Genomic DNA, 454087 nt, shown 5'->3' on the forward strand with positions numbered 1-454087 from the left:
GTGTCACCACAGGACGAGCAGCTGACCCGTGTCTGGACCGACGCCGTCGTCGAGCTCGAGCAGAGCCCGGACATCACGCCGCGGCAGCTCGCCTTCGTCAAGCTCGCGAAGCCGCTGGGCCTCCTGGACGGCACGATGCTCCTCGCGGTCGGCAACGACCTGACCAAGGAGTACCTCGAGACGCGCGTCCGCACGGAGGTCGTGAGCGCGCTGTCCTCGGCGCTCGGGCGCGAGGCGCGCTTCGCGATCACGGTCGACGCCGACCTCGCCCCCATCGACGGCGACGGTCCCCAGCTCCGCCCGCTCCCCACGCCCGTCGCCGAGCACAGCCCGGTGCGCGGCTCGGACCACGACGAGGACGACGAGCCGGCCCGCGAGCCGTTCCGCCCGTCGTCGCGCCGGCCCGTCCCCCCGACGGAGCCGGCCCGCCTGAACCCGAAGTACCTGTTCGAGACCTTCGTCATCGGCTCGTCGAACAGGTTCGCGCACGCGGCGGCGGTGGCCGTGGCCGAGGCGCCCGCGAAGGCCTACAACCCGCTGTTCATCTACGGCGACTCGGGGCTGGGCAAGACCCACCTGCTGCACGCGATCGGGCACTACGCGCAGAACCTCTACCCGAGCGTGCGCGTGCGGTACGTGAACTCCGAGGAGTTCACCAACGACTTCATCAACTCGATCCGCGACGACAAGGCCGGCGCGTTCCAGCGCCGCTACCGCGAGGTCGACGTGCTCCTCATCGACGACATCCAGTTCCTGCAGGGCAAGGAACAGACGATGGAGGAGTTCTTCCACACGTTCAACACGCTCCACAACGCCAACAAGCAGGTCGTGATCACGTCCGACCTGCCGCCCAAGCAGCTCAACGGGTTCGAGGACCGCATGCGGTCGAGGTTCGAGTGGGGCCTCATCACCGACGTGCAGCCGCCGGACCTCGAGACGCGTATCGCGATCCTGCGCAAGAAGGCGGGCAGCGAGAAGCTCCAGGCGCCCGACGACGTGCTCGAGTACATCGCGTCGAAGATCTCGACGAACATCCGGGAGCTCGAGGGCGCGCTGATCCGGGTGACGGCGTTCGCGAACCTCAACCGGCAGCAGGTCGACCTGTCGCTCGCGGAGATCGTCCTCAAGGACCTGATCACCGACGACAACACCGCCGAGATCACCGCGACGCAGGTCATCGGGCAGACGGCCGCGTACTTCGGCCTGAGCATCGACGACCTCTGCGGCTCGTCGCGCTCCCGGGTGCTGGTGACGGCCCGGCAGATCGCGATGTACCTGTGCCGCGAGCTCACGGACCTCTCGCTGCCGAAGATCGGACAGGCGTTCGGCGGCCGGGACCACACGACGGTGATGCACGCGAACCGCAAGATCCGCGAGCTCATGGCGGAGCGCCGCTCGATCTACAACCAGGTCACAGAGCTCACGAACCGGATCAAGCAGCAGAACCGCGGCTGAGCCCCCACGACGTCAGGAAGGGCCGGAGGACACGTGTCCCCGGCCCTTCGTGCTGTTCGCTCGGGTGGGCGTCCCCAGCCTGTGCACGGCCCGCTCGCACGTGATCGCGCGGGAGACGGGGTGCCTCGTCGCGCGTGTCCACACCCCGTCCACAAGTCTGGGGACGACCTCGACCCGAGCCCAAGAGAGGCATGGGACGAATGTTCACACCTGTGCACACACCTGTGGATGACGGTGGACGACACGCTGCGCGCATGTGGACGACACACCCCGTCCCCGTGGACGACGCCGTGGCGATTCTTCCCGTCCACCGGGGCCCGGAGATGTCCACGGGTCCGACCCACACGCCGTGCACACGGCCACAGCGGCGCTGACCTGCGGAAACGGCCTTTGTCCACAGAGTGCACAGACGCTATGACGATGACGACTCATCTTCAGCGGAGAAATCCACACACCTTCGAAGACCTCCTGGGCCGATCGACCGACCGAGGGGCGCTGGGGCAGCGCGACGACGGCCGAGGACTCACCGACGACGCCGTCCACAGTCCGGTACCGGCGTCATCGCCACTCGCGTAGTCTTCCGAGCAACCCGTGCTCCCGCACCGCAGCCAGGCGTCCCCTCGCATGTCGTCCCGCGGCGCTGATCCTCACGAGCGCGGGTTCGCAGCGCCTGCGGCTCGACCGCCGTGGGCCGGCGGGTCACCGGCGTCCGGCGACCCCAGGACCGAGAGGGTGGGGCATGAAGTTCCGCGTCGACCGTGACGTTCTCGCCGAAGCAGTCACGTGGACGGCTCGCAGCCTGCCGACCCGCCCCCCGGTCCCGGTGCTCGCGGGCGTGCGCATCGAGGCCGACGCCTCGGGCACGCTCCAGCTCTCGAGCTTCGACTACGAGGTCTCGGCCCGCTCGGAGATCGCCGCCGACGTGAGCGAGCCCGGCACGGTCCTGGTCTCGGGCCGCCTGCTCGCGGAGATCTCGCGCGCGCTGCCGGCCAAGCCGGTCGACGTCGTGCTCGACGGCACCAAGGTCACCGTGACCTGCGGCGCGAGCCGGTTCACGCTCCTGACGATGCCGGTCGAGGACTACCCCGCACTCCCCGCGATGCCCGCGGTCACCGGCACGGTCGAGGGCGACGCCCTGACCCACGCGGTCGCCCAGGTGACCATCGCCGCGAGCCGGGACGACACGCTCCCGCTGCTCACGGGCGTCCGGATGGAGATCGAGGGCGAGAAGATCACGCTCCTCGCGACCGACCGCTACCGCCTCGCGCTGCGCGAGCTCACCTGGACGCCCGCCTCGCCGGACATCTCGACGGTCGCGCTGGTCCGGGCCCGCACGCTCTCGGACGCCGCGAAGTCGCTCGGCTCGTCGAGCTCGGTCAACGTCGCGCTCGCAACCGGTCAGGGCGTCGACCTCATCGGCTTCGAGGCCGGCGGCCGCCACACGACGTCGCTCCTGGTCGACGGCGACTACCCCGCCGTCCGCCGCCTGTTCCCCGACGAGACCCCGATCCACGCGATCGTCCTCACGCAGACCCTGGCGGACGCCGCGAAGCGCGTCTCGCTCGTCGCGGAGCGCAACACCCCCATCCGGCTGTCGTTCACCGAGGGCGAGGTCGTGCTCGACGCGGGCCAGGGCGACGACGCGCAGGCGTCCGAGGCGCTCGAGGCGACGCTCGTCGGCGAGGACATCTCGGTCGCGTTCAACCCGCAGTTCCTGCTCGACGGCCTCGGTGCGCTCACGACGCCGTTCGTGCGCATGTCGTTCACGCACCCGAACAAGCCGGTCGAGTTCACCGGGCAGGAGTCGCTCGACGGCGACGACCTGCAGGAGTACCGCTACCTGCTCGTGCCGATCCGGTTCGCGAGCTGACCTTCCCCGCTTCCTCGGGCGCACCACCGTGCCGGCCCGCCGTCCCGCTCTCGACGGGGCAGGCTCGCCCGGCGGCACCGCACCCACCAGGGAGCACCCCACCCCGGGAGCACGCGACCGGCCCCCACGGCCCGGTCGCGCACCGGCACGACGAACGAGAGGCTGACCCCATGCACATCGGACTGGTCGGGCTGGGCAAGATGGGTGCCAACATGCGCGAGCGCCTGCGCGTGGGAGGCATCGAGGTCACGGGGTACGACCGCAACCCCGACGTCTCGGACGTCGCGTCGCTCGCGGATCTCGTCGCCGCGATGTCGGCGGGCGAGCGGATCGTGTGGGTCATGGTGCCCTCGGGCGCGCCGACGCGTGCGGTCATCGACGAGCTGGGCGGGCTCCTCGGCGCCGGTGACCTCGTCATCGAGGGCGGCAACTCCCACTACGCCGAGGACGCGGTGCACGCCGCCGCCCTCGCCGAGAAGGGGATCCACTACATCGACGTCGGCGTCTCGGGCGGTGTCTGGGGCCGCGAGAACGGCTACGGGCTCATGGTCGGCGGCGACGAGGCGCAGGTCGCGCGCCTCCTGCCGGTGTTCGACGTGCTGCGTCCCGAGGGGCCGCGCGAGGAGGGCTTCGTGCACGCCGGCGCGGTCGGCGCCGGGCACTACGCCAAGATGGTGCACAACGGCATCGAGTACGGCCTGATGCAGGCGTACGCCGAGGGCTACGAGCTGCTCGAGGCGAAGGACATCGTCACGGACGTCCCGGGCACGCTCAAGGCGTGGACGCGCGGGACCGTCGTGCGGTCGTGGCTCCTGGACCTGCTGGTCAAGGCGCTCGAGGAGGACAACGAGCTCGCGGCGATCGACGACTGGGTCGAGGACTCGGGCGAGGGCCGCTGGACCGTCGACGAGGCGATCGACGCCGCCGTCCCGCTCCCGGTCATCTCCGCGGCGCTGTTCGCGCGGTTCGCGTCGCGCCAGGGCGCCTCCCCCGCCATGAAGGCCGTCGCTGCGCTGCGTCAGCAGTTCGGCGGGCACGCCGTGCGCGCGGCGGGTCAGCACGTCGCCCCGGAGACCCCGGGCGGCGTCACCTCGGCCGGCTAGCCCCACCGATGTATGTCGCGCACCTCTCGCTGACCGACTTCCGGTCGTACCCGCACGTCGAGCTCCCGCTCGAGCCGGGGATCACGGCCCTCGTCGGACCGAACGGCCAGGGCAAGACGAACCTGGTCGAGGCGATCGGCTACGTCGCGACGCTCGGCAGCCACCGTGTGCCGTCAGACGCGGCGTTGGTGCGCGCCGGCGCGTCCCGGGCCGTGGTGCGGACGCGGATCGTGCGCGAGGCCGACCCCGCGACCGGGGCGTCGGAGCGCACGAGCCTCGTCGAGATCGAGGTCACGCCCGGCAAGGCGAACCGGGCGAGGGTCAACGGCGGGGCGCCCGGTCGGGCCCGTGACGTGCTCGGGCTGCTCCGGACCGTGCTGTTCGCCCCGGAGGACCTCGCGCTCGTCAAGGGCGACCCGGACGGCCGCCGGCGGTTCCTCGACGAGCTCGCGGTGCTCGTGACCCCCCGGCTCGCAGGCGTGCTGGCCGACTACGACCGCGTCCTGCGTCAGCGCAGCGCGCTGCTCAAGTCGGCGGCGCAGGCGGTGCGTGGCTCGCGCGGCAGCGCCGACCTGCGGACGCTCGACGTGTGGGACGCGAAGCTCGCGCAGGCGGGCGCGCAGGTCATCGTCGCGCGGCTGGCGATCGTCGCGGCGATGGGGCCGCACGTCGCGCGCGCGTACGAGCAGGTCAGCTCCGGTCAGGGCGCCGCGGTCGTGTCGTACCGCTCGACGCTCGACGCCGCGCTCGAGCAGTCGGACGGCCGCGACGGACCCGGCCCGCGCGGCGGTCGGAGCGACGGCGCTCCCGGCACCGGCCCCGTCGGCGCAGGCGCTCCCGGCGCACCCGGCACGGGCCCCTCGGCCGCACCCGCTGCCCCGGTGCCCGCGCCCGAGCTCGTCGAGGCGCAGCTGCTCGAGGCGATGGGCCGGCTGCGACCCAAGGAGATCGAGCGGGGCGTGTGCCTCGTCGGCCCGCACCGGGACGACCTCGTGCTCACGCTCGGCGGGCTCCCGGCGAAGGGTTATGCGAGCCACGGCGAGTCGTGGTCGTTCGCGCTCGCGCTGCGCCTCGCGTCCTACACGCTCCTGACGCAGGGACCGGACGAGACCTCGTCGTCCACGGGTGTGGACAACCTGTGGACAATGGGCTGGGGCGATGACGGCGAGCCCGTGCTCCTGCTCGACGACGTGTTCGCCGAGCTCGACTCCCGGCGCCGGACCCGCCTCGCGGAGCTCGTGGCCCCCGCCCGGCAGGTGATCATCACGGCCGCGGTCGCCGGGGACGTCCCCGAGCAGCTCGCGGGTGCCCGCGTCGACGTCATGGCCGGCGAGGTGTCGCGTGTCCTCTGAGGGCCCGCGCACGGGCGGGCAGCGCGGGGCCGGGGATGGGAGCGACCCCGCGCGGGACGGGGCCGAGGACCGGCGGGACGCGCAGCAGGACACGTCCCCGACGCGCAGCCGGTCCCCGGACGACGCCGCGACACCGGGACGTCCGCGGCACACCGGACCGCAGGACCCGCTGTGGACAGGCCCCGTCCCGGGGCTCCCCGCGGGCGCCGGTGACGACCTGTTCTCGTCCGGCGACGAGCCCGTGCGCCGTCGCCGGCGCTCACCGACCCCGCGAGCGTCGGCCGACCCCGCGCAGCCCCACCCGTCCGACGCGCCACCGCCCGAGCCGCCCGACGAGGACGGGACCCCGTGGGTCGAGAAGCCGTTCGACGCCGACGACGTCCTGCCCGAGCCCGCTCCGCCGAAGGCTCCCGACGGCGTCCCGATCGGCGAGCTCGTCGAGCTCACTCCCCCGGCGCTCGTCGCCCGCGAGGCGCTCAACCGCGCGAAGGCCGCAGCCCGTGCCCGGGGCTTCCGCCCAGGTCAGGAGCCTCGTCGCCGCCCGCTGGACCCGCCGAAGGGCTCGGCGGGCAAGGACGCGCGCGATCCGCAGACGGTCGGCGACACGCTCGCCCGGCTGCTGCGCGACCGGGGCTGGGTGCAGGACGTGTCGGTCGGCGGGGTCATCGGCCGGTGGCGCGAGGTGGTGGGCGACCAGATCGCCGACCACTGCGAGCCGGAGACGTTCCAGGACGGCGTCCTGACGGTCCGGACCGACTCGACGGCGTGGGCGACGCAGGTCCGGCTGCTCGTGCCGCGCCTGCTGCTGCGGCTCGCCGACGACGTCGGGGAGGGTGTCGTGCGCGAGGTCCGGGTGGTCGGCCCGTCGGGCCCGGGGTTCGGGCGAGGCCCCCGGTCGGTCCCCGGCCGCGGACCCCGCGACACGTGGGGATGACCGCCCGCGCGACCCCGCAGACGCGCCCGCGCCACCCCGTGGCGGCCCCTCGGGCCACCCCGACGCAGCCGCCCGCGACACCCGTGGGGTGAGGTGCCCGTACATCGGGGGTCCAGGCTCGTCCGCCAGGTAGACTGTGAAGGTCATTCCTGGCGCGTCTGCGCCCGGAACTCCAGCGTCGTGGAGTGATCTGCCCTCGATCCGCCCTCCGGGGCGTCAGCGGCACCTCCGCGCGCGTGCGAGACCTTGAGGAGCACCACCGCCCGTGGCCGAGCAGAGCAGCACCGCCGGAACCAGCACACCCGACGGCACCACCCCCGCATCGTCCAACGGCGGATACGACGCGAGCGCCATCACCGTCCTCGAAGGGCTCGAGGCCGTCCGCAAGCGCCCGGGCATGTACATCGGCTCGACGGGCGCGCGCGGGCTGCACCACCTCGTCTCCGAGGTCGTCGACAACTCGGTCGACGAGGCGCTCGCCGGCTACTGCGACCACATCGAGGTGACGCTGCTCGCGGACGGCGGCGTGCGCGTCGTCGACAACGGCCGTGGCATCCCCGTCGCCATCCACCCGACCGAGGGCCGGCCGACCGTCGAGGTCGTCATGACGATCCTGCACGCGGGCGGCAAGTTCGGCGGCGCCGGCTACGCGGTCTCGGGCGGTCTGCACGGTGTCGGCATCTCGGTCGTCAACGCGCTGTCCACGCGCGTCGAGACGGTCGTCAAGCGCGACGGCTTCGTGTGGGAGCAGTCCTTCCACGACGGCGGCAAGCCGAACGGCGAGCTCCGCAAGAAGGAGGCGACCGACGAGACGGGCACGTCGCAGACCTTCTGGGCGGACCCGTCGATCTTCGAGACCGTCGAGTACGACTTCGAGACGCTGCGCGCGCGGTTCCAGCAGATGGCGTTCCTCAACAAGGGCCTGCAGATCTCCCTGACCGACGAGCGCCCCGAGCACACCGGCACGGGCGACGAGATCACCGACGCCCCGGCGACCGACGAGGCGCCCGACGCCGCGAAGGAGACGTCCGCGGGCCGCACGGTCACGTACAAGTACGACGGCGGGCTCGTCGACTACGTCAAGCACCTGAACTCGGCGAAGAAGGTCGAGGTCGTCCACCCGGAGATCATCGACTTCGAGTCGGAGGACACCGAGCGCCGCATCTCCGTCGAGATCGCGATGCAGTGGACCAACGCCTACTCGGAGTCGGTGCACACGTACGCGAACACGATCACGACGACCGAGGGCGGCACGCACGAGGAGGGCTTCCGCGCGGCGATGACCTCGCTCATCAACCGCTACGCGCGCGAGAAGAACATCATCAAGGAGAAGGACGAGAACCTCACGGGCGACGACATCCGCGAGGGGCTCACGGCCGTCATCTCCATCAAGCTCGGTGAGCCGCAGTTCGAGGGCCAGACGAAGACGAAGCTCGGCAACACCGAGGCGAAGGCGTTCGTGCAGCGCGTCGTCAACGAGCAGCTGGGCGACTGGCTCGACTCGCACCCGACCGAGGCGCGCGACGTCATCCGCAAGTCGATCCAGGCGGCGGCGGCGCGCATGGCGGCCCGGAAGGCCCGCGAGGCGACCCGGCGCAAGGGCCTGCTGGAGTCGGGCGGCATGCCGGGCAAGCTGCGCGACTGCCAGTCGAACCGCCCGGAGGAGTGCGAGATCTTCATCGTCGAGGGCGACTCGGCCGGGGGCTCGGCGGTCCGCGGCCGCAACCCGCGCACGCAGGCGATCCTCCCGATCCGCGGCAAGATCCTCAACGTCGAGCGGGCCCGCCTGGACAAGGCGCTCGCCAACCAGGAGGTCCAGGCGCTCATCACGGCGTTCGGGACCGGCATCGGCGAGGACTTCGACCTCGCGAAGCTGAGGTACCACAAGATCGTGCTCATGGCCGACGCCGATGTCGACGGCCAGCACATCTGCACCCTGCTGCTCACGCTGCTGTTCCGGTACATGCGCCCGCTCATCGAGAACGGCAACGTGTTCCTCGCGCAGCCGCCGCTGTACCGGATCAAGTGGTCGAACGCGCCGCACGACTACGTGTACTCGGACCGTGAGCGCGACCAGTACCTCAAGGACGGCCAGGCCGCCGGCAAGCGGATCCCCAAGGACAACGCGATCCAGCGCTACAAGGGTCTCGGCGAGATGGACTACTCGGAGCTGTGGGAGACCACGATGTCGCCCGAGCACCGCACGCTCCTGCAGGTCAACCTCGACGAGGCCGCGGCCGCCGACGAGATCTTCTCGGTGCTCATGGGTGAGGACGTCGAGGCCCGGCGCTCGTTCATCCAGCGCAACGCGAGGGACGTGCGGTTCCTCGACATCTGAGCGGCGCCGCCCACGAGCGCCCACCCCGCACGCCCTGGACTGAGCAGCACCTGAGCAGCACCGAGCCTGAACAAGAGGACCGAACCGTTGACTGACAACTTCGCCGGCGCCGAGCACGGGAACATCGACCAGGTCGACCTGCAGCTCGAGATGCAGCGGTCCTACCTGGACTACGCGATGTCCGTGATCGTCGGACGCGCGCTCCCCGACGTGCGGGACGGCCTCAAGCCGGTGCACCGCCGCGTCCTGTACGCGATGTACGACGGCGGCTACCGCCCGGACCGGCAGTTCTCGAAGTGCAGCCGCGTCGTCGGCGACGTCATGGGCAAGTTCCACCCGCACGGCGACACGTCGATCTACGACGCGCTGGTCCGCCTCGTGCAGGACTGGTCGATGCGGTACCCGCTCGTGTGGGGCCAGGGGAACTTCGGCTCCCCCGGCAACGACCCGGCCGCCGCGCCGCGGTACACCGAGTGCAAGATGGCGCCGCTGTCGATGGAGATGGTCCGCGACATCGACGAGGACACCGTCGACTTCCAGGACAACTACGACGGCCGCACCCAGGAGCCGTCGGTCCTGCCCTCGCGCTTCCCGAACCTGCTGGTCAACGGCTCGGCGGGCATCGCGGTCGGCATGGCGACAAACATCCCGTCGCACAACCTGCGCGAGGTCGCCGACGGCGTGCAGTGGCACCTGGACCACCCGGAGGCGTCGAACGAGGAGCTGCTCGACGCGCTGCTCGAGCGCATCAAGGGCCCGGACTTCCCGACGGGCGCGACGATTCTCGGCCACCGCGGCATCGAGGAGGCGTACCGCACCGGTCGCGGCTCGATCACGATGCGGGCCGTCGTGCAGGTCGAGGAGATCCAGAACCGGATCTGCCTCGTCGTCACCGAGCTGCCGTACCAGGTGAACCCCGACAACCTGGCGCTGAAGATCGCGGACCTGGTCAAGGACGGCCGGATCACCGGCATCGCCGACATCCGCGACGAGACGTCGGGCCGCACGGGCCAGCGCCTCGTGATCGTGCTCAAGCGCGACGCGGTCGCCAAGGTCGTGCTGAACAACCTCTACAAGCACACGCAGCTGCAGGACACGTTCGGCGCGAACATGCTCGCGCTGGTCGACGGGGTCCCGCGCACGCTCAGCATCGACGCGTTCGTCCGGCACTGGACGTCCCACCAGCTCGAGGTCATCGTCCGGCGCACGAAGTACCGCCTGCGCCAGGCCGAGGAGCGCATCCACATCTACCGCGGCCTGCTCAAGGCGCTCGACGCGCTCGACGAGGTCATCGCGCTCATCCGCCGCTCCCCCGACGCCGACCAGGCGCGCACGGGCCTCATGGACCTGCTCGAGATCGACGAGATCCAGGCGAACGCGATCCTCGCAATGCAGCTGCGCCGGCTCGCCGCCCTGGAGCGCCAGAACATCCTCGACGAGCACGCGCGCCTCGAGGCCGTCATCGCCGAGCTCAACGACATCCTCGCCTCCGACGTCCGCCAGCGGACGATCGTCAAGGAGGAGCTCGCCGAGATCGTCGCGAAGAGCGGCGACGACCGCCGCACGAAGATCCTCCCGTTCGACGGCGAGGTCTCGATCGAGGACCTCATCGCCGAGGAGGAGATGGTCGTCACGATCACCCGCGGCGGCTACGTGAAGCGCACGCGCAGCGACAACTACCGGGCGCAGCGCCGCGGCGGCAAGGGCGTGCGCGGGGCCCAGCTCCGCGAGGACGACATCGTCGACCACTTCTTCGTCACGACGACGCACCACTGGCTGCTGTTCTTCACGAACCTCGGCCGCGTCTACCGCGCGAAGGCGTACGAGCTGCCCGAGGGCGGCCGCGACGCCAAGGGCCAGCACGTCGCGAACCTGCTCGCGTTCCAGCCCGGCGAGAAGATCGCGCAGGTGCTCGACATCCGCGACTACGAGCAGGCCGAGTACCTGGTCCTCGCGACCAAGCGCGGCCTGGTCAAGAAGACCCGCCTCTCGGAGTACGACTCCAACCGCTCGGGCGGCGTCATCGCGATCAACCTGCGCGAGGACGACGAGGGCAACCCCGACGAGCTCGTGTCGGCGCGCATCGTCGACTCGACCGACGACCTCATCCTCGTCTCGCGCAAGGGCCAGTCGATCCGCTTCACGGCGACCGACGACGCGCTGCGCCCGATGGGCCGCGCGACGTCCGGCGTCACGGGGATGAAGTTCCGCTCCGACGACGAGCTGCTCGCGATGGACGTCGTGACCGACGACGCCTTCCTGTTCACCGTGACCCAGGGCGGGATCGCGAAGCGCACCGCGCTGACGACCGACAACTACCGGGTCCAGGGCCGCGGCGGCCTCGGCATCAAGGTCGCGAACCTCCCCGAGGCGAACGGCGACCTCGTCGGGGCGCTCGTGACGGACCCGGAGGACGAGGTCCTGGTGATCATGGAGCGGGGCAAGATCGTCCGCTCCGCGACCTCCGAGGTCAACGCGACCGGTCGCGCGACGCAGGGCGTGATCTTCGCCAAGCCGGACGCGAACGACCGCATCATCGCGGTCGCCCGCAACATCGAGCGCCACCTGGCGGACGATGCGGGTACCGTGGACGACGAGAACGAGTCGGGGGACGCCGTCGCGGCGGACACTGACGCCACTACGCAGGGCGGGTCGGACGCACCGACCGCCGCGGAGACATCCGCGCAGGAGGATGCATGAGCAGCGAGTCCGCCCCTCCGTCGATCCCGCCGCGCAAGCGGCCGACGGCACCGGCGACCCGCCCGTCGTCGTCCACGCCTCCGCTGAGGCCCGCCGGCTCGGCCGCGGTCGACACCGAGGCGCCCCCGGCGCCCGGTGCGGCGTACGCGGACACGCCGTCGCGCGAGCCCGTGGACACGCCCGCGCCGCGCACCGAGGAGCGCCCGGCGCCCTCGTCGACGCGGACCGCCGTGGACCCGCCGCCGCCGGCCGACCCCGAGGAGCCGTCGCCCCTGCAGGTCGCGGTCGGCTCTGTCGCGTCCTCCCTCAAGAAGGCCGCAGCGAAGACCCAGGCCGCCCTCGCGTCGGCCGCCCACCCGCGTGCCGAGGAGCGGACCATGAGCGCCACCGCGACCGGTGCGCAGCGCACCGTCAACGGCCAGTCCCCGCGTCCCGCGACCGGGAGCATGAAGGCCGTCCCCGGGGCACCGCGCCGGGTGCGTCTCGCGCTCTCGCGCGTCGACCCCTGGTCGGTCATGAAGCTCGCGTTCCTGCTCTCCGTCGCGATCGGCATCATGATCGTGGTCGCCGCGGCCGTCGTGTGGCTCACGCTCGACGGCATGCAGGTCTTCGCCAAGGCCGACTCGCTCGTGCGCGAGGTCCTCGGCGCCGAGAGCCCCGTGAACATCCTCGAGTACGTCGAGTTCCAGCGGATCGTCTCCGCGGCGACCCTCGTCGCCGTCATCGACGTCTTCCTCATCACCGCGCTCTCGACCATCGGCGCATTCCTCTACAACCTCACGGCCGCGCTGGTCGGCGGGGTGCACCTCACGCTGACGGACGAGTGAGCGGAACCCGGTTTGGGCCGGGTGCCGCGCTGCGGTAGTCTCATCCGGCGCACCCCGTCGTCCTGACGGTGCGCGCACGGGCCTATAGCTCAGACGGTTAGAGCGCTTCCCTGATAAGGAAGAGGTCACAGGTTCAAGTCCTGTTAGGCCCACTCCCGACCCGTGGGGGATCCATGAAGAAGGTGCTTCTCCTCGCGGCGGTCGCCGCAGCCGGGTTCTACGCCTGGCAGCGGTACACGCAGGACCGCGACGAGCGGGACCTGTGGGCCGAGGTCACGGACACCTTCGAGTAGTCCTCCCCCGCGGCAGCCGGACCCCGGTCCGGTGGTTCCACCCAGGGGCCATGGCGCAATTGGTAGCGCACCTGCTTTGCAAGCAGGGGGTTAGGGGTTCGAGTCCCCTTGGCTCCACCAGTGGTGAGGCCCTTTCCGTGTGTCGGAGAGGGCCTGTGCTGTGTCACGTGCGCGGCTTTCTGCAGGGGTGGTCGTCGTTCCCCTGCCACAGGGTGTCGCGCGGATGACCCCCGTGTCCCCCCGCTCCGGGGGTGAAGCAGCACGTTCTGCGGCAGACTCCCGGTGAGAGCTCTGCTCCTTCGTGCAGCCCCCCTTCGTGCACCCCCTCCCGCTAGCGCACCCGCCCTTGGAGGTTCCCGTGCCTTCCCTGTCCCGTCTGCGGCCGGTCGTGCTGGTCGTCGCTGTCGCTCTCGCCCTCACGGGGTGCGGGTTCGACACCACCATCGGCGACGGCACCAACCGTGCCCGAGCCCAGGAGATCGTCGACGACATCAAGTCCGCCGTCGAGGAGGCGCAGGCTGAGAACGCCGAGGAGACCGGGGTCTTCGGTGAGGACCCGCCGGCCGAGACGCAGGCCATCCGGACCGACACCAACACCGCCTTCGTGTACGACGAGTACCAGGCGACCCTCGAGGGTGTGATCGCCTCGTTGGACGAGTTCTGGGCCCGTGAGCTCCCCGCCACCTTCGATGCCTCGTACACCCGTCCCACCCAGTTCGTGTACTACCGTCCCGAGCAGGAGCCCGGGCCCCGTTGTGGCGACCAGGAGGCACCGGCCGAGAACGCCTTCTACTGCCCGGCCGGGGATTTCATTGCCTGGGACGAGACCGGCCTGATGATCCCCTTCTACGTCTCCTCCGGTGATTTCGCTGCGGCGTTCGTCCTCGCCCACGAGTACGGCCACGCCATGCAGTTCCGCCTCCCGGAGCAGGAGCAGCTCGGGGTCCTCCGGGAGCTCCAGGCGGACTGCTTCGCCGGGGCGTGGGCGAGGGACGTGCAGGAGCAGGGCTTGCTGGAGGCCGGTGACCTCGACGAGGCGACGCTGGCGGTCTTCGCCGCCCGTGACGTCCCCGGCACCCCGTTCACCGACCCCCAGGCGCACGGCACAGGCTTCGAGCGCACCCGGGCCTTCGCGGACGGCTACGAGGGTGGCGCCGGCACGTGCTACCCCGCTCCGGCGGAGGACTGGGTCGTCGAGGCCCAGCAGTAGTCCCCATGCCTCGGACCACGCCGCCGACGCTGTGCCAGCAGGGGGTTGAGGGTTCGAGCCTCTGAGCTCACCGCAGGTCCGTGCCGTTCTCGCCACCACCGCGAAGCGGCTCTGGCCACGAGGTGCAGCACTGGACGCGTTCCCCTGGCCAGGCTGCCCAGCAGCCTCGGCGGGTACATCGGGCGTGCACCCAGCCACTGCGGCCCTCGACGATCGCAGCTACCCCTTTCGGGCACTCGTGGGTGTCCGGGCGAGCAGATCCGCTCTCCGAGCGTTGCTGGTGCCGCGATCGCTTGGTTCGCTGGAGCGAACCAGGGGAAGGCTGCGTATGCCCGCCGACCGAGATGCAGTGGACGTGCGCCGCTCCGCGACGACCGTGTCCGCCCACGTCGCACGCGCTCCGGCGCCCGCGACGTCGGACACGGCTACGGTCTCGAGCCTTCTGGGCGTGTCTTCCGTGCGCGGTACCGCCGGCCGGACGGGTGCGGAGGGCGACCATGTGCCGGGCCGGGTCCGGGTGGTCGGCCTCAGCCGTGACCTCTCCGGGCCCAGGGGCATGACGCACCTGCAGCGCAGCGCCGGGAACGGGGCTGTGAGTCGACTGGTCGCGGCGCACTCCGTTGTGCAACGTCAGGACGTCGACAGCGCGGGCACGCTGGACGAGCGGTACCAGTCAGCGCTGCGCTCCGCTGACTCCACCGGCGACTATCGGACGGCGGCCGAGCTCCTCAACGGGTTCAGTCGCGACGACATCGCCAGCAGGCTCGCCGCTCTCACCGACGAGCAGGTGTCCTACTTGCACCTCGGCGCCACCGGCAACCCCAACGTCGGACCGGGGTCCCAGGTCGCCCAGCTCACGGCCCCCGGCGAGCCGCGGGCCTCCACCGTCGGCCCCACGAGCAGCACAGGCACGACGTCCGCGGGTCCGGCACAAGGATCTGTGCCCGCTGCGACAGGCCTCACACCGGAGCAGATCGCCGCGATGACGCCGACCGAGCGGATGATCGAGGCCTTCGCGCGCGCCCGCATCGACACGGCACTGCGCGAGAGGCTCCTTCAGGTGTTCACACCGGAGACCTTTGTCGTCGCCGTCGTGTCGTTCCTCATCGCCTTCGGGGCGTCGCAGGTCACGCCCGTCGGCTGGGCGGCGGACGTGGCGATCCTGCTCACCGTCGTCTTCACGGGTGTCGCGCTGCTGCGTGCGATCGACCACCTCATGGGCTTTGCGGCAGCGCGGAATGCGACGACGGAGGCGGACCTCGACGCGGCAGGCATGGAGTTCTCGCACGCCGTCGCCGGCCTCTCGGTCGACGCCCTGATCCTGCTCCTCACGCGTCGCATCGCGCCGGCCGCGGGCGGCGGCGGTCCACCGCCCGCGCTGTCGGGCTTCGTCTTCGCGGGGCGCAACGGAGAGCTCGTGATGATCGCGGTCGACACGGTGCCGGTCGCGGTGGCCGGGGAGGTGGGCATCGCCAGCGGCGGGCTCATGTCGATGTCCGGACGCGGCGGTCGTCGTGGTGGCGGTCATGACGACGACCACGACGAGTACGAGGACATGCCGCGCCGTACACGGATCAGCGACGGCAACAAGTCCGAGCTCCAGGAGTCCGGCTGGCTCAGGGGACGGCTGCCCGACGTCGAACGGCGCCGGGAGTTCATGGAGTGGCTCCAGCGCGGGCACGAGATCGGGGAGCCTCACCAGCACCTGCGTCCCGGATCCCGGGAGGCTGAGGCCGCGCTCCGCGACTTCCTGCTCGAGAACCCGTGACGTGCGGGAGCTGCTCGGGGTCCGTCCGGCTCACCCCGTCGGCTCTTGCCGCTGGACGCGACCGGTGGCCGTGACGCATCCTCACACCACGGAGGGCCGCTCCCGGGGGTGAGTCCCGGGAGCGGCCCTCCGCTGTGTGCTGCCGCCCGCGCCGGCGTGATCCTGACGCGGACGCCAGGTCTAGCCGACTGTGCAGGCCGCGCCGTTGACCGTGAAGGTGGTCGGGGCGACGTGCGTGCCGGTGAGCGTGCCGTTGAAGCCGACCTCGATCGACGCGCCCGCGGCGAGCGAGCCGTTCCAGGCGGCGTTCTTGGCGGTGACGGCGGTGCCGGTCTGCGACCAGGTCGCGCTCCAGCCCTGCGTCACGGTCTGCCCGGCGGGCATCGCGAACGCGAGCGTCCACGAGCTGAGCGCCGCGGAGCCCGTGTTCGTGATGCGCACCGCGCCGGTGAAGCCGGAGCCCCACGTGTTGGCGGTGTACTTCACGCTGCACGACGACGGCGGCGTGGTGGTGCCGTTCGTGGTCGTGAACGACACCGGCGCGCTCCACGCGGAGACGTTGCCCGCGCCGTCCTTGGCCCGCACGGCGTACTGGTACGCCGTCGACGCCGTGAGGCCCGTCAGGGCGTGCGTCGGGCCGGTGGACGAGGCCACGACGGTCGTCGCGGTGCCGGAGACCCGGCCGATGTCGTAGCCGGCGACGCCGCTGACGTGGTCCTGACCGTTGCTCGGGTCGCTCGAGGCGGTCCAGGTCAGGGTCGCGCCGGTGGCGCTCACGCCGGCCGCGGTGAGGGCCGCCGGGACGGTCGGGGCGGTCGTGTCGGGGCCCGGGTCGACGATGACGCCCGTCGTCCGGAACGTCACGGCGGTGCCGCGCGCCGAGACGTTGCCGGCCGTGTCCTTCGCGGCGACCGCGTAGGTGTACGCCGTGTCGGGCGTGAGGCCGGTGAGCGCGTAGCCGGGCGTCGTGGTGGTGGCGACGCGCGTGGCCGTCGTCCCCTGCACCCGGTACACCTCGTAGCCGGCGAGCCCGCTGCCGCCCGTGTCCGTGGACGGCGTCCACGAGAGCGTCGCGGACGTGCCGGTGACGGACGACGCGACCGGCGTGCCGGGGACCGACGGCGCCGTGGTGTCGGGGTCGGGCTCGACGACGTCGCCGGGCTCGGTGCCCCAGATCAGCGTGCCGCCCTCGTACAGGGTGATCGCCTTGGTCTTGACCGGGTCGGCCGTGCCGGAGGCGAGGCCGGCGAACGACGGGTCGTTGGCGGCGTTCCACGTCGGGCCGCCCGCGACCCGGAACTGGATCTCGGCGCGGTGCTGCGACTGGCCGCCGGGGTAGATGTTGCGCCCGGTGCAGTCGATCTCGGCGTAGTACAGCGAGCCGCCCGCGGCGACGACGGCCGGCGGGTTCGTCCCGCACTCGGTGTAGTTCGTCGTGACCTTGATGTTCGAGGCCGGCTCGTCGGGGTCGAGCGTGAACCAGTAGCGGAGCTTGGCGTTCGTGAGGCTGCGCGCCGGGTACGCCGACTGGTTGCGGATGATGGCCTTGACCTCGGTGAACATCCCGGTCTGCGGCTGGTTGAGCTTGGCCTCGACGAAGAACTGGTCGCCGTCGGGCACCTCGGCCGTCGGGAAGCTCGCGAGCGGCGTGCCGCCGTACTCCTCGACGAGCCGCGCGAGCGCGCTGGTGAAGCCGGCGTTGTAGTCGGTCGCGACCTCGTTGGCGACGTAGTCCCCGCGGTCGTCGGTGTAGGCGTCGTTCGCGGAGCCGGGCCCGCCGACGAGCGCGCCGTAGAGCACGTGCCGGGTCTTGACCGGGTTGGTCAGCGAGTCGAGCCACGAGCCGTGCGCGGTGCGGTGGTGCGGGTTCTGCGGCGGGTTGGCGCCGAAGCCGACGACGTAGCTGGACTTGCGCGGGTTGTCGCCGAGCGCGTAGTTGATCTGCCGGACGCCGAAGTCGTGGTACCGCGCCTTGCGGGTCGCGTCCGTGATCCAGTCGGAGTAGACCAGCGCGACGAACGAGGTGTTCGCGGCGTACCGGAGCGAGCCCCAGGTGTCGAGCACGGCCTGGCCGCCCGGCGAGTAGTTGATCCTGGCGCCGTTGACGCCGACGGTCCAGTAGTCGAGCCAGCGGTTCGCGTCGTCCACGTACTTCTGCTTGCCGGTCTCCATCGCGAGCAGCGCGTACGCGGCGTAGGACTTGTCGTCCCACGCGACGGTCCACTTGTAGCTGCGCGTGGTCGTCTGGTTCTCGACGCCGAGCCCGTCGTACTCCTTCTCGGCCTTGGCGAGGTAGGTCGCGTCACCGGTGGCCTTGTAGAGCCAGTACGCCCCCCAGACGAGCTCGTCCTGGTAGCCGGACCACGACTTGTAGTACGACGCGGCGTCGGTGACGCAGTCGGAGTACTTGCCGCGGTAGGTGTCGGCGAACGAGTAGAGCTGCTTGGCGTGCGTGAGGAGCTTCGCGGAGTACGTCGGGTCGTCCGTCTTGAACACGATCGAGGCGGCGGCGAGCGACGCGGCGGTCTCCCCCGCGGCGTCGGACCCCGGGCAGGCGGCGGTGATCTTGTAGGCCGGCCGGGCCATCGTCATGACCTCGGCGGGGCCCCACCACTTGTGGTCGTCCGTGCCGTTGCCGACCTGCACGTAGAGCTCGTTGGGGGCGGTGTGGGTCTTGACGAAGTAGTCGTTGACCCAGCGCAGGTTGTCCTTGATCTCGTCGAGCTGGCCCGCCCTGGTGTAGCCGGCCGGGCTCTCGAGGGCACCCCACGCGAGCATCGTCGACGTGAACGCCATCGGCAGGCCGAACTTCACGTGGTCGCCCGCGTCGTACCAGCCGCCGGTCAGGTCCTTGCCCACGTCGGAGCCGTCGGCCAGGCCCGAGTCACCGCGCCACGAGACGCGGTTGCTCGCGGGCAGGTCGCCCGAGCGCTGCGCCTCGTAGAAGAACATCGACTTCTGCAGCGCCTCGGCGTAGTTGAAGTCGGGGGCGGCGGCCGCGGTGGTCGTGAGCATCGGCGCGACGAGCGCACCTGCGGCGAGCGCGACGGTGGCGGAGCCGGCGACCACGGCGCGGCGACGCCGGCCGCGTGGCGCTGGGGCCGGGGCGTCGTGCGCCGGGGCGAGGCGAGACATGGGATCCCTTTCTTCGGCACTGGAGAAACGGGTGGGCACGTCGTCGTGCCCGGTCCGGCGGGATCCGCGCCGTCCCTCTCTCCACGCCCGCGCGTGAACGCCACCCGGAGCTGTTCGCGGGCGGTCCGCCTCCGGCATCGTCCGGAGGGGGCGACGACGGCGTCAACCGCCTAAACGATTAGCCGAATGCTCCCGCGCATCGACAGCGGGGCACGGGCTCGGGCCAGGCGCGGCGAGCGTAGCGCGGGCGCCCTCACGGCGGTCGTCCGGGCACGTGGGGAGCGGGCGGCCGCGCACGGACCCACCCGTCGGCTCGAACGAGCAGCTCCGTGACCTGCACGGGCACCACGCCGCTGACCTGCCCGGACGTGCCACGAGTCCGCAGCTCGGCCCGCAGTGCTCTGCAGGGCCGGGCGGCGGACTCGTGGCCCGGGGACGGCCGGTGGAGGCCGTCCCGATGCTGTCGGGGGCGCGCTGGTCAGTACGGGGTCAGAGGGTCCCGCGGTCCGTCCGGTCCTCGTCGCCCGTGCGGTCGGGCGCCGTCTCGACCACCGGGTCGGGGATCTCGCCCGTCGCCGGGACGATCGGAGCGACGGCCGTCGTGTCCGTCAGCTCCTCGTCCGCGCCGCCGAGGCCCGCGTCGGGCTTCTTCGACGCCGAGCGGCGCGTCGTCGCCTTCTTCGTGGCCTCGCTGACCTTCTCGGTGAGGTCCTCGCGCGCCTCGGTGACCTTCTCGGCCGCCCGCTGCGCCGCCTCGCGGCTCTTCGCGACCGTCACGCCCGCCGCCTCGCCGACGGCCTCCGCGGCGCCGCCCACGCGGTCCGTGAGGTCCTCACGGGCATCGTGCGCCCGGGTGCGGAGCCCGTTGCTCGACGTGTCGGCCGACGTCGGCTCCCACGGCTCGGCCCACGGGTCGGTCTGCGCGCGCGAGCGGGTCCACGCGGCGAACGCCGCCCCGGCACCGGCGACGCCCGCGAGGATCCAGAAGATCTTCGCCCCGCGATGCGACTTCTGCGGTGCGGTGGCCTCGGCGGCCTTCTCCGCGATGGCGCCCGCCTTGACGGCGGCGGCGTTCACGGCGGCGACGACGCTCGGGATGAGCTCGTCGACGAGCTTGTCGTGCGCGGTGTCGATCGCGGGCGACGCGGCCTCGGCGGCGCGCTCCACGCGCGGGACGGCGGCCTTGAGGCTCTCCTTGTAGAGGTGCTCGATGCGCGGCACGATCCACTCGAGCGCGGCCTCGGCCTTGGGCGTGCCCCACTCCTTGGCGTGCGCGGCGACTCCTGCGGCCTGTCCGGCTGCCTCGGCGGCCTGGACCTTCGCGGCGGCGGCGAGCACAGCCGCCTTCTCTGCGGCCTGGAGCTTGAGCTTGTCCGTGTCCACGGACTCGAGATTCGGGCGTCGGATGGCGAAGGTCATGTCCACTCCCCGGTTCTGCGGCTGGGTCGGCTGCGTTAGCCCCACACTCTGCCACCAGACCGGTCGACACGCAGGTCCCGGGCCCGAACGGGCGCCGCCGCGGCCGCGGTCCTGGCCTGGGTGTTCGCCGCCGGCGTACCCCTAGCGCGCTCGTGCTCGCCCCCGCGAGGGCACGCCTGGGCGGCTGCCCGCTCCCCGCGCAGGCGCGCCGCTGCGTGGGAAGATGGGCGGCATGTTCGCGACACTGCACACGACCGCCGGTGACATCCGGATCGAGCTCTTCCCGAACCACGCGCCGAAGACGGTGGAGAACTTCACCGGCCTCGCGACCGGGAGCAAGGCGTGGAAGGACCCGAAGACGGGCGCGGAGAGCAGCGCGCCGCTGTACGACGGCGTCATCTTCCACCGCGTGATCCCCGGCTTCATGATCCAGGGCGGCGACCCGCTCGGCACCGGCACGGGCGGCCCGGGCTACAGCTTCGACGACGAGATCCACCCCGAGCTGCAGTTCGGCGAGCCGTACCTGCTCGCGATGGCGAACGCCGGCCTGCGCCGCGACCCGATCACCGGCAAGACCGGCGGCACCAACGGCTCGCAGTTCTTCGTCACGGTCGTCCCGACGCCGCACCTGAACGGCAAGCACACCATCTTCGGCAAGGTCGCGGACGACGCGAGCCGCAAGGTCGTCGACACGATCGCCGCGACGCCCACGAGCCGCGGCGACCGCCCTGTCGAGGACGTCGTCATCAGCTCGGTCACGATCGAGGACTGAGCGGTCCCGATCCCCGCATGAGCGCCGACCAGCCTGCCGCTGCGCCCACCGGCCCGCCCGAGGGTCCGCCCGTCTGCCCGCGTCACCCGGACCGTGTGTCCTACGTGCGCTGCCAGCGGTGCGGCCGTCCGACGTGCCCCGAGTGCCAGCGGCAGGCTGCCGTCGGCGTCCAGTGCGTCGACTGCGTCGCCGAGGCCGCGCGCGCGACGCCCGCGAACCGGACGATCTTCGGCGGGACGGTCCGCGCCGGCCGCCCGGTCGTGACGATCGCCATCATCGCGGTGTGCGTCGTGAGCTACGTGCTCCAGCAGGTCAGCTCCGAGTGGACGCTGCGGTGGGCGTTCTGGCCGGCGGCCGGCGAGGTCGAGCCGTGGCGGTTCCTGACGGTCGCGTTCCTGCACTCCCCCGCCGGCGTCATCCACATCGTCTTCAACATGCTCGCGCTGTGGATGGTCGGTCCGTTCCTCGAGCAGGCCCTCGGCCGCGCACGGTTCGCGGCTCTGTACGGCCTGAGCGCCGTGGCCGGCTCGGTCGGCGTGCTGCTGCTCGCGTCGCCGCTCGAGCAGTCCTGGTACACCCTCACCGTGGGCGCCTCGGGCGCCGTCTTCGGGCTGTTCGGCGCGGTGTTCGTCGTGATGCGCCGGATGCGGCGGGACGTCCGCGGCATCGCGGTGGTGATCGGCCTGAACATCGTCATCGGCTTCGTGCTGCCCGACATCGCGTGGCAGGCCCACCTCGGCGGGCTCGTCGTCGGCGCCGCGCTCGCCGCGGCCTTCGCCTACGCCCCGCGGGAGCGGCGCACCGCCGTCACCGTCGGTGCCCCTGTGCTGGTCGGGCTGCTCCTCGTGGGGCTCGCGTTCGCGAAGTACGCCCTGGTCTGACCCGATTTCCCCAACGTTCCGCACAGGTGGTGAATTACACCTGTGTAGTTGTCCACAGAGATGTCCACCGCTGGGGACGAAGAACACGTTGCCGCAGGTCAGGGCGCTGAAAACGTCCTATGACCGAGGATCTGCCTGTGGGTTCCGGTCGCGTGCGTGGGGACGGATGGGGCATTCGTGGGGAACGTCGCCCGCCGACCTGTCGAGGGCGACGCGGGCCGCCGACGCACACCTCCGTCGGGCCGCGAGGCCTAGAGGCTCAGCGCCAGCGCGTCGTGAGGGCGAAGCCCGCGAGGATCAGGGCGAAGCCGATCGCGAGGTTCCACTGCCCGATGCCCGGGACGGGGTACTCCGAACGCATGATGTACGTGACGACGATCCACACGAGGCCGAGGATCATCAGGCCGAGCATCACGGGCACCAGCCACCGCGGGCTCACCTGGGGGCCGCTTGCGGCGGGCGGCGGCGTGTAGGCCGCCTTCTTGCGGTTCTTCGACTCGGGCACGGCTGCTCCTGTTCCAGCGGTACGGCAGGCCGGGGCACGTCGGCACCGACCCGCCAGAATGTGGCTTAGCGTAGTGGCGAGATCGCCGGAGAGGAGCACGAGTGCCCGACCACCCGCACCGTGCTGCCCGTGCCGCGCGCGGCACGCTGTCCGTCGCGCTCGTCCTCGCGCTGGCCGGGGCCCTGTTCGCGGCGAACGCGCGGCTGGCCCGGACGACGGGGGAGCGGCACCCGCAGGACCTCGCCGGGCTCGCCCAGGTCGAGGAGCGCCGGCTCGGCGTCCTGCTCGACGAGGTCGCGACGCTGCGCTCGGACGTCGAGCGCCTCACGGCCGCCCAGGCCGAGCTCGACGGCATCGTGATCGAGCCCTTGGCACCGGCCGCGGAGCTCGAGGCCGGCCTCGTGCCCGTGACCGGGCCCGGGCTGATCGTCGAGCTCGAGGACGCCCCGGCGGACGCCGCGCGGCCCACGTCGGTCCGCCCCGACGACCTCGTCGTGCACCAGCAGGACCTCCAGGCGGTCATCAACGCGCTGTGGGCGGGTGGCGCCGAGGCGATGGGCCTCATGGACCAGCGGGTGATCTCGACGAGCGCGTTCCAGTGCATCGGCAACGTGCTCTCGCTGCACGGCCAGCCGTACTCGCCGCCGTACGTGGTGCGGGCCGTCGGCGACCCCGCCGCGCTGCGCCGCGCGCTCTACGCGTCCCCGGAGATCCAGAACTACCTGCGTTACGTCGACGCGGTCGGCCTCGGCTGGTCCGTGACCGTCGCGTCGGACCCGCTGACCCTGCCCGCGTACGAGGGCGCGACCGAGCTCGAGCACGCGCGCGTCCCCGAGGGCACCGAGGTGCTGCCCGGGCTGCCCGACGGCGGGACCGCCGACGCGCGGGACGGCGACGACGCGCGCGACGACGAGCAGGACCGCGCGGCGCGGGCGGAGGACTCCGCGTGAGCGTCGAGGCCCCGACCCGGTCGAACCCCCGGCACAGCCGTTCGAGCACGTCGTCGCGCGGCCGCTCGGCGGCGTTCGGGCTCCTCGGCGTCCTCGGCGAGCTGCTCATCACGCTCGGTGTGCTGCTGCTCGCGTTCCTCGTCTGGCAGCTGTGGTGGACCGACGTGGTCGGCAACCGCGCGCAGGCGGACATCGTCCAGGAGCTCGACTGGGACGTCGCGCCCACGGCCCCGACGCCGGGCGCGACCGAGGGGCCGACCGAGCCCGTCGGTCCCGTCGTCGCGGCGCCGCGCCGCGACGAGCCGCCCGTCGCCGCCGAGCCCGACCACGCGACGACGTTCGCGACGATCCAGGTGCCGCGGTGGGTCGGCGAGCCCGAGCGCCCGATCAGCCAGGGCGTCGAGCGCGACAGCGTGCTCGACGTGCTCGGCATCGGCCACTACCCGGGGACCGCGATGCCCGGCGCCGTCGGCAACTTCGCGATGGCCGGCCACCGCACCACGTACGCGAAGCCGTTCAACCGGGTCGCCGAGCTCCAGGCCGGCGACCCGCTCGTGGTCCGCACCGCCGACACCTGGTACGTGTACCGCGTGACGTCGACCGAGATCGTCACGCCCGCGCAGACCGAGGTCGTCGCCCCCGTCCCCGGCGACCCGGGTGCCGCGCCGACCGAGCGGTTCATCACCCTGACCACGTGCCACCCGATGTTCTCCGCGCGCGAGCGGTTCATCGTGCACGGGACGCTCGACTACTGGGCACCCGTCGCGGACGGCATCCCGGCCGAACTCCTCGGAGGCGCATGATGTACGGATGGCTGTGGCGGCACCTGCCGGGCCCGGCGCCGGTGCGCGTCGTGATCCTCACGGCCGCGGCCCTGGCCGTGCTCGCCGCGTGCTTCCTGTGGGTGTTCCCGGCGATCGCGCCGTTCATGCCGTTCAACGACACGACTGTGGGTGAGGGATGACCAGGATCCTGGTGGTCGACAACTACGACTCGTTCGTCTTCACGATCGTGGGCTACCTGAACCAGCTCGGCGCGGAGACGGTCGTCGTGCGCAACGACGCCGTCCCGCCGGTCGAGGAGCGCACCGGGTTCGACGGCGTGCTGATCTCGCCCGGGCCGGGCACCCCGGCCGAGGCCGGGTCGAGCATGCAGGTCATCCGGGACTGCGCCGAGAGCGCGACGCCGATGCTCGGGGTCTGCCTCGGGCACCAGGCGCTCGGCGAGGTCTTCGGCGGCACGGTCACGCACGCGCCCGAGCTCATGCACGGCAAGACGAGCCTCGTCGAGCACGACGGCACGGGCGTCCTCGCGGGCCTGCCGACGCCGTTCACCGCGACGCGGTACCACTCGCTCGCGGTCGTCGACGGCACGGTGAGCGACGAGCTCGAGGTCACCGCCGAGGTCGGGTCCGCGCACGGGCGCGTCGTCATGGGTCTGCAGCACCGCACGCTGCCGCTGCACGGCGTGCAGTTCCACCCCGAGAGCGTCCTGACCGAAGGCGGGCACCGGCTGCTCGCGAACTGGCTGGCCGTCTGCGGGGACGCCGACGCCGTCGCCCGGTCCGAGGGGCTGAACCCGCTCGTGCGGTCGTAGAGACCGGCCCTCCCGGGGACAGGGCTGCGTCCGCGCGGCTCCGGGCCGGCGCGTACCGGCGTCGTGCCACCGCATCACGCACCGCAGCGCGACGAAGGCTCCGAACCCTCGCGGGTCGTGTGCGGACCTCGCGTCGAGGACGCGCCGGTGGGTCAGCCGTTGTTTCCCGGCGCCGGCACCGTCGGCGTGGGGTTCGGCTGGCCGTTGCGCGGCCCGCGCGAGACGTCCACGACGACGACCGACCCCGGCTCGACCTCGTCGCCGCGCGTCGGGTCGGTCTTGATGACCGTGTCCTTCGGCTGGTCGCTGTCGACGTCGCGGCGCTGCGGCTGCAGCCCGAGGCCGGAGAGCGTGCGGCTCGCCTGGTCCCAGGACTGACCGACGAGACCGTCGGGGATGAGCAGCGCGGTCGGCGCGACGGCCACCTCGAGGCGCACCGACGAGTTCTGCGGGACGAGGTCGCCCGCGGCCCGGCTCTGGCTCACGACCGTGCCGGGAGGCTGCTCGTTCGTCTCGACCTCGGCGGTCGTCGAGCTCAGGCTGAGGTCGGCGAGCGCCTTCTCCGCCTCGCCCTGCGGCTGCCCGACGAGCTCGGGGACGACCACATTGCCGCTCGCGATGAACACCGTGACGGCGGACCCGGCCTTGGTCGAGGCGTTCGCGGCGGGGTCGGTCTTGGTGACCCGGTCCTTGGGGAACGCGGCGCTGTCCTCGGGCGTGATGGAGCCGACGGTGAGGCCGGCGCCCTCGATCTGGGCGCGCGCCGCGTCCTGGGTCAGGCCCGTGACGTCGGGGACCGTCGCGGTGTCGGGTCCGGTCGAGACCTGGACCGTCACCGTCGAGTCCTTCTCGGCCGGCTCCCCGCTCGCCGGGTCGCTCGAGACGACGTTGCCCTCGGCGATCGTGTCGGAGGCGACCTCCTCCTGGGCCCACACGAGGCCGGCGCCCTCGATCTCGACCTTGGCCTGGGGTGCGGGCATGTCGACGATCGCCGGGACCGTGACCGTCTCCGGCTCGGCCTCCCGGTTCGCGTTCGACGCGATGAGCGCGATGATCCCCGCGACGGCGAGCACCGCGACCGCGATGAGCGTCCACAGCAGCCAGCGCTTCTTCTTCGGCTCGTCCTCCTCGGCGGCGGCGCCGGTCGCGGCGCCCGTGGGGGGCAGCACGGTCGTGCCCGGGCCGGTCGGCGCCCACGGTGCGGGGCCGGTGGCCACGACCTGCGTCGTCGCCGGGCCGGCGGCGCCGAACACCTGCGTCGCGTCGTCGTTCGCGCCGGTGGCCACGAGCGCACCGACCGGGGGAGCGCCGACGTGGCCCCCGCGCGCGGCGGCCTCGAGGTCGGTGCGGAACTCGGCGGCCGTCGAGTAGCGGGAGTCCCGGTCCTTGGCGAGGGCCTTGAGCGTGATCCGGTCGAGCGAGTCGGGGACGTCCGCGGCGAACATGCTGGGCGCCGGGGCGGCCTCGCGGACGTGCTGGTACGCCACGGCGACGGGGGAGTCGCCGACGAACGGCGGGCGCCCGGTCAGCAGCTCGAACAGCAGGCAGCCCGTCGAGTACAGGTCGGAGCGCGTGTCGACGGTCTCGCCGCGCGCCTGCTCCGGGGACAGGTACTGCGCGGTGCCGATGACCGCCTGCGTCTGGGTCATGGTCGCCGCGGAGTCCGCGACGGCGCGCGCGATGCCGAAGTCCATGACCTTGACCGCGCCGGTCGGGGTCAGCATGACGTTCGCGGGCTTGATGTCGCGGTGCACGATGCCCGCGTGGTGGGAGTACTCCAGAGCCGAGAGCACGCCGGCCGTGATCTCGACGGCCTCCTCGATGGGGACCGCGTTGCCGTCGCGCAGGATGTCGCGGACCGTGTGGCCCTCGACGTACTCCATGACGATGAACGGCACGTGCGCGACGACGCCCGAGGGCTCGGTGACGAGGTCCTCGCCGGTGTCGTAGACCGCGACGACCGCGGGGTGGTTCAGCGACGCGGCGGCCTGGGCCTCGCGGCGGAAGCGTGCCTGGAACGAGGGGTCGCGTGCGAGGTCGGAGCGCAGGACCTTGATCGCCACGGTCCGTCCGAGCCGCGTGTCGTGGCCGATGTGCACCTCGGCCATGCCGCCGCGGCCGATCAGCTCACCGACCTCGTACCGTCCTCCGAGGATCCGGGATCCGTCGTCCACCACTAGGCGTCCTTCGCTGTCGTCGTCCACGTGCCTGCTGCCCCGTCGGCAACCCGCGCACGTTCCGTGATCATCCCATCGAGGCCGTCCCGGAGAGCGTATCCGGGGCGGACGGCTGCCGTGGGGGTGCCGGCAGCCGCGCCGGTCCCGGTCGCCGGGGCCGTGACGGTCGTCGTCGTTCTCGTCGTGCCGGTCGCGCCCAGCACGGGCTCGCCCGGGGGAGAGCCGCCCTCGGCGCCGGTGAGCCTATCGGCCAGGGCCGCCCCCAGGAGCGCGACGACCAGCAGGATCAGCACGACGAGCGGCCAGGTCAGGCGGCCGAGCTTCCCGAGCCGGGTGCCGGTCGTGGTCGAGGTGATCCACCCGGCGCGGGTCGGCGCGCGGTGGGTGCCCGCGGTGCGCCGGACCTCGGTCGCGTCGCGGAGCTCACGGCGCGGCGGGTACGACGGCGGGTGCCCGTCGTCGTCGCCGAGGTGCCCGTGCGGTGCGGGCGGCGGGATCGACGCAGGGGCGGCGGGGGACTTCGCGGCGGCGGGTGCCGGCGGCGCGGCGCGCCCCGCGGGCGGCGGGGCGGCGCGGCGGGGCCCGGGCTGCTGCGTGGGGGGTGCGACGCGCACGTCCGAGCCGGGGGCGATCATCGTCGTCCCCCCGCGACCCGAGGAGCGGCGGGCGGGGACGACGACGGCGACGCCGGTCGCGGGCGTGCGCTCGACCATCTCGTCGAGGATGCGCGCGAGCTGCGCGGCCGACGGCGGGCGGTCGCGCGGGTCCTTCGCGAGCAGGCTCAGCACGATGCCGGCCAGCCGCTTGTCGATCGCGGCGGGCAGCGGCGGCACGGGCGCGTTGACGTGCGCGACAGCGATGTCGACCGCCGTCGGGCCCGTGAACGGGCGCTTCCCGGCGAGGGCCTCGTACGCGACGATCCCGAGCGAGTACAGGTCGGAGTGCGGCGTCGCGGGCTGCCCGACGGCCTGCTCCGGCGACAGGTACTGCGCGGTGCCCATGACCATGCCGGTCGCCGTCATCGGCACCTGGTTCGTCGCGAGCGACACCCCGAAGTCGGTGATCTTCACGCGTCCGCCGCGCCCGAGCAGGATGTTGCCGGGCTTGACGTCGCGGTGCACCACGCCGGCGTCGTGCGCGTGGTGCAGCGCCCGGGCGGTCTGCGCCAGGATCGGCAGCAGCTTGCGCGGGGGCAGCACGGGCTCGCGCTCGAGCAGGTCGCTCATGGGCTCCCCGAGCACGAGCTCGATGACGAGGAACGCGGAGCCCTCCTGCTCGCCGTAGTCGTAGAGCTGCGCGATGTTCTGGTGCGAGAGCGCCGCGGAGTTGCGGGCCTCGGTACGGAACCGGGACAGGAAGTTGGGGTCGCCCGCGAACTCCTCGCGGAGCACCTTGATGGCGACGTCGCGCGCGAGGGACTCGTCGTGCGCGACCCACACCTCACCCATGCCGCCGACGGCGATCTCCCGCACGAGGCGGTACCGCTGGCCGAGCACCACGCCCGCTGCTGCTCTCACTGGCCCAGCACCGCCTCGATGACGGCCTTCGCGACGGGCGCGGCGACCTTGCCGCCGGTCGCCTCGTTGCCGACCGCGCCGCCGTTCTCGACGACGACCGCGACGGCGACGCGCGGGGCGTCGGCCGGGGCGAACGAGGTGAACCAGGCGTGCGGCGACTCGTCCTCGCGACCGGTCTGCGCGGTGCCCGTCTTGCCGGCGACCTGCACGCCCGAGATCTGGGCGGCCTTGCCGGAGCCGTTCTCGACGACGCCGACCATCATGTCGCGCAGCGCGGCGGCGGTCGTGGGGGAGACCGCCTGGGACATCCGGCTCGGGTCCGCCTCGCGGACGACGTCGAGGTCGGCGGTCCGGACCGTCTGCACGAGGTACGGCTCCATGAGCTCGCCCTCGTTCGCGATCGCGGCCGACACCATCGCCATCTCCAGCGGCGTCGCCGTGACCGAGTACTGCCCGAGCGCCGAGAACGCCGTGTTGGGGGCGTTGACCTCGTCCGGGAAGCGGCTCGGCGCGACCTTCATCGGCACGTACTGCTCGTCGTTGTCGAAGCCGAACTTGTCGGCCTGCTCGCGCAGCGCGTCCGCCCCGAGGTCGAGCCCGAGCTGGGCGAACGCGGTGTTGCACGAGACGCGCAGCGCGTCGGCGAGCGTCGTCTGCCCGCCCGAGCCGCACGAGGAGCCGCCGTAGTTCTTGACCGTCGCGCTGGTCTGGGGGAGGGCGAGCTCGTCGGGCGCGGTGAGCACGGACTCGGGCGTCGCGCGCCCCGACTCGAGCGCCGCCGCGGCGGTGATGAGCTTGAACGTCGAGCCCGGCGGGTACGTGGGGCCCTGGATCGCCTTGTTCTCGAGCGGGTTGCCCTCGGCCGCCAGGAGCGCCTGGTACGCCGCGTTCGCTGCGGCGGAGTCGTGCGTCGCGAGCTGGTTCGGGTCGAAGGACGGCTTCGACACGAGCGCGAGGATCGCGCCGGTCGACGGGTCGAGCGCGACGACGGCGCCGCGCTGGTCCCCGAGCGCGTCCCACGCGGCCTGCTGCGCCGCCGGGTTGATCGTCAGCTCGATCGACGACCCCTGCGGCTGCTTGCCGGTGATGAGGTCCTGCAGGCGCGAGAGGAACAGCGAGTCGGCCTGCCCGTTGAGCACGTCGTTCTCGGCCTGCTCGAGCATCGTCCCGCGGTGCACGATCGAGTAGAAGCCGGTCACGGGCGCGTAGAGCTCGCCGTTCGCGTAGCTGCGCTGGTACTTGAACGCGTCGTCGACCGGGGCGGACGACGCGATCGCCTCGCCGGCGACGACGATCGGCCCGCGCGCCCGGCCGAACTCGCGGTACAGCGTCCGGACGTTGCGCCCGTCGTTGTTGAGCTTGTCGGCCTGCACGAACTGGACCCAGGTGGCGCCGCCCATGAGGACGACGAACATGCCGACGACGACGGTCGCGAGGCGGCGCAGCGGGGTGTTCATCAGCGCACCCCCCCGGGGCCGGCGATGCGCTCGGTCGGGTCGGCGCTCGGCTCGGGCTCGCCCTCGCGACGGGGAGCCCCGGCGCGCGAGGAGCCGGGCGTGCGCACGGGCAGCGGCGCCGTCGTCGTGCCCGGCGGCGGGCCGAGGACGAGGTCGGGGGCCGGCCGGCGCGCGTCGTCGGAGATGCGGAGCAGGAGCGCGACGATGATCCAGTTCGCGAGCAGCGACGAGCCGCCGTACGCGAGGAACGGGGTCGTCAGGCCGGTCAGCGGGATGATCCGCGTGATGCCGCCGACGACGATGAAGCACTGGAACGCGACGACGAACGCGAGACCGCCGGCGAGCAGCTTGCCGAAGCCGTCGCGCACCCCGATGGCCGTGCGCAGGCCGCGCTCCGCGAGCACGAGGTAGCACAGGAGGATCGCGAGCAGCCCGGTCAGGCCGAGCTCCTCGCCGAGCGACGCGACGATGAAGTCCGACTCCGCGTACGGCACGAGGTCGGGGCGGCCCTTGCCCCAGCCGGTGCCGAACAGCCCGCCGCCCGCCAGCCCGAACAACCCGCCGACGAGCTGTCCCGAGCCCCCGGGGGCGCGGTTGTAGATCTCGGGGTCGAGCGCGTTCAGCCAGACGTCGAACCGCGCGGCCACGTGCCCGAACGTCGTCGCCGCGAGCACCGCGCCGCCGAGGAACAGCCCGAGGCCGATGACGACCCAGCTGGTGCGCTCCGTCGCGAGGTAGAGCATCGCCACGAAGAGCCCGAAGAACAGCAGCGACGTCCCGAGGTCGCGCTCGAGCACGAGCACGCTGATCGACACGGCCCACGCGAGCACGAGCGGGCCGAGGTCACGGATGCGGGGGAGTTGCAGGCCGAGGACCTTGGGCCCGGCGAGCGCGAGCGTGTCGCGGTTCGTCACCAGGTAGCCCGCGAAGAACACCGCGAGCACGAGCTTGCCGATCTCGGCGGGCTGCAGCGAGAAGCCGGCGAAGCGGATCCAGATGCGCGCGCCGTTGATCTCGGCGCCCAGGCCCGGGATGAGCGGCAGCACGATGAGCAGCAGGCCGACGACCATCGCGGTGTACGTGTAGCGGCGCAGCGTGCGGTGGTCCCGGAGCACGACGAGCACCCCGGCGGCCAGCAGCAGCGCGACCGTCGTCCACCCGAGCTGCCGCGTCGCGAAGTCCTGCTCGCGACCGCGCGCGACCATCCCGAGGTCGACGCGGTAGATCATCGCCAGGCCGATCCCGTTGAGCGCGATCGCCACGGGCAGGATCACCGGGTCCGCGTACGGCGCGCGCCAGCGCAGCACCACGTGCAGGCCGAGCGCGAGGGCCGCCATGCCGACGCCGTAGCCGACGACGTTCCCCGGGAGCTCCCCGGTCACGCCGAGGCCCGTGAGCGCGTACGCGGCGAGGCCGAGGAGCAGGGCGGGCACGAGCAGCGCGAGCTCGACGCCGCGCCCCGGGCGCACCCGATGCGGCTGGATGGTGGCCATCAGTCCGTCGCCGCGTTCTCACGAGCGGACTGCTCGAGCAGCTGGACCCGGTGCCGGGCGTCGTCGAGCGAGTCGGACTGGATGTTCTGGTCGAGGCGCTCGCGGACGTACGGGGGCAGGTCGTCGACGCGCGCGTCCCCGCGCTCCGCGACGGTCGAGAGCGCGATCGGGCCGAGGCTCTGCGGGATCCCGCGGTAGATGACGACGTCCCCGCCCTCCGCGCCGACGAAGTACTGGGTCTGCGTCCACTGGTAGCCGAGGTAGCCCGCGACGCCGAGCACCGCGAGCAGCAGCAGCGACAGGAACCAGCCGATGACGCGGATGCGCCGGCGGCGGCGCGGGTCGACCTCGTCGGTGTCGTCGTCCTCGTCGGTGCCCGCGCCGGCGCTCGGGAGAAGCCCGGCTGTGTCTCCGTGCTCGTCGGCGTCACCGGCTGCCTGCGCGGCCGCGACCTTCTTCGCGAGCGTCGCCGCGCGCGCCGAGGGGGAGTCCGCCGCGGACGTGGGGCGGTGCCGGGAGGTGGCCGCCGAGCCCACGACGCTCGCCGCGGTCGTCGGTCCGCCGCCGTCGGGCACGTCGTCGAGCTCGACCACGTCCGCGACCACGACCGTCACGTTGTCGCCGCCGCCCGCCCGCAGCGCGAGCTGCACGAGCCGGTCCGCGCACACGTCGACGTCCGAGAGGCCCAGGAGCGTCTCCGCGATCGTGTCGGCGCTCACGAAGCCCGAGAGCCCGTCGGAGCACAGCAGCCAGCGGTCGCCCGGCCGCGCCTCGCGCACCGACAGGTCCGGCGCGACGTCCGGGTCGAAGTCGCCGAGCACCCGCATGACGACGGAGCGCTGCGGGTGGTGCTCGGCCTCCTCGGGCGTGATCTTGCCGGTGTTGACGAGGTGCTGGACGAACGTGTGGTCGGTCGTGACCTGGCTCAGCACGCCGTCGCGCAGCAGGTAGCCGCGGGAGTCGCCGAGGTGGACCATCGCGAGCTTGTTGCCCGCGCGCAGGATCGCCGTGACGGTCGTGCCCATGCCGCTCAGCTCGGGGTCGGCCTGCGTGCGCGCCACGATCTCGTCGCGCGCCGCGTCCAGCGCGTGCTCGAGCTCGTCGAGCGCGTCGTCGGGCCCGTGCGACTCCCCGTCGAGCGGGGCGAACGCCGCTACCGCGACCGACGACGCGACGTCGCCGCCCGCGTGCCCGCCCATGCCGTCCGCGACGACGAGCAGGTGCGGCCCGGCGTACGCCGAGTCCTGGTTGTTGGAGCGGACGAGACCCACGTCGGACCGTGCGGCGTACCGCAGCGCGATGCTCACGGCGGCGCTACCTCTGCAGCTCGAGGACGCTCTGACCCACGCGGACCTGCGCCCCCGGGGTCACGGGCGTCGGCTGCTCGACCTTCTTGTCGCCCAGGAACGTGCCGTTCGTCGACCCCAGGTCCTCGACGAACCAGCCGCCCTCCTGAGGGAAGATCCGGGCGTGCCGGGACGACGAGTAGTCGTCGTCGAGCACGAGCGTGCACGACGGCGCGCGGCCGATCAGGACCGACGACACGCCGAGCGGGATGGTCGTGCCGCGCAGCGGGCCCTCGGTCACGACCAGGCGGGTGGGGGCGCTCTTGGCGGGCTTGCCCTGCGGCTGGCTCTTCTGGGCCTTGGGCGGGGCGGTCTGGCCGGGCGCCACCGACGCCGGGCCCTTCGAGCGGCCCCGGCGGTCGACGATCTTCGTCCCGTACAGGTCGCGCCGCAGCACCCCGATCGCCGAGGCCACGAACAGCCAGAGCAGGACCAGGTAGCCGAGACGCAGGAGGGTGATCGTCAGCTCAGACATACCGGCCGTTCACTCGTCCCGGTCATCGGACGCGCCCGTCCAGAACATGATGCGCGTGCGCCCGATCGTGAGGGTGTTGCCGTCGAGGAGCGTCGCCGCCGGGACCTGGTGGCCCTCGACGTACAGCCCGTTCGTCGACCCGAGGTCGCTCGCGACGACCCCGTCCGACCCGACGCGGATCTCCAGGTGCCGCCGGGACACGCCCGGGTCGTCGACGATGATGTCCGCCTCCGAGCCGCGGCCGATCACGGTGACGGGGCCGGTCAGCAGGTAGCGCTGGCCGTCGATGTCGACGAGCGGGTGGCGCGTGCTCGGGGTTGCCGCCGCAGCCGGGGCCACCGCGCCGCGCACCGTCGCGCTGCGGATCCGGAACCGGCCCGTCTCGAGGTCGTCGTGCTCGCTGAAAGACACGGTCACGGGCCCGACGAACGCGTAGCGCTGGCTCGCCGCGTGGTCCGTGACGTTCGCCGCGAGCTCGTCGGCCAGCGCTTCCGCACCCCACGCGTCGACCTGCGCATGGTCGTCGGGGGACAGCTCGATCGTGAACTCGTTCGGCACCACGGTGCGGTCCCGGTCCACGACGGCCGCGCGGTCGTCCACCTCGCGGCGCAGTGCGCTCGCGAGCTCGACCGGCTTGACCTCGCTGCGGAACGCCTTGGCGAAGGCGTTGTTCACGACCCGTTCCACGCCGTGCTCGAACTTGTCGAGGATGCCCACGCCCTCACCTCCCTCGTGCGTCGGTCGTGCTGCGGTCGTTGCTGCGTCCAGGTGTGCCGGGGCGGCGGTGCTCACGTGCCGTGGGGGGTGCGCGGGCGGGCCGGGATCCGGTATCGGCCTTGATCGTATCCACGGTGGGGGCCTCGGGGCGGGTTCGCAGGGCTGATCCTGTCGAGTCGTTCGGGATCTGGGGGGTGGATGTGGTGATGGGGGCGTGTTCGTGGGGCTGCGATGGGGTGTGGGGGTGGGTCGGCTGGGCGTGTGTCGGGTCGTCCGGGCGGTCGGGTGGGGCGGTGCCGAGGCGTGGTCCGACCGTGATAACGTTCTGCGGCGCGCGCGAGTGGCGGAACGGCAGACGCGCTGGCTTCAGGTGCCAGTGTCCGAAAGGGCGTGGGGGTTCAAATCCCCCCTCGCGCACAGGTGGGTGGTTCCGAAAAGAACCGCCTGAGCGGTACCGAAACTCCCGGTCAGAGTCTCTGGCCGGGAGTTTTCGCGCTTCCCGGGGCGCGTTGGGCGGTTCGGCGGCGCTCGCGGACGCCGCCGAGCCCTGTCGAGGGGCCTCGACAGGGCTCGGTGTGGCGGTTTGGGCTATACGAGATGCTGCGCGGGCACGCTGACGCCGGCGTGGTGGTTCGCGTACCCCGGTGGCTGGCCGAGGTGGTCAGTGGCTGGTGCTCGGCCGCTCTACTCGCGGAAGGGCCTGCGGCGACCTCGGGTCCAGGTGTGGCGGTCGAGGGGCACGGTGGACGGCTCTTCGCCGAGCTCGACCTGCCAGGGGTCGGGCAGGTGCCGGGCGAGGTGCCAGCCGTGGAGCCGGTCGACGTTGTGCGCTGCGAGGGTGATCGCCAGGAGCAGGGTGGTGGCGATCAGTCCGGGGACGCGGAAGTAGCCGCGGTTGACGTTGCGGACCTGGTAGCGCAGCTGAGCGTTGAGCCCTTCGATGAGGCTACGACGGTTGAACGACAGCGCCCACCGAGTCGACTGCCACGCCAGCGGCTGGCGGTCGCGCTCGAGCTCGGAGTCGCGCACCGTGACCGTCTTCCCACAGGCGCACGCGCCCCCACGAACGCAGCGAGCGGTGGGCAGGTGTCGTCCCAGCCGCATCGACGCCGGGGTGTTCGGGCAGCGCAGGTGCCCGGCGAGGGCGGGTCCCTTCCACCGCTGGCTGCCGCGTTCGTCGCGCCGACGGGTTAGCGGGGTGAACCGGTAGGCGTCCCGCTTGTCGAACAGCTCGCGGGCGCGGGCCTTCTCGGCGGCGCTCTCGCCGATCTTGGGCGGCTCGAGGTGTCGGAGGGGATCGGGCAACGCGTCGGAGTACAGCGCGCCGTCAATCCACAGTGACCCGGTGATCGGGCCGGGGCGCACGCCGCGTTGGCTGGAGTGCAGGTCCATGGTCATCGTGATCCCGCGCTCGCGTAGCGGCCGCGCGAGGTTCACCGCGCGTGAGGTCGTGTAGCCGCGGTCGAGCAGGACCTCGTTGACGCCCCGCAGGGCATCGAGAATCCCCAGAGCGGCACCCGCGCGGTCCCGGACTCCCGGGCGCAGGGCGAGGCCGGCGGCCAGCTGAGGGAGCGGTTCTCCGGCGGGTTCGGGTGCGTAGGTCGCGATGTGCGCCTCGTAGCCGAAGTAGAGCTCGGTGGGCCGCCGGTCCGTGCTGGTGCGCTTGGCCCAGCGCGCGTCCCTGTCAGCGGCACGCCGATCGTGGGCGTCCGCCGCGGGGCTCTGGGCGCGGGCCCGGTAGGCGGACTCGATGTCGGTGCCGTCGATGGCCACGACGCTTGGTGGCGTCCAAGCGGACGGCATGCTCGCCTGGACCAGGCCTGTGGCGACCTCATCCAGGCTCGCGGCGGTGAAGGGACATCCGTCGGGGCAGTCGTCGACCTCACCGGTCGCCTCGTCCGCGGTCAGCTCGTGGTTGTGACCCACAGAGAAGCCCGCTCCCATCGCTTCCGTCAAGGCGTGGAACCCGGACAGGACGCATCGGTACCGCACCACGCTCCCCGGCGGGAAGCCGAGCGCGAACCTCTCGCTCGGCGACATCGACCACAACGTCCGCGTGACGCCGGCGATCGTCATCGCCGGCGGACGCCCGAGAGCGTGCAGCATCATCGCCGCCGCAACCGCATCCAGTGGCAGTGCGCGGTGACGACCGACCGTGCGGGTCCGGGACACGACGAGCCGGTTGACCACCTCGCGATCGGCCCAGGCTCGGGCTCGCCTGACCTTCTGTGCGGTGGACAACACGGGTGGGGTGTAGACCACGCGGCTGACACCGGTAGACGAGGTCATGGGCCTGGCCTCGATGGTGCGGCGCTTCATCGCCGCACCATCGAGGCGAACACCTCGTGCTCGGGCTGCGGGGCCATGAACGGCATCACGTGGCCGAAGATCTTCCACGACGCGACGCCGGCGATCCGGGCGAGCTCTCCCAGGTGCACCCCGTGCTCGAGGTGGTCCTTGACCCAGGTCACACGTAGCCGGCTCAGGCGCAGGCGCGGGGCGTCCGACGGGAGCTCGATGTTTTGCAGGAGCTTCGACAGGCGCGAGCGATCCCAGTCAGCAGCGGCGTAGCCGAGGATCAACGACCCGGGGTCGTCCTCTCGGATGCCGCGCAGGGTGCCGTCGTGCGGTGGGCCGATCGGGATCACGCGCGCGTGCTGACCGGACACGGCAAGACACAGGAACCCGTGCCGCTCGACGAGGTCATGGGTCGACACACGCCACGTCTCACGCGGGTACAGGCCTGCGCCGAGTCCGAGGGCGAGGAAGGACTGAAGCCGGCGCCGCTGGACTGGGGTGCGCTGCTGGCCTGCGACTTCGAGCAAGCGAGTGACCTCCTCGGCGGTGTAGGGAGCGATGCGCTGGTTGGCGCGGAGCCGCTCCTCGGGTGGCTCCCACGGGGCCTTCGTCGTGACCGCGGCCCCGAACCGGCGTAGATCGGAGCGTCGCGTCGCTCGAGACGGCTCTGACAGGTGGGCGCAGCCGACCTGGATGTACCGGCTGACGACGTCCGGGGTGAACACCTGCTCGCGGTCCAGCGGGAGCCCTTCGCGATGGGTCCACACGAGGAACTGCGACAGCGTCCGCATCGCCTCGACGGCTCTGCGGTCATCGACGGGGTGCACGTCGACCGCGACGGCGCGCGCGAACTCGGCGACCGGTGCCCAGTCCTCGGGGCGCAGCGCCTCGGGGATGTAGCCGGCCACTGCCTGCTCGGGCGTGAGCGGGCCGGCGGCGTGTCGGTTGACGGGAGTAGTTCTGGAATCTGAAGATGGGCGCACGAAAGCTCCTCACGACGCGGGGTTCTCTTTCGAGCAGCGGCGGGAACCGCTGTGAAGGCGATCGGGCCGGGATGGCTGTCCCGGCCTTTCGCATGTCAGAGGGTCGGCGCCCTGCGCCGAGCGGGTCAGCCCATGGCGTTTCCGGCGTCCTCGGCGAGGGCGGCCGCCAGAAGGTCAGAGGCGAGAGCGCTGACGGGACGGTGCGTGGCTTGGGCGCGGGCGAACAGCGGCCCTGCCACGGCCGCGGGCATGCGGATCTCCACCCGCACCAGCTCGTGGGGCTTCAGGTCCCGAGGGCGCGACGAAGGTCGGCCGGCGCGCGCCGGGGGTACGTGGATCGAGCTGCCTGGCTCCTTCATCTCTCCCACCTCCTGTCTCGATTGGCCGCTGTGCGATGTAGCTCTGAGCCTCTTGTGAGGCGTCGCACGGCTGGTCAGACCGTCAGGAGTACGGTGGATCGATGAAGTTGTCGCTCGGCGCCACAGGCGAGATCGCCCGAGAAGTGACTCGGCTTGCCGCACCGCGGTACGGGGCCGTGCTTGCACGCTAGCGCCGCCGGCGGAGATTCTGTCGGCGACGCGCCGCACGTGGGGCGGTGAGTATCGGAAACTTGGGAGCCACAACATGGTCTGGCCCGCACCGTGGGCGGCCAGAGCTCAGCTGCCCTGATCCCTCGAGATGCTGCACGGCCGCGCCGCCCACGGTTGGGAGCGACATGTATCGTCCGTCACCAACCAGTGGCCTGTAGAACCGAGGTGGTGGCAGTCGGACTTCCTCTAAGAAGTCGGGGTCTCCCGCATGCCGGCGATCGTTCGCTGAATCATTCGAACCGCCTCTGGGGCGCGCGGGCTGTACAGCATCTCTCGCAGTGAGGGCGCATATTCTGGTGCGTCAAGGAAGGTCTGATACTCCAGCTCGTGGCTCTCAACCACCTCGAGTGGCGCGTCGTCTTGGGAGCCGCAGGCCATCTCTACCCAGTCCGCTTGCTGTAGCGCCTCTAGCTCGACGCCCGATGTGGCGACCTCGAGATCATCAATCTTCGGCGCGTGTCTAGTGAGATGAAATACGAGCCGATGCTGCAAATGCAAGCGACCTCCGGTGGAAAGCTGTGCGATGCGTGCGGTTCGCGGTAGTTCGGACACCTGGACGGTGGCGATCTCCATGAAATCCGCGACGTGAGTTGAGGTATCGCTGCGCAGGCCGGGCAATGGCATCACCTTGTTGCGATTGCGCCAACGTTCCGGATCGTCGAGGAGCTTCCGTGGCGACTCCGTGCGAACCTGAAGCACCGTGAGGCGCTCCCGCATTCCAGTCTTCTGGCGCATGCTACATGGGTGCATAAAAACCATCACGGGCCCCGAGGTGAGATTTGGAAGCTCCACGCCGTCGAAGACGTCGCCCTGCTGATAGGGGAGCCAATTGGGCACAGCCCCCCGATAGTCGTAGAGATCTTCGACGTGCGGGAGGTCCTCGAGTCGAGCCGGCTCCATCGTTATGAACGACGAACGATAGCTGGCATCCCGTCGTCGAAGACCACGACTTCGTCAGCTGACACCCAACGGGCGCGCCATTCTGGATCGATTCCGTCCAGCAGATCCTCGGCGCGAATATTCCCGGCGGCGAAATCGAGCAGTGTGCTCACGTTGGCGGCGGAGAGCAGATGGCGAATCGTGACAGTGTAGCCGTCGACAAGCCGAATGTTCATCCACGCGGCTGGTTCCGGGATCGCAAGGCGAACACGTAGGACGCGCATGAAAGCGAGGACTCGAGCGATGGAGGAACGGTTCTCGGCAGTGACGCCGCCCGCGTGACGCCACTTACGGATACCTGGGACCGAAACGGCAACGATTCGAGACAGGTCCACCCATGGCAGCCCGAATGTCGCCGCGATCTCGTCGAGGATCTCGGGAACCGACATGCGATTCGTAGCGCGAAACTCCATTTCGTACGCCGATTCGTAAAGGCTGTGATGATCGCTGGCTAGTTGATTGCCAAGCCGCCGGTGTGCGTGCCGAGTCTTACGCATGGCGACATCCAAATCCTGCCAGGACATATCGATGCTGTCCCAGCTGGTCCCCGGCGTGCTAGTTGCCTCACGTATTGCGTTCGGGCTCGTAAGAACGAGACTGCTCATCTGGTTTCCCCCTTGGGTTGCCTAAACAACTCCCGCGATGCTTCTGTGATGGACCACTGGAATATGCCGCCCACCGGCTCGTGAAGTTCTGCGAGCACCTGTTCTAGAGAGTCTGGGTCAAGCGGCGTGTGCTCGCCGGGCTCCCATGCGCTATCAACGTCGATTATGAAGACCGGTCCTTGTTCAATCTCTGCCGGAGCAAACGGGAGTGCGGCGTCAATAACCGTCCCGCCATCAAACTGCCCCGCATTGAAGGTGATAGTCCTCCCCGGACCGCTGCGGAACGTGGTGGACGACCTATGACCCGAGACCTCGGCCTCAAGTGCCCCCGTCGCGCCCAAGAGATCCCGCCTCACCCACATCGACCAGTCTCCGTCCGGCGGTGCCGTGGGCGGTCGGACTTCATCGATGTACCGCAACCCCAATCGCTGAAGCGGTACGTTGCCTGCCGCCTGATGGAGCGCCTTGACGCAGATGGCCATTAGAGGCGCAAAGCTACTCGCAAACTCGACATAGGTGTTGCCAGACATGGCGAGACTGAGCGACGTCGCGTTGAGGGTGACGGTCGCCTGCCGATCGGTTGTCGTGGCTCGCACCTGTGGGATGGTCGTCGCTTCCGGTCCACCGACGCTCGACATTGTGAAGGTGACCGCTTGCTCGATGGACAGCACAGGGAACGCTTCGCGGACTGCCTCGGCGAAGCGATCCCGGACTGGGTCGTCCTTGAGACGAGGCTCATAGCCGAACCGCATCTCGGCGGTAACGATCGCCAGAGGAGCACTTGGGAAGACCTCACGGCCGAGGTACATGCGCGGGACCCGACCTCTGTAACAGGGAGTGATACTCGCACTGTAACCACGGAGCGAGACTCTCGCCTAGGCTTCTCATGGAACTCTCACCCTTCTGCCAGTTGCGGTAGTGCCGCATGGGACGAAGTGGACGATCTCAGGTCCCCAGCGACTCGAGTGGTTCCCAGCGTCCTCGGATGACGCCGTCGTCGTCGGGGTTCACGGCTTCGATCAGAGGAGCGAACCCGTCGGCGTAGTCCGAACGCCACCACACCCGCGTCGCCGCGTCGAGAGTTGCACGGATGCGCGGCAGCTCCTCCGCTGACAAGCAGTCGTCGTGCAGGCGGCCGTCGGGTGATTGCCAGACGACCGTGCCCTCGACGTCGTCCGGGTCTTCCGTGTCGAGGTGGGGCATCACCGCGGCCTTATCCGTCGTCAGGTCGGGCCACACCCACACCAGGCAGCGTGGGCGCAGCGCCGGTCGGGCGCCTTCTGCGGTCACCCGGTGCCAGCGGGTCCACGCGGCACGCTCCTCCACGAGGACCCCGCCGTGCAGCCGGACGAGCTCGTCGATGCGTGCCCAGAAGGCGTCGTCGATCGGTGTGTGCTGCGTGCGCCACCGCTCGAGCTCGGCGTCGTCGCGGGTGTGCGGTGAGACCTTCCAGTCCTCGGGGAAGAGGCTGTCTGCGGCCGTCGCCGCGACGGCTGCAGGGCACGGACGATCGGTGGCGATGAACATGTAGACGTCCCAGCCGACGCTCACGGCCATCTGGCCCTCCGCCTCGAGCAGGCACCAGACGCGCTTCCCGTCGCCGCGGAGCATGCCGCGCACGATCTCCCGCGCTGCGGCGATGTCGATCGTCGCGCCGTCGTACAGGCCCACGAGGCCGGGACCGAAGATCTGGACCAGGACGTCGTCCGGGCTGTACGGGGTGTCTTCCGGGCTGTGAGAAACGCTGGGGTCGCGGACGGCCAGGCGAGTGACTCCGACCTCGCGAGCGAAGGCCTCGACGGCGTCGAGGTACGCGGCCTCGAGCGGTCCCTCGTCGCTGACGTTGTCGACCTCACCGATATATGCGCCGGACGGGTCGCGGTCTCGTGGGTCGTACTGGGTGATCCGGTACGTGTGAGGCAAGGGCACGGTCGACTGCTCGTCTCTTGATCGCGTGGGCGAGGCCGCCGCAGCGACGAGCTCGTGAGGGACACACCACCATCGTGGAGCACCGAACGTCCATCGAGATCGTGGTGTGCCTGGCCCCGTCACAGAGGTGTGCCGGAGCCAGCGTCAGGTAGAGCGTCGAGCGAGGCCAGTGAGTTTCGGGAACCACCCACAGGTGGGTGGTTCCCGAAAGAACTGCCTTGGTAGTACTGAAACTCCCGGTCAGGGTTCTCTGGCCGGGAGTTTTGGCGTTGTGGGGGTGATCACCTCGATCCCCGGTGGAGGGTGCTGACAGTGACGATCCGCGTCCGTCTGATGAACGAGTACACCATCGAGTGGCCGCTCTGGCTCCCCGGTGGGCCGGCTGAGGAAGGTGCCCTGCCGGTCACCGGGCACCTTGCCGGCGAGCTCAAGGCATGGGCGCGGGCATTCAACGAGCACTACGACTACCAGCACGGTTGGGACGACCCGCAGCGTGCTGACGCGCACGCTCAGGAAGCAGTGCGCCTCCAGCGCGCGCTTCAGACCGACCTCGGCGACGACTACGAGGTCGTGCTCGAGCTCTGGGAGGTCTCCGACCGGTAGGAGTACCAAGCCGCCTCGTTCGTGCAAGGAGCGGCGGCTGGGCCCGGAGTGAGGCATGCCTGGTGCATACGGGTGATGCGGATCGGTCAGCTGAACGGCCGCTCCCGGCACAGGGAGAAGGTGAGGCGAAGCTGATCGAGCAGGTGACTCGAGAGACAGGACCGGCACATCCCCGTGATCGACGGGGTCAGCTGCGAGGAGCTCACGCACGGGAAAGTCAGTGGACGCTGCCAGCTGATCGCTCTCTGAGCGAGTGATCAAGGGTGTGCCGGGACGACGCTCGCAGGTGTGCCTGGGCCCGCGGGGGGTCCTGTGTCGCCTGAGGTCAGCGGGTTTCGGGAACCACCCACAGGTGGGTGTCTCCCGAGAGGGATTGCCCTCGTAGTACTGAAACCCCCGGTCAGGGTCTCTGGCCGGGAGTTTGGCGTTGTAGGGCGTGCCGCTGACTTTGATTCAGGTCCGCAGCGAGAGCCTGCACGCCGTCACGGCACGGCGGCGGCGCGCAGCTCGGCCTCGAGCCGCGGCTTGAGCCACGCGAGGAACCGGTCCAGCATCGCGGGCGTGTGGGGCCACGTGCGGTGCGACGGACCGAAGACCGACCCGAACGCGGCGCCGGACGTGCCCGCGCCGTACAGGTCGTTGAACCGGTCGATGCGGGCGATCGTCGGTGCCCGCCAGGCGGCGTCCCACGTCACGGACGTCCCGCTCTGCTGGTACGTGAGCCCGTTGGCGGCGCAGAAGGCGCGGAACCGTCGGCTGACCCCCGTTACACCGGAGGGTGCGCCGCCGTAGTAGGCGCGCAGGGCTGCCGAGAGCGTCTGCGTCGGCTGCGTCGACCACTGGTCCTGGAGTGCGAAGCCGTCGACGTCGCCCAGCAGGTCCTGCTCGGGGGCCGACATGCGCCAGTAGTCGTCGGCGCTCGGCGGCACCGGGTTGCTCGGCGCGCGCGAGTCCGGGTTGCCCTCCTCGGCCTTCGTGAGCCAGACGGAGGCGATGCCGACGTCGGCCGCCCACGACGCCGGGTCGATGTTGGGGACGCCGAAGGAGCTGTAGGGCGCCGCTGTCGTGGGATGGGCGAGCGCGTCGAGCGTCAGGAAGAGGTGCCCTGCGTCGATCTGCTCACCGTTCGGCAGCCCGAGGTAGGGCGACGGGTTGTCGCCGACGCCGTTCTCGTCGGCGTGGGCGGTCAGGCGCGCCTGCGCGTCGGGGGCGACGGCACCGAGGTTGCGCGGCACCACGGAGAAGCCCGCACCCCCCGGCGAGAGGTTCGGGACGACGTCGGACGCGTGCGCGCGCGGGATCAGCTGCTCGAACGCCATGCCGCTGTACCACCGGACGCGGATGCGGGTCAGCACGTCCTGGGGGCTGTCGGTCGGGTTCGCGCGCTCGACGGCCTCGACGTCGGCGACGAACGTGGCGAACGGGATGATCGCGGCCGCCCCGGTCAGGCTGGTGGGCCCGGCGAGCGTGCCGAGGTCGCGCTGGAGCGTGAGGAGCTGGTCGGGGGAGCGCTGACGGATCGCGCCCGCGACCGCAGCGTTGCCCGCCGACCGCTGCAGGCGCAGGAGCGGAGCGCCGCGCGGTGCCTCGCGCGGCCGGGGGAACGGCGGGAGCTGCTCGGCGGGCCGATCCGACGGTGTGCGCACGTTGCCTCCCGACGCGGTCGTCACCGTCGGCCTACGGCGCCCGGACGGCTGGTGCCGATGGTCCGGCGTGCGTGTTCCGGCCACGGTAGGCCGACTTCGGCGCCGGCCTGCCGCGGGGTGCCGCACGCTGCCCGATGGGCCGGGGACGGTGCACTTTCGACGGGTCGGACGGCGCCCACCGACCGGTCTGCTACGGGAGCGGCTGTCGGTCGCGTCCGAGCTCGGCGTCGCCACGGTCGCCCATGCCCATGCGCACCCCTTGGCCCACGCCCGGCGCGGCGCGCCCGGCGAGGGTCGAGGCGGGCAGGCCCCGGCTGGTGACCGCGAGCGGGCGAGCGCCGCGCGCGCTCCGTGAGGCGGCGGGTGCTCAGCGCACCGACGGCGTGGTGCTGGCCGTGGCCCCCGGCGCCGGCGCACGCGCCAGGCTCGCGATGGCCGCCACCAGCAGCAGCACGCCCGGTGCCGCGAAGTACGCCCCCGTCCCGAGGCCGGTCAGGACCGCCCACGCGAGCACGATGCCGGCAGCCGCCCAGGTCGCGATGGCCGCCGTCCGGGGGCGCAGGTGCGGACGCAGCAAGGGCGCCACAGCGAGCATGGGCACGCCGGCCAGCACCAGCGCGAACGCCCCGGAGTCCTCCCACGACACCGCGGCGATGACGATGGCCACGGCGATGGTGGCGACTGCGGCGGTCAGCCGGAGTCCCACCGAGATGCGCGACCTGCCGTCCATGGTCCTCACCCTCTCCGGTCGAGGCCGGCGACGAGCTCCTGCAGGGTCTGCGCGTCGACGGCGACCCCCGTCGTGGCTCTCAGGTGGTCGAGGTGCTCCTGCTCGCACGCTGCCACGAGAGCAGCGACCACCATGTGCTTGCGCCGCATCGCGCGCCCCCTGCGGAAGGACCGTGAGAGCGAGACTCCGCTCGCGGTCACCTCGTGTCAAGGCTCTGTAGAGGGCGTGGGCGTCCCGTCCCGCGCGCACTCGCCCGTCCGAAGGAGAAGAGTGAGCACCACCGCGATCGTGGTCGACCCCGCGCACTCAGCGGCGCCTGCGACGACGTGCTCGACTCCGCCGACAAGGGCCTTCCGCGGCCGGTCCTCTGCCGCTCGAAGGAGCAGCAACCAGCAGCATCCGACGGCCGCACCTCGCGGCCGTCCGACACGGAAGAAGGACCCGATGAGCGACATCACTCTCGAGCAGGCGCAGGCAGTCGTCCAGGCAGGGCTCGCGGAGTCCGCGTCCCGGGGTCTGGCCATGAACGTCGCCGTGGTCGACGCCGGAGGCAACCTCAAGGCCTTCGCCCGCATGGACGGCGCGTGGCTCGGGAGCATCGACATCGCGATCAGGAAGGCGCGCACGTCGCGCTACTTCGACATGCCCACCGGCTCCCTCGGGGAGCTGTCGCAGCCCGGGGGGCCGTTGTTCAACATCGAGGTGTCCAACGGTGGCCTGATCACCTTCCCCGGTGGGCTGCCGCTGGAGGTGGACGGTCAGGTGATCGGGGCCGTGGGGGTCAGCGGGAGCACGGTGGAGGACGACCACGACGTCGCGACGGCGGCAGCAGCGGCGCTCTAGCGTGTCGCGACCTGTGGCGGCGACAGAGGCTTCGCCCTGTGAGAGAGCTCGACACAGACCGGAGCGCCGGGCAGGTCCTCCTGGTGCGTCACCCTCGACGCTGGGGAAGCGGGCACCCCAGGACCGGCTCGGCCGCTAGGGCTGACGCTCGTCCGGGGCCCTCGGGACGACGCGCAGCTCATCGACCTCCACGCCGGTCTGGGCCAGGCAGAGTCCGCAGATCGCGACGATCTCGGGGTCCGTGTCCAGGAACGCCAGGGTCGCGGGAGCGGCCCACACCAGGCAGCCGCAGTCCGCGAGGATCGCCCGCGCAGATGTGGTCGGCTGAGGCAGGTCGGCCCTCATGCACAGGACGACGTGCTGCTCGGGCTCCTCCATGGCGCGAGACCCTAGCGCCCACCCGGTAGGTGGAGACCCCCACAGGGACCACGAGCACCGGATCACGATGCCCACCCCTCACCCCGCGTCCGGCAGCTGCTCCGGGCACTCCCCGCCGGGCGTCGTCGCGAGCTCGAAGTGCCACATCTCGTTCGCGTACGTCTGGCACAGCCCGTACTGCGCGCCGTGCCGCACCACCCAGTCGGCGCCGTCCGTGGGGCCGATGTCGACCGCCTGGCCGGTGACGTGACTCGACCCCTCGGGTGTCGCGACGAACCGGCGCGCCTCGGCGAGCGAGCCGTACTTGCGGACGGCGTCGTCGAGCAGGTCCTGCTGCATGGCCGCGGTGCGGAGACCGGAGGTGACCCAGAGGTCGACGCCGCGGTCGTGCGCGTCGCGGGCGACCGCCTGCACGGCCGCTCGCAGGTCCGAGTCGAGGCCGGCGATGGCCGGGTGGGTGTCGTCGAACGGGTCGATCTTCGTCTCGCGGAGGCGGGCCTCGTCGGAGGAGTGCAGCACGTCGGCGGCGAGCTGGCGCGGCGTCGGGGCGGGGCCGCCCGAGACGAGGGCGAGCACGCTCGGAAGGGCAGCCGCGGCGCTGACCAGGACGGCGACGGCGACGAGCGCGAGGACGGCGGCGCGGGCCGGGACGGTCCGGCGTGGGGGGCGCGTCGGGCGGGGTCGTGGCGGGGCGGGCGGGTGCGGGGATCGAGTGGTCATACGCCCAGCCCACGCGCCGGGGTGTTGTGAGGGCGTCGGTGAAATCGCAGACGTTCTCCATATGCGCCGCTGCCTAGACTCGCCGGGTCCGTCGTCGAGGTGACCGGAGGTCGCGGTGCGCGTTCTGGTCGTCGAGGACGAGCGGTACCTCGCGGAGGCCGTCCAGACGGCGCTGCGGCGGGACGCGATCGCCGCGGACCTCGCGGACGACGGCGAGCAGGCGCTCGAACGGTTCTCGCACACGGCGTACGACGTCGTGGTCCTCGACCGGGACCTGCCGGGCGTGCACGGCGACGAGGTGTGCCGGCAGGTGGTCGCCGCCGGGCTCGGCACGCGCGTGCTCCTGCTGACGGCTGCGGGGACGCTCGACGACAAGTCGCGCGGGTTCGGGCTCGGGGCCGACGACTACCTGACCAAGCCGTTCGCGATGCAGGAGCTCGTGCTGCGGGTGCGCGCGCTCGGCCGGCGTCCGGCGGCGGGGCCGCCCGTCGTCGAGCTCGCCGGGCTGCGGCTCGACGCGTTCCGGCGCGAGGTGTTCCGCGCCGGGCAGTACGTGCGGCTGAGCCGCAAGCAGTTCGCGGTGCTGGAGGTGCTCGTGGGCGCGGGTGGGGGAGTCGTCAGCGCCGAGGAGCTGCTCGCTCGGGCGTGGGACGAGAACGCGGACCCGTTCACCAACGCCGTCCGCATCACCATCTCGGACCTGCGCAAGCGGCTCGGCGAGCCGTGGGTCATCCACACCGTGCCGGGCGTCGGGTACCGCGTCGGCGAGCCGGGGGAGTCGTGACCACGCGAGCCGGCGGCGTGCCGGACGACGCGCGCGCCGCGGAAGCGACCGGCGCCCGCGTGGGATGCCGCACGACCTGCGTCCTGGGGGCGTCATGACCACACGCCCCGACGGCGCCCGGGCCGGCCTGCGCACGAGCGCGCGGCTGCGGCTCACGGTCAGCTACGTCGCGTTCCTGCTGGTCGCCGGCCTGGTGATGTCCGTGTGCATCTGGGCCGTCCTGCGGTTCGTGCCCAACTACCCGCTCACCGCGGCGAACCCGAGGGACCTCGGCAGCCCGATCGCGTCGCGCGGCGAGATCCTCGACGCCGTGGTCCAGGCGTGCGCGCTCGCGCTCGCGGTCCTCGCGGTGGTCGGGTCGGTCGGCGGGTGGTGGCTGGCCGGGCGGGTGCTGACGCCGCTGCAGCACCTCAACGCCGCGGCGCGGGCCGCGGCCGACGGCGACCTGACCCGGCGCGTCGGGTCGCAGGGGTCCCGGCGCGACGAGTTCACCGACCTGGCCGACACGTTCGACTCGATGCTCGACCGGCTCGAGCGCGACCTGCACGCGCAGCGGCGGTTCGCGGCGAACGCGTCGCACGAGCTGCGCACGCCTCTCGCGGTGATGCGGGCGATGGTCGACGTCGCGCGCGAGGACCCCTACGAGGTCGACCTGCCCGTGCTGCTGCAGCGCCTCGACGAGACGACGCAGCGCGCGACGGACCTGGTCACCGCGCTGCTCGACCTCGCGGCGCTCGACCAGGGAGCCGTGGTGCACCGGCCCGTCGACCTCGACGTCCTCGTGGCCGACGCCGTCGAGGACCTGGCGCCCGAGGCGCGCAGCCGCGGCGTCACGGTGACGGCCCGGATCGACCCCGCGACGGTGCTCGGCGACGAGACGCTGCTGCTCCGCGCCGTCGACAACCTGCTGCGCAACGCCGTCCGGCACAACCGTCCGGACGGTGGTCGGGTCGAGGTGACGCTCCACGGTGGCGAGGGGAGCGGCGACGGTGCGGCCGATGTCGGCGCCGCTCGTCACGTGCGGTTCTGCGTCGAGAACGACGGCGCGCACGTCGACGCGCGGCAGCTCCGGCTCGCGCTCGAGCCGTTCACGCGTCGGGTGGACGTCGTCGGCGGGAACGCCGGGGCGTCGGGCGGCGGCGACGGGGCGACGCGGTCGCACGGCCTGGGGTTGCCGCTGACCGCGCGGATCGTCGCCGTGCACGCAGGCTCACTCGACCTCGTCCCGAGGCCGGAGGGCGGCGTGCGGGCGACGGTGACCTGGGAGGCCGCGCACCCGGTATGAGGAGCGTCGGTGGTGTCGCCACCGCCGACGCGTTACACCGCTTGCTCCCGACAGCCGCACCGAGGACGCCCGACGCGGCACCCGCACCGCGCCGTCCCCGACACCGCACCGGCACCTGCCGCGCCCGCTGCGGCGAGCCCTACGCGCACTGCCCGGTGCGGGTCCCTTCGACCACCAGGACCGGGCGCTGCACGACGACCCGGCTGCCCGTGTTGCCGCTGCACAGCAGGTCCCCGGCCACACGGACCGACCCGACGACCACCGTCGACGGGTTGTCGACGACGTGCAGCGACCCGCCCACCCGCGAGCGGCACAGCAGGGTGCCCTCCTCGCCGACCCGGCTCCAGACGCGCACGCCCCGGACCGTCAGGTCGCCGCCGACCTCGCCGCGGCACAGCAGGAGGTCCTGGGTGCCGTCCGCGGTGAACGAGCCGCCGACGACCGCGTCGTGCACCACGACCCGGCTGTCCCCGCGCGCCGCCACGTCGCCGTCCACGGTCGTCCGGCGCAGCCGCGCGATTCCCGTCGCCGCCACGTCGTAGCTGCCGGCGACCTCGACGCGCTCGAGGGTGAGGGCTCGCGTCGAGCCGCGGACCGACCCGTCGACGACCGCGTCGTCGATGTAGGCCTCCCAGAACTCGGCGGGCCGTTGGGGCACGTCGGGCGTCGCCCGCAGCACGAGGTCGCCCCCGATGCTCGCGCCCCCCACGCGCGCGACGGGGCCGAGGGTCAGGTCGCCCCCGAACACCGAGCCGTACGCCTCGACCCGCCCGACGTCACGCCCCTCGGCCGGCCGCACGTCGCCCTCGATCGTCGAGGAGTAGATGCCCAGGAAGTACGCGCCGTCGAACAGCACGTCACCCGTGACGGTCGCGCTCCCCACCGCGCACGAGGCGTCGACCACGAGGTCCCCCTCGACGCGCCCGGTGACGTACCCGCTGCCCTGCCCGGCGAGCAGGGCGCTGCACAGGAACGTCGGGCGTTCGACGACCGCCGCCGCCGGTACCGCACCGGCGAGGACGAGCGCGACCGAGGCGAGCCCGGCGAGCACGGCGTGGCGGATGGAGATGGTCATGGTGGCCCCCCGGCGTGACGACCCGGCCAAGCCCCCCGGCTTCGACTCGACGTCCGGTCCAGTGTGCGTCGCGGGTGCGTGCTGCGCGAGGCGTCTCCGGAGCGTCGACCGGCTCCGCTGCCGCGCCGCGTGCCCCGCACGGCCGCGTGGCGTGGTGCCGTCAGGGGGACCCGAGGCGGTGACGCAGGATCCACGTGTCGGCGGCGCCCTCCGCGACGACCTCTCCCGTCGTCGCGCTCACGGACCGCCAGTGGTGCTCATGCGGCCCGACCTTCACGTAGCCGCGGCGCTCGTAGAAGGCGACGTGCCCGGTCTCGTCGCGGTCCACGTCGAGGCTCATCGCCCCGACGCCGCGCAGGCTCGCGACCGTCTCCGCGGCCGCGAGCAGCAGGGTGCCGAACCCGTGGCGCCGGACGTCCGCGCTCACGTGCAGGCCGTACAGCCAGGGGTGCGGTGGGTCGCAGTCGTGCTGCCAGCGCACGCTCACGGCGGCCACGACCCGGCGGTCGTGCTCGGCCACGAGCAGGGCCTCGTCGCCCGTCCCCGCAGCCCGGAGCCGGGCGTGCGCGCGGTCCGCCGAGCCGGACAGGGGAGCCAGCGCGATCAGGTCGTCGAGCCGTCCCCGGCGCAGCAGCAGGTCGGCGTCGAGGTTCACGCGTCCAGGATGCGTCGGTCCGAGGGAGCGAGGGAAGGCATCTCCGACGCGCTCGCGGCCGTGCGGTGCCGCCGGACCCGCGGCGCGAGCAGGTGCACGCCGAGGACGGCCGCGACCCCGCCGCCGAGGGTGTTGAGCAGCACGTCGTCGACCGCCGAGACCCGGCCGAGCCCGAGCACGTACTGCGCGGCCTCGATCACCGCGGACGTCGCCGCGACGACCGCCGTGATCCGCAGCACGGACCAGCGGCGCGACGAGACCGCCGGGAGCAGGAGCCCGAGCCAGAACAGCAGCGCCAGGTTCCCGGCGATCTGCGTGGGGGTCGTCGTGGTCATCCCCGCGGCCAGGGCGGTCCGCAGCGGGACGAGGTCGATCGCGCGGCCGTCGCGGGTGCCGGCCGGCGTCAGCGTGGCGAACGCGGTGCCGAGGCAGAGCACCGCGAAGGCGACCCGGGGGCCGACGCGGGCGAGGTACGACGACCAGGTGCCTCCGGCCCGCACCGCGCGGGCGCCCAGGAGCGCGAGGGCGACGCCGCACGCGCCGGCGACCAGGGCGAGGACCGCGATCAGGCCGCCGAACACGTGGAGGTACTGCTGCACGTCGGCCTCCCTCTCGTCGCGCCCGGCGGCGGGCCGCGCGGCGGCCGACCCACCCGGCCGCGACGACCCTAGGGCGCGCGCTCCCGCGTGCGGTGCAGCGTTGCCGAAGGGCCGGAGGGGATCCTGTGCGCACGCCGGCGCGTGCCCGGGCACAGCCCGCGAGAACTGCCGGACACGCCGAGCACACACGAGGCCGGCCGGACGTGTCGGAGGTCGGACGCACCGACGGCCGCCGGTCGGGGGACCGGCGGCCGTCGTCGTGCCGCAGTGCCTCAGCCGCAGGCCGCCCCGTTCACCGTGAACCCCGTCGGCGCCGCGTTGGTGCCGCTGTACGAGCCGTTGAACCCGAAGGTCGTCGACCCGCCCGCCGGCACGGACCCGTTCCACGCCGCGTTCCTCACGGTCACCGCGGGGCCGGTCTGGCTGTAGACCGCGCTCCACCCCTGCGTGACCTTCTGGTCGCCGGGGAACGTGAACGCGAGATTCCACGACGTCCACGGCGTCGACCCGGTGTTGGTCAGCGTGACCGAGCCGGTGAACCCGCTGCCCCACGAGTTCGCGGAGTACGTGACCTTGCAGCCGCCGGGCGGCGTGGTGACCGCGGGGAGGGTGTGGAACGCGACGCTCGGCGACGAGGGCGAGAGCTGGCCCGCGGTGTCCTTCGCCCGCACGGCGAACGTGTGGTCGGTGTCCGCCGTCAGCCCGGTGAGCGCGACCGACGGGGTGGTCGACGTCGCCACCACCGTCTGGGTTCCGCCCTGGACGCGCAGCACGTCGTACCCGGTGACGCCCGTGTCGTCGCTCGACGGCGTCCACGTGAGCGTCGCGCCCGTCTGCGTCACGGCCGAGGCCACGGGGGCGCCGGGTGTCGTCGGCGGCGTGTCGACCGGGATGACACCGCCCGTCGTCCGCACGGTGATCGGCTGCGAGTCCGCGTACAGCCGGGCGTTGTTGCGGGCCCGGACGACGAACGTGTGCGCGGTGTCGGCGGCCAGGCGCGTCACCGTGACGGAGGTCGCGGTCGTCGACGCCATGATCTCGAGCGAGTCCCCGGCGACGCGCACGACCTCGTAGCCGGAGACGCCGCTCTCGGGGTCGGTCGACGGGGTCCAGGTGAGCGTGACGGAGGTGTCCGTGATTGCGCTCGCCGTCGGCGTGCCCGGGACCGTCGGCGGCGTCGTGTCGACCGCGGGTGCGGTGCCCACGTGCTCGGCCGCCCAGCTCGCGAGCCAGGCCAGCGCCGAGTTCCAGTTGATCGCGACCTCGTTGACCGAGTACGCCTCGATGTGGTCGACGAAGCACTTCTGGGCCGCGCAGCCGGCGAGCTGGGCGGCGGCGATCGGGTCCTGCAGCTCGCTGTTGGGTCCGCCGGAGAACGACCCGGGCGGCGCGATCGGCAGCGACGCGTCCGCCTGCTTCGCCCAGAACCGGTGGTGCAGGTTCTGCACGGCCTTCTCGCCGTAGCCCGCGATGTAGGACACGTTGAGCGGGTTGCGGCCCTGGACGTAGTCGAGCGCGGCGTAGACGCCGGTGCGGTACTTGGCCTGGCCGGTGAAGTCGAACGCGAGCGCGAGGGCGTTCGCGTTGTTGGCGACCTGGCCGTTCGAGCCCCAGTGGTAGACCGACCCCGCGTTGTTCGGCGCCGGATACGCCTGGGCGTTCGCACGGGTCAGGGCGGCGTCGGCGAACGCGACGATCGCGGCGCGGGTGGCCGCGACGTCGGCGGCCGGGAGCCCGGTCGGGACGAGGGCGAGCGTCGTGTCGCCGAGCCCGCCGGTCCAGCCCCAGTCGTACCCGCGCTGCGCGAAGCTGCCGCCCCGGTACAGCGACGAGCCCGTGACGTCGGCGCGGTAGGTGTCCGAGCCCGTCGTCGCGTAGAGCTCGGCGGCGGCCCAGTAGAGCTCGTCGGTCACCGAGGCGTCGCTGTACGCGCCGCCGCCCGTGCCGTCGGTGCTCGACGCGAGCCGGTTCGGGTTGGCCTTGGCCGCCGCGTACGCGGTCTGCGCCGCCGTCAGGGCCTTCGCCGAGAACGCCGGGTCGAGCGTCTTCCACAGGCGCGAGGCCTGCGCCGCGACCGCGGCCAGGTTGAGCGTCGCCGCCGTGCTCACCGGCGAGAGGAGCCGGCGCTGGCTGTCCTGCGCGGGGATCGTCGGGATGCCCGTCCAGCTCTCGTCGTGGATCTTGTGGTGCACCATCCCGGCGTCGGTGCGGCCGGCCGGCACCTGCATGCGGAGCAGGAACTCGACCTCCCAGCGCGCCTCGTCGAGCACGTCGGGGGCGCCGTTCGCGCGCTCGGGGATCGCCAGCGTGCCGTCGGCCAGCGCCGACCGGTCCGCGCCCGCCACGTGGAGCGTCCGCTCGTACGCGTTCTGCAGCTGCCACGTCGCGATGCCGCCGTTGACGACGTACTTGCCCTGGTCACCGGCGTCGTACCAGCCGCCGCGCACGTCCAGGCTGTACCCGCACGACTGCCGGCACGGGACGCTCGTGTCGCCCTGGTTCGGCGCGACACCGAGGTGCCCGGCCGCGCGCGCGTACGTGCTCCCGACGTACTGCGACTCGATCGCGATGCCGCTGCGCTGGTGGTAGAAGAACGCGAGCGCGTCGTACCGCAGCTTCTTGACCGGGTCGGCGGAGATGTCGAACGGCAGGCTGCTCGACCCGCCCGCGGACAGCACGTAGCCCGAGCCCGCCGTGTCGAACGCCGAGAAGTCGATGTGGTGGGTCCGGTCGCCGGACAGCGCGTCGGCGCCCCGCACGGTCGACTGGCCCTCGGCGACGACCGCGCCGGCGACGTTCCGCAGCGTCCACGGGACCGGGGACGTCGACGAGCTGACCAGCGTCGCGACCTTGGCGACACCGGGCACGTACGCGACCTGGTTGACCTTGACCGGCGAGCCCGGGTCGGGCGCGGCGGCGGCGACCTGCGGCGCGACGACGCCGGAGACGGCCAGCGCGGCGGCGACCGCGAGGACGGCGACCCGGCCCCGGTGCAGCGCGCGGCGGTGGGGGAGCGGTGACATGGCAGTCCTCTGCTGGGCCGACGACGTGGTGGTGCGGTCACCACGCACGGCACCGGCCCGGCGTTGGGACGGTCGTCGCGGGAGCGCTCGTTCCACGCTAGGGCTGCGGTCCGGGGCCGACTCCGGTGCTGCGGATGCGGAATCGATTAGGGGAGGCGGTGGGCGGCGGTGGGAGCTCGCTCGCCAGGGCGGCGCCCTCGTACCGGTCGCGGATCAGGGGCTCGTCCTGCACCAGCGCGCCGCGTGCGGACCGCGCCCGCTTGACAGCAGGGACCTCGCCGGGCGACGGTTTACAACGTCGTAAATCCGTCGGGGGAAGGCTTCCGCAATGCAGCGAGCACGTGTGTCCATCGACCCGGCCTTTGTGGTCGCCCCGGTCAGCCGCCGGATCTTCGGGTCCTTCGTCGAGCACATGGGGCGGTGCGTCTACACCGGCATCTACGAGCCGGGGCACCCCACCGCCGACGAGGACGGCTTCCGCGGGGACGTGCTGGACCTCGTCCGCGAGCTCGGGGTCACCACCGTGCGGTACCCGGGCGGCAACTTCGTGTCGGGGTACAAGTGGGAGGACGGGGTCGGCCCGGCCGAGAAGCGCCCGACGCGGCTGGACCCGGCGTGGCGGACCATCGAGACGAACGCGTTCGGGCTCAACGAGTTCATGCGGTGGACCAAGGTCGCCGGCGTCGAGCCGATGATGGCGATGAACCTGGGCACCCGCGGCCTGCAGGAGGCCATCGAGCTCCTCGAGTACGCGAACTACCCGGCGGGCACCGCGCTGTCGGACCTGCGGATCGAGCACGGCGCGCAGGAGCCGCACGACATCCGCATGTGGTGCCTGGGCAACGAGATGGACGGGCCCTGGCAGCTCGGCCACATGACGGCCGAGGAGTACGGGCGGCTCGCCGCGCGGACCGCGCTCGCCATGCGGCAGTTCGACAAGGACCTGGAGCTGGTCGCCTGCGGGTCCTCGAGCCGGGCGATGCCGACGTTCGGCGCCTGGGAGGCGACCGTGCTGGAGCACACCTACGAGGTCGTCGACTACGTCTCCGCGCACGCCTACTACCAGCTGCTCGACGGGGACCACGCGAGCTTCCTGGCGTGCTCCGCGGACATGGACCGGTTCATCCACCAGGTCGTGGCCACGGCGGACCACATCGGGGCCAAGCTCTCCTCCGACAAGCGCATCAACATCTCGTTCGACGAGTGGAACGTCTGGTACCTGCGCGAGCTGCAGAGCGGCCAGGGCGGGCTCCCGGAGGAGTGGACCGAGGCCCCGCGGACCAGCGAGGAGGCCTACACGGTCCTCGACGCGGTCGTGGTCGGGTCGCTCCTGATCACGCTGCTGCGCCACGCCGACCGCGTGACGGCCGCCTCGCAGGCCCAGCTCGTCAACACGATCTCGTCGATCCGCACCGAGCCCGGTGGGCCGGCGTGGCGGCAGTCGATCTTCCACCCGTTCGCCCAGACCGCCCGGCACGCGCGCGGCACGGTGCTCGACCTGCGCCTGGACGCCCCGACGATGACCACGGCGACGTACGGCGAGGTCCCGGTGCTCGACTCGGTCGCGACCTACGACGCCGAGGAGGGCCGCGTCGCGCTCTTCGTCGTCAACCGGCACCCGTCCGAGCCGGTGTCCCTCAGCACGAGCCTGCGCGCCTTCGGTGACGCCGCGCTGGCCGAGGCCCTCGTCCTCGCCGACGACGACCTCACCGCCGCGAACACCGAGTCGGACCCCGACCGCGTCGTTCCCCGCGCGCATGGCGGCGTCAAGGTCGACGACGGCGTCCTGACCGCCGAGCTCGCACCCGCCAGCTGGAACATGTTCCTGCTGCAGCTCGGCTGACCGGTGGCCGCTCGGCTGCCCCTGGGCGACGTGCGCACGCACGCGAACGCCCTGCTCAGGGGCAGCGAGAGGGCCCGTCAGGAGAAGTGAGAACCGCACCACGCTTGACAGCGGACGGTCGCGGGTGAACTCTTTACAACGTAGTAAATCCCTGCGGAAGGCGTCGATGATGACCGAGCACGTGCTGTCCCGCCGCGCGTTCCTGCGCGCCGCGGTCGCCGCAGGAGGGATCACCGCGCTCGCCGGCTGCGGCTCGCCGCCGGGCGGCTCGGCCGTCCCGCTGGCCTACTGGAACTTCTTCGTGGGTGGCGACGGCGAGCGCATGGTCGGCCTCGTCGACACGTTCCGGGACGAGGCGCCGCGCACCGACGTCACGGCGACGACCCTCGCCTGGGGAGCCCCGTACTACACGAAGCTTGCGATGGCGTGCGCCGGCGGGCGGGCACCCGACCTCGCGACGCTGCACGCGTCCCGCCTCGCGACCTTCGGCAAGGAGCTCGTCGACGAGTGGGACCTCGCCGAGCTCGAGGCGCGCGGCGTGACGCCCGACCAGTTCCCCGCGCCGGTGCTCGAGCGCGTGACGATCGACGGGAAGCTCATGGCGCTCCCGCTCGACACGCACCCGCTCGTCCTCTTCTACAACACCGACGTCTGCGCGCAGGCCGGGCTGCTCGCGGCCGACGGGACGCTCGCGCCGATCCAGGGTGCCGAGGCGTTCCTCGACGCCGGGCGGCGGGCGGCGGCGGTGACCGGCGCCAACGGCATCGCGTTCGGCGCCGCGGACGCCCTGGCGACCTGGATGGTCTTCTGGTCGCTGTTCCGGCAGCTCGGCGGGCGGATCGAGCTGCCCGAGGGCGGGCCCGCCGAGGTCGACCGCGACGCGATGGTCGAGGCGATGGCCTTCATGCAGACCATGTGCGACGGCACGATCGCCTCCAAGACCCTCGACGGACCCGCCGCACCGGCGAGCTTCGCGAGCGGGCAGGCCGGCTTCCTGCTCATCGGGCCCTGGGAGATCGTCACCGCGCAGAACGCCGGGACGCCGTTCTCCATGACGCAGTTCCCGGCCGTGTTCGGCGACGTCCCGTACGTCCGTGCCGACAGCCACAGCCTCGTGCTGCCCCGGCAGCTCCGGGTCGACCCCGCGGCCCGCAGCGCCGCCTACGACATGGCGGTGTCCATGCTGACGAACTCGCTCGACTGGGCCCGCGGCGGTCACATCCCGGCCCTGTCCTCGGTCGCGGAGAGCCCCGAGTACCTCGCCCTCCAACCGCAGTCCGCCTACCGAGAGGCCGCCCAGGTGGTGGAGTTCGACCCCGACGCCTACTTCTCCGGCTCCGGCTCGACGCTGATGTCCCGCGCCGGCCAGACCCTGCAGGGCATCACCTCGGGAGCGCTGACGCCCGACGAGGGTGCCGACGACCTCATCGGCTGGCTCGACCAGCAGCTCACGCTCGGGAGCCCGGTGTGAGCGCCGTCGGGAGCGCGCAGAACACGGCGCGCGCGGGCGGACCGGCGCTCGTCGGGCAGGCGGTGCGCGACGACCGCCCCCGGCGCAGCCTGAGCGTGGGACGCGGGGGACCGTGGTTCGTCCTGCCGTTCGTGCTCGTCTACGCCGCGTTCCTGCTCTGGCCGCTCGTCTACGGGCTCGGCATGAGCTTCACCGACACGAGCCTCGTCAGCCCCGAGGCGGAGTTCGTCGGGCTCGACAACTACGCGCAGCTCGCGTCCGACCCGCTCGTGTGGCGCACGCTCGGCATCACGCTGCTGTTCACCGTGCTGAGCACCGTCCCGCTCGTCCTCGTCGCGCTCGTCATGGCGCTGCTGGTGCACACGGGCACCCGCGGTCAGTGGTTCTGGCGGTTCGCCTACTTCGCGCCGTTCCTGCTGCCGGTCTCGACGGTCGTGCTCATCTGGCAGTGGCTCTTCCAGGGCGACTTCGGGCTGCTCAACGCGGTGCTCGGCTGGGTCGGGCTCGGGCCGGTCGGGTGGACGACGAACCCCGACATGGCGCTGTGGTCGGTCGTGCTCGTGACCGTCTGGTGGACCGTGGGGTTCAACTTCCTGCTGTACCTCTCGGCGCTGCAGGCGATCCCGGCGACGGTCTACGAGGCCGCGTCGCTCGACGGCGCGGACGGCTGGCGGCGGCTGTTCTCGATCACGCTGCCGCTGCTCAAGGTCACGACCGGCCTGGTGATCGTGCTGCAGGTCCTGGCGTCGCTCAAGCTCTTCGACCAGGCGTACATCCTCTACGGCGGCAGCGGCGGTCCCGCGGGCAACGCCTCGCCGATCCTCCAGTACGTGTACGACACCGGGTTCGTGAACTACCGGCTCGGCTACGCGTCGGCCATCTCCTACGCGTTCTTCCTGCTCATCATCGTGGTCGCGGTCCTCCAGGCACGCCTGACCTCGCGGAAGGAGTCCTGATGGCCGCCGTGACGGACGCCCCGACGAACCCGGTCGGGCTGCGCCGCAGCCGCCGCCGGTCGCCCGACGCCGTGCCCGCGCTCCGCTCGCCCCTGTGGGTCCGGGCGGCGCTCGCCACCGCGCTGACGGTCGTCGCGCTGCTCTGGCTGGCCCCGCTCGCGTGGGCGCTCGTGACCTCGCTCAAGGAGGAGGGCGACACGACGGCGGTGCCGCTCGAGCTCGTGCCCGAGAACGGCTTCACGCTGCAGGCCTACCGCTCGATGCTGAGCAACGACAACCTCATCACCTGGTTCGTCAACAGCACCGTGGTCGCCGTCGTCGTCACCGTGCTCACCGTCGCGCTGTGCGCGTCGGCCGCCTACGGCTTCTCCCGGACGCGCTTCCGGGGCCGGAACGTGCTGTTCGCGCTCACGATCGCGGGCGTCATGGTGCCGCCGCAGATCCTCATCGTCCCGCTGTACCGCCAGATGCTGGCGTGGGGGATGGCCGACACGTACGCGGGCATCATCCTCCCGCAGCTCGTGGCCCCGGCGATGGTCTTCATCCTGAAGAAGTTCTTCGACGGCGTGCCGAACGAGCTCGAGGAGGCCGCGCGGGTCGACGGCGCCGGCTCGCTGCGGATCTTCCTGCAGATCGTCCTGCCGCTGTCCCGGTCGATCCTCGCGGCGGTCGCGATCTTCGTGTTCATCGGCGCGTGGAACAACTTCCTGTGGCCGTTCATCATCACGACCGACCCGTCGCTGCTGACGCTCCCGGTGGGCCTCGTGCAGGTGCAGAGCAGCTTCGGGGTCCGCTACGCGCAGGTCATGGCGTCGGCGATCCTCGCCGGCCTGCCGCTCGTCGTCGTCTTCATGCTCTTCCAGCGCCAGATCATCCGCGGCGTGGCGACCACCGGCCTCGGTGGCCAGTGACCGCGTCCGCCCGTCCCGTCCCTCCCGAGGTCAGAACCCCCATGAGCTTCCTGAACCCCGTCGTGCTCCAGCGCGCCGACCCGTGCGTGCTGCTGCACGACGGCACCTACTACTTCACCGCGTCGCACCCCCAGTACGACCGCGTCGTCCTGCGGCGCGCCGAGCACCTCGACGACCTGCAGGACGCCGAGGAGGTGACGATCTGGGAGCGGCACGCCGACGGGCCGATGTCGCACCTCATCTGGGCCCCGGAGCTCCACCGCGTCGACGGCCGGTGGTACGTCTACCTCGCCGCCGCGCCGCACGACCACGGCACGGCCGACGTCCCGGGCGCGGCGGAGACGTTCGACCACCGGATCTTCGTGCTCGAGAACGAGGCCGAGGACCCGTTCACGGGCGAGTGGGTCGAGCGCGGGCAGGTCGACACGGGCTGGGAGTCCTTCGCGCTCGACGCGACGAGCGTCGTGCTCGACGGCACCCAGTACCTCGTGTGGGCGCAGCAGGACGTCGCGATCCCCGGGCACTCGAACCTGTACGTCGCGCGCATGGCGGACCCGTGGACGCTCGCGACCCCGGCCGTCCTGCTCAGCCGCCCCGAGTTCGACTGGGAGGTGCGCGGCTTCTCCGTCAACGAGGGCCCGTCCGTGCTGGTGCACGGGGGCCGGGTCTACCTGACCTACTCGGGCGCCGCGACGGGCATCGACTACGCCATGGGGCTGCTCACCGCCCCGGCGGACGCCGACCTGCTCGACCCCGCGTCGTGGACCAAGAGCCCCGACCCGGTCTTCGTGAGCTCGCCCGAGAACGGCCAGTACGGCCCGGGCCACAACTCGTTCACGCAGACGCCCGACGGCGACGTCGTGCTCGTCTACCACGCCCGGACCTACACCGAGATCACGGTCGACCCCCTGTTCGACCCGAACCGGCACGCCCGCGCGCAGGTCCTGCCGTTCGACGCGGACGGCAACCCGGTCTGGGGCGTCCCCGTCCCGGACACGCGGCCCACGCCGACGTCGATCGAGGTGCTCGGCCCGCGGGGGCTGCCGCTGCCGGCGTGACGCCGGGCCACGGTCTGGCGCCGTCGCACCCCGCGCGCCACGATGGACTGCCGCCGACCGCACCCGAGAGGCCGGCGGGGAGGACCGCCCCGAGGAGTCGCGATGGCGCGGACGGCCGACGTCGGCCGGGAGGCCACCACGGCGGACGCCGTGCGCGTGCGCCGCGCCGGACCGGCCGACCTGCCCGCGACCCGCTCCGTCCTCGCCCGGGCGCTCGCGCCGGACCCGCTCATGGACTGGATCTTCGCCGGCCACCCGCACCGGGAGGCCGCCGTCGCGGCGTTCCTGTGGGCGCCGATCGAGGCGTACGTCGTCGCGGGCACGGTCTGGCTCGCGACGGACGGCACACGGGCGGTCGGGGCGGCGGCGTGGTCCGTGCCCGCCGCCGCCGGGGCGACCGCGGCCGACGGCGGACCCGTCCTCCCCGGGGACGCGATGGGCGCCCTCCTGCTCCCGCCCGAGCACCTCGCGGTCGTGCGGGAGGGGTTCGCCGCGATGCACGGGCAGCTGCCCGACGAGCCGCACGCGCTGCTGCACCTCCTGGGCGTCGACGCGGACCGGCGCGGCGAGGGCATCGGCGTGGCGCTCGTCGCGTCCGCGCTCGCGGAGCTCCCCGGCGACCTCCCCGCGCACGTCAACACCACGGTCGACGCGAACGTCCGCTTCTACGAGGCGCGCGGGTTCGTGCACGCGGGTGCGGTGCGGCTGGGGGAGCGCGGCCCGACGATGCACGCGCTGCGCCGGCCCGCGGCCGGTCCCGCTGTCGGACCTCGGGTCTAGCGTCCGGGCATGGACGACATCGAGAACCGGCGCGGCACCGCGCTCGAGAACATCGACCTGACCGGCGCGCGCTTCCTGCGCGTCGACCTCACCGGCTCGACGTTCCGCGCCGTCGGGCTGCACGGCGTGGTCATGCGGGACGTCGAGGTCTCGGGGACCTCGATCGACGGCGAGATCGAGAGCCTCGTCGTCAACGGGGTCGACGTGGTCCCGCTGGTCGAGGCCGAGCTGGACCGGCGCCACCCCGAGCGCGCGCTCTTGCGGGCCACCACGGCGGACGGCTTCCGCGCGGCGTGGGACGTGAACGAGCGGCTGTGGGCCGAGACCGTCGCGCGGGCGCGCCTCCTGCCCGAGCAGCGGCTGCACGAGTCCGTCGGCGAGGAGTGGTCCTTCGTCCAGACGCTCCGCCACCTCGCGTTCGCGTCCCAGGCCTGGGTCGGGCGCGGGGTGCTCGGCGACCCGAGCCCGTGGCACCCGCTGTCGCTGCCGTGGGACGGGATGGAGCCACGGGAGGGGGTGCCGCACGACCGGGACGCCCGCCCGGCGCTCGACGACGCGCTCGCGGTCCGCCTCGCAGCGATGGCTCTCGTGCGGCGGGCGCTGGACAGGCTGACGGACGAGCAGCTCGACGTCCCGGGCCCGCCGCTCGTGGGCCCGGGATGGCCCGACGAGGGGAAGATGCTGACGCCGCGGAAGTGCCTGCGGGTCGTGCTGAACGAGGAGTGGTGGCACCGCCGGTACGCGGAGCGCGACCTCGCGGTGCTCGAGAGCCGCAGCTGACGGACCGTCGTCGGCGGACGGCGGCACCAGCGGCCCCTCGGAGCACGCGAGGTAGGGGGCTGGCCCCCCGTCCGTCCGGTGGCCTGCCGGGTGTCTGCGCAGGTCAGCGGTCCCTACCGTCGTCGACCATGAGCCACCTCCCGACCGCGGACGCGCCGGTCGCACCACGATCCCTGCCCACCTCCGTCCCGGCGCCCGCGTCCGTCGCCCGGTCCGTCGCCCCCGACCTCGCGCGCGGGATGCTCTTGCTGTTCATCGCCTCCGCGAACGTGTGGGGTTATCTGTGGTCCGACGCCGGCTGGCTCGACGCGGGGGGCCGCCCCGCCGGCGGCTCGTCGCTCGACCACCTCGTCGACGGGGTCGTCGCGTTCGTCGTGGACAGCCGGTCGAAGCCGATGTTCGCGATCCTCTACGGGTTCGGGCTCGCGACGATGGCGGCCCGGCTCGCCGCCCGCGGGGCCGACCGGAGGGCGACGCGTCGGGTGCTCGCGCGCCGCAGCGGTGCCCTGATCGCGCTCGGCCTGGCGCACGCGGCGCTCCTCTTCGCCGGCGACATCCTCGCCCCGTACGGCGCGACGGGGCTCGTGGCGCTCGCGTTCCTGCACCGGTCCCGGGCGACGCTCGTGCGGTGGTTCGTCGTCGCGTACGTCCTCTCGATGGCCGCCGGTGCGGTCGCGGTCCTCGGTGCTCTCGACGCGGGCTCGGGCGACGACCCGGGTGCCGCGGTCGCCGAGGACCCGGCGACCCTCGGCTACCTCGCGACCGTCGGCGAGCGTCTCCTCACCGTCGCGACCGCGACGTCGCTGTTCACGGTGTCGCTCATGTTCGTCCCGCACGTCGTCGTCGGCATCCTGCTGGCCCGCGCGGGCTGGCTCACGCGCCCGGCGGAGCACCGTCGCCGGCTCGGGCAGGTCGCGGTGGCCGCCGCGGTGGTCAACCTCGTCGGCGGGCTGCCGTACGCGCTCGCGGTCGCGCAGGTGTGGCGGCCCGGGGAGACGACGCTCGGCGTCGCGGAGCTCGTGCACCACGTGGCGGGGGACGTGATGGGGCTCGGGTACGTGTGCCTGTTCGGCTGGCTCGCGGCGGTGTGGGGCGAGCGGGCGCGCGGCGGTGCGCTGGCGGCGGTGGCCGCGACCGGGGAGCGCTCGCTCACGGCGTACCTGCTGCAGTCGGTGATGTTCGCGCCGCTGCTCAGCGCGTGGGGGCTCGGGCTGGGCGGGCGGATCGGGACCGCGCAGGCAGCGGTCCTCGCGGTCGGGGTGTGGCTCGTCACCGTGGCCGTCGCGGCCGGCATGCACCGGGCCGGACGGCGTGGGCCGTTCGAGGTGCTGGTGCGGCGGCTCGCGTACGGGCGGGAGGCGGTCGTGGCCGCGGTGCCGCTCGCGGGCCGAGACGCCAGCGGGGCAGCAGCGCTCGTGCCGACCGGCGGAGGCTCGACCACGGCGCGGTGAGGCGGCCCGGCCCTCGCGGCGGATCCTCGCGGGGATCCGCCGCGAGCGCGGCGTCCGCGCAGGTCACCGCGCGTTCACCCGCTCGTCGCCCACCGCTCCCCTCGCGGTCGCACCCTCCACCTACGGTCCCTCCGTCCCGCCGGACCCGCCGGCACCCGTGGAGGAAGGACTCCCGTGAGCGACCCGCGCCCCCACGCGCCCCGCACCCGGTCCCGGCGGGCGACGGCGACCGTCGCCGCGGCGACGCTGCTGACCGCCGGGCTCGTGCCCGTCCTGCTGGCGCCCGCGTCGGCGAACCTCGTCGTCGAGCCCGTGCGCCATGCCGCTCCCGGCGCGGCGGTCACGCTGTCGCCGCTCGGCACGTACGAGACCGGCGTCTTCGACGCGTCGGCCGCCGAGATCGTCGTGTTCCACGCCGCCACGGAGCGCCTGTTCGTCGTCAACGCCGTGTCGGGCGAGGTCGACGTGCTCGACGCGTCGGACGTCACGAAGCCCACGAAGGCCGGCACGATCGCGGTCGCCGGCATCCAGGACGCGCTCGGCGGCACGATCCCCGCCGGTGCGTCGGTGAACTCCGTCGACGTGCGCGCGGACGGCCTGGTCGTGGTCGCCGTGCAGCACGCGACGAAGACCGAGCGCGGCTGGGTCGCGTTCCTCGACGCCACGACCCTCGGGGTGCTCGGCGCGGTGCGCGTGGGCGCGCAGCCCGACAAGGTGGCCGTCTCGCCCGACGGGGCGTGGGCCGTGACGGCCGACGAGGCCGAGCCCGCCGACGACTACAGCGTCGACCCCGCGGGGTCCGTGAGCGTCGTGGCGCTGCCGTCCGGGGTCTCCGCGCCCGCGCAGGAGGCGGTCCGCACGGCCGGCTTCACGGCCTTCGACACGCCCGGCGCGCTGCCCGAAGGCGTGCGCGTCTTCGGCCCGACCGGCCCCGGCGCCCCCGCGCTGCTGCCGTCGCTCAACCTCGAGCCGGAGTACGTCACGGTCGTCGGCTCGACCGCGTACGTGACGCTCCAGGAGGCGAACGCGCTCGCGACCGTCGACCTCGACGCCGCCGCCGTCACCAAGATCACCGCGCTCGGCAGCCAGGACCACGCCGTCGTGCCCCTCGACCCGTCGGACCGCGACAGCGGCTTCCGCCTGCGCACCTACGACGGGCTGCGCGGCCTCCACCAGCCCGACGCGATCGCGTCGTACCAGGCCGGTGGCGCGACCTACCTCGTCACGGCGAACGAGGGCGACGCCCGCGAGTGGGGCGACTACGCCGAGCCGGCCCGCGTGAAGGCGCTCGGCAAGGACGGGCTGGCGCCGGTCTGCGCGCCGCTCGCCGCGCTCACGGGGGACGCCGCCCTGGGCCGCCTCAACGTCAGCACCGCCTCGGGCCTCAGCGCCGACGGCAGCTGCTACGAGGAGCTCCACGCGTTCGGCTCCCGCTCGTTCTCCATCTGGACGACCGCCGGCGAGCGGGTCTGGGACTCCGGCTCGTCGTTCGAGGAGATCACCTACGCCGCAGCCCCGCAGTTCGTGAGCTCCAACCACAGCGAGTCGAACCTCGAGGGCCGCAGCGACGACAAGGGCCCCGAGCCCGAGGCCGTCGCGCTGGGCGAGGTCGACGGGCGCACCTACGCGTTCGTCGGGTTCGAGCGGGTCGGCGGGGTCGCGGTGTACGACGTGACGGACCCGCGCGCCGCGTCGTTCGTCAGCTACCTCAACAACCGCGACTTCTCCGTGTCCGTCGAGGACGGCGGCGACCTGGCCGCCGCCGGCGACCTGGGGCCGGAGTCGATCGCGTTCGTCCCGGCGGCGGACTCCCCGACCGGGGAGCCGGTGCTCGCCGTCGGCAACGAGGTCTCGGGCACCACGACGCTCCTCGCCGTCGAGACCGCGGCCGCGGACGACGACCTCGTCGAGCTGCAGCTGCTCGGCACGAACGACTTCCACGGCCGCCTCGAGCCGGACCTGCGCGGCGGGGTGGCCGGGGCGGCGGTCCTCTCGGGCGCCGTCCGGCAGCTCCGGGCGGAGAACCCCGACACGGTGTTCGTGTCCGCGGGCGACAACATCGGCGCGTCGACGTTCCCGTCGATGATCGCGAAGGACGTCCCGACGATCGACGTGCTGAACGCCGCCGGGCTCGAGGTCTCCGCCGTCGGCAACCACGAGCTGGACCAGGGGATCGACGACCTCACCGACCGCGTGCAGCCGCTCGCCGACTTCCCCTACCTGGCAGCGAACGTCTACACCGAGGGCACGACCGACCCGGTGCTGCCCGAGTACGAGGTCGTCGAGCGCTCGGGCGTGCGGGTCGCGTTCGTCGGCGTCGTGACGGCGGAGACCCCGACGCTCGTGTCGCCGGCCGGTGTCGCGGGCCTGGACTTCGGCGACCCGGTCGCCGCGCTGAACCGCGTCGCCGCGCAGCTCGAGGCGCAGGACGCCGCCGACGTGACCGTCGCGCTCGTGCACGACGGCGCCGAGACCGGCGACTGCGCCGCTGCGGCGGCCGAGACCAGCGCGTTCGGGCGCGTCGTGCGCGGCACGTCCGCCGACGTCGACGCGATCTTCTCGGCGCACACCCACCGCACCTACGCGTGCGCGTTCCCGGTCGCGGGCAGCGACGTCCCCCGCCCCGTCGTGCAGGGCGGGCAGTACGGGCAGAACCTCGCGCGCGTCGAGCTCACGTACGACACGGCGTCCGACCGCGTGGTCGCCGCGCGCCAGGACCTGCTGCCGATGGTCGTCGGCGGCGCCCCCGCCTACCCGGCGGACCCGGCGGTGCAGACGATCGTCGACCGGGCGGTCGCGGACGCGAAGGAGTCCGGCTCGGTCGTCGTCGGGAGGCTCACCGCGGACGTCCTGCGGGCGCGCAACGCTGCGGGAGAGGTCGACCGGTCGCTGGAGTCGCCGCTCGGCAACCTGGTCGCGGACATGCACCTGTGGGCGACGAGCGCCGACAACCCCGCGTTCGGCGGCACGCCCGCGGACCTCGCGGTGATGAACCCGGGCGGCCTGCGCGCGGACCTCGTCGGCACGGCGAACGGCGACGTGACGTACCGGGCGGTCGCCGACGTGCAGCCGTTCGCGAACACGCTCGTCGTCGTCGAGCTGACGGGCGCGCAGCTCGACGAGCTCCTCGAGCAGCAGTGGGGCACGGCCAGCGCCCCGCGCACGAAGGTGCACCTGGGCCTCTCGGAGAACGTCACGTACACGTACGACGCGTCCGCCCCCGTCGGGCAGCGGGTCGCCGGCGTGCAGGTCGACGGCCGGCCCCTCGACCCGGTCGCCACCTACCGCGTCACGGCGAACTCGTTCCTCGCGTCCGGCGGCGACGGCTTCGCGGCGCTCGCGGCCGGTGCGGCGCGCGTCGACTCGGGCCAGGTGGACCTCGCGGCGTCGGTCGCGTACGTCCGGGCGAACAGCCCGGTCTCGCCGGCGGCGGTCGGCCGGGCCGTCCCGGTGGACGGCGCGGCGGGCCCCGGCGGCGCGGGTGGCGGCGCTGGTGGTGGGGCGACGGCCGGGACCCCCGTCGTCCGGGCGGCGGCCGGCTCCGGCGGGCTCCCCGGCCGGCTGTCGGAGACCGGCGCCGACGTCGCGCTCGCGCTGCTCGTCGGGCTCGGCCTGCTCGGCACGGGCGCCGGCGTGCTGACGGTGCGTCGCCGCCTGCGGCCCGGCGCACCGACGGTGGACTGACCGAGCGCTCGTCCCGCTCCCGCGGTCCACGTGACGGCCCGGCACCTCGGAGGAGGTGCCGGGCCGCGCCGCGCGGCGCCTCGTGGGCGTCGACGGCCGCGTGTCGCCGGAGCGCCCCTCCAGGCCGCGTCCGCTCTCCTGACGTGCCGACTCGCCCCGACAGGGCCAGGATCGGAGCAGGCACGAGGAGGTGTTCTGCATGGGGGTCGTCCGCCGACGTCGGCACGCCGCGCTCGCGGGGGCCCTCGTCGCCCTCCTCGCTCTCGCCGGCTGCGGCGTCACGCGCGGCGACGACGGGGGCGAGAACCGCCGGCTGCGGATGATGATCCCGAACTCCCCGGGCGGCGGGTACGACCAGACCGGGCGCGCGGCGACGCGGGTCATGGAGTCCGAGGACCTGACGGGCCGGTTCGAGGTCAGCAACGTCGTCGGGGCCAGCGGCACGGTCGCGATGCAGCGGCTCGTGAACGAGCGCGGCGCCGAGGACCTGCTCATGACGATGGGGCTCGGCGTCGTCGGCGCGACGTACACCAACGGGTCGGACGCGCGCGTCAGCGGGGCGACGCCGATCGCGCAGCTCATCGAGGAGCAGGAGGGCCTGCTCGTGCCCGCCGACTCTCCGTTCGAGACGGTCGACGACCTCGTCGAGGCGTGGCGCGCGGACCCGGGGAGCATCCGGGTCGGCGGCGGGTCGAGCCCCGGCGGGCCGGACCACCTGTTCCCGATGCAGCTCGCGCAGGCGGTCGGCGTCGACCCGACGGAGGTCAACTACATCGTGTACGACGGCGGCGGACCGCTCACCACGGCGCTCCTCGGGGCCAAGATCGACGTCGGCACGTCGGGCCTCGGGGAGTTCGAGGGGCAGCTCGCCGACGGGTCGCTGCGCGTGCTCGCCGTGTCGGGCGAGGAGCGGCTCGACGCGGTCGACGCGCCGACGCTCGTCGAGTCGGGCATCGACCTGGTGTTCACCAACTGGCGCGGGGTGCTCGCGCCGCCGGGGATCTCCGACGCGGTCCGTGACCAGCACGTCGCGCTGCTCGAGGAGATGCACGGCAGCGACGCGTGGCAGGAGGCGCTCGAGACCAACGGCTGGGTCGACGCGTTCCGCACGGGTGACGACTTCGAGGCGTTCCTGCTCGAGCAGGACGAGCGCGTCTCGAGCACGCTCGACGAGCTGGGGCTGCTGTGAGCGGCGACGGCGGCACGATGCCGGCCGGCGAGGTGCGGGCGACGCCGATCCCGGCCACCGCGCACGCCCACGCCGACCTCGGGCCCGACCGCGCGCAGTACGGGCTCGCCGCGGTGCTCGCGGTGATCGGCGTGTGGACGGTCGTCGACTCCGCGGGCCTCGGCCCCGGCTTCGCCGACCAGGCCGTGCAGCCCGGGGCGTTCGGGTGGGTCATCGGCTCGTCGCTCGTCGTGCTCGCGGCGATCCTGGCCGTGGCGACCGCCCGCGGCGACCGGCCCGAGGCCGAGTCCGGCGAGGACGTCGACCTCGACCAGAGCACCGACTGGCGGACCCTCGCCGGGCTCGCCGGGGTGCTCGTGGCCACCGTCGCGCTGATCGACTGGCTGGGCTGGGCGATCGTCGGCGCGCTGCTGTTCGCGGGCGCCGCGACGGTGCTGGGCAATCGGCACTGGGTGCGCAACCTCCTGATCGGCGCCGTGCTCTCGGTCGCGTCCTGGTACGGGTTCTACGTCGGGCTCGGCATCCCGATCCCGGCGGGCGTGCTGGACGGGATCCTGTGATGCGCGCGGTCGCGACGGAGGGGGCCCGGTGATGGACGCCCTGCTGACGGGCCTGAGCCTGGCCCTCCAGCCCGAGAACCTCGTCTACGCGGTCGTCGGCGTGCTGCTCGGGACGGCGGTGGGCGTGCTGCCCGGCATCGGCCCGGCGATGACCGTCGCGCTCCTGCTGCCCGTGACCTACAACGTGTCCCCGAGCGCGGCGCTCATCATGTTCGCGGGCATCTACTACGGCGGCATGTACGGCGGCTCGACGACGTCGATCCTGCTCAACACGCCCGGGGAGTCGTCGTCGGTCATCACGGCGCTCGAGGGCAACAAGATGGCCAAGACCGGCCGCGCGGCGCAGGCGCTCGCGACCGCGGCCATCGGGTCGTTCGTCGCGGGCACGATCAGCACGGTGCTGCTCGTCGCGCTCGCCCCGACGGTCGCCGAGTGGGTCGTCGTGCTCGGGGCGCCGTCGTACTTCGCGATGATGCTGCTCGCGCTCGTCGCGGTCACCTCGGTGCTCGGCAGCTCGAAGCTGCGGGGGTTCATCGCGCTCGCGCTGGGCCTCGCGATCGGGCTCGTCGGCACCACGACGGGCCAGGCGCGCCTGACGTTCGACAACCCGCTGCTCGCGGACGGCATCGACATCGTGGTCGTCGCGGTCGCGATCTTCGCCGTCGGGGAGGCCCTGTGGGTCGCCGCGCACCTGCGCCGCCGGCCGCTCGAGGTCATCCCGGTCGGGCGCCCGTGGATGGACCGCGAGGACTGGCGCCGGTCCTGGAAGCCGTGGCTGCGCGGGACGGCGTACGGGTTCCCGTTCGGCGCGCTCCCCGCGGGTGGCGCCGAGATGCCGACGTTCCTCTCGTACATCACCGAGCGGCGGCTCGCGGGCAAGCACCGCGCCCAGTTCGGCAAGGGCGCGATCGAGGGCGTCGCCGGACCCGAGGCGGCGAACAACGCGTCGGCCGCGGGCACGCTCGTCCCGCTCCTCGCGATCGGCCTGCCGACGACCGCGACCGCCGCCGTGATCCTCGCCGCGATGCAGGGCTACGGCCTGCAGCCCGGCCCGCAGCTGTTCGAGGCGGAGCCCGAGCTCGTGTGGACGCTGCTCGCCAGCCTGTTCGTCGCCAACACCCTGCTGCTCGTGATCAACCTGCCGATGGCGCCGCTGTGGGCCAAGCTCCTGCGCCTGCCACGGCCGTACCTGTACGCGGGCATCCTGTTCTTCGCGGTGCTCGGCGCGTACAGCGTCAACTTCCAGTGGTTCGACGTCGCGCTGCTCGGCCTGTTCGGCACGCTCGGGTTCGCGATGCGGCGCTTCGGGCTGCCCGTGCTGCCGCTCATCGTCGGCGTGATCCTCGGGCCGCGGCTCGAGGAGCAGCTGGGGCAGGCCCTGCAGCTCTCGCGCGGGGACGTCTCCGCGCTGTGGAGCGAACCCGTCGCGGTCCTGGTCTACGTGGTGATCGCGGTGCTGCTGCTCGGACCGCTCGTCCTGCGGCTGATCCCCGGCCGGCAGGGACCCGAGCGGCTGGAGGACGAGGTCGAGGCGCTCGAGGAAGAGGTGAGGTCATGACCGTCGTCGTGGGCTGGACGGCCGACGCCCGGGGGCGCGCGGCGCTGGAACGCGGCGCGCACGAGGCACGCGCGCACGGCGAGCCGCTGCTCGTCGTCAACGCCACGACCGGGACGTCGACCGTCGACGACCGCTTCGCGGGGGAGTCGGACGTCGCCGGGGTGCAGACGCTCCTCGACTCGCTCGGCATCGAGGCGGAGGTCCGCCAACCCGTCGTGCGCGACGTGACCGACGCGCTGCTGGACATCGCCGAGGAGGTCGACGCGTCCGTGCTCGTCATCGGCATCCGGCACCGCTCGCCCGTGGGGAAGCTGCTCATGGGGTCGACCGCGCAGAAGATCCTGCTCGACGCGCGGTGCCCGGTGCTCGCGGTGAAGGCGGCGGGCGCGCCGGGGCGGTGAGCTGATCGTGTGCCGGGCCGGGCCGGCGACGGTACGGCTGAAGCCGTGCGCGCGCTCGTGGACGGTGCTGCTCGACCGTCCGGGTGGCCGGGCGCCGGCCATCCCGCCGACGTCGCGGGAGTCCCGATACTGAGGCGTGACCTCCGCGGACGCGTACCTGGACCGGCTCGTGTCGGCGACCGACGACGACGAGAACTGGACCGTGGTCGAGGAGGCCGTCGTCATGGAGGGCGTCGAGGCGGCGCTGCGGTTCGCGACGGTCTGGGGCGCGTCGGATGTGTCCGACGTCCGGGCCGCCGCCCTCGACCTGCTGGCATGCGTGACGCCCGACGTGACGACTGGTGCCCCCGGACCGGTCCTCGACCAAGCCGCGCGCGTGACGCCCTTGGACGACCGGTACCTGCGGTGGAGCGCCGCGCGGGCGCTGCACCAGATCGGGTGCGGACGCGAGCGGCCGGACGACGCGACGCGGCACCGCGCCGCCCGGGAGCTCGTGCGGTTCGCGGACGACGACGACGAGAACGTCCGCTGGCAGGTGGCCGTCGGTCTCCCCGCGCTCCTGGACGAGCCCCCAGACACCACGGCTCCTGAGGTGGAGGTGCTGCTGCGGCTGCTGCGCGACCCCGACCCCGACGTGCGGGACTGGGCCGCCTTCGGGTTCCAGGTCGTCGAGGTGGACTCGCCGCGCGTCCGGTCGGAGCTGCTCGCATCGACCGCGGACCCGGTCGGCGACACCGCTGCGGAGGCCACGGTCGCGCTCGCGCAGCGGGGGGACGCGCGAGTGGTGCCGCGCATCCGGTCCGAGCTCGAGCGGGACGGCGTCGGCAGCATCTGGGTCGAGGCAGCGACCGCGCTCCCCGACGCCTCGTACCTCGACGCGCTCCGGCGTCTGCTCGAGGCGGGGCCGTGGGACGGGCCCGGCGTTCCGCTCGCCTCGCAGCTCCGCGAGGCGATCGCCGCCGCCGAGCTCGCCGGCCGCACGCCCCGACTGCCGGGTCAGCGGACGGGTGACGATGACGCCGGCCGGTGACGACGCGCGTGGCCGTGCCCAGGACCACTCGTCCGCGCCAACCCCGGCGAGGGGCGGCGCACGATCGCCCTGACCGGCTGAGCCGACCACCGCGTTCCACCACAAACACAACGATGGTACACGCGAGTTGTGTTTGTTGGGGATAGGATGGTCATATGTCTGCTCCGACGCTCGCCGCTCCCGCACACGTCCGCGGAGACGGTCTGCTCACGACGGGTGAGGCGGCGCGCATGCTCGGGGTCTCTCGCCAGCACGTCGTGGACCTGACCGCGCGCGGCGACCTGCCGTTCGAGAGCGTCGGCACGCATCGACGGGTCCGGCTCAGCGACGTGGAACGGCTTCGGTACGGCACCACGAGGATGGCCGCGGATCAGCGCCGCTCGCTGCGTCTGGCGCACGCCGTCGCCGGCAAGCTCGTGCAGGACCCCGAGGGGGTCCTCGCAGTCGCGCGCACCAACCTGGGCCAGATGCAGAGCCGGCACACGCGCGGGCGCACGGCCTCGTGGCTCCAGCAGTGGCAGGACCTGCTCGCCGGCCCTGTCGACGAGCTTCTCGAGGTCCTGACGTCTCCCAGCCCTCGTGCGCGTGAGCTCCGGCAGAACTCGCCGTTCGCGGGCGTCCTGAGCGAGGACGAGCGCGCCGCGGTCCTGCGGTCGGCGCGATGAGGCGCAGCGAGCTCGCCCACATCCTGCGCGCGGCGTCGACGATCGCGGGAGACGCTGAGGTCCTGCTGGTCGGGTCGCAGTCGATCCTCGGGAGCTTCGACGAGGACGATCTGCCGGACGAGGCGGTCGGATCGATCGAGGCCGACGTCGCGTTCTTCGGAGCGGACGCGGGTGAGAAGGCGCTCCGGGTCGACGGCGCCATCGGCGAGGACTCCGGCTTCCACCAGGTGTACGGGTACTACGCCCAAGGCATCGAGATCGACGGGCTGGTCGTTCTGCCGACGGGCTGGGAGCAGCGCGTCGTCATCTGGCAGTCACAGTCGTCGGCGCCGGGTCGTGCACACTGCCTCGAACGGCACGACCTGGCGGTGTCCAAGCTCGCCGCGTTCCGGGAGAAGGACAGGGAGTTCGTGCACGCCCTCCTGACGTGCGGACTGCTGCAGCCCGAGATCGTGCTCGAGCGGCTCGACGGGACGCCCGGGCTGGCGGCGCCGCACCGCCGTCGGCTGCAGGCCTGGGTACGTGCCAGTGCGCCACGTATCCAATCGCGCCCTGAGTGATCCGTTCCCGCAACGGCAGGCACCTCGAGCGCACGGCTGGCTCCTCAGGCGGGGCGTGGCGGCGTCGACTCAGGCCGCGAACACGTAGTCGTGGCGCCAGCGTGGCGCCGCGGTCTCGCTGCGGCGCGTCGTCCCGCCGTTCGGTGGCCGCACCGCTCACTCGCACCGGACTCACGCGGAGCGGTCCGGAGGCTGTGAAACGTTTAGACCTTGCGCATCGGGAAAGCGTTCTCCTAGTCTGCGGAAACCGCTTCCCGAGGGTGCGTCGAGAAGGTCCGCGCGGCCCGCCTGCGCCACCCACGGAGGCCGGCAGTCCCACATGCAGCGGGACGACAGCGCACGCCCACCCGACAGTCCCCCACGCAGCGGGACCACAGCACACGCCGACCCACCACGGAGCGGCGTCCACGCCGGAGACGGCCACCCGCGGACGCACGGCGTCACACCGGGAGCACCCGGCACAGCACCACAGCAACGCCCCGAGTTCAAAGACGAAGGAGAGGCACCGATGAGAGCAGCACGAGCACGACGTCCCCTGGCAGCAGGAGCCACGCTCGCCCTGGCGGCGACGATGGGCCTGACCGCCCTGGCGACGTCGGGAGCGCAGGCCGCGGTCTCGGGCACCGCCAACGGCTTCGCCGCCGGCACCACCGGCGGTGCCGGCGGCCAGACCGTGCGGGCCACCACGGGCACCGCGATCCACGCCGCGCTCTGCGCCCGCGCCAGCAAGTCGACCCCGATCGTCATCGAGGTCGAGGGCACGATCAACCACGGCAACACGTCGCAGGTCTCCGGCGCCGGCTGCAGCACCGCAGCGGGCGTGATCGAGCTCAAGGGCATCAGCAACGTCTCGATCGTGGGCGTCGGCAGCGGCGCGACGTTCGACCAGCTCGGCATCCACATCCGTGACTCGAGCAACATCATCCTCCAGAACGTCACGGTCAAGAACGTCAAGAAGTCCGGCTCGCCCACGTCGAACGGCGGCGACGCGATCGGCATGGAGAGCACGGTCCGCAACGTCTGGGTGGACCACGTGACCCTCGAGGCGTCGGGTGGCGAGTCCGCCGGCTACGACGGCCTCTTCGACCTCAAGAACGACGTCGAGAACGTGACGCTCTCCTACGCGATCCTGCGGAACTCGGGCCGCGGCGGCCTCATCGGCTCGAGCGAGTCCGACACCGGCAGCGGCAACATCACGTTCCACCACAACCTGTACTCGAACATCGACTCCCGCACCCCGCTGCTCCGCGGCGGCGTCGCGCACATCTACAACAACCACTACGTCAACCTGCACGAGTCGGGCATCAACTCGCGCGCCGGTGCCAGGGCGAAGGTCGAGAACAACTACTTCGAGGACTCGAAGGACGTGCTCGGCACGTTCTACACGGACCAGGCCGGCACCTGGCAGACGGCCGGCAACATCCTCGACAACGTCACGTGGTCGAGCAAGGGCACGGACACCAACCCGGCCGGCCCGGGCATGGCGTCGACGACGACCGTGAGCGTCCCGTACTCCTACCGGCTCGACGGTGCGAGCTGCGTCCCGGCGATCGTGAGCCAGACCGCCGGCGCCAACAAGGGCCTGCGCGTCTCGGACGGCTCGTGCACCCCGACGAACCCGACGCCGAACCCCACCTCGACGGCCACGCCGACGTCGAACCCGACGCCGACGGCCACGAGCAACCCGACCCCGACCCCGACGTCGGGCACGCCGACCGGCACCAACCTGAGCATCGGCGCGGGCGCGGACGGCTCGAGCAAGGCGAGCGGCACGAGCTACGGCAACGTCGTCGACGGCAACCTGAGCACGTACTGGTCGCCGAGCGGCTCGACGGGCAAGGTCTCCGTCAAGTGGGGCTCCGCGAAGTCGGTGTCGAAGATCAACATCCGCACCGCCTCGGGCAGCGGCACGATCGGCTCGTGGCGCGTCCTGAACGGTGACACGGGCGCGGTGCTGGCCACCGGCAGCGGCGCCGGGGTCATCTCGTTCTCCTCGACGTCGCTCAAGAAGGTGACGTTCGAGATCACGTCCGCCTCGGGCACCCCGCGCATCGCGGAGTTCGAGACGTACGCGGGCTAGTCCCGTCGCGGTCGGCTGTGGGTGGTGCCCTTCCCCCGGGGCGCCACCCACAGCCGTCTCCAGGGCACCCGTAGGCGACCACCGGCAGGCCGGTGCCACCGGGCCTCACCCGCAGCATCACCCGGGTCGCGTCCGCGCCTCACCCGGAGGACCACCCCGGTCGCGCCCGCGCCTCTGGCACCCTGGGCGCATGACCGATCCCGCCCCGGTGCCGGGCGCTCCGACCGTGCGCCGCGCCGGCGCCGCCGTCGCCACCGTGCTGCTCGCGCTGCTCACCCTGCTCGCCGGAGCCGGACGGGCGGCGGCCGAGCCCCCGCAGGACCTGCGCGACGAGGTGACCGACCTGGCGGGTGTCCTGGGAACCGGGACCGACGACGTCACCGCGGCGCTCGACGAGCTCGCCGACGCGACGCCCTACCAGCTGTTCGTGGTCTACGTGGCGACCTTCGACGGCCTCGACGCCGCCGACTGGGCGGACCGGACCGCGGGTCTCTCGGACCTCGGGCCCGACGACATCCTGCTCGCGGTCGCCGTCGAGGACCGGCGGTACCAGGTGTCCGTGGACGGGGCGATCGCCCTGACCGACGACGACCTGCGCGTCGTCGAGACCGAGTACGTCGAGCCCGCGCTGAGCGACGACGACTGGGCCGGTGCGGCGGTCGCGGCCGCCGAGGGGTACGCGGCCGTGGCCGACGGCGGCGGCTCGGGCGGCTCGTCCGGCGGGTCCGGCTCGGGGGCGGCCCCGTGGCTCGTCGGCGCCGGTGTCCTCGGCGCGGTCGGGGTGGGCGGCGTGCTCCTGCGGCGCCGGCGGTCCGCGACCCCCGGGCCCGCCGCGGTGCCGCTCCGGGAGCTCGAGCAGCGGGCGGGTGCGGCGCTCGTGGCGGTCGACGAGGCGGTGCAGTCCTCGACGCAGGAGCTCGGCTTCGCCCAGGCCCAGTTCGGCACCGAGGCGACGCGCGTGTTCGAGGACGTCCTCGCCGACGCCCGCGCGACCCTCGCGGCGGCCTTCGCCGTCCGGCAGCAGCTCGACGACGACGAGCGCGAGACGCGCGACGAGCGCCGCGCGATGCTCGGCCGGGTCCTCGACCTGTGCGCCCAGGCCGACGCCGCGCTCGACGCCCAGAAGTCGGCGTTCGACACGCTCCGGGACCTGCACGCCCGGGCCCCGCAGGTGCTGACCGACCTGGGTCTGCGCACCGAGGAGGTGGCCGGGCGGCTGCCCGCGGCCCGGGCCGCTCTCGACGCGCTCGGCGCCACGTACGCACCCGCCGCGCTCGAGTCCGTGGCCGGTCACGTGGACCGTGCGGCCGCGCTGCTCGACCACGCGCGCACCGTCGTCGCCCAGGGCACCGCCGCGCTCGACAGCGACCGGGGCGCGGCCGTCGGGCTGGCGCGGACCGCCGAGGGCTGCCTCGGTCAGGCCGTCGCGCTGCTCGACGCCGTGGGCCGGGCCGGCGACGACCTCGCCGCGGCGCCCGCACGCATCGACGCCGCGTCGGCCTCGCTCGCCGCCGACGTCGACGACGCCGCCCGGCTGGCACCCGACGACGACGCCGTGACCGCCGCGGTCTACGCTGCACGCGCCGCCCGGTCCGCGGCCGCCGACCCGCGCGCGGCCGCCGACCCCCTCGCGACGCTCGCGGCGCTGACCACCGCCGAGGAGCGGCTCGACGGGCTGCTCGCGCCGCTGCGCGCCGAGGAGGAGAACCGTGCCCGGGCGCGTGCCCGGCTCGCCGCCACGCTCGCGTCCGTGCGCGCGGAGATCGGCTCCGTCACGGAGCTCGTCCGCCTCGACGCCGCCGTGCTCAGCGCGGCACCGAGGACGAGGCTCGCCGAGGCGCAGCGGCTCGCCGGCGAGGCCGAGGCGCTCGCGGACACCGACCCGGTCGGGGCGCTCGCGCACACCCAGCACGCGTCCCGGCTGCTCGCGGAGGCGCGGACCCTGGCCTGCACGGAGGCGGCGATCGCCCGCGCGGCCGCCCGGCCTGACCCCACCCCGAGCTGGTCGACGGGCGGCTCCTGGGGCTCGTCGTCGTCCTCCGGCGGCGGGTGGCTCGCCGGCTGGGGCGGCTCGGGTGGCTCGTCCTCGGGTGGCGGCTGGAGCAGCGGGTCGTCGCGTCGGAGCTCGTCGAGCTCGCGCCGGTCGTCCTCCTCGAGCTCGCGCCGGTCGAGCTCGTCGTCGCGCCGCAGCTCGAGCTCGGGGCGCAGCAGCGGGCGCCGGGGCGGCGGCGGGCGGTTCTGACCCTCGTCGGCCGCGCTGCCACGTCCCCGCGCGCGCACGCGGTCGCGGCCGCCCCGAGCCCGCGGCGGGTTCCCCGCGCTGCCGACGCCCGCGCCCCGACCTAGCCTCGTCGCATGACCGGACCCCCGCTGACGACGCCGGACGGCCGCTACCTCGTGGTCCGCGGGCGCCTGTGGCGGTGCTCCGACCCTGGGCTCACCCCGGAGCGCCGCGACGAGCTGACCCGCGAGCTCATGCGGGCCCGGCGCGACAAGCAGACGGCGATGCGGCGTGAGGACCGGGAGCGGCGCGAGGACGCCCGCGCCCGGGTCGACGCCGCGAAGCGGGCCCTCGGCGAGCGCGGGCCGGTGTGGTGGTCCGACGGCGCCCCGGACCTGACACGGCACCTGGCGCGCACCACGCCGTACGCGGACTGGTACGCGTCGCTCGCGGAGGCACCGGAGCCACCGGAGCCGTCGCCCGCGCCGGAGCGGTCGCCCGCACCGGGGCACGATCCCGACGCGCCCGTGCCGTCGTCGAGCGGCTCGTCCCGCCGCGCATGATCCCGCGCTCCGCAGCCCTCCTCATGGCATCGTGGCGCGCTGCCCGTCGCCCACGGGCCACCGCCGTCGCACCCACCGAGGACCCCCGTGCGTCCCGGACGCGCTGAGCGTCGCCCGTCACAGCAGCCCCGCGAGCCGGTACAGCACGAGCGACCCCGCGACGGCGACGTTCAGGCTGGCCCCCGTGCCGACCATCGGGATCTCGACGACCTGGTCGAGCAGCCCGAGCGCCTCGGGCGGGATGCCGGTCTGCTCGTGCCCGAGCACGACGACGGTCCGGCGCCGCGCCGCGGGGAGGTCGCCCAGCCGGATCGCCTCGTCGGCGAGCTCGACGCCCACGACCGCCGACCCGGCGTCGCGCTGCTCGGCGAGCCACCGGACGCGGTTGCCGGTCCAGTGCACGCACGCCGGGCGCCGCAGCGTGTTGCCGCGCTCGAGCGCCTCGGGGACCCACGGCAGGCGGGGCACCGCGAGGCACGCACCGACCGCGTCGCAGGTGCGCAGGAGCGTGCCGAGGTTGACGCCGTGCAGCGGCCACAGGGGTGCGACGACGAGGTGGTCCCAGCAGCCGTGCGCGCGGCGGCGGCGCTCGTGGCGCAGGTCCTTGCGGCTGCGGACCCGGACAGGGCTCACGGGCGGGGCGCCCTGGGGTGCGCGTGCGCCGCTCATCGGTCGTGAGGGGCGGACCCTCCGGGACGGGTGGTGCTCGGGCGGGCGGTGCGTGTCATCGCGGGCGGCGCTTCGCGGCGCGCCGGGGCCATCACCGGTGGGGCAAGGAGCGGCGACAGCATGCCACGACGGGACGGCGGGGTCGAGGGAACCTGTTCCCGGAACCGCCCTGGCGAGGCTCTGACCAGCGCTAGTGTGCGGGCGCAGCAGTCGTCGCCGGAGTGGCCGGACGGACGAGCAGGGGCCACGCCGGTCGTGTCCGACCGGCAGACAGGGGTGTCGACGGTGTTCGTGATCTGGGGCATGCGCGTGCTCAACGCGGTGCTGGGGACGGGGCAGTTCCACTGCCCGCAGTGCGGGGTCGACGCGGAGTACCGGCGGGTGCAGCCGCGGCAGTGGTTCACGTTCTTCTTCGTCCCGGTGATCCCGCTGCGCCGGCTCGAGCCGCACGTCGAGTGCACGCGCTGCGGCACCGCGTTCCGCGACGCGGTGCTCGGCGAGCCGACGACGCAGCTCTTCGAGCACCAGGTGGGGCTCGCGAACCGCGCCGCCGTCGCGCACCTCGTCGCCGTCTCCGGGGCGGCCGGCCCCGCCCTGCGTGACCTCGCCGTCGCGCTGCTCGCGACGTCGGCCGGGGTGTCGCCGGCCTACGACCACGCCGCGCTCGCGCAGGACGTGGCCGCGTTCGCCGACCCCGACGTCACGCTCGCGTACCTCCGGCCGCTCGCGCACACGATGACGACCGAGGGCCGCGAGGAGTTCCTGCGCCGCGTCCTGACGTTCGCCGACAGGCACGACCGGACCGCCGACCGCTCGGCGCTCGTGGCCGGGTACGCCGCCGCCGTCGGGCTCAGCGCCGCGCACGCCGTGGGCATCGCGGCCACGGCGCGCCGCGCCGACGACCCGCAGCCGGGCGGTGCCGCGTGAGCGTCCCGACGATCCCGTTCGCGCCCGGTGCCGACGCGGCGTTCGCCCCGCCGCCCGGCTGGACGGTCCCCGCGGGCTTCGACCCGCGCCGCGGCCACCTGCCCGACCCGGCCTGGCCGCCCGCGCCCGAGGGCTGGCAGTTCTGGACCGCGCCGCCCACCCCGGGCCGCGCCGCCGGGTTCGTCGCGAGCGTCGGCCCGACGAGGCTGGTCCTGGGCGGCGTCCTCGCGGCCGTCGCCGTCGTCCTGGTGCTGGGCCAGGTGGTCGGCGACGACGTCGCGACGGACGGCGTCGGCTCCTGCTGGTCGGCGGGCACGTCCGACGTCTACGCGGTGGCCTGCGACGACGACGCGGCCGCCTACCGGGTGACGAGCGTCGTCGACTCGGCCGTCTCGTGCACCAGCCCGGCCGGCTACCTCGAGGACGGGGCGCGCTTCCTGTGCCTCGAGGTGATCGGCTGAGCCCCGCACCCCCGAGCGCACCGCTGTCCCCGGCGCCACCCGAGCGACCCCGCAGCGGGGCCCTCGCCGCGCGGACGTCCACCCCCGAGCTCTCCGAGCACGACCCGAAGGAGCCGATCATGGCTGCCCGCTTCACCCCGCCCCCGAGCTGGCCGCCCGTCCCCGAGGGCTGGACGCCCCCGCCGGGCTGGCAGCCGGACCCGTCCTGGCCGCCCGCGCCGCTCGGGTGGGACTTCTACCCCGACGCGGCACCGGACGGGTCGGCCCCCGGCGCGCCGCCCGCCGGCTGGTCCAGCATCACGCTCGGCCACCCGGCGCAGGCGTTCATCTACGAGGCCTGCAGCCCCAAGATCTCGCTCGACGGGAACCTCGTCGCGCAGGGCTGGGGCACGCACCCGCTCCCCGTGACGCCCGCCGACGCGACGCTGCGCGTCCACGTGCCCTACCTCGGCGGCAAGGCCGGCCGTGCGTCGGTCGTCCTGCCGGCCGGTGAGCGCGTCGAGCTGCGGTACGAGGCGCCGTCCGTGGTGTTCCTCAGGGGCGCGATCGCCGGTGGCGGGGAGAAGCCGCGCAGCGCGGGGTACCGCGGGGTCATGACGCTCAACTGGATCGCGATCGGCGTCGCGGTGGTCGCGGTGGTCGCCGTGGTGGCGACGATGGTCGGCGGATGAGGGCTGTCGCGGCGTCCGGAGGCACGCGCCTCGTCGTCGTACGGCCGCGCCGCGCACATCGGTGACCGCGTTCGCCGGGCGTGGCGGGGTCCGGTCGGGCTACGGTCGTCGTCTCGGGAACCGAGACTCCACGGGGGCTGCTGCGGAAGCGTGGGTGACTGATGGGCGGCGTGATCTTCCTCCCCGACGGGCGTGACTGGTCGGTGTCCTCGTCGGTGTTCGCGTGGGTCGTCGAGACGCTCGCCGACCGCGCGCAGGACCCAGGACTCGCCGGGCACCTGCGGACGATCGCGGACCACAACCTCGGGAGCCTCGCGCTCGAGGACGTCCCGCCGTGGCAGCGCGCCGAGCTCGCCGCGCTGATCCGCCAGCTCCCGTGGGTCGCGCGGGCGGCCCTGCCGGTGACCTCGTCGCGCGACGCGGTCGTCGCCCAGATCAGCGAGCTCGCGGACCTGGTCGAGCAGCAGGGCTGATCCCGGCCTCGCCAGGCGACGAGGCGCGCGCGCGGGCTCGCCGACCGCCTGTGGTCGGTCCTGACGCTCGCCGACGCGTACGGGTCGACCTCGAGGCCGCGTCCACGTCGACGACGGACGGGCTCGACGCGCACCTGGCGGCGCGGCGGTGCGGGGCGTCGTGACGCGGTTCGTGGCCGACCCGGGCGCCCACCGGACGGACGGTCAGACGACGGGCGCCGACCGCTCCTCGGCGGCGGCGAGGTCCGGGAACAGCCGCGCGAGGGCGTCGCGCGCGTGCTGCACCGCGAGGTCCTTGGCCTTCGCCTCGAGCATGACGTCGAGCGGCCCGGGAGCGCTGCGGAGCAGGTCGACGAGGTCGAACGGGGAGATGAAGTCGGCGTGCGGCGTGAGCCTCGGGGTGACGGGGACGTGCTCGGTGCGGCGCGTCCCGGGCACCTTCCGGTCGACGTGCTCGAGGTCGACGCGCGGGCTCGACAGGTGCACCTTGGGCCGCACGCCGGGCGCCCAGGTCCGGTAGGTCGCGGCGAGCGCCTCGGTGGGCGGCAGGGCGACCGAGCCGGGGGTCGAGCGGTGGTGGTGGTGGTCGTACGCGATGCGGACCCCGGTGCGGCGGTGCAGCTCGAGCGCGTCCGCGACGCCGAACGGACCGTCGTCGTTCTCCAGCGCGAGCCGCGCCTGCGCGCTCGGCGACAGCGTCTCGTAGGCGCGCGCCCAGCGGTCGAGCGCCGAGGGGCGGTCGCCGTAGAGGCCGCCCACGTGGACGACGACGGCGGCCTCGGGACCCTGCCCGAGCGCGTCGAGCAGCGCGGTGTCCTGCTCGAGGTCCGCGACCGACCGTGCCGTGAGGCCGGGGTCCGCGGAGTTGATCACGGTGTACTGACCGGGGTGCGTGGACAGGCGCAGGCCCTGCTCCCGGGCCCGGGCACCCAGCGCGTCGAGCCGGTCGCGGCACTCGTCGAGCTGGCGCCGGTAGTGCAGCTGCGGCAGGTCGGGGTGCGTGCCGTACGGGATCGTCTGGCTCGAGAGCCGGAACACGGTGACGTCGATGGTCCGCAGGTGGTCGAGCACCGCGTCGAGCAGCTCGAGCGAGCGGGACAGGTGCGGGCCGCTCTGCCACCGTCGGGCGTCGGCGGAGGCGAGCCCGCCCGCGCCGAGCACCTTGACGGGGAAGCCGAGCCGGTAGGGGTAGGTCACCGGTCCATGGTCGGTGCGGTGTCCGGGCTGCGCGCGTCGGCGGGCCGGGCCCCGTGGAGCCCGGCCCGCTGCGTCCACGACCGTCGGGCGACCGCGAGGTGCGGCCGGTCAGCCCTCCGCGAGGATCGTGTCGATCTGCCCCATCGCGCCGGTGAGGCCCTCGACCATGCCCATCTCGACGAGCTGCTGCATCTGCTCGGCGGTCTGGAAGCGCGAGGTCACGGTCATGCGCGTGCCCTCGGGGATCTCCTCGAGGACGACCTGCGCGCGCAGCGTCGGCATCGAGTCGCTCGGGTTCCCCTCGTCGTCCGAGAAGCCGTCCTCGAAGGCGAGCGACCACGGCTCGTCGACCGAGTCGAAGCGCCACCAGCCCCGCGCCTTCTCCCCGTCGGGACCGGTCATGTAGTACGTCGCGCGGCCGCCGACGGTGAGGTCGTGGTCGACGAACGTCGCCGGCCACGTCGGCGGGCCCCACCAGCGCTCGAGCTGGCGCGGGTCGGACCAGAGCTGCCACACGCGCGCGGGCGGTGCGGCGAGGTCGGCGACGATGCTGAGGCTGAGCGCCTCCTCGTCCTTGGTGGTGCTGACGACCGTCATCGGACGTCTCCTTCGGGTGGGAGGGCGAGGAGGTCCTCGATGCGGCCGATGCGGTCGCGCCAGAGCTCCTCGTAGACGTCGAGCAGCCGCACGGCTGCCCGGATGGTGCCGATGTCGCCGCGCACGATCTGCTCCCGTCCGCGGCGCTCCTTGCTGACGAGGCCGGCCCGTTCGAGGACGGCGACGTGCTTCTGCACCGCCGCGAAGCTCATCGCGTAGCTGCGGGCGAGCGTCGAGACCGAGGCCTCGGAGCCCATCACGCGTCGCACGATGTCGCGGCGCGTCGCGTCGGCGAGCGCCCCGAAGAGGCGGTCCACGTCGTCGTCGTCCGGCCTACCTACAACCATAAAGTTGTACGTTAGTCGCCGACGGCACTGCGCACAAGAGTGCGCGCCCGGGGCAGGCCGACGGCTCCACCGCGGCCGCGCGGCACGTCGATCGCCGCGGGTCCGAGCGCGCAGCCGTTCCGGCGGGCGCTAGGGCCGCGCCGCCTCGGCCGCGTCCGCCCACGCCCGCCCCGCCTGCTCGCCGAGCTCGTGCTCGGCGAGCAGCGCGCCCGCGGCGGCGAGGTCGGGCGTCGCGTCCCCTCCCGTGCGCACCGTGAGCTCCGCGCGGTAGAGCAGCGCCTCGAACACCTCGATCGGCGGGGCGTCAGCGAACCGGACGAGCCCCGCGTCGAGCACCGCGATCGCCTGCGCGTCGTCACCGCGCGCGTCCCCCTGGCGTGCGGCGACGTCGATCACCCGGCCCAGCCCGGATCGCCGCTCCGTCACCTCGTCCTCGGACGAACCCGCCCGGTAGAAGCGGAGCCAGTTGCCGCCGACGTCCACCACCGAGAAGCCGGTCGCGGTGCCGGCCTTGCGCCGCGGTGGGAGCAGGCGCGGGATGCCCTTGACCGGGACCCTGCCGAATCGCGCCCGCAGTCCGGCCGTGAAGGCGGCGTGGCGCTCGCCGGGATCTGCGACCGTGATGATGGCGTTGCCGTACGAGGTCGCCGGGTCGAAGCCGTCCATGGCGAACAGGTGGATCGCGATGTCGTCCAGCTCGACGACCGCGTAGGGGTTGGGGCGGCGCTGCTGGAACGTGACGGTGAACCCGAGCGCGCCGTAGAACGCCAGCGCGTCATCCAGGTCGGCGCACGGCAACGCGGGATACGTGCGTTCGCCCGCCATTCGGTCCCCTTCGCCGCCGCGCCGCGCCGCGGGTCACATGTTCATCATGCTGCCGGGGTCGTCGTCGGACCCGACCTCCGGGAAGGACCGCGCGTCCTCCTCGGTCGTCTCCTCCTCGGCCAGGATCTCGTCGACCGTGTCGTCCGCCTCGGGCGTGCGGTCGGTGCTCTCGCTCATCGTGACCTCCTCCTCGGGTGGGCCGCGGGGCACGGCCCACCGCCAGGCTAGGCACGCGCCCGGTCCGGCGCCGGTCGAGACGACCGCCGTCCCGCCGGGCTCCGCAGGTCCCGTCGTCCACCCGCGCCACCCCACCCCCGGGGCGAGGCCGGTTCGCAGAGCGCGCCCGCGAGGCCGAACGCATACTGGCGCCATGGCGACGGAGCGGGAGACCTACCGCTACCTGCGGCTCGCCACGATCGTCCTCCTCGTGATGCTCGCGGCGGCCGTGGTCGGACAGGCGGTCGCGGCGGGCTGCTGGCAGACGTCGATCAGCGCCTACTACTGGACGGCCGCGCACGGGGTCGTCGTCGGGTCGCTGTGCGCGCTCGGCGCGTGCCTCGTCGTCTACCGCGGGAGCTCCGACACCGAGGACGTCGTGCTCGGCATCTCCGGCTACCTCGCGTTCGTCGTCGCGATGGTCCCGGTGCGGCCCGAGCCGCTGTGCGGGGGCCCGGGGCTGCCGGCGTGGGACGTGAGCGCGAGCGTGCGCAACAACGTCGGCGCCGTGCTCGTCGCCGCGGCGCTCACCGAGCTCCTCGCCTACCTGATCGGGCGGCGCGCGCGCCCGACCCGCGAGCTCGACGGGCCCGGCCGGTTCTGGCGGTGGGTCCGCTGGGCCGTCCTCGGCGCGGTGGCCGCGGCGTACGTGCTCGCACCCGAGCGGCTCGAGCGGCACGGGCACTACGGTGCGGCGCTGGTCATGTTCGCAGGCATCGTCGTCGTGGTGGTCGCCAACGCGTTCTCGTCGCGGCGGGAGGAGCCGTCGTCGCGCTTCTCGACGGCGTACTGGGTCGTGGCGGCGTCGATGGTGCTGACGCTCGTCGTCGAGCTGGTGCTGCGGCAGGGCGAGGGCGGCGCCGAGCGCGGGGTCCTGCTGGTCGAGGCGCTGCTCGTGCTGGAGTTCGCAGCCTTCTGGGCCGTGCAGACCGTCGAGCTGTGGGGCTACCCGACGCGGACCGAGCGCGTGCAGGGCCTCCGCAGCCAGGCGCTCGCGCCCGACGCCGCCGTGGACCGTACGGGCGCCCACCTCGCGCCGGCCCCGCACGGCGGCTGACCGGGTGCGCTCGCGGCCCTCGTCAGGCATCGTGCACGTGTGACGACTCACTCGAACGGGTTAACGGAGACCACGCCCGCGCCCGGCTGCCCGGTCCGCAAGCTGACCCGCCCGGACGACGCCGCGCTGCCCGCGCTCGAGCTCAGCACCACGGGCGACGAGCCGCGCTGGGTCGTGCGGACCTTCGACGTCGCCCGGGAGGTCCTGCGTGCGTCCGAGGGGGTCCGGCAGGCCGGCTTCGGCGGGGACCGGATCCACCGTGCCGGGCCCCGCATGCGGCCGCCGATCCTCTACCTCGAGGGTCAGGAGCACCACACGCAGCGGCGGGCCGCCGCCCGGCTCTTCGCGCCCAAGGTCACCGAGGACTACCGCGACCTCATGGAGGAGGTCAGCGAGCGGCTCGTGGGGAGCATCGGGACGCGCCGCCCGGTCGACCTCAGCCGGCTGTCGCTGCTCATGGCGGTGCACGTCGCCGGGCGGGTCATCGGCCTGACGAGCTCGTCGGTGCGGGGCATGAGCCGCCGCCTCGACGCGTTCTTCGCGGGCGACTCGACCGAGAAGGTCACCGACCTCGGCTCGCTCGTGCGCTCGCTGCGCCGCAACTCGGCGCTCGCGCGGTTCCACTGGTTCGACGTCCGGCCCGCGATCCGCGCGCACCGCCGCCGCGCCGCCGCGGGCGCACCCGGGCAGGACGACGTGATCGCCCAGCTCGTCGAGCAGGGCTTCAGCGACCTGGACATCCTCACCGAGTGCGTCACGTACGGCGCCGCGGGGATGGCGACGACGCGCGAGTTCATCACCGTCGCCGTCTGGCACCTGCTCGACGACCCCGCGCTGCTCGCCCGGTACCGCGCGGCCGGCCGGGAGGAGCGCCTCGCGATCCTCGACGAGACCCTCCGGCTCGAGCCCGTCGTCGGGCACCTGTACCGCCGGACCACCGCGCCGCTGACCCTCACCGGCCCCGACGGCCCGGTCGACCTCCCCGAGGGCACGCTGATCGACGTCGACATCCGCGCGGTCAACGCCGAGCACTCCGTCGTCGGCGACGACCCCCTCGGGCTGTGCCCCGGCCGTGACCTGCCGCGCGGCGTGCCCGCGACCCTGATGAGCTTCGGCGACGGCCACCACCGCTGCCCCGGCGCGCCGCTCGCGATCATGGAGACGGAGGTCTTCGTGACCACGCTGCTGCGCCGAGACGTGGTCGCCGACGGGCCGCCGAACGTCCGGTGGAACGAGGTCACGCAGGGCTACGACCTCGACCGGTTCCTCGTGCGCGTCCGGGGCTGAGCCCGGCCGCGCCGGCCCCTCAGCCCGCGTCGAGCACCTCGCGCAGCCGCCGCGCGAAGGCCTCCGGGTGCTCGGCGAAGCCCACGTGGTCGCCGGGGAACCGTGCCGGCTCGACGCCGAGCTGCTGCGCGAGCGCCGTCGACGTGAGGTCGCACAGCTGACCGGTCGACTCCTCGCCGATGCCCACGACGACGCGCGGCGTCCCGGTGCGCAGGGCCACGACGTCGGGGACCCACCGGGTCGTCGCACGCAGCTCGTGCAGGAAGAACCGGCGCTCGTCCGCGACCTCCTGCGGGTCGCGCCCGGCGAACCCGTCCGCCGGCTCGGGCTGCGCACCCGACGGCCCGTCCTCGCCTGCCTCGTCGAGGCCGGCCTCCGCGAGGAACAGCGCCCACGCGGCCCCCGGTCCGTCCGAGACGTACGTCGCGATCATGCGGTCCGTGGCGGCGCGGCGGTGCTCGCGGTCGTCGAGCAGCTCCGCGAGCGGAGGCTCGTGCGCGACGACCGTGCGGACCTGCTCGGGGTGTGCCTGCGCGAGCGCGAGGGCCGTCACGGCGCCGCCGCTCGACCCGACGACGACCGCGGGCCCGGCGCCGAGGTGCGCGAGGAGGCGCGAGAGGTCGTCGGCGCGGAGCTCGGGGGTCGAGTCCTGCTCGGGGTCGTCGAGCGGGCTGCGGCCGATGCCGCGCGGGTCCGTCGTCAGCACGGTGTGGTCCGCGGCGAGGAGCTCCGCGAGCGGCGTGAACGGGCGCGCGTCCGTCGGGGACCCGACGAGGACCACGACGGGCCCGTCGCCGCGCACCTCGTAGTGCAGCCGGACGCCCGGTGCGTCCAGGGTCCCGGTGGTCACGGGCGCTGAGGTGGTGCGGGCCATGGGGTCCTCCGGTGGGTGACGGCGCGACGACGGCACGGTCGGGTGCGGTCGAGGGGTGGACCGGCCGTGGGGCCCGGACTCATCGCGGCGCGGCCGCGCGCCTCTCGGCCGATCCGGGTGGGTTCAGTACGGTATGTCCGCTCGGGACACCACGGGGGATCGACGGAAGACGGCGGATCATGCGGATCGCGGGGAGCTCGAGGTTCGACGCACGACCGGGGGCGACGCGATGAGCGTCGTCACCGTCGCGGTGCTGCTGGGGATCATCGTCGTCCTGCTGATGCGCTCACGGCAGGTGCGCGCGGAGATCGCGGTGGTCTGCATCCTGTTCGGGCTCGTGCTCGGGGCCACGCCCGCGGGGCCCGCGGTGCGCCAGTTCCTCGAGTTCATCGGGGAGTGGATCTGGACGCTGCTGCAGACGTGGTGACGACCCGGCGCTGACGCACGCGGTGCGGCCCCCGGGGCGGTTGCACCTTTCGATGCAGTCCCAGGATCGCCATCCTGCGCCCGGCGCGGGCGGGGGGCCCGGCTTCCTAGCGTCGTCACGTCAGCACGACGTCGACGAGAGGGGCCCTGTCATGACCGCCACCGCTGTGCTCGAACCGCCATCGACCGCACCGACGGGCGGCGTCGTCGGCCTCGTGCGGCGCCGCCCGCTGCTGTCCTTCTTCGTGCTCGCGAACCTCGCGAGCTGGATCGCCTGGCTGCCGTACATCCTGTCCCGGCACGGGCTGGGCGTGTGGGACTTCGCGTTCCCCGGGGGGAGCGGCGGCGGGCAGCTGCTCGGGATGCTGCCCGGTGCCTACCTCGGCCCGATCGGCTCGGCCCTGCTGGTCACCGTGCTCTGCGACGGGCGGGCGGGCCTGCGCACGTGGGCCCGGCGCCTGTGGCGGTGGGGGGTCGGGTGGTGGTGGTACGCGGGCATCCTGCTCGGCGTCCCGGTCGCGATGATCCTGTCGCTCATGGTCTTCACCGGCGGGGTCGTCCACGCGCCGTCCACGACCGTGCTCGTGGCGTTCGTGCCCGGCCTGCTCATGCAGATGGTGACGACCGGGCTGGCGGAGGAGCCGGGCTGGCGCGACTTCGCCCTGCCGCGTGCGCAGCGCCGGTTCGGTCCGCTGCCCGCGGTGGTCCTGGTCGGCGTGCTGTGGGGCGTGTGGCACCTGCCGCTGTACCTCACCGAGTGGGGCGGCGGGCCGGTCGTGCCCTGGTACCGCCCGGTCGGGCTCGTGGTGTTCTGCGTGGTGTTCAACGTCGTGATGACGTGGGTGTTCAACTCGACGCACGAGAGCCTGCCGATGGCGATGCTGCTGCACGTCAGCGTCAACAACTTCGCCTCGGTCGCGGGGGCCGACATGTTCCCGACGGTCGACCGCGACACGTTCCAGCACGCGCTGATCCTCGGCTCGGTCGTGGTCGGCGGCGCCCTGGTCGCCGCCACCCGCGGGCGTCTCGCCTACCGGGGCGGACGGGCGCCCCTATCGTGACTCGCGTGACCGAGCGCCCCCGCCGCTCCCTGCGCCCCGCACGGCTCGCCGTGCCGGTGGCCTGCGGGGGGCTGGCGGCTGTGCTCCTCGCCGCCGCGACCCTCCTGCACGCGGCCGACCCGACGGTCGCCGTCGGGGTGCCGGGGTTCGGCGCGCCGGCCTGGTGGTGGGCCGTCGCGGTCCTGACCGCCCAGGCCGGGGCGCTCGCCGCGCGGCCAGGCGCCACCCCCGGCGTGCTGGTCACGGTCGCCGCCGGGGTGCCCGCGCTCGCCGTCCTGGGGGAGGGCGTCGGCACGGCCCTCGTCGCGGTGCTGGTGGCGGCGTACGAGACCGCGGTCGACCACCGCCGCGGCCGCCCCCGGCCGGCGCTCGCCGTCGCGGCCGCCCTCGTCGCGGTCGGCGTCGCGGCGAGCGAGCACCTCATCGGCAGCGCCGCCCTGGTCCTGGTCGCCGCCGGAGCGCTCCAGGCGGTCGGTGCGGTCGGGCTCCCGGTCCTGGCCGCGACGGTCGTCGGCGCGCGCCGGGACGCGCGCGAGGCCCAGGCCGACACCCTCGCGGCGCTCACCCGGGAACGCGACGCGCTCGTGCAGGTCGCCGTGGAGCGCGAGCGCACGGCGATGGCACGCGAGCTGCACGACATCGCCGCCCACCACCTGTCCGGGATCGCCGTGATGACCGGCGCGATCGGCCGGCAGATCGACGTCGACCCCGCGGGGGCGAAGGTCGCGGTCGCGCAGGTCCGCGAGCAGAGCACCGCGATGCTGCGCGACCTGCGCAACCTCGTCGTCCTCCTGCGGGACACCGACGCGCCGGACGACGCGGACGGCTCCGTCCGGATGGAGACGGTCGCGGGCGTCGCCGAGCTCGTCGCGGGCGCGCGCGGCTCGGGGGTCGACGTGACCCTGCACCGTGCCGGGCCGGTCGACGAGCTCGCGGCCACGGGCTCCGTCGGGCCGCTCGCCCAGCTCGTCGTGTACCGGACGGTCCAGGAGGCGCTCGCGAACGCCGCCCGCCACGCGCCCGGGGCGACGTGCCAGGTGCGCCTCGATGCGCGGGACGGGGTCGCCCTCGTCGTCACCGTCCGCAACGACGCGCCGCCGGCCCGCGCCGCCGCCCCGCCGCACCCGCCCGGGTACGGGCTCGTCGGGATGCGGGAGCGCGCCGAGGTCACCGGGGCCACGCTCCGCTACGGTCCTCGTGCCGCCGGGGGGTGGGAGGTCCGCCTCGTCGTCCCCGCGGCGGACCGGACGACCACGGGAGGAGACGCGCCATGACGGGGAGCGGCACCGGCACCGGCACCGGCACCGGCACCGGCAGCGACGGCACGGCGCGGACCGTCCGGGTCGTCGTCGCGGACGACCAGCCGCTCGTCCGCGCCGGGCTGACGACGATGCTCGGCACCGAGCCGGACATCACCGTCGTCGGGCAGGCGGCCGACGGGGCGACCGCCGTCGAGCTGGCCCGCGCGCTGCGGCCCGACGTCGTGTGCATGGACATCCGCATGCCCGGCACCGACGGCATCACCGCGACGCGTGCGCTGTGCGGGCCCGACGTCGAGGACCCCGTGCCCGTCCTGATCCTCACGACGTTCGACGTGGACGAGTACCTGTTCGGTGCCCTGGAGGCGGGCGCGTCCGGCTTCCTGCTCAAGGACGCCGAGCCCCAGACGCTGATCGACGCGGTGCGGTCCGTCGCCGCCGGCCAGGGCATGCTCGCGAACGCCCTGACCAAGCGCGTGCTCCGGGAGGTCGTCACACGACGCCGGACGCAGCCCGTGACGGCGGCGCGCGCGACCGAGCTCCTGACGCCGCGCGAGCTCGACATCCTGCTGCTGCTGGCGCAGGGGATGTCCAACGAGGAGATCGCCGGCGCGCTCGTCCTCGAGGTGTCGACCATCAAGTCCCACCTGGCCCGCGCGATGCCCAAGCTCGGCGTGCGGTCGCGGCTCCAGGCGGTCGTCTGGGCCTACCAGAACGGGATCGTCGAGCTCGGCGGCTGACCGGCGCGGTTCCGGCCCTCGTCAGGGCGCCGCGGCGCCACCGTCGTCCGCGGGCACGTCGCCCGCCGCCTCGCCCGCGGTGCCCGCGTCGCGTCGCCGGCCGCGCTCGCCCGCGCGCCAGCTCGCCCGCGGGAGCCGCTGGACGATGCCGGGCCCGGTCGCCTCCGACCCGACGTGCAGCAGGTGCAGGTCGGTGGTGTGCGCCGGGTTGGCCGGCTGCGCGCGCACGAGCAGCACCGCACCGCGCCGGGGCCGCGCGTGCCAGAACCACGCGTCGCGCGACGCCCCCGCGGCCGTCTCGACGAGGCAGCGCGACCCGTGGTTCGCGGTGTGGTGGACGCGTCGCACGCGCACGAGCTCGATGCCCGGCGCCGTGCTGGCCGCAACCGCGTCGGCGTGGATCTCGGCGAGCTGGTCCCGGCGCGCGTCCCCGCCGAGCACCCACCACCGCCGCGGGCCGAGGCGCCACCACGTCCACCCCAGCGCCCCGAGCAGCGCGAGCAGCGCGACGCCCGTGAGCACGCCGAGGACGACGCGCAGCCATCCCGTCGCGAGCAGCGTCAGGACGAGCCCGACGCCCACGACCCGCGGCCCCCACCGGCGCGCGAGCCACAGGTGGTCGTCGGTGAGGCGGTCGTCGGTCGCGGCCACCACCACGCGCACCCGGGCGCCGTGCTGACGCAGCGCGGCGGCACCCGGCCCGACGGCGGCCCGCACGCGCGACGTCGACGACGCCGGGCGCGACCCGGCCGGGGTCGACGGCTCGGCGTCGGGTGCGGGCGGGGCCGGCTGGACGTTCTCCGGGCCGACTCCCGACGGCCGCGGGCGGAGCGCTCCGCGCGGTGCTCCAGGCCGCGCGCGCGTGCGCCACGACCCGGTGCTGCGCGGCGAGATCAGCCGGTCCGGGCGCCGCGGTCCCCACCCGGGCACGTGCGGCGTCGGGAACTGCTCGGGCGCCGGGTCCGCCTCGGGCCGTGCGGGGTGGCCGATGCGCGCGTCACCGTTGAGGTGCGGCTCGCCCGCCGCGGACGTGCCGCCCGGGATCGGTGCCCACGCCGGGGCGTCGTCGGTCCGCGGGGTGGGGGCCGGCACCTCACGCGTCGCGCACACGGGGCAGTGCACGCCCGGGCCGGGCGGGGCGCTCAGGACGTGGTGGCCGCAGCGCGGGCACGGGTAGGCCATGCGCGCACGGTAGTGCGCACCGGGCGGTTCGTCCCGGTTCGACACCGCCCGTCCGGCGCGTCCCGCGCGTCCGGCCGGGCACGGGCGCGTCCCGCCCGCGCCGTCCGCACGACCCAACGATCCGGGGTCCGGGCGCGTTGGTCATGGTGAGAGTGCTGTACGACGACAGCGCACGGTGCGGGCGCAGCCCCGCGGTCGCGGCCTGGTGGCGTCAGCGAGCCGAGGGGGCGCGAGCCGTCGCGCACCCCGCCCGAGCCCGGAGGTTTCGTCACATGACCAGCAGAGTCGTCCGTCACCGGGTGCGACGCGGTGCCGCCGTGGTGGCCGGGGCGGTGGCCGTCCTGTCCGCCGGGGTGCTCGCGACGCAGTGGGCGCTCGCGGCGTCCCCGACGAGCCCCGTCCCGGCCGCGTCGACCTCGCCGAGCGTGCCCGCGACACCCGCACCGACGGGGTCGCCGACACCCGCCGCGACGCCGTCGTCCACGCCCGCACCGACGCACGTGCCGGCACCGACCCCGACCGCCGTGACGCCGGCCGAGGTGCCGGTCGTCGTGCTCGGGCGCGGCGGCGCCGTCGACCACCTCGGCGTCGAGGCGGACGTGGACGCGGTCAGCGCGCACCTCACGCAGCTGTTCGGCGGGCCGCCCGAGGTCACGCCGCTCGGCCTCTGCCCCGGAGGGCACGGGCCCGGGAGCTACCTGCGGTGGGGGACCCTGTCGCTCCTGGTGAGCACCGACCGGGGCACGGTGATGGGTGCGGACGTCCGGGCCCCGCACCCGGAGGAGGACGCGCCGTGGCGCGCGGTCGACGTCCGGACGGCCGAGGGTGTGCGCGTCGGCGACCCGCTCGCCGCGGTCCGTGCCGCGCACCCGGACCTCCGCGTCCCGGGTAGCCGGACGGAGCCGGTCGCGACGCCGCCGTACTTCTCGGCCGTCGGTGGGTCCCCGGACTCGTACACGTTCGTCACCGCGGGGACCGACCCCGGGTCGCCCGTGACCGCCGTCGTGTCCGGGTGGGACTGCGGCGAGTGAGACGGTCGCCGGCCCCGTGCCGGTGGCGGCCGAGCGGCGACGGCACCGGGGCGCGGGCTCACGCGGAGGCGCGCCCGACGGACGCGGCGGCGACCCGCTCGAACGCGGCGACCATCGGGCGCGTCTCGCCCTCGCGGTGGACGAGGGCGACGTCGCTGCGGACACGGGCCTCGGGCAGCGCGAGGCAGCGGACGTCCGGGCCGGCGATCGTGCGCACGCACTCGGGGGCGATCGTGACGCCGAGCCCCGCGCCGACGAGGCGCAGGATCGTGAGCCAGTGGCTCGCCTCGTGCGCGACGACGGGCCGGAAGCCGCGCTCCTCGCACAGGCTCAGCGGCTTCTCGAACGCCCGCGCACCGGCGCTGCGGGGAGGTCCGACGAACGGGTCGTCGCGCAGCGCGAGCACCGACGCCTCGGTCGCACCCGCTGCGGGGTGGGTCGCGGGCACGACGGCGACGTAGGCCTCCGTGAGCAGCGGCGTGGTCACGAGGCCCGCCACGGGGTCGGGGTCGCGGACGACCCCCGCGTCGATGCTGCCGTCGAGCAGCCCGTCCACGACGCGGGTGGTGAACGACTCGTGCAGCCGCAGCTCGACGCCCGGGAGCTCGTCGAGGTGACGCCGGAGCACCTCGGGGAGCAGCGTCATCATCACGGACCCCACGTAGCCGAGGTGCAGCACGCCGGCCTCGCCGCGCCCGATCCGCCGGGCCTCGCCGACGTCGCGGTCGAGGTTGCGCAGCGTGCGCCGCGCGCGGTCGAGGAACGCGTCGCCGGCGGGGGTGGTCCGCACCGAGCGCGACGTGCGGGTCAGCAGGGGGCAGCCGACGGCGGCCTCGAGCTGGCGGATCGCCTGCGAGAGCGGCGGCTGGGCCATGTGCAGGCGCTGCGCGGCGCGGCCGAAGTGGAGCTCCTCGGCGACGGCGACGAAGTAGCGCAGGTGCCGGAGCTCGATGTCCATACGCCCAGCATCTCAGTCGAGACGAACAAGATCTTGGACGTGTCGCCGGGCACCCGCTGTGATGGAGCCATGGACCTCACGATCCGCCCGCTCGCGACCCCGGCCGACGCCGCGGCGTTCCGCACGCTCAACGAGGAGTGGATCGTCCGCCACTTCACGCTCGAGGACGAGGACCGGCGCCAGCTCGACGACCCGGTCGGCGTGATCGTCGACCCCGGCGGCGAGGTGCTCGTCGCCGAGCTCGACGGCCGCGTCGTCGGCTGCGTGGCCCTGCGCCCGGCCGCCGACGGCGTGTACGAGCTCTCGAAGATGGCGGTCGACCCCGCGCTGCGCGGTCGGGGCGTCGGGCGCCGGGTCATCACCGCCGCCGTCGAGCGCGCCCGGGAGCTCGGGGCGTCATCGCTGTTCCTCGGCAGCTCGACCCGCCTCGCACCGGCGGTCCGCCTCTACGAGTCGGTCGGCTTCACGCACGTGCCCCGCGAGGAGATCGACATGCCCTACGAGCGGGCGGACGTGTTCATGGTGCTGCGGCTGGTCCCGGAGCCGAGCCGCGTCAGCGCGTGAACGCCGCGTCGCGCTCCGTGAGCAGGTGCGCCGGTCCGGTCGCCCGCCGGACCACGTCGAGCGCGGCGTCCGGGTCGCACGCGGCGATGGCGCGCTACCAGGGCGGTCGGCCTACAGGCTCGTCGCCGTCCGCACGAGCCCCGCGACCCCGCGCGAGCGGCTGTGCGGCGGCCACGCGATCACGGTCGTCACAGCCGAAGCGTCCAGCACCGGGACGACCGCGACGTCGCCGCGCACGAGCACCCGGCCGGACTCCGGCACGATCGCGCACGCGCGGCCCAGCGCGATGAGCTGGACGAGCTGCGCGTGGTCGTGGGCCGGCGGCCCGGGCCCGTCGGCGTAGGTGCCGTCCGCGGCGGGCCAGCGCGGCAGCGGCAGCCCGGGCACGTCGGTCAGGTCGGCGAGGAGCAGGTGCGGGCGCGCGGTCAGCGGGTGCCCCGCGGGCAGCAGCGCGACCTGGCCCTCGGTGCGGAGCTCCTCGACGTCGAAGCCGGCGACGTCGTCGAAGGGCAGGTGCAGCAGCGCGACGTCGGCCCGGCCGTCGCGCAGCACGCGGGACTGCTCGCCGATGCCGCTCAGCAGCACCTCGACCGGGACGGCGTCGGGCTCGGCGGCGTACGCGTCGAGCAGCTTCGCGAGCAGCTCGGTCGACGCGCCGGCCTTGGTCGCGAGCACGACGCCGGGAGCCCCGGTCGTGGCGTGCGCGGCGCGGCGGGTGCGGCGCTCGGCGGCCTCGACCGCGTCGAGCACGGCGCGGCCCTCGTGCAGCAGCGCCTCGCCCGCCTCGGTCATCGTGACCGCACGGCTCGTGCGCTCGAGCAGCGTGACCCCGAGGCGGCGTTCGAGCTGGCGGATCGCGCGCGAGAGCGGCGGCTGCGCGATCCCGAGGCGCTCGGCCGCCCGCCCGAAGTGCAGCTCCTCGGCGACGGCGACGTAGTACCGCAGCTCGCGCGTCTCCATGCCGTCCAGCGTAACCACGCACGCGAGCATCGATACCGCCGGGGTATCGATCGCACCGAAGCGGTATTGGACCCCCCGGCACCCCGGCGCACAGGCTGGTCGGCATGAGCGAGAAGACGACAGCGCTGGTCACCGGCGCGAACAAGGGCATCGGGTACGAGATCGCAGCGGGCCTCGGGGCCCTCGGGTGGCGCGTCGGGGTCGGCGCGCGCGACGACCGCCGCCGCACGGACGCCGTCGAGAAGCTGCGGGCCGCGGGGGTGGACGCGTTCGGCGTCCCGCTCGACGTGACGGACGACGCGAGCGTGGCGGCCGCCGCCGCACAGCTCGAGGAGCGGGAGGGGCGGCTCGACGTGCTGGTGAACAACGCCGGGATCACCGGTGGGGCGCCGCAGGAGCCGACGACGATCGAGCCCGCGACCATCCGCGCGGTCGTCGAGACGAACGTCATCGGCGTCGTCCGCGTGACGAACGCGCTCCTGCCGCTGCTGCGCCGCTCGGCGTCCCCGCGCGTCGTGGTCATGTCGAGCAGCGTCGGCTCCCTGACGCTGCAGACCACGCCCGGCGCGGACACGGGCCCCATCTCCGCGGCGTACTCGCCGTCGAAGACGTTCCTCAACGCCGTCGTCGTGCAGTACGCCAAGGAGCTCGCGGGCACGAACGTCCTCATCAACGCGGCGTGCCCGGGCTACGTCGCGACCGACCTCAACGGCTTCCGCGGGACGCGCACGCCCGAGCAGGGGGCGCAGGTGGCGCTGCAGCTCGCGACGCTGCCCGACGACGGCCCGACCGGCGCCTACGTCAGCGACGCGGGCCCCATCCCCTGGTGAGGTCGGTGGCGGCGTGAGGCGGCCCGCTGTCCCGGCAGGCCCGGGGCGGCGGGCTAGCGGTCGGCGACGGGAGCCGCGTCGGCCGCCGGTGCCTCGTCGGCGTGCGCGACGTGCGCGAGCTGGCGCCACAGCAGCACGACGAACACCGCCGACCCCGCGAACGCGAACCAGAACGGCGCGGTCACGCCCCACCGCTCGGCGAGCAGCCCGCCGATCCCCGAGCCGACGACGAGCCCGCCGAACACCCCGATGAGGTGGACGCTCCCGACCCGGCCCTGCAGCGCCGTCGGCACGGCCCGCTGCCGCACCGTGACGGACGTCGTGCCCCAGACGAACGCGTGCGCCCCGAACACGAAGAAGATCGCGAGCGCGACCCACGCGGTCCGGGTCAGCGCGAGCGCGAGGTGCGTGAGCGTCTCGATCACGAGCCCGATCCGCATGAGGTCGCCGAGGCTGACGCGCCGGGTGATCCACCCGTACGAGAAGGTCCCCGCGAGCCCGCCGACCGCGCTGACGGTGGTCAGGAGCCCGAAGCCGACCTCGCCGAGCCCGAGCCGCTCGGTCGCGTAGAGCACGAGCACCGACCACGCGGCGCCGAACGTGACGTTGAAGATGAGGATCGTCAGGACGAGGGTCCGGACCGCCGCGTGGTGCGCGACCCACCGGAAGCCCTCGGCGATGTCGTGGCGCAGGTGCGTGCGGGCGGGCGCGTCGGCGGGGTCCCGCGCGGGCAGGACGACGCGCGAGACGAGCACCGCGCCGAGCAGCACCGCGACCGCCTGCGTGCCGAACGGGAGCACCGTCCCGGCCGCGAACAGCGCCGCGCCCAGCGGCGGCCCGGCGAGCTGGTTCATCGTGAGGAACGCGGTCTGGATGCGGGAGTTCGCGACGGCGAGGTCGTCCCGGTGCACGAGCGTCGGCACGAGGGTCCCCGACGCGTTGTCCGCGAACACCTCCGCCGTGCCGAGCAGGAACAGCGAGCTCAGCACGATCGCGATCGACACGTTCCCGGTCGCGATGACCGCCGCGAGGACCCCCAGCACGACGGCGCGCGCGCCGTCGACGCACACGACGATGAGCCGGCGGTCGAGCCGGTCGGTCAGCGCTCCCGCGAACAGCCCGAACAGCAGCGGGGGCAGCCACTGGAGCGTCGCGGCGAGGGCGACGAGCCGGGCGTCGTCCGTGAGCGACGCGACGAGCAGCGGCCCGGCGGCGAGCGCGAGCCCGTCGCCGAGGTTCGTCACGAAGGCCGAGCCGACGAGCCAGCGGAAGGGCACGCCGAGGCGCCCGGGCAGGACGGTCTCGACGAGGTGGCTCACAACTGCCAGATGCTAGGCGCCCGCACCGGCCCGGGTCGTGCTCATTGCGGTGTGCGGAGCACGATGCGGCGGACCTCGTCCAGGTCGCGCGCGAGGTGGGTGGCGCCGGCGGACGTCAGCTCGGTCGCGGTGCCGAAGCCGTGCAGGACGCCGATGGAGTCGACGCCGTTGTCCCGGGCGGCGTGCACGTCGTGCTCGCGGTCGCCGACCATCACGACCGTGGCCGGCGGTGCCGCGAGCTCGCGCAGGGCGGCGCGCAGGGTGACCTGCTTGGTGACGACCTCGTCGGGGGCACGTCCGTGGACCGTGTCCACGAGGTCGAGGAGCCCGGTGCTGCGCAGCGCCTCCTCGGCGAACGCCTGGATCTTCGCGGTGACGACGCCGACGCGCACGCCGGCCGCCGCGAGGTCGGAGAGGGCGTGGGCGGCGCCGGGGTACGGCCGGTACAGGGAGAGGCCCGCGTCGCGGTAGTGCTCCCGGTAGTGCGCGACGGCGCGCTCCACCTGGTCCGGTGGGAGGGCGTAGTAGTCGCGGAACGAGTGCTCGAGCGGCGGGCCGACGAACCGGCGCAGGGCGGCCTCGTCGTCCTCGGCGATGCCGAGCCGGGCCAGGGCGTGCCGGACGGCGTCGGTGATGCCGCTGCCGGGGTCGCACAGGGTCCCGTCGATGTCGAACAGCGCGGTCCCGTACATGCCGACCACGGTAGGGCGCGGCTCGGCGCACGACTCGGCGCGCGGCACCAGCGCGCCCGGGGAGTCCGTGGACCGGGCCGGCGCGTGAGGCGCGTCACCCTCCGTCGGCAATACCCCAGGGGGGGTATGGCGTTGCATCGGCGGATACCCCAGGGGGGTACACCCGTCCACGCCGGAAAAATCCTGATGGCCGACCACGTTGCTTCCCTCCGCGCCGGCGCCGGCGCCGGCACGGGCGCCCGGGCGACCCAGGCGCCCGCGCTCGGTACGGCCCTACTGGTGATCGCGACGACGTTCCCCACGGGCGCGGCCCGGAACAAGGCGATGGCGATCTACGCCGCGATGTCGGCGCTCGGCATCACGAGGGGCGTCGTCCTCGGTGGTCTCCTGACGGCCGCGCTGAGCTGGCGGTGGGTCCTGCTGATCAACGTGCCCATCGGTCTGGCGGTCCTGCTCGGCACGCGGACCCTGCGCGAAGGACAGCGCAGCTCCGGGTCGCTGAGCACGCTGGGCGCGGTCACCGGCACCGGGGGCGTGGCCGCTGCGGCCTACGCGTTCACCCGCGCCGGCGAGCACGGCTGGAGCGACCCGGGCACGCTCGGGGCGTTCGCCCTGGCCACCGTGCTGCTCGTCGCGTTCGTCGTCGCGCAGGCGCGTGGCCGCAACCCGCTGCTGCCGCTGCGCCTGCTCACCGAGCGCAACCGCGGCGGCGCCTACCTCGCCGTCCTGTTCATCGGCGGCAGGTTGATGGGCACCTTCTACCTGGCCACGCTCTTCCTGCAGCAGGTGATGGGCCTCGGACCGCTGCAGGCGGGCGCCGCCTCGCTCCCGTTCGGCGTCGGCATCGTCGTCGCCTCCGGCATCGGGTCCACGCTCGTCGAGCGGTTGCCGCCGCGGGTCATCGCGCTGCCCGGGCTCGCGCTCGCGATCGCCGACCTGCTCTGGCTGTCCGCCCTCGACCCTGGCGCCAGCTACTGGCGCGACCTGATGGTGCCCTTCTTCCTCGCCTCGGCCGGCCTGGGGCTGGCGTTCTTCCCCCTGACGTTGACGGTCGTGCACGGGGTCGACGACCGCGAGACCGGCGTGGCCTCGGCCGTCATGAACACCGCGCAGCAGGTCGGCGCCGCGATCGGCGTGGCCGTCCTGACCACCGTGGCCACCACGACGGCAGGGAACGGCCCGACGGACGCGGCGACGGACGCCCTCAGCCACGGGTACACCACCGCCTTCACCGCCCAGGCCGCTCTCCTGGCGGTCGCCGCACTGGTCGTCGGCGTGCTGGTCACCACCCGGACCCGCCAGCACAGCGCACCACCCACCACCCACCACCCCGAGGAGCAGCGATGAACCACACCGGCCCCACCCCGCGCCCGACCGGTCGGGCCCTGACGCGCCTGGCGATCTCCGCCACGCTGCACTGCCTCACCGGCTGCGCGATCGGCGAGATCCTGGGCATGGTCGTCGGGACCGCGCTCGGCTGGTCGGACGTGCAGACGATCGTGCTCGCCGTCGCCCTGGCGTTCGTGTTCGGCTACGCCTTCACCATCACCCCGGTCATGCGGTCCGGCCTGTCGCTGCGTGCCGCGATCCCCGTCGCCCTGGCCGCGGACACCGTCTCGATCACCGTGATGGAGGTCGTCGACAACGCGATCATGCTCGCCGTGCCCGGCGCGATGGACGCACACCTGGACAGCCGGCTGTTCTGGGGGGCGCTCGCCGTCGCGCTCGCGGTCGCCTTCGTGGTGACCGTCCCGGTGAACCGGTGGCTCATCGGCCGCGGCAAGGGCCACGCCGTCGTCCACCAGCTCCACGGCGCCGCGCACGGGACCGAGCACGCACACCACCACGCGCACTGACGGACGGCCCCCTCACGACACCTCCGCGAGCCGCCGGCGCAGGTACCGCCGCTCCGCGTCGTTCGTCACGCGCGTCAGCGCCGCGCGGTACGCCTCGGCCGACTCGGGACCCCGACCGGCCCGGCGCAGCAGGTCGGCGCGCGCCGCCGGGAGGTAGTGGTTGCCGTCGAGCCGCCCGGACGCGGCGAGCGCGTCGAGCAGCACGAGCCCGGCGTCGACCCCGTCGGCCATCGCGACCGCGACCGCCCGGCTGAGGTCGACGTACGGGGACGGTGCCCGGCGCGCGAGCTGCGCGTAGATCCCGGCGACCGCCGCCCAGTCGGTCGCCTCGGCGGTCGCGGCCGTCGCGTGCAGCACCGCGACCTCCGCCTGCAGCAGGTACGGCCCCGGCTCGGTGGTCAGCGTCCGGGCGCGCACCAGCACCTCGGTGGCGGCCGCCGCCTGGCCGGCGTCCCACCGCGTGCGGTCCTGCTCCTCGAGCGGCACGAGCTCGCCGCCGTCGTCGGTCCGGGCGTCGCGCCGGGCGTCGTGCGCGAGCTCGAGCGCGAGCAGGCCGAGCACCTCGGCGTCGCCCGGCACGAGCTCCGCGAGCACCCGCGTGAGCCGGATCGCCTCCGCGGACAGGTCCGCGCGCACCACGTCGGGCCCCTCGGTCGCCGAGTAGCCCTCCGTGAACAGCAGGTAGAGCACGGCGAGCACGCCGTCGAGCCGCTCGCCGAGCACCTCGTCGGCCGGCACCCGGTACGGGATGCCCGCCTGCGCGATCTTCTGCCGGGCCCGCACGAGCCGCTTGGTCATCGCGGCCTCGCCGACGCCGAACGCGCGCGCGATCTCCGGGACCGTGAGCCCGCACAGGGTCCGGAGCGTGAGCGCGACGCGTGCCTCGAGCGGGAGCGCGGGGTGGCAGCACGTGAAGATCAGCCGCAGCCGGTCGTCGGTCACGGCGCTCGCCTCACCGCTCTCCTCCGCGACGTGGCCGTGCAGCTCGAGCGCGTCCATCGCCGCCACCTCCCGGAGCTTGCGTGCCTCCGTGGTCGCACGCCGGAGACGGTCCAGCGCGCCGTTGCGTGCCGTCGTCGTGAGCCACGCGCCGGGCCGGTCGGGCACGCCGTCGACCGGCCACCGCCGCGCGGCCGCCACGAACGCGTCCTGCGCCGCGTCCTCGGCGAGCGCGAAGTCGCCGGTGAGCCGGATCAGGGTGGCGACGACGCGCCCCCACTCGGCGCTGAACGCCGAGGTGAGGGCCGCGTCGACGTCGGTCACTCCGCCCACAGCGGTCGGATCTCGATCGCGCCGAGCCGGGCCGACGGGTGCTTCGCGGCGACCTCGATCGCCTCGTCCAGGTCCGCGGCCTCGATGATCCCGATGCCGGCGACCTGCTCGGCGGCCTCGGCGTAGGGGCCGTGCACGACGAGGGTCTCGCCCTGCTGGACCCGCACCGTGCGGGTCTCCCCGGGGAGCCGGAGCCGGTAGCCGCCGCGGTCGACGCCGCGCCGCTGCATCTCCTCGACCCACGCGGTCGGGGGCGTCCGGTCGGGCTCGCGCGCGGGGGCGTCGGGGACGGCGGCGATCAGAAGCATGTACTGCATGGTTCCTCCTGGGGTGTGCGACGGGAAGGGGGTGTGCGACGGGACGGGGGTGCGGGTCCGGCTCAGAAGGGCCAGACCTCACGCACCTCGATCGACCCGAAGCGGGCGACGGGGTGCAGCGCGGCGATCTCGACGGCGCGGTCGATGCTCTCGGCCTCGATGAGGTCGTAGCCGGCGATGAGCTCCTTGTACTCGGCGAACGGGCCGTCGGCGACGAGCGTGCGCCCGTCGCGGACCCGGACCGTCGTGGCGGTCTCGACGTCGCGCAGACCGTTGCCCTCGAGACGCTTGCCGAGGCGCGGGACGTGCACGTCGACCCAGGCGTTCGGGTCGCTCTCGTCGGCGGTCGGGGTGGCATCGGGGTCGACGCGGACCAGCATCACGAACTGCATGGGGACCTCCTGGGTCGTGCGCCCTGGGTGGGGCGGCTGCGTACTGGCACGACGAACGGGATCCCGCGACGAGGACATCTCGGACGACGAGATCTCGGACGAGTTCTCTCGCGTCCTGTCGGGTCGTCACCGGACGGTCGTGAGCCGCGTCCGGACCGGCGGTGGTCCGCTCCGGACCGGTCCGTCCCACCGGACCACCGGCCGGAGGCCCCGCCCGCCCGGTCCGTCCCCGGGCCACGCCCGCGACCCGCCGCTAGGGTCGGCGCATGACCCGCCGCGCCGCGCCGCGTCGCCGCATGAGGTCCACCGCGGCGCGGACCCTGCACGGGCTCGTCGCCGGGATGGTGCTCGCGGGCGTCGTCGCGTTCGTCGAGCACCGGCTGGCCGCGACGCCGCGCGCCGTGCGGGACGGCTCCGGGGCGGTGGACCCCGGCGGGTCCGTGGACGCCGGGGCGCGGTGACCCGCGTGGCCCGGCACCCCTACCTCGACGACCCCTCCGGGTTCGTCGCTCTCGCGCACCGCGGGTTCGCGCCCGACGGCGGGGAGAACTCGCTCGCGGCGTTCTCGGCGGCCCGCGACCTCGGGTTCTGCTACGTCGAGACCGACGCGCACGCGACCGCCGACGGCGTCGCGGTGGCGCTGCACGACGCGACCCTCGACCGCACGACGGACGCCCGCGGCCGCGTCGGCGACCTGCCGTGGGCGACGGTCCGGCGCGCGCTCATCGGGGGCCGCGAGCCGGTCCCGCTGCTCGAGGACGTCCTCGGCACCTGGCCGGAGCTGCGGGTCAACGTCGACGTCAAGGACGTGCGTGCGGCCGCCCCGGTCGCCGCGGCCGTCGAGCGCACACGGGCGCACGACCGGGTCTGCGTCGCGTCGTTCTCCGCGGCGCGGCGCCGGGCGACCCTCGCGGCGCTGAGCCGTCCGGTCGCGACGTCCGCGGCGACGGGGGAGGTGGCGCGCTTCGTGGCGGCGCGCCGCACCGGGCTGCCCCGCGTGGCGGCCCGCGCGCTGCGGTCCGTGGACTGCCTCCAGGTCCCGGTCGCGCAGGGACGGGTGCGGGTCGTCGACGCCGGGACGGTCGCGGCGGCGCACGCCGCGGGTCGCCAGGTGCACGTGTGGACCGTGAACGACCCGGCGCAGATGCGCGCGCTGCTGGACCTCGGGGTCGACGGCCTCGTCACCGACCGGGCGGACCTCCTGCGCGACGTGCTGCGCGAGCGCGGCACCTGGCGCTGACCGGTCCCGAGCCGGCCCTGCCGCCACGTGGCCGGACCCCGGGACGTCGTTGTCCCGGGGTCCGGCCGGCGGCCGTCGTCGCCACCCGCGCGGGCGCACCCGGTGACCCGGGGCCCCGGTGGGGTGCCGACGGGGTCAGACGCGCGCGTACCGGGCGCGCGCGAAGGAGTACACGCCGAACGCCGCGAACCCGAGCGCGACGAGCGTCAGGAGGAGCTTGCCGAAGGGCGCCTCGAGCAGCGTGCGCAGCGCGCCGTCGAGACCCTGCGACTGCGCGGGGTCGTGGGTGACGGCGGCCGAGACGAGCAGCACGCCGACGATCGCGAGCGCGATGCCCCGGGCGACGTACCCGGCCTGCCCGGCGCGCACGACCCACGTCCCGGGGTGCCCGACGAGGTCGCGCAGGAACGTCTTCTTCCAGCCCTTGTGCAGGTGGTAGACGGCGATCGCGACGATGCCGACGCCGACCGCCCCGATGAGCACGAGCCCGAACGGCTGCTCCATGAGCGAGGCGGTCACGGACATGGACTGGTCCGAGCCGCCGCCCGAGCCCGAGCCGCGCGCGACGCCGAACGCGGTCCAGGCGAGCACGAGGTAGACGACGCCCTTGCCGGCGGCCTTGAGCCGGTCGCCGGTCTCCTGCAGCACGGCGGCCTCGGTGAGCTGCCACAGCCCGAGCAGCGCGAGCCCGACGACCATGACCCAGAGCGCCACGGAGCCCGGCCCGGTGCTCCCGAGGGTCTGGAGGGCGCCCGCCTGGCTGGCCTCCTGCGCGCCGGTCGACCACGCGAGCTGGAGCGCGACGAACGCGATGAGCAGGTGCAGGAGCCCGCTCGCGGCGTAGCCGAGGCGTGCGCCCTTCTCGAGGAGGCCGTGGTTGCCCGCTCCGGCTGCTGCAGAGCGCACTGACGTGTTCATGGCGCACACCTTGGCACCACCCGGGCCATCTCGCCTGGGCAGGCGTCCAGCAGCGGGTGAGAGTCCTCTCCTGGACGCACGGGCGCCCGCCCGGCGGCGCGGGTGCGCTGCCGGGCGGGCGGGTCGTCGTGCGGGGCTCGGGGCGCTCGGTGGGCGACCCGACGCGGGGTCAGGCGGCGGCGCCCCGCGTCGCCGCGGCGAGCGCGGCCTGCAGCCCGTCGGCGTCGAGGTCGGGGCCGTAGCCGGGGGTGCCGGGCTCGATGCGCCAGCTGTCGGCGAGCGTCCCGGCGTCGACCGCGTCGAAGCCCAGCTCGTCGAGCAGGGCACTGACCTGCGCCTTCGCGTCGTCGTGGTCCGAGGCGACGGCGAGCGCACGGCGACCGGGGGTGCCGGCAGGCGTGCTGCGCGAGCCGAGGTCCGCGGAGGTGATGTGGTTGAACGCCTTCACGACGGACGACTCCGGGAGGTGCTCCTGGAGGAGCGCGGAGCTCGTCGTCTCCTGCGCGTCGAGCTCGGGGATGTGGCCGTCGCGCTGCCAGTAGTAGTTGGTGGTGTCGATCACGACCTTGCCCGCGAGGGGCTCGACGGGGACGGTGCGGTAGGCCTCGAGCGGGATCGTCACGACGACGACGTCCCCGGCCTCCGCCGCCTCCTGCGCCGTGCCGGCACGTGCGCGGTCGCCGAGCTCCGCGACGAGGTCCGTGAGGGTCTCCGGGCCGCGCGAGTTGCTCACCACCACGTCGTACCCGTGCTCGACGGCGAGGCGCGCGAGCGTCCCGCCGATGTGTCCGCTGCCGATGAGTCCGATGGTCGTCATGGTGGCGTGAACCGTGGGCGACGCCGAGGTGTTCCCGGGTCCGCGCACGCGCGGCCGGGATCCGCTGGAGACCGCGCGTAAGCGCTTCGACGTCGTGTCGCGTTCATCCCTTTGTCGCTGGTTCGCCCCGGGATGCCTCTGCTACTGTCCGGACAGGTCACAGAGCCCTGATAGGTGACAGCAGACGGACGTCGCACCCGGGCCCCGTGCTGCCGGGTGGACCTCTCGGCTCCGCACCGCTCATGCCTCAGGGGGGAGTCCATGATCACCGAGTCCCTGGACGTCACGCGAAGACCGCTCGACGGCCCGGGGCTCAGCGACCGGACGACGGCGGACCGCCGGCTCGTCCACCGCGCCGCGCTGAGCGAGGTCTTCGTGACCGACTCCGCCCAGGTCGGGGACGCGACGTACGAGGTCGGCGCGCAGCTCCCGCCGCAGCACGCGTACTACGGCGACCACACCGGCCGCGTCGCGCGCGTCGACCCGCTGCTGCTCCTCGAGTGCTGCCGGCAGGCCGAGACCCTCGTCGCCCACGCCTACCTCGGGGTGCCGCTCGGCCAGCACTTCGTCCTGCGCTCGTGGGACATGGCGTTCCCCGGGATCGGCGACATCCCGGTCGGCTACGCGCCCGCGACCCTGCGGCTGCTCGTCGAGATCGAGCGGCCGCGGACCGTGCACGGCGTGCTGCGCTCGCTGACCTACCGGGTCACGCTCCTCGTCCAGCAACCCGTCGGGGAGACCGAGGTCGGGCGCGTGTCGACCGAGGTCATGTTCGCCTCGCCGATGGCGTACCGGGCGCTGCGCGACACGCGCCGCCGCACGACCCTCGTGACCAGCGCCGGACTGCGGGACGCGCCCGTGCCGCCGCCCGTCGACCCCGCGCTCGTCGCCCGCGCGCACGAGCGCAACGTCGTGCTCACCGCGATCGAGGCCGACGAGCACGAGCTCCGCGGCGTGCTGCGGCTGCCGTTCACCAACGCGAGCCTCTTCGACCACGCGCAGGACCACGTGCCCGCGATGGTGCTCACCGAGGCGGCCCGCCAGCTCGCCCTCGTCGCGCTCGCCGACACGCACGGCCTGTCCGCGCAGCACACGCACGTCGGCGCGATCACGGGGCGGTTCCTGCAGTACGTCGAGCTCGACGAGCCGACGGTCCTGCACCTGGAGGCCCCTCGTCCGCCCGTGCGGTCGGCGCCCGACCAGCCGCCGCGCTCGACCGTCGCCGTGCGGGTCGTCCAGGGCGACCGGCCGGCCGCGACCATCGAGCTCGCGCTCGACACGCTGCCGGGACCGCTCGCGGTCCGCCGGGCGGGCGCGTGACGCTCGGCGCGGTGGTCCGGGCCGGCGCCGGCTGCGCCCACCACGGCCTTCCCGCGGGGTCGTCCCGCGGCGACGAACCGACCGTGCGGCCCGCGCCGCCGACCCTGGAGGGTGCTCGTGCCTGAGCCGCGTGTGCTGGTGGTGGGCGCCGGGCCCGTCGGTCTCGTCCTCGCGTGCGAGCTGCTGCGACGGGGGATCGAGGTGCGGGTCGTCGACAAGCGCACGCAGGCCCCGGCGCACTCCCGGGCGGCGATCCTCTGGCCGCGCCAGCTCGAGCTCCTGCGCCGCACGGGCGTGACGCCGCGGCTGCTCGAGCGCGGGCACCGGGTCGACGCCGTCGCGTTCTGGTCCGAGGGCCGCCGCAAGGGGACCGTGCGGATCTCCACGGTGCCCGACGCGCTCTACCCGTTCGCGGTGACGATCCCGCAGACGGCGACCGAGGAGATCCTCGCGCAGCGTGTCCTCGAGCTCGGCGGGACGGTCGAGACGGGCACCGAGCTGCTCGTGCTGTCGCACCCCGACGCGCGCGACGGCGGCCCGCACGTGTCGCTGCGCGGTCCCTCGGGCGAGGTGACGTACGAGCGGTTCGACTGGGTGGTCGGGGCGGACGGCGCGCACAGCACCGTCCGCCGCCTGCTCGAGGTGCCGTTCACCGCGGCCCCCGTCAACGTCGCGTTCGGCATCTGCGACGCCCCCGTCCAGGGCGGGCCGTCCGACCGCACGGTGCACTACTTCTGGTCCGGCGCCGGGATGATCGGCCTGGCCCCGCTGCGCGAGGGCGTCTACCGGGTCGCGATGAGCCTGCCGACGGCCGACGGCCCGCCGCCGCCGCGCGAGCTGTTCCAGCGCCTGCTCGACGAGCGCGCCCCGGGCTCCGGCACGGTCGGTGAGCCGGAGTGGACGGCGGCGTTCGCGGTGCGCTTCGGGACGGCCGGGGCGTTCCGGAAGGGCGCGTGCTTCCTCGTCGGCGACGCCGCGCACATCATGAGCCCGGCCAACGGCCAGGGGATGAACACCGGCGTGCAGGACGCGGTGAACCTCGGCTGGAAGCTCGCGGCCGTCATCCGGGGCGAGGCCCCGGACGCGCTGCTCGACACCTACGAGACCGAGCGCCGCGCGGCGGCCGTGCGGGTCACCGCCGCGACCGGCGTGCAGACGCGGCTGGGCCTCCTGGGCAGCCCGTGGCGCCGGTGGCTGCGCGACGCCGCGGTGGTCGTCGCGGACCGGACCCGGCTGCTCCAGCGCGCCGCGCCGATGTTCGCCCAGCTCGACACGAGCTACGCCCCGGGGCGCACGCCGCTGCTGGGCAGCCGGTCGCTGCGGGTGGGGGACCGGGTGCCGGCCTTCGTGGACGACGGTGGTGACTGGCCCCGCGCGCGGACCTGGCCCGTGCTCGACGCCGACGCGTGGACGCTCCTGCTGTGGCCGGGCCGTCCCGGACGTCCCGCCGACCCCGAGCGGGCCGCGACGATCACCGCCGAGCTGCCCGACGTGCGGGTCACGGACCTGGGGCCGCTCGCGTCACCGGCCCTGCGCCGCGTGCTGGGCGGTGCGCCGCGGTTCCTGCTCGTGCGGCCGGACGGCCATCTCGCGGCGGAGGGCGGGCTGGCCGGCGCCCGCGCGACGGTCGACGCGGTCCGTGCGGCGCTCCCGATCGCCGCGGTCGGGACCCGCCACCCCGCATGAGCGGGTGATCGGCGCGCGTGAACGCGCGATGAACCCGAGTATCAGGGTTCTGCTAGAGGTACGCGTTCTGATAGCGTCGATCACGACCGAGGGCGTCAGCCGTCGCTCGCCAGCTCTGCACCCGTGCTCACCTGGAGGCTGACATGACCGCCACCATCCCCCGTCTCCCGGACGAGGCCACGACCGCCGGCGGCGGTGGCGAGCCCACCGGGGTCGCGTTCTTCGACGTCGACGGCACGCTGCTGCGCCTCACGAGCCTGGTCTCGTTCTACGAGTACTACGTGCGCGGCTTCGCCCCCGTCGAGCGGGCCCGCAGCCTCGACGCGCTCGCCGACCTGCTGCGCGCGGACCTCCCGCGCGAGGAGGCCAACGCGGCCTACTACCGGCTCATCGCGGGCGAGCCCGTCGCGGAGATGGCCGCCGCCGGCCGCCGCTGGTTCGCCCAGGTGCTCCTGCAGGGCTTCGTCGACGGCGCCGTGCACGCGCAGCTCGACGTGCACCGTGCTGCGGGCCGCGCGATCGTGCTCGTCTCGGGCTCCTTCCCGGCGTGCCTCGAGCCCGTCGCCGCACACCTCGGCGTCGACCGCGTGCTGTGCTCTCGTCCCGAGATCGCCCACGGGCGCTACACAGGGTGGATCGGCACCCCGATGATCGGCGACGCCAAGGCCGCCGCGGTCGCCGCGGTGCTCGACGAGCTGGCACCCGGCACGCCGTCCTGGGCGTACGGGGACCACGACTCCGACCTGCCGATGCTCGAGCAGGTCAGCACCCCCGTCGTCGTCGGCGCCGACCCCGTGCTCACCCGGCTCGCCCGTGAGCGCGGCTGGGAGGTCCTCGCCGGGGAGGGGCCGCTCGCGGCGACCGCCGAGACCCGCCCGGCCCCGAGCCGGGCCCGCTGACAGCCCCGGCCTCGGCGGCACCGGGATGCTCGCCGCCGCGCGGCTCGCACCGGTGCGAGGGGCGTCGAGGTCGGGGCCTCGTGCACGCAGGGCCGCGCGGGCAGCGCCCCCGCTCGACCAGCTCGTCCCGCTCGTCCCGTCCGACCGTCCCGAGGAGCCGCCGTGCGTGCCGTCCAGCTCGCGGAGCACGGCGGACCCGAGGTGCTGCGGGTCGTCGAGGTCCCGGAGCCGGTCCCGGGAGCGGGGGACGTGCTGGTCGAGGTCGCCTGCACGGGAGTGACGTCGGCCGACCTCCTGGCCCGCCGGGGTGAGGTCGCCGTGGAGCTCCCGTACGTCCCGGGGCTCGCGGTCAGCGGCCGGGTCGTCGCCGTCGGCGCGGCGGTGACCACCTTGCGTCCCGGGCAGCGCGTCGTGGCGCTGGTCCTCGCCGGCGGAGGGGCCGCGGAGCTCGTGGTGGCGCCCGCGTCGGCGGTCGTCCCGCTCGAGGGGGAGCTCGAACGGCTCTCCGACGCCGTCGCGGCCGCGGTGCCGTGCGACGTGACGACCGCCTGGGGGGTCGTCGAGGCGGCGCGGGTCGAGGAGCGCGAGACGGTGCTCGTGCTCGCCGCGGCCGGCGGTGTCGGCTCGGCGGCGGTCCAGCTCGCGATCGCGCAGGGGGCGAGCGCGGTGGCCGCCGTCGGGCACGACGCCGCTCGGGCCGGCGCCCACAGCTGGGGTGCCCGGCACGTCGTGACGTACGACGGGCTCACCCAGCGGGACGACCTGCTGGACGACCCGCTGGGCGGGCGCCGGGTGGACGTGGTGCTCGACCCGCTGGGCGGCGCCGTCGGGCGGGCGGCTGCGGCCACGCTCGGCTTCGGCGGGCGGCACGTCGTGCACGGCGACAGCTCCGCCGAGGACGACGTCGTCGCGACGAGCTGGGTGCGCCGGACCGGGACCAGCCTCGTCGGGTACGACCTGCGAGCGCTGGCCGCCGCCGCTCCCGAGCGGCTTCTCGGGCACCTGCGGAACGCGCTGCACGCGGTCGCGGACGGGACCGTCGGGCTCGATGTGAGCGCGCACCCGCTCGACGACGTCGCCGCGGCCCACGTCGCGCTCGGGTCGCCGGCCTCGACCGGGACGCGGGTCCTGCACGTGGGAGCCCCCGGGCGCACGCCTCTGACCAGGCCCGGCGGTGGTCCGGTGCGCGACCACCCCGATTGGTGACCGGAGGGAAACCGTGGTCCGGTAGGGACCAGTAGGCTGAACCGGACGTCAATCAGAGCCCTGACACGACGCGACGAAGGGGTCACATGAGCAGCAAGGCTGAGTCGGCCAGGATCCAGGCGGAGATCGCCGCGCGTCTGGGTCAGTCGATCAAGAGGGCCGAGCAGGCGCTGATCGCGCGGAAGAGCCAGGCGCTGCGTCCGTTCGACCTCACCGTGCCGCAGTACGCCGCGCTCATGGTCCTCTCGTACTCCCCGGGGCTGTCCGGTGCCCAGCTCGCGCGCGCCTGCATGGTCACGCCGCAGACCATGGCGACCGTGCTGGGCAACCTCAAGTCCAAGGGACTCATCCGTCGCGACCCGTCCTCGGTGCACAAGAAGGTGCTCGTGACGGAGCTCACGCGCACCGGCCGGGCCGTGCTCAGCGAGGCGGACGCCGCGGCGCGTGCCGTGGAGGACCGGCTCTCGGCGGAGTTCGACCGGGAGGACCAGGAGCAGCTGCGCTCGCTGCTCGAGCGCGCGATCAAGGTGCTCTCGAGCGACGGCTGAGCCCGGCCCGGCGAGGTGCGGGAGGCCGTCAGACCGTGCGGGCGACCTCGGTGAAGTCGAGCCGGGTCTGGCGCGGGTAGGTCGCGGGCGTCGGGATGTCGTCGTGCTCTGCGGGCGCCTGCCCGACGTTGATGACGAGCACCGAGCGCCACGACGTGCCCGCGAGCAGGTCCGCGTCGAGCGCGGCGGCGTCGAACCCGCCCATCGGGCCGGCGTGCAGGCCGGCGGCGCGGAGCCCGACGATCAGGTACCCGGTCTGCAGGAACGCGTTGTCGCGGGCCATCGCGGCGCGCGCCTCGGGGGCACCGGCGAGGCCCTCGGCGACGGCGGCCATGTGGGGGGCGAGGCGGCCCATGTGCTCGTGGAAGTCGACGTCCGTCGCGACGACGAGGCTCAGCGGCGCGCGCTCGGCCTTGGCGCGGTTGCCGTCGGCCATGTGCGCGGCGAGGCGTGCGCGGCCCTCGGGGGTGCGGACCACGAGCACGCGCATCGGGCTCGTGTTCATCGCCGTCGGGCCCCAGCGGACGAGATCGTAGACGGCGGCGAGCTGCGCGTCGGTGATCTCGTCGTCGGAGAAGGTGTTGACCGTGCGGGCCTCGCGGAACAGCAGGTCGGCGGTCGGCTCGTCGAGGACGAGCGGGGTCTCGGACGGGCTGAGGATGTCGGTCGTCATAATTACTTGAAGTGTCAAGTCTTCTGCGGGATTCCCGCGAGCGGCAGTCGTGTGCGTCACACCGCGCGCGGCCGCCCGGCGTTGGAAGAACCTTCGCCGCCCGTTCACCGAATGTCGACAAGAAACGATTGACTATCGATAGGTGACACCCGAGGATCGGGACATGGCAGACGCGTGCTCGACCCGGCGTGACGCGTGAGCGCCGACTGGGTCGGTCAGCTCGCGGGGACGCCGTGGGCCGTGGTCCTGCTCGGGCTCGTCACCGTGGTCGACGGGTTCTTCCCGCCGGTCCCCAGCGAGTCGGCCGTCGTCGCGCTCGCCGCCCTCGGCGCCGCCGGGCGGGGTCCGGCTCCGGTGGTCGTGGGCGTCGTCGCGGCGCTCGGCGCGTTCGCGGGCGACCAGGTCGCGTACACGCTCGGACGGCGGCTCCCCGGCGGCGGTCGCGGCCTCGTCCGGTCACGCCAGGGCCGCCAGGTGCTCGCCTGGGCCGAGGGTGCCCTCGAGCGGCGCGGCGCCGTGCTGATCCTGGCGGCCCGGTTCACGCCGGGCGGACGCGTGCTCGTGAACATGACGGCCGGGGCCGTCGGGTTCCCCCGCGGACGGTTCAGCGCGATCGCCGCCCTCGCCGCCGTGCTGTGGGCGGGGTGCTCCGTGCTGCTCGGGGTCGGCGCCGGGCACCTGCTCGCCGCGCACCACCCGCTCGTCGGCATGGCGGTCGGGGTCGCCGGCGGCCTGCTCCTCGGGCTGGTCGTGGACCGGGTGCTGCGGCTGCGGGCCGCCGGCGTGGCACGGCGCCCGGCCGCACGCACGGCACCGGGGGCTGCGCCGTGCGCCCGGTGCGCGGACCCCGCGCCGGTCGAGCTGACGTTCGCGGTGCACCGCCCGGCGTGACGGCCGCGGGAGCCGCCACGCCGGGCGCACGCGTCACGGCACGAGCCGGTACCGCTCGTCGAGCACGGTGCCGCGGTGCGGCTTGTACAGGTCGTAGCCGCGCGGGTTGCACTGCAGGCCGCCGTTGATGCAGTGCTCGACGAGCCGCTCGAGCACCTCGGGCTCCCAGGCGTTGACGAAGTCGTAGTGCCAGGACTGGTCGGTCCCGCTCGCGAGGTGCACGTCGGCCATGTCGCCGCTCACGGGCCACGCGATCTTGAACTCGAGCATCGGCACCGCGACGGGGTGGGTCAGCGGGCACTGCCCGTCGACGGGGTAGGCCATGTGCGAGCCGTGCCCCATGTGCGACGCGGCGTCGGGCGAGAGGTGCACCCCGTCCCAGCAGCTCGGGGCCTGGTAGCGGATGTTGAGCTGCGTGCCCGCGGGGCAGTGGGCCGGGATCTCCCAGCGCTTGGAGATGTCGCCGCACTCCCAGCCCTCGACGGCGCCGGGGGCGGTCCGGAACGTCTCGGGCGTCGCCATCATGTCGCCGGCCACGAAGCGCAGACCGGCGGGGAACGGCACGACCTTCGTGTGGTCGTCGATCCCCGACTTGTAGTAGATCGTCATCGGGATGTCCGGCCGGACCGGGGTGTCGCCCTCGTAGAGCGCCGGGAACCAGTACGACGAGCGGTCCTGCGGCACGGTGCACGTCGAGGCCGGGCTCGCGACCAGCGACGCCGGGGTCGAGAACGCGTCGGTCGAGCGGTTGCCGACGAACGTGTGCAGGTGCGACGCGCCGGGCCGTCCGGGGAAGACGATGGGGTCGTCCCGCAGCAGGTGCGAGAACGAGCAGTTCGCCTGGAACTCGTGGTGCGTCACCTCGTCGCCGTGCACGGGCGGGTCGACGGGCGCCGCGGGCTCGCCGTCGCCGAACACCTGGAGCTCGTGCAGCGAGTAGCCGTAGGCGGTGCCGCGCGCGGTCCCGACCAGCTGCACGTACCGGCCCGTGGTGGCGACGTCGAACGACTGCACCCCGCCCGTGCCGCCGGTGACGGTCGCGACCGTGCGCCACGCGCGTGCGTCGTCGGACACCTGGAGCGTGAAGTCCTTCCCGAACGCCGCCTCCCAGTCGAGCACGACGCGCTCGAGCGGGTGCGGCCCGCCGAGGTCGACGCGCAGCCACTGGTCGTCGCCCGGGGCGCTGGCCCAGCGGGTCGCGCGGTCGCCGTCGACCGCGAAGCGCGGCCCGAGCCCGCCGGACTCCGAGCTCGACGCCGCGGTCAGCGCGCCCCGGGACAGCAGCGTCCCGGGCACGGCGGCGGCGTCGTCCGCGGTGGCGACGGACGTGGCGACGGCGGATGCCGCGACGAGACCGGCGGCCACCAGGACACCGAGGGTCCGGGTGCGTGCCGGTGCGCGGTGCGCGCTCCGTGGTCGGGTGGCGCGCGCGCCGGGTGCGGGCGGGAGCCCGGTGACGGGTGACCTCGCGCCAGGGGACCCTGGGGTGGTGCGCTCGTGGGTGCTGGGCATGCGTGCTCCTTCGACCTCGTCGTCGCCGCGCGCCGCGCGGTGGGCAGCACCCGTCCCGGGACCGGGCGGGCGGGGTCGGGCGAGGGCGGCCGGAGGACCGCCCTCGCCCGGTGCTCAGCGCCGGTACACGCCGAGCTCGTAGAGCGAGAAGCCCCAGTCGGTGCCCCGCTCGTTCAGGTTCAGCCGCACGTAGCGCCCGCGGCCCGTGACGTCGATCCCGTCGATCCCGCCGTTGCCGTCGGTGACCGTGCTGACGTTGCGCCACGTCGTGCCGTCGTCGGAGACCTGCACGGTGTACGACCGGGCGAACGCCGCCTCCCAGACGAGCTGCAGGTGGTCGAACGACTGCACGGACCCGAGGTCGAGCTGGTACCAGGCGCTCGGACCCCACTGGCTCGCCCACCGGGTCGCGGGGTCGCCGTCGACGGCCCGCGCGGGGGAGAAGTCCCCGTTCCACGGGTCGAACGACGACGCGCTCGCGGACGCGCCGAGGGCGAGGTTCGTGCCGGCCACGGCGGGGGCGACGACGCGGAAGGACCGGGTCTCGACACCGACGTTGCCCCGGCCGTCCTCCGCGAAGACGTAGACCTTCCAGACCCCGAGCAGCTCGGGCGCCGTGACCTCGAAGCGCCCCGGTCCGGTGCGCGTCGCGGTGGTCCGCGCGAGCCCGCCCGCACCGTTGACGTACTTGCTGTTGAGCATCACGTGGTGCTCGACCGGGTCGCCGTCGGGGTCCGTGACGTCGACCTCGACGGTGAACGTCCGGCCCGCCTGCACGCTCGTCGCGCCCGGCACGCGCATGCCTGTGATGCGGGGCGGGGTGTTGAGCCGTGACGTGTCGACGCCCCAGGCCCGCGCGATCGCGTAGTAGCCGAGCCGCTTGTTGTCGCCCGGCAGGACGTTGAACCACACGCCGCCGAAGTCGCCCTCGGTGCCGTAGTGGAAGAACGTCGCGCCGAGCCCGACGCCCTCGTGCTCGCGGATGCAGCGCCACGAGCTGACGTAGGCGGCGCCCTTCTCGAGGTCGCTCGGCTCGTCGGGCACGCCGTTCTCGTCGTCCGGCACCTCCCACTCCCCGGCCGCGCCGCCCTCCGTGAGGATGTACGGCTTGCCGTAGTCGCCGGCTTCCCAGCTCGCCCGGATGTTGCAGACGTCGCCGTAGGCGTTGATCGACAGCAGGTCCAGGTCCGGTGCGCTCGCCTTCAGGTACGGCCACGCGCCGGCCCAGGCGTCGGTGTTCGTCGTCGGGTGGTTCGGGTCGGCGGCGTGGATCGCGACGCTCACCTCGTTGACGAAGGCGGCGTAGGCGTGGCGCACCTGCTCGAGGTCGGTGCCCGTGAAGCAGTTCTGCAGGCCGAGGATCGCCTCGTTGCCGATGTTCCACATGAGCACGCCCGGGTGGCCCTTGTACTGCTCGACCCAGCGCAGGATGTCGGCCTTGGTCGTCGACCGGTACGCGGCGTCGGTGCGGTAGTCGATGCAGCCGCCGCTGCCGGGGCCGCCGCCGGGCAGCAGCCAGAATCCCATGACGACGCGGACGTCCCGCGCGGCGGCCGCGTCGAGCAGCTGCACCGTGTCCGCGCCCGTGCCCCACGTGCGGATCGTGTTGGCCCCGGTCGCGGCCAGCGGGCCCATGTAGTGCTCGGCGGCGCTGAACGACGGTCCCCAGGTGAAGCCCCGGACCGTGAACGGGCGGCCGTCGACCTGCAGGTCCCAGGCACCCTCGGTGCCGACGACCTCGACCCTGCTCGGTCCGGAGTCGCGCACGGGCACGTTCGGGTGGCCGGGGTCGACGTACGCCGGGTCGGGGTCGGGGGGATCCGTCGGGTCCGTCGGGTCGGTGCCCGCCGGCGTGCCGAGGATGCGCATCTCCCAGAGCGAGTTGCCGTAGCCGCCCGAGCGCGCCGTCGACAGCAGGCGGACGTACCGGCCGGTGCCGTCGACGTCGAGCACGTCGGTGCCGCCGTCGCCCGAGGTCGTCGAGTGCACGGTCGTCCAGGACGCCGCGTCGTCGGACACCTGCACCTGGTACGCCGTCGCGTAGGCGCCCTCCCAGACGAGCTCCACGCGGTCGACCGCGGCCCGCTGCTCGAGGTCGACCTGGAGCCACTGCGGGTCGCGGAACGCGCTGGACCAGCGGGTCCCGAGGTCCCCGTCGAACGCGGCGCGGGCCGGGGTGTAGTCGGCGCTCTCGACGGAGGATGCCGTCGCGGGGCGGCCCTGCGAGAGCAGGACCGGGGCGGCGTGGGCCGCGGTGGCGCCGGCGACGACGAGGGTCGAGCCGAGCAGGCCGGCGACGGTCGCGGCGGCGAGGACGGCCCGCGGGCGGGGTCGTGGCGTGCGGGCGGACGCCGGTCGGGGCGTCGGTCCGGGCGTCGGTGCGGGCGGGGGCGGGATGCGCATCGTCGGTCCTCTCTGCGGGACGGCTCTGTCCCGGGTGGCTCACCGGCTCGTCGTCGGGCCGGTCGTGCGGCGCTGGCGGTGCCGTGGGGTCCGGCAGCGGGTCCGTCCTCGCGGCGAGCCGGGTCCCGGCTCGGAGAGCGCTCTCAATCTGGCGAGTCTGAGCCGGTCGTCGGTGGGTGTCAAGGGCGCCTTTTCCGTTATCCCCCGGCGTCCTGGGCGTCGCCGAGCCCATGTCCGGCCCCGGAGCCCCGGTGCGGTGCCCTCCGGTGGGTCGAAAGATGAGAGCGCTCTCCGTTGCGGTATCGTCGGGACGTGGACCCGACCCGGACGCCCGTCGCGGCCCCGACGCTCGAGGACGTCGCCCGCGTCGCCGGTGTCTCGCGCGCGACGGTCTCCCGCGTGATCAACGGCCAGCGCCACGTGAAGCCGACCCTGCAGGCCACGGTCATGGAGGCCGTCGCCATGACCGGCTACGTGCCCAACCGCGCCGCCCGCTCGCTGGTCACCCGCCGCACCGGCACGGTCGCGGTCATCATCTCGGGCACCGAGCAGGAGCCCGACGACGAGCTCTACCTCCCCGGTGTTCTCGCCGACCCGTTCTTCGGCCGGACGGTCGGCTCGTTCATCCGCGCCCTGCGCCCGCACGACGTGCACCCCGTCCTGCTCGTCGCCGACAGCGACGCGGCGCGCGACCAGGCCCTCGCCTACCTGCGGTTCGGCAACGCCGACGGCGCGCTGCTCGTCTCGACGCACGGCGCCGACCCGCTCCCGCGCCTCGTCATGGGCACCGGGCGCCCGGTCGTGGTGTTCGCGCACCCGCCCGAGCCCATGCCCGTGAGCTACGTCGACGTCGCGAACGCCGACGGCGGCCGGCTCGCCGCGCACCACCTGCTCGACCGCGGGTGCCGCTCGCTCGGTGTCGTCGCCGGTCCGGAGGGCGTCCGTGCGGCGCGGGAGCGGCTCAGCGGCTTCCGCGACGCCGCCGCCCGCCGGGGACACGCGTTCGTCCCGAGCGTCGAGGGCGTCTTCACGTTCGACAGCGGCGAGGCGGCCGCCACGCTGCTCCTCGAGCAGAACCCCGCCCTCGACGGGATCTTCGCGGCCAACGACCTCATGGCGCAGGGCGCCCTCCGTGCGCTGGCCGCCGCGGGCCGGCGCGTGCCCGACGACGTCGCCGTGGTCGGGTTCGACGACAGCGCCGCAGCCGAGCAGGCGCGCCCGCGGCTCACCACCGTCCGGCAGCCCGTCGAGCAGATGGCCGCGGAGATGGCCCGGCTGCTGCTGGCGCAGATCGACGCGGGCGAGCCGCTCGTGCAGTCGTCGATCTTCGAGCCGACGCTCGTGGTGCGCGAGTCGGCCTGACGCCTGCCTCGGGGCGAGGCGGGCCGGTCCGGCCGGTCAGGCGAGCGCGAGCACGCCCAGCACACCGACCGCCACGCCGAGGACCAGCGAGACCCCGATGAGCACGGCGTGCACGGTGAGGAACCGCGTCGCCCGCCCGGACGCGTCACGCGAGCGCGGGTCGGCGGCGATGCGCTGCCAGAACCGCGGCCAGATGAGCAGGTTCCACAGGCCCGTCACCACGAGGAGGATCGCCCACGGGGCCGGCAGCAGGATCGCGTCGGAGGTCACGAGGGAAGTATCCCGTCCGTCACGGCGCGTGGCGGTCCAGGAACTCGTACACCTCGGTCGCGTCCACCCCGGGGAACGCCCCGGTCGGCAGCGCCGCGAGCGTGCTCGCGTGCGGGCGCGCGCTGGGCCAGGACCGCCCCGCCCAGCGCGTCGCGAGCTCCTCGGGCGCCTCGCGGCAGCACGTCGCGTCCGGGCAGCGGGACGCCGCCCGCTCCGACGTCTCACGGCCGCGGAACCACCGCACGTGCGCGAACGGCACGCCCACGGACACCGAGAACTCGCCCTCGGGCGACCCATGCACGCGGGACGTGCACCAGTACGTGCCCGACGAGGTGTCGGTGTACTGGTAGTACGGGCTGAACCGGTCGGGGATCGAGAAGACGACCCGCGCGGTCCAGTGCTTGCACACCGGCTGTCCCTCGATCGCGCCGAGCGGGTCGGACGGGAAGCGCACGCCGTCGTTCTCGTACGCCTTGTGCAGCGTGCCGCTCTCATGGACCTTCATGAAGTGCACCGGGATGCCGAGGTGCCGGGTCGCGAGGTTCGTGAACCGGTGCGCGGCGGTCTCGTAGGTCACGGCGAACGCGTCGCGCAGGTCCTCGACCGAGAGCCGCCGCTCGGCCTTCGCCTCGCGCAGCAGCGCGACGGTGCCCTCCTCGGGCAGCAGGAGCGCGGCCGTCAGGTAGTTCGTCTCGACGCGCTGGCGCAGGAAGTCCCCGTAGTCGCGCGGCTCGGTGTGCCCGAGGACGTGGCTCGCGACGGCCTGGAGCAGCGCGGAGCGGGGGTCCGCCGAGGACGTGAGCCCGTGCGGCAGGTAGATGCGGCCGTGCTCGAGGTCCGTGACCGAGCGGGTCGAGTGCGGCAGGTCGTGCACGTAGTGCAGCGAGAAGCCGAGGTGCGCGGCGATGTCGGCCGTGCCGCGCTGCGACAGCGGTCCGCCCGGGTGCCCGACCGCGGCGAGCAGCCCGCGCGCGTGCTCCTCGAGGTCGGGGAAGTAGTTGTCCTGCGCGCGCATCGTCGCCCGCAGCTCGGCGTTGGCCCGGCGGGCCTCCTCGGGCGTCGCGGCCTTCTCGGTGAGCAGCCGCTGGACCTCCGCCTGGAGCCGGACGAGGGCCTCGAGCGCGTCGCTCGGCAGCGACCGCCCGACCTTGACGAGCGGGACCTGCAGCGACGCGAACAGGGGGCCGCGCTGGGCCCGCTCGAGCTCGACCTCGAGGGCCGCGCGCCGGCTCGGGGCCTCGTCGCGCAGCAGCTCGGCGAGCGGGACGTCGAGCGCGTGCGCGACCTGCTGCAGCAGCGAGAGTTTGGGCTCGCGGTGGCCGTTCTCCAGCATCGACACCTGCGACGCCGCGCGCCCGATCGCCGCTCCGAGGTCGTCGAGCGTCATGCCTCGCGCGGTGCGCAGGTGCCGGACGCGGCGCCCGAGCACGAGCGTGTCGACGCCCGGCTGCGCGCCGTCGTCGGGCACGGTCCGGGGCCGCGCGGTGGGCTCCGTCGCTGTCGGCCGGATCCCGACGGTCCGCTCGTCGGCGGCCTCGCGCGGTCCGGGCCCGCGGCGGTCCGCACCGGTCCGCGCGCGGGGACCGCCCCGTCTCGCCGGGTCGGGGGACTGCCCGGGCCTCGTCGCCTCGGTGGAGATCGCCATGCTCGACGGTCGCAGACCGGCTCCGCTTCTGTCGAGGAGAAGGATCCCCGATCTTCTGCACGCTGGGCGGGCTCCCGCAGGTCGGCGCGGGTCCAGGGTGGGTTGCACGAGGGAACCATCGAGAAGAACCGGAGGACATCGTGAACGAGACGACCGCGACGACGGGGCCGACGAGCACGAGCACGGCACAGGAGCGGTCCGCCGGCGCGCCCCGGGCGACCGGCGCGACCCGGCCCGGCGACCAGGTGCAGACGCCCGAGGAGCTGGCCCACGAGTGGGCCACAGACCCGCGCTGGGCCGGCGTCCGCCGCGACCACACCGCCGAGGACGTCGTGACGCTGCGCGGCTCGGTCCGCGAGGAGCACACGCTCGCCCGCCGCGGGGCCGAGCGGCTCTGGGAGCTGCTGCACACCCGCGAGTGGGTCCCGGCGCTGGGCGCGCTGACCGGCAACCAGGCCGTGCAGCAGGTCAGGGCCGGCCTCGAGGCGATCTACCTCTCCGGCTGGCAGGTCGCCGCCGACGCCAACCTCTCCGGCCAGACCTACCCGGACCAGAGCCTCTACCCGGCGAACAGCGTCCCCGCGGTCGTGCGGCGCATCAACAACGCGCTGCTGCGCGCCGACCAGATCGAGGCGTCGGAGAACGGCGGGCGCCGGACGCGCGAGTGGCTCGCGCCGATCGTCGCCGACGCCGAGGCCGGCTTCGGGGGACCGCTCAACGCCTACGAGCTCATGGCCGCGATGATCGCGGCCGGCGCCGCCGGGGTGCACTGGGAGGACCAGCTCGCGGCCGAGAAGAAGTGCGGCCACCTGGGCGGCAAGGTTCTGGTCCCGACGAGCCAGCACGTGCGCACGCTGAGCGCCGCTCGCCTCGCCGCCGACGTCGCGGGCGTCCCGACTGTCGTCGTCGCCCGGACCGACGCGCTCGGCGCCGACCTGCTCACGTCCGACGTCAACGAGCGCGACCAGCCGTTCCTCACCGGCGAGCGCACGCCCGAGGGCTACTTCCGGGTCCGCCCCGGACTGGACGCGGTCGTTTCGCGGGCCACCGCCTACGCCGAGTACGCGGACCTGCTGTGGGTCGAGACGTCGACGCCCGACCTCGCCCTCGCCCGGGAGTTCGCCGAGCGGATCCACGAGCGCTTCCCCGGCAAGCTCCTCGCGTACAACTGCTCGCCGTCGTTCAACTGGCGCTCACACCTCGACGACGCCACGATCGCGCGCTTCCAGAAGGAGCTCGCGGCCAGCGGGTACGCGTTCCAGTTCATCACCCTGGCCGGCTTCCACGCGCTCAACCACTCGATGTTCTCGCTCGCCCGCGGGTACGCCGAGCGCGGCATGAGCGCCTACGTCGAGCTCCAGGAGGTCGAGTTCGCCTCCGAGCCCGACGGCTACACAGCCACACGCCACCAGCGCGAGGTCGGCACCGGCTACTTCGACAAGGTCGCCACCGCGATCGACCCCCGGAGCGCCACGCTCGCGCTCGCCGGGTCCACGGAGGCGTCGCAGTTCGCCCACTGAGCGGACGCACGCCCGCGGGCGGTGCGGGGTCCCCGCGACCCGGGGCCCGTTGCCCCGCACCGTCCGCCCCTCCGGCCCCGGCCGTCCCGCACCACCCGCGTGGCTGCGGCCGTCGCGCACCACCGGCCACCGCAGTCGTCGCGCACCACCCGAGCACGTCTCCGCACGCCCCCGAGAGGAGCACGCCATGTCCACGCTGACCGAGCCGACGACCACCACGTCGGCCCCGCTGCCGAGCACCACCACCCCGACGATCGAGGTCCTGGGCGCCGTCGTGCCCGGGAGCGACACCGTCCTGACCCCGGACGCGCTCGCGTTCGTCGCCGCGCTGCACGCCCGGTTCACGGGTCCCCGCCACGACCTGCTGCTCGCCCGCCAGCGCCGCCGTGAGCGCTTCGCGAACGGGCTCGACCCCGACTTCCGCCCCGAGACCCGGCACGTCCGCGAGGACCCGACGTGGCGCGTCGCCGGCCCCGGCCCGGGGCTGGAGGACCGCCGCGTCGAGATCACCGGCCCGACCGACCGCAAGATGACGGTCAACGCGCTCAACTCGGGCGCGAAGGTGTGGCTCGCGGACCTCGAGGACGCGACGTCGCCGACCTGGGAGAACGTCGTCGGCGGGCAGGCGAACCTCGCGCTCGCGATCCGCGGCCGGGTCGACTTCACGTCCGACGAGGGCAAGGAGTACCGCGTCGGCCCGACGACGCCGACCATCGTGATGCGCCCGCGCGGCTGGCACCTCGCCGAGAAGCACCTGCGCTTCACCGACCGCGCCGGGCAGCGCACGCCGGCCTCCGCGAGCCTCGTCGACGCCGGGCTGTACCTGTTCCACAACGCGCACGCGCTCATCGCGCGGGGCCGGGGCCCGTACCTCTACCTGCCCAAGATCGAGGGCTACCTCGAGGCGCGGCTGTGGAACGACGTGTTCGTGTTCGTCGAGCAGGAGCTGCGCCTGCCGCGCGGGTCGATCCGCGCGACGGTCCTCATCGAGACCATCACGGCGGCGTTCGAGATGGAGGAGATCCTCTACGAGCTCCGTGAGCACTGCGCGGGCCTCAACGCGGGCCGGTGGGACTACATCTTCAGCATCATCAAGAGCTTCCGGTCGCGCGGCCCGCGGTTCGTCCTCCCGGACCGGGCGCGCGTCACGATGACGGTCCCGTTCATGCGCGCCTACACCGAGCTGCTCGTGGCGACGTGCCACCGGCGCGGGGCGCACGCGATCGGCGGCATGTCGGCGTTCATCCCCAACCGCCGCGACCCGGAGGTGACCGAGCGCGCGCTCCAGCAGGTGCGGGCCGACAAGGAGCGCGAGGCCGGGCAGGGGTACGACGGCACGTGGGTCGCGCACCCCGACCTCGTCCCGGTGGCCCGCGCGGTGTTCGACGAGGCGCTGGGCGACCGCCCGGACCAGCGCGACCGGCTCCGCGACGACGTCCGGGTCACCGCCGCCGAGCTGCTCGACATCCCGTCGGCCGGCGGCGGCGAGCCCGGCGCGGTCACCGACGCGGGCGTCCGCAGCAACGTGTCCGTCGCGCTGCGGTACCTCGAGGCGTGGCTGCGGGGGAGCGGCGCCGTGGCGATCGACAACCTCATGGAGGACGCCGCGACCGCCGAGATCTCCCGCTCCCAGCTGTGGCAGTGGGTGCACCACGGGATCGTCACGGCCGAGGGCACCACGATCACGGCCGAGCACGTCGAGCGGGTGCTGGGTGCGGTCCTGGACGAGCTGCCGCGCTCGGGGAGCGACCGGTACGACGACGCCGCCCGTCTGCTGCGCGAGGTCGCGCTCGACGAGCACTACCCGACGTTCCTCACCGTGCCGGCGTACACGCAGCACCTCGTCGAGCGGCCCACGCCCTGACGGTGCGGCCGGTCACCGGTTGTCGGGCCGGTGACCGGCCGCTCGTGACTCGGGGACGCTCGACGCGTGTCCGCCCTGGGCGAATAAAAAACCTCTGGCGGATCGCCGGAGCCGGACGTAGCGTCGTGGGCACATGGGAAAGGAGGTGGTCCTGAAGTGATTTCTCTTCGGACGCGTGAGGTGACTGTCCGCTAGTCGCCCGAGTACTCGGACGGATTGCTTCGATCCACCCGGTGCCCGCTGGTCCTCAGGACCGCCGGGCGGCGAGCGAGATCCAGGCAGCCACCGCAGCCCGTGGGAGCCGCGCACTCGTCCAGCGCGGCAGGGCCCCGACAGGGGTCCGGCCCACGGGCTGTTCCCTGCCCAGACGCAGGCGGAGGACGTGGGGTGCACGGGCTTGAGTCGCGGCCACCCAACCGCGGCGGAGTTCCGATGCGGTACGGGGCGGACAGCGCGTCCGTGTCAGAGGTTGCGCCAGCCCGGGTACGTCGTGGTGCGGCGCCGGCGGGCGCGGGGTCCCGTGGGGGCCTCCTGCCAGCGGGCCCGATCGGTGGCGAGGCGTTCGTCGGCGAGCTCGAACGCGTGCGTCAGGTTCCTGCGCAGCCAGGTCGGGTCGGCGGGAACGTCCCACTCGGCGCCCGTGCCGTGGAAGCTGTACGTCCGCGGGACGGTGGCGTTGGCCCGCGACAGCACGTTCAGCGGGAAGCGCGGGAGCCCGATGTCGACGATCGGCTCTCCGTTGAATACCAGCCCCCTGGACGGGTCGCGCCAGCACACCCACCGGGAACGAGGGAACCGGGCGAGGGTCAGGTCGCCCAGGTAGACCCCGACGAGCTCCCACAGTCGGAGCACCTGCGGCGACGCTGCGCGCTCCCCGTCTGAGCCTCGCGTGGGTCCGCTCGGGCCCGGCAGCCACTCCGGGCGCCAGTCCATGCCATCCGGTTCGTCGGCCAGCGCCGTGTCGATGTACCACGCGTTGAGTGCGTCCAGGCCCTGGAGGGTGCTGTCGAGCTCCGGTCCGCCGGTCTCCGTGATGCGTTGCCGGAGCTGGGCGCGCCGCTCGGCCAGCGCCGCGACGAACCGCTCGAACCGCGCGTCAGCCTCGTCCCACGTTGCGGCGTTCATGATGTACCTCCGCCGCAGGAGAGGTGAGTCGCGCACGACCGAGTCGGCCCACTCCCGGCACGCATCCAGCACCCTGCATCCCTCCGGTCGCCGCGACGAGTCACACCGAACCTAGAGTGCCGTCGGCCCCGGACCGGGACGGGAGATCGCGAATCCACCCGCACCGCCACCCGTTCGGACGGGTCCGAGGACGGGCACGATGACGCCGTCGCCTGACCGGGCTGGGTGCCGTCGTCGAGCCGGGCCGGAGCCCTGCCGCATGACTCTCCGGGACCGGCCGCACCCTCGGCGAACGTCGCGCCGGCGCGTGGCGTCGCGGATGAGGGCGGCGTCGACCAGGTGTGCCGCTGGACCGCGGGACGGCCGATCTCGACGACGCTCGAGCCTGTCCCCGGCCCTCAGCTCTCGCCGCTCCCCGCAGCGGCCTTGCGCCGTCGCGGCGCTGCGGACCGGGGCGGCGTCCGGCGCATGTGGTCCCTCGCCCGGCCCAGGATGTCGGCGAGGGTCTTGACGTCCTCCCGCGACAGCGGCGCGAGCAGCAGGTCGTCGACCACGGCGACGTGACCCGGCAGGACCTCCCCGAGGACCGCGCGACCCTCGTCGGTGAGGGTCACGGTCACGCTGCGCTCGTCCTCGAGCGACGGCGTGCGGACCACGAGCCCTCGCTTCTCCAGCGTCTGGGCCTGGTACGTCAGGCCGCTGCGGCTGTACACGACGCCGTCCGCGAGGTCCGTCATGCGCCGGCTGCCCCCCGGCGCGTCGCCGAGCGTCGCCAGGAGCTGGAACTGCACGTAGCTGAGCCCGCCCGCGTCCTGGAGCTGCTGCTCGACGGAGTGCCGGAGCAGGCTGCTCGCCTCGATGAGCGCGAAGTACGCGCCGAGCTGCACGGCGTCCAGGGAGCGCGGGGTCGGGGACATGGCACAAGTGTATCAATGCTTCGAGTCCGTAGCACTTGCTTCTGATTCGAAGTAGGTCTAGCGTCGTCCGCAGTTGCTTCGAACCCGAAGCACATGACGGACGGAGATCGATCATGAAGGCAGTGCTGTTCCACCAGACCGGCGGTCCCGAGGTCCTGCGCTACGAGGACGTGCCCCAGCCCGTACCCGGGGCCGGCGAGGTGCGGGTCCGGGTGGCCGGCTCGGCGTACAGCCCCGCGGACGGCGGGATGCGCGGCGGGTTCCTGCCGATCCCGATCACGCTGCCCCACATCCCCGGCTACGACGTCTCGGGGACGGTCGACGCCCTCGGCGACGGGGTCGACGGCCTCGCGGTGGGCGACGACGTCGTCGGGTTCCTCCCGATGGCCGCGGACGGCTCGGCCGCCCAGTACGTCGTCGCTCCCGCCGTCGCGCTGGTCCCGGCGCCGACGCGCATCCCCCTGGCCGACGCCGCCGGACTGCCGTCCGTCGCTCTCACCGCGTGGCAGGCGCTGTTCGAGGCGGGCGGGCTGCAGGCAGGCCAGCGCGTCCTGATCAACGGCGCGGGCGGTCCCGTCGGGGGGTACGCCGTGCAGCTCGCGAAGCGTGCGGGCGCCCACGTCGTCGCGACCGCGAGCCCGCGCAGCCGGGAGAGCGTGCGGGCGTCGGGGGCCGACGAGATCGTCGACCACACCACCACCTCGATCCTGGACGCAGTCGTCGAGCCCGTCGACGTCCTGCTCAACCTCGCGCCGATCACCCCCGAGCTGTTCACCGCCCTGGCGACGCGGGTCCGCGACGGCGGGGTCGTCGTCTCCACGACTCCGAGGGTCGAGACGCCCGCCGACCCGCAGCGCGGGGTGCGCGCGGTCACGGTGTTCCTCCACCCCGACGCGGACGTGCTCTCGCGGCTCGTCGCGCTCGTCGACAGCGGCGAGCTGCGCGTCGAGATCGCCCGCCGCGTGCCGCTCAGCGAGCTGCCCGAGCTCCACGCGGAGGCCGAGGCCGGGCAGGTCCCCGGCAAGGTCGTGGTCGTCCCGCCGGGGGAGTGAAGGACTCGGCTCGGAGCAGGCGGGCGCGACGGTCGGTCGGGCGCAGTCCTCACCCAGCCGGCCGTGGTGGCTCGCGAGCGGTGCTGACCGCGCGTAGCCGAGGCGTCATCGACAGCTCGTCTCAGAAGGCGCACGACCGCCTTCGATGACACGCGTTGTTTCGAACCAGCTTCTGAGACGGCCTGCTGCGCGGGCCGGAGGTCTCGGTTGTCGGTGTTCGCAGTCGCGTGCACGGGTGCTCGCGCCCCTCTGCACCGGGGTCGCGTGAACAAGCGTTTGACGGTCGTCAGTGGTCGGCGGTCGCTGGCGCTCCGGTTCAGGACAACGAACTCAGGTCCGTCGGGCGCCACCTGACAGCACGCCGGCCGCCGGATGTGACAGGACCCCCGGCGCTGTGGGCCGGGGGTCCTGTCAATCGTTGCATCGCCACGTGCGCGGCGCGTCCCTACTCGTAGACTTCCAAGTCCTCGACGGGGACTAGGGCGATCCGGCCATCCGCAATTGGGCCGCTCCACTCCAGGGTGATCGCTCCCCCATCGGGCAGGTCAACACCTGCGAGAGCCAGGTGCTCGAGGGCCACGACAGGCACGACCTCCTGTTCGCGGGACTCGAGCAGCACAGTGACCGGTATTGCTGCCACCGAGCCGCCGAGGTCGTGCGCCAGTCCGAGTGTCGCCTGAGCCTGGTAGGACTCCCATAGCAGTTCGACGGCGCGCATCGCTCCCGCGCCGCTCCCTTGGACGTACTCGGGCGAGTACGTCGTCGCAGCGACCCACCCTCCGGCTTGTCCACGTGCTCCGTGCAGAAGCTCGATGCTCGACAGCAGGTCACCGGCGTACGCGTACGCACCGAGCGCACGCGGATGCAGCGGCGGGTCCTGCACGCCCCAGACCGGGAAGTGCGCACCACGGGGACGCTCGACCGACGGACCCGTAGCACCAGATACGAACCTCATCAGCGCCGCTAGCTGATCGGGACGCCGTCGACGCGGGGGCCGCCCGTGTAGCAGACCCCGTTCTCAGTCGTCACCTCGGCGTTGATCAAGGTCCCCCCGTAATTCTGCGCGCTCGGGACGTAGAAAACAGTTTCCTTGCGCCACAGAGTACGTCCATTGAGATTACCTGAATCGGGCAGGTGAGCCGTCCGACCATCCACTATCGAAGTACTGAACAGGAGAACATCGGTGGCATACTGAAAGCCGGACCGGTTGAGACTGAAGGCCGCGCTCATGAACCCTTTTCGATCGTTGCTTCCTTCCGACCGCCAGTCACGGACCTCGATGCTCGACCAGCCGCAGCTTCCTGTCCGAATGTCCTTCGCTGCCGGGGAGTGCCCACTCGACGGCCCAACGACCCCGCGGACACTCGTGCGTGGACGACTCCACTCACCCTTCGTGACGCGATCCCTCCACGCGGCTACCGCCGCCTCGACCTCGGCCTCTGTACCGGAGACGGAGAAGGTCTGCACCGCAGGGGCAGGCTCCGCCGCTCTCGGCTCCAGACCTGATCCCTGAGCGCCCTCTGAGGGCTGGAAGGTCATGGGTGTCATCGCGACTACCGCGCTCACCTCCTCGGCTTGCGCCTCCTCCCCCGAGGTGACCTCGGGCGGGAGCGCCGCCCCGGACGCCACCATCACGGCGACCATGGCCCCCACGACCCCGCCTACGCGACTACGCAACATCGACATCTCCCCCCGAACGATCAGCCGGATACGGGTAAACCGCCGTAGCGGTGCGACCCACCTCACCGGACCACACGCCGCGACGGACACACAAGGGCTGTTACCGCAGAGTCGGCGCTGCAATGTTCCGCCACCGGCCCCTCCTTCGGTCGCCAAGCAGGGACGACGCGCGGGGCTGTTGCCAACGCGATGATCGCGACCGCGCCGTCAGCGACGATTGCCGGCAGCGACCGGCTGGAGCACGACCTCGATCGGTCGGGGGATCCGCGTCATCACACCAGTCGCGATGCCGGCTCGCCCATGCTGCTGGCCCGCTCTCGTCGAGCGGGGTCCCTTTGCGCCACGACGGGCAGCCCTTGCCGCCCCGGCGAACTGAGGCTGTCGGTTTGGGGTACACCCCAACACCACACCACCCGACCCCGCCGAACAGCGTCCGGATAGGGTCCATATCATCGTTTCTTGACGCCTGCCCTGCGACTTCTTAGAGTTCAACCTGACACATCGCGGGTAGAGAGGCGGGGACGATGCGCGTCGGGTACATCCGGGTGAGCACCCTGGACCAGAACACGGTCCGCCAGCTTGACGGGGTCGAGGTCGAGCGGGTCTTCACAGACCGGGCGTCGGGCAAGGACACCGCTCGGCCCCAGCTCGCCGAGCTCATCGCGTTCGTCCGCGACGGCGACACGATCGTCGTGCACTCGATGGACCGCCTCGCCCGCAACCTCGACGACCTGCGCCGCCTGGTGCGGACCCTGACCGCCAAGGGAGTGCGGGTCGAGTTCGTCAAGGAGCACCTGACCTTCACCGGCGAGAACTCCCCCATGTCCACCCTGCTGCTGTCGGTCATGGGCGCGTTCGCCGAGTTCGAACGCGCCCTGATCCTTGAGCGCCAGCGCGAGGGCATCGCCGCGGCCAAGCAACGCGGGGCGTACACCGGCCGACGGCCCGCCCTCACCCCCGAGCGAGCGCAGCAGCTGCGCGAGCGCGCAGCCACCGGCGAACCGAAGTCCGCCCTCGCCAAGGAGTTCGGCATCAGCCGCGAGACGCTCTACAACTACCTGCGCGCGGCCTCCGCACCCGGCTGACCGGTGCCTTCCCGCAGGTCCACCGGGAACGAGAGATCGAGCTCGTCGGCGTCCGGGAGGAACCCGGCCGGGACGCTGTTGCGCTGCAGGAAGGCGATCTCCCGCTCGTGCACTGCCCGGTGGGGTCTGCCCTTGGTGAGCACGGCCAGGACTTGCCGGGCGCTGGCCCGATCGGTGCGGGCATGGTCGAGCATCGTCTGCGCCGCGGCGGCGGCGTCGAGCCAGACGGCCCGGTACCGCGAGGGTGGATCGCCGGCGTACACCTGACGCCACGGTGCCGGTTGTATGGCAGCGCCCAGGACGCCGCGGGCGGCGATACGGCCGTCGGTGGCCAGCTGCAGGGGGACCGCGGCGGCGTGCAGCATCGTCTCCTGGGTGCCCCACGGCAGGTGCTCGTAGGGCTGCCAGAGCCGCAGCCCGGCCCTGACCGGGTGCCCGGAACTCTGCCAGACCAGCTCCAGCGTCCGGCCCTCGCGCCGGCCCATCGTGCCGGGGGCCAGGCTGAGCTCGTGCACCAGCGTGCGCAGCAGCCGGAACCACACACCCGCGTGCACGTCGCGGCCGGGCAGGTTGACCCGGCCGCTGAGCAGGGCCTGGTGGGTGTAGCGGTCCAGAGTCGCCAGCGGTTCGGGTACCGCAACTGGAGCCGGCGGCCGTCCGTGCACGGCCATCTCGAGCTGGACGGTGACGGTGTCCTGCAGGCGGCAGCCGTGCTCTCCGCAGCCCACCATCAGCGGCAGCCGGCCGAGCAGAGTTCGGCCCCGGTCGGGCAGCGCGGCGCACACCGGGCAGGTCCGGTCATGCCGGTGCCGCGGCCGCCACGGACCGCGCCATGTCTGATACCGCGCCACCTGGCCAGCGCCTCCGGTCCGCGGTGCTAGCAGCACCGAGTACGCGCGGACGTAGGCGTCGAACGCCGCTTGCGTGTCGGGAGCCTCGACGGTGTCCAGCAACCATGGACGCCACCCGGCCAAGGTCATGCCCTGGATCCGGGCGAGATCCACGCCAGTACGGTCGGCCAGCGCGGCGAGCAGGGCCGCGGGCGGATCGTCGTCGAAGTCATCGGGGACGGCCAGGCCCGCGAGGCCGAGGTTGCCGGCGAGCAGCTCGCCCACCGACAGGTGTAGATCCTGGCGATGCGGGCGAGCCAGGAGGACAGCGCCTCCAGCGGGCCGGGCTGCGGGTGCAGCGGCCACCGGGGGCTCACACCAGCTCCCGCTCGAACAGCCGGCGCCGCTCGGTGGGCCCGACGTAGGAGGCCAGCAGCAGGGTGCGCTGGTTGATCGACTCCTCACCGGAGCCCAGCGCCGCGACGGCGGCGTCGGTCAACAGCCGGGTCAGCTCACCGATCGTCCCCTCGCTGCGGGTGAGCAGGTACACCGCCATTTCCTCGGTCGCGATCGGCGAGGGCCGGCGCAGCGGGAACGAGGCGGCGAAGCTGGCCAGCAGCGAGCACGCCTCGGACCCGGCCTCCCACAGCGGCAGGGGGTACGGCTCGAACCGGTTCTCGAGCTGGTCGTCGGAGCGGATCGCCAGGTACGCCTCACGGGTGCCGACCCCCACGAGCGGGATGCGCAGCTCGTTGCCGAGGAACCGGATCAGGTTGAGGAACTCGCGGCGCACGTCGCCGCGGCCGGCGAGCACGTTGTGCAGCTCGTCGACGACCAGCATCCGCACTCCGGCGGCGCGCAGCAGGGCCAGGCCGAGTTGCTCGAGCTCGGCAAGGCGCTGCCGGGGCCGCAGCGGCGCGCCGAGTGCGGAGAGCAGCGCCACATAGAAGCGGAGCACCGACGGCTCGGACGGCATCTGCATCACCAGCACCGGAAATTCCTCGTGCCCCGAATGGGAGACCGGTGGGTGCTGGCGCCGGAACTTCTCCACGATCATCGACTTGCCGTTGTTCGTCGGGCCAAGCAGCAGCAGGTTGGGCATGCGCTGGCGGGCCGGCCAAGTCAGCAGCTCCTCCAACCGGTTCACCGCGTCCGTCGCGCGGGAGTAGCCGATCCACCGCTCGGCACGCACGTGTCGCAGCCGTTCTTCGACCGGCAGCAACGCCACCGCCCGGGCACCCGGGTGCAGGTGCGCGAGGTCCGCGGCATCCTCGCCGCCGCTCACCACTGCTCGATCACCGCGAACGGCTGCGCGGCCGCCGCCGGCACGCTGGGTGCCGCCGGCGGCACCCCGGGGCCGGTGGTCGTGACCTGCACCGGTGGCTGCGCGGCGCGGCGCTGCACATCACGACGGGCCCGGCGGGTCGTCGCGGCAGCGGTGTCGGTGATCGCGCGCATCTGCTCGACCATCCGGAACAGGCCCGCCTCGTCGACCTGGGCGCGCCCCTGCTCCCGCAGCCGGGCCACCGCGGCCTGCTGCTCCCACAGGGTGACCGGCGGATGAGCCAGCGTCCGGTACGGCACCTCGAGGTAGGAGTTCTCGTCGGGATCGAGGACCCAGATCCGGCTCAGGTCCCGCGGGTCGCGGCGCAGGATGAACGGGTACAGGTGGTCACGGCGGGCGACCCACGGCTTGAGCGCGTCACAGAAGTAGCGCACGTGATCCACGACGAACCCGGTCCGAGTGAGTCTCCGGCGGATCACCGGGAGGAAGTCCACCAGGAACGCGGTCTCGCTGGTCACCGTGAGCGGCGCTGACGTGGCGGTCCCTGCGGCCCACACCGCGGCCGGGGTCTGCCCAAGCGTGGAGTGCACCTGCCCGTGATACGAGGCCACCGCCAGGGCCAGCCACCGTTCCAACTCCCGGACCGTGAGCACCGCCCGTGCGTCCGAGTCGTACCCGCCGCGCTCGCGCGGGTTGGAGAACGTGGTCCCCGCCAGTTCGTGGACCTGCTGCATCATCGTGCCGATGACCCGCTCGACGATCCCGCCGAAGTGCGGCTGCCCTGGCGGGCGCCACCGCAAGGTGATGCCGTGCTGCTCGCAGCCACGACGCAGCGCCTCGCTCTTGAACTCGGCCGCGTTGTCGACGTAGACCTCGAGCGGCTTGCCGCTCATCGGCCACACCACCTCCACGCCGAGCCGCTGCAGCCAGCTCCGCTTGTCCATCACCGTGTGCGTCAGGCACAACCCGACCGACAACGCCGACGGCGCCTCCAAGGTCACCACCAGCCCGACCACGCAGCGACTGAACACGTCGATCGCCACCGTCAGGTACGGCCGGCCAATCGCGAGCCGGTGCCGCTCGTCGACCACGATCAGATCCATCGAGGTGTGGTCCATCTGCACCTGCTGCAACACCTCCGTCACCGCCGGCGGCACCCCGCCCGCGGCCCGCAACGCCCGCGCGATATCCCGGCCCTGCCGGGCCGTGGTCGTGGCGACCGGGTCCAGCCTCGCCGCGCGGCGCGCCAACGTGCCCCGCGACGGCACCCGCAGGCCCTGAGCTCGGCACCGGCGGGCGACCTCGCGGTGCACAGCCGCCAGTGAGCGGCGCTGCCGGGACACGTACCGACTCCGCAGCACGTCGCGCATCACCGTCTCGACCGGCTCGGGCAGATGCTCCCGACCCCGGCCGCCGCTGGACCGGCCCGGGACCAGGTCCGACACCACGCCGGACCCAACACGCCACCGAGCCAGCAGCGCGTACACCTGTCGCCGAGACACCCCCAGCTCCGCCGCCGCGGCATCAGCGGCACGGTGGCCCACCGTCGGGGCGCCGGCCAGCGGACCGATCACCTCCGCCCGGCGAACCGCGACCGCCCACACCTCCGCCGGCGCAGTCAGCACACCCCGCTCGAGGACCGACGGCTCATCGACCATGCCCAGCCTCTCACTGTCGTGCACAGGAGTACGGAGCAAATCGACCGTAGTGCAGGCGAGTCCAGGTCCGCCGAAGGTCCGCCCTTCCGTGCACAGCACCTGTCCACGCCCACGGAACCGTGCAGAGGACCTCGGACTCCGACATCGGTGCGTCCGTGCAGGGCCTGTCTCAGAACCAAGGAAGTGGGACGTCGCTCAGCGGCGGTGAGCGGCGGCTCCCGGACGCAGCGGCGCCGGTGTTTCGAAGTCAGGTTCAAGGGTGTCCCGCCGCGTCGTGCGATCACAGCGAGGTGGACGTGCTCGTCGTGCCCTGCCTACCCGCCGTTCTGCGCCTAGCGTCTGGCTGCCTGCCGAGCCATGGGCGGCCTGTGTCGCTCGATCACCCGCGCGCCTACGAGGCCTATCGCGCCGCCTGCAGGGGAAGGTCACCGTCAGTGCCTGCGTGTGGGTCATCGCAGTGACGCTAGCTCCGGCCATGAACGGGCGTCAGCCGGCGCGAGGGCTGGCGCGGCTCGTCGCGACGCGGTACCGCGCTTGAACCGTCGTACGGGCGAAGGCCCCGCTGCTCGTGTGTGCAGCGGGGCCTTGCCTGAGCTCACACCGGCGTGCCGTCGGACGGGCCGCCCGGTGCTGCAGCGCCTGGATAGCCGGCGCCGCGGCTGGTGTCAGTGCCCGTCGTGGGTGCGGTGGGTGTCGTAGTCGTGGTCGTCGCCCTCGATCTCCTTGGCGAGCAGGTAGGACCCGACGGCCCAGACCGCTGCGCCGAGGAACCCGACCCACACACCCAGGTCGGTGGCGAGGTCGTCGCCACGCTCGAGGCCACCCATCGGGTTGAGGGCGAAGGCGAGGCACTGGATGGTGGCGGCGATGCCGACGGCCATCGAGACCAGGGTCAGACCGCGGTGCTGGCCGCGGCGGGCGCGCTTGCCGGCGTAGATGAGGGCCACGAGCAGGCCCAGGCCGAGGTAGGCGATGAACGGGACCAGGGAGTCGGTCTCGTAGCCGGTGCGGGGGTCGGCGTCGTCGGCGGGGTTGACCCAGTTGAGCAGGGGGGAGATGTTGAACACCACGATGCCGGCCGCGGCCACGGCCAGGCCGGTGCTCTTCGCGCGGCGGGTGTCATGCGTCCCGGTCGAGCCCTTCGATGCGTTCATGGGGGGTGTCTCCGATATCCAGGGGTACGGCCCCACGATCGATCGCCGGGCCACCCGCAAGGTTGGCACCGCTCCCGCACCCTCGCCACCGGTGGTGCTGCCGAAACGCCTGCCCTACGCCGACTGAAACGACCCGTACACGCGCGGTCGGTTTGGCTGAAGCACGCCATGGGTTGACAGCCGGGGTCATGCCCGAGGGGTCGTTGGCTTGTGAGCTTGCTCGCTTTGCGTGGACCGTCTGCGATGAACGGCTACTCGCCGGGCGATCGTTGTCCGCTGGGGTGCTGGCCGTGCAGGCGTCCGTTCCCACAACCAGCTCCGATTTCTTCCGCCGACGTGAAGGCGCGCACCGTCGTCGCGCGAGACGAGCACGCGAGATCGGTTAGTGAGCGCGGACGCACGCGGCGACCGAAGAGCACCGCCTCGCGGCGTCCCCGCCCACGTGATGACGGCCGGATCAGTGGTCAGGTGGCGCGCAGCACTGTGCGAGAAGTCGGCGGCCAGAAACCGCAGAAGCGGTCAACCTGCGCTGGACTCCACCCTTGCGTGAGAGTTGAGGTCTGTGGCCTCGCTCACGGCGGGTCCCGCCCCGCGTGGCAGACAGCAGCCTGGGAACTGCATCCCAGCGTCAAGAGGACTACTGACGGCTCACCCGGGTCGGGTCGGCCAGGGCCTTGAAGGTGCGCGCGAGTGGGTCAGCGGTCCTCGTCCGGTCGGTCGCCGGTCCGCTCTTCCGCCGACCGTCGGTGGATCGCGGCCAGAAGATCGGGTGACGGCTGCACGACCCTGATGTCGGCGGGCATGTCGATCTTCGCATCGATGAGCGCTCGGGCGACGGTCTCGATGACGCGGTCGCGTGTCTCGAGTGCCTCGAGCTGGCGAGCGCCGGACCAGAACCGCAGGTCGAAGTTGATCGTCGACGGCGCGAGCTCGGTGAGGAGGCACTCCGGCGGGGGATCGTCCGCCACGCCGGGTACCCGGCGAACCGCATCGAGCGCGATCGATCGTGCCCGGCCGAGGTCGGTCGAGTAGTCGACGCCGATCGTGACTGTCGTACGGATGTGTGCGTAGCCGGTCTGGACGGTGAGGACTTCGCCGTGCACGGTGCTGTTCGGGACCAGGACGCGGCGTCCGTCGAACGTCCGCACGACCGTCTCGCGCAGGTTCACCTCCTCGACCGTGCCCTGGGTCGCACCGACAGCGATCTGGTCACCGGCCGTGAACGGCTCGCGGACGAGGATGATCACGCCCGCGAAGAGGTTCGCGAGCACGTTCTGGAATGCGATGCCGATGGCCACAGACACGATGCCCAGGCCGCCGAGGACGTCGACGGGCTGCACGCTCGGGAAGGCCACGGTCAGGCCCGCGCCGACCGCGAGGGCGCCCAGAAGGAAGGCAGCGAGCGTGGAGAACACGCGCGCGTAGGAGGGCGTGTGCCGGCGTGCCAGCCACCAGCGCACCATCACACGCACCAGCCTCGCGAGCAGGATGCCGACGACGACGACGCCGGCCCCGATGGCCAGCTGGCGTGGCTCGATCGCCGGCAGCTCCAACCCGCTGCCCGCTCGGGACAACTCGCGGCTCTCGCCCTCGGGCGCCACGGTGACCCAGCGGAGCGAGGAGCCAGTGACAAGCATGGGTCGAGTGTCCCCGTGCCCGCCCCGGTCGGCGCGCGGACGGCGTCAGGGATGAATGCGCGGGCGCGCCCGGCACTCCGCGGCGAGGCGCGTCAGCGGCACACCATGGGGGCCTGTGCCGGCATGATCGCGGCAGATCCGTCCTGATCCCTGGCATGGTGGGCGGGATGACTCTCGTGCAACGTCTGAGCGAGCGGTTCTGGTTCATCCCGGCGCTCATGTGCGCGGCAGCGTTCGTGCTCGCGGAGACCTTCATCGCGCTCGACCGCCGGCTCGGCGACCTCCTCGTACCGGGCTGGGCATCGGTCTTCCTGTACCGCGTCGGGGAGAGCGGGAGCCGGGACATCCTGGGGGCTATCGCCTCGTCCAGCCTCGCGGTCGCAGGTACGACCTTCTCCATCACCATGGCAGTGCTCGCGCTGACCTCGTCGACCTACGGGCCCCGACTGGTACGCAACTTCATGGCAGACAGGGGCAACCAGGCGGTCCTGGGCGTCTTCGTCTCGACCTTTCTCTACAGCCTGATCACCCTTCGGTCCATCCGCGTGCTGGGCGACCCCGGCAATCAGGATGCCGAGGTCTTCGTCCCCCACCTCGCGGTCAACGCCGCCGTCATCCTCGCCGTGGTGAACGTCGCCGTCCTCATCTACTTCATCCACCACATCAGCGACTCCATCCAGGTCTCGACGCTCGCCAGCGCCGTGCGCTCCGACCTCCTCCGGGTGATCGACCGGCTCTATCCCGACGACGTCGGACGTGCCCAGCCCGCGCACGAGGAGCACACGACCGCTGCGCTGGCGATCGTCGAAGCGCACGGTGCGCCGGTCACCGCCGAGCGTTGCGGCTACATCCAGTCCATCCGTGACGAGGAGCTGATGGACGCTGCTCGGCGGTACGACGTGCTGCTCGCGCTGCAGGTGCGCCCCGGCGAGTACGTCCTCGACAACACGGTCACGGTGCTGATCCATCCGCCGGATCGGGCCGACGACCGGCTGATCCGGTCCATCCGGTCCGCGACGCAGATCGCTGACGCGCGCAGCCCTCACCAGGACCCAGAGTTTGCCGTCCAGCAGCTCACAGAGATGGCAGTCCGGGCGCTCTCACCGGGCACCAACGACCCCTATACCGCGATCAACGCCCTCAACGACCTCTCCGCGGGCCTCGCCCGACTCGTCGCGCGCACACCACCATCGCCCGCACGCCTGGACAAGAACGGCTCCCTGAGGGTGCACGCCCCGGCAGTGGACGCGCGTCACCTCATCGGGGCGGTGATCGACAGCATGAGGTGGTACGCAGCCTCATCACCACAGGTCATGCACGCCACCCTGGACGTCCTCGAGCGCGTCGGCGACCACGCCGCCACGGCGGACCTTCGCGCGGACCTCGTCAGACACGTCGATCTCCTCGAGGCGGCGTTCACCAATGCCGGACTTCAGCATCACGACGTCACCGAGCTCACCCGCCACGCTGCGTCCGTGCGCCGTTCCCTCTTCCGCGCCGGCTCCAGCCACGCCTGATCCACGGCAGCTCATCGGCCGCCGGACGACAGGACCTCCGCGCCGTCGTCGGGCGCCTGGCCGCGTCGGCTGATACGCAAGGGGGATGTGGTTCGACTCCTGGAGCGATCTGATTCGCGTGGGCCTCGTCGGTGCTGCGGCTTACGTGACGCTCGTGGTCCTGCTCCGCCTCTCAGGCAAACGGACGCTGGCCAAGCTCAACGCCTTCGATCTCGTCGTGACGGTGGCCCTGGGATCCACCCTTGCCACGATCCTGCTGAGCACCGACGTGTCGTGGGTTGAAGGTGTCGCCGCCATGGTGCTCCTCGTGGGTGTGCAGTTCCTCGTGTCCTGGGGATCGGCACGCTTGCCCCGAGGTCGCGCGTTCGTCACCTCCCGGCCCACGGTGCTGCTGCGCGACGGTGTACCGCTGGACGACCGCATGCGCCAGCAGCGCGTCACCCTCGCTGAGGTGCGACAGGCAGTGCGGAGCACAGGCGTCGGAGGGCTAGATCTGGTGGCAGCCGTGGTGCTCGAGAGTGACGGGACACTCAGCGTCATCACCCTCGCGCAGTCCGGCGACGGATCCGCCCTGCACGACCTCCACTGAGGTGACTTCTTCGGATCGAGCCGAACGGACTGTGACAGCCGTCTGTCTCGTGGGTCTCTCGCTCGTGGTCAGTGCGGGGCGCAGGTTGTGCGTGGAGGCGCGTGCGGCGGCCCATCGAGGGCCGGGACTGGCGGTGGGACGGGGGTGCGCGGACAGCAAGTCACCTGACGGCGCGAGTCGTTGGTAGGTCGGGCGCAGCCGCGGCAATGGTTCGCACGGAGACACCGTCCTCTAGGCAAGGAACTGAGACGCGGCGGCTGAGAGGGCGGCGGCCGCGGACGTGCGGGGACAGTAGGTGCGGACGATTGTTCGGGCGAGGGCGAGGGCGGGGAGGTCGAGGCCGGCGCGATCGGCGGCGTCGGTGAGTGTGCGTCGGGCGCTGTGGGGGTCGATCCGGTCCTGGCCGATGAGGTAGCCGACGGCTTGCTCGATGACGTCTCGGTCGTCCAGTGCCTGGGGAGCGTCCTGGGCGTAGGTGCGGGTGCGGAAGGGGAGGTCAGCGTTGGCGATCGCGTACTGGACGCCGGGGCCCAGGACCGCTTGCAGCGCTTCTTGGGCGTGGTCGAATGCGTGCGGGTCGGCGGCGTCGAGGGTGATCGAGCCCTGTCCGACCCCGGCATCATCCGTGGCATCGACAGGCTGCTGCGTACGTGCGCGGCGGCGGTCGCGAAGTGCTGCCAGCGGTCTTCGGCGAGCATGTCGCCGACGGTGAAGTCGGCTCCGGTGAGTGCGGTGTCGACGCACGGTCCGCCGTCGATGTCCTGGGCGGCGTCGAGCTCGGCGGCGATCTGGGAGTAGGCCACGAGGGTGAAGGTGAGTGCGCTGTCGGCGAGGGTGAGGCTGATCCCGACGCTCGAGGGCACGATCGCCGCTACGGCATCCGCGAGGCGGCGGATGGCGGTCTCGAGGTCGAGGTCGGAGGTGGAACTGAGCTCGCGCGGCAACTCGGCTGTTCCGGGTAGGGGTTCCATCGCTCCGCCGTGGCCCGGGAGGCTTCGCCTCGCTTGCTCGTGTGCCCCTGGTGCCGGAGGTTCACGTCCGTAGCGTTCAACCGCGCGGCCCAGCGCAGCGGATCGCCACTCGGCGCACTTCCACCGGTTGACAGCAGGGGTCATGCTGGAGATGTCGTCGGCTCTTTGAGCCCGCTCCTTCGAGTGGACCGTCTGCGATGAACGGCTTCATGCCGGGCGAACGCAGTCCGCCGAGGATCCTGATGCAGACCTATCTCCTTCCCCCTGTCCACACTCTGTGCGCGGACGTGACGGTGTCCCGGTCGACGGGCGGTGTGCTGGTGACCTTCGCCGGTGAGCTCGACGCGAACCTGGCGGGGCCGTTCACGGCGGTGGTGGGCCTCGTGCAGCGCGGGGGTCTGCCGGTCGAGGTGGACCTTGGTGCCGTGCAGCTGCTTGGGTCCCAGGGTGTGCATGCCCTGCTGGCGTTGCGCGACGCCGCACCCCAGGGCAGGTTCACGGTCCGGTCGCTGAGCGTGGAGGCGAGCGCGACTCTGGCCGCGTGCGACATCCAGCTGCCCACCTCACCCGCGCCTGAGCACGCGCCCGACCCGGCAGGGCCGGCCGGTGGTGAGGTCGCGGCTGGCACCTCCCACCCGGACCCGACGAGGACGACGCTCGTCGAGGAGCGCGCGAACGCGACCGTGGAGATGCACGACCTGGTCGCGTCGAGCACGTCGCTGGACGGGTTCGTGCAGGCGGCCGCCGACACGGTCGCTCGCCGCCTGGGTGCGTCGGGGGTCGCCCTGGCCGTGCACCGCCCGGGCGGCCCGACGGTTGTGAGCCGGCAGCCCGAGGTGCTGACGTCGGTCATCGGGCTGGTGCGGTTGCTGGGGGACGGCGCCCGGGTGGTGCTCAACGTCTACGGGGCAGGTGCAGCAGAGCGCCGGGTGGCCGAGCGGGCTGAGATGTACGCCGACGTGATCGCCCGTGCGGTGCCCCTGCAGCTGCGGCTGAGCGATCAGGCGCAGGTCAGCGCCGACCTGCAGGCGGCCATGGAGTCGCGGTCGGTGATCGACCAGGCGCTCGGGGTGATCATGGCCGAGAACCGCTGCACCCGGCCCGAGGCGTTCAAGATCCTGCGCAGCGCGTCCCAGAATCGCAACGTCAAGCTCCGTGATGTCGCCGCCACCATCATCGAGAACCTTGTGGGCACCCCGCCGGAGCCGGGAGTCTTCCGGCCTCGAGGGCACCACGACGACGCCCGGGAGGCAGCGGACTCGCCCACGACCTCACGGCCCGGCCCGTCCGCGTAGCCCGGCCACTGCGGACCGGTCGCGCGGCGGCCCGGTCGGCTGTCCCCTAGCGTCGAGGGGTGACAGCGGCGCCTGACGACAGCTCTGGACTCGGCAACCGTCGCTAGCCCGCCGCGTGCGAAGGCGGGGCGGTCGGTCCAGCAGCAGGTCGGTCAGGCTCGGCAGGTCGAGCTAGGACGCTGATCCGCTCGCGGCCTAGTGGTCGAGAGGGTCGGCAGGCGTGGAGCGGGCGATCTGGTGGGGCGTGAGGGCGGCGGGTGGGGTTGCGCAGCCCGGACCGCCGCGCCTGAGCCAGGCTTCAAGCTCCTCGGCGGGCGCGTCGCCGGCGAGGCGTTCGAACCAGACCGGCCGACCGGCCAGGCGACGTCCGGCTGGGCTGGGGCGGGCGACCACCACGTCTCCGCGATCGCACTCGTCTAGGCACTCAGACACGGTGAGGTCCGCGACACCGCGCTCGTGCAGCGCGCGCAGCCGGGCGATCTGGCCACCCTGGAGCGGGTCACTGGTGCCAAGGGTCTCTCCGGCGCACAGGCTGCACGCCGTCAGGCCGGGCCGCGTTCGGCGCGTTGAGGGGTGCGTGGAGCTGTCGGACACCCCGGGAACGCTCCCTGGATGCACTGCCAACTCCTCGCTCGCTCTTCACCATGCCCGCGCGCCACGAGGTCGGCCGCCCGCGTGACAGGGCGGCCGACCTCGTGGCGGGTCAGCTGGCAGACAGCAGGTTCTGCATCTCGGTGATCTCGACGGTCTGGTCGTCGATGATCTTGCGTGCGAGCTGAAGGGCGTCAGCGTTCTCGCCTTCCTCCAGCTGCTGCTCGGCCATCGCCACGGCCCCCTCGTGGTGAGCGGTCATGAGCTCGAGGAACCGCTGGTCGAACGCGGCCCCCTCCAGTCCGGCGAGCTCGGACATGGCCTGCTCCTGGTCCATGCCGTCCATCTGCATGCCGCCGTGGTCCATGCCGCCGTGGTCCATCGCGGTGGTCTCCTCGCCCCACGCCTCGAGCCACCCGGTCATCTGCTCGATCTCGGGGTCCTGAGCCGCTTCGATTCGTTCGGCCAGGGCCTGGACCTCGGGGTTGGTGGCCTTCTCGGCTGCCATCTGGGCCATCTCGATGGCGCCCTGGTGGTGGGCGATCATCATCTGCGCGAACTCGGTGTCGGCCTCGTTGTGCGCGGCCGCGTCAGCGGTCTCGCTCGCGGTCGTCTCCTGGTCGGCCGGCTCGGTGGCCGCGGGGTCGCTCTGACCGGAGCACGCGGCCAGTGTCGCCAGGGTCAGCGCGGCCGCGGCAGCGGTGACGCGTCGTCGGGTGGGGCGCATGGGATCTCCCAGGGTGGTGGTGGGCCGGTCAGGCCGGCGCGCTGGTGGTGCAGCAGCTGTCCTGGCTGGTGGTGGATGTCGCCGTGGTGGAGCAGCACGTCGTCGGCGCCTGCGCAGCGAGCGTCTCGACGGTGGGGGTCGTGGTGTCCTGGCAGCAGCTCATGGCGTTCTCCTCGGGGTGGTGACGGGGTGCCTGGGCGGGGCAGGCGGCACTCTTGAGCCTGACGGGTGGGCCTGAACCCGTGATCGTCGTTCGATCAAGGTTTGATGAAGCCGCCGTTCGCACGCCGGGGCGTGGCAGAGGCGGCACACAATGGGGTGCGTGAGCATCTCGGTGGGCCGGCGCGCGGTCGTGGTCGATGACGAGGAGCCCCTGGCGCGGCTGGTGGCCGGGTATTTGGAGCGGGACGGTTTCGAGGTGCACGTGTGCTTCGACGGCGCGCGTGCCCTGGAGGTGCTGCGCGAGGTCGACCCGGACATCGTGGTCCTGGACCTGGGGCTGCCCGGGGTCGACGGGGTCGAGGTGTGCCGCCAGCTGCGCACCTTCTCCGACTGCTACGTGCTCATGCTCACCGCGCGGGCCGAGGAGGTCGACACCCTGATCGGGCTGTCGGTCGGTGCGGATGACTACATGACCAAGCCGTTCAGCCCACGCGAGCTCATGGCCCGGGTCGGTGTCCTGCTGCGCCGGCCCCGCAGCGCCCCGGTCCCGACGGACCCGCCACCGGCCACCACGGTCACGACCGTCGGGTCGCTGACGCTGGACGCGGCGGCCCGCGAGGTCCACGTCGACGGGGAGCCGGTGGCACTGACCCGCACGGAGTTCGACGTGCTGGCCGCGTTGGCCGCCCGGCCGGGGATGGTGTTCAGCCGGCCTGCGCTGATCGAGGCGGTGTGGGGCCCGGGCTGGGTCGGGGACGAGCACCTGGTCGACGTGCACGTGCTGCACGTGCGCCAGAAGCTCGGGGACAGCGCCGAGGCGCAACGGTTCATCCGGACCGTGCGCGGTGTCGGGTACCGGATCGGGCCCGGGCAGTGACCACCACGACCTGGGGTGGGCCGTCGCGGTGGGGGCTTGCGGGGCGGCTGCTGGCCGGCATCGTGCTGGTCATGGTGGTCGGGGCGATCACCGCGTGGGCGGTCGCGTGGCTGGTCGGTCCGGCGGTCTTCCACGAGCACATGCTCCAGGCCGGGCTCGACGACCACGACGAGGCCGTCCTGCACGCCGAGCAGGCGTTCCGCTCCGCCAGCACGCTGGCTCTGGCGTTCGCCCTGGCCGGCGCGGGAGTCGCGTCGTTAGCGGTCTCGGTGGTGCTGACCCGCCGCATCGGGCGGTCCCTGGCGGCGTTGTCCTCCGCGGCATCGAGCCTGGGCGCGGGCCGCTACGACTCCCGGGTCTCGCCCCCTGGCATGGGCCGGGAGTTCGACGACCTCGCCGCGTCGTTCAACCGGATGGCCACCCGGCTGCAGGACGGGGAGCGTCTGCGTGGACGCCTGCTCGCGGACGTCGCCCACGAGGTCCGCACCCCCGTGGCGACGATCACCGCCTACCTCGAGGCGCTCGAGGACGGCCTGCAGGCCCTCGACCCGGCCACGGTCACCCTGCTGCGAGACCAGGCCACGCGCCTGACCCGGCTGTCGGAGGACCTGGCCGCCGTGACCCGGGCCGAGAGCGGGGACCTGGCTCTGGACCTCCGCCCCACCGACCCCGGTGAGCTGGTCACCGCTGCGCTCAGCGCGGCACGGGAACGCGCCACCGCGCGGGGAGTCGAGCTGACCCAGGACGTCGCTGCCGGGCTGCCGACAGTCGTGGTCGACCGGCTGCGCCTGGCGCAGGTGCTGGACAACCTCGTGGCCAACGCGCTGCGGCACACCCCCGCCGGCGGAACGGTCACCCTCAGCGCCGCCCTGGCGCGCGCTGCGGGGGTGCGGATCAGCGTCACGGACACCGGTGAGGGGATCGCCGGTGAGCACCTGCCGCACCTCTTCGAGCGGTTCTACCGCGCCGACACCGCCCGCGACCGCGCCCGGGGCGGGTCAGGGATCGGCCTGGCGATCTGCCAGGCGCTCGTGCACGCCCACGGCGGCACCATCACCGCCGTCAGCGCCGGTCCCGGCGCCGGGAGCACCTTCACCCTCACCCTGCCCGCGACCTGATCACTCCCGCACCTCACGCTGCGCGGGAGCGCGCGGGTGGCCGGGTGCGGGGGTCGAGGGGAACAGCCGGGTCACCGCCCACACAGCCACGGCCACCACCAGAACCACCAGCGCGACCGCGCCGACGACCCACGCACCCATCGCGCACCACCCTCCTCAGTCGTTGCCTCGTGTGCTCCCCGGTGACCCCGGCGGGTCACATGCGGTGGGCCATGGGCAGCAGGAACATCCACACGTTGATCGCCCCGAGCAGGGCGATGATCGCGACGTACGGGGTGAGCGTGGCGCGCCGGCGGGCGGCGGTGCGGTACCGGCGGTAGGCGATGCGCTTGGCGGTGTAGACGGACCCCGCGATGCCCAGGGCCAGGAGCGCGAACTGCAGTGCCTGGATGGTGCCGGTGCTCACGAGTGCCGGGTCAGCCGAGACGCCGGCGCCGGCGCCGGCGCCGAACAGCTTGGCGACCGCGTAGTAGACCGAGGCGCCCTCGGCGAGCAGGTGGAAGAGGTTGTGCGCGAGGTGCCCGGCGACGTCGAGCGGGATGAGGGCGTATCCGAACCGCGCGAAGTTGAGCCGGGTGTCCTCGAGGTTCCGCCGGGCGGCGATCCGCGAGGCGAGGGCGAGCAGTCCGACGGGCACGGACACCGCGACGGTGAACGCGACGGTGAAGATCACGGCGTAGCTGGTGATCCCAGTGAGGGCCTCGATGCGGGCGAGGAACCCGTCCCAGACCTCGAGCATCGTGATGTTCTGGATCAAGACGATGCCCATGATCGCCATCGCGAGCATCGACTGCTCGATCTTCGGCTTGGTGATGAACCACAGCTCGCTGGTCGGCTTGCGCAGCCGGACCTGGATCGCGTCGTTGGGGCAGGACTTGATGCAGTTCGCGCACAGGTTGCAGTTCGCCGAGTCCTCCATAGTGCGGGGGAACGTGAACAGCGGGCAGCCGGCGACCTTGTCGTTGCCGTTGTAGCAGACGGCCTTTGCCTTGCACGTCTTGCAGATTCCGGAGTCGGCGCGCAGCTCGACCATCCCAACCCGGGCGTAGTTCCCGGAGAGGCCCCCCAGGAAGCACAGGTACCGGCAGAACGTGCGGCGCTGGAACAGGGCACCGGAGGCGATCACCGCGGTGGTGAGCAGCAGGAGCAGAACCCCGGAGCCCCAGGGGGACTCCACGACGCCCCAGACGTGGTCGGCCCACGTGATGGCCAGGAACGAGGCGTCGATGATCCAGATGCCGTAGTTCCTCAGGAAGTTCGGCACGGGCCGGTTGACCCCGACGATCTTCTGCACGGCGTCGGACAGCGCCCCGAACGGGCACACCGCGCACCAGAACCGGCCGAGCAGCACGAACACGATCGGGATGACCGGCCACCACAGCACCCACATCAGCGCGGTGCCCGCGTTGTCGTGCGCGGAGTCCGGGCCGGCGAGCAGCTGGTAGGCCACCAGCCCGAAGACCGCGGCGACCGGGATCTGGAAGATCTTCGGGTACCAGCCGGACCGCAACGACCGGGCGACCCACGGGATGGTCATCAGGTTCCGCCCGACCGGCGGTGGGGTCAGATCGGGGCCGGGCGTGACGTCGTGGTCGACCGTCACCTCGGGCGGAGGCGGGCGCGGGGTCAGGGTGGTCATCGTCGTGTCCTTCGGGCGGTCAGGCGGTGGTCGGGGTGCCGGCCGGGCGGGGCCGGTGGCGAGGCCGGTTGCCGTCACGGCGGCGCAGCACCGCGGCGGCGATCAGCACCGCGGCGTTGACGCCCACGAACGTGGACAGCACCGCGGCCCGCGGCCGGGCAACGGGCGCCGCATTCTCCTCGGCGTGGCCGCCGCTCTCGGCGTGCTCCCCAGTCGTCTCGTCATGACCGCCCGCGACACCGGTGTCCGCCGGCACCTCGTCGGAGCCGTTGCCGGAGTCGTGGCCCTCCTCGTGCGTCGATCCCTCACCGGCGTCCGCGTGGTCCGTGCCTGCCATGGGCTCCGCACCGGGCGCGTCCCGGGTAGGGGCCGCCGGGTCGAGCGCGGGGTCGTCTGCTGGCGTGCCGGGGCTCGGCTGTGTGGCGGCGTGGTCGTGCGACGTGGCCTCGTGCTCGGCGGTGTCCTGGTGCACGGCGGCCGCGGCTGCCGGCGCGGGGAGCGCGAGGGTGGATGCGCCGACCAGCGGCAGGGCGAGAGCCACGGCGACCGGCAGCCGGACCAGAGCGGGATGCATGGGGAGCTCCTGACGAAAGGTGTCTGAGTGCACTGTCGTCGCGGGCCGGCCCTGGCACATGGGACCTGTAGGTCCCCGGGGTGACCTCCATCGAAACTTCATCGACGAGGCGCCCGGCCGCGTACCGGCGCCCACGAAGACGGCGCGCAGCTTCGGCACCCGTCCCGGTGGACGGGCGCTTCGCTGAGTCCTGCGGTTCGGCTGGGGTCAGCCGTGGTGGTCGTCGTTGTGTGCGCTGGAGTCGCCGCTGTCCGCTCCGGTGGAGTAGTCCGGGACGGTGAGTGCGGCGGCAGCGGCGGAGCGTGCGCCGGTGCGCGGGGTGAAGGAGCTGCCGTTGGGCAGGCCGGTCGGGGTGAGGGTGGCGGCGTCGTACCGGTCGAGGGAGTCCTCGCCGGAGTTGGTCACGTAGACCGAGGACCCGTCGGGCGTCAGCACCACGTGTACGGGGCTGGTCCCGGTGGCCGCGGTCCCGCGCAGCTCGTAGCTCTCGGCGTCCAGGGCGACGAGGGCTTTGTTGTGCCCGCTGACCGCCCAGACGGTGGACCCGTCCGGGCTGGTCTGCACGTTGTGCGGGCTGGGGATCCCGGTCACCGTGGTCAGCACCTGACCGGAGTCGGCATCGATCGCGGTCAGCGTCCCTTCGCCCTCGTTGGCGACCCACACCGTGCCGGTCACCCCGGTCGGCGCCGGCGTCTCGGCTGACGGCGTCGGGACGGCGTCGTCCGCGGCGGGGGTAGTGGCGCCGGTGCTGCACGCCGCGAGCAGCAGCAGGGTGCTCGGGACGGCGGTGGTGAGCAGGATCGGGCGGCAGGTCGGGGTCCACATGGGCAGGCTCCAGGCGTTCAAGGGGGAAGGTCTCGTCCCTGACTCTTCGGCGCGAACCCCGCACGCCGGCTGGTCATCGGATGAAGATCCCGTTGATCTCCCCGCCGCACTCCTGGTCAAACCCTGCGATCAGGCTCCGGGCAACGGTCCGAACCCGGCCCCGAGGTCGACGGACTCCAGGACGGTGTCCTGGGTGACGGCCACCACGCGCAGCGTCCCGTCGGCCGCGCGGCGCGCCGCCACGGCCTGCGGCGGTCCCGGGAGGGTCGCGGCCGGCGCCCAGGTGGCGCCGGCGTCCTCGGAGAGCGTGACGTCCCCGTCCGGGGTCAGCCCGACGACGGTCGAGGTGTCCGCCCAGTCGACGACCTGCAGCAGCGGCGCCCCGTCGAGCCGGTCCCAGCTCGCGCCGGCGTCGGTGGAACGGACCGGGCCCTCGTGGCTGGTGACCACGATCGTGCGCCCGTCGGGTGAGACGTCCATCGCGAACGGCGGCACCGGGACGTCGAGGTCACCCCAGCTCACCCCGTCGCTCGTGGCCTGCAGGGCTGCGCCGTCGAACGCCACCACACTCGTGCTCGAGGCGGTCATGGCGTGGAAGTCCGACTCGCCCTCCCGCGACAGGGCGGTCCAGGTCTCGCCGGCGTCGGTGGACTCGATCAGCCCCACCGGGTTCGGCATGTCCGTCCCGGCCCCCGGATGACCCGAGGCGTAGAAGTGGTCCGGCCCGGCGACGGTGAAGCCCATCAGGTCGATCACCGGCCCCACCCGCGTCGGTCCCGTCTCGTCGTAACGGAACAGCCCTTCGTGCGTGGCCAGGTAGACCAGGTCGTCGGCCGGGTTGATCCCCACCCCGTGCGTGTGCGCCCCCGGCAGGCCGGCGCTGTCGGTCTCGTCCGCGTGGGCGTGGGCGTGCCCGTCGGACGCTGTGGTCGCCTGGCCGGTCGGCGCGGTGGCCGGGCCGGGGTCCTGCGCGCACGCGGCGACCGCCAGGGTCACGCCGAAGGCGATCACGGTCGCGGTGAGGCGCCGTCGAGCGCGGTTCATGAGGTCTCCCAACGTCGAGGTGCCCCGCCCGGGACAGGTGTCCCGGGCGAGGCATCAGGCAACGGGCGTGCGGTGGGCACGTCCACCGGGCCAGCCTCGCCCGGGGGATGCCCGGGCGAGGCTGTCGTTGCATCAAGGTTCGATGAAGCCGTCCCGGTGCCCGGGGGGCCGGGGTCAGCCGCGGCGGGAGAGGACCGCCTGCGCGCTGGCCTCGGGACGCAGGTCCAGGCGGCGCAGGAGCTGGGCGTTGAGCGCCACCACGACGGTCGAGGCGGACATCAGGATCGCCCCGATCGCCATCGGCATCACGAACCCGACGGGTGCGAGCACACCGGCCGCGAGGGGGACGGCGATGAGGTTGTACCCGGCAGCCCAGGACAGGTTCTGCTGCATCTTGCGGTACGACGCGTGGGACAGCTCGATCACGGACAGCACCGAGCGGGGGTCGTCGCTGGCCAGGATGACCCCGGCCGAGGCGATCGCGACGTCGGTGCCGGCGCCGATCGCGATGCCGACGTCGGCCTGGGCGAGCGCCGGGGCGTCGTTCACCCCGTCCCCGACCATCGCCACGCGCCGGCCCTGGGCCTGCAGCTCGGCGACCTTCTCGCTCTTGTTCTCCGGGCGGACCCCGGCGAAGACCTGGTCGACCCCGATCTCGGCGGCGACCGCGCGGGCGACCGGCTCGGCGTCCCCGGTGATCATCACCACGTGCACACTCAGGGCGTGCAGGGCGTCGACCGCCTGGCGGGACTCGGGGCGGATCTCGTCGGCCAGGGCCAGCGCGCCGGCGACCTGCCCGTCGACGAGCACGTGCAGGACGATCGCGCCCTGCTCGGCCCACGCTTGGGTCTGGGCCAGCGGGTCCGCGTGGTGCTCGGTGAGCATCCGGGGCCCGCCGACGGCGACGTCGTGCCCGTCGACGGTGGCGCGGACCCCGACCGCGGTGCTGGCCCGGAACTCACTCGCCCGCGCGGCCCGCACGGAGCGGGCGGTGGCGGCGGCGGTGATGGCGCGGGCGAGCGGGTGCTCGCTGTCGGCCTCGGCGCCCGCGGCCAGGGCGAGGAGCTCGTCCTCGGTGCGGGTGCCCGTCACGGCGATGTGGGTCAGGGCGGGCTCGCCCTTGGTCAGGGTGCCAGTCTTGTCGAACAGGACGGTGTCGACGGTGCGCATCTGCTCCAGGGCCATGCGGTCCTTCACGAGCACCCCGCCGCGGGCGGCGCGTTCGGTGGCGATGGAGACCACCAGCGGGATGGCCAGGCCCAGGGCGTGGGGGCACGCGATCACGAGGACGGTGATGACGCGGATCCAGGCCGTCTCCGGGGTGCCCCAGGTCAGCCACGCGGCCAGCGTCAGGGCGGCGGAGCCGAGCGCGAACCAGAACAGCCAGCCGGCGGCGGTGTCGGCCAGGCGCTGGGCGCGGGTGGAGGAGGACTGGGCCTGCTCGACGAGGCGGCGGATGCCGGCCAGGGCGGTGTCGTCCCCGACGGCGTCGATGCGGACCCGGATCGCGGAGTCCGTGGCGACGGTCCCGGCCACGACGTGGTCGCCCGCCGCGCGCCGGACCGGGCGGGACTCCCCGGTGATCATTGACTCGTCGACGTCGGCGGACCCGTCGACCACGACGCCGTCGGCGGGCACCCGCCCGCCGGGGCGGACGATCACGACGTCCCCGAGACGCAGGTCGGCGGGGGCTACGACGGTGATGGTGTCCCCGTCGACGCGCTCGGCCTCGTCGGGCAGCAGCGCGGCCAAGGAGTCCAGCGCGGAGGACGTCTGGGCCAGGGACCGCATCTCGACCCAGTGCCCGAGCAGCATGATGACCACGAGCAGCGCCAGCTCCCACCAGAAGTCGAGCTCGTGGGACAGCACCCCGACGCTCGAGCCCCAGGACGCGACGAACGCGACCGTGATGGCCATGCCGATGAGCAGCATCATCGCGGGCTTGCGTGCCCGCAGCTCGCTGACCGCCCCGACCAGGAAAGGTCGCCCGCCGACGAGATAGATGATCGTGCCGAGAACCGGGGAGATCCACTCGATCGCGGGTGCGTCGGGCAGCTGGTACCCCAGGAGCGCCGCGAACATCCCGCTGGCCAGCACTGTCGGGACCGCCAGCACGAGCGCCCACCAGAACAGCCGCCGGAACTGCCCGACGTGGTCCCCGTGCCCGCCATGGCCGCTGTGCCCGTGCTGGTGCCCACCCGCGGGCGCCGCCCCCTGGTGGTCGTGATCGTGGTGGGCGTGGGCGGTGTCGGTGTGGCCGTGCGCGCCGTGGTCGGGGTGGTGTTGGGCGTGCACCGGGTGCTCGCCGTGAGCCGCCGGCTCCGGGCCCGTGGTCACCGTCGCCGGCGTGCCGTGGTGGCCGTGGTGCTCGGCACCTGGCGGGGTGGTGTGGTGCTCGGGATGCGACGTGCTCATGGTCCGGCCCTCCTCGACGACCTACGCGCTACGGATACCCATGGGGGGTATGCCAGCGCAGAACGTGCCCCGGTGCGTGGGCATTCCCGCTCGGGCGGTCATGTCGCGGTGATCGGCACGTGCTGCGGCGTGTGGCACTCCCAGCGTGATCTCGCCGTGACATTCGCGCGAGGGGGCACCTAGGATCGACCCGCCCCACCCTCCTGGGGCGGCCTGAGGTGGATCGCCGAGTCCTGCCACCACCCGCGGTCAGTTCGAGTCCTGCTGGCAGGAGCGGGGGACCCACTTGTTGGGCATCCGTGCGGTGTCCTTGGGGTGAAGCCGGTCCAACCTGACCGGCCGGGTGTTCTCCAGCCCGAACCCGACAGCTCACCTCGTAGGCGTCTGGAGAGGTTCACCATGCCTTCGAGCGCCACCCGCGGCCGTCGCCGTTCACCGGGTCGCCCCACGACCTCTCTCGACGACCTCGCCACCGCGACCAGTGCGGGCCTGGCCACCGCGGGCCGCCGCTCGGCCGTCGCAGCAGCCGGGTCCGGGCTGCTCCTGTCGATGGTGGCCGTGCCCGCCTCGGCGCACGGGTCCGGCACGCACGCCGCCAGCGTCGCCGGCATCAACACCGCCGCGCTGACCGCCTCCGCGCACGCGCTGGTGCACACCTCCCCGGTCGTGACCGCCGCCCCCGACGCCGTCTGGGGCTTCGAGGCCCCCACGCTGACCGCGGTCGCCCCGCCGCCCGTCGTCGAGGCCGAGCCCGAGCCCGCGCCGGCAGATGCGTCACGCAGCGCGGCCCGCGCCGCGGCAGCCGAGCCCGCCGCGCAGGAGGCGCCCGCGGCCGAGGCGGAGCCGGTCGGTGCTGCGGTCCCCGCGTCGGCAAACGGCAACGCGATCGTCGAGATCGCGGCCCGCTACGTCGGCGTGCCCTACCTGTCCGGGGGAAGCACCCCGGAAGGGTTCGACTGCTCGGGGTTCACGTCCTACGTGTACGCCCAGGTCGGCATCACCCTCCCGCGCACGTCCTCCGCCCAGCGCGGCGCCGGCACCGTCGTCTCCCGCGCCGACGCCCAGCCGGGCGACCTCATCTGGTCCCCGGGGCACATCTCGATCTACGCCGGCGACAACATGCAGGTCGACGCCCCCCGCCCGGGCAAGACCATCCAGATCCGGGAGATCTGGCAGACCAACCCCACCTTCATCCGCGTCAGCTGACCCCGCAGGCGGCCGGGTGGACATCGACGCACCGCACCAGGTCACCCTCACCGGGCGTGAGCTCATGCTGCTGCGCGCCGGACTCAAGGCGTACCTGACGTCCTTCGACGCCCACCGCGCCCTCGACGGTGGTGCCACGCACCCCGAAGCCCAGTGGCGCGAGGTGCAGCGCACCATCGGCGAGCTCATCTGGCGGCTCGAGGAAGCCGGCGTCGAACCCGGGACCAAGCTGCAGCACAGCGCCGAGGCCGTCGACCCCGCGGCCCGCGAGACCTAGCCACCACCCGCGCGCGGTCAGCCCCTTGGGCTTGAACACCGACAAGACCATGGCGCCCAGCAGCACCAGCAGTACCAGCAGTGCAAGCACGACGTGCACCAACGGCGAGACCGAGCGCAGCGCGTCGAGGTCGCCGGTCGAGGTGTCGGTCGCGACCTCGGCCAGCGTGGCGAGGGTCTGGGTGTAGAGGACCAGCACGAACGTGGCCACCACGCCGAGTGCGCCGAGGTCGGCAGGCTGCTCGGTTCGTTCTCCGTCAACCTCGCGCGTCAGTCACTGTCTGACTGCTCGAGAGCTCCGTGGGAGCCATCGCAACCGCCGATTCCATGTTCCGTCCGGGCTGAGCAGGCGGTCATGTGAGGGGTCGGGTGGTCGCACAGCCAGACCGAGGCGGCGGGGCAGGGTCCAGGCGCAGATTTTTTCGAGCGCGCCAGGGGGCTTCGAGGCGGTGAACGGCCACCGCCGTCCGGGCGACCGCCGCCCGAACCCGCCACGCACGCCACCACCGTGGGGCAGGGTGGTGCGGCACCCCCGCACCGCACCCCCCGGAAGGCCCCTCATGGCGATCTCGTTCGACAAGCTCCAGACCCGCGCACCCGAGCTGGTCAACCTCGCCAAGAAGGCGCAGTTCAACCTCAGCAAGCACGACCTCGAGGGGCACGCCGCGAAGGTCGCGCTGTGCCTGGACCACTCGGGCTCGATGCGCGCGGCGTACGCGAGCGGGCAGATGCAGGCGCTCGCGGAGCGGGTGCTCGCGCTCGGGACGCAGCTCGACGACGACGGCTCGATCGACGTGTTCTTCTTCGGCACCGAGGCGTGGCACGCCGGCGAGCTCACGCTCGACGACTACCGCGGCGGCGTCGACCGGCTGCGCGCCGGGCGACACCTCGGGCTGACCGACTATGCGGGCGCGATCCGGGCGGTGCGGGAGCACTACGGGCTGACCGGTCCGGGCGCGACGGCGGACGTCCCCGTGTACGTGCTGTTCCTGACCGACGGCGCCCCGACGAGCCGCACGGCCGCGACGAACGAACTGCGCGACGCCTCGGGCAGCCCGGTGTTCTGGAAGTTCCTCAGCATCGGCGACGAGGACATCCCGTTCCTGCAGAAGCTCGACGACCTCTCGGGCCGGGTCGTCGACAACGCGGACTACCAGCCCGTCGGCGACCTCACGCTCGTCAAGGACCAGGCGCTGTTCGACCTGCTGCTCGTCGAGTACCCCGAGTGGCTCACCGAGGTGCGGGGGCGCGGGATCCTGCGCTGACCGGTGCGGGGTGTCGTCCGGACCGCCGTGCGGCGGTGAGAGGCTAGTGCGATGGCCCAGCTGAAGAGTCCTGCCGAGATCGACCAGATGCGACCCGCGGGCGCGTTCATCGCGCACGTCCTGACGTCGCTGCGGTCGGTCGCGGCCGTGGGCGTGAGCCTGCGCGACCTCGACGCGCACGCGCACGGCCTGATCCGCGAGGCCGGCGCGCACTCGGTGTACCTCGGGTACCACCCGTCGTTCGGCGCGATCCCGTACCCGGGCGTGCTGTGCACGTCGGTCAACGACGCCGCTCTGCACGGGCTGCCGTCCGACTACGTCCTGCGCGACGGCGACGTGCTGAGCATCGACTTCGCCGCGCAGGTCGAGGGCTGGGTCGCCGACTCCGCGCTGACGTTCCAGGTCGGCACGCCGAGCCCCGAGGCGACCCGGCTCATCGAGACCACGGAGCGCGCGCTCGCCGCGGGGATCGCCGCCGCGCAGCCCGGGGCCCGCATGGGCGACATCTCGGCGGCGATCGGCGAGGTCGGGCGCAGCGCGGGGTACGGGATCAACGCGGACTTCGGCGGGCACGGCGTCGGACGCACGATGCACGAGGAGCCGCACGTGCCGAACCTCGGGCGCGCCGGGTCGGGCCAGCGGCTCAAGGCCGGCCTCGTCATCGCGATCGAGCCGTGGTTCATGGCCGGCGGCGACGGCTACGTCATGGACCCCGACGGCTGGACGATCCGCTCCGCCGACGGCTCGCTCGCCGCGCACGCCGAGCACACCGTCGCGATCACGCCCGACGGCCCGGTCGTGCTCACGGAGCGCAGCGCCTGACGACGTGGTGGTGCGCTCGCGGGCGCACGGGTCGCGGACGGCCGGCACGGGAGCGTGCCGGCCGTCGTCGTGCCCCCGGCCCTCGCCCCGCCGTCGCCCGGTCGGCTCACCCCGCTCCGGCGGATGCTCCCGGTATGCCCAGGTCCGTCGGGTGAATGCTCACCCGGGTGAAGCCCGGGACGGGCGTGCCCGGGGTGCGCGCGCTAGCGTCGCCAGCGGGGGCAGGGATGGCGTGCGAGCGTCCGACCGGGGTGCTGCCTTCCGCGTGACCCGGCACAGGTGTCCGCCACCCCCGCGCGGGCACCGTTGGTCGAGCAGGGCACGGAGCGCACATGACCCACACCCCGGACGGCGACGTGGTCGCCGGTGTCGACGCGGGCGCGATGCTGTCGCTGGTCGACGAGCTCTCGGCGACCGTCACCGGGGACTTCTCGGTCCAGGACATCCTCCAGGAGCTCGCGGAGGGCGTCACCGACCTGCTCGGCCTCGCCGGCGCGGGCGTCTCGACGCCGAGCCGCACGGGCGAGCTCCTGGTCGTCGCGTACGCGACGCAGCGCCGCGTCGAGCAGCTCGACCGCGTCCAGGAGGCGCTCCAGGCGGGCCCGGCACCGGACGCGCACGCCTCCGGGCGCGTCGTGGCGGCGCAGGACCTGCGCACAGAGGGGACCTGGCCGCACTTCCAGCAGCGCGCGACCGAGCTCGGGCTGCCGAGCGTCACCGCGGTCCCGCTCCGCGCCCGCGGCGAGGCGCTCGGCGTCCTGACGCTCTACCGCGCGGAGCCGGTGGGCCTCGGGCGCGGCGAGCTGGCCGCCGTGCGGACGCTCGCGAACCTCGCGGCGTCGTACCTCGTCGTCGCGATCGACCGTGAGGCCGCCGCGCAGGCGCAGGGCGAGCTCGCGCACCAGGCCGCGCACGACCCGCTGACAGGGCTGCCGACGCGCCGCGTGTTCTTCGAGCAGCTCGACGAGGCGCTCACGCTCGTGCGCCGCGACCTGTCGACCGTCGGGGTCCTGTTCATCGACGTCGACGGCCTCAAGCGGGTCAACGACACGTACGGGCACGCCCTCGGCGACCAGCTCCTGCTCACGTGCGCCGAGCGGATCCGGGCGGCGCTGCGGCCCGACGACCTGCTCGCGCGGCTCGCGGGGGACGAGTTCGTGGTCGTGCTCGAGCACCTCGCGTCCGCCGACGCCGCGTGCGGGGTCGCCCAGCGCATCTGCGACAGCCTCGCGCTGCCCATGCTCACCGAGGGGCACCTCCTGCAGCCGTCCGCGAGCATCGGCATCGCCGTCAGCGACGAGCCCGGCGTGACGTCCGACCTGCTCGTGTCGCAGGCCGATGCGGCGATGTACCGGGCGAAGCGCCGGCGCAAGGGCAGCTTCCAGCTCTTCGACCCCGTCGTGCACGCGTCCGAGCAGGCCGAGGCCATCTCCTACGAGCAGCTGTCGAGCGAGCTCGAGACGGCGATCCGCGAGGAGCAGCTCGAGGTCCACTACCAGCCGATCCTCGAGATCATGGACCCGCGGATCGGCTCCGCGCGGCCCGACCCGCTCGCGGCGCCGGGTGCGCTGTACGCGGTCGAGGCGCTCGTGCGCTGGCGCCACCCCCGGCACGGCCTGCTCTCCGCGGGCGCGTTCATCGGGGCGGCGGTCCGCAGCGGGCTCATCGTCGAGCTCGGCGCGTGGGTCCTGCGCACCGCGTGCCGCCAGCTCGTCACGTGGGACGCGGTGCTGGGCCGGCGCGCGCCGCGGCGGCTCTTCGTCAACGTGTCGCCCGCCGAGCTGAGCGACCCCGGCCTGCTCGAGCGCATCACGCGCGACCTGTCCGCGGCGGGCCTCGCGGGCGACCGGCTCACGCTGGAGATCACCGAGAACGGGCCGCTCGACTCCTCGACGTTCCCGGCCGAGGTCATCGACGGCCTGCGCCGGCTCGGCTGCCACCTCGCGATCGACGACTTCGGCACCGGGCACTCGACGCTCGGCCGGGTCGTCGAGATCCCCGCGTCGGTGCTCAAGATCGACCAGTCCTTCAGCAACGCGCTCCCGGGCAGCGTCGAGTCGGCCGCGGTCATCTCGTCGGCGCTGCTGCTGGGCCACAACCTCCGGCGCACCGTCGTGGTCGAGGGCGTCGAGACCGAGGAGGCCCTGCGCGCGCTGCAGGAGCTCGGCACCACGCACTTCCAGGGCTTCCACCTCGCGCTGCCGCAGCACCCCGACGCGCTCACGGACGCGATCCTGGAGTCGGCCGGGGCGGGGGAGCGGCGAGCGCTCGGGCGGCTCGGGGCGTAGACGCGTCCGGCCACACTCCACGGGTGGCGTCGCGTTGACGGGCGGTCGGGCCGACGGCGCCGCCGGTGGTGCACCGGCGACGCGCCGTCGTCTCGCGTCAGCTCGGCGGGTACGGCGACTGGCGCAGCAGCCGCGCCAGGTGCGCGGTGTTGGCCGCGAGGGTCGCCGTCGTCGTGGCGGTCTCCTCCGGCGTCTCCTCGAGGTCCTGGTAGTCCGTCCCCTGCATCGCGGCGCCGACCCAGTAGGTCACGGCCGCGGCGGGGACGGTGAAGCCGACGTCGTTGAGCGCCTGGAACAGCTCGGCGCTCGTGTGGTGCGCGCCGTCCTCGTTCCCGACGACCGCCACGGCGGCGACCCGGCCGTAGGTGAGCAGGCGTCCCTGGTCGTCGCTCTCGCCGAGCTCGGCGTCGAGCCGCTCGAGCGCGCGCTTGGTCACGCTGGACGGCTGGCCGAGCCAGATCGGCGTCGCGAGCACGAGGATGTCGGCGGCCAGGACCTGCTCGCGGATCGCGGGCCAGGCGTCGCCCTCGCCCATGTCCTTCTCGACGCCCGGCTTGATGTCGTGGTCGACGAGGCGGATCACGGTGCCCGTGACGCCGTGCTCGCCGAGCGCGTCGAGCACCTGGCGGCCGAGGAGCTCGCTGCTCGACGGGGCGGGGGACGGGGTGAGGGTGCCGACGAGGACGACGGCGGTCAGGTCCGGGGTGGGGGTCATGCCCTCGATCCTGCGAGGGCACGCGTGATCCCGCGACCGGAGCCGGACAGGTGACCGGCTCGCGCGTGGCGGTGTGTGGGCGGCTGCGTCGAGACTGTGCGGCATGTGCGGCAGGTATGCGAGTACGCGGCGGGACGACGAGCTCGCCGACCAGTACCGGGTCGACCAGATCCTCGGTGAGGCACCGGGCCCGTCGTGGAACGTCGCGCCGACCGACCCGGTGCGCATCGTGCTCGAGCGCGTCGAGGACGAGCGCCCCCAGCGCCAGCTCCGCACCGTGCGCTGGGGCCTCGTGCCGTCGTGGGCGAAGGACCCGGGTGTCGGAGCGCGCATGATCAACGCGCGCATCGAGACCGTCACGGAGAAGCCCGCGTTCCGCAAGGCCGCTGCCCGACGCCGCGCGATCGTGCCGATGGACGGGTACTTCGAGTGGCAGAAGACCCCCGCACGCAAGGTTCCGTACTTCCTCACGGCGGCCGACGGCGCGCAGCACGGGCTCGCCGCCGCGGGCCTCTACGAGCTGTGGCCCGACCCGTCCCGCCCCGCCGACGACCCCGCGCGCTGGCTGTGGACCGTCACGGTCATCACGCGCTCCGCGACCGACGCCCTCGGGCACATCCACGACCGGACCCCGCTGCTGCTGCCCCCCGCGCTGTGGGACGAGTGGCTCGACCTCGGCACGACCTCGACCGACGACGTGCGCTCGCTGCTCGACGCGGTCCCCGAGCCGCACCTGCTCCCGCGTGAGGTCGGCCCGGCGGTCGGGAACGTGCGCAACAACGGGCCGGAGCTCGTTGCGCCCGCGGGGTGAACGCCCCGCGGGCGGTCGGGGGTCAGCGTCGCGGCGCCGGACGCCGGGGCTTGTACGACCCGGGGACCGGCGTCTCACCGCGGCGCTTCGCCCGCCGGTACGCCACGAGCATGCAGGGCCACCCGACGACCGCGGCGGGGTAGGCGAGGACGAGCAGGAAGCCCTTCAGGCTGTCGGGGTAGATCCCCGCGGCGAGCTCCTGGACCATCGGCCACCACACGAATGCGCCGCCGATCAGGAAGAGCGGCATGAGCCAGAACATGAAGAACCGCATGCCGAAGTGCCACTGGGTCTGGTCCGGGTCGTCGCCCGGGCGTCCGTCCTCGAGGGTGCTCTCCGGCTTCGTCGTCACGCGCCCACGATGGCGCGCGCGCCGGCGGTGCGCATCCCGAGCGAGGTGGTGAACCGGCTCAAGCGCGCAGGTCAGCGTGCCGAAGAGCCAGGACGTGACAGCTGCCGCGCCGTTTCCCCGGAGCCCGTCGGACGCCTCCCGCCGACCGCGTCCTGGTTTCCTGGCCCTCGCGCTCGCGGGCGTCCTGGGCCTGACGAGCGCGTGCGGTGCGGGGTCCGCCGGAGCTGCAGGTCAGGCGGCGCCGGCGAGCCCGACGTCGTCGCCCACCCCGGCGGCGACGGCACCTACCGTCGAGGAGCTCGCCGCCGCGCTCCCCGCGCCCGAGCTCGCGCCCGCGGTCGACGTCCTGGCGGTGACCGCGGCCGCCGTCCCGCAGACCGCGCTCGCCACGGCCGCGCTCCTCGAGGTCAAGGGCCGCGCACCCAGGACGGGGTACGACCGCGACCTGTTCGGCAGCGGGTGGGTCGACGTCGACCGCAACGGCTGCGACACCCGCAACGACGTGCTCGCGCGGGACCTCGAGCCGCAGACGTCCAAGCCCGGCACGCGCGACTGCGTGGTCCTCACCGGGACGCTCGCGGACCCGTACAGCGGCCGCACGATCGAGTTCGTCCGCGGGAACGCGACGAGCACCGCGGTGCAGGTCGACCACGTCGTGGCGCTGTCCGACGCGTGGCAGAAGGGCGCGCAGCAGTGGGACGAGGCGACGCGGACCCGCTTCGCGAACGACCCGATGAACCTGCTGGCCGTCGACGGGCCGCTCAACGCGCAGAAGGGCGACGGCGACACCGCGACCTGGCTGCCGCCGAACAAGCCGTTCCGCTGCGCGTACGTCGCCCGGCAGGTCGGCGTGAAGTACACGTACGGGCTGTGGGTGACCGAGGCGGAGCGTGCCGCGATGGTGAGCGTGCTGTCGGCGTGCCCGGACCAGCCGCTCCCCGAGGGGTCGACCGTCCCACCGCCCCCCGCCCCGGCCGAGCCCTCGCCCGCCCCGCTTGCGCCCGTCGTCGAGCAGCCCGTCGCCCCGCCGGTCGCCCAGGCACCCGTCGGCGCGACTCCGGTCGTGCCGCTCCCGGTCGTCCCCGCACCCCCCGCTCCCGAACCGCCGCCGGCCGCCGCGCCCGCACCGGCCGTCGCGTACAAGAACTGCGACGCCGCGCGGGCCGCCGGCGCGGCCCCGGTCCGCGTCGGTGACCCCGGCTACGGCAAGCACCTCGACCGGGACGGGGACGGGGTCGGCTGCGAGAGCTGAGCGCCGGCGCCGGCCTGCCGCACGCGCGCGGCGACGAGCCGCCCGGGAATGCGCGCCCGGGCCGGCGACGTTCCCGCCCGTGCCGTGGAGGCCACGGCGCAGGAGCCCGGGCGACCGGGCCGGACCCGGAGGCACCGCCCATGCGCGCAGCCCGGCACCACACCTACGGCGACCCCGACGTCCTCACGGTCGAGGACGCCCCCGAGCCCCACGCGGGCCCGGGCCGCATCCGGGTCCGCGTGCGGGCGGCCAGCGTCAACGCGTTCGACTGGAAGCTCCGGGCGGGCTGGTTCCAGGAGCGCATGCGGCTCGACCTCCCGGCGATCCCCGGCAAGGACGCGGCCGGCGTCGTCGACGAGGTCGGCGAGGGCGTCACGGGCGTGCAGGTCGGCGACCGGGTGTTCGGACTCGGCGACGCGACCACCGCCGATCACGCGGTGCTGAGCACGTGGGCTGCCGCCCCGGACGCGTGGTCGGACGAGCAGGCCGGCGCCGCGGGCCTCGTGGCCGCGACCGCCGGGGCCGTGCTCGACGCGCTCGGGGACCTCGACGGGAGGACGGTGCTCGTCGAGGGTGCGGCCGGCGGCGTCGGGAGCGCAGCCGTCGAGCTCGCCGTCGCCCGGGGTGCGCGCGTCATCGGCACCGCGAGCGAGCGCAACCACGAGTTCCTGCGCTCCCTCGGCGCGACGCCGACGGTCTACGGCGACGGGCTGGCGGAGCGCGTGGCGGCGCTGGCTCCGGGCGGCGTCGACGCCGCGCTCGACACCGCGGGCTCGGGGTCGCTCGCGGAGATCGTGGCGATCGTCGGCGACCCGGCGAGGGTCGCGACCGTCGCCGACTTCGGTGGCGGCCGGCTCGGGGTGACCGTCACCGGCTCCGACGACGCGTCCGCCGCGACTCTCGAGGCCGCCGCCGAGGCCGGGGCGCGCGGGACCTACACGCCGCGCGTCGAGGCAGCGTTCCCGCTCGACCGGGTCGCGGAGGCCCACGCGCACGCCCAGGGCGGGCACACGCAGGGCAAGCTCGTCGTCACGCTCTGACGCACGGCCGGACGGCCCCGCCCCCGGCTGTGCGCCGGCCGCGGGGGTCGTGCGCGTCCGACGGGCAGCCGCCGGCGCCCGTCCGGACCCGTGACCGCAGTGCGCCGGCTCGAGCGTCGAGCGTCAGCGCGTCTCGAACGCCCGCGCCATCGCCCGCTGCTCCTCGAGCACCTGGCTCATCCGCGTCTGCACCTCGTCCATCCGCCCGATCGTCGCGGTGATGGCCTGGATGCCGCGCGCGACCGTCGCGGTGTTCGTCTGGATGTCCTCGACGCGCTCGCCGACGCGCCCGGTGGCCACGGTCGTCTCGCCCGCGAGCTCCTTGACCTCGGTCGCCACGACCGCGAACCCGCGCCCGGCCTGGCCGGCGCGCGCCGCCTCGATGGTCGCGTTGAGCGCGAGCAGGTTCGTCTGGTCGGCGATGGAGGTGATGACGCGGATGACGTCGCCGATCGCGGCCGAAGCGTCGCTGAGCGCCTGCACCTCGCCCGCGATCGCGGACGCCTGCGCGACGGCGTCGAGCGCGACGGCACCGGCCTCCGCGGCGCTCGCGGACAGCTGCTCGACGCTGCCCAGCAGCTCGGTCGCCGCGACCGACTCGCGCGCGGCGCGCCGCAGGATGTCGAGGCGCTGCGACACGAGGCGCGCGACGTTGCGCAGCGCGCCCCGGCGGCTGCCGGACAGCTCGATCGTCTCGGTCGCGAAGAAGTCCATCGTCCCGATGACCGCGCCGTCGACGATGATGGGCAGGCACACGCCCGAGCGCACGCCGGCCCGCTGCGCCGCGGGGGCGCGCACGCAGTCGGTCAGCTCACCGAGGTCCGGGACGAAGACGAGGTCACGCGCTCGCCACGCGCGCCCGGAGAGCCCGACGCCCTCCGCGAAGCTCGCACCGAGGGTGACGCGCCGGAACTCGTCCCCGGCGGTGCCCGACTCGACCGAGAACCGCAGCACGCGCGCCGCGGGGTCGAGCGCCCAGAACGACCCGTACGCCCATCCGAACTCGGACCGCACCGCGTCGAGGGCGGTCTGCACGGCGGACTGCTCGTCGAGCTGCGACCCGACCTCGGCGACGACCGTCGTGACGGCCATCTGGTCGCGGGCCGCCTCCTCGAGCGTCTCGGCGGACTCGAGCATCGCGAGCGTCTGCGAGACGACCTGCGCGAGCGCCCGGAGCACCGCCGGGCGGGTGGCGCTCGTCGTGCCCGGCCGGGACGAGAGGAAGTCCATCATCATGACGACGCGGCCGTCGCGGCGGATCGGCAGCGCCATCGCGCCCCGGGCGCCGGCCCGCAGGCTCGCCTCGCCGCGCGCGCAGTTGGCCGGGTGGTCGCCGAGCTCGACGAGGTCCACGATCTCGTCGCTCGCGAGCGCGACGCCGCACAGCCCGAACCCGCGCGTCATGCGGTGCGTCGTCGTCATCCGGGTGAGGTCCGCGCCGAGCGAGCCGGTCTGCGCGGCGAGCTCGAGCTCGTCGGACCCCTCGCGCACGCGCCACGCCGACGCGTAGTCGAACCCGAACCCGCTCCGGACGCTCTCGAGCACCGCCTCGACCCCGGCGCACGACGAGCCGACCTCGCCCAGCTTCTCGACGACGGCGCCGAGCGCGTCGACCTCGGCCGAGGTCCGCCGCGCGTCCTCGTGCGCCGCCGCCTGCGGCTTCCGCCTCGTGAGCACGCCCACCGGGTCCCCCTGTCGTCGCGGCAGGGCGTGGCGCCCTGTCCTCGCCAGGGCGCGGTGCCGTGGCGCCTGCCCATCGGCGGCCGGGCGGCGCATGTGAGGTGCTGGCCCCAGCGGGCCCTGCGCGCCCGCCGCGCCGACCCGGTGGCGGCCCGTGTGCACGGGTGCCCGGGGGCCGACGCGACGTGCGCTCCCGGTCCGGCCGTGCGGTCACGGCCGGCGGGCTCGCACCCCGAAGCCGGGCGGCTCGGCGACGTCGGCGAGGTCGACGAACCCGGCGCCGCCGAGCGCGGCGCGCACGCGCGGGACGACGCGGTCCGCCGGGGTGGGTCCGCCGGCGCCGTAGAGCACGTGGAGCACCGCCCCGGGGCTGAGCACGCGGTGCAGCACGGCGGCCTCGGCGGGTGCGTCGTCGACCCAGAAGACGTTGACGTCGACGGTGAGCGCCACGTCGACGCGGCCGCCGAGCGCCCCCGTCACGTCCGCCGGGTCGAGGTCCGCGAGCGCCCGCCCGAGCACCGCGAGGCGGCCGGCCTCGACGTGCGGCGCGTTCCGCTCGGCGGTCGCCCGCGTCGCGGTGGGGGAGCGGTCGACGGCGAGCAGCCGGCCTGTCGTCAGGGCCGCGCAGATCAGCCCGGCGGACACCCCGGGGCCACCGCCGACCTCGAGCACGTGCTCTCCGCCGCAGAGCCCGAGGCGGTCGACGGCCCAGCGCACGCGCTCGGGGACGTTCATGCGTCCGGTGTACCGCCCAGGTCTCACCCGGCGCCAGGTATCTCGCGGGCCGCGCCCGCCTCCTCCTGGGGTGCCGGGCTCGTTCTGCCGGGGGGCGCACGGGCCCGGCAGCCAGGTCACCCGGCGCGCCTGCTGCGGCGGCACCGGGTCGCAGGACCGCGCGGGGGGCGGCACGGTCGCCCGTCGCCGCGGGGGTCAGTCGGCTCCCGCGGCGCGGGCGAACCGTGCGGAGAGCTCGCGGGCCGCGTCGCGCAGCTCGGGCGGGCCCAGGATCTCGACCTCGCAGCCGAACATCCCGAGGTAGGCGGCGAGCCCGCCCCACGACCACGAGCCACTGACGACCCGGCAGCGGTCGGGGCCCAGCGGCTCGACGACGGACTGGCCCCAGGCCCACCGGGCGATGGTGTCGGCCGGTGCGTGCAGCACGGCCTCGCCCGTGCACGCCCAGCCCGTCCCCGCGAAGCGCTGCGCGACGAAGCCGGCGACGTCGCCGCCGGGCAGCTCGCGCGGCGTGAAGCGCGGGCCCGTGGGCGTGCGGGGCGTCAGGCGGTCGACGCGGAACGTGCGCCAGTCGGCGCGGTCGAGGTCCCACGCGACGAGGTACCAGCGCCCGCCCCACGTCACGAGGTGGTGCGGCTCGACGCGGCGTGGCGGCACGGGCGCCGGGTCGGCCGGGCCCCGGTCGGCGCGGTCGGTCGGGGTGCCGTCGCCGCTCGGCTCGGCCAGGTCGCGCGGGACGGCGTAGTCGAGGCGCAGCACCTCGCGGGCGCGCACCGCGGCGCCCACGGCGACGAGGACGTCGGCGTCGACGCTCGTGCGTGCGGCGCCGGGCCGGCTGACCGCGGTGACCTGGAGCGCGTCGACCCGGGTCCGCAGCCGCGCGGGCATGACCTGGCGGACGGTCGTGAGCGCGCGCAGGGCCGCGTCGTCGACCCCGTCGACCCCGGTGTGCGCGGTCTGCAGCGCGACGGAGACGGCGACGGCCTGCTCGTCGTCGAGCAGGAGCGGCGGCATCTCGGCCCCGGCGCCGAGCCGGTACCCCCCGTCGGGTCCCTTGGTCGCGCGCACCGGGTAGCCGAGGCCGCGCAGGCGGTCGACGTCGCGCCGGACCGTGCGTGGGCTCACGCCGAGGCGCCCGGCGAGCGCGTCGCCCGGCCAGTCGCGGCGCGACTGCAGGAGCGAGAGCAGCGTCAGCAGCCGGGCGGAGGGGTTCGCGGCCTCGGTGGTCATGTGCCCATCATGCGTCCGGTAGCGGACAGGATCCGGCCGCTTCTGCCGAGAGAGTGGGGCGTGCCGGCACCACCCGACACCGCTGTGAAGGAGCACCATGATCCGCACGAGAGGGCTCACCAAGGACTTCCCCGTGAGCCGCACCGAGACCGTGCACGCGGTCCGGGGCATCGACCTCGACGTCGCGCCCGGCGAGCTCGTGGCCGTGCTCGGCCCGAACGGCGCGGGGAAGACGACCACGATCCGCCTGCTCACGACCCTGATCCGGCCGACCGCCGGCACGGCCGAGGTCGCCGGCCACGACGTCGTCGCGGCGCCCGAGAAGGTCCGGCGCAGCATCGGCTACGTCGGCCAGGGCAACGGCGCGGGCCACCAGCAGCGCGTCCGCGACGAGCTGGCGACGCAGGGCGCGATCTACGGCCTCGACCGGCGCTCCGCGGCGCGGCGCGCCGACGACCTGCTCGACGCCCTCGACCTCACCGAGCTCGCGCGGCGCAAGGTCGCCGACCTCTCCGGCGGTCAGCGGCGGCGGCTCGACGTCGCCCTCGGGCTCGTGCACGCGCCCGGCCTGCTGTTCCTCGACGAGCCGTCGACGGGCCTCGACCCGCACAACCGCGCGAACCTCTGGGAGCACGTCGCCCGCCTGCGCGCCGAGCACGGCATGACAATCGTGCTGACGACGCACTACCTCGACGAGGCCGACCAGATGGCCGAGCGCGTCGTCGTCGTCGACCACGGCCAGGTCATCGCCGACGACACGCCGGCCGCGCTCAAGCGGGACCTCGCGGGCGACCGGGTGAGGGTCCGGGTGCCCGACGTCGGCGACGCCGCGATCGTGGCCGCCCTCGTCGAGCGGGTCCCCGGCGCGCGGGAGGTCACGGTGCGGGGGGCCGAGGTCGCCGCACGGGTCGGCGACGGCGCCGGTGCGGTCCCCGGGCTCGTGCGCGCCGCCGCCGACGCGGGCGTACTGCTCGCCGCCGCGGAGTCGGTCACGCCGACGCTCGACGACGTCTTCCTCGCGCTCACCGGGCGCACCCTGCGCGAGAGCGCCGCGGCGCCCGCGCCGACCTCCACCGACGGCTCGACCAGCAGCGACGTGCGCGTCGCCCGGAAGGACGCAGCATGAGCACCCCGACCACGACCCCCACCTCGACGGTCCCCGACCCCGGCGCCCTGTCCGCGGGTACCGCCGCACCCCGGACGGCCGCGCGGCGCAGCTGGACCGGTGACGTCGTGCTCGTCATGACGCGCGAGCTCCGGCCCCTCGTCCGCGAGCCGTTCACCGTCGTGTTCGGCCTCGTGCAGCCGATCGTCTTCCTCGCGCTGTTCGGGCCGCTGCTCGCCGGGTCGGTCGGCGCCGGGCTGCCCGGCGGCGACGTGTGGCTGTGGTTCGTCCCGTCGATCCTCGTGATGACGACCCTGTTCGGGTCGTCGACGACCGGGTCGAACCTGCAGTTCGAGATGCAGACCGGCGCGCACGAGCGCCTGCTCGTGACCCCGCTGCCGCGCTCGGCGCAGCTCGTCGGGCGCTCGCTCAAGGAGATGGTGCCGATCGTCGTGCAGTCGCTCGTCGTGATCGCCGTGATGCTGCCGTTCGGGTTCGCGCCCGACGCCCTCGGTGCGGTCCTCGGGCTCGTGCTGATCGCCGTGCTGGGGGTCGGCCTCGGGTCGCTCTCCTACGCGCTCGCGATCGCCGTGCGGTCCAACGAGTGGATGTTCTGGGTCGTCCAGCAGACCGTGCTGTTCCCCGCGCTGATCCTCTCGGGGATGCTGCTGCCGCTCGAGGCGGGCCCCCGGTGGATGCAGGTTGCCGCGCAGGTGAACCCGATCTCCTACGTCGTGGACGCCGAGCGTGCGCTGTTCGCAGGGGACCTGGGCTCGACGACCGTGCTGTGGGGTGCCGTCGCGGCGCTCGCGACGGCGGCCCTCGGGCTCTGGGTCGGCGTCCGGACGATCGTGCGCAGCACCGACTGAGGGGCGACGCGCCGCGAGGCCGACGCGCCGACGGGCTGGCGCGTCGGCCTCGACGCGCGCAGGATGAATGCGACACACCGGGCGGTCGTGACCTGCGCTGCGACCGCTCGCCGCACGGAGCAGGGGGGCTCATGAACGCACGAGTTCGGACCACGGCGCGTCGGATCGGGCGGGGAGCTCGCGTCGGTGCGGGCCTGACCGTGGCTCTCGCCGCGACCCTCGCGCTCTCGGGCGCCGCGCCGGCCGTCGAGCCGCGGGCGACCGAGTCGGCCGTGCGCGACGGGTCGCTCTCGGCGGCCCCGAAGCCGTCCGCGTCGCCCACGCCGTCGCCGTCCCGGACCCGCGCCCCGCGCGTCGCCGTCGACGACGAGGACCTGCTGCCGCCCGACACGGAGGACGTGGCCCCGGACCCGCGGGCCGACCGCTCCCCGCGCGCCGGCACGTCGCCCCGCTCCGGCACGCAGGCCCGGCCCGGGAAGTCGACGACGAAGGGGAAGTCCACCACCGGACGGACGCCGAACCGCGGCACGGCGCAGCGCGGGTCCACGCCGAAGAACACCGCCAAGCCGTCCGCGAGCCCGACGGCAACCCCGGCGCCCACCGCGTCGCCGTCGCCGACCGCGTCCCCGACTGCCAGCCCGACACCGACCCCCACCCCGACCGGGTCGCCCACGCCGACGCCGACGCCGACCCCCACCCCGACGCCACCGGTGACCGGTCCGGTCGTGCTGCCCGGCGGGGTCTCCGGGCTCCCGTTCGGCGTCTGCGGCTCGCTCGTCGCCGAGGCGCCCAGCAACCCGACGGTCGGCCGCGACACGCTGGCGTTCGCGTTCACCGCCGCGATCCCGACGCCGGCGCCGACCCCCGCCCCGACGGCGACCCCGACGGGCACCCCCGCCGCCACGCCGGCCGTCGCCGCGACGGGGACGGGCACGCCCGCCGCCACCGAGACGCCGGCCGCCACGGACACGCCGACGCCCACCCCGACGCCGACCGGCACCCCGACGCCGACGCCCCCGCCGACCCTCCTCGCCGGCCAGCCGCTCACCCTCACCACCGACTACCGGTGGACGCTCCCGCAGCACCGGCTGCGCTCGCTCCTGCCGGAGCACGGCGCACGCGTCGCGGTCAGCAAGGACGGCGTCGTCGTCGCGACCGGCTACCTCGACGACGGCACGGGCGTCCCGCGCACGGACCAGCGCCGCGTCCTGAGCACCCAGCAGCTCACCGGCACGCTCCCGCTCACGGTCTGCGCGCCGGACGGCGAGCCGGGTGACGTCACGGCCGGGCGCGACCTGCCCACGGGCGACTACGAGGTCCACGCGGTGCTCGACTACCTCGGCGTGCCGTTCGCGTTCCCCGACCCGCTCGGGGCCGACCCGCTCGAGGGTCAGCCCGCCGGCGACCTCGTGTCGGACCCGGGGGCGTGGGGCGCGACGCTCGTGTCGACGACGTCGGTGCGGTTCACGATCTCCTGACCTCCGCCCGCCCGGGCGGCCGGCACCGGCACGTCCGCGGCGCCGGCTGGGTCAGCGGCCCGCGGTGAACGTGGCGGCGACCTCGAGGAGCAGGCGGGCGCCGAAGCCGGTGGCGCCCTTGGTGCGCCACGCGTCGTCGGTCTCCGAGCGCATGGTGCCGGCGATGTCGAGGTGCGCCCACGGCACGTCGCCGACCCACTCGGCGAGGAACAGCGCCGCGGTGATCGCCCCGGCGTGCTCGCCGCCGAGGTTCTTGATGTCGGCGACCTCCGAGTCGAGCTGGCGGCGGTACCGCCGGTCGAGCGGCAGGCGCCAGACCCGCTCGTCGGTCCGTGCGGCGGCGGCCTGGACGAGCCCGACGAGGTCGTCGTCGTTGCCGAACACCCCCGCCGTGAGGGTGCCCAACGCAGCGAGGCAGGCACCTGTGAGGGTGGCGACGTCGATGATCGCGTCGACGTCGTCCTCGCGCGCCAGGGCGATGGCGTCGGCCATCACGAGCCGTCCCTCGGCGTCGGTGTTGACGACCTCGATGGTGCGCCCGCTGCGCGTGGTCAGGATGTCGCCGAGCTTCGTCGCCGAGCCGGAGGGCATGTTGTCGGTGCACGCCAGGTAGGCGCTCACGGACACGGGGACCTCGAGGTCGCGGAGCGCGGTCATCGCCGCGAGCACCGCACCCGCGCCGGTCATGTCCGCCTTCATCGCGGCGTGCATCGCGTTCGAGGGCTTGAGGCTGATGCCGCCGGAGTCGTAGGTGATGCCCTTGCCGACGAGGCCCAGGTGACCGCGCGAGCCGCCGGCCGGGGTGTGGCGCAGCACGACCATGCGGGGCTCGACGACCGACCCGGCGTTGACCCCGAGCAGACCCCCGCAGCCGAGCTCGACGAGCGCGGCCTTGTCGAGCACGCGGACGTCGAGCCCGTGCTCCGCCGCGAGCCGGACCGCGACGTCCGCGAGGTCCGGCGCGGTGAGGTGGCTCGCCGGGGTGCTCGCGAGGTCCCGGGACAGGCTGGCGGCGCGTGCGAGGACGAGCCCGCGGTCGGCCCCGCGCCGGGCGTCGTCCGCGTCCGCGTCGTCGACCAGCAGCACGATCTCGCGGACGGGCACGGCGTCCGGCTCCGACCGCAGGACGTCGTACCGGTAGCGGCCGAGCAGGACGCCCTCGACGACGGCCTGCGCGGCGCCCTCGACCGACGGCCCTGCCGCGGCCAGGTCGGTCGTGAGCACCGCGTCCCGCCCGGCGGCCCGCGCGAACGCCGCGGCCGCGTCGCGCACGGCGGCCTCGTCCGGGGCGTCCCCGACCCCGGTCGCGATCACCGCGCCACCCTCGCGGGGCAGGATGAGCGTCTCGCCGACCCCGGCCTTGAAGCCCCACTCGACGAGCCCGGTGCGGTCGAGCGGGATCCCGGACGGGACGTCGCCGGTCGCGGTCACGGCCAGCCCGAGGGCGCGCCCCGGATCGGTCCCGGGCGGCGCCACCCGGACGGAGACCGCGTCGAGCAGCGCGCGTGAGGGCGTCGGGTCGAAGGTCATGTCGTGCTCCTCAGGTCGGCCAGATGACGGGGACGAGCACGATCGCGACGACGAACCAGGCGAGCGTCGTGACCAGGCCCAGCTTCCAGTAGTCGGAGAACCGGTAGCCGCCCGAGCCCATGACGATCATGTTGGCGGGGGTGGCGATCGGGGTCAGGAAGGAGGCGGCGCCGGCCACCGCGACGAGCATGAGGACGGGCGCGACGGCGATCCCCGCCTCCTCGGCCATCGCGACGGCGACCGGGACGACGATGAGCACGGTCGCGGTGTTGTTGACGACCTGCCCGAGCAGCACCGTGAGCACGAACAGCGCCGTCAGGACCACGCGCGGGCTGCTGTCCCCGACCGCGCCGATGAGCCACCCTGCGACGAGGTCGGCGGCCCCGCTCGAGGAGATCGCCACCGAGAGCGGGATGAGCCCGCCGACGAGCACGACCGTCTGCCACGAGACGGCCCGGTACGCCTGCGGCACGCCGACGACCCCGGTCACGACCATCGCCGTCGCTCCGACGAGGGCGGCGACCGCGGGCGGGACCGCTCCGCTGGCCAGCAGGCCCACGGTGGCGACGAACACGGCGATCGCCCGCCACGCCTTCGCGCCCAGCGCCACGGTCTGCCGGCGGACCAGGGCCGGGTCGTCCGTCACGAGGACGTCCGCGTCGCCGGCCAGCGCCTCGACCGCCGGCCACGCGCCGTGCACCAGCAGCGCGTCGCCCTCGGCGAGGTGCACGCGCCGCGCGCCCACGTCGCGACCGAGCCGGCGCACCCCGAGGACGGTGACCCCGGACCGCACCACGCCCGGGAAGACGACCTCTCCCAGGAGCCGCGACCGGGGACGCACGACGAGCTCCGCGACGCCGACCTCCCGCCCGAGCAGCGCCTCCCGGGTCTGCCGCGTCAGTGGCGTCGTCGCGACGGCGAGCGCGTGGCCCTCGACGAGCGTCGCTATCCCCGCGTTCTCGCCGCTGACCACCACGACGTCCCCGACCTGCAGGTCGGCCCCGGCTCGGCGGGGCCGCCCGATCCGTGCTGGACCCCGATCAGGGTCACGCCCGCCGGGACGTCGACCGCGGCGCACGGCCGCCCGACCACGTCGGACCCCGCCTGCACGCGCAGCCGGAAGAACCCGACGTCGAGCGCGTAGTGCTCGACGAGCGTCTCCACGTGACGGGAGAAGTCGGCGGGCAGGACCGAGGGGGTCCGCTCGGGGAGCAGCCGGCGCCCCGCGACCAGGGCCACCGCGACCGTCACGACCACGAGCGGCAGCCCCACGAGCCCGAACTCGAAGAACCCGAAGCGCTCACCGGTCGTCTCGGCGAGCGCGTCGGACACGATGACGTTGACCGTGCTCCCGGACAGCACCAGCAGGGCCCCGGCGCTCGCCGCGAACGCCAACGGCATCAGCAGCTGCGAGACGCTGTGCCCGGACCGCCGCGCGGCGAGCACGACGACCGGCAGCAGCGCGGCCGCAGCGCCGTTGGGCGTCACGAGGGCGGCCATCACGGCCGCCATCGCCATGAGCCCGACGAGGAGCTGGCTGCGGTCGTCGCCGGCACGGGTCATGAGCTGCTTGCCCGCCCAGGCGGTGACCCCGGACGACTCCAGGCCCTCGCTCAGGACGAAGAGCGACGCGATGAAGACCACGACCGGGTCCCCGAACCCCGCGAGGGCCTGCTCCGCCGTGAGCAGGCCCGTGACGTACAGGCTCAACGCCGTCAGGATCGCCACCACGCCGACGGGCAGCCGGTTCCACACGAACAGCACCACGCACGCCGCGAGGACCACCAGGCTGGTCGTCGCGTCCGACATGGTGGCCCTTCTGTGCTCGGCCGGCGTGCGCGAATTGGCCCCACGCTAAAGCACGTCCGCCCGCGCGTCACGGGTGGGGTCGCTCGCACCGTGCGCTCCGTCGGTCGTCCGCAGAGATTCCCGGGAATCACCGCCCGAAAGGGCGGGCCCGCGCTGCGGCGGCGCTGTTACGTTCGTTTCGGCTGAACCGTCCTGGACATGGAGGAGGCCTTCGTGCGCGCTGCAGTCGAGGGCCGGTCGAGAGCACCGTGATGCCGACGGCGGCTGCGGGGGAGCGGACGAATCTGCGCGTCCTGGGCGTCCCGCCACCCCGTCTGCCACCGCCGACCCTGACCGGAGCGCGTCGTCGTGCTAACCCGGGAATTGCGCTCACGAGCTGATTTCTCGGGTCGGCCCAGCGCGCTCCGGGAAGAATGCCGGGAACACCTACGTCCCCGCGACCCGGGCTCGGGTCGTACGACGCATGGAAGCGCGGCGGGGAATACGACCTCGGCAGATTTCACCGACCCGCCGACCGGAATCGGGCCGACCGACGTGCCGCCCCTTTCCGCACAGCAGCAAACCCCGGAGCCGTGCCGCCCGCCTCGTCGCCATCGTGGGTACCGGCCGCCGGACAGCCGCCCGAAGGAGCCGTCATGAGCACCGCACGGACCGCGCGACCCGCCACGCCGACCCCGACCGGGCGACCGCGCGCGCGACGGCTGCTCGGCACCGCGGCGCTGCCGCTCGTCGTCGTCGTGCTGCTCGCGGCCTGCGCGTCCGCCTCGGGGTCGACCGCAGGGGACGAGCTCGCCGGCCGGAGCTTCGAGTCGACGGACGTCGAGGGCCGCACCCTCGTCGAGGGCACGGTCATCACGCTGATCGTGCGTTCCGACGGGGTGAGCGTGAACGCCGGCTGCAACACGCTCTTCGGGGACGCGACGTGGGACGACGGCGTCCTGCGGGCGCCCCAGCTCGCGAGCACGATGATGGCCTGCGACGCGGATCTCATGGACCAGGACCAGTGGCTCGTCGCCCTGCTCGAGGGCTCGGTGCCGTACGAGCTCGACGGCGACACGCTGACGCTCGGCGCGGCGGGCGAGCGGATCACGCTGACGGACGTGACGGCGTGAACCCCGTCCTGGCGTTCGTCGTGGTCATGGCCGTGTGGACGGTGAGCGACGTCGTCGCCAAGAAGACCCGGTCGCTGCTGTCGTCGTTGTTCGTCGCGTCGGTGATCTTCCTCGTCGGGTTCCTCACCGACGTGTTCCCGACGACCTGCTCTCGAGCTCCGCGCTGCTCGGGCTCGGCGGGGTGGTGGTCGGGTTCATCATCGTGCACCTCGGCACGCTGATCAGCATCGACGACTTCCGCCGGCAGTGGCGCACGCTCATCGTCGGCATCGTCACGGTGCTCGGCATCGGGGTCGCGCTGCTCGCGGCCGCCGCGCTCTTCGGCGACCGGGCGCCCGGCGGCTACGAGGGGGTCGCGAGCGCGCTGGACTTCGTGATCGCCGGCACGGGGGCCCTGAGCGGCGGGACGATCTCGGTGCTGATCGTGCAGGAGGCGGCGCTCGGCTACGGGCTGACGGCGGTCGCGATCTTCCCGGTGCTCATCGCCGCGCTGCAGGGCCTCGTCGGCTTCCCGCTGACGTCGGTGATCCTCCGTCGCGAGGCCCAGCGCCTCAAGCAGGAGTACCGCGCGGGCGACCTCCGGCCGGCCGCCGCCGTCGACGCGCGGGCCGAGACGGCCACCCGGCTCCCGGCAGCGCTCCGCACCACCGCGGGCACGCTGCTCGTCATCGGCCTCGTCGTCCTGGTGTCGATCGGGGTGAACGACCTCACGGACGGCGTGCTCAACACGTTCGTCGTCGCGCTGCTGCTCGGGATCACGCTGCGTGCGACCGGGGTCCTCAAGCCGTCGACGCTCGCGGGCATCGACGCGCTCGGGCTCATGATGATCTCGATCCTCATCCTGGTGTTCGCGCCGCTCGCCGGGGTGTCGCCGGCCGACGTGCGTGCGCTCGCGCTCCCGCTGCTGCTCGCCTTCGTGTTCGGGCTCGCCGGGATCGCGCTGTTCGCCGGGGTGACCGGCAAGCTCCTCGGGTACAGCGTGCCGATGTCGATCGGCATCGGGCTCACCGCCCTCTACGGGTTCCCCGGCACCCTGATCCTCAGCCAGGAGGCCGCGCGGGGTGCGGGCGAGACCCCGCAGGAGGTCGCGGCCATCGAGGGCGACATCCTGCCCAAGATGATCGTCGCGGGCTTCTCCACCGTCACGATCACGTCCGTGGTGGTGACGAGCATGATCGCGGGCGGGATCGGCCGGTAGCAGGGCGCGCGACGCCCGCGCACCGCCCGCGCGACGCCGGCGGACCGTGTGCCGAATGATGGGCGCATGAGCACCCCCTACCGCGTCATGACTGTCTGCACGGGCAACATCTGCCGCTCGCCGATGGCGGAGGTCGTGCTGCGCTCCCGGTTCGAGGACGCGGGGCTCGGCGACCGGGTCGTCGTCGACTCGACGGGGATCAGCAACGAGGAGCACGGCAACCCGATCGACCGGCGCGCGCGTGCGGTGCTCGCGGCGCACGGGTACCCGGTGCCGCACCGGACGGCGCAGCAGGTGCGGGCCGTCGACCTGCCGGCGCGCGACCTGGTGCTCGCGATGACGTCGGTGCACGCCCGCGCGCTGCGGCGCCTCGCCGCGGACCCGCGCGTGGCCGGGCGGGTCGTGATGTACCGCTCGTTCGACCCGGCGGCGCCGCACGTGGACGACGAGACGTCCGAGCACCTGCTCGACGTCGACGACCCCTGGTACGGCGGGCCGCAGGACTTCGAGACGTGCCTCGACGTGGTCGAGGCGGCGGCGGGCGCGATCGTCGAGCACGTGCGCGAGGAGCTCGACCGGCGTGAGACGGGCACGGCGTAGCGCTTCCCGAGATGCGGCTGCGCGAGCCGCGTGCCCACGATGGGACCTGGACGCACGACCCGGCACCCCCCTCCACCACCCCAGGGAGAACCATGCGCGCAGTCGTCTACCGAGGCCCCCGTCAGGTCGAGGTCACCGAGGTCCGGGACCCGCGGATCGAGGAGCCGACCGACGCGGTCGTCCGGGTCACGACCACGAACATCTGCGGCTCGGACCTGCACATGTACGAGGGCCGGACGACCGTCGAGGAGGGCAAGGTCCTCGGGCACGAGAACATGGGCGTCGTCGAGGAGGTCGGCCCCGCGGTCACGCGCATCAAGGTCGGCGACCGGGTCAGCGTGCCGTTCAACATCGCGTGCGGAACCTGCCGGAACTGCCTGCAGGGCTGGACGTCGTTCTGCACGCGTACCAACCCGACCGAGGGCGTCGACGGCGCGGCGTACGGCTACGCGAACATGGGCCCGTACGACGGCGGCCAGGCCGAGTACCTGCGCGTGCCGTTCGCGGACGTGAACCTGCTCGAGCTGCCCACGGGCACCGAGCACGAGAACGACTTCACGATGCTGAGCGACATCTTCCCGACCGGCTGGCACGGCACGGTGCTCGCCGGCCTGCAGCCGGGGGACGACGTCGCGGTGTACGGCGCGGGGCCCGTCGGGCTGATGGCCGCGCACAGCGCGCTGATCCGCGGCGCGGCGCGCGTGTTCGTCGTCGACAAGGAGCCGGACCGCCTCGCGCTCGCGGCGAGCATCGGCGCGGTGCCGGTCGACTTCTCCCAGGGCGACCCCGTCGAGCAGGTGCTCGACGCGACGCAGGGCCGGGGCACCGACTGCGGCGTCGAGGCCGTCGGCTACCAGGCGCACGACCACTCGGGCGAGGAGCACCCCGAGCTCGTGCTCGACAACCTCGTGCAGACGGTCCGCACGACGGGCGGCATCGGCGTCGTCGGCGTGTACGTCCCCGAGGACCCGGGCGCGCAGGACGAGGGCGCGCAGCAGGGGCGGGTCGGGTTCGACTACGGCACGTTCTTCACCAAGGGCCAGCACATGGGCACGGGCCAGGCGCCGGTCATGCGCTACAACCGCCAGCTGCGCGACCTCATCGTCGCCGGCCGCGCCACGCCGTCGTTCATCGTGTCGCACGAGCTGGGGCTCGACGAGGCCGTGCACGGCTACGACCAGTTCGACAGGCGCGTCGACGGCTGGACCAAGGTGCTGCTGCGGCCGGGGCAGGCCGCATGACCGGCGCGAGCAGGGCCGCCGCGGTGAGCTGGCAGGGCGACGACGGGTCGGGCTCGAGCGGGCAGGCGACCGACCAGCCCGTCGCGACCCTCGAGCTCGTGCACGCGTTCGAGGGCCCGATGCCGACGGGCGTCACGGTCTCGGCGCAGGGCCGCGTCTTCGTCAACTACCCGCTGTGGGGCGACGAGGTCCCGGCGACCGTCACCGAGCTGCGCGACGGGGTCGCCGTCGCGTACCCGGACGAGGCGTGGAACTCGCCGTCGGGCGACGACGACGCCGGGGCGTTCGTGTCCGTGCAGAGCGTCGTCGTGGACCCGGCGGACCGGCTGTGGGTGCTCGACACGGGCAGCCCGCTGTTCCAGCCGACGAAGCCCGGCGGCCCCAAGCTCGTGTGCGTCGACCTCGCGACCGACGAGGTCGTCCAGGTGATCACGTTCGACCCGTCGGTCGCGCTGCCGAGCACCTACCTCAACGACGTGCGGTTCGACCTGCGCCGCGGCGACGCGGGCACCGCGTTCATCACCGACTCCTCGGACTCGGGGCCGAACGCGATCATCGTCGTCGACCTCGCCACCGGCGAGGCGTGGCGCCGCCTGCACGAGCACGCGTCGACCAAGGCGCTGCCGTGGAGCGAGTTCCGGCCCGTCGTCGAGGGCCGGCCGATGGTCCAGCAGCCGTCGCCCGACGAGGACCCGCAGCCCGTCGCGATGGGCGCCGACGGCATCGCGATCAGCCACGACGGCGAGCGCCTGCTGTACTGCCCGCTCGCGTCGCGGCGGCTGTGGAGCGTCTCGGTCGACGCGCTCGTCGACCGCACGCTCGACGACGCCGCGGTCGCGGCCACGGTGGTCGACGAGGGCGACAAGGGCACGGGCGCCGACGGCCTCGAGACCGACGACCGGGGTCGCGTCTACGTCACCGCGTACGAGCACGACGCCGTCCTGCGGCGGCTGCCCGACGGGTCCTACGAGACGCTCGTGCACGACCCCCGGCTGCTCTGGCCGGACACGATGTCGGTCGCCGCCGACGGCCACCTCTACGTCACGGCCAACCAGCTGCACCGCCAGGCGACCTACCAGCGCGGCGAGGACCTGCGGAGCAAGCCGTACGCGCTGTTCCGCACGCCCGTCGACGCCGGGCCGGTGCGGCTCGTCGGGGGCGACCCGGCGTGACCGCGCCCGGTGCCTGGCGCCCGCGCACGCCCCCGCCGGGCGGGCGTGCGGCCGTCGAGCCGCAGCCCGGCCAGGAGTCGGTGTGGGACTACCCGCGCCCGCCGCGCGTCGAGCCGAGCGACGAGCACGTCGTCGTCCTGCTCGGGGCGTCCGTCGTCGCGGACACCCGCCGCAGCCTGCGCGTGCTCGAGACGTCGCACCCGCCGGCGTACTACCTGCACCCCGACGACGTCGCGCCCGCCGCCCTCGTCCCGGTTCCCGGCGCGACGTCGTGGTGCGAGTTCAAGGGCCGCGCGACGTACTGGGACGTCGTCGGGCACGACGACGCCGGTCGCGAGGTGCGCGCTCGGCAGGCCGCGTGGGGCTACGCGTCGCCGAGCCGCGGGTACGAGCAGCTCGCCGGGTACGTCGCGCTGTACCCGGGCCGCATGACCCGCTGCACGGTCGACGACGAGGTCGTCGAGGCGCAGGAGGGCGACTTCTACGGCGGCTGGCGCACGAGCCGGGTCGTCGGACCGTTCAAGGGAGCGGACGGCACGCGCGGCTGGTGACGGTGCGGCCGATGCGCTCGCACCCGCAGCCCTGGCGGACGCCTAGCGTGGGCCTGTGACGTCGACCGCGGGCTTCTCGGGCCGGAGCGGTGGCCGCGCCGTGCGCCCGACGCGCCGCCGGCTCCTGACGGCCGTGGTGTGGGTCGCGGTCGCGGTGTCGGCGTGGTTCGCTGTCGAACTGCTGCTGGGGCACGTCGACTGGCGTGCCGTGCGCGCGTCGCTCGGTCTCGTCTCCGTACCGTCCGCTGTCGTCCTCGTGGTGCTGCTGCTCGTGCGCCAGGTGCTCAGCGCGGCGCCCCTCGCCTACTACGTCCCGGGCCTCTCGCTGGTGCGTTCCGTCCAGAGCGACCTGACCGCGAGCCTGCTGGCGACGTTCGCCCCGACACCCTCGGACATCGTGGTCCGCGTCGCGATGTTCCGGTCGTGGGGTCTCGACCCCGTCATGGGCCTGGCGGGCAGCGCCATCAACTCGGTGAAGTTCTACACGATCCGGTTCGGTGCGCCGCTGCTCGGCCTGGTCCTCCTCGTGCCGCGCGGCGCGGACGTGGGGACGGTGTGGCCGGCGTTGGCCTCTGCCCTGGTCGCGGCCGTGCTGCTGACCGCGTTGCTGCTGCTCGCACGCGCGGACCACCTCGCCGCCTGGCTGGGCCGGACGGCCGCGCGGGCGGTGCGCCGGTTCCACCGTGCCGCCGACCCCGAGCGGTGGGCGTCGGTTCTGGTCGAGACGCGCGCCAACGCGGAGCGCGGGCTGCGGCGCGGGCTCGTGCCGTCGATGGTCGCCCTGACGGGCATGGTGCTCGCCGAGGGCGTGCTGCTCGTCGTCGCGCTGCGAGCCGTCGGTGTCGGGGCGGCCGAGCTGCCCTCCGTGGAGATCGTCGGACTCTTCCTGCTCCTGTTCGTCGTCACCGCCCTGCCGCTGTACGGGCTGGGGGTCCTCGACGCCCTGCTCGTGGCGGCGTGGGTCTCGGCGACGAGCCCCCAGCTCGAGCCGGAGCTGATCGCCGGCACCGTCGTGTGGCGTGTCGTGACGCTGGCGGGCATCTACGTGCTCGGGCTGGGAAGCCTCGCGCAGTGGCGCTGGGAGGAGCGAGGGCGCTGAGCCCTCGGCGCTGTCAGCGGCCGCGCGTGCGTCGCCGTCGCCTGCTCAGGGCGCCGATCACGGCGCCGGCGAGCGTGGTGAGGAAGAGGACGAACCAGAGCGGTGACGTCATCTCCAGGAACAGCAGGTGGATGCTCACGCGCTGGCGGTTCTGCGCGATCAGGGAGACGACGAGCAGCACCAACAGGAGGACGACCCAGTTGGAGAGCGCGCGCCGGCCCATCGTGCTCCAGCGCGAGGGAGGGGTGACGTTCGAGCTCATGGTGCGCCTCTCGGTCGGTCGGCTGCGGGCCGAGCCACGGGCAGCCAAGCCGACGCCGGCGACCAGGGCGGCGACCCCGGTCGCCAGCGTCGGCTCGATGACCGGGGCGAAGGCGGGCGAGTGGTTCGACGGGAGCCCGTGCGCCACCCGCTGCATCTCCTCGATGCTCGTGGCGTGGGCGACGTCACCGGCCCCCCGCGGGTGCCGGGTCCGGGATCTCGCCGGGCCGGTACCGGGGCAGCCGACTCGCGGGGACGATGGCGGTCGCGCTCACGCCGGCCAGGACGAGCAGCCCGAGCCGCAGAGCGTCCAGGCGTGCCGCCTCGTTGACGGCGACGGCGGCCTCGACCTGCCGCTCGGTGGCGTCCGTGCCGGCGAGGACGGTGCGCAGGTCGTCGTTGCTGACGAAGTTGACGGCGTCCAGGTCGACCTGGGCGACGAGCGCGGGCGGCAGCTCGACGTTCTCGACCACGGCACGCCCGACGTTCGCGGAGAGGATCGTGACGAGCAGCGCACCGGCCAGCGCCGTCCCGACGGCCGAGGCGAGGTTCTGCGTGGTGCCCCGGATCGAGCCGACGTCACCGGCGAGCGACTTCGGCGCGGCGGTCACGAGCACGTTGAAGACCAGCGTCACGAGCGAGCCCAGCCCGACGCCGAAGACGACCAGTCCGAGGATCGTCGGGAGGGTCTCCCAGTTGTTCGTCACGACGAACGACAGCCAGACGAGGGCCGCCGTGGTGAGGGCGAAGCCGACGACGCCGATGGTGCGCGGCGGGTAGCGCCGGTAGAAGCGCACGACGAGCGTCGCGGTGACGAACACGGTGAGGTTGAACGGCATCATCGCCAGCGCGGTGTCGAACGGGGTGCGACCCTGCACGATCTGGATGTACAGCGGGACGGTGAAGTTCAGTGCCGCCTCGAGGGCGACGACGACGAACATCGCGTACACCGCGGCGCGCTCGCTGGCTCGTGCGAGGACGCTGAGATCGACCAGGGGAACCCTCCCTGCGGCCGTGCGGCGCCGGGTCCACGCGAAGAACGCCTGGCCGAGGACGAGCCCGGTCAGCACCAGCACCGGGGCGGGTGACAGGCCGCCGAGGTCGAACGGGGCGGCGGGCGAGGCGTAGAACATCCCCCAGGCGTTGAGGTTGTTGAACCCGAGGGTCAGGAGCACGACGGCGGCGCCGATGATCGCGGCCGCCACGAGGTCGATGCGGACACCCGGGTCGCCCCGGTCGGCGCGCAGCCGGACGCTGAACGCGAGCACCGCGACCGCGAGCGCGAGGACGACCCCGAAGACGGGTCGCCAGCCCACGAACGTGCCGAGCGCACCACCGATGAAGAACGCGCTCACCCCGGAGACCGCCCGGGCCGAGCCGAGCGACCCGACCGCGGTCGCCTGCTGCGACCCGCGGTAGTTCTCGGCGATGAGGGCCACCAGCGAGGGGACGATGATGGCCGCGGAGGCGCCGGCCACGGCTTGACCGGCGATCGCCCAGCCGACGGTCGGGGAGAAGATCATCAGCAGCGCCGAGCCGGCGAACGTGCCCACGGTGATCCGGAAGACGGTCACCCACCCGATCCGCTGGCCGAGCTTGGCGCCGGTCATGACCAGCGCGGCGACCACGAGCCCGTACACGACGATCGTCGAGCTCACGACGGTCGGCGGGACCCCGAAGTCCTCGACCATGCCCCCCAGCGACACCGGCAGCGCGGCGACGTTGAACGACATCAGCACCTGGGCCAGGAACAGGCTCACCATGGGGAGCCAGGACCGGCGTTCCTCGACCGGCGTGGCGGCGGGCGTCGGCGTCGTGCCGGTGGTCTCGCTCGTGCTCATGCGCTGTGCTCCACCCCGTCGGGCACGCCGGTCGCCGCAGCCTGCGCCGCGGACGCGAAGATGTTGAGACCGAGCGCCCGCGACAGGTACGCGGTCGCGTGCCGGCCGCGGACACTGTTGCCGGCAGGGTCCAGACGCGGGGAGAACGTGCCGATCGCGCCCTTGCCCGGTGCGATCGCGACGATCCCCCCGGTGACGCCCGACTTCGCGGGCAGGCCGATCTCGAACAGCCACTCCCCGGAGCGCTCGTACATCCCGGTCGAGGCGAGCACCGCGAGCGTGTCCCGGCAGACCTGCGCCGACACGACGCGTTCCCCGGTGACCGGGTTCACCCCTCCGTCGGCGAGCGTGGCCCCCATGACCGCGAGATCGCGGGCGTCGACCCGCAGCGCGCACTGGCGGGTGTAGACGTCGACCACCTCGAGGGGGTCCAGGTCGATGCGCCCGTAGCTCTGCAGGAGGCGCGCGATCGCCTTGTTGCGCGCGTTCGTCGCCGACTCCGAGCGGTACACCTCGCCGTCGAGCTCGAGCTGACGGCCGGCGAACCGCGACAGCCCGGTGCGGACGTTCTCCCACTGCTCCGCGAACGACGCGCCCGGCATGAGGGCCGTCGTGGCCAGCGCGCCGGCGTTGACCATCGGGTTCATCGGGTGCCCGTCGTTGAGCTCGACCGCGATCACGGAGTTGAACGCCAGGCCGGTGTTGTCGACCCCGACGCGCTCGCGCACCACCTCGTGCCCGTGCTCCTCGCACACGAGCGCGTAGACGAACGCCTTCGAGATCGACTGGACCGAGAACTCGTACGAGGTCTCCCCGACCTCGTGCACGGCTCCGCTCACCTCCGCGACGCACACCCCGAACAGGGCGGGGTCGACTTCCGCGAGCACCGGGATGTAGGTGGCCACGGCGCCCTCGTCGTCGTGCCGGAACCGTGCGTGCGCCGAGCGCGCCAGCTCCTCGACCCGGTCCCAGGCGGGCAGCGACCCGGTGGAGACCTCCTGCTCGACCTCGTCAGACACCGTCTTCACGCGGGACCCCGATGCGGAGGGAACTCGATACTCGCGATGCTGCCACGCGACCGTGCGCGCCGGATAGTGCCCGGCGGCGCGGGGGGTGGTGTCGTGGTGCAGGCGTGCGAGCCGGTGCGGTCGGCGCGCGGTCAGCCCGCGTTGCGCAGCAGGAACTCGGTCTCCGTGTCGCGGCCCATCGTCGGATCAGGACCGACCCGGCTCTCCTGCGTGGTGATCGTGTCCTCGAGCGCGACGCGCTCCGGCAGCTGCGTGTAGTCCACGACGTCCGACTGCGCCTCGGGCTGGTCCACGACGACTCCTGACGACGGAGGGTGCTGGTCCGGCCGACAGTACCGGGGGCGGTCGCGCGCGCACCTCAGACAGCGATCCGGTAGCGCCGGACGTCCTGGTCGCCGGCGTGCGGGCCGCCCTCAAGCAGGCCGCCGAGCGCCTCGATCGTCGCGGCGGAGGCGGTGTTGCTGCGCTCGCAGACGAGCAGCACCTGGTCCAGCCCCTGCGCGGCGGCCTCGGTCAGCATCTGACCCAGTGCCCAGCGCGCGACGCCCTGCCGTCGCGCGGAGGGGCGGACGCCGAACCCGATGTGGCCCAGGCGCTGCACGACGTCGTGAGGGCCGGTGCGCAGAGCGATCCCGCCCAGCACCGTCTGGCCCTCCACGATCCAGCGGTACGTGGGCCTCGTCGCACCGGGGTCGACTCGTCCCGCCGGTGCGGACTCGCCGGTCAGCCGGGCCACCCACGTGCGGAAACCCGCGTCGGACCCCACCTCGTCGGACGGCCTCAGACCGAAGCCGTCCTCGTGCAGGCCCGGCCCCCACTCCTCGTGGGCTGCGCGCCAGGAGGCGTGAAGCGCGGTCGTCGGTTCGATCAGCGCCGGCATCCGGCCACGGTACCGAGCACGGTGGGCGGGCGTCCGGCGTCCGGCGTCCGGCGTGCAGCGTGGCGAGGGGTCGGACGTCTGCCGGTCAGCGAGGGAGGCGGACGAGCCCGGCGTCCCGTCAGGTCCGACGACGGTGCGTCGCCCTGGCCGACCGTTGTCCGGGCCCCGGCCGGCGCCTAGCGTTCGAGTCGTGCCCTGCCGCCTCGCCGCCGTCGCGTTCGACGCCCACGACCCGGCGCGAGTGGCGGCCTTCTGGGGCCGGGTGCTGGGCCGCGAGCCGGTCGAGGACGCTCACGGGGTCCTGCTGACGGGGCCCGACACCCAGGTCGGGCTCCGGTTCGTCCCGAGCGGCTCGACGAAGGCCGGGCAGAACCGCATCCACCTGCACCTCACGAGCACCACCCCCGACGACCAGCAGGACGTGGTGAGGCGCGCGCTCGCACTCGGTGCCCGTCACCTGGACGTGGGGCAGCGCCCCGAGGAGGGGCACGTCGTGCTCGCCGACCCGGAGGGCAACGCGCTCTGCGTGATCGAGCCCGGCAACGCCTTCCTCGCCGGGTGCGGGTTCCTCGGGGAGGTTGCCTGCGAGGGGACGCGGGACGTCGGCGTCTTCTGGGCGGCGGCGCTCGGCTGGCCCCTGGTGTGGGACCAGCAGGAGGAGACCGCGGTCCAGTCGCCGGAGGGCGGCACCAAGGTCGCGTGGGGCGGCCCGCCCGTGCCGGAGCGGCACGGCAGGAACCGGCAGAGGCTCGAGCTCGCGCTGGTGGGGGATCCCGCGGGCGCCGGTCCGGCCGGCGCAGGCGCGGCCGGGGACGCGCTCGCGGCCGAGGTCGAGCGGCTGGTCGGGCTCGGCGCGACCCGGATCGGCAGCGTCGAGGACGGCGCCGTCGAGCTCGCCGACCCCGACGGCAACGAGCTCCGCCTCAGCCCTCCGCGGTGATCCGGACGATGACGCGCGGCTTCTGGCGCCGCGCGGCGAGGCGCTCGACGAGCATGAACGCCCGGTACTCGAGGCCGTAGCGGTCCTGGAACAGGTCCGAGAGGCGCGCGACCTCGGTGGGGTCCGTGACGAGCTCGGCGTCGCCCGGGACGGGGACCGCGCCGTCGGGCACGGAGCCGCTGCGGCTGCACGGGCGGAGCTCGACGCGCGCGGTGTGCCGCAGCCGCTTGACCTTGCCGCTGTCGTCGGGCGTCGTGACGAGCAGCGTGTCGCCGTCGCGGACGACCCACACGGGCGTCGAGACGGGCTCGCCCGTGCGGCGGAACGTCGTGAGCGACACGAACCGCTCGTCGCCGAGCGCGGTGAAGGCGTGGGTGGGCAGGCTCGTCATGGGGTGGGATCCCTCGTCGTCGCGGCAGGGAGAGCAGCCTCGCGAGGTGTCCCTGTGCGACGAGCGTGCCACGGCGTGCGCGTCCCGGCCCGGTGACGAGGCGGGGGCGCCGGACGGCACGCCGTCGTCGCTCCGGCAGCGTGCGGCCCGCCGCGACCTCCGCCTCTCCTAGGCTGTCCACGAGAGCGCGGCGACCCCGCGCTGCACCTGCCGGGAGGACGGCCACGATGGCGACGAACCCGCGGATCGCGCCGATCGAGCGCGCGACGCAGCGGCCGTGGGACGAGTGGCTGCGGTTCATGGACGCGATCGGCGCCGCGGACCTCGACCACGGGCGGATCGCGCAGCACGTGCACGACGAGCTGGCGCGTACGGGGACGGAGAGCGCCGGCTGGTGGGCGCAGTCCGTCACGGTCGCCTACGAGCAGCACGTCGGCCGGCGTCTGCCCGGGCAGCAGCCCGACGGGACGTTCCAGGCGAGCATGAGCCGCACGACCCCGCTCGCGATGGCCGAGCTGCTCGAGCGGTGGACGGCGTTCGCCGCCGCGGACCCGGAGCTGCAGGCCCTCGCCGCGGGGGAGCCGCGGCTCAGCGGGACCGAGCGGCGGATGCACTGGCGCAGCAGGGCCGGCGACGGGTACGCCGTCGCGGTCGCGAGCGAGCCGAGGGCGGGCGGGGCGGCGACGCTCGTCGTGACGCTCACCGGGCTGCCGTCGCCCGGGGCGAGCACCGAGGCGCGCGAGCGCTGGACCGCCGCCGTCACCCGGTTCCTGGGCACGGTCTGACGGCAGCGACGGGGTCGCGAGAGGAGCGGGACCGGGGCGGGACGCGGGAGCCGGGGAGCCGGCGCCGCCAGCACGACAGGACGTCCGTGCCGCACGAGGCGCGGAGCGAGCGAGAGGGAGACATGGACATCCTCATCACCGGCGGCGCCGGGTTCATCGGGAGCACCATCGCGTCGGCGGCGCTCGACGCGGGCCACCGGCCGATCGTCCTCGACAACCTCGTCACCGGCCGCCGCGAGTTCACCGCGGGGCGGGTGTTCTACGAGGGCGACATCTCCGACCGCGCGCTCGTGCACCGTGTCTTCGACGAGAACCCGGACATCGCCGCCGTCGTGCACTGCGCGGCCCTCATCGTGGTGCCCGACTCGGTCGCGCACCCGATCGACTACTACCGCGCCAACGTCACCAAGACGATCGACCTCGTCGAGACCGTGGTCGAGCGCGGCTGCCGCCGGCTGATCTTCAGCAGCTCCGCGTCGATGTACCGGCCGAGCGACGACTTCAGCGTCGACGAGTCCTCGCCGCTCGCCCCGACCAGCCCGTACGCGCGCACCAAGATGGTCGTCGAGGGCGTGCTCGAGGACATCGCGGCCGCGACCGACCTGCGCGTGCTCTCGCTGCGGTACTTCAACCCGATCGGCGCCGACCCGCAGCTGCGCACCGGCCTGCAGCTCGCCGCCCCGAGCCACGCGCTCGGCCAGCTCGTCGACCGGCACCGCGCGGGGCAGCCGTTCGCGCTCACCGGGGTCGACTACGACACGCGCGACGGCTCGGGCATCCGCGACTACGTGCACGTGTGGGACCTCGCGCTCGCGCACGTCGCGGCGCTCGAGCGGTTCGACGACGCCCTCGCGGGGGACCGGCACGCGGTCGTCAACCTCGGCACGGGCACGGGGACGACCGTCAAGGAGCTCGTCGCCGCGTTCGAGGAGGTCACCGGCGACCGCGTCGAGGTCGTCGAGCACCCGCGCCGGCCCGGGGACTCCGCGGGCGCCTACACCCGCAGCGACCGGGCGCGCGAGGTGCTCGGCTGGGAGGCGCGGCGGTCGGTGCAGGACGGCATCGCGGACTCCCTCGCGTGGTTCGAGAAGCGCGGCACGGTGCTGCCGGACCTCGCGGGCTGAGCACCCCCGTGGGGTGCACGCGCCGAGCAACCGCCAAGATGGGCGGATGAAGGTCTCGCGCCGTTCCCACGTCCCGCCGTTCGCCGTCATGGAGGTCCTCGCGGCCGCCAACGCCCGACGAGCCGCCGGGGAGTCGGTGCTCAACCTGTGCGCGGGCGAGCCGTCGACGGGCGCGTCGGACGTCGTGCGCGACCGGGCGATCGAGATCCTCACGTCCGGGAGCCTCGGGTACACCGAGGCCCTGGGTGCGCCGCCGCTGCGAGCCGCGATCGCGGGGCACTACGCGCGCTGGTACGGCGTCGACGTGGACCCGTCGCGCGTCGCGGTCACGACCGGGTCGTCGGGCGGGTTCATGCTCGCGTTCCTCGCGGCGTTCGACGTCGGCGACCGGGTCGCGCTGGCCCGCCCCGGCTACCCGGCGTACAAGAACATCCTGGCGTCGCTCGGGTGCGAGGTCGTCGAGCTCGAGTGCGGCCCGGGGACGCGCTACCAGCCGACGGTCGCCCAGCTGCAGGAGGCGTACTACGCGGGCGGCCTCGACGGCGTCGTCGTCGCGAGCCCCGCGAACCCGACGGGCACGATGATCGCGGCCGACGAGCTCGCCGCGCTCGCGGCCTGGTGCGCGGAGTTCGACGTGCGGCTCGTCAGCGACGAGATCTACCACGGCATCACGTACGGGTCGGTGCCCGACGGTGGCGCCCCGGACCTGGGTGCCCCCCGCACCCCGGTGCCCGTCGCGGGCGGGCTGGCCGCGGCCGAGGCCGTCGGGTCCGCCGGGGCGGCGACCGCCGCGCAGTTCCTCGACCAGGGCGCCGTGGTCGTGAACTCGTTCTCGAAGTACTGGGCGATGACGGGCTGGCGCCTCGGGTGGCTGCTGCTGCCCGAGGACCTCGTGGTGCCGGTCGACGCGCTCGCGAGCAACGTCGCGCTGTGCCCGCCCGCGCTCGCCCAGCACGCCGGCGTCGCGGCGTTCTCGCCCGAGGGGTACGCGGCGGCGCACGAGAACGTCACGCGCTACGCGCAGTCGCGCGCCCTGCTGCTGGACCGGCTGCCCGAGCTCGGCTGGGACCGGGTGGCGCCGGCCGACGGCGCGTTCTACCTCTACGCCGACATCAGCGCGTCGGGGCTCGACTCCGTGACGTGGTGCGAGCGGCTGCTCGCCGAGGCGGGGGTCGCCCTGACGCCCGGGACCGACTTCGACGGCGTCGCCGGGCGGGACTGGGTGCGGCTGTCGTTCGCGTCGTCGGTCGACGTCGTGCGCGAGGCGGTCGACCGTGTCGTGGCGTGGCAGCGCACGCTGTGACGCCACGACCGGCCTGAGCCGGACGGCGCTGCCCGGACCGGGCTCAGTCGCCGGAGGGGTCCGCGCGTCGGGGGGTCGCCGCGCGGACGTCGTGCGCGACCGCGAACGGGACGCCGCCGGCGACGAGGTCGAGCAGGTCGGAGCCGTGCCGCACGAGCGGGCGCGCGTCCTCGACGTCGTGGGTCCGCGCGACCTCGTCGGGCGACAGGGCGCTCTCGGTCAGGTCGTGCGTGCGGTCGTCGGCGCGGTCGAGGTCGACGCGTGCGTCGGTGTGCTCGTCCGTGCGTTCGTCCGTCGTGCTCTCGGTGCCGGTCGCTCCGTGCATGGTGCCCTCCTGGGCTGGTCGCTCGGGTGGTGGCGGCTGCTGTCGTGGTGGTGTCAGCAGCCGGTCGTGCGCGTGTACGTCCGGGTCGATCCTGACGGCGTCAGCGCCGTCGTCCGCCCGGGGTGCAGCCTGTGTGCCGCGGACGTCGGGCGCCGCGGTCTGGGGGTGGCTCGCCGGCGCACGACGTGTGCCCCGCCGCTCATGGCGTGCGCTCCGCGAGCCCGGGCGGTCCGTCCCCGGACGCCCGGACCTGCGCCGCGACGGCGTCGTCCCCGCCCTCGACCTCCGCGCCGGGGACGACCTGCGCCCGGACGGCCGCCGCCCGCGGCCACGCGCGCGCGAGCGTGGACAGCTCGCGCGTCCGTGCGGCGAACCCCGCCTCGGCCGGCCGCGGCCCCGACGCCGCCGGCGGCGGGAGGCCCTGCCCGACCCGTCGGGACGCGAGCTGCAGCGCCGCGGCGGACGCGACCGGGTCGGTGTGGTCGTGCGCGGGCACGTAGGGGGTGAGGGCGCGCAGCGCGTCGCCGATCTCGACGACGAGCCGGACCTCGCGGATGCGCGCGTCGGTCGAGAAGATCGTCCGGAGGCGACCCGGTGGGGTGTCGTCGAGGTGCGGTGCGTGCGGCCACAGGTCCGCCCACACCGGCCACAGCACCCACAGCCGCCGGCGGGTCGCGACGTCCGCGGCGACCGTGGCGGCGAAGCCGACGACGAGCCCGGTCGCGACGAGCAGGATCGCCGAGCTCAGCGCCGCCTGCTCCGCGGTGCCGACCAGCCGGACGTCCGACCCCGGCGAGACCACCAGCACCCCGAGGTGCAGCGCCTTGAGCGCGGTGTAGAGCACGCCGAGCACCTGACCGGCCCCGAGACCGACGAGCCGCACCCCGAGGACCCCACGCGTGAGGCGGCCGTTGCGCAGCGCGATGCGGGCGCCGGCGGTGAGGGCGACGGCGAGCGTCACGAGGAACGCGACCCAGTGCACGAGCCACGGGACCGACGACGCGTACACGGCGGCCCGGCCCTCCGCGGTCGCCGGCAGCAAGCCGCCCGCGTCGACCAGCGGCGCCGCGAGCATGACCGCGAGCACGACCCAGACCGGCCGCGGGACCGTGCGGCGCTCGCCGGTGATCCGGTGGGTGAACGCCACCACCGCCACGGCGCTGACCACGACGAGCGCGTGCTCGACGGCGGCGAGCGCGGTCGTGCGCCCCAGCGCCTCGCCCACCGCGTCGAGGTCGAGGGTCCGGCCCGCGGCGAGGGCGGCGACCGCCACGAGCAGCGACCGCGTGCCGGTGCCGCGGACGGCGCGCACGACCTCCACGACGGTCACGGCCCACAGGACCACGACCCCGGCGGTGACGAGCTCAGCCACGACCCAGCCTCCCGCTCAGCGCGTGGCGCAGCGCCTCCGCCTCCCGGTCCTCGAGGCGGTCCGCGTCGGTCGCGTCGCGCAGCGTCAGCAGGGACGCGAGGACCTCGGCCTCCCGCTCGGCCGCGACGCCGTAGTCGCTGCGTCGGTGCAGCGCACCTAGGACCGTGCCGGCGTCGAGGTCGGGCAGCACACGGGCGAGGACGCCGCGGAGCGCCTCTCCGGAGCACGCGGACCCGGGGTGCCGCAGGATCATGTGGGCGAGCTCGTGGCGGACCGTGTGGTCGCGCAGCACGGGGTCGGCGTCCTCGGGGACGAGGACCAGGTCCAGGTGCTCGCTCTCCCACCAGGCGCCCCACGCGGTGTCCGTGAAGAAGGCAGCGGGTGCCGTCTCGACGAGCAGGGGCCGCTGCCGCTGCTCCGCGAGGTGCTGGACGAGGGCGTCGACGGTCGTGGGCCCGCGCAGGCCCAGCCCGTCGAGCGCCTCCTCAGCCCGGCGTCGGGCGCTGGTCATCTCTCGTGTCCCCCTGGGTCCTGCCGTGCACGCCCTCGAGCTCGCGGACGCGCTCGACCATGAGCAGCAGGGCGTCGATGCTCTGCTGCGACAGGCCGGACGCGCGCAGGGCGACGGAGCGCACGCCCGCGTCCCGCATCGCAGCGACGAGCGCGAGCTGGCGCTCGATCTCGCCCGCCCGATCGTCGTCGAAGAAGTAGGCGGGCTGCACGCCGAAGAACGCCGCGAGCGCCTCGAGGTGCCGCTTCGTCGGGTTGTCGCGCCGACCGGTGCGCAGCTGCCACACGTACGTCGCGGAGATCGACGGTCCGCCGGCGGTGCGGCCGATCGCCTGGGCGACCTCGTCGTGGGTGTACTCGCGGTCCGGCGACGGGCGCATCGTCGTGAAGAGCCGGTCGAGCTTGGCGGCGAGCCCGGTGCCGACCGTGGTTGGCTCGTCCTGCTCCGCCATGCCGCTCCGTCCTGGGAGGACCTGCTGAGATGAACCGGTCGGGTCGATCGCATGAACTGTCGTGGAGCATCTCAGACCGGACATCCCGAGACAAGCACCCCGCCCCGCAGCCGGCCGGCCACGGGCACGACGCGCGGGCAGCCCGCGCGCTGAGCCGGGTCCTTGGACCGCTGCCCAGCACGGTGCTCGCGACCGTCGTCGCCGCGTGGGCCGGCGGTCCCGACGGCCGGGGACGAGCCGTCGCGCTGACCGTCGGCCTCTTCGCCGGGGCCACGCTCCTGGCGCTCGCCCTCGTGCGGCTCGCCGGCGGGCCCGGCTCTGTGACCCGGCGGCGGGCGGTCCCCTGGGTGCTCGCCGCGGAGCTCGTCGCGCTCGCGGTCGGCGTCGCGCTCGGCGTGCCCGACGAGGTGGTCCGCGCGTTCGTCGCCTACTTCGCGACCGGGCTGGTGGCGCTCGCGGGCGCGCGGCGGGACGTCTCGGCGCACGGCCTGCTCGCGGGGACGCTGGTCGGGCTGCTGCTCGGGTGGTTCCCGGTGGTCGGCGCGGCCGGCGCGGTGGTGCTCGCGGCGCTCGTCTGGTCGCGGGTGCGGCTGCGGCAGCACACCGTCGCCCAGGCCGTCGTGGGGGCGGTCGTGGGGGTGCTGCTGGGCTTCGTCGCGACGCTCGGCGGGGGCGGCTGACGCGCGGGCGGCTGGCGCGCGGGCGCGGCGGCGGTCGGAGCGCGCCCGGCTGACGTCAGACGGGCGCGAGGACCTCGTGGGCCCCGACCGGGACCTCGACGTCGATCCGGTCGCCGGCCCGCACGAGGCCCGAGGCGAGCACGATGCTCATGACGCCGGCCTTGCGAACGAGGTTGCCGTCCGCGTCGCGCCCGAGCACCGCGCGCATGAGGCCGTCCGCGAACCCGTCGATCTGCCTGCACGGGTTTCGCAGGCCGGTGAGCTCGACGACCGCGTGGCGGCCCAGGTGCAGCCGCGTCCCGCGCGGCAGCGACAGCAGCTCGACGCCCTGGGTCGTCACGTTCTCGCCCATCTCCCCGGGCCGGACGACGAAGCCGCCCGTCGCGACCTCGTCGAACAGCTCGGCGTGGATGAGGTGGACCTGTCGCAGGTTGGGCGGCGGGTCGGGGCGGTGGCGGCGCGAACGGTGCTGGACGGTCACGCCGCAGTGCGCGTCCCCCTCGACGCCCAGGCCCGCGACGAGCCGGATCTCGTCCTCGACGGGCTTGCTGAACGCGTGCCGCGGGCTGCGGCTGACGGACAGGACGGAGGGCTGGACGAGCGCGTCGGTGCTCACGCGCCCCATTCTCCTCGGGGTGCGGACGGGGCGCCAGGCTCGGCGGGGAGGACCGGCGCGACGGGACGGGACACCATCGCGGCTCTGACCGCCTGCGCGTCGCTGTCGCGCAGCGACTTCTCGCGCTCGTGGGTCTCGACCGCGAAGGGTGCCCCCAGGGCGTCTCCCGGGTAGCGGGGGATGACGTGCAGGTGGACGTGGAAGACCGTCTGGGAGGCGGCCTCGCCGTCGCAGACGAGGACGTTGATCCCCGCGCAGCCCAGGCTCGACCGTCGCAGCGCCCGAGCCATCTCGTGACCGACCGACCACATGTGCGCGCTGGTGACGGGATCGAGGTCGTCGAGGCCGACGGAGTGCTTGCGTGGCACCACGAGGAGGTGCCCGTGCGTGACGGGGTTCAGGTCCATCCAGACCGCGACGGTCTCGTCCTCGAGGACCATGCTGGCTTCCGCCCGGCCCGCCACGATGGCGCAGAAGACGCACTCCTGGGCCGCCGGCTCGTCGGTCATGTGCGGTGATGATCCCCGCGCGCGCCGACGGCGTGCAAGGGGCGGGGCCGCCTGCTCCGGACGCAACCTGCAGGACACGCGCCCGTCGTACCGTTCGGGGCATGGACGTGGCGGTGCTGGGAGCGACGGGTGACGTCGGGCGACAGGTGTGCACGCAGCTCGTCGAGCGGCGGGTCCTGCCGACGTCGTCGCGGCTCCAGCTCGTGGGGCGCACGGGCGGGTCGTCGGCGCGCGCGACGCACGGGCTGCGCGCGGACCTGGTCGACGCGTACGACGAGCACGCGCCGCTGATCGACGTCGCGCTCGCGCCCGAGGACGTGGTCGCGGACGTCGTGGTCGTCTGCGCGGGCGTCACCGCGCCGCCGCGCGCCGGGGCGTCGACGGACCGCACGCGGCTCGCGGCCGAGAACCACGCGGTGTTCGACGCGTACGCCCGGGCGCTGGCCGCGCACGGGTCCGGCAACGAGGTCGTCGTCGTCGTGTCGAACCCCGTCGAGCTCGGGGTCGCCGTGATGGCGCGCACGCTCGGCCGGCACCGCGTGATCGGGATGGGCGCGTGGCTCGACACCCTGCGGTTCCGGCGCGAGATCGCCGTGTCGCTCGGGCTGCGCCGGCACCGGATCGGCGGGTTCGTCGCGGGCCAGCACGGCTCCGACCTCGTGCCGCTGTGGTCGACCGTGCGGGTCAGCGGGCTCGACCGGGCGGAGCGCCGGCGCGCGATCGACGCACTGCGGCGGGGGCGGACCCTCGCGACGTTCGGCGACGAGATCGCCGACGCGCAGACCCGGCTGCTCGCGCTCGCCGCCGAGGACATCGGGGCGGCGTTCGACCTGATCGACTCGTGGCCGCCGGACCTGCGCGCGGTCGCCCGGCCCTGGATGACGCACCAGAGCGGCGCCAAGACGGCGGCCGGCACGGCGAGCGCGACCGTCGACCTCGTCGACACGCTCCTCGACGGCCGGGAGATCGTCGTCGCCGGGCAGGTCCTGCTCGACGGCGAGGTCGGCGTGGGCGGCACCCCGCTCGACGGCGTGCTGGGCGTGCCGGTCGTCCTCGGCCCCGAGGGGTGGACGCGCGCGCTGCTCGACGAGCCGGAGCCTGACGAGGCCGAGCTGCTGGTGCGGTGCCGCGACCGGATCGACGCGAGCCTCGCGCCGTGGGGCCTCGGGCGGACGGGGGCGGTGGCGTGACCGGGCACGAGGTGGAGGACGGGGTGGAGGACGGCGGCGCGCGGAGCGGCGGGGTGGAGGCGGAGCGCGCCGGCGCTGCGCGCGTGCGGGACGGCGGGCGCCCGCCGGGCGACGGGGACGGCGGCGAGCGGTGGGTCGTGCTCGTGCGCGGCGCCGACCGGCCGGGCACCCTCACGGCGCTGACCAGCGTGTTCTCCACGCGCGGCGTGAGCTTCGAGTCGCTCGCGACGGGCGCGGTCGACGGCGACGTCGGGGCGATCGCGGTGACGTTCCGCGCGACCGCCCGGCGTCAGCACCTGCTGGTCCGCACGGTCGAGCGGCTGTCCGTGATCCGCTCGGTCGAGGTGCGCTCGGCCGAGGACCCGGCCGTGCGCGCGGCCGGCGTCGTCGTCATGCCCGACCACGTGCCGTTCACCCCGCCGCCGCACGCGGCCGTCCGGTGGTCGGGCGACACGTCGGCCGGGCAGCCGGTCCTCGTCGAGGGCTCGTTCGCGGACGTCGTCGACGTCGTGCAGGCGGCGCGGGCGCGCGGCGCGACGACGACGGCGACGGTCGTCCTGGGTCTCTGACCTGGGCTCCCGCCGCGCCGGCCACCGCACGTCCCCAGCCGCGGCCGTCGTCCGCCGCACCCGCGCCCCGGCGCCCGGGACCGTTGCCCGCGGCACCCGGGCGGGTCTAGCGTCGCTCGCGAGACCGCAGGGGAGCGTCCATGCCGAACGCGTACAACGACCGGATCGTCGACGAGTTCCGCGCACGCCACGGCCGCGTCGCCGAGTACGAGGGCAGCCGCCTGCTGCTGCTCACCACCCGCGGCGCGCGGACCGGGCGCCCGCACACGACCCCGCTCGGCTACCTGCCCGACGGCGACCGCGTGCTCGTCATCGCGTCGTCCCTCGGCGCACCGACGCACCCGGCGTGGTTCCACAACCTCGTCGCGGACCCGACCGTGACGGTCGAGGACGGCGTGTTCACCTACGAGGCCCGCGCGGAGGTCCTGACCGGCGAGGAGCGGGACCGGCTGTACGCGCGCGCGGTCGAGGCGGACCCCGAGTGGGCCGAGTACCAGGCGCGCACGACGCGGGTCATCCCCGTGGTCGCGCTGCACCGCGTCTCGACGGGCCCGCCGCAGGGCGGGTCGTGGGGTCAGGCGCTCGTCCTGCTGCACGACGCGTTCCGCCGCGAGCTCGCGCTGGTGCGCGACGAGATCGCGCGCGGCGGGACGACGCTGGGCGCGCAGCTGCGGGTCTCGTGCCTCACGGTGTGCTCCGGCCTGCACCGGCACCACGAGGGCGAGGACACGGGGATGTTCCCGATGCTCGGGCAGGACCCGTCGCTGGCGCCGGTGCTCGACCGGCTCCGCGCGGAGCACGCCGAGATCAAGGCCCTGCTCGACGAGCTGCAGGCCGCCGTGGGGGAGGACGCCGCGGACCGCGACACCGCCGACCGGGACGCCACGCTGCGGGAGGTCGACCGCCTCGTCGACGAGCTCGGCCGGCACCTCGCGTACGAGGAGGAGCAGCTCGTCCCGGTGCTCGACGCGGCGCGCGGCTGACCCGCCTCAGTCGTCGAGGTCGTCGTCGCCGTCCTCCGCGCCGTCGGCCACCGGGCGGGTCCGTCGACGCACGAGCTGGACGACCAGGCCGACCGCACCGCCCGCGATGCCGCCGAGGATCCCGCCGACGAGCACGTCGTCGAGCACCTCGGACGCCGTCCCGGTGGGCTCCGGCAGCGGCACGAGCCCGTGCCCGGTGCGCACCGTGACCAGCATCGCCCCGAGGACGACGAGCACGCCGCCCATGAGGGTCAGCACGGCGGTGCGCCGCTCGCGCGCGGTCGCCCGCTCGGACATCGCGAGCAGGTCGACACCCCGCCGCCGGGCGTACCACATGCTCGCGAAGGACGGCAGGGTCGCCACGAGGAGGAGCGCGACGGGCAGCAGGAGCCCACCGAGGACCGCGCTGACGACGGCGGCGCCGATGCAGACGTAGACGGTCGTCGTCGCGCCGAAGGTGTAGGCCTCCATGACGAGCGCGCGCTCGCGCTCGTCGCCGTAGACGGGGGAGTCGAGGTCCATGAGGCGGTCCGCGGCACGGCCGAGGACGCTGTGGTCGTTCGTCGTCATGCTGACCCTCCGGGGTGCGGCTCGGGAGCGCCGAACAGGTCCTCGACCGTCGAGCCCAGGGTCCGCGCGATGCGCAGCGCCAGGAAGACGGACGGGGCGTAGTCGCCCTGCTCGATCGCGATGATGGTCTGCCGACTGACCTCGCTGGCCTCGGCGAGCTCGGCCTGCGTGATCCTGAGCGCGCGCCGCCGCTGCCGGACGGCGCTGTCCGCACCGGCCCGTCCAGGTCGGGCCTGGGTGCGGGGGGCGGGACTGCTCATGGCGAGATGTTAAGGAAGGTTGACATGCAAAGTCAATAATCCTTGACTTCGGCGGGTTCCCTCGTGACCGGACCGACCCGCGACAGGGTCCCGCAGGACGCCCCGACCCAACGTTCCGGGCGCGTGGTGCGTTGGTGCTCTGTCATCTGTCGGGAACGGTCGGAGGGAATCTCGTGGCCCAGTGGGAGCAGCTGCTCGAGGAGGTCGTCCGCACACGCCGGATGGCGCTCATCGCGTACGCGTGCCTGTTCACGCGTGACCGGGTGGAGGCGGAGGAGCTCGTCCAGGAGGCGGTCGTCCGCACGTTCTCCCGGGCCCGCACCTGGCCGGACGCCCGGTCGGCGGAGGCATACGTGCGCACGGCGATCAGGACGTCGTTCCTGGACGCGACCCGGCGCCGGCGGACGTGGCGGGACGCGTCCCACCTGTTCGCCGGGGACCGCACCGGCCGTTCGCCCGACGAGACCGCCGCCACGGGGATCGACGTCCGCGCGGCGCTCGGCGACCTGCCCCCGCGGGAGCGGGCCTGCGTCGTCCTGCGGTACATCGACGACCGCACGGTCGCGGACATCGCCGCCGAGCTCAGCCTCAGCGACGGCGCCGTGAAGCGGTACCTGTCGGACGGCGCCCGCCGGCTGCGGTCCGCGCTCGGGGACGCCGTGCGGTGGCCCGACGACCCCGAGGTCATCCCCGTCACGACCCGAACCACGAGGAGCGCATCATGACCCCCGACCTGCGATCCGCGCTCGAGGGCTTCGGCCACGAGGAGTCGCGCGGGTCCGACCTCTCGGCCGCCGGCCTCGACGCCGAGGTGCGGGCCCTGACCGCCCGGGTCCGCCGCCGCCGTGCGCTGCGGGCGACCGCGGCCGGCCTCGGCGCCGCCACCGTGATGGGTGTCGGCGCGCTCGGCGTCCAGGCCGCGGACCGGACCGACGAGGTCCCGGTCGACCCGCGCCCGTCCGTCACCCGCACGAGCCCCGCCCCGAGCCCGTCCGTGACCCGGACCGGTACCCCCGCGCCGACGCCGACGCCGACCTCCGAGGAGCCGGCGGTCCTCGGTGAGGTGACGGTGCACCCGCTGCTGCCGCCGGCGCAGCCGCTGCGAGCCGGGATGCTCGAGGCGGCCGGACCGGGCTGGCACCTCGTCACGGTCAGCGTCCCATGGGAGGTCGAGCCGGACGTCCCGGACGCGCCGCCACCGGTGCTGTACCTGGTGAGCCCCTCAGGTGACCGGTTCGAGGTGCCGACACCGGTCCCGCTCACGATCGACTCCGCCACCTGGGACGGCGGGACGGTCGAGGACTGGGCTCCCGGCTCGACGGCCGTGGTGACGTTCGTCTCGACGGGCGTGAGCCTGGGCGACACCCGGACCGGGTACCTCGCCGTCCGCGACCTGCTCAGCGGGGAGACGTTCGCCGAGATCCCGGTGCCGGAGACGGAGTGGGTGGGTGCGACCTTCGTGGGGGACGGCACCACCGACGTGCTCGTGACCCGGCGGGTCGCGTGGACCGAGGGGTACACCCAGGTCGACCGGGTGCAGCGGCTGACCCGGGACGGGGTCGAGGTGGGGGCGCTGGGGGCGATGCGGCAGAGCGCCCGGAGCGACGAGGCGTTCGTCCGCAGCCCGGACGGCTCGACGCTCGTCCTCAACGACGCCGACGGTCTGCGGCTCGTCCGCACCCGTGACCTGGCGGTCATCGGCGACGTGACGGTTCCGTACCCGGACGCGCCCGGCGCGTGCGGGGTGTGGACCTGGTGGGACGACGACCGCGTGGTCCTGCGGTGCCAGCCGGACGGGCCGTCCCTGACCGGCGAGGCGGAGACGTCCGAGCTGTGGCTCGCGCCCGCGTCCGGGGACGCCCCGGCGCGACGTCTCGGTGACGCGCAGTCCTACGTCGGCGCCACCATGGTCGCCGGGCGCCTCGTCGTGCTGGGGACGCCGTCGTGGACCGCCGTGGACGAGAGCGGCACCGTGACCACGCTGCCCTGGAGCAGCGACCTGTCGGCGCCGCTCCACGGGACGGCCGGCGATCGTGTGCACGTGCGCCGGTCCACCGCCGCGGGTGGGCAGGAGATCGTGTCGGTGGACCCGTTCACCGGGCAGGTGGCACAGCTCGTCCCGCCGGTCACGTCCCTCGACCTCCGCGTCGCGCCGACGACGGCCAGGGGGTAAGCCCCGCCTGACCCGCCGTCCGGGAGCGGCGCCCGCCGCCGGTCGTCCAGCACGCCGGCGGCGAGTGCCGCTCCACCGACGCACCGGTCCCGGTCATCCGCTCCGACCGGTGCGTCGGCGCCAGCGCCCCCCATCAGCCGTCGGTCGCAACCCGCGCCGCCCAGCGAGCCCCGTGCAGCGGTACGCTGAGCGCCGCAGTCCTCAACTGAACACGCTGCTCGAACCGTGGCGGGAGAGTCCTCCCGTCGTCGGCCCGGATCCCGCGAGGGGCCGAGCCGTCCGGGAGGCGCCGAAGGAGCAAGTCCCTCCCCGGGAAACTCTCAGGCCCCCGTACCGCCACGGCGAGGCAACTCTGGAAAGCGGCCACCCGGCGACGGGCGGCCCACCGACGGTGCAAGCCGGCGCGCCCCGGGGTCCCGCTCACCGCGAGGCCCATGGCGGACCGGCAAAACTCTCAGGTCGCGTGCCCCCGGGCGCGCGGATGACAGAGCGGGGAGGCCACCCGTCCGTCCCGGTGCCCGCCGGACGACCCCCGGAGGCCCTCGTGACCGATCTCGACCAGACCGCCGTGACGCACCTCAGCGCCGACGAGCTGTCCCACCGCACCGACGCCGCGCGCGACTTCACGGACCGTCACGTCGGCCCGCGCACGTCACAGCTCGCGACGATGCTCACGCAGCTCGGCTACGACTCGCTCGACGACCTCGTCGACGCCGCCGTCCCCGCCTCGATCCGCACGGACCGCCCGCTCGACCTGCCGGCGGCCCGCAGCGAGGCCGAGGTGCTCGCGGCCCTGCGCGCGATCGCCGCGAAGAACACCGTGATGACGCAGATGATCGGGCTCGGGTACTCCGACACGATCACGCCGCCGGTGATCCGCCGCAACGTCCTCGAGTCGCCGGCCTGGTACACCGCGTACACGCCGTACCAGCCGGAGATCTCGCAGGGCCGGCTCGAGGCGCTGCTCAACTTCCAGACCGTGATCGGCGACCTCACGGGCCTGCCGACGTCGAACGCGTCGCTGCTCGACGAGGCCACGGCCGTCGCGGAGGCGGTCGCGCTCATGCGGCGCTCGGTCAAGGGCCGGCCCGAGGGTGTCGTGGTGCTGGACTCCGAGTGCCTGCCGCAGACGGTCGCGGTCACGCGGGGTCGCGCCGAGGCGATCGGGCTGCCGGTCGTGGTGGCGGACCTGAGCGCGGGCCTGCCCGACCTGGGCCCGGGCGGCCTCGTCGGCGTCGTGGTCCAGGCGCCCGGGGTCTCGGGCGTCGTGCGCGACCTGCGGCCGCTGATCGAGGCCGCGCACGCGGCGGGCGGGCTGGTCACGGTCGCCGCCGACCTGCTCGCGCTGACGATCCTCACGCCGCCGGGCGAGCTCGGTGCGGACATCGCCGTCGGCTCGGCGCAGCGGTTCGGCGTCCCGCTGTTCTACGGCGGGCCGCACGCCGCGTTCATGGCGGTGCGCTCGGGCCTCGAGCGGATGATCCCGGGCCGGCTCGTCGGGGTGTCGATCGACGCCGACGGCGCCCCCGCGTACCGGCTCGCGCTGCAGACGCGCGAGCAGCACATCCGGCGCGAGAAGGCGACGAGCAACATCTGCACCGCGCAGGCGCTGCTCGCGATCACGGCCTCGATGTACGCCGTCTACCACGGGCCCGACGGGCTGCGGGCGATCGCCGAGCGGGTGCACGCGCGCGCGGTCGCGCTCGCCGACGGGCTGCGGGCGCACGGGGTCGCCGTCGCGCACGAGACGTTCTTCGACACCGTCCGGGCCGTCGTGCCGGGTCGCGCGCGGGCCGTCGTCCGCGCCGCTGCCGAGCGCGGGGTCAACCTGTGGGCGCCCGACGAGGACCACGTCCAGGCGGCGTGCGACGAGACGACGACGCGCGAGCACGTGCGCACGGTGCTGGCCGCCGTCGCCGAGGCGCTGGGGTCCGCCGCCGACGCCGAGCCGCGCCCCGACGAGGACGCCGCCGGGCCCGCGACCAGTACCGACGTGCCGCTGGCGTCCGGTGACCTCCCCACGTGGGCCGTCCGCACGAGCGGCTACCTCACGCACCCCGTGTTTCACGTGAATCGTTCCGAGACCGCGATGATGCGCTACCTGCGCCGGCTCTCCGACAAGGATCTCGCGCTCGACCGCACGATGATCCCGCTGGGCTCCTGCACCATGAAGCTCAACGCGACGGTCGAGATGGAGGCCATGACCTGGCCCGAGTTCGCGTCGATCCACCCGTACGTGCCGCGCGAGCAGGCGGCCGGGTACGCCGAGCTCATCGAGAGCCTGTCGACGTGGCTCGCGGAGATCACCGGCTACGCCGCGGTCTCGGTCCAGCCCAACGCCGGCTCGCAGGGCGAGTTCGCCGGGCTGCTCGCGATCCGCGAGTACCACGCGGCGAACCGCGCCGAGGGCGACGCCGTGCGCGACATCTGCCTGATCCCCGCGTCGGCGCACGGCACGAACGCGGCCTCCGCGGCGCTCGCGGGCATGCGCGTCGTCGTCGTCGCGACCGCCGAGGACGGCTCGGTCGAGCTCGACGACCTGCGCGCCAAGCTCGCGCAGCACGGCCCGCAGGTCGCGGCGATCATGATCACGTACCCGTCGACGCACGGCGTCTACGAGGAGGACGTGCGCACGGTCTGCGACCTCGTGCACGAGGCCGGCGGCCAGGTCTACATCGACGGGGCGAACCTCAACGCGCTCGTCGGGCTCGCGCGGCCCGGCGAGTTCGGCGGCGACGTCTCGCACCTCAACCTGCACAAGACGTTCTGCATCCCGCACGGCGGCGGTGGCCCCGGCGTCGGACCCATCGGCGTCGGCGCGCACCTCGTGCCGTTCCTGCCCGGGGACCCCGGCGCCGAGCACGGGTCAGACGCGCGGCCCACGGCTGCGGCGGACGGCTCGGGGGTCGCCGACGGCTCGGCGGCGCCCTCGTCGGGCAGCCCGTCCGCGGCCGCCTTCGCGTCGCCCGGCCTGCCCGGTCCCGGCGCGGCCGCCCCGGTCTCCGCGGCGCCGTTCGGGTCGGCCGGCATCCTGTCGATCTCCTGGGCGTACGTCGCGCTCATGGGCGGCGAGGGTCTGCGCCGCGCGACCGAGACCGCCGTGCTCAGCGCGAACTACCTCGCGTCGCGCCTCGCCCCGCACTTCCCCGTGCTCTACACCGGCCCGAACGGACTCGTCGCGCACGAGTGCATCCTCGACCTGCGCCAGATCACCAAGGACACGGGCGTCACGGCCGAGGACGTCGCGAAGCGGCTCATGGACTACGGCTTCCACGCCCCGACGCTGTCGTTCCCCGTCGCGGGCACGCTCATGGTCGAGCCGACCGAGTCCGAGGACCTCGCCGAGCTCGACCGGTTCGTCGACGCGTTGGTGTCGATCCGCGGCGAGATCGACGCGGTCGGCGCCGGGCGCTGGCCGCTCACGGAGTCGCCGCTGCGGAACGCGCCGCACACGGCGGGCTCCGTCACGGCCGACGTCTGGGACAAGCCGTACGGGCGCGAGCTCGCGGCCTTCCCGCTCGCGAGCGTGCGCAGCGACAAGTACTGGCCGCCGGTGCGCCGGATCGACGGCGCGCACGGCGACCGCAACCTCGTCTGCACGTGCCCGCCGATCGAGGCGTACACCTCGTGACCCGGGCCTCCGGGTCCCGGCCGCTCCGGCTCGGCCGGCGCTCCGCCGTCACCACGGCGCCGTCCGCGACGCCCGCTCGTCCCGCCCTTCCCGTCGCGCGCGGCCCGCGTGGCGACGGCACCCTCGACCCGATCGGAGCCCGCCCGTGAGCGACGTCCTGTCCCCGCTGCACGACGAGCACGTCGCCCTCGGCGCCGCCCTGACCTCGTTCGCGGGGTGGCAGATGCCGCTGCGGTACACGAGCGACATCGCCGAGCACCAGGCGGTCCGCACGGCCGCGGGGCTGTTCGACCTCTCGCACATGGGCGAGCTCGAGGTCTCCGGCGCGGGGGCCGCCGCGGCGCTCGACCACGCGCTCGTCGGGGACCTCACGGCCCTCGCGCTGGGCCGGGCGCGCTACACGATGATCGTCCGCGAGGACGGCGGCGTGCTCGACGACCTCGTGGTCTACCGGCTCGCCGAGGACCGGTTCCTCGTCGTCGCGAACGCCTCGAACGTCGCCGTGGTGCGCGACGCGCTGACCGAGCGCCTCGCCGGGTTCGACGCGACGCTGCACGACGCCTCGCTGACCACCGCGCTCATCGCCGTGCAGGGTCCGCGCGCCGAGGAGATCGTCACGTCCGCGGCCGAGCCCGTCGACGTGGACCCGATCCGCGAGCTGAAGTACTACGCCGCGGTCAACGCCACCGTCTCGGGCGTCCCGGCGCTCGTCGCCCGGACCGGCTACACGGGCGAGGACGGCTTCGAGCTGTTCGTCCCGGCCGAGGCCGCCGCCGAGCTCTGGCGCGACCTGCTCGCCGCCGGGGAGCCCCTCGGGCTCGTCCCCGCGGGCCTGTCCGCGCGCGACAGCCTGCGCCTCGAGGCCGGGATGCCGCTCTACGGGAACGAGCTCGACACCACGACCACGCCGTACGAGGCGGGTCTCGGCCGCGTGGTGAAGCTCGACAAGACCGGGCCCGACGGTACGCCGCTGCCCTTCGTCGGCCGCGCGGTGCTCGCGTCGCGCAAGGGTGCCCAGCCGGCGCGCGTGCTCGTCGGTCTGCGCGGGCTCGGCAAGCGGGCGGCGCGCCACGGGTACGACGTCGTGATGAGCACCGCGCCGGACGCCCCGGTGATCGGGCACGTGACGTCGGGAGCCCCGTCGCCGACGCTCGGCCACCCGATCGCGCTCGCGTACGTGACGCCCGAGATGTGCGGCGAGGGCCGCGAGCTCGCGGTCGACGTCCGCGGTCGCCGCGAGCCGGTGGTCGTCGTGCCCGTTCCCTTCTACCGTCGTCCTCGCTGACCGACCGCTCGACCGACCGCTCGACCGACCGCTCGCGCGAGCGGTCGACCCGACCGCCCCACGACCACCGGCGCCGCCGGCCGACCCGACAGGACACCTCCATGAGCGCCTTCCCCGAGCACCTGCAGTACACGGTCGAGCACGAGTGGGTCGACACCCGCGCCGGCGCCGACGCGCCCGCGACCGTCGGCATCACCTCGACCGCGGCCGACGCGCTCGGCGACATCGTCTACGTCGAGCTCCCGGCGGTCGGCGAGGCGATCACCGCGGGCGCCGTGATCGGCGAGATCGAGTCCACGAAGTCGGTCTCCGAGCTGTTCTCGCCCGTCTCGGGCACGGTCGTCGAGGTCAACGAGGCGGTCGTCGAGACCCCCGAGCTCGTGAACTCGGACCCGTTCGGCGCCGGCTGGCTGCTCAAGGTCGAGGTCGCCGAGACGGGGCCCGTGCTGACCTCCGAGGAGTACGCGGCGCAGGTCGCCGGCTGACCCGCGGGGGCGCGTGCCGCGGCGGTGTCCACGCCACCGCGCGCGCCCACCACGCGCCACCCGGCTCCGCGGGCTGCCCCGAAGGGCGGGGAACGTCCGCGACGGCTGGTCCGAACGGGTGAACCCGGTTCTCCCGGTGTCCTCCGTGTATCTCCGTGACCTGCACGTTCACCTTCGAGTGTCGCCCCGAGCACGTGCCACGGCGACACCGGGGTGATTCGTGGGTGATTTCGGCGTCATATCGGCCGCGCCTGCCGATCTCATCCGGTAACAGCCGCACGACACGGCGCCGGGTCACCGGACGCCGTCCGGACCCGGAGGACACCATGAGCATCCTTGAGGCAGACCGCACCGTCACGACGCCCCTCGCCGAGCCGCTGACACGGCGCGAACGCGTCGTCCTCTCCGAGCTCGCCGAGGACGTCACCCTTGAGGAGATCGCGACGCGCCTGTTCGTCACGCGCAACACCGTCAAGTCCCAGGTGCGCAGCGTCTACCGCAAGATCGGCGTCTCCACGCGCGCCGAGGCCGTCGCCTGGGCCGAGGCCGCCGGCCTGCGCTGACCCGCAGCCACCCGCACCGCACGACCCGGGCGCCCACCCCGGACGCACCAGCCCGGCCGGACGCACGTCCGGCCCGCACGAGCAGCCCGGCCGGACCAGTCCCGCCGGACGCACCACCCGCACCTGCCTGTCGCACGCACCGGCCGTACCCCCGGTGCGCCGACCCCGGTCAGCAGCCCTCGCCGACGTCGGCCGCGACCCGTCCCGCACGACGCCGGACCGCGCGGCGGCATCCCTCGCCGCCCGCGCCCCCGCGGCCGCTGTTCCCCGGTCCGCCTCCCATCGTCCACGCGTCCGCCTGCCCCGCCGCCGGCGCACCCGCCGGCCAGGCTGCCGCCCGCAACGGCCAGGCTGCCGCCCGCACCGGCCGGGCCACCGCCCGCTCCCCGCGCGCACCCCGCCCGCCGCGCCCCCGCCACGTCACGCGCCCGACATGCATCACTGGCAGGATCGCCCGCATGACGCGTCCCGTGCTCGTGGTCGCCGCGGCGATCGTCGACGACCTCGACTCCCCCCGCGAGCTGCTCGCAGCCCGCCGGTCCGCCCCCGCGAGCCTCGCCGGACGCTGGGAGTTCCCCGGCGGCAAGGTCGACCCGGGCGAGTCCCCCGAGGAGGCGCTGCACCGCGAGCTGCGCGAGGAGCTCGGCGTCCGCGTCGGCCTGGGCCACGAGCTCGTCGGGCCCGACGGCGGCGCGTGGCGCCTCACCGACACCTACGTCATGCGGCTGTGGATGGCCGAGGTGGTCGACGGGATCCCCGAGCCCCTCGTCGAGCACGACGCGCTGCAGTGGCTCCCGCTCGGGCAGTGGACGACGGTGCCGTGGCTCGACGGCGACGTCCGGATCGTGGAGGCGCTCGCCGCGCAGTACGTGACGGACTGACCGGCCGGCGCCGGTCGGCACCGGTTCGGCGCAGTGCCCGCGCAGGCCCGGCAGCGTTCAGCCGCCGCCGGCCGCCAGCGACGTCGCGTGGTGCGGGAACCCGTCCCACCGCGGTTCACGGCACGGCTTCTCGAGGAAGAAGCCCTGGCCCAGGCCGACCCCCAGGTCCAGCAGCGAGACGAGCTCGTCCTCGGTCTCGACCCCCTCCGCGACGACGAGCGCGCCCGCGACCGCGCAGAACCGGGCGAGGGCCCCGACGAGGGCCTGCCGGACGGGGTCGGTGTCGACGCCGCGCACGAGCTGCATGTCGACCTTGACGACGTCGGGGCGCAGGCGCAGCACGTGGGTGAGGCTCGCGTACCCGGCACCCGTGTCGTCGACGGCGACGCGCAGCCCGGCGGCGCGGTGCGGTGCGAGGGCGCGCTCGAGGGCGTCGTAGTCCGCGACCGGGGCGTACTCGGTCAGCTCGAGGACGACCCGGGACACGTCGACGTCGTCGAGGAGCTCGTCGAGCGCCCCGACGACGAGCTCGGGGGAGAGGTTGACGGCGATCGCGCAGCCCGGGGGCACCCTCCCGGGCGTGCGGAGCGCGTCGAGGGCGCACCGGGCGGCCGCGACCTCGAGCTCGCGGCCGAGCCCGACGCTGTGCGCCGCGGCGAACCAGCCGGCCGGCGCGCGGTCGGACGCCTCGAAGCGGGTGAGCGCCTCGGCTGCCACGGCGACGCCCGTGCTGAGCTCGACTATGGGCTGGTAGACGGAGTGCCGGCCGAGCCCCGAGCACAGGGCGGCGACGCGGGTGTGCAGCGCGGCCCGCTCGCGGCGCGCCGCCCCCTCGCCGAGCGCCCGGTGGTGCAGGTCGTCGACGACCTGGGCGACGAGCCGTGCGGTGGTCAGGGCGTGCTCGTCGAGCTGCGGGGCGACGCCGCTGCTGATCATGCACAGCATGCCGTTCGGCGTGCCGTCGGGCGCGTGCAGCGGCACACCGAGATAGGAGCCGATGTGCAGCGCCAGGGTCACGTCGAGCCAGGTGGCGGCCGGCACGTCGCGCGCGTTCGGGATGAGCGCGGGCATCGTCCCGTTGAGCACGCGCGAGCAGTAGGCGTCGTTGAGCGAGGTGCGGGTCCCGACCGCCGGGCCGCTGTGCCCGGGTTCGACGTCGACGATGCGGAACACCTGCTCGGTCCCGACGAACTCGCTCGTCCAGCCGACGTCCATGCGGACGTGCTGGCGCAGCAGGTGGACCAGGCGCGCGCACGCGTCCTCGAGGGTCCCGTCGTGCGGGTGCGCGCGCGCGATCGCGTCGATCTCGACGGCGATGCCGTCGCTGCCCGTGCCGGTCACGTCCATGCCGACCCCCTGCTCCGGTGGCGGTCCCCCCGGCCGCCTCCTGCCACGAGGCTAGCCCCGCGCGCACGAGGAGGCCGCGCGAGGGCTGGTACGTCGCGTCGGCCCGCGCGGAGGGAGGCGGGCGCGACGGGGGCGGCGTCGCGCGCAGGACCGGGTCGAGCGGTCGCGCAGGGCTTGGCACTCCCGGTAGCAGAGTGCTAAAAAAGAGACGTAGCCAGTCCTCTCCGGACGGTTCCGGAGGGGGCCCGTACCGAGGCGTCGGACGGTCCGGTGCCTCGCCGCGAGGAGGTGATGGTCGTGGCTACGCGATTCGACCCGTTCCAGGAGATGGACCGGCTCGTCGGTCAGGTGTTCGGCTCCGCACGCGCTGCAGCGTCCATGCCGCTCGACCTGTTCCGGTCGGGGGACCACTACGTGCTCCACGCCGACCTCCCGGGCGCCGACCCGGGCACGATCGACGTGAACGTCGAGGACCAGACGCTGACGATCCGCGCGCAGCGCACCCACCAGGGTGCCGAGGGCGTGCAGTGGCTCGTGCAGGAGCGTCCGTCCGGCACGTACGTGCGCCAGCTGACCGTGGGTCGCGGCCTCGCGCTCGACAAGATCGAGGCGACGTACGCCGACGGCGTCCTCTCCCTGACGATCCCCGTCGCCGAGGAGGCGAAGCCGCGCCGTATCGAGGTGCAGCACAGCGCGTCCCAGGCCGCCGCGATCACGCAGTCCGGCGAGCGCGCCGACGCGACGGGCTGACGCGCCGACAGGGCCCGGACGCACCGGAGGCCGGGGAGCCCGCGGGCTCCCCGGCCTCGGGCCGTCGTGCGTCAGGTCAGGCGAGCGTCGCCCGGACCGCGCGCGTCGCGGCGAGGATGCTCTCGAGCGACGGCGTGACCTCGGCGTAGCGACGGGTCTTCAGGCCGCAGTCGGGGTTGACCCAGAGCTGGTCGAGGTCGATGGCCTTGACCGCCGCCGTGAGCAGCTCCTGGACCTCGTCCTCGCCCGGCACGCGCGGGGAGTGGATGTCGTAGACGCCCGGGCCGACGGCGCGCGGGTACCCGGCGTTCGCGATGTCGGCGAGGATCTCCATCTTCGAGCGGGCCGCCTCGATCGAGGTCACGTCCGCGTCGAGGCCGTCGATCGCGCCGACGATCTGCCCGAACTCGGAGTAGCACAGGTGCGTGTGGATCTGCGTGTCGGGGCGCACGCCGGCTGTCGAGAGGCGGAACGACCGCACCGACCAGTCGAGGTACGCGGCGTGGTCCTTCTCCTTGAGCGGGAGCAGCTCGCGCAGCGCCGGCTCGTCGACCTGCACGATCGCGATGCCGGCCTCCTCGAGGTCCGTGATCTCGTCGCGCAGCGCGAGCGCCACCTGGTTCGCGGTGTCGCCGAGCGGCTGGTCGTCGCGCACGAACGACCACGCGAGGATCGTCACCGGGCCCGTGAGCATGCCCTTGACCGGCTTGCTCGTGAGCGACTGCGTGTAGTGCGTCCAGCCGACCGTGATCGGGGCGGGCCGCGAGACGTCGCCCCACAGGATCGACGGGCGGGTGCAGCGCGAGCCGTAGGACTGGACCCAGCCGTTCTGCGTCACGGCGAACCCGTCGAGGTTCTCCGCGAAGTACTGGACCATGTCGTTGCGCTCGGGCTCGCCGTGCACGAGAACGTCGAGGCCGACGGTCTCCTGGAGCTCGACCACGCGGCGGATCTCCGCGCGCATCTCCTCCTCGTACTGCTCGGTGCTGAGCTCGCCCTTGTCGTGCGCCGCGCGCGCCTTGCGGATCTCGGGCGTCTGCGGGAACGACCCGATGGTCGTCGTGGGCAGCGGCGGGAGGTTGAGGCGCTCCGCCTGGGCGCTCTTGCGCTCGGTGAACGGGCCGCGGTTGAACGCGTCCTCGGTGAGCGACGCGACGCGCTCGCGCACCTCGGGGCGGACGACGCCCGGCGCCGTGGCGCGCGAGCGGACCGCGTCCGACGCCTCGAGCAGCTGCGTGTGGATGGCCTCGCGACCCTCCGCCAGGCCCTCGGCGAGCGTGACGATCTCGGCGACCTTCTGGTCGGCGAACGCGAGCCAGGACTTCAGCGTCGCGTCGAGCGCGGGCTCGTCCTCGAGCGTGTGCGGCACGTGGAACAGCGACGTCGACGTGCCGGCCGCGACCTGCGCCGCGCCGAGCGTCTCGAGGCGCTCGAGCACCTCGAGCTCCGCGGACAGGTCCGCGCGCCAGATGTTGTGTCCGTCGATGACACCGCCGACGACGACCTTGCCCGCGAGACCGGGAACGGCGGCCGTGGGGGCCGCGCCGCGGACGAGGTCGAGCGCGACGCCCTCGACGTCCGAGGCCGCGACGACGTCGAGGCTCTCCGCGAGGTCCGCGTAGGGCGCGGCGACGAGGATCGCCGGGCGCTCGGGGCGGGCGAGCTCGGTCGCGAGCACGGTGTACGCCTGGGCGAACGCCTCGCGGACGCGCTCGAGCGGGACGTCGAGCGACTCGGAGACCAGCGCGGGCTCGTCGAGCTGGACCCACGTGGCGCCGGCCGTCGCGAGCTCGCGGAGCACCGTCGCGTACACGGGGAGCAGGTCCGCGAGGCGGTCGAGCGGCGTGAAGCCCTCGGGCGCGGTCTCGGTCGGCTTCGCGAGCGCGAGGTAGGTGACCGGGCCGACGAGGACCGGGCGCGTCAGGACGTCGTCGGCGAGGCCCTCGACGAACTCGCGCACGGTGCGGTCGCTCGCGTAGCGGAACTCCGTCTCCGGGCCGATCTCCGGGACGAGGTAGTGGTAGTTCGTGTCGAACCACTTGGTCATCTCGAGCGGCAGGTCCTCGCCGCGGCCGCGGGCGACCGTCGAGTAGCCCGCGAGGTCGAGGCGGCCCTCGGCGTCGACGAGGTCGGCGAAGCGGGCCGGGACGGCGCCCACGAGGTTGGTCGCGTCGAGCACCTGGTCGTAGAACGAGAACGCGCTCGGGATCGCGGGCACGTCGGTGCGCAGGCCGAGGCCGGCGAGGTGCGTGCGGGTGCGCTTGCGCAGGTCGGCGGCGACCGCCTCGACCTCCTCGGCGGACGTCTTGCCGGCCCAGAACGCCTCGATGGCCTTCTTCAGCTCGCGGCGGGGCCCGATGCGCGGGTAGCCGAGGATCGTCCCGGCGGGGAACTCGGGCAGCGCGGACGCGGGGGTGGTGCTGGTCATCGTGGGTCCTCGATCAGTTCGTGGGGGCGGGGACGGGGCTGGGTGTGCCGGCCTGCGGCCTGGGGGAGCGGTCGGGAGCTGTCGGAGCCCCGCCGCCGAGGTGTGCACCCTCGAGCAGGTCCAGCGCGGCATGGTGGGTGTTGAAGGTGTAGACGTGGACGCCCGGGGCGCCCCCGTCGAGCACGGCGTTCACGAGGTCGACGCTCACGCGGATGCCGACACGGTGGCGCTCGGCGTCGTCCTCGACCGAGCCGAGCCGCTCGAGCAGCGGCCGGGGGACCGGGACGCCGGTGAGCGCCTCGACCCGCAGGAGCCGGGCGGGGTCCGTCGTCGGGATGATGCCCGGGATGATCGGGATCGTGACGCCGGCCTCGCGCGCCTCGGCGACGAGCTCGAGGTAGCTGCCCGCGTCGAAGAAGACCTGCGTGATCGCGAAGTCGGCGCCGGCCTCCTGCTTGGCGAGCAGCGCCGCGACGTCCTGCGCCCGGGTGCTGCCCGTGCCGGCGTTGCCGCGCGGGAACGCGGCGACGGCGATCGACAGGGGCCGCACGGTCGCGCGGACCTTCTGCGCGAGGCTCGCACGGCAGCGGCGCTCCTCGATCTCGCGGAGCAGCGCGACGAGCTCGCTCGCGGTCTCGAGGCCCTCGGGGTGCGGGCGCCAGTCCGGCTGGTCGGCCGGCGGGTCGCCGCGGAGCGCGAGGAAGGACCGGACGCCCTCGTCGAGGAACTCCTCGACGACCGCGGTGACCTCGGCGCGCGAGGTCCCGACGCAGGTCAGGTGCGCGATGGGGTTGAGCGACGTCTCGCGCAGCAGGCGGCGGACGAGCCCTCGCGTGGTGTCGCGCGTCTTGCCCGACGCCCCGTAGGTCACCGAGACGAAGTCGGGGCGGGCCTCGCCGAGCGCCTGGATCGTCGCCCACAGCTTCGGGGCGGCGTCCGGGTTGCGCGGCGGGAACAGCTCGAACGACACCGTCGGCCGGTCGACCGGCGCCAGCACGTCGCGCGCACCCGGGGCCGGGCGGACCGAGTCGCCGGTGAAGGTGTCGCGCGGGGCGGGGGGTGCGTCGGGCGCGGCGTCGGGCGCGGCGTCGGTCACGGGCGCGCTCATGAGGCGGTCCGGTGCGGGGTGGCCGCCCGGGAGGGTCGCAGACACGGGGACGTGCACGTCATCGTCAACTCCATCGAACCTGGCGGAAGCACCCACACCCTCGTGAGAGGGGGGTTGCTGCGGCGTCGACGAGCCAGGACTCTCGGCCGCTCTGGATGGTGAGCCGAGCATAGGGCCGGTCCCGCATGCTGAGCAATGCCTCTCACCAACCGAGATGAGCCCGTCCACGGCTCGGCGGTCTGCCCGTGACCTGGGGCGCGCCGCCGCGAGGACGCGACCCCGTGACGTGTGCGCCGAGCGGTGCTCGTCGGGCGGCGTGCGGGTCGGCCTGGGCGGTGCGGGTCGGGCGGCGTGCGGGTCAGGCGATCGAGGCTACCGGGGTCGGCGCGCGCATCGGGCGGGCCGCCACGTGGCCCTGGCCGGCGACGTCGACCGCGACGCTCGTCAGGCGCGCCGACCCGTCGGGCTCGATCTGGACGGTGGAGACCGACGCGTTGGGCAGCGGGACGAGGCCGACCTCGTCGACCGTCGCGAGGTACGCGCCGAGCGCGAGCCCGTGCCCGACGACGAGGACGTGCCCGCCGTCGTCGTGCTGCGCGGCGATGCGGGCGAACACGTCCCGGGTCCGGTGCATGAACTCGGCCCCGGGCTCCCCGCCGGGCAGCCCCGGGTGCCGGCCTGCGAGGACCTCCGTGACGAGCTCGGGCCACGAGACGACCTCGTCGAGCACCCCTTCGTGCTTCCGCTCGTAGATGCCGAAGCTGTACTCGAGCAGCCCGGGATCGGTGCGCAGGCGGACCTCGGGGTGGGGGCGGAGCAGCTCGACGGCGGTCGCGACGGCCCGGCCCGAGGGCGAGGACCACGCCGCGGTGAACGGGGTGCCGGCGAGGTGCCGGGCGGTGGTGCGGACGCCCGCGCGGCCGTCGCGCGTGAGCGGCGAGTCGCAGCGTCCCTGCATGATCCGTCGTGCGTTGAAGTAGGTGCGCCCGTGGCGGACGAGCGTCAGCGTGAGGGTCATCGGTGCCCCGCTCTCTCTCGTTGTCGCTCCGACGCTAAGGAGCACGCATGTCGGGCGGACGACGCAGGCATGACGAACAGGCGACGATGTGCCGCTCAGCGCCCCGCGACGACCGGGCAGCCCGCGAGGTGGTCGTCGACGAGGCCGCACGCCTGCATCGCCGCGTACACGGTGGTCGGTCCGAGGAAGCGGAAGCCCAGGCGCTTGAGCTCGCGGGCCAGCGCCTTGGACTCGTCGGTCTGCGCGGGCACGTCGGTCCAGGTAGCGGGCCGTGGGCGCGCACCGGCGCCGGCCGGCGCGAACGACCAGACCACCTCGTCGAGCGTGCGCCCGGCCTCGTGCAGGGCGAGGACCGCGCGCGCGTTGGCGATCGTGGCCTCGATCTTGGCGCGGTTGCGGACGATCCCCGCGTCCGCCAGGAGCCGGGCGACGTCGGTGTCGTCGAACCGGGCGACCGCCTCCGGCTCGAAGTCGGCGAACGCCGCGCGGAACGCGGGCCGCTTCCGCAGGATCGTGATCCAGGCGAGGCCGGACTGGAAGCCCTCGAGGGCCAGGCGCTCGAGCAGCGCCCGGTCGCCGTGCACGGGGACGCCCCACTCCTCGTCGTGGTACGCCTCGTAGAGCGGGTTGCCGTCGCCGAAGCAGCGTGCGCCGGGGGTCGCCAGCGGGACGGCCGCCGGCTCGGGGGTCTCGGTGGGGGTCATGCGGCGATCCTGCCGTGCGCCGCCCACGCCGCGACGGGCGTGCCCGCGGGTCGGGGTCGGCGCTCACCGGGACGGGGCGGTGGGTGCGCGGCCGGAGGGCGGGCCACCGCGTCGTCGCACCCCCGGCCGGACACCACACCCTCCGGCCGCACGCCGGGTCGTCCGTCGCGCCCCGGTTCCGTCCTACGGCGAGGCGGCGCCGTTCGCCCGCGTGGCGACGAGCGCCGCGACGCCGTCGAGGATGAGCCGGGCCCCGAAGTCGAGGTCGGGGTCGTCGGGCGGGCCGTCGAAGGCGAACGCGCCCTCCTCGACGGCCCGCGCGAGCGCGGGGTGCTCGTCGGGCCGCACGAGGGCCGCGATGATCGCGCCGTAGTCGGCGACGCGCGGGGTGTCGTCGTCCTGCGGCTCGGCGGCGGCGCGCTCGTAGGCGGTGAACTCGCCCGCGAGCCGCGCCTCGCTCAGCGCGTGCGACGCGAGCAGGGCGGCGACACCGAGCTTCTCCGCCGCGTGCAGGCTCGTCCCGTCGAGGGCGCCGACCATCCCCTCCATCCACGCGAGCCGGTGCGGGCCGGTCGCGTGCAGCGCCGCGTCGCTCTGCGCGAGCCAGGGGTGCGCCCGCAGGAGCGGGCCCTGCGCGCGCACGAGCTGCTCGAGGCGGGGCCGCCAGCCGCCCGGCAGCCCGGGCTCGGGTGCCGGGGGCGGCCCGACGGCGGCGTCGGCCATGAGCGCGAGGACCTCGTCCTTCGACGAGACGTACCGGTAGAGCGACATCGTGGTGAAGCCGAGCGACTCGGCGAGCCGGGCCATCGACACCGCGGCGAGCCCCTCGGCGTCGGCGAGCGCGACCGCCGCGTCGGCGATGCGGTCGAGGGTCAGGCTCGGGCGGGGTCCCCGGCGGGGCGGCTCGGCGGCGCGCCAGAGGATCTCGACGTCGCGGGGCAGCCGGACCGGGCGCTCGTGGGCCTCGTCGGCGGGGGCCAGGCCGGCGCGCGCGGCGCGGCGCCGGGCCTCGGCGACCTCGCGGGCGGCCCGCTGCTGCGCGAGCGCGGCGGCCTGGACGGCCTTCTCGGCCTCGCGCTGGGCGCGCGCCGCGTCGCGCTCGGCCTGCTGGAGCTCGCGTTCCCGCTCGGCGCGGGCGCGCTGCGCCTCCTTGGCGGCAGCCCGCGCCGCGCGCTCCTGGTCGCGGCGGGCGCGCTCGGCGTCCTTGGCCGCGGTCTGGGCGGCCTTCTCGCGGTCGCGCCGGAGCCGCTCGGTCTCCTTGGTGGCGGCCTGCTGCGCCTTCTCCCGGTCGCGGCGCAGCAGCTCCGCCTCGCGGCGAGCCGCCTGCGCCTCGCGCTCGTCGGCGGCCTGCGCGTCCTGCTCACGCGCGGTGTCCGCGTCGCGCCCGCCCGGGCCCCGCGCCTCGCGCGCGTCGGTGGCCCGCGTCCCGTGCCCACCGGCGACCGGGTCGACGGCCGTGCCGCCGGGGGCGCCGTCGGGCGCGCCGGTCGGGTCCTGCTCGTGTGCGCTCACGGCACCTCCTTGACCCGATCCTAGAACTGTGTACATCATAAACAGCACAGTGTGCGGCATACACAGATAGGGATACCCATGACCGACCCGATCGTCCTGACCCGAGGGCTGCGCAAGTCCTACGGCGGCACCCCCGTGCTCGACGGCCTCGACCTGGAGATCGGGCGCGGCGAGGTGCTCGCGCTGCTCGGTCCCAACGGCGCCGGCAAGACCACGGCCGTCGGCATCCTCGCGACGCTCGTCCGGCCGGACGGCGGCACCGCGACCGTCGCCGGACACGACGTCGTCCGCGAGCCCGAGCGCGTCCGGCACGTCATCAGCCTCACGGGGCAGCACGCCGCGGTCGACGAGCTGCTCACCGGCCGGGAGAACCTGCACCTCATGGCGAACCTCGCCCACCTCGGGCGGCGCGAGGTCCGCGGCCGCAGCGCCGACCTGCTCGAGCTGTTCGACCTCGCGGGCGCCGCCGACCGGCTCACCCGGACCTACTCGGGCGGCATGCGGCGCCGGCTCGACCTCGCGGTCAGCCTGCTCGCCCGGCCGCAGGTGATCTTCCTCGACGAGCCGACGACGGGCCTCGACCCGCGCAGCCGGCTCGCGCTGTGGGACGTCATCCGGGAGGTCGTCGCCGCCGGGACCACGCTGCTGCTCACGACCCAGTACCTCGACGAGGCGGACCGGCTCGCGGACCGCGTCGTGGTGCTCGACCAGGGGCGGGTCATCGCCGAGGGCCCGGCCGCCGAGCTCAAGCGGCGCGTCGGGTCCGCGCACGTCGAGCTCACGCTCGCCGACGGCACGAGCGAGCGGATCGAGACCGACGCGAGCGTCGCCGACGTGCGGCGCATCCTCGCCGGCGTCGAGGCCCGCGCGCTCCCCGTCGACCACTGGCGCGTCGCCGTCCCCACGCTCGACGACGTGTTCCTGACCCTGACCGGCGCCCCGACGCGCACCGAGGACCTCGTCACCGCGGAGGCATCATGACCACGCTCGCACCGTCACCCCTGGGGCCCGTCGACGGCACCCTGGACCACGCCGCCCGTGCGGCCGCCGAGCGCCCGCTGCTGGGCTGGGCGGCGCACGACGCACGCACGATGATCGGCCGCAGCCTGCGCCGGTCCGTGCGCGAGCCCGACACCCTGATCATGGCCGTCGCGCTGCCCGTGGTGATCATGCTGCTGTTCGTCACGGTCTTCGGCGGCGAGATCGACACCGGGATGGCGTACGTCGACTTCGTCGTGCCCGGGATCATCCTGCTGTGCGCGGGGTACGGCGCCTCGACGACGGCGGTCGCGGTGGCCTCCGACGTCACCGGCGACATCATGAGCCGGTTCCGGTCGCTGCCGGTCCGCCTGTCGAGCGTGCTGACCGGGCACGTCGTCGCGAGCCTCGCGCGCAACGCGGTGTCGACGGCGCTCGTGGTCGGCGTGGCGTTCCTGCTCGGGTTCCGGCCGTCCGCGGGCCCGGGGGAGTGGCTGCTCGTCGTCGCGCTGCTCGCGGCCTACGTGCTCGCGCTGACGTGGCTCGCGGTGTGCGTGGGGGTCGTCGCGTCGAGCCCCGAGGCGGCGAGCGGGTTCAGCTTCGGGATCATGTTCCTGCCCTACGTGTCGAGCGCGTTCGTGCGGCCCGAGACCATGCCGGCGGCGCTCGAGTGGTTCGCGCGCTACCAGCCCGTGACGCCGGTGACCGACACCCTGCGGGCGGCGCTCGTCGGGATGCCGGGCGGCGACGCGCTCGTCGCGTTCGCGTGGTGCGCCGGGTTCTTCGTCGTCGCGCGGGCGCTCGCGGGCCGCCTCTTCCGGCGCCGGACGGTGTGAGGGCGCGCGGCACCTTCGGGAAGCCGTTTCACCCGGGAACGGACTTGTCGGGCATTTCGCCCCGCCGCTGGACTGGACGCTCCGGCCACCCGTGCACCCGCGGGGGTCCTTCCGGAGTCACCAGGGGGTCGTCCATGAGGTCTCGTCCGCTCGTCGCCGCGCTGACCGCGGCGGTCGCCGCCGTCTCGTCCGTCGCGCTCGCCGCACCCGCGGCGGCCGCTCCCGTCGCCGTGTCGTGCGGGGACGTCGTCACGACCGACGCCTACCTCGATGCCGACGCCGCGTGCGCCGGCGCCGGGATCACGCTCGTCGGCGACGTCACGCTCGACCTGCGTGGGCACACCCTCGACGGCGGCGGCTCCGGCACGGGCCTGCGCGTGACGCTCGGGGGGACGCAGGCCGTCGTCGACGGCACCGTCTCGGGCTGGACCACCGCGGTCGACGCCGTCATCCCGCCCGACCCCGAGGGCGAGGGGTTCGTCGGCGACTTCAGCTTCTCGGGGGTGGTGTTCACCGGGAACGGCGAGGTGACCGACCTCGGGGTCGACTCGCTCTTCGGGCGACACCGGGCCGACTTCCGGTACAGCGGCACGCGGTTCGAGGAGAACGCGCTCGTGTTCGGCGGGCTGTTCGGGGGCGGCGGGTTCGTCGAGGACTCCGAGTTCCTGCGCAACGGCACGGTGGTCAGCATCGACACCGCCGGCGTGGTCATCGACCGCTCGCGGCTCGAGGGCAACGACGTCGTGGCCGACGACCTCACCGAGTCCGGGCTCACGGTCCGCGACAGCGTGCTGCTCGACAACCGCGTGATCGACACGGGAGGGCACTTCATGGGCTACCTGGACCTCGAGGGCAACGAGATCAGCGGCAGCGACACCGTGGTCGCGCCGACGACCTCCTACGTGCGGGTCGTCGACAACGTGCTGGTGGACAACGACGTGGCGCTCGACCTGGGCGAGGCCGGCGGGTACGTCGCGGGGAACACGTTCGAGCGCAACCGCGTCGCGTTCACCTCGACCGGGCCGCTCGTCGGGTGGGGCAGCGTCATGACGGTCGAGGGCAACACGTTCGTCGGCAACGGGGACGCGATCGTCACCGCGGGGGTCGGGACCGAGGTCGGCGGGAACGTCGCGCACCACAACACGGGCCGCGGCATCCACGCGCCGGGCGTCACGGACCTCGGCGGCAACCGGGCGTGGGCCAACGGTGTGTACCCGCAGTGCGTCGGGGTGGTGTGCGCGGGCAAGCCGCGCAGCTGACGGGTCGACGTGCCGGCCGGGCGGAGGCGCCGGTGCCCCCGCCCGGCCGGGCCGCGGGCGGGGTCAGCGGCGCAGCGCCTCGACGTCGACGAGCCCGCGCTCCACGGCCCGGACCAGGCGGCGCGGGACCTCCACGGTGCCGCCCGGCGCGCGGACCGTCACCAGGTCGACGGTCGTCGCCTTCCACTGCGCGCGGCGGGACCGCGTCCGGCTCCGCGACATCTTCCGCTTGGGGACCGCCATCAGCCCTGCCTCGCCTTCCAGCGCGGGTTGCGCTTGTTGATCACGTAGGTCTTCCCGCGCCGGCGGACGACGATCGAGCCGTCCTTCTTCTTCAGCGACGCGAGCGACGCGCGGACCTTCATGCGCGGTCGTCGGCGGTGCGGTCGGCGGCGGTCGTCCCCGCGCCGCTCCGCGTGCCGTAGCGCCGACGGAACTTCTCCACGCGCCCCGCGGTGTCGAGGACGCGTGCGGTGCCGGTGTAGAACGGGTGGCTCGCGCTCGACGTGTCGACGTCGATGACCGGGTAGGTGTTGCCGTCCGTCCACTCGATCGTCTTCGACGACGTCGCGGTCGACCGCGTGAGGAACGCGAAGTCGGCCGAGATGTCCCGGAACACGACCGGGCCGTACGCGGGGTGGATGCCCTGCTTCATCTGCTTCTCCTGTCTGCCCGGCTCCCGGCCGGGCTACCAGCTGGACTTCGTGATGCCCGGGAGCTCGCCGCGGTGGGCCATCTCCCGGAACCGGACGCGCGAGAGCCCGAACGTGCGCAGGTGCCCGCGGGGTCGGCCGTCCGCGACGTCGCGGTTGCGCAGCCGGACCGGGCTCGCGTCGCGGGGGAGCGCCTGGAGCGCGGCCTGGGCGGCCTCGCGCTCGGCCGCGGGGAGGTGCGGGTTCACAGCGGCGGCCTTCAGCTCGGCACGGCGCTCGGCGTACCGCTCGACGACGACGCGACGCTGCTGATCGCGGGCGATCTTGCTCTTCTTGGCCATCTCAGCGCTCCTCGCGGAAGTCGACGTGGCGGCGGACGACGGGGTCGAACTTCGTCAGCACGAGCCGGTCCGGGGTGTTCCGGCGGTTCTTGCGGGTCACGTAGGTGAACCCGGTGCCCGCGGTCGAGCGCAGCTTGATGACAGGCCGGACGTCGGTCCGCTTCCCGGCCATCAGACCTTCTCCCCGCGGGCGAGGATGCGGGCGACGACGACGTCGATCCCGAGCTTGTCGATCGTCTTGATGCCGCGCGCCGAGACGTTCAGGGTGATGCGGCGCCCGAGCGACGGGACCCAGTAGTGCTTGCGCTGGATGTTCGGGTCGAAGCGGCGCTTGGTGCGCACGTGCGAGTGGGAGACGGAGTGGCCGAACCCCGGCGTCGTGCCGAGGACCTGGCAGCGGGCTGACATGGGCGTCAACGTAAGTACTGAGAATCATTCGCGTCAAGCGCTAGGGTCGGTGCCCATGAACCGACGCACCCCGCTGCTGACCCTCGCGACCGTCGACCCGGTCGTCCGCGACTCCGCCGTCCTCGGCCTCGTCATGGACGACCCCCGCGCCGTCGTCGTCCGCCACGACATCCACGACGACGAGGACGGCGGCTCGATCCGCCGGCTCGTGCTCGACGCGGGCGGCGTCGTCGAGGACGAGCGGATCCCGCTCGAGCACGCCTGCCTCAGCTGCGCGGTGCGTGAGGACGCCGTCCCGACCCTCGCCCGCCTCGCGCGGGACCCGCGCTGGGACTCCGTCGTCCTCGCCCTCCCCGTCTCGGCCGAGTCGCTGCCGGTCGTGCGGGCGCTCGGGTGGGAGGCCCGTGGCCGGGGTGCGCTGCGCCGGCTCCGGCTCGCCCAGGTCGTCACCGCGGTCGACGTCGAGGCGTTCGAGGACGACGTGCTCGGCGACGACCTGCTCGACGAGCGCGGGCTCGCGCTGACCGCCGACGACCGCCGCTCGGTCGGGGAGGCGCTCGCGGCCCAGGTCGCCCACGCCGACACCGTCCTGGTCGCCGGCTCGCGCGAGGACCACCCCGTCGCGTCCGACCTCCTCGACCACCTGCGCGCCCGCGACGGGCGGCGCGTCGACGGTCTCTACGGCGCCGACCTCGGGGCCCTGCTGCGCGCCGAGCACGACGTGCACCGCGGGGACCGGCGGCTCGACCCGCTGCACGTCGCGCCGGCACGCCGGGCATCGACCGCGCACGGGGTCTGGACGCTGGACCTGCGCTCCGAGCGGCCGCTGCACCCGGAGCGGCTCGTGGAGCACGTGCGCCGGCTCGCGCCCGACCGGGTGCGCGCGCGAGGGCGGTTCTGGGTGCCGAGCCGGCCCGACTCGGTGTGCGTGTGGGACGGCGCGGGGGGGCAGCTGAGCGTCGGCGAGGCGGGCACGTGGGGTGACGCGGACGCGGACACGCGGCTCGTGCTGACGGGCACGGGCGACCAGCGGGCCGGGCTCGTGGAGGCGTTCGAGGACGTGCTCATGACGGGTGCCGAGCTCGACGCCGGGCTCGCGTCGTGGCTCGGGCGCGAGGACGTGCTCGCGCCGTGGCTCGGGGAGCGGTCGTGGGCATAACGAGAATCAGTCGCAAGTCTGTTAGCGTGGTCGGCGTTCACCACCCGCGTCACGGAAAGTCCCTCATGCCTGCTCAGACCCGAGTCCGTCCGACCGCGAGGTACACCGCCCTCGCGCTGACCGTCCCGCTCGCCCTGCTCGCCGGGTGCGCCGCCGAGAGCGACGCCGGCACCGCGCCGAGCGCCTCCCCGAGCGAGACCACGAGCGCGACCGAGGCGGCGACCGTCACGCCGCGCCTCGCCCTCACGTACGACGGCGGCATCCAGGTGCTCGACGCCACGACGCTCGAGACGCTCGCGGACGTCGAGCTCGACGGCTTCAACCGCCTCAACCCCGCCGGCGACGGACGGCACCTGTTCGTCTCGACGACCGGCGGCTTCCGCCTCCTCGACGCGGGCACGTGGGGCGAGCCGCACGGCGACCACGCGCACTACTACACGGCCGACCCCGAGCTCACCGACGTGACGTTCGCGGCCGAGAAGCCCGGCCACGTCGTCGTGCACGACGGCCGGACCGTGCTGTTCGACGACGGCACCGGCGAGATCGTGTCGTTCGACTCCGCGCACGTCGCCGACGAGGACCTCGCGACGCGCGAGCTCACGACGCCGAGCGCGCACCACGGCGTGGCGGTCGAGCTCGCGGACGGCACGATGGTCGTCTCCGAGGGCACCGAGGACGAGCGCACCGGCATCCGCGTGCTCGACGCGGACGGCGAGGAGCTCACGTCGAACGCCGACTGCCCCGGCGTGCACGGCGAGGCGGTCGCGGCGGACGACGCGGTCGTCATCGGCTGCGAGACCGGCGCGCTCGTCTACGCGAACGGCACGATCACCAAGGTCGCGAGCCCCGACGCGTACGGCCGCATCGGCAACCAGGCCGGCAGCGACGAGTCCCCGATCGTCCTGGGCGACTACAAGTCCGACCCCGACGCCGACCTCGAGCGCCCCACGCGCGTCTCGCTCATCGACACCCGCACCGGCGGGCTGACGCTCGTCGACCTGCCGTCGAGCTACACGTTCCGCTCGCTCGGCCGCGGCGACGACGGCGAGGCGCTCGTGCTCGGCACCGACGGCGCGCTGCACGTGATCGACCCCGAGACGAAGGCGCTCGTGCGCTCGATCCCCGTCATCGGCGCGTGGGAGGAGCCCGAGGAGTGGCAGGAGCCGCGCCCGACGCTCCTCGTGCTCGACGGGCTCGCGTACGTGACCGACCCGTCGACCGACACGCTGCACGCGGTCGACTACGCGAAGGGCGAGGTGTGGAAGAGCGCCGAGCTCACCGTCACGCCGAACGAGCTCAACGGGGTCTCGGGTGAGGCGCCCTCGCACGAGCACGACGACCACGCCGAGGGCGAGGGCGACGAGCACGCGCACGACGAGCACGCCGACGAGGCGCACCAGGACTGAGGCGACGCGTCACCCGCGCGCTGCTGAGGGCGACGGCGCCGGACGCTCCCGAACCGGGGGCGTCCGGCGCCGTTGGTGCGCCGCAGCACCTCTGCCGCGCGACCCGGCCGCACCGGCCGCCGGGCGAGCCGCCGCACCGCCCGCACCGGCCGAGCGCGCCGCACCGCTCGCGCCGGACGAGCCGCCGCACCGAGACCCCGCGGGCCCGCTGCGCCGGCCCGCCGCACCGACACCGAGGACCCCCATGACCCCCCGCACGCACCACCCGCACCGCACGCGCACCGCCGCCGTCCTGACCGCTGCGCTCGTCGGGCTCGCCGTGTCCGCCTGCGCCCCGGCCGGCGCCGACGACGACGGGACGCTCGACGTCGTCGCGTCCTTCTACCCGCTGCAGTACGTCGTCGAGCAGGTCGGCGGCGCGCACGTCGAGGTCGCGAGCCTCGTGCCGCCCGGCGGTGAGCCGCACGACCTCGAGATCTCGCCGAACAAGGTCCAGGAGCTCCGCGACGCCGACCTGGTCGTGTACCTCTCGGGCCTCCAGCCGGCCGCCGACGAGGCCGTCGCGACCCGCGACCAGGAGCACGTCGTCGACGCCGCCGAGGGTGCGGGCATCGGGCCCGGCGGCGAGGGCTCCGACGCGCGCGACCCCCACTTCTGGCTCGACCCGACGCTGCTCGCCGCCGTGGGCACGCAGGTGGCGGACGCCCTCGCCGACGCCGACCCCGAGAACGCGGACGACTACGCGGCCGCCGCGGACCGTCTCGGCGGCGAGCTCGCGGCCCTCGACACCGAGCTCGCCGACGGCCTCGCGGCGTGTGTGGGCGCGACCGTCGTGACGTCGCACGAGGCGTTCGGCTACCTCGCCGAGCGGTACGGCCTCGAGCAGGTCGGCATCACCGGGATCGACCCCGAGGTCGAGCCGTCCCCGGCGCGGCTGCGCGACGTGGGCGAGGTCGTCACGGCGGCGGGGGTGCGGACGCTGTTCTTCGAGCGGTCCGCGGGTCCCGGTCTCGCGGCGGCGCTGGCCGAGGAGCTCGGCGTCGGGACGGCGGTGCTCGACCCGCTCGAGACGCAGCCCCCCGCACAGGGCGACGACGCGCCGGACTACCCCGCGGTCATGCGCAGCAACCTCGAGGCGCTGCGCTCCGGGCTGACCTGCGGCTGACGACCGGGCGCCGGGTCAGCCCGCGCGCGTCGGCGCGGTCGGCACGACGGGCGGCTCCCACGCCGCGACCGCGCCGGCCATGCGCACCGCGGCGCGCGGGGGCACGAGCCCCATGAGCGTGTTCCGGGCGCGCAGCGCGAGCGGGTGGCGGAGCTGCTGGCCGTAGCGCGACGCGCGCAGCGCCGCCCGGGCCACGCCCTGCGACCGGCGCCGGCGCTGCGCGTCGTACACGGCGAGCGCCCGCACGACGTCGCCCGCCGGGTCGCACACCGAGGCCAGCACGACCGCGTCCTCGATCGCCTGGTTGGCGCCCTGACCGAGGTTGGGGACCATCGCGTGCGCGGCGTCGCCGAGCAGCGCGACCGCGCCGCGGTGGTAGGTGTCGACGGGCGGCAGGTGCAGCAGGTCGCTGCGGATGACCGCGTCGGGGTCGGTCGCGTCGAGCAGCGCCGGGACGGGGTCGTGCCAGTCGCCGAACCGCGCGCGGACCTCCGCCATCTCGTCGCCCCCCGGTGCCCGGCCGCCGGGCTCGGCCGTGACGGCCCCGAACCAGTACACGCGCCCGTCGCCGAGCGGGACCATGCCGAGCTCGGTTCCCGGGCCCCACGTGATCGCGGTGACGAGCTCGCCGTGCCACGGGTCACGGGTCACCGCGCGCCAGGCGGTCGAGCCGCCGTAGGCCGGGGGCCGTGCGCCGGGCCACAGCGTCGTGCGCACCTGGCTGTGGATGCCGTCGGCCGCGACCAGCAGGTCCGGGCGCAGCGTGACCTCGGTGCCGGTGGCGTCCCGGTGCACGACCCCCGGGCGCACGCCGCCCTCAACGGACAGCAGCTCGACGCCCGTGCGCAGCACCGACGGCGGGAGCGCCGCGAGCAGCACCTCGTGCAGCGTCGCGCGGTGGATGCCGAGGGCCGACGTGCCGAGCGCGCGCGTCATCTCCGCGGCGTCGACCCGCATGACCCAGCGCCCGTCGGGCGTGCGCATCCCGCCCGACGCCTCGGGGCTGCCCTGCGCCCGGACGGCGTCGCCGAGCCCGAGCGCGTCGAGCCCGCGCAGGCCGTTCGCGAGGATCGTGAGGCCTGCGCCGACCTGGGTGAAGCCCGGTGCGCGCTCGAGGACGGTGACGTCCCACCCGCGCCGCCGCAGCCCGACCGCCGCGCACAGCCCGCCGATGCCGGCCCCCACCACCACGGCCGTCGAGCCCGTCCGGTCCTGCCCCGCGTCGTGAGTCACCCGGACATCATCGCGGTCGCCGAGGTCGAACTCGACGCGCCCGCTCGGTGCACCCGTCCGGACCCGGCCGGTGACCGTCCCGGACGGGTGGCGGTCGCACCGACCGGTCGGAGCCGCTCCACGGCCCGGTCACCCCGAGGCGGTGTCGAAGTGCAGCTCGCTCGTGACGCGGTAGCGGTCGCCGCGGTAGACCGAGCGGACGAACTCCACGATGCGCCCGGTGACGTCCCGGGTCGTTCGTTCCACCATCAGCGCGGGGAAGTGCTCGGGCACCTCGAGGAGCTCGGCCTCCGGCCCGTCGGTCACGGTCGCCTCCAGCGTCTGGACCGCGCTGCGGACGTCGACGCCGAAGCGCTCGCGCAGCAGCCGGTAGAACGACCCGGCGACCATGTCGTCCGGCTCGAGCCCGACCACGAGCTCGTACGGCAGGTGCAGGCGTTCGATGGCCATCGGTTCCTCGTCGACGACCCGCAGGCGCACGACCCGGAGCACCGGCGCGGCCGGGGCGAGCTGCAGGCGTCTCGCCAGCTGCGGTCCCGCGACGATCGTGCCGAAGTCGAGGATCTTGCTGCTCCACTCGCCCTCGGCGGGTGGGGCGTAGAACGAGCCCGACGGCGTCGAGGTGAGCGCCTGGGTGACCCGGTGGGGCCCGGTGAAGGTGCCGCGCCCGTGCTGGCGTACCAGCACGCCGGACCGGACCAGATCGTCGACGGCGGCCCGCAGCGTCGGTCGGGAGACGCCGAGAACTGCGGCGAGGTCGCGCTCGGACGGGATCGCCTCACCCGGACCGCGGCCGGCGACGAGGTCGAGCAGGTAGTCGCGCACGGCATCGCGCTTGAGGCCGGGGCCCACGTTCAGTGTCACGCCCGCACCTTACCAAACCTTACCAGTTGCGCTGCCACGTCCGGCATCGGCTGCGCATGATTCCGCCTCTTGACACAGCACGCGGGCGAGTCCAGGCTCTCCCCAGGTCGTGTTGCTTACCAATAATTGACCACTGGAGGGTGACGATGAAGTCCCGCCTGCCTGCCGCCTCCGCGGCTCTGCTGCTCGCCGGCACGCTTGCGGCCTGCGGCGCGTCCAGCCCGTCCTCGAGCGGCACGCCCGAGGCGGCCGAGCTGACGGTCTGGTTCATGAAGGACAGCTTCTCCGACGAGGTCGTCCAGCAGTTCCGGGCCGACTTCGAGGCGGCGCACGAGGGGACCACCCTCGACATCCAGATCCAGGAGTGGGACGGGATCGGTCAGAAGGTCACGAGCGCGCTCGCGAGCAACGACGCCCCGGACGTCATCGAGGTCGGCAACACCCAGGTCGCGCAGTACGCGGCCAGCGGCGGTGTCGTCGACCTGACCGACAAGATCGACGATCTCCAGGGCGACGACTGGCTGCCGGGCCTGGCCGAGCCCGGGAACATCGACGGCAAGCAGTACGGCATCCCCTGGTACGCCGCCAACCGCGTGGTCATCTACCACAAGGACCTGTTCGCCGCCGCGGGCATCACCGAGCCGCCGACGACGCGCGACGCCTGGATCGCCGACACCCAGAAGCTCGACGCCGGTGGCAACCAGGGCATCTACCTGCCGGGCCAGAACTGGTTCGTCCTCGCAGGATTCATCTGGGACGAGGGCGGGGACCTCGCCGTCCAGGAGGGCGAGGGGTGGCGCGGCGCTCTGGACACCCCGGAGGCCCTCGCGGGCATGGACTTCTACGCGCAGCTGCAGGCGCTCGGCGAGGGGCCCAAGGACTCCGACGAGGCCAACCCGCCCCAGGCCGACGTGTTCGCGAAGGGCACCGTCGCGCAGCTCATCTCCGCCCCCGGCGGTGCCGGCGCGATCATCGAGGCCAACCCGGAGCTCGACGGCAAGCTCGGCTTCTTCCCGATCCCCGGACCGACCGCCGACAAGCCGGGCGCCGTGTTCACCGGCGGCTCCGACCTCATCATCCCCGAGGCGTCCCAGCACCAAGAACTGGCCTACGAGGTGGTCAAGGCGCTCGCGGGGGAGAAGTTCCAGAACCAGATGGCCGCAGCCATGTCCTACGTGCCCAACCGGGTCTCGCTCGCCGACGCCCTGGTCGGCAGCGAGGGCGCCGCCGCGATGGCCCACGGCGCGACGAACGGGCGAGCGACCCCCAGCTCCCCGAGCTGGGCGGCGGTCGAGGCCAACAACGTCATCAAGGAGTACATGACGCAGGTCCTGACGGGTGGCGACCCCGCGGAGGCGGCCGAGCAGGCCTCCGCGACCATCACGCAGATCCTCGACACCGATTCGTGAGCGGACCCCGGGCCGCCCCGTCCCCCACCGTCGACCGGTGAGCGGGCGGCCCGGAGACCATCGCCCTCCGAGAGGAACGACGTGCTCTCCCATGCCCTGGACCAGCCCGTGGTCGACCCGCCGGTCGACGCGCAGGACCCGACAGGTCCCCGACGGCTGACGGCTCGTCGCGGCCGGCCGGCGCTGTGGCCCTATCTGCTGGTCGTCCCGACGGTCCTCGGGACCCTGCTGCTGCTCTTCTACCCGCTGGTGCGGAGCGTCGTCATCTCGCTGCAGCACTTCCGGATGGGCGAGCTCATCCGCGGCGACGCCACCTGGGTCGGTCTCGACAACTACCGCGAGGTCCTGGCCAGCCCGGAGCTGTGGGCGGTTCTGCGACGCACCCTGCTGTGGACCGCGGTCAACGTCGTCCTGATCATGGTCCTGTCGACGCTGGTCGCGCTGATGCTGGCGCGCCTCGGCCGCCGGATGCGGCTCGCCGTCATGAGTGCCCTGGTGCTGGTGTGGGCGGTGCCCGTGCTGGCCGCGACGACGGTCTTCCAGTGGATGTTCCAGTCCCGGCTGGGCGTCGTGAACTGGTTCCTGACGAGCGTCGGGCTCGAGCAGTTCGACGGGTACACGTGGTTCGCCGACGGGGACGCGACCTTCGTCATCCTCGTCCTACTCGTGGTGTGGCAGTCCGTGCCGTTCGGTGCCCTGACGCTCTACGCCGGCCTGACGACGGTTCCCGGTGAGCTGTTCGAGTCGGCCCGGATCGACGGGGCGAGCGCGCCGCAGATCTTCCGCGTCATCACCTTCCCCATCCTGCGACCGCTGTTCGGGCTCATCACCTCGCTCGAGATCATCTGGGTGTTCAAGTGCTTCGCACAGATCTGGGCGGTCAGCCAGGGCGGGCCCCGGGGAGCCACCACCACCTTGCCCGTCTACGCCTTCCAGGTCGCGCAGTCGCTGCACAGGTACGACTTCGGAGCCGTCGTCTCCACGATGACCGTCCTGATCCTGCTCGTCGTGCTGGTGCCGCACCTGCGGCACATGTACCGGACCGAGGCGGTCGACCCGTGACGACTCTCGCCCTCACCGCCCGCGGACGTCGCGCCGTCCGGAGGGTGCCGCTGAACGCTGCGGCGCTGGTCGTCCTGCTGGTCTCGGTCTTCCCCGTCTACTGGATGGTGCTGACGGCCTTCAAGCCCACGCCCGAGATCCAGGCCGACACCCCGCACTTCCTCCCGCTGCACCCCACCGTCGAGCACTTCCGCTCGGCCGTCTCGGTGGACGAGTTCGGGCTGTTCTGGCGCAACAGCGCGCTGGTCTCCCTCGGGGCGGTCCTCCTGGCGCTCGTCATCGGGCTCATGGCGGCGTTCGCGGTCGCGCGCATGCGGTGGCGGGGGAGGAAGGGCTTCATCCTCATGGTGTTCATGGCCCAGATGGCGCCGTGGGAGGCCCTGCTCATCCCGATGTTCATCATCGCTCGCGACACCGGGACGCTCGACACGCTCTCCCTGCTCACCCTCATCTACTTCATGAGCACGCTGCCCTTCACGATCGTCACCCTGCGCGGGTTCCTCGCCTCCGTGCCGCCCGAGCTGGAAGAGGCGGCGCAGCTCGACGGGGCGAGCCGGTTCGAGGCGTTCCGCCGCGTCGTCCTCCCGCTGCTCGCGCCGGGCCTGATGTCGACCTCGCTGTTCGGGTTCATCACGGCCTGGAACGAGTTCGCCTTCGCCAACGCGCTGATCATCAAGAACCAGGACAACCGCACGCTGCCGGTCTGGCTGTCGTCCTTCGGCAACGTCTTCGGGACGGACTGGGGCGCCACGATGGCCGCCTCGACCCTGTTCATGCTGCCGGTCCTGGTGATCTTCCTCGTCCTGCAGCGTCGGGTGACCTCGGGGATCGTCGCCGGCGCCGTCAAGGGCTGACCCCCACCCGCACCCCCACCGACCCGGAGGCTCGGGCGCACCGTGCCCCTGCACGACGAGAGGACCGCACGTGACGGACGCAGACCCGGACGAGCTCCTGCTCGTCCCTCGGCCGCGGCACGTGACCGCGACGGGCGGCACGATCGCGGTCGACCCCGCGCTCGTGCGCACCGTGCACGACCCGGCGCTCGACCCCGAGGGCTACCGGCTCGACGTCGCGCCGCACGCCATCGTCCTGGCCAGCGGCGGCCCCGCGGGCGAGCACTACGGACGGGTCACGCTCAGCGCCCTCGACCGGGTGCCCCTGGGCACGATCGTCGACGGGCCGCGGTTCGCCTGGCGTGGGGTCATGCTCGACACCGCCCGGCACTTCATGCCCAAGGACTTCGTCCTGCGCCTGGTGGACCTGCTGGCCGAGCACAAGCTCAACGTCCTGCAGCTGCACCTCACGGACGACCAGGGCTGGCGCCTGCAGATCACGCAGCACCCCCGCCTCACCGACCTCAGCGGGGAGCACTACACGCACGACGACGTCCGCGAGATCGTCTCCTACGCCGCCGAGCGCTGCGTCACCGTGGTGCCGGAGATCAACCTGCCCGGGCACGTGCAGGCGGCGCTCGCCGCCTACCCCGACCTCGGCAACGAGCCGGGCGAACCGGTCGAGGTGTGGCGCGGGTGGGGGATCAGCCCGCACACGCTCAACCTGGAGGAGAGCACGGTCGCGTTCTTCCGGGACGTGCTCGACGAGGTCATGGACCTGTTCCCCGGCCCGTACGTGCACCTGGGCGGTGACGAGTGCCGGCCCGACGAGTGGGCGGCGAGCGCCCGAGCCCTCCAGCGCATCGACGACCTCGGCCTCGCCGGCCCCGACGCGGCGTGCGCGTGGTTCACGCGTCGCCTCGCCGATCACGTCGAGAGCCGCGGACGTCGCGCGGTGTTCTGGTACGAGAAGCCCGGGGGGCCGTCCGGCGCTGTCGCGATGCCGTGGCTGGGCGAGGACAGCGGGCTCGTCGCCGTCCACGCAGGGCACGACGTGGTCCTGACGCCGCACACGCGCACGTACCTGGACTACCCGACGCAGCTCCAGGACGGGCCGTTCGGTCCGGACCGGGTGCTCGCCCTGGCGGACGCCTACGCGTTCGACCCGCCGGCACGGACGGACGGACCCGGGTCCGTGCTCGGGGTCCAGGCCCAGCTGTGGACCGAGTACCTGGCCACGCCCGCCGACGTCGAGCGGCAGGCGTTCCCCCGTCTGTGCGCCTTCGCCGAGGTCGCGTGGGGCACCGCCGGCGCCTACGACGACTTCCTCTCCAGGCTTCCGACGCACCTGGCCCGCCTGGGCCTGGGCACCTAGAAGAAGGGACATCACCGATGAAGATCCGACAGCTGGCCTGGTGGGCCGGCGCCGCGGTGGCCACCGTGGTCGCCGTGGGCGTCGCCGCCCCGGTGCAGGCCGCACCCTCGATCAGCCTGCAGTACCGCACGAGTGCCGCGGGGGCGACCGTCGACCAGGTCGAACCGTGGTTCGTCCTGCGCAACGGCGGCTCGACCTCCGTCCCGCTGAGCACGGTGAAGATCCGGTACTACTTCGGAGCGGACTCCCCGGCGCAGCAGTACCGGTTCGCGTGCTCCTGGGCCGTCGTGTCCTGCTCGACCGTGACCGGCACCTTCGGGACGATCGCAGGCGGGTCCACCGGAGCCGATCGCTACCTGGAGGTCGGGTTCACCTCCGGCACCCTGGCGGCGGGCGGCAGCACCGGCGACCTGCAGCTGCGGTTCCACCGCTCCGACTGGCAGCGCATCACCCAGAGCGACGACTACTCGTACGGGCCGAGCAGCGCGTACGCGTCCTCGACGAGGATCGCGGTGTTCGTGGCCGGTGAGCTCGTCTCCGGTACGCCGCCGACCGGCGGCAACCCGACGCCCAGCCCGACGCCGACGACCCCGACGACCCCGCCGGGGGACGGCGCGGTGGTGTTCGACGACTTCAGCTACGCGAACGCCGACGACCCGTCGATCTCGGCCCATCAGTGGACCATCCGCACCAACGCCGGGGGCCCGGGCATCCCCGGGGCGAGGTGGCTCAAGGAGAACGTCTCCTTCCCGACGGTCTCCGGGTCGAACAAGGCGCTGCAGCTGAGGTCCTCCACGGACGGCACCGGTGCGGGGACGCAGCAGTCGGAGGTGCTGCACCAGCGCAAGTTCCTGGAGGGGACCTATGCCGCACGCGTCTTCTTCACCGACGCGCCGGAGAGCGGGCCCGACGGCGACGCGGTCGTCGAGACCTTCTTCACCATCACGCCCCTGGCTCGGGACCTCGACCCGGACTACTCCGAGCAGGACTTCGAGTACCTGCCCAACGGCGGCTGGGGCGAGCCGAGCAACATCCTCTACGCCACGTCCTGGGAGACGTACCAGAACGACCCGTGGATCGCGGTGAACACCCACACCGAGCAGCGGCAGAGCTACGCCGGCTGGCACGACCTGGTGCTGCAGGTCGTGGACGGCCAGATCAGGTACTTCGTCGACGGTCAGCTGTTCGCGACCCACGGCGGCGACTACTACCCCGAGACGCTGCAGTCGGTGAACTTCAACCTGTGGTTCATCAGCGGCGGGCAGATCGGCAGCAGCACCCCGCGGACGTACACGCAGCAGGTCGACTGGTTCTACCACGCGAAGAACGAGGTGGTGAGCCCGGCCGAGGTCATCGCCCGCGTGAACGGCTACCGCACCGCCGGCACCACGTGGGTCGACACCGTGCCGGCCTCCTGACCGGGGCTGCCCGAGCTCGGACGGCTCGCGCGCGGAGCGGACGCGCGAGCCGTCCCGCCGGGCTCAGGGCTCAGGGCTCGGCGGTGCGGCGGGTCGTGAGGTTCGCGGGACGCGTGCGCGTGCGCTGCCGCGGGACCTCGAACCACGCGCTCGGGGAGCCTGCCGGGACGGCCATGAGGCCCTCCTGCACCGCGGCGAGGATCTCCGGGTCCGGCGTCGTGGTCGATCCCGCGAGAGCGTCGAGCACCTCACGTCCCGCTTCGTCGCGGTCTGGACCGATCATGGGTCGACGATAACCCGGGCATATCCGGGTGCGGGAGACGGGCAGACCGACCTCACCCGGGATCTCACCCGTGCGGATGAACTGGCATCGGCGCTGGTCACGGCGCCACCGGGACAAGTCGGTCAGCCGCGGCGGAATCAGGCGGTCGAGGCGAGCGCGGTGCGGATCCGCTTGACCGAGACGGGCTGCGGCGTGCCGAGCTGCTGGGCGAACAGGCTCACGCGCAGCTCCTCGAGCATCCACCGGACGTCCGCGAGGGACGCGTCGCGGGCCGGGTCGGGCGACGAGCCGGCCGCGCGGCGGACCGCCTGGTCCCACGCCTCGGCGAGGTCGTGGACCTGCCACGCGAGGTCGGCGTCGCGCTGCGGGTTCTCGGCGGCCTTCTCCAGCCGGCGCCGCGCCGCCCGCAGGTACCGGGGGAGGTGCACGAGCCGGGTCACGCCGGTCGCGCTGACGAAGCCGTCGAACACGAGCCGGGCGGCCTGCTCGCGCACGTCCTGCAGGGTCGCGAGGAGCGCGAGGCTCGACGAGCCGCGGACGTCGGCGTCGAGCTCGCGCGCCGCGGTGAGGGCCGCGACGACGTCGGCGACGACCCGGTGCACGGTGTCCTCGAGCCGCTCGCGCACGTGCGTGCGGAGCGCGGCGTACGCGGTGCCGGTGCGGACCTCCGTGGCCGGGCGGCCCGCGAGGTGCTCGGCGAGCAGGTGGTCGACGGCCGCGCGCTGCACGTCCGCGACGAGCGCGTCCGTGCTGCGGTAGGGGCTCGCGGCGAGGGTGAGCGCCTGCGTGCCGGTCCACCGCGTCGTCACGCGTGCGGTCGCGAGCGACGTCTCACGCAGCAGCACGGCGCGGAGCCCGCGGCGGTGGGCCTCGACCTGCGCGCCCGCGTCGGCGAGCACCCGAAGCCCGACCGTGCCCGACGGCTCCTCGACGAGCGCGGGATAGCCGCGCACGCGCAGCCCCCCGGCACCGGTCGTCTCGACGGTGAGCGGGAGCGCGTCGTCGGGCAGGTCGGCCGGCCACGCGGTCAGGCCGGTGCGCTCGGGGATCGCCGCCGCGACCGCGGGGTCCGCGGCGCCGCGTGCCGCGGCGGGGGAGGTCGGTGCCGTGCCGGCGTCGGGGGCGGCCGGAGCGGCGGCGGCCGGTGCGGCCGTCGCCGTCGCGTCGTCCCGTCCGCGCGCGCCCGCCTTCGTCCCCGCCTCCCGCATCGCGTCGCGCACCGCGGTCCGGACCGCGGAGCTCACGGCGTCCTGCGTCCGGGCCGCGAGCCGGCGCTGCAGCGCCACGAGGTCCTTGCTCTCGTCGAGCACGACCCCGCGGTCCGACTGGACCCGGAACGTCATGCGCAGGTGCGGCGGGAGCTTCTCGTCGTCGAACGCGTCGAGCGGCACGTCGACGTCCCGGAGCGCGCGCACGGCCTGCGCGAACGCGTCGTGGAACGACGGCGCGAGGTCCGCGGCGCGCACGGTGTCGTGCCACGACGCGAGGTTCTCGCGGAACCAGGCCACGACGCCCCGCGCGACGTCCGGCGCGGGCACGAGCTGCACCCGGACGGGCTTGGGCAACGACCGGATCGTCGCGGTGACCAGCTCCTCGAGCAGGCCAGGGACCATCCACCCGAAGCCCTCGGGGCGCACGCGCGCGAGCAGCACGAGCGGGACGTGCGCCGTGACCCCGTCGGCCTCGGTGCCGGGCTCGAACTGGTAGGTGAGCGGCAGCTCGAGCTCGCCCTGCGGCCACGTCGAGGGGAAGTCGGACGCGCTGACCGCGTCCTCGTCGGACACGAGCAGCTCGCGCGTGAAGGTCAGCAGGTCCGGCTGGGTGCGCCGGGCCGTCTTCCACCACGTGTCGAAGTGCCGGGCGGAGACCACGTCCGCCGGGACGCGCTCGTCATAGAACGCGAACAGCACGTCGTCGTCGACCACGAGCCCGCGCCGGCGGGCCCGGGCCTCGAGGCTCTCGGCCTCCGCGAGCAGGCGGCGGTTCTCGTGGAAGAACTCGTGGTGCGTGGTCCACTCGCCGTCGACGAGCGCGTGCCGCAGGAACAGCTCGCGCGCGTGCTCGGGGTCGACCTTGGCGTACAGCACCCGGCGCTGCGCGACGATCGGGACGCCGTAGAGCAGCACCCGCTCGAGCGCCATGGCTGCGCCCTGCTTCGTCGACCACGTCGGCTCGGAGTACGTGCGCTTCACGAGGTGCCCCGCGAGCTCCTCGGCCCACTCGGGCTGGATCCGCGCGACGTCGCGCCCCCACAGGCGCGAGGTCTCGACGAGCTCGCCGGCCATGACCCATGCTGGCGGGCGCTTCGCGAGGCCGGACCCCGGGAAGATCGCGAACCGGGCGCCGCGCGCGCCGAGGTACTCGTTGCGCGCACGTCGGTCGGGGCGCCGGGCGGGGGAGTCCTTGCGGCCGCGGTTCCCGGCGGGCGGGGTGACCTCGGTGGCCTCCTGCATGCCGATCTGGCTGAGGAGGCCCGCGAGCAGGCTCAGGTGGATGCGGTCGGCGTCCCAGTCGAGGCGCAGCTTCTCGGGGCCGCCCTCGGTGTCGGACGCGAGGACCGTCTGCTCCGCACCGGGCGCGGTCCGGCGTCGCGGCTCCTTCTCGGCCTGTGCGCCCGCGAGCGCGACCCCGACGCTCCCCGCCTTCTCCCGCCGCCGCGGCGGGTTCACGACGATGCCGAGCGGCTTCGCCAGCTCCCGGAGCTGCGTGACGACGTCCTGCCACTCGCGGATCCGCAGGTAGTTCAGGTGCTCGGAGCGGCACAGGCGGCGGAACGCCGAGCCGGACAGGTCCGCCTGCGCGTCCTTGAGGTACTGCCAGAGGTTCAGGTACGTGAGGAAGTCGGACGTCGGGTCGGCGAAGCGCGCGTGCTGCTGGTCGGCCTGCGGGCGGCTCTCGACCGGGCGCTCGCGCGGGTCCTGGATCGACAGCGCCGCCGCGATGATCATGACCTCGCGCGCGACGCCCCGGCGCCCGGCCTCGACGATCATCCGGCCGAGCCGCGGGTCCATCGGCAGCTGGGCGAGCGCCCGTCCGGTCTCGGTGAGCGCCCCGCCCGTCGGCGCGAGGGCCCCGAGCTCGGTGAGCAGCTGCACGCCGTCGCGCACCGAGCGCACGTCCGGGGGGTCCACGAACGGGAACTGCGCGATGTCGTCGGGCGTGGCTGCGACCCCCACGGAGATCATCTGGAGGATGACCGACGCGAGCGACGTGCGCAGGATCTCCGGCTCGGTGTACTCGGGGCGGGACTCGAAGTCGGCCTCGGAGTAGAGCCGGATCGCGATGCCGTCCGCGACGCGCCCGCACCGGCCCGAGCGCTGGTTCGCCGACGCCTGCGAGATCGGCTCGATGGGCAGGCGCTGGACCTTCGTGGCCTTGGAGTAGCGCGAGATGCGGGCCGTGCCGGGGTCGATCACGTACCGGATGCCCGGCACGGTCAGCGACGTCTCGGCGACGTTGGTCGCGAGCACGACGCGGCGCGTGCCGTGCTGCTCGAACACCCGGTGCTGCTCGGCCGCGGAGAGCCGCCCGTACAGCGGCAGGATCTCGACCGCCGACGGGCCGCGCAGGTCCGCCGCCCGGTCGCCCAGGTGCGCGCGCAGCGCGTCCTCCGCGTCGCGGATCTCCCGCTCGCCCGAGAAGAACACGAGGATGTCGCCCGGGCCCTCGGCGGCGAGCTCGTCGACCGCCTCGCAGATCGCCTGCATCAGGTCGCGGTCCTCGACCTGCGCGCGGCCGGGGCCCTTGCCCTTGCTCGGCGACCCGGCACCCTTCCCCGGGCGGCCCTTCGGGTACGCGCGCCCGGTCAGCGCCGCACCGTCCGGCCCGGTGCCGTCGTCGTCCCACCCGTCCCCGTCGGCCGCGGGCAGCGCGTCGTCCGCGCGCAGCGGCCGGTACCGGATCTCGACCGGGAAGGTGCGGCCCGTGACCTCGACGACCGGCGCCGGGACGCCGTCGGGGTGCTCGGGCGTCGGCGGACCCGCGAAGTGCGCCGCGAACCGCGCCGAGTCGATCGTCGCCGACGTGATGACGAGCTTGAGGTCCGGCCGCTGCGGCAGGAGCCGCGTGAGGTAGCCGAGCAGGAAGTCGATGTTGAGCGAGCGCTCGTGGGCCTCGTCGATGATGAGCGTGTCGTAGCCGCGCAGCATCGGGTCGCGCTGGATCTGCGCGAGCAGGATCCCGTCCGTCATGACCTTGACCAGCGTCGACGCGCTCGACTCGTCGGTGAACCGCACCTGGTACCCCACGAGGTCCCCGAGCGGGACGCCCGGGCCGCTGATCTCCTCGTTGATCCGCTCCGCGACCGTGCGCGCCGCGATCCGCCGGGGCTGCGTGTGGCCGATCTGCCCGTCCCGGCCCCGGCCGAGCTCGAGCATGATCTTGGGGAGCTGCGTCGTCTTCCCCGAGCCCGTCTCGCCCGCGACGATCACGACCTGGTGCTCGCGGATCGCCGCGGAGATCTCGTCGCGGCGCGCCGAGACCGGGAGCTGCTCGGGGTACGTGATCGGGGGGACGACGACGGCGTGGCGCAGCTCGGCGCGGCGGGCGCGCTGGGCGTCGCCCTGCTTCGGGTCGGGCCGGCGGTCGGGCCGACGCTCGCGCTGAGGACGACTGCTCTCGTCGGTGCGGTGCTCCGCGTCGGGACGACGCGGCCCGCGACGACGACCGCGCCCGCCCCGACGGCCCGGTGCCCCGGTCCCGTCCGGCGTCGCCGGTCGCTCCTCGCGCGCAGTGCTCACGACGGACCATTCTCCCCGCTGCCGCGGGTGCACCGCGCGTTGATTCCCCGCAGGCGTCCGCGCACGCCTCCGCGGCCGGTCAGCCCTCGGCCGCCCGTTGCCCGGACGGCCGAGGCTCGCGTCACCAGGCGTAGAGCTGAACCGCGCGCGGCCCGGAGACCGCGAGGTGCCGCGGCATGACCGACGTCCCGACGATCGAGCCCGCCGGAGCCGGGAGGGACCAGACCGTCGAGCCGTCCGCGAGCGCGAGGGCGACGAGCTCCTGCCTGTCGTGGTGGTGCACGAGCACCCGCTCGCCGTCCGTCGCGACGACGGTCCCCGCGTCGGTCGACCAGCGCACCGCTCCGGTCGCGAGGTCGAGCGCGGACACTCCCGCCGCGTCCTCGACGAGCACCGTGTCGCCGACGAGCCCCTCGACGCGCGTGGCGCCCGCCTCCCACAGGACGGTCTCGTCCCGCGGGTCGTGAGCGGCGAGCGCGCTCATCCCGCCGTCGGCCGACGTCGTCACCGGGACGAGCCGGGGGACGACGGCGCCCGGTGCGACGGACCACACGGCGGGATCCCGCCCGACGCCCAGGTCCTGCGGGCCCGTCGTCGAGCGCTCGCCCGTCGCGGTGTCGATGACCGCGCTGTAGGTGAACCCCGCGAGCCGGGCGTGCGTGCCCTGGACCTGCGTCTGGGCGAACACGTCGCCGTAGACCGGCTCGTCGCTCGCCGCCCCCGGCTCGACGTGCGACCACACCGTCCGCCCGGTCACGGCGTCGAGGCCGTCCCAGCGCGCGGTCGTCGGCTCGGGCTTGCCGTGCACCACGACGGTGTCCCCCGCGAGGCCCGTGGAGACGACCCAGGGCTCGACCGGCAGTGTCCGCACGACCGTCCCGTCCTGCGGGTCCAGGAGCTGGAGCTCCGGCTCGTCCTCGGCGGACGAGCCCAGGCACACCACGAGCCCCTCGGAGCTCGTCCCGGAGCACGTCCAGGTCGTCGGGCGCTCGACGCCCTGCCGCTGCACCCACCGGACGGCGCCGGTGACGGCGTCGATCCCGGTCAGGGCGTTCTGCCCGTCCTCGGCGGTGACGAACGTCACGAGGACGTCGCCTGCGTCGACGGCCTCGAAGTCGCCGTACCAGGACCCGTCGCGCACGTCGACGAACGTCGTCGGCTGACCGCCCGCCGGGTCCGGCAGTACGTCGCCCGCGGTGAGCGACCACAGTGCGCGGGGCGGCTGGGCGAGCGACCCGACGACGCCCCACCCGGCGGGCTGCTCGGGCGTGGCGGTGGCGGTCGGCGTCGGTGTCGTGGTCGCGCTCGCGCTCGCGGTGGGCGTGGGCGTGGGCGTCGCGGTGGCGGTCGGCACCGGGTCGACCGCGGGGTCCCGCGGTGCGGGCGTCAGGGCGGTCGCCGTGGCGATGCCGACGGCGAGGACCGTCACGGCGACGGCCGAGATCGCGCCGGTGCGGCGTGCGCGGAGGGTGCGGATGTCGGTCATGACGTGGCGGACCTCGGTGCTGGTGTCGGGCGCGGTCGCGGCGGCGGCGGCGGTCTCGGTGCCGGCGAGCTCGTGCAGGAGGTCGCGCAGGTTCGGGCTCATGCCTGGCTCCGTCCGGTGCGGGTCACGGGGATCGTGTCGAGGTCGGCGTCCGGCGGCAGCGCGTCGGGCCCCAGGAGGACCCGCAGCCGCGCGGTCGCGTCGGACAGGTAGCGCTTGACCGCGCCGGGGCTCAGCCCGAGCGCGTCCGCGATCTCCGCGCCCGGCAGGTCGTCGAAGTAGCGCAGGACGGCGCAGGCCCGCTCGCGCGGCGCCAGCGTCGCGAGCGCCGCCCGCACGTCGAGGACGGCCGTCGTCGCGTGCTCGGGCGACGCGACGTCGTCCGTCACCGCGAACAGGTGCGCCCTCGACCGCCACGTGCGCTGCTTGCGGGCGTGGTCCAGGAACGTCGTCCGGATCACCTGGCGCACGTAGCCCTCGGCGGTGTGCACGTCGGTCAGGTCGCGCGGCTTCGCGAAGGTCCGCACGAGCGCGTCGTGCACCAGGTCCTCGGCGAGCGACCGGTCGACCGTGAACAGCGCGGCGTAGCCGACCAGCGAGCTCCGGCGGTCACGGACCACCTCCTCGAGCACGTCCTGCCAGTCCGGCACGGCCGCCCCTCCTGTCCTCGCGCCGGGCCGTCACCGGCTGGTGACCGCTCCGTGCACCCTCACCCCCACAACGCGCGCCGGGGCGGGGAAGTTGGGGTGCGGCCGCCGCCGGACCTCACCACCTGCGGGGAACCCACGTGGAGGAGATCCCGCCGCTGCCGACGGCGACGCGGGACACGGTCGAGGTGGCGCCGGACTCGACGTCCACGCAGACGAGATCCTGACGGTGCGGTCACCGGGAGAGTGACACCTGCGGACGCACCCCGACAAAGGGACTGGGCCGACCGGGCGTCGCACCGCGGGACGCCTGCACCGGCCGGGCACCGGTCCGATCAGGAGGTCGACACCCCGCACCGCCCCGCGCAAGGACTCCCCGTGCCGTTCCTCCGTCTCGCCACCGCCGCCGCCCTCGTGGCCGTCCTCGCGGTGGCCACCGCGCCGTACGGCCCGCACGACGGCGCCATCCCGGACCCTGAGTCCCCTGCGGCGTCGGACTCCACGCTGCGCGTCCCGCTCCACGCCCGCGTGGAGCTCGCGGTCGGCCGCACCTCCCCGGGCGCGTCGGCCACGACGTCCACCGCGTCCGGCACGTCGACGAAGGTGCAGGGTGGCAAGGTGAAGCCGACGCCCACCCCCACGCCGACGCCGACCCCCACCCCCACCTCCGGCTCGAGCACCGCGTGGGCCGTCCCGGTCGGGGTCACGATCCCGTGGGGGCCGGTGGACGCCGGGCGCCTCGCCGAGACCACCGCGATCCTGCGGCACGTCCCCGCCTACCTCGAGTGGTACACCGGCTTCGGGGAGGCGCCCGACGTCGCGAAGCTCCAGGCCGTGACCGACGCGGGCGCCGTCCCCGTCGTCACGTGGGAGCCGTGGGTGTGGACCGACGGCGTGAACCAGCCCGCGTACGCGCTCGACCGCGTCACGGCCGGCGACTTCGACGCGTACCTCGTGCAGTGGGCCGACGCGCTCGCGGCCTGGGACCGCCCGGTGATGATGCGGTTCGCGCACGAGATGAACGGCGACTGGTACCCCTGGTCCGCCGGGGTCAACGGCAACTCCGCCGCCGACTACGTCGACGCGTGGCGGCACGTGCACGACGTGTTCGCCGCGCGCGGGGCCGACGAGGTGCAGTGGGTCTGGGCGCCCAACGTGGTCTACCCCGGCTCGACGCCGCTCACGTCGCTGTACCCCGGTGACGCGTACGTCGACGTCCTCGGGGTCGACGGCTACAACTGGGGCACCTCGGTCTCCTGGGGCACGTGGGTCTCCGGCCGGCAGGTGTTCGAGCAGACGTTCGCCGAGCTGCGCGTGCTCGCGCCGTCGAAGCCGCTGCTCGTGACCGAGACCGCGTCGAGCGAGCTCGGCGGCTCGAAGGCCGCGTGGGTCGACGACCTGATCACGTGGTCGGCGGGCCAGGGCCTGCTCGGGGTCATCTGGTTCGACGAGAACAAGGAGACCGACTGGCGCATGGCGAGCTCGCCGGAGTCCGCGGCGGCGTTCGCGGCGGCGCTGTACCGCTGACCGGACGCCATCGAGCCGGAGCGCAGCCACGGGACGCCGCCCCGCCGAGGGACCGTAGGGCGTCGGGAGGACCCGGAAGGTGCGCGGGTGCAACGTCCTTCTCCGCCGTGCGCACCGCGGTGCCGGAACGCACCGGCGGGTCAGGGCGTCAACGCCGTGAGGCGTCCGCCGTCGTGCTCGAGCAGGATCCGGTCGCCGGCGAGGACGACGTCGCGCGCGTCGACCGGGAGGGTCCAGGTCGTCTGCCCGGTCGACGTGTCGACGGCGCTCAGCATCGTGTACCGGCGGTCGGTGTCCTGGTGCGCGAGCACCACCCGCTGCCCGTCGAAGGCCACGACCTCGACCGGGCCGCCGCCGCTGCCGTCCGCCACGGACCACCGGATCGCACCCGTGCGCTCGTCGTGAGCGAACACCGCGCCGCCGTCGACCCGCAGCACCGTCCCTGGGACGATCGCCGCCGGCCTGCCGGCTGTGAGCTCCCACAGCGGTGCCCCGTCCTGGGCGTCGTGGACGACGACCGGCCCCGTGGCGTCGTGCACGAGCCGCACGCCGGTGCCCGGTCGAGCGACCCACACGTCGAGGACCCGGCCGAGGTCGAGCCCGAGCGCGTCCGAGACCTCCTCACCGGTCCGCACGTCGAGCGCACGCGGATCACCGTCGTCCCCGATCAGGGCGAAGCCACCGTCGACGCCCACCGAGACGGTCGACGTGTGGGTGACCGGCGCCTTCCCGGCTTCGACCCACAGCTGCTCGCCGGTGCCCGTCGAGACGCCCGTCACCCGCTCGACGCCCGCGTCGTCGAACCCGCGCAGGATCGCGACGTCGCCCGCCACCACGAGGGAGTGGACCGGAAAGCCCGTCGCCACCTCCCGGGTCACCCGGCCGTCCGCGAGGTCCACCACCTGCAGCACCGGACCGGCGCCGGCCGTGGACCCGACGCACACGAGCTGCCCCGCGCTGTCGACGCCTCCGCACGCGTGCGTCCCCGGCTCGTCCCGCTCCTCGACCAGGTCCGTCGACCAGCGGCGGACGCCCGACCCGGCGTCCACCCCGACGACGTGGACGGGGCCCGTGCCGTCGCCCAGCACGAGCACGGTCGTGCCGCCCGCCCCGAAGGCGACCCGACCGAGGTACGGCGAGCCGCCCATCGACGGGATCCGGGGCGGGTTCGCCGGGTCCGACCCGGGCACGAGGTCCACGGACGACATCGTCCAGGCGATCGAGGGCTCCTGCGGGTGCGGGGCCACCCGTCCCCGGGTCAGCCCGGGAGCGGTCGGCGCCGGGGTCGCCGGCGGGGTCGGTGCGGCGCTCGCGGTGCCGTCCGGCCCCGCGGGCGTCGGTGCGGTCGGCTCGCGCAGCAACGTCGAGGCGGTCACCGCGAGCGCGACCGCGGCCGCCGACGCGGTGAGCGTCACCGCGAGCCGCCGTCGTCCGGCGCGGCGAGCCTCGGTGAGGACCGCACGCAACTCGGCGGACCCGTCGTGCGTGACGGCGGCGACGTGCGACTCGCTGCGCGCGAGGTCGGTGAGCAGGTCGCTCAGCGGGCTCATCGGTCGGTCCTCCCGGTGGGGCTGATCGTCAGGAAGGTCGTGGCGGCCGGCACCTCGTCGCCGGCGTCCGGCCCCAGTGCGGCCCGCAGCTTCGCGGTCCCGTCGGACAGGTACCGCTTCACCGCGCCCGTGCTCAGGCCGAGCTCGGCGGCGACGTCGGCGACGGTGAGGTCGTCGACGTGGCGCAGCACCACGCACGCGCGCTCCCGCGGCGACAGCTCCGCGAGCGCCGCCCGCACGTCGAGCCCCGCGGTGACGGCGCGCTCGGGTGACGGGACGTCGCGGGCGTCCGCGAGCAGGTGCAGCCTCGCCCGCCAGGACGTCTGCCGGCGTGCCGAGTCGAGGAACAGCGTGCGGATCACCTGGCGCACGTAGCCCTCGGCGGTGTGCACGTCGGTCAGCGTGCGCGCCCGGCCCGCGGTGCGCACGAGCGCGTCGTGCACGAGGTCCTCGGCGCGCGAGCGGTCCGCGGTGAACAGGTACGCGTACCCGACGAGCGCCGGCCGCCGCTCCTGCACGACCTCCGCCAGGACGTCCTGCCAGCGGTTCACGCGGGTCTCCTGGGCGGGGCGGGGCGTCGTGGGCTCACACAGCCTCAACGAGGGAGGAGCCCGGAACGTTGGGGTGCGCGTGCCCGCCTCGGTGGTGCGGGGTCGTCGGGCGCTGAGCCCCGCCCGGCTGCGCCCGTGCGCTGCGCCCGTGCGCCGTACGCTCGGCGGATGGCACAGGACCCGCAGCCCGAGACCGCGCCGGCCGAGCCCCGCACGCCCGGCGAGGAGCGGGCGACCGCCGCGCTCGACGCCGCCGGGATCGACTACCGGGTGGTCCGCCACGGCCCGGTCCGCTCGCTCACCGAGGCGGCCGAGGTCCGGGGCATCGACCCCGCGGGCATCGTCAAGACGCTCGTCGTGCGCCGCGCGGAGGACGACTACCTGTTCGTGCTGGTGCCCGGCGACCGCGCGATCTCGTGGCCGAAGCTGCGCGCGCTGCTCGGCGTCACGCGCATGTCGATGCCCGACGCGGCGACCGCGCTCGCCGTCACGGGGTACGAGCGGGGGACGATCACGCCGTTCGGGTCGACGCACGCGTGGCCGGTCGTCGCCGACGAGCGCGTCCCGGGCCGGCCCGCGTCGATCGGCGGCGGGGCGCACGGCGTCTCCGCGACCGTCGACGGCGACGACCTCGTGCTGGCGCTCGGCGCGACGGTCGCGGACGTGACGGAGCCCGAGCCGCCGCGCTGACGTAACGGTCGCCGCGTCGGGCTCGCCTCGTCAGGAGGCCGGGGCGTCCTGCGGCTCCACGAGCGCGGTGAGGGCACGGGGTCGGGCCTCCCGACGTGCAGGCGGTCGGATGTCGTCGGCGGCCGGTGAGGCAGTCGCCGCCGTCGCGCCTACGATGGAGACGGGTGCCCGCACATCTCGCTGACGGGGGGCAGCCGGAGGCCCTCGCCGGAAGGCGGGGGCCTCGTCGCGTCGACGGCGTCGTGGAGCGATGGCTGTCGGCATCGCCGCGGCGTTCCAGTGCCTGGCCTTCGCGCTGAACCCGATGGGTGGGCTCGAGCGTGGCGACGACCTCGCCACCGACCTGGGTGTCTGGGTCGGGTTCCTCGGCGCAGCGGTCTGGGCCGTGGGTCCTACCTGCTGGCCGAGGAGATCGAGGGCGACGACCACGAGCACGACGCGCACCGCGACACCCAGCACGCGCACTGACGAGCCGTACCCCCGCCGCGCGCCTCTGCGAGGGCCCGCGGCGGCACGACGGGGGTACGACGGGCCGCATCGTCCGTCGCGTCCGTGCGGCCCGAGGTCGAACGAGACGTCCCGATGCCCGTCGGCGTCCGCGGCGGGCCTCGGTGACCAGGGCCGGAGGCCGGCCGGGTCGCCGCCCCTATGCTCGTGAGGTGAATGACCACGGAGGCCCGGGCGTGGCGCTCGACGGCGTGCTGGATGCGGTGGAGGACGCCTCACCGGTGCAGGCGGTCGAGGCCGCGACCCGCGCTCTGGCGGACGGGCTCGGTGCCTCGTCGGTGTCGTTCTTGATCGCGGACCTGTCCGGTCGTGCCCTCGTGCGCCTCTCGCGCGTCGACGCCGACACCGGCCACGGCGCGGACCAGGACGACGCTCGCAGCGACGGTGGGGAGCGGGCGGTCAGCGAGCCGCTCGACGGGGACGTGGGTGCCCGGGCCCTGCGGACCCAGTCGGTCCAGGTGCTGCGGTCCGAAGCCGAGCCGGGGGCGAGCGAGAGCTGGACGGTGCTCGCTCCGGTGACCGAGCGGGGTGAGGCGCTCGGTCTGCTGGAGCTCGTGCTGCCGGCCGAGCCGGACGCCGCGCAGGTCGCGCAGATCACGAGGACGGCTCACCTGCTGGGGTTCGTCGTCGTGGCGAGCAGGCGGCACACGGACCTGTTCGAGTGGGCGCAGCGCAGCACGCCCTACTCGTTGTCCGCGGAGATCCAGCGCCGGCTGCTGCCGCTGGGTTACACGTGCGAGGCCGGGTCGTTCACCCTCTCGGCGTGGCTGGAGCCGTCGGCGAGCGTCGGCGGGGACACCTACGACTACAGCCTGGCCCGCGACGTGCTGCACCTGTCGATGACGGACGCGATGGGCCACGGGGTCGCGAGCGCCCTGCTGGCGACCCTGTGCGTCGGTGCCCTGCGCAACGCGCGCCGGCACGGGCTCTCGCTGCTCGAGCAGGCCGACGCCGCGAACGCGGCTCTGTGCGCCCACCAGGCCACGGTCGCCGGCGAGGGGTTCGCGACCGGGCTGCTGGGCCGCCTGGACCTGGTGACCGGGGTGCTCGAGCTCGTCAACGCCGGGCACGCCCTCCCGTACCTGCTGCGGGACGGCGCCGTGCAGAGCCTCGAGCTGCCGTCGCACGTGCCGCTCGGGATGTTCCCCGAGACGAGCTACGCGACGACGGAGGTGGCGTTGAGCCCGGGGGACCGGCTGGTGCTCGTGACCGACGGGATGCTCGAGCGCAACGCCGAGGACCTGGACCTGCCGGCGCTGATCGCCTCGACCGCGCACCTGCACCCGCGCGAGGCGACCCGCGACCTGACCGACCGGGTCCTCGAGGCGACGGGCCAGGCGCTCACCGACGACGCCACGCTGCTCGTCCTGGACTGGCACGCCCAGCACGGCCGCGGCCGTCACACCCACGCCGGCACCCCCGCCTGACCGCCCGCGTCACCGGCGGGTGCGGGAGCCTGCACCCGCCGCACGGCGTGCTCCGCCCCGCGCGGCGCGGCCGGGTGCGGTGTGCCGCGGTCACGTGCTGATCTCGGCCCGGACGATCGTCGTCGTGTCCGTGGGGCACCAGCCGACGTCGACCCGGGTCTCTCGGGGCGCCGTGCGTTGCGGGGCCTCGCAGGCGGGCCGCGGAGTCCTCCGGGCCCGGGAACCCGACGAGGTGGCCATTGACGATGTTCCAGGCTCCTGGGTATGTTCTTCAACGTTGCTCTACATCGTTGTAGAGCGCGAAGGGAGAATCCGCAGTGACGCGTCACCTCCGCAGGTCCGCCCGGGTCGCCGCCGCGACCGCCGCCCTCCTCGCCGCCGCTCTCGCCGCACCCGTCGGCGCGTCCGCGCTCGCCGGGAACCCGGCCGCCGCCCCGGCGCCCGCCGCCGTCCCCGCCGTCACGTCCTCCGTCGCCCCGACCCCGGCCGCTCTCGCCGAGGACCCGACCGGCGGCAAGACCGTCGTCGGCCAGACGTCCCCGATCCACGACCCCGCGCTCGTGATCGAGGGCGACACCTGGTACGTCTTCTCGACGGGCCGGGTCAACCGCGAGAACGGCGGCACGATCCAGATCGCCACCTCGCACGACGCCGGCACCACGTGGGAGTACTCCGGCACGATCTGGCGCGAGATCCCCGCGTGGCTCGACGAGCGCCTCCCGGGGCTCGACAACCTGTGGGCGCCCGAGGTCTACGAGCACGAGGGCACCTACTACCTCTACTACTCGGCGTCGGTCTTCGGCACCAACACGTCGCTCACCGCGCTCGCGACGAACACCACCCTCGACCCGACCGACCCGGACTACGAGTGGGTCGACCAGGGCGAGGTCGTCTCGAGCCCGGTCGTCGGCCTGCCGAACGGCGCGACGTTCAACGCGATCGACGCCGGCATCGTGGAGGGCGCCGACGGCACTCCGTGGATGGCGATCGGCTCGTTCTGGTACGGCATCTGGCTCGTCGAGCTCGAGTGGCCGAGCGGCAAGCCCGTCGCGAACTGGCGTGAGACGGCCGTGAACATCGCGGACCGCTTCATGCCCGGCAACCCGATCGAGGCGCCGTACATCTACGAGCACGACGGGTACTACTACCTGTTCGTGTCGTTCGACCGCTGCTGCCAGGGCGGGGACAGCACCTACAAGGTCGCCGTCGGGCGCGCCACGGACGTCACCGGCCCCTACCTCGACAAGGAGGGCCGCGACCTGTTCGGCGGTGGCGGCTCTGTGGTGCTCGACGCGCACGGCGCGATCGTCGGTCCCGGCGGGCAGTCCGTCGCCGACGGCTACCTCGCGTTCCACTACTACGACGCGTCGAACGAGCAGATCCCGTTCTTCCCGACGCTCGGGATCCAGAAGATCGCCTGGGTCGACGGCTGGCCGACGTTCGACCAGACCGTCGAGCTCCCCACCGTCACGACGCAGCCGCAGGACGTCACCGCCGCCCCGGGCGACCGCGTCGAGCTGACCGTGGCCGGCACGGGCACCCCGCGCCCCGTCGCGGTGTGGGAGACGTCGGCGGACGGCGGCGCGACGTGGACGACGGTCGAGGCGCAGCCCGTCACCGGGGCCGACGGCACGTCGACCCTCGTGCTCGACGCCGCCACCGCGGCCGACGACGGCCGGTCGTGGCGCGCCGTGCTGCACAACCCGCACGGCACCGCGACGAGCGAGGTGGCGACCCTGACGGTCACCGCCCCGGCACCGCCGGTGGTCACGCGCCACCCGCGTGCCGTCACCGCGGCGAAGGACTCGACGGCGTCGTTCACCGCGGCGGCGTCCGGGTCGCCGGCGCCGTCCGCGCGGTGGGAGGTGTCACGCAACGGCGGACGCTCCTGGGCACCGGTGCCCGGGGCGCGCGTGACGTCGGCGGCCACCGGCTACGGCACGACCAGCACGCTCACGCTCACCGCGCACCAGGGGCTCACCGGGACGCGCTACCGAGCGGTGTTCACCGGCGCCGGCGAGACCGCCACGACCGCCGCTGCGACGCTCACCGTGCGCCCGGAGCGCCGGTCGTAGCGCGCTCCGGCGGCCCCCGGGGCGGCACGACCGGCGGCCGCCGGGAGGAACGGTCCTCCCGGCGGCCGTCCGTCACGCCCGGGGGTGATTCGGCTCGCTCCGGTGGTGATGTCCGCGGGGATGGGTATCGTCGAGGCACGTCATGGGCAGGTCCTCAGGAACCGAGGACGAGCCCGGCGCGTTCTCCCCTGAGAACGCCACAGGGGGCCGGCCGGCGGACGCCGTGCCGAGGACGTGCGCTGACGAGCAGGAGCCGAGGAGCGATGGGGCTGATCGAGCAGGCCGAGGCCACGGGCGGGATCGACGTGGTGAGCTCCGGCGGACGCACCTGCGTCCGGATGTGGGGCGAGGTCGACGGAGGCCTCCGCGACCAGGCGAGCGCGTCGATGGCCCTCGCGCTCGCGACGACGGACCCGGTCGTGGTCGACGCGACGGACGTGCGCTTCATCGACTCGTCGGGGCTCGCGTTCATCCTCCAGCTGCACCTCGCCGCGGCGGAGTCGGGGCAGGCCGTGACGCTGCGCGACCCCCACCGCGCGGTCCTCGAGCTGCTCGAGATGATCGGCATGGGCGAGGCGATCCTCCTCGAGGACGTCGCCCCGGCCGACGGCGCCACGACGTCCTGAGCACCGGGCGCACGCGCCGCGCCACCCCCAGCACACCGACCGTCCCGGCCGAGCCCACCCGCGCGGCCCGCGCAGGCAGCGTCGGTGGTGTCGGTTAGTTTCGAGGCATGCGGCTCCTGCACACCTCCGACTGGCACCTGGGCCGCACCCTGCACGGCGTCGACCTGCTCGACCACCAGGCCGCGTACCTCGAGCACCTCGTCGACGTCGTGCGCACCGACCCGGTCGACGCGGTGCTCGTCGCCGGCGACGTCTACGACCGCGCGATCCCGCCCGTCGAGGCCGTCCAGCTCCTCTCCGCGACGCTCGCGCGCCTCGCGGAGCACACGACCGTCGTCCTGACCCCCGGCAACCACGACTCCGCGGCGCGGCTCGGCTTCGGCGCCGAGCTCATGCGCGAGCGCGTGCGGGTCCGCGCGCAGGTCGGCGACCTCGCGACGCCCGTCGTGCTCCCCTCGGACGACGGCGACGCGCTCGTGTACGCGCTGCCGTACCTCGACCCCGACGTCGTGCGGCACCGGCTCGACGCGCCCGCCCGGTCGCACGAGTCGGTCATGACCGCGGCGACGGCGCTCGTGCGCGCCGACCTGGCCCGCCGGGCCGCCGAGGCGTCCGCCGCGGGCCGGCCCGCCCCGCGCTCGGTCGTGATGGCGCACGCGTTCGTGATCGGCGGGGAGCCGAGCGACTCCGAGCGCGACATCCGCGTCGGCGGCGTGGACCACGTGCCCGCCGGGGTCTTCCACGGGGTCGACTACGTCGCGCTCGGGCACCTGCACGGTCCGCAGCTCGTGGGTGGTGCAGGCGGGGCCGGCGGCGGGAGCGGGACCGACGCGGCGGGCAGGACTGACGGCGCGGACCGGACCGACGGCGCTGACCGGGCCGGCAGGGCGGGCGGGACCGGCGGTGCGGGCGGTGTCCACCCGGTGCTGCGGTACTCGGGCTCTCCGCTCGCCTACTCCTTCTCCGAGCTCCGCCAGGCCAAGTCCACGACGCTCGTCGAGCTGCCCCCCGGCGGCGGCGCACCCATCGTGACCCTGCTCCCGGCGCCCGTGCCGCGCCGCCTCGCCGAGCTGTCCGGCCCGCTCGAGGACCTGCTCGGCCCGGCCGGCGCGGCGCACACCGAGGACTGGCTGCGCGTGACCGTCACGGACGCGCACCGGCCGCCCGACCTGTTCCGCCGCGTCCGCGAGCGGTTCGCGCACGCGCTCGTGATTCAGCACCGGCCGCCCGAGCGCACGGGTACGGAGCGCGCCGCGACGCAGGTCACCGCGGCGCACGACCCGCTCGAGGTGGCGGCGGAGTTCGTCGCGCACGTGTGCGGCGCCGAGCCGACGGAGGCCGAGCGGACCGTCCTGCGGCGCGCGTACGAGGACGTCGTCGCGCTGGACCGGAGCGCCTGATGTACCTGCGCACGCTCACGCTCCAGGCCATCGGCCCGTTCGCGGGGCGGTTCACGGTCGACTTCGCGCAGCTCGGCGCGTCCGGGCTCTTCCTGCTCGAGGGCCCCACGGGCGCGGGCAAGTCGACGCTCATCGACGCGATCGTGTTCGCGCTGTACGGCAAGGTCGCCTCGGCGTCGACGAGCGAGGACCGGCTGCGGTCCGGGTTCGCGGGGCCCGACGACGAGAGCGTCGTCGACCTCGTGTTCGAGACGTCCGCCGGGGTCTTCCGCGTGCGCCGCACCCCCGCGTACGACCGACCGAAGAAGCGCGGCACGGGCACCGCGCGCCAGCAGGCCACCGTGAAGCTGTGGCGGCTGCCGGCCGAGAGCCCGGCGGAGGCGGGCGGCGGCGACCTCGCGGGTCCGGGGGCCGCCCCCGAGGGGGAGATCGTCTCGACCCGGCTCGACGAGGCCGGCGCCGAGCTGCAGCGCGTGGTGGGCCTCGACCGCGCGCAGTTCGTGCAGACGATCGTGCTGCCGCAGGGCGAGTTCGCGAGCTTCCTGCGCGCCGACCCCGAGCACCGCCGCGGGCTGCTGCAGAAGATCTTCGGCACGGAGGTCTACGAGCGGCTGCAGCGTCGGCTCGAGGAGCTGCGCCGTGAGGCGCTGCGCGCGACCGGTGAGGCGCGCGCGCAGCTCGTCACGGCGACCGCGCACTTCGTCGGCGCGGCCGGGCTCGACGGCGAGAGCGCAGACGAGCTGCGCGCGCTGGCCGACGACGCCGCGCTCGAGACCGCCGACGCCGCTCGCCGGTGCGCCGGGCTGCTCGAGGCGGGGTCGCTCGAGGCGTCGGCGTGGGACACCGAGGCGCGCCGCGCCCTGACCGAGGCCGAGACCCGGGTCGGGGCGGCCGAGCGGACCGTCGAGCTGCTCACGCGCCGCGCCGCGCTGCGGGCCGAGCGGGACGAGCTCGCCGCACGGGCGGACGAGCACACCGAGGAGGTCGCCCGCCGGGACCGGGCTCGCCGTGCCGCGGTGGTCCGGGCGCTGCTCGCCGGTGTCGACGCCGCGCTCACCGAGGTCGCGAGCGCCGAGAAGGCCGTGCACGCCGCGGTCGACGCCGCACCGGCGGGTCTCGTGCCGCAGCACGCCCGCGTGTTCGGGCTGCTCGGGCACCGCGCGGCGACGCTCCCCGGCGACGCCGAGGACGCGCACGGCCACGCCGGCCCCGCGCTGACCCACGAGCTCGAGGCCGAGCGGGCGCGCGCGGCCGATCTCGCGGCGACGCTCGCGCGGCTCACGGAGCTCGAGTCCGGGCTGCCGGACCGCCGCCGCGGCGTCGAGGACCTCCGGACGACGCTCGCGGCGTCCCGCGCCGAGCGCGCGCGGCTGACCGAGGAGCTCGCGACGCGCCCGGTCGAGCGCGCCGAGATCGTCGCGGCCGTCGAGGGTGCGCGCGGGCTCGTCGCCGAGCTGCCCGGCCGGCGCGCGCAGCTCACCGCCGCCGAGCAGGTCCTCGCGGCGGTCCGGACGAGCGAGCGGACGCGCACCGACCTCGAGGCCGTCACGCGGCGCCGCGACGCCGCCGCGCAGGCCGCCCGGACCGCCGTCGAGCGCGAGGCCGCCGTGCGCGCCGCCCGGATCGCGGGCATCGCCGGGGAGCTCGCCGCGACGCTCGCCGACGACGAGCCGTGCCCGGTCTGCGGCGGGACGGAGCACCCGGCCAAGGCCGCGCTGAGCCCCGACCACGCGAGCGCCGAGGAGGTCGAGGCCGCCGAGCACGCCCGCGTCTCGGCGACCGGCGTGCTCGACGAGCGCGCAGCCGAGGTCGCGACGCTCACCGAGCGCCTCGCGGGCCTGCGCGAGCAGGCGGGCGACCTCACGCCGGCCGAGGCGCAGGACCGGCTCGACGAGGCGCGGCTGCTCGTCACCATGGCCCACGACGGCGTCGCGGCGCTCGGACGTGCGGAGGCGGCCCTCGTCGCGCACGACGACGAGACCGAGCGCGCCCGGTCCGCCCGGGCCGAGCTCGAGACGCTGTGCGCGTCCGAGGCGGAGCGCCTCACGGCCCGCGAGCAGGAGGTCGCCCGCGACGAGCGCGAGGTGCTCGACGCCCGCGGCGACCACCCGACGGTGGCTGCCCGGCGCGCCGCGCAGCTCGTGCGCGTCGAAGCGGCGACCACCGTGCTCGACGCGCTCACGGCCGTCGCCCAGGCCCGCGCCGACCGGGGCCGGCGACGCGCCGAGCTCGCGGACGCCGTGACCGAGCAGGGCTTCCTGGACACCGACGACGTGCGCTCGGCGCTGCTGCGCGCCGACGAGCTGGCCGCGCTCGACGCGCGCGTCCAGCGGCACGACGCGGCGGTGCTGCGGGTGCGCGACGCGCTCGCCGACCCCGCCCTGGCCGGTCTGCCCGAGGACGCGGCCGCCGCCACGGACGCCCGGCGCGAGGTCGAGGAGGCCCGCGCAACCTGCGAGGGGTGCCGCTCCGCCGCCTCGGCCGCGGCCGGTGCGGCCGCCGTCGCCGAGCAGCAGGCCGCGCTCGCCGGCTCCGCGCTCGCGCAGGTCGAGGCCGCCGTCGCCACGCTGGCCCGCGCGCACGCCGACGCCGGTCCGGTCCTGCGGATGGCGAACCTCGCCACGGCGAGCGGCTCGGACAACTCCCGCGCGCTCACGCTCGCGACGTACGTGCTGGTCCGCCGCTTCGAGGACGTCGTCGCCGCCGCGAACGACCGCCTGCTCCTGATGTCCGACGGGCGCTACGAGCTCGTGCGCAGCGACGAGCGCGAGGACGTGCGCACGCGCCGCACCGGGCTGTCGATGCGGGTCGTCGACCACTCGACGGGCCTCGAGCGCGACCCGCGGACCCTCTCGGGCGGCGAGACGTTCTACGTGTCGCTGTGCCTCGCGCTGGGCATGGCCGACGTGGTCACCGCCGAGGCGGGGGGCATGGACCTCGGGACGCTGTTCGTCGACGAGGGCTTCGGCTCGCTCGACCCCCACACGCTCGACGTGGTGCTCGCCGAGCTCGGGCGGCTGCGCGCCGGGGGCCGCGTGATCGGCGTGGTGTCGCACGTCGAGACGCTCAAGCAGTCGATCGCCGACCGGATCGAGGTCCGGCACCTGCCGGACGGGTCGAGCACGCTCTCGGTCCGCGCGGGCTGACCCCGCGCGCGGCGGGCTCCTGCCGCCGCACGGCCGGGTGGCGGTCAACCTCTCGGCGCACGACGCCGGGGAACCCGCGGTCGTGGACCTCGTGCGCGACTGCGTCGAGCAAGCCTGACCCGGCCGGGCTCAGTCCGTCTCGCGGCGCAGGGCCAGGATCGTCAGGTCGTCGGGCCGGTCGTTCGCCCCGAGCGCCCACAGCACCTGCGCGACGGCCTCGTGCGCGGACGGCGCGCCGCGCGCCGCACTCTCGACGACGGCGAGCGCCTCGAGGGTCCCGCCGGAGGCGTCGAGCGCGTCGAGCACGCCGTCGCTCAGCGTGAGCACGAGGTCGCCGGGCTCGAGCGGCACCCGGGCCGCAACCCGCTCGGTGCCGGGGACCGCGCCGAGCGGCGGGCCCTGCGACGCGAGCCGCTCGGTCGTGCCGTCGGCGCGGAGCAGCAGCGTGAGCCCGTGGCCGGCGTCGCACCAGGTCAGGACGTGCGCCTCGGGGTCGATCTTCCCGTGGAACGCGGTCACGAAGCTGCCGGTGCGCAGGAGGTCGGCCTCGAGGGCGGCCTCGGCGTCCGCGAGCGAGGCGGCGACGTCCCCCCGCCGCGCCGAGCTGCGCAGGACCGCGCGCACGGTCGCCGCGATGATCGCCGCGCCGCCGCCCTTGCCCATGACGTCCGCGAGCGTGAGCGCGACGCCGCCGGCGACGGGGTGCCAGTCGTAGAAGTCCCCGCCGACGGCCCGCGCGGGAAGGCAGCGGCCCGACACCTCGTAGCCCGGCAGGTCCGGCATGCTGCGGGGCAGCAGCCCGGCCTGGACCTGGGACGCGCGCTCGAGCTCCTCGTGGACCAGCAGCTCCTTCTCGACCCACAGCGCGAGGTCGCGCAGCAGCCGCGCGTCCTCCTCCCCGAAGGTGCGGGGCGTGGAGTCGGCGAGGCACAGAGTGCCCACCCGGTACCCGGCCTGCCCGTGCAGGGGCTGGCCCGCGAAGAACCGGATGCCCATCGGACCGGTCACGTAGGGGTTGTCGCGGAACCGGGCGTCCTCGCGCGCGTCCTCGACGACGAGCAGGTCGGGGTGCTCGATGGCGAGCGCGGACAACGACGCCTCGCGCGGGTGCACCCGAGCGTCGATGCCGACGCCGGCCTTGTGGAAGACGCGGTCGCGGTCGACGAGCGCGACGGCGACCTTCTCGACGCCGAAGAGGCTCTGCGCGAGGCGCACGACGCGCTCGAACCGCTCCTCGCGCGGGGTGTCGAGCACGCCGAGCCGGCGCACGACGTCGACGCGGGTGTCCTCCGCCTCCTGCGCGCGTGTCACGGTCATGCCCCGACCGTAAGCCGGGATCGTCGCCGAGGTAAGCGGGCTCCGACGGCCGCGGCCGGCCCGACCGGGACACGCGCGGACGAACCGGGACGAACGCGCCGGGTGAGAATGCCGACATCACCGCCGTGCGCGCCACGAACCGGGACGGACGCCCGGGGGCGGTCCGCCCGCCGCACGCGACCTCACCAGCTCCAGCCCCGGGCCGCGAGCTCGACCTCCTCGCGGAACCGCTCCTGCGGGTCGCCCTTGGCGCGCTGCAGGACCTCGACGCCCGCGAGCCGGCACGCCTCGGCGAGCAGCTGGTCGTAGGCCAGCTGCGTGGCGATGACGCGCTCGGCGAGCGCGAACGTCCGGGGCTCGCCCTCGAGCGCGCGCGCGTGGTCGGCGACGACGCCGAGCCGGGTCTGCAGGCGCAGCGCGACGAACGGGTCGGGCGGTCCGGGTTCCCGCCGGCGCAGGCGGTCGGCGCCGCGCTCGAGCACGCGCGCGAGGCGCACGCGCCACGGGGCCGGCTCCTCGGGGGACGGGAAGAGCGCCATGAGGGCTCCGAAGAGCACGGCGGGGCCCAGGAAGACCACCAGCAACGACCACATCATCGTCGGCCCCCGTCCCTGCGCCTGACGTCAGGCTAGGCGCATGATGTGACGTGCGCCACAGCAATTCGGGGGACCCGGTGGACGGTCCGACGAGCGCCTCTGAGGCCGCCCGCGGGGCCGCCCGCGGGGCCGCCCGCGGGGCCGCCCGCGGGGCCGCCCCCGGGGGTGCGCTCAGGGGCGGGCAGGGGCCTGACCAGGGGGTTCCCCCATCGCCCGCGCCGCCCCGGCGGGCCACGATGAGGGACGGCAGCAGTCCGACCCACCGAGGGGCCTCCCGCATGAGCAGCACCGCCAGCCCGACGAGCCCGGCCACCACGAGCACCCCCACGAGCCCGCCGACGCCGCCCACGGCGACGGCGATCGCGTACGCGCGCGAGCTCCGCAAGACGTACGGTGACGGCGACACCGCGGTGCACGCGCTCGCCGGCGTCGACGTCGAGTTCCGGCGCGGCGAGCTCACCGCGATCATGGGCCCCTCGGGCTCGGGCAAGTCGACGCTCATGCACTGCATGGCGGGCCTCGACCGGCCCACGTCGGGCACGGTCGTCGTCGACGGCGACGAGGTCAGCCGGATGAACGAGCGCAGGCTGACGAGGCTGCGCCGCACGCGCCTCGGGTTCGTGTTCCAGGCGTTCAACCTCGTGCCGACGCTGACCGCGCTCGAGAACATCACGCTGCCGCTCGACATCGCCCGGCGGCCCGTCGACCGCGCGCACCTCGACGCCGTGGTCGCCGCGGTGGGGCTCCAGGACCGCCTGCACCACAAGCCGAGCGAGCTCTCGGGCGGCCAGCAGCAGCGTGTCGCGTGCGCGCGGGCGCTCGTGTCGCAGCCCGCCGTGGTGTTCGCCGACGAGCCGACCGGCAACCTCGACTCCGCGTCGTCCGCCGAGGTGCTGGGCTTCCTGCGCCGCTCCGTCGAGGAGCTCGGCCAGACGATCGTCATGGTCACGCACGACCCGACCGCCGCGTCCTACGCGCACCGCGTGCTGTTCCTCGCCGACGGGCTGCTCGTCGGCGAGCTGCTCGACCCGACCCCCGCGTCGGTGCTCGACGCGCTCGCCGCCGCCGCGCAGTCCGCCGCGGACCGGTCCGCCGCCGCTCAGCGCACCGCCGCCCGGTCCGCACGATGAGGCGCGTGGCCCTGCGGGGCATCCGCGCGCACCTCGTGCGGTTCGTGCTGTCGGTCCTCGCCGTGGCGCTCGGCGTCGCGTTCGTGGCGGGCACCTTCTCGCTGCGCACGATGCTGTCGTCGACGTTCACCGGCATCGTCGAGAGCACGACGACGGCCGACGCCTACGTGCAGGGGACGCAGACGGTCGGCGGCTCGCAGCCGGGCGGCGACTCCGGGCTCAACCCCGTCCCGCTCGCGCTCGCCGCGACGCTCGAGGGTGTGGAGGGCGTCGACCACGTGATCCCGGCGCTGCAGGGCCCGATCGTGCTCGTCGGGGCCGACGGCACCGCCGTGCAGAGCACCCAGGCGCCGTCCTTCGCGTTCGCCTACGACCCGCGCGACGACACCCTCGAGCTCACCGCGGGCCGCGCGCCCGAGGGCGAGGGCGAGATCGCGGTCGAGGCGGCGACGCTCGAGAGCTCGGGGCTCGCGCTCGGGGACTCCACGACCGTCGTGCTCGGCGACGACCTCCGGACCGTCGAGGTCGTCGGCGAGGCCACCGGGGGCACGCCGTTCGCGGGTGCCACGATCGTGCTGCTCGACGCCGAGGTGGCGACCGCCGCGTACGCGCCCGACGGGCTCGTCCCCCTGCACGCCGTGCACGCCGAGGACGGCGTGACCGAGGCGGAGCTCGTCGACCGGGTCGAGGAGGCGCTCGCCGGCGTCCCCGAGGGGGCGCAGGCGGCTGCGGTCACCGGCGACTCGCTCCGCGAGGACACCCGCGCCGAGATCGACAGCCAGCTCGGGTTCGTCACGACGTTCCTGCTCGTCTTCGCCGGGATCTCGCTGTTCGTCGGCGGCTTCATCATCGCCAACACGTTCGCGATGTCCGTGCGCCAGCGGATGCGTGAGTTCGCGCTGCTGCGCGCCGTCGGGGCCTCACCCGCCCAGGTGTTCTCGTCGATCCTCGTGCAGGCGGCCGCGGTCGGCGTGCTCGGCTCGGCGCTCGGCGTCGCGGGCGGCGTCGGCCTGGTCCAGGTGCTCAAGGTCGTGTTCGAGCGTATGGGCATGGCGCTCTCGGGCGAGATCCCGCTCGACGGGTTCACGGTCGTCGTCTCGATCCTCGTCGGGACCGTCGTGAGCGTGCTCGCCGCGGCGCTCCCGGCCCGCCGTGCGGCTCTGGTGCCGCCCGTCGAGGCGATGCGCGACGACGTCGCGGTGCCCGAGCGCTCGCTGCGCGTCCGGGCCGCGCTGGGGTCGCTCGCGGTCGTCGCCGGGGTCGCGGCCGTCGTGTCGTCGGTCCGGTCCCCCGACGGGGCAGACGCGGGTCTCGTGCTCGGCGTCGGCGCCGGGGCGGTCCTCATCGGCACGCTCCTGCTCTCGCCCGTGATCGCGCGCTGGTCGATCGGCGTGCTCGCGCTCCCGCTCGTCGCGACCGTCCGCCCGCTCGGCCGGCTCGCGCGCGGCAACGTCGTGCGCAACCCCCGCCGCACCGCGAACACCGCGGGCGCGCTCATGATCGGCATGGCGCTCGTCGGCGCGTCCGCGGTCCTCGCGGCGTCCGCCCAGGCGTCGACGAGCGCGATCGTCGAGGCCGAGGCGAACGCGGACCTCATCCTCCAGTCGGCCGGGTCGAGCTCGATCCCGACCGGCGCGGTCGACGACGTGCTGGGAGTGCCCGGGGTCGACGCGGTCGACCCGTTCCTCGCCGGGTCGGTCCTCGTGGCCCCGGCCGGACGGACCCCGGGACCGGGGGACGCGGGGCTCGTCGCGGGCATCGAGCCCGGCGCCGTCGGGCGCAGCCTCGACATCGAGGAGATCGACGGCTCGTTCGGCGACGCGCTCGCCGCGGGACGGCTCGCCGTGCAGGAGTCGGCCGCGGACGACGCCGGCTGGGCCGTCGGCGACGAGCTCACGGTCGTCGGCGTGGGCGGGGCGCGCACCGTGGAGATCGGCGCCGTGATCGACTCCCGGGCGATCGGGACCTCGGTCGTGCTCCCCGCCGACCTGTTCCGCGCGCTCGTCCCGGAGCAGCAGACGTTCCTGTCGACCGCCTTCGTGACGTTCGACGACGGGGCCGACGCGGGCGACGTCCGGGCCGGCGTGACCCGCGCCGTCCAGCCGTACGTGGTGGTCGCCGTGCTCGACTCGGAGGAGTACGTCTCGCAGATCGCCGCGCAGATCGACCAGGTGCTCGTGATCCTCTACGCGCTGCTCGGGCTCTCGGTCGTGATCGCGGTGCTCGGCATCGTGAACACCCTCGCGCTCTCGGTGATCGAGCGGACCCGGGAGATCGGCCTGCTGCGCGCGGTCGGGCTCGGCCGGTTCCAGCTCGCGGGAACCGTCACGATCGAGTCGGTGCTGACCGCGGTGTTCGGGACGGTCGTCGGGCTCGGCGTCGGGGTCGCGCTCGCCTCGGCGATGCCGACGGTGTTCGCCGACGAGGGCCTCGGGACGCTCGTCGTGCCCTGGGCGAGCCTCGCGGCGATGCTGGCGCTGGCCGTCGTCGTCGGGGTGCTCGCCGCCGTGTGGCCCGGTGCCCGTGCGGCGCGGCTGCCGGTGCTCCAGGCGATCAGCTACGAGTGAGGTTCACGCCGGACCTCGTGCCCGCGCCGCACCTAGGCGTCGTCCCTGCCCCAGCGCCCGAGCGCGACGATCGCCTCGCGCAGGGCGAGTCCGCGAGCGGTCAGTGCGTAGGCGCGGGTGTTGTGCCGGAGGGGCAGACGGGACAGGACGCCGGCCGCCTCGAGCTCGCGCAGGCGCGTCGCGAGCATGTTCGTCGGCGCTCCCAGGTCCCGCTGCAGGTCGCTGTAGCGCTGCGGCCCGTCGAGCAGCCGCTCCACGATGAGCAGGGCCCATCGTGCTCCGACGACGTCGAGGGCCGCGGCGAGGTCGCTCACGCCGTCGGATCGGTGTCCGGCTTCATCCAGAACGGTGAGTAGTGGTACCCGTCCGGGTCGTCGAACTGTCGCTGGTACATGAAGGGGTAGTCGTCGGTGTCGCCGATCCGCCCGCCGGCGGCCCCGGCGCGCTCGACGAGGTCGTCCACCGCCTCGCGGCTCCCGAGCTCGAAGGAGACCGTGATCTTCGAGGGGGTGTCGGGGCCGCCCACCAGCTCCTCGACGCCGCCGACGGCGGCGTACATCTCGCGGCTGCCGAGCATGACGTACTGCTCGGGCGCGATCGCGAAGCACGCCACGTTGTGGTCGGACATCTCGGCACTGAGGGTCCAGCCGAGGCCGGTGTAGAAGGTGGTCGCGCGCTCGACGCTCTCGACGGGGCAGGTGATGAAGAGGCTCATGACGTCGATACTTGCAAAATGCAAGTAGATGGTCAAGGCCCTGGTCGTGCCGGATGCCCGTCCCGCAGCGGCCGGGTCTCCGGCGTGGGACCCTTCAGCGTGACCTCCACCCCGGAACGCCGCTCTGTGAGCACCGCCGTCCCGCGCCGCCGCCCTCGCGTCCTGCTCGTCGAGGACGACCCGGGCGACGTCCTGATGATCCGGGAGGCGTACGCGGACCTCGGGCGCAGCGAGGACCTCATGGTCGTCAACGACGGCATCGAGGCGCTCGAGCACGTCCGCCACGAGGGCGCGTACGCCGAGGCGCCGCTCCCGGACCTCATCCTGCTCGACCTCAACCTGCCGCGGATGAGCGGGCGCGAGGTGCTGCACGCGCTCAAGACCGACCCGGCCCTGAGCCACATCCCGGTGGTCGTGCTGACGACGTCGTCGGGCGAGGAGGACATCGTCAACGCGTACACGGGGCACGCGAGCTCGTACGTCACCAAGCCCGTGGACTTCGAGGAGTTCGTGGCGGCGATCCACCAGATCGACCGCTTCTACTCCGAGGTCGCGCGGCTGCCCGACCACGCCGCGTAGCAGCTCAGCCACGTGCCGGGGGCGCCGGACAGGGCGTCCGGCGCCTGACGCGTCGGTGGACCGGGCGCCGGGCGTCGAGCGCCGGTTCAGGCGTCGCGATCGGCGAGCCGGCCCAGCACGTCCGCGACGGTGCCCTGCTTCTCCGCGATCGTCCGGCTGATGGTCTCGTTGATCGTCTCCCGCGCGTCCGCCGCGGCGACCGCGTCGGCGTGCGCCGTCGTGAGGCGCGCGACCTCGAGGCACAGGCTCACCGTCTGGGCCACCTGCTGCGCGAACGCGTCGCCGCGCACGAGCACGTCAGCGTCCCAGGGGTCGAGCTCCTCGGAGTAGAGGTTCACGGACAGCTCGACGCCCTCCGCGACGTGCGCGGGGATCCCGGCGGCGGAGCGGAAGCCGTTGTCGAGGGCGACCCGGCGCCACGACGCCCAGCGCGTGTCCTCGAGGATGTCCGGGACGAGCACGACCTGGAGCAGGTCCATCGCCGTGACGCACGGTCCCGCGCCCGTGTCGTACTCGGTCTGGTCGCACAGGCCCGCGCGGGCGGTGCTGGTCGCGACGAGGCGGTCGTGCCCGCGGTGGCGCACCGAGATGCTGATCTCGGTGCCCGCGAGGAGCTGGGTCCCGGCGCGCGACGCGAGGTCGTCCAGGTGGTCGCGGACCGTGCGGGCCTCGAGGACGAACGTCTCGAGCTGCTCGTCCGGCGGGAGATCGGGAAGACCGTCGTCCGGTCCGGCCGCGTGCTCGTCCGTGCGGGGGTCCCCCGGCTGCCCGGGGTGGTCCTGCGTCATCGTGCGCTCCGCTCTCGTCGCGATCTCAGCGACGACGACGCACTCTAACCGCGGGACCGCCCGGCACGGGCACGCACGGGCACGCACGGGCGAACCGGCGCGGACCGAGCCCGGCCGGCACGCACCGGAACCGACCGAGCAGGGCAGGCACGTACCGGCTCGGCCGCACCGGCTACACGAGCCGGCGCGACCCCGGCCGGACGACCCGCAGCCACCGGTACCCGTACCCGGGCAGCGCGACCTCGACGCGGCCGTCCTCGCCGCACGGGGTCATGCCGTCCTCGAGCAGGTCGACGAACCGCACGTCCGCGCCGAGGTCCGGCAGGTGCAGCGGCACCGTGACCGGCTCCGCGGCGAGGTTGTGCACGGCGACGAGCGAGCCGTCGCCCCACGAGCTGCGGTGGGCGAGCACGTGGGCGTGCGGCTGGTCGAGGACGTCCACGGTGGCCCAGCCGAGCTCGGGGCACTCGCGGTACCGGCGCACGAGCAGGCCCATGAACGTGAGCATCGAGTCGGGGTCGCGCCGCTGGTCGGCGACGTTGACGTGCTCGGGGGCGAACCCGCCCTCGACGACCGGTGCGGTGAGCCGCGAGGCCGGTGCCGTCGAGAAGCCGCCGTTCGGGCCGGCGTTCCACTGCATCGGGGTGCGCACGGCGAGCCGGCCCTCGGACGCCAGGTTCTCGCCCATGCCGATCTCCTCGCCGTAGAACAGCGTCGGGGTGCCGGGCAGCGAGAACAGCAGCGAGTAGACCATCCGGACGCGCCGCGGGTCGCCGTCGAGCATCGGCGGGAGCCGGCGGCGCAGGCCGCGACCGAAGACCTGCATGTCCTTGTCGGGCCCGAACGCCGCGAACACCTCGGCGCGCTCGTCGTCGGTGAGCTTGTCGAGCGTGAGCTCGTCGTGGTTGCGCAGGAACGTCGCCCACTGCGCGTCGCGCGGCAGCGGCGGCCGGGCCTTCAGCGCGTCCACGATCGGCGCCGCGTCGCCCCGCGCGAGCGCGAGGTACGTCGCCTGCATCCCGGGGAAGTCGAAGATCATCGTCAGCTCGTCGCCGTCGCTGCCACCGAGGAACTCCACGGCCTGCTCGTACGGCAGGTTGACCTCCCCGAGCAGGATCGCGTCGCCGGAGCGGCGGTTCATGAACGAGCGCAGCGAGCGCAGGTACTCGTGCGGGTCGACGAGGTCGTCGCGCGGGTTCGCCTCTGCGCCGTCGAGCAGGAACGGCACGGCGTCGACCCGGAAGCCCGAGAGCCCGAGCTCCATCCAGAACCCCATCACCTTGGCGATCTCGTCGCGCACCTGGGGGTTCGCGACATTGAGGTCGGGCTGGTGCTTGTAGAACCGGTGCAGGTACCACTCGCCGGTCTTCTCGTCGAGCTCCCAGATGCTGTCCTCCTGGTCCGGGAAGACGACGTCCTTCTTGGTGCCCTTCGGCGGCGGGTCCGAGCGCCACACGTAGTAGTCGCGGTACGGGCTGTCCTTGCTCGACCGGGCGGCCTTGAACCACGGGTGCTTGTCTGACGTGTGGTTGACGACGAGGTCCGCGATCACGCGCATGCCGCGGTCGCGTGCGGTGCGGATGATCTCGACGACGTCGCCGTGCGTTCCCAGGCGGGGGTCGACGCCGTAGAAGTCGGTGATGTCGTAGCCGTCGTCGCGGTCGGCCGTCGGGTAGAAGGGCATGAGCCACAGGCACGTCACGCCGAGGTCGGCGAGGTGGTCGATGCGCTGCGCGAGGCCCGCGAAGTCGCCGGTGCCGTCGCCGTCCCAGTCCATGAACTTCTGGACGTCGAGGCAGTAGACCACCGCGTTCTTCCACCACAGGTCCGAGGTGTCGGTGATCCTCATGCGTGGCCCACCTCGGCCTCCGGGCCGGGCTGCTGGTGCTCGGGGGCGTAGAGGTGGGGGTCATGCGGGTCGGCGTGGGCGGGCCGGGCGGCGGGGGACGGGGTGCCCGACGACGCGGCCGGTGCCGTGCCCGACGACGCGCCCGCGAGCTGCGGGACGACGCGCTCGCCGAACACGTCGACGAACTCCTCGAGCTCCTGGCCCACGTGGTGCAGGTAGACCTGGTCGAAGCCGACGTCGACGAGCTCGCCGATCTGGTCGACGAGCCGCGAGACGTCCGCCGAGACGAGCACCGTCCCGCGGACCTGCTCGGGCGGGACGTCCGCGGCGACGACGTCGAAGTGCTGCGGCGTCGCGAGGTCCCAGCACACCGGCGGGTCGTAGATGTTGGTGCGCCACTGGTCGTGCGCGATCGCGAGCGCCTGCTCCTCGGTGTGCGCCCAGGACAGGTGCACCTGGAGCGCGAGGTCGCCGCGCCCGCCCGCACCCCGGTACTCGGAGACGATCTCGCGGAGCTTCTCGACGGGCTGGTTGGTGGTGATGAGGCCGTCGGCCCAGTCGGCGTGCGCGCGCGCGGTCGCCGACGTGACCGCCGGGCCGATGAGCTTCGGCGGGGTGTCCGGGAGCGTCCAGACGCGCGCCTCGTCGACCGTCACCAGGCCGCGGTGCGTGACCGTCTCGCCCGCGTGCAGCGCACGGATGATGTCGACGCACTCCCGGAGGCGGGCGTCCCGCTCGGCCTTGGGCGGCCACGGGTCGCCGGTGATGTGCTCGTTGGCGTTCTCGCCCGAGCCGAGCGCGACCCAGAACCGCCCGGGGAACATCGCCGCGAGCGTCGCCGACGCCTGCGCGACGATCACGGGGTGGTAGCGCTGCCCGGGCGCGTTGACGCAGCCCATCGGCAGGTCGGTCGTGGCGAGCGCGGCGCCGAGCCAGGACCACGCGAAGCCCGACTGGCCCTGGCGCTCGCTCCACGGGGCGAGGTGGTCCGAGCACATCGCGGCGCCGAAGCCCGCTGCTTGCGCCTGCTGGACCGTGCGCAGCAGCGCGGCGGGGTGGACCTGCTCGTGCGAGGCATGGAGTCCGACGACAGTCATGCCGCCCATTCCTACCGGCCGGGCAGCGCGGGCGCGCGGTGAGCCACGGTCGGGGGAGCCCGCCGGCCCGGCTCAGTGCAGGGCGACCCGGAACCAGACCGTCTTGCCGCGCCGGGCGTCCACGTCGACGCCCCAGTCGTCCGCGAGGCGCTCGACGAGCTCCATCCCGCGCCCGCCGAGGTCGCTCGGGCGGGCACGGCGCACGACGGGACGCACGGTGCTGTCGTCGCTGACCCGGATCGTCACGGAGCCGTCGCTGCAGCGCAGGGAGACGGCGATCGCGTCGGCGACCGCCCCGTACTTGACCGCGTTCGTCACGACCTCGCTCACGAGCAGCTCGACCGTGCGCACCGCGGACGGGTCGGCGCCGTGCTCCGTGAGGAGGTCGACCGCCCAGTGCCGCGTCTCGCGCGCCGCGGCGGGCACGGCGGCGACGCGCAGCCGCGCGCTGCCGCCCCGCGCCGAGGGCGCCATCACGAGGCACCGTCGCGGGCGCTCGGTGCGGCCCGCAGGTCCTCGCGCGCCCCGGCGACGCACTGCCGGGCGGGCCGCGCCGTCGTCGCTCCCGGTCCGCCGGTCGCCGGCGCGGGGTCGAGCGTCTCGGCCACGACCCTCCCTCCGACGGACGAGCCCGGGGTACGGGCGAGCGCGCGCCATCGTATCCACCCGCGCGGGGCCGCTCACGGCGGGCCGCGGGTGATCGTCGGGGGTGGAGGAGCCGGTCGCGCCGGCCGTCACGCGTCCTGGTCGTCGACCTCGTCCGGTCCCGCGGCTGCGGGGGCGTCGACGACGACGGCGTGCCCGCCGGCCGCCGTGAGGTGCGTGCGGTCGTCCGCGTCGACGTTCACGCAGATCAGGCCGCCGCCGCGGTGCTCCAGGCGCGCGCCGGCCTCGTCGAGCACCGCGGCGACCCGTCGGCTCCCGATCCGTGCCGCGCCGAGGTCGAGGATGACGAGGGACGCGGTCGACGAGAGCGGCCCGAGGACGTCCGCGAGCCGGACGGCGTCCTCGCGGCCGAGCACGCCCGTGGGGCGCAGCGTCGCCGTGAGCCAGTCCGCCGCGGCGAGGGGCTCCGGCGGCGGGCACGCCGCGGCGCGCTGGTCGAGCAGGGTCGTGGTCATGGTGGTCGGCCTCCCGGCGGACCGGCGCGGCGCCGGCCCTGTCCACGACCCACTGTCGCCGAGGCGCCTGAACGGCAGGTGAACGTCAGGCAGGAGCCGGGTGGGGACGTCGTGCGGGTCGGGCCACGCCGCCGTGCACGGGCGGCGCCAGGCCGCCGGTCCACCGACGGAGCCGGCCCGGTCGGCGCCACGCAGGGCCGAGCCGGGCCGGTGGTGCTCCGAGGTCAGGCGGCGACGGCGCGAGCCCGGCGCGCGGGCATCCCGACCCGCGTCACGAGGAGCAGGACCGCCGAGACGAGGATCGTCCCCGTCATGACGACCGCCATGCGGAGCGCCGTCGGCTGCCCGCCGACGCTCGTGAGCGGCGCGATCACGGCACCGAGGCCGAACTGCAGCGCCCCGAGCAGGGCCGCGGCGGTCCCGGCGCGCTGCGGGTTCGCCGCGAGCGCGATGGCCGGCGCCGACGGCATCACGAAGCCCGCCGTGGTCAGCACCAGCACGAGCAGGGTCGTCACCGGCCAGAACCCGCCGCCCGCGGCCGTGACGACGAGCAGGGCCACGACGAGCAGCACGCCCGCCGCGACCGCCCACGCGAGGATGCGCTCGGGCTCGAACCGCCCGACGAGCGCGCCGTACACCTGCGAGCCCGCGGTGATGCCCGCGGCGCCCGCGGCGAACACCCAGCCGAACTCCTGCGCGGACAGCGCGTAGCCGTCCTGGAACACGAACGTAGCCGCCGAGACGTACGTGAACATCGCGCCCATGTACGTCGCGGACAGGAACGCCAGCCCGAGGAACGTGCGGCTCGTCAGCAGCACGCGGTAGGACCCGAGCGCCGCGCGGGTGCCGCCGGTGCGCCGCTTCTCGACGGGCAGCGACTCGCGCAGCGCCACGGAGGCGATCACGAGCAGGACGAGCCCGACGACCGCGAGGAAGCCGAACACGAGGCGCCAGGACCCGAACCGGAGCAGCTGCGCGCCGATCGTGGGCGCGAGCACCGGTGCGACGCCGACGACGAGCATGAGCCGGGCCATCATCTTGGAGACCGCGACACCTTCGAACCGGTCGCGGATCGTCGCCATCGACAGGACCATCCCGGCCGCCGCCGCGAAGCCCTGGACGACGCGCAGCACCGTCAGCATCGCGACCGACTCGACGAGCACGATCGACGCCGACACCAGCACGTACAGCACCAGCGCCCCGAGCAGCGGCCGCCGACGCCCGTACGCGTCCGAGAGCGACCCGATGAAGAGCTGACCGAGCGCGAGGCCCGCCAGCGACGCGGTGAGCGTGAGCTGCACGGCGGCCGTCGAGGCGCCGAGGTCGGCGCCGATCTCGGGGAACGCGGCGAGGTAGGTGTCGAACGTGAGGGGGCCGATCGCGGTCAGCGCCGAGAGCAGCAGCACGAGGCCGACGCCGAGGCGGGTGCGCGCGGGCAGCGCCGCCGGGGTGCCCGCGGTGTCGGGGCTCGTGGGGATCGTGCTCGTGGGGGTCGCGCCCGGACCGGTGGTCACGGTCGGCGCGCTCGTCGCTGGTGGCATGACTGGCGCAACACCGGCACGGCGCTGCCTCTTCCGTGGTGTCCGGTCCGCGAGAAGACTCGGGCGATGACCCCGTTCGTCGACCCGCCGCCGTTCGCCGCCTGGGAGCACCGGACGGCCCGTGAGGGCTTCGAGGTCGCGCACCTCACGGGCCTCGACGGTGGGTGGCTGATCACGACGTGCACGACCGCGGTCGAGGACGGCGAGCCGTGGGTCGTCGAGGCGACGATCGACGTCGACGCCACCTGGACGACGCGGCGGGCGCACGTCCGTGGGCTGTCACCGGACGGCGAGCGCACGCTCGTGCTCGACGGCGACGGCGCGGGCGGCTGGCGCATCGACGGCGAGCCCGACCCGCGCCTCGACGGCTGCCTGGACGTCGACCTGGAGTCCTCCGCCGTCACGAACACGCTGCCCGTGCACCGCCTGCGCCTCGCGGTCGGCGAGGGCGGGCCCGCGCCGGCCGTCTACGTCCGGGCCGTCGGGCTGGGCGTCGAGCGGCTCGAGCAGACGTACGCGCGCGTCGACCACGACGGTCCGGGGGAGCGGTTCGCGTACACGGCACCGGCGTTCGACACCGCGTGCGACCTCGAGGTCGACGCCGCGGGGCTCGTGCTCGAGTACCCGGGGATCGCGGCGCGCCGGTTCTGACCGCGTGCCCGAGCGGTCCGGTGCCGGTGGTCGGGCGACCCGGCGGCGCTACGGTCGGGCGGTCGACCCGGAAGGACCCCCGTGACCGCACCGTCCGACGTGCCCGCCCCGCGTGAACCCCTCGACCTCGGCGGGCCCGCCGCAGAGACCCGCGCGGATGTGGTGCGCGTGCTGCGTGCCGCCGGGTGCGTGTTCGCCGAGGACGAGGCCGACCTGCTGCTCGCGGAGGCGCGCACGCCCGCGCAGCTCACGGACCTCGTGGCGCGCCGGGTCGCCGGGCTCCCGCTCGAGCAGGTGCTCGGGTGGGCCGCCTTCGCGGGGCTGCGCGTCGTCGTCGAACCCGGGGTGTTCGTGCCGCGACGGCGGTCCGAGCTGCTCGTGCGCGAGGCCGTGCGCCGGCTCGGCCGGCACGGTGCAGGGCCGGACGGGGCGACGGGCGGCCGACCGTCGGACGCCCGGGACGGTGCGCGGGCCGGCGCCGGCGGCACCGCGCACCCGGGCGGCGAGGACGCGCGTCGACCCCCGGTCGTCGTGGACCTGTGCTGCGGGACGGGCGCCGTCGGTGTCGCGGTGCTCGCGCGCGTTCCCGGTGCGGAGCTGCACGCCGCGGACCTCGACCCCGCCGCGGTCCGCTGCGCGCGCCGGAACGTCGAGCCGGTCGGGGGCCACGTGCACGAGGGCGACCTCGACGCGCCGCTGCCGCGCTCGCTGCTCGGCCGGGTCGACGTCCTGGTCGCGAACGCCCCCTACGTGCCCACCGGCGAGATCGCGTTCATGCCGCCCGAGGCCCGCGAGCACGAGACGCCCGTCGCGCTCGACGGCGGTGCCGACGGGGTCGACGTGCACCGCCGCCTGGCCGCGGTCGCCCCGCGGTGGCTCGCGCCGCACGGCCACCTGCTGATCGAGACGAGCGAGCGCCAGGCGCCCGTGACCGCCGACGCGATGGCCCGCGCAGGGCTCGTGCCGGTCGTGGTGCGCGACGAGGAGGTGGACGGCACGGTCGTCGTCGGCCGCGCGGGGTGAGGGCACGGCCGCGTGGCGCTAGCGCCGCGGCACCGTCCGGTGCGAGACGAGCGCGGCGACGAGCGCGACCGCCGCCGCGAGCGCGAACCCCGCGGCGAACGCCCGCAGCTCGGCGGGCCCGCCGAGCGCCGTGAGCAGAGCGCCGCTCAGCGCCAGGACGAGCGCGATGCTCACCGAGTCCATGATCTGGAGCGCCGAGCTGTTGGCGCCCTGGCTCTCGGGCGGCGACAGGCGGAGGGTCAGGATCGACGTCGTCGGGAACGCGAGACCCATGCCGAGCCCCGCGACGGTCCAGCCCACGTAGGCGATCGCGACCGGAGCGGCTGGCACCACGACGAGCGCGACGACGGCGATCCCGACGACCATGCCCCCGGCTCCGACGCGCAGCCACCGGACGTCGGACCACCCGCCGAACCCGCGCCCGCGCAGCCACGAGCCGGTCGACCAGCTGACGGCCGCGCACGTGAGCACCGCGCCCGCCGCCGACGGACCGAGGCCCCGGTGCGTCTGCAGCAGGAGCGGCATGAAGACCTCGGCCGCGGTGAACGCCGCGCTGAGCAGGCCGCGGAGGGCGATGACGGTGGGCAGCCCGCGGGCCGCCCGGAGGGTCCCGGTCGGCAGCATGCGCGGCAGCGTGAGCGCGACGGCCACCCCGCCCGCGACGGTCCACGCGAGCGCCGGCGCGCCCCGCTGCTGACCCCCGTGGTGCAGCGCGAGGACGCCGACGGCGGCGACGACCGAGAGGGCGACGAGGTGCGTCGAGGTGCGGGCGTCGGACCGGCGCGCGTCGGACGGGCCGAGGTCGGCGCCGTCCGACGCCTCCTGCTCGGGCGTGCCGGACGGCACGCTGCCGGCCGCGTCGGGGCCCGACGGGTCCGAGGACGCCGGCGGGGCCTGGCGGATCGCGGCGAGGGAGGGCCACAGGGCGAGCACCGCGGGGACCGCGAGGAGCGGCACGCCGAGGAACACCCACCGCCAGCCGAGCTGCTCGACGATCACGCCGGCGAAGAACGGCCCGATCAGCCCCGGGACGACCCACGCCGCGGCGAACGCCGCGAACACGCGCGGGCGGGTGGCCTCGGGATACACGCGCGCGACGACGACGTAGAGCACGACGCTGTAGAGCCCCGAGCCGACGCCCTGGACGACGCGGCCGGCGACGAGCACGGGCATGCTGCCCGCGAGCCCCGCCACGACGAGCCCGGCCAGGAACAGCGCGACGCCGGTGAGGAGCGGGGCGACGGGGGACCGGCGGTCCGACCACAGGCCCGCGACCGTGAGCCCGACGACGCCCGCCGCGACCGGCCCCGCGAACGCGGTCGCGTACAGCTCGAACCCGCCGAGGTCGGCGACGACGCTCGGCATCGCCGTGGAGACGGCGAGCGCCTCGAACGCGCCGAGGGCGATGAGCGCGAGCATCCCCAGGGTCGTCGCGCGCAGCCCGGGCACGAAGGGGCTCGTGCTCGGCGCCGCCGGGGGCGCGCCGGGTGCGGCGGAGGTCCCGGTGCCGGACGTCTCTGGGTCGGTCACGTGCTCCCCGCGCTCTCGTGGTCCCGACGGCGCTGCGTGCGGTCGGCCAGGTCCACTGTGCCGCGCGCCGCCGACACGCCGCCACCGCGTTTCCTCAGGCCAGGTGCGCGTCGCCCACCCCCAGCCCGGTCGCCGGACGGCCCGCGGGGTCGCCCGGGAAGCGGCTGCGGCGCCCGACGGCGGGCTGCCACACTGTGCGCACACGCCCCCCGCCAGGAAGGTCCTCACCGTGCTCGTCTTCACCGTCCTCGGAGCGCTCGGGCTCGTGCTCCTCGTGGTCTCGCTGGTCTTCGGCGAGATGTTCGACGAGGTCGGCTTCGGCGAGGGCGGGCTCTCCGGCTCGGCGATCGGCATCGGCGCCGTGGTGTTCGGCGCGTCCGGGGTGATCGCCGTCGCGAACGACCTCGGCACCGGGTGGGCGTACGCCATCGCCGTGGCGCTCGCCGCGGTCGCCGCCCTCGTCTCGCAGCGGGTCATCACGGCCCTGGCCGCGAGCGACGACGCCCCGCCGCCCCCGCTCGACGGCGCGTACGGCGTGACCACCGCGACCACGGGACCCGGCGGCGGCGAGGTCCGCCTGGAGGGCGTGCGCGACCTCGAGAACCGCCTCGCGTGGGCCGACGAGACCATCGAGCCCGGGACGCGCGTCGTCGTCGTCGCCGTGTCCGGCTCCCGGGTCCAGGTGACCCGCGCGTGAGCTGACCGCGCGCCACCTCCGTCCGGACCCCCGGTCCGGGCACCCGCACCACCCGCAGCGCCCCAGGCCCGGACCACGTCTCTCCCGCAGCACCCACGCACCGCAGACCGAGCACGCCGACGAAAGGAGCCCCGGGGGACCGGGGACCACCATGGACCAGCTTCTCGACGGGGGTGCCGTAGTCGCTGCGGTCGCCGCCCTGATCATCGCGTTCGTCGCCCTGATCGCCCTCATCACCAAGCGCATCCGCCGCGTGCCGCCGAACGAGGCGCTCATCATCGTCGGTCGCGGCGCCGGCAAGAACGCCGTCGCGACCGACTCGGGTCAGCGCGTCGTCGTCGGCGGGCGCGTGTTCATCTGGCCCGTGCTCCAGCAGGGCTTCCCGATCTCGCTGGAGCAGCGGCAGATCGGCATCACCGTCGAGGGCGTCGACAAGAACCGCATCAAGCTCGCGATCAAGGCGTCGATCAACTTCAAGGTCCGCGGTGACGAGGAGGGCGTGCGGCGTGCGGCCCAGCGCTTCCTGTCCCAGCAGGCGACGCTGAACGACGTCATCAAGGAGTCCCTCGAGGGCTCGCTGCGCGCGATCATCGGCGACATGACGATCGAGCAGATCATCTCCGACCGGAAGTCGCTCCAGGACGCGGTCGTCGCGTCGACCAAGACGGACCTCGCGGAGCAGGGGCTCCAGGTCGACCTGCTCAACATCTCCGACATCTCGACGCCCGGGTCGGACTACCTCGCGAACCTCGGCCGCGCCGAGGCCGCCCGCGCCCGTCAGGTCGCCGAGGTCAAGGAGGCCGAGGCCCAGCAGGTCTCCGAGTTCGCCAAGATCCAGGCGATGGAGCAGATCGCCGCCCGCCAGCGCGACCTGTCGCTCAAGCAGGCCGGCATCAAGGCCGAGACGGACCGCGCCAACGCCGAGGCCGACGCCGCCGGGCAGCTCGCGCGCGCCGAGCAGGACCGCCTGGTCGCCGCGCTGCAGCGTGAGGCGCTCTCCGAGCAGGCCCGCGTGACCGAGGAGCAGCTCGACATCGACGTCCGCAAGCCGGCCGAGGCCGCCGCGTACGCCGCGGTCCAGCAGGCCAACGCCAACCGCGACGCCACGAACGCCGCGACCGAGGCCGACGCGTTCAAGCGCATGCGCATCGCCGAGGCGAACAAGATCGCCGCCGTGCAGGACGCCGAGGCCGCCGCCGAGGCGACGATCCGCGCCGGCAACGCCGACCGCGACCGCCAGCTCGCACAGGCCAAGGCCATCGAGGCGCTCGGTCTCGCGCGCGCCGAGGCGGCCCGCGCCGAGGGCCTGGCCGCCGCCGAGGCCACCAAGGCGCAGGCCGAGGCGCTCCGCGAGCAGGGTGCGGCCGTCCTCGCGCAGCAGGTCATCGCGCTCATGCCGGAGATCGTCCGCGCCGCCGCGGAGCCGATCTCGGGCATCGACAACCTCACCGTCGTCTCGACCGACGGCGCGTCGTCGCTCACCAAGACGGTCGCGCAGGTGCTGAGCGAGGGCCAGGACGTCATCAAGTCCCTCACCGGGCTCGACGTCGGGGCGCTGGTCGGTGGCCAGGCGGGCGGGGTCGGCGGCACGGTCCGCTCGTCGGACGGCGTGCGCTCCTGAGCCTCCGCCGGCGGGGCCGGTCCGGTCCCCGCTGACGACGACGGTCCCGTCGTCGCGTGATCCCGGTGCCCGGGTGCTCGGCTCCTCGCCGCCGCACCCGGGCACCGGTGCGTCCGGGCTGCGGAGGCGTCGTGAGGGAGCCCGCTCGGGCAGGAGCACGGTCCGAGGCAGCCGGCGCGGACGGAGGGTGCCCCGGCGGAGCCGTGCCGGCAGAAGTCGCTCGACGGAGCATGCCGGGGCGGGAGCAGTCCCGACGGAGCACGGCGGGCAGGAGCAGCCCTGACGGAGCACGCCGGGGCAGGAGCAGCCCTGACGGAGCACGCCGGGGCAGGAGCAGTCCCGCCGGAGCGCCCGCGAAAAGGAGCGGCGCGGGAGCCCGCGGTCGGGTGAGGCTGGCACCCGGGGGAGCGACGCCGGGCCGGTGCTCCCTCCAGGAGACCGGTCGGCCCGTCGGGACGGAGGCGCGCGTGGCGGCAGGCCGGATGCACGTGGACGAGGTCGTCGTCGACGCCGCGCTGGTGCGCCGGCTCGTCGCGGAGCAGCACCCGCGGTGGGCGGACCTCCCCGTGGTCCACGCGTCGTCCGCCGGCACGGACAACGCGATGTTCCGGCTCGGCGACGACCTGGCCGTGCGCCTGCCGCGCATCCCGTGGGCGGCGGACGGGGTCGCGCACGAGCAGCGCTGGCTCCCCGTGATCGGCCCGGCGCTCCCCGTGGAGACGCCGGTGCCGCTCGCGCTCGGTGCGCCGGACCACGGCTACCCGTGGCCCTGGTCGGTGTACACGTGGCTCGAGGGCGCGCCGCCCGGCCCCGCGGACGTGACCGAGCAGCTCGTGCACGACCTCGCGGGGTGCCTCGCGGTGCTGCACGCGCTCGACGTGCCCGGCGGGCCCCCGAACCACCGCGGCCTGACCTTAGACGCGCGCGACGCCGTGACGCGGGAGTCGATCGCGGCGATGCGGGGCATGCCGGGCATCGACACGGACGCGGTCACCGCGGTGTGGGACGCGGCGTTCGACCTCCCGACGTGCGAGCCGCCCGGGGTGTGGATCCACAGCGACATCGCCCCGGGCAACCTGCTCGTGCGCGGCGGGCGCCTGACCGGGCTCATCGACTTCGCGGGGGTGAGCCGCGGCGACCGGGCGGTCGACCTCCAGGTGGCCTGGAACCTGCTCCCGCGGGCGCTGCGCCCGGTGCTCCGGGAGGCGCTCGACGTCGACGAGGCCACGTGGCTGCGCAGCCGGGCGTGGTCCCTGTCGCAGGCGTGCCTGCAGCTGCCGTACTACGTCGGGACGAACAAGCCGCTCGCGGCGAACGCGCGGTACGTGATCGGCGAGGTCCTCGCGGACGCCGCGGGCCGGTAGCCAGGGCGGCGGCGGGTGCCCGTCGAGGCGCCCGGGCGCAGGTGTGGACCCGCCGGTCCGCGCGCCGGTGACGCACGGGGGGCGCGGACCTGGTCGCCACGCACGGGTGACCAGGGGACCGACGACCGCCCGGGGTGCCCGCCGGTCCCTACGCTGGCCCGATGGGTGCACGCGGAGTGGTCGTCGGGATCGTCGGGATCGGGGTGCTCGTCGGCGGGCTGCTCGTCGTGGACCGCTACGCGGAGGCCGAGGTCGAGCGCGCGGCGGTCGACCAGCTCGCCGGCCGGCTGGACGTCACGGGCACGCCGACGGTCGAGCTCGGCGGCTTCCCGTTCCTCACGCAGCTCCTCGCAGGGTCGGTCGACGAGGTCGTCGCGCACGCGGACGGCGTGGTGCTCGAGGGCACCGACCTGGTCGACGTCGAGGCGACCGCCACGGGCGTGACCACGTCGGAGCCGTACACCGCGGCGCGGGTCCGGTTCACGGGGACGGTGCCGACCGCGTCGCTCGAGCAGCTCGTGCGCGACCACAGCGAGGTCGACGCGGACCTCGCGACCGACGGCGCGGAGCTCGTCGCGTCCGGCTCGGTGCTCGGCCTCGAGCTGTCCGCCCGTCTCGCCCCGTCGGTCGTCGAGGGCGCGCTGCAGGTCGGGGTGACGACCGTGAGCATCGGGGGCGTCTCGGTCGACGTCGCCGACCTGCCGGGACGCCTCGAGGACCGGCTCAGCGGCATCCCCGTGCCGCTCGACGGGCTGCCGGAGGGCGTCGCGCTGAGCGAGGTCCAGGTGGTGCCCGAGGGGGCCCGCATCGTGGCCGTCGGGCAGGACGTCGCGCTGACCGCTCCCTGACGGCCCGGCCGCCGTCCCCGGCGGCACCCCACGTCCAGCACGACGAGACGGAGAGGCGACATGCACCGGCTGCGCGCACCGCTGTCCCCGGACGACGCGACGCCGCCGGGGGTGACGGTTCACGCGGCCCGGGAGGTCGACCCCGAGACGGCCCCGCGGTTCGCGACGTCCGCGCTCGTGACCATCGACCTGCAGCAGGACTTCCTCAGCGACCGCCCCTACGGCGTCCCCGGCACCACGGAGGTCGTCCCGGCCGTGGCGCGCCTCGTCGAGGCGTTCCGTGCTGCGGGCCGGCCCGTCGTCCACGTCGTGCGGCTGTACCTGCCGGACGGGAGCAACGCCGACCGGCCCCGGCGCTCGCTCCTGGCGTCCGGCGCGTCCGTCGTGCTGCCGGGCAGTCCCGGGAGCGGCCTGGCCCCGGGGCTGACGCCGCACGCGGCGCCGCTCGACCACGAGCGCCTGCTGGCCGGCGCTCCCCAGGAGCTGGCCGACCGCGAGCTGGTGGTCTACAAGCCGCGGTGGGGCGCGTTCTACGAGACCCCGCTCCACGACCTGCTCGGACGCTGGGGCGTCGACACGGTGGTGGTCGCGGGGTGCAACCTGCCGAACTGCCCGCGCGCGAGCGTCATCGAGGCGAGCGAGCGCGACTACCGGGTCGTCGTCGTGCGGGACGCGATCTCGCGCACGTCCGAGCAGGGGCTCGCGGAGATCGCGGGCATCGGCGCGCACCTGATGACGACCGACGACGTCGCCGCGCAGGTCGCCGGCGCCGCGCAGCCCGCGACGCCGCACGGGCACGGGACGTCCGCGGGCTGACCGGCGGCGCGGCTCGGCCGGTGTCGTGTCAACACCACCCCTTCGGATCTGGTTGGCTGCGCACCGGAGGTGATCCGTGGACCTGATCAGCGAGATCTGGCAGCGCGCGACCAGCACGCAGGCCCCGGCCGTCCCGGCCGTCGTCGTCGTCACGGCGGGGGTGGCGCTGCTGTGCCTCGCCCTGCCGAGGCTGTGGCACCTGACGCGGCACGCGCTGACGATCGTGCACGAGGGCGCGCACGCGACGGTGGCGGTCCTCACGGGCCGGCGGCTCGCGGGGATCCGGCTGCACTCGGACACGTCGGGGCTGACGGTGTCGGTGGGGCGGCCGCGCGGGCCGGGCATGGTCGCGACGGCGTTCGCGGGGTACGTCGGGCCGGCGGTCCTCGGGCTCGGCGCAGCGTGGCTGCTCGGGCGGGGGTACGCCGTCGGGCTGCTCTGGCTGCTCGTGCTCGCCCTCGCGCTCCTGCTCCTGCAGATCCGCAACTGGTACGGGCTGTGGACGGTGCTCGTCAGCGGTGTCGTGCTCGTCGGCGTGACGTGGTGGGCGCCGCTGGAGTGGCAGGTGACGTTCGCCTACACGGTCACGTGGTTCCTGCTGCTCGGTGCGCCGCGCGCGGTGCTCGAGCTGCAGCACTCGCGCCGCCGGGCCCGGGGGCGCGGGCAGTCCGACGCGGACATCCTCGGGAACCTCACGCGGACGCCCGGGATCCTGTGGGTCGGGATCTTCCTGGTGGTGACGCTCGGCGCTCTCGCCCTCGGGGCGTTCTGGCTCGTCGGCTGACCCCGCTCACCGGCGCGCCCACGGCGCCCGGGCACCGGCGTCAGCCGGCGAGCGCCTCCGCCGCGAGCCGGACGCGCTCGCGGCCCCACGCGGCGAACGCGTCGAGCACGGCCCGGTGCTCCGCGGCGAGCGCGCGCTCGGCCCTGTAGAGGACGGTGACGTAGGTGTCCACGAGGTCGGTCTCGTCCTTGCACCCGACGTCGGCGACCGCCTGCTCGACGAGCTCGGGGGTCACCGGGTCGGTGCTGGCCGGCACGGGGACCGCGTCGAGGTCGTACCCCCGGCGCGCCATGCACGCGACCCACCCGTCGAGCGCGCGCACGACCGCGGGGTTCCCTTCCGCGCGCTGGAGCGCCTCGCCGTAGAGCCGCTCCTGGATGCGCCGGTCGACGGCCGGGTCCGCCGGCGTGACCCGGCCGAACGCCCACCCGCTGCAGCCGCCGTCCGGCGCGTCGGCGTCGGGTGCGCCCTCGCCTGTCAGCGCCGCGACGTAGGCGGGGTCGGGCGTGCGGGCCGCCTCGCGCTCGAGGCGCGCGCGCTCGGCGAGCCGGGCGTCGACGTCGAGCACCTGGTAGCCCGTCGCTCGCGCCCGGTCGAGGCCGACGAGCCCGAGGAACCCGCCCCAGTGGGTCACGGGCTCGCCGAGGACGCCGTCGGCTCCGCCCGCGTCGCCGTCGCCACCCGTCCCGCCGTCGCCCGCCGCGTCGTCACCGCCGCCCGCGTCGCGCTCGACCGTGAAGCCGTGCTCCGCCATGCACCGCGCCGTCAGCTCCTCGACGGCGCGCGCGACGGTGCCGGCCTCCGCGGAGCTCCACCCCCACGCGTCGAGCGGGGGCGGCCCGTGCTCCGCGAGCAGGCGCAGGTTCCCCGACGGGTCCGCGTCCGGACCCGACGCCGCCGGCTCCGGGCCGTCCGGCGCCGGGGTGCCGGGGAGCGACGTGGGGCTACCGGCGCGGGGCTCGACCCGGCCCGGGCCGCACCCGGCCGACCCGGCCACCAGCACCGCAGCGAGCACCGCGGCGACCAGGGCGGGGACCGCACGGCGCCGGGCGCACCCGGGCACCGCCGTCGCGCCCCTCACGAGATCAGGAACGACCCGCTCCACCCGACCGCGCCGGTGACGAGGTTCCGGTTCCGCGCCCAGAGCGACGACGTCCCGGTGCCCCACTGGTTGCTGTAGGAGTAGGTGCTGCCCCGGGCGAGGCCGAGGCGTTCGGCTCCCTGCCCGGGGTACCCGGCGCCGACCACGCCCGCGTACGTGTAGGGCTCGGTGCGGATGCGGACCCCGTCGTGCAGGTAGTCGTACGCCTGCGCCGGTGTCGCGGCGGCGAGCCCGCCGAGCGCCAGCGCGGCGGACAGGGTCAGGGTGGTGATGGTGCGTCTGCTGTGCATGCTCGTACCTCGTCGTCGTGGCATGTGCCGCAGGCCCCCCGCGGCTGGCACGACCGTAGGGGCGCGACGCGTCGGCGGGCAAAGGCAGACGTCAGCGCCGTGGCGTGGGGACCGGTCCCGGATCACCCGGCGAAAAGTGCCCGCGACGCCCGGTAGTAGGTTAATGTTTCAACCAGAAGGCCCGTTGCCTGCCCCCTGCGCAACGGGTCTTCTTCATGCCCGGAGTCGCTCGGTACCGTCCTCGTCGAGGGACGACCGGGAGGTGCGCGATGGCAGGACCCACCGTGGAGTCGGTGCGGGCGGCGCTCGCCGAGGCCGCCGACGAGGACGAGCGGGCGAAGATCGCGAAGCGCCTGACGGACGACCGGACCACGGTGGTCGGCGTGCGGATGCGGACCGTCTTCGCGATCGCGCAGGCGCACGCCGCGATGGAGCTGAGCGACGTCGACCGGCTCCTCGAAAGCGACGCGTACGAGGAGCGCATGGTCGCGGTCAGCGTGCTCGACTTCCGGGCGCGCCACCCGCGGATCACCGACGACGAGCGCCGCGCGCTCTACGAGCTGTGGGTGCGGCGCCTCGACCGGATCGACACGTGGGACTACATCGACCGCTCCGCTCCCCGCGTCGTCGGGCTCTACCTGCTCGACCGCCCGCGCGACGTCCTGTTCGACCTCGCCCGCTCGGCGGACCGCTGGCACCGCCGAGCCGCGGTCGTCGCCGCGTACGCGATCATCCGGTCCGGCGACCTCGACGACCCGCTCGCGCTGTGCGAGCTCCTCGCCGCGGACCCGGAGCGGTTCGTCCAGACCGCCGTGGGGACCGCGCTGCGCGAGATCGGGTACGTCGACCGGGCCCGTCTCGAGGACTTCCTCGACCGGCGCGGCGCCGACCTGATCGCCGAGGCCCGGCGCACCGCCCGCACGGCGCTGCGCTGACCGACGGGCGCAGACCAGCGGCGCTGACCCACCGCCGCGGGCTTGTACGGCCGCCGCCCCACCGGCGCGGGCCTGCGCCGCTGTCGCCCCGCCGGGCTAGCCTCGCACTCGATGCCTGACGAGAGCTCCCCGAGCACCCTGCCGCCCGCCCCGCCGAGCCCGGTGCGCCGCGCGGGCACGACCGTCGAGGTCGACGCCGCGCCCGTGCTCTCCTACCCGATGGCGCACAACCGGCTCCCCGTCGTGAGCCGCATCGCGGTGCACCACACGGGTCCGGCGGTGCGGGGCGCGGTCGTGCAGGTCGAGGTGCGGGACGTCGAGGGGCGCGTCGGCACGCCGTGGGAGCAGCTCGTCGACCTGGAGACCGACGCGCAGACCGTCCTGACCGACGTCGACCTGCGCCTCGACCCCGCGGCGGTCCTGCAGATCGAGGAGCAGCGGCCCGCGCAGGTCGTGGTGCAGGTGCTCGGCGAGGAGGACCTGCTCGCGGAGCGGACCGTGCACGTCGACCTGCTCGCGCCGCGGCAGTGGCTCGCGGTGCCGCCGGTGCTCGCGATGGAGCTGCTCGCGGCGTTCGTCATGCCGAACCACCCGGCGGTGCGGACGCTCGTCGACGAGGCGTGCGTGCTCCTGGCCGAGCGGACGGGCGACGCGTCCACGGCCGGGTACCAGCAGGGTCCCGAGCGGGTCGACGCGGCCGTCGCCGCGGTGCTCGACGCGATGACGGCGCGCGGCATCCGGTACAGCGAGCCGCCCGCGTCGTGGTCGGACGTCGGGCAGAAGGTCCGCACGCCCGAGGAGGTGCTCGACGGGCGCGTCGGGACCTGCCTCGACACCGTCGTGACGATGGCCGCGGCGCTCGAGCACGTCGGGGTGCGCCCGCTGCTGTGGCTCGTCGAGGGGCACGCGTTCCTCGGGTACTGGCGCGAGGAGGCGGCGCTCGCGGCGATCGCGCAGCGCGAGGTGCCGGACGTCGCCGCGGTGGTCAACCTCGTCGACCTCGGGCTCGTCCGGCTCGTCGAGACGACCCTCGTGACCGCGCGCGGCGACGCGGCCGGCGCCGCCCGCCCGGGTCCGGTGACGGCCGCCCAGGCGCACGACGCCGCGTACGCGCGCTGGCTGACCGGTGACCTCGCGCGCGTGCTCGGCGTGGTCGACGTGTGGCGGGCCCGCCGCGCGGGGGTCCTGCCGCTGCCCGCGCACACCCGCGCTGCGGACGGCACCGTGACGATCACCGAGTACCGGCCGGGGGAGGACCGCACGACCGTCCCGCAGCGCGAGGCGGCCGACGCCGACGTGCGCCCCGCCGCTACGGGGACGCTGGGCCGGGCGCCCGTGCCGCCGCGCGTCGCGCAGTGGAAGAACTCGTTGCTCGACCTGTCGCTGCGCAACCGGCTCGTGCACTTCACGCCGCGGTCGGGGATCGCGCTCGCGGTGCCCGCCGGGGGCCTCGGGGCCGTCGAGGACGCGCTGCACGACGGCCGCGCGGTGCACCTGCTGCCCGCCGACCAGCTCGACGAGGTGCAGCGTGCGCGTGGTGCCACGAGCGGCCGCGACCTGCCGCCCGAGCAGCGTGCCGAGCTCTTCGCCCGGCGCCAGGCGCTCTACACCGACCTGCCCGCCGCCGGGTACGCGACGCGGCTGCGGGGGCTCGCGTACAAGGCGCGCACCGTCGTCGAGGAGACCGGCGCCAACAACCTCTACCTCGCGTCGGGCTCGCTGGTCTGGACGCTCGACGGCCGCGAGCTGCGGTCGCCGCTCGTGCTCACGCCGGTCCGGCTGGTGACGCGCTCGCGCGAGCACGCGTACCGCCTCGAGCTCGACGAGACGGGCGCGAGCACCCCGAACTACTGCCTGCTCGAGAAGCTGCGCCAGGTGCACGGGCTCACCGTCCCGGGCCTCGCGGAGCCCGCGCTCGACGGCGCCGGGATCGACGTCGACGCCGCGCTGCTCGCCCTGCGCACGGCGCTCGCGACCGAGGGCCTCGGCTACCGCGTCGAGGAGACCGCCGACCTCGCGATCCTGCAGTTCGCGAAGTTCCGGCTCTGGAAGGACCTCGACGAGCACTGGGACGTGCTGACGCAGAACCCGCTGGTCCGGCACCTCGTGGAGTCGCCGACGGCCGTGTTCGCGGACCCCGCCCCCGAGCCTGCGGCGGTCGACCTCGACGAGCTCGCGGCGGCGTGCCCGGTGCCCGCGGACGCCTCGCAGCTCGACGCCGTCGCGCACGCGGTCGCCGGCCGCACGTTCGTGCTCGAGGGCCCGCCCGGCACGGGCAAGTCCCAGACCATCACGAACCTGCTGACCCGGGCCGTGGCCGAGGGCCGCCGGGTGCTGTTCGTCGCCGAGAAGCGCGCGGCGCTCGACGTGGTCCGCGCGCGGCTCGACGAGGTCGGCATGGGGCCGTTCTCGCTCGACCTGCACGACAAGGGCAGCAAGCCCTCGGCGGTCCGCGCGCAGGTCCGCACCGCGCTCGAGCACGTCGTCGAGGTCGACGAGGAGGGGCTGGCCGCCGAGCAGGAGACGCTCCGCGCGGCCCGCCGGGCCCTCGCCCGCTACGCCGAGCGGCTGCACGAGCCCAACGGCGTCGGGCTGTCGTTCTACTCGGCGCGCACGAGCCTGCTCGCGCTGACCGAGGGTGCGGGGCGCCGGCGCGTGCCGGGCACCGCGGGTACCGGGGGCGCGGCGGCGCCGCCGGCCGTCGGGACGACCGAGGTGCTGCCCGTGCCCGTCGAGCTCGTGACGACGGGCGCCCCCGAGGTCCCCGCGCTGCGGCGCGCGCTCGAGCTGCTGCCCGACACCGCCGACCCGGTGCGCCCGCGCCCCGACCACCCGTGGGGCTTCGTCGGGCTCGCCGACCCGCAGCGCCTCGACGTGACCGCCGTGGGACGGGCGGTCGCCGACGTCGACGCGGCGCTCGCCCCGGCGCGGGCCCTGAGCGGGACGACCGCCACGGTGCTCGCCGCCGCGCGGACGCACGAGGACCTCGAGGTGCTCGCCGACCTCGGCGCCGCCCCGCCGGTCCGCGTCGAGACGCTCGACGAGACCCGCACCGAGCGCTGGCGCACGACCGCGGCCCGGCTCGTCGAGGAGATCGCCGCGTTCCCCGCGACGGCCGCCGCCGAGCACCACGGGCTCGCGCTCGCCGTCCCCGCGGCGCTCGACCTGCCGCTCGCCGACCTCGCCCGCCAGGCGCAGGCCGCCGCGTCGTCGGGGTGGTGGGGTCGCCGCGGCCGGCTGCTCGCGGTCGGTGCGCAGCTCCAGCCCGGGCTCCGGCCGGGGACGACGCTCAAGGCCGGGCAGGTGCTCGACGTCGCCGCGTCGCTCGCCCGCGTGCAGGTCGCGGTCCAGACGCTCGCGTTCCGGGTGCAGGGGCTCGCCGGCGTGACGCTCCCGGCGGGCTGGAACCCGCTGCTGCCCGAGGCGCTCGAGACGGTGCAGAGCCAGGTCGCGTGGCTCACGTGGGCCGGCGAGGCCGTCGACCCCGACGGCGGGGACCCCACGGCGGACCCGTTCGTGCGCGCGCTGCGGGCGTTCGTCGACGACGTCGCGCGCCTCCCGCTCCTCCCGGCCGACGTCGCCGTGCTCGAGCGCGCCTCCCGGACGACGACGGCGCTCGCGGCAACCGTCCAGGCCACGACCCGGCAGGTCGCCCGGTGGACGACGCCCGACGGGTTCGTCGCGCGCTGGACGGCGACGGCGGCGGAGCGCGTCGGGGGCGCGGGCGCCGGGGTCTCGCCGGCTGCGGGACTCGGCGACGGGTGGGACGTCGACGACGCCGAGCCGGCGGCGGTCGCGGGCTCGGCGGGGATCGACCCGCTCCCGCTGCAGCGCTGGGTCGCGTTCGTCGGGGCGCTCGAGCCCCTGCGCCGCGCCCGCCTCACCTCGGCGCGGGAGCTGCTGCTCGTCGGCGCGGTCGACGCTGCGGACGCCGTGCGGGCCCTCGACCGGGGGATCGCGATTGCGTCGGCCCGCGAGCGCCGCACCGCGACGGGCCTCGACGGCTTCGACCCCGTCGCGCACGGCCGCGCGATCGGCCGCTTCCTGTCCTCCGCCGCGGCCGTCCGCGACCACCAGCGCACCGCGCTCCCGCGCGAGGTCACGGCGGCGCGTCCGTTCGACGCGTCGTCGGCGCAGGGCGACATGGGAGGGCTCGTGCGCGAGCTCGCCCGGCAGCGCGGCGGGCTCGGCGTGCGCGGGCTCATGGCGACGTACGGCGAGCTCCTCACGCAGGTCATGCCGTGCGTGCTCGTGAGCCCCGACTCGCTCGCCCGGTTCTTCCCGGCGCGCGCGGGCCTGTTCGACCTCGTGGTGTTCGACGAGGCGTCCCAGATCCGGGTGGCCGACGCCGTCGGCGCGATGGGCCGGGCGCGCGCGGTCGTCGTGGTCGGGGACTCCAAGCAGATGCCGCCGACGTCGTTCGCCGAGGTCACGGGTGGGAGCGACGAGGAGGGCGCCGAGGGCGGCGTGGACCCGGAGACCGCGGACGGGCTCGTGGAGGGCGTGCTCACGGGCGCCCTGGCCGTCGAGGACGAGGAGAGCATCCTGTCCGAGTGCGTGCAGGCGCGCGTGCCCCGCCGGTGGCTGTCGTGGCACTACCGCAGCCAGGACGAGTCGCTCATCGCGTTCAGCAACCACCAGTACTACGAGGACCGGCTCAGCTCGTTCCCCGCGCCGACGTCCGGCGCCGCCGACCCCGGGCCCGGCGGCTACGGCGTGAGCCTCGTGCGGGTCGACGGGACGTTCCACCGCACCGCTCGACGGGGCGGGCCGGGGGAGAGCACCGCGGGGCTGCTGCGCACCAACCCGGTCGAGGCCCGCGCCGTGGTCGACGAGATCCGCCGCCGCTTCGACGCCGCACCGGACGGCCTGCCGTCGATCGGGGTCGTCACGTTCAACGCCCCGCAGCGCGCGCTCATCGAGGCGCTGCTGCGGGACTCGGGCGACGAGCGGCTCGCCGACGCGCTCGAGCGCAGCGGCTCCGCGGGCGGCTCGGACGAGGGGCTGTTCGTCAAGAACCTCGAGAACGTCCAGGGCGACGAGCGCGACACGATCCTGTTCTCGACCGCGTTCTCGGTGAACGACCGCGGGTACCTCCCGCTCAACTTCGGGCCGCTCAACCGCGACGGCGGCGAGCGCCGGCTCAACGTCGCGGTCACCCGGGCACGGCGCCAGGTCGTCGTGTTCTCGTCGTTCGACCCCGAGCAGCTGCGCGCCGAGGAGACCCAGAGCGTCGGCATCAAGCACCTGCGCGCGTACCTGGACCTCGCGGCGAGCCGGTCGCGCGCGACGACCGTCCCGGCACGGCGCTCCTCGGCGGTCGACCGGCACCGCGAGCAGGTCGCGGAGGCGCTGCGCGAGCGGGGGATCGCGGTCCGCACCGACGTGGGTCTCTCGGACTTCCGCGTCGACCTCGCGCTGGCCGACGCCGCCGCCCCGGGGCGCCCGCTCGTCGCGGTCCTCCTCGACGGGCCCGGCTGGGCCGCACGGCGCACGGTCGGCGACCGCGACGGGCTGCCGACCGAGGTGCTCTCGCGCCTGCTGCGCTGGCCGGCGGTCGAGCGCGTGTGGCTGCCCGCGTGGCTCGCGACGCCCGGGGACGTGCTGGACCACCTCGTCGGGGCGGTGGAGCGGGCGGCGGCGGAGGCGGCGGTGGACCGCGCGTCGGCCTAGCGGTCGACCCGGCCGTCGCCGGGCAGCGGCGGTCTACAGCGGGCGCCGCGCCACGAACGTCACGTGCGTGTCCGGCCACTCGACGGGCTCGCCGGTCGCGGCGTCCCGCAGCGCGGCCCCGACGGACAGCCGGTTCTCGACGAGCCACTCGTTGCGCCACGGCCCGCTCGCGGGGTCGACCACGAACCCGACGCCCTCGAGCAGCGCGACCCAGTCGGGCCACGTCATGTCGCAGAACCGCTCGTGGCACTCGGACAGCCAGGAGTCCACGTAGTCGCGCGTGTACAGGAACTCCGCCGCGGCCCGCAGCGTGAGCTCCGCGACCGAGCCGTCCACCCACCGCACGTCGCACGCGCCGCCGGACAGCGCCGGGAAGTCCTGGGCGAGCTGCACGAGCCGCTCGGCGGGCGAGAGCGCGGCGACGTGCGCGGCGACGGCCTCGCGCGTCCACCCGCTCAGGTCCACGGGCTCGGCACCGGCGCTCGTGCCGTCGAGCGCGAGGTGCACGAGCCGGTCCCCGTCGAGCGGGCCCAGCACGTCGGAGCACACCCACACCCCGCCGGGCGCGGTGTGCTCGTAGATCCGCTTCGCGAGCAGCTCGAGGTCGTCGCGCCCGGCGCCGTAGCTCGAGATCTCGTGGGTCAGCGCGACGGTCAGGGTCGTGCTGACCGTCGCCGCCGGGAACACCGGGGAGCGCAGCAGGTTCCGCTGCGCGAAGAAGACGTTCGGGTTCGCGAAGACGCCCTGCGCGCGCCGGTGCTCGGCCTCGGCGACGAGGTGGCGCGAGATGTCCACCCCGTACAGGTCGGACTCGGCGAGCCGGGGGTCGCGGGACGCGCGCTCGAGCAGCCCGCCGGCCGCGCAGCCGAGGTCGACGACGCGGCCGGGCACGACGAACGGCGCCACCAGGTCCCACTTGCGGTCGGACGCGTCGTCGAACGCCGCGGTGTACGTGCGGTAGTCGCGCGTCGTCGTGAGGTCGCCCTCGGTCGAGACGGTCGGGTCCTCGTGGATCAGCGTGATCGCGGCGTCGAGCCGGTACCGGTCGTAGAAGTGCACGACCTCGGGGTGCGCGAGGTCCCGCCAGCGCTCGTCACCCGTGGCGAGGAGCTCGAGGACGTCCCAGGGGCGGTCCGGCACGACGTCGCACGCGTCCTCGACCGGGACGACGCGGAAGCCCAGGTCGGCGTACATCGCGGCGACCTCGGGCGTCGAGCACGCGACGACCGTGTCGAGCGGCGTGGCCGTCACGCCCGTCGTCAGCTCGACGCTCGCGAGGACGGTGCGCGCGAAGCGCGGGCTCGGCGGGACGTCGGCGACGGGCGCCACGACCGAGGGCAGCCCCTCGACGGCCGTGACCCGCTCGATCATCGCCTCGCGCCGGTGGGCCGGGAGCGGGTTGCGCCGCGTGCCGCTGTGGGTGGCCGACGTGACGGCCCAGACGACGTTCGCGTCGAGGTCGCACTCCACCGGCTCGCCCGCGGAGTCCGCGAGCTCCCCGCCGAGCAGCGCGTGCAGGTACGCCGTCTGGAACCGGGTCACCAGGTGGTGCCGGCCGGGGAGCAGGACGTGACGGACGCGCGCGGGCATGGCGAGCAGGATGCCACTCCTGGACACCCGTCCGGGCGAGGGGTCCCCCGGACGGCGCAGCGTCACCCGGCCCGTCGCGGCCCGGACCGCCCGGCGCCTCGGCGCTACGCTCGCGGCGACAGACGGCTCACCGGGCCCGCGCGCGGACCCCGCACAGAGACGGACGGCGATGGCGCTCACCGACGAGACCCCCGTGACGGCCCGCAGCACCGACCCGCTGGGGACGGTGATCCCCTCGACCGTCCCGACGCACTGGTACAACCTCGCCGCCGACCTCCCCGAGCCCGTCCCGCCGCACCTGCACCCCGGCACGCGGGAGCCGCTCGGGCCCGCGGACCTGGCGCCGCTGTTCCCGGCGGCGCTCATCGCGCAGGAGGTCTCCACCGAGCGCTACGTCGAGATCCCGCAGACGGTCCGCGAGATCTACGCGCTCTGGCGCCCCTCGCCCCTGATCCGGGCAGCGCGGCTCGAGCGGGCGATCGGGACGCAGGCCCGGATCTACTACAAGTACGAGGGCGTGAGCCCGGTCGGCTCGCACAAGCCGAACACCGCCGTCGCGCAGGCGTACTACAACGCGGTCGAGGGGATCACCCGCCTGACCACCGAGACGGGCGCGGGCCAGTGGGGTGCGTCGCTGTCGATGGCGTGCGCGCTGCTCGGGCTCACGTGCGAGGTGTGGCAGGTGCGGGCGTCCTACGACGCGAAGCCTTACCGGCGGTTCCAGATGGAGACGTACGGCAGCGTGTGCCACCCGTCGCCGTCGGACCTGACCGAGGCCGGGCGCGCGATCCTCGCCGAGCACCCCGACACGACCGGGTCCCTGGGCATGGCGATCAGCGAGGCCGTCGAGGCCGCGGTCAAGGACCCGGGCGCGCACTACTCGCTCGGCAGCGTGCTCAACCACGTGATGCTGCACCAGAGCGTGATCGGCCAGGAGGTGCTCGTGCAGCTCGCCGACGCGGGCGAGCGGCAGGCGGACATCGTGTTCGGCTGTGCGGGCGGCGGCTCGAACCTCGCGGGGCTGACGTTCCCGCTCCTCGGGCAGAACCTGCGCGACGGGACGACGACGCGCGTCGTCGCGTGCGAGCCGGCGGCGTGCCCGTCGCTGACGCAGGGCGAGTACCGCTACGACCACGGCGACGTCGCCGGTCTGACGCCGCTGCTCAAGATGCACACGCTCGGCAAGGACTTCGTGCCGCCGTCGATCCACGCGGGCGGCCTGCGCTACCACGGCATGGCGCCGATGGTCTCGCACGCGGTGAACCTCGGGCTCATGGAGGCCGTCGCGGTGGACCAGGACACCGCGTTCGCCGCCGGCGTCGAGTTCGCGCGCGCCGAGGGGATCGTCCCGGCGCCCGAGTCGACGCACGCCGTCGCCGCCGCGCTCGCGCACGCGCGGTCGGTCACCGAGCCGGAGGTCGTCGTGATCGGGCTGTCGGGCAACGGCGTGCTGGACCTGCCGGCGTACGCGTCGTACGTGTGAGGCCGGGGGCGGCGCCCGTCAGCGGCGGGCGTCCGCGACCCGGCCGGGCATCGCCGTCCCGCCCCCGGGCCCGTCGCCCTCCGGTGCCCGCCACTCCGTGATCGCCGCCCAGGCGACCGCGGTGATCGGGACGGCGAGCAGCGCGCCGATGATGCCGGAGAGGATCGTCCCGGCGGTCAGCGCGAGCAGGATCGCGAGCGGGTGCAGCGCGAGGGCGCGGCCGATGACGACGGGCGCGAGGAGGTCGCCCTCGAGCTGGTTCACGGCGATCACGACGACGAGGACGATCAGCGCGGTCGTCGGGCCGTTCGTCACGAGCGCGACCAACGTCGCGAGGATGCCGGCGACCGTCGCGCCGATGAGCGGGACGAACGCACCGAGGAACACGATGGTCGCGAGCGGCAGCGCCAGCGGGACACCGAGGATGACGAGCGCCAGGCCGATGACCAGGGCGTCGACGAACGCCACGATCGCGGTGCCGCGCACGTAGCCGCCGAGCACCCCGACCGAGCGGTTCCCGACGCGCCACGCGCGGGCCTGACGCTCCTCGGACAGCGGCCGGATGAGGAAGCCGAAGATGCTGCGGCCGTCCTTCATGAGGAAGAACAGCACGACGACGCCCAGCAGCAGCCCGGCGACGCCCTCGGCCGCGGCGGTGGCCCCGGTGATCGCGCCGCTCTGCACCTGGTCGCTCGTGAGCGCCGCGGTGAGCGCCTCGCGCGCGGACGCGATCTGCTCCTCGGTGATCTCGAGCGGGCCCTGCAGCAGGAACTTCTCGAGCTCCCCGAGCCCGCGGTCGGCCTCCTCGACGAGCGTCGGCCACTCCTTGCGGATGCCCCGCCCGACGAGCCACAGCACGACGCCGAGCGTCCCGAGCCCCAGCAGTAGGGCCGCCCACGTCGCGAGCGCGCGCGGCCACCCCCAGCGCCGGAACAGACGCACGAGCGGGCTGAACGCGGCGGCGAGGATGGCGGCGATGAGCAGCGGGATGACGAGCAGCTTGACCTGCGTGAGCCCCCACACCAGGACCGACGCGAGCGCGAGGACCAGGAGCGCCTGCGCGCTGCGGGTCGCGGCGCGGCCCAGGCCGTCGTGCCACGGGCCCGTCGGGGGCGGCGGGGTCGGACGATGCGTCGGGCTCGGGACCGTCGTGGCGAGCGCGGCGGACGATGCGGCGCGCCCGGGGCGTCGGCGGAAGGCGTTCATGACGTCAACCTGCCACGGGCGCGACCGTGGGGCGCGCCGGGAGCGCAGGTGGGCGGCGCGCCGGGGTCGCGGCCGTGCGCCGCGGGAGGCCCGGCGCCGGGTCCTCGGGCCTCCCGCTGGTGCTCACGGTCCGCGGTGCGCGCCCGCCGCGCCGCCCGGTGACGGCGGCTGCGGGCGCGTGCCGGTCAGGCGGCGCGGCGCGCGGCGAGCGCCGCCCCCGCCTGGGCCGCGGCCTCGCGCGCGGTGGTGTGCATGTGCGCTGCGACCTCGGCGAAGTCGTCGAGGGCGGGGTTCACGCCCACGAGCGTGAACTCGCGCTCGACGACCGTGAGGTCGGCGCCCCAGACGTCGACGAGGATGCGGCGCAGGTAGTCGGTGTTGTGGTCCCAGCCCTCGCGCGGGGTGCCCGCGCCGTACGCGCCGCCACGGGTCGTGACGAGGACGGTGGGTGTCCCCTCGAGCAGGCGCGTGCCCTGGGGCGCACCGGCGATCGCGAGGTCGATCCACGTCTTCGCGTGCTGGGACACCCCGAAGTTGTACAACGGCAGCGCGAGCACGGCGCTCGTGGCGTCCTGCAGCTCGGTGGCGACCTCCTGGGCGAGGGCGACGGCTGCGCGCTGCGCCTCGGTCCGGTCCGCCTCGGGGGTGAAGCTCCCGGAGATCGCGGTCGCCCAGGCGTCGGCGGGCAGCGGGTCGGCGCAGAGGTGGCGTCGCACGACCGCGGCGTGGGGGTGGGCGGCGACGACGCGGTCGAGGACGAGGTCGGCGAGGGCGCTGCTGGCGGAGCGGTCGCCCTGGATGCTGGCGTCGACGCGGAGGACGGTCACGTGATTCTCCTGACGGTAGGGACTTGAGCGTTCAAGCGGCACCGTAGACGGCACGTGTTGAATGTTCAAGTCGTGACGTAGGATCGTCGTGTGACCGCCGACGCGCCCCGCGCCCCCGCCGTGGGTCCGGAGGTCCCCTGGCTCTCCGCGGAGCAGCAGCGCGAGTGGCGGGCCCTGATGGGGCTGTTCATGGATCTGCCGCCCGCCCTGGACGCGCAGCTCAAGCGCGACGCAGGGCTGAACACGTTCGAGTACCAGGTGCTCGCCGCGCTGTCCGAGGCGCCTGCCCGCACGCTCGTCCTCAGCGACCTGGCCGCCCTCGCGCGCGGGTCGCTGTCCCGGCTCTCGCACGCCGTCACGCGGCTCGAGCGCGCGGGCTGGGTCGAGCGGCGGAGCTGCACGGACCGCGCCGGGCGGCACACCGAGGCCCGGCTCACCGACTCGGGCCTCGCGCGGCTCGAGGAGGTCGCCCCCGGCCACGTCCGGGCGGTGCGGCGGCTCGTGGTCGACGTGCTCAGCCCCGAGCAGCTCACGCAGCTCGCGGCCGCGGCCCGCGCGATCACGGCGGCGACGCAGGCCGAGCCGCCCGACGAGGGCAGGGTGGACGGCAGCTGCTGACCCGCGTCCTCGCGCCCGGGCCGGCGGCTCGACGGGCCGCCGGGCCCGGGCGTGCCGGTGCGACTACGGCTTGACCGCCCGGACGATCGCGCCGTGCAGACCGGGCGCCACCTCGTGCGTGAAGGTCACGCTCGCGTCCGTGAACCCGGTGGCGGTGAGCCCGTCGAGGTACTCCTGGCGCGAGAGGGCCCCGGCGATGCACCCGACATAGCTGCCGCGCTCGGCGCGCTGCTCGGGCGTCACGTCGTCGTCCGCCACGACGTCGGAGATGCCGACGCGGCCGCCGGGCGCCAGCACCCGGAATACCTCGGACAGCACCGCAGGCTTGTCGACGGACAGGTTGACGACGCAGTTGGAGATGACGACGTCGACCGCCGCGTCCGGCAGGGGCACGGCCTCGATGCGGCCCTCGAGGAACTCGACGTTCGTCGCGCCCGCGGTCGCGGCGTTGCTGCGCGCGAGGTCGAGCATCTCGGGGGTCATGTCGACGCCGTACGCGAAGCCGGTCGGGCCGACGCGGCGCGCGGACAGCAGCACGTCGATGCCCCCGCCGGAGCCGAGGTCGAGCACGCGCTCGCCGGGGCGCAGGTCCGCGACGGCGGTCGGGTTGCCGCAGCCGAGCGACGCGAGGAGCGCCGCCTCGGGGAGCGCGGCGGCGTCGTCGGCGTCGTAGAGCGCGCCGCCGAACCGGTCGCCCGTCTCGAGGGCCTGCGTGGTGCCGCAGCATGCCGCCGCGGCGGGGGCGTCGGGGGCGGCCACGGCTCCGGTGCAGCACGCCGTACTCGCCTCCCCGGTCGTGCCGGTGCTGCTCGGGGTCGTGCTGCGGGTCACGGCGAGCGCGGCCTCCGCGTAGCGGCTGCGCACCTGCGCGACGAGGTTCTCGGTCATGTCGTCCTCCACGGTCGGTCGGGTCCGGGGAGGACCCGCGGGCGGAAACGCATCGATGTGCGTCGATGTATGAACAGTGGCGCAGGTATCGACAGATGTCAATGCGTGAGGCACGATTGACCTGTGAGTGCTCCCACGCTGCTTCCCGTCCTCGACGTCACCGCCTGCTGCACGCCGCTCGACGAGGGCACGCTGGCCCGGGACGACGCCGAGAACCTCGCGCGCATCCTCAAGGCGCTCGCCGACCCTGCGCGCCTGCAGCTGCTCTCGCACATCGCGTCGAGCAGCGAGGCGGTCTGCGCGTGCGACCTCAACGACGTCGTCGGCCTCGCGCAGCCGACCGTGTCGCACCACCTCACGACGCTCGTCAAGGCGGGCATCCTCACGCGCGAGAAGCGCGGGGTGTGGGCGTACTACGCGGTCGTGCCCGGCGCGCTCGGAGCGCTCGCGGACGTCCTGCGGCACGCGGGCGCGCCGACCCGCTGAGCGCCGGCGCCCGCGCGGGTACGGGCCGCGGACGAGGCGTCAGCGCCCGTGCGGCTGCCGCAGCATCTGCGCCTCGACGGGCCCGTGCGGCCTCAGCGCGGTGACCTCGCCGACCACACGGAACCCGAAGCCCTCGTAGTAGCGCACGTTCTCCTCGCGCGACGTCTCGAGGTAGCAGGCCGTCCCGGTCCGGTCGGCGCGGGAGAGCACGGGCTCGACGAGCCGCCGACCGTGGCCACGACGCTGCGCGTCGGGTCGAACCCCCAGCACCTCGAGGTACCACGCGCCCTCGGGCGGCACCGCGTCGAGGAGACCGGCCTCGACCGCGGACCCGAACCGGGCCAGCGCGGCCGTGCGCAGCGGGTGCCGCAGCGCGACCGGCACGAGCGGTGCGAGCGTCCGCAGCTTGCGCAGCGCCGTCATCGGGTACGCGCCGGGCGGGTACCAGACGGCGACCCCCGCGACGCCCGCGTCGTCGTGCACCCCGAGGACGTGCCCGTGGCGCAGGCCGTCGGTCAGCCCGATCCGGTGGATCGCGTCGAGCGCGCGGCGCCGGACGCGCGGCTCGGGCAGCACGTGGGAGAAGGCGGGGTCCCCGCGCAGCGCGCTCGAGAGCAGGTGCGCCGCGGCCCGCACCGACGCCCGCTCGGGCAGGAGCGGGGTGGCGGGCTCGGAGACGTCCATCCGTCCAGGCTCCCTCACGGTCCCCGGCACGGCGAGTGGCGGAGGTCCCACGCCCGCGGCGGGTCGGTCAGCGGGTCTCGTGGACGACGAGGGCGACGTCGTCGCGCGCCCCCTCCTCGACCGCGTCCCCGCACGTCGCACGGCCGCCCGGATGGCGCGCCGGCACGCCCGACGGGCCGGCGACCGTGTGCCACGATGCGCGGATGGTGCAGCGGTACGACGTCGTCGTCGTGGGCTCGGGCTTCGGTGGCTCGGTCGCGGCGCTGCGCCTCGCCGAGAAGGGGTACCGGGTCGCGGTGCTCGAGGCGGGCCGGCGGTTCGCCGACGAGGACTTCCGCACGTCGTGGCACCTGCGCACGTTCCTGTGGGCGCCCGCGCTCGGCTGTTTCGGGATCCAGCGGATCCACCTCTTGCGAGACTCGCTCGTGCTCGCCGGGGCAGGGGTCGGCGGCGGCTCGCTCGTGTACGGCACGACGCTGTACCGGCCGCTGCGCGCGTTCTACGACGACCCGCAGTGGGCGTCGATCACCGACTGGGAGGACGAGCTCGCGCCGCACTACGACCAGGCGGCGCGCATGCTCGGCGTGACGCGCAACCCCGCCGCGACGCCGGCCGACGCGCTGCTGCGCCGCGTCGCGACCCGGCTCGGCCGGGAGGGGACCGTGCGGCCGACCGACGTGGGCGTCCTGTTCGGCGAGCCGGGCGTGCGCGTGCCCGACCCGTTCTTCGGCGGCGCCGGCCCCGAGCGTGCGGGCTGCACGCAGTGCGGCTCGTGCATGACGGGGTGCCGGGTCGGCGCGAAGAACACCCTGACGACGAACTACCTGCACCTCGCCGAGCGCGCGGGCGTGCACGTCGAGCCGCTCACCACCGTGACCGGCCTCGCGCCGCGGCCGGGCGGGGGCTGGGAGGTCACGGCCCGGGCGACCGGCGGCCGGCTCGGGCAGCTCCTGGGTGGCGCGGGTGCCCGACGACGCGACCGAGGTGACGGCGCGAGCGGCGCGGTGCGGCACGGGAGCCGCGACGGCGCGGGCGGCCGGGGGCGGGAGGCGGCCGGCGACCGGGCCGCGTCCGGGGCAGGGGCCGCCGCGTCGACCTGGCACGCCGACCACGTCGTGCTGGCGGCGGGCACCTACGGGACGCAGACGCTCCTGCACCGGATGCGCGCGAGCGGCGCCCTGCCGGCCCTGTCCCCCCGCCTCGGCGAGCTCACGCGCACCAACTCGGAGGCCCTCGTCGGGGCGAGCGCCCCGCGCGTCGACCCGGCGCGCGACCTGTCGACCGGCGTCGCGATCACGTCGTCGTTCTTCGTCGACGACGCCACGCACGTCGAGGCGGTCCGCTACGGCCGCGGCTCCAACGCGATGGCGCTGCTGCAGACCGCGCTCGTGCCGGGCGGCACCGCGGTGCGGCGGGTCGACGGCTGGCTCGGCTCGCTCGCGCGCGGCCTGGTCACGCGTCCGGTGACGACCGTGCGCGCGCTCGTGCCGTACCGGTGGAGCGAGCGCACGACGATCGCGCTCGTCATGCAGTCGCTCGACAACTCCCTGACGACGTCCCTCGCACCACGCCTCCTCGGCCTGCCGCTGCCGGTCCGGCTGCGCCGACTCACGTCGCGGCAGGGCAGCGGCGAGCCGAACCCGACGTGGGTCCCGCAGGCGCACGCGACCGCGCGGCTCCTCGCCGACGAGCTCGGCGGCGTCGCCGGGGGCAGCCTCGGGGACCTCGTCGCGATGCCGATGACCGCGCACTTCCTCGGCGGCTGCCCCATCGGCGCGACCCCCGGGGACGGCGTGCTCGACCCGTACCAGCGCGTGCACGGCTACCCGACGCTGCACGTGCTCGACGGCGCCGCCGTGACCGCGAACCTCGGCGTCAACCCGTCGCTCACGATCGCCGCGCAGGCCGAGCGCGCCGTGTCGCTGTGGCCCGAGCGCGGCGGGGTCGACCCGCGCCCGGCGCAGGGCGAGCCGTACGTGCGGGTCGAGCCCGTGCCGCCGGGGCGCCCGGTGGTCCCGGCGGGTGCGCCGGGGGCGCTGCGGACGCGTCGGGACGGCGCAGGTGCGGGACGGCCGTCGTCCGCGGGAGGCGTCGGCGCCTGACGGTCGCCCGGCGTCCGGTCCAGGGCCACGGAGCCGCGGTACGCCCACCGCGCGCGTGCGCCGTCGGACCGTGACGCCGCCGGGCGGCGCCGCGCCCGTCAGAGCGTCCGCTGCCAGATCGCCTCGACGCCGGCGGGGCGGAAGCCGAGCGCGACGTTGATCGCGAGCATGTGCGCGTTCTCCTCGGCGTTCCACGTGTGGACCCGCCGGGTCGCCGGGCGCACCCGCGCCGTGTGCCGCAGGTTCGCCGCCTTGACCAGCATCCCCAGCCGGTGGCCCCGGTGCTCCCGGAGCACGAGGGTCGCGTCCTGCCACGCGCACGCCGGCTGCGACACGGAGTGCTCGAGCTGCGTGATCGCGGCGAGGCGTCCCGTCGGCACGTGCTCGGCGACGGTCACCAGGAAGCCGCGCCCGGTCGCGGCGGCGACGTCCTCGCGGTGCCGCACGCGGGCCGCGTCCCACGGGTCCTCCTCGAGGTCGAGGGCGGCCTGCGGGATGTCGGTGCTCATCCGCGTGAGCAGCACCGCGACGTCGTCCAGCCACGCGTCCGGCGCCCGGTCGGTCCACGAGTGCACGCGGTAGTCCGGCCCGGCGACCGACGCGGCGCCGTCGAGGTGGGCGGCGAGCGCGGCGTCGTCGAGCGGGACGTCGAGCACGCTGTACCGCTCGGCCTGCTCCGGGACGTACCCGCGCCGCGCCGCGAACCGCACGCCCGGGACGGAGGCGTCGAGGCGTCCGCGGCCGGACGCGGCGGTGAGCGCGTCCGGGTGCCCGGCGGGCGGCTCCCCGCGGTGGGCCGTCGTGACCAGCGCCGTGGTGCGGCCGCGCTCGGCCGCCAGGCGCTCGGCGGCGTCCACGAGCGCGGTCCCGATCCCCTCGAGGGGGCGGTCCGGGTCGACCCAGACCTCGAGCTCCGCGAGGTGCGCGTTGCCGGCGCGCGGCAGCTCGACCACGACGGCGCCCACCACGTCACGGTCCTCGACCCCCGCGACCCCCGCGGGCGGTGCGGCACCCGGCGCGGCGGCGACCGCCACCAGGACGACCCGCTCGGCGTACTCCTGGTCCCGCAGCGTCCGGAGCCAGTGCTGCACGGGCTCGGTGAAGTCGTCGTGGCCCCACGTGCGCCGCTGCACCTCCGCGTTCAGCCGGTGCGCGCCCACGACCGCCCCGGCCGCCGGGTCCTCGACGCTCGCCGGGAGGACCGCCTCGACCACCGCCCACGCCGTCATCCTGCGAGCGTCGCACCGGGCCGCGGTGCGGTCGAGCGGTTTCCCGGTGGGCGCCGGGTGCCGGCGGGCGACCTATCCTCGACGGCGTGACGAGCGAGCGTGCGTGCGGGACGCGGCCCCCGGGTGCCGTCCCGGGGCTGACCGCGTGCAGCCTGTGCGCGGGCGAGACCCTCGGGTCCGACGACGCGCTCGACGGCGGTCAGCTCGCGCGCCTCCGGGCGCTCGCCGCCCGCGGCACCGCGCAGCTCACGCTCTCCGAGTGCCTCGACGAGTGCGAGCGCGGTGACGTGGTCGTCGCGCGCCCGAGCGGCGACGCCCGCCGCACGGCCGGTGGCCGGCCCGTCTGGTTCGAGCGCGTGGCGGGTGACGAGCTCACCGGGGCGCTCGCGGGGTGGCTCGACGCGGGCGGTCCGGGCGTCGACCCCGTGCCCGGCGCGCTCATGCCGTACGTCATCGAGCGCGGCGGGGAACCCGGCGCGTAGGCGACGTCCGACTGCCCGACCTGCACTCCTCGCGGGGAGACCGGACGCGTCGTCGACACGCAGTGGGAGCTCGGGTGAGCGCCCACCTCACACCTCGCCGGTGAGGAAGACCCCGGCTGGTCGCGCGGCGGGCGGGGCTGGTCACCAGTCCTGGTGCCGGGCTGGGGCGGGCCTGAGTGCGCTCCGACGGCCTCCAGCTCGGTGAGCACCGGAGCCACGATCCGTCTGCCGACCCGGCGCGTTCGATCCAGCCCCGCGAGCGTCACCTCGCACAGCTGCGCGACTCTCGGGTGGATCTGGTCGGTCAGCACGTGGCGGTCGTGCGCCGTCGCGGGGATGGCCCGGATCGCGTCGGCCATCGCGTCCGGGACGGAGGGGCCGCCGTCGGACGGGTACTTCTTGCAGGCCGAAGTGCGACGCCCATCGGGCTCGGACCTCGGCATGGTCGGGCAGCAGGCCGCGCAGGTGTGCCTCGACGTACCGGTTCGCGTACGGCTGGGCGGCCAGCGGCATGCTCAGCGACAGCGGGGTGGGGTTGGCGCCCGCGAGGTAGTCGGGGTCGTAGATCAACGTCAGCCTGGGCCCCTTACGGGCGATGGTGCCGACTGGCTGCCCGTACAGCACGACGACGAGCTCCTTGGAGGCCGGGCTCACCGGTTCCCGCCCATGATGTCGTCGAGCATCGCGTCGAACGGGGAGGGTTCGTCGTCAGGCAGGGGAGCCAGGGTGACGCCCAGTCCGAGCGCACGAGCGATCGCCAGCACCCGCGAGAGCTCGGTGCCGGGGCGCTTGCCTCGCTCGACGTCGACGACGAGCTGGCGCGAGACGCCGGCGGTCCCCGCGAGGCGGGCCTGGCTGTTCACCGCGGGCTGGGAGGCGCCCGGACGCCCGCGCGTCCCCGAGGCGAGCACGCCGCCTCGCGTGCGAGCATCGCCCGGTGCCTCACGTGCTGCTGCTGACGTTCGACGACCCCGACGGCCACGACACCGAGACGCCCGAGGTCGTCGACGCACTGCGCGCCCGCGGCGCGACGGTGACGGTCTCGCCGTGGCGTGAGCCCTCGGTCGCGGACGTCCCCGCGGACGTCGTGGTGATCCGCTCGACATGGGACTACCACGAGCACCCCGAGGAGTTCCGCGCGGTGCTCGGCGCGTTCGCCGCGCCGGTGCTGAACCCGCTGCCGGTCGTCGGGTGGAACCTGCACAAGTCCTACCTGCTCGAGCTCGCGGACGCCGGGGTCCCCACCGTGCCGACCACCCTGGTCCCCGCCGGCAGCGACGGCCCGGTGCCCGACGTCGACGCGCCCGAGGTGGTGCTGAAGCCCGCGGTCTCCGCGAACGCCTGGGGTCTCGGGCGGTTCCCGACCGGCTCGACCGAGGCGGCGGACCACCTGCGCACCCTCACCGCGAGCGGCGACGTGCTGGTGCAGCCCTACCTCCCCGAGATCGCCACCGGCGAGCGGTCGGTCGTGGTCATCGGCGGGCGCGTGTCGCACGGGGTCCGCAAGACTCCCGCCGCGGGAGACTTCCGCGTGCAGGCGAGCTACGGCGGGACCGACGCGCCGCACACCCCGACCGACGCCGAGGTCGCCGTCGCGCAGGCGGCGCTCGCGTGCGTGCCCGGTGGGTCGGACGCGCTGCTGTACGCGCGCGTGGACCTCGTCGGCCCGGAGGACGCGCCCCTGCTCATCGAGCTCGAGCTGGTCGAGCCGTCCCTCTTCCTCGACCTCGTGCCGGGCTCGGCGGAGCGGTTCGCCGACGCGCTGCTCGCCCGGCTGTAGGCGCCGACTCGTGTACCTCCCCGGCCTGCCGGTCCACCGCAGCCGAGACCTGATCAGCCGGGAGCCGGTCGCGGACCCGACGGCGGTCCTGCCGTCGCCCCACCGGGCGACCCGCACGCACCGTCGTCCGGCACCCACGGCGCCGCACCCGGCTCAGGGGTGCAGGTCCGCGCCTCGCTGAGGGCCCTCGTCCAGCTCGACGACCTCGGACCGCGCGGCGAGCGCCGGGATCCCGGCGTCGCGCACCTCCCGCAGCAGCACGAACGGCTCCGCGACGAGCAGCCGGACCTCGCTGCGGAACGGTCGGCCGTCCTCCACGCCCTCCACCGTGTCGTGCAGCTCGGCGCAGCGCCGGCCGAGCACCTCGACGACGGCCTGCGACACGAGACGGCGCTCGCGCTCCGCAACCAGCAGCTGCTCGGCGACGACGGCGAGGGTCCGCACGTTCGCCGACCACCGTTCGCCGCCCACCTCCTGGACGCGGCCCTCGCCGCGCTCCCAGTCGCCGTAGAGGTCGGTGGTGCCGACCGGGCCACGGCGCGCGCGCGACTCGTCGTCCATGAGCACCTCGACCGACCGCGGCACCGCGCCGAGGCCCCGCGGGCCCGTCACGTCGGCGAGCACGTCGGTCGCGCGGCGGCCGGTCTCGTCGCGGACGTGGAACGCGGTCCCCGACAGCCAGACGGTCAGGGCCGTGTGCCGGTCCGCCGCGCCCGGCGACCGGCTCGTGCGCATCAGCCTTGCTCGCACCGGAGGGTAGGGCGTGGCGGACGCCGACGCGCTCACGGGTGGACCGACCCGGCGCGCGCCTGCGTGAGCTGCTCCGCGGCCGCGAGGTGCGCACCGTTCATGTAGAAGGCGTGGCTGCCGTTCGGGAGGCCCCGCTGGCGCAGGTAGTCGAGGTGGAGGCTGCCCATCCCCGCGTACCGCACGCCGCGCGCGACGGCGGCCGTCACGGTGTGCGTGAAGTAGCGGTCACGCCACTCGGAGAGCACGGTCCTGCGCTGCGCCTGCGTCGCCCGGGGCATCGCGGCGAGGTGCGCGCGCTCGCCCACGGGGAGCCCCGTGTCCGTACCGACGCGCGCGAGCATCACGGCGACGAAGGTGCCGCAGAACCGGCCCAGGGGGGCGACGAGCGGCCTGTGCGCCGGTGTGTCCAGCGCGTCGCCGAGGTAGCCGGTCGGCGGGAGGCCGTGGACGAACGCGCCGAGCGTCGGCAGGGCACGGGTGTAGGCGCGCGCGAGCTGGCCGAGCGGGCGCGGCACACGCCCTCGCTGCGCGCGCAGCGCAGCGACCTGGGCCGCGACGTCCGCGCTGTGGGCCCACGCCGTCCGCAGTGCGCGCAGGAACGGCTTGCCGACGTACCCGCCGGCCTTGAGCGGCGCCAGGTTGCCGTCGCGCAGGTACCGGACCACCTCGTTGAGCGCGTAGCCGAGCTTGGGGAACAGCGACTCCGCGCCGTACTGCTGCGGGTTCGCGGACCCCGCGACGCCGAACGTCGCGAGCTCGGGCCCCTTGAGCGCCGCGTACTCCGTCGCGAGCGCGGATCCCGGCGTCATCGCGTCGACCGCAAAGGTCTCGTGGACGAAGCTGGTCGAGCCCACAGCACGCACGACCTGGTCGAGAGTGACGAGCGTGTGGTCCTCGCCGAGCAGGCTGGTCCCCCCGCGTGGGAACCGGACCCACGTGCCCGCGCTGACGGGCCCGGGGAGGTTCCCGACGTGGTCGGTCGTCCCCGCGGCGTGCGCGCGGAGCTCCGGCTCGTCCTGGTAGTCGTGCACCCGGGCGTCGGACGCGAGCGCCGCCATCGCCGGGTCGAGCCCGGGGGCGGTCGGCAGGACCCGCTGCCCGGCGACCCACGCCCATCGCTGGACCGGCGACTGGACGGTCGGCGCGAGCAGCGTCCCCGTGCGGTCGCCGGCGGGCGGGGTCCGCGCGAGGATCCGACCGACCGCACGGTTGCCGGCGGCACGCTGCCACGACGCGATCCGACCGGCGTCTCCGGCCGGCCAGGCGACCGGTCCGGCGGGGGCAGGGAAGGCGAGGGGTGCGCCTCGCGCGTCCGCGTGGTCGAGGCCGGGCTCCGACTCTGCGGTGCGCGGCTGCCGAGACGCGCCCGATCCCCTGCCCATCGCGCCCCCCGACGCCGCGCCGTGCCCGCTTCACGTCAGGCTAGGAGCCCGTCCGGCAGCCGGTGTGCCCGCTCGGGCAGCTGAACGGGCACCTCGTCCGTCGACCCGACGCGCGCCCGCCTACCCGCCCTCGACCGGCAGCCAGAGCTCGACCGTGGCCGTGCTGAAGTCGTCCGCCCGCTCGAGCACCGCGACGATCTCCGGCCCCTCGCGCAGGCGCCACGGGTTCGACGGGAACCACTCGGTCGCCGTCGCGGCCCAGAGCGTCTGCAGGGTCTGCGGGTACGGGCCCGCCGCGCGGAACACCGCCCACGACCCCGCGGCCACCGGGAGGACGTCGAGGTCGTCGGGAACCGTCGCCGCCTCCGTGACGGCGACCCCGTGCAGGTACGTCAGCTCGGTGCCCTCGCGCCGGTCGGGGTCGATGTCGGCGCTCACCGCGAGCAGGCCGTGCGGCTCGGTGTCGCTCACGGCCCTGAGCCGCGCGTGCTCCTCCGGCGCCAGCGAGGCCACGTGCCGCTGGATCGCCGTGTTGACGCCGTGGTGCACGAGCGGGACCCGAGCCGCACGGCCGGCGAGGCGGAAGGCGGGTCGGGAGACGAGGCGGACGTCCATCGGGTGAGCTCCTTCGACGGTCAGGCGGAACCTGAGACGGGGTTGGGTGCGGAGGGGGCCGCCGTCCCGCCGGACCTCGCCGGGACCGACGCCGTGCACGGACCGGAACGCCCGGCCGAACGCCTCGGCCGAGCCGTACCCGTGCCGCACGGCGACGTCCAGGAGGTCCCGGCTGCCCGCCACGACCTCCGCCGCGGCGAGCGTCATGCGCCGGCGCCGCACGTACTCCGACAGCGGCATCCCGGCCAGGGCGGAGAACATGCGGCGCAGGTGGTACTCGGTCGTGCCGAGCGCAGCGGCGAGGCGGGCGACGTCGAGGTCCTCCGAGAGGTCCTCCTCGACGACGTCCACGAGGTGGTTGAGCCAGGCGATCACGGTGCCCCCTTCCGTGACCCACTCTGCCGACGGTGCGTGCCTCGGCGCCCGATCATCGTGGTCCGGTGCGATCAGCCGGGACCACGGGTCACGCCGCGCGCACCGGGCTCCCCCTGGACCGATCCGGGCGTCGTCGTGCCTGATCCTGCTCGGTACGGCAGGAACCGGTACCCCGCCCGGGCCTGCGGTGCTTGGGTCGGGCCATGGCCCTCGACGAGCTCCGCACCCTGATCACCCGGCACGCCCGGGCGGGCGTCACCAGCACCCCCGAAGGCGTGCACGTCGCGCTCGTCGAGCACCCCGGGGAGCCCGCGGCCGCGACGACCGGCACCGTGCTCGCCGTCGTGGTGCAGGGCGCGAAGCGGCTCGCGCTGGGTGATCGCGTCCTCGACTACCGCGCCGGGCAGTACCTCGTGGCCTCGCTCGACCTGCCGGTCACGGGGCAGTTCACGGAGGCCAGCCCCGAGCGGCCGGCGCTCGGCGTCGGGCTCACGCTGCGCCCCTCGGTCGTCGCGGAGCTCGTCCTGCACCCCGCGGCGCGTGAGCTCGTCGCTGCCGGACGCGGACGGGCCGTGCCGCCCGGGGTCGCCGTCAGCACCGCGCCGCCCGCGCTGCTCGACGCGGTGCTGCGCCTCGTGCGCCTCCTCGACCGTCCGCGCGACCTGGCCGTGCTCGGGCCGATGGTCGAGCGCGAGATCCTGTGGCTGCTCCTGACCGGCGAGCAGGGCGCCACCGTGCGCCAGCTCGGGCTCGCCGACAGCAGCCACCAGCACGTCGGCCACGCGGTGCGGTGGCTGCGCGAGCACTACGCCGAGACCGTCCGGGTCGAGGACCTCGCGCAGCTCGCGCGCATGAGCCCGTCGGCGTTCCACCGGGCGTTCCGCGCCGTCACCGCGATGAGCCCGATCCAGTTCCAGAAGCAGATCCGGCTCCAGGCGGCGCGCGTGCGGCTCGCCCTCGACCCGAGGGACGTCGCCGGCGCCGCGCGCGCCGTCGGCTACGAGAGCGCGTCGCAGTTCAGCCGGGAGTACCACCGGCAGTTCGGGGCGCCGCCCGGGAGCGACGCCCACCGGCTGCGTGCCGCGGCGCCCGCGGAGGTGACCGCGTGAGCCGCCTCGTGCCCGTCGGCGTGCACCGCTCGCGCCGCCTGCTGCCGGCCGTCCCGAGCCGGGAGGGGCACCGCGCCACGCCGCTCGAGCTGTTCTTCGACCTCGCGTACGTGTTCGCCTTCACGCAGGTGAGCCGCCTCATGGCGCACCAGCACGACGGCGTCGGCATCGTGCAGGGGCTCGTCGTCCTCGCGCTGCTCTGGTGGTCGTGGACGGCGTTCGCGTGGCTGTCGAACCACGCGCACGCCGACGAGGGCGTGGTCCGCGTCGCCATGACGACGGCGATGGTCGCGCTGTTCGTCGGCGGGCTGGTGCTCCCCGAGGCGTTCGGTGCGCACGGCGGGGACCGGTTCGCGCCCGTCGTCCTGGTGTCCGCCTACCTCGTGGCACGTGCCGCGCACGCCGCGGTGTACGCGTTCGGCGACGTCGACGACCCGGCGATGCGGCGGCGCGTCGTGCGCGCGGTGCTCCTCCCGCTCGCCCCGTCCGCCGCGCTGCTCGTGCTCGGGGCGTCCGCCCCGCCGGCGACCCGGCTGTGGTGCTGGCTCGGCGCGGTCGTCCTCGAGCCCGCCCTGTCCTACCTCGCGACCCGGGGCACCGAGTTCCGGCTGGCGTCGACGACGCACCTGGCCGAGCGGTACGGCCTCGTCGTGATCCTGTCGCTCGGCGAGTCGGTGCTGGCGATCGGCGTCGGGGTCGGCGCGGCGGGCGAGGCGGTCGGCGGCGCGACGCTGCTCGGGGCGGTGCTCGCGATGCTCGTCTCGATCACGCTGTGGTGGACCTACTTCGCGCGGTACGCCCGCCCCGCGGAGCACGCCCTCGCCGCCACGCACGGCGTCGAGCGGGCCCGGCTCGCGAACGAGGGCTACAGCTACCTCCACCTCGTCGTGGTCGCGGGCACCGTGCTCGCGGCGCTCGGGATCGAGGGCGCGATGGCGCACGTCGGCGACACCGAGCCGCTCGGGACGTTCTCCGCGGCGGCGCTCGGCGGCGGGCTCGCGTGCTTCCTCGCGGGCGCGAGCCTCTTCGTCCGCCGTGCGCTCGGCGCGTGGCCCGTGGTGCGGACCGCCGGTGCGCTCCTGCTTCTCGCTGCCGTCCCGGTGCTCGGCGCCGTCCGGCCGCTCGCGGCCCTGGGCCTGGTCGTGGCGCTGCTCGTCGGGGTGCTCGTCGTCGAGCAGGCCTGGGTGGGCCGCCACCAGGAGGCGGACGAGCACACGGTCGTGGGCGTCGACGCCGGCTGAGCGCGGCCCGGGTCACCAGCCGGCGAGGGCCCGCACCCGCACGGCGAGCGACTCGGGAGACTCGCCGTCGGTCGCGAGCCGGTGGGTCCCTGCCGGGGCCTCGGCGTCCAGGCGGCGGGCGGCGGCGGCCACGCGAGGTCGAGGTTGTCGCCCTCGACCACGGCGTGCCGGACGTCGTCGGCCCGCAGGAGCGCGTGCAGCGCGAGCGCGGTCGTCGTCTTGCCGACGCCGGAACGGCCACCGATCACCACGAGGTGGGACGCGTCGGCGTCGGGGCGGCGGTCGTCCTCGCGCTCGGCTGCTCCCACGCGTCGGAGGGTAGCGGTGGGCGCTGCTGACGCCGTCCCGCGCCGCCGTGCCCGGCCGCGCGGGCGGGGGCGGCGCAGAGCAGCCGGCGGCACCCGGTCGGCGAGTTGTGCGCGTCGGCCCCGCGGTGGAAGGTAAGCGACCGGGAAGGAGACCCATGACCCCGCCGCCCGCCCCCACCCGGACCGAACGCCTCGACGCGCTGCCCTTCACGCGCGAGCACCTTCGCCTCCTGCTCGGCTCGGGTGCCGGGTGGGCGCTCGACGCGCTCGACGTCGGGCTCATCTCGTTCGTGCTCGCCCAGCTCGCGGTCCAGTGGGGTACGTCGCCGACGGAGCTGTCGTGGATCGCGTCGGCCGGGTTCGTCGGGATGGCGCTCGGCGCGAGCCTCGGCGGGCTGCTCGCGGACCGCGTCGGGCGGCGCTCGGTGTTCGCGCTCACGCTGCTCGTGTACGGGCTCGCCACGGGCGCGTCGGCGCTCGCGGGGTCCGTCGCCGCGCTCATCGTGCTGCGGCTCGTCGTGGGCCTCGGGCTCGGAGCGGAGCTGCCGGTCGCGTCGACGCTCGTCAGCGAGTTCGCGCCGCCGCGCATCCGGGGCCGGGTCGTCGTCGCGCTCGAGGCGTTCTGGGCCGTGGGCTGGAGCCTCGCGGCCGTCGTGGGGTACTTCGTCGTCCCCGCGTCCGACAACGGGTGGCGCTGGGCGCTCGCGATCGGCGCGCTCCCCGCGCTGTACTCCGCGGTCGTGCGCTCGGTGCTGCCCGAGTCGGTGCGGTTCCTCGAGTCCCGCGGCCGCGTCGTCGAGGCGGAGGCCGTCGTGACCCGGTTCGAGCGGTCCGCCGGCGTCGCGCCCGAGCCGGCGTTCGTGGCCCCCGCGACCCCGGCAGCGGGAGGGTCGTGGACCCCGAAGCCGATGGTGCCCGGGCCGCGCCGACCGTCCCCCGACGAGTCCGACCCCGTCGGGCCCGACGGCACCCGCACCCCGCCCGCGCGACCGGCGCCGCGCGGGACCCGGCTCGCCGCACTGTTCGCGCCGTCGCTGCGCCGCCGCACCGTCGCGCTGTGGGTCGTGTGGTTCACGGTCAACTTCGCGTACTACGGCGCGTTCATCTGGCTCCCGACGATCCTCGTGGCCGACGGCTTCACGCTCGTGCGGTCGTTCGAGTACACGCTGTGGATCACGCTCGCCCAGCTCCCCGGGTACGCGGCCTCGGCCGTGCTCGTCGAGGTGTGGGGGCGGCGGCGCACGCTGTCGACGTTCCTCGTCGGCTCCGCCGTGGCCGCCGCGCTGTTCGCGTCCGCGGACACCGAGCAGGGCGTGCTCGTGACCGGGATGCTGCTGTCCTTCTTCAACCTCGGCGCCTGGGGCGCGCTGTACGCGGTCACCCCCGAGCTCTACCCGACGTCGGTGCGCGGGACGGGTTCCGGCGCGGCCGCGGGCTTCGGGCGGATCGCCTCGGTGCTGGCCCCGCTCGCCGTGCCGTTCCTGCGCGACGCGGGCGGCACGACGCTGCTGTTCGGGGTCTTCGCGGCCGTCTTCGTGGTCGCCGCGGTCGGCGCGTTCACCCTCCCGGAACGTCAGGGTCTCCCGCTGGACGAGTAGACGACCTACGCTGCGCGCGTGGCGGACACCTCGCAGGACACCCCCCGGGCGACGGCGACCGTCCCCGTCCCCCGTCGGCGCGTGCTCGCGTGGGCGCTGTGGGACTGGGGGTCGGCCGCGTTCCAGGCCGTCATCACGACGTTCGTGTTCACGCGGTGGATCACGTCCGACGCGTTCGTCGACCCGGCGACCGTCGCGGCCGCCGAGGCGGAGCCGGGGGGCGAGGGGCCGGCGAACGCGCTGCTCGACGCGGCGCTCGCGGACCACTCGGCGTGGCTCGGCTGGGGGCTCGCGGGCGCCGGGGTGCTGATCGCGCTGCTCGCCCCCGTGACCGGGTCGAGCGCCGACCGCACCGGGCGGCGCAAGCGCTGGCTCGGCATCCACACCGCGATCACGGTGCTCATCAGCATCTCGATGTTCTTCGTCACGCCCGACCCGGCCTCGCTCGAGCAGAACCTGCTGCTCGGCATCTTCCTGCTCGCCGTCGGGCACGTGTTCTTCGAGCTCGCGGGCGTCAACTACAACGCGATGCTCGCGCAGGTCTCGACGCCGGGCACCGTCGGCAAGGTCAGCGGCATCGGCTGGGGCGCCGGGTACGTCGGCGGCATCGTGCTGCTGCTCATCCTCTTCGTGGGGTTCATCAACCCCGACGTCGGCTGGTTCGGGGTCACGAGCGAGGACGGGCTCGACATCCGCGTCGCGGTGCTCGTCTCCGCGATCTGGTTCGGGATCTTCGCCCTGCCGGTGTTCTTCGCGGTGCCCGAGCTCCCCGTCGAGGGCCGGCCGCAGCGCCGCGGCGTCGTGGCCGCGTACCGCTCGCTCGCCGCCGACGTGGTCCGCCTCTGGCGCACGAGCCGGCCCACGGTCGGCTTCCTCGTCGCGAGCGCCGTCTACCGCGACGGGCTCTCGGGCGTGTTCGTGTTCGGCGCGATCATCGCCTCGACGACGTTCGGGTTCTCCGCGGGCCAGGTCATCCAGTTCGCGATCGCCGCGAACGTCGTCGCCGGGCTCGCGACCGTCGCCGCGGGCTGGCTCGACGACCGGATCGGGCCGAAGGCGGTCGTGGTCGGCTCGCTCGTCGGGCTCGTGGTCGCGGGCACCGCGGTGTTCGTGCTGCACGACGCGGGCCAGCAGGCGTTCTGGGTGTTCGGGCTGCTGCTGTGCGTGTTCGTCGGGCCCGCGCAGTCCGCGAGCCGCTCGCTCCTCGCCCGCCTGAGCCCCGAGGGCCACGAGAGCGAGCTCTTCGGGCTGTACGCGACGACCGGGCGCGCCGCCGGCTTCCTCGCCTCGTTCGCGTTCTCGACGACCATCGCGGTCGCCGGCGCGCAGTACTGGGGCATCCTCGGCATCATGCTCGTGCTGCTGCTCGGGCTCGTGCTGCTGCTCCCGGTGAAGGTCGGCGGCCGGGGCGCGTCGGGCTCGGCCCGGCTGTCGGGTACCGCCCCCGACGACGCGCCGCACGGGGCACGATGACCTCGTGACCGACTGGCAGCACGACGCCCTCCCCGGGTGGCAGGCGCGCACGCTCGACCTGGGGGCCGACCAGGACGGCCCGCTGGTCGCGACGCTCGTGCGCCGCGCCCCGTCCGCCGCCGCCGACCCCGCCCCGCGCGGACCTGCGGTGCTGTACGTGCACGGCTACAACGACTACTTCTTCCAGACCCACCTCGCCGAGGCGTTCGAGGCCCACGGGTACACGTTCTACGCGCTCGACCTGCGACGCTGCGGGCGCTCGATCCGCTCGTGGACGACCCCGCACTACTGCACCGACCTGCGCGAGTACGCCGAGGACCTCACGCTCGCGGCCCGGATCCTGCGTGACGAGCTCGGGCACGACCGGCTCGTCGTCAACGCGCACTCGACCGGCGGGCTCACCGCGAGCCTGTGGGCGCACAGCGTGCGGGAGACCGACCTGCTCGACGCGCTCGTGCTCAACTCCCCCTGGTTCGACCTCAACGCGCACTGGTTCGACCGGGTCGTCTCGACGCGTGTGCTCGACGCGCTCGGGCCGCTCGACCCGCACCGCGTGATCGGCGGTGGCCCGTCGGCGTACTCGCGGAGCCTGCACGTGAGCAACGGCGGCGAGTGGGAGTACGACCTCGCGCTCAAGCCGCCCGGGGGCTACCCGCCGCGCGCCGGCTGGCTGCGGGCCGTGCGCCGGGGTCACGCCCGGCTCTCGCGGGGGCTCGACACCCGGGTCCCCGTGCTCGTGTGCTCGGCGGCGCGCAGCGGGCCCAACAGCGAGGACAACCCGGACCTGCGCTGCTCCGACACGGTGCTCGACGTCCGCCAGATCGCGTACCGGGCACCGCTGCTCGGCGCCGACGTGACGTACGAGCCGATCGAGGGCGGCGTGCACGACCTCGCGCTGTCCGCGCGGCCCGCCCGGGACACGTACCTCGCGGTCCTGCTGGGCTGGCTCGACGCCCGGTCGCGGGAGTGGCGCATGCCCGTCCGCACGGCCAGCATGGAGCGCACGACGACCTGAGGAGCGACATGCCCGACCTGCAGACCCTGACCTGGCGACACCTCGAGGCCGCGCAGCAGGCCCCGAACGGGCGCAGCGCGGAGCGGGTGGTGCACGACGGCGAGCTTCGGCAGACGGTCATCGCGCTCGCGGGCGGGCAGGAGCTCGGCGAGCACAACGCCCCGCACGCGGCGACGCTCCAGGTGCTCCACGGGCTCGTCCGGGTGACCTCCTCGAGCGGCGACGACGACGTCACGCTCCCGACGGGCTCGCTGCACCAGATCACGCACGAGCGGCACGGCGTCACGGCCGTGGAGGACTCGGTGTTCCTGCTGACCACCGTCACGGGGATCGACGAGCCCGCCGAGGAGCGGGAGGCCCGCACGAGCTGACGCGCTCCGTGCGCGCGGGGCGCGACGACGCGCCCGACGGTCCGTGCGTGGCGGCGCTCAGCTCGCGGGCTGCGCGCGACGTGCGGGCCGCTGCGCGACCGGCGCGGGCTGGGCCGGTGCGTCGAGCCCCTCGTACGCCCCGGTGAACGGGATCGGCTGGATCACGTCGACGAGCACGTCGCCCGGCGCGACGAGGATGAAGTGGCGCTGCCCGAACTCCTCGGACCTCAGGTCGAGGGCGACCCGGCGGCCCTCGACGTTGACGAGGACGCCGCGGGCCGTCCCGCGGAAGGCCGGCGGGACGGTCGGGTGGGACCCGTCGAGTACGGCGAGCTCCCACGCGCCGGCGCGGAGCGAGACGTACCAGTCGCTCTCGAACGTGACCTCGCACCCGAACGCGCTGCGGAAGAACTCCGCCGTCTCGGCGACCCGGTCGCTCATGAGGACGGGGTAGATGCTCGTGACCATCGGGCTCTCCTTTACGTGCACGGTGTACGTATCGACACCGGCTACGATACATACACGGTGCACGTAAAGCGAGGGGGCCGGCAGGATGCCACGGGCGAGCCGCGAGGCCAGCGAGCGGACCGAGCGGGAGATCCGCGCCCAGGCGCGCCGTCTCCTCGTGCGCGACGGGTACGCCGCGCTGCGCGTCGACGACGTCGCCGCCGCCGCTGGGGTCACGCGCGGCGCGGTCTACCACCACTTCGAGAACAAGCAGGGCCTGTTCGTCGCGGTCCTCGCCGACGTGCACGAGTCCGTCGCCGCCGCGGTGGCCGACGCCGCGACGGGCGAGGGGTGGGACGCGCTCGACGCGGGATGCGTCGCGTTCCTGCGGGCGAGCGTCGCACCCGACGTCCGTCGGGTCCTGCTGACCGACGGTCCCGCGGTCCTCGGCTGGCAGGAGTGGCGCCGGCTCGACGCGCAGGGCTCCCAGCGCCTGCTCCGGGAGGGCCTCGATGCGCTCGACGACCTCGCAGTGGACGTCGGCGCGGCGACGGCCGTCCTCAGCGGCGCGATGAACGAGCTCGCGCTCTGGCTCGCGGACGGGGGCAGCACGGAGGTCGCGCTCGCGACGCTGCGCCACGTCCTGCACGGGTTGCGGGCGAGCGGGCGCTGACGCGTCCCGACCGACCGGGACGGGGCGTCGGCCGGTCCCGCCGTGAGGCGTCCCGTCGGACCGCGGGCTCGCGAGGCGTTCCCGCCGGAAACGGCCGCCCGATCCGGCAGGATGACGGGCGGACCGCGCGGAGGCAGCCGCGCGGCCGCAGGGGGTCGAAGGGATCCGACGTGGGCGTCGTGGTGCAGCGTGGTGTGCAGGGCCGAGCAGGGGACGCGGGAGCCGGGACGACGCAGACCGGGAGTGCGGTCGCCGGACGCGCGGACGGCGGACGCGGGGTGGCCGCGCGCGGGACGGCCGGGTGCGGGACGGCCGGGCGGCGGGTCGCGGCGGTGCTCGGTGCGGTGCTCGCGCTCGGGTGGGTCACGGGGTGCACGCCCGAGGGGCCCGACCCGAAGGTGACCGCCGACGCGCTCGCGGAGGCCCTGACGACGGGCACGTTCGACGACGTGACGCTCACCGGTGCGACCGCCGCCGAGGCCGCCGCGCAGCGCACCGCCGCGTTCGAGGGGCTCGCGCCCTGGCAGCCCACGGTGACCGCCGGGAAGCCCCAGGTCGACGAGGAGGAGCCGGAGCAGGCGACCGCGACGCTCACCTACACGTGGGACGTCGACGCGAGCGACACCGACTGGACGTACGAGACGACCGCGCGCCTGACCCGCGTCGGGGACGAGTGGCAGGCCGCCTGGTCGTCCTACCTCCTGGCGCGCGACCTCGTGCCCGGCGAGACGCTGACCGTGCGCCGCACCCCCGCCGCGCGCGCGGACGTGCTCGGCGCCGACGGCGAGCCGATCGTCACGAGCCGCGACGTGTTCAGGATCGGCATCGACAAGACGCGGGTCGCCCCGCCCGAGCAGCCCGCCGCCGCCGAGGGGCTCGCGACGGCCCTCGAGATGGACCCGGTCGCGTACGCCGCGCAGGTCGCCGCCGCCGGCGAGAAGGCGTTCGTGCAGGCGATCGTCGTGCGTGCGGGCGACCCGGCGTACGACCCCGACGCGCTCGGCGCGCTGCCCGGCGTCAACGTCGTGGCCGGCACGCTGCCGCTCGCCCCGACCCGACGCTTCGCCCGCCCGCTGCTGGGCACCGTCGGCGAGGCGACCGCCGAGATCGTCGAGGAGTCGCAGGGCGCCGTCGCGGCCGGGGACGTCGCCGGGCTGAGCGGCCTGCAGCGGCAGTACGACGCACAGCTGCGCGGACTGCCCGGGCTCGCGGTCGTCGCGGTCGCCGCGGACGGCGTCGCCGAGCGCGAGCTCTTCCGCTCGGAGCCCGTCGCCGGGCAGCCGCTCGTCACGACGCTCGACGTCCGGCTGCAGGATGCGGCGGAGGCGATCCTCGAGCCCCTCGAGGTGCCGTCCGCGATCGTCGCGCTCCGCCCGTCGACGGGCGACGTGCTCGTCGCCGCGAGCGGTCCGGGCAGCGCGGGGCTGTCGACCGCGACGGTCGGCAAGTACGCGCCCGGCTCGACGCTCAAGGTCGCGACGTCGCTCGCGCTGCTGCGCGCGGGGCTGACCCCCGACTCGACGCTGAGCTGCCCGCCGACCGTCTCGGTCGAGGGCCGCGAGTTCCGCAACTACCCCGGCTACCCTGCGGACGCGATCGGCGACATCCCGTTGCGCTCGGCGCTCGCGAACTCCTGCAACACGGCGTTCATCGGGGCGCGGGACCAGGTGCCGCAGGAGGCGCTCGCGTCGGCCGCGGCGTCGCTCGGCCTCGGTGCGTCCGCCGACGTCGGCTTCCCGGCGTTCCTCGGGGCCGTCCCCGCGGAGTCCGAGGGGACCGACCACGCGGCGTCGATGATCGGGCAGGGCCGCACCGAGGCGTCGCCGCTCGCGATGGCCCGGGTCGCCGCGTCGGTCGGTGCGGGCGCCCTCGTGACCCCGCGCCTCGTGGTCCCGCCGGAGGGCGGGACGGTCGCCCCGGACGCGGGGGCCGAGGACGCCGGCGCGTCCGCCGCACCGTCGGAGGCCGCCGCCACCAGCACGTCGACGCCCGTCCCCCTCACCTCGGCCGAGGCCGAGGCGCTGCGGGGCATGATGCGCGCGTTCGTGACCGAGGGCGGCGGGGACTTCCTGCAGGACACGCCCGGCGGCGAGGTGCTCGCGAAGAGCGGCACCGCGCAGTTCGGTCCGGTGGACGCCCTGCAGAACCACGCGTGGATGATCGCGGTCCAGGGCGACCTCGCGGTCGCGGTGTTCGTCGAGGTCGGCGACTACGGCTCGACGACGTCGGGCCCGCTGCTCGAGGCCTTCCTGGCGGCGGTCCACGGCGGCTGACCCGGGCGGGGCGGTCCGGCGCGGAACAGCGCGACGGCCTCGTCGACGACCGTCTGCGCCGCGCGGGCCAGCTCGTCGCCCGTCGGGGCCGCCGTCCCGGCGCGGCGCGCGGTCCACACCGCGACCAGCGCGGCGCGTGCGGTGGCGGGCTCGACCGACGGCACCGCCTCGAGGAGCGCAGGGACGAGCCAGTCGACGTCGACGGTCCCGGTGGGCGGCGCGAAGACGCGCTCCCCGCTCACCCAGTCGGTCGGCCCGGCGCTCATCCGGGCAGTCTCGCAGCGTCCGGCAGGTCGCGCCCGGCGCAGCGTGCGCACGTCGGCCTGTCGTTCGTCGACCGCGTCGAGAACCGCCGGGCCGCGCTCGGCGGGTCGCCGGGGAGACCGTCGAGTCGCCGCTCCCCGAGGCGTGGCGCCTCAGCGCAGCCGCTCGGCGATGCGCGGCGCCTCGGCGGTGAGCCATCGCTCCGCGCGCGGCCCGCGCTCCTGGACGCCCTCGTCCCACCAGCGTCGGAACACCGGGTCGACCTCCGCCGCCGCCCGCATCCGCGCGGTCGAGCGGCGCGCACGCCACAGCGCCCGCGGGACGACGAGGGCGCGCTGCTCGGCCGTCATCCCGTAGGCGTCGGCGAAGACGCGCACGCGCTCGGCGGCGTCGGCGTCGGCCAGCGCCGGGCTGCGGTCGACGGGGTCGACCAGCGGCGCCCACCAGTGCAGGGCGTTGACCGCGTCGGCGACGCGCGTCGTGGGCTGGGCGAGGTCGAAGTCGATGAACGCCACCGGCAGGCCGTCCCGGAAGACGACGTTGCCGGGGCAGTAGTCCTGGTGCGCGACGAGCACCGGCTCGGGCGGTGCGCCGGGCGGCGCCCCGTCGGTGGGGGAGGGCCGGGTCGTCGGGCCTCCGGGAAGGTCGCCCCAGACGGCGTCGGCGGGCGGCTCCCAGCCCTCGGCGGCGTCGTGCGCGCGGCGGACGAGGCGGGCCAGCGTCGTGAGCGCGTCGTGGGTCACGGCCCAGTCGGGCAGCGGCGGGACCGGGACGTCACCGGGGACGAACGAGAGCACCTCGCGACCCTGCTCGTCGTAGCCGAGGGGGAGGGGCGCGGCGTCGAACCCGCGGGCGTGCAGGTGGGCGAGGAGCGCCTGGACGGTCGCGGTGAAGGGCCGCACCGGGCGGCGGACGGTGTCGCCGCGGCGCGCGACGTGCGTGACGCCGTCGGCGGCGAGGACCAGCTCCGGCTCGTCGGCGTCCACCTGGCCAGGCTAGCGAGGCCGGTCCGGGGGCTCGGCGCGATCGCTGCCCTGGCGACGTCCAGACCGTGGGGCCGGCTCGACCCGGCGTGGGCGCTGCGTCGCCGCGCGCCGACCTCAGGGCCGGGGGTGCCGGGGTGGTGGTGCGGACGGTCCCCCCTGCGGGCCGTCCGCACCACTCTCCCCGGTCGGACCGCGCCGAGCGGCCCGACACTGAGAGATGTCCGGCACCGGCCCTCGTCTCACAGTCAACGGGTGTGACTTGAGTCACATCATACGACGACTCCACGACCGGGCGACATCGTTGTCCCACGTCACGCAGGCGCGCCGTGCGCCGAGCGGGTGAAACGGGGCTATGTCCGGCTTCGAGTGGCACGGAGGCCTTCCACGCGCTCTCATAGTCCTCTAATGTCTCCTCTGTCAGCGAACAGGCAAACCCTCCGCAAGGAGGGGACGCAAAGCCACGGGACCCACGCAGGTCAGCCGGGCTACCGAACGAAATGGATGTGCCTCATGGACCAGCGTGGATTCTTCGGCCAGTACGAGCCCGCCGAGACCGACTCGCCCCGCCCCGACCGCGACACCGCGCCCGCCGCGCGTCTCGCCTCGTGGGCCCGCATGGCCGCCGTCCGCTCCGCGCGTCACGACCTCGTGCCGACGCAGCGCGAGTACGCCGCCTGAGCGCACCCCGCTCCTCTCCCGACCCAGGGCAGCACGCACCCGCGTGCTGCCCTGAGTCGTCTCCGCGGCCCTCGTCCCCGGTGGCGGGCGGTGCCCCGTGGTTGGGTACCCGTGAGCCACGGCCCGAAGGAGCCCGACGATGACGCCGACGACCGACCCCACGCCGACCGACCGGGCGCCCACCCGGGCCGCGCACGCCGCCGGTGCGTGCGGCTCCGCGTGCCACGGGCTCACGCGCCGCAGCGTGCTGCGCGGTGCGGGCGCCGCCTCGCTCGGGGCGGCCGCGCTCGTGCTGGCGGCCTGCGCGGGCCCGTCCGACGCCGACGGGGCTCCCGCGGGCGCCGAGGGCGGGGCGTCGGCCGGCGGCGGCTCGGGCGTCCTCGCGAAGCTGGCGGACGTCCCCGTCGGTGGTGCGCTCGCGGTGACGGGGCCCGACGACGTGCCGCTGCTCCTCCTGCAGCCGACGGCGGGCACCGTGGTCGCGCTGGTCGCGGTGTGCACCCACCAGGGCTGCACGGTCGTGGCCGACGGCGACGCGCTGGTCTGCCCGTGCCACGGCTCGGTGTTCTCGCCGGAGGACGGCTCGGTGATCGTGGGTCCGGCGGAGGAGCCGCTCGCGGCGTTCCCGGTCGAGCTCGTGGACGGCGGGGTCGTCGCCGCCTGAGCGACCCCTGCGACGTCACTGCAGGCAGAACTCGTTCCCCTCGGGGTCCTGCAGCACGACCCAGTAGCCGCCGGGCTCGGTGCCGTCGCCGATCCGCCGCGCGCCGTGGCGGTCGACGAGCTCCGCGGCGCGGGCGTCCACGCGACGCCGCCGCTCGTCGAGCGGGACGTCCCGCCCGCCGCCGCACGTGACGTCGAGGTGCACGCGGTTCTTCGCGGTCTTCCCCTCGGGCACGCGCTGGAAGAGCAGGCGCGGGCCGGTCCCCGTCGGGTCCACGACCGAGTACGCCGCGTCCCGCTCGTCGTCGGGGACGCCCTGCGCGTCGAGGAACGCGTCCCACGACGCGAACCCCTCGGGCGCGGGCTGCTCGACGTAGCCGAGCACCTCGCCCCAGAACTCGCCGAGCTCGCGCGGCCGCGCCGCGTCGAAGGTCACCTGGAACTCGAGCGCCATGGTTGCTCCCGCCTCGTCGGCTGCCGTCGGGCCCCGACGCTACCGAGGAGGTCCGACGCGCACCACGGTCCGCCTAGAGCTCGCCCTTGCGCTGCAGGTACCGCATCGCCGCCCAGCCGATCGGGATCCGCAGCCAGAACGTCAGCGCGCGGAACAGGAACGCCACGGAGACCGCGACACCGGCGTTGATGCCGACGGAGGTCAGGCCCGCGGACAGCGCGAGCTCGACCGTGCCGAGGCCGCCCGGGGTCGGCACGAGGGAGCCCGCGGTGTTCCCGGCGAGGTAGAGCAGCGCGACCTGCACGAGCGAGACGTGCTGCCCGAAGGCCTGCAGCGCCGCGTCGAACGCGAGCACGTAGCCCATGGTCATGAGCACGTTCCCGCCGAACGCGAGCGCGAGGCGGCGCGGCTGCCCGACGACCTCGATGAGCCGCGGCCACGTCTGGCGCAGCATCGGCAGCGTCTTCGAGGCGACCCACGTGCGCACCGCCGGCACGAGCAGCGTGGACGCGACGAGCAACGCGAGGATGCCGATCGCGAGGAACATCTGCGGCGACGCGGGCAGCGGCGACGCCTGCCGGGTGCCCGACGCGATCGACAGCCCGAGCAGCAGCAGGATCGTCACGACGAACTGCGAGACCTGCACGAGCGCCACGGTCGCGGCCGCCAGTCCCGTCGAGACCCCGCGCCGGGTGAGCATCCGCAGGTTGAGCGCCGCGGGGCCGATCCCGGCGGGGGCGGCGAGCGCGACGAACGTCGCCGCGGTCTGCACGAGGGTCGCGCGCCACACCGGCAGGCGCACGGGCGAGAACGCGACGAACGCGAGGGCCGCGCCGACGAGGGTCACCAGGCCGAGGCCGAACGACACGAGGCTCCAGCGCCAGTCGCTCTCGCCGACCGCGGTCATGATCTCGTCGACGTTGATCGTGGTCAGGACGACGACGACGGCGACCGTCGTCAGGAAGATCGTCAGGAGGGTCCGGGCGCCGAACCGCACGAGCTGCTCGGGGTGCACGTCCGCCTCGGGCAGCCGCTGCACGAGCGCGGACCGCAGCTCGGCGAGGACCTCCTTGTGCGCACGCATCTCGTCGCGCGTGCGCTGGGGGAGCGCGATGGTCTGGAGCAGCGGGCCGACCGCGGCGATGTCCTCGTCGGGCAGCACGCGCGACGCCGACTCCAGGGCGCGCGTGGCACCGACCCGCAGCGCGAGCAGGGCCACGAGCTGCGTGACGTCCATGCGGCGGGCGAGATCGGAGGACGCGACGTCGCCCTGCTCCCAGCCCACGAGCCACACGACGGGCCGCCCGACGACGACGTCGACGAGCACGACGTCGCTGGTCAGCGCGCGGTGCGCGATCCCGGCGCCGTGCGCGAGCCGCAGCTGCGCCCAGACCTCCTCGAGCATCTCGTCGGTGATCTCCTCGGGGTCGAGGTCCGCGAGCGGGCGCGCGGACCCGGGCGCCTCCTGGACGAGCAGCATCGAGTCGTCGGCCTCGGAGACGCTCAGCAGGCGCGGGGTCCGGACGCCGGCGGCACGGGCGGCGTAGGCGAGCAGCGCGGCGCGCTCGGCGGCCTGGCGCAGGGACACGACGGAGCGCCCGTCGAGCCCGCGCAGCCGCAGCGAGCGCCACAGCCGGGACAGCATGCCGACGACCTGGCGGTCGCCGTCGAGCACGACGACGTCGAGGTCCTGCCCGTCGGCCGTCGTGAGGTCGTAGACGCGGTGGTCGGAGTACCGGGCGATCGCGCGGGTGGTCGTGGTCGGCGCGTCGGGCGTGGCCGGGCCGTCGGCGTGCTCCGCGTGCGCGTCGGGCACGCGGGCGATCCGGACCGGTTCGAAGCCCGCGCGTCGCACGCCGTCGACGAGGCTCACGCCGTACGCGCGCTCGGAGCGCACCCCGGACAGGTAGCGGACGCCGAGCCCGGCGACGCGCCCGACGAGCAGCGCGACGGCGAGGCCCGGCAGCGAGACCTGCGCGGTGATGAGCACGACGCCGACCCAGACCCAGAGCAGGTTCCACGACCAGGCGACGGTGCGGCGCCGGGTCCGCGGGCCCGACGTCGTGAGCAGGCCCGCGATGAGCGCCACGTACGGCGGGACGGTGAGCACCCAGTCGCCCCGGAGGCGGACCGACATCCCGGTGACGAGCTCCTCGGGCCCGAACGTGTGCACGGCCCACGCGATGACCATGCAGACGAGCAGGCCGCTGAGCGCGGCGGCGAGCGCCTCCAGCAGCTGGCGCCCGAGCCGCCGGATCGCGAGCTCGGTGAGCACGGCGACGGGTGCGAGCACCACGACGACGAGCTCGAGCACCGTCACGGGGAAGACGAGGATCTGGCCGAGCAGCGAGGAGAAGCCGCGCACGTCCTCGGCGACGCCCGTCGTGGTGTTCTGCGCGTAGGTCGCGGCGACGAGGACGAGGGCGATCCCGAGCGTCCCGACGACCACGCCGAGCAGGTCGCTCGGGTGGTGCACGCGGACCGCGGGGGTGTCGACGATCTCGACGCCCGCGAGGCGGTCGGCGTCGTCGTCGGGCGACGGGCCGAGACCGAGTCGCGCGGTCGTCGGCAGCTCGGGCATACCGGCGAGTGTAGGCAGCGGGCCCCTCCCGGCTCCGGTGTTCTCGCGTGCGCCGGGCGAAGTCGAGCCTGGAGGCGGACGGCGGCGCGACCTGGGTCGGTCCCAGGGACTACCCCGGTCGCGCTGCGCTCGGGGTCGGCTCAGGGTCGGGTGCCCGCGTCAGGACCGCGGGCGCACGGTCCACAGCAGCGCGCGCCCCTCCGTCTGGATCAGGACGTGCCCCCGGGGGCTCACGTCGACGACCCGGAGCTGCTCCGCGGTGGGCACCGCGGTCTCGCTCCACCGGCCGTCGCGCCAGGCGCCGACCCGCGGTGCCGCGTCCGGGCGGCTGAGCACGCCGGCGACGAGTCCCTGGGCGCCGAGCACGACGGGCGAACGGAGCGTCGCACCCGCCGGGGGCTCCACCGGGGTGACGTCGCCGTCGTCCCAGAGCGCGTGCTCGGTGAGCCCCACGCCGTTCGCGGGGCACGTCGTGCCGACGAGGACGCGGCCGTGGTCGTCGAGGCCCACGCCGTTCTCGAAGCAGCCCTGCACGGGGTCGCGCAGGAGCGTGAGCTCGCCCCGCCACCAGACGAACGCCGAGGTGGAGCCGGGCGCGTCCGGCACGCCGGTGAAGCCGGTCACGCGACCCCGGTCGTCGAGGTCGGACGGGACGACGTAGCGCAGCGCGGGGTCGGCGAGGAGGGTCACACCGTCGCGCGTCCAGACGTAGCCCTGCCGGTGGCCGAGGTCCTCGAAGTCGCTCTCCGGGCCGACGACCTGGGCCAGCACGGTGCCGCGCTCGTTGAGGTCCACGACGCGGCTCAGGGACACCGCGCGGCCGGGGACCTCGGTGAGGTCGGTGCGGACCCCGCGCTCCCACCGGAAGGGGGCACCGCCGAGCGCGCCGCCGAGCAGTCCCGCGACGACGCCGTGGTCGTTGACGTGCAGCGCGGTGCCCTCGCCGAGCTCGGTGACGGTCGCGCCGTCGATCAGCACGGCGTGCTCGGTGCCGTCCTCGTCGGACACGTACGAGCCGACGACCTGCCCGCGGCGGTTGATGTCCGTGAGCGTCAGGTACGTGAGTCCGGTCAGCGCCGACACGTCGGTCAGCACCCCGTCGGACCACAGGAACGCGCGGCTCCCGGACACCCCGACGACCTCGCCGCGCGCGTTGACCGCGGTCGCGACCGTCTCGGTGCCGGGGACGAGGGTCCCGAGGTCGACGGCCGCGGTCGGGACGGGCGTCCGGGGTGGACCGACGGGCAGGGGGCCCGCCACGGCGGACGGTGCGAGGGCGGTCAGGGCGGTCGTCGCGCAGACGACCAGGGCGAGGATGAGCGGGCGTCTCACGGCGGTGCCTCCAGACGGGTGGGGCGTGGTGCCCCTCCCAGGCGTACTCGCGCCGGTTCCGCGGGACAAGGGCGGGCCGGGCCCGTGGGGCAGGTCCGCACGTTGGGGCCGTGCGTCGCCGCCCGGACGCCGGCCCGACGCCGCGCCACCGCGGCTGCCGACGGCGGGCTACCGGGTGCCCGGGCGCTCGCGGTACGCGCGTGAGGCGCCGGCGATGCGTTCCGCGGTCGCCCGGAACGCCTGCAGCTCCGCGGCGCCGACCGCCGCGCCGACCGCGTCGGCCCACGCGTGCTGGGCCTCGCGCAGGCGGAGCAGCGTCTCCCGGCCGCGCGCGGTCGGCTCGAGGAGCCGGGCGCGCGCGTGCCGGGGGTTGTCGAGGTAGCGGGCCCAGCCCTTCTCCACGAGCAGGTCCGCGGTGCGCTGGACGCTCTGGCGGGCGAGCCCGAGGCCGACGCGGCGCGCGACGTCCGAGACCGTGAGCGGCTCGTCGAGCGTCGCGCCGAGCACCTGCCACCACGCGGGGGTCAGGCCGGCGGGCTCGGCGATGTCGCGTGCGGCGGCGAGCAGCTCGCCGTTGAGCTCGAACACGGGCAGGACGAGCGCGGTCAGTGCGTCGCCCGCCGGGGAGCGGCCCGACGGCGGGTCGCTCGCCCCAGGGTGTCCCGTCATGCGCCCGCGCCGGTGAGCTGGTCGTAGAAGCGCCGCTCACCGGTCGTGTAGAGCCCGTACCAGGCCTCGGTGATCGCCGCCGGGAAGAGGTCGAGGGCCTCGAAGACCGCGCGGGCGAAGTCGACGGGTGCGGTCGCGGGGGCGGTGATGACGCCGCGGTCGACGACCGTGCGCGCCTCGCGGTACAGCGCGTGCCCGGCGTACCCGGGGACGGGCGCGAGGAAGTCGGCGGCGTTGCTCGTGTGCTCGCGGTCGTCGAGCAGGCCGGTGCGGGCCAGCGCGAGCGTCGCGCCGCAGATCGCCGCGACGGGCACGCCGGCGTCGACGCAGCGGCGCGCAAGGTCGAGCACCTGCTCGTGGCCCTCGCCCCAGGACTCGCCGCCGGGGAGCACGAGCGCCGAGATCGCCTCGAACGGGACCTGGTCCAGCTCGGTGTCGAGCAGCACCCGGAGCCGGCCGGTCGTCGTGACCTGCGTGGTCCCGGTGGGCCCCGCGGTGACGAAGCGGTAGCGGTCGTCGCCCTGCTCGGCGGCGACGGTCAGCCCGGCGGTCAGGTACGCGTACTCCCAGTCGGCCATCGTGTCCAGGCCGTACAGCACCACGGTTCCCATGTCGCCCTCCTCGGTTGACAGCATGCTGTCAACCGTATGTGGATGACAGGGTGCTGCCAACCGTCTCGCAGCGTGACGACGGTGCGGGTGCGCGCCCGGCCCGCTCGCCGGCGGCACGCGCAGGGCCGTCAACGCAGGTTGACGGCCGTCCTCTGGCGACGTAGCCTCGAGCTGGTCAACCCAGGTTGACGGACGGACTGGGAGGCGGACATGGAGGAGGTCGACATGAGCATGCTCGTGCGGCAGGCGGACGGCGACGACCCGCTGCAGGCGCTGGCGGCGCTCGCGCAGCTCAGGCGCGAGGCGGACCGCCGGGAGGCCGTCGTCGTGCGGCGCGCGCGCGTCGCGGGGATCCCGTGGGCGTCGATCGCGACGATGCTCGGCGTGAGCAAGCAGGCGGTGCACAAGAAGTACGGCGGATCGCGGTTCTCGCGGCTCGGCTGAGCGTCGCTCGAGGCGGGGTCTTCGCGCGATGCGGGCCGCTGACCTGGACAACTGACCGGTTGGACGGGATTCGGTCCGACGGGTGAGGGTAGGGCATGCCTCGACCTCGACCGCTCCGCCGGCGCCGGATCCTGCTCGCCCTGGCGGCCCTCGCACTGCCCCTCGGCGTGGGGCTCACCGCCGCTCCCGCCGCCGGCGTCGGCAGCGGGGACCTGTTCCCCGACGACGCCGCGTGCGGGACGGGGACCGGCGCCGGGTGCCGCGCGCCGATCGAGTGGAACGTCGCGACCTACGGACCCGCGGACGGCACGCACATCGTCCGCCGGACGCTGTTCACGGTTCTCGCACGCCAGGGCGAGCAGCTCCTCCTCGGCTCGTCGGCGCTCGGTGTCGCGCCCGGGCTCGCGGACATCGCCGTGTGGGAGCCGGGGGCCGTCACCGACACCGAGGCGGCGACGCTGCCCGCGCCCGCCTCGAGCTGTGCGGCGCAGCGCGAGGCGAGCGGCGACCCCGCGCTCGGCCTGATCTCGACGCGCACCCAGGAGCTCGCCGGCGCGCGGTCCGTCGACGGCACCGGGAACCCGGACGGCTACGTCCCGTGCGTCCACACCGTCACGGCGACCGGGCTGCACCGCGTCGCGTTCTACGGCTCCGTCGGCCCCGGGGGCGCGCTCTCCGGCGGCGTGCCGACGCGGGCCCAGGTGGGGACGGACGTCGTCGCGCAGGCCGAGAGCTCGACGACCGTCGCCGCGTGGGACCTCACCGTGCGACCGGCGGCAGCCGGCTCGACCGTCGACCTGCCCGGACGGGCGTTCACCTACGTCTACGCGGGCTTCACGGGCGGCAGCGACCGGCCCACCGACTTCTCGACCTACATCACGACGACGGACGGCTTCCGCTACCGGGTCTCGACGCGGTCGTTCGACCCGTTCGGCTTCGTCTTCTACGGCAACCCGGTCGGCTTCTACGACGCCGACGGCGTGACCCCCCTGCACCGCGACGTGCTCGGCTCCGGCAGCAACCAGCAGACGCTGACGAGCATGCTCGGCGGCGCCCGCCTGGCCCGTGCCGAGTACCCCGTGTCGGTCGAGCCGCTCGCGCCCGAGACGCTCGCCGCGCTCGGGATCCCCACCCAGGGCGCCGAGCCCGTGATGGGGCCGCTCGGGTTCGCCGGCTCGGCGGGCGGCGCCGTCGCGTTCGAGGGTCAGGGCGGCGGCCTGCGCTTCAGCACCGCCACGGCCGGGGCCTACGAGATCGTGCTCTCGCGCGACGGCGTCGACCTCGACCCCGGGGCGCCCGGCAACCGCGTGCTGCGCGGGTTCGTCGGGGTCGGGACGCACGACATCGCCTGGGACGGCCTCGACAACACGGGCGCCGCGTTCCCGGCCGGGCAGTACCCGGTGCGCGCGACGCTGCGCGGCGGGGAGTACCACGCGCCGATCCTCGACGTGGAGAGCTCGCTGCGCGGCGGTCCCAGCATCACGCTCGAGAACCCTCCCGGGGGCGTGTGCCCGTTCACCGGCGAGGTCAGCACGGGCACCAACTGCACGCGCGCGTTCTACGACGACCGCGGCTACGTGACGAGCGCGGGCGTGACGGTCGGCACCCCCGGCGAGCTGCTGTGCGCGGGCGTGGGCACGCGCCCGTCGGTCGCGTTCGCCGACCCCGACGCCGGCTTCGACACGACCTCGACCCAGCGGGCGTTCGGCGCGGGCGCAGGCGACGGGGCCAACACGAACACGCAGTGCACGGGCAGCTTCGGTGACGCCAAGGGGCTCGACCTCTGGTCGTACGTCCCCGGCGAGGCGCAGACCTCGGTCGTCGTGGTGGTTCCCGCGCCCGCCCCGGCGCCGGCTCCGCAGGACCCGGCGCCCCCGGTCGTACCGGCGCCCCCGGCCGACCCGGTCGTCCCGGGCGTCCCGGTGCCGCCCGGGACGCCCGTCGTCCCCGTGGCCCCGGTCGACCCTGCCGCTCCCTCCGCCCGTCCGGGCGCGCCGTCCTCGGCCCGGCCGGACCCGGGCACCCGCCCGCGGTCCTCGCGCGAGGCGCGGGCGTCGGCGCTGGCGCGCACCGGGTCCGACGTCACCCCGGGGCTCGTCGGGCTCGGCATGGTGGCCGTGGGTGGCGTCCTCGTGGGGATCGCGCGGCTGCGGCGCCGTCTCGGCTGACCCGGCCGCCAGCGCGGCTGGTCCGGCCCGACCACCCGGCCGACCCGACCGCCCGGCTGACCCGGTCTCGCCCGCGCGACCGGACCGCCGCGCGGGCGTGCCGCCCCACGCCCGGCGCACCGCCGTGCATGCTGGGACCACACCCAGCACGGAGGAGGTCGCCGTGGCGGCACGACCCGCACCACCCCAGGTCAGCGTCGACGAGGTGCGCGCCGAGCTCGCGGCCCTCGAGGACCCCCGCATCCGCGCGGTCAACGAGCGCCACGGCGACGACCACGGGGTCAACCTCACGCAGCTCCGCGCGGTCGCGAAGCGGCTCACGACGCAGCACGACCTGGCGCTCGAGCTCTGGGCGACCGGCGACACCGCCGCCCGGCTCGTCGCGATCCTGGTCTGCCGGCCCAAGGACTTCTCCGAGGCCGAGCTCGACGCGATGCTGCGCGACGCGCGCGTGCCCAAGGTGCGGGACTGGCTCGTCGGTTACGTGGTCAAGAAGAGCCCGCACGTCGAGGGGCTGCGCACGGCGTGGTTCGACGACCCCGACCCGGCCGTCGCGGGCTCGGGCTGGGCGCTGACCAGCGACCGTGTCGTGAAGCGGCCGGACGGCCTCGACCTGCCGGGGCTGCTCGATCTCGTCGAGGCGCACATGAAGGACGCCCCCGGGAACCTGCAGTGGGCGATGAACGAGTGCCTGGCGATGATCGGCATCCACCACCCCGCGCTCCGGGCCCGCGCGCTCGCGATCGGCGAGCGGCTCCGGGTCCTCGAGGACTACCCGACGCCGCCCGGCTGCACGTCGCCGTACGCTCCGATCTGGATCGGCGAGATGGTGCGCCGCCAGGGCTGAGACCGCCGCGGACCGCCGCAGGCCGTCAGCTCAGCCCGAGCGCGTCCCGCCACTCCGCGGGCACGAGCGCGTACCCGACGAACGCGACGACGTCGAGCACGGTGTGCGCGACGACGAGCGGCATGACCCGGCGCCTCCGGCGGTAGTACTCGGCGAAGACGACGCCCATGACGACGTTCCCGACGAACGGCCCGATGCCCTGGTAGAGGTGGTACGAGCCGCGCAGCAGGGCGCTCGCGGCGATGATCGCGGGGGTCCGCCAGCGCAGCTCGCGCAACCGCTCGGTCAGGTAGCCGACGGCGATCACCTCCTCGAGCAGCGCGTTCTGCAGCGCCGCGAGCACCAGCACCGGGACGGTCCACCACGCGGCGTTCAGCGCCGACGCCTGCACCTCGACCGTCACACCGAGGGCGCGTCCGGCGGCGTAGAGCGCGAGGCCGGGGACGCCGATGAGCGTCGCGAGCCCGACGCCGACGCCCAGGTCGCGCCCGGGCCGCGTGCCGTCGAGCCCGATGAGCCGGACGGCGCTGCGGCCGTGCGAGGAGAGCAGGTAGAGCGCGAGCGCGACGGGCACGAGCGCGAAGCCGATGCTCAGGAGCTGGTAGGTCAGGTCCACGTACGGGCGCGGCGAGCGGCTCGCGTTGAGGGTCGCGGACTGCTCGGCGAGCGGTGTGCCCTCGGTGAGCCGCGCGACGATGTTGACCAGCGCGTAGATCCCGGAGCGGCCCAGCGAGAGGCCGAGCACGATCCAGACCTCGGTCGTGAGCCGGCGCCGGAGCGCGGGGAACGACGGCGCGGGCGCGGTGCCCGGTGCCGTCGTCATGCTCCGAGGGTAGGTGGTCGCCCGGGGCGCCGCTCCGGGTGCCGTCGGTCGCGGGCGCGCCTACCGTCGAAGGACCGCACACCCCAGCGAGAGGAGCCGCACGCATGTCCCACCTCACCGGCAAGACGGTCGCGTTCCTGGCCACGGACGGCTTCGAGGACAGCGAGCTGACGAGCCCGTGGCAGGCGGTCACCGAGCACGGTGCGAGCGCGGTGCTCGTGTCGTCGGACGGCGGCACGATCACCGGCAAGAACGGCCACGAGGCGCAGGTCGACCGGACCACCGCGGACGCGTCGGCGGCCGACTTCGACGCGCTCGTGCTGCCCGGCGGCGTCGCGAACGGCGACAAGATCCGCCTCGACGAGAAGGCCGTCGCGTTCGTGCGCGACGTGTTCGCCCAGCACAAGCCCGTGGGCGTGATCTGCCACGGCGGCTGGATCCTCACGGACGCCGACGTCGTCCGCGGCCGGACCCTGACCTCCTACCCGAGCCTGCGCACCGACCTGACGAACGCGGGTGCCACGTGGGTCGACGAGGAGGTCGTCGTGGACTCCGGCCTCGTGAGCAGCCGCGTGCCCGACGACCTGCCGGCGTTCAACGCCAAGCTCGTCGAGGAGATCGGCGAGGGCGAGCACGCCGAGCAGACCGCCTGACGCCGGGCCCTGAGCCCGGCCGCCGGCCCCGCCGCTGCTCCCCGTGAGCGCGGCGGGGCCTTCGTCTGCCCGGAGGCGCCGCAGGGCCCTTGTCCTCCGGCGTTCACGCAGAGTAGTTTGCAATGCAAAGCACTCTGCAGCTCCAGGGAGACGACCGATGGCACCCGACGACGCGCCCGACGACCCGCTCGACCTCGCGGAGAGCCTCGCGATCATCCAGGCGCAGCGCACCCGGGTCCGTGACCAGGTCGCGCCCGACCCTCGCATCCTGTTCGGCGCCTGGGGCGTCGCGTGGCTCGTCGGCTACCTCGTCCTCTGGTCGTCCGCCCGCAGCGGGTCGTCCGGCCACCCGGACGGGACGGCGTTCACGGTCTTCGGGGTGCTGCTGGGCGGGGCGCTCGCGGTCACGATCGCGCACATCGCGCGCCGCACCGCCGGCATCCGGGGCGCCAGCGCGCGCTCGGGCGCCATGTTCGGCTGGACGTGGACGATCGGCTTCAGCGCGGTCGTGCTCACGATGATCGGGTTCACCCGGGCCGGCGCGAGCTGGGAGGTGCTCGCCCTCGGCTGGAACGCCCTCTCGGCGCTCGTCGTCGGGGTCCTCTACGCCGCGGGCGCAGCCATGTGGGAGGACTGGCGGATGTTCCTGCTCGGCGCCTGGATCGCCCTCGTCGCCGGGGCCACGACGCTGCTCGGGGTGCCCGGCTCCTACCTGCTGATGGCGCTCGCGGGCGGCGGCGGGATGCTGACCGCGGCGGCGGTCGCTCACGTGGCGCGGCGGAAGGGCGGCTGGTGACCGACGACGACCTCGACCCGGTCATCCACGCGCAGTCCCGCCTGCGGGTGGTCGCGACGCTGGCCGCGATGCCGCGCGGCGACCGGGTCTCCTTCCCCAAGCTCCAGCGTCTGCTGGACATGACCGCCGGCAACCTGTCGACCCACGTGCGCAAGCTCGAGGAGGCCGAGTACGTCGTCGTCACGAAGACCCACGAGGGCCGGACCCCGGCCACCTACCTCGAGCTGACGAGCACCGGACGCCACGCGTTCGAGCGCTACTCGCGCCGGCTCACCGACCTCCTCAAGGGAGCGCAGTCATGAACGACGCAGTGGTGGACCACGTGGTGCAGGTCGAGGGCGTCACGCGCCGGTTCGGTGCCGTGACCGCGCTCGACGACGTGTCGCTCGACGTCCGCGAGGGCGAGCTCGTCGGCCTGCTGGGGCCCAACGGCGCCGGCAAGACGACCCTCCTCAGCCTCGTCAGCGGGATCCGGAAGCCCGACGCGGGGCAGATCCGGCTGTTCGGCCGCGACCCGCGCGACGCGGCCGCGCGCCTCGGCCTCGGCACGACGCCGCAGGAGACCGGGCTGCCGCCGACGCTCAAGGTCGGTGAGGTCGTCGACCTCGTCGCCGGGCACTACCCCGACCCGATGCCGCGCGGCGAGGTGCTCGAGCGGTTCGGGATCGGCGACCTCGCCGGCCGGCAGACCGGCGGGCTCTCGGGCGGCCAGAAGCGCCGGCTCGCCGTCGCGCTCGCGCTCGTCGGCCGGCCGCGTCTCGTGCTGCTCGACGAGCCGACCACCGGGCTCGACGTCGAGGCCCGGCACGTGCTGTGGGACGCGCTGCGGCAGTACCACGCGGACGGCGCGACGGTCCTGCTCACGAGCCACTACCTCGAGGAGATCGAGGCGCTCGCGCAGCGCGTCGTCGTGATCGGCGAGGGGCGGGTGCTCGCGGACGACTCGCTCGGCGCGGTCCTCGACCTCGTGGCCGTCCGGCGCGTGCTGGTCTCCGTCCCCGAGCACGCCGCCGCGGCCCTCGCCCGGATCGACGGGGTGGTCGGCGCCGAGCGCGACGGCGACCGCTGGACGCTGCTCGCGTCCGACGCCGACGCCGTGGTGCGCGCCCTGGTGCGCGACGACGTGCCGTTCAGCGGGCTCGAGGTCCGCGGCGCCTCGCTCGAGGAGGCGTTCCTCGTGCTCACCGGGGGCGAGCCCGTCCGGGACGCCGCCCGCACCGCCCGCTCGTCCGGCACCGTCCCCACCCCCGGCGCCGCGACCCCGTCCGACGCCGCCACGTCCGACGCCGTCACCCAGGGAGCCCCGCGATGACCACCACGACGCTCGCCCCGCGCAGCCCGCTGCACCTGACGCTCCTGCACGCGCGCTTCCAGTTCCTGGAGACCGTCCGCGTGCCCATCGCGGTCATCGGCAACCTGCTGTTCCCGACGCTCGCGATGTTCTTCTTCGTGGTGCCGCAGCCCGAGGTCTCGCAGAACCCCGGGATCGCGACGGCCGCGGCCGCGCAGCTCGCGACGTTCGCGATCATCTCGACGTGCCTGTTCTCGTTCGGTGCGGGCGTCGCGGAGGACCGCGCGATGCCGTTCGACCCGTACCTGCGCACGCTGCCCGCGGGGGCGGCACCCCGGCTCGCGGGCCGCGTCGTCAACGGGATCGTCTGGTGCCTGCTCGCGCTCGTGCCGCTGATCGCCATCGCGGTCGTCTTCACCGAGGCCACGATCACTCCGCAGCGCCTGCTCCTCGCGCTCGCGTGCGTGCCCGTCGTCGCGCTGCCGTTCCTGCTGCTCGGGCTCGCGATCGGCTACGCGCTGAGCAACAAGGCGGCCATCGCGGTCGTGCAGGCGGTGCTGTTCCCCCTCGCGTTCGCCGGCGGGCTGTTCATGCCGCCCGAGGTCTTCCCGGGGTGGATGAACGCGATCTCCCGCGCGCTGCCAACGCGGGCGGCGCGGGACCTCGTGATCGACGTCGCCACCGGGTACCCCGCGTACGCCCTGGCGCTGCCGGTGCTCGTCGGGTGGACGGTGCTGTTCGCGGTGCTGGCCGTGACGGCCTACCGGCGCGACGAGGGCCGCCGCTTCCGGTGACCGGCCGCGCCGGGCGATGAGTCCGGCGCGGCGGGACGGTCTGCCCGTCCATGGACACCGCACCGCAGCCCGCCGGCCCCGCCCGCGTCGAGGAGGCGGCCCGCGTCGAGGGCACGGTCCGTTCCGCGGACGGGACCGTGATCGCCTACGACCGCACCGGCGAGGGGCCCCCGGTCGTGCTCGTCGAGCCCGCGCTGCACGACCGCACGCTCTCCGCGTTCGACGGCCTCGCGCCGCTGCTCGCCCCGCACCTGACCGTCGTCCGGTACGACCGGCGCGGCCGCGGCGCGAGCACCGACACCCCGCCGTACGCGGTCGAGCGCGAGGTCGAGGACCTCGCGGCGCTGGTCGGTGCCCTCGGGGGACCGGTGCTGCTGCACGGGTTCTCGTCGGGCGCGCTGCTCGCGCTGCACGCCGCGGCGGCCGGGCTCGACGTCGCGGCGCTCCTCCTGGTGGAGCCGCCGCTCGGGGACGACGACGCCGACGAGCGTGCACGGTCCCGGGCGTTCACGGCGGACCTCGCGGACCTCGTCGCGCACGGCCGGCACGCCGAGGCCCTCGACCGGTTCCACGAGGGGATCGGCGTCCCGCCCGAGGTGCTCGCGCAGACACCGCCCGACGTGCGGGCCACGCTCGAGCGCCTCGCGCCGACGCTCGTGCACGACTGCCGGCTCGGCGACGAGACGACGCTCGGCACGCTCCACGCGGTGCCGGTCCCGGCGCTCGTCGTGGACAGCGCGGGGAGCTCGCCGGACCTCACCGGCTGGGCGGCACGGGTCGCCGCAGCGCTGCCCCGGGGGGAGCACCGCAGCCTGCCGGGCACCTGGCACGGCGTCGCGGACGACGCGCTCGCGGCGGCGGTGCTCGACGTCGCCCGCGCGCACGTGCTCCCCGGGGCGGAGGGCTAGGCGCCGCCCGCGACGACCGTGCGTCGGGGGCGGTACGGGGAGCGTCCGCCGCGTGGACGTGCGGCGCGGAGGAGCGCCCAGGTGTTCAGGTCGGCGCCCCGACAGCCGATGATCAGGTGTGTCGTCCGGCCAGTGGAGCGAGCCGCGCGACCGGGTCGCCGCCGCCCGGTCCGCCGCTGTGCTGATCCTCGTCGGCGCCGTCGTCATCCTCGCGTTCGCCGCGGTGGACCCGAGCATCGCGTCGGGCTGGCAGCGGGTCGCGGTGCTCGCGGCCGCCGCCGTGGCGATCCCGTGCGCGGCGCTCCTGTACCGGCGCGGGCACCGGGCCCCCACGGCGCTGTGGGTCGCGCTCCCGGCGGGCGGGGTCGTGCTCATCACCTCGCTCGACTTCGCGACGGACGACGCGAGCGCGGCCGGGCAGGTCTTCCTCGCGTTCCCCGTGCTGTTCGCGAGCTCGCAGCTGCGCCGCCCGGCCGCCGTCGGGATCACGGTCCTGACCGTCGCCGCCGACGCGGTGCTCGCCCTCGCGCTGCTGCCGTTCGAGCGTGCGGTCACCGACGTCGCGTTCGTCGGGGCGACGCTCGGGGTGATGACCGTGCTGCTCGTCGTCTCGGGGGAGCAGCGCGACGCGCTCGTGGCCCGGCTGACCGCGCTCGCGGCGATCGACCCCCTGACCGGCCTCGCGACCCGGCGCGTGCTCGACGAGGCGGCGCACACCGCGCTCGCGCGCGAGGGCCGCACGACGACCGCGCTCCTCGTGCTCGACCTCGACCGGTTCAAGACGATCAACGACAGCCGCGGGCACCCCGTCGGGGACGACGCGCTCGCCCACGTCGCGGCGCTCCTGCGCAGCCGGGAGCGCCCCGGCATGGTGCTGAGCAGGCTCGGCGGCGACGAGCTCGCGGTGCTGGTGACGGAGCGCGCGGGCGGGACCGCGGAGACGCTCGCCCAGGAGGTCGCCGAGCTCGTCCGCTCGCACCCCCTGCCGACGCCCGAGGGGCCGCTCGCGCTGTCCGTGAGCATCGGCGTCGCGTACGCCCGGGACGGCGTCCGGACGCTGCGGGCGCTGTACTCCGCGGCCGACGAGGCGCTCTACCGGGCGAAGACGGGCGGGCGGGACCGGGTGGCCGTGAACGACGGCGCACCCCCGCGGCCGCCCGCGGACGGCTGAGCCCGGCTCCGTGACCGGCGCGCCCGGGGCGACGCGTCGTCGAAGCCGGACCGGCCCCCGGCTCACCGGGCGGCGCGGCCGTGCTCGTCGGCTCAGGACGCGATCGGGGTCCCGGGCCCGCCCGCGGCGCGCGCCGCGCGGTGCACGTGCTTGGTCCGGTACATCGCGGTGTCCGCGCGCGTGAACAGCGAGGTGGCCTCGGTCGACGGGTCGGTCGTGATCGCCGCGCCGATGCTGACGCCCACGCTCACGACGCCCCCGGTGACGCGGATCGGCTGCGCGACGACCTCCTCCAGCCGCTCGACGAGCTCCGCGATCTCGACGTCGTCGCGCACCTCGACGAGCACCGCGCCGAACTCGTCGCCCCCGAGGCGGGCCAGGACGTCGCCGTGGCGCAGGTGCGTGCGCAGCCGCCGGCCGACCTCGATGAGCACCTCGTCCCCGGCGGCGTGCCCGTACGTGTCGTTGACGGCCTTGAACCGGTCGAGGTCGACGAACAGCACCGCGAGCGCGGCGCCGGGCCCGACGGCGCGCAGCCCGAGCCCGAGCAGCCGCAGGAGCTCGCGCCGGTTGGGGAGCCCGGTGAGGTCGTCGTGCGACGCGGCGTGCGTGAGCTGCTCCTCCTGGTAGCGCCGGTCCGTGACGTCGCGCTGGTCGACGACGAGGCCCTGCACGAGCGGGTCGGCCAGGAGGTTGTGGACGTTCCACTCGTACCAGCGGGACTCGCCGTCGGCGTGCGTGAGCGGCACGTCGAGCGTCCGGCGCGCACCTGGGAGGGCCATGACCTCGCGGAGCTGGCGGGCGGCCTTGGCACGGTGCTCGGGGCGGACGAGGTCGAGCAGGTACGTGCCGGTGAGGCTCTCGGCGGGGTGGCCGGTCGTGCGCTCGGCGGCGGGGCTCACGTAGGTCAGCACGCCGTCCGCGTCGCTCACCGTGAGCACGTCCGTGGCCGAGTCCATGAGCGCGCGCAGCCGCGCCTCGGTGCGGGCGAGCGCGTCGGTCACGGACGCGTCGGCGGCGACCGAGAGCCCGACGTCGGCGAGCGTGAGCCACGTGACGAGCAGCAGCCAGCCCGCGGCCACGTGGCTCGCCCAGACCGGCACCGCGCTCGCGACCCAGCCGGTCTGCGTCGCCACCTGGCCGGCGACCGTGAGGAGCGTGACCGCGGCACCGGCGCGCGGCCACACGCCGCTGCCGGAGCGCTGGACGTGCGCGACCGCGACGAGCAGCACCGTGGCCGGCACGAGCGCGCTCCAGCCCGCCGTCCACGCGATGACCGCGACCAGCGCGAACGCGCCGAGCAGGGTCACGAGCGGGCGCCCACCGGGTTCCCTCCCGCGCACGAGCCGTTCGACGCGCTCGCTGAGCAGCACCACCTGCAGCAGGACGAGGCCGGTCAGGACCCACGGGGAGCCGAGCACCCAGCCCTGGGCGTGCAGCGCGAGCAGGGCGGGGAGGGCGACGACGAGCGTGCCGAGGACGGCGAGGGGGAGCGGCACGCGCGCGAGCACGCGCGAGGCGGAGGCGTTGGCCCGGTGGCGTCGGGTCCCGAGCGCGGGGTCCCCGAACGGTCCGGCGACGGGCTCGGCGCGCGACGGCGTCGTCGGGGGCGGCGCGGCGTGCGGGGGCGCGGCGTGCGAGGGCGCGGCGTGCGGGGGCGCGGCGTGCGGGGGCGCGGCGTGTGCGGGCACGCCGCGGCGCCGCTCGTGCCCACGCGTCGTCCGTTCCACCCGTCTGCCCTCGTCCGTCCTCGTCCGTGCCCGACCCATCGGCTTTCACCCGGGCCTGATGACGGGTTCACCCGGGTGGAGCGCCGAGCCGGAGCACCGCTCGGCCCGCCCACGACGCGGGCCGGCCCCGCCGCGCGGCTGCACGACGGGGCCGGACGGGCGGCGCTCAGGCGAAGGTGCGCAGCCGCAGCGAGTTGCCGACGACGAGGACGGACGAGAACGCCATCGCGGCACCGGCGATCATCGGGTTGAGCAGCCCCGACGCGGCGAGCGGGATCGCCGCGACGTTGTACGCGAACGCCCAGAACAGGTTCTGCTGGATCACGCGCAGCGTCCGGCGCGAGAGCCGGATCGCCTGCGCCGCCGAGCGGAGGTCGCCGCGCACGAGCGTCACGTCGGCCGCCTCGATGGCGACGTCCGTGCCCGTGCCCATCGCGAGCCCCAGGTCGGCCGCGGCGAGCGCGGCGGCGTCGTTCACGCCGTCCCCGACCATCGCGACGCGCCGGCCCTCGGCCTGGAGCCGCTGCACCGCCGTGACCTTGTCGGCCGGCAGCACCTCCGCGACCACGTCCGCCTCCGGGATGCCCACGGTGCGGGCGACCTCACGGGCGGCACCCGCGTTGTCGCCCGTGAGGAGCACCGGCCGCAGCCCGAGCGCCCGGAGCTGCGCGACCGCGTCGGCGGACGTCTCCTTGACCGGGTCGCGCAGCACGAGCACGCCGCGCGCCGAGCCGTCCCACGCGGCCATGACCGCGGTCGCGCCGTCCGCCTCCGACGCCGCGAACCGCTCCGCGAGCTCGTCGGTCCGCACGCCCTGCTCCTCGAGCCAGGCCGGACGCCCGACGAGCACGCGCCGCGCGAGCCCGACCCCCGAGTGGGCGGTGCGGACGACGCCGACGACGCCACGGCCCGGCTCGTTGCGGAACTCGCGGACCTCGTCGGAGCCGATCTCGACTCCGTCGGCCCCGGCCGTCCCCGTGCCGGCGTCCGAGCGCCCGGTGGCCGCAGCCTCGCCGGCCGCGTCCGCGATCGCACGGGCGATCGGGTGCTCCGACATCCCCTCGACCGCACCCGCGTACCGCAGCACGTCCGCGACGGACGTGCCCTCGGCGGGCACGACGTCGACGAGCCGCATGCGGCCCTGCGTGATCGTGCCGGTCTTGTCGAGCACCACGGTGTCGACCCGGCGGGTCTCCTCGAGGATCTGCGGGCCCTTGATGAGCACGCCGAGCTGCGCGCCGCGCCCGGTGCCGACCAGCAGCGCCGTCGGGGTCGCGAGGCCGAGCGCGCACGGGCACGCGATGATCAGCACCGCGACGGCCGCGGTGAACGCCGCCTGCACTCCGCCGCCGGTGACGATCCACCCGGCGAACGTCGCGACGGCGAGCACCAGCACGATCGGCACGAACACCGCGGAGATCCGGTCGGCGAGCCGCTGCACGGGCGCCTTGCCGGTCTGCGCGGCGGCGACGAGCCGGCCGATCTGCGCGAGCTGCGTCTCCTCGCCGACCCGCGTCGCGCGCACCACGAGGTGGCCCGAGGTGTTGACGGTCGCGCCGGTCACGGCGTCCCCGGGCCCGACGTCGACCGGCACGGGCTCACCGGTGAGGAGGGAGGCGTCGACCGCGCTCGTCCCCGAGACCACGACGCCGTCGGTCGCGACCTTCTCGCCCGGCCGCACGGCGAACTCGTCGCCGGGCTCCAGCCGGTCGACCGGCACGCGCTGCTCGGTGCGCCGGCCGTCGGGGCCGGTCACGAGCAGCGCCACGTCCTTGGCGCCGAGGTCGAGCAGCGCGCGCAGCGCGTCCCCGGCGCGGCGGCGCGAGCGGTGCTCGGCGTACCGGCCCGCGAGCAGGAACGTCGTGACGATCGCCGCGACCTCGAAGTACAGCTCGGGCATCGCCAGGCCGTGCCCTGCCGCGTCGGCGGGGAACAGCGTCGGCTCCATGCGCATGCCGAGGGTCCCGGCGCCGCCGAGGAGCAGCGCCCACAGCGACCAGCCGGTCGCCGCGACGATGCCGATCGACACGAGCGTGTCCATGGTCGACGCGCCGTGCCGGGCGGCCTTCGCGGCCGCCCGGTGGAACGGCCACGCCGCCCAGGTCGCGACGGGCAGCGCGAGCGCGGCCACGACCCACTGCCAGCCGCGGAACTGCGTCGCCGGGATCATCGAGAGCACGAGCACCGGGAGCGACAGGACGGCGGCCATGACGAGCCGGCGCCGCAGGTCGGCCCCGCGGTCGGGCGTCGGCGCGGACATGTCGGCGCCCGGGTCCATGTTGTGGCCCTCGCCCATCGAGTGGCCCGAGAGCGCGTGCTCGAACGGGTCCATCGCGTGGGCGTCGTGCTGCGCCGGGGCGTGCGCGGCGGTGTCGTGCGTGCCGTGGTGCGCGGGTGCGGGGACCGTCTCGGCGGGCGGCACGGCGTCGTTCGCGGTGAGCGCGTCCTGCACGTCCACGGCCGGTCCCGGGCGCCGCCCGGTGACCCGCGCGTCGTACCCGGCCTTGCGCACGGCCTCGACCAGCGCGGCCTCGTCGGCGGTGCCGCCGTCGTCGGGCACGCGGATCTCGACGTGGGCCGACTCGAGCGGCAGGTTCACGGTCGCGGTGACCCCCGGCAGCCGCCCGAGGCGCTTCTCGACGCGCGCGACGCACGACGCGCACGTCATGCCCTCGACCGCGAGCTCGACGGTCGCGACGGGCAGGTCGCGGGCCGGCTCGGGGCGCGCGGTGCTGGGTGCGCTCACAGCAGCGACCCCCTCGGGGTCACCGCGTAGCCCGCCTCCTCGACGGCCGCGCGCACGGCGTCGTCCGTCAGCGGCTCGTCGGACACGACGGTCACGGGGGACGACGCGCCGGCGTGCAGCTCGACGGCCACGTCCCGCACGCCGGGGATGGTCTGCAGCTCCTCGGTCACGTGGCGCACGCAGTTGCCGCACGTCATGCCGTCGACGGAGAAGGTGGTGGTCTGGCTCATGGGAGGGGTCCTCTCGGGAGTGGGTGGGTGTCAGCTGCGGACGAGTCGGGCGATGGCGTCGGCGGCCTCCTTGACCTTCGCGGCGCCGTCCTCGGGGGACTGGCGTGCCGCGTCGACGACGCAGTGCGCGAGGTGGTCCTCGACGAGGCCGATGCTCACGGCCTGCAGCGCCTTGGTCACCGCGGCGACCTGCGTGAGGACGTCGATGCAGTAGACGTCCTCGTCGACCATGCGGGCGATGCCGCGGACCTGGCCCTCGATGCGCCGCAGCCGCTTGAGGTAGTCGTCCTTGTCTCCGGTGTAGCCGTGCACGATCGCTCCTCTGGTCGGTGCCGTCGTCCTGCCCAACACGGTACCCCCTGGGGGTATTCCTGACCGGGTCGGAGGTCCCAGGCCGCCGGATCGGCCCGGTCGACGGGAGCGAGGATGTGCGCTCAACCTTTCGGGCCGCCGGTCCGTGTACCGGGTATGAGGACACTGTCGACAAGGGGGAGAGCCGTGGAACCCGGTGGCCCCCCTGTCCCCGAGGAACGCGTCGACGTCGAGCTCCTCGCGGCCCGGGTGAGCACTGACGACCCGGACCACGAGGCGGAGTTCGCCGCGTTCATGCGCGAGAGCGCGCCGGCCCTCGCGCGAACGGCGTGGCTGCTCACCGGCGACGAGCACCGCGCCCAGGACCTGGTCCAGCTGGCGCTGATGCGCACGTACCTCGCGTGGCCGCGCGCACGCCAGCGCGACCCGCTCGCCTACGCCCGACGCGTGCTGGCCAACGCCCGGATCGACGCCTGGCGCAAGGTCCGCCGGGAGGTGCTCACCGCACCCCACGACCTCCCCGACGGGACGGTGCCCTCCGAGGCGCGGCTGCACGCCGACCGCGACCAGCTCGTCCGGGCGCTGCAGACCCTGAGCACCCGGCAGCGCCGGGTCGTCGTCCTGCGCCACCTCGTCGGACTGTCCGAGCAGGAGGTCGCCGACGACCTCGGGGTGTCCGTCGGGACGGTGAAGTCCACGGCGTCGCGCGGCCTGGCCCAGCTCCGCGTCGCGCTCGGCGACCCCCGCACGAGCGCCGGCGCCTCGGCGGGCGGGCGACCACGCACCGGAGTGATCGACCCCTCGACGGCGGACGGGAAGGAGACCAGCAGATGAGCACCGACGAGGACTTCGCCCGCAGCCTTCGCGACCGGGTCGACCTGGTCGCCCCCGACATCGCGATCGACACCCGACCCGTCGTGCCGGGGGCACGCCGTCTGCGCCGACGCACCCGCGCCGTGGCCGCGCTGGCGATGGTCGGGCTCGCGGGAGCCGCCGGCGCCGCCGCCGTGCTGGGCCTGGGACCTGGATCCGAGCGGACCGCACCGGCGGAGCAGGGCGAGACCTGGAAGCCGCCGGCGTGGTTCGCCGAGCAGGAGCGCGAACGCGCCGAGTACGCCAGCTCGGTCGGGAGCTGCCTGGAAGCGCTCGGGTGGAACGTCACCATCAACCCGGACGGCACGTTCGGTGCAATGCGCGACGGCTCCCAGGACGACGACCCCCGCGCCCGCCTCGACGACCTCCGACGCTGCGAGGAGGACAACGGCTACACCTGGGGCCCGAAGGCCTTCACCGACAGCGAGGCCCGAGAGGCCCACGCGAAGGACCTGGACTCGTGGCGCTGCATGCAGCACGAGGGCTACGACGTCGAGCCGCCGCCACCACTCGCCGAGTACCTGGACAAGGGCGACCTCGCCGGCTGGGACCCCTTCCGGGCCGGGGACCTCCCCGCCACCAGGCTGCTCGCGATCTGCCCTCTGCGTTGGACCCACTAGGGCGGCCGGCCGCGCACGTCAGCGCCCGCCCCGGGGGCCGGGCTCGTGGTGGTCGTGGTGGTCGAGCGCTCTGCTACTCGTCCCAGGTGACGGAGGCGATCATCGCCTCCACGTCGCGGTGACGGCCGGCGTCGCCGGTCGGGTGGAGGTAACCGAAGGCGTACGTGTAGCCGCCGTGGTCGACCATCCAGTCCGTGAGCCGCGGCGCGTCCGTGGCGGCGAACGCGCGGTCGACCCGGGCCAGCTCGCCGTACGGGCTGCTCACGACGGTGGGGTTCCTGTTCCAGAAGCCGCCGCCGTCGACCTCGTGGTGCCCGATGGTCTCGGCGACCGTCCCGCGCGCCCCGCCGGTCTCCTCGACCGGCCCGAGGCACACCGCGAGCGTGAAGTGCGACGAGTCGAGCTTGATCGCGTAGGAGTCCGAGCCGGGCACGTTCCGGGAGTACTCCGGCACCGGGGAGGAGATCGAGAAGCCGGGGCAGCCCGCAGGGGCCACGTGCAGGACGTGGGGCAGGGCAACGGCGGCGTCCGCCGCCAGCGTCTCGACCGGCCACAGATCGGGGTCCCGGCCGGGAGGGGGCGTCGGCCAGAACACGAGCGCGGCTGCCGAGGCGGCGCCCGTCACGATCGCGGCGACGGCGATCACGAAGGTCCTGTGCTGCACGGCCTGGCCCCTCGGTCTCGGTGGTCTCCCGCGCCCGGTGGCGCTCTCGGCGCTCGAAGGCTAAGGGAGGAGCAGCGGGCCGACGGCTTCGCTCACCCGTCCGGAGCAGGCGCAACCAGGAGCACCGGGGTGATCTCCGGCAGACCGCCGGCACCGGAGCTGAGCCCCGGACGCCCCGTCCGCCGGCCCGACGAGGACCCTGCCCGGGGCCGGTCATGACGGTGCCCCGCCGCGCTCGCGCCGGCGCCCGCCCACGCGGACGACGAGGTGGTCCGGCCTCAGGGGGCACAGGGGTCGGCGACCGTACTGAAGCCACGGGTGCGGCGGGCGCCCGTCGCTGTGGTCGAAGCCGTCGGGCGGTCGAGGCGACGGGCGGCACGACCCACTGGCGGATCGTCAGGCGAGCCGGCTCGTGTGGTCGCGGTCACGGCGAGGCTCGGCGTCCGCCGGTAGCCTCGACGCATGGTCTATCCCGTGGCTCGTCTCTCCCGCGCCCTGGCGCGGAGGCTGGCTGCGTACCCGAACCGGATGCTGCTGACGAAGCGGACGTGCGGCACCAACGGGTGGATGAGCTTGTGGGGTACGAACGCGCACGGCGAGATCGCCGGCTGCCCGCCGCCACGCGCCTGACCGCTGCGCCCCCCTCCATCCTGACGGGGGTGCGGCGACGCCTGCGTGCCGACACTCGCCCCCTCGTCCGATGGAGCTCCCATGACCGACCCCCGAACCGGTGTGCGCACCGCCCCGCACGCGATCTGGCGCGGACTGCACCAGACGCTCAAGCAGGACGCCGTCGGCGGTGCCCTGCTGCTCGGCGCCACCGTGCTCGCCCTCGTCCTGGCCAACAGCCCCGCGGCCGGGTTCTACACCGACCTGCGGACCTTCACGTTCGGCCCGCCCGCGCTGCATCTCGACCTCAGCCTCGCCGCGTGGGCCGCGGACGGCTTGCTGGCGATCTTCTTCTTCGTCGTCGGGCTGGAGCTCAAGGAGGAGTTCGTCGCGGGCAAGCTCCGCAACCCGCGCAGCGCCGCCGTCCCGATCGCCGCCGCCGTCGGCGGTGTCGTGGTCCCCGCGCTCGTCTACACCCTCGTCAACCTGCAGTCCGACCCCGCGGCGCTGCGCGGGTGGGCGATCCCGGCGGCGACGGACATCGCCTTCGCGGTCGCGGTGATCGCCGTCGTGGGGCGGTTCCTGCCCCCGGCGCTGCGGACGTTCCTGCTCACCCTGGCCGTGGTCGACGACCTGCTGGCGATCACGATCATCGCCGTCTTCTACACCGACGACCTGGCCTTCACCCCGCTGCTGCTCGCGCTCGTCCCCCTCGCGCTCTTCGCGGTCGCGGTGCAGCGGGGGGTCCGTGCGTGGTGGGTGCTGCTCCCGCTGGCCGTGACCACGTGGGCGCTCGTGCACGCCTCCGGGATCCACGCGACGGTCGCCGGGGTCCTGCTCGGCTTCGCGGTGCCGGTCGCGGCGACGGCCCGCGCCCACGTCCGGGTCGGTGAGACACCCGAGGGTGAGCCCGTCCACGAGGGGCTCGCCGCGCACTTCGCCGACCGGTGGAGCTCGGTCTCCAGCGGGTTCGCCGTGCCGGTGTTCGCGTTCCTGTCCGCGGGCGTCGCGGTCGGCGGGCTGACCGGCCTCGGCGAGTCCTTGCGCGACCCGATCGCGCTCGGCATCGTCGCCGGCCTCGTCCTCGGCAAGGCGATCGGCATCACCGGCACGACGCTGCTCGTCACGAGACTGCCTGGGATCGGTCTCGACCCGACCATCAAGCGGCTCGACCTGCTCGGGATGTCCTTCGTGGCCGGCATCGGGTTCACCGTGTCCCTTCTCGTCGGCGAGCTGTCCTTCGGTGCGGGATCGGAGTCCGAGGAGCACATGAAGGTGGGCGTGCTCGCCGGTTCGCTGCTGGCCGCGTCGGTCGGCGCCGCGATCCTCTCGGCGCGCAGCCGGGAGTACCGCAGCCGCTCCCGGGGCGCGGTCGAGGAGCCGCACGACGAGCCGGTCGCCTAGGGCGTCCTGTCTCGTGACCGGCGGGACCCGCACCCGAGCGGCGCCGCGCTCGTCCGACGGGCGGGCGGGCGAGGCTCAGCGCAGCTCCGCGGTCGACCACCACCGGATCGTGCTCGCCACCCCGGCGGAGGCGACCGGCAGGGCGAGGAGCAGCTGCGTGGGCGTGACGGTCGCTGCGGCGGCCTGCCCGCCCATGCCGGCCCACAGCCCAGGCGCGGCCCACGGGAACCACGCACCCGCTCCCGCCACGGTCGCGATCTGGGTGACCACGACGAGGCCGAGCAGGGCGCCGACGCCCGGCAGGTAGCCGCGCCGGGCGCTCGCCACGAAGGCGAGCGGAAGAGCCAGCAGCGTCATGAGTGCCGTGACCGCGAGGGCCCGGGCCGCTGCTGGCGCCGCGTCGGCGCCGGGCGGGCCGAGTCCGATCAGGAGGCCGAGGGGGACCGCGAGGGCGATCGTCGCCAGCGCGCACGCCGTCGCGCCGAGCAGCACGGTCGCGAGCTTGGCCCAGGCGATCGTGGCGGGAGGTGTCCGGAGCGCCTGCAGGCTCGCGACCGTGCCGTCGGTGAACTCCCGGCCCACGGTCCAGGCGACGACGACCCCCACGGCGAGCAGGGTCGCGACCGAGAGGATCTGGGCGAGCATCCCGAGGTAGGCGGTCCAGCCGGTGCCGTCGAGCATCGGGCGGACCTTGAGGGCCATCTGGCTGGTGCCGTCGGCGAGGCCCACGGCGGTGAAGCCGGCGGTGACGGCGCACGTCCCGACGACGAGGGCTGCGGCGGCGGTGCGGGCGACCGACGACCGGCGCAGCTTGAGCGCCTCGACCTCGAAGGCGGCGCTGCTCACCGGGCGCTCCCCGCAGGCGAGGTGTCGGGATGGGCGGACTGCTCGCAGGCGTAGACCATCGCGAAGAACTGACGCTCCAGGTCCACCCCGTCGGGGTGCAGGGTGCCGACGGCTCGACCTCGGTGGATCACGGTGATCCGGTCGGCGGTCCGGGCGACCTCGTCGAGGTGGTGGCTGGAGACGAGGACCCCGGCGCCGGCGTCGCGGGTGCGTCGCACCCACGTCCGCACGAGCAGCACGCCGGCGGGGTCGAGGGCGGTCGAGGGCTCGTCGAGGATCAGCAGGCGCGGCTCGTGCACGGCGGCGCACGCGAGGCCGAGGCGCTGCCGGTTGCCCATCGACAGCGTCCGCGTGCTGCGGTCGGCCCAGTGCCCGAGCTCGAGCTCGGTCAGGACCCGCTGCGCCGCCGCAGCGGCTGCGGGGCGCGCCAGTCCGCGCAGGCGCGCCGCCGCGACGACCATCTCCGTGACGGACAGCTCCGGGTACACGAACGGGGACTCGACCAGGTGCCCCACGCCGGCCCAGACACGGGCGGGTGCGCGCCAGGCGGCGACCGGCTCCTCGCCGGGCAGCCCGATCAGCGCCGTGCCCGCGTCCGGGCGCAGCATCCCCAGCGCGAGCCGCATGAGCGTGGACTTGCCGGCGCCGTTGAGCCCGACGATCGCGTGGACCTCGCCGGGGTGGACGTCGAGGTCGAGCGCGTCGACAGCGATCTCCGCCCCGAAGGTGCGACGAACGCCGGAGAGGCGCAGCAGCGTGTCGGTGCCGCTGGTCGCGGGCGTCGGCGTGCTCATCGCTGCTCCTCCTCCGCCTCACGCGGGTGCGCGCCCTCGACGGGCGACCGGGGATGTCCGAGGTAGCCCAGGGACTGCTGGATGACGGGGCCGAGCGCGCCACCGCTGGCGGACCCGCCCCACTGCAGCAGCCCCTCCATCACGGCCGCGAGGCATGCCGCCGTCGCGACGCGCGCCTCCAGCGGGTCGGCGCCGTGCATGAGGAGTCCCTCGACGACGAGGTCCCCGGTACGCCGGTTGTTCTCCCACGCGCGCGCCATGAGCCCGCGGTGTCCGGCGATGAGTCGCACGCGGTCGCGCGTCTCCCGCTCGACGGGCTCCGGCACCGCCGACCAGGCGGCGTCGATCCCGAGCCGGACCCGCTCCAGGACGGGCAGCCCTGGTGCCTGAGCGAGCACCGCGTCGACGATCAGCTCGTCGTACGGGTCGTCGAGCACCGCGTCCTCCTTGGTGGCGAAGTGCCGGAAGAACGTCATGTGCGAGACCCCGGCCGCCGCGGCGACCTCGTTGACGGTCGTGGCGTCGAAGCCCCGCTCCACGAAGAGCGCGAGAGCGACCGCGCGCAGCCGCTCCCGCGTCTCCTCCGACCGTCCCATGTCCGAATGTTAGTCACTAACTATCGACGCTGGGTAGACCTGGCGCGCGCCGCTCCCTCCTGTCCTCCCTGGGCTCGTGTCTCGGCGCGCCGTCGTCGTGCGGCTCGCCCGCACTCGGGCGGCGGCTCAGGCGGTCAGGTCGCGACGGCGCAGCGCCCCGGCGCCGGCCGCGGCCAGGACTGCCGCAGCGGCCGAGATCAGGGCGAGCGGCGCGAACGTCACCGCCTCGTACGGAGCGGAGGGGACCAGGGCGAACGGCGCACCGTCGAGGACGGCGTCGGGCAGGTTGAACAGCGGCCCGTACAGGCCGACGACGATCGACACCACCAGGACGACCCACAGCCACCACGTGCCGGCGCGCAGGCCGTGCGCGAGAGCCGCCAGGCCGACGAAGCCCAGCACGACGGGCAGGTACACCAGGGCGGCGAATGTGAACTCACCCACGAGCGCGGGGTCCCCGACGGAGCCGGCGACCCCGGCGCCCAGGCCGAACCCGGAGGTCAGCAGGAGCAGCGCCGACCCCAGGGCGGTGACGGCGAGCGACCCGCCGAGCCAGGACGTGCGGCTGACCGCTGTCGCGAGCACCAGGCTCGTGCGGCCCTCGTCCTCCTCCCGGTTGAGCCGGTTGACGGAGACGACCGCGTAGACGGCGACCGCCATGGCGAAGAACGCCAGGAACGCGGACAGGGTCGAACGGAGCACGTCGCCGGCGTCCGTGCCGCCGAAGACCTCCGCGAGCTGAGGCTGAGCCTCGACGCTGTCGACGATGCCCTGAGCCATGGAGCCGGTGAGGATCGCGAAGGCGAACAGCCCGACGGCCCACCAGGCGATCGTGGCCCGCTCCGTGCGCAGGGTGAGGCCGGCAGGGCTCAGCAGGTCCCGGCGCGCGGCGGGGCGCCCCCGACGAGAGGGGACGACCCCCGCGCCGACGTCCCGGCGGCCGACGAGCGCGAACGCCGCGGCGACGAGCACCGCCGTCGTCCCGACGGCCAGGAGCAGCGGCCACCACCGCAGGTCGACGAACGCGCGGGTCTGCTGGGCCCAGCCGACGGGTGACATCCACGACAGCGCGCTGCCGCCACGCTGCTGCGCGTCGCCCACCCCGCGCAGCACGTAGGCGAGCCCGAGCAGCGCGCCCGCGATCCCGGACGCGGTCCGGGCGTGCTCGCTCAGCTGCGCCGTGACCGCTGCGACGGCTCCGAAGGTGAGACCGACCGCGGCGGCGCCGGCCGCGACCGCGAGCGAGTCCAGCGGGTCGAGGTCGCTCCCGAGCAGCGCGGCCAGCAGCACGCCGCCGACCGCCACGTTCGCCACGACGAGCAGCCCGAGCGCGGCGGTCAACGGGGCTCCGCGTCCCACCGCGCCCGCGCGCACGAGGTCGGCGCGGCCGGACTCCTCCTCGGCCCGCGTGTGCCGCACCACCAGGAAGACGGACATGAGCGCGACCGCGACCGCGATCATCCCGAGCATCTCGTTGGCGATCATGACCCCGAACGAGTACGCGTCCAGGCCGTAGCCAGGTCCCGTCATGAACGCCCCCGACGGGTCCTTCATGATCTCGGCCCGGGTCTGCATCGCGGCAGCGTCGGGGTAGACGACCGGGATGGCTGCCCCGAAGTACCCGATGAGGGCCCCGATGCTCAGCGCCCACACGGCGATCCGGACCCGGTCGCGGCGCAGCGCGAACCGCAGGAGCCGCCCGGTTCCCGTCAGCGCCGTGCCGGGGGCGGGGGCGGTGTCCGGCGTGGTCCGGTGCGTGCGGGTCAGCGTGGTCATCGCGCACCGCCGACCGCGCTCGTCGCGCCGTCGTAGTGGTGGAGGAACAGCTCCTCGAGCGTCGGCGGGGTCACCGTGAGGTTCGTGATGCCCGCGCCCGCCAGCTCGGCCATCACGCGGGACAGGGCGACGTCGTCGACGGTGAAGGTGAGGCTCTCCCCGTCCCGCACGACGTCGTGCACCCCGTCGAGCAGGCGCACGGCCTCGGGGCCCTGGGCCGTCGAGACCCGCACCGTGCTGCGGGTGAGGTGGCGCAGGTCCGCCAGGCTGCCGCTCTGCACCGAGCGCCCGGCGCGGATGATCGTGACCCGGTCGCAGAGCTTCTCGACCTCGGCCAGGATGTGGCTGGAGAGCAGCACGGTCGTCCCCCGCGCGGTGACCTCCTGCACGCACTGCTGGAACGCGAGCTCCATGAGCGGGTCGAGCCCGGAGGTCGGCTCGTCCAGGACCAGGAGCTCGACGTCGCTCGCGAGCGCGGCGACGAGCGCGACCTTCTGCCGGTTGCCCTTGGAGTAGGTCCGGGTCTTCTTGGTCGGGTCGAGGTCGAAGCGCTCGAGCAGCGCGGCCTTGCGCGCCGGGTCGAGCCGCCCACGCAGGCTCGCGAACAGATCGATGACCTCTCCGCCCGTGAGCTTGGGCCACAGGTTCACGTCGCCGGGCACGTAGGCCAACCGCCGGTGCAGGGCGACCGCGTCTGCCCACGGGTCCTCGCCGAGGAGCCGGGCGGTGCCGGAGTCGGCGCGCAGCAGTCCGAGCAGCACCCGGATGGTCGTGGACTTCCCGGCGCCGTTGGGGCCGAGGAACCCGTGCACCTCGCCGGGCGTCACGGTCAGGTCGAGCTCGTCCAGCGCGCGCACGGCGCCGAAGGACTTGGTCAGGGCTTGCACGTCGATGACAGGGGACATCGCACTCACGCTCTCGTGGGGTACCGCCGGGACAGGGTCGTCGGCGGGGCGAGCGGCTCCGCCGGGTCAGGCGCTGCGCGCAGCGTCGGGCGCCTCCGGCGGGTCGCACACGTAGAGCAGGTAGGCGTCGAGCATCGTGTTGTCCGTCATCAGGCCGTGCGTGAACAGCTCGACGGTCGGCAGCATCATCCGGTCCCGGTACCCGTGGAGCATCGAGACGACGTCGGTCGGGTCGGCGGGCGGGTTCAGCGTCATGTCCAGCAGCAGCGCGCCGAGCCCCTGCACGGTCAGGTAGCGGGCCCGCGCCTTCTCGTCCCGGCTCGGCCGCATCGTGCCGACGTCGACCGCCTCGGCGATGTAGACCTCGGCGTCCGCGATGAAGTGCTCGACGAAGTCCCGCGCCAGGTCCCCGCCCGCCTGGAGGCTCCGCAGCGCATACCCGACCAGCGGCGCGTACTCGTCCATGGACGCCAGCTGCAGCAGCACGTCCTGTGTGCTGCCCGCCCCCAGCGCCCGCTCCTTGGACTGCCGGATCTCCGCGAGGACGTGCGCGTCGCACGCCGCGCGCAGACCGTCCTTCGACCCGAAGTGGTGCAGGATCAGCGCCGCGCTCACCCCGGCGTCCTCGGCGATCACCCGCAGGCCCACGCCGAACCCCTCGCGCCCGTACCGGGCCACCGCGGCGTCGCGGATCCGCGTGCGCGCCGTCAGGTCGTCCGCCCGGGCCGTCCCTGCCATGCCACCCACACTAAACGTGCGTTCAGTCGGGGTGCAAGGAGATCTTCCGGCGAGCCACGGGCGGTCACGGTCTGGGCGCTGGCCGCCGTGCGTGGAGTTGCACCTTCCGTAGCGTCATGTGGTCTCGTGGACTCCCGTCCCGCCCCGCCGAGGAAGGCCAGCTCGTGCACTCGTCCTTCGTCCCGCCGCGCCGGGTCTTGATCGGTGACGCGGCTTCGTTCGTCGGCACCACGCCGCGGGCGATCCGTCACTACCACGAGATCGGCCTGCTCCCCGAGCCCGAGCGGGGCGGTGACGACCGCCGCCGCTACGGGTACGACGAGATGATCCGGCTGCTGTGGATCCGCAGGATGGCCGACGCCGGGATCGCCCTGGACGACATCCGTGACGCCTTCGCCGACACCGCTCCCACCGGTGCCGGCGGCGACCACGACGTCGCGGGCATCCTGGAACGGCTGGAGAGGACCCTCGTCGCCCGGGAAGCAGAGCTGCAGCGGCAGCGGACCGCCGTGCAGCGCATGCGCGCCGAAGGCAGCAGGATGGGGCTGCTCTCCGACGTGGTCACCAGCCGCCTCAGGGGACTGCCCGAGGGCTCGCTGCGCCAGGGGGACCTGGACACCCTGCTGGTCACCGAGCGGATCTTCGGCCCGCTCGGTGCGGCCGTCCAGGCCACCCGTTTCATCGCCCTGGCCACGCACCCGGACCTGCAGGAGGCGTCCGACCGCGTCGACGCCGCCGAGGAGGCACTCGACGACACGGTCGCCGTGGACGACCCCCGCGTGGCCCAGGTGGCTGCCGAACGGCACGCCTTCGAACGGGCGCTGCACGCCGTCATCGAGGAGTCCGGCCTCGCGGAGAGCGACGACGCGTTCCTCGACGCCTGGGAGGAGGTGCACCCGGATCCCGCTGACGACGGTGAGGACGACGCAGGCGACGGCCTCGGCGCGGGGCCCGGGTCCATGAGCGCGTTGGAAGCCAGCGGGAAGATGCCCTACGACTTCTCCCCGGCGCGCCTGCGTTGCATGGAGCTGGCCGAGGAGATGGCCGCCCACGAGTCACCCGCTTCCTGACCGAGGCCTGGGGTCCCGAGTCAGGACTGTTCAGGCCCGGAGGTGTGACGTCGGGTGCCAGGATCGGCTCATGGATGCGTTCGACGAGATCGCCGACGAGCGGCGGGCACTGGCGGAGCAGGTCGCCGCCCTGACCCCCGAGCAGCAGACGACCAGGAGCCTGTGCGAGGCCTGGAGCGTCCACGACGTGCTCGCACACCTGACCATGCCGTTGGAGGTGAGCACGCCCAGGGTCGTGCTGGCCGTCCTCCTGGCGGGCGGGAACTTCGACCGGGCGAACGAGCGAGTGACGCGGCGCCTCGCCAGACGTCCCTTCCACGAGATCGTCGAGGTGCTGCACCGCAAGGCGGGTGCCCGGTTCACCCCGCCGGGATCAGGTCCGGAGGCGCCCCTGCTGGACGTCCTGGTCCACGGCCTCGACGTCCGCTGGCCGCTGCAGCTGCACCGCGAGATCCCCGAACTGCGGCTGCGTAGCTCGCTGGACTTCCTCATGACGGCCCCCGCGGGCCTCGTGCCGAAGGGCGCGCTGGCTGGCCTGCGGTTCGAGGCGCAGGACATCGACTTCGCTCATGGTGAGGGTCCGGTGGTCAGCGGCACGGCGGAGACGCTGCTGCTCGCCTGCACCGGTCGGACCGCAGCTCTCGGTTCCCTCGTCGGCGAGGGCGTCCCCACTCTGCGCGATCGTCTGACGACGAGCTGACGACCGACGCCGGGGTGGACGGCGATGTGCCTCGGCGAACGGTCGAGCACGTGCCTGGCAGTCGGGCAGCCCCAGGGAGCTCACGCCCTGGGCCGACGCTCCTCACGCACAGCACCCGACGTCACGGGACCGCTGGGGTGAGGCGCATCGGGACGTGCGGGATGCCGTCTTCCTCGAAAGGGTCGCCGTGCGCGACGAAGCCGAACCGGGCGTACCAGTCTGCCAGGTGTGCCTGCGCATCGAGCACCACGAACGCCCCAGGGTCGAGCTCGGTGCACCGGTCGAGGGCCCGGCGCATGAGCTCGGAGGCGACACCGTGGGAACGGACACGAGCGGCGGTCGCCACGCGGCCCACCCGGAGCGCACCGTCGGGATCGCGCAGCACGCGCAGGGTCGCGACGACGTCCGGCCCGTCGGCGGCCCAGTGCTGTTCGGCGCCGTCCTCGACGTCGCGGCCGTCGAGGTCGGGGTAGGCGGCGCTCTGCTCGACGACGAACACGTCGACGCGCAGCCGAAGGATCCGGTAGAGGGTGAGGGGATCGAGCCGAGCCGCGGCCTCGCGGTGATAGGTCAGGAGCACCCACCGACGGTAACCCGCCGGCACCCGGCTCCGGCGCGGGCCGGTGCCGTCGCACGGCGCGGACCCCGGCCGGACGGTCAGGCCGCGTCGCGCGAGCGCAGCGCCTCGGGCAGCGGCTCGAGGTGGACGACGACGAGCCGCGACACCGCACGCGTCAGCACGACGTAGAGCCGGTGCAGCCCGCGGGCCTCCTCGGCGACGACCCGCGCCGGCTCGACCGCGACGACGTGGTCGTACTCGAGGCCCTTCGCCACGGACGCGGGCACGAGCGCGATCCGGCCGGTCGGCACCTCGGCGTCGGTCCGGTCCCACGCCAGCCCGGCCGTGTCGAGCGCCCGCGCCGCGTGCTGGACGAGCGAGTCCGGCACGATCAGCCCGACCGACCCCTCGAAGTCGAGCGCCGCCCGGCACTCCTCCGCGGCGCCGGCCACCAGGTCACCGACCTGCCGCACCCGCAGCGAGCCGTCATGCCGCAGCGAGGACGTCACCGGCAGGCCGGTCCCGAGCGACGGGACCAGCGCGTTCGCGTACTCCATGACGACGCGCGGCACGCGGAACCCGGTGGTGAGCGGGACGACCTCGGCGCCGGCCTTGTCGAGGTGCGTCAGCGTGTCGTGCCAGCTCCGGGCCGCCCACGGCGTCGTGCCCTGCGCGAGGTCGCCCAGCACGGTCACCGACCCGTGCGTGCTGCGGCGGGCGAGCGCCCGGCACTGCATGGGGGACAGGTCCTGCGCCTCGTCGACGATGAGGTGGCTGTAGCCGCGCGGCCGGTCGAGCAGCCCGGCGACCTCGTCGAGCAGCACCGCGTCGTGCTCGCTCCACCGCACGGCGCGGGGCGTGCGGGCCGGCTTCGCCCAGAGCAGCAGCTCCTGCTCGGCGTCGTCGAGGATGCCGTCGGCGGCTGCGGCGAGCGCGGCGCCGTCGGAGAGCAGCGCGTGCACCAGCGCCTCGGGGGTCGTCGCCGGCCACACCGCGTCGAGCGCCTGGGTGACCGGGCGGCTCCGGCTCGTGCTGCGGAACCACGACTCGCTCGGCGCCTCGGCGCTGCGGTTCTCGACCGTGCGCCTCAGCGCGGCCGCGATCCGTGAGCGCAGCCGCTCGCGCCCGCCACCGTAGGTCGTCGCCTGGGCGCGCGCCTCGGTGACGAGCTCGTCGAGCGCTGACGGGGAGAGCGTGTAGCGGTAGGAGCCGTGCGGGACGGTGACCGGTGCCGTCGCGGGCGCGACCCGGGACCACAGCGCCCGGTGGAGGACGGCCGCCAGGCGCACGTCGTGCTTGAGCACCGCGACCTCCGGCGCGTCCGTCGCGCCCACGTCGAGCGGGTAGAGGTCGCCGACGCTCACCTGCTCGGCGTCGAGCTCGCCGAGGGACGGCAGGACCTGCGCGATGTAGCGGATGAGCGTGCGGTTGGGCCCGACGATGAGCACGCCCGCGTGCTGCAGCCGCTGGCGGTGCGTGTAGAAGAGGAACGCCGCGCGGTGCAGGCCCACCGCCGTCTTGCCGGTGCCCGGGCCGCCCTGGACGCACAGCGACACCGACAGGTCGGCGCGCACGAGCTCGTCCTGCTCGGGCTGGATCGTCGCGACGATGTCGCGCATGGGCCCGACGCGGGGGCGCTCGATCTCGGCGGTGAGGATGCTGCTCGGGGCTCCGGACCTGTCCCCGGCGGCGCCGTCGGAGCTCGCAGACGCCGCCGCCCGGTCGAGGTGCTCGTCCTCGAGGCTCGTGAGCGCGCCGCCCGACGACCCGAACCGCCGCCGCGTCACGACGCCCTGCGGCTCGCGCGCGCTGGCCCGGTAGAACGCGCGCGACACGGGCGCGCGCCAGTCGAGCACGAGCGGGTGGCTCACGTCGTCGGTCACGTGCCGGCGGCCGATGTAGAACCGGGTGGAGTCGTCGGCCGCGTCCCCGCTGGGCTCCGCGAGGTCGAGCCGCCCGAAGAACAGGGGCGTGTCCTCGTCGACGGTGAGCTCCCGGACGCGCCGGACGAGCGCGACCCCGAGCCGCTCGGCGGCGTACGCGTCCCCGACCGTGCCGGCCCCGACCTCGAGCAGCGCCTCGGCCCGGTCCCGCATGCGCCCGAGCGCCGCGCGGGCGTCGGCGAGGTACCGGCGCTCGTCCTCGAGCTCGTCGACCAGGGCCGCCTGCGCGTCGGTCCCGGGCGGATTCACGTCCGGCAGGCTACCGCTCCCCGGCGGCCGCCCTCGGGCCGCGTGCGGTGCCCGCCCGGCACGACGTCGACGTGGGGCGCGACGACCCGCCCAGCGCCTCGTCGCGTGCCCGTCGCCCCGCGACCGCCCCTCGGCGGCAGCGTCCCGGGGTGGACCGGGCCGCGCGGCGGGTCTCGTCGCGCGGCGGGCCGGACGTCAGCGGGCCGGTGGGGTCGCCGCCGCAGCCGCCTTCGCCGCCGCCGGCAGCGCGTCGATGACCCGGTTGACCGCGTCGTCGTCGTGCGCGGCCGAGACGAAGAACGCCTCGAAGCCCGACGGCGGTGCGTACACCCCGTGGTCGAGCAGCGCGTGGAAGAACGCTGGGTAGCGCCACGACTCGCTGGCCTGGACCTGGGCGTAGTCGCGCGCGCCGTGCTGGGCGGCGTCCTCGCCGAAGAACGTGCTGAACAGGTTCCCGGCCCACTGCACGACGTGCGGGACGCCCTCGGCGGCGAGCGCCTGCGTCAGCGCGCCGCGCAGCACCCCGGCGACGGTGTCGACCCGGCCGTAGACCGCGGTGTCCGCCGCGCGCAGCGTGGCGAGCCCGGCGGCGGTGGCGACCGGGTTCCCCGAGAGCGTGCCCGCCTGGTAGACGGGGCCCATCGGGGCGAGCCCCTCCATGACGTCGCGCCGGCCGCCGACCGCGGCGACGGGCAGCCCGCCGCCGACGACCTTGCCGAACGTGAGCAGGTCCGGGTCCCAGCCCTCGACCGAGCCCTCGAGCCCCCACCAGCCCGACGGGCCGACGCGGAAACCGGTCAGCACCTCGTCCTGGATGAGCAGCGCGCCGTGCTCGTGGGCGATCCGCGACAGCGCCTTGTTGAAGCCGGGCAGCGGCGGGACGACGCCCATGTTCGCGGGCGCCGCCTCGGTGATGACGGCGGCGATGGTCTCGCCGTGCTCGGCGAACGCGGCCTCGACGGCGGCGAGGTCGTTGTAGGGCAGCACGATCGTCTCGGCGGCGACCGCGGCGGTGACACCGGCCGAGCCGGGCAGCGCGAGCGTCGCGAGGCCGGAGCCGGCGGACGCCAGGAGCGCGTCGACGTGCCCGTGGTAGCAGCCGGCGAACTTGATGATGCGGTCGCGGCCGGTCGCGCCGCGCGCGAGCCGGATCGCGGTCATCGTCGCCTCGGTGCCCGTCGAGACGAGCCGCAGCCGCTCGACGGCCGGGACCCGGTGGCGGATCTCCTCGGCGAGCTCGACCTCGGTGAGCGTCGGGGCGCCGAACGACAGCGCCCGGTCGGCGGCGGCGTGCACCGCGTCGAGCACGGCCGGGTGCGCGTGGCCCAGGATCGCCGGGCCCCACGAGCACACGAGGTCGACGTACTCGCGCCCGTCGACGTCCGTGATGTGCGGGCCCTTGGCCGACGCGATGAACCGCGGGGTGCCGCCGACGACCCCGTACGCGCGGACCGGCGAGTTCACACCCCCCGGGATGACGCCGCGTGCACGCGCGAAGTACCGCTCGGAGGTCTCCGGCGTGTGCCCGCTCATCTGTTCTCCTCCTGCAGCCATCCGGCCAGCTCCACCGCCCAGTACGTCAGGACATGATCGGCACCCGCACGCCGGATGCTGAGCACCGACTCCGTCACGGCGCGCCGGCGGTCGATCCAGCCGTTCGCCGCGGCCGCCTCGACCATCGCGTACTCGCCGGACACCTGGTAGGCCGCGACCGGCACGGTCGACATCGCGGCGACGTCCGCGAGCACGTCGAGGTAGGCCAGCGCGGGCTTGACCATGACGACGTCGGCGCCCTCGGCGATGTCCACCAGGACCTCGCGCGCGGCCTCCCGGCGGTTGGCCGGGTCCATCTGGTACGTCCGCCGGTCGCCCTCGAGCGTCGACTCCACGGCCTCGCGGAACGGTCCGTAGAACGCCGACGCGTACTTCGCGGCGTACGCGAGCACCGCGGTGTCCAGGAAGCCCTCGCCGTCGAGCGCGTCCCGCACGACCGCGACCTGACCGTCCATCATCCCGCTGAGCCCGACGAGGTGGGCGCCCGCCCGGGCCTGCGCGAGCGCCATCTCCGCGTACCGCACGAGCGTCGCGTCGTTGTCGACGGCGCCCGACGCGGTCAGCACGCCGCAGTGCCCGTGGTCCGTGAACTCGTCGAGGCACAGGTCCGCCTGCACGACGAGCGCGTCCCCGACCTCGGCGGCGACGTCCGCGATCGCGACGTTGAGGATCCCGTCGGGATCGGTGGCCCCGGTGCCCGTCGCGTCGCGGCGCTCGGGGACGCCGAACAGCATCACGCCGCCCAGCCCGGCCTCGGCGGCCTCGACGGCGGCGCGGCGCAGCGAGTCGCGCGTGTGCTGCAGCACGCCGGGCATCGACGTGAGGGGTCGCGGCTCGGTCAGCCCCTCCTTGACGAACACGGGCAGCACGAGCTCGGCGGGGTGCACGCGCGTCTCGGCGGCCAGCCGGCGCATCGCGGGGCTCTGGCGCAGGCGGCGCAGGCGCGTGCGGCCGGGGGTCGGCACGGCGCGAGCGGGGGTGGAGGGGACGGCCGGGATCGTCGGCTGGGTCATGCGGTCACCTCGGGTGACGGGGAGTCGGTCGGTCGGCTGGGGGTGGGCGGTACCGCGAGCTCGGGCTCCGGCGCGGCCCGTGCGCGCACGAGTGCGGCGACGAGTCCGGCCGGGGTCTGCTCCTCGGCGACCGCGTCGACGCGCAGCCCGAGGCGCGCCGCCTCGGCGGCGGTCGACGGGCCGATGCAGCAGACGAGCGTGTCGGCGGGCGGCTCACCGAGCAGGTCGAGGAGGTTCCGGGCGGTGCTGCCGGACGTCAGCAGCACCGCGCCGAGCCGCCCGGCGGTCCAGTCCTCGTGCACCCCGGGGTCGGGGTCCGGCCCGCGCACCGTCCGGTACGCGACGACGTCGTCGACCTCCCACCCGCGGGCACGGAGCCCGGTCGTGAGCGTCGGTGCGGCGAGGTCGGCGTGCGGGACGAGCACGCGCCCGGGGTCGTGCTCGGCGGCGTGCGGCTCGGAGGAGCCGCCGTCACCCGGGTCGCCGGCCGGCGGCAGGGCCGGCCAGACGGCAAGCAGCGTCGCGGCCGACGAGGAGCCCGACGGCACGAGGTCCACCTCGACGCCCTCGGCGCGCAGCGCCCGCGCGGTGGCGGGCCCGACGGCGGCGACGCGCGTGCCCTGCACGAGCTCGGCGAGCGGCGTCCCGACCTCCTCCGCGCGGTCCACGAGCACCGGCACGGCCGCCGCGCTCGTGATCGCGAGCCACGTGTACCAGCGCGAGCCGAGCGCGAGCAGCAGGTCGTCGAGCTCGGTCGGGTCCTCGGGCGGGACGGTCTGGATCAGCGCGACCGGCACGGGCCCGGCGCCCGCGGCCCGCAGCGCGATGACGAGCGGGTCGGCGCCGTCGTCCGCGCGCGGCACGAGCACCCGGACGCCCGCGAGGGGTCCGGCGAGGCGCGCCGGGTCGACGTCGGAGCGCAGGACCCCGTCGGGGATGCGGCCCGGCATCAGCGGGGACCGAGCTCGGCGAGGCCGGCCGCGCCCGCGTCCAGGAGCTCCTCCGCGAGCGTGCGGCCCAGCGTCTCCGCGGCGGCGTGGCGCTCGGGGTCGACGTGCCCGACGAGGCGCCCGGTGCCGCGCGGGTCCGCCGGCACGTCGGTCACCGAGTCGACGGTGGGCGACTCCGGCGCGAGCGTGGCGCGGGCCGAGCGGCGCAGCTGCTGCGAGCCGTCGGTGCGGACCACGACCGCGTCGAGCGTGAGCACGTGACCGGGCGCACCGTCGAGCCGCGCGTCGGCCGCGGCCGGGTCGTCCGTCGGGGCGGCGTCGAGGCGGGCCAGCGCGCCGACGGGGGCCGCGCAGCCGGCCTCGAGGTGCCCGAGCAGCGCACGCTCGGCGGCGACCGCGAGGCGCGAGGCCGGGTCGTCGAGCGCGGCGAGCGCGGCGGCGAGCTGCGGGTCGGTGACGCCCGCGCGGACCTCCACGGCGAGCGCGCCCTGCCCCGCGGCCGAGGTCATGACGGCGGGGTCGAGCTCCTGCGTGACCGCGTCGAGCCGGCCGAGACGGGCGAGCCCGGCGCGCGCGAGCACGACCGCGTCGAGGTCGCCGGGGGCGACGCGGCGCAGGCGGGTGTCGACGTTGCCGCGGATGTCGACGACGTCGAGGTCCGGCCGGGCGGCCCGGAGCTGCGCGGCGCGGCGCGGGGACCCGGTGCCGACGCGTGCGCCGGGCGGCAGCGTCGCGAGCGTCCACCCCTCGCGCGCGCACAGCACGTCGCGCGGGTCCTCGCGGGGCGGGACCGCGCCGAGCACGAGCCCGTCGGCCGGGCCGGTCGGGAGGTCCTTGAGCGAGTGGACGGCGACGTCGCACCGGTCGTCCAGCAGCGCGTCGCGCAGCGCGGTGACGAAGACGCCCGTCCCGCCGAGCGTCGCGAGCGAGCCGGTGAGCCGGTCGCCCTCCGTGCGGACGTGCACGATCTCGACGTCGAAGCCGCCGAGCCGGGCCAGCGCGTCGGCGACGTGCCCGGTCTGGGTCAGCGCCAGGGTGCTCGCGCGCGTGCCGATACGAACGGTCGAGGGCATGGCTCCAGTGTCGTCCACCCGGCGGGGGTTGTCGAAAAGTGGGGGCGACCGTGCGCTGCCGGCGAAATCCCGCGGGGCCGTCGCCGCATTTTCGCGAGAAATGTGACCTGTTCCTGACCCACTGTCAGAACAGTTCCCGTCGACGCCAGTGTGGCACGCGTCACGCCTTTTCGGTGATCCCATTCCCCAGCAGCGACCGCGCGGCGCGCCGGGCGTCCGGCACGACCGACGCCAGCCCGTTCCCGGCGACCCACGCCCCGCACACCGCGACCCCCGGCAGGCCCTCGACGGCGGTCCGGACGCGCGCGACGACGTCCCGGTGCGCCGCGCTCGGCCGCGGCAACGACTGCGACCACGCGACCCGGGCCGTGCCCCGCACCTGCTCGGGTCGCAGCGGCACCCCGAGCAGCGTCGAGGCGTCGCGCAGCGCGAGGGCGGCGAGCGCGGCGGGGTCGAGATCACGGGGGTCGTCGGCCAGGGGCCCGGTTGTGCGGTCGGCGACCCCGTAGGACAGCCGCACGACGTGGCGCCCGGGACCCGCCGCGCGCGCGACCCACACCCACTTCGCGGACGCGTGCGTGAGCGCCTTCGCGCGCACACCGGGCACGTCGGGCGTCACCAGCACGCCCGTGCCGCGCGGCGCGGCGTCGAGCTCCGGGGCGTCCAGCACGAGCGTCGCGAGCACCACGTCGGCGCCCGCGTCCGGCCGGTGGCCCGCGAGCTCCGGCGCCAGGCCGGCTGCGAGCAGCTCGGGGCCGGCGGGCGTCGCGAGCACGAGCCGGGCGGTGCTCACCGGCGGCTCCCCGCGGAGCGCGACCTCGAAGCAGGTCCCCCCGGAGCCGGCACCCGTGGTCTTTCCGGCGTCGGAGGCGTCGTCCGTGGCGGCTGCGCCGGAGCCGGCCGCGCGTCGCTGCGCGACCGGCGGGTCCTGGCCGTGCGCGTCGGCGCCGGTGGGCCCGTCGCCCCCCGCGCCGGCCCGCCGCACCGCCGTCACGTCCGCCCCCGTCCGCACGACCCCACCGTGCGCGACGACCTCCGCGACGAGCGCGTCGACGAGCACGTGCATGCCGCCGTCGAACGACGCGACCGCCGACCCGGCCGGTGCCAGGGCGCGCAGCCGCCGCACCGCGCCCCCGAGCGACCCCTCGCGGGCGAGGGCCGCACGCAGCCCGGGCGACGCGGAGTCGGCCGCGAGGTCGTCGGGGTCGGCCGCCATGACGCCGGCGACGACGGGGCGCACGAGGCGGTCGAGCACGCGCCGCCCGAACCGCGCCCGCACGAGGGCGCCGAGGGTGGCGGCGTCGCCCCGGGGCGCCCACCAGGCGGGCAGGACCCGGTCGAGGCTCGCCCGCAGGGCGCCCGCCCGCCCGATCGTGCGGCGCACGTCCTCGGCCCACGGGTCGGCCGGGATGCCGAGGTGCCCCGCACGCGGCAGCGGGCCGGCGAGCCCCGGGAGCTGCACCCACGCACCGAGCGGCTCCGGGAGGACGACGCGCGACGTCAGCCCGAGCTCGGCGGCGAGCTCGGCGACCGTCCCGCCGCGCGTCGCGAACGACTCGGCGCCGGTGTCGAGCACGAGCCCCGCGACCTCGTGCGCGCCCACCGCGCCGCCGGGTGCCGGCCCTCGCTCCAGGACCAGCACCGCGACCCCGGCGCGCGCGAGCTCACGTGCGGCGACCAGCCCCGCCACGCCCCCGCCGACGACGACGGCGCCCCAGGTCGGGGGAGGCGCCCCGGAGCCGTCGTCGGCTGCGTGCGCGGCGGCGGGACGCGGGCCGGTGACCGCCCCGGGCTCACCGGCGACGTCCCCGTGCCCGGTCCCCGCCGACCCGTCGCGCCGCACGACGACGCCCCTCAGAGGGAGTGCACGAGCTCGACGACCCGGGTCAGCACGTCCGGGTCCGTCTCGGGCGGCACGCCGTGGCCGAGGTTGACGACGTGCGCGGGCGCGACGGACCCGCGGGCGACGACGTCCCGCACGTGCGCCTCGAGCACCGGCCACGGCGCGCCGAGCAGCGCGGGGTCGATGTTGCCCTGCAGCGGCGTGCGCCCGCCGAGCCGGCGGTTGGCCTCGTCGAGCGGGACCCGGTAGTCGACGCCGACGACGTCCGCGCCGACGTCCCGCATCGCCGCGAGCAGCTCGCCCGTCCCGGTCCCGAAGTGCACGGTCCGTACGCCGAGCCCACCGACGTACGCGAGCGCGCGGGCCGACGACGGCGCGGCGTGCTGGGTGTAGTCGGCGAGCGAGAGCGATCCCGCCCACGAGTCGAAGAGCTGCGCGGCGCTGGCCCCGGCGAGAACCTGGGCCCGCAGGAACGCCCCCGTGACGTCCGCGGCCCACTCGGTGAGCTGGCGCCACGTGTCGGGGTCCGCGTGCATGAGCGTGCGCGCGCCGAGGTGGTCCCGCGACGGGCGGCCCTCGACGAGGTAGGCGGCGAGCGTGAACGGCGCGCCCGCGAAGCCGATGAGCGGCGTCGACCCGAGCTCGGCGACCGTCAGCGCCACGCCCTCGCTCACGGGCGCGAGCGCCTCGGCGGTCAGCGGACCGGCGTCGCGCAGCCGGGCGACGTCGTCGGCGGTCCGCACCGGCGAGCCGAGCACGGGCCCGACGCCGGGCTCGATGTCGACGTCGACCCCCGCGAGGCGCAGCGGCACCACGATGTCCGAGAAGAAGATGCCCGCGTCGACGCCGTGCCGCCGGACCGGCTGCAGGGTGATCTCCGAGGCCAGCTCGGGCCGCAGGCACGCGTCGAGCATCGCGACGCCCTCCCGGACCCGCAGGTACTCGGGCAGGGACCGGCCGGCCTGCCGCATGAACCACACCGGCAGCCGCTCGGGGCGGCGACCGGAGAATGCGCTCACGAGCGCGGAATTCGTGGTGCGGCCGTCCACGAGCGGGTGTGTCGAGGGGAGAGTCACCCCTCGATTGTGCCGGACATTCCCGAGGGTGATTCAATCGTGACTCGTGGTGCTGCTGTCATTGATCGCCAGCCACCACGACCTCGACCTCTCGGTGCTGGAACGGCTCTCAGCCGACACGCATGCGGTCGGACGCGAGATCGTGGCCGGCTGCCCCGCCGTGTCCGGTGCCGTCGTGCTCGCGACGTGCAACCGGTTCGAGCTGTACCTCGACGTCGACGACGCCGAGGCGCTCGACCACGCCCGGTCCGGTGCGGCGCGGGTCGTGGCGGCCCGCTCCGGCTACGCGCCCGAGCGCGTCGCGGGCCAGGTCCACGCCGCCACGGGCGCCGAGGTCGCCGAGCACCTGTTCTCCGTCGCGTCCGGCCTCGAGTCGATGGTCGTGGGGGAGCGCGAGATCGCCGGTCAGGTCCGCCGTGCGCTCACGGCGGCCCGGCGCGACGGCACCACGACCTCGGCGCTCGAGGCCCTCTTCCAGGCGGCCTCCCGCGCCTCCCGGGCGGTCGGTGCGACCACCGGGCTCGGCGCCGCCGGGCGGTCGGTCGTCTCGGTCGCGCTCGACCTCGTCGAGGACGGCCTGCCGGCCTGGCCCGACGTCCGGTGCGTGCTCATCGGCACCGGCTCCTACGCCGGCGCGAGCCTCGCCGCCCTCAAGGCGCGCGGGTGCGGCGAGGTCCGCGTGTACTCGGCGAGCGGCCGGGCACGCGCGTTCGCGACCGCCCGCGGCGTGCGCGCGGTGACGAGCCAGGACCTGCACGACGAGCTCGCGGACGTCGACCTCGTCGTCGCGTGCAGCGGCGCGGCCGGGGCGGTCCTCGAGGTCGAGGCGCTCGCCGCCGCGCGGGCGGGCGTCGACCGTCCGCTCGCCGTCGTCGACCTCGCGCTGCGGCACGACGTCGACCCCGGCGTGGGCGACCTGCCGGGCGTCCGCCTCGTGAGCCTGACCACCGTCGCCGAGTACGCGCCCGACGAGCACTCCGCCCCGGTCGAGGCCGCGCGCGCGATCGTCGAGCGGACCGCCGCGGAGTTCGATGCCGAGCGGCGCGTGCGCGAGTGGAACCCCGCGGTCGTCGCGGAGCGCCGGCGCGTGCTCGGCGGGCTCGACCAGGCGCTCGTGGACGGCGCCGAGCAGGCCGAGGCGATGGCGGCGGCGTGGGCCCTGGCCCGGGCGGCGGTCCGGCTCGACGCGCGGTCGCGGTCGGTCGCCGCGGTGGAGCGGGCGGACGTGTCGGACCCTGCGGTGGTGTCGGACCCTGCGGTGGTGCCGGACCCGGCGGACGCCTCGCACCCGGCGTACCCGGCGGCCGGGACGGTGACCGACGACGGCGAGCCCGACGTCGCGCCCTACGTGGCGGTCGCCCTCGACGAGCGGGCCGCGCGCTCGCTGCGCCGGCGGACCCGCGCCGCGCTGCACGGGCCGACCGTCCGCGCGCGCGAGGCCGCACGTGCGGGGGACGAGGTGGCGTACCGGGCGGCGCTCGCCGAGCTCGCCGCGATCCCGGTGCCGGACGTGTCGGGGGTCTTCCGCCCGCAGGTGGCGTCGGCCTGAGCCGGATGCCGGGTCGGAGCCGGTAGCCCGCGGAGCCGGTGCGCGCCCGGTGGGTTCCGGTGCCAGCCTGCGCGCGAGCCCTCCTGGCGACGTCCACGTACGGGTACGTGAGTCGCGGGGTCCCGGACAACGAGGTGCGCGCCGGGCCTGAACGGGGGGGAGTCAGGCCCGGCGCGCGGTTCGGGGGTGCGGCGTGAGCCGCTAGACGAACGCTCTCATGCCCACGCGCGCTGTGCGGGGCCGGGCGCCCAGGTCGCGGGGACGACCTGGTTTGTCTGGATATCTGTCAGTTCAGCAGCATAGACGATCGCCTCGTAGACGCCAGCCTCGATGCGGTCGAGCCGCAGGCGCTCGGCGCGCTCGATGTCGTCGCCGAGGTGCGAGATGCGGGCGACGACGTAGCGCTGGGCGTCCTGCCACTGGTCGACGACGCGGACCTCGAGCCCGTTCCAGCGCGCCGTCAGGTCGAGCTCGAACAGCTCGCTGACGTCCTCGCGCGGGACCCGGCGGAACCAGCGGCCCGAGGGCGCCTGCTGGAAACCGGTCTCGGACAGCGGCGGGTTCGCGAGCGCCAGGGTGACCGTCCGGCCCTCGTCGATGACGTCGGCCTCGAGGTAGGCGCCGTGCCACTTGGCGACGGGGCCGACGCAGCGGGACAGCGACGCGAGCGCGGGGCGGTGGGCGCCGATCTGCGTGACGCTCCAGCCGGTGCCGACGTCGCCGTAGCGGCCGAGGAGGATCGAGGTGCCGTCCGCGAAGACGCGGACGAGCTCGGCGCCCGGGGGGATGCGGGAGTGGCGGAGCCACCACAGCGGGACGATGTAGCCCGGCACGTCGCGGTACTGGAGCTGCGGCGAGGACTCGAACCGCAGGACGTCGATCGACGGTGCGTACGGGCTGAACGGCGTCCCCGGGTACCCGAGGCCGTGGACCTCGAAGAGCTGCGCGGGGGTCGTGGCGAACGCCACGTCGTCGGCGCGGACCACGTAGCCAGCCACCCGGTCGTGACCGACGCTCAGGTGAGCGCGAGTCAGTGCGGGGGTGATCGCCTTCTGCATGAGCGTCACGTGGGCAACCTCGCCGAGAATCGGATGTAACCGGACGAACCGGATCGAGTCACGATTGTGCAGGCGAACCGGTCGGTTGTCCAGGTTTCACCCATTCGCTCTAGCCCGTCAGATGGCGCTCAGCGGCGGGCTGTGTCCTCGCAGAACGGGTCGAACACCAGGTGAGAGGGCTCTCACATGCCCTGACCTGCGACGATGTCGACCGTTCGGTCAGTCGTCCAGGTAGGTGACGAGCTGCGCGGCCAGGCCGGTGTAGGTCGCCGGGGTGAGGGCGGCGAGGCGCGCGGCGACGTCGTCGGGCAGCCCGAGGCCCGCGACGAAGGTCCGCATGTCCTCCGCGGTGAGCCGGCGACCCCGCGTGAGGTCCTTGAGGCGCTCGTACGGGTTCTCCATCCCGGCGACCCCGGCGACCGCCGCGGCCCGCATCGCGGACTGCACCGGCTCGCCCAGCACCTCCCAGTTGGCGTCGAGCTCGCGCTCGAGGCGCTCCCGGTCCACCGCGAGGCCGCCGAGGCCGCGGCGCACGTTGTCGATCGCGAGCAGCGAGTGCCCGAACGCCGGGCCGATGTTGCGCTGCGTCGTGGAGTCGGTGAGGTCGCGCTGCAGCCGCGACGTCACGAGCGTCGAGGCGAGCGTGTCGAGCAGCGCGCTCGACAGCTCGAGGTTGGCCTCGGCGTTCTCGAAGCGGATCGGGTTGACCTTGTGCGGCATCGTGGAGGACCCGGTCGCCCCGGCCACGGGGATCTGCACGAAGACCCCGTTCGAGATGTACGTCCAGACGTCGGTCGCGAGGTTGTGCAGCACGCGGTTGAACCGCGCGAGGTCGCTGTACAGCTCGGCCTGCCAGTCGTGCGACTCGATCTGCGTCGTCAGCGGGTTCCAGGTGAGGCCCAGGTGCTCGACGAACGTGCGGCTCACCTCGGGCCAGTCCGCGCCGGGGACGGCGACGACGTGCGCGCCGAACGTGCCCGTCGCGCCGTTGAGCTTGCCCAGGAACTCGGCGCCCTCGATGCGGCGGAGCTGGCGGCGGAGGCGGTGCGCGAGGACGGCGAGCTCCTTGCCGAGCGTCGTCGGCGTCGCGGGCTGGCCGTGCGTGAGCGCGAGGAGCGGGACCTCGGCGTGCTCGCGCGCCAGGGCGGTGAGCTGGTCGACGAGCGCGCGGGCGGCGGGCAGCCAGACGCGCTGGACGGCGCCGCGGACCATGAGGGCGTAGCTGAGGTTGTTGACGTCCTCGCTCGTGCATCCGAAGTGCACGAGCTCGCTCAGCGCCGGCAGGACCGTGCCCTCGCCGAGCACCGACGGTGCCGCGGCGATGCGCTCCTTGAGGAAGTACTCGACGGCCTTGACGTCGTGGACCGTCACGCGCTCGATGGCGGCGAGCTCCTTGACGTCCGCGGCGCCGAAGTCCGTGACGACCGCGCGGAGGTACGCGATGTCCGCGTCCGACGGCGCCGGGGCACCGGGCAGGACCTGCTGCGTCGCGAGGTGCACGAGCCACTCGACCTCCACGTGCACCCGCTCGCGGTTGAGCGCCGCCTCGGACAGGTGGTCGACGAGCGGGGCGACCGCCGCGCGGTACCGGCCGTCGAGCGGGCCGAGCGCGATCGGCGGCTGCACCTCGGCGAGCGAGGTCCGGGCGTGAGGCGTCGAGGCGTCAGCGGGCATGCGGCCCATCATCCCAGAGCAGCGCGGTGCCGGACCGTGGCATCCGCTCCCAGAGACGCGTCAGTAGGGTGGGCGCGCACCGCCCGCGCGAGGCCGAGGAGGGTCATGGGGACGCCGCCGATGCCGTCGTCCGGGCGCGCCGCCCGCCGCGTCGCTCCCGTCGTGGTGCTCGTCGTCGGCGTGGTGCTCGCCGCAGCCGCCGCCGGGCCCTGGACCGTGACCGGCCGGCCCACGGCGTGGGAGCTGGTCCCGCTGCCCGAGCCGCCGCCCGAGCGGCCGCTCCCGACGACGCCGCCGCTCGACCTCCAGCCCGGAGCCCTCCCGTCGGGGCTCGTGAGCGCGACCGGGCGGGTGGTCGCCGTCCTCGGGGTGCTCGCGCTGCTCGTGGTGCTGGCGCTGCTCGTGCGGCGTGCGCTCGCGGCCCTCGCGCGCCGGGGTGCGGTGCCCGAGGGTGCCGCACCGGCGACCGCTGCGGTGGACCTCGTCGAGGGCGTGACCGTGCCGCAGCTGCGCGAGGGGGTCGCGGCCGCCGGCCGCCGGCTCGACGAGGACGTGCCGCCGGGGGACGCGGTCGTCGCCGCGTGGGTCGCGCTCGAGCAGGCAGCCGCCACGACCGGCATCGTGCGCGAGCGCTCGACGACCGCCACGGAGCTCACGGTCGAGGTGCTCGGCACCACGCGGGCCGACCCCGCCGCGACCCGCACGCTGCTCGACCTCTACCTCGCCGCGCGGTTCAGCGCGCACCCGGTGACGGCGGCGGACGTCGCGGCGGCGCGGCGCTGCCTCGACGTGCTCGCCGACGGGCTCGCGCACGGCGCGCGGCAGGGGCTGCGGCGCGGCAGCGGGGACGACGGGGCCGGGACGGGGCACGACGAGGCCGGCTCACGGCACGACGATGCTCGTGCCGAGCGCGGTGGGGCCCCGACCGGGACGGCGACCGGGCGCGACCCCGGGGTGCCGGCATGAACGACGTGCACGCCGGGCTGCTTGGCGACGACCGGGCCGCACGTGCCGCACGCGCCGCGCGCCGCCGGGCCGCGGTCGAGGGCGTGCGCGGTCCGGTCCTGGGGGCGCTCGTGTGCGGCGTGGTCGTGGGCGCGGTCGCCTGGCTCGTCGGGATGCACGCGCTCCACGCGGTGCTCACGGGTCTCGGCGCCGTCGGGCTCGCGCTCGTCGGCGCGACGTTCGACCCGCGGCCCGACGAGCGCTGGTCGCGCGAGCCCTCGCCCGACCGGCACGGCGCACGCACCGAGCTCGCGCACCTGTCCTGGACGATGCGCGGGCGCGACGGCCGGGTCGGCGAACGCGTCGTGCAGCGCCTGCGCCGGACGGCGACGAGCCGCCTCGCGCGCGTCGGGCTCCGGCTCGACGACCCCGAGGACGACGCGCGCGCCGCCGAAATGCTCGGGCCCAGAGCGTGGTCGACCCTCCACCCGGCCGCCGGGCGGATGCCGCGGTTCGCGGACGTCGAGCACACGGTCGCGCGCCTCGAGGCGCTCGTGCCCGCCGGCCCGCCCGCGGCCGCCCGCCCGACCGCCGACCGGCCGGCAGCCGACCGGCCCGCAGCCGCCCGGCCCGCGCCCGCCGAGCCCGAGGCTGCCCGGTCCACGGTCACCGACCCGCCCTCAGCCACCCGCCCGTGACCCCGCCCCCCGACGTCGGAGGACCCATGACCACGCCCGCCCCGCTGTCCGTCACCGAGGTCGCCGAGCGCAGCGACGCCGTCCTCGCGGAGGTCCGGACCGTCGTCGTCGGCATGCAGGACGCGCTGCGCACCGCGCTCGCGGCCGTGCTCGCGGGCGGCCACGTGCTCTTCGAGGACGTGCCCGGGCTCGGCAAGACCCTCGCGGCGCGCAGCCTCGCGAGCGCGCTCGGCCTCGACTTCCGGCGCGTGCAGTGCACCCCGGACCTGCTCCCGTCCGACATCACCGGGTCCAGCGTGTTCGACCCCGCGACCGCGTCGTTCGCGTTCCGGCCCGGGCCGGTGTTCGCGGGGCTGCTGCTCGCCGACGAGATCAACCGCACCGCACCCAAGACGCAGTCGGCGCTGCTCGAGGCGATGGCCGAGCGGCAGGTCACCGTCGACGGCGAGACGCACCGGCTGCCCGAGCCGTTCCACGTCATGGCGACGTCGAACCCGGTGGAGTACGAGGGCACGTACCCGCTGCCCGAGGCGCAGCTCGACCGGTTCATGGTGCGCCTCGCGGTCGGCTACCCCGGGCGCGACGCCGAGACCGACGTGCTGCTGCGCCGGCTCGACCGCCGCCACGAGGCCGCGCCGGTCCGCACGGTCGTCGACGCCCCGACGCTGCTCGCGATGCAGGCCGGCGTCGAGGCCGTCCCGGTCGACGCGGACGTGGTGCGCTACTGCGTCGACCTCGCCGCAGCGACTCGCGAGCACCCCGCGGTGGAGGTCGGGGCGTCGCCGCGCGGGTCGCAGGCGCTGCTGCTCGTCGCGCGCGCGCTCGCGGTGCTGTCCGGCCGGGACTTCGTCGCGCCCGAGGACGTCAAGGCCGTCGCGGTGCCCGCGCTCGCGCACCGGCTGACCCTCACACCGCAGACGTGGGCCGCCGGCGTCCAGCCGCAGGACGTCGTGCGGGAGCTGCTCGAGCGGGTCGCGGGCCCGACGACGGCACGCGCGGGGGCGGTGCGCGCGGGTGCGGGGGCGGCGTGAGCGAGCCGCCCGCCGGTGACCCGTGGCCGCGCACGAGCGCCTGCGCGATCGGGCTCACCGCCGGGCTGCTCCTGCTGCTCGTCGGTGCGCTCGCCGGCCGGCCCGACGTGGCCCTGGTCGCCGCGGCCCCGCTGGTGGGCGCGGCGTGGGACCTCGCCCGCCGGCCCGGGGGATCCGTGCGCGCGAGCGTCCGGCCGGCCGACGAGGCGCAGACCGGCGGTGAGCTGCGCTCGGTGCTGCGCGTCGAGGGGCCGCCGGGGACCGACGCGGCGCTGCTGCGCGTGCGACGCCCGGGCTCGCGGACCGTCGAGGTGCTCGTCCGCGTGACCGGGACCCGCGAGGTCCCGGTCGCGGTGCGGACCGTGCGGACCGGTCCGCAGGAGCTCGCGCACGCCGACGTGCAGGCGTTCGGGGTCGGCCTCGCGACGATCGCCGACCCGGTGCGCACCGAGCCGCACAGCGTGATGGTGCTCCCGGCGCCGCGACCGCTCGGTGCGCTGCCGCTGCCGTGGCGGCTGCGCGGGCTCACGGGCGCGCACGAGTCGCGGCGGCCCGGGGACGGCGGGGGGCTGCGCGACGTGCACCCGTTCTCCGCGGGCGACCGGCTGCGGCGCATCGACTGGCGGGTCACGGCCCGCCGCGCGCCCGACCTGTCCGAGCTGTACGTGCGGCGCTCCTACGCGCTCGCCGAGGCGGTCGCGATGCTCGTGGTCGACTCCCGCGACGACGTCGGGCCCGACCCGGCGACGTGGGGTGGCCTGCGTCCGGTGCGGCCCGAGGACGCCACGTCGCTCGACGTCGCACGGGAGGCCGCCGCGTCGGTCGCGCAGCAGCTCGTGGCCGCGGGGGACCGTGTCGGGCTCGACGACCTGGGTGTCCGGCGCCGGCCCGTGGCGCCCGGTGGGGGTCGGCGCCAGCTCGCGCGCATCGTGCACAGCCTCGCCCTCACGCGCCCCGAGGGGGACCCGCGCACCCGGGTCCGCCCGCCGCAGCTGCCGTCGGGTGCGCTCGTCGTGGTGTTCTCGACGTTCCTCGACGACGACGCCGCGCAGGCCGCCGCGTCGTGGCGGCGGTCGGGGCACCGGGTCGTCGCGGTCGACGTGCTGCCGCGCGGGCGGGAGACGACGCTGAGCGATCAGGAGCGCCTCGCGCTGCGGCTCGTCAGCATCGAGCGGTCGGACCGGCTCGCGGCGCTGACCGCCGCCGGGGTCGAGCTCGTGGCATGGGCCACCGGTGACCCGTGGGTCGACCTCGGGCAGCTGGCGCGGCAGTCCCACCGGCGCCCGGGCGTGGGGGCCGGGCGGTGAGCCGGCTCGCAGAGACGCTGACGACGGGATGGCGTCGGCCGCCGACGCCGCGCGCGGGCCTGGCGGCGTGGCGGTCGTCACGGCACGAGCGCGTGCTCGTCGACCTCGGGGCGACGGTGCCCGGGGGAGTGCTGCGCGGCGCCCTGGCGGTGCTCGGTGCGCTGGTCGTGGCGCTGTCCGGGCTCGCGGACGTGGGGACGGGCGGGCTGCGGGTGCCTCTGCTGGCCGTGGCCGTCGGGTGCGTGGCGCTCACCGTCCTGCAGCCGGGCGGGATCGCCCCGGCCGCGCTGCTCGTGGTCGTCGCCGTGCGCCTGCTGCAGGAGCCGGTCGCCGTCGACCTGCGCACGTGCGGGCTCGTCCTCGCGGTGCACCTGCTCCTCCGGACCGCCGCGCCGGCGGCCCAGGCCCGGTGGGGCACCCGCGTCGAGGTGGCGCTCGTCGTCGCGGAGCTGCGCGGGCTCGTGGTGCTGCAGCTCGGGGCGCAGGCACTCACGCTGACCGCGGCGGCGGTGCTCGCGGCGGGGGAGCCGGCGAGCGGGGCGTCGTGGTTCCGGCTCGGGGCCGTCGTCGCGGCGCTCGCGGCGGTGGTGGTGCTCGGTCTGGGGCGGTGGCGGCCGCCGGGCTCCGGAGCGCCCTGAGCCGGCCGGGCGGCGAGAACACTCTCATCCGGAACCGCCCGCGGAGCGCTCCGCGGTCGCCTAGCGTCGCCGTGCACCGTCCTTCTGCATCGTCGTACACCGGCGTGCCCGCCCCCGCGGGCTCGCCGCGGCGCCGCGGAGGTGACCCGTCCCCGGTGCATGCCGACACCGGCACCCGCACGGCCGTGCCCCCGCCCGGCCGACGGCCTGGAGGAGTTCCCATGTCCCTGGCACACCCGGCGCGGCGACGACACCGTCTCCTGTCGAGAGCCCTGCCCGTCGCCCTCGCCGCCGCGCTCGTGGCGGGTGCGCTCGCCCCGCTCGCCGCCGCTCCCGCGGCCGCCGCGGGGAGCCCCAAGCAGCTCGAGAACCTCGGCCGCGGCGCCGTGAGCGTCCGCTCCGGCAGCGGGACCCTCGTCACGTGGCGGCTGCTCGGCACCGACCCGAAGGACGTCGCGTTCCACGTCTACCGCGACGGCACGCGCGTCACGCCCTCGCCGGTCACGGGAGCGACGAACTACCTGCATGCGGGCTGGACGGGCGGCACCTACACCGTCCGTGCGGTCGTGAACGGGGCCGAGCAGACGGCCTCGACGGCGCTCGACTTCGGCCCCGGCTACCGCGACGTGAAGATCAGCCCACCCGGCGCGCAGTACGCCGCGAACGACGCGTCGGTCGGCGACCTCGACGGCGACGGCGACCTGGACATCGTCCTCAAGTGGGACCCGGCGAACGCCAAGGACAACTCGCAGTCCGGCGTCACCGACCCGGTCTACGTCGACGGGTACACGCTCGAGGGCACGCGGCTCTGGCGGATCGACCTCGGGAAGAACATCCGGGCCGGCGCGCACTACACGCAGTTCCAGGTGTGGGACTACGACGGGGACGGCCGCGCCGAGGTCGTCATGAAGACCGCCGACGGCACCGTCGACGGCAAGGGCGTCACCATCGGCAGCGCGTCCGCCGACCACCGGAACTCCGGGGGCTACGTCCTCGCCGGCCCCGAGCTCCTGACGGTGTTCGACGGTCGCACCGGCGCTGCCCGCGCGACCGCGAGCTACGAGCCGCCGCGCGGCACGGTCTCGTCGTGGGGCGACTCGTACGGCAACCGCGTCGACCGCTTCCTCGCCGCGACCGCGTACCTCGACGGCACCCGCCCGTCGATCGTGATGGCCCGCGGGTACTACACGCGGTCGGTCCTCGTCGCCTGGGACTTCCGCGACGGGAAGCTCACGAAGCGGTGGACGTTCGACTCGAACGCCCACAGCGGCTACGCCGGACAGGGCAACCACAACCTGTCGGTCGCGGACGTCGACGCCGACGGGCGCGACGAGATCGTCTACGGCGCGATGGCGGTCGACGACACCGGCAAGCCCCTGTGGAACACGAGGATGGGCCACGGCGACGCGATGCACGTCGGCGACCTCGACCCGTCGCGCCCCGGCCTGGAGCTGTTCAAGGTCGACGAGGACAAGGCCAAGCCCGGCTCGTTCCTCGCCGACGCGCGCACCGGCCAGGTCCTGTGGCAGACCCCGAGCGGCAGCGACAACGGTCGCGGCGTCTCGGCGGACGTCTGGGCGGGGAGCCCGGGGGCCGAGTCGTGGTCGTCGGCCGTGAGCCAGCTCAAGAACACGAAGGGCGTCGACGTCGGCCGCAAGCCGTCGGCGCACAACTTCCTCGCGTGGTGGGACGGCGACGCGGTCCGCGAGCTCGTCGACGGCACGCGGGTCGACAAGTACACGCCGACCGGCGACACCCGCCTGCTCACCGCGTCGGGCGTGCACTCGAACAACTCCACGAAGCAGACGCCGTCGCTCTCGGGCGACATCCTGGGCGACTGGCGCGAGGAGATCATCTGGCCGACGACCGACAACACCGCGCTGCGGATCTACACGACGTCGGCACCGACCGACCTGCGCATCCCGACGCTGCTGCACGACCTGCAGTACCGCGAGGCGCTGGCCTGGCAGAACACCGCCTACAACCAGCCGCCGCACCCGTCGTTCTTCCTCGGCGACCGGATGCCGGCCGCGCCGTGGCCGAACATCACGGTCCCGGGCGGGACGACGCCCCCGACGACCCCGGCACCGGTCCCGACGCGGACGACGGCACCGACGACGGCTCCGACCGCCGCCCCGACGCCCGCGCCCACGGGCACGGTCCAGCTCGTCGGTGCGCAGTCGGGCCGCTGCCTCGACGTCGCCGGGAACTCGTCGGCGCACGGCACGGGCGTCCAGGTGTGGGACTGCACCGGCGCCGCGAACCAGGCGTGGACCTTCACGGCCGCGGGCGAGCTCCGCACGTTCGGCGGGACGATGTGCCTCGACGCGAAGGACGGCGGCACGAGCGCGGGCACCGCGCTCGTGATCTGGGGCTGCAGCGGCGCGGCGAACCAGCGGTTCGCCCCGGGCCCGAACGGCTCGGTCGTCGCGCAGCAGTCGGGCCTGTGCCTCGACGTGAACGCGAAGGGCACCGCGAACGGCACGCGCGTCGTGCTGTGGACGTGCAACGCGGGCGCCAACCAGCGGTGGACGACGCGCTGATGCGCTGAACCCGACCCGGAGGGCGTGCGGCCGCGGCTGCGCGCCCTCCGGCCGTTCCGGTCCGGCGTGCCTACCGCGGGCGGTCCGGCGCGCGGGTGCCAGCCGGCGCGTCGTCGTCCTGGGCCGCCCGCAGCCCGGGCAGGAACTGCTCGGGCACGGCCCGGCGGAGCGCCTGCTCCTGCTCGTCGGGGAGCTCGGTGTGCCCGAAGCGTGTCACGGCTGCTGCACCTCCTGGTCGAGCAGGAACCGCTCGAGCTCGGTCATGAGCGCGTTCTCCCCGGACGGGACGGCCATGACGTGGAGCTCCTTCTCGCCCTCCGGGCCGGTCGTCGTCAGGTACGGGTAGGTCAGCGCGACCTTGTCGGCCCAGGGCGACGTCGCGGTGAGGCCGCCGACGAGCACGTCGAGCTCACCGCGCTCCATCGCGGCGACGAGCTCCTCCTCGCCCGCGACCGTCCACCCGACCTGCGCGTCGAGCGTCCCGGCGAAGTCCTCGACGAGGTCGACCTCGAGCCCGCTCGGCTCGCCCGCCTCGGCGTCGGTCCACGGCGGGCTGACCGAGACGCCGGCGCGCACGACCCCGCCGCGCAGCGAGTCGAGCGTCCCGTCGGGGTCGGTCGGGATCGTCGCGGAGCAGCCCCCGAGCACGAGCCCGAGAGCGGCGGCGACCGTGGCGGCGGTGAACTTCCTGGTCACAGCCCCATCCAACCCCGGCCACGGGCTTCCGCACGTCGAGCGCGTCAGGGGACGACGTTCTCCGGCAGCACGATCGCGTCGTCCCGCGCGTCCCGGTCGGAGCCGTCGGAGGCGTCCGAGGCGTCGGCCGCGACGACCCGCGGCCGGGCGGTCTCGGCGAGCACGATCCCCCCGAGCACGACCGCGCCGCCGACGAGCTGCACGCCCGTCATCGCCTCGCCGAGCACGAGCCACGCGGCCGCCGACGCCGCCACGGGCTCGGTCATCCCGAGCAGCCCGGCCCGCGCGGCCCCGAGCATCCGGATGCCCCACAGGAACAGCAGGTACGGCGTGACGGTGCCGAGCAGCACGATCCACGCGACGAGCAGCCACATCGGCGGCTCGGCGCCCGCGAGCGGGCCGGGCAGCGCGACGGCCTCACCGAGCGTCCCGACCGGGAACGTCCACAGCGGTTGCAGCACGATCCAGAAGAGCGCGGCGAAGCCCATCGACCACGCGTGCGTCGAGAGCGGGTCCCGCTCGGAGAGCAGGCGCTCGCCGAGCAGGTAGTAGCACGCGAGCGACACCGCGGAGGCGGCCGCCGCCAGCAGCCCGATCGCGTCGAGCACCACCCCGTCGCCGACCTGCGCGACGAGCGCGAGCCCGCCCAGGCACGCCGCGAGCGCCCACCACACCCGCGCGCGCACCTGCTCGCACAGCACGAACCGCGCCCACAGCGCGACGAGCAGGGGAGCGGTGTACTCGATGAGCAGCGCGAGCCCGACGGGCAGCCGGGAGATCGCGACGAGGTAGAACCACTGCACGAGCGCGACACCGACGACGCCGAGCACCGCCATGACGGCGAGCTCCCGCCCGCGCAGCCGCAGCGACCCGCGGGAGAAGACGAGCGCCGCGGCGACGAGCACGACCGCGGAACCGAGCGAGCGGATCTCGACGAGCCGCGTGGGGCTGAGGCCGGCCTGCATGGCGATCTTGGCGACGGTGCCGTTGACCGCGAAGAGCAGCGAGCCGACGACGACGGCCAGAACGCCGAGCGGCGCCGAGGGACGGGACACCGGGTGAGGGTAACCGGGGAGCGGCTCGGACACCCCCAGCCTTTTCCGCGCGGCGACCTCGCACGGCCAGTGCGGGGGCGGGCGGGAGGTCCGCGCGTGTCGCCCTAGCGTCCGGCGCATGGCAGAGGCATGGGGTGGGACCGGGTGGAGCGGCGGGACGCCGTCCGGGTGGACCGGTGGCGGCGCCGGCGCGGTCGCGCCGTTCGTGGCGCGCGCGGCGGGCACGGTGCACGACGCCGCGCGCCGGCTCGCCGCCGCCCAGCACGTCGACTGGGTCTCGGACGCCGCGTCGCGCTACCGCGAGGCGCTCGACGAGGCCCACCGGCAGGTGCTCGCGACCGCCGCACTGGTCGAGGCCGCGCTCGAGGACGTCCGGGCGGCCGACCGCGCGACGGCTCTGCAGGCGCTCGCGGCGGCGAGGACCGCGGCGGCGGCAGCGGGCGTGCCCGGCGGTGCGGGGTGACGGCCGACCGAGCCGCCGACGGCTCCGACGACGCCGCCGGCCCCTTCGGCCGGGGTGTCGCCGACCGGGCGCCCGGGTGCGCCGCCGAACCCGGGGGCATCCGGGTCACGGGCGGCTACGGCGGCACGGTGGCCCGGCTCGAGGACCTCCGTCGCGCCGCGGTCGAGCTGCGCTCCGCCGCCGACCTGCTCGACGACGCCACCGCGACGCTCGCGACCGCCGAGCGCGTGACGTGGGCCGGACCCGACGGGCTCACGGCCGGGCAGCACGCGCGTGCGGCGCTCGCACCGCTGGGTCGCGGGCCTACTACCCCAGCGGCGACGGCGGCGCGCGTGCGGGACCTCGCGCGGTCGCTCGACCGCGCGGCCGAGGGCTACGCGGCGGCTGAGAGCGGCGCCGAGCGCGTCGTCCGCGGACTCACCGCCGTCGGCGCGACCCTGCTGGCGCAGACGCCGCTGCGGTTCGCCGCCGGCCAGGTGGTCGTCGCGGGGCTCGCGGGAGGGCTCGTCCTCGAGGGTGCGGTGCACCGCAGCACGGGGCGGTGGGTCGGGCCGGCCGACCTCGTGCGCTCGGGCGCCGCGGAGACGATGCTCTACGGCGTCGCGACCTACCTGCGGGCGCTGCGGCCCGGTCTGCAGCTCCCCGTCCGGGCCCCCGTCGGCGAGGCGGTCGCCCCGCTGGCCCGCCGCCTCGGCACCGGCGAGGTGCGCGTCGTCCCGGTGGTCCCGTCGCTCGCGCAGCGGCTCGGCGTCGCACCGGTGCAGCCGACGCTCCTGGTGCCCGTGCTGCCCCGCTGGCCGAGGACCGCCGACGGCCCGCGCAGCACCGCGGACGTGCTGGCGGAGGTGCGGACCGGCTACGCGGGAGCGCCGGGGACGGTCGCGGTGTCCCGGCTCGACCACCCCGACGGCACGAGGTCCTGGGTCGTGGCCGTCCCCGGCACGGAGGACCACGTGCCCTGGACGACCAACCCGCTCAACGACCCCTCGAACCTACGGCTCACCGCCGGGATCGCGGCCGCCTCCGCGGGGCTCGTGGTGGGCGCGCTCACGCAGGCGGGCGTGCGCAGGGGCGAGCCGGTGATGCTCGCCGGGCACAGCCAGGGCGGCATGGCAGCCGCACGCGTGGCCGCTGACCCGGGGGTGCGCGAGCGGTTCACCATCACACACGTGCTCACGGCGGGGTCGCCCGTGGCCCCGATGCCCGTGCCCCCCGACGTGCGGCTCCTGAGCCTGGAGCACGCGACCGACCTGGTCCCCGTCACGGATGCCGTCCCGGGCACGGACGCGCCGAACCGCACGTCCGTGCGCGTGGAGCTCGCGCAGTCGCCCGACGTCCGGGACCGCCTCGCGGCGCGCGGGGTGATCGACGCGCACTCGCCCGAGGTCTACGTCCGGTCGGCGGAGCGGATGGCGGAGCGCGCGGCCGCCCACCCGTCGCTGCGGGACTGGGACGCGTCCGTGCAGGACCGGATCTACGGCGCGCCCGGCACCACCGCGACGGTCACCGAGTACCAGGGGACGGTCGTCAGTCCCGGCTCCTCGGGACCGCGACGCTGAGCACGAAGCTCACGACCGCGATGATCAGCGCGCCGACGAGCGCGGTCCAGAAGTCGTCGATCCGCAGGCCCCAGTCGGCGCGCTCGGTGATCCACGCCGTGAGCATGAGCATCAGGGCGTTGACCACGAGCGTGAAGAGCCCGAGCGTCAGGATGTACAGCGGCAGGGACAGGAGCGCCACGAGCGGCTTCACGACCGCGTTGACGATCCCGAAGATCAGGGCGACGAGCAGGATGATGCCTGCGCGCTCGGCGGTGCTGTCACCCCCGACGACCGTCAGCCCGGACAGCAGGAGCGTCGCGAGCCAGATCGCGACGCCGTTGATGAGGACCCGCAGCACGAAACCCATGGTCGCGATCCTGCCACCGCGGGCGCGCGCAGGCCGGAAACCCGGCCGGTGGGTGCACGCAGGTGCGTCGGCGCGTGCTGGCATGCTGGGCACCGTGACCCAGGTCCCGCTCCGTCCCGCCGTCGCCCACCTCCCCGCGTACGTCCCCGGTGCGCGCGTGCCCGTCGGCGCCGCCGCGTTCAAGCTCTCGTCCAACGAGAACCCGTACCCGCCGCTCGCCTCGGTCGTCGCCGCGATCTGCGACGCCGCGCAGGACGTCAACCGGTACCCCGACATGTACGCGACCGAGCTCACCGAGGCGATCGCGGCGGACCTCGGCGTGGACCCGGCGCAGGTCGTCACCGGTACCGGCTCCGTGGCGGTCCTCAACCACGTGCTCGACGCGGTCGTGAACGCCAAGGACGAGGTCGTCTACCCGTGGCGCTCGTTCGAGGCGTACCCGATCGCGGTCGCCCTGGCGCACGCCGAGGGGGTCCCGGTGCCCGTGCGCGACGACGGCCGGCTCGACCTCCCGGCGATGGCCGCGGCCGTCACGCCACGCACCCGCGCGGTCCTCGTGTGCACCCCCAACAACCCGACGGGCCCGGCGGTCCGCGCCGACGAGCTCGCCCACCTGCTCGAGCAGGTCCCCGGCAACGTCCTCGTGGTGCTCGACGAGGCCTACGTCGAGTTCGTGCGCGACCCCGACGTGCCCGACGCGCTCGCGGTCCTCGCGAAGCACCCGAACGTCGTCGTCCTGCGCACGTTCTCCAAGGCGTACGGGCTCGCGGGCCTGCGCGTCGGGTTCGCCGTCGCGCGCCCGCGCCTCGCGGCGGGCATCCGTGCCGCGTCGACGCCGTTCGGCGTCTCCCACGTCGGGCAGATGGCGGCGCTCGCGTCGCTGCGCGCCAAGGACGAGCTGCTGGAGCGCGTCGAGTCGGTCGTGCAGGAGCGCTCGCGCATGCTCGCGGGCCTGCGCGTGCAGGGCTGGACGGTGCCGGACAGCGAGGCGAACTTCGTGTGGCTCCCGCTCGGCGAGCGCGCCACGGCGTTCGCGCAGGAGGCCACCCGAGCGGGGGTGCTCGTGCGGCCCTTCGCGGGCGACGGGGTGCGGGTCAGCGTCGGCGAGCCCGAGGCGACGGCGGTGCTGCTCGAGGTCGCGGAGTCGTTCCGCCGCTGACGGCGTCGCGCGTCCCGACGTCCGCCTGCCGGCGTGCGCGTCCCGCCTCGCGACGGGCGGCGTCCGTCGACCGGGCGCGTGGCGTCCGGCTGTCGTGGTGCGGGGTCCGTCCCGGGTGGGTGGAGACGCCCGGTCGGCCGATGTGGGCGGCCCGGACCGGTGCCTACGCTCGATGCGTGCAGGATGAGTACGTCCTCGGGACGCTTCCCCGCGGGCTGCGGGTGCGTGCCTCGGCGATCTCGACCGCCCGCGGGCTGCTCGTCCTCCTCGGCACAGGGGTGGGGCTCGTGCTGGCCTCCCGCGCCCGGGTCGACGGCTCCGTGGTGACCGTCGTGCTCGTGGTCGCCGCGGCGCTCGTGGCCGTCGTGCTCGTCGGGCTCCAGTCGATGACGCCGTACGACCGGCAGCTGCTCCGTGACACGCGGCGGCGCACGCTCGCGCCCCTCGACCCGACCGGACGCACGCCGGAGCTGACGGTCGCGCTGCGTCCCGGGCCGATCAACCGCCGGCGTCTGCGCGACGCGCCTCCGGACCTGAGGTCGCTGACCGCCGACCTGCACGGCCTCCGTGTGCCGGGCTGGCTGATCGAGGGCCGGCCGGCGGGGCTCCGGCCGGCAGACGTCGTGCACGTGCCGTGGCGCGCCGTGCGGCGCTGGCGGGTCCGGGCCGACAGCGAAGGCCCCGACGTCTGGGTGATCGACTGCGCACCGACCCCGGGTGCGCCGGGAACGGGCACCCGCGCGCGCTGGCGCGTGCGCCGTCCCGAGATCACCGACGAGGTGGCGGTGCTCGACTTCGCCCGGGCGTTCGGGCAGGTCACGGTCGAGCTCGAGGCGTCGGTCGGCGGGCGGGGGCCCGCGGCGGGCGCGTGACGGGGAGCCGCCCGTCTGCACCGCGCGGGTCGCGGAGCGCCACGCCCGCGCGGCGCTGGGAGGGGGACCCAGCGCCTGCGCCGCGCGGTGCCGGTGAGCGCCTCGTCGCGCCTGCTGTCCGGGAGAAACGCTCTTGTGTCGGATCATCCGAACTCGTACTGTCGCGCCTGTGACCCGCACCCCCGCGCCCGCTCCGTGGTCGGCCGCTCTGCCGCCGGCCGCGACTCCCTCCTCCGTCCGGCTCCACCAGCTCCCCACCGGGACCTACGAGACGCGGGCGTGTTCGCGGTGACGGGCGGGAGGTTCCGGGACCGTCGCCGGTTCGCCGCCACGTCGGTGCTCGTCCAGCACCCCGACGGTGACCTCCTGATCGACGCGGGCTTCGGCGCGCACCTCGACGAGCACGTCCGCCTCCTCCCCAGGATCGAGCGGGCGCCGTTCGAGCGGGGGCGGACCGTCCGGGAGCAGCTCGACGCCGTCGGCTACGACGTCTCGCGGCTGCTCGGGGTCCTGGTGACGCACGTGCACTGGGACCACGTCAGCGGGCTCGACTCGCTGGACGTGCCGATCTGGCTGACGCGTGAGGAACGGGAGTACGGGTCCACCGACTCCCACGGCGCGGTGTTCCGGGCCGTCTCCGCCGGGCGGGAGCTCCGGGAGTACGCGTGGGACGGGCCGCCGTACCTCGGCTTCCCGGCGAGCCACGACGTCCACGGCGACGGGTCCGTCGTGGTCGCCCGGGCCGGCGGGCACACGCCCGGCTCCGTGGTGGTGTTCGTCTCCCTCCCGACGGGCGAGCGGTACGGGTTCATCGGGGACCTCACGTGGCAGCTCGACGGCATCGAGCGGCGCGCCGCGCGTCCGTGGCTCCTGCGCCGCCTGGCGGACGTCGACGCCGACCTCGTCCGGACCGGGTTGGACCGCAGCATCGCGCTGCGCGACGTCGTCCACGTCGTCCCGTCGCACGACGTCTCCGCGTACGACCCGATCCCCGTGCTGGGGTCCACCCCCGTGCAGGGAGGTGCGCGACCGTGAGCGCGACGCCGGTCCCCCCGGGCAGCCCGCCGACCCTCGGCCCCGGCCCGGACTCCGAGATGACGTGGCTGCTGCACCGCGCCGCCCAGCGCATGCGCGCGGCGACCGGGGCCGCCGCCGAGAAGCACGGCCGCTCCCTGCGCGACCACATCGTCCTGAGCGCGCTGCACAAGTCCCCGGGCCTGACGCAGATCGAGCTCGGCCGCGCGCTCGGCATGGACAAGACCACGCTGACGAGCGAGCTCGACCGGCTCGAGCGCGCCGGGCTCGTCGAGCGCAGCGTCGACCCCCGTGACCGCCGGGCGCGTGTGCTCGCCCTGACGGCAGCCGGCGACGAGGCCCGTCGCGCCGTCGCGGCCGACGCCGAGCAGGCGGAGTCCACCGCGCTGGCCGCGTTCAGCGGCGCCGAGGTGGCCGCGCTCCGGCGGATGCTGTTCGTCCTCGTCGGCACGAGCGAGGACCCGGGGACCTGCGTGTGAGGGCGTGTCGGTGGGCCGTCCTACCGTGAGCGCGACCACACCGGCGCGCGTCCGAGGAGCCCCATGACCACGTTCACCGACCGCCCGGGCACCGCCCTGGTCGTCATCGACGTCCAGAAGGGTGTCGTCGCCGAGGCCCACGAGCGTGACGCGGTCGTCGGGCGCATCGCGACGCTCGTGGAGCGGGCGCGCAGCGAGCACGTCCCGGTCGTGTGGGTGCAGCACTCCGACGAGGACCTGGCGCTGGGCAGCGAGTCCTGGGAGTACGTGCCGGAGCTGGTGCGCGACGAGGCCGAGCCGCTCGTGCACAAGCTCTACGGCGACTCGTTCGAGGGCACGGAGCTCGAGGAGGTGCTCGCCGCCGCGCGCGTCGGGCGGCTCGTGGTGGCCGGGGCGCAGACCGACGCGTGCATCCGCTCGACCATCCACGGCGCGCTCACCCGCGGGTACGACGTGACGCTCGTCGGCGACGCGCACACCACCGACGACCAGAGCCCGTGGGGTGCGCCGCCGCCCGCACAGGTCATCGCGCACACCAACCTCTACTGGCGCTACCAGTCGGCACCCGGGCGCTCCGGCGGCGTCGTCGACGCGGCGGACGTCAGCTTCACCGCCTGAGGCCGGGCCGCACCGTCCGGCACGCCGTCACGCGGCGCCCGCGCCGGGCCCGCCGCCTCCCGCGCCCGGCTCCCACGCCCGGTCCCCGTCCCCGCCGTCAGGGCGCCGTGCGGAACGACTTCGTCGGGCCGACGAGCGTGCCGTGCTCGTTGGTCGCGACGACCCGGAACCAGTACGTGGTCCCGCGCGCGAGCCCGGTCAGCGGGTAGCGCAGCGTCTTCTCGTACGTCAGCGCCGTGAGCTCCTGCGTCGCCGTGACCTGGCCCAGCGCCGGCGTCGTCCCCCACTCGAGGTACGCCGTCGTCGCGGCGCGGTGCGGGTGCACCCCGGCGTAGGGCTCGGCCGAGCCGGTCGTGACCAGCGAGGCGCCCGCCCAGGTCGTCGTCGGCGGGCCGGCGGTGTACGTCGTGTGGTCGAGGACGGTGCTGCCGGCGGCGGTGGTCACGGTGAGCCGCCAGTAGTACGTGCTGCCGGGCTGCAGGTCCGGGACGGTGAACGCGAGGTGCGTCTTGTTGAGGACGGCGGCGAGATCCATGACGGGGCTTGCGCTCCCGTACGCCGTCGTCGGACCCCACTCCATCTGCGCGTGCCCGACGATGCCGCCGGTCTCGACCCACGCGTTGAGCTCGACGGACGTCGCGGTGACGTTCCGCACCGAGGTGGTCGCACGGGGTGCCGCCGCGGACGTGACGGTGTGGCGGTCGACGTTCGTGGTCCCTGCCGCGTCCGTCACCGTCAGGACCGCCCGGAACGAGCCGCCCGCGTACGTGTGCGGGATCGTCGACGGCGGCTGACCCTCGCCGCCCGTCGACGTGCCGTCCCCGAAGTCGAGGGTCCAGCGCGTCACGCCGGTCCCGTTCGGGTGCCCGCTGCCGGTGCTGCGTGACGCGTCGAACGTCACGGCCAGCGGCGACGGGCCGACGAGCGTCGACGGCTCGAGCCACGCGGAGGCCCGACCGTGCGCCGAGGCGCGCGCCCCGGCGTCGGCGAACCCGGCGACCGCCCGCTCCGACGACGTGATCCACCACTCGCAGTTGCCGGTCGTGTTGAACACCGTGACGGCCTTGACCTCGGGCCACGCCGCGAGCGTCGACATCGTCTCCCGGTACCAGTTCGCCTTGCGCTCGGGGTCGAGCGCGTCCTCGAACGAGTTCCACTCGGCGAGCATCAGCGGCTTGCCGTGCGCGATGCCCCACGTGCGGAACGGGGTCGCGATCTCCGCCATCGTGCGCCAGCGCTGCGGCACACCCGTCGTGCAGCCGTTCCAGTTGTACGGGTCGAGCGCGACCCAGTCGACGACGTCGTCGCCGGGGTACAGGTCGTCCGCGCCGACCTTGGTCGGGGTCGTCGGCGGGCTGTTGAACGCGGCCGGGGTCATGACCCACGTCCACGCCACGTTGGTCACGCCCTCGGCGCGGAACACCTCGACGTAGTGCCGGTACGCGGCACGGTAGTCGGCGGGCGAGCCGTACTCGGGGGAGTAGTCGGGCTCGTGGTGGAAGACGAGGTACAGCGGGACCTCGAGCGACCGCACGCCCGCCGCCTGCTCGCGGATCCGCGCGTCGTGCACGCCGCTCGCGACCTCGGCCCACGGCAGCTTCGTGCCGTTGCGGAGCTTCGGCAGGATCGACAGGACCGGCGTGCGACCACGCTCGACCGACTGCCGCACCGACGACGGCGGCATCGGGTCGTCCCAGATCGCGTACCAGCGGAGCAGGTCGAGCTTGCGCCCGACCAGGGACTCCAGGTCACGCATGGCCGTCTCGGTGTCCGGCGCGTCCCGCGTCCCTGCGAACGCGCCGAAGTGCAGGCCCTGCGCGGGCGTGAGCTGCTGCGAGGCGGTGAGGACCGGGGGTGTGGTCGGCGTCGGCGGGGGCGTGACGCTCGCGGTGGGGGACGGCGTGGGCGTGGGGGACGGGACCGACGGCGTGGGTGTGGGGGTGGGGGTCGGTGTGGCCGTGGGGGTGGGGCTGGCCGTGGGGGTCGGCGTGGGCGTGGGGGACGGGGCCGACGGCGTGGGTGTGGGGGTGGGGGTCGGGCTCGGTGCCGGGCTCGTCGAGACGGTCGGGCTCGGTGTCGGGCTCGCCGTCGGGCTCGGGTTGGCGGAGGGGCTCGGGCTGGCCGTCGGCGTCGGCGTCGCCGTGGTCGTGGGGCTCGCCGTGGGCTTCGGGGTCGTCGACGGAGTGGGCGTCGCGGAGGGCGTCGGCGTAGGGGTGGTCGTCGGCCTGGGCGTCACGGAGGACGCCGGCGTCGGGTTGGCCGTGGGGGTGGGTGTGGCCGACGGCGTGGGCGTGACCGACGGCGTGGGGGTGGCCGTAGGGGAGGAGATGGCCGACGGCGAGGCGGTGGTGGAGGGCTTCGGCGTGGGCGTCGGCGTGGCGGTGGCCGTGGCGGAGGGCTTGGGCGTGGCCGTCGGGCTGGGTGCGGCCGACGGGGTAGGTGTGGCCGACGGGGTGGGTGTGGCCGGCCTCACCGTCGGGGTCGGGGTGGCGGACGGCGTCGGGGTGGGGGTGACTGACGGCGTCGGCGTCGGTCGGACGGGGAGGACCGGCTTCGGGGTGGGCGTCGGGCGCCGGACGGAGCTCGTCGGCGGGATGGCCCGGCGCAGGTCGGCGGTCCGCGGGCTCACCCGGGTGCGACCCTCGAGCGAGACGAGCGACGGGTCGGGGCCGCCGACCGGTCGGACGGCCTCGCGCACGAGGTCCGCGATGCGAGGTGCGGGAGCGCTGCTGGCGGAGGGCGCCGTCGCGCCGGCGGCGGCGGTCAGCGCCGCGGGCGCGGGCGAGGTCGGGACGCGCGGCGCGGAGCTGAGCACCGCACCTGCCGACGTCCCGGTCGTCGCCGCCGCCGGCGCCGGCGTCACCGTGCGGAGCAGCCGTGCGGCGTCGGCCGGCTCGCCGGGCAGCACGCCCCCGTCGAGCGCCCCGTCGACCGCAGCCGGCACCTGCCCGCCGACCGTCGTCGTGCCCCGTGCGTCGACGGGTCCGGCGGGCGCGGACGTCGTCCCGGCCGAGGGTGCTGCGGAGACGGTGCCGCGGCCGTCCGTGCGCTCCGCCGCGGGGGCCGAGGTCAGGGCCGTCGCGACGAGGGCCGTCGTCAGCGCGAGGGTCGTGAGCGCGCGCAGCCCGCGCCGGGCCGGTGTCCCGCCGCTCGACGGGAGGGTGACGCGGTCCGCCGGCCGGTGCCGGGGCGTGCGCGGGCGACGTGCCGGCGAGCCGGCTGGGCTGATGTGCACGTGTGCTCCGTGGTTCGGTGGCCTGGCTGACCGCGGGGGTCCCATGGCTTTGCGTCTCCGCCTCGCGACGGGTTTGCCTTTGTCGTCCGTGCCCGCGCGCCGGGTGGGGTGCGCGGGGGCCTGCGTCTGTGTCATCGGCGCGTGCGGGCGCGTCGTGAGCGCGCGTGGGGGAGACGCACGTCTCGCGCGGGTGAGATCGACGGCGCACGGCGGGACGTGTCGGGTCGCGTCGGGTCCGGGACGGCGGCACGCACCCGCGGCCGACGGGCGCCAGCCGCGGGTGGACGCACAAGAGGCGGGCGCGCGCTCCGGATCACCGGTGGCACGTGCCCGCCTCTTCGCTGTGCGGACCGGCACCCCGGGGTGTGGGATACCGACAAACCGGCACGGCGACGGTTGTCGAGGGGTTCCCCGCCAACCTACGGTTACGTAGCCTACGCTGACGTAGGTTGCTACGACCAGCGCTCGTGCCCCCGTCTCGCCCCGCACGAAGGAGTCACCGCGTGAGCCCGAACGGCCCTCTGACGGATGACGGACTCGTCCAGCTGCTGACCCCCACCGGGGCGCGCGTCCACGACGCGACCTACGACCCCCTCGTCGCGCACGTCAGGCCCGACGACCTGCGCGGCATGTACCGCGACATGGTGCTCGTGCGGCGGTTCGACTCCGAGGCGACCGCGCTGCAGCGCCAGGGCGAGCTCGGCCTGTGGGCCCAGTGCCTCGGCCAGGAGGCCGCGCAGATCGGCTCCGGCCGCGCGCTGCGCCCGCAGGACTACGTCTTCCCGTCGTACCGCGAGCACGGCGTCGCGCACGTGCGAGGCCTCGACCTGACAGACATCCTGCGGCAGTTCCGCGGCATCGACCACGGCGGCTGGGACACGCAGGCGCACAACTTCCACCTGTACACGCTGGTGATCGGCTCGCACACGCTGCACGCGACGGGGTACGCCATGGGTGTGCAGCGCGACGGCGCGGTCGGCACGGGCGACCCCGAGCGTGACACCGCGGTCGTCACCTACTTCGGCGACGGTGCGACCGCGCAGGGCGACGTCAACGAGGCGCTCGTGTTCGCCGCGGTGAACAACGCGCCGCTCGTGCTGTTCTGCCAGAACAACCAGTGGGCCATCTCGGAGCCGACGAGCCACCAGGCGCGCGTCCCGATCGCCGACCGCGGCAAGGGCTTCGGGGTGCCGAGCGTGCGGGTCGACGGCAACGACGTCCTCGCGTCGTACGCGGTGACCCTCGAGGCGCTCGAGCGGGCGCGGTCCGGCGGCGGCCCGACGCTCGTCGAGGCGTTCACCTACCGGATGGGGGCGCACACGACGTCCGACGACCCGACCCGGTACCGCTCGGCCGCGGAGGAGGAGTACTGGCGCCAGCGCGACCCGATCGACCGCCTGCGCCTGCACCTCACCGCGACCGACGAGCTCTCGCAGGACTTCCTCGACGAGGTCGACGCGGAGGCCGCGGCGCTCGGCGAGCACGTCCGGGCGACGGTGCACGGGTTCACCGCACCGCCGACGTCGACGTTGTTCGAGCACGTGTACGCGACCCCGCACGCCGTCGTCGACGCCGAGCGTGCCTGGTTCGAGGGGTACGAGGCGTCGTTCGTGACCGGTGCGGCCGAGGGGAGCGCGCGATGAGCGCCGACGTCCAGAAGATCTCGCTCGCGAAGGCGATCAACGTCGGGCTGCGCCGGGCGCTCGAGCAGGACCCCAAGGTGCTGCTCATGGGCGAGGACATCGGCGCGCTCGGGGGCGTGTTCCGGGTGACCGACGGCCTGCAGAAGGACTTCGGCAAGGACCGGGTCGTCGACACCCCGCTCGCGGAGTCGGGGATCGTCGGCACCGCGATCGGGCTCGCGCTGCGCGGGTACCGCCCGGTGTGCGAGATCCAGTTCGACGGGTTCATCTTCCCGGCGTTCGACCAGATCACGACGCAGCTCGCGAAGATGCACTACCGCTCGCGCGGCCGGCTGAACCTGCCCGTCGTGATCCGCGTGCCGTACGGCGGCGGGATCGGGGCCATCGAGCACCACAGCGAGTCGCCCGAGGCGCTGTTCGCGCACACCGCCGGCCTCCGGGTCGTCAGCCCGTCGAACCCCGCGGACGCGTTCACGATGATCCAGCAGGCCATCGCGTCCCCCGACCCGGTGCTGTTCTTCGAGCCCAAGGGCCGGTACTGGGACAAGGCCGAGGTCGACCTCGCCGCCGGGGTCGCCGCGCCGCACGACGCCTCGGCGCCCACCGGCCTCGACCGCGCGCAGGTCGTCCGCAGCGGCACCGACGTGACGCTCGTCGCCTACGGGCCGACGGTGGCCGTCGCGCTCAAGGCCGCCGCGGCCGCGCAGGCCGAGGGCACGAGCGTCGAGGTCGTCGACCTGCGCACGATCTCCCCGCTCGACACCGCGACCGTCGTCGAGTCGGTCCGCCGGACGCGCCGCTGCGTCGTCGTGCACGAGGCCCCGACCCTGTACGGCAGCGGCGCCGAGGTCGCGGCGCGGGTCACCGAGGAGTGCTTCTACCACCTCGAGGCGCCCGTGCTCCGGGTCGGCGGCTTCCACAGCCCGTACCCGGTGTCCAAGCTCGAGCACGAGTACCTGCCCGGGCTCGACCGCGTGCTCGACGCGGTCGACCGCACCCTGGCGTTCTGACAGCCTGGCGTTCTGAGGAGACCGACGTGCCCACGCACCAGACGTTCCACCTGCCCGACGCCGGCGAGGGCCTGACCGAGGCCGAGATCGTCGAGTGGCACGTCGCCGTCGGCGACACCGTCGAGCTCAACCAGACGATCGTCGAGATCGAGACCGCGAAGTCGCTCGTCGAGCTGCCCAGCCCGTACGCGGGCGTGGTCGCCGAGATCCTCGTGCAGCCCGGGACGACCGTGGACGTCGGGGCGCCGATCATCGTCGTCGACGTCGACCCGTCGGGTGCCGCGGCGCCTGCGCCGGTCCCGGACGTCGACGCCGGGGCCGCGGTCGCCGGTGCCGACGCTGCTGCCCCCGAGGGCAAGCAGGCCGTGCTCGTCGGGTACGGCGTCGCGGACGCGTCGAGCGCCCGCCGCCCGCGTGTCGCGCAGGGTGCCGCCGGCCCGACGGGCGGTTCCCGTGCGCCGGCCGCGGCGCCGGTCGCCTCCTCGGCTGCCGCTGCCCCCGCCGCTCCCGCCCCGCTCGCCCCGCCCGCGGCAACCTCGGCCCCGGCCGCGTCGTCGGCCCCCGCGTCCGGGCAGCGCCCGGCTCCGGCCGCGCCGACCCGCACCGCGCCGGTCGCCCCCGCCGCCACGGCACCGAACGGCGCGACCGCCGCCCGGGCCGCCGCGTCCGAGCGCGCCCTGGCGAAGCCGCCCGTCCGCAAGCTCGCGCGCGACCTCGGCATCGACCTCGGGTCGGTCATCCCGACGGGACCGGGCGGCATCGTCACGCGCGAAGACGTCGTCGCCTACCAGGCGAGCGCCCAGCCGCAGGCCCTCGCGACGTACGCGGGCGACGACGCGCCGTGGCTCGCGCAGGGCACCGTCTCGCACGACGGCCGCCAGACGCGCGTCCCGGTCAAGTCGGTGCGCAAGCGGACCGCCGAGGCGATGGTGGCCAGCGCGTTCACGGCGCCGCACGTCACGGTCTTCCACACGGTCGACGTCACGCGGACCATGAAGCTCGTCGCCCGGCTGCGCGAGGACCGCGAGTTCACCGACGTGCGCGTCACGCCGCTGCTCGTCGCGGCGAAGGCCCTGATCCTCGCGGTCGACCGGCACCCGGAGATCAACGCGAGCTGGGACGACGCGTCGCAGGAGATCGTCTACAAGCACTACGTGAACCTGGGCATCGCGGCCGCGACGCCGCGCGGGCTGGTCGTGCCGAACATCAAGGACGCGCACCGGATGGGGCTCAAGGAGCTCGCCGTCGGGATCGCCGATCTCACCGCGACCGCGCGCGCCGGGAAGACGACCCCGACCGACATGAGCGACGGGACGATCACCATCACGAACGTCGGGGTCTTCGGGATCGACACCGGCACCCCGATCCTCAACCCCGGCGAGGCGGCGATACTGGCGTTCGGCGCGATCCGTGAGCAGCCCTGGGTGCACAAGGGGAAGATCCGCGTGCGGCACGTCACGCAGCTCGCGCTGAGCTTCGACCACCGGCTCGTCGACGGCGGGCTGGGGGCGCGCGTGCTCTCGGACGTCGCGAAGGTGCTCGAGGACCCGGCGCAGGGACTCGTCTGGGGCTGAGCGGCGCCCCGCGTCCCCGGGCACGGACGCGGGACGGGCGCGGCGGCGCGGCTGGCTAGGGTCGCCGCGGACCCCGCCCGCGGGTCCGGTCAGGGGACGACGATGAGCACGTGGACGGTCCGCCGGGTGACGCCGGCCGACGAGCAGGCGTGGCGCGCGCTGTACCGCGCCTACCGGGAGTTCTACGCGGCGCCCGACGACGAGTCGGCGCTCGACACGGTGTGGGCGTGGGCGCTCGACCCGGCGCACGAGGTCGAGGCGTGGGTCGCTGCCGACGCGGACGGCCGGCTCGGCGGGCTCGCGCACGTGCGCCGGTTCGCCCGCCCCCTGGCAGCCTCCACCGGGCTGTACCTCGACGACCTCGTGACGCACCCGGACCGCCGGCGGGAGGGTGTCGGCACCGCGGTCCTCGAGCACCTGCAGCGGTACGCCGCCGCGGAGGGGCTCACCGTCGTGCGCTGGATCACCGCGGCGGACAACGCGCGGGCGCGGGCGCTGTACGACCAGCACGCCGACGCGACGCCGTGGGTCACGTACGACCTGGCGCCCGGATCGGCGCCGGCACCGGGCGTCTGAGGGACGGCGAGAAGGACGTACCGCTCGGTCGCAGCGGGTCGGGCGGCGTGAGACGAGCGGCGGTCACCGCGCGGCGAGCAGCACCCGCTCCGCGTCCGAGCCGGTCGGCGCGGCGAGCTCGACGCCCGGCCCGCCGAGCACGAGCGTGAGCGTCACCTGCGTCACGCCGCCGTACACCGGGTGCGGGGCCGCGTGCACGCCGCGGATCGCCGAGCGCGCGACCGTGAGCCGCGAGCGCGAGTGGTCCGGTGCCCGGCCGCGGGTCAGCCACGCGCGACGCCCGAGGACCTCGAGCCACCGCTCGTCCTGCCCGACGACCGCGCCGTGCAGCGTCGCGGGCGACACGGCGTGGAGCAGGTGAGCGACCGCGTCGGACGCCGCAGGGCGCAGGCGTCGGCGCGGGTGCAGGGCGAGGAGCCGCAGCTCGGGCAGGCGCCGCGCGAGCTCGCGGTAGGCGTTGACGAGCCCGACGTCCTCGGGACCGAGCGCCGACGGGGCGAGCGGCGGGTCCGTCGGCTGTGCGGGGGTGGGCGATGCAGGGCCGGAGCCGGTGGGGCCGTCCGCGGCGGCCGGCTTCGTGAGCACGACCGGCCCCCTGCCCTCGGTGGCTGCGGCGCTGCCGGCGTGCCCGGTGCTCCCGTCGTGCGCGGCGCGGACCGCGTCGACGAGGCGCTGGACGCCCTCGGCCGCGGAGCCGTTGTACCGCACGGTCAGCGCGCGGCCGTCCTGCGTGAGGAGGTCGAGCCGCGCGTCGAGCATGCTCGTGACGTCGCGCATCGCGACGACGTCGCTCGGTCGCGACGACCACGTCCGGTACCCGAGCGCCTCGTCGTCCACCGACGCGGGCGGCTCGCCGGCGTCGGACAGGGCGTCGAGGCGGCTCAGCACGGTGAGCTCGTCGCCGGCCAGCACGACGAGGTGGTCGTACAGGTCCATGTCGGCGGTCGCGTCACGCCGCGACAGGTTGCGCGGGACCTTGAGCACGAGGTGCGCGGCGTCGAGGTCGAGCGGGTGCGCGCGGAACAGCCGGGGGACGTCCTGCGGGGAGCGGACCTCGTCGATCCAGGGGCCGAACGCGTCGTGCTCGGCGGTGCTCGCGCCCGTGCTGGTCATGGGGGTCCTCGGGGCTCGGCGGGTCGGTCGGGGCCAATCCTGCACCCGGTCGGTGGCGGGAGAGGCGGCGCTGCTGCGGCAGACTCCCCGCATGGACGCCGCGCTCGTGCCGCTCAGCACGTTCGTCAGCCTCGTCCTGCGGCACGACCCGGCTCGGGCCGGGCTGCGGCTCGACGAGGCGGGTTGGGCGGACGTCGACGCGCTGCTCGCCGGGGCCGCCGCGGCGGGCGTGCCGCTCACGCGCGAGCTGCTCGACGCCGTCGTCGAGCAGAACGAGAAGCGGCGGTTCGCGTTCAGCGAGGACGGGACGCGGATCCGCGCGAGCCAGGGGCACAGCGTCGCCGTCGACCTCGGGCTCGTGCCGGTGCCCGCGCCGGACGTGCTGTTCCACGGGACGGCGGAGCGCACGCTCGACGCGATCCTGGCGACCGGGCTGCAACCGCGCCGGCGGCAGCACGTGCACCTGTCCGGCGACCGCGACACCGCGGTGGCCGTCGGGCGCCGGCACGGGCGGCCGGTGACCCTCCAGGTCGACGCGCGGCGCATGCAGGACGACGGGCTCGTGCTCTACCGCTCGGCGAACGGCGTGTGGCTCACCGACGCCGTGCCGGCGGCGTACCTCAGCCTCGCTGACGGGCACGCGCCGTCCTGACCGCGCCCCACGCCGCGGTCGTCGTCGTGCGGCCCGGTCCGGCGGCTCAGGCGCTCTTGCCGAGCTTCCAGTAGCCGCAGAACGTGACGTTGGCCTTGGGGACGCCGCGCTCGCCGACGAGGTGACGGCGCACCCCGGTCGCCAGCCCGGACTCGCCGACGGCGAACGCGTACGGCACTCCCGACCGCCACGACAGCTCGCGGACGTGCTCGAGCACGCGCGCACCGGGCCGGTCGCCCGGCGCACGGACCACCCAGTGCACCGCCATGCCCTCGGGCGCGTCGACGTGCTGCGCGTCGTCGGCGTCGGGGATCTCCACGAGCGCGTGCCCGACGGCGTCGCGCGGCATGTCCCGCAGGATCCCGGCGACCGCGGGCAGGCCCGTCTCGTCCGCGACGAGGAGCGTCCAGTCGGCGGGGACCGGCGCCCACCCGCAGCCCTGGTCGATGAGCGCGACCTCGTCGCCCGGAGGCGTCCGCTGCGCCCACGGGCCCGCGACGCCGTCGGTGCCGTGCACCACGAAGTCGATGTCGAGCTCGGGGACCTCGGGGCGGAGCTCGCGCACGGTGTAGCTGCGGATCACCGGGCGGGTCGCGCGCGGCAGCGTCAGGTACCTGAGGTAGCCGCGCGTGTCGAGGCGGGAGGGGAGGTTGTCGAGGCGCGCGTGGTCGTCGACGGGCACCGCGAGGCGGAACCACTGGTCGAAGCCGCGGCGCTCGAACCGGCGCAGGTCCTCCCCGCCGAGGGTCACGCGGACGACGTGCGGGCTGATCTGCTGGGTGCGCTCGACGTGCGCGGTGACGAGACCGCTCGGGGCGTGGGTGACGGTGATCGTGGGCACGGGGCTCTCCGGGTGTGGGGTGGGGGTCGAGGACGAGGACGCGTCGTCAGCGGGGGACGGGGGTCGCGGCCGCGGCCGCCGCGTCGGCGGTGAGGAACGCCAGACGGGCGCGCTTGTCCGGCAGGTCGATCTCGGGGCCCAGCTCGAAGCCCGAGCGGACCATGCGGGCGACGGCGCGGTCGTTGCGGACGTCGGGCTCGACGACGAGCCGCCGGGCTCCCGGCTGGCCGAGCAGGAACGCGGCGAGGTAGCTCATGAGGTGCGCGGTGAACCCGGGCGCCGGGGCGCTGCCGCGCGAGCCGATCAGCAGGTGCAGGCCCACGTCGCCCGGCTGCACGGGGTAGCACTCGCCGACGGGGTCGTGGTGCGGGTCGTACGTCTGCAGCAGCGCGAGCGGCTCGTCGCCGAGGCGGACGACGAACGCGTGGTGCGTCTCGAGCGAGTCGACGTACGCGTACAGCTCGCTGAGCTCCTCGCGGGTCAGGTGGCCGAGGCCCCAGAACTCGGTGCCCGGCTGCGTGACCCACGCGTGGATCGTGTCGAGGTCGGCGACCGGGTCGAGCACGGTGGTGCGCACCAGGCCGAGGGGTTCGACGACGCGCTCGTCGACGGTCGCGCCGGGCGGGCCGGCGGCCAGGCGGACGTGCTCGGGGGCCGGTGCGGCTGCGGGCGGGTGGGCGGTGGTCACGCGAGCTCCTCGGGGGTCAGCCGGTCCCAGTCGGTCACGACCTCGACGGTCGCCGCCTGGGCCCACAGCGGGTTCTGGTCGGTGAAGTGCGGGCTGCGCGGGTCGCCGCTCGCGCCGAACGGCACGCCCCAGCGGCTGCGCTCGCGGTCGGCGAGGTCCCAGACCCAGCGCGCGACCGAGCCGCGCCACGCCCGGTCGGTGAGCGACGGGGTCGTGCCGGTGCAGCGCACGCAGTCGGCGTCGCCCGCGAGCGGCACGTCGGGGACGGGCGGGGCGGTGCAGCCGGGCACCTCGTCGAGCAGGTGCGACGCGAGCACCCGGTGCCGGTCGCCCCAGGCGTCGTCGACCGCCGCGCCCGCCGCGACCTCCTCGAGCGCCGCGCGGACCTCGTGCGCCGCGTCGATGCCGAGCGCGGTGTCGTCGAGCAGGCGGGGCAGGGCGTCGGCCACCCGGGCCGCGAGCGAGAACCAGGGGTCGAGCGCCTCGCCGTGCGGGTGCGGGGCGTGCAGCGGCGCGAGCGCCGGGTGCGCGGCGAGCCGCCGGACGAGGGCCGAGCGCCACGCGGCGAACGTCGCGGCGGGCGCGCTGCACGCGTCCATGTGCCGGTCCCACGCCAGCAGCCGCGCGCGCAGCCGGTCGGCGGCGGGCGTGAGGCCGTCCGCGCGCTCGACCCACGCCAGCAGGCCCGCGGCCCCGCCGAGCAGCGTGTCGGCGTGCATCGCGCTCATGTCCTCGGGGCCGAGGCGGTCCGCGCGACCCTCGTGCAGCAGCGCGCGGATGCGGTCCGCGCGGTGCGGGGGCGCGTACGCGAGGCCGAGGTCGACCTCGGCGCGCGCGGGGCGCTCGTTGGCGTCGACGGCGGTGTCGGCCACCTCGACCGGCGGGAGCGGACCCCGCCACGGGGCCGGGCGCCCGGCGGGCGTCCAGGCGTCCTGCGGGAGGCGTCGCTCGGTGCGCGGGCGCGCGGGGACGCGGCCCACCGTGGCGCTCAGGACCGTGCCGTCAGCGTCGCCCGCGAGCACGCGGTTGACCGGGTCGACCCAGCCACGGAGCGCGCCGACGACGTCGTGCGCCGTGCGGGCGCGCAGGAGCGGCAGCAGGCTCGCGAACCCGAGGTCGGCGGAGGCTCGCGCCGGGAAGCGGACGCTGTGGACGGTGGTGTCGGCGCCGCACGGCTCCGCCGCGAGCACGATCCCGCGCGCTGTCTCGACGACCTCCACCTCGACGGCCGCCCCGCCGCGCACCGCCACGCGTTCGACGAGCCGCTCGGAGGGCTCCCACCCGTCGGGCCCGAGCGCCTCGACGTCCTCGCCGCGCAGGCGCACGCGCTCGCGGAACACCTCGACGCCGTGCGCCATCGCGTTGGTGATGCCCCACGCCGCGGTGCCGGTGTGCCCGAAGTGCTGGACGCCGGGGACCCCGGGGAACGCCAGCCCGACGACGTCGAGCCCCGGGCACGCGAGACGGACCTGCTGGTAGACGCCGGGGAGCTCGAGCAGGCGGTGCGGGTCGCCGGCCAGGAGGGGCCGGCCGCTCGCGGTCCGCGAGCCGTGCAGCGCCCACGCGTTGCTGCCCGACGTGGGGACGCCGCCGGCCTCGGTCGGGTCGTCGGGCGGGGTGCCGTCCGCGGGCCCCGGCGCGCCGTCCGCAGCCGCACCGCCGCGCGGCTCCGCCGGATCGGTGCCCCCGAGGACCGCGAGCCCGGCCGGACCGAGCGTGCGCTCGACGTGCGCATTCCACAGCACGCGCGGGAAGGTCGAGAACAGCGCGTGCGCGACGAGCATCACGCCGAGCGGCGCCCACGCCGGCCACGGCTCGTGCGGGGTCGGCGACCCGAACCGCTCGTCGAGGGCGGCGAGCTCGACCGGGCGCGGCGCGGCGTCGAGCCCCGCGTCCACACCACGCACGTACGCGTCGACCCAGGCGCGCACGTCGTCGTCGAGCGCGTCGTACGCGCGCTGCGCGGTGTCCGCGAGCCGGGCCTGCCGCGCGAACCGGTCCCACGCGAGCCCGGCGGGCCCGATGCGCTCCGCGAGCCGGCCCTCGGCGCGCCACCGGTCGACCTCGATCTGCCAGCCGCGGTCCCGCGCGGTGACCCGGCCCTGCGCCTCGGCGAGCTCGAGGTGGTCGGCGGCGCGCACGTGGGGGACCCCCCACGCGTCGCGGAACAGCTCGGCGGTCATGGCGCGGCGACCACCGCGTCGCGCGCGATCGGGTTGGCGAGCGTCCCGGCGTAGATCAGCGACCCCGACTGGTCGGTCAGGTCGACCATCTGCAGCGTGTTGCGGAGCTGGAGCCGGTTGAGGCACGAGTGCGCGAACCGCGGCGCACGCAGGTCGACCCCGCTCGTCAGGTCGGGGTGGTCGGCGGCGTGGCGGTCGACGCACTCGCCGACGAGCGCCCAGAACGCGGCCTCGGGCAGCACGCCGTCGGCGTCGAGGATCGCGGCGAGGTGCCGGAAGAACCCGTCGAACACGTCGGTGAAGACCGCGAGCGCCTTCTCCTCGTCGTCGACGACCGAACGCACGCGCGCGACCTCGTCGGGCAGCGGGCGGTCGCTGAGCACGGCGATCTCCTCGCCGACGTCCTTCATGAACGCCCCGGCGACCGCGTGGCCGTCGAGCACGAGGATGAGGTTCTCCCCGTGCGGCATGAAGGCGAGGTCGTGCGCGCGCAGGCAGTGCACGAGCGGGCGCAGGTAGGCGTGCAGGTACCGGCGCACCCACTCGTGCGCACCGAGGCCCGACGCGCCGACGAGCGCCGTGACGAACGCGTCCCCGGCGGCGTCACGGTGCAGCAGCGAGGCCATCGTCGCGAGGTGCTGACCGGGCTCGACGCGCGGCACCGGGCTCTCCCGCCACAGCGCCGCGAGCATCTTGCGGTGCGCGCTCGGCTGCGCGGTGCGGTGGTACACGTCACCGGTGTAGCCGATCGACACGTGCTCCCGCAGCACCCGGAACCCGGCCTCGACGAGCGTGGGGTCGCCCGCGACGAGCTCCGCGACCCAGTCGTTGATCGCCGGGGTGGCGCGCATGTACGCGGGGGACAGGCCGCGCAGGAACCCCATGTTCTGGATCGCGAGCGCGACCTTGACGTAGTCGCGGTCGGGGCGCGAGCGGTTGAGCAGCGTGCGGATCGACTGCTGCGCCTGGTGCTCGTCATCGCCCTCGCCGAGCAGCACGAGGTCGCGGCGCGCGACGTCGGCCGCGAACGTGATCGCGACGCGGTGCTCCCACTGCCACGGGTGCACGGGCAGGTAGCGGTAGTCCGCGGGGTCGAGCCCGAGCGCGCGCAGGTGCTCCGCGAACCGGTCGAGCGCGGCGTCCCCGAGCTGGGCACGGTAGAACGCGTCCTCGTCGACCCCGGCGCCGAGCGCGAGGTGGCTCGACTCCCGCCGCACCGCGAGCCACACGAGCCGCACGGGCGCCGCGGCCTCGGGCGAGTACGCCGCGTGCTCGGCGACGCCGAAGCCGATGCGCCCGTTGTTCGCGACGAAGCCCGGGTGCCCCTCGGTCATCGCGCGCTCGACCGTCGCGAGGTCCGCGCCGAGCAGGTCCGCGACGGCAGGGCCCCCGTGGTGCGCCTTGTACGCGGCGCTCGCGAGCGTCGAGGACAGCTCCTCGAGGTACACCGCGAGCAGCGCGTCCGGGATCTCGAGCAGCGGCTGGAGCTCGAGCACGAGGTCGAGCGCGTCGAGGGGCGCGGGCCCGCCGTCGACGTCCCGCGTGAGGGACGCCTCGTCGACGGCCCAGTGCTCGAGCGCGGTGCGCCGCGCGCGGAAACGGTAGACGACGCGGCCGCCGTCGAGCGTCACGCGGTAGGTCCCCTCCGCCTCGTCGGGCACCGGGGCGAGCAGCCGCTCGTGCGAGAACTCCGCGAGGGCCTTGGCGACCAGGTGGCGGTGCGCGACCGCCATCGTCTCGGGTCGCAGGTGCTCCGCGGGGTCGAGGCGGTGACCCGGGGTCGGCGACGACACCGGTGCTGCGGCGGCCGGGCGCGCGCCCGTCGGTGCGTCGGGCGCGGGCGTGGTCGTGTCGGTGAGGGTCATGCGGCGCTCCGTCCGAGGGGGCTGGCGTCGAAGTCGGCGCGCGTGCACACGGCGAGGTGCGCGCGCTTGCCGGGCAGCTCGAGCTCGCGCAGCACGCGGAAGCCGGCCGCGGCGTTCTTCGCGGCGATGCGGGTGTTCGTCACGTCGGGCTCGACGACGACGCGGGTCGCGCCGAGGCGCTCGAAGCAGAACCGCACGGTCGCGGCCATGACGGCCGACGTGAGCCCGTGCACCGGCACGTCCCCGGGCGGTGCGACCAGCAGGTGCATGCCGAGGTCGCCCGGCTCGACCTCCGGCACGTCGGTGAGCAGCAGGCACGCGGGGTCGTACGTCTCGACGAGGAACGTGGGGACGCCGTCGACGCTCCCGAGCCACGCGTTCTGGTACGGGTCGGTCGCGACGCCCGCGAGGTAGTCGCGCACGTCGCCCAGGGACAGGTCCGTCATCTGCCAGAACGCAGACGCCGGGTGGGACAGCCACGCGTGCACGACGGCGGCGTCCGCCCCGGTGTCGACGCGCGTGAGGCTCAGGTGCCCGACGGGCGACAGCGGAGCGGTCCACGGCCCGCGCGCGAGCGCCGAGGGGCTCACCGGGCACCCGCCGCGTGCTCGACCCGGCGCGCGTCTCCCGGCACGCCGAACTCCTGGAACGCGATCCGTCGCTCGACCGGGTACACCTCGCGCCCGGTGATCGAGGCCAGGATCGACGAGTTGCGCCACGCCCCGAAGCCGAGGTCCGGTGCCGTGACGCCGTGCGTGTGCTCCTCGGCGTTCTGCACGAACACTCGCCCGCGCCCGCCGTCGACCGAGTAGTCGCGCGCGACGGCGAACCGCCCGTCGGGGTCCCAGTCGAGCCGGTCGCGCACGCCGAGCACGAAGTCCGGGACCTGCGCGGCGTACCCGGTCGCGAGCACGAGCGCCGACGTCCGCCGCTCGTGCACCTCGTCGAGCTGCGCGTGCCGCAGGCGCAGGGCGTACTCGCCGGTGGCGTCGTCCCGGTCGGCGGCGAGCAGCTCGGTGTCGGTGAGCAGCGTCGTCGGCACCGGGCCGTCGAGGCTCAGCCGGTAGAGCGTGTCGTAGATCTCGTCGATCAGCGGGCCGCTGATGCCCTTGTACAGCGCGCGCTGCTCGCGGCCGAGCGTGCGCCGCTGCTCGTGCGGGAGCCCGTGGAAGTGGTCGGTGTACTCGGGCGAGGTCATCTCGAGCGTGAGCTTGGTGTACTCCATCGGGAAGAACCGCGGTGAGCGCGTGACCCAGTCGAGCCGCGCGCCGCGGCCCGGGAGCGTGCCGAGCAGGTCGCGGTAGACCTCCGCCGCCGACTGCCCGCTGCCGATCACCGTCACCGACGGCGCGGCGGCGAGGCGCTCGCGGTGGGGCAGGTAGTCGGCGCTGTGCACGGCGAGGCGACCCGTCGGGTCGCCCGAGCTGCCCGGGCTGCCCGAGCCGTCGGGCCCGAGGAGCCCGCGCAGCGCGGCCGGCACGACCGGCGAGGTCCCGGTGCCGAGCACGACGTGGCGCGCGCGGTAGGTCTCCTCGGTGCCGGTGCCGGTGCCGGTGCCGGCGCCGGCGCCGCCCGTCCCCGCGGCCGACCCGCCCCGCACGGCCCGGACCAGCCACAGGTCGGCGTCGTCGGGGTCGACCTCGAGCGCGACGACCCGACGTCCCCAGCGCAGGGAGTCGAGCTGCGCGGCGGCCCACCGGCAGTACGCGTCGTACTCGGCGCGCAGCGGGTAGAAGCTCTCCCGGATGTAGAACGCGTACAGCCGGCCCGTGGCCTTGAGGTAGCTGAGGAACGAGTACGGCGACGTCGGGTCGGCCATCGTCACGAGGTCCGCGAGGAACGGGACCTGGATCGTCGCGCCGTCGATCATCATGCCGGGGTGCCAGCGGAACTCGTCGGCCGCGTCGAGGAACACCGCGTCGAGGTCGAGCGGCGCGCTCAGGCACGCGAGGCCGAGGTTGAACGGGCCGATGCCGATGCCGACGACGTCGTGCACGCGGCCGCCGCCCGTCGCGGCGGACCCACCCGCCGGGCCACGCGTGCTCGCGGCCGCGGTCACCACGCGAGCGCCCCGTCCAGGTCGCCGTCGAGCACCGCGTCGAGCTCGCGGTCGAGCCCGGTCGCGAGCTCGCGCCCGCCGTCGAGCGCCGCGGCGGCGTCGCGCACCGCACCGAGCACGCGGCGGACGTCTTCCACGGTCGAGTCGGGGTTGAGCAGCGTGAGCTTGAGGCAGGCCCGGCCGTCGACGACGGTCTTCGCGACGATCGTGCGGCCCGCGTCGAACAGCGCGCGGCGCACGAGCGGGACGAGCGCGTCGGCCCGGGCGTCGGGCACGCCGGGCGGCTGGTAGCGGAACAGGACGGTGCTGAGCTGCGAGCGGCCCACGAGACGCAGGTCGGGGTCGTGCTCGACGAGGTCGTGCGCGGCGGCGGCGAGGTCGACGACCGCGTCGAACATCTCGCCGAGCCGGTCCGCGCCGAGCGCGCGCAGCGTGACCCAGAGCTTGAGTGCGTCGAACCGGCGGGTCGTCTGCAGCGACTTGTCGACCTGGTTGGGCTCGCCGCTGCCCTCGGGGTTGAGGTAGTCCGCGTACCAGGCGACGGGCGCGAGGTCCGCGCCGTGCCGCACGATCAGCGCGCTCGACGAGACGGGCTGGAAGAAGCTCTTGTGGTAGTCGACGGTCACGGACCGGGCGCGCTCGATGCCGTCGAGCAGGTGCCGCCGGGTCGGGGAGACGAGCAGCCCGCACCCGTAGGCCGCGTCGACGTGCAGCCACACCCCGGCCGCGTCGCACGCGTCGGCGATCGGGCCGAGCGGGTCGATGCAGCCGCGGTCGGTCGTGCCGGCGGTCGCGACGACGCACACGGGCACCCGCCCGGCGGCGCGCGCGGCATCGAGCGTCGCGGCGAGGACCTCGGGGCGCATCCGGCCGAGCTCGTCCGTCGCGACGCCGATCACCGCGTCCTCGCCGAGGCCGAGCAGGCGCGCGGACTTCTGCACGCTGAAGTGGCTCGACGCGGTCGCCAGGACGACGAGCCGGTCGAGCGCCGCCCCGCTCGCGGCGAGCGCGTGGTCCCGCGCGACCAGGAGCGCCTGCAGGTTCGACTGCGTGCCGCCCGACGTGAAGATGCCGTCGCCCGCGGCGAAGCCGATGCGCTCCGCGGTCCACGTGACGAGGCGGCGCTCCATGAGCGTGCCCGCGGTCGACTGGTCGTAGGTGTCGAGCGAGGCGTTGACCGCGGCGACGACGGCCTCGGCGGCGACCGCCGGGACGGCGACCGGGCAGTTGAGGTGGGCCGCGTAGTCGGGGTGGTGAAACCAGACGGCGTTCCGGACGAACAGCGCGTCGACCTCGCGCAGCGCCGCCGCGGTGCCCTGGCCCGGGCCGTCGAGGTCGACGGCGTCGACGAGCGCGCCGAGCTCCTCGCGGGTCGCCCCGGAGAAGGGGCGACGGGTCTCGCGGAAGCGGTCCGCGAGGCGGTCGACCGTCTCGCGCATCGTCGCGGCGTAGTGGTCGGCGGTCGCAGAGGACAGCAGCTCGTGCACGCGGGAACTCCGTGGTGTGGGTGCCAAAGTTGGTGAGGCTTGCCTAAGTAAGCGCCTAAACTAGCCCACGAACGGGTGACGTCAACCCGCCGCCCACCGCGTGGTCGGCCGTGACGTCGCTCCCTGCAGCGACCCCGTCGGACGCCGGCGAGAGAGGGGCGAGGGGCGCGTCTCGCGCTGCGCGTGCGGGTCGCTGCTGTGATCCTGACGTGGCCCGGCCCACCCCGTGGAGTGCTCAGATCCGTCGGGCCGTGCCGATCAGTCGTGAGCAGGCACGTGCGGGTGGAGGGAGAGCAGGTGCGTCAGGTCGTCGCCGCGGTCAGGCGCGTCCTCGTCGTGCCCGAGCCCGACCTCGTGCGCCGCAGCCGCGCCTCCCTCGTCGTCGCCGTCGGCACCGGCCTCGGGATCCTCGCGCTGCTGCTCACGCCGGTCGTGACCGTGCTCCCGTACGCCGAGGCGACGGTCGTGACGCTGGTCGCGGCGTCGGCGCTGAGCTTCACGGCGGCCTTCGTCGCGCGGCGCGGCCACCTCGGCGTCGCCACCGCGATCCTCATCGTGCAGCTCCTCGCCGTGCTCGTCGTGCCGTCGGTGCACGGGCGCGACGGCAGCTACTCGCCGCTGTTCATGGCTGTCTTCGTGACCATCGCCGGGGCGCTGGTGCGCGCGCGGTGGGTCCCGGTGGTGCTGCTGGCCGCGATCGCCGAGGGCGTGGTGCTCGCGCGCGCGTTCGACTGGCGGCTGACCGCCATCACACCCGACCAGCTCGCCGTCTACTGCGTCGCGATCGCGTGCGTGACCGCGCTCACGGCGGTCGTGCAGCGCGCGGCGATGGACTCGGCGCTCACGTCGGCCGTCGACCAGAAGGTCCGCGCCGAAGAGCTCGCGCGGCACCTCGCCGAGGTCAACAAGGACCTCGAGTCGCGGGTCTCCGCGCGCACCGAGGAGCTCGAGGAGGCGCTGAGCCGCTCGCACGAGCTCGCCGCGCAGCTGCGGGTGCTGTCCCGGCGCGACCCCCTGACCGGCCTGAACAACCGGCGCGCGCTCGACGAGGCGATGCTCCACCTCGCGGCGACGCCCGACGCGGCGGGCCTCGCGGTCGCGGTGCTCGACATCGACGACTTCAAGTGCGTCAACGACCGGTTCGGGCACCCCGCCGGCGACCTCGTGCTGCGCGAGGTCGCCCGGGCCCTGCAGACGCTCAGCCGGGCCGACGACGTCGTCGCGCGCGTCGGCGGCGAGGAGTTCGTCGTCGCGATGCCGTCGACCTCCGCCGAGGACGCGCTCGCGCTGTGCGAGCGGATCCGCGCCGGTGCGGCCGCGCTCGACGTGGGCAGCCGCGCGCCCGGGCTCGCCGTCACGGTGAGCATCGGCGTGACGCACGTGGACCGGCCGACCGACCCCGAGGAGCTCGTGGGTGTCGCCGACCGGCTGCTGTACCTCGCGAAGGTGAGCGGCAAGAACCGCGTCGTGGCGGACGGCGAGCAGGTCCGGACAACCGCCCGCACCTGACCGGTCGAGCGGGTGGGCGGCTAGCGCCTCCGGTCGTCCGCGGCGACGTCCGGCACGCCGCCGAGCGTCCGGGGCGTGGCGTCGCCCGCCGTCGGCCGGCCGTCCACCGCACCCCCCGCTCCGGCAGCGGTCGGCGCCGCGCCCGCGACCGCACCGGAACCCGAGACCGCCGCCGTCAGGTCGGACGCCTCCGCCTCCGCTGCGTCCGCCGCGGCCTCGTCCTCGAGCCGGCCCTGGATCCCCGAGACGTTCCGCAGCGGCAGCTCGGGGAGCAGCACCGTGAGGATCACGCCGAGCACCATGACGGCCGCAGCGATGAGCAGGACGGTGCTGATCGACTCGGCGAAGCCGTCGAGGAACGGCCGGGCCAGGCGCGGGTCCAGGGCGTTGATGAACGACGAGTCGTCGAGCGAGGGCAGCGCGCCCCCGCCGCCCTGCGCCATGTCGAGCACCGGCGCGTTCGCCGGGTCCGCGACGACCTCCGGGTCGGTGAGCGCCGCCTGGAAGTCGGGCGTGCGCGCGAGGCGCGCGAACGCGTCGCGGATGTTCTCCCCGACGGTCGAGAACAGGATCGACAGGAAGACCGCCGTCCCGAGCGTCCCGCCGACCTGCCGGAAGAACAGCGACGACGACGTGGCGACGCCCATGTCCTGCACCGGGACGGCGTTCTGCACCGCGAGCACGAGCGGCTGCATCGTGAACCCGAGCCCGAGGCCGAACACGACCGAGTCGGCGAACACCTCGAGGAGCACGGTGTCGGGCGTGAGCCGCGAGAACATCAGCGCGCCGATGCCCATGAGGACCGTGCCGATGACGGGGAACCACTTGTAGCGCCCGGTCCGTGAGGTCAGCTGCCCGGTGACGATCGAGCCGGCCATGATGCCGAACGTGAACGGGATGAGCGTGAGGCCGGCCTCCGTCGGGCTCAGGCCCTTGACGATCTGCAGGTAGAGCGGAAGCGTCGCGAGCCCGCCGAACATCCCGAGCCCGATGACGACGTTCGCGCCGGCGCCGACCGAGAAGGTCCGGTTCCGGAACAGGTGCAGCGGCAGCAGCGCGTCCTTCTTGGCGACGACCTCCGCGACCACGAACAGCCCGATCCCGACGACCCCGACGGTGTAGCAGAGCAGCGCGCGCGGCGACGTCCAGCCCCACTCGCGACCCTGCTCGGCGACGAGCAGCAGCGGCACGAGACCCACGACGAGCATGAGCGCGCCGGGCCAGTCGATGCGGTGCCGGGCGCGGCGCACCGGCGGCAGGTGCAGCACGCGGGCGACGACGACGATCGCCAGCGCACCGAGCGGCACGTTGACGAGGAAGATCCAGCGCCAGCCGTCGAGCCCGAGGATCGTGTCCGCGCCGGCGAAGAACCCGCCGATGACCGGCCCGATGACCGACGACGTGCCCCACACGGCGAGGAAGTACGCCTGGTAGCGAGCGCGCTCCCGCGGCGGGACGAGGTCCCCGAGGATCGTGATCGCGAGCGCCATCAGACCGCCCGCGCCGAGGCCCTGGACCCCGCGGTAGATCGCGAGCTGGTACATCGAGTCGGCCGTGCCGCACAGCAGCGAGCCGACGACGAACAGGCTGATCGCGAGCAGGTAGAACGGCTTGCGCCCGTAGATGTCCGAGAGCTTGCCGTACAGCGGCGTCGTGATGGTCGACGCCATGAGGTACGCCGTGGTGACCCAGGCCTGGAGCGACAGCCCGTTCAGGTCGTCCCCGATCGTGCGGATCGACGTGGCGACGATCGTCTGGTCGAGCGCGCCGAGGAACATGCCGAGCATGAGCCCCGCGAGGATGGTGACGATCTCGCGGTGCGTCGGGCCGGAGGTCGCGGCAGCGGCGCCGGTCGGCGCGTCGGCGGGCGGAGCGACGCGGGGGGCTGGGGTCGTGGACAACGCGGGCCTCTCGGAGGGGCGGAGGTGCTGGGGTCCCGGGCGGTCGGTCCGGGAGGGGTGCGGGCGTCGGCCAGGTCCAGCCGTCGACGCAACTAGTTGCTTCACGACACTATTCCCGGAGCGGCCCCTCGGCCTCCGGGAGGTTCGGCGGCGGCCGCGGCCGCACTGCCCGACGCCCGCGGCACACCCTCGAGGTCGAGGGCCACGTGGCCGATCCCGCCGTGCTCGGCCCCGCCGTCGCCGCTGGCCGCACCGGCTGACCGGTGCGGCCACGCGTCCCCGAGGCCTACCGGATGACCCGGACCTCCTGGGGCCAGCCGCACCCCTCGGCGACCCTGCCCGCCCACATCTTGGCCGTCTCCACGTCGGGCACGTCGATGATCGTGATGCCGCCCAGGTACTCGGCGGTCTCGGTGTAGGGGCCGTCCGTGATCGACAGGGTCCCGCTCGTCGCGTCGGCGCTGAAGGCGTCCGCCAGGTCCTCCTCGAGCCCGCCGGCGAAGAGGAGCACCCCGGCCGCCTCCATGTCACGGACGACCGCCGTGCTGGGCTCCACGCGGGTCTGGAACCACTCGGCCGGGTGGTCCCCGACCCACTGCTGGTGGAAGTAGATGGCGTACTGGGTCATGTCGCTCCTCCTGCGGGGCCGCCCCGTGCGGCCGTCACCACACTGACGGACGAGCCTCGCCGGAATCGACAGGCGCGTCGGGAGAGGTTCGTCCGGCAGCCACCTGTGCCACGCGGTGGTCGTCGCCGGCGACCGGGCCCACGTCCTCGGAGCGGTGCACCTCACGTCTCCCGGGGCTCGCGGGCGCGCCGGTGCGGGCGATGATGGTGGGGTGACCTCGACGCACACCCCCGCGGCCGTGCGCCCCGCCGCCGGCACCCCGGCGGCCGGGCGCGGAGCGGTCGTGCGGCTCGGCGCCCTCGCGCTCGCCGGCGCCGTGGCGGCGGTGCTCGGCGTGTGGTTCTCGCGCGCCGCGCTGCCGACGGTCCTGGCCGACCCGGGTGCGCTCGTCCGGTGGGGGCTGCCGGTCACCACGACGCTCACCGAGCTCGCGGGGTCGCTGACGCTCGGCGCGCTCGTGCTCGCGGTCGGCATCCTCCCGCTCCGGACCCCCGCCACCGGTTCCACCCCCTCCGGCTCGGCTCCCACCGGTTCCGCCCCCACCGGCGCGCCCCGCACCGCGTACGCACGCAGCCTCACGCTCGCCGCCGTCGCCGCCGGCACGTGGACGGTCCTGTCCGTCGCGGGTCTCGTGCTCCGGTACGCGAGCGTCTCGGGCCGCCCGCTCGGCTCCTCGACGTTCGGTGACGAGCTCGGCCTGTACGTCACGCAGGTCGACCTCGGCCGCAACCAGCTCGGCATCGTCGTCGTCGCCGCGGTCGTCACCGCGCTCGCGCTCGTCGTGCAGACCCCGACCGGCGCCGCCTGGTGCGCCGGGCTCACCGTCGTCGCGCTGTGGCAGCAGGCCCAGGGCGGCCACGCGGCGGGCGCGACGAGCCACGAGCTCGCGACGAGCTCGATGTTCCTGCACCTCGTCGGCGCGGCCGTGTGGATCGGGGCGCTCGCCGCGCTCGCGGTGCTGGCCGGCCGGCTCGGGGACGACCTGCGCCCCAGCGTCGAGCGCTACTCCACGGTCGCCGGCTGGTGCTTCGTGCTCGTCGCCGTCTCCGGCCTGGTCAACGCCCTCATCCGGCTCGGTGGCGTCGACGGGCTCGGCACGCGCTACGGGGTCCTCGTGCTCGTCAAGGCCGCGCTGTTCGTCGTCCTCGGCCTGCTCGGCGCGGCGCACCGGCGTGCGGCGCTGCCCCGGCTCGCGGAGCCCGGCGCCTGGCCCGGTGCGGGGTGGCTGTTCTGGCGCGTCGTCGCCGTCGAGATCGCCGTCATGGGCGCCGTCTCCGGCGTGGCCGTCGCGCTGTCGTCGACCGCGCCGCCCGTGCCGCAGGAGCCGCCGACGAGCCCGACGCCCGCTGAGATCGTCACGGGCCACGCCCTCCCGCCCGAGCCGACGCTGCTGCGCTGGTTCACCGAGTGGCGCTGGGACCTGCTGTTCGCGAGCGCCGCGGTCGCCGGGGTCGTCGTCTACGTGCGGTGGGTCCGGCGGCTGCGCCGGCGCGGCGACACGTGGCCGTGGCCGCGGACGGCGATGTGGGTCACGGGGCTCGCGATCTTCTTCTGGACGACGTCGGGCGGCCCGGCGATGTACGGGCACGTGCTGTTCAGCGCGCACATGGTCCAGCACATGGTGCTCGCCATGGTGGTCCCGCTGCTCCTGACGCTCGCCGCCCCGGTCACGCTCGCGCTGCGCGCGATCCCGGCCCGGCCGGCGACGCTGCGCGGTGACGCGTCCCGGGGCCCGCGCGAGTGGCTGCTCACGCTCGTGCACAGCCGGCTCGGCACGTTCTTCGCCCACCCGCTCGTCGCCGCGGCGAACTTCGCGGGGTCGATGGTGCTCTTCTACTACACGGGCGCGTTCGAGTGGGCGCTGCGCAACCCCGTCGGGCACGTCGCGATGGTCGTGCACTTCTCGCTCGCGGGGTACCTGTTCGCGAACGCGCTGGTCGGGGTCGACCCGGGCCCGAGCCGGCCCCCGTACACGCAGCGGATCCTGCTGCTGTTCGCGACGATGGCGTTCCACGCGTTCTTCGGCGTCGCGCTCATGAGCGGCGAGGCGCTGCTCGTCGCCGACTGGTTCGGGCTGCTCGGGCGCGAGTGGGGCCCGCCCGCGCTCGCGGACCAGCAGCGCGGCGGCGGCGTCGCGTGGGGCATCGGGGAGCTGCCGACCCTGGTGCTGGCGATCGCGGTGATCGTCGCGTGGTCGCGCTCGGAGGAGCGGGTCGCGAAGCGCCGGGACCGCGCGGTCGACCGGGACGGCGACAGCGAGATGGACGAGTACAACGCGATGCTCACGCGCCTCGCCGACCAGGACTCCCGCGGTCGCTGAGGGCCGCCTCCAGGCCGGCGACGACCGCCGCGCGGCGCTCGCCGTGCGCGAGGACGTCGACGTCGTCGACCCACTGCTCGACCGAGCCGACCCCGCGGGCCAGGGCGCGGACGGCCGGGTCCTGGACCTGCGCGAGGAGGGCGTCCGGCACCGCGGGGTCGACGCACCGGTAGGGCCGGTCGTGGAACTCGCGCGTCGCCTGCTCGGGCGCGGGCAGCCCGGCCGCGCGCTGCACGTCGAGCAGGACGTCCAGGGCGTCGCACAGCGCCCGCTCCCGGGCCTGCCAGCCGTCCGCCCCGAGCGCGGCGCTCAGCGCGGGCCAGGCCGCCGACGCCCGGGGCAGGGTCCGGAACACCGTGCCGGTCCACTTGGGGTACGGGGCCCAGCGGCGGTCGAGCAGGAACCCCAGGTGCAGCGCGGACCGCACGAGGCGGCCGGCGACGACGCGGGAGCCGAGGTCGTCGCCGCGCTGGGCGCACCGGCCGACGAACGGCAGCTCCTGGTCGATGCGCTGCCAGTCGCACGCGACGACGTGGAGCCACACGTCGTCGGGGTACCAGGTGAGGCGCGTGCGCAGGGCGCCCAGGCGGCCCGCGGTGTCGACGAAGACCGGCCCGCCCGTGACCTCGAGCACCGACTGACCGGTGAGCGTGAGCCAGTCGGCGACGACCCAGGGTCGGGTCACGTCGACGCCGAGCCGTGCGGTGGCGAAGTCGTCCGGGTCGGCGACCTCGACCCGGTGCCGCACGCGGGCGTCCCACGTCGTCGCGAACCGTGTCGGCCGGCCCTGGAACGTGTCCGGCAGGTCGGACTCCAGACCGTCCCGGACCCCCGCCACGTGCTCGCGCGGGACGAGCAGGGTCAGGCGCAGGCCCCAGTCGTGGTCCTGGGACATCGCGTCGTCGAGCCCGAGCACGTCGGAGCCGCCGCCCAGCCGGCCCGCGGCGAGCGCCAGTCCCGGCCGGCGGCCCCGGACCAGCGGCTCCACCAGGGTGTCCCAGTACGACCGGGCCAGGTCGAGCGCGTCGGTGTGCACCGGCCCATGCTGGCGCATCGCCGCCGCACGGGCGCCGTGACGGAGCGGGCGGGCGGACGCGAGGGCGCGCCGCCCCGGTTGCCGGCACCGACCGGCGCCCGGGTGATAGACCACTGAGGGTGACCACCGACACCAGCACCGGCTCCGGCGCGCCCGACGCGACACCCGCGTCCGACGCCCCGCCGGCCCCCGCCACCCCGTTCCACGACCTCGACGCCTACGTCGCGCTCCCGCGCGTGTCCGGCCTCGCGCTCTCGCGCGACGGCTCCCGCCTCGTGACCTCGGTCGCCCGGCTCGACCCGAAGGGCACGACCTACCTGACCGCGCTGTGGGAGGTCGACCCGGAGGGCCGCGAGCCCGCCCGCCGGCTGACCCGCAGCGCCAAGGGCGAGTCCGGCGCCGCCTTCACGTCCACCGGCGACCTGCTGTTCACGAGCGCGCGCCCCGACCCGGACCCGCAGGAGGGCGCCGACGACGAGGCCGCACCCGCGCTGTGGCTGCTGCCCGCGCGCGGCGGCGAGGCACGCGTCGTCGCGGCGCGCGGTGCCGGGCTCGGCGGGATCAAGGTCGCCGCCGACGCGCCGGTCGTGCTCGTCGGCTCCGACGTCCTGCCGCGCGCGGTCGACGGCGCGAAGGACGACCGGCTGCGCAAGGCCCGCAAGGAGAAGAAGGTCGCGGCGATCCTGCACTCGACCTACCCGGTCCGCTACTGGGACCACGACCTGGGCCCGGCGACCCCGCACCTCTTCGCGGCGACGCTGCCCGCGGCGGCGACGAGCGACGTGGGCGCCGACGACGTCTCGGGACTCGAGGAGCTGCACGCGGGGGTGCCCGACGAGCGCCCCGAGCTGCGGGACCTCACGCCGGGCGCCGCGGCCGCGCTCGTCGAGCAGGGGTACGCGCTGTCGCCCGACGGCGGCACGGTCGTCACCGGCTGGTCGGTGCCGCAGGCCCGCGGGGCGGTCCGCAGTCGGCTCGTGGCGATCGACGTCGCGACGGGGGACCGGCGGGACCTCGTGGACGACGCGGCCGCCGACCTCGGCTCACCGGTCGTCTCGCCCGACGGGCGCTGGGTCGCCTTCGAGCGCGAGACGATCTCGACGCCGCACCGCGCGCCCGCGGTGTCGCTCCAGGTCGTGGCGCTCGACGGTGCGGGCGAGCCGCGCACGCTCGCGCAGGACTGGGACCGCTGGCCGCACGGCGCGACGTGGCTCCCCGACTCCAGCGGCCTGCTCGTGGTGGCCGACGACGACGGCCGTGCGCCGGTCTTCCACGTCGACCTCGGCTCGGGCGCGGTCACGCGCGTGACGAGCGACGACGCCGCGTTCACCGACCTCCAGGTGAGCCCCGACGGCGCGACCCTCTACGCGCTCCGGGCGTCCTACCTCGCCCCCGCCCACCCGGTCCGGGTCGACCTCGCCGCGGCGCTCGCGTCCGGCACGCCCGTCGCCGCCACGGCGCTGCGCAGCCCGGCCGCGACCCCCGTCCTCCCGGGGACGCTGCAGGACGTCGAGGCCACCGCGGCCGACGGCGTGCGCGTCCGGTCGTGGCTCGCGCTGCCCGAGGGCGCCTCGGCCGAGAACCCGGCGCCCCTGCTGCTGTGGATCCACGGCGGTCCGCTCGGCTCGTGGAACGCGTGGTCGTGGCGCTGGAACCCGTGGCTCCTCGTCGCGCAGGGGTACGCCGTCCTGCTGCCCGACCCGGCGCTGTCCACCGGGTACGGCCAGGACTTCGTGCAGCGCGGCTGGGGCTCGTGGGGCGCCGCGCCGTACACCGACCTCATGGCGGCGACCGACGCGGCCGTCGCACGCCCCGACGTCGACGAGACCCGCACCGCGGCGATGGGCGGCTCGTTCGGCGGCTACATGGCCAACTGGGTCGCCGGGCACACCGACCGGTTCCGGGCGGTCGTCACGCACGCGAGCCTGTGGGCGCTCGACCAGTTCGGCCCGACGACGGACGCCGCGTACTACTGGGCGCGCGAGATGACCGACGAGATGGCGCTCGAGAACTCCCCGCACCGGTTCGTCGAGCAGATCGTCACCCCGATGCTGGTCGTCCACGGCGACAAGGACTACCGGGTGCCGATCGGCGAGGGACTGCGGCTCTGGTACGAGCTCGTCGCGCACTCGGGGCTGCCTGCGGACGACGACGGCGTGACGCCGCACCGGTTCCTGTACTACCCCGACGAGAACCACTGGATCCTGTCGCCGCAGCACGCGGTCGTCTGGTACCAGGTCGTCGAGGCGTTCCTCGCGCAGCACGTGCTCGGGCTCACCGGGGACGACGCGCCCGACCTGCCCGAGCTGCTGGGCTGACGCCTGCGGCGCCGGGCCGGGCGACCGGTCCGGCGCCGCGGCGCGACCCGTGCGGCTCCGGCGGCCGGGCGCTCAGCTGCGCGCGAGCACGCCCCCGCGGTGCCGCAGCGCCGTCCCGAGCGCGAGCCCCGCGAGCACGCCGAGCGAGATCGCGACCATCGTGGTCGCGGCCGTGACGACCGTCGCGAGCGCGCGGCTGTCGTCGCCGAGGATCGACGTGACGCCGACGAGCCCGAGCGCCCCGGGCACGAGCAGCCAGAACCCGGGCAGGAAGCCCACGAGCGTCGGCGGTCCCGTCGGGCGGGTCGAGGCGTACATCGCGACGAGCGTCATGAGCAGCGCACCGACGAACGCGGAGAACACGCCGCCGAAGAACAGCCCGCCGAGGACCTGGCCCGCGTAGGCGACGGTCAGCACCAGCAGGATCCACGGCAGCGTCGAGCGCCGCGCGCAGTTGTGGAAGACGACGCCGACGCCGTACACGATCACCCCGACCCACGGTCCCGCCCAGCCCAGCGGGTGGTACGGCGCGGAGCCGACGTCGGACGCCGGGACCCCCACGAGCGCGGCCGCCGTCGTGATGCCGAGCGCGAGCAGCACGAGCTGCATGCCGCCCGCCGCGAGCCGCGCCGAGCCGGCCACCATCTGCCGGGTCGCGAGGTCGATCGCGGCGGTGGTGAGCAGCGCGCCCGGCAGGAAGCTCACGAGCGGCGCGACCAGCGGCGCGAGCATCCCCACGTCCGCCCCGGTGCGGGAGAGCAGGAACACCGCGACGGAGACGACGAACGCGCACCCCAGCACGAGCAGCGCCTGGTACGCCCCGGCGACGCGCGTGCCCGCCACGACCGCCCCGGCGATCACGGTCCCCAGCGCCGCCGCGGCGAGGACGTCGACGAGGCTCCCGCCGAGGATCATCGCGAGCCCGGCCGACACCCCCATGTACCCGAGCACGCGCACCGGCCCCCGGTAGAGCGGCGGGGCGTCGACCGCCGCCCGCACGCGCGCCGTCCCCTCGGCGGGCGTGAGGCCGCCCCGCTCGGCGAGCTCGGCGACCTCGAGCACCTCCTGGACCTGGTGCAGGCGCAGCTGGCGCACGCCCGTGGACGAGGCCGCCGTCTGGGGGTGCGCCCCGCTCGGCACGGACACGAGGAGCGCCGTGGGCAGCGCGACGATCTCGACGTCTGGGGCGCCGTTGACCGCGGCGACGCGTTCGAGGGTCTGCGTGACCTGCGCGACGGGGACGCTCGAGTCGATCATCGCCTCGCCGAGCACCATGAGGAAGCGCACCGTCTCCGCCCGCCCGGCCGCGTCGTCGGGCGCGGGCTGCGACGCGGGGACGGCCGTCGCGAGGGCGTGCCCCGGCGGGGAGCCCGCGGGCACAGCGCCCGCGGGCACGGCGCCCGCGGGCAGGCCCTCCGCAGGCAGGGCCTCCGCAGGCAGGCCCTCCGCAGGCAGGGCCTCCGCAGGCAGGGCCCCTTCGGTGCCCGCGCGCCGGCGCCGGCCGAGGATCGCGAGCGTGATCGCCGCCAGCACCACGACCAGCACGAGGGCGGCGGTGACGAGGGCGCCGGTCGGGATGGTGGACGCCGCGACCGTCGGCTGGTCGGTCCACACCGGCGCGATCGACGTCGGCACGGGGACGGGGAGCTCGGCGGGCGACCCGGAGGGGGCCGGCGTCGACGTCGGACCGGGCGCGGTCGGCGTGCTGGTCGCCGGCTCGGTGAGGGAGGGGGTCGGCGTCGGCTCGGGGACCGGGCCCGGCACGCCCTCGTCCGCCGTCGTGGTCGGCGTGGGGGACGGCACGGCGGTCTCCGTGACGCCGGTCGACGAGCCGGGCGCCGGGTCGGTCGTCCTGCTCGGCGCGGGGGAGGGCGGCACCTCCACGAGGCGGACGGCGGTCTCGGGAGCCGTGACCCCCGGGACGTCGGTCGGGGACCCGGTCATCATCGCCTCTCGCCGGTCTGTCGCCTGCCCGCGGCAGCGCCTGGGTCGTCCGGCTGCCGTGCGCAGCCCGCGGCTCGGAACCTAGCACCGGCCCGGTGGCGTCACCCGCGGGCCGTACGCGCCGCGCTCGGCGCTGCTGGTCGGCGGGTGCTCGGCCCCGCCCGGGCGCTCGCGGGCAGGGTCCCGGCCGCGACGAGCGGGTGCTCGTACGCCGCTCGCGTCCCCCAGATGGACGACGGCCGTCCGGGTGGTGCGGGGGCGGTAGCCTGCGACCGACCGCCGCCGGTGCGGCGTGCACTCCGCCGTGCACGCACCCGTACGGGGTCGTGCGGCGCCACCGGTGTGCCTCAGGGGGATTCGTGCTGTCCACGTCCGGCCCGGTCTCGGGTCGGCAGGATCGGCGCGCGCCAGCGGTGTCGCAGATGAGAGGTTACTCACTTTTGCGCGGTCTGTCACATCCGCCGGCTCGGCGTGCCACGACCCGCCCGTCCTGACAGAGGTCCTGATGCATCCTCGACCCTCCCCGACCACCCTCGCACTCCTGCTCGTGAGCTCGTCCCTGCTGCTGGGGGCATGCTCGGCGGACGAGCCGCCCGCGACCTCGGCGGCGGTGTCCGCCCCGCCCGAGGCGACGACCGCGGACCTCACGACCCGGACCGTGCTCGACGACGTCGGCCGTGAGGTCGTCGTCCCGGAGTACCCGCAGCGCGTCGCGGTCCTCAACGAGGAGATCCTCGACGCGGCGCTCATCCTCGGCGTCGAGCCGGTCGGGATCAGCCTCGGACGTCACCAGCGCACCGCCGCCGCGTACCTCCAGGACCGCAAGCCCGAGCTGACCTACCTCGTCAACGCCGGTCTGCCCGACTCCCCGGACGTCGGCGCCGTGCTCATCGCCGAGCCCGACCTCGTGGTCACGGGGGACGCCACGACCCCCGAGGTGCTCGCGGGTCTCGAGGCGATCGCGCCCACCTTCGTCGCGCGGGACGACGCCGGCTGGCCCGACATGCTCCGCGCCGTGGGCGTGGCGGTCGGCCGCGAGGACCAGGCGGAGACGTGGATCGGCGGCTACGAGTGGCGCACCGAGGGGGCGCGGACCGTGATCGCCGAGGCGGGCAACGCGGGTCGGTCGGTCACGCTCGCGCTCTGGACGGAGAACGGCCCCGTGGTCCTCGACGGCTCGTCGTTCGCCGGGGGCGTCGCGGCGTCGGTGGGGCTCGCGGTCACCGGGAGGCCGGCCACCGCCGCTGGCGCGCCCCCGGCCGACGGCCTGCCCGGCCCCGTGACCCCCGTCGCGGAGCTGCCCGCGTCCGACTGGCTGTTCGTCTTCGCGTTCGACGCGCTCGGGCCCGACGGGGAGGCGCTCGACGCCGCGATGGGGTCGTCCGCGGTGCGCGCGCTGCCTGCCGTCGCGGCCGGACACGTCTCGGTGGTCGACGGATCCGCGTGGGGGACGCGGGGCGGCCCCGCCGCCGCGCACCTCGTGCTCGACGGCCTGCTCGCGGCGTTCGGTGCGTGACGACCCACGGACGAGTGACCCCGTCCGGCCGCGTCTCACCCGTCTCGACGCGCGCCGCTGCCGGGTCCACGCCATAGTCGGGTCAAGAACCGGGCGGACCAGCCCGGCGCGACCGGAGGAGTGACCATGGGAATCGGTGGTGGCATCACCCTGATCGTGCTCGGCGCGATCCTCGCTTTCGCCGTCCAGGACAGCATCTCGGGGATCGACCTGACCATGATCGGGTACATCTGCCTCGGTGCGGGCATCCTCGCGCTCATCCTCACGCTCGCTCTCAACGCGCAGCGTCAGAAGACGACGAACCACACGGTCGTCGAGCGTCACGACGGCACCGCCCCGCCGCCGCCCACCTACTGAGCGGCTGACCGGGCGGACCACCGCTCGACGAGCCGGCCCTCGCGGGGAAGCGCGAGGAGCCCGGCGCACGCACGGCCACGACGGCGCCCGACCCCGCACCCGGGGACGGGCGCCGTCGCCGCGCGTGAGGCGTCGTGGGTCGGGCGACCGGCGCCGCCGCTGTGCGGGCTTCAGCGCCCGGCCCGGTCGTGCGGGGACGTCCGCGGTCAGCCCCGGGCGGACCAGCGGCCGCGGTGGACGACGTCCTCGACGCCGCGGCGCGGACGCCGCGCCGCGGAGCCGGGCAGGTCCTCGACCGGGGCCGGGTGCCCGACGGTGATCGCGCCGACGGGTTCGAGGTGCTCGGGCACGCCGAACGCCTCCCGGTACGCCGCGGTGCGCTCGGCGGGGATGCCGAAGAAGCACGCGCCGAGCCCCTCGTCGACCGCGGTCTGCAGCACGAGCAGCGCCGCCATGCCCGCGTCGACGTACCAGTAGGGGACGGCCCACGGCATGCCACCGGCGTCGTCTGCCGCCCCGCCGCCGGGTCCGGTCGCCCCACCGCCGGCGTCCGCCGCGTCGCGCCGCTTGTCGGGCTGGGCGTAGCGCGCCCGGTACGCCGCCGGGTCGGCGTGCGGCACGACGACGACGGGCGCGACGCGCATCGAGCGCAGCCAGCGGCTCGCCGGACCCGCGGGCGCGGTGACGTCCCAGAACCGTGCGACGTCGACCGGGGTGTCGAGCACAAGGAAGCCCCAGCCCTGGCTGAACCCGGCGCTGGGGGCGCGCACCGCGTTGGCGAGCATGCGGTCGACCGCCGCGCGCTCGACGGGTGCGTCGGTGTACGTCCGCACCATGCGCCGGCGTCGCACCACGTCCTGGAAGTCCATGCCCCGATCATCGCGCGCCGGACCGGCCGCCCCGCGCACGGCAGAGCCCCCACCGGAGTGCGCCGGTGGGGGCTCTGCTGCTGCTGCGGCGGCGCGGACCGCCGCGGTGCGGCCGGCCCTCAGGCCGGTCGGGGCCGGATCAGCTCAGCGTGCAGCTCGCGCCGTTGAGCGTCACCGCGGTCGGGGCCTTGGGGGCGCCCGAGCCGTTGAACCCGAACTGCACCGAGCCCTTCGCGGGGAGCGCGGTGTTCCACGAGGCGCCCTTCGCGCTCACGGTGGCGCCGGTCTGCGTCGTCGTGCTGCTCCAGGCCTGCGTGACCTTCTCGCCGTTCGTGAACGTCCAGCGCAGCTCCCACGAGGGGATCGCGGCCCCGTCGTTGCGGACCGTCACCTGCCCGGTGAAGCCGGAGTTCCACGCGTTCGAGGTGTCGAACTTCACCGAGCAGCCGCCGGGAGCGGTGGTGGGCGACGCGGTCGCGGTCGGCGTCGCGGTGGGCGTGGGCGTGGCGGTCGGGGTGACCGTGGGCGTGGGCGTGGGCGTGGGCGTGGGCGTGGGCGTGGGGGTCGGGGTCGGGTTGACCGTGCCGCCCTGGAAGATCACGTCCGCGCAGTTGTAGAAGGCCTCGGGGCTGTCCGAGCGCGTCCAGATCGAGTAGATGATGTGGCGCCCGCTCTTGTTCGGCAGCGTCGCGTCCCAGTAGTACTCGGCGCCCTGCGGGCCGCCCTCGCGCAGCGGCGGGTTCGTGACCTCGTTGAACGGCGCCGGCTCGAGGTCGCTCCACTTCAGCGGGCTGTTCGGGTTCCAGCCGTCCTTGGTCACGTACTGCGACCACGTGCCGGGGTGCCGGGCCCACGCGTTGTACTGCATCGTGATCTTCGAGCCGGCCTGCAGGGTCGTCGTCGGCCAGTCGGTGCGGGCCGCGCGGGCGCCGCTGAACGTCGCGAGCGGGCCGCAGAGGTTCCCGTCGGGCACGACGGTTCGGTGCTGGCCCGCGGCGTTGCTGAGCAGGTTCCCGAACCAGTTGTAGAACGGGTAGTTGCCGTTCTCCGCGAGCAGGTTCTGGCACGCGGGGTTCGTCGGGTTCAGGCCGCCGCCGGCACCGTTCTCGACACCGTTGACGTAGCAGGCGTACGTGCGCGTGGCCGGGTACGTGAGCCCGCCGTGCGCCGCGGCCGGCGACGCCGGGAGCCCGACGAGCAGCGCGGCTCCGACCGCGGCGGCGGAGGCGACCGCGAGGCGCCGCAACGTGTGTCTTCCGAGGGACATGACTGCTCCTTGTGCGGGACGGCGGCGCCGGGTCGGGCGCCGTGGGGCCGCGCGGCCCGTCGTCCGGCCGTGGCGGACGCGGCGGCGGTGCGGCGTCGGCGCCGGACGCGCGGGAGCGCGCGAGGGGTGGCCGGACGAGAGGCGTGCGTGGTGACGGACGTGCGTGGTGGTCGGGCGGGGGCGTGCGTGGTGAGGGGACCAGGCTCGGCGGGGCCGTCGGGGGCGTCAACGCACCTAAACGGTTCGTCGGCGAGCGCCGCGGGGGCGGCGTGGACCTGCTCGTCGGGTACGCGTCGGTGGCTGCGGGCACACTGGGAACACGTCGCGAACTGCGGGACTGCCCGAAGGTGCAGCCGGGGTCGCGCTGGCGGACGGCGTCCTGCAGGGGGAGCGCCGCCGGAAGGGGGCACATCATGGACAGGGACGAGGCGCGCGAGATCAAGTCGCAGCTCGCGGACTACGTGCACGAGCTCGCGCAGCGCGAGGTGCACGCCTCCGGCGTGGCGACGGACACCGTCCCCGCGCTCGGGCTCGGGCTGGCCCCGGTCGGCGAGGGCCGGTACGCCGTGGCCGTGCGCTACCGGCTCGGGTCGCCGCGCGTGCGGGCCATCGCGCGGCGGGTGGCCGAGCAGATCGGACCGGTCGGCGCGGACGTGCGCCGGACCGGCCGCATCCGCCCGCTCGCGCAGGCGGCCGCCGCGCCGGACCGCTCGACGGACGGCGCCGCGTCGCCCGACGGGCCGGCCCCGCTCCGCACGGGCCCCCGCCCGCCCGTCATCACGGCGCTCGCCGCCGGCGAGACGGCCCGCGTGCGTCCGCTGCGCCCCGGGATCTCGATCGCCCACGTCGACGTCTCGGCCGGGACGCTCGGTGCGTTCGTGCAGGTCGACGGCGTGCTCCACGCGCTGTCGAACTACCACGTGCTCGCCGGCTCGCCCGCGGCGCAGGTCGGCGACGTCATCGTGCAGCCCGGTCCCGCGGACGGCGGGCGTGCGCCGCGCGACCGCGTCGGGACGCTCGCCGCGACCGTCCCGCTGACCCCCGGGCGCACCGCGACGGTCGACGCCGCGGTCGCGCTGCTCGACGAGCAGGACGTCGACCTCGACTACCCCGTGGGCCGCGTCACCCGGACGGCGGTCGCCCTGGGCGGTGAGGACGTCGTCAAGATCGGGCGCACGACGGCCGTCACGACCGGGCGCGTGACCGCGATCGAGCTCGACGACATCGTCGTCGGCTACGGCGAGGAGCTGGGTGACCTGCGCTTCGACGACCAGATCGAGGTCGAGTCCACGGGTCCCGGGCCGTTCTCCCGCGGGGGTGACTCCGGCTCGCTCGTGTGCACACGTGACGGGATCGCCCTCGGTCTGCTCTTTGCGGGGAGCGAGACGGGGGGCGACAATGGCACCGGGCTGACGTACCTCAACCCGATCGACACCGTCCTCGCCGCACTCGGGGCCGAGCTCGCGCAGTAGTTCCCCCGCGCCGCTCGCCCCCGGCCCCCTCCCTGGCGGGGCGGCCACGCGAGAGGCGGTATCCCGGTGACGGATCTCGAGCACGCGCGCGCAGCGAAGGACCGGCTACGACAGACGCTCGCGGGGCGTGACGGCATCACCGGGATCGGCATCTCCCGCGGTGCGGACGGCTACGGCGTCCAGGTCAACGTGTCGCAGGCCGCGCACCGTGCCGCCGTGCCCGAGCACGTCGACGGCGTCGACGTCCGCGTGCGCGTCACCGGACCCGTGCACGCCCAGCCGGTCCGCCGCAGCCGCCACGCGGGCTGAGCCCGGCCGACGCGGCCGCACGTCGACCGGCGACCGCACCGCCCTGCCCGCCCGTGCCTCCTGCCCGGGCCGGGTGCGGACGGCGGTCCGCCCGGTGCGCCGCCGGACGGACCACCGCCCCTCGCCCGGTCACCTGCTCGTGAGCGGTGACGCCGCGGTCCTCGGCCGGCCGGGGGAGCCGTCCGGGCCACGAGCTCCGGACGTCGCGACCGGGGTAGGGAGGGGTGGCCCACCGGACGCGACCCCACCAGGCTCGGGTCCGCGTGACGGCCGGGTCAATGTGACGAATCGCTTCGCGGACGGGTTCCGCGGACCGCCACGGCGTCAGGTTCACTAGGACCATGACGCAGAGCACCACCCGCCTTCCCCGAGTCCGCGCCTCGGAGCTCACCGGCCGCGGCTGGCTCAACACCGGCGGCCGCGACGTGACCCTCGCGGAGCTCCGCGGCAAGATCGTGATCCTCGACTTCTGGACGTTCTGCTGCATCAACTGCCTGCACGTCCTCGACGAGCTGCGCGCGCTCGAGGAGCAGCACCGCGACGTCCTCGTGATCGTCGGCGTGCACTCCCCGAAGTTCGTGCACGAGGCGGACCCGGTCGCGCTCGCGGCGGCGGTCGAGCGCTACGAGGTGCACCACCCGGTCCTGGACGACCCGGACCTCACCACGTGGTCGGCGTACACGGCACGCGCGTGGCCGACGCTCGTCGTCATCGACCCCGAGGGCTACATCGTGGCGCAGATGGCCGGCGAGGGGCACCAGCACAACGTCGAGGTGCTGGTCCGCGACCTCGTCGCCGAGCACGAGGCCAAGGGGACGCTGCACCGGGGGAGCGGCCCGTACGTCCCGCCGGAGCCGACGTCGGGCACGCTGCGGTTCCCGGCGAAGGCCCTGACGCTCCCGGGCGGGAACCTGCTGGTGGCCGACGCCGGGCACCACGGGCTCGCCGAGCTCGCGCCGGACGGCGAGACGCTCGTGCGCCGCATCGGCTCGGGCGAGCGCGGGCTCGTCGACGGCGCGCCCGAGGAGGCGCGGTTCAGCGAGCCCAACGGCCTGTGCCTCGTGCCCGACGAGCTGCGCGAGCGCGTCGGCTACGACGTGCTCGTCGCCGACACGGTCAACCACGCGCTGCGCGGGGTCCGGCTCGCGGACGGCCGGGTGACCACCGTCGCCGGGACCGGCGAGCAGTACATGGTCGGCGCGGTGGACAACGTGCTCGACGCCGCCGACGCCGCTCGTGCCGCCGGGGCCGCGGCCGACACCGACGGAGCGGCCGGCGCGCTGCCCGACGCCCGGCGCCACAAGCTCTCGTCGCCGTGGGACGTCGCCTGGTACGCGCCGCTCGGCGCCTTCGTCGTCGCGATGGCCGGCAACCACACGCTGTGGACGTTCGACGCCGAGCGCGGCTCGGCCGAGCACGTCGCCGGGACGATGAACGAGGGGCTGCTCGACGGCCCGCTGCCCGACGCGTGGTTCGCACAGCCGTCGGGCCTCGCGGTCGGCCCCGACGGGCGGCTGTGGCTCGCGGACGCCGAGACGTCCGCGCTGCGGTGGGTCGAGCCGGGCACCGACGGCACCGACGGCCCCGCCGGCAGCGCCAGCAGCGCGCCGACCGTGCACAGCGCGATCGGGGCGGGGCTGTTCGACTTCGGTCACCGCGACGGCGCCGCCGACCAGGCGCTGCTGCAGCACCCGCTCGGCGTGGCGGTGCTCCCCGACGGCTCGGTCGCCGTCGCGGACACCTACAACGGGGCGGTCCGCCGCTACGTGCCGCCCGCGACCGACGCAGCGGAGGGCACGGTGGGCGAGGTCACGACGCTCGCGACCGGACTGGCGGAGCCCAGCGGGATCGTCGTCCTGGCCCCCGAGGACGGCGGGTCGGGGCTCTCGCTGCTCGTCGTCGAGTCCGCCGCGCACCGGCTCACGCGGATCGCGCTGCCGGCGGCGCTCGCGGGCGAGATCCTCGACTCGGGTGCGCACCGCACGCAGCGCCCCGTGACCGAGCTCGCGGCGGGCGAGGTCCGCCTCGACGTCGTGTTCACGCCCGCGGCCGGGCAGAAGTACGACGACCGCTACGGCCCGTCGACCCGGCTCAAGGTCGCCTCGACGCCGCCGGAGCTGCTGCTCGACGGCGCGGGCGACGACGTCCCGCTCGAGCGCGTGCTGCGGCTCAACCCGGCCGTGGCGGAGGGCGTGCTGCACGTGACCGCGCACGCGGCGAGCTGCGACGCCGACCCGGCGATCGAGTACCCGGCGTGCCACCTCAACGCGCAGGACTGGGGCGTCCCGGTCCGGCTCGTCGCCGGCGGCCCCGCGACGCTGACGCTCCCGCTGCACGGCTGAGCCACGGTGGTCGCCGACCGCCCGACCGGGCCGCGCCGTCGGGCTCGACGGGTCGGGCGGCCCGCGCACCTGCGCGAGCCGCCCGACCCGTCACCGGACCCCGAGGGCGTCCGTCAGGCGTCGCAGCTGATCTTCTCGGTCCCGAACGCGACGTCGTCGAGCCACAGGTCGAACTCCGCCGGCGTCGTGCCGCCCTGGTAGAGCTGCCAGCCGACCTTGACCTCCCCGAAGTCCGGGAACACGAACGGCACGTCGGCGCCGCCCGCGGTCTCGGTGTCCACGGTGAGCTCCTCCTGCAGGTCGCCGTCGATCCAGACCTGCACGCGGTTGTCGGACGCGTCGAGCTGCCACTCGACGCACTGCCAGCGGTCGGCGACCGACGGGGACGACTCCCGCCAGCTCGTCCAGTCGCCGGTCGGCCCGCCGTCGGACCCGACGCCCCAGAAGACGCCCGGGACGGTCGGCGCGTACTGCCCGCCGATCGGCCGCACGACGCCGGCGCCCTCGCCGGACGCCTCGACGAGCGTGTAGTGCGCCCAGTCGGGCGCGGTCGGGAACTCGTCGACCTTGACGCGGATGCGCCCGTAGAAGCTGTTCCCGGGCGGGTCGACGGGGATGACCATGAACGCCCGGCCCTTGTCCGCGGTGTGGACCCGCAGCGCCTGGGAGTGGCGCCCGTGCCGACCGTACTGGCCGGCCTGCGCCGTCCGGACCTTCTCCACCGTCAGCGTCCCGGCGCGCGTGTCGATGCCCCAGCGCATGCTCGCGGCGCCGCCCACGGGCAGCCGCTCGAAGTCCTCGCAGAACAGCAGGCTCGCGTCGGCGCACACGGTCCGCGGACCGCCGCGACCGGGGCGGTCGACCGCGTCGGTGCCGCCGCCGGCGCTGGCCCCGGACGCCCCGAGGGTCAGCGCCGAGGCGGCGAGGGTCGCGGCGGTGGCGGTGAGCGCGAGAGCCCTGCGCCCGAGTCCCGGCGCGGCGCCTGCGGGACCACTCCCGGGCGGTGCCGGTGCTGTCATCTGCTGTGCGGTCGGTTTCCTCATCGATGCTCCCCTGCTCGTGCGAGACCCTCGGCGACGGTCACGTGCCGCCGCGGCGTCGCGGGACGACGCCGGGCCCGCGCAGCGTAGGGAGCGGCACGGGCGCGCCGGAACACGGGACGCGCGTGGGGCGCGCACTTGTTCGATTAAGGCGCCGTGCGCCCGGCCTCGGGCAGGCCGGCCCGCCACCTGGAGGAGGGCACGAAGTCGTCGGCCTCGCGCACCGCGACGTCGTGCGCCAGCGGTGCCTGGGGCGTCGGCAGGAGGAACCCGACGGGCACGGCGTTGCGCCGCGCCGCTGCGGGCCCGCCGCGCGAGGCCGTGCTCCACCACGTGCGCACCGACTGCACCAGGACGTCCACGGCGGGAGCCTCCCACGCCGCGGCACGGCGTCGCTGGGGCGGCGGCGTCAGCGCGCGCCGTGCACCGCGACGTCGACGAGGGCCTGGAGCGCGTCGGCGATGGCCTCGTCGGTCGGGCCGTCGGCGCTGGTCTCGACCTCGACCGACCACGGCGAGTGCTCGACGGTCACGCTGCGCACGTTCGTCGAGTCCGCGGACGGCGTGCCACCCCGGGCGATGGCCGCCGGGACGCCGTCGCCCGCGTCGCGCAGGACGGTCCACGTCGCACCGCCGAGCGCGCTCGTGGCCGCAGCGGCGAGCGCGCACAGCCGCGTGACCGCCCCGGTCTGGGCGCCGACGATCGCCGCGACGCCCGCGGTGATGAGCCGGTCGACGGTCACGGCGTTCTCGGCGAGCTCGCGTCGCTTCGCCAGGGCCGCCCGCGCCCGGCTGCGCTTCGCCTGGTACTGCGCGGCGTCGGCCCGGCGGAACAGCGTCCGGGGCTGCTCGACCCGGCCGCCGGCGCTCGACGCGATGCCCCACGAGATCGCGGCGCCGTGCGCGAGCGGGAAGCCCTTGACCGTCGCGGAGATGACCTGGCTGACCTGCGAGCGCGGGATGCCCGCGGTGACCACGCAGAACTCGTCCCCGCCGAGCCGTGCGGCGGTCGAGCCGGGGAGCTGGTCCTGCACACGGCGCAGGACGTCCGCGACCGAGCGCAGCAGGTCGTCGCCGGCGTCGTGCCCGAGCTCGTCGTTGACCCGCTTGAGGCCGTCGACGTCGCACATGACGATGCACGTCTCGAGGCCCGTCTGGAGGGCCTGGTCCGCGGCGTGGTCCGCGACGCGGCGGTTGCCGAGCCCCGTGAGCGGGTCGTCGGCGATGAGGTGGCGGACCTGGTCCTCGAGGTCGACGCGCGCGACGGCTCCGGCGGCCAGCGCGCACAGCACCTCCGCGGCGGCGAGGTCGTCCACGCCGAACAGCTCGCCGGTCGCGTCGCGGCTCGCGTAGACCTGCCCCCAGACCTGCCCGTTGACGACGATCGGGCTCGCGAGCGCGCTGATCCGGTCGAGCTCGCGCAGGCTCGCGACCTCGACCGGGTCGCCGGTGAGCTCGACGTCGTCCACGTCGTCGCGCACGTGCGCGACCCAGCTGCGCCGGTCGCGGATGAGCCCGCGCAGCGCGGGGCGCTCCTCCGCGCGGAACGCGGTCCGGGCGATCACGGACTCGCGGTCGTCGGGCTGGAGGGACTCGACGGCGAGCACCGTGCAGGTCTCCTGCTCGATGCGGCAGAACGCGGCGGAGCGCGCGTCGAGCAGCGACCGGGCCATCGCGGCGGCGACCTCGGCGACCTCGCCGAGCGTCTGGCACCGCTCGAGCCGGTGCGCGGCGAGCCCCAGGCCGCGCACCCCGCTGGTCGCGGGTGCGGCGGGGGCTCCGGCAGCTCGTCCTCGTGCAGGCGTCACGTCGCCATCATCCGGCACGCGGACCCGTCCGCAAGGCCGCGGGAACCGTTCGGGTGAAAGATCCCGGTCCGTCGTCCAGGTCGGGGGCGGTCCCCGCGACGGGTCCGGTCGGCGCGCGGGCGCGTCGCGCGGCGTGCGGACGGCCGGAACGGGTCGTCGCAGGTCAGCGGCGGTCGAGCAGGTAGATGCGGGGGTGGTGCCCCTTGGCGAACACGCGCACCGCGGCCCGCTCCTGCCACAGCCCGGACGCGACGCGCAGGCAGCGCTCCATGACCGTGATCTCGTGGGTGAGCACGACGAGCCGGCCGCCGGGCGCGCACACCGCGTGGGCCGCCTCGAGCAGCTGCGCGTGCACGGCGGCGCTCGTCGCGTGCGAGCCGTGCGTGGTGCCCCAGGGCGGGTCGACGAGCACGAGGTCGAACGGTCCGGCGTCGCGCCAGGTCCCGCCCGGGGCGAGCACGTCCGCGACGTCGAGCCGGACCTGGTCGGTCAGCCCGGCGGCGGCGACGTTCTCGCGCGTCGCGGCGACCGCCTCCGCGGACACGTCGACGCCGAGCGCGACGGCGGCGGGGCCGGCGAGCAGGCGCTCGACGAGCAGCGTGCCCGACCCGCACATGAGGTTGACGACCCGGTCGCGCGCGCGGACGCCCGCGAGCCGGACGATCGCCGCCGCGATGGTCGCGTTGACGGCACCGGGGTAGTCGGCCACGCGCCACGCGCGCGCGGACAGCGGTGGCCCGCCGAGCCGGACGAGCACGTCCCAGCCGGCGTCCCCGCCCGCGCCGCCCGTCCCGCTCGCGCCGCTCGTCCCGCCCGCGCGGGCGCCCGGGGTGCGACGGAACCGGACGAGGATCTCGCCGTCGTCGGCGCGGTGGTCCATGCGGCTGGCCTCGGAGAGCAGCGCCGCGAGCCGCTGGAAGACGCTCGACTCGCGCCCGGCGGCCTCGAACCGGAAGGTGCGCCGGGCGCCGAGCCGCGCGGAGGCGTCGAGCGCGGCGGCGATCCGCGGCAGGTGCTCGCCGCTCGTGAGCGACTTCGGCCGGGGGACGTCGAACGTGAGGACCGCGAACACCGCGACCGCGGTGCGGAGCGCGAGGAGGCGGGGGTCGTCGAGCGGACCGCGGTGGGCGAACGTCAGGGTGTCGTCCCGCCCGGGCACCGGCACGGGCGGGCGCGCCGGTGCGAGGACCTCGGTGATCTCGGCGGCGACGACGTCCGCGAGCCCGGGCAGGTACGTGACCTCGATGCGGTGCGTGGCGGGCGTGCGGGCGGGTGCGGGACGGCGGTCCGGTCGGCGGTCGCCGCGCGGCGGTGTCGTCGCCCGGGCGTCACGACCGCGGGGCGGACGGCTGCCGCGGGGCTCGGGTCGGTCGGCGCGGGACGGGCGCGGGCGCGGGGCCACTCAGGCGAGGACGGGCAGGCGGGCGCCGACGGCGCGCAGCACGAACGTCACGGTCGCCTCGACGGCGTGGTCGCGCTCGGGCCCGTCGTCGGGCACCCCGCGGCTCGACAGGCACGCGTTGACGAGCGGGACGGTGGTGTCGACGTCCTGGGGCGGGAACGCGCCGGACTCGACGCCCTCGGTGAGGATGCGCCGGAGGATCTGCTCGACGAGGTGCACGTGCTCGCGGACGCGCTGCTGGGTCGCGCGCGAGAGCACCGAGCGCAGGTCCGGCCCGGGGGCCAGGTGGTAGACGCGCTTGAGCTGCGCCTGCGCCCGCACGTAGGTGCGGAGCTGCTCGACCGGGTCCTCGACGTCCTGCAGCGACCGCTCGAGCGTCGCGACGTACTGCTCGGTCTCGTGCGTGATGAACCCGACGAGCAGCGACTCCTTGTCGGGGAAGTGGTTGTAGACCGCGGTGCGCCCGATGCCGGCGGCCGACGCGATGTCGGCAAGCGTGATCGCGTCGAACCCGCGGTCCGCCATGAGGCTCGAGAGCGCGGCGAACAGCTTCTGGCGGGTCTGCGCGCGGTGCTCGTGGAGGGAGCCTCCGATGATCTTCGGCATGCTGACATCCTCGCACGATCTGTCAGTTCGCGACTCCACTACCCGGTGTGCATGCTCGCACCTAGACTCAGCCGCATCTGCTCGACGGCGCGGTCGGGAGGTCACCGCATGCACGGCAACGGGCCGGCGTGGCCGGCGGGCTCCGACCCGTCGGCGCTCACGGCGAGCCTGCGCACCGCGCACGAGACGTTCGTCACGACCGGGACGCTGCCCCGCGGCATCCGGACCGTCGTCGCCGACTCGTGGGTGCGCAGCGCCCGCAGCGGAGTCGACCCCGAGTCCCCGGCCCCGACCGTCGACCTGACCGACGCCGAGCTCGTCTCCTACCGCCGCAACCACCCGCTCGGCGCCGCGCTCCCGATCGTGCGCCGCCTGCTCGTCGAGGGCGGCGTGGGCGAGGGGATCGTCGCGGCGCTGACCGACGAGAACGGCCGCCTCCTGTGGGTCGACGGCGACCCCGCGGTGCGCCGCCAGCTCGACGGTGTCGGCTTCGTCGAGGGCGCCTCGTGGGGCGAGGAGCAGACCGGCACCAACGCCCCCGGCACCGCGCTCGCGACCCGCAGCCCCGTCCAGGTCTTCGCCGCCGAGCACTTCACGCGGTCCGTGCACCCGTGGAGCTGCACGGCCGCCCCGGTGCGCGACCCGAGCACCGGGCGCGTGCTCGGGGTGCTCGACGTGACCGGCCGGGAGCACCTCGCGTCCCCGCTCGTGCTGCGCCTCGTCACCGCGACCGTGATGGCCGTGGAGCTCGAGCTCGCCGCCGCCCGGGCCGCCGAGGGTGCGCCGCCCCGCCGGTTCCGCGAGCGCGGGGCGAGCGTGCGGCCGCCCGAGCTCGCGCGCCTCGACGTGCTCGGCACCGCGGGCGGCGTGCTGCGGCTCGGCGTCGAGGCGACGGCGCTCGGGGTGAGCGCGGCGGGCGGTGCCGTGCGGCTCGACGGAGCCGGCGACCGGGCCCCCGGGCGCGGCGGTCATCGGGCGGCCGACGGCGGGCACCAGCTCAGCCTGCGGCACGCGGAGATGCTCCTGCTGCTCGCGACGCACCCGCGTGGGCTCTCGGTCGACGAGCTCGCGGTCCTGCTGCACCCCGGCGACCTGAGCGACGTGACCGTCCGCGCCGAGGTCTCGCGCCTGCGCCGCGTCGTCGGTCCGCTGCTCGGCCCGTCGCGGCCGTACCGGCTGGCCGCCCCGGTGACGACCGACGTGCACGACGTCCGGCGCGCGCTCGCCCGCGGCGACCTGCTGGGCGCCCTCGCGCAGTACGCCGGGCCGGTGCTGCCGCGGTCGGTGGCGCCGGGGGTCGAGCAGCTGCGCGAGGAGCTGTGCGCGGAGCTGCGCTCGGCGGTCCTCGCGAGCGCCGACGCGGTTGCGGTCGAGCGCTGGGTGGCGACCGACGAGGGCACCGAGGACTGGCACGCGTGGCAGCACCTCATGTCGCTGTGCACGACGGGGTCGCCGCCGTGGGTGCGGGCGCGCGGGCGGCTCGAGCGGCTGGGCCGGTCGTTCGGGCACGGCGTGCGGCGCCCGGGGCGCTGACCGGCCCGTCGGGCCCGCCCGGCCCCACCGACGACGGTCGGAGCACCGCTCCGCGACTGGCCACCCACAGCTCCGCGAGTGACGCACCCACAGCTCCGCGAGTGACCCACCCACAGTGTGGACGGCTGCAACGCCCCTGCAACGTCGGGCTCCCTACGGTGAGCGCACTCCCGGAAGGGATCGCACCGCGGGAGGGGCGTGGTGCGGACCAGCCCGGGAGGCCAGACCTGGCACGGGGGACCGAGCAGGGGGTCGTGCGCCGGGGTGGAGCCATGGGGGGCTCCGCCCCGGCGGACGACGGCGCCGGCCCCAGGTCCGACGAGGTGCGCCAAGATCCGGACAACGTCCGCGCACGCCGCGCCGACCGGACCGGACCACGGCCTCCCGCGGGCGCCCGGTCGCTACGGTGCGTCGCATGACGACTCCCCTCGAGCCTGACACCAAGGACTGGACCTGGGTCCTCGACCGCGCGTGCCCGGAGTGCGGGTTCCTCGCCTCCGACGTCGACCCCGCCGGGATCCCCGCGGCGCTGCGCGCGTCGGTCCCTCGCTGGACCGAGGCCCTCGCGCGGCCCGACGCCCGCGAGCGCCCCGAGCCGTCGACGTGGTCGGTCCTCGAGTACGGCGCCCACACGCGCGACGTGCACCGCATCTTCGGGGAGCGGCTGCGGCTGATCCTCGAGGAGGAGGACCCGCAGTTCGCCAACTGGGACCAGGACGCCACGGCGGTCGAGGACCGCTACGACCTGCAGGACCCGGCGGTCGTCGCCGTCGAGCTCGCGCAGGCCGCGGAGGAGGCGGCGGCGCGGTTCGCGGGCGTCCCGGGCGACGCCTGGGAGCGGCCCGGCCGGCGCTCGAACGGCTCGGTGTTCACCGCCCGGACGCTCGGCGCCTACTACCTGCACGACGTCGTCCACCACCTCCACGACGTGCACGCCTGACCACCCCCGCGCGCACGCGGCGTCGCCCCGGACCGGGTGCGGCGCCGCGTGTCCGTTTCTCCCCACAGGCTGTATCCACACCCGTGTGCACAGGGCACGAGTTGTGCCTCACCCTGTGGACCTCCCTGTGGACGCAGCCTGTGGACAGACGGTCTGCTGCAAGCGAGCGGATGGCCCCGCTCGGGCCGTGCGGTGAGACCTGCGTGAGAACGGCGGCGCGTCCGGCCGGACCCGCCGGGCCTCTCACGCAGGGGAAACATCACGGCAGCATTCACGCGCTACGGTCCGCCGCCATGAGCACGCTGCCGCTCGCTGTGGACGGCCACCACGTCCTCGCCGTCCCCGACACCACCGACCTGCTGACCCTCGCCGCGGCGTGGTTCGCGCAGGCGGACTGGCTCACCGCCCCGGTCACGGCCTCGCAGGCGCGGTCCCGCGCACGTCCGATGTCGGGTGCACGCTTCCGCGGCATGGTCGCCGACCCCGAGCCGGAGCCGGGGGAGCTCCGCCTCACCTGGGAGGTGTCCGCGCGCGGCCCGTACCCTCTCGCCCCCGACGCGGCGCACGCGCTCGGGCTGCCCGCGCGCAACTACGACCTGTACGCGGTCGTGCCTCACGACGACCCCTCCCGGCCGGTCGCCGACCCCGGCGTGCTGGCGTGGATGAGCGCGGCCGCGCGGCGCTCGGCGGGCGCGATCCTGCCCGCCGACCGGACGCACCCCGTGGTCCCGGACCCGCGTTCGAGCGTGGACCTGACCCTGTGGTCCGCCGTCGCGCTCGCCCCGGAGGCCGCCGTCCCGCTCGTGCGGCCGCTGCTCAGCGGCTCCCGGGTCGCGGTGAGCGCCGGTCTCCCCGCGCAGCCGGGGGACTCGCGCGGGGACGACGGCCCGGGCTCGCCCACGGCGCCGGCCCCGTACGAGCTCGTGGCGACGTACCCCTACGACGGCGAGGTACGGCTGCGGTTCGCGCGGTCCACCGAGGTGCCCGTCGTGCTCACTGCGCTCGACTGGCGCGAGTACGGGCCGTTCGCGTACCGGGTCGCGTGGCTGCCGCCCGAGGAGGCCGAGTACCGCGGCGACTCGGTGACGCCGCTGCACGCCATCGCCCGCGGGCGGATCGCGCCGTACGTGGCCCGCGCGGTGGCGGCACTCGCGCGGACGGCGGGCGGCGCGGTGGTCGACAGCGACGGGTACCTCGTCGACGACGCGGAGCTCACGGCCCGGGCGGCGAGCACGTCCCGCTGACCCCGGCGCGTCGTCCACAGATGTTGTCCACAGGGCTGTGGTCGACGCGCGATCCCGCTCCTCAGCCTGTGGACAGGGCTGTGGACCACAAGCCGCCCGGTTTGCCCCTTGAGCGTGCGGTGCCCGATCCGGTACGGCCCGCGGCGGCAGTCCGGGGTGCCCGCCGCCGGGTCAGGGCAGCGGCGGTGAGCCCGCCGGGACGAGGTCGACCGAGACCGTGAGACGCGACCCGGACCCCTCGGTGAAGATGACGCCGCGCAGCGGCGGGACGTCGGCGTAGTCGCGTCCCCAGCCGAGCACGACGTAGCGGTCGTCGATGAACTTGTCGTTGGTCGGGTCGACCTCGACCCAGCCGGCCCCCGGCACCCACGCGGAGACCCAGGCGTGCGACGCGTCGGCGCCCCGGAGCTTCTCCCGGCCGGGCGGCGGCATCGTCTCGAGGTAACCGCTCGCGTACCGCGCGGGCAGCCCGTGCAGGCGCAGCGCGGCGACCATGAGGTGCGCGAAGTCCTGGCACACGCCCGTGCGCTGAGCGAGGAGCTGGGCCTGCGTGGTGCCGACCGTCGTCGAGCCCGAGCGGTAGGTCAGCTCGGTGCGGATGCGGTGGGCGAGGTCGGCCAGGAGCTCGGCGACCCCGCGCCCGGGCGTGAACGAGGGCGCCGCCCACGCCCGCACCTCGTCGGTCAGCGCGACGTGCCGGGACGGGAGCAGCGCCTCACGCAGCGCCACGAGCCCGATGCCGTCGGTGGCCGCGGCGCTCGGGTCCACGGGCCCGTCCGGCTCCGTGGGCAGCTCGGCGACGTCGTCGTGCACCACGCCGTCCCACACCTCGTCGTCGGGCCGTGCGGCCCCGTCGGGCCCGCGCCCGGTCCGCACGGCGTCGGCGACGTCCTCCCACGCGACGACGGGCAGCCCCGCGACGGTCGCGGCCTCGCGGGCGACGGTCACGGTCGAGCGCGACGTCACGACGAGCCGGCGGTGCTCGTCCGTGACCGCGAAGTAGGTCGACCGGTTCCCGAAGTAGTCGACGTGCGCGGCGGTGTCCGCGGGCGGGGGCTGGATGTCGAGCGTCGAGGTGTGGCACCGCTGGTCGGGGAGGTCCCGCGGCGTCAGCACCGTGCGGCCGTACGACGTCGTGACGGGGTGGTCGTAGGCGTACGTGGTGCGGTGCACGAGGTCGTAGGTGCGCCCGGGAGCGGGCGTGGAGTCGGTCGTCACGAGGGCTGCCGCCCGTCGTCGTGGCCGTCGCCCGCGCTGCCCCCGACGCCGTCGTCGTCGTCCGCGTGCGCGTTCTCGGCTCCCCACGCGTCGTCGAGCGACCGGCTCGGCGCGGGGTGCACGAAGTGCACGCGGGCGATCTCGTCGCCGACCGCGCGCAGGCGCCAGCGCATCGAGCCGAGCACCTCGGCGAGGCGGTCACGGTGCCCCTCCTCGGAGACGGCCGCCGCGACGGTCGCGGTGTCGAGCTCGGTGAGCAGGTCGGCGACGTCCTGGAGGAGCCGGTCGCGGGTCTCCGGCGAGCGCACGTGGCCCGCCGGACCCACCGGCACGGGCACGCCCGCGAGGTCCTCGCGCAACCGGTCCAGCTGGTAGCCGAGGGAGCGGGGGTTCGTGCGGTCGAGCAGCAGCAGGTCGAGCACGGTCGCGACCGTCGCGCCGGCCTGGTTGCGGCGCCGGTACGTGATCACCGACTCGTGCTGGATGAGCAGCGACTCGAGCACGAGCGAGTCGACGTCCTCGGAGCGCTGCGTCGTGAGCGTCGCGGCGAGCGAGTCGACGAGGAACTGCGCGCGCTCGAGCCGGCGGCCGCCGTCGAGGAAGCGCCAGCCGAGGTCCCGCACCATGCTCTCGGCGCCGATCCCGGCGACCGCGAGGAGGGCCTCGAGCAGGCGGTCGAGAACCGCGCGCATCCCGACCGTCTCGGCCGGCCCGGTGCGCGGGCCGGGCGCGCGCGTGGCGGAGCGGGCGTCGTCGAGCCGGTCGCGGGCCGCGACGAGCCGGCGCTCGTCGGCCAGCGCGCGGTCGAGGCTCGCGAGCGGGAGCCACGTGTCGTTCGAGAGCTGGTCGCGGACCGCGGCGGACGCCTCCGCGAGCCGGCGGACCGCGCTCGCGACCGACCCGGGCCGCGCGCGGTCGAGCAGCAGCGCACGCAGGTCCGTCCCGGTCCCGTCGGTGCCCCACGACGCGGGCTCGTCCGCGCCGACGGCCGCGAGCAGCGCCGCGAGCGCACGGCCGCCCGCGGAGCGTGGGGTGCGGTGGTAGTCGTCCCACCGGTCGACGACCGCACGCAGCACCCGCACCTCGTCGCCCGCGCGCTCGGCGTAGCGGCCCATCCAGAACATGTTCTCGGCGGTGCGCGGGGAGATGCCGGTGAGGACGCGCTGCGCTGGCTGCTCGGCGTGCAGCCAGGGGTCGCGCACCGCGTCGGGCTCGGAGGACAGGACCCACACGTCCTTGGCGTACGCGCGCGGGCCGGACCCGCGCGCGGTGCCGGGACGGGCGTCGTCCCCGGCCGCGCGCTCGTCGGCCTCGTCGAGGAACACGCGCGCGAGCCCGCCGCTCATGACCTGGTACGAGCCGCGCCGCGCGACGGCGAACGTGCGCAGCACCGCGGCCGTCGGGCCCGGTCCGTCGAGCTCGTCCCGCCCGGGCGCGGGGACGCCGGCGACGGGCTCCTGGCCGACCCACGAGAGCGGCTCGGCGGCGATCCGTGCCTCGAGCTCCTCACGCTCGCGCGCGCTCAGCGTCCAACCGTGCACGGTGCCCGAGCGCAGCCCGCGGTAGGTCGGGGCGAGCACGAGCTCGTCGAGGTGGGCCAGGACGTGCCGGAGCGCCGTCGGGTCCCCGCACCAGAACGTCTCGGGCGCCCCCAGCGCGAGGTCGGTGCCGAGCACCGTGCGCGCGAGCCGCGGCAGGTAGGCGTGCAGCGCCGGGTTCTCCAGCACCGAGCTGCCGAGCGGGTTCACGACGCTCACCGTGCCCGCCCGCAGCGCGCGCACGAGCCCGGGGACCCCGAGCCGCGAGTCGGACCGCAGCTCGAGCGGGTCGCAGAAGTCGGCGTCGACCCGGCGCAGGACCACGTCGACGGGCTCGAGCTCGTCGAGCCCGCGCATCCAGACCCGCCCCTCCCGCACGACGAGGTCGCTGCCCTCGACGAGGGGGAGCCCGAGCATCGAGGACAGGTACGCCTGGTCGAACGCGGTCTCGCTCTGCGGGCCGGCGGTGAGCAGGACGATGCGGGGCGACCCGGCGCCGGGCGGCGCGACCTGCGCGAGGGCGAGCCGCAGCGCGTGGAAGAACGGGCCGATGCGCTGGATCGACGCCTGCCGGTAGACCCCCGCGAGCACCTGCGCGACGACGCGGCGGTCCTCCATCGCGTAGCCGGCACCCGACGGCGCCTGCGTCCGGTCGGCGACGACGGTCCACGCCCCCGACGCGTCGCGCGTGACGTCGGTCGCGGTGAGCACGAGCTCGTGCGGCCCGGGCAGGCGCAGGCCGTGCACGGCGCGCAGGTAGCCGGGGTGCGCGAGCACGAGCTCGGGCGGCAGGAGCGCGTCGCCCAGCAGCCGCCGGGGGCCGTACACGTCCTGCAGGAGGGCGTCGAGGAGCTCGGTGCGCTGCACGAGCGCGCGGTCGAGGGCCGACCACTCCTGCTCGTCGACGATCACGGGGACCGGGTCGAGCCGCCAGCTGCCGGGCTCGGCGTCGGGCGCGTCGAGCTGTCCGGAGGGTGCCGTCGTCGCGCCGCCGTCCGCGCGCACCGGCGGGGTCCCGCCGTAGGTGACGCCGTGGTCGGCGAGCAGGCGATCCGTCGCGTCGCGGTACCGGGCGAGGTCCGAGGCGGTCGGGGCGTCCGCGGCGTCGGGCAGCCACGACCAGTCGGGGCTGCGGCCGGGCGTGGGCCCGCCGGGCTGGTCGGGTGCCCCGGTCGCGTCGGGTGCGGGCGCGCGCACGGACGACAGCAGGTCGGTCATGCGCTGCTGCCTCCCGGTGCGTGGGCGCGCCTCGACGGTCGAGGGGCTACCCCATCATGTCCCGGGCTGGTGGCGCTCGGCGCGTCCGGTCCAGCAGAGCCCGAGCGCGCCGGCCGTGCTCGGGGCGTTGCTGGACCAGGACCGGGCTCGCCGCGGCCACGACCATGTCGCACGAGCGGGGAGGCCCCCCGGGCCGCCGCCGTGAACAGGGTCGGTCGAGCATGCTTGGCGGGGAGTTAGTGATTCATGATTCACTAACTTCCTGTGAACCGCCCTAGGACCGTCTCCGACGAGGAGCTGCTCGACCGGATCGACGCCGTGGTGTCGCAGCGCGCGGAGCACAAGCCGTGGGGGTTGCAGGACGTCGCACCCCACGTCGGGATGAGCGCCGCGGGCCTCCTCCGGCGCTTCGGCTCGAAGGAGCAGCTCCTGCTCGCTCTCGCGCGTCGCTGGATCGCCCTCGTGCCGGACGGTCGCCGTGGCAGCGGCCCACCGGTCGACGAGCTCCGCGCCTACGTGCAGGAGAACTTCGACGCACCCTCGCCGTCCGCGGCGGTCTTCGCGCTGGGTGAGCTCATGGGCGACCTCTGGTCCCCCGCCTCCGCCGAGCTGCTCCGCGAGGGCTGGCAGAAGCAGCTGCACTACCTCGAGCTCCTCCTCGACGCCGTCCCGCTCGCGCCGCGGGTCGACGTGCACGCGGCGGCCCTCACGCTCCTCGACACCCTGCACGGGGCCCTGTACCGCCGGGCCGTCTCGCTCGAGCCGACCCCGCCCGACCGCATCCTCGACACCCTCCTGGAGACCTGGACATGACGACCGACCGCACCTGGACCGGCTGCGTCTTCATCGGCGTGAGCCTCGACGGCTACATCGCCAAGCCCGACGGCGACCTCACCTGGCTCACCGACCCCGCCCCGCGCGACCACGTCGTCGGCGCCGCCGACCGGCCGGCGCTGGTGTGGGAGACGTTCTACCCGGGCGTCGACGCGCTCGTCATGGGTCGCGCGACGTACGAGACGGCCGTCGGCTTCGACGAGTGGCCCTACGACGGCAAGGACGTCGTCGTCCTCAGCACGACGCTCCCCGTCGGTGACGACCGCGTGCGCGTCGCGCGGTCGCTCGACGAGACCGGGGAGCTGCTGGCCGGGCTCGAAGCCGCCCGCGTGTACGTCGACGGCGGGCGCACCGTGCAGTCGTTCCTCTCCGCAGGGCTCGTCGACGAGCTCACGGTCGCGATCGCGCCGGTCCTGCTCGGGCGCGGGGCGCGGCTGTTCGGGGACCTCGACCACGACGTCCTGCTCACCCTCCGGGGGAGCCACGCGACGGCCGAGGACGGCCTCGTCCGCATCACGTACGCGGTCACCGGGCGCTAGCGGGCACGCACGGCGGGCGTCGTCGTGCGCGGCCGGGACCGCCGTCGCATCCTGGGACGGAGCGGCGGACCGGCGTCGCACCGTCACGAGGAGGTCCGGTGCCCAAGACCCTGAAGAACGCCGCCGTGGCCGCGTCGAGCAGCTGGACCGACCCCGACGGCGTCCGGCTGCCGGCGGGCGAGGTCCACGCCTGGGAGCGCGGGACCAACCAGACCGTGTGCGGGCTCCCGCTGCACCGCTCCGCGCTCGGGCGCTTCTCCCACGTCACCTGGGCGGACGTGCAGCCCGCGACCGGGCGCGACGCCGACGAGGTCGCGCGCGTGTGCCCGCGGTGCGCGGCCGGCATGGGGGCGCGTCGCGACGAGCGCCCGTGGACCCGTGTGAACCCGCGGCCGTGAGCGCCGCGAAGGGGCCCGAGCGGCCCGGGCCGAGCACTGGGCCCCGCCCGACGCGGACGTCGACGCGCTGCCCGCCGCGGCGCCGGGCTGCCGCGGGTGCGAGCTGTGGGCCGATGCCACGCAGGTCGTGGTCTCGGCCGGCGGGCCGCGGGCGCGGCTCGTGCTCGACGGGGAGCAGCCCGGCGACCGGGAGGACCGCGCCGGCGAGCCGTTCGTCGGTCCCGCGGGCCGGGTGCTCGACGACGCGCTCGCGGCGGCCGGCATCGACCGGGCCGACGTCTACGTGACCAACGCGGTCAAGCACTTCCGGTTCACGGTCCCCGAGCGCGGCACCCGTCGCCTGCACAAGAAGCCCGGCGTCCCGCACGTCGACGCGTGCCGGCCGTGGCTGGCCGCCGAGCTCGCCGCCGTCCGGCCCCAGGTCGTGGTGTGCCTCGGCGCGACCGCGTCCCGCTCGGTGCTCGGCGAGGACGTCGCCGTGGCGGGGGGGGCGGGGGCGCGTGCTCGACGCAGCGCCCGTCGTCGGGCCGCCCGACGCGCCACCGCGCGTGCTCGTCACGGCGCACCCGTCGGCCGTGCTCCGGCTGCGCGGGCGCGAGGGGTGGGACGAGGCGTTCGCCGCGCTCGTGGCCGACCTCCGGGTCGCCGCCGAGGCCGCCGCCGAGGCGCGCTGAGCGGCCGCCCGGCGCCGGGGACCGGCCTGCCTGGGGCGGGGCTGCCCGAGGCGCGGCGGACAGCCGCGAGAGCGCCCTGCTGCGCGGCTCGTACCCCCGGTACCAGGCTTCGGGCCGCTCGTCGGCGACGTCGTCATGGGCGTCGTGTACGCCGAGCACCACCGCCGACGAGGCCGGGTCATGCCGCTCGTCGTCGCCCACCGTGCTCGACGTCGTCGCGTTCGTCGGCTACGCGTTCGTGCCTGAGGAACGGCGCAGCGCTCGGGATCGTCTGACCCTCGCGGCACGACGGCTACGGGTGCGCCGCTCCGGTCCCCCGCTGCTCGGACCCACGCTCCGCCCGCTCCGCCCGCTCCGCCCGCTCCGCTCGCGCAGCCCGCCGCTCGGCCTCGCTCGGCACGAGCGGCAGCCCCAGCCGGCGCAGGCGGCGTCGCTCGGAGAGCATCCCGGCGGCCCCCGCCACCACGGCCGCGAGCGCCCACCACCCGAAGCCGCCGGCGTCGAGGTGCCGCGTGACGGCCCCGCCGCCGAGCGCGACGACGAAGACCCCGAGGCACGCCTTCCCGAAGGCGGTCATGTCGCTGATGCGCTGCCCCGGCGGCTCCTCACCGGACGGCCACGCGCGGTCCTGCTCTGCGCTGTGCTGGACGAGCCACCGCGTCCCGATCGCGAAGACGGAGAGCACCACCCCGATGACGACCACCGGCCAGCTGGCCCCGCTCATGCCGCACCCCGTCCTGTCGTGCCGTCCCCCGTGGGACGACCCTGGCGCAGGTCGGCGCCGGCTGCCAGCGCAGGGCGCGCGCTCAGGACTCCGGTGCGTCCTCGGCCGGCGAGCGACCGCCCGGCCCAGTGGACCCGGCCTGGGGCGGGCTGCCCGATGCGCGGTGGACCGGCCGCGCGCAGCCTGCCCGGCTCGGGCGGACCGTCCCGGGCAGGCACCGGGAGAAGCGGGAAATGCCGTCGTCGGGCGTGCACACGGCCGGGCACACTGCGCGGGATGCTGCCGTTCCACGAGATCCACGCGATGTCCGAGACGGTCGACCGCGACTGGTGCTCGCCCGTGGCCGACGCCGCGGCCGCCGCGTGGGGTCACGCGCCGCGGGCCGCGCGGTGGTGGCGGTCGAGCGCGAGCCACGTGTTCGTCCTGCCCGGCACCCCGACCACCGCCCGGGCGTACCTGCGCCTCACGCCCGCCGCGCGGACGTCCGCGGAGCGCGTGCGGACGGTCGCCCGGCTCACCACCGTCCTGGCGGGGCGGGGAGTGCGTGCGGCCGTGCCGCTGCCCTCGACCCGCGGCGCGCTCGTCGAGGAGGTCGACACGGCGCTCGGCCCGATGCTCGTGACGTGCGTGGTTGCCGCGCCCGGGGAGCCGGTGGGCCTCGCGGGGCTGACCGCGGAGCGCGCCCGCGCGTGGGGTGGTGCCCTCGCCGCCCTGCACGCCGCCGCGGCGGGGGCGGAAGCGTCCGACGGTGCCGGGCTCCCGTCGTTGCTCGAGCAGGTCGACGACGCCGTCGCGGCACTGGCCACCGACCGGGTGGCCGTCGACGCCGCGCGGGCCGTCCGGGCGGAGCTCGCCACGCTCCCGCGGACCGGCCGCGGGTACGGCCTGGTGCACGGCGACCTCGAGCTCGACAACCTCGCCTGGGAGGGTGACGTGCCCACGTCGTTCGACCACGACGAGGCCGGGTGGTCCTGGTACGTCGCCGACCTCGCGTACGCCGTGCGCGACCTCACCGAGGGCGGCCGCCCACGACCCGGGCGGGCACCGCTGCTGGACGCCGTCGTCGGCGGCTACCTGGAGATGCGGCCCGTGCTCGAGGCGGACCTGCCACTGCTGCCGTTGTTCGCGCGCGCCCACGCCGCGGTCTGCCTCGCCGAGGTGCAGGCCGCGCTCGAGGGAGCCGAGCCGCTCGACGAGGCTGTGCTGCCGGAGCTCCGCCGGGATCTCGCGACGCTCGCGGACCACCATCGGACCGAGCTCCTCGGCGGTTCCGCGGCCTGACTGGTGCGGTCACGTGCCCGCTGCCCGCTGCCCCGGCGGGCAGCGGGCACCGCGCGGGCAGCCCTCGGCTCACCCGCGGCGCGCTCTCAGCGCCCGATGCCGACCGCGTAGCCGACGAGCATCACGACGACGAGCGCCGCGAAGCCGAGGATCACGCCGTAGACGAGCTTCTGGCTGCGGCCCGACGGCAGCCCGGGCTCCTGGTGCGAGACGCCGGACGTGCTCGCCTCGCCGGGTGGGGTGTCGCCGGGCATCACGCCGCCGCCGGGTTCGAGGCCGGGCGTGTTCTCGGGGTCCGGGTCGGTCGGCTTGGCAGTCATCCGTCCACGCTAACCGCGGCGCGGGGGGCTGCAACCGGGGCCGGGCGCCGGGACCTGGGGAACACCGTCGGCCGGGGCGCCGCCGACCGGCCCAGCGGCGGCGCGACCGAGGTCACAGCGCCACCCGGTCCCGCTCAGTCCTCCAGGAAGATCGCTGCGAGCCGCGGGTAGCGGGTGCGCATCTCGGCCTCGTCGTCGAAGTCCCAGAACGGCTCGTCGGCGGGCTCGTCGTCGTCCGCCTCCTCGTCGGCGTCCTCGTCGGGGTCGTCGTCCTCGGGGAACTCCTCGCCCGTGAGCTCCTCGTACGCGTCCCACGCCGCGGCGAGCATGTCCTCGCACTCCGCCTCGGTGTCCTCGTCGACCACGTCGGCGAGCGAGTCCGGGTCCTGCGCCGCGCGCTCGAACACCTCACGGCCCTGGGCGACGAGCCAGCCGAGGAAGTAGTCGAACCCGTCGTCCGAGCTGCCGCCGTTGATCAGGTACGCCGCGCCCCACAGCCGCGGGCCGTGCACCGTCGCGACGAGCTCGTCGTACGCGGCGTCCGCCTCGCGCGCGACCTCGACGCCGCGCTCCACGAGCACGGCGCGCAGGGAGTCCGCGACGTCGTCGGCGTCGGGCGCCGTGCCCGAACCCTTCCGGGCGCGCGTGCGTGCCTCGTCGACGAGCTGCCAGTACGCCTCGGTGTCCATGCGCCGCATCGTGGCAGGTCGGGCCGACACGCGCACGCACGACCGGCCCGACGCGCCCGGACCCGCGCTCGACGCGGGAGCGACGCGACCCGACCTCGCGCGCGGTGTGGCGCGGCGCGCCGGTCCGGCACCCCGGCCGGTTGCCCTGCCCCGGGCCGGGTGCGAGCGTGGACGCACCCACGACACCCTGGAGGACGCGTGATCGCACGCACGGTGGACGCCGTCGTCATCGGGGCCGGCCCGAACGGGCTCGTCGCCGCGAACGCCCTGGTCGACGCGGGGTGGGACGTGCTCGTGCTCGAGGCGCAGGACTCCGTGGGCGGGGCGGTGCGGACCGCCGAGGTGACGGCGCCGGGGTTCCGGACGGACCTCTTCAGCGCCTTCTACCCGCTCGCGGCCGGCTCGCCGCTGATCCGCGGGCTGCACCTCGAGGACCACGGGCTGCGCTGGGTCAAGGCCCCGGACGTGCTCGCGCACGCGCTCGACGACGGCCGCGCCGCGGTGCTGCGGCACGGCGCGCAGGACACCGCGGCGGGGCTCGAGGAGTTCGCGCCGGGGGACGGCGACGCGTGGCTGCGCATGGTGGAGTCCTGGCGCACGATCCGGGAACCGCTGCTCGACGCGCTGTTCACGCCGTTCCCGCCGGTGGTCTCGGTCGCCCGGCTGCTGCGCCGGGTCGGCGTCGCCGGGGGGATCGACCTCGCCCGGCTCGCGGTGCTGCCCGTGCGGCGGCTCGGGTCCGAGCACTTCCGCGGCGAGGGCGGGCGCCTGCTGCTGACCGGGAACGCGATGCACTCCGACGTCCCGCCGGACGCCGCGGGGAGCGGGGTGTTCGGGTACCTGCTCGCGATGCTCGGCCAGGACGTCGGCTTCCCGGTGCCCGAGGGCGGCGCCGGGGCGCTCGCGGACGCGCTCGCGGCGCGGGTCGTCGCGGGCGGCGGCCACATCGAGACCGGTGAGCGCGTCGCGAGCATCGACGTCTCGGCCGGCCGGGCCGTCGGGGTCCGCACGCACGACGGCTCCGTCGTCCGGGTCCGGCACGCCGTCGTCGCGGACGTCACCGCGCCGGCGCTCTACCGGGACCTCGTCGGGCTGCGGCACCTGCCCCCGCGCATGGGCCGGGAGCTCGACCGCTTCCAGTGGGACCACCCGACGTTCAAGGTCAACTGGGCCGTCGACCGCCCCATCCCGTGGACGGCGCCGGGGGCGCGCGGCGCGGGCACGGTGCACCTCGGGGTCGACTCCGACGGGTTCGTCGACATGGCCGCGGACCTGTCGACCGGACGCATCCCCGAGCGGCCGTTCCTGCTGTTCGGGCAGATGACCACGTCGGACCCCACGCGCTCCCCGGCCGGCACCGAGTCCGCGTGGGCGTACACCCACGTGCCGCACGGCGTGCGGTGGACGCCCGACGAGGTCGCCGCGGAGGTCGAGCGCGTCGAGGCCGCCGTCGAGCGCGTCGCCCCGGGGTTCCGCGACGCGGTGCTCGCGCGCCACGTGCAGTCCCCGGCCGACCTCGAGGCCGCGAACGAGAGCCTCGTCGGGGGCGCGGTCAACGGCGGGACGTCGGCCGTGCACCAGCAGCTCTTCTTCCGCCCGACCCCCGGGCTCGGGCGCCCGGAGACGCCCGTCGACGGCCTGTTCCTCGCGAGCGCCTCGGCGCACCCGGGCGGCGGCGTGCACGGTGCGCCCGGCTGGAACGCGGCGCGCGCGGCGCTCGGGGCGGCGAGCCGGACCGGCAAGGTCCGGCGCCTGCTCACACGCACGGTCTGGGCGCGCGTGCTGCACGAGCGCTGACGGGCCGGCGCCCGGCAGCCGGCGGGCGCGGACCGGCGGCGCGGGCCGCCCGCGTGCGATCCAGGGGCGGCGACCCGCACCGGCACGGCGGCCCCGGGGTCGCATCAGTGCCGGGCGAGCACCCGCCGGGCGCCCACGGCCCCTGCCGCGACCGCGACCACAGCGACGCCGCGCAGCCAGTGCCGGCCCCACTTCCCGGTGACGGCCTCACCGTCGGGCAGGGGCGCGAAGACGTTCCCGGCGTGCGGCTCGCGCGCTCGCGTGGACAGGCCCAGGCGGGACATGCCGGGTCCCACGAGCACGTCGTAGACCGCGGGCAGGAACCGGAAGCCCGCGGTCCACGTCGCGTTGGCGAGCCCGACCGAGCGCTCGCGCGCCGGCTTGTCGAGCGTCTTCACGATCGCCCGCGCGAGGGTCTCGGGCCGGTCCACGGGCGGCGGCGGACGCCCCTCGCGGCGCGCGTAGTTGGCGGCCTGCGCGTAGATCGGGGTGTCGACGCCGCCGGGGGTGACGAGCGAGACGTCGACGCCCGGGGTCTCGCGCGCCTCGACCTGGATCGTGCGCGCGAGCCCGTGCACGGCCCACTTGCTCGTCACGTACGGGCTCATCCACGGGGTCGCGATCTTGCCGAGCAGCGAGCCGACGAGCACGAGGTGCCCGCCGCCGTGCTGCTGGAACAGCCGGAGCGCGACGCGCGCGACGTTCGCCGTGCCGAGCAGGTTCACGGCGATGACCTGGTCGAACACCTCGGCCGGGATGTCCTCGAAGCGCCCGTACCCGACGACCGCGGGCGCGTGCACGACGGCGTCGACCCGCCCGTACCGCTCGACCGCGCGCTCGAAGAGCCGGTCGACCGAGTCGCGCACGCTCACGTCGGTCGGGACGACGAGCACCGGGGACCCTCCGGCGGCGGCCTCGTGCGGGTGCTTCCTCGACCCCGGCACGAGGGCCAGGCACTCGCGCTCGACGTCCGCCAGCGCGTCCGCCGACCGGGACGCGAGCACGAGGGTGTCCCCGCGGCGTGCGAGCTCGTGGGCCGTCGCCCGGCCGATGCCGCTCGACGCGCCGAGGACGACGACGACCCTGCTGCTCGCGGTGCCTCGTGCCATGCGTGCGCCTCCGGGGGCGGGGGTGGCCGCGCGGGCGCGCGGCGGCGGGGGTGGTCGTGCGGGGACGGGTGCCCGACTGCCGGGTCGCCCGTCCGGTTCGATGCTCGCACCGGGTCCGGTGGGGCGCGACCGGGGCGGCAGCGACCCGGGCGCCGGGTGCTCGGCGCGGCGGGGCCGCGAGGACCGGGCGCGCCGTCGGGCAGTCGGCGTCTGCGGGGCCGGTCCCGGGCCCTGCGAGGATCGGGGCGTGGCGGAGCCGGTGGTCGTGGACGTGTGGACGGCGGGGGCCGGCACGGCCGTGACCCCGGCGCAGGCCACGGTGCTCGACGACGCCGAGCGCGCACGGGCCGGCGCCCTCCCGCCGCCGGCCGCCGAGCGGTTCGTGCTCGGGCGGGTGCTGCTCCGCGGGGTGCTGGCGGAGCGGCTCGGGTGTGCCCCGGCGACGGTCGGGCTGCGGGCGCGGTGCGTGCGGTGCGGCGGGGCGCACGGCCGGGTCCGCGTCGTCGGCCCGCCGCGGGAGCACCACGTCAGCCTCACCCGGTCGGGCCCGCTGGTGGCGGTCGCGCTGACGGTCGCGGGCCCGGTCGGGGTCGACGTCGAGTCGACGTCCGCGGTGTCGGCCGCCCCGGTCGACGGTGTGCTGCTCTCGCCCGCGGAGCTCGCCGGGCACCGCGCGCTCCCGGCGCACGCGGCGGAGGCCGCGCTGGCCCGGGTCTGGGTGCGCAAGGAGGCGGCGCTCAAGGCCCTCGGCACCGGGCTCGTGGCGGACCCGTCGGCGTGGGCGCTCGGCCCTCCACCGGCCGGGGCGCGCGGCGTCGACGCGGTCGCGCCGGGGGGTGTCGTCGTCGCCGACCTCGACGTGGGGCCCGGACGGGCCGGGGCCGTCGCGGTCCTGGGTCCCGCGGCGCCCGACCTCATCGTCCGGTGTCAGGACGGCAGGTCGGTCCTCGACGCCCTGAGGAGCTGACCCAGGCGGCGCGTGCGCGACGGGGCCCCCGGCGGTGGCCCGGCGGGCAGGTCCGGCAGCACCGGGGCGTCGAGCCACGCGACGAGCAGCCCGGCCACGGACGCGGCGAGCGCGTCGCCCCCGCTGCGACGGGCGTGCTCCGCGGCCACCGCCCGGAAGTCGTCGGTGCTCGCGCTGCCGCCCGCGTGCCGGGCGGTCCAGGCGCGGACGAGGTCCCAGAACGCCCCGTCGCCGAGCACGAGCCGCAGCGCGTGGAGCGTGACGGCGCCGCGCTTGTAGACGCGGTCGTCGAAGATCGTCGCCGGCCCGGGGTCGGTCAGGACGAGGTCCTGCGGCAGCGCGGCGAGCCGGGCGTGGTGCCGGCGCGCCAGGGTGTCCGCGGACGGGCCGCCGGACTCCTGCGACCACAGCCACTCGGCGTAGCAGGCGAAGCCCTCGTTGAGCCAGATGTGCCGCCACCCCGCGACCGAGACCGAGTTCCCGAACCACTGGTGCGCGAGCTCGTGCGGGACGAGGCGCTGCCCCTCGTCGCCCGCCGCGGGGTGCGCGCCGAGGCCGCCCAGGTGGTTCGAGCCGAACACCGCCATGCCCTGCGCCTCGACAGGGATCTCGAGCGCGTCGTCGGTCACCACGAGCGTGTAGGTCGCGAACGGGTACGGACCGAAGAGCCGCGTGAACAGCCGCACGATGTCGCCGTGGTGGGCCAGCCGGGTCCGCGCGGCCGCGGCGAGGCGCGGCGGGACGAGGGCCTGCTGCGGCACCGGCTCCGACGCGAGCTCGACCACCGAGTACCGGCCGATCTGGACGGTCGCGAGGTAGGGCGGCGTCGGGCGGGTCTCCTCGAACACCCAGGTCGTCGCCCCGGAGCGGCCGGTGCGGCGCACGAGCGTGCCGTGCGCGTGCGGGCGGTACGGGTTCTCCACCGTCACCGACGTCCGGTAGGTCGCCTTGTCGTCGGGCCGGTCGTTGCACGGGAACCACGACGGCGCACCGGTGGGCTGGCTCGCGACGAGGACGCCGTCCTCGAGCTCCTCCCAGCCGACCTCGCCCCACGGGCTGCGCACGGGCCGCGGCGTCCCGGCGTAGCGGACCAGGACGTCGAGCTGGGTGTCCGCCGGCGCCTCCGCGACGAGCCGCACCACGAGCCGGCCCGCGCGGTGCCGGTGCCGCGCGGGCGCGGCGCCCGCGACGGTGACCTGCTGGACGACGAGCGGACCGAGGTCGAGCGCGAGCTCGTGCAGCGGCTCGAGCGTGCGGACCCGCAGCCGCGCGACCCCGGCGAGCCGGTTGGTGCGCACGCGGTAGTCGAGCTCGAGGTCGTAGTGCTCGACGTGGAACGCGCGCGAGCCGTGCCCGTAGGCGTACGGGTCTCCGGAGGCGGGGGACGGCTCCCTCACGAGGCCCCGACGGGCGCACGCCACGGCCCGATCGGGTTGCCGACCCACCGCGAGCCGGCCGGGACCGTCTCGCCGCGCAGCACGAGCGACGCGGGGCCGACCGTGGCGCCCTCGTCGAGCAGCGCCGCCGGCAGGACGACGCCGTGCGGGCCGAGCGTCGCGCCGTCGCGCAGCGTCACGGTGTCGAGGCTCATGACCCGGTCGTGGAACAGGTGGGTCTGCACGACGCAGCCGGGGCCGACGGTCGCGCCGTCGCCGAGCCGGACGAGGTCGGCCTCGGGCAGCCAGTACGTCTCGCACCAGACGCCGCGGCCGATCCGCGCGCCCATGCTCCTCAGCCACCACACCAGCGCGACACTACCCGTGACGGGGTCGGCGAGCAGCGGCGCGGCGACGACCTCCGTGAAGGTGTCCGCGAGCTCCCCACGCCACACCGGCGCGCTCCACAGCGGGTGCTCGGCGTCCCGGAAGCGCCCGGCGAGCGCCCACTTCGCGGCGACCGTGACGGCGGCGCCGAGCACCCCGACGGCGAGCAGCACCACCCCGCCCGACGCGGCGGCGAGCAGCCAGCCGCCGGTCGCGGCGATCGCCTGGAGCGCGAGCCCGGCACCGACCCACAGCAGCCCCAGGACCAGCAGCGGGACGACGCGGCACACCTCGACCGCGCCGCGCGCCCGGCGCAGCGCCGGGGTTGACGTGTAGGTGCGCTCGCCGTCGTCGACCGCGGGCGCCCGGGCCAGGAGCACCGGCGGGCTGCCGAGGTAGCTCGACCCGGCGCGCGTGCGGCTCGGGGTCGCCGAGAGCACCGCGACGAGCCCGTTCTTCGGGACGGTGCGGCCCGGCGCCGTCATGCCGGAGTTGCCGAGGAACGCGCGCCGGCCGACCTTCGCGGTCGCGACGCGCAGCCAGCCGCCGCCGAGCTCGTAGGGGGCGACCATCGTGTCGTCGGCGAGGAACGCGCCGTCCTTGACCTGCATCATCGACGGCAGCCCGACGACCGTGGAGATCTCGGTCTCGCGCCCGACCCGCGCGCCCAGCAGCCGCAGCCACGCCGGGGTGAGCAGCGACGAGTACAGCGGGAACAGCGCCGTGCGGGCCGCGTCCATGAGCCGGGAGACCGCCCACGCCCGCACCCCGGCGCCGGACCGGACCGGGTGGCAGCCCTCGCGCAGCCCGCGGGCGAGCAGGCGCACGCCGACGAGCACGAGGAGCGCGTACGTCAGGTAGGCGACCGGAACGGCCACGAGCGTCCACGCGAGCGCGGGTCCGACGGCGGCGGCGAGCGACGGCGTGGGGGCCAGGGCGGCGCCCAGGACGGCGAGCGCGGGCAGCGCGGCGAGCGACGGGAGCGCGCTGACGGCCGCCCCCGTGACGGCGAACACCGCGGTCCAGCCGGCGCGCGACGCGGGCGGCCGGGTCGTCGGCCACGGGTGGCGCGCCTCGTGCTGGCGGACCGCCGGCGAGCCGGACCAGAACTCGTCGGACCCCGTCGTGCCGTGCACCGCGGACCCCGCGGCCACGTCGGTGCCGCCGCGGACGCGCGACCCCGGGAGCAGGACGCTGCGCGCCCCGACGGTCGCGCCGGGTCCGACGCGGATGCGCCCGACGTGCAGCACGTCCCCGTCGACCCAGTGGCCGGACAGGTCGACCTCCGGCTCGATCGCGCAGCCGTGGCCGAGGGTCAGGAACCCCGTGACGGGCGGCACCGAGTGCAGGTCGACGTCGCGGCCGACGTCCGCGCCGAGCGCACGGGCGTAGAGCGAGATCCAGGGTGCGCTCGCGGGCGTCACGGCACCGAAGCCGTCGACGAGCCGCTCGGCCGCCCACAGCCGCAGGTGCACGTGACCGCCGCGCGGGTACGAGCCGGGCCGCACGCCCGCGAGCAGCAGCCGGGCGCCGAGCGCGCACACCCCGAGCCGCCCGAGGGGGCTCACCGTGAGCAGCCAGCCCGCGGCGAGCCACCACCACGGCACCGCGAGCGCCCAGGCGACGCCCCACACCACGTGCAGCACCGTGCCGACCGCGGCGACGACCGTGAGCCAGCGCAGCGCGACGAGCCCCCGCAGGGGCAGCAGCGCGAGGAGCTGGACCACCTGGCTCGTGACCGGCACGGGGGCCACGGTGCGGGTCCGGGCGGGAGCCGCGGCGCCCGACCCCCCGGGACGGTCGGTGTCCGACGGCCACGTCGCGTCGAGGTGCTCCGCGAGCCCGCCGACGCTCGGGTGGTCGTAGACCTCCGCGACGGTGACCTCGGGGTAGCGCGCGCGCAGCGCGGACACGAGCTGCGCGGCGGTCAGCGAGCTGCCGCCGTGCGCGAAGAAGTCGTCGTCCTCGTGCTGCGGGCGCACGCCGACCACGGCGGCCCACTGCTCGCCGACCCACCCGGCGAGGCCGTCGAGCGGCGCGGCGTCGTCGTCCCCGGCGTCCGCGAGCGGCCAGGGGAGCGCGTCGCGGTCGACCTTGCCGGACGTCCGCGTCGGGATGTGCTCGACGACCGCGAGCAGCGGGACCATCGAGCCCGGCAGGGTCTCGCGCAGGCGGCGCAGCAGGTCGTGCAGGTCGAGGCGCTCGCCGTCCTGCGGGGCGAGGTACCCGACAAGAACCGTGCCGCCCGCGGTCGAGCGGCGGACCGCGGCCGCGGCGCCCGCGACGCCGGGCAGCGCCTGGAGCGCGGTGTCGACCTCGGCGAGCTCGATGCGGTGGCCGTTGACCTTGACCTGGTCGTCGGCCCGCCCCACGAACAGCAGCCCCTCGGGGTCCGCGACGACGAGGTCGCCGGTCCGGTACGCGCGGTCCCAGCCCAGCCCCTCGTGCGGGCCGAACCGCACGGCGTCGAGCTCCGGGTCGAGGTACCGCGCGACGCCGACGCCGCCGATGACGAGCTCCCCGGTGCCGCCCTCGGGCACCTCGCGGCCCTCGGCGTCGACGACGGCCAGGTCCCAGCCGTCGAGCGGCAGCCCGATCCGCACGGTCGCGTCGGGCAGCAGCAGCGCGGCGCACGCGACGACCGTCGCCTCCGTCGGCCCGTACGTGTTCCACAGCTCGCGGCCGGGTGCCCACAGCCGCGTCGCGAGCTCGGGCGGCACCGCCTCGCCCCCGAAGATCAGCAGGCGCACCGCCGCGAGAGCGTCGGCCGGCCACAGCCCCGCGAGCGTCGGCACGGTCGACACCACGGTGATGTCCCGGTCGACCAGCCACGGCCCGAGCTCGGACCCGGCCCGCACGAGCGCACGCGGCGCGGGCACGAGCGTCGCGCCGTGCCGCCACGCGAGCCACATCTCCTCGCACGACGCGTCGAACGCGACCGACAGGCCCGCGAGCACCCGGTCGCCCGGGCCGACCGGCGCGCCGCGCAGGAACAGCCGGGCCTCCGCGTCGACGAACGCCGCGGCGCTCCGGTGGCTCACCGCGACGCCCTTGGGCCGGCCCGTCGAGCCGGAGGTGAAGATGACCCAGGCCCCGTCCTCGAGCGTCGGCGCCTCCGCGTGCCGGGCGCCCACGCGCGGTGCCGGGGTGCCGTCGGGGCGCAGCGGCTCGGGGCCGTCGCCCAGCACCACGACGACGCCCGCGTCCGTGAACACGCGGTGCGCGCGCTCGTCGGGGTCGTCGGCGTCGACCGGGACGTACGCCGCACCGGCGTGCAGCACCGCGAGCACCGACACGTACAGCCCGACCGTGCCCGACGCCGCGCGCACGCCGACCCGGTCCCCGCGCCGGACCCCGACGGCGGCGAGCCGGGCCGCGCGCGCCTCGACGGCCTGCGCGAGGGCGCGGTACGTGAGCACCTCGTCGCCGTCGTCGATCGCGAGGGCGTCCGGGAACCGGGCGACGGTGCTGGCGAAGACGTCGACGAGCGTCCGGGGGGTCGGGGTGCGGTCACCGGCCCGGAGCGTGTGCGTGGCCGAGGACGGCGGGGTGCTCACGACGGGGACGGCTCCTGCCTCGCGGTCGACGGGGTCGTGCGGCGTGCGCGGACCACGACCGTGGCGGCCCACCGGCGCCCGACCGTAACGAGCGCCGGTGAACGGGACCCGACGGGACGGCGAACGCCGGGTGCCGTACGCCCCGGAGGGACGAGAGGTGCGCCACTCCTCAGGGTAGGTCCGGCGTTTGGGAACCGGGGCGGCGCCGCGCGCGTCGGCCCCCCGGGACTTCCGGGGCCTCGCGCTCCGCGGGTAGGGTCCGGGCCTGCGTCGCGTGCCGGTGGCGGTCTGCGTCAGGCATGGAGGCGCGGACCCGCGAAGGACACCCCATCACCCAGCCCCTGCAGGACCCCTCCGACGACCATCACGACCACGACCCGTCGCCGCGCGCCCGCGTCCGCGCCTGGGCCGACGAGATGCGCCAGGTGCACGCCCGCCTGCGCGAGGCCCTCGACCTAGCCCGTGAGCAGCTCGAGGACGCCGGCGCCTCCGACGCGCCGGCGACCGACCTCCTGCTCTACTGCTGGGGCTTCTGCGCCGCGCTGAGCGGCCACCACCGCAGCGAGGACACCGCGCTGTTCCCGCGGCTGACGGAGCAGCACCCCGACCTCGTGCCCGTCGTCGCGCAGCTCGTCCAGGACCACCACATGATCGAGCACCTGCTCGGCGGCCTGACGGAGGCCATCCGGCTCGACGCGAGCACCGAGGAGAAGCTGCGGCACCTCGACGGCGTCGAGGCGGTGATGACGACGCACTTCCGCTACGAGGAGCGCCGGCTGCTCGACGTGCTCGACGGGGTGCTCGACGACTCCGTCGCGCCCGGCGAGGTGTTCGGGCCGCTCGGCTGACGCACGGCGGCGGGACGAGGGCATGCCGACCCGCCGGCTCCTCCCCTTGGGGCGGCACCCCGCGCCCGTCCTCCGGTTCCGGTGACGCGGACCCGGCGGCGGCCGATCATGGTCGGGACCGCGAGGGTGCGGCCCACCGGTGAGGAGGCTGTCGAGATGGAGCTGTCGGACCGGGCCCGGGCGGCGGGCGACGCGATCGAGCCCGTGACGTCGTTCTTCCTGTCGCTGCGCGCGATGGACGGTCAGCCGGACGTCGTCGACCTGTCGTTCGGCGACCCGCACGAGATGCCGCTGCCGGCGCTCGTCGACGCGATCCGCGCGAACCTCGAACCGCGCGCCGAGGACTGGTTCGCGTACAAGACGAGCCTCGCGCCGGCGCAGGAGGCGGTCGCTGCGGGGCTGCGTGCCGAGCTCGGGCTCGATTTCGCCGCGGCCGACATCACGATGACCCAGGGCGCCTTCGGGGCGATCGCGCTGGCGTTCCGGCTGGTCGCCGACGTGGGCGACGAGGTCGTGGTCCCGGAGCCCGGCTGGTTCTACGCCCCGATGCTGCGCGCCGCCGACATGGTGCCCGTCCGCGCCTCGCTCGCCGAGGGCACGTTCGACCTCGACGTCGAGGCGGTCGCGCGGGCGATCACCCCGCGCACGCGGATCGTCGTCGTGAACTCCCCGGCGAACCCGACCGGCCGGGTCTACGGGCGCCAGCGCCTCGCGGAGCTCGCGACGGTGCTCGACGAGGCGTCGGCGCGCCACGGCCGCCGGATCTGGCTGCTGTCCGACGAGCCCTATCGGCGCATCCGGTTCCACGGCCTGGGCTTCACGAGCCCCGCGGAGCTCTACCCCTGGACGCTCGTCGACTACTCCTACGGCAAGGTGCTGCTCGCGCCGGGCCAGCGCCTCGGCTACCTCGCGCTGTCCCCGCTGATCCCGGTCGCGGTGCGCGACGAGCTGCGCGACGCGATCCTGCCGCTGCAGCTCGCGCTGGGCTGGGGCTTCCCCGACGCGCTCATGCAGTACGCGGCCCCGGCCCTGGAGACGGTGTCGATCGACGTCGCGGCCCTGCAGGGTCGGCGCGACCGGGCCGTCGCCGCGCTCGGGGAGGCGGGGTACGCGCTGACGGTCCCCGAGGGCACCTTCTACCTGTGGGGCGAGGCGCCCGGAGGCAACGCGGTCGCTTTCACCGCGGCGCTGGCCGAGCGCGGGGTCTACGTCCTGCCGGGCACGGTGTTCGGGCGGCCGCGGCACTTCCGGATCAGCCTCACGGCGACTCCGGAGATGCTGGAGCGCGCGCTGCCGGTGCTGCGCGAGGTCGGCGCCCGGGTCGGCTGAGCCGCTGCACGGGTGGGGCTCCCGGGGCGCCGACCGCCACCCTGGCGGGCCGCCGGACCGCGGCGCCGGCGAGGTCACCGCACCGCGTCGAGCAGCTCCTCCAGATGCGCCCGAGTGTGCGGGTCGTCGAGCACCTCGCCGACCCACGCCGCGGCGCCCGCCCGCTCGGGGGAGCGGGCGTTCGGGGTCAGCCAGTCGGTCGCGGCGGCCTGCGTGATGTGCCCGAGCTGCGCGACGAGCATCGAGAAGTCGGCGGTGCGCGTGAGCCGCGCGGGACCTCCCGCGTCGGCGTAGGCGCCCTGCAGCGCGCGGGCGCGGCCCGGGTCGTCGCGCGCGAACTCGAACAGCACGCACGCGAGCTCCCGGCGGGGGTCGGCCGGCCCCGCGTTCTCCCAGTCGATCACGCACAGCCCTGCGCCGGCGGCCGGCAGCACGTTGTCCGCCCAGAGATCGCAGTGGCACACGTGCAGCCCGCCGGGCGGCTCGATCCAGCTCTCCAGCGCGACGAGCTCGTCGCGCAGCGCGGCGAGGCGCCCGGCGAAGGGTGCGCCCGCGTTCCGCAGTGCGTCGACCAGCCGGTCCCAGCCCGCGGCGCCGACCGGCTCGGTGTACCAGGGGTGCACGGGTCCGGGGTGCGGGGACGCGATGCGGTGGAGCGTGCCGACCGCGGCCCCGACCAGCTCGGGGTCGAGCCGGGGATCGGGCTCCCCGAGCTCGACCCACCCGTACACGCGGACCTGGACGCCTCCGACGTCGGCCGAGGCCGAACCGTCGCGCGATCTCGGCCGCTTCCACGCCGCCCACACCAGCACGGCGGCCGGCCGGACGCCAGACCCGCGACGATGGCGTGATGACGACGCGACCGACCCTGTTCCTGCTGGTCGGGCTGCCGGGCACCGGGAAGACGACCGAGGCCCGCCGCCTGGAGGCCGAGGGGCACGCGCTGCGCCTGACGAAGGACGAGTGGGTCAAGGCGCTCTACGGGGAGGCGAACCCGCCGTCCGTGACGGACGTGATCGAAGGGCGGCTCGTCGAGATCGCGCTGCGCGCGCTCGTGCTCGGCGTGCCGGTCGTCCTCGATTTCGGGCTGTGGTCGCGCGACGAGCGCTCCGCCCTGCGGCGCGCTGCGGCCGACGTCGGTGCGGTCGCGGAGGTGCGCTACCTCGCGCTCTCCGCCGAGGAGCAGCGCCTGCGGCTCGACCGGCGCCAGGCGGAGGAGCCGCACACGACGTGGCACATGTCCGACGAGGAGCTCACCGCGTGGGCGGCCGCCTTCGACGTCCCCACCCCGGGCGAGGTCGACGGCACCGAGCCGCTCGACGACCCACCGACGGGCTGTGCCACGTGGGACGAGTGGCGCCGCCGACGCTGGCCCAGGTCGGTCCGGTGACCGACGCGTCCAGCAGGCGCGCCGCCCGGTGAGCAGCCGGGCCGCCCCTTCGTGCGAGCACCTTGTCCGCCGGGAGCGCGCCTGCCACGGTGTCCCCGTCCGCAGCGACGGCGCGAGGGGGAGCGGCAGTGAGCACCGAGAGCACCGATCCCGCCCGGAGCAAGGCGGAGGCCGAGGCCCGCAAGGCCGAGGCGGAGGCGCGGAAGGCGGAGGCCGAGGCGACGGAGTACCTCAGCCGGTCCGCACAGCAGCTGCGGGAGGCCGAGCGTCGCCAGAAGCTGCTCGCCGCCGAGCGCGACTCGGTGGCCGCGGCAGCCGGGCGGTACGCGAGCCTCGTGCCCGACCTCAGCGGGGTCGAGCGGGGCACGACGACCGTCTCCGGGACCAACGCGATGTACGAGTCGGAGCTGCTCGCGTCAGCGCTGGACCGGGCGTGCGCAGCGATCGTCGAAGCCGTGGGGCCCAGCGTCGGCGCGGGGCCCGTGCTCGTCACCACGGAGCTCGACCTCGTCGCCTCCGACGCCGTGCACGGTCAGGTCGACGTCGCGCTCGCCGAGCTCCAGTCCGCTGCCGACGGTCTCCTCAGCCCGCCGGAGGCCGGCGGCGAGTCGATCGCCGCCATCGGGCTCGCCGCGGCCGTGCTCCCGCACGTCCTCTCGCTGTTCGCCACCTCTCACACGGTCACCACGTCAGCCACGGCGCCCTCGGCGGCGGTCGCCGGCACCGCGCTCGCGGGCGTGCTCGCCGAGGACGCGGACCGTGAGGTGGTGCACGACACGTTCCGCGTGCTCGAGCGGGGCCCGCTCGACGTCCGGCTGGACGACCTGCTGACGGCCTGCGGCCAGCTCCGGGACATGGCCTCCGTCGCGGTGCAGGCCGACGCCGAGCCGGACCCGCGTACCGCGCTCGCGGCCGAGCTGGTGACGCGGATCGAGACGTTCGTCGGCACGGTCATGGCTGTCCCGTCGGGAGCGGCAAGGTCGCTGTGGACGAGCGCGCGGGCTCGGCAACGGCTCCACGACGCGGCGGCCACCTACGTGCTGCTTGTCCAGAGCCCGACCGCGACGACCAACCAGGTCGTCGACGAGAAGGTCGGCAAGGACCGGTTCCGCGTCGTGTCGACCGTGAACGTGCCCTGGGCGCTGGTGCGCAGCGACGCCGAGCGGATCCTGGCCGCCGGCGTCGGCTCCGGACGGGCGGTCGCCGACGGGGAGCTCGGGCAGCGGGTGACGATCGAGTGACACCCGTGGAGGACCTCGGCCGGGCACCGGCGGCGGTGCTGCTCGACGGCTGGGCCGGGGTGGTCGGGCAGGGGCGCGACGACGCGCTCCGCCTCGACAAGCTCGACCTCCTGCGCGCCGAGATCGAGTACGTCGACCGTGCGGTGGGGCCGGCTGCGCCGCCGGAGGCGGTCGCCCAGGTGCTCGGGGACGCCGACGAGGCGATGCGGCGCGTGCTCGCCGAAGGCCCGGCCGCGTCGTTCACCGCCGCCCTCGCCTCCGGCGTCACCGCGGTGGTGCACGCCGACGGCTCGCGGCCCGTCGGCTTCGTCAAGGACGGGTTCGTGGACCTCGACCAGCCGGCGCTCGCCGCGTGGCGGGGCGACCTCGAGGCGGCGGAGGGCGCCGTGCGGCACGCGTGCGCCGGCACGGGGCGGATCGGCTCCGCCGCCGGCGGCGCGCACGTGGGCACGGCCTGGGTGGTCGGCGACGGCCTCCTCGTGACGAACCTGCACGTGCTCCGCCAGCTGCGCGGCCCGGGAGGGGCGTCCGCACCGGGTCCCGGTCCGCTCCCCGACGGCATCACGGTGGACCTCACGGGGGAGGTCGCTGCCGGCGGCGCGCACCACGAGGTGGCGGTGACGGAGGTCGTGGCGGTCGGGACGCCCGGGGACGCCGCTCACCAGCATCCCGTCGCACGTTCGCTCAACTTCGACGGCCTCGACGTCGCGGTGCTGCGCTTCCACCCGGGTGCGGCCGGGAGTCCCGAGCCGCTCGGGCTCGACCTCGACCGGGCGCAGGTCGAGCCGCCGCAGCGCGTCTTCGTCGTCGGCTACCCGGGCGGGCCGCTCTCGACGACGCCGGCGGCGTACGCGTGCGTCTTCGGGGGCAGGTCGGGGGTGAAGCGGATCGCCCTCGGAACGGTCACGGCGGCTCCCGGTCAGGTCCCCCACGACCCGCGAGGCTGGATCCTCGAGCACGACGCCAGCACGATCGGTGGCAACTCCGGCTCACCCGTGGTGGCGCTCGACGGTCGTCGACTTCCCGTGGCGGTGCACGTCGGCGGCCACCACGAGCACACGAACTGGGCGCACGCGGTGGCCGCCGTCCCGTGGAGCGACCTGCACGTCCCGCCCGGGTAGAGCGCCGGAGGGGCCACGCGCCCGCGGCCTAGCGCAGCTCGGGGAAGCACCAGCCGGCCATGTGCCGCAGCGAGGGCCCGGTGCCGAACGGGGTGCTCGTCGGGGCGGGCCGGTCGTCGGGCGGCACGGTGACGTCGCGTGCGATCCGGCGCACCCGCGGGGTCGTCGAGAGCTGCGACGTGAGCTGCTGCCACCGGCCGTCGGAGCGCCCCCGGAAGCCCCGCCCGGCGATCACCTCGGCGCCGGGTTGCGCGTCGAACATCCCGTCGAGGTACTCGACCCGCCCGTAGCGCCGCCCGCCGTGCTCCTCGACGCCGTGGCAGTAGGCGAGCACCCAGGCGTCCTCGCGACAGCCGACGGCGTACACGTCGCCCGCCGCAGGGTCGCCGCGCAGGTGCGGGGCGAGCGGCTGCGTCCGGGCGGTGCGCGGCGCCCGGACCGACGGCGGCGCGGCCGGGGCCTCCGCGGGCCGGGTCGACGGCACCGGGAGGTGACCGAACAGCCGCTCGACGACGCCCGAGTCGACGCCGTGCTCGGCGGTCCAGAAGCCGAGCGGCGCGGACACCTCGACGCGCACCGAGGGGCGGCGGTCGCGCTCGCGGGCCGTCGTGAACCGGGTCAGGAGGCCGGGGTGCTCGGGAGTCTGGAGCACGCCGAGCAGCGCGAGGTCCTCGAGCAGAGACGTGACCGCGTGCTGCGGCCGGCCGGGCAGGAGCCGTTCCCGGTGCACCGCCTTCGCCGCCGCGCCAGGTCGCGTCCCGGGCGGCAGTTCGCGCAGCGTGCGGAGCACCTGGTGCAGCGTCCACACGTCGTGCGGCGTCGGAGCGGGCGGCCACGGGGCCGGCGCCTCCCGCAGCGCGAGCACGTACGCGACGACGTCCCCCGGCAGCGGCGCGCCGCTCGTGCGCCGGCTCCGCCACGCGTCGGTGGTGTCGACCGTGACCTCGGGGTCGACGAAGCAGACGTCGCACGTCCGGTCGGGGCGGCCGTCGAACGCGTGGTCGGGGAGGGCCGAGCCGAGCACCGTCGCGGGCAGGAGCGACCTCCAGCGCACGGGTGCCGAGCCGAGGCTCGCGACGAACGCGTCTGCCGCCGCTCGCTCGTCGACCTCGCGGGCGCGGGCCCGCAGCTCGGTGACCGCCGCGTCGTGCGTGAGCGTGACGAACGTGCTCGGGGCGAGGCCGCGGGCCGCGAGCTCGTGGAGGTCGGCCGCGTCGACCGTCGCCGGGACGCGGACCTCGTGCCGACCTCCGTGAAACACGCGGTTCTCCGGCGCGTACACCCGGGTCAGCAGGGCGAGCGCCCGGTCGTCGTCCACCGCACGAGGCTACGGGGGCGCCGAGAGGTGTACCCGCAGGGTCTCCCTCCGCCGCGGGCTCCGACTTAGCCTGACGGGATGGACAACCGATCCGAGGTCCGCGAGTTCCTCGTCTCGCGCCGCGCCAAGGTGACGCCCGAGCGGGCGGGCATCGTGGGCGGCGGGAACCGGCGGGTCGCCGGGCTGCGGCGCACCGAGGTCGCTGCGCTCGCGGGCGTGAGCGTCGAGTACTACGCGAAGCTCGAACGGGGTGCGATCGCCGGCGCGTCGGCGTCGGTGCTCGACGCGGTCGCCCGCGCCCTGCAGCTCGACGACACCGAGCGCGCGCACCTGCTCGACCTCGCCCGGACGGCCGACGGGATCCCGACGTCGGGGCGACCGCGTCGCCGCCCCGCCAGGCAGGCCGGCACGCGCGCGAGCCTGCAGTGGGCGCTCGACGCGATCACCGACGGCGTCGCGTTCGTCCGCAACCCCCACCAGGACCTCCTCGCGACCAACGCGCTCGGACGGGCGTTCTACTCCCCGGTGATCGGCGACGGCGGGCGCACCCCCAACCTCGCGCGGTTCCAGTTCCTCGACCCCGCGTCGCGCGAGTTCTACCCCGACTGGGACCGGTTCGCGCAGATGTGCGTCGGGGTCATGCGGTCGGAGGCCGGTCGGGACCCGCACGACCGCGGGCTGCAAGACCTCGTCGGTGAGCTGTCGACCCGCAGCGAGACGTTCCGGCGGCTGTGGGCGGCGCACGACGTGCGGACGCACGGCTCGGGCACCAAGCACTTCACGCACCCGGTGGTGGGCCCGCTCGTGCTCGCGTACGAGGAGCTCGCGATCACGGCGGAGCCTGGGCACGTCCTGCTCGTCTACACGGCCGAGCCGGGGTCCGCGTCGGCCGAGCGCCTGCGCCTGCTGGCGTCGTGGGGGCGCACCGAGCAGCTCGCGAGCCTCGGGCTCGACGCGCGCCAGGAGACCTGAGCCGCCTGGGGTGCCCTCGCAGTACACCCCACGGCAGGGACTCCCGCCGGGCCTGTCGCCGGGATGTCATGGAGACTCGTCCCGAGCCCCACCCGAACCGAAGGACACACCCATGCGCGTGCACGCCTACGCCGCCCCGGCCGCCTCCGAGCCGCTCGAGCCCACCACCATCGAGCGCCGCGCCGTCGGAGCGAACGACGTCCTCATCGAGGTCGCGTACGCCGGCATCTGCCACTCCGACATCCACACCGTGCGCGGCGACTGGGGCCCGCAGCAGTACCCGCTGGTCCCCGGCCACGAGATCGTCGGGATCGTCGCCGAGGTCGGGTCGGACGTGACCCGCCACAAGGTCGGCGACCGCGTCGGTGTCGGCTGCATGGTCGACTCGTGCGGCGCGTGCGTGAACTGCCGCAAGGGCGAGGAGCAGTACTGCCTGGAGGGCATGGTCGGCACGTACGGCGCGACCGACCGCGACGGCACCGTGACCCAGGGCGGCTACTCGACGCACGTCGTCGTCGACGCCGACTTCGTGCTCAGCGTGCCCGAGGGTGTCGACCTCGCCGCCGCCGCGCCGCTCCTGTGCGCGGGCATCACCACGTACTCCCCGCTCCGCCACTGGGGTGCGGGTCCGGGCAAGAAGGTCGCCGTCGTCGGCCTCGGCGGGCTCGGGCACATGGCCGTCAAGCTCGCGCACGCGATGGGCGCGGAGGTCACGGTGCTGTCCCAGTCGCTCAAGAAGCAGGAGGACGGGCTCCGCCTCGGTGCCGACCGCTACTACGCCACGAGCGACGCCGCCACGTTCGAGGACCTCGCCGGGGAGTTCGACCTCATCGTCAACACCGTCAGCGCGCGCATCGACGTCAACGCCTACCTCGGGCTGCTCGCCGTCGACGGGACCCTCGTCAACGTCGGTGCCCCCGCCGAGCCGATGAGCGTCAACGTGTTCTCGCTCCTGGCGAACCGGCGCTCGTACGCCGGGTCGATGATCGGCGGCATCCGCCAGACCCAGGAGATGCTCGACTTCTGCGCCGAGCACGGCCTGGGCGCCGACATCGAGCTCATCTCGGCCGACCAGATCAACGAGGCGTACGAGCGGGTTCTCGCGTCGGACGTGCGCTACCGCTTCGTGATCGACACGGCGACGCTGGCCTGACGGGGTCAAGGAGCCAGGTAGGCCGGGCCGCCCTCGCGCCAGACTCGCCTCACCGGTCAGGTGCGAGGGTGGCCCTGGCGCTACGGCTCGCGAACCTCCAGGACGCCCTCGAGGCCCGCGAAGTCCCCGACGGGGCTCGTGATCAGCACGCCGCCGTGCGCGTGCGCGGTCGCGGCGATCAGCAGGTCGAACGCTCGGGCGCGGGGCTGCCGTCCCGCGGCGACGGTCTTCGTCGCCAGCAGTGCGTAGGACGACGCGACCGCGTCGTCGATCGGAAGCGCTGTCAGCGCACTCTCGGCACCCGACAGCACCCGCATCCGCGCCGCCCTGCTCTCGGGGGTGCGAGCCATCAGCACCCCGAAGCGCAGCTCGGCCAAGGTCGCCATGCTGATGGCTGCCTCGTCGCCGCGACCGGTGGGCACGAGCCTGTCGATCAGGACGTTCGTGTCGAGGATCAGCCTCACCGAGGGGTGTCGCGCTCGAACGGGTCGCGCGCGGCACCGTCGACGAGCGCCATGTCCTCGTCCCAGTGAGGGTCGTCCACTCCAGGGAACAGTGCCGCCAGCTCCGCGACCGGACGCCACATCGGACGCGCCTCGGAGTGCGGCACGAGGTCGGCGACCGGCCGCCCGTGCACCGTCACGACCACACGCTCGCCCTCCTCGACGTGGCGCAGGACGCCGGACGCGTCCTGCCTGAGCTCGCGCACTCCGACCGTCGTCATCCACCGGATGTAGCACCGTGTGCTACCCGAGTGCCCCGGGCCAGGACAGTCGATCGGCAGGTGGTCGTCGCCCTCATCGCGCGCGCCTGGCGATCAGGGCGACGAGCTCGCGGCTGCAGCCCAGCGCGGCGGCGATCGCGGTGTACGTCCACCGCTCCGGGTCCTCGGCGCGGAGCTGGAGGATCAGCCGGTCACGCTCGGCGCGGTACCGGGCGGCGACCTCGTCGGCCTCGGCGGCCTTGCAGTGCAGCTCACGCGCACGGCTCGCCCGCGGGTCCGAGGTTCCCGCTGCCCGGGCGCGCCGAGGGGCGGCACCGTCGCCGGTGCCGCCCCTGGCCGCCCTCCCGGGCCGGTGCGGTCCCTCAGAGCCCACGCGCGAACTCCGTGATGAGCGAGGGCACCGCACCGTCGAACCCGACGACGTCGAGCATCCCCGGGTCGCTCGGGTCCGCGATCGTGAACTCGGTGGCCGTCATCCCGACGACCACGAGCTTCGCCGCGATGCCCGACGCGCGCCGGTACTCGGCGAGCGCCTGGTGCGGGTGCACCTTCCCCGCCCACGTCTCGTTGTCCGTGTAGACGACGAACGTGTCGACCTCGAGTCCCTGCTCGCGCGCCCAGACCATCGGCAGCGCGCAGTCGGTGCCCGACATCGGCATCGCGTCGACCACGCGCAGGGCGTCGTCGAGGCGCTGCCGCGGCGAGATCGCGAGCGGCCGCAGGGCGCTGCGGTGCCAGTCCTGGCCACCCCACCCCGCGACGCCCCCGTCCGCCGTGGTGAAGCCGACCGCCGTGGCCGACGGCTCCGTCGCGAGCTGCACGAGCGCGAGCGCCGCCGACGCCTCGCGGGCCGTGACCGGCATCCCTGAGATCGGCACGCCCATCGACCCCGACACGTCGACCGCGAGCAGCGTCCGCGTGCCCGACGGCTCGACCGCACCGAAGGCGCGGTAGAACGCGGTGTCGAGCGCGTCGACGACCTGCCGCGTCGGCGTCCACGTCGTCCCGGCACCGCGCGCCGAGCGACCGGACGCGTACGTCCGCTGCGCCACGAGCACGTTCACCGGGTGCACCCGCGCCGACCGCAGCCGGTCCGGGTCGACGAGCTGTGCGACGACCTCGCCGGTGCGCCCGCCGAGGTCCGGCAGCATCCCGAGCCGGGTCAGCCGCGGGAGCTGGCGCATCAGCGCCGTCTGGGGCACGCCCACGTCGAGCAGCGCGTCCCACACCGCCGTCTCGCCGAGCGCGGCGTCGGGCAGCATCTCCCACGACAGCCGGTGCCGGTGGACCAGCGCGGCCCACGCGGCGGCGTTCGTAGCCGACTGCGCCGCGACGAACCCCTCGACGAGCGCAGGCGTCGCGTCGCCCACCGTGCCCCGTACGACCCACTCGAACGTCGCCCGCAGCTCCGGCGTGACCGCCTGCGGGTGCGCCAGCCGGAGCAGGTCGCGGTGCGACCAGCCCTCACGCTGCCGGTACTTGACGACCTGGTAGGCCAGGGCGTCGACGTCCTTCGCCGTGTACCAGCCCCCGACCGCGCGCCGCAGACCCCGGCCCCACCCGCGGAACGTCTCGACGTAGCCCGCGAACAGGAACAGGTGCGTCCCCGTGCGCGCGACCTGCGGCAGCGCGGCGAGCGCGAGCTGCGCCGACTCGGGCACCGACGCCGCGTACGCGAGCGCGAACAGCGCCGCGTTCTGCTTCGGGGCGGCGCCGCGCGTCGACACGTCGACGATCGTCCGCACGAGCGTCTCCGGGTCCTCGCGGGCCATCCGACCGACGACCTCGGCGTTCTCCCGGGCGAGCTCGCGCGGAGCGGCGTAGTACGAGCCGCCGTCCACGCCGAGCGTCAGGAAGCGGCGCAGGCGCGCGGCGTCGTCGAGCACGAAGGTGTGGCCGCCGGCGCTGTTGGGCATCTGGCGGGGGTCGGCGCGCTCACTCTGCGGCGTGCGCCGCAGGCCGAGCGTGCGCAGGACGTCCATGGGTGGTTCCTCTTCTCGGTGGTCGACGGCGGTGGCGGGCGTGGTGCGCGGGCCGGGTGTGACCCCGGAGCACCGGGGTCATCCGTGACAGGGAGGTAACCGACCCGCTCCGGCCCGCCACCGTCGTCGTGGTGGGTGAGCGGGCGTGGGGGTGGTCCCCGGACGGCGGCTCGCGCCGCCGGGCAGGTGTCCCGAGGGGCCGGGAGTCGAACCCGTACTGCCGTCTACCAGGTAACCGAGGACCGTTCGGCCCGCTCGTCGGGAGGTTCGGGTGGGCGTGTGATGACGCCGGAGTCCTGCTCTGCCAGTTGAGCTACGCCACCCGCGAGGTGACGACGGGACTCGAACCCGCAACCCGGCCATCAGAAGTGGTAACCGACAGTCGCCGGCCCACCCGAACCTTCCCGTGTTCTGTTGTCGTGCATGACGGTAGGGGTCTACACAGCGGCTGACCAGCGATTATCTGCGGACCTTCTGGGTACTGGCCCGTGTCGCCGGCGGACCGGTCGGCTGGAGGTGCGCCTCGCCGCCTCGCCGCTCCGCCACGTGATCGGCTGGCGGCCCGGGCGGGCGTGGTGGTGGCCGCCGGAGACCGGTGTGCGACCACCGGAGTCCGGTGCTCTCCCACTGAGCCACGACGCCGCAGCGTCGGAGGGACTCGAACCCTCGACCTCCGGAACCAGAGAACCGACGACCGTCGGCCCGCCCGGGCCGGGACAAGTGTCGAGGACGGCCGCGCGGCGTCCAAGCGCATTCCGCCCGCCTCCCGCCAGGCCGCCTCGACGTATCGTGGCGAGGTCGGCCGTCTCTGCTCCTCGAGAGGGTCAGCCGGAAGGTCCCATCGTGCGACAGCACCGCATCGACACACCGCGAGAGCCCGACGACCGTCACCTCGTGCGCGGGGCGGGTCGCCCGGTCGTCGCTGCGCCGGCAGGGGTGTGGCACCCCCGCGCCGGGTCGATCACCGAGCTCCAGCGGACCGCGGGCAACCACGTCGTCGGCCGGCTCCTCCTCGGTGGGGCACAGGGTGCTGCCGGGGCGCCGACCGTGCAGCGCGCGCCCTACGGCCTGGAGTCGCCGAAGAGCCGGGGCGCCTACGTTGCCGAGGCCGCGCGGCTCCGCCGGGCGCAGCCGAGGATGTCCCTCTCGGCCTTCGCCGAGGCCCTGTTGACGCTCGTCGCGGGGGAACTCAAGGCCGCCGGCGTGCCGCCGGTCCGGTGGACGATCAAGGAGAGCGGCTCCGGCCCGGACGGTGTGTTCAGCTCGACGGACTGGCGGGTCCTGGTCAACACGTCGGCATTCAGCGCGCAGAAGACGCCGCCGAAGGAGATCGGGCTCCTGACCGACCCGGAGGTCACGGCCGCCGCCGGGACGCTGTACCACGAGGCGCGGCACGCGGACCAGGACGTCGTGATAATCCGGGACCTGCTCGCGCAGAAGCGGACCGTCGACCAGGTGGTCGCGGCGACGGGCATCCGCAGGAAGACCGTTCAGTCCGTCAGGTCGACGACGTACGCAGCACCGCTCGACGCCGACCAGAGGGCGCACGCGGCCCGCATGTACGACGTCATGTACGGCCCGAACAACCAGTTCCTGAAGCTACTGATGACGCACCGGAAGCTCTTCGCGGGTCTCGGCATGCTGGCCGAGCCCGGCTCCCGGCTGCCCGACGGCAAGCGGCACGTCACGACGCTCGCCACCTGGCAGTCGACCACGCTGACGCCGACCCTGGCGCGGCTGGCCGCGTCGAAGAACCTGACAGCCGCCCAGAAGGACCTTCACACGCGCCTGCGGTCGGTCGACGCGGAGATCACGGCGCTTCTGGTCGTCTGGAAGGCCGCGCACGTGAAGAAGCCGGCGCCGACGGCGGCGGACGACGTCCGTGTGGCGGCCGGCGACACGCGCGATGCGCTGGACGAGGCCTACCGGAGCCTCGAGAGCGAGGCGGACGCCTTCTGGGTGGAGGGTCTGGTGGCGGCGGCGCTCGAGCAGAAGCTGGCGAAGCCGTAGGTCGTCCGTGCGCGGCTCGCTGACGACGCCCCTCAGGCGCGCCGCGACGGTCAGCGCTCGGCGGGATGGAACATCGCGGACATGCGCGGAACGACCGGCCCGTACCAGCGCTCAGGCGGCAGGTCGGCGGCGTCGACGTCCACGTCCCCGAGGACGTCGAAGCCGATCAGGTCACCCGGTAGCGCACGGTCTCCAGGACTCACGACGTCGCCCTCAACCGAGGAACGGCACGTCCGACTGCGTTACCGCTGCGACGACGAGTTCCGACAGGATCGCGGAGAGCACCACGCCGAGATCGACCCCGATGGCGCGGCTCGCGACTGTGCGCACTTCTGCCCGCGCGCGGTTCCTCGGTGTCTCCATCTCGGCCTCCCATGCACGCACACGGATCTCGTGCTCAGCCTGGGCGCGGGAGTACGCCATGTCGTGCTCGCGTTGTTCAGCCTCCTGCTCACGCTGAAGGGCCGCTCGTCGGCGCTCCCACTCACGGAAGGCGGGGTTCGGCCGGCTCGACGTCCGGCTGCGCGAGCACCGGACAGCGAGAAGGCCAGGTCGGATGCGTCCTGACCTGGCCTTCTGGTGGAGCGGGTGACGAGAATCGAACTCGCGCTATCAGCTTGGGAAGCTGAAGTTCTACCACTGAACTACACCCGCACTGCTGTGCTCGCACTGCCGGACGTACCCTCCGAGGAGGGCCCGGCGCCAGCGCGCGCACCATCATACCGACGCAGCCCGTTCCGTCGAATCCCCGGTCCGGGCCGGTGTGCCGCGGCGCCAGCCAGGCCGCACGCCCGTCCCACCGTGGTGCCCGTCCCGCCGCAGTGCCTGTCACGGCGCGGCGTCGGTCAGACCCGCCCCACCGACAGCGTGAACGTCCCCGACCGCGACTCGCCGGGCTCGAGCACGAAGACCCCGGTGCCCTCGACGCCGGCGTCGTGCAGCGCGAAGCCGTCGTTGACGTTCGTCACGGGTTCGACCGCGAAGTGCGTGCGCCGCCGCGGCAGGTACACCACGAGGTGGGAGTAGACGTCGTCCATGCCGAGCCGGACCTCCACGCCGTGGTCCGGGTACGTCCAGCGCACGGGCTCGCCTGGGCGCAGGCCCGTGAGCACGTCGTCGACGAAGGCGGTGCCGAGCGGGCGCGGCTCGCGGTAGTCGGCGCGGGCGCGCACCACCCCGGCGGACGTGACGGCCATCGCGGACTCGAGCGCGTAGCCGCGGTCGGCGGGGACGTGCAGGACGGCGTCGGAGCCGGGGAGCGTGCCCGACGACGCGCCCGCCGAGGTCGACGGGGTGGGCGTGGGCGCGTCGCCCTCGTCGGACCCGTCCGCAGCGACTGACGACGGCGTCGTGAACGCGGCCGGCGTCAGGCGGCGCTGGAAGTACGGGTGGTGGCCGAACCCCGCGGGGAACGGCTCGGCGTCGACGTTCTCGACCGTCGTCGTGACGCGCAGGTCCGTGCCGTCGAGCTCGTAGACGAGCCGCGAGCGGAACCGCCAGGGGAAGTTCACGCCGACGAGGTCCCGGGTGTCGAGCTCGAGCTCGACGCGTGCCGCGGTCCGGTCGACGACGCGCCACGTGTAGGACGCGACGGCGCCGTGCATCGCGGTCCCGTCGGCGGCGTTGTGCGCGAGCGTCCACGTGCGCCCTCGGAAGCGCAGGACGCCGTCGCGGATGCGGTTCGACCACGGCACGAGCGGGAAGCTCGCGCACTTCTCCGGGGCGCCGTAGACGGTCGGGCGCGCGGGCCGCAGCAGGTCGAGCCAGCGGCCGTCGACGAGCACGCGGCCGAACGCGAGCGACCCGCCGGTGCCGGGCAGCACGCCGAGCTCCCAGGTGTCGGAGCGCAGCGTCACCACGCGCGGGTCGACGGGCAGGGAGGCCGGCTCGGGCGCGGTGAGCGCGTTCAGCAGGCTCGTGGCCGCCAGCGTGTCGGGCGTGCTCGTGCTCGTGCTCGTCGTGGTCGTCACGTGGGCCCCCCGGGTCGTCGTCGGCGCCGGGACGGTCCCCGTCACCGCAGTGCGCTGCGCCCGGGCGGACGCCCGGCTCGTCGTGACGCTCACCCGAGCACCACGTCGACGACCGACCCGTCCTGCAGCAGGCACTCGGGTGCCACGTCGCCCTCGACGGCGGTCCCGTCGACCGTGAGCCGGGCGACGCCGCTGCAGACGTGGTCGGGGTTCGTGACCCGGACGGTCACGTCGCGGCCGCGGAACCGGCGTCGCACCTCGAAGCCGTCCCACGCGGACGGGATCGACGGGTCGACGCGCAGGCCCGCGGCGGTCGGGCGGACGCCGAGCAGGTGCTGCGTCACGGCCACGTACGTCCAGCTCGCGGTCCCGGTGAGCCACGGGTTGCGGGACTGCCCGAAGCGCGGCGACGCGGGGCCGTGCGTGAACTGGCTGTACACGTAGGGCTCGACCTGGTGCGTCTCGGCGTCGTCCTCGTACCGGGCCGGCAGGTACGCGCGGTAGTACTCGTACGCCCGGTCGCCGCGGCCGAGCATCGCCTCGGCGACGACGGCCCAGGAGTTTGCGTGGCAGAAGATGCCGCCGTTCTCCTTGTGCCCGGGCGGGAAGACGAGCAGCGACAGGCCGATGCCCTCGATGGGCTTGGTGTGCGGCGGGTCGCACAGCGCGATGCCGTGCTCCGACGCGAGGTGCTCGTGCACCGAGTCCATCGCCTGGCGCGCGCGGCCCAGGTTCGCGACCCCGGAGATGACGGCCCAGACGTTGGGCTCGAGGTAGATGCGGCCCTCGTCGGCGGTCGCGGTGCCGAGCGGCGCCCCGACGGCGGAGATCCCGCGGATGTACCAGCCGCCGTCCCACGCCTTCTCGGCGTCCTCGAGCAGGAGCTCGAGCTGCTCGGCGCACCACGTGACGACCTCGGTGCGCTCGAGGAGCGACGCGAGCTCACCTACCTGGCGCAGGCCGTTGGCCAGCAGGAACGTCGAGAACATCGACTCGCCCTCGGTGCCGAACTGGATGCAGTCGTTCCAGTCGGCGTCGAGGCCC

At 74.9% G+C, this 454087-nt stretch carries 418 protein-coding genes, 4 tRNA genes, 3 pseudogenes and 5 riboswitches (1 of these 430 cut by a window edge); of the genes and pseudogenes, 220 read left to right on the forward strand and 205 right to left on the reverse strand.

Annotation, left to right across the window (positions count from 1 at the left end; genetic code table 11):
* The 13 genes from dnaA to NXY84_RS00065 all read left to right on the forward strand — a co-directional run bounded on the left by dnaA (position 1) and on the right by NXY84_RS00065 (position 15850).
* Entirely contained in the window at positions 1-1455 is a 1455-nt protein-coding gene (gene dnaA, locus NXY84_RS00005; RefSeq protein WP_258725105.1) for a chromosomal replication initiator protein DnaA, read from the forward strand.
* Positions 1456-2194: 739 nt separating this feature from the next.
* Entirely contained in the window at positions 2195-3325 is a 1131-nt protein-coding gene (gene dnaN / locus NXY84_RS00010) for a DNA polymerase III subunit beta (protein WP_258725106.1), read from the forward strand.
* Between the two features lie 170 nt (positions 3326-3495).
* A complete protein-coding gene (gene gnd, locus NXY84_RS00015) occupies positions 3496-4428 on the forward strand; it encodes a phosphogluconate dehydrogenase (NAD(+)-dependent, decarboxylating) (protein ID WP_258725107.1) in 933 nt (310 codons plus the stop codon).
* A gap of 8 nt (positions 4429-4436) precedes the next feature.
* The gene (locus NXY84_RS00020; RefSeq protein ID WP_258725108.1) at positions 4437-5780 is read left to right on the forward strand and encodes a DNA replication/repair protein RecF; all 1344 of its coding nucleotides are present in this window, start codon (positions 4437-4439) and stop codon (positions 5778-5780) included.
* Entirely contained in the window at positions 5770-6714 is a 945-nt protein-coding gene (locus tag NXY84_RS21695) for a DciA family protein (protein WP_309485032.1), read from the forward strand. The genes NXY84_RS00020 and NXY84_RS21695 overlap by 11 nt, the downstream gene beginning before the upstream one ends.
* 265 nt (positions 6715-6979) lie before the next feature.
* Positions 6980-9052, forward strand: a complete 2073-nt coding sequence (gene gyrB / locus NXY84_RS00030) for a DNA topoisomerase (ATP-hydrolyzing) subunit B (protein WP_258725109.1) — start codon at positions 6980-6982, stop codon at positions 9050-9052.
* Between the two features lie 87 nt (positions 9053-9139).
* On the forward strand, positions 9140-11752 hold the full coding sequence (gene gyrA, locus NXY84_RS00035; protein ID WP_258725110.1) for a DNA gyrase subunit A: 2613 nt from the start codon (positions 9140-9142) through the stop codon (positions 11750-11752).
* Positions 11749-12579 carry a DUF3566 domain-containing protein gene (locus NXY84_RS00040; protein ID WP_258725111.1) on the forward strand — a complete coding sequence of 277 codons (831 nt, stop codon included), beginning with the start codon at positions 11749-11751 and terminating at the stop codon, positions 12577-12579. Before gyrA ends, NXY84_RS00040 begins: the two co-directional genes overlap by 4 nt.
* A 78-nt stretch (positions 12580-12657) precedes the next feature.
* A tRNA-Ile gene (locus NXY84_RS00045) sits at positions 12658-12731 on the forward strand.
* Between the two features lie 21 nt (positions 12732-12752).
* Positions 12753-12872: a DLW-39 family protein gene (locus NXY84_RS00050; protein WP_211254522.1), complete on the forward strand. Its 120-nt coding sequence runs from the start codon at positions 12753-12755 to the stop codon at positions 12870-12872.
* 44 nt (positions 12873-12916) lie between these two features.
* A tRNA-Ala gene (locus tag NXY84_RS00055) sits at positions 12917-12992 on the forward strand.
* Positions 12993-13230: 238 nt separating this feature from the next.
* Positions 13231-14082, forward strand: a complete 852-nt coding sequence (locus NXY84_RS00060; protein WP_258725112.1) for a neutral zinc metallopeptidase — start codon at positions 13231-13233, stop codon at positions 14080-14082.
* A gap of 448 nt (positions 14083-14530) precedes the next feature.
* Positions 14531-15850: a hypothetical protein gene (locus NXY84_RS00065; protein ID WP_258725113.1), complete on the forward strand. Its 1320-nt coding sequence runs from the start codon at positions 14531-14533 to the stop codon at positions 15848-15850.
* Between the two features lie 180 nt (positions 15851-16030).
* Here the strand turns inward: NXY84_RS00065 and NXY84_RS00070 are convergent, their stop codons facing one another.
* Positions 16031-18985 (reverse strand): glycoside hydrolase family 9 protein, encoded by a 2955-nt coding sequence (locus NXY84_RS00070; RefSeq protein ID WP_258725114.1) that lies wholly within the window; start codon positions 18983-18985, stop codon positions 16031-16033.
* 489 nt (positions 18986-19474) lie between these two features.
* Positions 19475-20404 carry a hypothetical protein gene (locus NXY84_RS00075; RefSeq protein WP_258725116.1) on the reverse strand — a complete coding sequence of 310 codons (930 nt, stop codon included), beginning with the start codon at positions 20402-20404 and terminating at the stop codon, positions 19475-19477.
* 232 nt (positions 20405-20636) lie between these two features.
* On the opposite strand from NXY84_RS00075, the gene NXY84_RS00080 reads away from it, so the two are divergent.
* Both NXY84_RS00080 and NXY84_RS00085 read left to right on the forward strand, forming a co-directional pair.
* The gene (locus NXY84_RS00080) at positions 20637-21176 is read left to right on the forward strand and encodes a peptidylprolyl isomerase (RefSeq protein ID WP_258725117.1); all 540 of its coding nucleotides are present in this window, start codon (positions 20637-20639) and stop codon (positions 21174-21176) included.
* Between the two features lie 17 nt (positions 21177-21193).
* Positions 21194-22057 carry a rhomboid family intramembrane serine protease gene (locus tag NXY84_RS00085; protein ID WP_258725118.1) on the forward strand — a complete coding sequence of 288 codons (864 nt, stop codon included), beginning with the start codon at positions 21194-21196 and terminating at the stop codon, positions 22055-22057.
* Between the two features lie 259 nt (positions 22058-22316).
* Here NXY84_RS00085 and NXY84_RS00090 read toward each other — a convergent pair whose 3' ends face one another.
* Positions 22317-22562: a cell division protein CrgA gene (locus tag NXY84_RS00090; RefSeq protein ID WP_258725119.1), complete on the reverse strand. Its 246-nt coding sequence runs from the start codon at positions 22560-22562 to the stop codon at positions 22317-22319.
* Between the two features lie 101 nt (positions 22563-22663).
* Between NXY84_RS00090 and NXY84_RS00095 the strand changes: the two genes are divergently transcribed.
* From NXY84_RS00095 to NXY84_RS00110, 4 genes are read left to right on the forward strand one after another with little or no spacing between them, the layout of a single operon-like run.
* Positions 22664-23512 carry a DUF881 domain-containing protein gene (locus tag NXY84_RS00095; RefSeq protein WP_258725120.1) on the forward strand — a complete coding sequence of 283 codons (849 nt, stop codon included), beginning with the start codon at positions 22664-22666 and terminating at the stop codon, positions 23510-23512.
* Complete coding sequence (locus NXY84_RS00100) at positions 23509-24315, forward strand: class E sortase (protein WP_258725121.1); 807 nt, start codon at positions 23509-23511, stop codon at positions 24313-24315. The genes NXY84_RS00095 and NXY84_RS00100 overlap by 4 nt, the downstream gene beginning before the upstream one ends.
* Positions 24312-24476 (forward strand): hypothetical protein, encoded by a 165-nt coding sequence (locus tag NXY84_RS00105; protein ID WP_258727305.1) that lies wholly within the window; start codon positions 24312-24314, stop codon positions 24474-24476. Before NXY84_RS00100 ends, NXY84_RS00105 begins: the two co-directional genes overlap by 4 nt.
* Positions 24473-25108: an aminodeoxychorismate/anthranilate synthase component II gene (locus NXY84_RS00110; protein ID WP_258725123.1), complete on the forward strand. Its 636-nt coding sequence runs from the start codon at positions 24473-24475 to the stop codon at positions 25106-25108. The genes NXY84_RS00105 and NXY84_RS00110 overlap by 4 nt, the downstream gene beginning before the upstream one ends.
* Positions 25109-25260: 152 nt before the next feature.
* On the opposite strand, the gene pknB is transcribed toward NXY84_RS00110, so the two are convergent.
* From pknB to NXY84_RS00145, 7 genes are read right to left on the reverse strand one after another with little or no spacing between them, the layout of a single operon-like run.
* Positions 25261-27282, reverse strand: coding sequence for a Stk1 family PASTA domain-containing Ser/Thr kinase (pknB, locus tag NXY84_RS00115; protein WP_309485033.1), 2022 nt, complete (start codon positions 27280-27282; stop codon positions 25261-25263).
* Between the two features lie 2 nt (positions 27283-27284).
* Positions 27285-28802 carry a serine/threonine-protein kinase gene (locus NXY84_RS00120; protein WP_258725125.1) on the reverse strand — a complete coding sequence of 506 codons (1518 nt, stop codon included), beginning with the start codon at positions 28800-28802 and terminating at the stop codon, positions 27285-27287.
* Positions 28799-30259, reverse strand: a complete 1461-nt coding sequence (locus NXY84_RS00125) for a peptidoglycan D,D-transpeptidase FtsI family protein (protein ID WP_258725126.1) — start codon at positions 30257-30259, stop codon at positions 28799-28801. The genes NXY84_RS00120 and NXY84_RS00125 overlap by 4 nt, the downstream gene beginning before the upstream one ends.
* Complete coding sequence (locus tag NXY84_RS00130) at positions 30259-31752, reverse strand: FtsW/RodA/SpoVE family cell cycle protein (protein WP_258725127.1); 1494 nt, start codon at positions 31750-31752, stop codon at positions 30259-30261. The genes NXY84_RS00125 and NXY84_RS00130 overlap by 1 nt, the downstream gene beginning before the upstream one ends.
* Complete coding sequence (locus NXY84_RS21700) at positions 31752-33059, reverse strand: Stp1/IreP family PP2C-type Ser/Thr phosphatase (RefSeq protein ID WP_309485034.1); 1308 nt, start codon at positions 33057-33059, stop codon at positions 31752-31754. The genes NXY84_RS00130 and NXY84_RS21700 overlap by 1 nt, the downstream gene beginning before the upstream one ends.
* A 7-nt stretch (positions 33060-33066) precedes the next feature.
* Complete coding sequence (locus NXY84_RS00140) at positions 33067-33573, reverse strand: FHA domain-containing protein FhaB/FipA (protein ID WP_258725128.1); 507 nt, start codon at positions 33571-33573, stop codon at positions 33067-33069.
* Between the two features lie 9 nt (positions 33574-33582).
* Entirely contained in the window at positions 33583-34290 is a 708-nt protein-coding gene (locus tag NXY84_RS00145) for an FhaA domain-containing protein (protein WP_258725129.1), read from the reverse strand.
* A gap of 334 nt (positions 34291-34624) precedes the next feature.
* Between NXY84_RS00145 and NXY84_RS00150 the strand changes: the two genes are divergently transcribed.
* Positions 34625-34707 (forward strand) — tRNA-Leu (locus tag NXY84_RS00150).
* A 267-nt stretch (positions 34708-34974) separates the two neighbouring features.
* Here NXY84_RS00150 and NXY84_RS00155 read toward each other — a convergent pair.
* The 6 genes from NXY84_RS00155 to NXY84_RS00180 form a co-directional block, all read right to left on the reverse strand.
* The gene (locus NXY84_RS00155; protein WP_258725130.1) at positions 34975-36609 is read right to left on the reverse strand and encodes a transposase; all 1635 of its coding nucleotides are present in this window, start codon (positions 36607-36609) and stop codon (positions 34975-34977) included.
* On the reverse strand, positions 36606-37496 hold the full coding sequence (locus tag NXY84_RS00160; RefSeq protein ID WP_258725131.1) for a site-specific integrase: 891 nt from the start codon (positions 37494-37496) through the stop codon (positions 36606-36608). The genes NXY84_RS00155 and NXY84_RS00160 overlap by 4 nt, the downstream gene beginning before the upstream one ends.
* A gap of 851 nt (positions 37497-38347) precedes the next feature.
* Entirely contained in the window at positions 38348-38998 is a 651-nt protein-coding gene (locus NXY84_RS00165; protein ID WP_258725132.1) for a hypothetical protein, read from the reverse strand.
* Between the two features lie 65 nt (positions 38999-39063).
* Positions 39064-39705: a hypothetical protein gene (locus NXY84_RS00170; RefSeq protein ID WP_258725133.1), complete on the reverse strand. Its 642-nt coding sequence runs from the start codon at positions 39703-39705 to the stop codon at positions 39064-39066.
* Positions 39702-40514: a TIGR04255 family protein gene (locus NXY84_RS00175; RefSeq protein WP_258725134.1), complete on the reverse strand. Its 813-nt coding sequence runs from the start codon at positions 40512-40514 to the stop codon at positions 39702-39704. The genes NXY84_RS00170 and NXY84_RS00175 overlap by 4 nt, the downstream gene beginning before the upstream one ends.
* Before the next feature lie 136 nt (positions 40515-40650).
* Positions 40651-41634 carry a hypothetical protein gene (locus NXY84_RS00180; RefSeq protein WP_258725135.1) on the reverse strand — a complete coding sequence of 328 codons (984 nt, stop codon included), beginning with the start codon at positions 41632-41634 and terminating at the stop codon, positions 40651-40653.
* A gap of 312 nt (positions 41635-41946) precedes the next feature.
* Here NXY84_RS00180 and NXY84_RS00185 point away from each other — a divergent pair, with 312 nt between their 5' ends.
* Positions 41947-42237, forward strand: a complete 291-nt coding sequence (locus NXY84_RS00185; RefSeq protein ID WP_258725136.1) for a hypothetical protein — start codon at positions 41947-41949, stop codon at positions 42235-42237.
* A 482-nt stretch (positions 42238-42719) separates the two neighbouring features.
* On the opposite strand, the gene NXY84_RS00190 is transcribed toward NXY84_RS00185, so the two are convergent.
* From NXY84_RS00190 to NXY84_RS00200, 3 genes are all read right to left on the reverse strand, one after another.
* Positions 42720-43883: a hypothetical protein gene (locus NXY84_RS00190; protein WP_258725137.1), complete on the reverse strand. Its 1164-nt coding sequence runs from the start codon at positions 43881-43883 to the stop codon at positions 42720-42722.
* A gap of 367 nt (positions 43884-44250) precedes the next feature.
* Complete coding sequence (locus NXY84_RS00195; RefSeq protein WP_258725138.1) at positions 44251-44613, reverse strand: hypothetical protein; 363 nt, start codon at positions 44611-44613, stop codon at positions 44251-44253.
* Positions 44614-44618: 5 nt separating this feature from the next.
* Positions 44619-44762 (reverse strand): hypothetical protein, encoded by a 144-nt coding sequence (locus NXY84_RS00200; RefSeq protein ID WP_258725139.1) that lies wholly within the window; start codon positions 44760-44762, stop codon positions 44619-44621.
* Between the two features lie 295 nt (positions 44763-45057).
* Between NXY84_RS00200 and NXY84_RS00205 the strand changes: the two genes are divergently transcribed.
* Positions 45058-45456: a GlcG/HbpS family heme-binding protein gene (locus tag NXY84_RS00205; protein ID WP_258725140.1), complete on the forward strand. Its 399-nt coding sequence runs from the start codon at positions 45058-45060 to the stop codon at positions 45454-45456.
* 135 nt (positions 45457-45591) lie between these two features.
* Here the strand turns inward: NXY84_RS00205 and NXY84_RS00210 are convergent, their stop codons facing one another.
* Together NXY84_RS00210 and NXY84_RS00215 are read right to left on the reverse strand one after the other, a co-directional pair.
* Positions 45592-45834: a hypothetical protein gene (locus NXY84_RS00210; protein WP_258725141.1), complete on the reverse strand. Its 243-nt coding sequence runs from the start codon at positions 45832-45834 to the stop codon at positions 45592-45594.
* 78 nt (positions 45835-45912) lie between these two features.
* Positions 45913-46554 (reverse strand): M15 family metallopeptidase, encoded by a 642-nt coding sequence (locus NXY84_RS00215; protein WP_258725142.1) that lies wholly within the window; start codon positions 46552-46554, stop codon positions 45913-45915.
* Between the two features lie 115 nt (positions 46555-46669).
* On the opposite strand from NXY84_RS00215, the gene NXY84_RS00220 reads away from it, so the two are divergent.
* Together NXY84_RS00220 and NXY84_RS00225 are read left to right on the forward strand one after the other, a co-directional pair.
* Positions 46670-47338, forward strand: a complete 669-nt coding sequence (locus tag NXY84_RS00220) for a response regulator transcription factor (protein ID WP_258725143.1) — start codon at positions 46670-46672, stop codon at positions 47336-47338.
* Positions 47339-47432: 94 nt separating this feature from the next.
* Positions 47433-48623 carry a sensor histidine kinase gene (locus NXY84_RS00225; protein WP_258725144.1) on the forward strand — a complete coding sequence of 397 codons (1191 nt, stop codon included), beginning with the start codon at positions 47433-47435 and terminating at the stop codon, positions 48621-48623.
* 139 nt (positions 48624-48762) lie between these two features.
* Here NXY84_RS00225 and NXY84_RS00230 read toward each other — a convergent pair whose 3' ends face one another.
* The 4 genes from NXY84_RS00230 to NXY84_RS00245 form a co-directional block, all read right to left on the reverse strand.
* A complete protein-coding gene (locus NXY84_RS00230; RefSeq protein ID WP_258725145.1) occupies positions 48763-49698 on the reverse strand; it encodes a hypothetical protein in 936 nt (311 codons plus the stop codon).
* Between the two features lie 160 nt (positions 49699-49858).
* On the reverse strand, positions 49859-50353 hold the full coding sequence (locus tag NXY84_RS00235; protein ID WP_258725146.1) for a GNAT family N-acetyltransferase: 495 nt from the start codon (positions 50351-50353) through the stop codon (positions 49859-49861).
* Positions 50350-50952 carry a VanZ family protein gene (locus NXY84_RS00240; protein WP_258725147.1) on the reverse strand — a complete coding sequence of 201 codons (603 nt, stop codon included), beginning with the start codon at positions 50950-50952 and terminating at the stop codon, positions 50350-50352. The genes NXY84_RS00235 and NXY84_RS00240 overlap by 4 nt, the downstream gene beginning before the upstream one ends.
* 272 nt (positions 50953-51224) lie before the next feature.
* The gene (locus NXY84_RS00245; RefSeq protein WP_258725148.1) at positions 51225-53975 is read right to left on the reverse strand and encodes a glycoside hydrolase family 9 protein; all 2751 of its coding nucleotides are present in this window, start codon (positions 53973-53975) and stop codon (positions 51225-51227) included.
* A 328-nt stretch (positions 53976-54303) separates the two neighbouring features.
* Here NXY84_RS00245 and NXY84_RS00250 point away from each other — a divergent pair, with 328 nt between their 5' ends.
* The 19 genes from NXY84_RS00250 (at position 54304) to NXY84_RS00340 (ending at position 77736) form a co-directional block, all read left to right on the forward strand.
* The gene (locus NXY84_RS00250; protein WP_258725149.1) at positions 54304-55818 is read left to right on the forward strand and encodes an alpha-N-arabinofuranosidase; all 1515 of its coding nucleotides are present in this window, start codon (positions 54304-54306) and stop codon (positions 55816-55818) included.
* Positions 55819-55987: 169 nt separating this feature from the next.
* Complete coding sequence (locus NXY84_RS00255) at positions 55988-57289, forward strand: extracellular solute-binding protein (RefSeq protein WP_258725150.1); 1302 nt, start codon at positions 55988-55990, stop codon at positions 57287-57289.
* Positions 57286-58245, forward strand: coding sequence for a carbohydrate ABC transporter permease (locus NXY84_RS00260; RefSeq protein ID WP_258725151.1), 960 nt, complete (start codon positions 57286-57288; stop codon positions 58243-58245). The genes NXY84_RS00255 and NXY84_RS00260 overlap by 4 nt, the downstream gene beginning before the upstream one ends.
* Positions 58245-59156 (forward strand): carbohydrate ABC transporter permease, encoded by a 912-nt coding sequence (locus NXY84_RS00265; protein WP_258725152.1) that lies wholly within the window; start codon positions 58245-58247, stop codon positions 59154-59156. Before NXY84_RS00260 ends, NXY84_RS00265 begins: the two co-directional genes overlap by 1 nt.
* Before the next feature lie 41 nt (positions 59157-59197).
* Positions 59198-60214: a glycoside hydrolase family 43 protein gene (locus NXY84_RS00270; protein WP_258725153.1), complete on the forward strand. Its 1017-nt coding sequence runs from the start codon at positions 59198-59200 to the stop codon at positions 60212-60214.
* Positions 60215-60316: 102 nt separating this feature from the next.
* Positions 60317-60994: a GNAT family N-acetyltransferase gene (locus NXY84_RS00275; RefSeq protein WP_258725154.1), complete on the forward strand. Its 678-nt coding sequence runs from the start codon at positions 60317-60319 to the stop codon at positions 60992-60994.
* Positions 60995-61003: 9 nt separating this feature from the next.
* Positions 61004-61774 (forward strand): DinB family protein, encoded by a 771-nt coding sequence (locus NXY84_RS00280; RefSeq protein WP_258725155.1) that lies wholly within the window; start codon positions 61004-61006, stop codon positions 61772-61774.
* A gap of 128 nt (positions 61775-61902) precedes the next feature.
* A complete protein-coding gene (locus tag NXY84_RS00285; protein ID WP_258725156.1) occupies positions 61903-63225 on the forward strand; it encodes a DUF418 domain-containing protein in 1323 nt (440 codons plus the stop codon).
* 174 nt (positions 63226-63399) lie between these two features.
* A complete protein-coding gene (locus tag NXY84_RS00290) occupies positions 63400-66909 on the forward strand; it encodes a choice-of-anchor I family protein (protein ID WP_258725157.1) in 3510 nt (1169 codons plus the stop codon).
* Positions 66910-67108: 199 nt separating this feature from the next.
* On the forward strand, positions 67109-68098 hold the full coding sequence (locus tag NXY84_RS00295; protein ID WP_258725158.1) for a Bug family tripartite tricarboxylate transporter substrate binding protein: 990 nt from the start codon (positions 67109-67111) through the stop codon (positions 68096-68098).
* On the forward strand, positions 68095-68658 hold the full coding sequence (locus NXY84_RS00300; protein WP_258725159.1) for a tripartite tricarboxylate transporter TctB family protein: 564 nt from the start codon (positions 68095-68097) through the stop codon (positions 68656-68658). Before NXY84_RS00295 ends, NXY84_RS00300 begins: the two co-directional genes overlap by 4 nt.
* 31 nt (positions 68659-68689) lie before the next feature.
* The gene (locus NXY84_RS00305; protein ID WP_258725160.1) at positions 68690-70216 is read left to right on the forward strand and encodes a tripartite tricarboxylate transporter permease; all 1527 of its coding nucleotides are present in this window, start codon (positions 68690-68692) and stop codon (positions 70214-70216) included.
* Positions 70213-70617 carry a universal stress protein gene (locus tag NXY84_RS00310; protein ID WP_258725161.1) on the forward strand — a complete coding sequence of 135 codons (405 nt, stop codon included), beginning with the start codon at positions 70213-70215 and terminating at the stop codon, positions 70615-70617. The genes NXY84_RS00305 and NXY84_RS00310 overlap by 4 nt, the downstream gene beginning before the upstream one ends.
* 136 nt (positions 70618-70753) lie before the next feature.
* Positions 70754-71647 (forward strand): hypothetical protein, encoded by an 894-nt coding sequence (locus NXY84_RS00315; RefSeq protein ID WP_258725162.1) that lies wholly within the window; start codon positions 70754-70756, stop codon positions 71645-71647.
* A gap of 155 nt (positions 71648-71802) precedes the next feature.
* The gene (locus NXY84_RS00320) at positions 71803-72312 is read left to right on the forward strand and encodes a helix-turn-helix domain-containing protein (protein WP_258725163.1); all 510 of its coding nucleotides are present in this window, start codon (positions 71803-71805) and stop codon (positions 72310-72312) included.
* Positions 72309-72872: a DUF6036 family nucleotidyltransferase gene (locus NXY84_RS00325; protein ID WP_258725165.1), complete on the forward strand. Its 564-nt coding sequence runs from the start codon at positions 72309-72311 to the stop codon at positions 72870-72872. Before NXY84_RS00320 ends, NXY84_RS00325 begins: the two co-directional genes overlap by 4 nt.
* Before the next feature lie 508 nt (positions 72873-73380).
* Positions 73381-74952: a pectate lyase family protein gene (locus tag NXY84_RS00330; RefSeq protein WP_258725166.1), complete on the forward strand. Its 1572-nt coding sequence runs from the start codon at positions 73381-73383 to the stop codon at positions 74950-74952.
* Between the two features lie 190 nt (positions 74953-75142).
* Entirely contained in the window at positions 75143-77194 is a 2052-nt protein-coding gene (locus NXY84_RS00335; protein ID WP_258725167.1) for a TPM domain-containing protein, read from the forward strand.
* Between the two features lie 113 nt (positions 77195-77307).
* A complete protein-coding gene (locus tag NXY84_RS00340; RefSeq protein WP_258725168.1) occupies positions 77308-77736 on the forward strand; it encodes a biopolymer transporter Tol in 429 nt (142 codons plus the stop codon).
* Between the two features lie 117 nt (positions 77737-77853).
* Here NXY84_RS00340 and NXY84_RS00345 read toward each other — a convergent pair whose 3' ends face one another.
* Positions 77854-78405: a TrmH family RNA methyltransferase gene (locus tag NXY84_RS00345; protein WP_258725169.1), complete on the reverse strand. Its 552-nt coding sequence runs from the start codon at positions 78403-78405 to the stop codon at positions 77854-77856.
* Positions 78406-78690: 285 nt separating this feature from the next.
* Here NXY84_RS00345 and NXY84_RS00350 point away from each other — a divergent pair, with 285 nt between their 5' ends.
* The 4 genes from NXY84_RS00350 to NXY84_RS00365 all read left to right on the forward strand — a co-directional run bounded on the left by NXY84_RS00350 (position 78691) and on the right by NXY84_RS00365 (position 80937).
* Positions 78691-79332, forward strand: a complete 642-nt coding sequence (locus NXY84_RS00350; protein WP_258725170.1) for a zinc ribbon domain-containing protein — start codon at positions 78691-78693, stop codon at positions 79330-79332.
* A complete protein-coding gene (locus NXY84_RS00355; RefSeq protein ID WP_258725171.1) occupies positions 79329-79793 on the forward strand; it encodes a hypothetical protein in 465 nt (154 codons plus the stop codon). Before NXY84_RS00350 ends, NXY84_RS00355 begins: the two co-directional genes overlap by 4 nt.
* A 119-nt stretch (positions 79794-79912) precedes the next feature.
* Positions 79913-80464, forward strand: a complete 552-nt coding sequence (locus tag NXY84_RS00360; RefSeq protein ID WP_258725172.1) for a hypothetical protein — start codon at positions 79913-79915, stop codon at positions 80462-80464.
* A gap of 161 nt (positions 80465-80625) precedes the next feature.
* Positions 80626-80937: a hypothetical protein gene (locus NXY84_RS00365; RefSeq protein ID WP_258725173.1), complete on the forward strand. Its 312-nt coding sequence runs from the start codon at positions 80626-80628 to the stop codon at positions 80935-80937.
* Positions 80938-81141: 204 nt separating this feature from the next.
* Here the strand turns inward: NXY84_RS00365 and uvsE are convergent, their stop codons facing one another.
* From uvsE to NXY84_RS00390, 5 genes are all read right to left on the reverse strand, one after another.
* A complete protein-coding gene (gene uvsE, locus NXY84_RS00370; protein WP_258725174.1) occupies positions 81142-82134 on the reverse strand; it encodes a UV DNA damage repair endonuclease UvsE in 993 nt (330 codons plus the stop codon).
* Positions 82135-82242: 108 nt separating this feature from the next.
* Complete coding sequence (locus NXY84_RS00375) at positions 82243-82731, reverse strand: SRPBCC family protein (protein ID WP_258725175.1); 489 nt, start codon at positions 82729-82731, stop codon at positions 82243-82245.
* The gene (locus NXY84_RS00380; protein ID WP_258725176.1) at positions 82728-83078 is read right to left on the reverse strand and encodes an ArsR/SmtB family transcription factor; all 351 of its coding nucleotides are present in this window, start codon (positions 83076-83078) and stop codon (positions 82728-82730) included. The genes NXY84_RS00375 and NXY84_RS00380 overlap by 4 nt, the downstream gene beginning before the upstream one ends.
* Positions 83079-83207: 129 nt before the next feature.
* Positions 83208-83903 (reverse strand): hypothetical protein, encoded by a 696-nt coding sequence (locus NXY84_RS00385; protein ID WP_258725177.1) that lies wholly within the window; start codon positions 83901-83903, stop codon positions 83208-83210.
* A 33-nt stretch (positions 83904-83936) separates the two neighbouring features.
* Complete coding sequence (locus tag NXY84_RS00390; protein ID WP_258725178.1) at positions 83937-84080, reverse strand: hypothetical protein; 144 nt, start codon at positions 84078-84080, stop codon at positions 83937-83939.
* A gap of 193 nt (positions 84081-84273) precedes the next feature.
* On the opposite strand from NXY84_RS00390, the gene NXY84_RS00395 reads away from it, so the two are divergent.
* Together NXY84_RS00395 and NXY84_RS00400 are read left to right on the forward strand one after the other, a co-directional pair.
* Entirely contained in the window at positions 84274-85176 is a 903-nt protein-coding gene (locus NXY84_RS00395) for a hypothetical protein (RefSeq protein ID WP_258725179.1), read from the forward strand.
* 39 nt (positions 85177-85215) lie between these two features.
* On the forward strand, positions 85216-86463 hold the full coding sequence (locus tag NXY84_RS00400) for a cytochrome P450 (RefSeq protein WP_258725180.1): 1248 nt from the start codon (positions 85216-85218) through the stop codon (positions 86461-86463).
* A 19-nt stretch (positions 86464-86482) separates the two neighbouring features.
* Here NXY84_RS00400 and NXY84_RS00405 read toward each other — a convergent pair whose 3' ends face one another.
* Positions 86483-87337, reverse strand: a complete 855-nt coding sequence (locus tag NXY84_RS00405; RefSeq protein ID WP_258725181.1) for an alpha/beta fold hydrolase — start codon at positions 87335-87337, stop codon at positions 86483-86485.
* Between the two features lie 229 nt (positions 87338-87566).
* On the opposite strand from NXY84_RS00405, the gene NXY84_RS00410 reads away from it, so the two are divergent.
* The 4 genes from NXY84_RS00410 (at position 87567) to NXY84_RS00425 (ending at position 90823) form a co-directional block, all read left to right on the forward strand.
* Positions 87567-87764: a hypothetical protein gene (locus tag NXY84_RS00410; RefSeq protein ID WP_258725182.1), complete on the forward strand. Its 198-nt coding sequence runs from the start codon at positions 87567-87569 to the stop codon at positions 87762-87764.
* Positions 87765-87915: 151 nt separating this feature from the next.
* Positions 87916-88824 carry a CPBP family glutamic-type intramembrane protease gene (locus NXY84_RS00415; RefSeq protein ID WP_258725183.1) on the forward strand — a complete coding sequence of 303 codons (909 nt, stop codon included), beginning with the start codon at positions 87916-87918 and terminating at the stop codon, positions 88822-88824.
* A gap of 5 nt (positions 88825-88829) precedes the next feature.
* On the forward strand, positions 88830-90098 hold the full coding sequence (locus NXY84_RS00420) for a sensor histidine kinase (protein ID WP_258725185.1): 1269 nt from the start codon (positions 88830-88832) through the stop codon (positions 90096-90098).
* On the forward strand, positions 90095-90823 hold the full coding sequence (locus NXY84_RS00425) for a response regulator (RefSeq protein ID WP_258725186.1): 729 nt from the start codon (positions 90095-90097) through the stop codon (positions 90821-90823). The genes NXY84_RS00420 and NXY84_RS00425 overlap by 4 nt, the downstream gene beginning before the upstream one ends.
* 21 nt (positions 90824-90844) lie before the next feature.
* Here the strand turns inward: NXY84_RS00425 and NXY84_RS00430 are convergent, their stop codons facing one another.
* Positions 90845-92005, reverse strand: coding sequence for a hypothetical protein (locus NXY84_RS00430; RefSeq protein ID WP_258725187.1), 1161 nt, complete (start codon positions 92003-92005; stop codon positions 90845-90847).
* A gap of 272 nt (positions 92006-92277) precedes the next feature.
* Between NXY84_RS00430 and NXY84_RS00435 the strand changes: the two genes are divergently transcribed.
* Positions 92278-93036 carry a hypothetical protein gene (locus NXY84_RS00435; protein WP_258725188.1) on the forward strand — a complete coding sequence of 253 codons (759 nt, stop codon included), beginning with the start codon at positions 92278-92280 and terminating at the stop codon, positions 93034-93036.
* A 58-nt stretch (positions 93037-93094) separates the two neighbouring features.
* Here NXY84_RS00435 and NXY84_RS00440 read toward each other — a convergent pair whose 3' ends face one another.
* Positions 93095-93994 carry a LysR substrate-binding domain-containing protein gene (locus tag NXY84_RS00440; RefSeq protein WP_258725189.1) on the reverse strand — a complete coding sequence of 300 codons (900 nt, stop codon included), beginning with the start codon at positions 93992-93994 and terminating at the stop codon, positions 93095-93097.
* A gap of 69 nt (positions 93995-94063) precedes the next feature.
* Here NXY84_RS00440 and NXY84_RS00445 point away from each other — a divergent pair, with 69 nt between their 5' ends.
* Complete coding sequence (locus NXY84_RS00445; protein WP_258725191.1) at positions 94064-94558, forward strand: GNAT family N-acetyltransferase; 495 nt, start codon at positions 94064-94066, stop codon at positions 94556-94558.
* Between the two features lie 111 nt (positions 94559-94669).
* Here the strand turns inward: NXY84_RS00445 and NXY84_RS00450 are convergent, their stop codons facing one another.
* On the reverse strand, positions 94670-95518 hold the full coding sequence (locus tag NXY84_RS00450) for a LysR family transcriptional regulator (RefSeq protein ID WP_309485035.1): 849 nt from the start codon (positions 95516-95518) through the stop codon (positions 94670-94672).
* Between the two features lie 104 nt (positions 95519-95622).
* Between NXY84_RS00450 and NXY84_RS00460 the strand changes: the two genes are divergently transcribed.
* Complete coding sequence (locus tag NXY84_RS00460; RefSeq protein WP_258725192.1) at positions 95623-96348, forward strand: SDR family NAD(P)-dependent oxidoreductase; 726 nt, start codon at positions 95623-95625, stop codon at positions 96346-96348.
* A 53-nt stretch (positions 96349-96401) separates the two neighbouring features.
* On the opposite strand, the gene NXY84_RS00465 is transcribed toward NXY84_RS00460, so the two are convergent.
* Both NXY84_RS00465 and NXY84_RS00470 read right to left on the reverse strand, forming a co-directional pair.
* A complete protein-coding gene (locus NXY84_RS00465) occupies positions 96402-97667 on the reverse strand; it encodes an MFS transporter (protein ID WP_258725193.1) in 1266 nt (421 codons plus the stop codon).
* A 41-nt stretch (positions 97668-97708) separates the two neighbouring features.
* Positions 97709-98359, reverse strand: coding sequence for an HAD hydrolase-like protein (locus tag NXY84_RS00470; protein ID WP_258725194.1), 651 nt, complete (start codon positions 98357-98359; stop codon positions 97709-97711).
* A 186-nt stretch (positions 98360-98545) separates the two neighbouring features.
* Between NXY84_RS00470 and NXY84_RS00475 the strand changes: the two genes are divergently transcribed.
* Both NXY84_RS00475 and NXY84_RS00480 read left to right on the forward strand, forming a co-directional pair.
* Positions 98546-99706: an MFS transporter gene (locus tag NXY84_RS00475; protein WP_258725195.1), complete on the forward strand. Its 1161-nt coding sequence runs from the start codon at positions 98546-98548 to the stop codon at positions 99704-99706.
* Complete coding sequence (locus NXY84_RS00480) at positions 99703-100215, forward strand: DUF4396 domain-containing protein (RefSeq protein ID WP_258725197.1); 513 nt, start codon at positions 99703-99705, stop codon at positions 100213-100215. The genes NXY84_RS00475 and NXY84_RS00480 overlap by 4 nt, the downstream gene beginning before the upstream one ends.
* A gap of 12 nt (positions 100216-100227) precedes the next feature.
* Here NXY84_RS00480 and NXY84_RS00485 read toward each other — a convergent pair whose 3' ends face one another.
* From NXY84_RS00485 to NXY84_RS00495, 3 genes are all read right to left on the reverse strand, one after another.
* A complete protein-coding gene (locus tag NXY84_RS00485; protein WP_309485036.1) occupies positions 100228-101487 on the reverse strand; it encodes an RNA polymerase sigma factor in 1260 nt (419 codons plus the stop codon).
* Positions 101475-101804 carry a YciI family protein gene (locus NXY84_RS00490; protein WP_258725198.1) on the reverse strand — a complete coding sequence of 110 codons (330 nt, stop codon included), beginning with the start codon at positions 101802-101804 and terminating at the stop codon, positions 101475-101477. The genes NXY84_RS00485 and NXY84_RS00490 overlap by 13 nt, the downstream gene beginning before the upstream one ends.
* Before the next feature lie 62 nt (positions 101805-101866).
* On the reverse strand, positions 101867-102196 hold the full coding sequence (locus NXY84_RS00495) for a YciI family protein (RefSeq protein WP_258725199.1): 330 nt from the start codon (positions 102194-102196) through the stop codon (positions 101867-101869).
* Between the two features lie 266 nt (positions 102197-102462).
* Between NXY84_RS00495 and NXY84_RS00500 the strand changes: the two genes are divergently transcribed.
* Positions 102463-102657, forward strand: coding sequence for a hypothetical protein (locus NXY84_RS00500; protein ID WP_258725201.1), 195 nt, complete (start codon positions 102463-102465; stop codon positions 102655-102657).
* Positions 102654-103436, forward strand: coding sequence for a glycerophosphodiester phosphodiesterase family protein (locus NXY84_RS00505; protein ID WP_396126354.1), 783 nt, complete (start codon positions 102654-102656; stop codon positions 103434-103436). Before NXY84_RS00500 ends, NXY84_RS00505 begins: the two co-directional genes overlap by 4 nt.
* A gap of 135 nt (positions 103437-103571) precedes the next feature.
* Here NXY84_RS00505 and NXY84_RS00510 read toward each other — a convergent pair whose 3' ends face one another.
* The gene (locus NXY84_RS00510; RefSeq protein ID WP_258725204.1) at positions 103572-104354 is read right to left on the reverse strand and encodes a DUF1206 domain-containing protein; all 783 of its coding nucleotides are present in this window, start codon (positions 104352-104354) and stop codon (positions 103572-103574) included.
* A gap of 169 nt (positions 104355-104523) precedes the next feature.
* The gene (locus NXY84_RS00515) at positions 104524-105171 is read right to left on the reverse strand and encodes an NADPH-dependent F420 reductase (RefSeq protein WP_258725205.1); all 648 of its coding nucleotides are present in this window, start codon (positions 105169-105171) and stop codon (positions 104524-104526) included.
* Between the two features lie 261 nt (positions 105172-105432).
* Between NXY84_RS00515 and NXY84_RS00520 the strand changes: the two genes are divergently transcribed.
* The 5 genes from NXY84_RS00520 to NXY84_RS00540 all read left to right on the forward strand — a co-directional run bounded on the left by NXY84_RS00520 (position 105433) and on the right by NXY84_RS00540 (position 110830).
* A complete protein-coding gene (locus NXY84_RS00520; protein WP_258725206.1) occupies positions 105433-106491 on the forward strand; it encodes a ScbA/BarX family gamma-butyrolactone biosynthesis protein in 1059 nt (352 codons plus the stop codon).
* A 117-nt stretch (positions 106492-106608) separates the two neighbouring features.
* Positions 106609-108177, forward strand: a complete 1569-nt coding sequence (locus NXY84_RS00525) for an FAD-dependent monooxygenase (protein ID WP_258725207.1) — start codon at positions 106609-106611, stop codon at positions 108175-108177.
* A gap of 143 nt (positions 108178-108320) precedes the next feature.
* Entirely contained in the window at positions 108321-109076 is a 756-nt protein-coding gene (locus NXY84_RS00530; protein WP_258725209.1) for an HAD family hydrolase, read from the forward strand.
* 162 nt (positions 109077-109238) lie between these two features.
* The gene (locus NXY84_RS00535; RefSeq protein ID WP_258725211.1) at positions 109239-110282 is read left to right on the forward strand and encodes a quinone oxidoreductase family protein; all 1044 of its coding nucleotides are present in this window, start codon (positions 109239-109241) and stop codon (positions 110280-110282) included.
* Between the two features lie 86 nt (positions 110283-110368).
* On the forward strand, positions 110369-110830 hold the full coding sequence (locus NXY84_RS00540; RefSeq protein ID WP_258725213.1) for a MarR family winged helix-turn-helix transcriptional regulator: 462 nt from the start codon (positions 110369-110371) through the stop codon (positions 110828-110830).
* A gap of 28 nt (positions 110831-110858) precedes the next feature.
* Here the strand turns inward: NXY84_RS00540 and NXY84_RS00545 are convergent, their stop codons facing one another.
* Positions 110859-111503 (reverse strand): malonic semialdehyde reductase, encoded by a 645-nt coding sequence (locus NXY84_RS00545; RefSeq protein WP_258725214.1) that lies wholly within the window; start codon positions 111501-111503, stop codon positions 110859-110861.
* 195 nt (positions 111504-111698) lie between these two features.
* On the opposite strand from NXY84_RS00545, the gene NXY84_RS00550 reads away from it, so the two are divergent.
* Entirely contained in the window at positions 111699-112394 is a 696-nt protein-coding gene (locus NXY84_RS00550; protein ID WP_258725216.1) for a DedA family protein, read from the forward strand.
* A gap of 33 nt (positions 112395-112427) precedes the next feature.
* Here NXY84_RS00550 and NXY84_RS00555 read toward each other — a convergent pair whose 3' ends face one another.
* Both NXY84_RS00555 and NXY84_RS00560 read right to left on the reverse strand, forming a co-directional pair.
* The gene (locus NXY84_RS00555) at positions 112428-113906 is read right to left on the reverse strand and encodes a DUF1996 domain-containing protein (protein ID WP_258725217.1); all 1479 of its coding nucleotides are present in this window, start codon (positions 113904-113906) and stop codon (positions 112428-112430) included.
* A gap of 114 nt (positions 113907-114020) precedes the next feature.
* Positions 114021-116309, reverse strand: a complete 2289-nt coding sequence (locus tag NXY84_RS00560) for a discoidin domain-containing protein (protein ID WP_258725218.1) — start codon at positions 116307-116309, stop codon at positions 114021-114023.
* A gap of 312 nt (positions 116310-116621) precedes the next feature.
* Between NXY84_RS00560 and NXY84_RS00565 the strand changes: the two genes are divergently transcribed.
* Positions 116622-117671, forward strand: a complete 1050-nt coding sequence (locus NXY84_RS00565) for a LacI family DNA-binding transcriptional regulator (protein ID WP_258725219.1) — start codon at positions 116622-116624, stop codon at positions 117669-117671.
* A 36-nt stretch (positions 117672-117707) separates the two neighbouring features.
* Here the strand turns inward: NXY84_RS00565 and NXY84_RS00570 are convergent, their stop codons facing one another.
* Positions 117708-117941, reverse strand: a complete 234-nt coding sequence (locus NXY84_RS00570) for an SCO4848 family membrane protein (protein ID WP_396126355.1) — start codon at positions 117939-117941, stop codon at positions 117708-117710.
* A gap of 19 nt (positions 117942-117960) precedes the next feature.
* Positions 117961-119586 carry an XRE family transcriptional regulator gene (locus tag NXY84_RS00575; protein ID WP_258725220.1) on the reverse strand — a complete coding sequence of 542 codons (1626 nt, stop codon included), beginning with the start codon at positions 119584-119586 and terminating at the stop codon, positions 117961-117963.
* A 245-nt stretch (positions 119587-119831) separates the two neighbouring features.
* On the opposite strand from NXY84_RS00575, the gene aceA reads away from it, so the two are divergent.
* Both aceA and aceB read left to right on the forward strand, forming a co-directional pair.
* Complete coding sequence (aceA, locus tag NXY84_RS00580) at positions 119832-121106, forward strand: isocitrate lyase (RefSeq protein WP_258727301.1); 1275 nt, start codon at positions 119832-119834, stop codon at positions 121104-121106.
* A gap of 187 nt (positions 121107-121293) precedes the next feature.
* Positions 121294-122970: a malate synthase A gene (aceB, locus tag NXY84_RS00585; RefSeq protein ID WP_258725221.1), complete on the forward strand. Its 1677-nt coding sequence runs from the start codon at positions 121294-121296 to the stop codon at positions 122968-122970.
* 462 nt (positions 122971-123432) lie between these two features.
* Here the strand turns inward: aceB and NXY84_RS00590 are convergent, their stop codons facing one another.
* On the reverse strand, positions 123433-124095 hold the full coding sequence (locus NXY84_RS00590) for a hypothetical protein (RefSeq protein ID WP_258725223.1): 663 nt from the start codon (positions 124093-124095) through the stop codon (positions 123433-123435).
* 398 nt (positions 124096-124493) lie between these two features.
* Entirely contained in the window at positions 124494-125012 is a 519-nt protein-coding gene (locus tag NXY84_RS00595; RefSeq protein ID WP_258725224.1) for a MarR family winged helix-turn-helix transcriptional regulator, read from the reverse strand.
* A 113-nt stretch (positions 125013-125125) separates the two neighbouring features.
* Between NXY84_RS00595 and NXY84_RS00600 the strand changes: the two genes are divergently transcribed.
* The gene (locus NXY84_RS00600) at positions 125126-126064 is read left to right on the forward strand and encodes an NADP-dependent oxidoreductase (protein WP_258725226.1); all 939 of its coding nucleotides are present in this window, start codon (positions 125126-125128) and stop codon (positions 126062-126064) included.
* A 445-nt stretch (positions 126065-126509) separates the two neighbouring features.
* Here the strand turns inward: NXY84_RS00600 and NXY84_RS00605 are convergent, their stop codons facing one another.
* Complete coding sequence (locus NXY84_RS00605) at positions 126510-126947, reverse strand: hypothetical protein (protein ID WP_258725227.1); 438 nt, start codon at positions 126945-126947, stop codon at positions 126510-126512.
* An 80-nt stretch (positions 126948-127027) separates the two neighbouring features.
* Positions 127028-127294, reverse strand: a complete 267-nt coding sequence (locus tag NXY84_RS00610; RefSeq protein WP_258725228.1) for a hypothetical protein — start codon at positions 127292-127294, stop codon at positions 127028-127030.
* A 974-nt stretch (positions 127295-128268) separates the two neighbouring features.
* On the opposite strand from NXY84_RS00610, the gene NXY84_RS00615 reads away from it, so the two are divergent.
* Positions 128269-128829, forward strand: a complete 561-nt coding sequence (locus NXY84_RS00615; protein ID WP_258725229.1) for a recombinase family protein — start codon at positions 128269-128271, stop codon at positions 128827-128829.
* Here NXY84_RS00615 and NXY84_RS00620 read toward each other — a convergent pair.
* The 5 genes from NXY84_RS00620 to NXY84_RS00640 all read right to left on the reverse strand — a co-directional run bounded on the left by NXY84_RS00620 (position 128799) and on the right by NXY84_RS00640 (position 135393).
* Positions 128799-129944: a TniQ family protein gene (locus NXY84_RS00620; RefSeq protein WP_258725230.1), complete on the reverse strand. Its 1146-nt coding sequence runs from the start codon at positions 129942-129944 to the stop codon at positions 128799-128801. The two genes, NXY84_RS00615 and NXY84_RS00620, sit on opposite strands and share 31 nt — an antisense overlap.
* A gap of 88 nt (positions 129945-130032) precedes the next feature.
* Positions 130033-130944, reverse strand: coding sequence for a TniB family NTP-binding protein (locus NXY84_RS00625; RefSeq protein ID WP_425322225.1), 912 nt, complete (start codon positions 130942-130944; stop codon positions 130033-130035).
* Positions 130941-132602 (reverse strand): Mu transposase C-terminal domain-containing protein, encoded by a 1662-nt coding sequence (locus tag NXY84_RS00630; protein WP_258725232.1) that lies wholly within the window; start codon positions 132600-132602, stop codon positions 130941-130943. Before NXY84_RS00630 ends, NXY84_RS00625 begins: the two co-directional genes overlap by 4 nt.
* Before the next feature lie 665 nt (positions 132603-133267).
* Positions 133268-133756 carry a hypothetical protein gene (locus tag NXY84_RS00635; protein WP_258725233.1) on the reverse strand — a complete coding sequence of 163 codons (489 nt, stop codon included), beginning with the start codon at positions 133754-133756 and terminating at the stop codon, positions 133268-133270.
* 695 nt (positions 133757-134451) lie between these two features.
* A complete protein-coding gene (locus NXY84_RS00640) occupies positions 134452-135393 on the reverse strand; it encodes a mechanosensitive ion channel family protein (RefSeq protein WP_258725234.1) in 942 nt (313 codons plus the stop codon).
* Between the two features lie 167 nt (positions 135394-135560).
* Between NXY84_RS00640 and NXY84_RS00645 the strand changes: the two genes are divergently transcribed.
* Positions 135561-136910 carry a DUF2254 domain-containing protein gene (locus NXY84_RS00645; protein WP_258725235.1) on the forward strand — a complete coding sequence of 450 codons (1350 nt, stop codon included), beginning with the start codon at positions 135561-135563 and terminating at the stop codon, positions 136908-136910.
* An 85-nt stretch (positions 136911-136995) separates the two neighbouring features.
* Positions 136996-137499: a DUF421 domain-containing protein gene (locus NXY84_RS00650; RefSeq protein ID WP_258725236.1), complete on the forward strand. Its 504-nt coding sequence runs from the start codon at positions 136996-136998 to the stop codon at positions 137497-137499.
* Between the two features lie 231 nt (positions 137500-137730).
* On the opposite strand, the gene NXY84_RS21810 is transcribed toward NXY84_RS00650, so the two are convergent.
* Positions 137731-137949, reverse strand: coding sequence for an ANTAR domain-containing protein (locus NXY84_RS21810; RefSeq protein ID WP_396126411.1), 219 nt, complete (start codon positions 137947-137949; stop codon positions 137731-137733).
* On the opposite strand from NXY84_RS21810, the gene NXY84_RS00655 reads away from it, so the two are divergent.
* Both NXY84_RS00655 and NXY84_RS00660 read left to right on the forward strand, forming a co-directional pair.
* On the forward strand, positions 137881-138297 hold the full coding sequence (locus NXY84_RS00655; RefSeq protein ID WP_258725237.1) for a hypothetical protein: 417 nt from the start codon (positions 137881-137883) through the stop codon (positions 138295-138297). The two genes, NXY84_RS21810 and NXY84_RS00655, sit on opposite strands and share 69 nt — an antisense overlap.
* Positions 138298-138667: 370 nt before the next feature.
* Entirely contained in the window at positions 138668-139765 is a 1098-nt protein-coding gene (locus NXY84_RS00660) for an ANTAR domain-containing protein (protein ID WP_258725238.1), read from the forward strand.
* Between the two features lie 703 nt (positions 139766-140468).
* Here NXY84_RS00660 and NXY84_RS00665 read toward each other — a convergent pair.
* Positions 140469-141083, reverse strand: a complete 615-nt coding sequence (locus NXY84_RS00665) for a DUF305 domain-containing protein (protein WP_258725239.1) — start codon at positions 141081-141083, stop codon at positions 140469-140471.
* A 313-nt stretch (positions 141084-141396) separates the two neighbouring features.
* Here NXY84_RS00665 and NXY84_RS00670 point away from each other — a divergent pair, with 313 nt between their 5' ends.
* Together NXY84_RS00670 and NXY84_RS00675 are read left to right on the forward strand one after the other, a co-directional pair.
* Positions 141397-142122 carry a response regulator transcription factor gene (locus tag NXY84_RS00670; protein ID WP_258725240.1) on the forward strand — a complete coding sequence of 242 codons (726 nt, stop codon included), beginning with the start codon at positions 141397-141399 and terminating at the stop codon, positions 142120-142122.
* Positions 142119-143240, forward strand: coding sequence for a sensor histidine kinase (locus tag NXY84_RS00675; RefSeq protein WP_309485037.1), 1122 nt, complete (start codon positions 142119-142121; stop codon positions 143238-143240). The genes NXY84_RS00670 and NXY84_RS00675 overlap by 4 nt, the downstream gene beginning before the upstream one ends.
* On the opposite strand, the gene NXY84_RS00680 is transcribed toward NXY84_RS00675, so the two are convergent.
* From NXY84_RS00680 to NXY84_RS00705, 6 genes are all read right to left on the reverse strand, one after another.
* Complete coding sequence (locus NXY84_RS00680; protein ID WP_258725241.1) at positions 143241-143381, reverse strand: hypothetical protein; 141 nt, start codon at positions 143379-143381, stop codon at positions 143241-143243.
* Positions 143382-143436: 55 nt separating this feature from the next.
* Positions 143437-144879 (reverse strand): 4Fe-4S binding protein, encoded by a 1443-nt coding sequence (locus tag NXY84_RS00685; protein WP_258725242.1) that lies wholly within the window; start codon positions 144877-144879, stop codon positions 143437-143439.
* 19 nt (positions 144880-144898) lie between these two features.
* Positions 144899-145453 carry a hypothetical protein gene (locus NXY84_RS00690; RefSeq protein ID WP_258725243.1) on the reverse strand — a complete coding sequence of 185 codons (555 nt, stop codon included), beginning with the start codon at positions 145451-145453 and terminating at the stop codon, positions 144899-144901.
* A 207-nt stretch (positions 145454-145660) separates the two neighbouring features.
* Positions 145661-146278, reverse strand: coding sequence for a YncE family protein (locus NXY84_RS00695; protein WP_258725244.1), 618 nt, complete (start codon positions 146276-146278; stop codon positions 145661-145663).
* A gap of 129 nt (positions 146279-146407) precedes the next feature.
* Positions 146408-147322 (reverse strand): F510_1955 family glycosylhydrolase, encoded by a 915-nt coding sequence (locus NXY84_RS00700; RefSeq protein WP_258725245.1) that lies wholly within the window; start codon positions 147320-147322, stop codon positions 146408-146410.
* A 174-nt stretch (positions 147323-147496) separates the two neighbouring features.
* On the reverse strand, positions 147497-149737 hold the full coding sequence (locus tag NXY84_RS00705) for a heavy metal translocating P-type ATPase (protein WP_258725246.1): 2241 nt from the start codon (positions 149735-149737) through the stop codon (positions 147497-147499).
* 214 nt (positions 149738-149951) lie between these two features.
* Positions 149952-150134: riboswitch (cyclic di-AMP (ydaO/yuaA leader) on the forward strand.
* A 2-nt stretch (positions 150135-150136) separates the two neighbouring features.
* Between NXY84_RS00705 and NXY84_RS00710 the strand changes: the two genes are divergently transcribed.
* Positions 150137-150943: a C40 family peptidase gene (locus NXY84_RS00710; protein ID WP_258725247.1), complete on the forward strand. Its 807-nt coding sequence runs from the start codon at positions 150137-150139 to the stop codon at positions 150941-150943.
* Here NXY84_RS00710 and NXY84_RS00715 read toward each other — a convergent pair.
* Positions 150936-151430 (reverse strand): hypothetical protein, encoded by a 495-nt coding sequence (locus NXY84_RS00715; protein WP_258725248.1) that lies wholly within the window; start codon positions 151428-151430, stop codon positions 150936-150938. The genes NXY84_RS00710 and NXY84_RS00715 overlap by 8 nt on opposite strands.
* 349 nt (positions 151431-151779) lie before the next feature.
* Between NXY84_RS00715 and NXY84_RS00720 the strand changes: the two genes are divergently transcribed.
* The 3 genes from NXY84_RS00720 to NXY84_RS00730 all read left to right on the forward strand — a co-directional run bounded on the left by NXY84_RS00720 (position 151780) and on the right by NXY84_RS00730 (position 155594).
* On the forward strand, positions 151780-152484 hold the full coding sequence (locus NXY84_RS00720) for a VWA domain-containing protein (protein WP_258725249.1): 705 nt from the start codon (positions 151780-151782) through the stop codon (positions 152482-152484).
* Between the two features lie 51 nt (positions 152485-152535).
* Positions 152536-153306: a type I methionyl aminopeptidase gene (map, locus tag NXY84_RS00725; RefSeq protein WP_258725250.1), complete on the forward strand. Its 771-nt coding sequence runs from the start codon at positions 152536-152538 to the stop codon at positions 153304-153306.
* A 332-nt stretch (positions 153307-153638) separates the two neighbouring features.
* A complete protein-coding gene (locus NXY84_RS00730; RefSeq protein WP_258725251.1) occupies positions 153639-155594 on the forward strand; it encodes a putative bifunctional diguanylate cyclase/phosphodiesterase in 1956 nt (651 codons plus the stop codon).
* A gap of 97 nt (positions 155595-155691) precedes the next feature.
* Here the strand turns inward: NXY84_RS00730 and NXY84_RS00735 are convergent, their stop codons facing one another.
* Positions 155692-156309, reverse strand: a complete 618-nt coding sequence (locus NXY84_RS00735) for a flavodoxin family protein (RefSeq protein WP_258725252.1) — start codon at positions 156307-156309, stop codon at positions 155692-155694.
* A 103-nt stretch (positions 156310-156412) separates the two neighbouring features.
* Here NXY84_RS00735 and NXY84_RS00740 point away from each other — a divergent pair, with 103 nt between their 5' ends.
* Positions 156413-157120, forward strand: a complete 708-nt coding sequence (locus NXY84_RS00740; protein WP_258725253.1) for an SOS response-associated peptidase — start codon at positions 156413-156415, stop codon at positions 157118-157120.
* Between the two features lie 22 nt (positions 157121-157142).
* Here the strand turns inward: NXY84_RS00740 and NXY84_RS00745 are convergent, their stop codons facing one another.
* The gene (locus NXY84_RS00745) at positions 157143-157472 is read right to left on the reverse strand and encodes a hypothetical protein (RefSeq protein WP_258725256.1); all 330 of its coding nucleotides are present in this window, start codon (positions 157470-157472) and stop codon (positions 157143-157145) included.
* A gap of 94 nt (positions 157473-157566) precedes the next feature.
* Between NXY84_RS00745 and NXY84_RS00750 the strand changes: the two genes are divergently transcribed.
* Both NXY84_RS00750 and NXY84_RS00755 read left to right on the forward strand, forming a co-directional pair.
* A complete protein-coding gene (locus NXY84_RS00750) occupies positions 157567-158724 on the forward strand; it encodes a GmrSD restriction endonuclease domain-containing protein (RefSeq protein ID WP_258725257.1) in 1158 nt (385 codons plus the stop codon).
* A gap of 140 nt (positions 158725-158864) precedes the next feature.
* Positions 158865-159764, forward strand: a complete 900-nt coding sequence (locus tag NXY84_RS00755; RefSeq protein ID WP_258725258.1) for an NADP-dependent oxidoreductase — start codon at positions 158865-158867, stop codon at positions 159762-159764.
* A 240-nt stretch (positions 159765-160004) separates the two neighbouring features.
* Here the strand turns inward: NXY84_RS00755 and NXY84_RS00760 are convergent.
* From NXY84_RS00760 to NXY84_RS00770, 3 genes and pseudogenes are all read right to left on the reverse strand, one after another.
* Positions 160005-161441: pseudogene (locus NXY84_RS00760) on the reverse strand (methyl-accepting chemotaxis protein); the annotation flags it as partial.
* A 213-nt stretch (positions 161442-161654) separates the two neighbouring features.
* A complete protein-coding gene (locus tag NXY84_RS00765; protein ID WP_258725261.1) occupies positions 161655-162179 on the reverse strand; it encodes a class I SAM-dependent methyltransferase in 525 nt (174 codons plus the stop codon).
* A gap of 195 nt (positions 162180-162374) precedes the next feature.
* Entirely contained in the window at positions 162375-163409 is a 1035-nt protein-coding gene (locus NXY84_RS00770; protein ID WP_258725262.1) for a helix-turn-helix transcriptional regulator, read from the reverse strand.
* A 97-nt stretch (positions 163410-163506) separates the two neighbouring features.
* Between NXY84_RS00770 and NXY84_RS00775 the strand changes: the two genes are divergently transcribed.
* The 3 genes from NXY84_RS00775 (at position 163507) to NXY84_RS00785 (ending at position 166861) form a co-directional block, all read left to right on the forward strand.
* Positions 163507-164535 (forward strand): ATP-binding cassette domain-containing protein, encoded by a 1029-nt coding sequence (locus NXY84_RS00775; RefSeq protein WP_258725264.1) that lies wholly within the window; start codon positions 163507-163509, stop codon positions 164533-164535.
* A complete protein-coding gene (locus tag NXY84_RS00780) occupies positions 164532-165383 on the forward strand; it encodes an ABC transporter permease (protein ID WP_396126356.1) in 852 nt (283 codons plus the stop codon). The genes NXY84_RS00775 and NXY84_RS00780 overlap by 4 nt, the downstream gene beginning before the upstream one ends.
* A 131-nt stretch (positions 165384-165514) precedes the next feature.
* On the forward strand, positions 165515-166861 hold the full coding sequence (locus tag NXY84_RS00785; RefSeq protein ID WP_258725265.1) for a hypothetical protein: 1347 nt from the start codon (positions 165515-165517) through the stop codon (positions 166859-166861).
* 51 nt (positions 166862-166912) lie between these two features.
* On the opposite strand, the gene NXY84_RS00790 is transcribed toward NXY84_RS00785, so the two are convergent.
* Genes NXY84_RS00790 through NXY84_RS00800 form a run of 3 tightly spaced genes read right to left on the reverse strand, consistent with a single transcriptional unit; the run spans position 166913 to position 170200 of the window.
* Complete coding sequence (locus tag NXY84_RS00790) at positions 166913-168391, reverse strand: leucyl aminopeptidase (RefSeq protein ID WP_258725268.1); 1479 nt, start codon at positions 168389-168391, stop codon at positions 166913-166915.
* 10 nt (positions 168392-168401) lie between these two features.
* Entirely contained in the window at positions 168402-169367 is a 966-nt protein-coding gene (locus tag NXY84_RS00795) for an SLC13 family permease (protein WP_258725270.1), read from the reverse strand.
* Positions 169337-170200, reverse strand: a complete 864-nt coding sequence (locus NXY84_RS00800) for an SLC13 family permease (protein WP_258725272.1) — start codon at positions 170198-170200, stop codon at positions 169337-169339. The genes NXY84_RS00795 and NXY84_RS00800 overlap by 31 nt, the downstream gene beginning before the upstream one ends.
* Before the next feature lie 635 nt (positions 170201-170835).
* Here NXY84_RS00800 and NXY84_RS00805 point away from each other — a divergent pair.
* From NXY84_RS00805 to NXY84_RS00840, 8 genes are all read left to right on the forward strand, one after another.
* The gene (locus NXY84_RS00805; protein ID WP_258725278.1) at positions 170836-171312 is read left to right on the forward strand and encodes an META domain-containing protein; all 477 of its coding nucleotides are present in this window, start codon (positions 170836-170838) and stop codon (positions 171310-171312) included.
* On the forward strand, positions 171309-171533 hold the full coding sequence (locus tag NXY84_RS00810; protein ID WP_258725279.1) for a hypothetical protein: 225 nt from the start codon (positions 171309-171311) through the stop codon (positions 171531-171533). The genes NXY84_RS00805 and NXY84_RS00810 overlap by 4 nt, the downstream gene beginning before the upstream one ends.
* Positions 171494-172510, forward strand: coding sequence for a hypothetical protein (locus NXY84_RS00815; RefSeq protein WP_258725280.1), 1017 nt, complete (start codon positions 171494-171496; stop codon positions 172508-172510). Before NXY84_RS00810 ends, NXY84_RS00815 begins: the two co-directional genes overlap by 40 nt.
* 66 nt (positions 172511-172576) lie before the next feature.
* The gene (locus tag NXY84_RS00820) at positions 172577-173110 is read left to right on the forward strand and encodes a low molecular weight protein-tyrosine-phosphatase (protein WP_258725281.1); all 534 of its coding nucleotides are present in this window, start codon (positions 172577-172579) and stop codon (positions 173108-173110) included.
* A gap of 92 nt (positions 173111-173202) precedes the next feature.
* Positions 173203-174351 carry a glutathione-independent formaldehyde dehydrogenase gene (locus NXY84_RS00825; protein WP_258725282.1) on the forward strand — a complete coding sequence of 383 codons (1149 nt, stop codon included), beginning with the start codon at positions 173203-173205 and terminating at the stop codon, positions 174349-174351.
* Positions 174348-175523: a major royal jelly family protein gene (locus tag NXY84_RS00830; RefSeq protein ID WP_258725284.1), complete on the forward strand. Its 1176-nt coding sequence runs from the start codon at positions 174348-174350 to the stop codon at positions 175521-175523. The genes NXY84_RS00825 and NXY84_RS00830 overlap by 4 nt, the downstream gene beginning before the upstream one ends.
* On the forward strand, positions 175520-176074 hold the full coding sequence (locus NXY84_RS00835; protein ID WP_258725286.1) for a DUF427 domain-containing protein: 555 nt from the start codon (positions 175520-175522) through the stop codon (positions 176072-176074). The genes NXY84_RS00830 and NXY84_RS00835 overlap by 4 nt, the downstream gene beginning before the upstream one ends.
* Positions 176075-176129: 55 nt before the next feature.
* Positions 176130-177173, forward strand: coding sequence for a hypothetical protein (locus NXY84_RS00840; protein ID WP_258725288.1), 1044 nt, complete (start codon positions 176130-176132; stop codon positions 177171-177173).
* 13 nt (positions 177174-177186) lie between these two features.
* On the opposite strand, the gene NXY84_RS00845 is transcribed toward NXY84_RS00840, so the two are convergent.
* The 5 genes from NXY84_RS00845 to NXY84_RS00865 form a co-directional block, all read right to left on the reverse strand.
* Positions 177187-177591 (reverse strand): LapA family protein, encoded by a 405-nt coding sequence (locus tag NXY84_RS00845; RefSeq protein ID WP_258725290.1) that lies wholly within the window; start codon positions 177589-177591, stop codon positions 177187-177189.
* Positions 177592-177619: 28 nt separating this feature from the next.
* Positions 177620-179275 carry an MFS transporter gene (locus NXY84_RS00850; RefSeq protein WP_258725292.1) on the reverse strand — a complete coding sequence of 552 codons (1656 nt, stop codon included), beginning with the start codon at positions 179273-179275 and terminating at the stop codon, positions 177620-177622.
* Positions 179272-180303 carry a glutaminase A gene (gene glsA, locus NXY84_RS00855; RefSeq protein ID WP_258725294.1) on the reverse strand — a complete coding sequence of 344 codons (1032 nt, stop codon included), beginning with the start codon at positions 180301-180303 and terminating at the stop codon, positions 179272-179274. Before glsA ends, NXY84_RS00850 begins: the two co-directional genes overlap by 4 nt.
* Positions 180304-180434: 131 nt before the next feature.
* Positions 180435-180596 (reverse strand): heme biosynthesis protein HemY, encoded by a 162-nt coding sequence (locus tag NXY84_RS00860; RefSeq protein WP_258725295.1) that lies wholly within the window; start codon positions 180594-180596, stop codon positions 180435-180437.
* A 65-nt stretch (positions 180597-180661) separates the two neighbouring features.
* Positions 180662-181183 carry a GNAT family N-acetyltransferase gene (locus tag NXY84_RS00865; protein ID WP_258725296.1) on the reverse strand — a complete coding sequence of 174 codons (522 nt, stop codon included), beginning with the start codon at positions 181181-181183 and terminating at the stop codon, positions 180662-180664.
* A 190-nt stretch (positions 181184-181373) separates the two neighbouring features.
* Here NXY84_RS00865 and NXY84_RS00870 point away from each other — a divergent pair, with 190 nt between their 5' ends.
* On the forward strand, positions 181374-182123 hold the full coding sequence (locus tag NXY84_RS00870; RefSeq protein ID WP_258725297.1) for a VOC family protein: 750 nt from the start codon (positions 181374-181376) through the stop codon (positions 182121-182123).
* Here NXY84_RS00870 and NXY84_RS00875 read toward each other — a convergent pair.
* Positions 182107-182514, reverse strand: a complete 408-nt coding sequence (locus NXY84_RS00875; protein ID WP_258725298.1) for a PPOX class F420-dependent oxidoreductase — start codon at positions 182512-182514, stop codon at positions 182107-182109. The two genes, NXY84_RS00870 and NXY84_RS00875, sit on opposite strands and share 17 nt — an antisense overlap.
* Before the next feature lie 227 nt (positions 182515-182741).
* On the opposite strand from NXY84_RS00875, the gene NXY84_RS00880 reads away from it, so the two are divergent.
* The 3 genes from NXY84_RS00880 to NXY84_RS00890 all read left to right on the forward strand — a co-directional run bounded on the left by NXY84_RS00880 (position 182742) and on the right by NXY84_RS00890 (position 185726).
* Positions 182742-183299 carry a hypothetical protein gene (locus NXY84_RS00880; RefSeq protein ID WP_258725300.1) on the forward strand — a complete coding sequence of 186 codons (558 nt, stop codon included), beginning with the start codon at positions 182742-182744 and terminating at the stop codon, positions 183297-183299.
* Between the two features lie 122 nt (positions 183300-183421).
* A complete protein-coding gene (galE, locus tag NXY84_RS00885) occupies positions 183422-184423 on the forward strand; it encodes a UDP-glucose 4-epimerase GalE (protein WP_258725301.1) in 1002 nt (333 codons plus the stop codon).
* A gap of 46 nt (positions 184424-184469) precedes the next feature.
* Entirely contained in the window at positions 184470-185726 is a 1257-nt protein-coding gene (locus tag NXY84_RS00890; protein WP_258725302.1) for a pyridoxal phosphate-dependent aminotransferase, read from the forward strand.
* Between the two features lie 43 nt (positions 185727-185769).
* Here the strand turns inward: NXY84_RS00890 and NXY84_RS00895 are convergent, their stop codons facing one another.
* From NXY84_RS00895 to NXY84_RS00910, 4 genes are all read right to left on the reverse strand, one after another.
* On the reverse strand, positions 185770-186051 hold the full coding sequence (locus tag NXY84_RS00895) for a hypothetical protein (protein WP_258725303.1): 282 nt from the start codon (positions 186049-186051) through the stop codon (positions 185770-185772).
* A gap of 199 nt (positions 186052-186250) precedes the next feature.
* Positions 186251-187423, reverse strand: coding sequence for a DUF6545 domain-containing protein (locus NXY84_RS00900; RefSeq protein WP_258725304.1), 1173 nt, complete (start codon positions 187421-187423; stop codon positions 186251-186253).
* The gene (locus NXY84_RS00905; protein ID WP_258725305.1) at positions 187416-187934 is read right to left on the reverse strand and encodes a hypothetical protein; all 519 of its coding nucleotides are present in this window, start codon (positions 187932-187934) and stop codon (positions 187416-187418) included. The genes NXY84_RS00900 and NXY84_RS00905 overlap by 8 nt, the downstream gene beginning before the upstream one ends.
* A complete protein-coding gene (locus NXY84_RS00910) occupies positions 187909-188385 on the reverse strand; it encodes a helix-turn-helix domain-containing protein (RefSeq protein WP_258725306.1) in 477 nt (158 codons plus the stop codon). Before NXY84_RS00910 ends, NXY84_RS00905 begins: the two co-directional genes overlap by 26 nt.
* 182 nt (positions 188386-188567) lie before the next feature.
* Between NXY84_RS00910 and NXY84_RS00915 the strand changes: the two genes are divergently transcribed.
* Positions 188568-189065: a hypothetical protein gene (locus tag NXY84_RS00915; RefSeq protein ID WP_258725307.1), complete on the forward strand. Its 498-nt coding sequence runs from the start codon at positions 188568-188570 to the stop codon at positions 189063-189065.
* A gap of 55 nt (positions 189066-189120) precedes the next feature.
* Here the strand turns inward: NXY84_RS00915 and NXY84_RS00920 are convergent, their stop codons facing one another.
* Positions 189121-189681, reverse strand: a complete 561-nt coding sequence (locus NXY84_RS00920) for an MOSC domain-containing protein (RefSeq protein WP_258725308.1) — start codon at positions 189679-189681, stop codon at positions 189121-189123.
* A complete protein-coding gene (locus NXY84_RS00925; protein WP_258725309.1) occupies positions 189678-190190 on the reverse strand; it encodes an HIT family protein in 513 nt (170 codons plus the stop codon). The genes NXY84_RS00920 and NXY84_RS00925 overlap by 4 nt, the downstream gene beginning before the upstream one ends.
* 101 nt (positions 190191-190291) lie before the next feature.
* On the opposite strand from NXY84_RS00925, the gene NXY84_RS00930 reads away from it, so the two are divergent.
* From NXY84_RS00930 to NXY84_RS00940, 3 genes are all read left to right on the forward strand, one after another.
* Complete coding sequence (locus NXY84_RS00930; protein WP_258725310.1) at positions 190292-191380, forward strand: lactate/malate family dehydrogenase; 1089 nt, start codon at positions 190292-190294, stop codon at positions 191378-191380.
* Positions 191377-191949 carry a hypothetical protein gene (locus NXY84_RS00935; protein ID WP_258725311.1) on the forward strand — a complete coding sequence of 191 codons (573 nt, stop codon included), beginning with the start codon at positions 191377-191379 and terminating at the stop codon, positions 191947-191949. Before NXY84_RS00930 ends, NXY84_RS00935 begins: the two co-directional genes overlap by 4 nt.
* Positions 191950-192089: 140 nt before the next feature.
* Positions 192090-192932, forward strand: coding sequence for a nitroreductase/quinone reductase family protein (locus NXY84_RS00940; protein WP_258725312.1), 843 nt, complete (start codon positions 192090-192092; stop codon positions 192930-192932).
* A 6-nt stretch (positions 192933-192938) separates the two neighbouring features.
* Here the strand turns inward: NXY84_RS00940 and NXY84_RS00945 are convergent, their stop codons facing one another.
* Together NXY84_RS00945 and NXY84_RS00950 are read right to left on the reverse strand one after the other, a co-directional pair.
* Positions 192939-193502, reverse strand: a complete 564-nt coding sequence (locus NXY84_RS00945; RefSeq protein ID WP_258725313.1) for a hypothetical protein — start codon at positions 193500-193502, stop codon at positions 192939-192941.
* Positions 193499-193762, reverse strand: a complete 264-nt coding sequence (locus tag NXY84_RS00950) for a helix-turn-helix transcriptional regulator (RefSeq protein WP_258725314.1) — start codon at positions 193760-193762, stop codon at positions 193499-193501. Before NXY84_RS00950 ends, NXY84_RS00945 begins: the two co-directional genes overlap by 4 nt.
* A 173-nt stretch (positions 193763-193935) precedes the next feature.
* Between NXY84_RS00950 and NXY84_RS00955 the strand changes: the two genes are divergently transcribed.
* The 7 genes from NXY84_RS00955 (at position 193936) to NXY84_RS00985 (ending at position 202780) form a co-directional block, all read left to right on the forward strand.
* On the forward strand, positions 193936-194487 hold the full coding sequence (locus tag NXY84_RS00955; protein ID WP_258725315.1) for an RNA polymerase sigma factor: 552 nt from the start codon (positions 193936-193938) through the stop codon (positions 194485-194487).
* A complete protein-coding gene (locus tag NXY84_RS00960; protein ID WP_258725317.1) occupies positions 194484-195935 on the forward strand; it encodes a hypothetical protein in 1452 nt (483 codons plus the stop codon). Before NXY84_RS00955 ends, NXY84_RS00960 begins: the two co-directional genes overlap by 4 nt.
* A 219-nt stretch (positions 195936-196154) precedes the next feature.
* Positions 196155-196281, forward strand: a riboswitch (glycine riboswitch).
* 321 nt (positions 196282-196602) lie between these two features.
* A complete protein-coding gene (gcvP, locus tag NXY84_RS00965) occupies positions 196603-199566 on the forward strand; it encodes an aminomethyl-transferring glycine dehydrogenase (RefSeq protein ID WP_258727085.1) in 2964 nt (987 codons plus the stop codon).
* Positions 199567-199711: 145 nt separating this feature from the next.
* Complete coding sequence (gcvT, locus tag NXY84_RS00970; protein WP_258725318.1) at positions 199712-200851, forward strand: glycine cleavage system aminomethyltransferase GcvT; 1140 nt, start codon at positions 199712-199714, stop codon at positions 200849-200851.
* Positions 200852-200952: 101 nt separating this feature from the next.
* Positions 200953-201336 (forward strand): glycine cleavage system protein GcvH, encoded by a 384-nt coding sequence (gene gcvH, locus NXY84_RS00975; protein WP_258725319.1) that lies wholly within the window; start codon positions 200953-200955, stop codon positions 201334-201336.
* A 326-nt stretch (positions 201337-201662) separates the two neighbouring features.
* Positions 201663-201899 (forward strand): helix-turn-helix domain-containing protein, encoded by a 237-nt coding sequence (locus NXY84_RS00980; protein WP_258725321.1) that lies wholly within the window; start codon positions 201663-201665, stop codon positions 201897-201899.
* A gap of 458 nt (positions 201900-202357) precedes the next feature.
* The gene (locus NXY84_RS00985) at positions 202358-202780 is read left to right on the forward strand and encodes a (deoxy)nucleoside triphosphate pyrophosphohydrolase (RefSeq protein WP_258725322.1); all 423 of its coding nucleotides are present in this window, start codon (positions 202358-202360) and stop codon (positions 202778-202780) included.
* 57 nt (positions 202781-202837) lie between these two features.
* On the opposite strand, the gene NXY84_RS00990 is transcribed toward NXY84_RS00985, so the two are convergent.
* Positions 202838-204127, reverse strand: a complete 1290-nt coding sequence (locus tag NXY84_RS00990) for a sensor domain-containing phosphodiesterase (RefSeq protein ID WP_258725323.1) — start codon at positions 204125-204127, stop codon at positions 202838-202840.
* 297 nt (positions 204128-204424) lie between these two features.
* Here NXY84_RS00990 and NXY84_RS00995 point away from each other — a divergent pair, with 297 nt between their 5' ends.
* The gene (locus tag NXY84_RS00995) at positions 204425-204877 is read left to right on the forward strand and encodes an Hsp20/alpha crystallin family protein (protein WP_258725324.1); all 453 of its coding nucleotides are present in this window, start codon (positions 204425-204427) and stop codon (positions 204875-204877) included.
* A 76-nt stretch (positions 204878-204953) separates the two neighbouring features.
* Here NXY84_RS00995 and metE read toward each other — a convergent pair whose 3' ends face one another.
* The 5 genes from metE to NXY84_RS01020 all read right to left on the reverse strand — a co-directional run bounded on the left by metE (position 204954) and on the right by NXY84_RS01020 (position 211647).
* Complete coding sequence (metE, locus tag NXY84_RS01000; protein WP_258725325.1) at positions 204954-207305, reverse strand: 5-methyltetrahydropteroyltriglutamate--homocysteine S-methyltransferase; 2352 nt, start codon at positions 207303-207305, stop codon at positions 204954-204956.
* 13 nt (positions 207306-207318) lie between these two features.
* Entirely contained in the window at positions 207319-208413 is a 1095-nt protein-coding gene (locus tag NXY84_RS01005; protein WP_396126381.1) for a methylenetetrahydrofolate reductase, read from the reverse strand.
* Positions 208414-208480: 67 nt separating this feature from the next.
* A riboswitch (SAM riboswitch) is annotated at positions 208481-208575 on the reverse strand.
* Positions 208576-208771: 196 nt separating this feature from the next.
* Positions 208772-209431, reverse strand: coding sequence for a histidine phosphatase family protein (locus tag NXY84_RS01010; protein WP_258725328.1), 660 nt, complete (start codon positions 209429-209431; stop codon positions 208772-208774).
* A 95-nt stretch (positions 209432-209526) separates the two neighbouring features.
* Positions 209527-210135, reverse strand: coding sequence for a DNA-3-methyladenine glycosylase I (locus tag NXY84_RS01015; protein ID WP_258725329.1), 609 nt, complete (start codon positions 210133-210135; stop codon positions 209527-209529).
* 183 nt (positions 210136-210318) lie between these two features.
* Entirely contained in the window at positions 210319-211647 is a 1329-nt protein-coding gene (locus NXY84_RS01020) for a TetR/AcrR family transcriptional regulator C-terminal domain-containing protein (protein WP_258725330.1), read from the reverse strand.
* Positions 211648-211725: 78 nt separating this feature from the next.
* Here NXY84_RS01020 and NXY84_RS01025 point away from each other — a divergent pair, with 78 nt between their 5' ends.
* From NXY84_RS01025 to NXY84_RS01035, 3 genes are all read left to right on the forward strand, one after another.
* Positions 211726-212628: an ATP-binding cassette domain-containing protein gene (locus NXY84_RS01025; protein WP_258725331.1), complete on the forward strand. Its 903-nt coding sequence runs from the start codon at positions 211726-211728 to the stop codon at positions 212626-212628.
* Positions 212625-213461, forward strand: a complete 837-nt coding sequence (locus NXY84_RS01030) for an ABC transporter permease (protein WP_258725332.1) — start codon at positions 212625-212627, stop codon at positions 213459-213461. The genes NXY84_RS01025 and NXY84_RS01030 overlap by 4 nt, the downstream gene beginning before the upstream one ends.
* A 134-nt stretch (positions 213462-213595) precedes the next feature.
* A complete protein-coding gene (locus NXY84_RS01035; RefSeq protein ID WP_258725333.1) occupies positions 213596-214720 on the forward strand; it encodes a hypothetical protein in 1125 nt (374 codons plus the stop codon).
* Between the two features lie 63 nt (positions 214721-214783).
* Here NXY84_RS01035 and rpmF read toward each other — a convergent pair whose 3' ends face one another.
* Genes rpmF through rpmB form a run of 6 tightly spaced genes read right to left on the reverse strand, consistent with a single transcriptional unit; the run spans position 214784 to position 216122 of the window.
* On the reverse strand, positions 214784-214963 hold the full coding sequence (gene rpmF / locus NXY84_RS01040; protein ID WP_258725334.1) for a 50S ribosomal protein L32: 180 nt from the start codon (positions 214961-214963) through the stop codon (positions 214784-214786).
* Entirely contained in the window at positions 214963-215085 is a 123-nt protein-coding gene (ykgO, locus tag NXY84_RS01045; protein ID WP_034625243.1) for a type B 50S ribosomal protein L36, read from the reverse strand. Before ykgO ends, rpmF begins: the two co-directional genes overlap by 1 nt.
* Entirely contained in the window at positions 215082-215375 is a 294-nt protein-coding gene (locus tag NXY84_RS01050) for a type B 50S ribosomal protein L31 (RefSeq protein WP_258725335.1), read from the reverse strand. The genes ykgO and NXY84_RS01050 overlap by 4 nt, the downstream gene beginning before the upstream one ends.
* A 33-nt stretch (positions 215376-215408) precedes the next feature.
* Entirely contained in the window at positions 215409-215714 is a 306-nt protein-coding gene (rpsN, locus tag NXY84_RS01055) for a 30S ribosomal protein S14 (RefSeq protein WP_258725336.1), read from the reverse strand.
* 1 nt (position 215715) lies between these two features.
* Positions 215716-215886 (reverse strand): 50S ribosomal protein L33, encoded by a 171-nt coding sequence (gene rpmG, locus NXY84_RS01060; protein ID WP_258725337.1) that lies wholly within the window; start codon positions 215884-215886, stop codon positions 215716-215718.
* Complete coding sequence (gene rpmB, locus NXY84_RS01065) at positions 215886-216122, reverse strand: 50S ribosomal protein L28 (RefSeq protein WP_258725338.1); 237 nt, start codon at positions 216120-216122, stop codon at positions 215886-215888. Before rpmB ends, rpmG begins: the two co-directional genes overlap by 1 nt.
* A 55-nt stretch (positions 216123-216177) precedes the next feature.
* On the opposite strand from rpmB, the gene NXY84_RS01070 reads away from it, so the two are divergent.
* From NXY84_RS01070 to NXY84_RS01080, 3 genes are all read left to right on the forward strand, one after another.
* A complete protein-coding gene (locus NXY84_RS01070) occupies positions 216178-217281 on the forward strand; it encodes a CobW family GTP-binding protein (RefSeq protein ID WP_258725339.1) in 1104 nt (367 codons plus the stop codon).
* Positions 217282-217346: 65 nt separating this feature from the next.
* Positions 217347-218687, forward strand: coding sequence for a zinc metallochaperone AztD (aztD, locus tag NXY84_RS01075; protein ID WP_258725340.1), 1341 nt, complete (start codon positions 217347-217349; stop codon positions 218685-218687).
* A gap of 244 nt (positions 218688-218931) precedes the next feature.
* On the forward strand, positions 218932-219852 hold the full coding sequence (locus tag NXY84_RS01080) for a metal ABC transporter substrate-binding protein (protein ID WP_258725341.1): 921 nt from the start codon (positions 218932-218934) through the stop codon (positions 219850-219852).
* A 15-nt stretch (positions 219853-219867) separates the two neighbouring features.
* Here NXY84_RS01080 and NXY84_RS01085 read toward each other — a convergent pair whose 3' ends face one another.
* Positions 219868-221085 carry an FAD-dependent oxidoreductase gene (locus tag NXY84_RS01085; protein ID WP_258725342.1) on the reverse strand — a complete coding sequence of 406 codons (1218 nt, stop codon included), beginning with the start codon at positions 221083-221085 and terminating at the stop codon, positions 219868-219870.
* A 129-nt stretch (positions 221086-221214) separates the two neighbouring features.
* Positions 221215-221949, reverse strand: a complete 735-nt coding sequence (locus tag NXY84_RS01090) for a GntR family transcriptional regulator (RefSeq protein WP_258725344.1) — start codon at positions 221947-221949, stop codon at positions 221215-221217.
* 146 nt (positions 221950-222095) lie between these two features.
* Here NXY84_RS01090 and NXY84_RS01095 point away from each other — a divergent pair, with 146 nt between their 5' ends.
* From NXY84_RS01095 to NXY84_RS01115, 5 genes are all read left to right on the forward strand, one after another.
* On the forward strand, positions 222096-223358 hold the full coding sequence (locus tag NXY84_RS01095; RefSeq protein ID WP_258725345.1) for an extracellular solute-binding protein: 1263 nt from the start codon (positions 222096-222098) through the stop codon (positions 223356-223358).
* Positions 223359-223439: 81 nt separating this feature from the next.
* Complete coding sequence (locus NXY84_RS01100; RefSeq protein ID WP_258725346.1) at positions 223440-224420, forward strand: carbohydrate ABC transporter permease; 981 nt, start codon at positions 223440-223442, stop codon at positions 224418-224420.
* A complete protein-coding gene (locus tag NXY84_RS01105; protein ID WP_258725347.1) occupies positions 224417-225274 on the forward strand; it encodes a carbohydrate ABC transporter permease in 858 nt (285 codons plus the stop codon). The genes NXY84_RS01100 and NXY84_RS01105 overlap by 4 nt, the downstream gene beginning before the upstream one ends.
* Before the next feature lie 70 nt (positions 225275-225344).
* Positions 225345-226628, forward strand: a complete 1284-nt coding sequence (locus NXY84_RS01110) for a beta-N-acetylhexosaminidase (protein WP_258725348.1) — start codon at positions 225345-225347, stop codon at positions 226626-226628.
* A gap of 17 nt (positions 226629-226645) precedes the next feature.
* The gene (locus tag NXY84_RS01115) at positions 226646-228046 is read left to right on the forward strand and encodes a cellulose binding domain-containing protein (protein ID WP_258725349.1); all 1401 of its coding nucleotides are present in this window, start codon (positions 226646-226648) and stop codon (positions 228044-228046) included.
* A 70-nt stretch (positions 228047-228116) separates the two neighbouring features.
* On the opposite strand, the gene NXY84_RS01120 is transcribed toward NXY84_RS01115, so the two are convergent.
* The 4 genes from NXY84_RS01120 to NXY84_RS01135 form a co-directional block, all read right to left on the reverse strand.
* On the reverse strand, positions 228117-228329 hold the full coding sequence (locus tag NXY84_RS01120; RefSeq protein WP_258725350.1) for a hypothetical protein: 213 nt from the start codon (positions 228327-228329) through the stop codon (positions 228117-228119).
* 137 nt (positions 228330-228466) lie between these two features.
* A complete protein-coding gene (locus tag NXY84_RS01125; protein ID WP_258725351.1) occupies positions 228467-233068 on the reverse strand; it encodes a DUF3418 domain-containing protein in 4602 nt (1533 codons plus the stop codon).
* A 121-nt stretch (positions 233069-233189) separates the two neighbouring features.
* A complete protein-coding gene (locus NXY84_RS01130) occupies positions 233190-234656 on the reverse strand; it encodes a PQQ-like beta-propeller repeat protein (protein ID WP_258725353.1) in 1467 nt (488 codons plus the stop codon).
* On the reverse strand, positions 234653-235204 hold the full coding sequence (locus NXY84_RS01135; protein WP_258725354.1) for an RNA polymerase sigma factor: 552 nt from the start codon (positions 235202-235204) through the stop codon (positions 234653-234655). The genes NXY84_RS01130 and NXY84_RS01135 overlap by 4 nt, the downstream gene beginning before the upstream one ends.
* A 375-nt stretch (positions 235205-235579) precedes the next feature.
* On the opposite strand from NXY84_RS01135, the gene NXY84_RS01140 reads away from it, so the two are divergent.
* Positions 235580-236728 carry a glycoside hydrolase family 26 protein gene (locus NXY84_RS01140; RefSeq protein WP_258725355.1) on the forward strand — a complete coding sequence of 383 codons (1149 nt, stop codon included), beginning with the start codon at positions 235580-235582 and terminating at the stop codon, positions 236726-236728.
* Positions 236729-236868: 140 nt separating this feature from the next.
* Here the strand turns inward: NXY84_RS01140 and NXY84_RS01145 are convergent, their stop codons facing one another.
* Together NXY84_RS01145 and NXY84_RS01150 are read right to left on the reverse strand one after the other, a co-directional pair.
* The gene (locus tag NXY84_RS01145) at positions 236869-238278 is read right to left on the reverse strand and encodes a PQQ-like beta-propeller repeat protein (RefSeq protein ID WP_258725356.1); all 1410 of its coding nucleotides are present in this window, start codon (positions 238276-238278) and stop codon (positions 236869-236871) included.
* Positions 238275-238829 carry an RNA polymerase sigma factor gene (locus tag NXY84_RS01150; RefSeq protein WP_258725357.1) on the reverse strand — a complete coding sequence of 185 codons (555 nt, stop codon included), beginning with the start codon at positions 238827-238829 and terminating at the stop codon, positions 238275-238277. The genes NXY84_RS01145 and NXY84_RS01150 overlap by 4 nt, the downstream gene beginning before the upstream one ends.
* 168 nt (positions 238830-238997) lie before the next feature.
* On the opposite strand from NXY84_RS01150, the gene NXY84_RS01155 reads away from it, so the two are divergent.
* The 6 genes from NXY84_RS01155 (at position 238998) to NXY84_RS01180 (ending at position 248700) form a co-directional block, all read left to right on the forward strand.
* Positions 238998-239519, forward strand: a complete 522-nt coding sequence (locus tag NXY84_RS01155) for an aminoacyl-tRNA deacylase (RefSeq protein ID WP_258725358.1) — start codon at positions 238998-239000, stop codon at positions 239517-239519.
* Between the two features lie 659 nt (positions 239520-240178).
* Entirely contained in the window at positions 240179-241453 is a 1275-nt protein-coding gene (locus NXY84_RS01160; RefSeq protein WP_258725360.1) for a PP2C family protein-serine/threonine phosphatase, read from the forward strand.
* A gap of 317 nt (positions 241454-241770) precedes the next feature.
* On the forward strand, positions 241771-243528 hold the full coding sequence (locus tag NXY84_RS01165) for a family 43 glycosylhydrolase (RefSeq protein WP_258725361.1): 1758 nt from the start codon (positions 241771-241773) through the stop codon (positions 243526-243528).
* Between the two features lie 263 nt (positions 243529-243791).
* Positions 243792-244154: an STAS domain-containing protein gene (locus NXY84_RS01170; protein ID WP_258725362.1), complete on the forward strand. Its 363-nt coding sequence runs from the start codon at positions 243792-243794 to the stop codon at positions 244152-244154.
* A 107-nt stretch (positions 244155-244261) separates the two neighbouring features.
* Positions 244262-245554 carry an exonuclease SbcCD subunit D gene (locus NXY84_RS01175; RefSeq protein WP_258725363.1) on the forward strand — a complete coding sequence of 431 codons (1293 nt, stop codon included), beginning with the start codon at positions 244262-244264 and terminating at the stop codon, positions 245552-245554.
* Positions 245554-248700, forward strand: a complete 3147-nt coding sequence (locus tag NXY84_RS01180) for an AAA family ATPase (protein ID WP_258725364.1) — start codon at positions 245554-245556, stop codon at positions 248698-248700. Before NXY84_RS01175 ends, NXY84_RS01180 begins: the two co-directional genes overlap by 1 nt.
* Before the next feature lie 129 nt (positions 248701-248829).
* On the opposite strand, the gene NXY84_RS01185 is transcribed toward NXY84_RS01180, so the two are convergent.
* On the reverse strand, positions 248830-250017 hold the full coding sequence (locus NXY84_RS01185) for a PP2C family protein-serine/threonine phosphatase (RefSeq protein WP_258725365.1): 1188 nt from the start codon (positions 250015-250017) through the stop codon (positions 248830-248832).
* A gap of 182 nt (positions 250018-250199) precedes the next feature.
* Positions 250200-250613, reverse strand: coding sequence for a hypothetical protein (locus NXY84_RS01190; RefSeq protein ID WP_258725366.1), 414 nt, complete (start codon positions 250611-250613; stop codon positions 250200-250202).
* A 278-nt stretch (positions 250614-250891) separates the two neighbouring features.
* On the opposite strand from NXY84_RS01190, the gene NXY84_RS01195 reads away from it, so the two are divergent.
* Positions 250892-251743, forward strand: a complete 852-nt coding sequence (locus tag NXY84_RS01195) for an ABC transporter ATP-binding protein (RefSeq protein ID WP_258725367.1) — start codon at positions 250892-250894, stop codon at positions 251741-251743.
* Entirely contained in the window at positions 251740-254310 is a 2571-nt protein-coding gene (locus NXY84_RS01200) for an ABC transporter permease (protein WP_258725368.1), read from the forward strand. Before NXY84_RS01195 ends, NXY84_RS01200 begins: the two co-directional genes overlap by 4 nt.
* 32 nt (positions 254311-254342) lie before the next feature.
* Here the strand turns inward: NXY84_RS01200 and NXY84_RS01205 are convergent, their stop codons facing one another.
* Together NXY84_RS01205 and NXY84_RS01210 are read right to left on the reverse strand one after the other, a co-directional pair.
* Positions 254343-254624, reverse strand: coding sequence for a winged helix-turn-helix transcriptional regulator (locus NXY84_RS01205; RefSeq protein ID WP_258725369.1), 282 nt, complete (start codon positions 254622-254624; stop codon positions 254343-254345).
* Entirely contained in the window at positions 254621-255025 is a 405-nt protein-coding gene (locus NXY84_RS01210) for a VOC family protein (protein WP_258725370.1), read from the reverse strand. Before NXY84_RS01210 ends, NXY84_RS01205 begins: the two co-directional genes overlap by 4 nt.
* Before the next feature lie 126 nt (positions 255026-255151).
* Between NXY84_RS01210 and NXY84_RS01215 the strand changes: the two genes are divergently transcribed.
* Entirely contained in the window at positions 255152-255604 is a 453-nt protein-coding gene (locus NXY84_RS01215; RefSeq protein ID WP_258725371.1) for a response regulator, read from the forward strand.
* 86 nt (positions 255605-255690) lie between these two features.
* On the opposite strand, the gene NXY84_RS01220 is transcribed toward NXY84_RS01215, so the two are convergent.
* The 7 genes from NXY84_RS01220 to NXY84_RS01250 form a co-directional block, all read right to left on the reverse strand.
* The gene (locus tag NXY84_RS01220; protein ID WP_258725372.1) at positions 255691-256392 is read right to left on the reverse strand and encodes a GAF domain-containing protein; all 702 of its coding nucleotides are present in this window, start codon (positions 256390-256392) and stop codon (positions 255691-255693) included.
* Positions 256393-256564: 172 nt separating this feature from the next.
* Positions 256565-258241 (reverse strand): alpha-amylase family protein, encoded by a 1677-nt coding sequence (locus NXY84_RS01225; protein WP_258725373.1) that lies wholly within the window; start codon positions 258239-258241, stop codon positions 256565-256567.
* Complete coding sequence (locus NXY84_RS01230) at positions 258238-259338, reverse strand: TIGR03885 family FMN-dependent LLM class oxidoreductase (RefSeq protein WP_258725374.1); 1101 nt, start codon at positions 259336-259338, stop codon at positions 258238-258240. The genes NXY84_RS01225 and NXY84_RS01230 overlap by 4 nt, the downstream gene beginning before the upstream one ends.
* Before the next feature lie 72 nt (positions 259339-259410).
* The gene (locus NXY84_RS01235; protein ID WP_258725375.1) at positions 259411-259812 is read right to left on the reverse strand and encodes an ATP-binding protein; all 402 of its coding nucleotides are present in this window, start codon (positions 259810-259812) and stop codon (positions 259411-259413) included.
* Complete coding sequence (locus tag NXY84_RS01240) at positions 259812-259946, reverse strand: hypothetical protein (protein ID WP_258725376.1); 135 nt, start codon at positions 259944-259946, stop codon at positions 259812-259814. The genes NXY84_RS01235 and NXY84_RS01240 overlap by 1 nt, the downstream gene beginning before the upstream one ends.
* Before the next feature lie 126 nt (positions 259947-260072).
* Positions 260073-260459: a hypothetical protein gene (locus tag NXY84_RS01245; RefSeq protein WP_258725377.1), complete on the reverse strand. Its 387-nt coding sequence runs from the start codon at positions 260457-260459 to the stop codon at positions 260073-260075.
* A 224-nt stretch (positions 260460-260683) separates the two neighbouring features.
* Positions 260684-261973, reverse strand: a complete 1290-nt coding sequence (locus NXY84_RS01250; protein ID WP_258725378.1) for a multidrug effflux MFS transporter — start codon at positions 261971-261973, stop codon at positions 260684-260686.
* A gap of 93 nt (positions 261974-262066) precedes the next feature.
* Between NXY84_RS01250 and NXY84_RS01255 the strand changes: the two genes are divergently transcribed.
* Together NXY84_RS01255 and NXY84_RS01260 are read left to right on the forward strand one after the other, a co-directional pair.
* Positions 262067-262651: a putative glycolipid-binding domain-containing protein gene (locus NXY84_RS01255; protein ID WP_258725379.1), complete on the forward strand. Its 585-nt coding sequence runs from the start codon at positions 262067-262069 to the stop codon at positions 262649-262651.
* A gap of 159 nt (positions 262652-262810) precedes the next feature.
* Positions 262811-263674: a methyltransferase gene (locus tag NXY84_RS01260; RefSeq protein WP_258727086.1), complete on the forward strand. Its 864-nt coding sequence runs from the start codon at positions 262811-262813 to the stop codon at positions 263672-263674.
* Positions 263675-263692: 18 nt separating this feature from the next.
* Here NXY84_RS01260 and NXY84_RS01265 read toward each other — a convergent pair whose 3' ends face one another.
* Positions 263693-265204 carry an MFS transporter gene (locus tag NXY84_RS01265; RefSeq protein ID WP_258725380.1) on the reverse strand — a complete coding sequence of 504 codons (1512 nt, stop codon included), beginning with the start codon at positions 265202-265204 and terminating at the stop codon, positions 263693-263695.
* Positions 265205-265433: 229 nt separating this feature from the next.
* On the opposite strand from NXY84_RS01265, the gene NXY84_RS01270 reads away from it, so the two are divergent.
* The 6 genes from NXY84_RS01270 (at position 265434) to NXY84_RS01295 (ending at position 271334) form a co-directional block, all read left to right on the forward strand.
* The gene (locus NXY84_RS01270; RefSeq protein WP_258725381.1) at positions 265434-265901 is read left to right on the forward strand and encodes a hypothetical protein; all 468 of its coding nucleotides are present in this window, start codon (positions 265434-265436) and stop codon (positions 265899-265901) included.
* Between the two features lie 151 nt (positions 265902-266052).
* Entirely contained in the window at positions 266053-267522 is a 1470-nt protein-coding gene (locus NXY84_RS01275; protein WP_258725382.1) for an SPFH domain-containing protein, read from the forward strand.
* A 467-nt stretch (positions 267523-267989) separates the two neighbouring features.
* Complete coding sequence (locus NXY84_RS01280; RefSeq protein ID WP_258725383.1) at positions 267990-268886, forward strand: aminoglycoside phosphotransferase family protein; 897 nt, start codon at positions 267990-267992, stop codon at positions 268884-268886.
* Positions 268887-269047: 161 nt separating this feature from the next.
* Complete coding sequence (locus NXY84_RS01285; protein ID WP_258725384.1) at positions 269048-269734, forward strand: LmeA family phospholipid-binding protein; 687 nt, start codon at positions 269048-269050, stop codon at positions 269732-269734.
* A 60-nt stretch (positions 269735-269794) separates the two neighbouring features.
* Positions 269795-270550: a cysteine hydrolase family protein gene (locus NXY84_RS01290; RefSeq protein ID WP_258725385.1), complete on the forward strand. Its 756-nt coding sequence runs from the start codon at positions 269795-269797 to the stop codon at positions 270548-270550.
* A 76-nt stretch (positions 270551-270626) separates the two neighbouring features.
* Positions 270627-271334 carry a M50 family metallopeptidase gene (locus NXY84_RS01295; RefSeq protein WP_258725386.1) on the forward strand — a complete coding sequence of 236 codons (708 nt, stop codon included), beginning with the start codon at positions 270627-270629 and terminating at the stop codon, positions 271332-271334.
* 40 nt (positions 271335-271374) lie between these two features.
* Here the strand turns inward: NXY84_RS01295 and NXY84_RS01300 are convergent, their stop codons facing one another.
* Both NXY84_RS01300 and NXY84_RS01305 read right to left on the reverse strand, forming a co-directional pair.
* Entirely contained in the window at positions 271375-272415 is a 1041-nt protein-coding gene (locus tag NXY84_RS01300; RefSeq protein WP_258725387.1) for a hypothetical protein, read from the reverse strand.
* The gene (locus tag NXY84_RS01305; RefSeq protein ID WP_258725388.1) at positions 272412-272726 is read right to left on the reverse strand and encodes a hypothetical protein; all 315 of its coding nucleotides are present in this window, start codon (positions 272724-272726) and stop codon (positions 272412-272414) included. The genes NXY84_RS01300 and NXY84_RS01305 overlap by 4 nt, the downstream gene beginning before the upstream one ends.
* 269 nt (positions 272727-272995) lie before the next feature.
* On the opposite strand from NXY84_RS01305, the gene NXY84_RS01310 reads away from it, so the two are divergent.
* Together NXY84_RS01310 and NXY84_RS01315 are read left to right on the forward strand one after the other, a co-directional pair.
* The gene (locus NXY84_RS01310; RefSeq protein ID WP_258725389.1) at positions 272996-273661 is read left to right on the forward strand and encodes a DNA alkylation repair protein; all 666 of its coding nucleotides are present in this window, start codon (positions 272996-272998) and stop codon (positions 273659-273661) included.
* 111 nt (positions 273662-273772) lie between these two features.
* The gene (locus NXY84_RS01315) at positions 273773-279334 is read left to right on the forward strand and encodes a DUF4011 domain-containing protein (RefSeq protein WP_258725390.1); all 5562 of its coding nucleotides are present in this window, start codon (positions 273773-273775) and stop codon (positions 279332-279334) included.
* Positions 279335-279367: 33 nt separating this feature from the next.
* Here NXY84_RS01315 and NXY84_RS01320 read toward each other — a convergent pair whose 3' ends face one another.
* Positions 279368-280924 carry a class I SAM-dependent methyltransferase gene (locus NXY84_RS01320; RefSeq protein WP_258725391.1) on the reverse strand — a complete coding sequence of 519 codons (1557 nt, stop codon included), beginning with the start codon at positions 280922-280924 and terminating at the stop codon, positions 279368-279370.
* A 169-nt stretch (positions 280925-281093) separates the two neighbouring features.
* Here NXY84_RS01320 and NXY84_RS01325 point away from each other — a divergent pair, with 169 nt between their 5' ends.
* Positions 281094-282407 carry a TrpB-like pyridoxal phosphate-dependent enzyme gene (locus tag NXY84_RS01325; RefSeq protein WP_258725392.1) on the forward strand — a complete coding sequence of 438 codons (1314 nt, stop codon included), beginning with the start codon at positions 281094-281096 and terminating at the stop codon, positions 282405-282407.
* An 18-nt stretch (positions 282408-282425) separates the two neighbouring features.
* On the opposite strand, the gene NXY84_RS01330 is transcribed toward NXY84_RS01325, so the two are convergent.
* Together NXY84_RS01330 and NXY84_RS01335 are read right to left on the reverse strand one after the other, a co-directional pair.
* Entirely contained in the window at positions 282426-283613 is a 1188-nt protein-coding gene (locus NXY84_RS01330) for an AI-2E family transporter (protein ID WP_258725393.1), read from the reverse strand.
* Positions 283614-283798: 185 nt separating this feature from the next.
* Entirely contained in the window at positions 283799-284440 is a 642-nt protein-coding gene (locus tag NXY84_RS01335) for an FMN-dependent NADH-azoreductase (RefSeq protein ID WP_258725394.1), read from the reverse strand.
* 90 nt (positions 284441-284530) lie between these two features.
* Here NXY84_RS01335 and NXY84_RS01340 point away from each other — a divergent pair, with 90 nt between their 5' ends.
* Positions 284531-285058: a MarR family winged helix-turn-helix transcriptional regulator gene (locus NXY84_RS01340; RefSeq protein WP_258725395.1), complete on the forward strand. Its 528-nt coding sequence runs from the start codon at positions 284531-284533 to the stop codon at positions 285056-285058.
* Positions 285059-285121: 63 nt separating this feature from the next.
* Here NXY84_RS01340 and arsM read toward each other — a convergent pair whose 3' ends face one another.
* Positions 285122-285946: an arsenite methyltransferase gene (gene arsM / locus NXY84_RS01345; RefSeq protein ID WP_258725396.1), complete on the reverse strand. Its 825-nt coding sequence runs from the start codon at positions 285944-285946 to the stop codon at positions 285122-285124.
* A gap of 123 nt (positions 285947-286069) precedes the next feature.
* On the opposite strand from arsM, the gene NXY84_RS01350 reads away from it, so the two are divergent.
* Positions 286070-286432: an ArsR/SmtB family transcription factor gene (locus NXY84_RS01350; protein WP_258725397.1), complete on the forward strand. Its 363-nt coding sequence runs from the start codon at positions 286070-286072 to the stop codon at positions 286430-286432.
* A 39-nt stretch (positions 286433-286471) separates the two neighbouring features.
* On the opposite strand, the gene NXY84_RS01355 is transcribed toward NXY84_RS01350, so the two are convergent.
* The gene (locus NXY84_RS01355) at positions 286472-287116 is read right to left on the reverse strand and encodes a GNAT family N-acetyltransferase (RefSeq protein WP_258725398.1); all 645 of its coding nucleotides are present in this window, start codon (positions 287114-287116) and stop codon (positions 286472-286474) included.
* Positions 287117-287319: 203 nt separating this feature from the next.
* Between NXY84_RS01355 and NXY84_RS01360 the strand changes: the two genes are divergently transcribed.
* Positions 287320-289218, forward strand: coding sequence for a GMC family oxidoreductase (locus NXY84_RS01360; RefSeq protein ID WP_258725399.1), 1899 nt, complete (start codon positions 287320-287322; stop codon positions 289216-289218).
* A gap of 98 nt (positions 289219-289316) precedes the next feature.
* Here NXY84_RS01360 and NXY84_RS21705 read toward each other — a convergent pair whose 3' ends face one another.
* The gene (locus tag NXY84_RS21705) at positions 289317-290447 is read right to left on the reverse strand and encodes a GNAT family N-acetyltransferase (protein WP_309485039.1); all 1131 of its coding nucleotides are present in this window, start codon (positions 290445-290447) and stop codon (positions 289317-289319) included.
* A gap of 86 nt (positions 290448-290533) precedes the next feature.
* Here NXY84_RS21705 and NXY84_RS01370 point away from each other — a divergent pair, with 86 nt between their 5' ends.
* Positions 290534-290929 carry a hypothetical protein gene (locus NXY84_RS01370; RefSeq protein ID WP_258725400.1) on the forward strand — a complete coding sequence of 132 codons (396 nt, stop codon included), beginning with the start codon at positions 290534-290536 and terminating at the stop codon, positions 290927-290929.
* A gap of 141 nt (positions 290930-291070) precedes the next feature.
* On the opposite strand, the gene NXY84_RS01375 is transcribed toward NXY84_RS01370, so the two are convergent.
* Together NXY84_RS01375 and NXY84_RS01380 are read right to left on the reverse strand one after the other, a co-directional pair.
* Positions 291071-291583 (reverse strand): HipA N-terminal domain-containing protein, encoded by a 513-nt coding sequence (locus NXY84_RS01375; RefSeq protein WP_309485040.1) that lies wholly within the window; start codon positions 291581-291583, stop codon positions 291071-291073.
* A complete protein-coding gene (locus tag NXY84_RS01380; protein WP_258725401.1) occupies positions 291580-291840 on the reverse strand; it encodes a helix-turn-helix transcriptional regulator in 261 nt (86 codons plus the stop codon). The genes NXY84_RS01375 and NXY84_RS01380 overlap by 4 nt, the downstream gene beginning before the upstream one ends.
* 26 nt (positions 291841-291866) lie before the next feature.
* On the opposite strand from NXY84_RS01380, the gene NXY84_RS01385 reads away from it, so the two are divergent.
* Positions 291867-292709, forward strand: a complete 843-nt coding sequence (locus NXY84_RS01385) for an ATP-grasp domain-containing protein (protein WP_258725402.1) — start codon at positions 291867-291869, stop codon at positions 292707-292709.
* A 153-nt stretch (positions 292710-292862) separates the two neighbouring features.
* Here the strand turns inward: NXY84_RS01385 and NXY84_RS01390 are convergent, their stop codons facing one another.
* The 3 genes from NXY84_RS01390 to NXY84_RS01400 all read right to left on the reverse strand — a co-directional run bounded on the left by NXY84_RS01390 (position 292863) and on the right by NXY84_RS01400 (position 295831).
* On the reverse strand, positions 292863-293444 hold the full coding sequence (locus NXY84_RS01390) for a hypothetical protein (protein ID WP_258725403.1): 582 nt from the start codon (positions 293442-293444) through the stop codon (positions 292863-292865).
* A gap of 47 nt (positions 293445-293491) precedes the next feature.
* On the reverse strand, positions 293492-294841 hold the full coding sequence (locus NXY84_RS01395; protein ID WP_258725404.1) for a hypothetical protein: 1350 nt from the start codon (positions 294839-294841) through the stop codon (positions 293492-293494).
* A 120-nt stretch (positions 294842-294961) separates the two neighbouring features.
* A complete protein-coding gene (locus NXY84_RS01400) occupies positions 294962-295831 on the reverse strand; it encodes an AraC family transcriptional regulator (protein ID WP_258725405.1) in 870 nt (289 codons plus the stop codon).
* 203 nt (positions 295832-296034) lie between these two features.
* On the opposite strand from NXY84_RS01400, the gene NXY84_RS01405 reads away from it, so the two are divergent.
* The 6 genes from NXY84_RS01405 (at position 296035) to NXY84_RS01430 (ending at position 302946) form a co-directional block, all read left to right on the forward strand.
* Complete coding sequence (locus NXY84_RS01405) at positions 296035-296940, forward strand: AraC family transcriptional regulator (protein WP_258725406.1); 906 nt, start codon at positions 296035-296037, stop codon at positions 296938-296940.
* On the forward strand, positions 296937-298181 hold the full coding sequence (locus tag NXY84_RS01410; RefSeq protein WP_258725407.1) for a low temperature requirement protein A: 1245 nt from the start codon (positions 296937-296939) through the stop codon (positions 298179-298181). The genes NXY84_RS01405 and NXY84_RS01410 overlap by 4 nt, the downstream gene beginning before the upstream one ends.
* Before the next feature lie 463 nt (positions 298182-298644).
* Complete coding sequence (locus NXY84_RS01415) at positions 298645-300087, forward strand: MFS transporter (protein ID WP_258725408.1); 1443 nt, start codon at positions 298645-298647, stop codon at positions 300085-300087.
* A gap of 18 nt (positions 300088-300105) precedes the next feature.
* A complete protein-coding gene (locus tag NXY84_RS01420; RefSeq protein WP_258725409.1) occupies positions 300106-301560 on the forward strand; it encodes an MFS transporter in 1455 nt (484 codons plus the stop codon).
* A 4-nt stretch (positions 301561-301564) separates the two neighbouring features.
* The gene (locus NXY84_RS01425) at positions 301565-302575 is read left to right on the forward strand and encodes an alpha/beta hydrolase (RefSeq protein ID WP_258725410.1); all 1011 of its coding nucleotides are present in this window, start codon (positions 301565-301567) and stop codon (positions 302573-302575) included.
* A gap of 8 nt (positions 302576-302583) precedes the next feature.
* Positions 302584-302946 carry a cupin domain-containing protein gene (locus NXY84_RS01430; RefSeq protein WP_258725411.1) on the forward strand — a complete coding sequence of 121 codons (363 nt, stop codon included), beginning with the start codon at positions 302584-302586 and terminating at the stop codon, positions 302944-302946.
* 57 nt (positions 302947-303003) lie between these two features.
* Here NXY84_RS01430 and NXY84_RS01435 read toward each other — a convergent pair whose 3' ends face one another.
* Complete coding sequence (locus tag NXY84_RS01435; RefSeq protein WP_258725412.1) at positions 303004-303414, reverse strand: glyoxalase; 411 nt, start codon at positions 303412-303414, stop codon at positions 303004-303006.
* 85 nt (positions 303415-303499) lie between these two features.
* On the opposite strand from NXY84_RS01435, the gene NXY84_RS01440 reads away from it, so the two are divergent.
* Together NXY84_RS01440 and NXY84_RS01445 are read left to right on the forward strand one after the other, a co-directional pair.
* Positions 303500-304066, forward strand: a complete 567-nt coding sequence (locus NXY84_RS01440) for a TetR/AcrR family transcriptional regulator (RefSeq protein ID WP_258725413.1) — start codon at positions 303500-303502, stop codon at positions 304064-304066.
* 278 nt (positions 304067-304344) lie between these two features.
* Entirely contained in the window at positions 304345-306339 is a 1995-nt protein-coding gene (locus tag NXY84_RS01445) for a penicillin-binding transpeptidase domain-containing protein (RefSeq protein WP_258725414.1), read from the forward strand.
* Here the strand turns inward: NXY84_RS01445 and NXY84_RS01450 are convergent.
* Both NXY84_RS01450 and NXY84_RS01455 read right to left on the reverse strand, forming a co-directional pair.
* Positions 306276-306605: a hypothetical protein gene (locus NXY84_RS01450; RefSeq protein WP_258725415.1), complete on the reverse strand. Its 330-nt coding sequence runs from the start codon at positions 306603-306605 to the stop codon at positions 306276-306278. The genes NXY84_RS01445 and NXY84_RS01450 overlap by 64 nt on opposite strands.
* 150 nt (positions 306606-306755) lie before the next feature.
* Positions 306756-307589 carry a phosphotransferase enzyme family protein gene (locus NXY84_RS01455; protein ID WP_258725416.1) on the reverse strand — a complete coding sequence of 278 codons (834 nt, stop codon included), beginning with the start codon at positions 307587-307589 and terminating at the stop codon, positions 306756-306758.
* A gap of 417 nt (positions 307590-308006) precedes the next feature.
* Positions 308007-308082, forward strand: a riboswitch (cyclic di-GMP riboswitch).
* Positions 308083-308099: 17 nt separating this feature from the next.
* Between NXY84_RS01455 and NXY84_RS01460 the strand changes: the two genes are divergently transcribed.
* Both NXY84_RS01460 and NXY84_RS01465 read left to right on the forward strand, forming a co-directional pair.
* The gene (locus NXY84_RS01460) at positions 308100-308267 is read left to right on the forward strand and encodes a hypothetical protein (RefSeq protein WP_258725417.1); all 168 of its coding nucleotides are present in this window, start codon (positions 308100-308102) and stop codon (positions 308265-308267) included.
* A 139-nt stretch (positions 308268-308406) separates the two neighbouring features.
* The gene (locus tag NXY84_RS01465) at positions 308407-308931 is read left to right on the forward strand and encodes a Rieske (2Fe-2S) protein (protein ID WP_258725418.1); all 525 of its coding nucleotides are present in this window, start codon (positions 308407-308409) and stop codon (positions 308929-308931) included.
* A 15-nt stretch (positions 308932-308946) separates the two neighbouring features.
* Here NXY84_RS01465 and NXY84_RS01470 read toward each other — a convergent pair whose 3' ends face one another.
* The 5 genes from NXY84_RS01470 to NXY84_RS01490 form a co-directional block, all read right to left on the reverse strand.
* The gene (locus tag NXY84_RS01470; RefSeq protein WP_258725419.1) at positions 308947-309384 is read right to left on the reverse strand and encodes a VOC family protein; all 438 of its coding nucleotides are present in this window, start codon (positions 309382-309384) and stop codon (positions 308947-308949) included.
* Between the two features lie 73 nt (positions 309385-309457).
* The gene (locus NXY84_RS01475; RefSeq protein ID WP_258725420.1) at positions 309458-311965 is read right to left on the reverse strand and encodes a lysylphosphatidylglycerol synthase transmembrane domain-containing protein; all 2508 of its coding nucleotides are present in this window, start codon (positions 311963-311965) and stop codon (positions 309458-309460) included.
* Positions 311966-312124: 159 nt separating this feature from the next.
* A complete protein-coding gene (locus NXY84_RS01480; protein WP_258725421.1) occupies positions 312125-313297 on the reverse strand; it encodes a hypothetical protein in 1173 nt (390 codons plus the stop codon).
* Between the two features lie 168 nt (positions 313298-313465).
* Entirely contained in the window at positions 313466-313966 is a 501-nt protein-coding gene (locus NXY84_RS01485; protein ID WP_258725422.1) for a MarR family winged helix-turn-helix transcriptional regulator, read from the reverse strand.
* Positions 313963-314601 carry a DJ-1/PfpI family protein gene (locus NXY84_RS01490; protein ID WP_258725423.1) on the reverse strand — a complete coding sequence of 213 codons (639 nt, stop codon included), beginning with the start codon at positions 314599-314601 and terminating at the stop codon, positions 313963-313965. Before NXY84_RS01490 ends, NXY84_RS01485 begins: the two co-directional genes overlap by 4 nt.
* A gap of 201 nt (positions 314602-314802) precedes the next feature.
* Here NXY84_RS01490 and NXY84_RS01495 point away from each other — a divergent pair, with 201 nt between their 5' ends.
* From NXY84_RS01495 to NXY84_RS01505, 3 genes are all read left to right on the forward strand, one after another.
* The gene (locus tag NXY84_RS01495) at positions 314803-315021 is read left to right on the forward strand and encodes a hypothetical protein (protein WP_258725424.1); all 219 of its coding nucleotides are present in this window, start codon (positions 314803-314805) and stop codon (positions 315019-315021) included.
* A gap of 95 nt (positions 315022-315116) precedes the next feature.
* Complete coding sequence (locus tag NXY84_RS01500) at positions 315117-317189, forward strand: DUF2271 domain-containing protein (protein ID WP_258725425.1); 2073 nt, start codon at positions 315117-315119, stop codon at positions 317187-317189.
* Between the two features lie 163 nt (positions 317190-317352).
* Positions 317353-318036, forward strand: coding sequence for a DNA alkylation repair protein (locus NXY84_RS01505; protein ID WP_258725426.1), 684 nt, complete (start codon positions 317353-317355; stop codon positions 318034-318036).
* A 25-nt stretch (positions 318037-318061) separates the two neighbouring features.
* Here NXY84_RS01505 and NXY84_RS01510 read toward each other — a convergent pair whose 3' ends face one another.
* Positions 318062-318859 carry a CPBP family intramembrane glutamic endopeptidase gene (locus tag NXY84_RS01510; protein ID WP_258725427.1) on the reverse strand — a complete coding sequence of 266 codons (798 nt, stop codon included), beginning with the start codon at positions 318857-318859 and terminating at the stop codon, positions 318062-318064.
* A 104-nt stretch (positions 318860-318963) separates the two neighbouring features.
* Between NXY84_RS01510 and NXY84_RS01515 the strand changes: the two genes are divergently transcribed.
* The 7 genes from NXY84_RS01515 (at position 318964) to NXY84_RS01545 (ending at position 324472) form a co-directional block, all read left to right on the forward strand.
* Entirely contained in the window at positions 318964-319512 is a 549-nt protein-coding gene (locus NXY84_RS01515; RefSeq protein ID WP_258725428.1) for a type 1 glutamine amidotransferase domain-containing protein, read from the forward strand.
* A 157-nt stretch (positions 319513-319669) separates the two neighbouring features.
* On the forward strand, positions 319670-320308 hold the full coding sequence (locus NXY84_RS01520; protein WP_258725429.1) for a hypothetical protein: 639 nt from the start codon (positions 319670-319672) through the stop codon (positions 320306-320308).
* Entirely contained in the window at positions 320305-320610 is a 306-nt protein-coding gene (locus tag NXY84_RS01525; RefSeq protein ID WP_258725430.1) for a transcriptional regulator, read from the forward strand. Before NXY84_RS01520 ends, NXY84_RS01525 begins: the two co-directional genes overlap by 4 nt.
* Entirely contained in the window at positions 320607-321620 is a 1014-nt protein-coding gene (locus NXY84_RS01530; protein WP_258725431.1) for an ABC transporter ATP-binding protein, read from the forward strand. The genes NXY84_RS01525 and NXY84_RS01530 overlap by 4 nt, the downstream gene beginning before the upstream one ends.
* Positions 321617-322393 (forward strand): ABC transporter permease, encoded by a 777-nt coding sequence (locus NXY84_RS01535; RefSeq protein WP_258725432.1) that lies wholly within the window; start codon positions 321617-321619, stop codon positions 322391-322393. The genes NXY84_RS01530 and NXY84_RS01535 overlap by 4 nt, the downstream gene beginning before the upstream one ends.
* 50 nt (positions 322394-322443) lie before the next feature.
* Positions 322444-323301 (forward strand): alpha/beta fold hydrolase, encoded by an 858-nt coding sequence (locus NXY84_RS01540; protein ID WP_258725433.1) that lies wholly within the window; start codon positions 322444-322446, stop codon positions 323299-323301.
* Between the two features lie 118 nt (positions 323302-323419).
* Positions 323420-324472, forward strand: coding sequence for a GGDEF domain-containing protein (locus NXY84_RS01545; protein WP_258725434.1), 1053 nt, complete (start codon positions 323420-323422; stop codon positions 324470-324472).
* 92 nt (positions 324473-324564) lie between these two features.
* Here the strand turns inward: NXY84_RS01545 and NXY84_RS01550 are convergent, their stop codons facing one another.
* The 4 genes from NXY84_RS01550 to NXY84_RS01565 form a co-directional block, all read right to left on the reverse strand.
* A complete protein-coding gene (locus NXY84_RS01550) occupies positions 324565-326202 on the reverse strand; it encodes a sensor domain-containing diguanylate cyclase (protein ID WP_309485041.1) in 1638 nt (545 codons plus the stop codon).
* Between the two features lie 166 nt (positions 326203-326368).
* On the reverse strand, positions 326369-328870 hold the full coding sequence (locus NXY84_RS01555; RefSeq protein ID WP_396126382.1) for a heavy metal translocating P-type ATPase: 2502 nt from the start codon (positions 328868-328870) through the stop codon (positions 326369-326371).
* Positions 328871-328944: 74 nt separating this feature from the next.
* Positions 328945-329178 (reverse strand): heavy-metal-associated domain-containing protein, encoded by a 234-nt coding sequence (locus tag NXY84_RS01560; protein ID WP_258725437.1) that lies wholly within the window; start codon positions 329176-329178, stop codon positions 328945-328947.
* A 30-nt stretch (positions 329179-329208) separates the two neighbouring features.
* Positions 329209-329490: a metal-sensitive transcriptional regulator gene (locus NXY84_RS01565; protein ID WP_034631433.1), complete on the reverse strand. Its 282-nt coding sequence runs from the start codon at positions 329488-329490 to the stop codon at positions 329209-329211.
* Between the two features lie 186 nt (positions 329491-329676).
* Between NXY84_RS01565 and NXY84_RS01570 the strand changes: the two genes are divergently transcribed.
* Together NXY84_RS01570 and NXY84_RS01575 are read left to right on the forward strand one after the other, a co-directional pair.
* The gene (locus NXY84_RS01570) at positions 329677-330324 is read left to right on the forward strand and encodes a SigE family RNA polymerase sigma factor (RefSeq protein ID WP_396126358.1); all 648 of its coding nucleotides are present in this window, start codon (positions 329677-329679) and stop codon (positions 330322-330324) included.
* Entirely contained in the window at positions 330321-330983 is a 663-nt protein-coding gene (locus tag NXY84_RS01575) for a hypothetical protein (RefSeq protein WP_258725438.1), read from the forward strand. Before NXY84_RS01570 ends, NXY84_RS01575 begins: the two co-directional genes overlap by 4 nt.
* A gap of 73 nt (positions 330984-331056) precedes the next feature.
* On the opposite strand, the gene NXY84_RS01580 is transcribed toward NXY84_RS01575, so the two are convergent.
* Positions 331057-331647: a hypothetical protein gene (locus NXY84_RS01580; RefSeq protein WP_258725439.1), complete on the reverse strand. Its 591-nt coding sequence runs from the start codon at positions 331645-331647 to the stop codon at positions 331057-331059.
* Positions 331648-332358: 711 nt separating this feature from the next.
* Here NXY84_RS01580 and nhaA point away from each other — a divergent pair.
* Positions 332359-333660, forward strand: coding sequence for a Na+/H+ antiporter NhaA (nhaA, locus tag NXY84_RS01585; RefSeq protein ID WP_258725440.1), 1302 nt, complete (start codon positions 332359-332361; stop codon positions 333658-333660).
* 75 nt (positions 333661-333735) lie between these two features.
* Here nhaA and NXY84_RS01590 read toward each other — a convergent pair whose 3' ends face one another.
* The 6 genes from NXY84_RS01590 to NXY84_RS01615 all read right to left on the reverse strand — a co-directional run bounded on the left by NXY84_RS01590 (position 333736) and on the right by NXY84_RS01615 (position 339315).
* A complete protein-coding gene (locus tag NXY84_RS01590) occupies positions 333736-334506 on the reverse strand; it encodes an ABC transporter permease (protein ID WP_258725441.1) in 771 nt (256 codons plus the stop codon).
* A complete protein-coding gene (locus NXY84_RS01595) occupies positions 334503-335300 on the reverse strand; it encodes an ABC transporter ATP-binding protein (RefSeq protein ID WP_258725442.1) in 798 nt (265 codons plus the stop codon). Before NXY84_RS01595 ends, NXY84_RS01590 begins: the two co-directional genes overlap by 4 nt.
* Complete coding sequence (locus NXY84_RS01600) at positions 335297-335896, reverse strand: TetR/AcrR family transcriptional regulator (RefSeq protein WP_258725443.1); 600 nt, start codon at positions 335894-335896, stop codon at positions 335297-335299. Before NXY84_RS01600 ends, NXY84_RS01595 begins: the two co-directional genes overlap by 4 nt.
* A gap of 126 nt (positions 335897-336022) precedes the next feature.
* Positions 336023-337672, reverse strand: coding sequence for an ABC transporter permease (locus NXY84_RS01605; RefSeq protein WP_258725444.1), 1650 nt, complete (start codon positions 337670-337672; stop codon positions 336023-336025).
* Positions 337669-338577, reverse strand: a complete 909-nt coding sequence (locus NXY84_RS01610) for an ABC transporter ATP-binding protein (RefSeq protein ID WP_258725445.1) — start codon at positions 338575-338577, stop codon at positions 337669-337671. The genes NXY84_RS01605 and NXY84_RS01610 overlap by 4 nt, the downstream gene beginning before the upstream one ends.
* Positions 338578-338643: 66 nt before the next feature.
* Complete coding sequence (locus NXY84_RS01615; RefSeq protein ID WP_258725446.1) at positions 338644-339315, reverse strand: TetR/AcrR family transcriptional regulator; 672 nt, start codon at positions 339313-339315, stop codon at positions 338644-338646.
* Between the two features lie 197 nt (positions 339316-339512).
* On the opposite strand from NXY84_RS01615, the gene NXY84_RS01620 reads away from it, so the two are divergent.
* Together NXY84_RS01620 and NXY84_RS01625 are read left to right on the forward strand one after the other, a co-directional pair.
* Positions 339513-340385, forward strand: coding sequence for a MerR family transcriptional regulator (locus tag NXY84_RS01620; protein WP_258725447.1), 873 nt, complete (start codon positions 339513-339515; stop codon positions 340383-340385).
* Positions 340386-340455: 70 nt separating this feature from the next.
* A complete protein-coding gene (locus NXY84_RS01625) occupies positions 340456-341085 on the forward strand; it encodes a maleylpyruvate isomerase family mycothiol-dependent enzyme (protein ID WP_258725448.1) in 630 nt (209 codons plus the stop codon).
* A gap of 121 nt (positions 341086-341206) precedes the next feature.
* Here the strand turns inward: NXY84_RS01625 and NXY84_RS01630 are convergent, their stop codons facing one another.
* The 8 genes from NXY84_RS01630 to hemE all read right to left on the reverse strand — a co-directional run bounded on the left by NXY84_RS01630 (position 341207) and on the right by hemE (position 351345).
* Positions 341207-341665 carry a GNAT family N-acetyltransferase gene (locus tag NXY84_RS01630; RefSeq protein WP_258725449.1) on the reverse strand — a complete coding sequence of 153 codons (459 nt, stop codon included), beginning with the start codon at positions 341663-341665 and terminating at the stop codon, positions 341207-341209.
* Positions 341666-341742: 77 nt separating this feature from the next.
* On the reverse strand, positions 341743-343836 hold the full coding sequence (locus tag NXY84_RS01635) for a HelD family protein (RefSeq protein ID WP_258725450.1): 2094 nt from the start codon (positions 343834-343836) through the stop codon (positions 341743-341745).
* A 195-nt stretch (positions 343837-344031) separates the two neighbouring features.
* On the reverse strand, positions 344032-345369 hold the full coding sequence (hemL, locus tag NXY84_RS01640; protein ID WP_258725451.1) for a glutamate-1-semialdehyde 2,1-aminomutase: 1338 nt from the start codon (positions 345367-345369) through the stop codon (positions 344032-344034).
* Positions 345366-346403 carry a porphobilinogen synthase gene (hemB, locus tag NXY84_RS01645; RefSeq protein WP_258725452.1) on the reverse strand — a complete coding sequence of 346 codons (1038 nt, stop codon included), beginning with the start codon at positions 346401-346403 and terminating at the stop codon, positions 345366-345368. Before hemB ends, hemL begins: the two co-directional genes overlap by 4 nt.
* The gene (locus tag NXY84_RS01650) at positions 346400-347353 is read right to left on the reverse strand and encodes a uroporphyrinogen-III synthase (protein WP_258725453.1); all 954 of its coding nucleotides are present in this window, start codon (positions 347351-347353) and stop codon (positions 346400-346402) included. The genes hemB and NXY84_RS01650 overlap by 4 nt, the downstream gene beginning before the upstream one ends.
* Complete coding sequence (hemC, locus tag NXY84_RS01655) at positions 347353-348426, reverse strand: hydroxymethylbilane synthase (protein ID WP_258725454.1); 1074 nt, start codon at positions 348424-348426, stop codon at positions 347353-347355. Before hemC ends, NXY84_RS01650 begins: the two co-directional genes overlap by 1 nt.
* A gap of 160 nt (positions 348427-348586) precedes the next feature.
* The gene (locus tag NXY84_RS01660) at positions 348587-350269 is read right to left on the reverse strand and encodes a protoporphyrinogen/coproporphyrinogen oxidase (RefSeq protein WP_258725455.1); all 1683 of its coding nucleotides are present in this window, start codon (positions 350267-350269) and stop codon (positions 348587-348589) included.
* Between the two features lie 11 nt (positions 350270-350280).
* Positions 350281-351345 carry a uroporphyrinogen decarboxylase gene (gene hemE / locus NXY84_RS01665; protein WP_258725456.1) on the reverse strand — a complete coding sequence of 355 codons (1065 nt, stop codon included), beginning with the start codon at positions 351343-351345 and terminating at the stop codon, positions 350281-350283.
* A 49-nt stretch (positions 351346-351394) separates the two neighbouring features.
* Between hemE and NXY84_RS01670 the strand changes: the two genes are divergently transcribed.
* Positions 351395-352894: a glutamyl-tRNA reductase gene (locus tag NXY84_RS01670; protein WP_258725457.1), complete on the forward strand. Its 1500-nt coding sequence runs from the start codon at positions 351395-351397 to the stop codon at positions 352892-352894.
* 215 nt (positions 352895-353109) lie between these two features.
* Here NXY84_RS01670 and NXY84_RS01675 read toward each other — a convergent pair whose 3' ends face one another.
* Together NXY84_RS01675 and purB are read right to left on the reverse strand one after the other, a co-directional pair.
* The gene (locus NXY84_RS01675) at positions 353110-353952 is read right to left on the reverse strand and encodes a hypothetical protein (RefSeq protein ID WP_221196469.1); all 843 of its coding nucleotides are present in this window, start codon (positions 353950-353952) and stop codon (positions 353110-353112) included.
* A 219-nt stretch (positions 353953-354171) separates the two neighbouring features.
* Positions 354172-355626, reverse strand: coding sequence for an adenylosuccinate lyase (gene purB / locus NXY84_RS01680; RefSeq protein ID WP_258725458.1), 1455 nt, complete (start codon positions 355624-355626; stop codon positions 354172-354174).
* Between the two features lie 105 nt (positions 355627-355731).
* On the opposite strand from purB, the gene NXY84_RS01685 reads away from it, so the two are divergent.
* From NXY84_RS01685 to NXY84_RS01710, 6 genes are all read left to right on the forward strand, one after another.
* Positions 355732-356592: a DUF4129 domain-containing protein gene (locus NXY84_RS01685; RefSeq protein WP_258725459.1), complete on the forward strand. Its 861-nt coding sequence runs from the start codon at positions 355732-355734 to the stop codon at positions 356590-356592.
* Positions 356589-357269, forward strand: a complete 681-nt coding sequence (locus tag NXY84_RS01690) for a hypothetical protein (RefSeq protein WP_258725460.1) — start codon at positions 356589-356591, stop codon at positions 357267-357269. The genes NXY84_RS01685 and NXY84_RS01690 overlap by 4 nt, the downstream gene beginning before the upstream one ends.
* Positions 357270-357295: 26 nt before the next feature.
* A complete protein-coding gene (locus NXY84_RS01695) occupies positions 357296-358300 on the forward strand; it encodes an AAA family ATPase (protein WP_258725461.1) in 1005 nt (334 codons plus the stop codon).
* Entirely contained in the window at positions 358297-359607 is a 1311-nt protein-coding gene (locus NXY84_RS01700) for a DUF58 domain-containing protein (RefSeq protein WP_258725462.1), read from the forward strand. The genes NXY84_RS01695 and NXY84_RS01700 overlap by 4 nt, the downstream gene beginning before the upstream one ends.
* Positions 359604-360245, forward strand: a complete 642-nt coding sequence (locus tag NXY84_RS01705; RefSeq protein ID WP_258725463.1) for a hypothetical protein — start codon at positions 359604-359606, stop codon at positions 360243-360245. Before NXY84_RS01700 ends, NXY84_RS01705 begins: the two co-directional genes overlap by 4 nt.
* Positions 360246-360466: 221 nt before the next feature.
* Positions 360467-362788 carry a ricin-type beta-trefoil lectin domain protein gene (locus tag NXY84_RS01710; RefSeq protein ID WP_258725464.1) on the forward strand — a complete coding sequence of 774 codons (2322 nt, stop codon included), beginning with the start codon at positions 360467-360469 and terminating at the stop codon, positions 362786-362788.
* A 70-nt stretch (positions 362789-362858) separates the two neighbouring features.
* Here the strand turns inward: NXY84_RS01710 and NXY84_RS01715 are convergent, their stop codons facing one another.
* Genes NXY84_RS01715 through NXY84_RS01725 form a run of 3 tightly spaced genes read right to left on the reverse strand, consistent with a single transcriptional unit; the run spans position 362859 to position 364539 of the window.
* A complete protein-coding gene (locus NXY84_RS01715) occupies positions 362859-363005 on the reverse strand; it encodes a hypothetical protein (protein WP_258725465.1) in 147 nt (48 codons plus the stop codon).
* Positions 363002-363484, reverse strand: a complete 483-nt coding sequence (locus NXY84_RS01720) for a transporter substrate-binding domain-containing protein (protein ID WP_258725466.1) — start codon at positions 363482-363484, stop codon at positions 363002-363004. Before NXY84_RS01720 ends, NXY84_RS01715 begins: the two co-directional genes overlap by 4 nt.
* Before the next feature lie 44 nt (positions 363485-363528).
* Positions 363529-364539: an EamA family transporter gene (locus tag NXY84_RS01725; RefSeq protein WP_258725467.1), complete on the reverse strand. Its 1011-nt coding sequence runs from the start codon at positions 364537-364539 to the stop codon at positions 363529-363531.
* A gap of 118 nt (positions 364540-364657) precedes the next feature.
* On the opposite strand from NXY84_RS01725, the gene NXY84_RS01730 reads away from it, so the two are divergent.
* Positions 364658-365002, forward strand: a complete 345-nt coding sequence (locus NXY84_RS01730) for a hypothetical protein (RefSeq protein WP_258725468.1) — start codon at positions 364658-364660, stop codon at positions 365000-365002.
* Complete coding sequence (locus NXY84_RS01735) at positions 364999-366561, forward strand: hypothetical protein (protein ID WP_258725469.1); 1563 nt, start codon at positions 364999-365001, stop codon at positions 366559-366561. The genes NXY84_RS01730 and NXY84_RS01735 overlap by 4 nt, the downstream gene beginning before the upstream one ends.
* Here the strand turns inward: NXY84_RS01735 and NXY84_RS01740 are convergent.
* Positions 366530-366910: a phage holin family protein gene (locus NXY84_RS01740; RefSeq protein WP_258725470.1), complete on the reverse strand. Its 381-nt coding sequence runs from the start codon at positions 366908-366910 to the stop codon at positions 366530-366532. The genes NXY84_RS01735 and NXY84_RS01740 overlap by 32 nt on opposite strands.
* A gap of 82 nt (positions 366911-366992) precedes the next feature.
* Here NXY84_RS01740 and hisC point away from each other — a divergent pair, with 82 nt between their 5' ends.
* From hisC to NXY84_RS01765, 5 genes are all read left to right on the forward strand, one after another.
* On the forward strand, positions 366993-368069 hold the full coding sequence (gene hisC / locus NXY84_RS01745) for a histidinol-phosphate transaminase (protein ID WP_258725471.1): 1077 nt from the start codon (positions 366993-366995) through the stop codon (positions 368067-368069).
* Positions 368070-368245: 176 nt separating this feature from the next.
* Entirely contained in the window at positions 368246-368941 is a 696-nt protein-coding gene (locus tag NXY84_RS01750; RefSeq protein WP_258725472.1) for a hypothetical protein, read from the forward strand.
* 279 nt (positions 368942-369220) lie between these two features.
* Positions 369221-369976 (forward strand): MBL fold metallo-hydrolase, encoded by a 756-nt coding sequence (locus NXY84_RS01755; RefSeq protein WP_258725473.1) that lies wholly within the window; start codon positions 369221-369223, stop codon positions 369974-369976.
* On the forward strand, positions 369973-370455 hold the full coding sequence (locus NXY84_RS01760) for a MarR family winged helix-turn-helix transcriptional regulator (protein ID WP_258725474.1): 483 nt from the start codon (positions 369973-369975) through the stop codon (positions 370453-370455). Before NXY84_RS01755 ends, NXY84_RS01760 begins: the two co-directional genes overlap by 4 nt.
* Positions 370456-370518: 63 nt before the next feature.
* Complete coding sequence (locus NXY84_RS01765) at positions 370519-371073, forward strand: isochorismatase family protein (RefSeq protein WP_258725475.1); 555 nt, start codon at positions 370519-370521, stop codon at positions 371071-371073.
* A gap of 97 nt (positions 371074-371170) precedes the next feature.
* Here the strand turns inward: NXY84_RS01765 and NXY84_RS01770 are convergent, their stop codons facing one another.
* Entirely contained in the window at positions 371171-374308 is a 3138-nt protein-coding gene (locus NXY84_RS01770; protein WP_258725476.1) for a PKD domain-containing protein, read from the reverse strand.
* Positions 374309-374321: 13 nt separating this feature from the next.
* A riboswitch (cyclic di-GMP riboswitch) is annotated at positions 374322-374396 on the reverse strand.
* Positions 374397-374811: 415 nt separating this feature from the next.
* On the opposite strand from NXY84_RS01770, the gene pdhA reads away from it, so the two are divergent.
* From pdhA to NXY84_RS01790, 4 genes are all read left to right on the forward strand, one after another.
* Positions 374812-375951, forward strand: a complete 1140-nt coding sequence (gene pdhA / locus NXY84_RS01775; RefSeq protein ID WP_258725477.1) for a pyruvate dehydrogenase (acetyl-transferring) E1 component subunit alpha — start codon at positions 374812-374814, stop codon at positions 375949-375951.
* Positions 375948-376961, forward strand: coding sequence for an alpha-ketoacid dehydrogenase subunit beta (locus tag NXY84_RS01780; RefSeq protein WP_183296277.1), 1014 nt, complete (start codon positions 375948-375950; stop codon positions 376959-376961). Before pdhA ends, NXY84_RS01780 begins: the two co-directional genes overlap by 4 nt.
* Before the next feature lie 26 nt (positions 376962-376987).
* Positions 376988-378535, forward strand: coding sequence for a dihydrolipoamide acetyltransferase family protein (locus NXY84_RS01785; protein WP_258725478.1), 1548 nt, complete (start codon positions 376988-376990; stop codon positions 378533-378535).
* 102 nt (positions 378536-378637) lie between these two features.
* The gene (locus NXY84_RS01790) at positions 378638-379111 is read left to right on the forward strand and encodes a GNAT family N-acetyltransferase (protein ID WP_258725479.1); all 474 of its coding nucleotides are present in this window, start codon (positions 378638-378640) and stop codon (positions 379109-379111) included.
* A gap of 63 nt (positions 379112-379174) precedes the next feature.
* Here NXY84_RS01790 and NXY84_RS01795 read toward each other — a convergent pair whose 3' ends face one another.
* Positions 379175-380224 carry a hypothetical protein gene (locus tag NXY84_RS01795; RefSeq protein ID WP_258725480.1) on the reverse strand — a complete coding sequence of 350 codons (1050 nt, stop codon included), beginning with the start codon at positions 380222-380224 and terminating at the stop codon, positions 379175-379177.
* A 91-nt stretch (positions 380225-380315) separates the two neighbouring features.
* Here NXY84_RS01795 and NXY84_RS01800 point away from each other — a divergent pair, with 91 nt between their 5' ends.
* Positions 380316-380876 (forward strand): RNA 2'-phosphotransferase, encoded by a 561-nt coding sequence (locus NXY84_RS01800; RefSeq protein ID WP_258725481.1) that lies wholly within the window; start codon positions 380316-380318, stop codon positions 380874-380876.
* Positions 380877-380922: 46 nt separating this feature from the next.
* On the opposite strand, the gene NXY84_RS01805 is transcribed toward NXY84_RS01800, so the two are convergent.
* From NXY84_RS01805 to NXY84_RS01830, 7 genes are read right to left on the reverse strand one after another with little or no spacing between them, the layout of a single operon-like run.
* Positions 380923-381717 (reverse strand): siderophore-interacting protein, encoded by a 795-nt coding sequence (locus tag NXY84_RS01805; protein ID WP_258725482.1) that lies wholly within the window; start codon positions 381715-381717, stop codon positions 380923-380925.
* A gap of 46 nt (positions 381718-381763) precedes the next feature.
* Positions 381764-382405, reverse strand: coding sequence for a GNAT family N-acetyltransferase (locus tag NXY84_RS01810; protein WP_258725483.1), 642 nt, complete (start codon positions 382403-382405; stop codon positions 381764-381766).
* Complete coding sequence (locus tag NXY84_RS01815; RefSeq protein WP_258725484.1) at positions 382402-384588, reverse strand: penicillin acylase family protein; 2187 nt, start codon at positions 384586-384588, stop codon at positions 382402-382404. The genes NXY84_RS01810 and NXY84_RS01815 overlap by 4 nt, the downstream gene beginning before the upstream one ends.
* Positions 384585-386453: an IucA/IucC family protein gene (locus tag NXY84_RS01820; protein ID WP_396126359.1), complete on the reverse strand. Its 1869-nt coding sequence runs from the start codon at positions 386451-386453 to the stop codon at positions 384585-384587. Before NXY84_RS01820 ends, NXY84_RS01815 begins: the two co-directional genes overlap by 4 nt.
* Entirely contained in the window at positions 386450-387043 is a 594-nt protein-coding gene (locus NXY84_RS21815; protein WP_396126360.1) for a GNAT family N-acetyltransferase, read from the reverse strand. The genes NXY84_RS01820 and NXY84_RS21815 overlap by 4 nt, the downstream gene beginning before the upstream one ends.
* Positions 387040-388512, reverse strand: coding sequence for a lysine N(6)-hydroxylase/L-ornithine N(5)-oxygenase family protein (locus tag NXY84_RS01825; RefSeq protein WP_396126383.1), 1473 nt, complete (start codon positions 388510-388512; stop codon positions 387040-387042). The genes NXY84_RS21815 and NXY84_RS01825 overlap by 4 nt, the downstream gene beginning before the upstream one ends.
* Positions 388509-389999 (reverse strand): pyridoxal phosphate-dependent decarboxylase family protein, encoded by a 1491-nt coding sequence (locus NXY84_RS01830; protein WP_309485042.1) that lies wholly within the window; start codon positions 389997-389999, stop codon positions 388509-388511. The genes NXY84_RS01825 and NXY84_RS01830 overlap by 4 nt, the downstream gene beginning before the upstream one ends.
* Positions 390000-390296: 297 nt before the next feature.
* Here NXY84_RS01830 and NXY84_RS01835 point away from each other — a divergent pair, with 297 nt between their 5' ends.
* A complete protein-coding gene (locus tag NXY84_RS01835) occupies positions 390297-391508 on the forward strand; it encodes a GGDEF domain-containing protein (protein ID WP_258725485.1) in 1212 nt (403 codons plus the stop codon).
* Positions 391509-391528: 20 nt separating this feature from the next.
* Here the strand turns inward: NXY84_RS01835 and NXY84_RS01840 are convergent, their stop codons facing one another.
* Both NXY84_RS01840 and NXY84_RS01845 read right to left on the reverse strand, forming a co-directional pair.
* Complete coding sequence (locus NXY84_RS01840; protein WP_309485043.1) at positions 391529-393409, reverse strand: MDR family MFS transporter; 1881 nt, start codon at positions 393407-393409, stop codon at positions 391529-391531.
* 286 nt (positions 393410-393695) lie between these two features.
* Positions 393696-394037 (reverse strand): YciI family protein, encoded by a 342-nt coding sequence (locus NXY84_RS01845; protein WP_258725486.1) that lies wholly within the window; start codon positions 394035-394037, stop codon positions 393696-393698.
* Positions 394038-394248: 211 nt separating this feature from the next.
* Here NXY84_RS01845 and NXY84_RS01850 point away from each other — a divergent pair, with 211 nt between their 5' ends.
* Entirely contained in the window at positions 394249-396357 is a 2109-nt protein-coding gene (locus tag NXY84_RS01850) for a cytochrome c oxidase assembly protein (RefSeq protein WP_258725487.1), read from the forward strand.
* On the opposite strand, the gene NXY84_RS01855 is transcribed toward NXY84_RS01850, so the two are convergent.
* Positions 396320-397393, reverse strand: coding sequence for a DUF4037 domain-containing protein (locus NXY84_RS01855; RefSeq protein WP_258725488.1), 1074 nt, complete (start codon positions 397391-397393; stop codon positions 396320-396322). The genes NXY84_RS01850 and NXY84_RS01855 overlap by 38 nt on opposite strands.
* A 119-nt stretch (positions 397394-397512) precedes the next feature.
* On the opposite strand from NXY84_RS01855, the gene NXY84_RS01860 reads away from it, so the two are divergent.
* A complete protein-coding gene (locus NXY84_RS01860) occupies positions 397513-399711 on the forward strand; it encodes a S9 family peptidase (protein ID WP_396126361.1) in 2199 nt (732 codons plus the stop codon).
* 72 nt (positions 399712-399783) lie between these two features.
* Here the strand turns inward: NXY84_RS01860 and NXY84_RS01865 are convergent, their stop codons facing one another.
* A complete protein-coding gene (locus NXY84_RS01865; protein ID WP_258725489.1) occupies positions 399784-401655 on the reverse strand; it encodes a threonine/serine ThrE exporter family protein in 1872 nt (623 codons plus the stop codon).
* A 505-nt stretch (positions 401656-402160) separates the two neighbouring features.
* Between NXY84_RS01865 and NXY84_RS01870 the strand changes: the two genes are divergently transcribed.
* Both NXY84_RS01870 and NXY84_RS01875 read left to right on the forward strand, forming a co-directional pair.
* Entirely contained in the window at positions 402161-403171 is a 1011-nt protein-coding gene (locus tag NXY84_RS01870) for an ABC transporter substrate-binding protein (protein WP_258725490.1), read from the forward strand.
* Between the two features lie 126 nt (positions 403172-403297).
* Positions 403298-403528 carry a DUF6458 family protein gene (locus NXY84_RS01875; RefSeq protein ID WP_034624753.1) on the forward strand — a complete coding sequence of 77 codons (231 nt, stop codon included), beginning with the start codon at positions 403298-403300 and terminating at the stop codon, positions 403526-403528.
* A 206-nt stretch (positions 403529-403734) separates the two neighbouring features.
* On the opposite strand, the gene NXY84_RS01880 is transcribed toward NXY84_RS01875, so the two are convergent.
* The gene (locus tag NXY84_RS01880) at positions 403735-404397 is read right to left on the reverse strand and encodes a nitroreductase family protein (protein ID WP_258725491.1); all 663 of its coding nucleotides are present in this window, start codon (positions 404395-404397) and stop codon (positions 403735-403737) included.
* A 139-nt stretch (positions 404398-404536) separates the two neighbouring features.
* Positions 404537-405664 carry a lytic polysaccharide monooxygenase auxiliary activity family 9 protein gene (locus NXY84_RS01885; RefSeq protein WP_258725492.1) on the reverse strand — a complete coding sequence of 376 codons (1128 nt, stop codon included), beginning with the start codon at positions 405662-405664 and terminating at the stop codon, positions 404537-404539.
* A 413-nt stretch (positions 405665-406077) separates the two neighbouring features.
* On the opposite strand from NXY84_RS01885, the gene NXY84_RS01890 reads away from it, so the two are divergent.
* The 3 genes from NXY84_RS01890 to NXY84_RS01900 all read left to right on the forward strand — a co-directional run bounded on the left by NXY84_RS01890 (position 406078) and on the right by NXY84_RS01900 (position 409787).
* Positions 406078-407136, forward strand: a complete 1059-nt coding sequence (locus NXY84_RS01890; protein ID WP_258725493.1) for a S1 family peptidase — start codon at positions 406078-406080, stop codon at positions 407134-407136.
* A gap of 66 nt (positions 407137-407202) precedes the next feature.
* Positions 407203-407445 (forward strand): hypothetical protein, encoded by a 243-nt coding sequence (locus NXY84_RS01895; RefSeq protein ID WP_258725494.1) that lies wholly within the window; start codon positions 407203-407205, stop codon positions 407443-407445.
* A gap of 341 nt (positions 407446-407786) precedes the next feature.
* Entirely contained in the window at positions 407787-409787 is a 2001-nt protein-coding gene (locus NXY84_RS01900; RefSeq protein ID WP_258725495.1) for an NHL domain-containing thioredoxin family protein, read from the forward strand.
* Positions 409788-409900: 113 nt separating this feature from the next.
* Here NXY84_RS01900 and NXY84_RS01905 read toward each other — a convergent pair whose 3' ends face one another.
* The 5 genes from NXY84_RS01905 to NXY84_RS01925 all read right to left on the reverse strand — a co-directional run bounded on the left by NXY84_RS01905 (position 409901) and on the right by NXY84_RS01925 (position 414642).
* On the reverse strand, positions 409901-410830 hold the full coding sequence (locus tag NXY84_RS01905; protein WP_258725496.1) for a hypothetical protein: 930 nt from the start codon (positions 410828-410830) through the stop codon (positions 409901-409903).
* A 143-nt stretch (positions 410831-410973) separates the two neighbouring features.
* On the reverse strand, positions 410974-411189 hold the full coding sequence (locus NXY84_RS01910; protein ID WP_258725497.1) for a hypothetical protein: 216 nt from the start codon (positions 411187-411189) through the stop codon (positions 410974-410976).
* Positions 411190-411236: 47 nt separating this feature from the next.
* On the reverse strand, positions 411237-412634 hold the full coding sequence (locus tag NXY84_RS01915) for a GGDEF domain-containing protein (RefSeq protein WP_258725498.1): 1398 nt from the start codon (positions 412632-412634) through the stop codon (positions 411237-411239).
* A 163-nt stretch (positions 412635-412797) separates the two neighbouring features.
* Entirely contained in the window at positions 412798-414036 is a 1239-nt protein-coding gene (locus NXY84_RS01920) for a methyltransferase (RefSeq protein WP_258725499.1), read from the reverse strand.
* Positions 414037-414642: a TetR/AcrR family transcriptional regulator gene (locus NXY84_RS01925; protein WP_258725500.1), complete on the reverse strand. Its 606-nt coding sequence runs from the start codon at positions 414640-414642 to the stop codon at positions 414037-414039.
* Positions 414643-414750: 108 nt separating this feature from the next.
* Here NXY84_RS01925 and NXY84_RS01930 point away from each other — a divergent pair, with 108 nt between their 5' ends.
* From NXY84_RS01930 to NXY84_RS01940, 3 genes are all read left to right on the forward strand, one after another.
* Positions 414751-416175 carry a helix-turn-helix domain-containing protein gene (locus NXY84_RS01930; protein WP_258725501.1) on the forward strand — a complete coding sequence of 475 codons (1425 nt, stop codon included), beginning with the start codon at positions 414751-414753 and terminating at the stop codon, positions 416173-416175.
* 415 nt (positions 416176-416590) lie between these two features.
* Positions 416591-417115, forward strand: a complete 525-nt coding sequence (locus NXY84_RS01935; protein ID WP_258725502.1) for a DinB family protein — start codon at positions 416591-416593, stop codon at positions 417113-417115.
* Between the two features lie 293 nt (positions 417116-417408).
* Positions 417409-418359: a hypothetical protein gene (locus NXY84_RS01940; RefSeq protein WP_258725503.1), complete on the forward strand. Its 951-nt coding sequence runs from the start codon at positions 417409-417411 to the stop codon at positions 418357-418359.
* A 171-nt stretch (positions 418360-418530) separates the two neighbouring features.
* Here the strand turns inward: NXY84_RS01940 and NXY84_RS01945 are convergent, their stop codons facing one another.
* Both NXY84_RS01945 and NXY84_RS01950 read right to left on the reverse strand, forming a co-directional pair.
* Positions 418531-419577, reverse strand: a complete 1047-nt coding sequence (locus NXY84_RS01945) for a transglutaminase family protein (RefSeq protein WP_258725504.1) — start codon at positions 419575-419577, stop codon at positions 418531-418533.
* Positions 419574-422333 (reverse strand): circularly permuted type 2 ATP-grasp protein, encoded by a 2760-nt coding sequence (locus NXY84_RS01950; protein ID WP_258725505.1) that lies wholly within the window; start codon positions 422331-422333, stop codon positions 419574-419576. Before NXY84_RS01950 ends, NXY84_RS01945 begins: the two co-directional genes overlap by 4 nt.
* 264 nt (positions 422334-422597) lie before the next feature.
* On the opposite strand from NXY84_RS01950, the gene NXY84_RS01955 reads away from it, so the two are divergent.
* From NXY84_RS01955 to NXY84_RS01980, 6 genes and pseudogenes are all read left to right on the forward strand, one after another.
* Positions 422598-423146 carry a TetR/AcrR family transcriptional regulator gene (locus NXY84_RS01955; protein ID WP_258725506.1) on the forward strand — a complete coding sequence of 183 codons (549 nt, stop codon included), beginning with the start codon at positions 422598-422600 and terminating at the stop codon, positions 423144-423146.
* Positions 423143-423706 carry a dihydrofolate reductase family protein gene (locus tag NXY84_RS01960; protein ID WP_258725507.1) on the forward strand — a complete coding sequence of 188 codons (564 nt, stop codon included), beginning with the start codon at positions 423143-423145 and terminating at the stop codon, positions 423704-423706. The genes NXY84_RS01955 and NXY84_RS01960 overlap by 4 nt, the downstream gene beginning before the upstream one ends.
* 98 nt (positions 423707-423804) lie before the next feature.
* Entirely contained in the window at positions 423805-424104 is a 300-nt protein-coding gene (locus NXY84_RS01965; protein ID WP_183296238.1) for a hypothetical protein, read from the forward strand.
* Between the two features lie 64 nt (positions 424105-424168).
* A pseudogene (locus NXY84_RS01970) lies at positions 424169-424552 on the forward strand (uracil-DNA glycosylase family protein); the annotation flags it as partial.
* Positions 424553-424604: 52 nt separating this feature from the next.
* Positions 424605-424778 (forward strand): hypothetical protein, encoded by a 174-nt coding sequence (locus NXY84_RS01975; RefSeq protein WP_258727306.1) that lies wholly within the window; start codon positions 424605-424607, stop codon positions 424776-424778.
* A 70-nt stretch (positions 424779-424848) separates the two neighbouring features.
* Positions 424849-425013, forward strand: a pseudogene (locus NXY84_RS01980) (CPBP family intramembrane glutamate endopeptidase); the annotation flags it as partial.
* Positions 425014-425070: 57 nt separating this feature from the next.
* On the opposite strand, the gene NXY84_RS01985 reads toward NXY84_RS01980, so the two are convergent.
* Entirely contained in the window at positions 425071-425502 is a 432-nt protein-coding gene (locus NXY84_RS01985; protein ID WP_258727307.1) for a hypothetical protein, read from the reverse strand.
* A 276-nt stretch (positions 425503-425778) separates the two neighbouring features.
* Between NXY84_RS01985 and NXY84_RS01990 the strand changes: the two genes are divergently transcribed.
* Positions 425779-426783, forward strand: coding sequence for a phosphotransferase enzyme family protein (locus tag NXY84_RS01990; RefSeq protein WP_258727308.1), 1005 nt, complete (start codon positions 425779-425781; stop codon positions 426781-426783).
* 86 nt (positions 426784-426869) lie between these two features.
* On the opposite strand, the gene NXY84_RS01995 is transcribed toward NXY84_RS01990, so the two are convergent.
* The gene (locus tag NXY84_RS01995; protein WP_258725508.1) at positions 426870-427103 is read right to left on the reverse strand and encodes a DUF6480 family protein; all 234 of its coding nucleotides are present in this window, start codon (positions 427101-427103) and stop codon (positions 426870-426872) included.
* 134 nt (positions 427104-427237) lie between these two features.
* Entirely contained in the window at positions 427238-427792 is a 555-nt protein-coding gene (locus NXY84_RS02000) for a DUF4240 domain-containing protein (protein WP_258725509.1), read from the reverse strand.
* 198 nt (positions 427793-427990) lie between these two features.
* Between NXY84_RS02000 and NXY84_RS02005 the strand changes: the two genes are divergently transcribed.
* Positions 427991-429589, forward strand: coding sequence for a phytoene desaturase family protein (locus NXY84_RS02005; RefSeq protein ID WP_258725510.1), 1599 nt, complete (start codon positions 427991-427993; stop codon positions 429587-429589).
* A 104-nt stretch (positions 429590-429693) separates the two neighbouring features.
* Here the strand turns inward: NXY84_RS02005 and NXY84_RS02010 are convergent, their stop codons facing one another.
* Positions 429694-430698 carry an SDR family NAD(P)-dependent oxidoreductase gene (locus NXY84_RS02010; protein ID WP_258725511.1) on the reverse strand — a complete coding sequence of 335 codons (1005 nt, stop codon included), beginning with the start codon at positions 430696-430698 and terminating at the stop codon, positions 429694-429696.
* Positions 430699-430945: 247 nt separating this feature from the next.
* Between NXY84_RS02010 and NXY84_RS02015 the strand changes: the two genes are divergently transcribed.
* The gene (locus tag NXY84_RS02015) at positions 430946-431665 is read left to right on the forward strand and encodes a 4'-phosphopantetheinyl transferase family protein (RefSeq protein ID WP_258725512.1); all 720 of its coding nucleotides are present in this window, start codon (positions 430946-430948) and stop codon (positions 431663-431665) included.
* Here NXY84_RS02015 and NXY84_RS02020 read toward each other — a convergent pair.
* Both NXY84_RS02020 and NXY84_RS02025 read right to left on the reverse strand, forming a co-directional pair.
* The gene (locus NXY84_RS02020) at positions 431626-433062 is read right to left on the reverse strand and encodes a M1 family metallopeptidase (RefSeq protein ID WP_258725513.1); all 1437 of its coding nucleotides are present in this window, start codon (positions 433060-433062) and stop codon (positions 431626-431628) included. The two genes, NXY84_RS02015 and NXY84_RS02020, sit on opposite strands and share 40 nt — an antisense overlap.
* Positions 433059-436985 carry a Pls/PosA family non-ribosomal peptide synthetase gene (locus tag NXY84_RS02025; RefSeq protein ID WP_258725514.1) on the reverse strand — a complete coding sequence of 1309 codons (3927 nt, stop codon included), beginning with the start codon at positions 436983-436985 and terminating at the stop codon, positions 433059-433061. The genes NXY84_RS02020 and NXY84_RS02025 overlap by 4 nt, the downstream gene beginning before the upstream one ends.
* A 299-nt stretch (positions 436986-437284) precedes the next feature.
* Between NXY84_RS02025 and NXY84_RS02030 the strand changes: the two genes are divergently transcribed.
* Both NXY84_RS02030 and NXY84_RS02035 read left to right on the forward strand, forming a co-directional pair.
* Positions 437285-437833, forward strand: a complete 549-nt coding sequence (locus tag NXY84_RS02030; protein WP_258725515.1) for a hemerythrin domain-containing protein — start codon at positions 437285-437287, stop codon at positions 437831-437833.
* 156 nt (positions 437834-437989) lie between these two features.
* The gene (locus NXY84_RS02035; protein WP_258725516.1) at positions 437990-439162 is read left to right on the forward strand and encodes an aminotransferase class I/II-fold pyridoxal phosphate-dependent enzyme; all 1173 of its coding nucleotides are present in this window, start codon (positions 437990-437992) and stop codon (positions 439160-439162) included.
* Positions 439163-439236: 74 nt separating this feature from the next.
* On the opposite strand, the gene NXY84_RS02040 is transcribed toward NXY84_RS02035, so the two are convergent.
* A complete protein-coding gene (locus NXY84_RS02040) occupies positions 439237-439974 on the reverse strand; it encodes a phosphotransferase enzyme family protein (protein ID WP_309485044.1) in 738 nt (245 codons plus the stop codon).
* A gap of 38 nt (positions 439975-440012) precedes the next feature.
* Here NXY84_RS02040 and NXY84_RS02045 point away from each other — a divergent pair, with 38 nt between their 5' ends.
* From NXY84_RS02045 to NXY84_RS02055, 3 genes are all read left to right on the forward strand, one after another.
* A complete protein-coding gene (locus tag NXY84_RS02045; RefSeq protein ID WP_258725517.1) occupies positions 440013-440552 on the forward strand; it encodes an AAA family ATPase in 540 nt (179 codons plus the stop codon).
* Positions 440553-440680: 128 nt separating this feature from the next.
* Positions 440681-441793, forward strand: coding sequence for a hypothetical protein (locus NXY84_RS02050; RefSeq protein WP_258725518.1), 1113 nt, complete (start codon positions 440681-440683; stop codon positions 441791-441793).
* 5 nt (positions 441794-441798) lie between these two features.
* Positions 441799-442914, forward strand: coding sequence for a trypsin-like serine peptidase (locus NXY84_RS02055; protein WP_258725519.1), 1116 nt, complete (start codon positions 441799-441801; stop codon positions 442912-442914).
* A gap of 28 nt (positions 442915-442942) precedes the next feature.
* Here NXY84_RS02055 and NXY84_RS02060 read toward each other — a convergent pair whose 3' ends face one another.
* A complete protein-coding gene (locus tag NXY84_RS02060) occupies positions 442943-444232 on the reverse strand; it encodes a hypothetical protein (protein ID WP_258725520.1) in 1290 nt (429 codons plus the stop codon).
* Positions 444233-444310: 78 nt separating this feature from the next.
* On the opposite strand from NXY84_RS02060, the gene NXY84_RS02065 reads away from it, so the two are divergent.
* Together NXY84_RS02065 and NXY84_RS02070 are read left to right on the forward strand one after the other, a co-directional pair.
* Complete coding sequence (locus tag NXY84_RS02065; protein ID WP_258725521.1) at positions 444311-445204, forward strand: helix-turn-helix transcriptional regulator; 894 nt, start codon at positions 444311-444313, stop codon at positions 445202-445204.
* Between the two features lie 112 nt (positions 445205-445316).
* Positions 445317-446357, forward strand: a complete 1041-nt coding sequence (locus tag NXY84_RS02070; protein ID WP_258725522.1) for an NAD(P)-dependent alcohol dehydrogenase — start codon at positions 445317-445319, stop codon at positions 446355-446357.
* Positions 446358-446437: 80 nt separating this feature from the next.
* On the opposite strand, the gene NXY84_RS02075 is transcribed toward NXY84_RS02070, so the two are convergent.
* From NXY84_RS02075 to NXY84_RS02090, 4 genes are all read right to left on the reverse strand, one after another.
* On the reverse strand, positions 446438-446821 hold the full coding sequence (locus NXY84_RS02075) for a PIN domain-containing protein (protein ID WP_258725523.1): 384 nt from the start codon (positions 446819-446821) through the stop codon (positions 446438-446440).
* On the reverse strand, positions 446818-447081 hold the full coding sequence (locus tag NXY84_RS02080) for a type II toxin-antitoxin system Phd/YefM family antitoxin (RefSeq protein WP_258725524.1): 264 nt from the start codon (positions 447079-447081) through the stop codon (positions 446818-446820). Before NXY84_RS02080 ends, NXY84_RS02075 begins: the two co-directional genes overlap by 4 nt.
* Positions 447082-447154: 73 nt before the next feature.
* Positions 447155-447454 (reverse strand): hypothetical protein, encoded by a 300-nt coding sequence (locus tag NXY84_RS02085; protein ID WP_258725525.1) that lies wholly within the window; start codon positions 447452-447454, stop codon positions 447155-447157.
* Positions 447444-449063 carry a TROVE domain-containing protein gene (locus tag NXY84_RS02090; protein WP_258725526.1) on the reverse strand — a complete coding sequence of 540 codons (1620 nt, stop codon included), beginning with the start codon at positions 449061-449063 and terminating at the stop codon, positions 447444-447446. Before NXY84_RS02090 ends, NXY84_RS02085 begins: the two co-directional genes overlap by 11 nt.
* Positions 449064-449906: 843 nt before the next feature.
* On the opposite strand from NXY84_RS02090, the gene NXY84_RS02095 reads away from it, so the two are divergent.
* Positions 449907-451073 (forward strand): hypothetical protein, encoded by a 1167-nt coding sequence (locus tag NXY84_RS02095; RefSeq protein WP_258725527.1) that lies wholly within the window; start codon positions 449907-449909, stop codon positions 451071-451073.
* Between the two features lie 50 nt (positions 451074-451123).
* Here NXY84_RS02095 and NXY84_RS02100 read toward each other — a convergent pair whose 3' ends face one another.
* The 5 genes from NXY84_RS02100 to NXY84_RS02120 form a co-directional block, all read right to left on the reverse strand.
* Positions 451124-451276 carry a hypothetical protein gene (locus NXY84_RS02100; protein WP_258725528.1) on the reverse strand — a complete coding sequence of 51 codons (153 nt, stop codon included), beginning with the start codon at positions 451274-451276 and terminating at the stop codon, positions 451124-451126.
* Positions 451277-451286: 10 nt separating this feature from the next.
* Positions 451287-451496, reverse strand: coding sequence for a hypothetical protein (locus tag NXY84_RS21820; RefSeq protein ID WP_396126362.1), 210 nt, complete (start codon positions 451494-451496; stop codon positions 451287-451289).
* A gap of 157 nt (positions 451497-451653) precedes the next feature.
* Positions 451654-451727, reverse strand: a tRNA-Gly gene (locus NXY84_RS02110).
* A gap of 191 nt (positions 451728-451918) precedes the next feature.
* On the reverse strand, positions 451919-453043 hold the full coding sequence (locus NXY84_RS02115; RefSeq protein ID WP_258725529.1) for an aldose epimerase: 1125 nt from the start codon (positions 453041-453043) through the stop codon (positions 451919-451921).
* A gap of 89 nt (positions 453044-453132) precedes the next feature.
* Positions 453133-454087, reverse strand: the 3' end of a protein-coding gene (locus tag NXY84_RS02120) for a GH36-type glycosyl hydrolase domain-containing protein (RefSeq protein ID WP_258725530.1). The gene runs 1445 nt beyond the window's last position; 955 of the gene's 2400 nt are visible here — the last part of the coding sequence; its start codon lies beyond the right edge, outside the window; its stop codon occupies positions 453133-453135.

The organism is Cellulomonas sp. NS3 (genome assembly GCF_024757985.1).
GTDB lineage: Bacteria > Actinomycetota > Actinomycetes > Actinomycetales > Cellulomonadaceae > Cellulomonas_A.

What these genes read in the sequence shown, in the direction of transcription:
- NXY84_RS00645 (WP_258725235.1), top strand. Translation starts at nt 135,561, where the DNA reads ATGACTCTCGTGCAACGTCTGAGCGAGCGGTTCTGGTTCATCCCGGCG.
- NXY84_RS00880 (WP_258725300.1), top strand. Translation starts at nt 182,742, where the DNA reads ATGGCGACGAACCCGCGGATCGCGCCGATCGAGCGCGCGACGCAGCGG.
- NXY84_RS01315 (WP_258725390.1), top strand. Translation starts at nt 273,773, where the DNA reads ATGCCTGACGAGAGCTCCCCGAGCACCCTGCCGCCCGCCCCGCCGAGC.
- NXY84_RS01010 (WP_258725328.1), bottom strand. Translation starts at nt 209,431, where the DNA reads ATGACCCTCACGCTGACGCTCGTCCGCCACGGGCGCACCTACTTCAAC.
- NXY84_RS00450 (WP_309485035.1), bottom strand. Translation starts at nt 95,518, where the DNA reads ATGGAGACGCGCGAGCTGCGGTACTACGTCGCCGTCGCCGAGGAGCTG.
- NXY84_RS01935 (WP_258725502.1), top strand. Translation starts at nt 416,591, where the DNA reads ATGACGACTCCCCTCGAGCCTGACACCAAGGACTGGACCTGGGTCCTC.
- NXY84_RS00205 (WP_258725140.1), top strand. Translation starts at nt 45,058, where the DNA reads ATGAGCGACATCACTCTCGAGCAGGCGCAGGCAGTCGTCCAGGCAGGG.
- NXY84_RS02010 (WP_258725511.1), bottom strand. Translation starts at nt 430,698, where the DNA reads ATGGCACGAGGCACCGCGAGCAGCAGGGTCGTCGTCGTCCTCGGCGCG.
- galE (WP_258725301.1), top strand. Translation starts at nt 183,422, where the DNA reads ATGGACATCCTCATCACCGGCGGCGCCGGGTTCATCGGGAGCACCATC.
- NXY84_RS01790 (WP_258725479.1), top strand. Translation starts at nt 378,638, where the DNA reads ATGAGCACGTGGACGGTCCGCCGGGTGACGCCGGCCGACGAGCAGGCG.
- NXY84_RS00545 (WP_258725214.1), bottom strand. Translation starts at nt 111,503, where the DNA reads ATGACGACCGACATCCTCAGCCCGTCCGAGACCCCGCTCGTCCTCGAC.
- NXY84_RS01950 (WP_258725505.1), bottom strand. Translation starts at nt 422,333, where the DNA reads ATGACCGACCTGCTGTCGTCCGTGCGCGCGCCCGCACCCGACGCGACC.
- NXY84_RS02030 (WP_258725515.1), top strand. Translation starts at nt 437,285, where the DNA reads ATGGAGGCGCGGACCCGCGAAGGACACCCCATCACCCAGCCCCTGCAG.
- NXY84_RS01285 (WP_258725384.1), top strand. Translation starts at nt 269,048, where the DNA reads ATGGGTGCACGCGGAGTGGTCGTCGGGATCGTCGGGATCGGGGTGCTC.
- NXY84_RS01360 (WP_258725399.1), top strand. Translation starts at nt 287,320, where the DNA reads ATGGTGCAGCGGTACGACGTCGTCGTCGTGGGCTCGGGCTTCGGTGGC.
- NXY84_RS00445 (WP_258725191.1), top strand. Translation starts at nt 94,064, where the DNA reads ATGGACCTCACGATCCGCCCGCTCGCGACCCCGGCCGACGCCGCGGCG.
- gnd (WP_258725107.1), top strand. Translation starts at nt 3,496, where the DNA reads ATGCACATCGGACTGGTCGGGCTGGGCAAGATGGGTGCCAACATGCGC.
- NXY84_RS00440 (WP_258725189.1), bottom strand. Translation starts at nt 93,994, where the DNA reads ATGGACATCGAGCTCCGGCACCTGCGCTACTTCGTCGCCGTCGCCGAG.
- NXY84_RS00825 (WP_258725282.1), top strand. Translation starts at nt 173,203, where the DNA reads ATGCGCGCAGTCGTCTACCGAGGCCCCCGTCAGGTCGAGGTCACCGAG.
- NXY84_RS00650 (WP_258725236.1), top strand. Translation starts at nt 136,996, where the DNA reads ATGTGGTTCGACTCCTGGAGCGATCTGATTCGCGTGGGCCTCGTCGGT.
- NXY84_RS00980 (WP_258725321.1), top strand. Translation starts at nt 201,663, where the DNA reads ATGAGCATCCTTGAGGCAGACCGCACCGTCACGACGCCCCTCGCCGAG.
- NXY84_RS00640 (WP_258725234.1), bottom strand. Translation starts at nt 135,393, where the DNA reads ATGCTTGTCACTGGCTCCTCGCTCCGCTGGGTCACCGTGGCGCCCGAG.
- NXY84_RS01200 (WP_258725368.1), top strand. Translation starts at nt 251,740, where the DNA reads ATGAGGCGCGTGGCCCTGCGGGGCATCCGCGCGCACCTCGTGCGGTTC.
- NXY84_RS00805 (WP_258725278.1), top strand. Translation starts at nt 170,836, where the DNA reads ATGAGCACCGCACGGACCGCGCGACCCGCCACGCCGACCCCGACCGGG.
- NXY84_RS00110 (WP_258725123.1), top strand. Translation starts at nt 24,473, where the DNA reads ATGACCAGGATCCTGGTGGTCGACAACTACGACTCGTTCGTCTTCACG.
- NXY84_RS00215 (WP_258725142.1), bottom strand. Translation starts at nt 46,554, where the DNA reads ATGACCACTCGATCCCCGCACCCGCCCGCCCCGCCACGACCCCGCCCG.
- NXY84_RS01490 (WP_258725423.1), bottom strand. Translation starts at nt 314,601, where the DNA reads ATGCTGTCAACCGAGGAGGGCGACATGGGAACCGTGGTGCTGTACGGC.
- NXY84_RS00390 (WP_258725178.1), bottom strand. Translation starts at nt 84,080, where the DNA reads ATGAGCGAGAGCACCGACCGCACGCCCGAGGCGGACGACACGGTCGAC.
- NXY84_RS01985 (WP_258727307.1), bottom strand. Translation starts at nt 425,502, where the DNA reads ATGAGCGGGGCCAGCTGGCCGGTGGTCGTCATCGGGGTGGTGCTCTCC.
- NXY84_RS00375 (WP_258725175.1), bottom strand. Translation starts at nt 82,731, where the DNA reads ATGACGGTCGTCAGCACCACCAAGGACGAGGAGGCGCTCAGCCTCAGC.
- NXY84_RS01430 (WP_258725411.1), top strand. Translation starts at nt 302,584, where the DNA reads ATGCCCGACCTGCAGACCCTGACCTGGCGACACCTCGAGGCCGCGCAG.
- NXY84_RS00270 (WP_258725153.1), top strand. Translation starts at nt 59,198, where the DNA reads ATGAGCTTCCTGAACCCCGTCGTGCTCCAGCGCGCCGACCCGTGCGTG.
- NXY84_RS00610 (WP_258725228.1), bottom strand. Translation starts at nt 127,294, where the DNA reads ATGAGCGCGGCCTTCAGTCTCAACCGGTCCGGCTTTCAGTATGCCACC.
- NXY84_RS01615 (WP_258725446.1), bottom strand. Translation starts at nt 339,315, where the DNA reads ATGGCAGGGACGGCCCGGGCGGACGACCTGACGGCGCGCACGCGGATC.
- NXY84_RS00850 (WP_258725292.1), bottom strand. Translation starts at nt 179,275, where the DNA reads ATGAGCACGAGCGAGACCACCGGCACGACGCCGACGCCCGCCGCCACG.
- NXY84_RS00700 (WP_258725245.1), bottom strand. Translation starts at nt 147,322, where the DNA reads ATGAACCGCGCTCGACGGCGCCTCACCGCGACCGTGATCGCCTTCGGC.
- NXY84_RS00720 (WP_258725249.1), top strand. Translation starts at nt 151,780, where the DNA reads ATGGCGATCTCGTTCGACAAGCTCCAGACCCGCGCACCCGAGCTGGTC.
- NXY84_RS01155 (WP_258725358.1), top strand. Translation starts at nt 238,998, where the DNA reads ATGGCACAGGACCCGCAGCCCGAGACCGCGCCGGCCGAGCCCCGCACG.
- NXY84_RS01880 (WP_258725491.1), bottom strand. Translation starts at nt 404,397, where the DNA reads ATGGACTTCCAGGACGTGGTGCGACGCCGGCGCATGGTGCGGACGTAC.
- NXY84_RS00770 (WP_258725262.1), bottom strand. Translation starts at nt 163,409, where the DNA reads ATGACCACCGAGGCCGCGAACCCCTCCGCCCGGCTGCTGACGCTGCTC.
- NXY84_RS00670 (WP_258725240.1), top strand. Translation starts at nt 141,397, where the DNA reads ATGGGGTGCGTGAGCATCTCGGTGGGCCGGCGCGCGGTCGTGGTCGAT.
- NXY84_RS00510 (WP_258725204.1), bottom strand. Translation starts at nt 104,354, where the DNA reads ATGAACACGTCAGTGCGCTCTGCAGCAGCCGGAGCGGGCAACCACGGC.
- NXY84_RS00415 (WP_258725183.1), top strand. Translation starts at nt 87,916, where the DNA reads ATGACCGCCACCGCTGTGCTCGAACCGCCATCGACCGCACCGACGGGC.
- arsM (WP_258725396.1), bottom strand. Translation starts at nt 285,946, where the DNA reads ATGACCGAGAACCTCGTCGCGCAGGTGCGCAGCCGCTACGCGGAGGCC.
- NXY84_RS02035 (WP_258725516.1), top strand. Translation starts at nt 437,990, where the DNA reads ATGGAGCTGTCGGACCGGGCCCGGGCGGCGGGCGACGCGATCGAGCCC.
- NXY84_RS00175 (WP_258725134.1), bottom strand. Translation starts at nt 40,514, where the DNA reads ATGTACCTCGGCCGTGAGGTCTTCCCAAGTGCTCCTCTGGCGATCGTT.
- NXY84_RS01650 (WP_258725453.1), bottom strand. Translation starts at nt 347,353, where the DNA reads ATGCCGGGCCGCATCCCCGACGGGGTCCTGCGCTCCGACGTCGACCCG.
- NXY84_RS01610 (WP_258725445.1), bottom strand. Translation starts at nt 338,577, where the DNA reads ATGTCCCCTGTCATCGACGTGCAAGCCCTGACCAAGTCCTTCGGCGCC.
- NXY84_RS01555 (WP_396126382.1), bottom strand. Translation starts at nt 328,870, where the DNA reads ATGACGTGCGCGTCGTGCGTCGCGCGCGTCGAGAAGCGCCTCGGGCGG.
- NXY84_RS00680 (WP_258725241.1), bottom strand. Translation starts at nt 143,381, where the DNA reads ATGGGTGCGTGGGTCGTCGGCGCGGTCGCGCTGGTGGTTCTGGTGGTG.
- rpmB (WP_258725338.1), bottom strand. Translation starts at nt 216,122, where the DNA reads ATGTCAGCCCGCTGCCAGGTCCTCGGCACGACGCCGGGGTTCGGCCAC.
- aztD (WP_258725340.1), top strand. Translation starts at nt 217,347, where the DNA reads ATGCCTGCTCAGACCCGAGTCCGTCCGACCGCGAGGTACACCGCCCTC.
- NXY84_RS00410 (WP_258725182.1), top strand. Translation starts at nt 87,567, where the DNA reads ATGAGCGTCGTCACCGTCGCGGTGCTGCTGGGGATCATCGTCGTCCTG.
- NXY84_RS02070 (WP_258725522.1), top strand. Translation starts at nt 445,317, where the DNA reads ATGCGCGTGCACGCCTACGCCGCCCCGGCCGCCTCCGAGCCGCTCGAG.
- NXY84_RS00755 (WP_258725258.1), top strand. Translation starts at nt 158,865, where the DNA reads ATGCGCGCAGCCCGGCACCACACCTACGGCGACCCCGACGTCCTCACG.
- NXY84_RS01275 (WP_258725382.1), top strand. Translation starts at nt 266,053, where the DNA reads ATGGACCAGCTTCTCGACGGGGGTGCCGTAGTCGCTGCGGTCGCCGCC.
- NXY84_RS01890 (WP_258725493.1), top strand. Translation starts at nt 406,078, where the DNA reads ATGGACAGGGACGAGGCGCGCGAGATCAAGTCGCAGCTCGCGGACTAC.
- NXY84_RS01960 (WP_258725507.1), top strand. Translation starts at nt 423,143, where the DNA reads ATGACGACCGACCGCACCTGGACCGGCTGCGTCTTCATCGGCGTGAGC.
- NXY84_RS01390 (WP_258725403.1), bottom strand. Translation starts at nt 293,444, where the DNA reads ATGCGCACGAGCCGGTCGCCGGGCGCGGCGGACCGGCACACGGCCCTG.
- NXY84_RS01320 (WP_258725391.1), bottom strand. Translation starts at nt 280,924, where the DNA reads ATGCCCGCGCGCGTCCGTCACGTCCTGCTCCCCGGCCGGCACCACCTG.
- NXY84_RS01495 (WP_258725424.1), top strand. Translation starts at nt 314,803, where the DNA reads ATGAGCATGCTCGTGCGGCAGGCGGACGGCGACGACCCGCTGCAGGCG.
- NXY84_RS01605 (WP_258725444.1), bottom strand. Translation starts at nt 337,672, where the DNA reads ATGACCACGCTGACCCGCACGCACCGGACCACGCCGGACACCGCCCCC.
- NXY84_RS00040 (WP_258725111.1), top strand. Translation starts at nt 11,749, where the DNA reads ATGAGCAGCGAGTCCGCCCCTCCGTCGATCCCGCCGCGCAAGCGGCCG.
- NXY84_RS00905 (WP_258725305.1), bottom strand. Translation starts at nt 187,934, where the DNA reads ATGACCAGCGCCCGACGCCGGGCTGAGGAGGCGCTCGACGGGCTGGGC.
- NXY84_RS01695 (WP_258725461.1), top strand. Translation starts at nt 357,296, where the DNA reads ATGACCACGCCCGCCCCGCTGTCCGTCACCGAGGTCGCCGAGCGCAGC.
- NXY84_RS00595 (WP_258725224.1), bottom strand. Translation starts at nt 125,012, where the DNA reads ATGTCCCCGACCCCGCGCTCCCTGGACGCCGTGCAGCTCGGCGCGTAC.
- NXY84_RS00830 (WP_258725284.1), top strand. Translation starts at nt 174,348, where the DNA reads ATGACCGGCGCGAGCAGGGCCGCCGCGGTGAGCTGGCAGGGCGACGAC.
- NXY84_RS01475 (WP_258725420.1), bottom strand. Translation starts at nt 311,965, where the DNA reads ATGCCCGAGCTGCCGACGACCGCGCGACTCGGTCTCGGCCCGTCGCCC.
- NXY84_RS01875 (WP_034624753.1), top strand. Translation starts at nt 403,298, where the DNA reads ATGGGAATCGGTGGTGGCATCACCCTGATCGTGCTCGGCGCGATCCTC.
- NXY84_RS01305 (WP_258725388.1), bottom strand. Translation starts at nt 272,726, where the DNA reads ATGCACAGCAGACGCACCATCACCACCCTGACCCTGTCCGCCGCGCTG.
- hemL (WP_258725451.1), bottom strand. Translation starts at nt 345,369, where the DNA reads ATGAGCGGGCACACGCCGGAGACCTCCGAGCGGTACTTCGCGCGTGCA.
- NXY84_RS00685 (WP_258725242.1), bottom strand. Translation starts at nt 144,879, where the DNA reads ATGACCACCCTGACCCCGCGCCCGCCTCCGCCCGAGGTGACGGTCGAC.
- NXY84_RS00330 (WP_258725166.1), top strand. Translation starts at nt 73,381, where the DNA reads ATGAGAGCAGCACGAGCACGACGTCCCCTGGCAGCAGGAGCCACGCTC.
- NXY84_RS00255 (WP_258725150.1), top strand. Translation starts at nt 55,988, where the DNA reads ATGACCGAGCACGTGCTGTCCCGCCGCGCGTTCCTGCGCGCCGCGGTC.
- NXY84_RS00140 (WP_258725128.1), bottom strand. Translation starts at nt 33,573, where the DNA reads ATGTCTGAGCTGACGATCACCCTCCTGCGTCTCGGCTACCTGGTCCTG.
- NXY84_RS02000 (WP_258725509.1), bottom strand. Translation starts at nt 427,792, where the DNA reads ATGGACACCGAGGCGTACTGGCAGCTCGTCGACGAGGCACGCACGCGC.
- NXY84_RS00540 (WP_258725213.1), top strand. Translation starts at nt 110,369, where the DNA reads ATGAGCAGCAAGGCTGAGTCGGCCAGGATCCAGGCGGAGATCGCCGCG.
- NXY84_RS00800 (WP_258725272.1), bottom strand. Translation starts at nt 170,200, where the DNA reads ATGTCGGACGCGACGACCAGCCTGGTGGTCCTCGCGGCGTGCGTGGTG.
- NXY84_RS01600 (WP_258725443.1), bottom strand. Translation starts at nt 335,896, where the DNA reads ATGGGACGGTCGGAGGAGACGCGGGAGCGGCTGCGCGCGGTCGCTCTC.
- NXY84_RS00085 (WP_258725118.1), top strand. Translation starts at nt 21,194, where the DNA reads ATGAGCGCCGACCAGCCTGCCGCTGCGCCCACCGGCCCGCCCGAGGGT.
- NXY84_RS00895 (WP_258725303.1), bottom strand. Translation starts at nt 186,051, where the DNA reads ATGCACGGAGCGACCGGCACCGAGAGCACGACGGACGAACGCACGGAC.
- NXY84_RS00345 (WP_258725169.1), bottom strand. Translation starts at nt 78,405, where the DNA reads ATGAGCGGCGCACGCGCACCCCAGGGCGCCCCGCCCGTGAGCCCTGTC.
- NXY84_RS01405 (WP_258725406.1), top strand. Translation starts at nt 296,035, where the DNA reads ATGGCCCTCGACGAGCTCCGCACCCTGATCACCCGGCACGCCCGGGCG.
- NXY84_RS00630 (WP_258725232.1), bottom strand. Translation starts at nt 132,602, where the DNA reads ATGGTCGATGAGCCGTCGGTCCTCGAGCGGGGTGTGCTGACTGCGCCG.
- NXY84_RS00710 (WP_258725247.1), top strand. Translation starts at nt 150,137, where the DNA reads ATGCCTTCGAGCGCCACCCGCGGCCGTCGCCGTTCACCGGGTCGCCCC.
- NXY84_RS00245 (WP_258725148.1), bottom strand. Translation starts at nt 53,975, where the DNA reads ATGTCACCGCTCCCCCACCGCCGCGCGCTGCACCGGGGCCGGGTCGCC.
- NXY84_RS00515 (WP_258725205.1), bottom strand. Translation starts at nt 105,171, where the DNA reads ATGACGACCATCGGACTCATCGGCAGCGGACACATCGGCGGGACGCTC.
- NXY84_RS00285 (WP_258725156.1), top strand. Translation starts at nt 61,903, where the DNA reads ATGAGCCACCTCCCGACCGCGGACGCGCCGGTCGCACCACGATCCCTG.
- NXY84_RS00385 (WP_258725177.1), bottom strand. Translation starts at nt 83,903, where the DNA reads ATGGCGGGCGAACGCACGTATCCCGCGTTGCCGTGCGCCGACCTGGAT.
- NXY84_RS00945 (WP_258725313.1), bottom strand. Translation starts at nt 193,502, where the DNA reads ATGACGACGAACGACCACAGCGTCCTCGGCCGTGCCGCGGACCGCCTC.
- NXY84_RS00520 (WP_258725206.1), top strand. Translation starts at nt 105,433, where the DNA reads ATGATCACCGAGTCCCTGGACGTCACGCGAAGACCGCTCGACGGCCCG.
- NXY84_RS00470 (WP_258725194.1), bottom strand. Translation starts at nt 98,359, where the DNA reads ATGTACGGGACCGCGCTGTTCGACATCGACGGGACCCTGTGCGACCCC.
- NXY84_RS01690 (WP_258725460.1), top strand. Translation starts at nt 356,589, where the DNA reads ATGAACGACGTGCACGCCGGGCTGCTTGGCGACGACCGGGCCGCACGT.
- NXY84_RS01290 (WP_258725385.1), top strand. Translation starts at nt 269,795, where the DNA reads ATGCACCGGCTGCGCGCACCGCTGTCCCCGGACGACGCGACGCCGCCG.
- NXY84_RS01930 (WP_258725501.1), top strand. Translation starts at nt 414,751, where the DNA reads ATGCACGGCAACGGGCCGGCGTGGCCGGCGGGCTCCGACCCGTCGGCG.
- NXY84_RS01470 (WP_258725419.1), bottom strand. Translation starts at nt 309,384, where the DNA reads ATGGCGCTCGAGTTCCAGGTGACCTTCGACGCGGCGCGGCCGCGCGAG.
- NXY84_RS01815 (WP_258725484.1), bottom strand. Translation starts at nt 384,588, where the DNA reads ATGACCGCCGAGCTGTTCCGCGACGCGTGGGGGGTCCCCCACGTGCGC.
- NXY84_RS00820 (WP_258725281.1), top strand. Translation starts at nt 172,577, where the DNA reads ATGAGCACCCCCTACCGCGTCATGACTGTCTGCACGGGCAACATCTGC.
- NXY84_RS00155 (WP_258725130.1), bottom strand. Translation starts at nt 36,609, where the DNA reads ATGAAGCGCCGCACCATCGAGGCCAGGCCCATGACCTCGTCTACCGGT.
- NXY84_RS00250 (WP_258725149.1), top strand. Translation starts at nt 54,304, where the DNA reads ATGCAGCGAGCACGTGTGTCCATCGACCCGGCCTTTGTGGTCGCCCCG.
- NXY84_RS01675 (WP_221196469.1), bottom strand. Translation starts at nt 353,952, where the DNA reads ATGCAGAAGGCGATCACCCCCGCACTGACTCGCGCTCACCTGAGCGTC.
- NXY84_RS00845 (WP_258725290.1), bottom strand. Translation starts at nt 177,591, where the DNA reads ATGCAGCGGGTGGCGCACGGGCTCCCGTCGAACCACTCGCCCGCCTTC.
- NXY84_RS01740 (WP_258725470.1), bottom strand. Translation starts at nt 366,910, where the DNA reads ATGGGTTTCGTGCTGCGGGTCCTCATCAACGGCGTCGCGATCTGGCTC.
- NXY84_RS00960 (WP_258725317.1), top strand. Translation starts at nt 194,484, where the DNA reads ATGACCCCCGACCTGCGATCCGCGCTCGAGGGCTTCGGCCACGAGGAG.
- map (WP_258725250.1), top strand. Translation starts at nt 152,536, where the DNA reads ATGGCCCAGCTGAAGAGTCCTGCCGAGATCGACCAGATGCGACCCGCG.
- NXY84_RS00705 (WP_258725246.1), bottom strand. Translation starts at nt 149,737, where the DNA reads ATGAGCACGTCGCATCCCGAGCACCACACCACCCCGCCAGGTGCCGAG.
- NXY84_RS00325 (WP_258725165.1), top strand. Translation starts at nt 72,309, where the DNA reads ATGAGGCGCAGCGAGCTCGCCCACATCCTGCGCGCGGCGTCGACGATC.
- NXY84_RS00495 (WP_258725199.1), bottom strand. Translation starts at nt 102,196, where the DNA reads ATGCAGTTCGTGATGCTGGTCCGCGTCGACCCCGATGCCACCCCGACC.
- NXY84_RS01995 (WP_258725508.1), bottom strand. Translation starts at nt 427,103, where the DNA reads ATGACTGCCAAGCCGACCGACCCGGACCCCGAGAACACGCCCGGCCTC.
- NXY84_RS01180 (WP_258725364.1), top strand. Translation starts at nt 245,554, where the DNA reads ATGTACCTGCGCACGCTCACGCTCCAGGCCATCGGCCCGTTCGCGGGG.
- ykgO (WP_034625243.1), bottom strand. Translation starts at nt 215,085, where the DNA reads ATGAAGGTCCGCGCGTCGCTCGCGTCGCTGAAGAAGAAGGACGGCTCG.
- NXY84_RS00280 (WP_258725155.1), top strand. Translation starts at nt 61,004, where the DNA reads ATGGACGACATCGAGAACCGGCGCGGCACCGCGCTCGAGAACATCGAC.
- NXY84_RS01255 (WP_258725379.1), top strand. Translation starts at nt 262,067, where the DNA reads ATGACCCCGTTCGTCGACCCGCCGCCGTTCGCCGCCTGGGAGCACCGG.
- NXY84_RS00500 (WP_258725201.1), top strand. Translation starts at nt 102,463, where the DNA reads ATGACCCGCCGCGCCGCGCCGCGTCGCCGCATGAGGTCCACCGCGGCG.
- NXY84_RS00865 (WP_258725296.1), bottom strand. Translation starts at nt 181,183, where the DNA reads ATGCCGGCGCTGATCGAACCGACGACCGCGCTTCACGCCTCCTGGCGC.
- NXY84_RS00080 (WP_258725117.1), top strand. Translation starts at nt 20,637, where the DNA reads ATGTTCGCGACACTGCACACGACCGCCGGTGACATCCGGATCGAGCTC.
- NXY84_RS01450 (WP_258725415.1), bottom strand. Translation starts at nt 306,605, where the DNA reads ATGAGCGCCGGGCCGACCGACTGGGTGAGCGGGGAGCGCGTCTTCGCG.
- NXY84_RS01175 (WP_258725363.1), top strand. Translation starts at nt 244,262, where the DNA reads ATGCGGCTCCTGCACACCTCCGACTGGCACCTGGGCCGCACCCTGCAC.
- NXY84_RS01095 (WP_258725345.1), top strand. Translation starts at nt 222,096, where the DNA reads ATGAAGTCCCGCCTGCCTGCCGCCTCCGCGGCTCTGCTGCTCGCCGGC.
- NXY84_RS00305 (WP_258725160.1), top strand. Translation starts at nt 68,690, where the DNA reads ATGGACGCCCTGCTGACGGGCCTGAGCCTGGCCCTCCAGCCCGAGAAC.
- NXY84_RS01210 (WP_258725370.1), bottom strand. Translation starts at nt 255,025, where the DNA reads ATGAGCCTCTTCATCACCTGCCCCGTCGAGAGCGTCGAGCGCGCGACC.
- NXY84_RS00740 (WP_258725253.1), top strand. Translation starts at nt 156,413, where the DNA reads ATGTGCGGCAGGTATGCGAGTACGCGGCGGGACGACGAGCTCGCCGAC.
- NXY84_RS00985 (WP_258725322.1), top strand. Translation starts at nt 202,358, where the DNA reads ATGACGCGTCCCGTGCTCGTGGTCGCCGCGGCGATCGTCGACGACCTC.
- NXY84_RS02090 (WP_258725526.1), bottom strand. Translation starts at nt 449,063, where the DNA reads ATGGACGTCCTGCGCACGCTCGGCCTGCGGCGCACGCCGCAGAGTGAG.
- NXY84_RS00020 (WP_258725108.1), top strand. Translation starts at nt 4,437, where the DNA reads ATGTATGTCGCGCACCTCTCGCTGACCGACTTCCGGTCGTACCCGCAC.
- NXY84_RS01685 (WP_258725459.1), top strand. Translation starts at nt 355,732, where the DNA reads ATGGGGACGCCGCCGATGCCGTCGTCCGGGCGCGCCGCCCGCCGCGTC.
- hemB (WP_258725452.1), bottom strand. Translation starts at nt 346,403, where the DNA reads ATGACCCAGCCGACGATCCCGGCCGTCCCCTCCACCCCCGCTCGCGCC.
- NXY84_RS00265 (WP_258725152.1), top strand. Translation starts at nt 58,245, where the DNA reads ATGGCCGCCGTGACGGACGCCCCGACGAACCCGGTCGGGCTGCGCCGC.
- gcvP (WP_258727085.1), top strand. Translation starts at nt 196,603, where the DNA reads ATGCTCACGCAGCTCGGCTACGACTCGCTCGACGACCTCGTCGACGCC.
- NXY84_RS01235 (WP_258725375.1), bottom strand. Translation starts at nt 259,812, where the DNA reads ATGGCGCCCTCGGCGCGGGGCGGCAGCGCGCGGCTGCGCGTCGCCGCC.
- NXY84_RS01710 (WP_258725464.1), top strand. Translation starts at nt 360,467, where the DNA reads ATGTCCCTGGCACACCCGGCGCGGCGACGACACCGTCTCCTGTCGAGA.
- NXY84_RS00660 (WP_258725238.1), top strand. Translation starts at nt 138,668, where the DNA reads ATGAACGGCTTCATGCCGGGCGAACGCAGTCCGCCGAGGATCCTGATG.
- NXY84_RS01820 (WP_396126359.1), bottom strand. Translation starts at nt 386,453, where the DNA reads ATGACCCTCACCGACACGACCACGCCCGCGCCCGACGCACCGACGGGC.
- NXY84_RS00890 (WP_258725302.1), top strand. Translation starts at nt 184,470, where the DNA reads ATGAAGGTCTCGCGCCGTTCCCACGTCCCGCCGTTCGCCGTCATGGAG.
- NXY84_RS00435 (WP_258725188.1), top strand. Translation starts at nt 92,278, where the DNA reads ATGACCAGCAGAGTCGTCCGTCACCGGGTGCGACGCGGTGCCGCCGTG.
- NXY84_RS00480 (WP_258725197.1), top strand. Translation starts at nt 99,703, where the DNA reads ATGAACCACACCGGCCCCACCCCGCGCCCGACCGGTCGGGCCCTGACG.
- NXY84_RS01460 (WP_258725417.1), top strand. Translation starts at nt 308,100, where the DNA reads ATGGACCAGCGTGGATTCTTCGGCCAGTACGAGCCCGCCGAGACCGAC.
- NXY84_RS01795 (WP_258725480.1), bottom strand. Translation starts at nt 380,224, where the DNA reads ATGACCAGCACGGGCGCGAGCACCGCCGAGCACGACGCGTTCGGCCCC.
- NXY84_RS00360 (WP_258725172.1), top strand. Translation starts at nt 79,913, where the DNA reads ATGGCTGCCCGCTTCACCCCGCCCCCGAGCTGGCCGCCCGTCCCCGAG.
- NXY84_RS00875 (WP_258725298.1), bottom strand. Translation starts at nt 182,514, where the DNA reads ATGACGAGCCTGCCCACCCACGCCTTCACCGCGCTCGGCGACGAGCGG.
- gcvH (WP_258725319.1), top strand. Translation starts at nt 200,953, where the DNA reads ATGAGCGCCTTCCCCGAGCACCTGCAGTACACGGTCGAGCACGAGTGG.
- NXY84_RS01440 (WP_258725413.1), top strand. Translation starts at nt 303,500, where the DNA reads ATGCCACGGGCGAGCCGCGAGGCCAGCGAGCGGACCGAGCGGGAGATC.
- NXY84_RS01800 (WP_258725481.1), top strand. Translation starts at nt 380,316, where the DNA reads ATGGACGCCGCGCTCGTGCCGCTCAGCACGTTCGTCAGCCTCGTCCTG.
- NXY84_RS00735 (WP_258725252.1), bottom strand. Translation starts at nt 156,309, where the DNA reads ATGACCCCCACCCCGGACCTGACCGCCGTCGTCCTCGTCGGCACCCTC.
- NXY84_RS00690 (WP_258725243.1), bottom strand. Translation starts at nt 145,453, where the DNA reads ATGCATCCCGCTCTGGTCCGGCTGCCGGTCGCCGTGGCTCTCGCCCTG.
- NXY84_RS01465 (WP_258725418.1), top strand. Translation starts at nt 308,407, where the DNA reads ATGACGCCGACGACCGACCCCACGCCGACCGACCGGGCGCCCACCCGG.
- NXY84_RS00475 (WP_258725195.1), top strand. Translation starts at nt 98,546, where the DNA reads ATGGCCGACCACGTTGCTTCCCTCCGCGCCGGCGCCGGCGCCGGCACG.
- nhaA (WP_258725440.1), top strand. Translation starts at nt 332,359, where the DNA reads ATGACCGACCCCCGAACCGGTGTGCGCACCGCCCCGCACGCGATCTGG.
- NXY84_RS00310 (WP_258725161.1), top strand. Translation starts at nt 70,213, where the DNA reads ATGACCGTCGTCGTGGGCTGGACGGCCGACGCCCGGGGGCGCGCGGCG.
- NXY84_RS01395 (WP_258725404.1), bottom strand. Translation starts at nt 294,841, where the DNA reads ATGGGCAGGGGATCGGGCGCGTCTCGGCAGCCGCGCACCGCAGAGTCG.
- NXY84_RS01485 (WP_258725422.1), bottom strand. Translation starts at nt 313,966, where the DNA reads ATGACGGGACACCCTGGGGCGAGCGACCCGCCGTCGGGCCGCTCCCCG.
- NXY84_RS00430 (WP_258725187.1), bottom strand. Translation starts at nt 92,005, where the DNA reads ATGGCCTACCCGTGCCCGCGCTGCGGCCACCACGTCCTGAGCGCCCCG.
- NXY84_RS01025 (WP_258725331.1), top strand. Translation starts at nt 211,726, where the DNA reads ATGACCGACCCGATCGTCCTGACCCGAGGGCTGCGCAAGTCCTACGGC.
- rpmG (WP_258725337.1), bottom strand. Translation starts at nt 215,886, where the DNA reads ATGGCCGGGAAGCGGACCGACGTCCGGCCTGTCATCAAGCTGCGCTCG.
- NXY84_RS01900 (WP_258725495.1), top strand. Translation starts at nt 407,787, where the DNA reads ATGACGCAGAGCACCACCCGCCTTCCCCGAGTCCGCGCCTCGGAGCTC.
- NXY84_RS01530 (WP_258725431.1), top strand. Translation starts at nt 320,607, where the DNA reads ATGAACGACGCAGTGGTGGACCACGTGGTGCAGGTCGAGGGCGTCACG.
- aceB (WP_258725221.1), top strand. Translation starts at nt 121,294, where the DNA reads ATGTCCACGCTGACCGAGCCGACGACCACCACGTCGGCCCCGCTGCCG.
- dnaN (WP_258725106.1), top strand. Translation starts at nt 2,195, where the DNA reads ATGAAGTTCCGCGTCGACCGTGACGTTCTCGCCGAAGCAGTCACGTGG.
- NXY84_RS01990 (WP_258727308.1), top strand. Translation starts at nt 425,779, where the DNA reads ATGCTGCCGTTCCACGAGATCCACGCGATGTCCGAGACGGTCGACCGC.
- NXY84_RS01560 (WP_258725437.1), bottom strand. Translation starts at nt 329,178, where the DNA reads ATGAGCCAGACCACCACCTTCTCCGTCGACGGCATGACGTGCGGCAAC.
- NXY84_RS01575 (WP_258725438.1), top strand. Translation starts at nt 330,321, where the DNA reads ATGAGCACCGACGAGGACTTCGCCCGCAGCCTTCGCGACCGGGTCGAC.
- NXY84_RS00200 (WP_258725139.1), bottom strand. Translation starts at nt 44,762, where the DNA reads ATGCGGCGCAAGCACATGGTGGTCGCTGCTCTCGTGGCAGCGTGCGAG.
- NXY84_RS00425 (WP_258725186.1), top strand. Translation starts at nt 90,095, where the DNA reads ATGACGGGGAGCGGCACCGGCACCGGCACCGGCACCGGCACCGGCAGC.
- rpmF (WP_258725334.1), bottom strand. Translation starts at nt 214,963, where the DNA reads ATGGCGGTCCCCAAGCGGAAGATGTCGCGGAGCCGGACGCGGTCCCGC.
- NXY84_RS00050 (WP_211254522.1), top strand. Translation starts at nt 12,753, where the DNA reads ATGAAGAAGGTGCTTCTCCTCGCGGCGGTCGCCGCAGCCGGGTTCTAC.
- NXY84_RS00695 (WP_258725244.1), bottom strand. Translation starts at nt 146,278, where the DNA reads ATGTGGACCCCGACCTGCCGCCCGATCCTGCTCACCACCGCCGTCCCG.
- NXY84_RS00785 (WP_258725265.1), top strand. Translation starts at nt 165,515, where the DNA reads ATGAACGCACGAGTTCGGACCACGGCGCGTCGGATCGGGCGGGGAGCT.
- NXY84_RS00575 (WP_258725220.1), bottom strand. Translation starts at nt 119,586, where the DNA reads ATGGCGATCTCCACCGAGGCGACGAGGCCCGGGCAGTCCCCCGACCCG.
- NXY84_RS00380 (WP_258725176.1), bottom strand. Translation starts at nt 83,078, where the DNA reads ATGGTTGTAGGTAGGCCGGACGACGACGACGTGGACCGCCTCTTCGGG.
- NXY84_RS01030 (WP_258725332.1), top strand. Translation starts at nt 212,625, where the DNA reads ATGACCACGCTCGCACCGTCACCCCTGGGGCCCGTCGACGGCACCCTG.
- NXY84_RS01080 (WP_258725341.1), top strand. Translation starts at nt 218,932, where the DNA reads ATGACCCCCCGCACGCACCACCCGCACCGCACGCGCACCGCCGCCGTC.
- NXY84_RS01765 (WP_258725475.1), top strand. Translation starts at nt 370,519, where the DNA reads ATGACCACGTTCACCGACCGCCCGGGCACCGCCCTGGTCGTCATCGAC.
- NXY84_RS00730 (WP_258725251.1), top strand. Translation starts at nt 153,639, where the DNA reads ATGACCCACACCCCGGACGGCGACGTGGTCGCCGGTGTCGACGCGGGC.
- NXY84_RS00765 (WP_258725261.1), bottom strand. Translation starts at nt 162,179, where the DNA reads ATGAACGTCCCCGAGCGCGTGCGCTGGGCCGTCGACCGCCTCGGGCTC.
- NXY84_RS00335 (WP_258725167.1), top strand. Translation starts at nt 75,143, where the DNA reads ATGACCGATCCCGCCCCGGTGCCGGGCGCTCCGACCGTGCGCCGCGCC.
- NXY84_RS02045 (WP_258725517.1), top strand. Translation starts at nt 440,013, where the DNA reads ATGACGACGCGACCGACCCTGTTCCTGCTGGTCGGGCTGCCGGGCACC.
- NXY84_RS00910 (WP_258725306.1), bottom strand. Translation starts at nt 188,385, where the DNA reads ATGGCGGAGCAGGACGAGCCAACCACGGTCGGCACCGGGCTCGCCGCC.
- NXY84_RS00340 (WP_258725168.1), top strand. Translation starts at nt 77,308, where the DNA reads ATGACCGGACCCCCGCTGACGACGCCGGACGGCCGCTACCTCGTGGTC.
- NXY84_RS01310 (WP_258725389.1), top strand. Translation starts at nt 272,996, where the DNA reads ATGGCAGGACCCACCGTGGAGTCGGTGCGGGCGGCGCTCGCCGAGGCC.
- NXY84_RS00210 (WP_258725141.1), bottom strand. Translation starts at nt 45,834, where the DNA reads ATGGAGGAGCCCGAGCAGCACGTCGTCCTGTGCATGAGGGCCGACCTG.
- NXY84_RS21820 (WP_396126362.1), bottom strand. Translation starts at nt 451,496, where the DNA reads ATGGCGTACTCCCGCGCCCAGGCTGAGCACGAGATCCGTGTGCGTGCA.
- NXY84_RS01050 (WP_258725335.1), bottom strand. Translation starts at nt 215,375, where the DNA reads ATGAAGCAGGGCATCCACCCCGCGTACGGCCCGGTCGTGTTCCGGGAC.
- NXY84_RS01925 (WP_258725500.1), bottom strand. Translation starts at nt 414,642, where the DNA reads ATGCCGAAGATCATCGGAGGCTCCCTCCACGAGCACCGCGCGCAGACC.
- NXY84_RS00170 (WP_258725133.1), bottom strand. Translation starts at nt 39,705, where the DNA reads ATGAGCAGTCTCGTTCTTACGAGCCCGAACGCAATACGTGAGGCAACT.
- NXY84_RS00560 (WP_258725218.1), bottom strand. Translation starts at nt 116,309, where the DNA reads ATGCGCATCCCGCCCCCGCCCGCACCGACGCCCGGACCGACGCCCCGA.
- NXY84_RS00070 (WP_258725114.1), bottom strand. Translation starts at nt 18,985, where the DNA reads ATGTCTCGCCTCGCCCCGGCGCACGACGCCCCGGCCCCAGCGCCACGC.
- NXY84_RS00125 (WP_258725126.1), bottom strand. Translation starts at nt 30,259, where the DNA reads ATGAACACCCCGCTGCGCCGCCTCGCGACCGTCGTCGTCGGCATGTTC.
- NXY84_RS01535 (WP_258725432.1), top strand. Translation starts at nt 321,617, where the DNA reads ATGACCACCACGACGCTCGCCCCGCGCAGCCCGCTGCACCTGACGCTC.
- NXY84_RS00665 (WP_258725239.1), bottom strand. Translation starts at nt 141,083, where the DNA reads ATGCGCCCCACCCGACGACGCGTCACCGCTGCCGCGGCCGCGCTGACC.
- NXY84_RS01510 (WP_258725427.1), bottom strand. Translation starts at nt 318,859, where the DNA reads ATGACGACGGCACCGGGCACCGCGCCCGCGCCGTCGTTCCCCGCGCTC.
- NXY84_RS01225 (WP_258725373.1), bottom strand. Translation starts at nt 258,241, where the DNA reads ATGAGGATCACCGACACCTCGGACCTGTGGTGGAAGAACGCGGTGGTC.
- NXY84_RS00780 (WP_396126356.1), top strand. Translation starts at nt 164,532, where the DNA reads ATGAGCACCCCGACCACGACCCCCACCTCGACGGTCCCCGACCCCGGC.
- hisC (WP_258725471.1), top strand. Translation starts at nt 366,993, where the DNA reads ATGCTGGGCACCGTGACCCAGGTCCCGCTCCGTCCCGCCGTCGCCCAC.
- NXY84_RS00590 (WP_258725223.1), bottom strand. Translation starts at nt 124,095, where the DNA reads ATGAACGCCGCAACGTGGGACGAGGCTGACGCGCGGTTCGAGCGGTTC.
- NXY84_RS01195 (WP_258725367.1), top strand. Translation starts at nt 250,892, where the DNA reads ATGAGCAGCACCGCCAGCCCGACGAGCCCGGCCACCACGAGCACCCCC.
- metE (WP_258725325.1), bottom strand. Translation starts at nt 207,305, where the DNA reads ATGACCAGCACCACCCCCGCGTCCGCGCTGCCCGAGTTCCCCGCCGGG.
- NXY84_RS21705 (WP_309485039.1), bottom strand. Translation starts at nt 290,447, where the DNA reads ATGACGGCGTGGGCGGTGGTCGAGGCGGTCCTCCCGGCGAGCGTCGAG.
- NXY84_RS00225 (WP_258725144.1), top strand. Translation starts at nt 47,433, where the DNA reads ATGACCACACGCCCCGACGGCGCCCGGGCCGGCCTGCGCACGAGCGCG.
- NXY84_RS01595 (WP_258725442.1), bottom strand. Translation starts at nt 335,300, where the DNA reads ATGAGCACGCCGACGCCCGCGACCAGCGGCACCGACACGCTGCTGCGC.
- NXY84_RS01905 (WP_258725496.1), bottom strand. Translation starts at nt 410,830, where the DNA reads ATGAGGAAACCGACCGCACAGCAGATGACAGCACCGGCACCGCCCGGG.
- rpsN (WP_258725336.1), bottom strand. Translation starts at nt 215,714, where the DNA reads ATGGCCAAGAAGAGCAAGATCGCCCGCGATCAGCAGCGTCGCGTCGTC.
- NXY84_RS00365 (WP_258725173.1), top strand. Translation starts at nt 80,626, where the DNA reads ATGGGCGGCGTGATCTTCCTCCCCGACGGGCGTGACTGGTCGGTGTCC.
- NXY84_RS01190 (WP_258725366.1), bottom strand. Translation starts at nt 250,613, where the DNA reads ATGATGTGGTCGTTGCTGGTGGTCTTCCTGGGCCCCGCCGTGCTCTTC.
- purB (WP_258725458.1), bottom strand. Translation starts at nt 355,626, where the DNA reads ATGCCCGCTGACGCCTCGACGCCTCACGCCCGGACCTCGCTCGCCGAG.
- NXY84_RS01940 (WP_258725503.1), top strand. Translation starts at nt 417,409, where the DNA reads ATGAGCACGCTGCCGCTCGCTGTGGACGGCCACCACGTCCTCGCCGTC.
- NXY84_RS01245 (WP_258725377.1), bottom strand. Translation starts at nt 260,459, where the DNA reads ATGACCACGACCCTGCTCGACCAGCGCGCCGCGGCGTGCCCGCCGCCG.
- NXY84_RS01185 (WP_258725365.1), bottom strand. Translation starts at nt 250,017, where the DNA reads ATGACCGTGACACGCGCGCAGGAGGCGGAGGACACCCGCGTCGACGTC.
- NXY84_RS00990 (WP_258725323.1), bottom strand. Translation starts at nt 204,127, where the DNA reads ATGGACGTGACCGGCACGGGCAGCGACGGCATCGCCGTCGAGATCGAC.
- NXY84_RS00490 (WP_258725198.1), bottom strand. Translation starts at nt 101,804, where the DNA reads ATGCAGTACATGCTTCTGATCGCCGCCGTCCCCGACGCCCCCGCGCGC.
- NXY84_RS01220 (WP_258725372.1), bottom strand. Translation starts at nt 256,392, where the DNA reads ATGACGCAGGACCACCCCGGGCAGCCGGGGGACCCCCGCACGGACGAG.
- NXY84_RS01500 (WP_258725425.1), top strand. Translation starts at nt 315,117, where the DNA reads ATGCCTCGACCTCGACCGCTCCGCCGGCGCCGGATCCTGCTCGCCCTG.
- NXY84_RS00775 (WP_258725264.1), top strand. Translation starts at nt 163,507, where the DNA reads ATGATCCGCACGAGAGGGCTCACCAAGGACTTCCCCGTGAGCCGCACC.
- NXY84_RS01780 (WP_183296277.1), top strand. Translation starts at nt 375,948, where the DNA reads ATGAGCGCCGACGTCCAGAAGATCTCGCTCGCGAAGGCGATCAACGTC.
- NXY84_RS00930 (WP_258725310.1), top strand. Translation starts at nt 190,292, where the DNA reads ATGGACGTGGCGGTGCTGGGAGCGACGGGTGACGTCGGGCGACAGGTG.
- NXY84_RS00395 (WP_258725179.1), top strand. Translation starts at nt 84,274, where the DNA reads ATGGCGACGGAGCGGGAGACCTACCGCTACCTGCGGCTCGCCACGATC.
- NXY84_RS00950 (WP_258725314.1), bottom strand. Translation starts at nt 193,762, where the DNA reads ATGAGCAGTCCCGCCCCCCGCACCCAGGCCCGACCTGGACGGGCCGGT.
- NXY84_RS01355 (WP_258725398.1), bottom strand. Translation starts at nt 287,116, where the DNA reads ATGGACGTCTCCGAGCCCGCCACCCCGCTCCTGCCCGAGCGGGCGTCG.
- NXY84_RS00195 (WP_258725138.1), bottom strand. Translation starts at nt 44,613, where the DNA reads ATGGACGGCAGGTCGCGCATCTCGGTGGGACTCCGGCTGACCGCCGCA.
- NXY84_RS01415 (WP_258725408.1), top strand. Translation starts at nt 298,645, where the DNA reads ATGACCCCGCCGCCCGCCCCCACCCGGACCGAACGCCTCGACGCGCTG.
- NXY84_RS00295 (WP_258725158.1), top strand. Translation starts at nt 67,109, where the DNA reads ATGGGGGTCGTCCGCCGACGTCGGCACGCCGCGCTCGCGGGGGCCCTC.
- NXY84_RS00105 (WP_258727305.1), top strand. Translation starts at nt 24,312, where the DNA reads ATGATGTACGGATGGCTGTGGCGGCACCTGCCGGGCCCGGCGCCGGTG.
- NXY84_RS01625 (WP_258725448.1), top strand. Translation starts at nt 340,456, where the DNA reads ATGGATGCGTTCGACGAGATCGCCGACGAGCGGCGGGCACTGGCGGAG.
- NXY84_RS01145 (WP_258725356.1), bottom strand. Translation starts at nt 238,278, where the DNA reads ATGAGCCCGCTGAGCGACCTGCTCACCGACCTCGCGCGCAGCGAGTCG.
- NXY84_RS01865 (WP_258725489.1), bottom strand. Translation starts at nt 401,655, where the DNA reads ATGACCGGGTCCCCGACCGACGTCCCGGGGGTCACGGCTCCCGAGACC.
- NXY84_RS01015 (WP_258725329.1), bottom strand. Translation starts at nt 210,135, where the DNA reads ATGACCCCCACCGAGACCCCCGAGCCGGCGGCCGTCCCGCTGGCGACC.
- NXY84_RS00405 (WP_258725181.1), bottom strand. Translation starts at nt 87,337, where the DNA reads ATGGCCCGCACCACCTCAGCGCCCGTGACCACCGGGACCCTGGACGCA.
- NXY84_RS01330 (WP_258725393.1), bottom strand. Translation starts at nt 283,613, where the DNA reads ATGAACGCCTTCCGCCGACGCCCCGGGCGCGCCGCATCGTCCGCCGCG.
- NXY84_RS01435 (WP_258725412.1), bottom strand. Translation starts at nt 303,414, where the DNA reads ATGGTCACGAGCATCTACCCCGTCCTCATGAGCGACCGGGTCGCCGAG.
- NXY84_RS00530 (WP_258725209.1), top strand. Translation starts at nt 108,321, where the DNA reads ATGACCGCCACCATCCCCCGTCTCCCGGACGAGGCCACGACCGCCGGC.
- NXY84_RS00790 (WP_258725268.1), bottom strand. Translation starts at nt 168,391, where the DNA reads ATGACCTTCGACCCGACGCCCTCACGCGCGCTGCTCGACGCGGTCTCC.
- NXY84_RS00925 (WP_258725309.1), bottom strand. Translation starts at nt 190,190, where the DNA reads ATGACCGACGAGCCGGCGGCCCAGGAGTGCGTCTTCTGCGCCATCGTG.
- NXY84_RS00275 (WP_258725154.1), top strand. Translation starts at nt 60,317, where the DNA reads ATGGCGCGGACGGCCGACGTCGGCCGGGAGGCCACCACGGCGGACGCC.
- NXY84_RS01515 (WP_258725428.1), top strand. Translation starts at nt 318,964, where the DNA reads ATGTCCCACCTCACCGGCAAGACGGTCGCGTTCCTGGCCACGGACGGC.
- NXY84_RS01870 (WP_258725490.1), top strand. Translation starts at nt 402,161, where the DNA reads ATGCATCCTCGACCCTCCCCGACCACCCTCGCACTCCTGCTCGTGAGC.
- NXY84_RS00230 (WP_258725145.1), bottom strand. Translation starts at nt 49,698, where the DNA reads ATGACCATCTCCATCCGCCACGCCGTGCTCGCCGGGCTCGCCTCGGTC.
- NXY84_RS01520 (WP_258725429.1), top strand. Translation starts at nt 319,670, where the DNA reads ATGGCACCCGACGACGCGCCCGACGACCCGCTCGACCTCGCGGAGAGC.
- NXY84_RS01070 (WP_258725339.1), top strand. Translation starts at nt 216,178, where the DNA reads ATGAACCGACGCACCCCGCTGCTGACCCTCGCGACCGTCGACCCGGTC.
- NXY84_RS02080 (WP_258725524.1), bottom strand. Translation starts at nt 447,081, where the DNA reads ATGACGACGGTCGGAGTGCGCGAGCTCAGGCAGGACGCGTCCGGCGTC.
- NXY84_RS00555 (WP_258725217.1), bottom strand. Translation starts at nt 113,906, where the DNA reads ATGCCCAGCACCCACGAGCGCACCACCCCAGGGTCCCCTGGCGCGAGG.
- NXY84_RS00320 (WP_258725163.1), top strand. Translation starts at nt 71,803, where the DNA reads ATGTCTGCTCCGACGCTCGCCGCTCCCGCACACGTCCGCGGAGACGGT.
- NXY84_RS01120 (WP_258725350.1), bottom strand. Translation starts at nt 228,329, where the DNA reads ATGATCGGTCCAGACCGCGACGAAGCGGGACGTGAGGTGCTCGACGCT.
- NXY84_RS00130 (WP_258725127.1), bottom strand. Translation starts at nt 31,752, where the DNA reads ATGGCCACCATCCAGCCGCATCGGGTGCGCCCGGGGCGCGGCGTCGAG.
- NXY84_RS01885 (WP_258725492.1), bottom strand. Translation starts at nt 405,664, where the DNA reads ATGTCCCTCGGAAGACACACGTTGCGGCGCCTCGCGGTCGCCTCCGCC.
- NXY84_RS00075 (WP_258725116.1), bottom strand. Translation starts at nt 20,404, where the DNA reads ATGACCTTCGCCATCCGACGCCCGAATCTCGAGTCCGTGGACACGGAC.
- NXY84_RS01170 (WP_258725362.1), top strand. Translation starts at nt 243,792, where the DNA reads ATGGGGCTGATCGAGCAGGCCGAGGCCACGGGCGGGATCGACGTGGTG.
- NXY84_RS00615 (WP_258725229.1), top strand. Translation starts at nt 128,269, where the DNA reads ATGCGCGTCGGGTACATCCGGGTGAGCACCCTGGACCAGAACACGGTC.
- NXY84_RS00635 (WP_258725233.1), bottom strand. Translation starts at nt 133,756, where the DNA reads ATGAACGCATCGAAGGGCTCGACCGGGACGCATGACACCCGCCGCGCG.
- NXY84_RS01130 (WP_258725353.1), bottom strand. Translation starts at nt 234,656, where the DNA reads ATGAGCCCGAACCTGCGCGACCTCCTGCACGAGCTCGCCGGCACCGAG.
- NXY84_RS01005 (WP_396126381.1), bottom strand. Translation starts at nt 208,413, where the DNA reads ATGAGCGCGCCCGTGACCGACGCCGCGCCCGACGCCGCGCCCGACGCA.
- NXY84_RS01035 (WP_258725333.1), top strand. Translation starts at nt 213,596, where the DNA reads ATGAGGTCTCGTCCGCTCGTCGCCGCGCTGACCGCGGCGGTCGCCGCC.
- NXY84_RS01230 (WP_258725374.1), bottom strand. Translation starts at nt 259,338, where the DNA reads ATGACTGTCGTCGGACTCCATGCCTCGCACGAGCAGGTCCACCCCGCC.
- NXY84_RS01540 (WP_258725433.1), top strand. Translation starts at nt 322,444, where the DNA reads ATGGACACCGCACCGCAGCCCGCCGGCCCCGCCCGCGTCGAGGAGGCG.
- NXY84_RS01845 (WP_258725486.1), bottom strand. Translation starts at nt 394,037, where the DNA reads ATGACCCAGTACGCCATCTACTTCCACCAGCAGTGGGTCGGGGACCAC.
- NXY84_RS00940 (WP_258725312.1), top strand. Translation starts at nt 192,090, where the DNA reads ATGCCGAACGCGTACAACGACCGGATCGTCGACGAGTTCCGCGCACGC.
- hemC (WP_258725454.1), bottom strand. Translation starts at nt 348,426, where the DNA reads ATGCCCTCGACCGTTCGTATCGGCACGCGCGCGAGCACCCTGGCGCTG.
- NXY84_RS01730 (WP_258725468.1), top strand. Translation starts at nt 364,658, where the DNA reads ATGGCAGAGGCATGGGGTGGGACCGGGTGGAGCGGCGGGACGCCGTCC.
- NXY84_RS01325 (WP_258725392.1), top strand. Translation starts at nt 281,094, where the DNA reads ATGGCGCTCACCGACGAGACCCCCGTGACGGCCCGCAGCACCGACCCG.
- NXY84_RS02065 (WP_258725521.1), top strand. Translation starts at nt 444,311, where the DNA reads ATGGACAACCGATCCGAGGTCCGCGAGTTCCTCGTCTCGCGCCGCGCC.
- NXY84_RS00460 (WP_258725192.1), top strand. Translation starts at nt 95,623, where the DNA reads ATGAGCGAGAAGACGACAGCGCTGGTCACCGGCGCGAACAAGGGCATC.
- NXY84_RS00600 (WP_258725226.1), top strand. Translation starts at nt 125,126, where the DNA reads ATGAAGGCAGTGCTGTTCCACCAGACCGGCGGTCCCGAGGTCCTGCGC.
- NXY84_RS01115 (WP_258725349.1), top strand. Translation starts at nt 226,646, where the DNA reads ATGAAGATCCGACAGCTGGCCTGGTGGGCCGGCGCCGCGGTGGCCACC.